379 protein-coding genes, 6 tRNA genes, 1 other RNA gene, 6 pseudogenes and 1 riboswitch (1 of these 393 only partly in view) are annotated in these 459,161 nt (G+C 71.6%); of the genes and pseudogenes, 207 read left to right on the top strand and 185 right to left on the bottom strand.

Annotated features, from left to right (window positions below; all coding sequences use genetic code 11):
- The 4 genes from ACZ7DE_RS07265 to ACZ7DE_RS07250 form a co-directional block, all read left to right on the top strand.
- On the top strand, positions 1-1,093 hold the 3' portion of the coding sequence (locus ACZ7DE_RS07265) for a DegT/DnrJ/EryC1/StrS family aminotransferase (protein ID WP_470758728.1). 23 nt of this gene lie to the left of the window's left edge; the window shows 1,093 of its 1,116 coding nt (coding positions 24-1,116); the start codon falls outside the window, past its left edge; it ends in the stop codon at positions 1,091-1,093.
- Positions 1,090-2,115 (top strand): Gfo/Idh/MocA family protein, encoded by a 1,026-nt coding sequence (locus tag ACZ7DE_RS07260; protein WP_470758727.1) that lies wholly within the window; start codon positions 1,090-1,092, stop codon positions 2,113-2,115. Before ACZ7DE_RS07265 ends, ACZ7DE_RS07260 begins: the two co-directional genes overlap by 4 nt.
- Positions 2,116-2,223: 108 nt before the next feature.
- On the top strand, positions 2,224-3,930 hold the full coding sequence (locus ACZ7DE_RS07255; RefSeq protein WP_470758726.1) for a glycosyltransferase family 2 protein: 1,707 nt from the start codon (positions 2,224-2,226) through the stop codon (positions 3,928-3,930).
- 9 nt (positions 3,931-3,939) lie between these two features.
- Positions 3,940-5,223: a nucleotide sugar dehydrogenase gene (locus tag ACZ7DE_RS07250; protein WP_470758725.1), complete on the top strand. Its 1,284-nt coding sequence runs from the start codon at positions 3,940-3,942 to the stop codon at positions 5,221-5,223.
- An 87-nt stretch (positions 5,224-5,310) separates the two neighbouring features.
- Here the strand turns inward: ACZ7DE_RS07250 and ACZ7DE_RS07245 are convergent, their stop codons facing one another.
- From ACZ7DE_RS07245 to wecB, 4 genes are all read right to left on the bottom strand, one after another.
- A complete protein-coding gene (locus ACZ7DE_RS07245; RefSeq protein WP_470758724.1) occupies positions 5,311-6,450 on the bottom strand; it encodes an acyltransferase family protein in 1,140 nt (379 codons plus the stop codon).
- 16 nt (positions 6,451-6,466) lie between these two features.
- Positions 6,467-8,128 (bottom strand): glycosyltransferase family protein, encoded by a 1,662-nt coding sequence (locus ACZ7DE_RS07240; RefSeq protein ID WP_470758723.1) that lies wholly within the window; start codon positions 8,126-8,128, stop codon positions 6,467-6,469.
- On the bottom strand, positions 8,125-9,447 hold the full coding sequence (locus tag ACZ7DE_RS07235; RefSeq protein ID WP_470758992.1) for a glycosyltransferase family protein: 1,323 nt from the start codon (positions 9,445-9,447) through the stop codon (positions 8,125-8,127). Before ACZ7DE_RS07235 ends, ACZ7DE_RS07240 begins: the two co-directional genes overlap by 4 nt.
- A gap of 111 nt (positions 9,448-9,558) precedes the next feature.
- Entirely contained in the window at positions 9,559-10,635 is a 1,077-nt protein-coding gene (gene wecB, locus ACZ7DE_RS07230) for a non-hydrolyzing UDP-N-acetylglucosamine 2-epimerase (RefSeq protein WP_256914714.1), read from the bottom strand.
- Between the two features lie 321 nt (positions 10,636-10,956).
- On the opposite strand from wecB, the gene ACZ7DE_RS07225 reads away from it, so the two are divergent.
- Both ACZ7DE_RS07225 and ACZ7DE_RS07220 read left to right on the top strand, forming a co-directional pair.
- A complete protein-coding gene (locus ACZ7DE_RS07225; protein ID WP_470758722.1) occupies positions 10,957-12,537 on the top strand; it encodes a glycosyltransferase family 4 protein in 1,581 nt (526 codons plus the stop codon).
- Positions 12,538-12,657: 120 nt separating this feature from the next.
- Complete coding sequence (locus ACZ7DE_RS07220) at positions 12,658-14,799, top strand: glycosyltransferase (RefSeq protein ID WP_470758721.1); 2,142 nt, start codon at positions 12,658-12,660, stop codon at positions 14,797-14,799.
- Between the two features lie 164 nt (positions 14,800-14,963).
- Here the strand turns inward: ACZ7DE_RS07220 and ACZ7DE_RS07215 are convergent, their stop codons facing one another.
- Together ACZ7DE_RS07215 and ACZ7DE_RS07210 are read right to left on the bottom strand one after the other, a co-directional pair.
- Positions 14,964-15,569, bottom strand: coding sequence for an acyltransferase (locus tag ACZ7DE_RS07215; RefSeq protein WP_470758720.1), 606 nt, complete (start codon positions 15,567-15,569; stop codon positions 14,964-14,966).
- Between the two features lie 151 nt (positions 15,570-15,720).
- The gene (locus ACZ7DE_RS07210; protein ID WP_470758719.1) at positions 15,721-16,050 is read right to left on the bottom strand and encodes a hypothetical protein; all 330 of its coding nucleotides are present in this window, start codon (positions 16,048-16,050) and stop codon (positions 15,721-15,723) included.
- A gap of 979 nt (positions 16,051-17,029) precedes the next feature.
- On the opposite strand from ACZ7DE_RS07210, the gene ACZ7DE_RS07205 reads away from it, so the two are divergent.
- The 13 genes from ACZ7DE_RS07205 to ACZ7DE_RS07145 all read left to right on the top strand — a co-directional run bounded on the left by ACZ7DE_RS07205 (position 17,030) and on the right by ACZ7DE_RS07145 (position 48,633).
- Positions 17,030-23,989, top strand: coding sequence for a polymorphic toxin-type HINT domain-containing protein (locus tag ACZ7DE_RS07205; protein ID WP_470758718.1), 6,960 nt, complete (start codon positions 17,030-17,032; stop codon positions 23,987-23,989).
- 47 nt (positions 23,990-24,036) lie between these two features.
- Positions 24,037-24,567, top strand: a complete 531-nt coding sequence (locus ACZ7DE_RS07200) for a hypothetical protein (protein ID WP_470758717.1) — start codon at positions 24,037-24,039, stop codon at positions 24,565-24,567.
- A 783-nt stretch (positions 24,568-25,350) separates the two neighbouring features.
- Entirely contained in the window at positions 25,351-26,850 is a 1,500-nt protein-coding gene (locus ACZ7DE_RS07195) for a VCBS repeat-containing protein (protein WP_242432503.1), read from the top strand.
- Between the two features lie 134 nt (positions 26,851-26,984).
- Entirely contained in the window at positions 26,985-28,613 is a 1,629-nt protein-coding gene (locus tag ACZ7DE_RS07190; protein WP_470758716.1) for an FG-GAP repeat protein, read from the top strand.
- 74 nt (positions 28,614-28,687) lie between these two features.
- On the top strand, positions 28,688-32,371 hold the full coding sequence (locus ACZ7DE_RS07185; RefSeq protein ID WP_470758715.1) for a LamG domain-containing protein: 3,684 nt from the start codon (positions 28,688-28,690) through the stop codon (positions 32,369-32,371).
- A 157-nt stretch (positions 32,372-32,528) separates the two neighbouring features.
- The gene (locus ACZ7DE_RS07180) at positions 32,529-39,458 is read left to right on the top strand and encodes a polymorphic toxin-type HINT domain-containing protein (RefSeq protein WP_470758714.1); all 6,930 of its coding nucleotides are present in this window, start codon (positions 32,529-32,531) and stop codon (positions 39,456-39,458) included.
- A gap of 10 nt (positions 39,459-39,468) precedes the next feature.
- On the top strand, positions 39,469-39,861 hold the full coding sequence (locus ACZ7DE_RS07175) for a hypothetical protein (RefSeq protein WP_470758713.1): 393 nt from the start codon (positions 39,469-39,471) through the stop codon (positions 39,859-39,861).
- Between the two features lie 209 nt (positions 39,862-40,070).
- Positions 40,071-40,391 (top strand): 50S ribosomal protein L21, encoded by a 321-nt coding sequence (rplU, locus tag ACZ7DE_RS07170; RefSeq protein ID WP_007381993.1) that lies wholly within the window; start codon positions 40,071-40,073, stop codon positions 40,389-40,391.
- Positions 40,392-40,405: 14 nt separating this feature from the next.
- Entirely contained in the window at positions 40,406-40,660 is a 255-nt protein-coding gene (gene rpmA / locus ACZ7DE_RS07165; protein WP_010041940.1) for a 50S ribosomal protein L27, read from the top strand.
- A gap of 192 nt (positions 40,661-40,852) precedes the next feature.
- Complete coding sequence (gene obgE / locus ACZ7DE_RS07160; protein WP_470758712.1) at positions 40,853-42,289, top strand: GTPase ObgE; 1,437 nt, start codon at positions 40,853-40,855, stop codon at positions 42,287-42,289.
- A gap of 1,191 nt (positions 42,290-43,480) precedes the next feature.
- On the top strand, positions 43,481-44,980 hold the full coding sequence (locus ACZ7DE_RS07155; protein ID WP_470758711.1) for an SDR family NAD(P)-dependent oxidoreductase: 1,500 nt from the start codon (positions 43,481-43,483) through the stop codon (positions 44,978-44,980).
- A gap of 158 nt (positions 44,981-45,138) precedes the next feature.
- Positions 45,139-47,229 (top strand): hypothetical protein, encoded by a 2,091-nt coding sequence (locus tag ACZ7DE_RS07150; RefSeq protein WP_470758710.1) that lies wholly within the window; start codon positions 45,139-45,141, stop codon positions 47,227-47,229.
- Positions 47,230-47,406: 177 nt separating this feature from the next.
- Positions 47,407-48,633: a glycosyltransferase family 2 protein gene (locus ACZ7DE_RS07145; RefSeq protein WP_470758709.1), complete on the top strand. Its 1,227-nt coding sequence runs from the start codon at positions 47,407-47,409 to the stop codon at positions 48,631-48,633.
- Between the two features lie 35 nt (positions 48,634-48,668).
- Here the strand turns inward: ACZ7DE_RS07145 and ACZ7DE_RS07140 are convergent, their stop codons facing one another.
- Positions 48,669-50,057 carry a polysaccharide pyruvyl transferase family protein gene (locus ACZ7DE_RS07140; RefSeq protein WP_470758708.1) on the bottom strand — a complete coding sequence of 463 codons (1,389 nt, stop codon included), beginning with the start codon at positions 50,055-50,057 and terminating at the stop codon, positions 48,669-48,671.
- A 217-nt stretch (positions 50,058-50,274) separates the two neighbouring features.
- Here ACZ7DE_RS07140 and proB point away from each other — a divergent pair, with 217 nt between their 5' ends.
- From proB to ACZ7DE_RS07115, 5 genes are all read left to right on the top strand, one after another.
- Positions 50,275-51,402, top strand: a complete 1,128-nt coding sequence (gene proB, locus ACZ7DE_RS07135; RefSeq protein WP_470758707.1) for a glutamate 5-kinase — start codon at positions 50,275-50,277, stop codon at positions 51,400-51,402.
- 123 nt (positions 51,403-51,525) lie between these two features.
- Entirely contained in the window at positions 51,526-52,080 is a 555-nt protein-coding gene (locus ACZ7DE_RS07130) for a hypothetical protein (RefSeq protein ID WP_470758706.1), read from the top strand.
- A 322-nt stretch (positions 52,081-52,402) separates the two neighbouring features.
- The gene (locus ACZ7DE_RS07125; RefSeq protein WP_470758705.1) at positions 52,403-53,689 is read left to right on the top strand and encodes a glutamate-5-semialdehyde dehydrogenase; all 1,287 of its coding nucleotides are present in this window, start codon (positions 52,403-52,405) and stop codon (positions 53,687-53,689) included.
- Positions 53,690-53,900: 211 nt separating this feature from the next.
- Positions 53,901-54,479: an SCO2584 family spore wall biosynthesis protein gene (locus tag ACZ7DE_RS07120; protein ID WP_470758704.1), complete on the top strand. Its 579-nt coding sequence runs from the start codon at positions 53,901-53,903 to the stop codon at positions 54,477-54,479.
- Between the two features lie 169 nt (positions 54,480-54,648).
- A complete protein-coding gene (locus tag ACZ7DE_RS07115; protein WP_470758703.1) occupies positions 54,649-55,725 on the top strand; it encodes an SCO2583 family membrane protein in 1,077 nt (358 codons plus the stop codon).
- A 92-nt stretch (positions 55,726-55,817) separates the two neighbouring features.
- On the opposite strand, the gene ACZ7DE_RS07110 is transcribed toward ACZ7DE_RS07115, so the two are convergent.
- Complete coding sequence (locus ACZ7DE_RS07110) at positions 55,818-56,978, bottom strand: M48 family metallopeptidase (protein ID WP_470758702.1); 1,161 nt, start codon at positions 56,976-56,978, stop codon at positions 55,818-55,820.
- A gap of 136 nt (positions 56,979-57,114) precedes the next feature.
- On the opposite strand from ACZ7DE_RS07110, the gene ACZ7DE_RS07105 reads away from it, so the two are divergent.
- From ACZ7DE_RS07105 to ACZ7DE_RS07075, 7 genes are all read left to right on the top strand, one after another.
- The gene (locus ACZ7DE_RS07105; RefSeq protein ID WP_470758701.1) at positions 57,115-57,276 is read left to right on the top strand and encodes a hypothetical protein; all 162 of its coding nucleotides are present in this window, start codon (positions 57,115-57,117) and stop codon (positions 57,274-57,276) included.
- A 145-nt stretch (positions 57,277-57,421) separates the two neighbouring features.
- The gene (locus tag ACZ7DE_RS07100) at positions 57,422-57,586 is read left to right on the top strand and encodes a hypothetical protein (protein WP_107450361.1); all 165 of its coding nucleotides are present in this window, start codon (positions 57,422-57,424) and stop codon (positions 57,584-57,586) included.
- A gap of 97 nt (positions 57,587-57,683) precedes the next feature.
- Positions 57,684-58,310 carry a nicotinate-nucleotide adenylyltransferase gene (nadD, locus tag ACZ7DE_RS07095; protein WP_470758700.1) on the top strand — a complete coding sequence of 209 codons (627 nt, stop codon included), beginning with the start codon at positions 57,684-57,686 and terminating at the stop codon, positions 58,308-58,310.
- A 16-nt stretch (positions 58,311-58,326) separates the two neighbouring features.
- Positions 58,327-60,174 (top strand): LCP family protein, encoded by a 1,848-nt coding sequence (locus tag ACZ7DE_RS07090; RefSeq protein WP_470758699.1) that lies wholly within the window; start codon positions 58,327-58,329, stop codon positions 60,172-60,174.
- A 155-nt stretch (positions 60,175-60,329) separates the two neighbouring features.
- Complete coding sequence (gene rsfS, locus ACZ7DE_RS07085; RefSeq protein WP_470758698.1) at positions 60,330-60,776, top strand: ribosome silencing factor; 447 nt, start codon at positions 60,330-60,332, stop codon at positions 60,774-60,776.
- Positions 60,773-61,447 carry a histidine phosphatase family protein gene (locus tag ACZ7DE_RS07080; protein WP_470758697.1) on the top strand — a complete coding sequence of 225 codons (675 nt, stop codon included), beginning with the start codon at positions 60,773-60,775 and terminating at the stop codon, positions 61,445-61,447. Before rsfS ends, ACZ7DE_RS07080 begins: the two co-directional genes overlap by 4 nt.
- A gap of 117 nt (positions 61,448-61,564) precedes the next feature.
- Positions 61,565-61,637: transfer RNA gene (locus tag ACZ7DE_RS07075), tRNA-Ala, on the top strand.
- A gap of 88 nt (positions 61,638-61,725) precedes the next feature.
- Here the strand turns inward: ACZ7DE_RS07075 and ACZ7DE_RS07070 are convergent.
- Complete coding sequence (locus ACZ7DE_RS07070; protein WP_470758696.1) at positions 61,726-62,520, bottom strand: helix-turn-helix transcriptional regulator; 795 nt, start codon at positions 62,518-62,520, stop codon at positions 61,726-61,728.
- 400 nt (positions 62,521-62,920) lie between these two features.
- Between ACZ7DE_RS07070 and ACZ7DE_RS07065 the strand changes: the two genes are divergently transcribed.
- From ACZ7DE_RS07065 to ACZ7DE_RS07050, 4 genes are all read left to right on the top strand, one after another.
- On the top strand, positions 62,921-64,309 hold the full coding sequence (locus ACZ7DE_RS07065; RefSeq protein WP_470758695.1) for an MFS transporter: 1,389 nt from the start codon (positions 62,921-62,923) through the stop codon (positions 64,307-64,309).
- 69 nt (positions 64,310-64,378) lie between these two features.
- On the top strand, positions 64,379-64,552 hold the full coding sequence (locus ACZ7DE_RS07060; protein WP_256914421.1) for a hypothetical protein: 174 nt from the start codon (positions 64,379-64,381) through the stop codon (positions 64,550-64,552).
- A gap of 3 nt (positions 64,553-64,555) precedes the next feature.
- The gene (locus ACZ7DE_RS07055) at positions 64,556-64,789 is read left to right on the top strand and encodes a hypothetical protein (RefSeq protein ID WP_003976229.1); all 234 of its coding nucleotides are present in this window, start codon (positions 64,556-64,558) and stop codon (positions 64,787-64,789) included.
- A 132-nt stretch (positions 64,790-64,921) separates the two neighbouring features.
- A tRNA-Ala gene (locus ACZ7DE_RS07050) sits at positions 64,922-64,994 on the top strand.
- Between the two features lie 218 nt (positions 64,995-65,212).
- On the opposite strand, the gene ACZ7DE_RS07045 is transcribed toward ACZ7DE_RS07050, so the two are convergent.
- Positions 65,213-66,823 carry an NADH-ubiquinone oxidoreductase-F iron-sulfur binding region domain-containing protein gene (locus ACZ7DE_RS07045; protein ID WP_470758694.1) on the bottom strand — a complete coding sequence of 537 codons (1,611 nt, stop codon included), beginning with the start codon at positions 66,821-66,823 and terminating at the stop codon, positions 65,213-65,215.
- A complete protein-coding gene (locus ACZ7DE_RS07040; protein WP_470758693.1) occupies positions 66,820-68,166 on the bottom strand; it encodes a ferric reductase-like transmembrane domain-containing protein in 1,347 nt (448 codons plus the stop codon). The genes ACZ7DE_RS07045 and ACZ7DE_RS07040 overlap by 4 nt, the downstream gene beginning before the upstream one ends.
- A 426-nt stretch (positions 68,167-68,592) precedes the next feature.
- On the opposite strand from ACZ7DE_RS07040, the gene leuS reads away from it, so the two are divergent.
- The 10 genes from leuS (at position 68,593) to ACZ7DE_RS06990 (ending at position 82,297) form a co-directional block, all read left to right on the top strand.
- Complete coding sequence (gene leuS / locus ACZ7DE_RS07035) at positions 68,593-71,472, top strand: leucine--tRNA ligase (protein ID WP_470758692.1); 2,880 nt, start codon at positions 68,593-68,595, stop codon at positions 71,470-71,472.
- A 324-nt stretch (positions 71,473-71,796) separates the two neighbouring features.
- Entirely contained in the window at positions 71,797-72,531 is a 735-nt protein-coding gene (locus ACZ7DE_RS07030) for a hypothetical protein (RefSeq protein WP_470758691.1), read from the top strand.
- A gap of 112 nt (positions 72,532-72,643) precedes the next feature.
- Complete coding sequence (locus ACZ7DE_RS07025) at positions 72,644-73,489, top strand: DegV family protein (RefSeq protein ID WP_470758690.1); 846 nt, start codon at positions 72,644-72,646, stop codon at positions 73,487-73,489.
- Between the two features lie 305 nt (positions 73,490-73,794).
- Positions 73,795-74,928: a ComEA family DNA-binding protein gene (locus ACZ7DE_RS07020; RefSeq protein WP_470758991.1), complete on the top strand. Its 1,134-nt coding sequence runs from the start codon at positions 73,795-73,797 to the stop codon at positions 74,926-74,928.
- Positions 74,925-77,570 (top strand): ComEC/Rec2 family competence protein, encoded by a 2,646-nt coding sequence (locus ACZ7DE_RS07015; RefSeq protein WP_470758689.1) that lies wholly within the window; start codon positions 74,925-74,927, stop codon positions 77,568-77,570. Before ACZ7DE_RS07020 ends, ACZ7DE_RS07015 begins: the two co-directional genes overlap by 4 nt.
- A gap of 421 nt (positions 77,571-77,991) precedes the next feature.
- The gene (locus tag ACZ7DE_RS07010) at positions 77,992-78,837 is read left to right on the top strand and encodes an arylamine N-acetyltransferase family protein (RefSeq protein WP_470758990.1); all 846 of its coding nucleotides are present in this window, start codon (positions 77,992-77,994) and stop codon (positions 78,835-78,837) included.
- A gap of 306 nt (positions 78,838-79,143) precedes the next feature.
- Positions 79,144-79,875 carry a YceI family protein gene (locus ACZ7DE_RS07005; protein ID WP_470758688.1) on the top strand — a complete coding sequence of 244 codons (732 nt, stop codon included), beginning with the start codon at positions 79,144-79,146 and terminating at the stop codon, positions 79,873-79,875.
- Between the two features lie 124 nt (positions 79,876-79,999).
- Complete coding sequence (locus ACZ7DE_RS07000) at positions 80,000-80,245, top strand: hypothetical protein (protein WP_470758687.1); 246 nt, start codon at positions 80,000-80,002, stop codon at positions 80,243-80,245.
- A gap of 325 nt (positions 80,246-80,570) precedes the next feature.
- Positions 80,571-81,560, top strand: a complete 990-nt coding sequence (gene holA / locus ACZ7DE_RS06995; RefSeq protein ID WP_470758686.1) for a DNA polymerase III subunit delta — start codon at positions 80,571-80,573, stop codon at positions 81,558-81,560.
- A gap of 341 nt (positions 81,561-81,901) precedes the next feature.
- Entirely contained in the window at positions 81,902-82,297 is a 396-nt protein-coding gene (locus ACZ7DE_RS06990; RefSeq protein ID WP_470758685.1) for a nuclear transport factor 2 family protein, read from the top strand.
- 348 nt (positions 82,298-82,645) lie between these two features.
- Here the strand turns inward: ACZ7DE_RS06990 and rpsT are convergent, their stop codons facing one another.
- Positions 82,646-82,912: a 30S ribosomal protein S20 gene (gene rpsT, locus ACZ7DE_RS06985; protein ID WP_020127768.1), complete on the bottom strand. Its 267-nt coding sequence runs from the start codon at positions 82,910-82,912 to the stop codon at positions 82,646-82,648.
- A gap of 218 nt (positions 82,913-83,130) precedes the next feature.
- Between rpsT and lepA the strand changes: the two genes are divergently transcribed.
- The 5 genes from lepA (at position 83,131) to hemW (ending at position 92,197) form a co-directional block, all read left to right on the top strand.
- Positions 83,131-84,999 (top strand): translation elongation factor 4, encoded by a 1,869-nt coding sequence (gene lepA / locus ACZ7DE_RS06980; protein ID WP_470758684.1) that lies wholly within the window; start codon positions 83,131-83,133, stop codon positions 84,997-84,999.
- Between the two features lie 232 nt (positions 85,000-85,231).
- Positions 85,232-87,106, top strand: coding sequence for an AMP-dependent synthetase/ligase (locus ACZ7DE_RS06975; protein ID WP_470758683.1), 1,875 nt, complete (start codon positions 85,232-85,234; stop codon positions 87,104-87,106).
- 188 nt (positions 87,107-87,294) lie between these two features.
- Positions 87,295-89,523, top strand: coding sequence for a SpoIIE family protein phosphatase (locus tag ACZ7DE_RS06970; RefSeq protein WP_470758682.1), 2,229 nt, complete (start codon positions 87,295-87,297; stop codon positions 89,521-89,523).
- A gap of 349 nt (positions 89,524-89,872) precedes the next feature.
- Positions 89,873-90,832, top strand: a complete 960-nt coding sequence (locus ACZ7DE_RS06965) for a Dyp-type peroxidase (RefSeq protein WP_470758681.1) — start codon at positions 89,873-89,875, stop codon at positions 90,830-90,832.
- A gap of 132 nt (positions 90,833-90,964) precedes the next feature.
- Positions 90,965-92,197 (top strand): radical SAM family heme chaperone HemW, encoded by a 1,233-nt coding sequence (hemW, locus tag ACZ7DE_RS06960; RefSeq protein ID WP_470758680.1) that lies wholly within the window; start codon positions 90,965-90,967, stop codon positions 92,195-92,197.
- A gap of 42 nt (positions 92,198-92,239) precedes the next feature.
- On the opposite strand, the gene ACZ7DE_RS06955 is transcribed toward hemW, so the two are convergent.
- Together ACZ7DE_RS06955 and ACZ7DE_RS06950 are read right to left on the bottom strand one after the other, a co-directional pair.
- Positions 92,240-93,103 (bottom strand): DUF3097 domain-containing protein, encoded by an 864-nt coding sequence (locus tag ACZ7DE_RS06955; protein ID WP_470758679.1) that lies wholly within the window; start codon positions 93,101-93,103, stop codon positions 92,240-92,242.
- 43 nt (positions 93,104-93,146) lie between these two features.
- The gene (locus ACZ7DE_RS06950; RefSeq protein WP_470758678.1) at positions 93,147-93,872 is read right to left on the bottom strand and encodes an MBL fold metallo-hydrolase; all 726 of its coding nucleotides are present in this window, start codon (positions 93,870-93,872) and stop codon (positions 93,147-93,149) included.
- Between the two features lie 159 nt (positions 93,873-94,031).
- On the opposite strand from ACZ7DE_RS06950, the gene hrcA reads away from it, so the two are divergent.
- From hrcA to ACZ7DE_RS06925, 5 genes are all read left to right on the top strand, one after another.
- Entirely contained in the window at positions 94,032-95,048 is a 1,017-nt protein-coding gene (gene hrcA / locus ACZ7DE_RS06945) for a heat-inducible transcriptional repressor HrcA (RefSeq protein WP_470758677.1), read from the top strand.
- Complete coding sequence (dnaJ, locus tag ACZ7DE_RS06940; RefSeq protein ID WP_470758676.1) at positions 95,049-96,185, top strand: molecular chaperone DnaJ; 1,137 nt, start codon at positions 95,049-95,051, stop codon at positions 96,183-96,185.
- Between the two features lie 118 nt (positions 96,186-96,303).
- Positions 96,304-97,461 carry a nitronate monooxygenase gene (locus tag ACZ7DE_RS06935; protein WP_470758675.1) on the top strand — a complete coding sequence of 386 codons (1,158 nt, stop codon included), beginning with the start codon at positions 96,304-96,306 and terminating at the stop codon, positions 97,459-97,461.
- Positions 97,458-98,204 (top strand): 16S rRNA (uracil(1498)-N(3))-methyltransferase, encoded by a 747-nt coding sequence (locus ACZ7DE_RS06930; protein ID WP_470758674.1) that lies wholly within the window; start codon positions 97,458-97,460, stop codon positions 98,202-98,204. Before ACZ7DE_RS06935 ends, ACZ7DE_RS06930 begins: the two co-directional genes overlap by 4 nt.
- A gap of 17 nt (positions 98,205-98,221) precedes the next feature.
- Positions 98,222-98,614 carry a VOC family protein gene (locus tag ACZ7DE_RS06925; RefSeq protein WP_470758673.1) on the top strand — a complete coding sequence of 131 codons (393 nt, stop codon included), beginning with the start codon at positions 98,222-98,224 and terminating at the stop codon, positions 98,612-98,614.
- Here the strand turns inward: ACZ7DE_RS06925 and ACZ7DE_RS06920 are convergent.
- Positions 98,556-98,963, bottom strand: a complete 408-nt coding sequence (locus ACZ7DE_RS06920; protein WP_470758672.1) for a hypothetical protein — start codon at positions 98,961-98,963, stop codon at positions 98,556-98,558. The two genes, ACZ7DE_RS06925 and ACZ7DE_RS06920, sit on opposite strands and share 59 nt — an antisense overlap.
- 82 nt (positions 98,964-99,045) lie before the next feature.
- On the opposite strand from ACZ7DE_RS06920, the gene ACZ7DE_RS06915 reads away from it, so the two are divergent.
- The 5 genes from ACZ7DE_RS06915 (at position 99,046) to ACZ7DE_RS06895 (ending at position 105,233) form a co-directional block, all read left to right on the top strand.
- Positions 99,046-99,546: a hypothetical protein gene (locus ACZ7DE_RS06915; protein WP_470758671.1), complete on the top strand. Its 501-nt coding sequence runs from the start codon at positions 99,046-99,048 to the stop codon at positions 99,544-99,546.
- Positions 99,547-99,591: 45 nt separating this feature from the next.
- Entirely contained in the window at positions 99,592-102,801 is a 3,210-nt protein-coding gene (locus ACZ7DE_RS06910; protein WP_470758670.1) for a S41 family peptidase, read from the top strand.
- 156 nt (positions 102,802-102,957) lie between these two features.
- Positions 102,958-103,311: an HIT domain-containing protein gene (locus tag ACZ7DE_RS06905; RefSeq protein WP_470758669.1), complete on the top strand. Its 354-nt coding sequence runs from the start codon at positions 102,958-102,960 to the stop codon at positions 103,309-103,311.
- Between the two features lie 6 nt (positions 103,312-103,317).
- Positions 103,318-104,223, top strand: a complete 906-nt coding sequence (locus tag ACZ7DE_RS06900) for a ribonuclease Z (RefSeq protein ID WP_470758668.1) — start codon at positions 103,318-103,320, stop codon at positions 104,221-104,223.
- Between the two features lie 20 nt (positions 104,224-104,243).
- Positions 104,244-105,233, top strand: coding sequence for an adenosine deaminase (locus tag ACZ7DE_RS06895; protein ID WP_470758667.1), 990 nt, complete (start codon positions 104,244-104,246; stop codon positions 105,231-105,233).
- 13 nt (positions 105,234-105,246) lie between these two features.
- Here ACZ7DE_RS06895 and ACZ7DE_RS06890 read toward each other — a convergent pair whose 3' ends face one another.
- The gene (locus tag ACZ7DE_RS06890; protein WP_470758666.1) at positions 105,247-106,536 is read right to left on the bottom strand and encodes an MFS transporter; all 1,290 of its coding nucleotides are present in this window, start codon (positions 106,534-106,536) and stop codon (positions 105,247-105,249) included.
- A gap of 175 nt (positions 106,537-106,711) precedes the next feature.
- Entirely contained in the window at positions 106,712-107,494 is a 783-nt protein-coding gene (locus ACZ7DE_RS06885) for an IclR family transcriptional regulator (protein WP_470758665.1), read from the bottom strand.
- 104 nt (positions 107,495-107,598) lie between these two features.
- On the opposite strand from ACZ7DE_RS06885, the gene ACZ7DE_RS06880 reads away from it, so the two are divergent.
- The 11 genes from ACZ7DE_RS06880 to ACZ7DE_RS06830 all read left to right on the top strand — a co-directional run bounded on the left by ACZ7DE_RS06880 (position 107,599) and on the right by ACZ7DE_RS06830 (position 117,522).
- Positions 107,599-107,730, top strand: a complete 132-nt coding sequence (locus tag ACZ7DE_RS06880) for a hypothetical protein (RefSeq protein ID WP_470758664.1) — start codon at positions 107,599-107,601, stop codon at positions 107,728-107,730.
- Positions 107,727-109,016, top strand: a complete 1,290-nt coding sequence (locus ACZ7DE_RS06875; RefSeq protein ID WP_470758663.1) for a glucarate dehydratase family protein — start codon at positions 107,727-107,729, stop codon at positions 109,014-109,016. The genes ACZ7DE_RS06880 and ACZ7DE_RS06875 overlap by 4 nt, the downstream gene beginning before the upstream one ends.
- 116 nt (positions 109,017-109,132) lie before the next feature.
- Positions 109,133-110,287: a carbohydrate kinase family protein gene (locus tag ACZ7DE_RS06870; RefSeq protein WP_470758662.1), complete on the top strand. Its 1,155-nt coding sequence runs from the start codon at positions 109,133-109,135 to the stop codon at positions 110,285-110,287.
- Positions 110,288-110,411: 124 nt separating this feature from the next.
- A complete protein-coding gene (locus ACZ7DE_RS06865) occupies positions 110,412-111,470 on the top strand; it encodes a PhoH family protein (protein ID WP_470758661.1) in 1,059 nt (352 codons plus the stop codon).
- A 13-nt stretch (positions 111,471-111,483) separates the two neighbouring features.
- Entirely contained in the window at positions 111,484-111,981 is a 498-nt protein-coding gene (ybeY, locus tag ACZ7DE_RS06860) for an rRNA maturation RNase YbeY (RefSeq protein WP_470758660.1), read from the top strand.
- Entirely contained in the window at positions 111,978-113,285 is a 1,308-nt protein-coding gene (locus tag ACZ7DE_RS06855; RefSeq protein WP_470758659.1) for a hemolysin family protein, read from the top strand. Before ybeY ends, ACZ7DE_RS06855 begins: the two co-directional genes overlap by 4 nt.
- Positions 113,282-113,641: an MmcQ/YjbR family DNA-binding protein gene (locus ACZ7DE_RS06850; RefSeq protein ID WP_470758658.1), complete on the top strand. Its 360-nt coding sequence runs from the start codon at positions 113,282-113,284 to the stop codon at positions 113,639-113,641. Before ACZ7DE_RS06855 ends, ACZ7DE_RS06850 begins: the two co-directional genes overlap by 4 nt.
- 202 nt (positions 113,642-113,843) lie before the next feature.
- Positions 113,844-114,197, top strand: coding sequence for a cytidine deaminase (locus tag ACZ7DE_RS06845; RefSeq protein WP_470758657.1), 354 nt, complete (start codon positions 113,844-113,846; stop codon positions 114,195-114,197).
- A gap of 175 nt (positions 114,198-114,372) precedes the next feature.
- Positions 114,373-114,849: a hypothetical protein gene (locus ACZ7DE_RS06840; RefSeq protein WP_470758656.1), complete on the top strand. Its 477-nt coding sequence runs from the start codon at positions 114,373-114,375 to the stop codon at positions 114,847-114,849.
- A 172-nt stretch (positions 114,850-115,021) separates the two neighbouring features.
- Positions 115,022-116,353 (top strand): beta-xylosidase, encoded by a 1,332-nt coding sequence (locus ACZ7DE_RS06835; RefSeq protein WP_470758655.1) that lies wholly within the window; start codon positions 115,022-115,024, stop codon positions 116,351-116,353.
- Positions 116,354-116,454: 101 nt separating this feature from the next.
- On the top strand, positions 116,455-117,522 hold the full coding sequence (locus ACZ7DE_RS06830) for a DUF916 domain-containing protein (protein ID WP_470758654.1): 1,068 nt from the start codon (positions 116,455-116,457) through the stop codon (positions 117,520-117,522).
- Positions 117,523-117,575: 53 nt separating this feature from the next.
- Here ACZ7DE_RS06830 and ACZ7DE_RS06825 read toward each other — a convergent pair whose 3' ends face one another.
- Both ACZ7DE_RS06825 and ACZ7DE_RS06820 read right to left on the bottom strand, forming a co-directional pair.
- Positions 117,576-117,914, bottom strand: coding sequence for a P-II family nitrogen regulator (locus ACZ7DE_RS06825; RefSeq protein ID WP_470758653.1), 339 nt, complete (start codon positions 117,912-117,914; stop codon positions 117,576-117,578).
- The gene (locus ACZ7DE_RS06820) at positions 117,911-119,224 is read right to left on the bottom strand and encodes an ammonium transporter (protein WP_470758652.1); all 1,314 of its coding nucleotides are present in this window, start codon (positions 119,222-119,224) and stop codon (positions 117,911-117,913) included. The genes ACZ7DE_RS06825 and ACZ7DE_RS06820 overlap by 4 nt, the downstream gene beginning before the upstream one ends.
- A 173-nt stretch (positions 119,225-119,397) precedes the next feature.
- Between ACZ7DE_RS06820 and era the strand changes: the two genes are divergently transcribed.
- A complete protein-coding gene (gene era / locus ACZ7DE_RS06815) occupies positions 119,398-120,351 on the top strand; it encodes a GTPase Era (protein WP_470758651.1) in 954 nt (317 codons plus the stop codon).
- A 15-nt stretch (positions 120,352-120,366) separates the two neighbouring features.
- On the opposite strand, the gene ACZ7DE_RS06810 is transcribed toward era, so the two are convergent.
- Positions 120,367-121,215 (bottom strand): helix-turn-helix transcriptional regulator, encoded by an 849-nt coding sequence (locus tag ACZ7DE_RS06810; RefSeq protein WP_470758650.1) that lies wholly within the window; start codon positions 121,213-121,215, stop codon positions 120,367-120,369.
- A gap of 126 nt (positions 121,216-121,341) precedes the next feature.
- Between ACZ7DE_RS06810 and ACZ7DE_RS06805 the strand changes: the two genes are divergently transcribed.
- The gene (locus tag ACZ7DE_RS06805; protein ID WP_470758989.1) at positions 121,342-122,196 is read left to right on the top strand and encodes an NAD-dependent epimerase/dehydratase family protein; all 855 of its coding nucleotides are present in this window, start codon (positions 121,342-121,344) and stop codon (positions 122,194-122,196) included.
- Between the two features lie 11 nt (positions 122,197-122,207).
- Here the strand turns inward: ACZ7DE_RS06805 and ACZ7DE_RS06800 are convergent, their stop codons facing one another.
- From ACZ7DE_RS06800 to ACZ7DE_RS06785, 4 genes are all read right to left on the bottom strand, one after another.
- The gene (locus tag ACZ7DE_RS06800; protein WP_470758649.1) at positions 122,208-123,467 is read right to left on the bottom strand and encodes an MFS transporter; all 1,260 of its coding nucleotides are present in this window, start codon (positions 123,465-123,467) and stop codon (positions 122,208-122,210) included.
- Positions 123,464-124,801, bottom strand: a complete 1,338-nt coding sequence (locus tag ACZ7DE_RS06795; RefSeq protein ID WP_470758648.1) for a GH1 family beta-glucosidase — start codon at positions 124,799-124,801, stop codon at positions 123,464-123,466. Before ACZ7DE_RS06795 ends, ACZ7DE_RS06800 begins: the two co-directional genes overlap by 4 nt.
- 81 nt (positions 124,802-124,882) lie before the next feature.
- On the bottom strand, positions 124,883-125,149 hold the full coding sequence (locus tag ACZ7DE_RS06790; protein WP_470758647.1) for a protealysin inhibitor emfourin: 267 nt from the start codon (positions 125,147-125,149) through the stop codon (positions 124,883-124,885).
- Between the two features lie 21 nt (positions 125,150-125,170).
- The gene (locus tag ACZ7DE_RS06785) at positions 125,171-126,241 is read right to left on the bottom strand and encodes a M4 family metallopeptidase (RefSeq protein WP_470758646.1); all 1,071 of its coding nucleotides are present in this window, start codon (positions 126,239-126,241) and stop codon (positions 125,171-125,173) included.
- Positions 126,242-126,584: 343 nt separating this feature from the next.
- Here ACZ7DE_RS06785 and leuA point away from each other — a divergent pair, with 343 nt between their 5' ends.
- Both leuA and ACZ7DE_RS06775 read left to right on the top strand, forming a co-directional pair.
- A complete protein-coding gene (gene leuA / locus ACZ7DE_RS06780) occupies positions 126,585-128,306 on the top strand; it encodes a 2-isopropylmalate synthase (RefSeq protein WP_470758645.1) in 1,722 nt (573 codons plus the stop codon).
- Between the two features lie 183 nt (positions 128,307-128,489).
- Complete coding sequence (locus ACZ7DE_RS06775) at positions 128,490-129,185, top strand: tellurite resistance TerB family protein (RefSeq protein WP_470758644.1); 696 nt, start codon at positions 128,490-128,492, stop codon at positions 129,183-129,185.
- Positions 129,186-129,257: 72 nt separating this feature from the next.
- On the opposite strand, the gene ACZ7DE_RS06770 is transcribed toward ACZ7DE_RS06775, so the two are convergent.
- Entirely contained in the window at positions 129,258-130,181 is a 924-nt protein-coding gene (locus ACZ7DE_RS06770) for a hypothetical protein (protein ID WP_470758643.1), read from the bottom strand.
- The gene (locus ACZ7DE_RS06765; protein WP_470758642.1) at positions 130,178-130,726 is read right to left on the bottom strand and encodes a SigE family RNA polymerase sigma factor; all 549 of its coding nucleotides are present in this window, start codon (positions 130,724-130,726) and stop codon (positions 130,178-130,180) included. Before ACZ7DE_RS06765 ends, ACZ7DE_RS06770 begins: the two co-directional genes overlap by 4 nt.
- Positions 130,727-130,806: 80 nt before the next feature.
- Here ACZ7DE_RS06765 and ACZ7DE_RS06760 point away from each other — a divergent pair, with 80 nt between their 5' ends.
- Positions 130,807-131,274, top strand: a complete 468-nt coding sequence (locus tag ACZ7DE_RS06760; protein ID WP_470758641.1) for a protein-tyrosine phosphatase family protein — start codon at positions 130,807-130,809, stop codon at positions 131,272-131,274.
- A gap of 59 nt (positions 131,275-131,333) precedes the next feature.
- Positions 131,334-132,284, top strand: coding sequence for an FAD-dependent oxidoreductase (locus ACZ7DE_RS06755; protein WP_470758640.1), 951 nt, complete (start codon positions 131,334-131,336; stop codon positions 132,282-132,284).
- Between the two features lie 9 nt (positions 132,285-132,293).
- Here the strand turns inward: ACZ7DE_RS06755 and ACZ7DE_RS06750 are convergent, their stop codons facing one another.
- The 3 genes from ACZ7DE_RS06750 to ACZ7DE_RS06740 all read right to left on the bottom strand — a co-directional run bounded on the left by ACZ7DE_RS06750 (position 132,294) and on the right by ACZ7DE_RS06740 (position 135,766).
- Positions 132,294-133,451, bottom strand: coding sequence for a GNAT family N-acetyltransferase (locus tag ACZ7DE_RS06750; protein WP_470758639.1), 1,158 nt, complete (start codon positions 133,449-133,451; stop codon positions 132,294-132,296).
- A gap of 165 nt (positions 133,452-133,616) precedes the next feature.
- Positions 133,617-134,504, bottom strand: coding sequence for a class A beta-lactamase (gene bla, locus ACZ7DE_RS06745; RefSeq protein ID WP_470758988.1), 888 nt, complete (start codon positions 134,502-134,504; stop codon positions 133,617-133,619).
- Positions 134,498-135,766 carry an MFS transporter gene (locus tag ACZ7DE_RS06740; RefSeq protein WP_470758638.1) on the bottom strand — a complete coding sequence of 423 codons (1,269 nt, stop codon included), beginning with the start codon at positions 135,764-135,766 and terminating at the stop codon, positions 134,498-134,500. The genes bla and ACZ7DE_RS06740 overlap by 7 nt, the downstream gene beginning before the upstream one ends.
- Before the next feature lie 177 nt (positions 135,767-135,943).
- Between ACZ7DE_RS06740 and recO the strand changes: the two genes are divergently transcribed.
- The 3 genes from recO to ACZ7DE_RS06725 all read left to right on the top strand — a co-directional run bounded on the left by recO (position 135,944) and on the right by ACZ7DE_RS06725 (position 138,180).
- Entirely contained in the window at positions 135,944-136,693 is a 750-nt protein-coding gene (gene recO, locus ACZ7DE_RS06735; RefSeq protein ID WP_057574747.1) for a DNA repair protein RecO, read from the top strand.
- A 16-nt stretch (positions 136,694-136,709) separates the two neighbouring features.
- A complete protein-coding gene (locus tag ACZ7DE_RS06730; RefSeq protein ID WP_470758637.1) occupies positions 136,710-137,561 on the top strand; it encodes an isoprenyl transferase in 852 nt (283 codons plus the stop codon).
- A gap of 76 nt (positions 137,562-137,637) precedes the next feature.
- On the top strand, positions 137,638-138,180 hold the full coding sequence (locus ACZ7DE_RS06725; RefSeq protein WP_470758636.1) for a hypothetical protein: 543 nt from the start codon (positions 137,638-137,640) through the stop codon (positions 138,178-138,180).
- 41 nt (positions 138,181-138,221) lie between these two features.
- Here ACZ7DE_RS06725 and ACZ7DE_RS06720 read toward each other — a convergent pair whose 3' ends face one another.
- From ACZ7DE_RS06720 to ACZ7DE_RS06705, 4 genes are read right to left on the bottom strand one after another with little or no spacing between them, the layout of a single operon-like run.
- The gene (locus ACZ7DE_RS06720; protein WP_470758635.1) at positions 138,222-138,641 is read right to left on the bottom strand and encodes a Fur family transcriptional regulator; all 420 of its coding nucleotides are present in this window, start codon (positions 138,639-138,641) and stop codon (positions 138,222-138,224) included.
- A gap of 59 nt (positions 138,642-138,700) precedes the next feature.
- Positions 138,701-139,603 carry a metal ABC transporter permease gene (locus ACZ7DE_RS06715; protein ID WP_470758634.1) on the bottom strand — a complete coding sequence of 301 codons (903 nt, stop codon included), beginning with the start codon at positions 139,601-139,603 and terminating at the stop codon, positions 138,701-138,703.
- Positions 139,603-140,379: a metal ABC transporter ATP-binding protein gene (locus tag ACZ7DE_RS06710; RefSeq protein ID WP_470758633.1), complete on the bottom strand. Its 777-nt coding sequence runs from the start codon at positions 140,377-140,379 to the stop codon at positions 139,603-139,605. The genes ACZ7DE_RS06715 and ACZ7DE_RS06710 overlap by 1 nt, the downstream gene beginning before the upstream one ends.
- A gap of 17 nt (positions 140,380-140,396) precedes the next feature.
- On the bottom strand, positions 140,397-141,353 hold the full coding sequence (locus ACZ7DE_RS06705) for a metal ABC transporter substrate-binding protein (protein WP_470758632.1): 957 nt from the start codon (positions 141,351-141,353) through the stop codon (positions 140,397-140,399).
- A gap of 207 nt (positions 141,354-141,560) precedes the next feature.
- Between ACZ7DE_RS06705 and ACZ7DE_RS06700 the strand changes: the two genes are divergently transcribed.
- Positions 141,561-142,943, top strand: a complete 1,383-nt coding sequence (locus ACZ7DE_RS06700) for a glycine--tRNA ligase (protein WP_470758631.1) — start codon at positions 141,561-141,563, stop codon at positions 142,941-142,943.
- A gap of 83 nt (positions 142,944-143,026) precedes the next feature.
- Here the strand turns inward: ACZ7DE_RS06700 and ACZ7DE_RS06695 are convergent, their stop codons facing one another.
- Positions 143,027-143,407 (bottom strand): hypothetical protein, encoded by a 381-nt coding sequence (locus ACZ7DE_RS06695; RefSeq protein WP_470758630.1) that lies wholly within the window; start codon positions 143,405-143,407, stop codon positions 143,027-143,029.
- Positions 143,408-143,571: 164 nt separating this feature from the next.
- Between ACZ7DE_RS06695 and ACZ7DE_RS06690 the strand changes: the two genes are divergently transcribed.
- On the top strand, positions 143,572-144,414 hold the full coding sequence (locus tag ACZ7DE_RS06690) for a helix-turn-helix domain-containing protein (protein WP_470758987.1): 843 nt from the start codon (positions 143,572-143,574) through the stop codon (positions 144,412-144,414).
- Entirely contained in the window at positions 144,396-144,677 is a 282-nt protein-coding gene (locus ACZ7DE_RS06685; RefSeq protein WP_470758629.1) for a DUF397 domain-containing protein, read from the top strand. The genes ACZ7DE_RS06690 and ACZ7DE_RS06685 overlap by 19 nt, the downstream gene beginning before the upstream one ends.
- Here the strand turns inward: ACZ7DE_RS06685 and ACZ7DE_RS06680 are convergent.
- A complete protein-coding gene (locus tag ACZ7DE_RS06680) occupies positions 144,656-145,768 on the bottom strand; it encodes an endonuclease/exonuclease/phosphatase family protein (RefSeq protein ID WP_470758628.1) in 1,113 nt (370 codons plus the stop codon). The two genes, ACZ7DE_RS06685 and ACZ7DE_RS06680, sit on opposite strands and share 22 nt — an antisense overlap.
- 182 nt (positions 145,769-145,950) lie before the next feature.
- Between ACZ7DE_RS06680 and ACZ7DE_RS06675 the strand changes: the two genes are divergently transcribed.
- Positions 145,951-146,961: an aldo/keto reductase gene (locus ACZ7DE_RS06675; RefSeq protein WP_470758627.1), complete on the top strand. Its 1,011-nt coding sequence runs from the start codon at positions 145,951-145,953 to the stop codon at positions 146,959-146,961.
- Positions 146,962-146,986: 25 nt separating this feature from the next.
- A complete protein-coding gene (locus tag ACZ7DE_RS06670) occupies positions 146,987-147,595 on the top strand; it encodes a TetR/AcrR family transcriptional regulator (protein WP_470758626.1) in 609 nt (202 codons plus the stop codon).
- Here ACZ7DE_RS06670 and ACZ7DE_RS06665 read toward each other — a convergent pair.
- The 5 genes from ACZ7DE_RS06665 to ACZ7DE_RS06645 form a co-directional block, all read right to left on the bottom strand.
- Positions 147,577-148,521, bottom strand: coding sequence for a hypothetical protein (locus ACZ7DE_RS06665; RefSeq protein ID WP_470758625.1), 945 nt, complete (start codon positions 148,519-148,521; stop codon positions 147,577-147,579). The genes ACZ7DE_RS06670 and ACZ7DE_RS06665 overlap by 19 nt on opposite strands.
- The gene (locus tag ACZ7DE_RS06660; protein ID WP_470758624.1) at positions 148,518-149,405 is read right to left on the bottom strand and encodes a hypothetical protein; all 888 of its coding nucleotides are present in this window, start codon (positions 149,403-149,405) and stop codon (positions 148,518-148,520) included. The genes ACZ7DE_RS06665 and ACZ7DE_RS06660 overlap by 4 nt, the downstream gene beginning before the upstream one ends.
- A gap of 52 nt (positions 149,406-149,457) precedes the next feature.
- Positions 149,458-150,600, bottom strand: coding sequence for a serine hydrolase domain-containing protein (locus tag ACZ7DE_RS06655; protein WP_470758623.1), 1,143 nt, complete (start codon positions 150,598-150,600; stop codon positions 149,458-149,460).
- Positions 150,601-150,686: 86 nt separating this feature from the next.
- Positions 150,687-150,905: a hypothetical protein gene (locus tag ACZ7DE_RS06650; protein ID WP_470758622.1), complete on the bottom strand. Its 219-nt coding sequence runs from the start codon at positions 150,903-150,905 to the stop codon at positions 150,687-150,689.
- 151 nt (positions 150,906-151,056) lie between these two features.
- Entirely contained in the window at positions 151,057-152,493 is a 1,437-nt protein-coding gene (locus tag ACZ7DE_RS06645) for an MFS transporter (RefSeq protein ID WP_470758621.1), read from the bottom strand.
- Between the two features lie 158 nt (positions 152,494-152,651).
- Between ACZ7DE_RS06645 and ACZ7DE_RS06640 the strand changes: the two genes are divergently transcribed.
- Positions 152,652-153,563: a helix-turn-helix transcriptional regulator gene (locus ACZ7DE_RS06640; RefSeq protein WP_470758986.1), complete on the top strand. Its 912-nt coding sequence runs from the start codon at positions 152,652-152,654 to the stop codon at positions 153,561-153,563.
- 197 nt (positions 153,564-153,760) lie between these two features.
- On the top strand, positions 153,761-154,000 hold the full coding sequence (locus tag ACZ7DE_RS06635) for a hypothetical protein (RefSeq protein ID WP_470758620.1): 240 nt from the start codon (positions 153,761-153,763) through the stop codon (positions 153,998-154,000).
- On the opposite strand, the gene ACZ7DE_RS06630 is transcribed toward ACZ7DE_RS06635, so the two are convergent.
- Positions 153,990-155,435: an MFS transporter gene (locus tag ACZ7DE_RS06630; protein WP_470758619.1), complete on the bottom strand. Its 1,446-nt coding sequence runs from the start codon at positions 155,433-155,435 to the stop codon at positions 153,990-153,992. The two genes, ACZ7DE_RS06635 and ACZ7DE_RS06630, sit on opposite strands and share 11 nt — an antisense overlap.
- A 221-nt stretch (positions 155,436-155,656) precedes the next feature.
- On the opposite strand from ACZ7DE_RS06630, the gene dusB reads away from it, so the two are divergent.
- On the top strand, positions 155,657-156,799 hold the full coding sequence (dusB, locus tag ACZ7DE_RS06625; protein WP_470758618.1) for a tRNA dihydrouridine synthase DusB: 1,143 nt from the start codon (positions 155,657-155,659) through the stop codon (positions 156,797-156,799).
- Between the two features lie 40 nt (positions 156,800-156,839).
- Here dusB and ACZ7DE_RS06620 read toward each other — a convergent pair whose 3' ends face one another.
- From ACZ7DE_RS06620 to ACZ7DE_RS06610, 3 genes are all read right to left on the bottom strand, one after another.
- Positions 156,840-158,759, bottom strand: coding sequence for an LTA synthase family protein (locus ACZ7DE_RS06620; protein WP_470758617.1), 1,920 nt, complete (start codon positions 158,757-158,759; stop codon positions 156,840-156,842).
- A gap of 212 nt (positions 158,760-158,971) precedes the next feature.
- A complete protein-coding gene (locus ACZ7DE_RS06615; RefSeq protein WP_470758616.1) occupies positions 158,972-160,921 on the bottom strand; it encodes an amylo-alpha-1,6-glucosidase in 1,950 nt (649 codons plus the stop codon).
- Positions 160,918-162,540 (bottom strand): MGH1-like glycoside hydrolase domain-containing protein, encoded by a 1,623-nt coding sequence (locus ACZ7DE_RS06610; RefSeq protein WP_470758615.1) that lies wholly within the window; start codon positions 162,538-162,540, stop codon positions 160,918-160,920. Before ACZ7DE_RS06610 ends, ACZ7DE_RS06615 begins: the two co-directional genes overlap by 4 nt.
- A 120-nt stretch (positions 162,541-162,660) precedes the next feature.
- Between ACZ7DE_RS06610 and ACZ7DE_RS06605 the strand changes: the two genes are divergently transcribed.
- From ACZ7DE_RS06605 to ACZ7DE_RS06580, 6 genes are all read left to right on the top strand, one after another.
- Positions 162,661-163,866: an ROK family protein gene (locus tag ACZ7DE_RS06605; RefSeq protein ID WP_470758614.1), complete on the top strand. Its 1,206-nt coding sequence runs from the start codon at positions 162,661-162,663 to the stop codon at positions 163,864-163,866.
- 489 nt (positions 163,867-164,355) lie between these two features.
- Positions 164,356-167,103 (top strand): pyruvate, phosphate dikinase, encoded by a 2,748-nt coding sequence (ppdK, locus tag ACZ7DE_RS06600; protein ID WP_470758613.1) that lies wholly within the window; start codon positions 164,356-164,358, stop codon positions 167,101-167,103.
- A 298-nt stretch (positions 167,104-167,401) separates the two neighbouring features.
- A complete protein-coding gene (locus ACZ7DE_RS06595) occupies positions 167,402-167,587 on the top strand; it encodes a hypothetical protein (protein WP_470758612.1) in 186 nt (61 codons plus the stop codon).
- 105 nt (positions 167,588-167,692) lie between these two features.
- A complete protein-coding gene (locus ACZ7DE_RS06590) occupies positions 167,693-168,112 on the top strand; it encodes a hypothetical protein (protein WP_470758611.1) in 420 nt (139 codons plus the stop codon).
- Positions 168,113-168,244: 132 nt separating this feature from the next.
- Positions 168,245-168,865 carry an ABC transporter ATP-binding protein gene (locus ACZ7DE_RS06585; protein ID WP_470758610.1) on the top strand — a complete coding sequence of 207 codons (621 nt, stop codon included), beginning with the start codon at positions 168,245-168,247 and terminating at the stop codon, positions 168,863-168,865.
- Positions 168,862-171,156 carry an FtsX-like permease family protein gene (locus tag ACZ7DE_RS06580; protein WP_470758609.1) on the top strand — a complete coding sequence of 765 codons (2,295 nt, stop codon included), beginning with the start codon at positions 168,862-168,864 and terminating at the stop codon, positions 171,154-171,156. Before ACZ7DE_RS06585 ends, ACZ7DE_RS06580 begins: the two co-directional genes overlap by 4 nt.
- Positions 171,157-171,426: 270 nt before the next feature.
- Here ACZ7DE_RS06580 and ACZ7DE_RS06575 read toward each other — a convergent pair whose 3' ends face one another.
- Both ACZ7DE_RS06575 and ACZ7DE_RS06570 read right to left on the bottom strand, forming a co-directional pair.
- On the bottom strand, positions 171,427-171,885 hold the full coding sequence (locus ACZ7DE_RS06575) for a hypothetical protein (RefSeq protein WP_470758608.1): 459 nt from the start codon (positions 171,883-171,885) through the stop codon (positions 171,427-171,429).
- A 288-nt stretch (positions 171,886-172,173) separates the two neighbouring features.
- Positions 172,174-173,331, bottom strand: a complete 1,158-nt coding sequence (locus ACZ7DE_RS06570; RefSeq protein ID WP_470758607.1) for an alkaline phosphatase PhoX — start codon at positions 173,329-173,331, stop codon at positions 172,174-172,176.
- Positions 173,332-173,619: 288 nt separating this feature from the next.
- On the opposite strand from ACZ7DE_RS06570, the gene ACZ7DE_RS06565 reads away from it, so the two are divergent.
- Positions 173,620-174,558 carry an oxidoreductase gene (locus ACZ7DE_RS06565; RefSeq protein ID WP_470758606.1) on the top strand — a complete coding sequence of 313 codons (939 nt, stop codon included), beginning with the start codon at positions 173,620-173,622 and terminating at the stop codon, positions 174,556-174,558.
- Between the two features lie 78 nt (positions 174,559-174,636).
- Here the strand turns inward: ACZ7DE_RS06565 and ACZ7DE_RS06560 are convergent, their stop codons facing one another.
- Both ACZ7DE_RS06560 and ACZ7DE_RS06555 read right to left on the bottom strand, forming a co-directional pair.
- Positions 174,637-176,505: a SulP family inorganic anion transporter gene (locus tag ACZ7DE_RS06560; RefSeq protein ID WP_470758605.1), complete on the bottom strand. Its 1,869-nt coding sequence runs from the start codon at positions 176,503-176,505 to the stop codon at positions 174,637-174,639.
- Positions 176,506-176,888: 383 nt separating this feature from the next.
- Entirely contained in the window at positions 176,889-177,494 is a 606-nt protein-coding gene (locus ACZ7DE_RS06555) for a carbonic anhydrase (protein WP_470758604.1), read from the bottom strand.
- A gap of 244 nt (positions 177,495-177,738) precedes the next feature.
- On the opposite strand from ACZ7DE_RS06555, the pseudogene ACZ7DE_RS06550 reads away from it, so the two are divergent.
- A pseudogene (locus tag ACZ7DE_RS06550) lies at positions 177,739-178,557 on the top strand (response regulator transcription factor); the annotation flags it as partial.
- Positions 178,558-178,904: 347 nt separating this feature from the next.
- The gene (locus ACZ7DE_RS06545; protein ID WP_470758603.1) at positions 178,905-180,416 is read left to right on the top strand and encodes a sensor histidine kinase; all 1,512 of its coding nucleotides are present in this window, start codon (positions 178,905-178,907) and stop codon (positions 180,414-180,416) included.
- 37 nt (positions 180,417-180,453) lie between these two features.
- Here ACZ7DE_RS06545 and nirD read toward each other — a convergent pair whose 3' ends face one another.
- The 6 genes from nirD to ACZ7DE_RS06515 form a co-directional block, all read right to left on the bottom strand.
- Positions 180,454-180,813, bottom strand: coding sequence for a nitrite reductase small subunit NirD (gene nirD / locus ACZ7DE_RS06540; RefSeq protein ID WP_470758602.1), 360 nt, complete (start codon positions 180,811-180,813; stop codon positions 180,454-180,456).
- The gene (gene nirB / locus ACZ7DE_RS06535) at positions 180,810-183,416 is read right to left on the bottom strand and encodes a nitrite reductase large subunit NirB (protein ID WP_470758601.1); all 2,607 of its coding nucleotides are present in this window, start codon (positions 183,414-183,416) and stop codon (positions 180,810-180,812) included. The genes nirD and nirB overlap by 4 nt, the downstream gene beginning before the upstream one ends.
- Positions 183,416-184,630 (bottom strand): NAD(P)/FAD-dependent oxidoreductase, encoded by a 1,215-nt coding sequence (locus ACZ7DE_RS06530; protein WP_470758600.1) that lies wholly within the window; start codon positions 184,628-184,630, stop codon positions 183,416-183,418. The genes nirB and ACZ7DE_RS06530 overlap by 1 nt, the downstream gene beginning before the upstream one ends.
- Positions 184,631-184,789: 159 nt before the next feature.
- On the bottom strand, positions 184,790-185,413 hold the full coding sequence (locus ACZ7DE_RS06525; protein WP_470758599.1) for a class F sortase: 624 nt from the start codon (positions 185,411-185,413) through the stop codon (positions 184,790-184,792).
- Positions 185,414-185,685: 272 nt separating this feature from the next.
- Positions 185,686-186,246: a hypothetical protein gene (locus ACZ7DE_RS06520; RefSeq protein ID WP_470758598.1), complete on the bottom strand. Its 561-nt coding sequence runs from the start codon at positions 186,244-186,246 to the stop codon at positions 185,686-185,688.
- A gap of 211 nt (positions 186,247-186,457) precedes the next feature.
- The gene (locus ACZ7DE_RS06515) at positions 186,458-186,889 is read right to left on the bottom strand and encodes a gamma-glutamylcyclotransferase family protein (RefSeq protein WP_470758597.1); all 432 of its coding nucleotides are present in this window, start codon (positions 186,887-186,889) and stop codon (positions 186,458-186,460) included.
- A 179-nt stretch (positions 186,890-187,068) separates the two neighbouring features.
- Between ACZ7DE_RS06515 and ACZ7DE_RS06510 the strand changes: the two genes are divergently transcribed.
- Together ACZ7DE_RS06510 and ACZ7DE_RS06505 are read left to right on the top strand one after the other, a co-directional pair.
- The gene (locus ACZ7DE_RS06510; protein WP_470758596.1) at positions 187,069-188,715 is read left to right on the top strand and encodes a M4 family metallopeptidase; all 1,647 of its coding nucleotides are present in this window, start codon (positions 187,069-187,071) and stop codon (positions 188,713-188,715) included.
- 257 nt (positions 188,716-188,972) lie between these two features.
- A complete protein-coding gene (locus tag ACZ7DE_RS06505) occupies positions 188,973-189,680 on the top strand; it encodes a DUF6215 domain-containing protein (RefSeq protein WP_470758595.1) in 708 nt (235 codons plus the stop codon).
- Here ACZ7DE_RS06505 and ACZ7DE_RS06500 read toward each other — a convergent pair.
- The gene (locus tag ACZ7DE_RS06500; protein WP_470758594.1) at positions 189,677-191,764 is read right to left on the bottom strand and encodes a molybdopterin oxidoreductase family protein; all 2,088 of its coding nucleotides are present in this window, start codon (positions 191,762-191,764) and stop codon (positions 189,677-189,679) included. The genes ACZ7DE_RS06505 and ACZ7DE_RS06500 overlap by 4 nt on opposite strands.
- Positions 191,765-192,125: 361 nt before the next feature.
- Here ACZ7DE_RS06500 and ACZ7DE_RS06495 point away from each other — a divergent pair, with 361 nt between their 5' ends.
- The 3 genes from ACZ7DE_RS06495 to ACZ7DE_RS06485 are packed head-to-tail and all read left to right on the top strand — an operon-like array spanning position 192,126 to position 195,704.
- Positions 192,126-193,670, top strand: a complete 1,545-nt coding sequence (locus ACZ7DE_RS06495; protein WP_470758593.1) for an amino acid adenylation domain-containing protein — start codon at positions 192,126-192,128, stop codon at positions 193,668-193,670.
- Complete coding sequence (locus ACZ7DE_RS06490; RefSeq protein WP_470758592.1) at positions 193,667-194,914, top strand: ferredoxin reductase domain-containing protein; 1,248 nt, start codon at positions 193,667-193,669, stop codon at positions 194,912-194,914. The genes ACZ7DE_RS06495 and ACZ7DE_RS06490 overlap by 4 nt, the downstream gene beginning before the upstream one ends.
- Before the next feature lie 16 nt (positions 194,915-194,930).
- On the top strand, positions 194,931-195,704 hold the full coding sequence (locus ACZ7DE_RS06485; RefSeq protein ID WP_470758591.1) for an enoyl-CoA hydratase-related protein: 774 nt from the start codon (positions 194,931-194,933) through the stop codon (positions 195,702-195,704).
- A 151-nt stretch (positions 195,705-195,855) separates the two neighbouring features.
- Here ACZ7DE_RS06485 and ACZ7DE_RS06480 read toward each other — a convergent pair whose 3' ends face one another.
- Positions 195,856-196,533: a SanA/YdcF family protein gene (locus ACZ7DE_RS06480; RefSeq protein ID WP_470758590.1), complete on the bottom strand. Its 678-nt coding sequence runs from the start codon at positions 196,531-196,533 to the stop codon at positions 195,856-195,858.
- Positions 196,534-196,714: 181 nt separating this feature from the next.
- On the opposite strand from ACZ7DE_RS06480, the gene ACZ7DE_RS06475 reads away from it, so the two are divergent.
- From ACZ7DE_RS06475 to ACZ7DE_RS06455, 5 genes are all read left to right on the top strand, one after another.
- Positions 196,715-197,494 carry a sirohydrochlorin chelatase gene (locus ACZ7DE_RS06475; protein WP_470758589.1) on the top strand — a complete coding sequence of 260 codons (780 nt, stop codon included), beginning with the start codon at positions 196,715-196,717 and terminating at the stop codon, positions 197,492-197,494.
- Positions 197,495-197,564: 70 nt separating this feature from the next.
- On the top strand, positions 197,565-198,824 hold the full coding sequence (locus ACZ7DE_RS06470) for a deoxyguanosinetriphosphate triphosphohydrolase (protein WP_470758588.1): 1,260 nt from the start codon (positions 197,565-197,567) through the stop codon (positions 198,822-198,824).
- Positions 198,825-198,986: 162 nt separating this feature from the next.
- Positions 198,987-200,252: an NAD(P)/FAD-dependent oxidoreductase gene (locus ACZ7DE_RS06465; protein ID WP_470758587.1), complete on the top strand. Its 1,266-nt coding sequence runs from the start codon at positions 198,987-198,989 to the stop codon at positions 200,250-200,252.
- A 29-nt stretch (positions 200,253-200,281) separates the two neighbouring features.
- Positions 200,282-202,180, top strand: a complete 1,899-nt coding sequence (gene dnaG, locus ACZ7DE_RS06460) for a DNA primase (protein ID WP_470758586.1) — start codon at positions 200,282-200,284, stop codon at positions 202,178-202,180.
- 159 nt (positions 202,181-202,339) lie between these two features.
- Positions 202,340-203,512 carry an RNA polymerase sigma factor gene (locus ACZ7DE_RS06455; protein ID WP_470758985.1) on the top strand — a complete coding sequence of 391 codons (1,173 nt, stop codon included), beginning with the start codon at positions 202,340-202,342 and terminating at the stop codon, positions 203,510-203,512.
- A gap of 79 nt (positions 203,513-203,591) precedes the next feature.
- On the opposite strand, the gene ACZ7DE_RS06450 is transcribed toward ACZ7DE_RS06455, so the two are convergent.
- The 4 genes from ACZ7DE_RS06450 to ACZ7DE_RS06435 form a co-directional block, all read right to left on the bottom strand.
- Positions 203,592-205,520, bottom strand: coding sequence for an ABC transporter ATP-binding protein (locus ACZ7DE_RS06450; protein WP_470758585.1), 1,929 nt, complete (start codon positions 205,518-205,520; stop codon positions 203,592-203,594).
- Positions 205,520-207,253 carry an ABC transporter ATP-binding protein gene (locus ACZ7DE_RS06445; RefSeq protein ID WP_470758584.1) on the bottom strand — a complete coding sequence of 578 codons (1,734 nt, stop codon included), beginning with the start codon at positions 207,251-207,253 and terminating at the stop codon, positions 205,520-205,522. Before ACZ7DE_RS06445 ends, ACZ7DE_RS06450 begins: the two co-directional genes overlap by 1 nt.
- 206 nt (positions 207,254-207,459) lie before the next feature.
- Positions 207,460-208,914, bottom strand: a complete 1,455-nt coding sequence (locus tag ACZ7DE_RS06440; protein ID WP_470758583.1) for a xylulokinase — start codon at positions 208,912-208,914, stop codon at positions 207,460-207,462.
- 182 nt (positions 208,915-209,096) lie between these two features.
- The gene (locus tag ACZ7DE_RS06435; RefSeq protein ID WP_470758582.1) at positions 209,097-209,402 is read right to left on the bottom strand and encodes a YtxH domain-containing protein; all 306 of its coding nucleotides are present in this window, start codon (positions 209,400-209,402) and stop codon (positions 209,097-209,099) included.
- Positions 209,403-209,560: 158 nt separating this feature from the next.
- Between ACZ7DE_RS06435 and ACZ7DE_RS06430 the strand changes: the two genes are divergently transcribed.
- The 4 genes from ACZ7DE_RS06430 to ACZ7DE_RS06415 all read left to right on the top strand — a co-directional run bounded on the left by ACZ7DE_RS06430 (position 209,561) and on the right by ACZ7DE_RS06415 (position 210,858).
- Positions 209,561-209,633: transfer RNA gene (locus ACZ7DE_RS06430), tRNA-Asn, on the top strand.
- Positions 209,634-209,638: 5 nt separating this feature from the next.
- A tRNA-Asn gene (locus ACZ7DE_RS06425) sits at positions 209,639-209,711 on the top strand.
- Between the two features lie 180 nt (positions 209,712-209,891).
- A tRNA-Ile gene (locus tag ACZ7DE_RS06420) sits at positions 209,892-209,965 on the top strand.
- 515 nt (positions 209,966-210,480) lie between these two features.
- The gene (locus tag ACZ7DE_RS06415; RefSeq protein ID WP_470758581.1) at positions 210,481-210,858 is read left to right on the top strand and encodes a hypothetical protein; all 378 of its coding nucleotides are present in this window, start codon (positions 210,481-210,483) and stop codon (positions 210,856-210,858) included.
- A gap of 205 nt (positions 210,859-211,063) precedes the next feature.
- On the opposite strand, the gene ACZ7DE_RS06410 is transcribed toward ACZ7DE_RS06415, so the two are convergent.
- Together ACZ7DE_RS06410 and ACZ7DE_RS06405 are read right to left on the bottom strand one after the other, a co-directional pair.
- Positions 211,064-211,477, bottom strand: coding sequence for a PIN domain-containing protein (locus ACZ7DE_RS06410; protein WP_470758580.1), 414 nt, complete (start codon positions 211,475-211,477; stop codon positions 211,064-211,066).
- Entirely contained in the window at positions 211,474-211,731 is a 258-nt protein-coding gene (locus tag ACZ7DE_RS06405; RefSeq protein ID WP_470758579.1) for a type II toxin-antitoxin system VapB family antitoxin, read from the bottom strand. Before ACZ7DE_RS06405 ends, ACZ7DE_RS06410 begins: the two co-directional genes overlap by 4 nt.
- Before the next feature lie 168 nt (positions 211,732-211,899).
- On the opposite strand from ACZ7DE_RS06405, the pseudogene ACZ7DE_RS06400 reads away from it, so the two are divergent.
- Positions 211,900-212,181: pseudogene (locus tag ACZ7DE_RS06400) on the top strand (IS701 family transposase); the annotation flags it as partial.
- A gap of 517 nt (positions 212,182-212,698) precedes the next feature.
- On the top strand, positions 212,699-215,260 hold the full coding sequence (locus ACZ7DE_RS06395; protein WP_470758578.1) for a GH32 C-terminal domain-containing protein: 2,562 nt from the start codon (positions 212,699-212,701) through the stop codon (positions 215,258-215,260).
- A gap of 186 nt (positions 215,261-215,446) precedes the next feature.
- Here the strand turns inward: ACZ7DE_RS06395 and ACZ7DE_RS06390 are convergent, their stop codons facing one another.
- Complete coding sequence (locus ACZ7DE_RS06390) at positions 215,447-216,034, bottom strand: TetR/AcrR family transcriptional regulator (protein ID WP_470758577.1); 588 nt, start codon at positions 216,032-216,034, stop codon at positions 215,447-215,449.
- Positions 216,035-216,145: 111 nt separating this feature from the next.
- Here ACZ7DE_RS06390 and ACZ7DE_RS06385 point away from each other — a divergent pair, with 111 nt between their 5' ends.
- Complete coding sequence (locus tag ACZ7DE_RS06385) at positions 216,146-217,156, top strand: NADP-dependent oxidoreductase (RefSeq protein WP_470758984.1); 1,011 nt, start codon at positions 216,146-216,148, stop codon at positions 217,154-217,156.
- Here ACZ7DE_RS06385 and ACZ7DE_RS06380 read toward each other — a convergent pair.
- Both ACZ7DE_RS06380 and ACZ7DE_RS06375 read right to left on the bottom strand, forming a co-directional pair.
- On the bottom strand, positions 217,143-217,976 hold the full coding sequence (locus tag ACZ7DE_RS06380; RefSeq protein ID WP_470758576.1) for a hypothetical protein: 834 nt from the start codon (positions 217,974-217,976) through the stop codon (positions 217,143-217,145). The two genes, ACZ7DE_RS06385 and ACZ7DE_RS06380, sit on opposite strands and share 14 nt — an antisense overlap.
- Positions 217,934-219,382 (bottom strand): non-reducing end alpha-L-arabinofuranosidase family hydrolase, encoded by a 1,449-nt coding sequence (locus ACZ7DE_RS06375; RefSeq protein WP_470758575.1) that lies wholly within the window; start codon positions 219,380-219,382, stop codon positions 217,934-217,936. The genes ACZ7DE_RS06380 and ACZ7DE_RS06375 overlap by 43 nt, the downstream gene beginning before the upstream one ends.
- A gap of 1,039 nt (positions 219,383-220,421) precedes the next feature.
- Between ACZ7DE_RS06375 and ACZ7DE_RS06370 the strand changes: the two genes are divergently transcribed.
- Both ACZ7DE_RS06370 and ACZ7DE_RS06365 read left to right on the top strand, forming a co-directional pair.
- Positions 220,422-223,472, top strand: a complete 3,051-nt coding sequence (locus tag ACZ7DE_RS06370; protein WP_470758574.1) for an RICIN domain-containing protein — start codon at positions 220,422-220,424, stop codon at positions 223,470-223,472.
- Between the two features lie 191 nt (positions 223,473-223,663).
- Positions 223,664-225,610 (top strand): S41 family peptidase, encoded by a 1,947-nt coding sequence (locus tag ACZ7DE_RS06365; RefSeq protein WP_470758573.1) that lies wholly within the window; start codon positions 223,664-223,666, stop codon positions 225,608-225,610.
- Here ACZ7DE_RS06365 and ACZ7DE_RS06360 read toward each other — a convergent pair.
- The 19 genes and pseudogenes from ACZ7DE_RS06360 to ACZ7DE_RS06270 all read right to left on the bottom strand — a co-directional run bounded on the left by ACZ7DE_RS06360 (position 225,603) and on the right by ACZ7DE_RS06270 (position 252,959).
- The gene (locus ACZ7DE_RS06360; RefSeq protein ID WP_470758572.1) at positions 225,603-225,944 is read right to left on the bottom strand and encodes a CU044_2847 family protein; all 342 of its coding nucleotides are present in this window, start codon (positions 225,942-225,944) and stop codon (positions 225,603-225,605) included. The genes ACZ7DE_RS06365 and ACZ7DE_RS06360 overlap by 8 nt on opposite strands.
- 41 nt (positions 225,945-225,985) lie before the next feature.
- Complete coding sequence (locus ACZ7DE_RS06355; RefSeq protein ID WP_470758571.1) at positions 225,986-227,230, bottom strand: extracellular solute-binding protein; 1,245 nt, start codon at positions 227,228-227,230, stop codon at positions 225,986-225,988.
- The gene (locus ACZ7DE_RS06350) at positions 227,227-228,174 is read right to left on the bottom strand and encodes a hypothetical protein (protein ID WP_470758570.1); all 948 of its coding nucleotides are present in this window, start codon (positions 228,172-228,174) and stop codon (positions 227,227-227,229) included. Before ACZ7DE_RS06350 ends, ACZ7DE_RS06355 begins: the two co-directional genes overlap by 4 nt.
- On the bottom strand, positions 228,171-229,583 hold the full coding sequence (locus tag ACZ7DE_RS06345; protein ID WP_470758569.1) for a vWA domain-containing protein: 1,413 nt from the start codon (positions 229,581-229,583) through the stop codon (positions 228,171-228,173). Before ACZ7DE_RS06345 ends, ACZ7DE_RS06350 begins: the two co-directional genes overlap by 4 nt.
- A gap of 109 nt (positions 229,584-229,692) precedes the next feature.
- Positions 229,693-231,831: a tetratricopeptide repeat protein gene (locus ACZ7DE_RS06340; protein ID WP_470758568.1), complete on the bottom strand. Its 2,139-nt coding sequence runs from the start codon at positions 231,829-231,831 to the stop codon at positions 229,693-229,695.
- A gap of 9 nt (positions 231,832-231,840) precedes the next feature.
- Positions 231,841-233,547: a trypsin-like peptidase domain-containing protein gene (locus ACZ7DE_RS06335; protein WP_470758567.1), complete on the bottom strand. Its 1,707-nt coding sequence runs from the start codon at positions 233,545-233,547 to the stop codon at positions 231,841-231,843.
- Between the two features lie 66 nt (positions 233,548-233,613).
- Positions 233,614-235,132, bottom strand: a pseudogene (locus ACZ7DE_RS06330) (glycosyl hydrolase family 65 domain-containing protein).
- A 136-nt stretch (positions 235,133-235,268) separates the two neighbouring features.
- On the bottom strand, positions 235,269-236,033 hold the full coding sequence (locus tag ACZ7DE_RS06325; protein WP_470758566.1) for an SCO4225 family membrane protein: 765 nt from the start codon (positions 236,031-236,033) through the stop codon (positions 235,269-235,271).
- A gap of 105 nt (positions 236,034-236,138) precedes the next feature.
- Complete coding sequence (locus tag ACZ7DE_RS06320; RefSeq protein ID WP_470758565.1) at positions 236,139-237,392, bottom strand: FAD-dependent oxidoreductase; 1,254 nt, start codon at positions 237,390-237,392, stop codon at positions 236,139-236,141.
- 169 nt (positions 237,393-237,561) lie between these two features.
- The gene (locus ACZ7DE_RS06315) at positions 237,562-238,434 is read right to left on the bottom strand and encodes an LLM class flavin-dependent oxidoreductase (RefSeq protein WP_470758983.1); all 873 of its coding nucleotides are present in this window, start codon (positions 238,432-238,434) and stop codon (positions 237,562-237,564) included.
- 175 nt (positions 238,435-238,609) lie between these two features.
- Positions 238,610-239,668, bottom strand: a complete 1,059-nt coding sequence (locus ACZ7DE_RS06310; protein WP_470758564.1) for a glycoside hydrolase family 5 protein — start codon at positions 239,666-239,668, stop codon at positions 238,610-238,612.
- Positions 239,669-240,762: 1,094 nt separating this feature from the next.
- Positions 240,763-241,800 (bottom strand): rod shape-determining protein, encoded by a 1,038-nt coding sequence (locus ACZ7DE_RS06305; RefSeq protein WP_470758563.1) that lies wholly within the window; start codon positions 241,798-241,800, stop codon positions 240,763-240,765.
- A 157-nt stretch (positions 241,801-241,957) separates the two neighbouring features.
- Positions 241,958-243,436 (bottom strand): FAD-binding protein, encoded by a 1,479-nt coding sequence (locus tag ACZ7DE_RS06300; RefSeq protein ID WP_470758562.1) that lies wholly within the window; start codon positions 243,434-243,436, stop codon positions 241,958-241,960.
- A gap of 133 nt (positions 243,437-243,569) precedes the next feature.
- Complete coding sequence (locus ACZ7DE_RS06295; RefSeq protein ID WP_470758561.1) at positions 243,570-246,923, bottom strand: SAV_2336 N-terminal domain-related protein; 3,354 nt, start codon at positions 246,921-246,923, stop codon at positions 243,570-243,572.
- Positions 246,913-247,941, bottom strand: coding sequence for an AAA family ATPase (locus ACZ7DE_RS06290; protein ID WP_470758560.1), 1,029 nt, complete (start codon positions 247,939-247,941; stop codon positions 246,913-246,915). The genes ACZ7DE_RS06295 and ACZ7DE_RS06290 overlap by 11 nt, the downstream gene beginning before the upstream one ends.
- 37 nt (positions 247,942-247,978) lie before the next feature.
- The gene (locus ACZ7DE_RS06285) at positions 247,979-249,694 is read right to left on the bottom strand and encodes a VMAP-C domain-containing protein (RefSeq protein ID WP_470758982.1); all 1,716 of its coding nucleotides are present in this window, start codon (positions 249,692-249,694) and stop codon (positions 247,979-247,981) included.
- Positions 249,695-249,720: 26 nt separating this feature from the next.
- On the bottom strand, positions 249,721-250,044 hold the full coding sequence (locus ACZ7DE_RS06280) for a CU044_2847 family protein (RefSeq protein ID WP_470758559.1): 324 nt from the start codon (positions 250,042-250,044) through the stop codon (positions 249,721-249,723).
- 51 nt (positions 250,045-250,095) lie between these two features.
- Entirely contained in the window at positions 250,096-251,505 is a 1,410-nt protein-coding gene (locus ACZ7DE_RS06275) for a carboxyl transferase domain-containing protein (protein WP_470758558.1), read from the bottom strand.
- Positions 251,502-252,959: an acyl-CoA synthetase gene (locus ACZ7DE_RS06270; RefSeq protein ID WP_470758557.1), complete on the bottom strand. Its 1,458-nt coding sequence runs from the start codon at positions 252,957-252,959 to the stop codon at positions 251,502-251,504. The genes ACZ7DE_RS06275 and ACZ7DE_RS06270 overlap by 4 nt, the downstream gene beginning before the upstream one ends.
- Positions 252,960-253,183: 224 nt before the next feature.
- On the opposite strand from ACZ7DE_RS06270, the gene ACZ7DE_RS06265 reads away from it, so the two are divergent.
- Entirely contained in the window at positions 253,184-254,056 is an 873-nt protein-coding gene (locus ACZ7DE_RS06265; protein ID WP_470758556.1) for an ATP-grasp domain-containing protein, read from the top strand.
- A gap of 117 nt (positions 254,057-254,173) precedes the next feature.
- Here ACZ7DE_RS06265 and ACZ7DE_RS06260 read toward each other — a convergent pair whose 3' ends face one another.
- The gene (locus tag ACZ7DE_RS06260) at positions 254,174-254,770 is read right to left on the bottom strand and encodes a hypothetical protein (RefSeq protein WP_470758555.1); all 597 of its coding nucleotides are present in this window, start codon (positions 254,768-254,770) and stop codon (positions 254,174-254,176) included.
- 163 nt (positions 254,771-254,933) lie between these two features.
- Between ACZ7DE_RS06260 and ACZ7DE_RS06255 the strand changes: the two genes are divergently transcribed.
- Positions 254,934-255,707 carry an IclR family transcriptional regulator gene (locus ACZ7DE_RS06255; protein WP_470758554.1) on the top strand — a complete coding sequence of 258 codons (774 nt, stop codon included), beginning with the start codon at positions 254,934-254,936 and terminating at the stop codon, positions 255,705-255,707.
- Positions 255,704-256,555, top strand: coding sequence for an SMP-30/gluconolactonase/LRE family protein (locus ACZ7DE_RS06250; RefSeq protein WP_470758553.1), 852 nt, complete (start codon positions 255,704-255,706; stop codon positions 256,553-256,555). The genes ACZ7DE_RS06255 and ACZ7DE_RS06250 overlap by 4 nt, the downstream gene beginning before the upstream one ends.
- 117 nt (positions 256,556-256,672) lie before the next feature.
- On the opposite strand, the gene ACZ7DE_RS06245 is transcribed toward ACZ7DE_RS06250, so the two are convergent.
- Genes ACZ7DE_RS06245 through ACZ7DE_RS06235 form a run of 3 tightly spaced genes read right to left on the bottom strand, consistent with a single transcriptional unit; the run spans position 256,673 to position 260,110 of the window.
- Entirely contained in the window at positions 256,673-258,046 is a 1,374-nt protein-coding gene (locus ACZ7DE_RS06245; protein ID WP_470758552.1) for a pyridine nucleotide-disulfide oxidoreductase, read from the bottom strand.
- A 52-nt stretch (positions 258,047-258,098) separates the two neighbouring features.
- Positions 258,099-259,481 carry an MAB_1171c family putative transporter gene (locus ACZ7DE_RS06240; protein ID WP_470758551.1) on the bottom strand — a complete coding sequence of 461 codons (1,383 nt, stop codon included), beginning with the start codon at positions 259,479-259,481 and terminating at the stop codon, positions 258,099-258,101.
- Entirely contained in the window at positions 259,478-260,110 is a 633-nt protein-coding gene (locus ACZ7DE_RS06235; protein ID WP_470758550.1) for a toxin-antitoxin system, toxin component family protein, read from the bottom strand. The genes ACZ7DE_RS06240 and ACZ7DE_RS06235 overlap by 4 nt, the downstream gene beginning before the upstream one ends.
- 348 nt (positions 260,111-260,458) lie before the next feature.
- On the opposite strand from ACZ7DE_RS06235, the gene arfA reads away from it, so the two are divergent.
- The 3 genes from arfA (at position 260,459) to ACZ7DE_RS06220 (ending at position 263,345) form a co-directional block, all read left to right on the top strand.
- Positions 260,459-261,979 (top strand): arabinosylfuranosidase ArfA, encoded by a 1,521-nt coding sequence (gene arfA / locus ACZ7DE_RS06230; protein ID WP_470758549.1) that lies wholly within the window; start codon positions 260,459-260,461, stop codon positions 261,977-261,979.
- 30 nt (positions 261,980-262,009) lie between these two features.
- Positions 262,010-262,471, top strand: coding sequence for an RrF2 family transcriptional regulator (locus tag ACZ7DE_RS06225; protein WP_470758548.1), 462 nt, complete (start codon positions 262,010-262,012; stop codon positions 262,469-262,471).
- Positions 262,472-262,694: 223 nt separating this feature from the next.
- Positions 262,695-263,345, top strand: a complete 651-nt coding sequence (locus ACZ7DE_RS06220) for a DUF4360 domain-containing protein (protein WP_470758547.1) — start codon at positions 262,695-262,697, stop codon at positions 263,343-263,345.
- Positions 263,346-263,418: 73 nt separating this feature from the next.
- On the opposite strand, the gene ACZ7DE_RS06215 is transcribed toward ACZ7DE_RS06220, so the two are convergent.
- Positions 263,419-264,186 (bottom strand): intradiol ring-cleavage dioxygenase, encoded by a 768-nt coding sequence (locus ACZ7DE_RS06215; protein ID WP_470758546.1) that lies wholly within the window; start codon positions 264,184-264,186, stop codon positions 263,419-263,421.
- Positions 264,187-264,456: 270 nt separating this feature from the next.
- On the opposite strand from ACZ7DE_RS06215, the gene ACZ7DE_RS06210 reads away from it, so the two are divergent.
- Complete coding sequence (locus ACZ7DE_RS06210) at positions 264,457-265,473, top strand: arabinan endo-1,5-alpha-L-arabinosidase (protein ID WP_470758545.1); 1,017 nt, start codon at positions 264,457-264,459, stop codon at positions 265,471-265,473.
- A gap of 87 nt (positions 265,474-265,560) precedes the next feature.
- Here ACZ7DE_RS06210 and ACZ7DE_RS06205 read toward each other — a convergent pair whose 3' ends face one another.
- The 8 genes from ACZ7DE_RS06205 to ACZ7DE_RS06170 all read right to left on the bottom strand — a co-directional run bounded on the left by ACZ7DE_RS06205 (position 265,561) and on the right by ACZ7DE_RS06170 (position 275,928).
- Entirely contained in the window at positions 265,561-267,309 is a 1,749-nt protein-coding gene (locus tag ACZ7DE_RS06205) for a pyridoxal phosphate-dependent aminotransferase (RefSeq protein WP_470758544.1), read from the bottom strand.
- 161 nt (positions 267,310-267,470) lie between these two features.
- Entirely contained in the window at positions 267,471-268,517 is a 1,047-nt protein-coding gene (locus ACZ7DE_RS06200; RefSeq protein WP_470758543.1) for an aldose epimerase family protein, read from the bottom strand.
- 79 nt (positions 268,518-268,596) lie between these two features.
- Positions 268,597-269,844: a multiple monosaccharide ABC transporter permease gene (gene mmsB, locus ACZ7DE_RS06195; protein WP_470758542.1), complete on the bottom strand. Its 1,248-nt coding sequence runs from the start codon at positions 269,842-269,844 to the stop codon at positions 268,597-268,599.
- Entirely contained in the window at positions 269,841-271,391 is a 1,551-nt protein-coding gene (gene mmsA / locus ACZ7DE_RS06190; protein ID WP_470758541.1) for a multiple monosaccharide ABC transporter ATP-binding protein, read from the bottom strand. Before mmsA ends, mmsB begins: the two co-directional genes overlap by 4 nt.
- Before the next feature lie 32 nt (positions 271,392-271,423).
- Positions 271,424-272,530 (bottom strand): multiple monosaccharide ABC transporter substrate-binding protein, encoded by a 1,107-nt coding sequence (gene chvE, locus ACZ7DE_RS06185; RefSeq protein WP_470758540.1) that lies wholly within the window; start codon positions 272,528-272,530, stop codon positions 271,424-271,426.
- Positions 272,531-272,674: 144 nt separating this feature from the next.
- Entirely contained in the window at positions 272,675-273,646 is a 972-nt protein-coding gene (locus ACZ7DE_RS06180; protein ID WP_470758539.1) for a hypothetical protein, read from the bottom strand.
- 123 nt (positions 273,647-273,769) lie between these two features.
- A complete protein-coding gene (locus tag ACZ7DE_RS06175) occupies positions 273,770-274,774 on the bottom strand; it encodes a zinc-dependent alcohol dehydrogenase (RefSeq protein ID WP_470758538.1) in 1,005 nt (334 codons plus the stop codon).
- Complete coding sequence (locus tag ACZ7DE_RS06170) at positions 274,771-275,928, bottom strand: mandelate racemase/muconate lactonizing enzyme family protein (RefSeq protein ID WP_470758537.1); 1,158 nt, start codon at positions 275,926-275,928, stop codon at positions 274,771-274,773. The genes ACZ7DE_RS06175 and ACZ7DE_RS06170 overlap by 4 nt, the downstream gene beginning before the upstream one ends.
- Before the next feature lie 254 nt (positions 275,929-276,182).
- On the opposite strand from ACZ7DE_RS06170, the gene ACZ7DE_RS06165 reads away from it, so the two are divergent.
- From ACZ7DE_RS06165 to yjfF, 6 genes are all read left to right on the top strand, one after another.
- Positions 276,183-277,121, top strand: a complete 939-nt coding sequence (locus tag ACZ7DE_RS06165) for an SCO2400 family protein (protein WP_470758536.1) — start codon at positions 276,183-276,185, stop codon at positions 277,119-277,121.
- A gap of 589 nt (positions 277,122-277,710) precedes the next feature.
- Positions 277,711-278,757 carry a LacI family DNA-binding transcriptional regulator gene (locus tag ACZ7DE_RS06160; protein ID WP_470758535.1) on the top strand — a complete coding sequence of 349 codons (1,047 nt, stop codon included), beginning with the start codon at positions 277,711-277,713 and terminating at the stop codon, positions 278,755-278,757.
- A gap of 134 nt (positions 278,758-278,891) precedes the next feature.
- Positions 278,892-279,899 (top strand): ABC transporter substrate-binding protein, encoded by a 1,008-nt coding sequence (locus ACZ7DE_RS06155; RefSeq protein WP_470758534.1) that lies wholly within the window; start codon positions 278,892-278,894, stop codon positions 279,897-279,899.
- A 97-nt stretch (positions 279,900-279,996) separates the two neighbouring features.
- Entirely contained in the window at positions 279,997-281,529 is a 1,533-nt protein-coding gene (locus tag ACZ7DE_RS06150; RefSeq protein WP_470758533.1) for a sugar ABC transporter ATP-binding protein, read from the top strand.
- 29 nt (positions 281,530-281,558) lie between these two features.
- Positions 281,559-282,641, top strand: a complete 1,083-nt coding sequence (locus ACZ7DE_RS06145; RefSeq protein ID WP_470758532.1) for an ABC transporter permease — start codon at positions 281,559-281,561, stop codon at positions 282,639-282,641.
- On the top strand, positions 282,641-283,669 hold the full coding sequence (gene yjfF / locus ACZ7DE_RS06140) for a galactofuranose ABC transporter, permease protein YjfF (protein ID WP_470758531.1): 1,029 nt from the start codon (positions 282,641-282,643) through the stop codon (positions 283,667-283,669). The genes ACZ7DE_RS06145 and yjfF overlap by 1 nt, the downstream gene beginning before the upstream one ends.
- Positions 283,670-283,682: 13 nt before the next feature.
- Here the strand turns inward: yjfF and ACZ7DE_RS06135 are convergent, their stop codons facing one another.
- Entirely contained in the window at positions 283,683-284,075 is a 393-nt protein-coding gene (locus ACZ7DE_RS06135) for an ATP-binding protein (protein WP_470758530.1), read from the bottom strand.
- Between the two features lie 182 nt (positions 284,076-284,257).
- Between ACZ7DE_RS06135 and ACZ7DE_RS06130 the strand changes: the two genes are divergently transcribed.
- Genes ACZ7DE_RS06130 through ACZ7DE_RS06120 form a run of 3 tightly spaced genes read left to right on the top strand, consistent with a single transcriptional unit; the run spans position 284,258 to position 285,797 of the window.
- Positions 284,258-284,800 (top strand): UTRA domain-containing protein, encoded by a 543-nt coding sequence (locus ACZ7DE_RS06130; protein ID WP_470758529.1) that lies wholly within the window; start codon positions 284,258-284,260, stop codon positions 284,798-284,800.
- Positions 284,797-285,609 carry a GntR family transcriptional regulator gene (locus ACZ7DE_RS06125; protein WP_470758528.1) on the top strand — a complete coding sequence of 271 codons (813 nt, stop codon included), beginning with the start codon at positions 284,797-284,799 and terminating at the stop codon, positions 285,607-285,609. Before ACZ7DE_RS06130 ends, ACZ7DE_RS06125 begins: the two co-directional genes overlap by 4 nt.
- The gene (locus ACZ7DE_RS06120; RefSeq protein ID WP_470758527.1) at positions 285,606-285,797 is read left to right on the top strand and encodes a hypothetical protein; all 192 of its coding nucleotides are present in this window, start codon (positions 285,606-285,608) and stop codon (positions 285,795-285,797) included. The genes ACZ7DE_RS06125 and ACZ7DE_RS06120 overlap by 4 nt, the downstream gene beginning before the upstream one ends.
- 74 nt (positions 285,798-285,871) lie before the next feature.
- On the opposite strand, the gene ACZ7DE_RS06115 is transcribed toward ACZ7DE_RS06120, so the two are convergent.
- The gene (locus tag ACZ7DE_RS06115) at positions 285,872-286,345 is read right to left on the bottom strand and encodes a MarR family winged helix-turn-helix transcriptional regulator (protein WP_470758526.1); all 474 of its coding nucleotides are present in this window, start codon (positions 286,343-286,345) and stop codon (positions 285,872-285,874) included.
- 100 nt (positions 286,346-286,445) lie between these two features.
- On the opposite strand from ACZ7DE_RS06115, the gene ACZ7DE_RS06110 reads away from it, so the two are divergent.
- Positions 286,446-287,465, top strand: a complete 1,020-nt coding sequence (locus ACZ7DE_RS06110; protein WP_470758525.1) for an NADP-dependent oxidoreductase — start codon at positions 286,446-286,448, stop codon at positions 287,463-287,465.
- A 158-nt stretch (positions 287,466-287,623) separates the two neighbouring features.
- Here the strand turns inward: ACZ7DE_RS06110 and ACZ7DE_RS06105 are convergent, their stop codons facing one another.
- Positions 287,624-288,799, bottom strand: coding sequence for a serine hydrolase domain-containing protein (locus ACZ7DE_RS06105; RefSeq protein WP_470758524.1), 1,176 nt, complete (start codon positions 288,797-288,799; stop codon positions 287,624-287,626).
- A gap of 336 nt (positions 288,800-289,135) precedes the next feature.
- On the opposite strand from ACZ7DE_RS06105, the gene ACZ7DE_RS06100 reads away from it, so the two are divergent.
- A complete protein-coding gene (locus ACZ7DE_RS06100; RefSeq protein ID WP_470758523.1) occupies positions 289,136-289,942 on the top strand; it encodes an EI24 domain-containing protein in 807 nt (268 codons plus the stop codon).
- A gap of 90 nt (positions 289,943-290,032) precedes the next feature.
- Here ACZ7DE_RS06100 and ACZ7DE_RS06095 read toward each other — a convergent pair whose 3' ends face one another.
- Both ACZ7DE_RS06095 and ACZ7DE_RS06090 read right to left on the bottom strand, forming a co-directional pair.
- Entirely contained in the window at positions 290,033-291,283 is a 1,251-nt protein-coding gene (locus ACZ7DE_RS06095; protein WP_470758522.1) for a pyroglutamyl-peptidase I, read from the bottom strand.
- Positions 291,284-291,470: 187 nt separating this feature from the next.
- Positions 291,471-292,052 carry a TetR/AcrR family transcriptional regulator gene (locus ACZ7DE_RS06090; RefSeq protein ID WP_470758521.1) on the bottom strand — a complete coding sequence of 194 codons (582 nt, stop codon included), beginning with the start codon at positions 292,050-292,052 and terminating at the stop codon, positions 291,471-291,473.
- 106 nt (positions 292,053-292,158) lie between these two features.
- Here ACZ7DE_RS06090 and ACZ7DE_RS06085 point away from each other — a divergent pair, with 106 nt between their 5' ends.
- Complete coding sequence (locus ACZ7DE_RS06085; protein ID WP_470758520.1) at positions 292,159-294,738, top strand: beta-glucosidase; 2,580 nt, start codon at positions 292,159-292,161, stop codon at positions 294,736-294,738.
- 158 nt (positions 294,739-294,896) lie between these two features.
- Here the strand turns inward: ACZ7DE_RS06085 and ACZ7DE_RS06080 are convergent, their stop codons facing one another.
- A complete protein-coding gene (locus tag ACZ7DE_RS06080) occupies positions 294,897-295,874 on the bottom strand; it encodes an aldose epimerase family protein (RefSeq protein WP_470758519.1) in 978 nt (325 codons plus the stop codon).
- A 15-nt stretch (positions 295,875-295,889) separates the two neighbouring features.
- Positions 295,890-296,792 (bottom strand): SGNH/GDSL hydrolase family protein, encoded by a 903-nt coding sequence (locus ACZ7DE_RS06075; protein WP_470758517.1) that lies wholly within the window; start codon positions 296,790-296,792, stop codon positions 295,890-295,892.
- 265 nt (positions 296,793-297,057) lie between these two features.
- Here ACZ7DE_RS06075 and ACZ7DE_RS06070 point away from each other — a divergent pair, with 265 nt between their 5' ends.
- Positions 297,058-297,552, top strand: coding sequence for a DUF3145 domain-containing protein (locus ACZ7DE_RS06070; protein WP_470758515.1), 495 nt, complete (start codon positions 297,058-297,060; stop codon positions 297,550-297,552).
- A 97-nt stretch (positions 297,553-297,649) separates the two neighbouring features.
- Here ACZ7DE_RS06070 and ACZ7DE_RS06065 read toward each other — a convergent pair whose 3' ends face one another.
- From ACZ7DE_RS06065 to ACZ7DE_RS06045, 5 genes are all read right to left on the bottom strand, one after another.
- Positions 297,650-298,930, bottom strand: a complete 1,281-nt coding sequence (locus ACZ7DE_RS06065) for a beta-ketoacyl-[acyl-carrier-protein] synthase family protein (RefSeq protein WP_470758513.1) — start codon at positions 298,928-298,930, stop codon at positions 297,650-297,652.
- Between the two features lie 103 nt (positions 298,931-299,033).
- Complete coding sequence (locus ACZ7DE_RS06060; RefSeq protein ID WP_019067091.1) at positions 299,034-299,282, bottom strand: acyl carrier protein; 249 nt, start codon at positions 299,280-299,282, stop codon at positions 299,034-299,036.
- An 81-nt stretch (positions 299,283-299,363) separates the two neighbouring features.
- Positions 299,364-300,365: a beta-ketoacyl-ACP synthase 3 gene (locus tag ACZ7DE_RS06055; RefSeq protein ID WP_470758511.1), complete on the bottom strand. Its 1,002-nt coding sequence runs from the start codon at positions 300,363-300,365 to the stop codon at positions 299,364-299,366.
- Between the two features lie 9 nt (positions 300,366-300,374).
- Positions 300,375-301,292 carry an ACP S-malonyltransferase gene (locus ACZ7DE_RS06050; RefSeq protein ID WP_470758509.1) on the bottom strand — a complete coding sequence of 306 codons (918 nt, stop codon included), beginning with the start codon at positions 301,290-301,292 and terminating at the stop codon, positions 300,375-300,377.
- Positions 301,293-301,381: 89 nt separating this feature from the next.
- The gene (locus ACZ7DE_RS06045) at positions 301,382-302,587 is read right to left on the bottom strand and encodes a PucR family transcriptional regulator (RefSeq protein ID WP_470758507.1); all 1,206 of its coding nucleotides are present in this window, start codon (positions 302,585-302,587) and stop codon (positions 301,382-301,384) included.
- A gap of 198 nt (positions 302,588-302,785) precedes the next feature.
- Between ACZ7DE_RS06045 and ACZ7DE_RS06040 the strand changes: the two genes are divergently transcribed.
- Positions 302,786-303,442 (top strand): pirin family protein, encoded by a 657-nt coding sequence (locus tag ACZ7DE_RS06040; RefSeq protein ID WP_470758505.1) that lies wholly within the window; start codon positions 302,786-302,788, stop codon positions 303,440-303,442.
- Here ACZ7DE_RS06040 and ACZ7DE_RS06035 read toward each other — a convergent pair.
- Positions 303,439-304,269 carry a serine hydrolase domain-containing protein gene (locus tag ACZ7DE_RS06035; RefSeq protein ID WP_470758503.1) on the bottom strand — a complete coding sequence of 277 codons (831 nt, stop codon included), beginning with the start codon at positions 304,267-304,269 and terminating at the stop codon, positions 303,439-303,441. The genes ACZ7DE_RS06040 and ACZ7DE_RS06035 overlap by 4 nt on opposite strands.
- Before the next feature lie 464 nt (positions 304,270-304,733).
- Here ACZ7DE_RS06035 and ACZ7DE_RS06030 point away from each other — a divergent pair, with 464 nt between their 5' ends.
- Both ACZ7DE_RS06030 and ACZ7DE_RS06025 read left to right on the top strand, forming a co-directional pair.
- On the top strand, positions 304,734-305,288 hold the full coding sequence (locus ACZ7DE_RS06030; RefSeq protein ID WP_470758501.1) for a MerR family transcriptional regulator: 555 nt from the start codon (positions 304,734-304,736) through the stop codon (positions 305,286-305,288).
- Positions 305,285-306,301 (top strand): aldo/keto reductase, encoded by a 1,017-nt coding sequence (locus ACZ7DE_RS06025; protein WP_470758498.1) that lies wholly within the window; start codon positions 305,285-305,287, stop codon positions 306,299-306,301. Before ACZ7DE_RS06030 ends, ACZ7DE_RS06025 begins: the two co-directional genes overlap by 4 nt.
- Before the next feature lie 70 nt (positions 306,302-306,371).
- On the opposite strand, the gene ACZ7DE_RS06020 is transcribed toward ACZ7DE_RS06025, so the two are convergent.
- The 3 genes from ACZ7DE_RS06020 to ACZ7DE_RS06010 form a co-directional block, all read right to left on the bottom strand.
- A complete protein-coding gene (locus tag ACZ7DE_RS06020) occupies positions 306,372-307,223 on the bottom strand; it encodes a DUF4429 domain-containing protein (RefSeq protein WP_470758981.1) in 852 nt (283 codons plus the stop codon).
- A gap of 58 nt (positions 307,224-307,281) precedes the next feature.
- On the bottom strand, positions 307,282-308,499 hold the full coding sequence (locus ACZ7DE_RS06015) for an alpha/beta hydrolase (RefSeq protein ID WP_470758496.1): 1,218 nt from the start codon (positions 308,497-308,499) through the stop codon (positions 307,282-307,284).
- A 111-nt stretch (positions 308,500-308,610) separates the two neighbouring features.
- Positions 308,611-309,237 carry a TetR family transcriptional regulator gene (locus ACZ7DE_RS06010; RefSeq protein WP_470758494.1) on the bottom strand — a complete coding sequence of 209 codons (627 nt, stop codon included), beginning with the start codon at positions 309,235-309,237 and terminating at the stop codon, positions 308,611-308,613.
- A gap of 66 nt (positions 309,238-309,303) precedes the next feature.
- Here ACZ7DE_RS06010 and ACZ7DE_RS06005 point away from each other — a divergent pair, with 66 nt between their 5' ends.
- Positions 309,304-310,902, top strand: a complete 1,599-nt coding sequence (locus ACZ7DE_RS06005; RefSeq protein ID WP_470758492.1) for an MFS transporter — start codon at positions 309,304-309,306, stop codon at positions 310,900-310,902.
- Positions 310,903-311,156: 254 nt separating this feature from the next.
- Positions 311,157-311,462: a small hydrophobic protein gene (locus tag ACZ7DE_RS06000; RefSeq protein ID WP_470758490.1), complete on the top strand. Its 306-nt coding sequence runs from the start codon at positions 311,157-311,159 to the stop codon at positions 311,460-311,462.
- A gap of 75 nt (positions 311,463-311,537) precedes the next feature.
- On the opposite strand, the gene ACZ7DE_RS05995 is transcribed toward ACZ7DE_RS06000, so the two are convergent.
- Together ACZ7DE_RS05995 and aceE are read right to left on the bottom strand one after the other, a co-directional pair.
- Positions 311,538-312,314 (bottom strand): potassium channel family protein, encoded by a 777-nt coding sequence (locus tag ACZ7DE_RS05995; RefSeq protein ID WP_470758489.1) that lies wholly within the window; start codon positions 312,312-312,314, stop codon positions 311,538-311,540.
- An 89-nt stretch (positions 312,315-312,403) separates the two neighbouring features.
- On the bottom strand, positions 312,404-315,151 hold the full coding sequence (aceE, locus tag ACZ7DE_RS05990; protein WP_470758487.1) for a pyruvate dehydrogenase (acetyl-transferring), homodimeric type: 2,748 nt from the start codon (positions 315,149-315,151) through the stop codon (positions 312,404-312,406).
- 437 nt (positions 315,152-315,588) lie between these two features.
- Here aceE and ACZ7DE_RS05985 point away from each other — a divergent pair, with 437 nt between their 5' ends.
- From ACZ7DE_RS05985 to ACZ7DE_RS05960, 6 genes are all read left to right on the top strand, one after another.
- Positions 315,589-316,026 (top strand): DUF3052 domain-containing protein, encoded by a 438-nt coding sequence (locus tag ACZ7DE_RS05985; RefSeq protein ID WP_057583034.1) that lies wholly within the window; start codon positions 315,589-315,591, stop codon positions 316,024-316,026.
- 138 nt (positions 316,027-316,164) lie between these two features.
- Positions 316,165-316,623: a peroxiredoxin gene (locus ACZ7DE_RS05980; RefSeq protein ID WP_470758484.1), complete on the top strand. Its 459-nt coding sequence runs from the start codon at positions 316,165-316,167 to the stop codon at positions 316,621-316,623.
- Positions 316,624-316,817: 194 nt separating this feature from the next.
- A complete protein-coding gene (locus ACZ7DE_RS05975) occupies positions 316,818-317,393 on the top strand; it encodes a calcium homeostasis/redox stress adaptation protein (RefSeq protein ID WP_470758482.1) in 576 nt (191 codons plus the stop codon).
- Positions 317,394-317,570: 177 nt separating this feature from the next.
- Positions 317,571-318,146, top strand: a complete 576-nt coding sequence (locus ACZ7DE_RS05970) for a TerD family protein (protein ID WP_470758480.1) — start codon at positions 317,571-317,573, stop codon at positions 318,144-318,146.
- Positions 318,147-318,320: 174 nt separating this feature from the next.
- On the top strand, positions 318,321-319,469 hold the full coding sequence (locus ACZ7DE_RS05965; protein WP_470758478.1) for a DUF475 domain-containing protein: 1,149 nt from the start codon (positions 318,321-318,323) through the stop codon (positions 319,467-319,469).
- Between the two features lie 116 nt (positions 319,470-319,585).
- Positions 319,586-320,323, top strand: coding sequence for a TerD family protein (locus tag ACZ7DE_RS05960; RefSeq protein ID WP_470758476.1), 738 nt, complete (start codon positions 319,586-319,588; stop codon positions 320,321-320,323).
- Positions 320,324-320,422: 99 nt separating this feature from the next.
- Here ACZ7DE_RS05960 and ACZ7DE_RS05955 read toward each other — a convergent pair whose 3' ends face one another.
- Positions 320,423-321,169: a TerD family protein gene (locus tag ACZ7DE_RS05955; protein ID WP_470758474.1), complete on the bottom strand. Its 747-nt coding sequence runs from the start codon at positions 321,167-321,169 to the stop codon at positions 320,423-320,425.
- Positions 321,170-321,357: 188 nt separating this feature from the next.
- On the opposite strand from ACZ7DE_RS05955, the gene ACZ7DE_RS05950 reads away from it, so the two are divergent.
- Genes ACZ7DE_RS05950 through ACZ7DE_RS05940 form a run of 3 tightly spaced genes read left to right on the top strand, consistent with a single transcriptional unit; the run spans position 321,358 to position 326,005 of the window.
- Positions 321,358-322,533, top strand: coding sequence for an HpcH/HpaI aldolase/citrate lyase family protein (locus ACZ7DE_RS05950; protein ID WP_470758472.1), 1,176 nt, complete (start codon positions 321,358-321,360; stop codon positions 322,531-322,533).
- Between the two features lie 26 nt (positions 322,534-322,559).
- Positions 322,560-325,196, top strand: coding sequence for a phosphoribosyltransferase (locus ACZ7DE_RS05945; RefSeq protein ID WP_470758470.1), 2,637 nt, complete (start codon positions 322,560-322,562; stop codon positions 325,194-325,196).
- Positions 325,196-326,005, top strand: a complete 810-nt coding sequence (locus tag ACZ7DE_RS05940; RefSeq protein ID WP_470758468.1) for an HAD family hydrolase — start codon at positions 325,196-325,198, stop codon at positions 326,003-326,005. Before ACZ7DE_RS05945 ends, ACZ7DE_RS05940 begins: the two co-directional genes overlap by 1 nt.
- Positions 326,006-326,053: 48 nt before the next feature.
- Here ACZ7DE_RS05940 and ACZ7DE_RS05935 read toward each other — a convergent pair whose 3' ends face one another.
- Entirely contained in the window at positions 326,054-326,278 is a 225-nt protein-coding gene (locus ACZ7DE_RS05935) for an FmdB family zinc ribbon protein (protein WP_470758466.1), read from the bottom strand.
- 286 nt (positions 326,279-326,564) lie between these two features.
- On the opposite strand from ACZ7DE_RS05935, the gene ACZ7DE_RS05930 reads away from it, so the two are divergent.
- From ACZ7DE_RS05930 to ACZ7DE_RS05920, 3 genes are all read left to right on the top strand, one after another.
- Positions 326,565-328,769 (top strand): transglycosylase domain-containing protein, encoded by a 2,205-nt coding sequence (locus tag ACZ7DE_RS05930; protein WP_470758464.1) that lies wholly within the window; start codon positions 326,565-326,567, stop codon positions 328,767-328,769.
- Positions 328,770-328,818: 49 nt separating this feature from the next.
- A complete protein-coding gene (locus tag ACZ7DE_RS05925) occupies positions 328,819-330,105 on the top strand; it encodes a polysaccharide deacetylase family protein (RefSeq protein ID WP_470758462.1) in 1,287 nt (428 codons plus the stop codon).
- 138 nt (positions 330,106-330,243) lie between these two features.
- Positions 330,244-331,398 carry an amidase domain-containing protein gene (locus ACZ7DE_RS05920; protein ID WP_470758460.1) on the top strand — a complete coding sequence of 385 codons (1,155 nt, stop codon included), beginning with the start codon at positions 330,244-330,246 and terminating at the stop codon, positions 331,396-331,398.
- Here the strand turns inward: ACZ7DE_RS05920 and ACZ7DE_RS05915 are convergent.
- The 3 genes from ACZ7DE_RS05915 to ACZ7DE_RS05905 all read right to left on the bottom strand — a co-directional run bounded on the left by ACZ7DE_RS05915 (position 331,386) and on the right by ACZ7DE_RS05905 (position 334,270).
- Positions 331,386-331,967 (bottom strand): DUF4383 domain-containing protein, encoded by a 582-nt coding sequence (locus tag ACZ7DE_RS05915; protein ID WP_470758458.1) that lies wholly within the window; start codon positions 331,965-331,967, stop codon positions 331,386-331,388. The genes ACZ7DE_RS05920 and ACZ7DE_RS05915 overlap by 13 nt on opposite strands.
- A gap of 81 nt (positions 331,968-332,048) precedes the next feature.
- The gene (locus tag ACZ7DE_RS05910) at positions 332,049-333,422 is read right to left on the bottom strand and encodes a hypothetical protein (RefSeq protein WP_470758456.1); all 1,374 of its coding nucleotides are present in this window, start codon (positions 333,420-333,422) and stop codon (positions 332,049-332,051) included.
- A gap of 74 nt (positions 333,423-333,496) precedes the next feature.
- Positions 333,497-334,270: a DUF4097 family beta strand repeat-containing protein gene (locus tag ACZ7DE_RS05905; protein WP_470758454.1), complete on the bottom strand. Its 774-nt coding sequence runs from the start codon at positions 334,268-334,270 to the stop codon at positions 333,497-333,499.
- A gap of 157 nt (positions 334,271-334,427) precedes the next feature.
- On the opposite strand from ACZ7DE_RS05905, the gene ACZ7DE_RS05900 reads away from it, so the two are divergent.
- Positions 334,428-334,502: transfer RNA gene (locus ACZ7DE_RS05900), tRNA-Val, on the top strand.
- A gap of 57 nt (positions 334,503-334,559) precedes the next feature.
- Here ACZ7DE_RS05900 and ACZ7DE_RS05895 read toward each other — a convergent pair.
- The 3 genes from ACZ7DE_RS05895 to ACZ7DE_RS05885 all read right to left on the bottom strand — a co-directional run bounded on the left by ACZ7DE_RS05895 (position 334,560) and on the right by ACZ7DE_RS05885 (position 336,750).
- Positions 334,560-334,934, bottom strand: coding sequence for a hypothetical protein (locus ACZ7DE_RS05895; RefSeq protein WP_470758452.1), 375 nt, complete (start codon positions 334,932-334,934; stop codon positions 334,560-334,562).
- 105 nt (positions 334,935-335,039) lie between these two features.
- A complete protein-coding gene (locus ACZ7DE_RS05890) occupies positions 335,040-335,444 on the bottom strand; it encodes a thiol-disulfide oxidoreductase DCC family protein (protein WP_470758450.1) in 405 nt (134 codons plus the stop codon).
- A 385-nt stretch (positions 335,445-335,829) separates the two neighbouring features.
- A complete protein-coding gene (locus tag ACZ7DE_RS05885; protein WP_470758448.1) occupies positions 335,830-336,750 on the bottom strand; it encodes a ketopantoate reductase family protein in 921 nt (306 codons plus the stop codon).
- A gap of 111 nt (positions 336,751-336,861) precedes the next feature.
- On the opposite strand from ACZ7DE_RS05885, the gene ACZ7DE_RS05880 reads away from it, so the two are divergent.
- Positions 336,862-337,098 carry a DUF2277 domain-containing protein gene (locus tag ACZ7DE_RS05880; protein ID WP_470758446.1) on the top strand — a complete coding sequence of 79 codons (237 nt, stop codon included), beginning with the start codon at positions 336,862-336,864 and terminating at the stop codon, positions 337,096-337,098.
- 34 nt (positions 337,099-337,132) lie between these two features.
- Here the strand turns inward: ACZ7DE_RS05880 and ACZ7DE_RS05875 are convergent, their stop codons facing one another.
- From ACZ7DE_RS05875 to ACZ7DE_RS05855, 5 genes are all read right to left on the bottom strand, one after another.
- Positions 337,133-337,744 (bottom strand): DedA family protein, encoded by a 612-nt coding sequence (locus ACZ7DE_RS05875; protein ID WP_470758444.1) that lies wholly within the window; start codon positions 337,742-337,744, stop codon positions 337,133-337,135.
- Between the two features lie 344 nt (positions 337,745-338,088).
- Entirely contained in the window at positions 338,089-338,541 is a 453-nt protein-coding gene (locus tag ACZ7DE_RS05870) for a DoxX family protein (protein WP_470758442.1), read from the bottom strand.
- A 103-nt stretch (positions 338,542-338,644) separates the two neighbouring features.
- Complete coding sequence (locus ACZ7DE_RS05865; protein ID WP_470758980.1) at positions 338,645-340,645, bottom strand: FAD/NAD(P)-binding protein; 2,001 nt, start codon at positions 340,643-340,645, stop codon at positions 338,645-338,647.
- Positions 340,646-340,967: 322 nt separating this feature from the next.
- Positions 340,968-342,596 carry an alkaline phosphatase D family protein gene (locus tag ACZ7DE_RS05860; RefSeq protein WP_470758440.1) on the bottom strand — a complete coding sequence of 543 codons (1,629 nt, stop codon included), beginning with the start codon at positions 342,594-342,596 and terminating at the stop codon, positions 340,968-340,970.
- Between the two features lie 78 nt (positions 342,597-342,674).
- The gene (locus ACZ7DE_RS05855; RefSeq protein ID WP_470758438.1) at positions 342,675-343,319 is read right to left on the bottom strand and encodes an HNH endonuclease family protein; all 645 of its coding nucleotides are present in this window, start codon (positions 343,317-343,319) and stop codon (positions 342,675-342,677) included.
- Positions 343,320-343,717: 398 nt separating this feature from the next.
- On the opposite strand from ACZ7DE_RS05855, the pseudogene ACZ7DE_RS05850 reads away from it, so the two are divergent.
- Together ACZ7DE_RS05850 and ACZ7DE_RS05845 are read left to right on the top strand one after the other, a co-directional pair.
- A pseudogene (locus ACZ7DE_RS05850) lies at positions 343,718-344,149 on the top strand (TMEM165/GDT1 family protein); the annotation flags it as partial.
- A 228-nt stretch (positions 344,150-344,377) separates the two neighbouring features.
- Positions 344,378-345,025: an HAD-IA family hydrolase gene (locus tag ACZ7DE_RS05845; protein ID WP_470758436.1), complete on the top strand. Its 648-nt coding sequence runs from the start codon at positions 344,378-344,380 to the stop codon at positions 345,023-345,025.
- A gap of 292 nt (positions 345,026-345,317) precedes the next feature.
- Here ACZ7DE_RS05845 and ACZ7DE_RS05840 read toward each other — a convergent pair whose 3' ends face one another.
- Entirely contained in the window at positions 345,318-346,253 is a 936-nt protein-coding gene (locus ACZ7DE_RS05840) for a peptidoglycan-binding domain-containing protein (RefSeq protein ID WP_470758434.1), read from the bottom strand.
- 613 nt (positions 346,254-346,866) lie between these two features.
- On the opposite strand from ACZ7DE_RS05840, the gene ACZ7DE_RS05835 reads away from it, so the two are divergent.
- Positions 346,867-348,912 (top strand): MDR family MFS transporter, encoded by a 2,046-nt coding sequence (locus ACZ7DE_RS05835; protein WP_470758432.1) that lies wholly within the window; start codon positions 346,867-346,869, stop codon positions 348,910-348,912.
- A gap of 7 nt (positions 348,913-348,919) precedes the next feature.
- Here ACZ7DE_RS05835 and ACZ7DE_RS05830 read toward each other — a convergent pair whose 3' ends face one another.
- Positions 348,920-349,411: a GNAT family N-acetyltransferase gene (locus tag ACZ7DE_RS05830; RefSeq protein WP_470758430.1), complete on the bottom strand. Its 492-nt coding sequence runs from the start codon at positions 349,409-349,411 to the stop codon at positions 348,920-348,922.
- A gap of 4 nt (positions 349,412-349,415) precedes the next feature.
- Positions 349,416-349,634 carry a hypothetical protein gene (locus tag ACZ7DE_RS05825; RefSeq protein ID WP_470758428.1) on the bottom strand — a complete coding sequence of 73 codons (219 nt, stop codon included), beginning with the start codon at positions 349,632-349,634 and terminating at the stop codon, positions 349,416-349,418.
- Between the two features lie 258 nt (positions 349,635-349,892).
- Here ACZ7DE_RS05825 and ACZ7DE_RS05820 point away from each other — a divergent pair, with 258 nt between their 5' ends.
- Both ACZ7DE_RS05820 and ACZ7DE_RS05815 read left to right on the top strand, forming a co-directional pair.
- Positions 349,893-350,630, top strand: coding sequence for a hypothetical protein (locus ACZ7DE_RS05820; RefSeq protein ID WP_470758426.1), 738 nt, complete (start codon positions 349,893-349,895; stop codon positions 350,628-350,630).
- A gap of 5 nt (positions 350,631-350,635) precedes the next feature.
- Positions 350,636-351,493: a hypothetical protein gene (locus ACZ7DE_RS05815; protein WP_470758424.1), complete on the top strand. Its 858-nt coding sequence runs from the start codon at positions 350,636-350,638 to the stop codon at positions 351,491-351,493.
- A 100-nt stretch (positions 351,494-351,593) separates the two neighbouring features.
- On the opposite strand, the gene ACZ7DE_RS05810 is transcribed toward ACZ7DE_RS05815, so the two are convergent.
- On the bottom strand, positions 351,594-352,016 hold the full coding sequence (locus ACZ7DE_RS05810; RefSeq protein ID WP_470758422.1) for a DnaJ family domain-containing protein: 423 nt from the start codon (positions 352,014-352,016) through the stop codon (positions 351,594-351,596).
- A gap of 117 nt (positions 352,017-352,133) precedes the next feature.
- Here ACZ7DE_RS05810 and ACZ7DE_RS05805 point away from each other — a divergent pair, with 117 nt between their 5' ends.
- Positions 352,134-352,520, top strand: coding sequence for a hypothetical protein (locus tag ACZ7DE_RS05805; protein ID WP_470758420.1), 387 nt, complete (start codon positions 352,134-352,136; stop codon positions 352,518-352,520).
- A gap of 173 nt (positions 352,521-352,693) precedes the next feature.
- On the opposite strand, the gene ACZ7DE_RS05800 is transcribed toward ACZ7DE_RS05805, so the two are convergent.
- Positions 352,694-353,365: an O-methyltransferase gene (locus tag ACZ7DE_RS05800; RefSeq protein WP_470758418.1), complete on the bottom strand. Its 672-nt coding sequence runs from the start codon at positions 353,363-353,365 to the stop codon at positions 352,694-352,696.
- Between the two features lie 140 nt (positions 353,366-353,505).
- The gene (locus ACZ7DE_RS05795; RefSeq protein ID WP_470758416.1) at positions 353,506-354,813 is read right to left on the bottom strand and encodes a DUF2330 domain-containing protein; all 1,308 of its coding nucleotides are present in this window, start codon (positions 354,811-354,813) and stop codon (positions 353,506-353,508) included.
- A gap of 299 nt (positions 354,814-355,112) precedes the next feature.
- Between ACZ7DE_RS05795 and ACZ7DE_RS05790 the strand changes: the two genes are divergently transcribed.
- The 7 genes from ACZ7DE_RS05790 to ACZ7DE_RS05760 all read left to right on the top strand — a co-directional run bounded on the left by ACZ7DE_RS05790 (position 355,113) and on the right by ACZ7DE_RS05760 (position 362,709).
- A complete protein-coding gene (locus ACZ7DE_RS05790; protein ID WP_470758414.1) occupies positions 355,113-357,188 on the top strand; it encodes a bifunctional glycosyltransferase 87/phosphatase PAP2 family protein in 2,076 nt (691 codons plus the stop codon).
- Between the two features lie 80 nt (positions 357,189-357,268).
- Positions 357,269-359,311, top strand: a complete 2,043-nt coding sequence (locus tag ACZ7DE_RS05785; protein WP_470758412.1) for a CHAT domain-containing protein — start codon at positions 357,269-357,271, stop codon at positions 359,309-359,311.
- Positions 359,312-359,322: 11 nt separating this feature from the next.
- Positions 359,323-359,754, top strand: a complete 432-nt coding sequence (locus tag ACZ7DE_RS05780; RefSeq protein ID WP_470758410.1) for a hypothetical protein — start codon at positions 359,323-359,325, stop codon at positions 359,752-359,754.
- Between the two features lie 30 nt (positions 359,755-359,784).
- Entirely contained in the window at positions 359,785-360,195 is a 411-nt protein-coding gene (locus ACZ7DE_RS05775) for a CD225/dispanin family protein (protein ID WP_470758408.1), read from the top strand.
- Positions 360,192-360,587, top strand: a complete 396-nt coding sequence (locus tag ACZ7DE_RS05770) for a DUF2752 domain-containing protein (protein WP_470758406.1) — start codon at positions 360,192-360,194, stop codon at positions 360,585-360,587. Before ACZ7DE_RS05775 ends, ACZ7DE_RS05770 begins: the two co-directional genes overlap by 4 nt.
- Before the next feature lie 3 nt (positions 360,588-360,590).
- The gene (locus ACZ7DE_RS05765; RefSeq protein ID WP_470758404.1) at positions 360,591-362,279 is read left to right on the top strand and encodes an RHS repeat domain-containing protein; all 1,689 of its coding nucleotides are present in this window, start codon (positions 360,591-360,593) and stop codon (positions 362,277-362,279) included.
- A gap of 67 nt (positions 362,280-362,346) precedes the next feature.
- Positions 362,347-362,709: a hypothetical protein gene (locus tag ACZ7DE_RS05760; protein WP_470758402.1), complete on the top strand. Its 363-nt coding sequence runs from the start codon at positions 362,347-362,349 to the stop codon at positions 362,707-362,709.
- A gap of 191 nt (positions 362,710-362,900) precedes the next feature.
- On the opposite strand, the gene ACZ7DE_RS05755 is transcribed toward ACZ7DE_RS05760, so the two are convergent.
- Complete coding sequence (locus ACZ7DE_RS05755; RefSeq protein ID WP_470758400.1) at positions 362,901-363,344, bottom strand: ATP-binding protein; 444 nt, start codon at positions 363,342-363,344, stop codon at positions 362,901-362,903.
- Positions 363,345-363,423: 79 nt separating this feature from the next.
- Here ACZ7DE_RS05755 and ACZ7DE_RS05750 point away from each other — a divergent pair.
- Both ACZ7DE_RS05750 and ACZ7DE_RS05745 read left to right on the top strand, forming a co-directional pair.
- Positions 363,424-364,133: pseudogene (locus ACZ7DE_RS05750) on the top strand (helix-turn-helix domain-containing protein).
- Positions 364,111-364,296 (top strand): DUF397 domain-containing protein, encoded by a 186-nt coding sequence (locus ACZ7DE_RS05745; protein ID WP_470758398.1) that lies wholly within the window; start codon positions 364,111-364,113, stop codon positions 364,294-364,296. The pseudogene ACZ7DE_RS05750 and the gene ACZ7DE_RS05745 overlap by 23 nt, the downstream one beginning before the upstream one ends.
- Here the strand turns inward: ACZ7DE_RS05745 and ACZ7DE_RS05740 are convergent.
- Complete coding sequence (locus ACZ7DE_RS05740) at positions 364,280-365,449, bottom strand: steroid 3-ketoacyl-CoA thiolase (RefSeq protein WP_470758396.1); 1,170 nt, start codon at positions 365,447-365,449, stop codon at positions 364,280-364,282. The two genes, ACZ7DE_RS05745 and ACZ7DE_RS05740, sit on opposite strands and share 17 nt — an antisense overlap.
- Positions 365,450-365,642: 193 nt before the next feature.
- Between ACZ7DE_RS05740 and ACZ7DE_RS05735 the strand changes: the two genes are divergently transcribed.
- The gene (locus tag ACZ7DE_RS05735; protein WP_470758394.1) at positions 365,643-366,881 is read left to right on the top strand and encodes a cytochrome P450; all 1,239 of its coding nucleotides are present in this window, start codon (positions 365,643-365,645) and stop codon (positions 366,879-366,881) included.
- Between the two features lie 43 nt (positions 366,882-366,924).
- Here the strand turns inward: ACZ7DE_RS05735 and ACZ7DE_RS05730 are convergent, their stop codons facing one another.
- The 9 genes from ACZ7DE_RS05730 to ACZ7DE_RS05690 all read right to left on the bottom strand — a co-directional run bounded on the left by ACZ7DE_RS05730 (position 366,925) and on the right by ACZ7DE_RS05690 (position 378,404).
- Positions 366,925-367,626 (bottom strand): YoaK family protein, encoded by a 702-nt coding sequence (locus tag ACZ7DE_RS05730; RefSeq protein WP_470758392.1) that lies wholly within the window; start codon positions 367,624-367,626, stop codon positions 366,925-366,927.
- A 106-nt stretch (positions 367,627-367,732) separates the two neighbouring features.
- Positions 367,733-368,155 (bottom strand): aggregation-promoting factor C-terminal-like domain-containing protein, encoded by a 423-nt coding sequence (locus tag ACZ7DE_RS05725; RefSeq protein WP_470758390.1) that lies wholly within the window; start codon positions 368,153-368,155, stop codon positions 367,733-367,735.
- 337 nt (positions 368,156-368,492) lie between these two features.
- On the bottom strand, positions 368,493-369,413 hold the full coding sequence (locus ACZ7DE_RS05720; RefSeq protein WP_470758388.1) for an ECF transporter S component: 921 nt from the start codon (positions 369,411-369,413) through the stop codon (positions 368,493-368,495).
- Positions 369,410-371,239 carry an ABC transporter ATP-binding protein gene (locus ACZ7DE_RS05715; RefSeq protein WP_470758386.1) on the bottom strand — a complete coding sequence of 610 codons (1,830 nt, stop codon included), beginning with the start codon at positions 371,237-371,239 and terminating at the stop codon, positions 369,410-369,412. The genes ACZ7DE_RS05720 and ACZ7DE_RS05715 overlap by 4 nt, the downstream gene beginning before the upstream one ends.
- Entirely contained in the window at positions 371,236-372,309 is a 1,074-nt protein-coding gene (locus ACZ7DE_RS05710; protein ID WP_470758384.1) for a CbiQ family ECF transporter T component, read from the bottom strand. The genes ACZ7DE_RS05715 and ACZ7DE_RS05710 overlap by 4 nt, the downstream gene beginning before the upstream one ends.
- Positions 372,302-373,000 carry an SCO2322 family protein gene (locus tag ACZ7DE_RS05705; RefSeq protein WP_470758382.1) on the bottom strand — a complete coding sequence of 233 codons (699 nt, stop codon included), beginning with the start codon at positions 372,998-373,000 and terminating at the stop codon, positions 372,302-372,304. The genes ACZ7DE_RS05710 and ACZ7DE_RS05705 overlap by 8 nt, the downstream gene beginning before the upstream one ends.
- Entirely contained in the window at positions 372,997-374,235 is a 1,239-nt protein-coding gene (locus ACZ7DE_RS05700) for a prenyltransferase/squalene oxidase repeat-containing protein (protein ID WP_470758380.1), read from the bottom strand. Before ACZ7DE_RS05700 ends, ACZ7DE_RS05705 begins: the two co-directional genes overlap by 4 nt.
- Before the next feature lie 126 nt (positions 374,236-374,361).
- A riboswitch (adenosylcobalamin-variant (AdoCbl-variant) riboswitch) is annotated at positions 374,362-374,433 on the bottom strand.
- A 125-nt stretch (positions 374,434-374,558) separates the two neighbouring features.
- Positions 374,559-375,584, bottom strand: coding sequence for an MBL fold metallo-hydrolase (locus ACZ7DE_RS05695; RefSeq protein ID WP_470758378.1), 1,026 nt, complete (start codon positions 375,582-375,584; stop codon positions 374,559-374,561).
- 321 nt (positions 375,585-375,905) lie between these two features.
- Positions 375,906-378,404, bottom strand: coding sequence for a tetratricopeptide repeat protein (locus ACZ7DE_RS05690; protein WP_470758376.1), 2,499 nt, complete (start codon positions 378,402-378,404; stop codon positions 375,906-375,908).
- Positions 378,405-378,722: 318 nt separating this feature from the next.
- Here ACZ7DE_RS05690 and ACZ7DE_RS05685 point away from each other — a divergent pair, with 318 nt between their 5' ends.
- Both ACZ7DE_RS05685 and ACZ7DE_RS05680 read left to right on the top strand, forming a co-directional pair.
- On the top strand, positions 378,723-380,180 hold the full coding sequence (locus ACZ7DE_RS05685; RefSeq protein ID WP_470758374.1) for an aldehyde dehydrogenase: 1,458 nt from the start codon (positions 378,723-378,725) through the stop codon (positions 380,178-380,180).
- A 98-nt stretch (positions 380,181-380,278) separates the two neighbouring features.
- Positions 380,279-380,494 (top strand): ferredoxin, encoded by a 216-nt coding sequence (locus ACZ7DE_RS05680; RefSeq protein WP_470758979.1) that lies wholly within the window; start codon positions 380,279-380,281, stop codon positions 380,492-380,494.
- 311 nt (positions 380,495-380,805) lie between these two features.
- Here ACZ7DE_RS05680 and ACZ7DE_RS05675 read toward each other — a convergent pair whose 3' ends face one another.
- The gene (locus tag ACZ7DE_RS05675; protein ID WP_470758372.1) at positions 380,806-381,435 is read right to left on the bottom strand and encodes a TetR family transcriptional regulator; all 630 of its coding nucleotides are present in this window, start codon (positions 381,433-381,435) and stop codon (positions 380,806-380,808) included.
- Between the two features lie 230 nt (positions 381,436-381,665).
- Here ACZ7DE_RS05675 and ACZ7DE_RS05670 point away from each other — a divergent pair, with 230 nt between their 5' ends.
- The 3 genes from ACZ7DE_RS05670 to ACZ7DE_RS05660 are packed head-to-tail and all read left to right on the top strand — an operon-like array spanning position 381,666 to position 384,921.
- Complete coding sequence (locus ACZ7DE_RS05670) at positions 381,666-383,117, top strand: glycosyltransferase family 4 protein (RefSeq protein WP_470758370.1); 1,452 nt, start codon at positions 381,666-381,668, stop codon at positions 383,115-383,117.
- Complete coding sequence (locus ACZ7DE_RS05665; RefSeq protein ID WP_470758368.1) at positions 383,111-383,854, top strand: class I SAM-dependent methyltransferase; 744 nt, start codon at positions 383,111-383,113, stop codon at positions 383,852-383,854. Before ACZ7DE_RS05670 ends, ACZ7DE_RS05665 begins: the two co-directional genes overlap by 7 nt.
- Positions 383,851-384,921: a prenyltransferase/squalene oxidase repeat-containing protein gene (locus ACZ7DE_RS05660; RefSeq protein WP_470758367.1), complete on the top strand. Its 1,071-nt coding sequence runs from the start codon at positions 383,851-383,853 to the stop codon at positions 384,919-384,921. The genes ACZ7DE_RS05665 and ACZ7DE_RS05660 overlap by 4 nt, the downstream gene beginning before the upstream one ends.
- A 21-nt stretch (positions 384,922-384,942) precedes the next feature.
- Here the strand turns inward: ACZ7DE_RS05660 and ACZ7DE_RS05655 are convergent, their stop codons facing one another.
- The 8 genes from ACZ7DE_RS05655 to ACZ7DE_RS05620 form a co-directional block, all read right to left on the bottom strand.
- Complete coding sequence (locus ACZ7DE_RS05655; protein ID WP_054238057.1) at positions 384,943-385,233, bottom strand: hypothetical protein; 291 nt, start codon at positions 385,231-385,233, stop codon at positions 384,943-384,945.
- 95 nt (positions 385,234-385,328) lie between these two features.
- Positions 385,329-386,339 (bottom strand): LLM class F420-dependent oxidoreductase, encoded by a 1,011-nt coding sequence (locus tag ACZ7DE_RS05650; protein ID WP_470758365.1) that lies wholly within the window; start codon positions 386,337-386,339, stop codon positions 385,329-385,331.
- A gap of 115 nt (positions 386,340-386,454) precedes the next feature.
- Positions 386,455-387,273, bottom strand: a complete 819-nt coding sequence (locus ACZ7DE_RS05645; RefSeq protein ID WP_470758363.1) for a DUF5336 domain-containing protein — start codon at positions 387,271-387,273, stop codon at positions 386,455-386,457.
- Positions 387,274-387,448: 175 nt separating this feature from the next.
- Complete coding sequence (locus ACZ7DE_RS05640) at positions 387,449-388,438, bottom strand: N-acetylmuramoyl-L-alanine amidase (RefSeq protein WP_470758361.1); 990 nt, start codon at positions 388,436-388,438, stop codon at positions 387,449-387,451.
- A 23-nt stretch (positions 388,439-388,461) separates the two neighbouring features.
- Positions 388,462-389,262, bottom strand: coding sequence for a hypothetical protein (locus ACZ7DE_RS05635; protein WP_470758359.1), 801 nt, complete (start codon positions 389,260-389,262; stop codon positions 388,462-388,464).
- 29 nt (positions 389,263-389,291) lie between these two features.
- Positions 389,292-389,834 carry a SigE family RNA polymerase sigma factor gene (locus tag ACZ7DE_RS05630; protein ID WP_470758357.1) on the bottom strand — a complete coding sequence of 181 codons (543 nt, stop codon included), beginning with the start codon at positions 389,832-389,834 and terminating at the stop codon, positions 389,292-389,294.
- Positions 389,835-389,885: 51 nt separating this feature from the next.
- Positions 389,886-391,319, bottom strand: a complete 1,434-nt coding sequence (locus tag ACZ7DE_RS05625; protein ID WP_470758355.1) for an MFS transporter — start codon at positions 391,317-391,319, stop codon at positions 389,886-389,888.
- Positions 391,320-391,436: 117 nt separating this feature from the next.
- On the bottom strand, positions 391,437-392,285 hold the full coding sequence (locus tag ACZ7DE_RS05620) for an SDR family oxidoreductase (RefSeq protein ID WP_470758353.1): 849 nt from the start codon (positions 392,283-392,285) through the stop codon (positions 391,437-391,439).
- Positions 392,286-392,664: 379 nt separating this feature from the next.
- On the opposite strand from ACZ7DE_RS05620, the gene ACZ7DE_RS05615 reads away from it, so the two are divergent.
- The 3 genes from ACZ7DE_RS05615 (at position 392,665) to ACZ7DE_RS05605 (ending at position 396,074) form a co-directional block, all read left to right on the top strand.
- Complete coding sequence (locus tag ACZ7DE_RS05615; protein ID WP_470758351.1) at positions 392,665-393,330, top strand: TetR/AcrR family transcriptional regulator; 666 nt, start codon at positions 392,665-392,667, stop codon at positions 393,328-393,330.
- A gap of 231 nt (positions 393,331-393,561) precedes the next feature.
- Entirely contained in the window at positions 393,562-395,304 is a 1,743-nt protein-coding gene (locus ACZ7DE_RS05610) for an MFS transporter (protein WP_470758349.1), read from the top strand.
- A gap of 104 nt (positions 395,305-395,408) precedes the next feature.
- Positions 395,409-396,074 carry a class I SAM-dependent methyltransferase gene (locus ACZ7DE_RS05605; protein WP_470758347.1) on the top strand — a complete coding sequence of 222 codons (666 nt, stop codon included), beginning with the start codon at positions 395,409-395,411 and terminating at the stop codon, positions 396,072-396,074.
- A gap of 112 nt (positions 396,075-396,186) precedes the next feature.
- On the opposite strand, the gene ACZ7DE_RS05600 is transcribed toward ACZ7DE_RS05605, so the two are convergent.
- Genes ACZ7DE_RS05600 through ACZ7DE_RS05590 form a run of 3 tightly spaced genes read right to left on the bottom strand, consistent with a single transcriptional unit; the run spans position 396,187 to position 399,772 of the window.
- Positions 396,187-397,740 (bottom strand): hypothetical protein, encoded by a 1,554-nt coding sequence (locus ACZ7DE_RS05600; protein ID WP_470758345.1) that lies wholly within the window; start codon positions 397,738-397,740, stop codon positions 396,187-396,189.
- Positions 397,741-397,772: 32 nt separating this feature from the next.
- Complete coding sequence (locus ACZ7DE_RS05595; protein WP_470758978.1) at positions 397,773-398,405, bottom strand: response regulator; 633 nt, start codon at positions 398,403-398,405, stop codon at positions 397,773-397,775.
- Between the two features lie 29 nt (positions 398,406-398,434).
- The gene (locus ACZ7DE_RS05590; RefSeq protein ID WP_470758977.1) at positions 398,435-399,772 is read right to left on the bottom strand and encodes a sensor histidine kinase; all 1,338 of its coding nucleotides are present in this window, start codon (positions 399,770-399,772) and stop codon (positions 398,435-398,437) included.
- A 643-nt stretch (positions 399,773-400,415) separates the two neighbouring features.
- Between ACZ7DE_RS05590 and ACZ7DE_RS05585 the strand changes: the two genes are divergently transcribed.
- From ACZ7DE_RS05585 to ACZ7DE_RS05575, 3 genes are read left to right on the top strand one after another with little or no spacing between them, the layout of a single operon-like run.
- Positions 400,416-401,273 carry a MaoC/PaaZ C-terminal domain-containing protein gene (locus tag ACZ7DE_RS05585; protein ID WP_470758343.1) on the top strand — a complete coding sequence of 286 codons (858 nt, stop codon included), beginning with the start codon at positions 400,416-400,418 and terminating at the stop codon, positions 401,271-401,273.
- A 48-nt stretch (positions 401,274-401,321) separates the two neighbouring features.
- A complete protein-coding gene (locus ACZ7DE_RS05580) occupies positions 401,322-402,398 on the top strand; it encodes a Zn-dependent alcohol dehydrogenase (RefSeq protein WP_470758341.1) in 1,077 nt (358 codons plus the stop codon).
- 8 nt (positions 402,399-402,406) lie between these two features.
- Positions 402,407-403,396 carry a 3-oxoacyl-ACP reductase gene (locus tag ACZ7DE_RS05575; protein ID WP_470758339.1) on the top strand — a complete coding sequence of 330 codons (990 nt, stop codon included), beginning with the start codon at positions 402,407-402,409 and terminating at the stop codon, positions 403,394-403,396.
- A 120-nt stretch (positions 403,397-403,516) separates the two neighbouring features.
- Here the strand turns inward: ACZ7DE_RS05575 and ACZ7DE_RS05570 are convergent, their stop codons facing one another.
- Both ACZ7DE_RS05570 and ACZ7DE_RS05565 read right to left on the bottom strand, forming a co-directional pair.
- Positions 403,517-403,687 carry a hypothetical protein gene (locus ACZ7DE_RS05570; RefSeq protein WP_470758337.1) on the bottom strand — a complete coding sequence of 57 codons (171 nt, stop codon included), beginning with the start codon at positions 403,685-403,687 and terminating at the stop codon, positions 403,517-403,519.
- 96 nt (positions 403,688-403,783) lie between these two features.
- Positions 403,784-404,962, bottom strand: coding sequence for a hypothetical protein (locus ACZ7DE_RS05565; protein WP_470758976.1), 1,179 nt, complete (start codon positions 404,960-404,962; stop codon positions 403,784-403,786).
- A gap of 242 nt (positions 404,963-405,204) precedes the next feature.
- Between ACZ7DE_RS05565 and ACZ7DE_RS05560 the strand changes: the two genes are divergently transcribed.
- The 3 genes from ACZ7DE_RS05560 to ACZ7DE_RS05550 are packed head-to-tail and all read left to right on the top strand — an operon-like array spanning position 405,205 to position 408,592.
- Positions 405,205-406,062, top strand: a complete 858-nt coding sequence (locus tag ACZ7DE_RS05560) for a Nif3-like dinuclear metal center hexameric protein (protein WP_470758335.1) — start codon at positions 405,205-405,207, stop codon at positions 406,060-406,062.
- Complete coding sequence (locus ACZ7DE_RS05555; protein WP_470758975.1) at positions 406,059-406,802, top strand: zinc ribbon domain-containing protein; 744 nt, start codon at positions 406,059-406,061, stop codon at positions 406,800-406,802. The genes ACZ7DE_RS05560 and ACZ7DE_RS05555 overlap by 4 nt, the downstream gene beginning before the upstream one ends.
- A gap of 32 nt (positions 406,803-406,834) precedes the next feature.
- Positions 406,835-408,592, top strand: coding sequence for a bifunctional RNase H/acid phosphatase (locus ACZ7DE_RS05550; protein ID WP_470758333.1), 1,758 nt, complete (start codon positions 406,835-406,837; stop codon positions 408,590-408,592).
- On the opposite strand, the gene eda is transcribed toward ACZ7DE_RS05550, so the two are convergent.
- Complete coding sequence (gene eda / locus ACZ7DE_RS05545) at positions 408,564-409,232, bottom strand: bifunctional 4-hydroxy-2-oxoglutarate aldolase/2-dehydro-3-deoxy-phosphogluconate aldolase (RefSeq protein ID WP_470758331.1); 669 nt, start codon at positions 409,230-409,232, stop codon at positions 408,564-408,566. The genes ACZ7DE_RS05550 and eda overlap by 29 nt on opposite strands.
- Before the next feature lie 114 nt (positions 409,233-409,346).
- Positions 409,347-410,129 carry a peroxide stress protein YaaA gene (gene yaaA / locus ACZ7DE_RS05540; protein ID WP_470758328.1) on the bottom strand — a complete coding sequence of 261 codons (783 nt, stop codon included), beginning with the start codon at positions 410,127-410,129 and terminating at the stop codon, positions 409,347-409,349.
- A 206-nt stretch (positions 410,130-410,335) separates the two neighbouring features.
- Between yaaA and ACZ7DE_RS05535 the strand changes: the two genes are divergently transcribed.
- From ACZ7DE_RS05535 to ACZ7DE_RS05510, 6 genes and pseudogenes are all read left to right on the top strand, one after another.
- On the top strand, positions 410,336-410,857 hold the full coding sequence (locus ACZ7DE_RS05535; RefSeq protein ID WP_470758326.1) for a DUF4260 family protein: 522 nt from the start codon (positions 410,336-410,338) through the stop codon (positions 410,855-410,857).
- A 19-nt stretch (positions 410,858-410,876) separates the two neighbouring features.
- Positions 410,877-411,386, top strand: coding sequence for a TetR/AcrR family transcriptional regulator (locus ACZ7DE_RS05530; protein ID WP_470758974.1), 510 nt, complete (start codon positions 410,877-410,879; stop codon positions 411,384-411,386).
- 18 nt (positions 411,387-411,404) lie between these two features.
- Positions 411,405-412,229 (top strand): helix-turn-helix domain-containing protein, encoded by an 825-nt coding sequence (locus tag ACZ7DE_RS05525; protein WP_470758324.1) that lies wholly within the window; start codon positions 411,405-411,407, stop codon positions 412,227-412,229.
- Positions 412,230-412,254: 25 nt separating this feature from the next.
- Positions 412,255-413,043 (top strand): annotated as a pseudogene (locus ACZ7DE_RS05520) (DMT family transporter); the annotation flags it as partial.
- Positions 413,044-413,155: 112 nt separating this feature from the next.
- An RNA gene (gene rnpB / locus ACZ7DE_RS05515) (RNase P RNA component class A) lies at positions 413,156-413,556 on the top strand.
- 43 nt (positions 413,557-413,599) lie between these two features.
- Complete coding sequence (locus ACZ7DE_RS05510; protein WP_470758322.1) at positions 413,600-414,082, top strand: Imm32 family immunity protein; 483 nt, start codon at positions 413,600-413,602, stop codon at positions 414,080-414,082.
- A 242-nt stretch (positions 414,083-414,324) separates the two neighbouring features.
- Here ACZ7DE_RS05510 and ACZ7DE_RS05505 read toward each other — a convergent pair whose 3' ends face one another.
- Entirely contained in the window at positions 414,325-415,782 is a 1,458-nt protein-coding gene (locus ACZ7DE_RS05505) for an amino acid permease (protein WP_470758320.1), read from the bottom strand.
- A gap of 184 nt (positions 415,783-415,966) precedes the next feature.
- Between ACZ7DE_RS05505 and ACZ7DE_RS05500 the strand changes: the two genes are divergently transcribed.
- Both ACZ7DE_RS05500 and ACZ7DE_RS05495 read left to right on the top strand, forming a co-directional pair.
- A complete protein-coding gene (locus ACZ7DE_RS05500; RefSeq protein WP_470758318.1) occupies positions 415,967-416,665 on the top strand; it encodes a FadR/GntR family transcriptional regulator in 699 nt (232 codons plus the stop codon).
- Between the two features lie 22 nt (positions 416,666-416,687).
- The gene (locus ACZ7DE_RS05495; protein ID WP_470758316.1) at positions 416,688-418,166 is read left to right on the top strand and encodes an APC family permease; all 1,479 of its coding nucleotides are present in this window, start codon (positions 416,688-416,690) and stop codon (positions 418,164-418,166) included.
- A 79-nt stretch (positions 418,167-418,245) separates the two neighbouring features.
- On the opposite strand, the gene ACZ7DE_RS05490 is transcribed toward ACZ7DE_RS05495, so the two are convergent.
- The 5 genes from ACZ7DE_RS05490 to ACZ7DE_RS05470 all read right to left on the bottom strand — a co-directional run bounded on the left by ACZ7DE_RS05490 (position 418,246) and on the right by ACZ7DE_RS05470 (position 425,000).
- A complete protein-coding gene (locus ACZ7DE_RS05490) occupies positions 418,246-420,489 on the bottom strand; it encodes a bifunctional serine/threonine-protein kinase/ABC transporter substrate-binding protein (protein WP_470758314.1) in 2,244 nt (747 codons plus the stop codon).
- Positions 420,489-422,765, bottom strand: coding sequence for a bifunctional serine/threonine-protein kinase/ABC transporter substrate-binding protein (locus ACZ7DE_RS05485; RefSeq protein WP_470758312.1), 2,277 nt, complete (start codon positions 422,763-422,765; stop codon positions 420,489-420,491). Before ACZ7DE_RS05485 ends, ACZ7DE_RS05490 begins: the two co-directional genes overlap by 1 nt.
- On the bottom strand, positions 422,765-423,631 hold the full coding sequence (locus ACZ7DE_RS05480) for a hypothetical protein (RefSeq protein ID WP_470758310.1): 867 nt from the start codon (positions 423,629-423,631) through the stop codon (positions 422,765-422,767). Before ACZ7DE_RS05480 ends, ACZ7DE_RS05485 begins: the two co-directional genes overlap by 1 nt.
- 197 nt (positions 423,632-423,828) lie before the next feature.
- Positions 423,829-424,248, bottom strand: coding sequence for a MazG-like family protein (locus tag ACZ7DE_RS05475; protein ID WP_470758308.1), 420 nt, complete (start codon positions 424,246-424,248; stop codon positions 423,829-423,831).
- 206 nt (positions 424,249-424,454) lie between these two features.
- Complete coding sequence (locus ACZ7DE_RS05470; protein ID WP_470758306.1) at positions 424,455-425,000, bottom strand: DoxX family membrane protein; 546 nt, start codon at positions 424,998-425,000, stop codon at positions 424,455-424,457.
- Positions 425,001-425,191: 191 nt separating this feature from the next.
- Here ACZ7DE_RS05470 and ACZ7DE_RS05465 point away from each other — a divergent pair, with 191 nt between their 5' ends.
- On the top strand, positions 425,192-425,518 hold the full coding sequence (locus tag ACZ7DE_RS05465) for a nuclear transport factor 2 family protein (protein ID WP_470758303.1): 327 nt from the start codon (positions 425,192-425,194) through the stop codon (positions 425,516-425,518).
- Positions 425,519-425,638: 120 nt separating this feature from the next.
- Here ACZ7DE_RS05465 and ACZ7DE_RS05460 read toward each other — a convergent pair whose 3' ends face one another.
- Both ACZ7DE_RS05460 and ACZ7DE_RS05455 read right to left on the bottom strand, forming a co-directional pair.
- Positions 425,639-426,331 carry an ABC transporter ATP-binding protein gene (locus tag ACZ7DE_RS05460; RefSeq protein WP_470758301.1) on the bottom strand — a complete coding sequence of 231 codons (693 nt, stop codon included), beginning with the start codon at positions 426,329-426,331 and terminating at the stop codon, positions 425,639-425,641.
- 56 nt (positions 426,332-426,387) lie between these two features.
- Positions 426,388-427,857: an ABC transporter permease gene (locus ACZ7DE_RS05455; RefSeq protein WP_470758298.1), complete on the bottom strand. Its 1,470-nt coding sequence runs from the start codon at positions 427,855-427,857 to the stop codon at positions 426,388-426,390.
- A gap of 335 nt (positions 427,858-428,192) precedes the next feature.
- On the opposite strand from ACZ7DE_RS05455, the gene ACZ7DE_RS05450 reads away from it, so the two are divergent.
- Positions 428,193-429,374, top strand: coding sequence for a D-alanyl-D-alanine carboxypeptidase family protein (locus ACZ7DE_RS05450; protein ID WP_470758294.1), 1,182 nt, complete (start codon positions 428,193-428,195; stop codon positions 429,372-429,374).
- 305 nt (positions 429,375-429,679) lie between these two features.
- Here the strand turns inward: ACZ7DE_RS05450 and ACZ7DE_RS05445 are convergent, their stop codons facing one another.
- Positions 429,680-430,465, bottom strand: a complete 786-nt coding sequence (locus ACZ7DE_RS05445; RefSeq protein ID WP_470758291.1) for an SDR family oxidoreductase — start codon at positions 430,463-430,465, stop codon at positions 429,680-429,682.
- A gap of 116 nt (positions 430,466-430,581) precedes the next feature.
- Between ACZ7DE_RS05445 and ACZ7DE_RS05440 the strand changes: the two genes are divergently transcribed.
- Positions 430,582-432,222, top strand: coding sequence for an alkaline phosphatase D family protein (locus tag ACZ7DE_RS05440; protein WP_470758289.1), 1,641 nt, complete (start codon positions 430,582-430,584; stop codon positions 432,220-432,222).
- A 12-nt stretch (positions 432,223-432,234) separates the two neighbouring features.
- Here ACZ7DE_RS05440 and ACZ7DE_RS05435 read toward each other — a convergent pair whose 3' ends face one another.
- The 3 genes from ACZ7DE_RS05435 to ACZ7DE_RS05425 all read right to left on the bottom strand — a co-directional run bounded on the left by ACZ7DE_RS05435 (position 432,235) and on the right by ACZ7DE_RS05425 (position 435,744).
- Positions 432,235-433,221, bottom strand: a complete 987-nt coding sequence (locus ACZ7DE_RS05435; protein WP_470758287.1) for a small ribosomal subunit Rsm22 family protein — start codon at positions 433,219-433,221, stop codon at positions 432,235-432,237.
- 121 nt (positions 433,222-433,342) lie between these two features.
- Positions 433,343-434,509: a serine hydrolase domain-containing protein gene (locus ACZ7DE_RS05430; RefSeq protein WP_470758285.1), complete on the bottom strand. Its 1,167-nt coding sequence runs from the start codon at positions 434,507-434,509 to the stop codon at positions 433,343-433,345.
- Positions 434,464-435,744, bottom strand: a complete 1,281-nt coding sequence (locus ACZ7DE_RS05425) for a multidrug effflux MFS transporter (protein WP_470758282.1) — start codon at positions 435,742-435,744, stop codon at positions 434,464-434,466. Before ACZ7DE_RS05425 ends, ACZ7DE_RS05430 begins: the two co-directional genes overlap by 46 nt.
- An 88-nt stretch (positions 435,745-435,832) precedes the next feature.
- Between ACZ7DE_RS05425 and ACZ7DE_RS05420 the strand changes: the two genes are divergently transcribed.
- The 3 genes from ACZ7DE_RS05420 to ACZ7DE_RS05410 all read left to right on the top strand — a co-directional run bounded on the left by ACZ7DE_RS05420 (position 435,833) and on the right by ACZ7DE_RS05410 (position 438,439).
- Positions 435,833-436,855 (top strand): Gfo/Idh/MocA family protein, encoded by a 1,023-nt coding sequence (locus ACZ7DE_RS05420; protein WP_470758279.1) that lies wholly within the window; start codon positions 435,833-435,835, stop codon positions 436,853-436,855.
- Between the two features lie 74 nt (positions 436,856-436,929).
- Positions 436,930-437,559, top strand: a complete 630-nt coding sequence (locus ACZ7DE_RS05415) for a TetR/AcrR family transcriptional regulator (protein ID WP_470758277.1) — start codon at positions 436,930-436,932, stop codon at positions 437,557-437,559.
- A 142-nt stretch (positions 437,560-437,701) separates the two neighbouring features.
- Positions 437,702-438,439 (top strand): bifunctional DNA primase/polymerase, encoded by a 738-nt coding sequence (locus ACZ7DE_RS05410; protein WP_470758275.1) that lies wholly within the window; start codon positions 437,702-437,704, stop codon positions 438,437-438,439.
- An 18-nt stretch (positions 438,440-438,457) separates the two neighbouring features.
- Here ACZ7DE_RS05410 and ACZ7DE_RS05405 read toward each other — a convergent pair whose 3' ends face one another.
- Genes ACZ7DE_RS05405 through efeO form a run of 4 tightly spaced genes read right to left on the bottom strand, consistent with a single transcriptional unit; the run spans position 438,458 to position 442,725 of the window.
- Positions 438,458-439,480 carry an SCO2278 family lipoprotein gene (locus tag ACZ7DE_RS05405; RefSeq protein WP_470758273.1) on the bottom strand — a complete coding sequence of 341 codons (1,023 nt, stop codon included), beginning with the start codon at positions 439,478-439,480 and terminating at the stop codon, positions 438,458-438,460.
- Positions 439,419-440,312 carry an iron uptake transporter permease EfeU gene (efeU, locus tag ACZ7DE_RS05400; protein WP_470758271.1) on the bottom strand — a complete coding sequence of 298 codons (894 nt, stop codon included), beginning with the start codon at positions 440,310-440,312 and terminating at the stop codon, positions 439,419-439,421. Before efeU ends, ACZ7DE_RS05405 begins: the two co-directional genes overlap by 62 nt.
- A 3-nt stretch (positions 440,313-440,315) precedes the next feature.
- Entirely contained in the window at positions 440,316-441,569 is a 1,254-nt protein-coding gene (efeB, locus tag ACZ7DE_RS05395) for an iron uptake transporter deferrochelatase/peroxidase subunit (protein WP_470758257.1), read from the bottom strand.
- A gap of 16 nt (positions 441,570-441,585) precedes the next feature.
- Positions 441,586-442,725: an iron uptake system protein EfeO gene (gene efeO, locus ACZ7DE_RS05390; protein WP_470758249.1), complete on the bottom strand. Its 1,140-nt coding sequence runs from the start codon at positions 442,723-442,725 to the stop codon at positions 441,586-441,588.
- A 258-nt stretch (positions 442,726-442,983) separates the two neighbouring features.
- Between efeO and ACZ7DE_RS05385 the strand changes: the two genes are divergently transcribed.
- Together ACZ7DE_RS05385 and ACZ7DE_RS05380 are read left to right on the top strand one after the other, a co-directional pair.
- Positions 442,984-443,628, top strand: a complete 645-nt coding sequence (locus ACZ7DE_RS05385) for a PhzF family phenazine biosynthesis protein (protein WP_470758247.1) — start codon at positions 442,984-442,986, stop codon at positions 443,626-443,628.
- Positions 443,629-443,755: 127 nt separating this feature from the next.
- Positions 443,756-443,959, top strand: a complete 204-nt coding sequence (locus tag ACZ7DE_RS05380) for a hypothetical protein (RefSeq protein ID WP_470758245.1) — start codon at positions 443,756-443,758, stop codon at positions 443,957-443,959.
- A 63-nt stretch (positions 443,960-444,022) separates the two neighbouring features.
- Here ACZ7DE_RS05380 and ACZ7DE_RS05375 read toward each other — a convergent pair whose 3' ends face one another.
- Together ACZ7DE_RS05375 and map are read right to left on the bottom strand one after the other, a co-directional pair.
- Positions 444,023-444,670, bottom strand: coding sequence for a biliverdin-producing heme oxygenase (locus tag ACZ7DE_RS05375; protein ID WP_470758243.1), 648 nt, complete (start codon positions 444,668-444,670; stop codon positions 444,023-444,025).
- A gap of 177 nt (positions 444,671-444,847) precedes the next feature.
- Positions 444,848-445,705, bottom strand: coding sequence for a type I methionyl aminopeptidase (map, locus tag ACZ7DE_RS05370; RefSeq protein WP_470758241.1), 858 nt, complete (start codon positions 445,703-445,705; stop codon positions 444,848-444,850).
- A gap of 57 nt (positions 445,706-445,762) precedes the next feature.
- Between map and ACZ7DE_RS05365 the strand changes: the two genes are divergently transcribed.
- Positions 445,763-446,008, top strand: a complete 246-nt coding sequence (locus ACZ7DE_RS05365) for a hypothetical protein (RefSeq protein ID WP_470758239.1) — start codon at positions 445,763-445,765, stop codon at positions 446,006-446,008.
- 12 nt (positions 446,009-446,020) lie between these two features.
- On the opposite strand, the gene ACZ7DE_RS05360 is transcribed toward ACZ7DE_RS05365, so the two are convergent.
- Both ACZ7DE_RS05360 and ACZ7DE_RS05355 read right to left on the bottom strand, forming a co-directional pair.
- On the bottom strand, positions 446,021-447,346 hold the full coding sequence (locus tag ACZ7DE_RS05360) for an MFS transporter (RefSeq protein ID WP_470758237.1): 1,326 nt from the start codon (positions 447,344-447,346) through the stop codon (positions 446,021-446,023).
- A 283-nt stretch (positions 447,347-447,629) separates the two neighbouring features.
- Positions 447,630-448,226 carry a hypothetical protein gene (locus ACZ7DE_RS05355; protein ID WP_470758235.1) on the bottom strand — a complete coding sequence of 199 codons (597 nt, stop codon included), beginning with the start codon at positions 448,224-448,226 and terminating at the stop codon, positions 447,630-447,632.
- A 103-nt stretch (positions 448,227-448,329) separates the two neighbouring features.
- Between ACZ7DE_RS05355 and npdG the strand changes: the two genes are divergently transcribed.
- Both npdG and ACZ7DE_RS05345 read left to right on the top strand, forming a co-directional pair.
- Entirely contained in the window at positions 448,330-449,058 is a 729-nt protein-coding gene (npdG, locus tag ACZ7DE_RS05350) for an NADPH-dependent F420 reductase (RefSeq protein WP_470758231.1), read from the top strand.
- Between the two features lie 62 nt (positions 449,059-449,120).
- Complete coding sequence (locus tag ACZ7DE_RS05345; RefSeq protein WP_470758229.1) at positions 449,121-449,312, top strand: hypothetical protein; 192 nt, start codon at positions 449,121-449,123, stop codon at positions 449,310-449,312.
- On the opposite strand, the gene ACZ7DE_RS05340 is transcribed toward ACZ7DE_RS05345, so the two are convergent.
- Positions 449,302-450,102, bottom strand: a complete 801-nt coding sequence (locus tag ACZ7DE_RS05340; protein ID WP_470758227.1) for a site-2 protease family protein — start codon at positions 450,100-450,102, stop codon at positions 449,302-449,304. The two genes, ACZ7DE_RS05345 and ACZ7DE_RS05340, sit on opposite strands and share 11 nt — an antisense overlap.
- 236 nt (positions 450,103-450,338) lie before the next feature.
- Between ACZ7DE_RS05340 and ACZ7DE_RS05335 the strand changes: the two genes are divergently transcribed.
- Positions 450,339-453,740, top strand: coding sequence for an AfsR/SARP family transcriptional regulator (locus tag ACZ7DE_RS05335; RefSeq protein ID WP_470758225.1), 3,402 nt, complete (start codon positions 450,339-450,341; stop codon positions 453,738-453,740).
- Positions 453,741-453,748: 8 nt separating this feature from the next.
- Here ACZ7DE_RS05335 and ACZ7DE_RS05330 read toward each other — a convergent pair whose 3' ends face one another.
- From ACZ7DE_RS05330 to panB, 3 genes are all read right to left on the bottom strand, one after another.
- Positions 453,749-454,570, bottom strand: a complete 822-nt coding sequence (locus ACZ7DE_RS05330; RefSeq protein WP_470758223.1) for an ABC transporter permease — start codon at positions 454,568-454,570, stop codon at positions 453,749-453,751.
- Positions 454,567-455,592 (bottom strand): ATP-binding cassette domain-containing protein, encoded by a 1,026-nt coding sequence (locus ACZ7DE_RS05325; protein WP_470758221.1) that lies wholly within the window; start codon positions 455,590-455,592, stop codon positions 454,567-454,569. Before ACZ7DE_RS05325 ends, ACZ7DE_RS05330 begins: the two co-directional genes overlap by 4 nt.
- A 185-nt stretch (positions 455,593-455,777) precedes the next feature.
- Positions 455,778-456,644 carry a 3-methyl-2-oxobutanoate hydroxymethyltransferase gene (panB, locus tag ACZ7DE_RS05320; protein ID WP_470758219.1) on the bottom strand — a complete coding sequence of 289 codons (867 nt, stop codon included), beginning with the start codon at positions 456,642-456,644 and terminating at the stop codon, positions 455,778-455,780.
- Positions 456,645-456,823: 179 nt separating this feature from the next.
- On the opposite strand from panB, the gene ACZ7DE_RS05315 reads away from it, so the two are divergent.
- Together ACZ7DE_RS05315 and ACZ7DE_RS05310 are read left to right on the top strand one after the other, a co-directional pair.
- Positions 456,824-458,416 (top strand): MFS transporter, encoded by a 1,593-nt coding sequence (locus ACZ7DE_RS05315; protein ID WP_470758217.1) that lies wholly within the window; start codon positions 456,824-456,826, stop codon positions 458,414-458,416.
- 80 nt (positions 458,417-458,496) lie between these two features.
- Positions 458,497-459,129, top strand: a complete 633-nt coding sequence (locus ACZ7DE_RS05310; protein ID WP_470758215.1) for a TetR/AcrR family transcriptional regulator — start codon at positions 458,497-458,499, stop codon at positions 459,127-459,129.
- Positions 459,130-459,161: the final 32 nt, after the last annotated feature.

Genomic DNA, 459,161 nt, shown 5'->3' with positions numbered 1-459,161 from the left:
ACCGGCCGCCAAACCAGTGATCGCCGAGGAGGAGATCGAGGCCGCCGTGCGCGTTCTGCGCAGCGGCCTGGTCGTCCAGGGGCCCGAGGTGGCCGCGTTCGAGGAGGAGTTCTCGGAGCTGGTCGACGGACGGCACTGCGTCGCCGTCAACTCCGGCACCTCCGCGCTGCACCTGTCGCTCCTCGCTCTCGGCCTCGGCCCGGGCGACGAGGTCATCGTGCCGTCGTTCTCCTTCGCCGCCTCCGCCAACGCGGTGCGGCTGGTCGGCGCGGACGTGGTCTTCGCCGACATCGACCCGGACACGTTCTGTCTGGACCCGGCCGCGGTCGAGGCGGCCCTGTCGCCGCGCACGGCCGCGATCATGCCGGTGCACCTGTACGGGCACCCGGCGGCCATGGACCAGATCATGGCGATCGCCCAGCAGCACGGGCTCGCCGTCGTCGAGGACGCCTGCCAGGCCCACGCGGCCGCCCTGAACGGCACCCCGGTCGGCGCCTTCGGCGCCGTGGGCACGTTCAGCTTCTACCCGACGAAGAACATGCACAGCCTCGAGGGCGGCATGATCTCCACCGGGGACGCGGAGACCGCGCGGACCCTGCGTCTGCTGCGCAACCAGGGCATGGAGAAGCGCTACGCCAACGAGATCGTCGGCGCCAACGTGCGCATGACGGACGTCTCGGCCGCGATCGGCCGCGTGCAGCGCCGCAAGCTGGACGGCTGGACCGAGCAGCGCATCGCCAACGCCGCGTACCTCAGCGAGCACATCACCGCGCCGAACGTGACCACGCCGAAGGTCGCCGAGGGCGCCCGGCACATCTACCACCAGTACACGGTCCGCATCCAGGGCGACCGCGACGCCGTCATGGCCAAGCTGACCGAGGCCGGCATCGGCAACGCCGTGTACTACCCGACGCCCATCCACCGGCTGAAGCCGTACTGGGAGCCGGACCAGAAGGCAGGCCGCAACTGGGACCTGCCCGAGACGGACCGGGCGGCCGCCGAGGTCGTGTCCCTGCCCGTGCACCCGGCCCTGTCCGCGCAGGACCTGGAGCGCATCGTCACCGCCGTTAATGCTCTGGGGGAGCAACTGTGAGTACCGGGAAGTCGCTGCGAGCGGGACTCGTCGGCCTCGGTTCCATGGGGCGTCACCACGCCCGTGTCCTGTCGGGCCTGGACGCCGTCGACCTGGTCGGCGTCGTCGACCCGATGGGGGACAAGTTCGGCGCCGCCCAGGGCGCGCCGATCCTGAACACCGTCGAGGAGCTCATCGCCCTCGGTGTGGACTACGCCGTCGTGGCCTGCCCCACGCACCTGCACGAAGAGGTCGGCCTGGCGCTCGCCGAGGCCGGGGTCTGCGCGCTGATCGAGAAGCCGGTCGCGGAGTCCGTCGAGGGCGCCCGCCGTCTCGTCGAGGCGTTCGAGACGCGCGGTCTGGTGGCCGGCGTCGGCCACATCGAGCGCTGCAACCCGGCGCTGCTCTCGCTGCGGGCGCGGCTGGAGGCCGGCGAGCTCGGCGACGTCTACCAGGTCGTCACCCGCCGTCAGGGACCCTTCCCGCACCGCATCGCGGACGTCGGCGTCGTCAAGGACCTCGCGACGCACGACATCGACCTCACCGGCTGGGTCACCGGACGCCAGTACGTGTCCATCGCCGCGCACACCGTCTCCAAGAGCGGTCGTGAGCACGAGGACATGGTCTCCGCGGTGGGCCGCCTCGACGACGGCACCATGGTCAACCACCTGGTCAACTGGCTGAGCCCGCTCAAGGAGCGGTTCACGTCGGTCACCGGTGAGCGCGGCTGCTTCATCGCCGACACCCTCACCGCCGACCTGACGTTCCACTCCAACGCCGCGGTGACCACCGAGTGGGAGGCCCTGCGGGCCTTCCGCGGCGTCTCCGAGGGCGACATGGTCCGGTACGCCATCCCCAAGCGCGAGCCGCTGCAGGTCGAGCACGAGCTCTTCCGGGACGCGGTGCTCGGCAAGCCCGTCGACATCTGCACCCTGCGCCAGGGCATGCGCACCGTCGAGGTGGCGGCGGCGCTCCTGGAATCGGCCTCCAGCAACACCAGCGTTACCCTTCCGGTGGAGGACCTGGCCGTCCATGGCAGCTGAGCATCACACATCGGGGGAACGGTGCGTGCTCGGCGGGACTCCTATGTTCTGTGAGACTTTCCCCGCAGGACCCAGCCGGCACGGCCGGCGGAGACCAGGAGCCCGAGCATGAGTGCTGCGCCTGACGTCAGTGTCGTCGTCGCGGTATACAACACGATGCCGTACCTGACGGAGTGCCTGAACTCCCTGGTCCAGCAGACCATCGGACGCGAGCGGCTCGAGATCGTCGCCGTCGACGACGGTTCCACCGACGACAGCGGCCGCGAACTCGACCGGTTCGCGGCCCTGTACCCGGACACCGTCAAGGTGATCCACCAGCCGAACTCCGGTGGCCCCGCGGCGCCCAGCAACCGGGCGCTGGAGGTGGCCACCGGTCGGTACGTGTACTTCATCGGCTCCGACGACTACCTCGGCGAAGAGGCGTTGGCGCGCATGGTGAAGTACGCCGACAAGCACGACTCGGACGTGGTCGTCGGCAAGATGGTCGGCACCAACGGCCGTTACGTCCACCAGGCGCTGTTCCAGCACGGCGACCGGGAGGTGCATCTGGACGAGCCGGGGGTGCCCTTCACCCTGGCCAACACCAAGCTGTTCCGCCGCGAGATGGTGGAGAAGTACAAGCTGCGCTTCCCCGAGCACATGGCCGTGGGCAGCGACCAGCCGTTCACCATCGAGGCCCTCGTGCGGGCCCGGAAGATCTCGGTGGTGGCGAGCTACACCTGCTACTACGCGGTCAGGCGGGGCGACTCCAGCAACATCACCTACCGCGCCGACCATCTCTCCCGGCTCGAGTGCACCGCCGAGATGATGAACTTCGCGGCCGGCCTCATCGAGGCGGGACCGCAGCGCGACGCCCTGCTGCGGCGCCACTTCACCTGGGAGCTCGCCAAGCTCGTCCAGGACGACTTCCCGGATCTGGACCGCGAGCTGCGCGTGAGGATCTGCGCGGGCATCGCCCGGCTGGCGGACGCTTACTTCACCGACGGCATCCGCGACGCCATGGACGTCAAGCGCCGGGTGCGCATAGCCCTGGCCCAGGCGGGCGCGGTGGACGAACTGTGCGAGGCGATCGTCTCGGAGCCGGAGAACGGCGTCACGTTCGTGATCGAGGGCGACCACGCCTTCGCGCGCTACCCCGGCTTCCGCGATCCGCGCATCGGCCTGCCCGACCACGTGTTCGAGGTGCTGCCCGGGGACTCGGTGGGCGCCCAACTCGCCCCCGGCGTCCGGCTGCTGGCTTCCGACTGGGAGCAGCAGGGCGACGGCCTGACCTACTCGGCCTCCGTGCGGGTGCCCGTCACGGGCGACGCCGACGGCATGACGCTGCGGCTCACCAAGGGCGCCATGCCCAAGTCGGCCGACAAGCCCGGCGCGCGCAAGCTGAAGCCGAACCACAAGACTCCGGCGCCGGTGGGCGAGCAGGTCGTCAAGCCCGCCGAGGACGGCGCGGCGACCGTGGTGCACGCCCGCATCCCGCTGGACCACGTCACCGCCAAGCGCGGTGTGCGGGTGTACCTGGACGTGGCCGGCGCCACGTACGAGGTCCCCGTGCGGGGCACTGACCTGCCCATGCCGCTGGCCCGCCGGTGGGGCCGGGAGGGGGACCCCTACCGGGCGTCGGCCATCGTCAACGACAAGGGACGTGTCGTGATCGACACGGCTCAGATGTACCCGCCGAAGAGGGCACTGATCCTCCGGGCGCTGGCAGCTCCCGTCCGGAAGCTGAAGTCCCTGGCCGTCCGATCCAGGGCGGCCGGTGTCAGAAAGTTGAAGTCCGCCGGTTTCAAGAAGCCGACCGGTTCCAAAAGGAAGTAGCGACCCTCCATGAACATCTGTGTAGTAGCACTCGGCAAGATCGGCCTTCCGCTGGCCGTGCAGTTCGCCTCCAAGGGCCACCGGGTCATCGGCGCGGACGTCAACGAGAAGGTCGTCGAGCTGGTCAACGCCGGCGTCGAGCCGTTCCCCGGCGAGCACGACCTCGACGTCAAGCTGAAGCAGGCCGTCGACGCCGGGCTGCTGAGCGCGACCACGGACACCGCGTCCGCGGTCGCCGAGTCCGAGGCCGTCGTCGTGGTCGTCCCGCTGTTCGTGGACGCCGAGGGCACCCCCGACTTCGGCTGGATGGACTCCGCGACGAAGGCGATCGCGCAGGGCCTCAAGCCCGGCACGCTGGTCTCCTACGAGACGACCCTCCCGGTCGGCACCACCCGCACCCGCTGGGCGCCGATGCTGGCCGAGGGCTCGGGCCTGACCGCCGGCGAGGACTTCCACCTCGTCTTCTCCCCGGAGCGCGTCCTCACCGGCCGGGTCTTCGCCGACCTGCGCCGCTACCCCAAGCTGGTCGGCGGCATCGACGAGGCGTCGACGGCCCGTGGCGTGGAGTTCTACGAGCAGGTCCTCGACTTCGACGAGCGCGCCGACCTGCCGCAGGCGAACGGCGTGTGGGACCTGGGCACCGCCGAGGCCTCCGAGCTGGCCAAGCTCGCCGAGACGACCTACCGGGACGTCAACATCGGCCTGGCGAACCAGTTCGCGCGCTTCGCCGACCAGAACGACATCGACGTCAAGAAGGTCATCGAGGCCTGCAACTCGCAGCCCTACAGTCACATCCACCAGCCGGGCATCGCCGTCGGCGGCCACTGCATCCCGATCTACCCGCGGATGTACCTGTGGAACGACCCGGCGGCCACCGTGGTGCGCTCCGCCCGTGAGGCGAACGCCGCGATGCCCGAGTACGCCGTCGACCTGCTGGCCGCCGCGTACGGCGACCTGACCGGCGTGGGCGTGCTCGTCCTGGGCGCCGCCTACCGCGGCGGCGTGAAGGAGACGGCCTTCTCCGGCGTCTTCCCGACCGTCGAGGCCCTCAAGGCGCGCGGCGCGGTCCCCTTCGTCTCGGACCCGATGTACACGGACGAGGAGCTCGTCGCCCACGGCCTCACCCCGCACGCGGGTGAGAAGGTCACCGCGGCGATCCTGCAGGCCGACCACGCCGAGTACCGCACCCTGACCCCGGCCGACCTGCCGGACGTCACCGTCCTGGTCGACGGTCGCCGTACGACGGACCCGGAGGCCTGGAAGGGCGTCCGCCGCGTCGTCATCGGCGGCTGAGCGCCCGACCGGCCCACGACTGCGGCCCCTGCCTCGTATGGACGAGGCAGGGGCCGCAGTCGTTCGGTAGCGGGCGGGGGGCGGGGGCTACCGCGCGCCCACGGTCGCCCGGGGCTCGGGCCGGTCGGGCCGGTCGGAGCGGGGCACGGACGGGCCCGCGCGGCGCAGCCGGCGCTCGGCCGGGTGCTCCACCCAGTGGTAGGCGGCGCCGGCGGCGGCCAGACTGGCCACCAGCACACCCGCCCAGAACAGAACCGTTTCGCCGCCCGGGGTCGGCTTGCCCCAGTGGAAGACGGCCGCGCGGATCACGATCTCGTGGATGAGGTACCAGGCGAACGACCAGTGCCCGAGCCTGATCATCCAGGCCCCGCCGAGCCCGGTGCGCCTGCCGTCCAGGTCGGCTCGGGCGGCCGCGCAGATCAGGGCCGCGAAGATCGGGGCCGACAGCCACTGCGAGGCGGTGTAGGGGCTGTACCACAGGGCGTCCGGGACCGCGTGCGACCACGGGATCAGCACCAGGTGCCAGCCGACGACGAGTCCCGCGGCGGCCCACAGCGGCAGCGGGGGACGCCAGCCGCGCTTGAGCGCGAGCCCTGCGACGACGCCCAGCACGAACTGGAGCGCGCGGGTCAGCGGCAGGTAGTCGAGCGCCCAGCTGCGGGTGGTCGGCGACAGACCCGCCAGGGACGGCCACAGCACCAGGGCGGCGCAGGTGACGGCGACGGCCGTCCACGCCCAGACCCGGCCGCGGCGGCCCGCGAGCAGGGCCAGCAGCGCGGGGAACAGCAGATAGAAGAAGGCCTCGTCGCTGAGCGACCAGGCCGCGGGGTTGCCCCCGGTGAACATCACCGGCTGCGGGAACCAGGCGTGCACCGCCAGCAGGGTCGCGGCCACGGCCTCGAGCGACACCGGGTGGTCCATGACGGACCACACGGCGACCGACAGCCCCACGCTGACCGCGAGCAGCGGCCAGATCCGGGCGAAGCGCCGCCACAGGAAGACCTTCGCGGGGACCCGGGCTCCGTCGTACGTCCAGGCGAGGACGACGCCGGACAGGACGAAGAAGAAGGTCACACCGCTGCGGCCGTACCAGACCGTCTCGCTGAGGTACGGGACGGTCCCGACCTGGCGGGAGAGGTGGTAGAGGACGACCAGCAGAGCCGCCCAGAAACGAAGCCCGGTCAGCGACGGAAGCCGGTCGCGACCGGGCCCGGGTATCGAGGTCACAGGGGGTCCTTCACCGTCAGGGCAGCAGGAGACGGTCGAACTCCTCACGGACGACCGGCCAGTCCCATGCTGCCAGGGCGTGCGCGGAAGCCGCCTGCCCGGCCTGCCGCCAGTTCTCCGGGTCCGCGGTGACCTTCAGGATGCGTTCAGCGGCCTCCTGCGGAGAGGCGACGACCCAGTCGGCGGGGAACAGCGTGCGGGCGCCGTTGGTCTTGCCCGCGAAGAACGGCCAGTCGCGGCCCACCGGCACGGCCCCGCTCGCGGCGCCCTCCACGAACCCGCAGTGGAAGCTCTCCCGCACGGAGGAACTGAGGATGACGCCGACGTCCGTCAGCGCGGCGGGCACGTCGTCCAGCTGGCCGAGCCTGCGGACGGCGCCCGAGGGCTCCAGCTCGGCCAGGTCGCCCCGGTAGAGCCGGGCGTAGGCGCGGGCGGCGGCGCTGAGCTTCGCGTCGACGTCCTCGCCGATCAGCAGGAGCCGGTAGCGGGAGTCCTCGGCGCGCAGGATCCGCAGGACCTCGATCGCCCAGCGGGGGTCCTTGGCGACCGACGAGATCCCCGTCAGCCCGAGGGTGAAGCGGGCGTCGTCCGACTTGGGGCGCACCTGGGCGGCCAGGTCCATGGCGTTGGCGATGACGTGCAGCCGGGGCGTCCGCCGCCCGGGCGCAGCCGCCAGTCCGGGCGCCACCGCGACCGTCAGGTCCCGCAGGTGGGCGCCGACGAACACCAGGTCGTCGACGCGGCTGAAATCGACCAGGAACGGCCAGGGGCTGAACGTCTCCGCGCTGTGCAGCCGCACGACGATCCGGGTGTCCCCGGGGTCGACGGACGTCAGCAGCGCGGCCGGTCCGACGCACCAGTCGACGAAGACGGTGTCCGCCCAGTCCAGGTGGGGGCGCAGGAGCGCCTCGGCCTGCCGGCCGAACTCGGGGTCGTCGCCCAGCCGGTGGGCCGCGAGCGTGGTGAGGGAACCGGCCAGCTTGTCGAGCGCCGGCTCATCCGTCAGGTCCAGGGAGCGGACCTCGACGCCGGGGTGCGCCTCGTAGTGGTCGCGGATCTGCCGCAGGAAGTTGGCGTTGCCCCGGGTCACGAACAGCAGGCGCAGCGGCCGGTCGGCCGGCGGGTCCGCGGGCCCGGCCGTGCGGCCGGCGCCCTCGGTCAGCGCCCGGACCGTCGCACTGTCGTGCACCTGCGCCAGGTACGCGCCCGGGTCCTGGGTGAGTGGCGAGGTCGTCCGGTCGAAGTGCAGCACGCGGTGGAAGGCGAGCTGCAGCGCCCGGACCGCTGAGGCGGCCGCCGAAGTGGCGTCGCCGTCGGCCAGCCGGTCGTCGGCGTAGGCGAGCTCGGCGGTGACGGCGTCGGGCAGGGCACGTGGGGCCTTGCCACGCTTCAGTTCGAGCCGGGCGGCGTCGCCGAGCAGGTCCGCCCGGTGCCGGGCGCTGGTCGTGCGGCGGGCTGCGGAGCTCAGCGCGAGCACCGCGCCCTCGGGCCGGTTGGCCTTGTCCAGGCCGTCCCGCACGCGCTGGGCGATGCGGAAGCGCAGCGAGTCGGACAGCCCCGGAGCCGACACCACGAACCGCCAGGCGCGCGCGCCCGCTCCGGTCCGCAGCACGCTCGGGTGCAGCGCGCGCCGGGCCACCGCTCCGGGCAGCCTGAGAATCCCCCGTTTGGCCGTCATGCCGGTCGGCTCCCCGCGAGCGCGTCACGGACGGTGTCGCTCAGGTGCTGGGCCGCGGGGGCCATCAGCAGACCGCGGGTGAACCGGGCGGCGTGGGCGCGCGCCTCGGCCCGCTGCTCGGGGGTCGTCTCCACGGCCATCCGGGCCGCCTTGACGAACGAGTCCGCGATGCCCTCCGCGTCCAGGCCGCAGGCACCGGTCCACAGCGGGTGTCCGGCCAGCACGGCGGAGGCGTCGTGGTCCACCTCGTGGGCGGAGACCACCGGCAGCCCGGAGGCCATGAACTCGTACACCTTGCCGGAGGTCACGAAGCGGCCGCCGACGAGCATCAGGACCAGGGCGTCCCAGCGGCCGTAGGTCGGTCCGACCTCCGCCTTGGGCACCGGGCCGCCGAAGAGCACGCCGTCGGACTCGGCCTGCCGGATGAGCGTCATGTGGGCGTTGGCCTCACGGCTGGCGCCCGCGCCGATGTGCCCGCGGATCTCGAACCGGGACCGGGCGACCAGCGGGTCGCGTTCCCGCGCCGCCCGCCAGCCGTCCAGGACGGTGGCGAGGAAGGCGGGCTTGAAGTTCACCGAGCCGAGATAGCCGAAGGTCAGGCCCTTCTCCGGGTCGGGCCGGCCGTGCACCTCGGGGACGCTGTCCGGGTCGAACCCGTTGCGCACCACGTGCACCCGCTGGGCGAGCTGCGGGTAGCGCTCCCGGTAGAAGTCCGCGATCGGGTCGTTGACGCACCAGATCGCGACGGCCTCCGACAGGACGCGCGACTCCCACTCGCCCGCCTCGGAGTCACGGGTGAACGCCTCGCCGCCGCCGATGACGTCGACCGACCAGCCGTCACGGAAGTCGATCGCGTAGGGCACCTTGTGGGTCTCCCACAGCTTCCACGCGGCGGCCAGGTTGACGTACGGGGCGCAGCTCGCCAGCAGCAGGTCGGCCGGGAACTCCCGGTGGATGTCCACGACGCCCTGCTCCAGGGCCGCCCGCCAGCCGCCGAACACCGGCTCGGGGAAGTGCTCCAGGTGCCGGTCCCGCTCCCGCTGCATCCAGCGGATCGGGTTCAGCGCCCGGTCCTCGGTGAACAGCCGGATGTCGGTCTCCAGGTCCTCACGGGCCAGCGGGAGCTCGACGATGCGCACCCGCGGGTCCACCGGGTCGGAGAGCGTGTGGTCGAGACCGTACTCCCGCTCCCAGGACTCCTCCTCGATGGTGAGCACGGTCACGTCCCAGCCGAGTTCGACGAACTTGTTCGCCGTCTCGCGCATCCGGTACGCACAGCTCTTGGCTGCCGGCGGGAAGCCGATGGCCAGGTAGATCATGTGCGGGCGGACGCCGTCGGGTCGTGGGCCCGTCGTCCTGGGACGCTTGATCACGTTTCGCAAGGGGTGCTCCGGGAGACTGATGGAACGGTGACGAGAGCGGCGGCCGGATCAGGCCTCGACGATGGCCTGGACGGCGCGCACGGCGGCGTTCCCGTCACCGTACGGCGTGCCGCGCGGGGTCTCGGGCGCCGGGCGGGTGGCGAGCGCGGTGAAGTCGGGGGTCTCGTGCGGGTCCGGCACCAGGTGGTTCCAGCCGCCCTCGAGGGTCTCGACCCACTCGGTCTCCGGACGCACGGTGGTGCAGGCGCGGCCCAGCAGGAAGGCCTCCTTCTGCAGACCGCCGGAGTCGGTGACCACACCGGCGGAGCCCAGGACGGCGCCCACCAGACCGGCGTAGGGGAGGGGGCGGCCGACGCGCACGGCGCCCTGGTTCAGCTTGATGCCGTGCTGCTCGGCGCGGGCCACCAGACGCGGGTGGGCCAGCAGCGCCACCGGCACGGGCAGCGCGGCCAGCGAGCCGATGATGGCGGCGAGCCGCTCGGGGTCGTCGGTGTTGTCCGGCCGGTGCAGCGTCGACACCAGGTAGGGCGCGTCGGCGTCGATGCCCTCGGGCAGCTCCGGACGCGGGTGCTCGCCCGCCAGGACGGCGTCGCGGATGCGCAGGCACACGTCGACCATGACGTCGCCGACGAGGGTGGAGCGGTGCGCCAGGCCCTCGTTCGAGAGGTGGCGCATGGCCTCCTCGGTCGGCGCGAGCAGCAGGTCGGCGGCGTGGTCGGTGAGGACCCGGTTGTGCTCCTCGGGCATCCGCCGGTTGAAGGAGCGCAGACCGGCCTCGAGGTGCGCGACGCGGTAGTGCAGCTTCACCGCGGAGAGCGCGCCGGCGACGGTCGAGTTCGTGTCGCCGTAGACCAGGACCCAGTCGGGCTTCTCCGTCTCCAGGACCTTGTCCATGGCGGCGAGGACCGCGCCGGTCTGCTCGCCGTGGCCGCCGGAGCCGACGCCGAGGTGGACGTCGGGGTCCGGGATGCCCAGGCCGGAGAAGAAGACGTCGGAGAGGTCCGCGTCATAGTGCTGGCCGGTGTGCACGATGACGTGCTCGTGAGGGGTGTCGGCGAAAGCAGCCGCGATGGGCGCGAGCTTGACCAACTGGGGGCGTGCGCCCACGACACTGATGACCTTCACGTGCGCTGCTCCTACTGAATAAACGTATGGACGGCCGAACCCAGATCATACGGGCGTGGTGGCGGCCGACGTCGCGTCGCGGCGACAGCCCGGCGACAGCCCTGCAACGGCCCTGCAACGGGCGTGGGCCGGGCCGAGGGGCGGCTCGTTGCTGACGGTATGCTTTGACGCGCCGGGTTATCGGGTTATGTAGCCGTGCCGTTAGCGCCCAAGTGCACTGCACGAGACGCCCGCTTTGGACGGAACTGGTGTGCGAGCTCGATCATCCTTGCGGGCTCCTGCAACGTGCCAGAAGTTTCAGATCAGGAAAGGCACACATTCATGGAGCTCGACAGCACCGAGGGGCAGAGAAGCCCCAGGGCCTCCCGAGGCCGCGTTGTGATGCTGGTCGACAACGGTGTCCGAAATGACTCGCGTGTCCAGAAGTCGGCTCGTTCCGCTGCCGAGGCCGGCTGGGAAGTCGTTCTTTTCGGCATCTCGCCCGCTCCCGAGATCCAGACCTGGAACATCGGCGACGCCGAGGTCCGCCTGGTTCCCAAGCCGAGCCCGCTGGGACCCAGCCGACAGGACAGGCACGGGCTGCGCTGGCGCAGCCCGCTCGCGTACCGCTCGCCCCAGATCGCCAAGTACCGCAAGCAGCAGGTGAAGGCCTGGCGCGCCGACCTGCGGTTCCGTGCCGCGGCCGCCAAGGCCGACGGCCCCGGCCGTCCGAGCGCCAGCGGTGCGGCCGCCCGGCTGTTCGTGCCCAAGGCCGCCGCGAAGATGACCAGCAAGTGGGTGTCGCTGCGCTCGCGCCTGACCGGCCGCGCCAAGCGCAAGCGGGCGAAGTTCAACACGCCGCTGGACAAGCTGCAGATCAAGTTCTGGCAGATCACCATGGGCCAGCGCGCCTGGCGGCGGCTGCTGCCGTACCTGTGGGACTTCGAGCTGGCCTTCGGCCCGCACATCGACGAGCTCAAGCCCGACATCATCCACGCGCACGACTTCCGCATGCTGGGCGTGGCGGCCCGCGCCGCCGTCCGGCTGCGGGCCGCGGGACACCCGGTCAAGCTGGTCTGGGACGCGCACGAGTTCGTGCCCGGTCTGCACTCCCACCACGACCGCTGGATCCCCGGCCACGTGGCCTGGGAGAAGGAGCACGCGGTGTTCGCCGACGCGGTGATCACCGTCTCGCCCTCGCTCGCCGAGCTGCTGGTCAAGGGCCACAAGCTCAATGAGACCCCGTACGTCGTCCTGAACGCCCCGGTGATGAAGCCGGCCCCCGACGAGGTGGCCGACGTCGAGCCGGTCCCCGACCTGCGGGAGCTGTGCGGCGTCGACGCGGACACCCCGCTGCTGGCGTACTGCGGCGGCATCAACCCGGTGCGCGGCGTCGAGACGATCATCGAGGGCCTCACGCTCATGCCGGACGTGCATGTCGCGCTGGTGTCGCTGCCGCCGTCGGGCAAGCACTTCCCGGCCACCAAGAAGGTCATCGAGCAGATCGAGGAGCTGGGTGTCGGCGACCGCGTCCACATCCTGCCCTTCGTACCGCACTGGCAGGTGCCCGAGTTCCTGTCGACGGCGGACGCGGCGGTCAGCCCGCTGCACCACCTGCCCAACCACGAGCTGGCCCTGAGCAACAAGTTCTTCGAGTACTCCCAGGCCAGGCTGCCGCTGGTGGTCAGCGACATCCGCACCATGGCCGAGATGGTCGAGAAGACCGGCCAGGGCGAGATCTTCAAGGCACAGGACGTCGAGGACTACGTACGCGCCGTCAAGGCCGTCCTCGCCAACCCGGAGCGCTACCGGGCCGCCTACGACGACCCGGGGCTGCTGGAGAAGTGGACCTGGGAGGCCCAGGCCGTGGTCCTGGACCAGATCTACAGCCGGCTGCTGCCCGGCGACGGGAAGGCCGTGTGACGGTACGGCTGTGACCCACGGCGCCGGTCCGGTGCGGGGACGTGACACGTCTCCTCGCCGGACCGACGCGCACAGCACGTCCCTCGCACGGAACGCAGAACAGGTGGAGGACCTCCTCGCATGACCCACGTACTTCTGATCGCCGGCACGGCGCCGACGCTCTCGATGCTGAAAGCCGCCGTCGAGCAGTTCCGGGCCGCGGGAGCGACGGTGCGGCTGGCCGGATACTTCGATCGCGAAGCGGTGGACGGCGTACTCGACGCCGCCGACGTCTGCTCGCTGACCGAGTCGGCCGCCGAGCGGGGCGACGCCTTCGCCAAGCGCGTCGCGAAGCTGCCCCCCGCCCGCCGGACCTGGGCCGGCGCGGAGCGCAACCGCTGGGTCCTGCGCAACGCGCGCCGGTCGCAGGTCCTGGTCGCCCTGGACGCGCACGGCGTCTACACCGTCTGGCGGCTCGCCGAGCGCAACCGGCGCGCCGACGCCGTCTTCGGCGTCGCGCCCGGCCTGCGGGCCCTGCAGGCACGCGGCGAGCGCCCGATGCACTACGCGCTGCGCGACGCCGTCCGCACCGTCCCGTCCCCCACCGTCACCCTGCGCTCCACCAAGCGCGGCGTGCGGCAGAGCGCGGGCGCCGTGCTGCGCCGGGCCTCGTCGCCCGCCGTGATGCGCACCGCGATCGGCGCCAAGGCCTGGCGGACCGCGGTCGTCGCGCCGCGCGTGCCGGACGCGATGCGCGCCAAGCTGGCCCGCCGGGTGAGCCTGAGCATGGCGAAGGGCGGCCGGAAGACCGGCGCCACGATGGTGCTGAACCAGGCCGCCGAGCGGATCAACAACCGCAAGCTCAGCGCGGCCCTGCTGGCGGACGCCGCCCGCGCCGACCTGGCCCGTGGCCACGACGACCCGAAGCTGCGCAACAAGGCCATCGGGGCCGCCCTGGCCATCGCGGACCAGCGGTTCAAGAAGAAGGACTTCTCGGCGGCGGCCGACCAGCTCTCCACGGCCTTCGCCCTCGCCTTCAACCGGGGTCTGCACTTCGACGGGGTGTCCTCGCCGATGGCCGAGGACCCCGACGCCTACCTCGCGCCCTTCCGCGCGAGCGCCGCGTTCAGGGCGCTGTCCGCGCCGCGCGGACGGGCGCTCCCGGCCGCCGACGCGCCGACCGGCCGCCCGCTGCGGCTGCTGGTCACCACGTACGCCAACGCGGCCTTCCTGAAGGCGATCCGGGACCGCTACGAGAACCACCCCGACGTCGAGATCCGCTACCTCGACGTCAACGAGGACGAGAAGCTGCGACCGCTGGTCCGCGGCATCAAGCGGATCATGGAGCACGCGCTGGGCGGCCAGCCGGCCTTCCACGACAAGGTCGAGGAGGCGCTGCGGCCCCACCTGGACTGGGCGGACACCGTCTTCGTCGACTGGTGCACCAACGCGGCGGGCATCTTCACCGCCGTGGACCCCGGCACCACGCGCATGGTCATCCGGCTGCACAGCTACGAGGCGTTCGCGTTCTGGCCGCACGTGGTGGACTTCACCCGGGTCGACGACCTGATCCTGGTCAGCGACCACCTGCGCGAGGTGGTGGAGAAGGTCCTGCCGCAGCTGGCCGGGCCCGACACCGCCACGACGCACGTCGTCGCCAACGCGATGGACCTGGTGCCCTTCAAGCGCGCGAAGACGGGCCCGGACGCCCGCTTCAACCTCGGCCTGGTCGGCGTCAGCGCCGTGGCCAAGGACCCGCGCTGGGCGGTGCAGGTCCTGCGGCTGCTGCGCGAGAAGGACGACCGGTACCGGCTCGTCATCATCGGCGAGGGACTGCCCCGCAAGGCGGGCGCCGCCGTCCGCGCCTACGACGACCTGCTCCAGGCGGACCTGGAGGAGCTGGAGGCGGCCGGCGCCGTGCACCTGGTGGGCCAGACGGACGACGTGCCGGCCGCGCTCACCGAGGTCGGCGTCATCCTGAGCAGCTCGGTCCGCGAGAGCTTCCACTGCGGTCTGGTGGAGGGCACGGTCAGCGGCGCGCTCCCGGTCGTCCGCGACTGGCCGTTCTTCGCCTCGCTGGAGAACGGGCCGCGCACCCTCTTCCCGGCCGACTGGGTCGTCTCGACGCCGGAGGAGGCCGCCGAGCGGATCCTCAAGCTCACGGCCACCGAGGACGGCTGGCGCGCGGCGACCGAGCCCGCTTCGCAGCACGCGCTGACGATGTGGGACTGGTCGGTGGTGAGCCGGGAGTTCGACCGGCTGCTGCTGGGCGAGAAGGCGTGACACCCGCGGGGATCGACGGATCCCCGGACTGACGAAAGGTTTCGGCCGCGTCCGACTGGACGCGGCCGAAACCTTTTTCCGTAACGGGGGAGCCGACGGAGGGATGCGCGAGGCGGGTCGCGCGAGAGGGAGCGGGGTAGCGAGAGGTGCGGGGAGCGGGGGGACTAGCCCGCGGTCCGCTCCACCAGCACGCCGTCCTTCTCGTCGTACAGCTCGCCGGTCTGCGGGCACTCCCACACGCCGGACTCGCCCGCGCGCGCGACCAGCTTGACGCCGGCCTTGCCGACCCAGCCGATCTGCCGCGCCGGGACACCGACGACCAGGCCGAAGTCCGGCACGTCCTTGGTGACGACCGCGCCCGCGGCGATCATGGCCCAGCGGCCGATCGTGATCGGCGCGACGCACACGGCACGGGCGCCGATGGACGCCCCGTCGGCGATCTTCACCCCGACGGCCTCCCAGTCGCCGCCGCGCTTCTGCTTGCCGTCGGGGTCCACGGAACGCGGGTTGTGGTCGTTGGTGAGGACCACGGCCGGGCCGATGAACACACCGCTGCCGAGCTCGGCCGGCTCGTAGACGAGCGCATAGTTCTGCAGCTTGCAGTTGTCGCCCATGTGGACGCCCGAGCCGACATAGGCGCCCCGGCCGATCACACAGCCCTCACCGAGGCGCGCGCCCTCGCGGATCTGAGCGAGGTCCCAGACGCTGCTCCCGGCGCCGATCTCGGCACTGTCGTCGACCTGCGCGCTGGGCTGGACCCTGTAGTTCACTTCTTCGCCTTCCGGTGTGGGGCTTCGCCCGGCGAGCATACGGGCCGCCGGGACGACGTTCACGTGCGGCCCGCAGCCGGTGCGACCGGGCCCGCGCCCCTCGCCCGAACGCGCCGGACGGCACGGCCGCCGTCCGGCGTTCCCGGTCCGGTCAGCCGTCGGTCAGCACCGGCCCGTTCGGCACCCAGTACCCGGCCAGCCCGCCCGCGGTGATGCGGAGCATGGGCCTGCCGTTGACGATGGCCCGCTGGTCGAAGGGGGCCTTGGAGCTCTGGGCGAACTTCACGGTCTTCGTGGTGCCGGTCCCGCCGTCGCTGCCGAACTTGATGCAGGTGATCGCGACGTTCGGCGGGAAGGTGGCGGTGCGCTGACCCGGGCGTCGGGAAGACTCAGTACAAGAGAGCGCGGGCGCTCTGTCGAGCAGGCCCGGCGAGGGGGAGTCCAGAACCCCCGTGGCCGGCGCGGTGAAGGTTTCCCCCACTCACCACCGCGACTCCGGCGACCGAACCGCCGACGACCCTTGTGAGTCGACTGCGCACCAGCTCGACACGTCTCTTCCAGGCATGACTTGTCTATCCCCCGGTGTTGATGGACCTCACGCGGTCGCGGCGCCGGTGACTGCTCCCCGCAACCCCTGCATCCCCGAGCCAGTGAAGGAGTTCAACTGAGCTGAGGGGAATAGGTAATTGGGGCATCTGTGCGTGAGATGGGGTATTCGGCGACGACCGTGGGGTTTCTGTGATGGAACTGTGACTATCTGAATGTGGCCATGTCGGACATGCATGTCTGGCGAGACGTAAGGGGTCGGTAAAGGATCTGGACGATCGACCGACTGTACGGGGATGGTGACTTCTGGTGGCCGGGGGCGGGGATGCGGCAAGGGCGCGGGGGCGCATGGCGGCCCATGTTGAGACGATGACACTTCTCCAGTCAGGTCCGGAGCGAGATCGCTTCGATGTGACCGGCGCGTGCGGCGGGACGCACCGACGGATCCGGTGCCGACTTCAACGACGTCGTGGATCGTGACACCGCCGCCACGGATCCTCCGGCAACGCTGTCAGAGCGGTGCGCGCGTGCCCCCCGGCCCCGTAAAGGTGCCTCGAGCCTTGCCGCAGGCCGTTCCTGTACGACCGGCGTTCCCAGCGTGGGCACGTGACGACCGACTTCGCGGTTGTCGTCCGGACGGTGCGCCGGGTGTGAGTTCGCCCGGCCTCTGCCCCGCCCGGCCCACCTGTTCCCGCCCGACCACCCGTTCCGGGAGATGACGGTCGGCGTCGGGCTCGGCTGTGGAGTCACCCCGCGTGACGACACGTCAGGAATCGCGTGTGCCGGTTCTTTGGGGTTCCGCCCCCACAAGGCCATGGTCTGTCGGTCGGTCTCCTTGACCTTTTCCTCATAAGGTTCTCCTTCGATCAGGAAGTTGCCGAATGTTTCTGCGTGGCCGCTCACTGAGCCGCCGCATGCCCAGATCGACGGTTGTCGCGACGGTGCTCGGGCTTACGCTCGCGCTGTCGGCTTCGTCGGTTCAGGCATTGGCGCTCGACGACGGCGACCGGGGCCGCACCAGCCGCCCCGGCGTCCAGGACGACGGTGATCCCGCCAAGGGGTCCGACGCGAAAGCGAAGTCCCGTCCCTCCGATCCGGCGCGCAAGGCGGCGGTCAAGGGGCTCGACAAGGCGGTGTGGCCCCAGCAGGGCGGCGCCGAGGTGAGTGTCGGCGCGGCCGGCGCGACCGAGGCGGGCGGCCTTCCGGTCAAGGTCGGCAAGGCGCTGAAGGCGTCCAAGGCGTCCACATCGGCGAAGGGCGCCGCGTCGTCCGCCGCGCCCGAGGCCGCGAAGAAGGTGCGAGTCGACGTCCTCGACCCGAAGCGCGCGGGGCAGCTCGGCGCCGGCGTTCTCCTCGGAGTGGAACGCGCCGACGGTGAGGACGCGGCCGCCAAGGTCCGCCTCACGGTCGACTACTCGGAGTTCGCCGAGGGTTTCGGCGGCTCGTACGCTTCCCGTCTTCGGCTGGTGCAGCTCCCGGCGTGTGCCACCGTCGCCACACCGGGCAGCAAGGCGTGTCCGGAGCAGCCGAAGGTGCTGCCGACGGTGAACGACGTGAAGTCGGGCACGGTCTCGGCAGATGTGACGGCGGCCCCGGCTCCCGCCGAGGGTGTCTCGACGATGGCCGGTACCGCGACCTCCCTGGTGGCGGTGGCGGCGGGTCCATCGAGCGCACAGGGCACCTACAAGGCCACGGCCCTTTCTCCGTCGTCCAGTTGGAGCGTCGCACCGTCCTCCGGTGGGTTCAGCTGGAACTATCCGCTGAATTCCGTTCCGACGCCGGGCGGGCTGACTCCCACGGTGGGTCTCGGTTACTCGTCCCAGTCGGCCGACGGTCGCACGTCGGCGACGAACAACCAGGGTTCGTGGATCGGTGAGGGTTTCTCCTACGACGCCGGTTACATCGAGCGGCGCTACAAGCCCTGTTCCGAGGACGGTCACGACAGTTCCGGTGAACAGTGCTGGGCGTTCGAGAACGCCACGGTCATGCTCTCCGGTTCGTCCGGTGAGCTGGTCAAGGACGACACGACCGGCACGTGGCATCTGTCGTCCGACGACGGTGCGAAGGTCGAGCGGCTGACGGGCGCCACCAATGGCGACGACGGCAGCACCGGTGACAAGGGCGAGCACTGGAAGATCACGACCTCCGATGGCACGGAGTACTACTTCGGGCTGAACCGTCTCCCCGGCTGGGCGACGGGCAACGAGGAGACCAACTCGGTCTGGACGGCTCCGGTTTTCGGTGACGACTCGGGTGAGCCGTGCTACAACGCCACTTTCACGAGCGCGTACTGCCAGCAGGCGTGGCGGTGGAGTCTGGACTACGTCAAGGACACGCACGGCAACGTGATGTCCTACTTCTACGACCGTGAGACGAACTACTACGCCCTCAACGGCAAGACGGACGTCAACGGCACCGCCTACCACCGCGGCGGCTGGCTGAAGCGGATCGACTACGGTCAGCGCGACGGCAGTGTCTACGCGGCGAAGGCCCCGGCCCGGATCGTCTTCAACACCGCCGAACGCTGCCTGACGACAGCCGACTTCGACTGCGCGGAGAGCAAGCGCACCAAGGCGAACGCCTCCCACTGGCCGGATGTCCCGGTCGACCAGGAGTGCAAGTCCGCCACCAAGTGCACCTCGCCGGTCCAGACGTTCTTCACGACGAAGCGGCTGACGTCGGTCGTGACGCAGATGCGTAAGGACGCCACGACCCACCAGGACGTGGACGCCTGGAGTTTCACGCACCTGTTCACGGACAACGGTGACGACTCCAAGACGCTGTGGCTGTCGAAGATCGAGCACGAGGGCCGCGTCGGCACGGCGGTCAAGCTGCCGTCGGTCGACCTCTTCGGTGAGCAACTCGCCAACCGTGTGGACGCCATCGGCGACAACATCGCCCCGTTCTACCGCTACCGCCTCTCGATGGTCCTCAGTGACACCGGATCGCAGCTCGACGTGACGTACGCGCCGGCCGACTGTGCGAAGGCCTCGCTGCCGAAGCCGGGCGAGTCGACGAAGCGCTGCTACCCCGTGAAGTGGGCGCCGCCGGGTTATGTGGACCCGATCACGGACTGGTTCCACAAGTACGTGGTCTCGGCGGTCATCGAGACGGACCGCACCGGCGGCAGCGACTCGATGGTCACCCGCTACGACTACCAGGGCGACGCGGCCTGGCGTAAGGCGAAGCCGGACGGCATCACCGACGCCAAGTACCTGACCTGGGGTGGTTGGCAGGGATACGGCAAGGTCAAGGTCACCAGCGGCAGCTCCGACAAGCAGACCACCCGTGTCGACTACACGTTCATGCAGGGCATGGACGGCGACAAGGACGCCGACGGCAACACCCGCTCGGTGACGGTGAAGGACTCCACAGGAGCCTCCTACACGGACTCCGAGGAGTTCACGGGGCACCAGTTGGAGGCGGCCACCTACGACGGTGCGAAGCTCGTCTCCAAGACGATCGACACCCCCTGGAAGCACTACACGGCAACCCAGACCCAGAGCTGGGGTACCACTCACGCGGCGATCGTGAATACCCAGATCGGCCGGGGCTTCAGCCTGAAGTCCGACGGCAGCTGGAGCGAGACGAAGTCCACGACGACCTACGACACGTCCAACGGCACAGGGCGCGTGTTGACCGTCGACGACCAGGGCGACCTGTCCACCACGAAGGACGACACCTGCACGCGTACCACGTACGCGGACAACGCGGCGAAGAACATCCTGTCGCTGCCCGCCCGCAGCGAGGTCGTGTCGGTCAAGTGCGCCACGACACCGGACCGCAAGACGCAGGTCCTGGGAGACGAGCGCACCTCGTACGACAACCTCGCGTTCGGTGCGGAACCGACCAAGGGTGACGCGACCAAGACCGAGCGGTTGACCTCGCACAACGGCACCACGGCCACGTATCAGGTCACCGGTGCCACGACCTACGACGACTTCGGCCGTCCGAAGTCCCAACAGGACGCCAAGCAGTACGGGACCTCCGACGCGACGAAGACCGTCTACACCGAGACCAACGGCCTGTTGACGAAGACGGTCGTCACCAACGCCCTCGGGCACAACACGACCACCGACTACGCCCCCGCCTGGGGTATGTCGACCGGGCAGACCGACCCCAACGGCGAGCGCACCAGCCTCGCTTATGACGGCCTCGGCCGTTTGACGTCGGTGTGGCTGGCGGACCGGGCGTCGACGCAGACGCCGAGCATCAAGTACTCGTACAACGTCCGCAAGGACAAGGTCACCTCGATCAAGACCGAGAAGATCGAGAACGACGGCTCGTACGGCGCCGAGTACCAGCTGTACGACAGCATGCTGCGGGCCCGCCAGATCCAGACCGAAGGCCCGGACGGCACCCGCATGGTCGCCGACACCTGGTACGACGCCACCGGCAACGTCAGGAAGACCAACTCGACGTACAACGCGGCCGGCGCCCCCTCGGACGAACTGCTGCTCGTGAGCAACGGCCAGGTCGGCGCACAGAGCCTGTTGGAGTACGACGGCCTGGGCCGGACGACCGCCGAGGTCTTCGCGTTCTCGGGCGCCGAGCAGTGGCGTACCACGACCGCCTACGACGGTGAACTGACGCACGTCGACCCGCCGGTCGGCGGCGTGCCCACCACGACGATCACCGACGGCCAGGGCAACCTCTCGGAGATCCGCCATTACAAGGGCGCTTCGCCGGGCGTCGGGGTGCCGTACGACTCGACGAAGTACACGTACAACACGGCCGGTCTGCTGGAGACGGTCACCGACGCCAAGAGCAACGTGTGGCGCTACGAGTACGACCAGCTGGGCCGCAAGACCAAGTCGATCGACCCCGACGCGGGTACCTCGCGCACGGAGTACGACGAGCTGGACCGCCCGGTCGTGGCGTACGACGGCCGCAACAAGAAGACCTCCACGGTCTACGACAAGCTCGGCCGCGTTCTCACGACCTGGCAGGGCGACGCCGGTACCGGTACGAAGCTGAGCGAGAACAAGTACGACAAGGCGGGCTGGCTGGGACAGGCCTACGGCCACCTCAGCTACATCTCGCCGACGGAGTACTTCGCCACGGCCATCCAGTCGATGGACGAGTTCTACCGCCCGCTGCAGACCGCCTACCAGGTTCCGGCCTCGCAGGGATCCCTGGCCGGCACGTACGTCTACACCTCCACGTACAACCGGGACGGCACGCTCCAGAGCTCCGGCCTGCCCGCCGTCGGCGACCTGCCGACTGAGGCGCTGACCTACACGTACGACTCGCTGCAGCGTCCGATGACGATGACGGGCAGCACCTCGTACGTCACCAACACCGTCTACTCCAAGAAGAGCCAGCTGCAGCAGCTCGAACTGTCTTCGGGCAGCGGCAAGAAGGTCTGGCAGAGCTTCTTCTACGAGAAGGGCACCGACAGGCTGACCCGCTCGGTGGTCGACGTCTACGGCGCGACCGCCCCGGCCAAGGACTCGAACTACTCCTACGACCAGGTGGGCAACGTCCTGTCCATCGCGGACACGGCGAACTCCGCTTCGCCGGACGTGCAGTGCTTCGCCTACGACAGCAGGCAGCGACTGCAGGACGCCTGGACCCCGTCGGCCACCGCGACGACCGCGGCCGGTTCCGGAACCCGTGGCTCGACCACGCCGGTGGACGGCACCGGGCCCACGGCCTGCGACTCGACCGCCGGGTCGACCGCGCTGGGCGGTCCGGCCCCGTACTGGAAGTCGTACGAGACCGACGCCATCGGCAACCGTGTCTCCGAGGTCAGCCACGACACCACGCTCAACGCGGCGAACAACATCACCCGCAGTTACGAGTACGGCGGCGCGGGCACCCTCGGCGACGGACCGCACCAGGTCACCAAGGTCACCGAGCAGACCCCCACCGGGAACAAGCAGTCGACGTACGAGTACGACGACGCGGGCAACACCACGAAGCGGACCATCGGCGGCAACGCCCAGTCGCTGGCCTGGACCGACCAGGGCAAGGTCAACGAGGTCACCGAGGCGAACGGCTCGAAGACGAGCTACCTGTACGACGCCTCAGGCAACCGTCTCGTGCGCAAGGACCCGAGCGGTACGACGGTCTACCTGCCGGGCACCGAGCTGAAGCTGTCGGCCGACGGCACCAAGAAGGAGGCCACCCGGTACTACGAGTACGCCGGCCAGACCGTCGCGGTCCGCACCGCGGCGAAGCTCTCCTTCACGGCAGCAGACCACCACGGCACGGGCGAGCTGGCGATCGACTCCGCGACCGGGGCGATCTCCCAACGGCGCTTCGACCCCTACGGTGTGGAGCGCGGCGAGAAGCTCGGTCCCTGGCCGGGGGAGAGGGGTTTTGTCGGCGGCACGATCGACGCCTCGACCGGTCTCACTCATCTGGGAGCGCGCGAATACGACTCGGCGATCGGCAAGTTCATCTCCGTCGACCCGATCATCGACTACACCAGGCCGAGCCAGATCAACGGCTACGCCTACGCCGACAACACCCCGGTGACCCTGTCCGACCCGTCGGGACTGGAGAGTTGCTTCCCGGTCTACTGCTCGGCCTACGCGGGCACCTACAAGAAGGAGACCGGCAACAAGGACGTCGACGACGCGCAGTCGGATGCCGACGCGGCCTCCGCGAACGTGGCGTCGGCGCAGGCGCAGCAGTCCTCCGCCAAGCAGCGCATGAAGTCCGCGGGCAAGGCGCTGATCAAGATCGCCCGGGACATCCTGGGCGTGGACGCGGCGCTGGACTGCATCTCCAGTGGTGATGTCGGAGCCTGTGGCGAGACCCTGCTCAACATCGCAGGCAGCTTCGCGGGTGGCTTGGCGGGCAAGATCCTCGCCAAGTACGGCGCCCCGTGGAAGTGGGCCAAGGGCCTCAAACTCGTCAAGCGTGTCGCTGGGCTGGTCAAAGACCTGATCGGCGGTGCGAAGGGTTACTTCAAGGCGAACAAGGCTCTGGGCAAGGCCAAGATGGGGTTGGCCAAGGCCACGGAGAAGCTGGCGCAGGCCAGGGCGAAGGCAGCGGCGGCCCTCAAGAGAGGCAAGGGCTCCTGTAAGTCACCCCACAGTTTCCTGCCCGGCACCAAAGTCCTGCTTGCAAATGGCAAGGTCAAGCCGATCGAAGAGGTCAGGCTCGGCGACAAGGTCAAGGTGACCGACCCCAAGCAGGGCGGAACGGCGGTTCGCGAGGTCGTCGGCACGATCGTCACCGAGGACGACAAGCACTTCGTCGATCTCACGGTGAAGGGGACCTCCGGCAAGGAGGAGGCGCTCGTCTCCACCACCACACACCCGTTCTGGGTCGAGACGCAGCACCGCTGGATCAAGGCCGGAGACCTGACGCCCGGCATGAGACTGCTCACCCCCTCGGGTGGCACGGTGGAGCTGACGGCGACGCGCGAGTACCACAAGGTGCAGCGCACGCACGACCTGACGATCAGTGACATCCACACGTACTATGTCCTGGCCGAGTCGACCCCCCTGCTGGTGCACAACTGCGACGTCAATACCCCCGACGACCCGTCCGGTACGGCGACGGTCCACCTGGACTACGGCGGCAATCCCCAGCACGCCTCGATCGAGGTCGAGCATGGGGGGACGGTCATTCACAGCGAGCAGGTCGGTGTCCCGGGCTCGGACGCTGTGGGCGCGTTCTTCGAGGGGGAGGTGTCGAGTAAATCGTTCACGATCAGGATCCCCCTGCCCAACGCCAAGAGGGCCCAGGCCTATCAGAAGGCAACCGAGGGACATACTTTCGGTTCCTACGACTATGACACGCAAAGCTGTGTCACCTACTGCGCGGACGTGTTGCGCGCAGGCGGGATCGGCCCGGAGGACCTGCCGAAGGGGATGGTCAACAATGACGTCACCAGCTGGCTGTTCAGCAAGCATTGAGCACCGAGCACACCTGGAAGACCGACGAAAGGAGAAAGGAGGAGACCGTGGAGAAAACATTCGACACGACGGGTGAGGCCCTCTGCTGCGCTGCGAGCGTACGGTTGGGCGGAGCTTTGCAAGTGCTCGCCGCCCGGGCGGGACTGTCCGACCGCTACGACACAGTCATGGCGGGGATGGAGCACCTTGCGGCCTCCCTCGACGGGGGTGAGCTCGACGACGCGGTGCTCGGCCCGGCCTTCGGCGCGAACTGGAACCTGGGCACCAGGTACCCGGACGACCTGTCGGGCGTGGAGTTCTTCAGGACTGGGCTGAAGATCGTGTTCGTCGCGCTCGTGCATACGCGGCCGGGCCAGCAGGCTGAGCCGGCGCAAGGGCTGGAGTTCGCTCTGGAGGCGGCCGAGGCCTGGCCGACGGACGTCCGCATCGGCTCGTTCACGCGGCTCGCCGATTTCGAACTGGCCTGCCAGCAGGAGGCGGAGGCACGGCTCCGGACGGATGGGCTGGCTGCCCTCTGGAAGCTGACCGAGGGGCGCTGCGAGCAGTATCGGCGCGTGGCGGAACTGCTCGTCGGGTAGGAGCCCGGAAGGGTGCCGGAGTAAGGGCTGGGGACCCCGTTCGACCCGTCGATACGGGCTTTATTGGGTCCCTGGGTACAAGCGCTCGGCCGGGTTCTCCCGGCCGAGCGCTTCCATGATTGTCTGTGGGCGACTCGCTGCTTCATGGTTTTGCTATCCGCTCGGCGGCGGTCTCTCCGAGAGCGCCGCCCTCTCCTACGCCGTGGGGAGCTGACCTCGGACTCGACCAAGGACGTCGACTGGATCGACAAGATGGAGACGTACGGCCGGGTTGTCCCCGTGTATTTGCTTTTGGACATGGAAATCGGGGAGATCAACGTCCTCTGGGATCCGCCCCCCCAGGGCTATCGGTCCCGGACCAACGTTCCCTTCGGGCGGCCCGTGCGCATCCCGGCGCCCTTCGACTTCGAGCTCGACACCTCGGGGTTACTCCTGCCCGAAGCCGAGGCCGGTACCCCCTGGCCTCGACGCCCCACGCCCCATCCACCCACCAGGGTCCGCCAGTTCGCCGGCGGGCCCTTCTTGTGTCCGGCCGGTCCGGCCGGGCCGGCTGGACCGGCCAGACCGTGCGGTCCGGATTGTCCGACCGGCTGGCATATGCCAGGAGCCGTGAAGCTAACGTGCCTCTTCTGTGATTCATGTCATGTTCAGGGGAACATGACAGGTGTTGCATGTGCACTTCATGTAAAGGGATGATCCGTTGACCTTATTTAGTTCCTCTTTAACTACGGGGCATTTGTGTCAAGGGTGGGGAAAGTGTGGCGGCGCGGTTCCGTCACCGTTTTGGCAGGGGCATTGCTGACCTGGGGGCTCGGGATCGGCGGGACGCCGGCCGAGGCCGCCGTCGCGTGTCCGTCGGGCGTCGAGTCGGACTTCAACGGGGACGGGATCAGGGACACGGCGATCGCCGACCCCGAGGCCACCGTCAGCGGCGCGGCCAGGGCGGGTGAGGTGCAGATCGTCTACGGCGGGGGCAAGGGGGTCCTCACCCTCTCGCAGGCCCTCGACAGCATCCCGGGGGCGCCCGAGGCCGGCGACCAGTACGGCTCTTCGCTGGCGGTGTACGACGCCGACCTCGACGGGTGCAGCGACCTGGTGGTCGGCGACCCCTACGAGGACATGGGCACCGTTCCCGACGCCGGCAACGTGCACTTGATCTACGGCTCCACGAGCGGACTCAACGCAGGCACCAAGGCCGTCAAGGAGTTCTACCAGGGCGCCGACAAGCCCCTGGGCGGCGGTCAGGAGGACGAGGACTGGGTGGGCTACGCGCTGGCCGCCGGCAAGACCTCGGCCGGCACGCCGTACCTGATCATCGGCGTCCCCGGTGAGTCGATCGGTGACATCGAGGACGCGGGCGGGTTCCACTACATCAGCGGCACCGCGCAGACGATGGCCTTCGTCCACCAGGACACCGACGTCGCCGGCGCCGTTCCCGGCAACGCCGAGCAGGACGACCGCTTCGGCTCCACGCTCGCCGCGACCCCGACCCACTTCGCGGTCGGCACGCCCGGCGAGGCGCTCGGCACCGTGGCCTTCGCGGGCGGCGTGGCCTTCTTCAACCACACACTCACCTCCAACTCCCCGAAGCCGCTCGGCGGACTCGGCCAGGACCAGGACGTGATCTCCGGGGCCGAAGAGGTCGGCGACCAGTTCGGCGCCGCGCTCGCCATGGTCCCGTACCGGGCCTCCGGCGCCACCTCCACCACCGAGTCGCTGCTCGCGGTGGGCGTCCCCGGCGAGGATCTGTCGACGACCGTCGACGCCGGCGCCGTCCAGGTCTTCAAGCTGGCCGCCAACGGCACCTTCACGCAGACCGCCTGGATCGACCAGAACACGCTGGACGTGGACCAGGAGGCCGAGGCGGGCGACTTCTTCGGCAAGCGGCTCGCCGCCGTCAACTCCTCCCCGAACGCGGTCTCCACCGCCACCACCACCCGGCTCGCGATCGGCGTGCCCGGCGAGGAGTCGGCCGAGGAGCACGCGGAGAAGGGCGGCGTCCAGATCGTTCCGCTGGTCGGTGCGCCCGGCGCCTCCGACCAGTGGCTCGACCCCGGATACGGCGTCGGGCCCACCCCCGCGCCGCGCATGCTCACCGGCATCTCCCTGGCCGCCAGCCCCTCGCTGCTGTACGTCGGCGTGCCCTACGGCCCGGCGGAGACCCGCGCGGTCTACGGCTTCCCGTGGAACGTGGCGTCCGGCGGGGCCGCGACCCAGACGATCAAGCCCGGTGAGGGCGGCGTGCCGGCGACCGGCGTGGCCTTCGGCGCGGTCATCGGCTGATCGCCGCGGTCCTTCCGCCCTGGCGGCTCTCCACTTCCTTCGGTTCGTCACCGCCGCGTCCGGGCGTCCGGACACGGCGGTGACGCACCGCGCAGACACCAGAAGCACACCCAGCCTCACGGGGAGGAACACCCATGTCCGCACGTGGACACCGGACGGGAGACCAGACGGTCCGCCGTCGGCCGTCCGGCCGAAGACACCCGACACCGGCACCGGCCGGCTCAGGCGCCCGGCGTATCGCCGCCGGATCGCTGGCGGCGGCGCTGCTGCTCCTGGGCCTGGGCACCGGCGCGCCCCCGGCCGCGGCCGCCCTCGCCTGCACGGCCGGCACCTCGTCCGACTTCAACGGCGACGGTGTCCGGGACACGGCCATCGCCGATCCCGACGCCACCGTGTCGGGCCACGCCCGGGCGGGCCTGGTCCACATCGTGCTCGGCGGCGGCAAGGGTGTCGTCGAGATCTCGCAGGAAACCGCCAACGTGGCCGACGCCGCTGAGGACGGCGATCAGTTCGGATTCTCGCTGGCGGTGTACGACGTCAACAAGGACGGCTGTAGCGACCTCGCGGTCGGTATCCCGTACGAGGATGTCGGCACCGTGAAGGACGCCGGCTACGTCCAGGTGATCTACGGCTCAACGACTGCTGTCGGCTCGGAGTTCCGAAGCAGTGGCTTCGCGCAGGGTGCCGCCTATCCGCTGGGCGACACACCTGAGACCGACGACTGGTTCGGCTACGCGCTGGGGTCCGGCACCTCGACAACTGGCTTTCCCTACCTGGCGATCGGCATTCCAGGAGAGGACGGGACCGCTGGCGTTGACATGGGCATGGTTGGCTTCGTCTACGGCGTCGACCACAACGCGGTGTCCGTGACCCAGGACAGCGCCGGGATGTGGGAGACGGCGGAGCCATACGACCGGTTCGGTGCCTCGATCGCCGCCACGGACCGATACTTCGCGGTCGGGGCTCCCGGCGAGAGCATCGGAACGGTTGCCTTCGCAGGCGGCCTTCAGGTGATCCAGCCGTCGATCAACACTGACGGCATTCCCAACCCCCTTTACGGCATGGGGCAGGCCCGCACCGTCGGGCCGAACCCGGACCTGGCCGCCCAGACCGATGACCGTTACGGCGCCGCCCTCGCGATGGCCCCGTACCGTCCGACGGGCGCGGCCACCGTCACGGACGCGCTCCTCGCGGTGGGCGTGCCAGGAGAGGATCTGAACACCACCGTCGATGCCGGCGCGGTGCACGTATACCACCTGAAGGTCGACGGCACGGTCGTCCTCCTCAACTGGATCGACCAGAACCAGGAAAACGCCGCGGGGGACGTCGAGGGGACCGCCGAGGCTGGCGACTTCTTCGGCCAGCGGCTCGCCGCGGTCAACACCACCACCAACGTGGTGAGTACGGCGGCCACCATGCGCCTCGCGGTGGGCGTTCCCGGTGAGGAGTCCACCGAGGACGCCCCGGAGGCCGGCGGTGTCCAGATCTTCCCGATGATCGGGACGCCGGGCGCCTCGGACGCGTGGATCGAGCCCGGCAACGGGATCCCCTCCGGTCCGTCGGCCCGGACGTACGCGGGCACCGGCCTCGGAGCCGGCCCGTCGCTGCTGTACGTAGGTGTGCCCTACGGGCCGGCCGAGGGCCGCGCGGTCCACGGCTTCCCGTGGAACGTCACCACGGGCGGCGCGCCGACCCAGACCTGGAAGCCCGGTGAGGGCGGTATCCCCGCCGGCGGCACCGCGTTCGGGACGGTGATCCGATGACGGCTCACCACAGAAGACCGACTTCCCGCAGACAACCTGACGCAACTGACCTGACCCAACGGGAGAGTGGACGCGTGTCCGCAGACACACAGAGACCGATACGGCGTGGCGTGCTGGTGCGCGCCGCCGTCGCGGCCGCCGTCGCCGGCGCGGTGACGGCCGGGACCCTGGCGGTCCTGCCGGGCGGCGGCCCGGCCGGACCGGCACCGGTCGCCGCCGACCAGCCGATGGTGACCGAGCAGCAGGCCATGGCCGTCGCCAAGGACAGCGGTAGGAAGACCGAGGTCGTGGGGCTGCGGACGGAGCGCCGGGAGATCTTCGCGGAGCCCGACGGCACGTTCACCGCCCGTGAGTACACCGAGCCGGTGCGCACGGTGCAGGGCGGCAAGTGGGTCAAGGTCGACGCCACGTTGGTGAAGCACGCCGACGGCAGCTGGGGCCCGAAGGCCGCCACCGTCGACCTCAGCTTCTCCGCCGGCCAGGCGGGCAAGCCGTTCGTGACGATGCTGCGGGCGGGCCGTGAGTTCGCCCTGACCTGGCCGTACGGCAAGCTGCCCGCGCCGACGGTCGAAGGGGACACGGCCACGTACGCCGACGCCCTGCCCGGCGTGGACCTAACGGTGCGGGCCGAGGCCGACGGCTTCGGTCACCTGCTCGTCGTCAAGACGCCGGAGGCCGCGGCCGATCCGAGGCTCACCCAGCTCGACCTGGGCATGGCGACCGACGGCCTGAAGGTCACCGAGGACGCCACCGGAGCGATCGTCGCGGAGGACTCCGTCGTCGGCGGCACCGTCTTCCAGGCGGGCAAGCCCTCGATGTGGGACTCGGCCGCCGTCCAGGAGGCCACCGCCAGGAAGCAGGGCCCGAAGGCGGTCGCGAAGGCGCTGAAGGCGGCGTCGGCCGCCGTGGCCGGCGCCGACGACACCGCCGCCGCGGCCGGCACGACCGCCGCCCCGACGGTCGCCACGGCCACCCCCGGCCCGCAGGCCGCCCCGGAGGCAGCGCTCGAGGGCCCGGGCGGCGGCGGTCGCGTCGCTCCGCTGGGCGTCGAGGTCGGCAAGGGCAAGCTGCGTCTCGTCCCCGACCAGAAGCTTCTGAAGGGCGCGAACACCGTCTTCCCGGTCGTCATCGACCCGATCCAGCGCACCACCTCGCGGACCTCCTGGACCGGCGTCATGTCCGGGATGCCCAGCGAGCAGGACTGGAAGTACTCCGGCAGCGCGGGCGTGGGCAAGTGCCCGACCGACTACAACCCGGTCTCCTGCAACGGCGTCGGCACGCGCCGCGTGATGTTCACGATGCCGCTGTCCTTCTACAAGGGGAAGCAGATTCTGGGCGCGACCTTCTCCGCCCGGGTCGAGCACATCTACAGCGCCTCCCCGACCGCGGAGCCCATCCGGCTCTACCGGATCGGCGGCCAGAACTACTCGCTCTCCTCGTCCAGCAACTGGTCGAACACCTCGGACGACTGGGACGACCACGTCGCTACCGTCGACAAGGCGATCTCCCCGACGTCCTGCTCCAGCCAGGCCAACCTGCACTTCGAGAGCACCACGAAGACCAACCCCGAGCTGACCAGCGAGGTCCAGGCGGCCGCCACGGGCGGCTGGAACTCCATGACGCTGGGCCTGCGCGCGGCCGACGAGTCCCGCTTCGCCGAGTGGAAGCGGATCTGCGGCAACGCCTACCTGTCCGTCTCGTACAACAACCTGCCGCGTCAGATCAAGACGTCCGACATGTCCACCGACCCCGGCGGCGTGTGCAGGTGGGGCGCGAACCGTCCCTACGTCGACACTCCGCCGAAGCTGCGCGCCATCGCGAGCGACCCCGACCACGGCAACGGCCAGACCGACAAGGTGAAGGTCGAGTTCAAGATCGAGTGGGGCGGGAGCAGCCCCGGTTCGTACACGTACATCACCAAGGACGCGCTCTCCCCGACCGCCAACACCAAGTTCGAGCACACCGTCCGGTCGACCATCCCGCAGAACACCGTCATCTACTGGAGCGCACGCGCCAACGACGGTGACGGCAACGGCCCGTGGAGCTCGGACGGGGACACCGCCCAGCGCTGCGAGTTCATCTACGACAAGACGTGGCCGGGCAAGCCGAACGTGCTGTCCAAGCAGTACCCGTCCGACACCGTCTACCACGACGGCGTGGGCACCTACGGCACCTTCACCTTCTCGCCCAACCCCAACGACTCCATCCCGGACGGCGACGTCGTCAAGTACCAGTACTCCTTCGACGGCGCCGCGCTGACCACCCTCACGCCGACCACCGGAGGCGGCTCCGTCTCCACGCAGTGGGTGCCGACCAGGGCCGGACGGCACGTGCTCGAGGTGATCGCCATCGACAAGGCGACGCACGCCTCCAGCAACTCCTACGACTTCCTGGTCGCCGAGGGCCGGCCGGTCGTCGGCCAGTGGAACCTCGCCGACGAGGTCGGCGGCGAGGCCCACGACGAGAGCGGGGAGTACTCGGCGACCGCGGGCAGCGCCGTCACCTTCGGCGTGGACGGCCCCGGCGGCAAGGCCGACAAGGCCGCCCGCTTCGACGGCACCGCCGAGTCCTACCTCGACGCCAACGAGACCGTGCTCGACTCCGCCAAGAGCTTCAGCGTCAGCGCCTGGGTCCGGCCCACCGCGCTGGACAAGAACATGACGGTGATCAGCCAGGACGGCACCGGCGAGCCCGGCTTCACCCTCGGCTACGACGCGTCCGCGCAGACCTGGAAGTTCTCCGTCCCGGTCAACGACGTGGACTCGCTCGGCGAGTGGAAGGCCGTCTCCACCGGAGTCTCGGTGGTCAAGGACCAGTGGGTGCTGCTGACCGGCGTGTACGACGCGCAGAAGACCGGTGGGCCGCAGCTCCAGCTCTACATCAACAAGGACCTGAAGGCGTCCGCCGCGCGGCGCTCCACCTGGAAGTCGTACGGTCCGCTGCAGATCGGCCGCGCCACGGCCAAGAGCGGCTACCGCGACAACTTCACCGGTGACCTCGCCGAGGTCCGCGTCTTCGACCGCGTCGTGCTGGCGGCCGAGGTCGCCGAGCTGATGACCGTCAAGCCGGCGCGCAAGGGCTACTGGCAGCTCGACGACGCCAGCAGCGGCGCCTCGGCCGAGACCGGCGGCGGCCAGGCCCTCACTCTGGCGGGCAACGCCTCCATCTACCGCCCCGCCGACCCGCTGTTCGACACGGCCGCCCTGGTCGGCGACGGCAACCTGGTCCTCGACGGCGACGGTGACTACGCGTCCACCGCGGCCGCCCCGGTCACCGGCAACTCCAGCTTCACCGTGACCGCCCGCGCCCAGCTCACCTCGCTGGACCCGGAGAAGTCGCAGACGGTGCTGTCCCTGCCGGGCGCCAGCGCCAACCGCGTCCAGGTCCGCTACCAGGCGACCACCGGGCAGTGGGAACTGGCCGTCGCCAAGTCGGACGTGGCCGCCCCCGCGGTCGTCACCTTCACCGACGACCAGGAACTGCCCGACACCGGCGGTTCCGGCCAGCACCTGGCGGTCGTCTACGACGCCTTCGCCAACACGATCCGCCTGTATGTGGAGGGCCAGCTGGTCGCCGGCGCCTACGGCGCGAACGACACCCTGTGGTCCGCCACCGGTGGCCTCCAGGTCGGCCGTTCGCTGCGCGGGGCGAGCGAGTACTTCGCCGGCGCGATCGACGAGGTCCGCGTCTACAGCGGCGCCGCCGACCAGATAGCGGTGCAGCAGATGGCCGCGCTGACGGCCGTTTCCGACCTCTGACCGATCGGACAGATCGTCAGTTCTGAGGTGTGCCGGGTCCTTTGAGGGGGCCCGGCACACCTGTCCTGTCACCTTTCTTTCTCCTTCCCTTCAACACGTTCTCCCTCGATCAGAAAGTCCCCTCATGTTTTTCCGTGGCCGCTCACTGAGCCGCCGCATGCCCAGATCGACGGTTGTCGCGACGGTGCTCGGGCTTACGCTCGCGCTGTCGGCTTCGTCGGTTCAGGCATTGGCGCTCGACGACGGCGACCGGGGCCGCACCAGCCGCCCCGGCGTCCAGGACGACGGTGATCCCGCCAAGGGGTCCGACGCGAAAGCGAAGTCCCGTCCCTCCGATCCGGCGCGCAAGGCGGCGGTCAAGGGGCTCGACAAGGCGGTGTGGCCCCAGCAGGGCGGCGCCGAGGTGAGTGTCGGCGCGGCCGGCGCGACCGAGGCGGGCGGCCTGCCGGTCAAGGTCGGCAAGGCGCTGAAGGCGTCCAAGGCGTCCACATCGGCGAAGGGCGCCGCGTCGTCCGCCGCGCCCGGGGCCGCGAAGAAGGTGCGAGTCGACGTCCTCGACCCGAAGCGCGCGGGGCAGCTCGGCGCCGGCGTTCTCCTCGGAGTGGAACGCGCCGACGGTGAGGACGCGGCCGCCAGGGTCCGCCTGACGGTCGACTACTCGGAGTTCGCCGAGGGTTTCGGCGGCTCGTACGCTTCCCGTCTTCGGCTGGTGCAGCTCCCGGCGTGTGCCACCGTCGCCACACCGGGCAGCAAGGCGTGTCCGGAGCAGCCGAAGGTGCTGCCGACGGTGAACGACGTGAAGTCGGGCACGGTCTCGGCAGACGTGACGGCGGCCCCGGCTCCCGCCGAGGGTGTCTCGACGATGGCCGGTACCGCGACCTCCCTGGTGGCGGTGGCGGCGGGTCCGTCGAGCGCACAGGGCACCTACAAGGCCACGGCCCTTTCCCCGTCGTCCAGTTGGAGCGTCGCCACCTCCTCCGGCGCCTTCAACTGGAACTACCCCTTCCGATCCGTCCCGACCCCGGGCGGCCTCACCCCGACCGTGGGTCTCGGCTACTCTTCGCAGTCGGCGGACGGCCGCACGTCGGCGACGAACAACCAGGGTTCGTGGATCGGCGAGGGCTTTTCCTACGACCCGGGTTACATCGAGCGGCGCTACAAGCCCTGTTCCGAGGACGGCCATGCCGGCTCCGGCGAGCAGTGCTGGGCGTTCGAGAACGCCACGATCATGCTCAACGGGTCGGCCGGCGAGCTGGTCAAGGACGACACCACCGGCAAGTGGCACCTGTCGTCCGACGACGGCTCCAAGGTCGAGCGGCTGACGGGCGCCGTCAACGGCGACGACGGCAGCACCGACGACAAGGGCGAGCACTGGAAGGTCACGACCTCCGACGGCACGGAGTACTTCTTCGGCCTGAACCGTCTGCCGGGCTGGGCGACGGGCAACGAGGAGACCAACTCGGTCTGGACCGCCCCAATCTTCGGCGACGACTCCGGTGAGCCCTGCTACAACGCCACTTTCACGAGCGCGTACTGCCAGCAGGCGTGGCGCTGGAGCCTGGACCACGTCAGGGACACGCACGGCAACGTGATGTCCTACTTCTACGACCGTGAGACGAACTACTACGCGCTGAACGGCAAGACGGACGTCAACGGCACCGCCTACCACCGCGGCGGCTACCTGAAGCGCATCGACTACGGCCAGCGGGACGGCAGCGTCTACGCGGCCAAGGTGCCGGCCCGGGTCGTCTTCAACACCGCCGAGCGCTGCCTGGTGACCTCCGACTTCGACTGCGCGGAGAGCAAGCGCACCAAGACGAACGCCTCCCACTGGCCGGACGTCCCGGTCGACCAGGAGTGCAAGGCGAGCACGAAGTGCACGTCCCCCGTCCAGACGTTCTGGACGACCAAGCGGCTGACGTCGATCGTCACGCAGATGCGCAAGGACGCCACGACCTACCAGGACGTGGACGCCTGGAGCCTGACGCACCTGTTCACCGACAACGGCGACGACTCCAAGACGCTGTGGCTGTCGAAGATCGAGCACGAGGGCCGCGTCGGCACGGCGGTGGAGCTGCCGTCCGTGGACCTCTTCGGCGAGCAGCTCGCCAACCGCGTGGACGCGATCGGCGACAACATCGCCCCGTTCTACCGCTTCCGTCTGTCGATGGTCCTCAGCGAGACCGGCTCTCAGCTCGACGTCACCTACGCGCCCGCCGACTGCACGAAGGCCACGCTGCCCAGGCCGGGCGAGTCGGTCAAGCGCTGCTACCCGGTGAAGTGGGCCCCGCCGGGCTACGTCGACCCCATCACGGACTGGTTCCACAAGTACGTGGTGTCGGCGGTCATTGAGACCGACCGCACCGGCGGCAGCGACGGCATGGTCACCCGCTACGACTACCAGGGCGCCGCGTGGCGTAAGGCGAAGCCGGACGGCATCACCGACGACAAGTACCTCACCTGGGGCGGCTGGCAGGGCTACGGCAAGGTCAAGGTCACCAGCGGCACCGCCGACGTGCAGAAGACCCGCGTCGAATACACGTTCATGCAGGGCATGGACGGCGACAAGGACGCCGACGGCAACGCCCGCTCGGTGACGGTCAAGGACTCCACGGGAGCGTCGTACACCGACGAGGAGGAGTTCACCGGCCAGGAGCTGGAGGTGGCCACCTACGACGGCGCCAAGCTGGTCGGGAAGACCATCAACACCCCCTGGAAGTACACCACCGCCACACAGAAGCGCAGTTGGGGAACGACCGACTCGGTGATTGTGCGCACCCAGACCGGTCGCGGCTTCAGCCTGAAGTCCGACGGCACCTGGAGCGAGACGAAGTCCACCCAGACGTTCGACACGGCGAACGGCACTGGCCGGGTCCTGACCGTCGACGACCAGGGAGACGTCTCCACCACCAAGGACGACACCTGCACCCGCACCACGTACGCGGACAACACGGCGAAGAACATCCTGTCGCTGCCGGCCCGCAGCGAGGTCGTGTCGGTCAAGTGCGCCACGACGCCAGACCGCAAGACGCAGGTCCTGGGCGACGAGCGCACCTCGTACGACGGCGGCGCGTTCGGCGCGGCGCCCACGAAGGGCGACGCCACCAAGACCGAGCGGCTGACGTCGCACGACGGCACGACGGCGACGTACCAGGTCACCGGCGCGACGACCTATGACGCCTACGGCCGTCCGCTGACCCAGAAGGACGCCAAGCAGTACGGGACGTCGGACCAGACGAAGACCGTCTACGTCGAGACGAACGGCCTGCTGACCAGGACGACCGTCACCAACGCCCTCGGCCACAACACGATCACCGACTACGCCCCCGCCTGGGGCATGTCGGCAGGGCAGACCGACCCCAACGGCAAGCGGACGGACCTCGCCTACGACGGGCTGGGCCGGCTGACCTCGGTGTGGCTGGCGGACCGGGCCTCGACCCAGACGCCGAGCATCAAGTACTCGTACAACGTCCGCAAGGACAAGGTCACCGCGATCAAGACGGAGAAGATCGAGAACGACGGCTCGTACGGCGCCGAGTACCAGCTGTACGACAGCATGCTGCGTTCCCGTCAGATCCAGACCGAGGGGCCGGACGGCACCCGCATGGTCGCCGACACCTGGTACGACGGAACGGGCAACGTCAAGAAGACCAACTCCACCTACAACGCGGAGGGCGCGGCCTCCGACGAGCTGCTGCTCGTGAGCAACGGCCAGGTCGGCGCGCAGAGCCTGCTGGAGTACGACGGACTGGGCCGCACCACCGCCCAGATCTCCGCCGTCAGCGGCGCCGAGCAGTGGCGCACCACGACCACGTACGACGGTGAGCTGACCCACGTCGACCCGCCGGTCGGCGGCGTGCCCACCACGACGATCACCGACGGTCAGGGCAACCTCTCCGAGATCCGCCACTACCGCGGCGCCTCACCGGGCGTCGGCGTGCCGTACGACTCGACGAAGTACACGTACAACACGGCGGGCCTGCTGGAGACGGTCACCGACGCCAAGAGCAACGTGTGGCGTTACGAGTACGACCAGCTGGGCCGCAAGACCAAGTCGATCGACCCGGACGCGGGTACCTCGCGCACGGAGTACGACGAACTGGACCGGCCCGTCGTGGCGTACGACGGCCGGAACAAGAAGACCTCCACGTCCTACGACAAGCTCGGTCGCGTCACGACCACCTGGCTGGGGGACCCTGACACGGGCACCAAGCTGACGGAGACCAAGTACGACAAGGCGGGCTGGCTGGGTCAGGCCTACGGCACGCTCAGCTACATCTCGCCGACGGAGTACTTCGCCTCGGCCGTGCAGTCGATGGACGAGTTCTACCGTCCGTTGAAGACCGCCTACCAGGTCCCCGCCTCTCAGGGATCTCTCGCCGGCACCTACGTCTACACCTCCTCGTACAACCGGGACGGAACGCTCCAGAGCTCGGGCCTGCCCGCCGTCGGCGATCTGCCGGCGGAGGCGGTGACCTATACGTACGACGCGTTGCAGCGGCCGATGACCATGACGGGCAGCACCTCGTACGTCACCAACACCGTGTACTCCAGGACCAGTCAGGTTCAGCAGCTGGAGCTGTCCACGGGCAACGGCAAGAAGGTCTGGCAGACCTTCGGCTACGAGAAGGGCACCGACCGGCTGACCCGGTCGCTCGTCGACGTCTACGGCACCACCGCCCCGGCCAAGGACTCGTACTACTCCTACGACCAGGCGGGCAACGTCCTGTCCATCGCGGACACGGCGAACCCCGCCTCGCCGGACGTGCAGTGCTTCGCCTACGACAGCCGGCAGCGTCTGCAGGACGCCTGGACCCCGTCGGCGACCGCCACGACCGCGGCCGGCTCGGGAAGCCGCGGTTCCACCACGCCGGTGGACGGCACCGGGCCGACGGCATGCGACTCGGGCGCCGGTTCCACCTCGCTCGGCGGTCCGGCCCCGTACTGGAAGTCGTACGAGACCGACGCCATCGGCAACCGCGTCTCCGAGATCAACCACGACACCGCGCTGAACGCGGCGAACAACATCACCCGCAGCTACGAGTACGGCGGGGCCGGAGCCCTCGGCGACGGACCGCACCAGGTCACCAAGGTCACCGAGCAGACCCCGACCGGGCAGAGGCAGTCGTCGTACGAGTACGACGACGCGGGCAACACGACCAAGCGCACCATCGGCGGCAACGCCCAGGTCCTGGCCTGGGACGACACCGGCGCGCTGACCAAGGTCACCGAGGGTGGTGGTGCCGAGACGGGCTTCCTGTACGACGCGTACGGAAACCGGGTGCAGCGCAAGGATCCCTCCGGCACCACTGTCTATCTGCCGGGCACCGAGCTGAAGCTGTCGGCCGACGGAACCAAGAAGGAAGCCACCCGCTACTACGACTACGCCGGCCAGACCGTCGCGGTCCGTACCGCCGCGAAGGTGTCCTTGGTCGCCGCGGACCATCACGGCACGGGCGAGCTGGCGATCGACTCGGTGACCGGCGCCGTCTCCCAGCGGCGTTACGACCCCTACGGCGTCGAGCGCGGCACGAAAACGGGCACCTGGCCCGGCGAGAAGGGCTACGTCGGCGGCACGATCGACGCCTCGACCGGCCTGACCCACCTGGGGGCGCGGGAGTACGACGCGGCGATCGGCAAGTTCATCTCGGTGGACCCGATCATCGACTACACCCAGCCGCAGCAGATCAACGGCTACGCCTACGCCGACAACTCCCCGGTCACGCACGCCGACCCCAGCGGCATGATCATCCCGGAGTGCCGTGAGGGCCTGATCGAGTGCCGTGGCGGAATGCCGGTCACCAACACCGACCCGGAGGTCTCGAAGGCGCAGTCCGACGTCAGCAAGGCTTCCGGTGACGTGGCGGCGGCGCAGCAGCAGCAGGCGTCCGCCAGGCAGCGCATCAAGTCCGCGGGCAAGGCCCTGATCAAGATCGCCCGGGACATTCTCGGTGTGGACGCTGCCCTGGACTGCGTCTCCACGGGTGACGTCGGCTCCTGCGGCGAGACCCTGCTCAACATCGCCGGCAGCTTCGCGGGCGGCCTGGCAGGCAAGATCCTCGCCAAGTACGGTGCCCCCTGGAAGTGGGCCAAGGGCATCAAACTCGCCAAGCGGGTCACCGGCCTGGTCGGAGACCTGATCGGCGGAGTCAAGGGCCTGTGGAACGCCAACAAGGCAGTGGGCCGGGCGAAGCTGGGCCTGTCCAAGGCCGCGGAGAAACTGGCCGAGGTCAGAAAGAAGGCCGCGGCAGCCCGCAAGAAGAAGGCGGCCGACGACGACATCGGCGGCTCCTGCCCGATCGAGGGGAAACACAGCTTCCTGCCCGGCACGAAGGTGCTGCTCCAGGGCGGCAAGACCAAGCCGATCGAGAAGGTCGAACTCGGTGACAAGATCATCGTCACCGACCCGGAGACGGGCAGGACGACGGTCCGCGAGGTCGTCGGCACGATCGTCACCGAGGACGACAAGCACTTCGTCGACCTGACGGTCAAGGGTAAGTCGGGCAAGGCCGAGGCCCTGGTCTCCACCACGACCCACCCCTTCTGGTCGGAGTCCGAGGGCAAGTGGGTCGAGGCCGGCGACCTCAGGCCGGGGATGCGGCTCCACACCGCGGACGGCGACTCGGTCGAGGTCACGGCCGTCCGTTCCTTCGACCGGCGCCAGCGGACGCACGACCTCACCGTTGAGGACGTCCACACCTACTACGTCCTCGCGGGCGCCTCTCCGCTGCTGGTGCACAACTGTGGCGAGCGAATCTACGAGGCAGGAGGCAAGCACGGCAGCGAGGCCCGCGGCAGCTCTCGCGGCGAGAACAGCGCCGAGCCCGCCAACGGTCAGGACGCGCTCGACAACTCCGTGCAGATCAAGGAGACCTCGCCCCGTCGGGTCGGCATCGACCGGACGACCGGCGATAGCGTGATCCTCGACCGCACCGGCGAAGTCCCGTGCGGCTGCACGGTCAAGGGCGGCACCAACGAGATCTACCACGGACATGTGCGGACGGACATCAACACGGCTCCGGGCATGGCCAAGGCCAAGAGTGCGCTACGCCGGGGACTCAAGAACGGAGACGTCAAAACTGAGTAGGCACGACGACATGGGAGGGCCGGCAGCGAACGGTTCGGCCGGGGCGGGTTCCTCCGCGTGGCGGGAGGCCCTCACGGCCGAGGTCAGGGGGCCCGACGTCGGCCGGGCCACCCGGGCGCTGCTCGCCCTCACGTATGACGATCCGGACCGGGAAGCGGTCGAAGCGCTCCTCATGGAGTGCCTCGACCCGGCAGGCCCTGCGGTCGACCCGCAGGTAACGGCACTGGCAGTGACCTGTGCGGGGCACGTCGCCCGGCTGCACGGAGTCATCGGCTCCCGTCTGGTCGCCCGGCTACGGGATCTGCTGCCGGATCCCGTGCTCGGAGGCCGGGCCGAAGACGCGTTGGACGACATCGCCGCCTTCGCCCCTGAAGCCCTGGGGCGACAGGCGGAGGCGGACTGACCTGATCAGTGCCGACCGGGGCCCGGTTTGACCCCTCAAGCCGGGCCCCGTAGCCTTGTCCTTCGGCGTGTCGGTTGACGTGCCACATCTCCGTAAACCCTCTTCCTCCCGGGTACCGGTACCTAGGTGGCCGGGAGAGGCCGTCCGTGTTCGTTCCCGGGTGGCTGGACTGCGGGGATGCCGTCCCAGAGCGAGAGAGTGAGATCCGCGTGTACGCCATCGTGCGCAGCGGTGGTCGCCAGCACAAGGTTGCTGTCGGCGACATCGTTGAGGTTGACAAGATTTCCACTGCCAAGGTTGGCGACACGGTCGAGCTCTCGACCCTGCTCGTTGTCGACGGCGACGCTGTGACCAGCGACCCGTGGGTGCTGGCCGGCATCAAGGTCCAGGCCGAGGTCGTGGACCACCACAAGGGCGTCAAGATCGACATCCTTCGCTACAAGAACAAGACCGGTTACCGCCGTCGTCAGGGCCACCGCCAGCAGTACACGGCGATCAAGGTCACTGAGATCCCCGCGGCTGCGAAGTAAGGGACTGAGGAGACATGGCACACAAGAAGGGCGCATCGTCCACCCGGAACGGTCGCGACTCCAATGCCCAGCGGCTCGGCGTGAAGCGCTTCGGCGGTCAGGTCGTCAACGCGGGTGAGATCCTGGTCCGCCAGCGCGGTACGCACTTCCACCCCGGCGCGGGCGTCGGCCGTGGCGGCGACGACACGCTGTTCGCCCTGCAGGCCGGTTCGGTGCAGTTCGGCACCCACCGTGGCCGCAAGGTCGTGAACATCGTTCCGGTCGCCTGAATCAGCTCCATCATCTGATTCACGGCTCAGACCGAACGTTTCGCGAGGCGGACCTCACTTCCCTGGTGGGAAGGCGGGTCCGCCTTTCGCGTGTTACAGCAGTAGACAGAGCAACAGAGCAACAGAGCAACAGAGCAGTAGTTCACAGCAACAGCTCGACCCTGACGTTTTCGTAGTGCTGGAGGCACCCACATGACCACCTTCGTGGACCGCGTCGAACTGCATGTCGCCGCGGGTAACGGAGGCCACGGCTGTGCCTCCGTCCACCGTGAGAAGTTCAAGCCGCTCGGCGGCCCCGACGGGGGCAACGGCGGCCGTGGCGGCGATGTGATCCTGGTCGTCGACCAGTCGGTCACCACGCTCCTCGACTACCACCACAAGCCCCACCGCAGCGCCACCAACGGCAAGCCCGGCGAGGGCGGCAACCGCTCCGGCAAGGACGGCCAGGACCTGATCCTGCCGGTGCCGGACGGCACGGTGATCCAGGACAAGGCCGGCAACGTGCTGGCGGACCTGGTCGGCCACGGCACCTCGTACGTCGCCGCCCAGGGCGGCCGCGGAGGTCTCGGCAACGCGGCGCTGGCCTCGGCCCGCCGCAAGGCGCCGGGCTTCGCGCTGCTCGGCGAGCCCGGCGACCTCCAGGACATCGTCCTGGAGCTGAAGACGGTCGCGGACGTGGCTCTCGTCGGCTACCCGAGCGCGGGCAAGTCGTCGCTGATCTCCGTCCTGTCCGCCGCCAAGCCGAAGATCGCGGACTACCCGTTCACGACCCTGGTCCCGAACCTGGGCGTGGTGACGGCCGGCTCCACGGTCTACACGATCGCCGACGTGCCGGGCCTGATCCCGGGCGCCAGCCAGGGCAAGGGCCTGGGCCTCGAGTTCCTGCGCCACGTCGAGCGCTGCAGCGTCCTCGTGCACGTGCTGGACACGGCCACCCTGGAGTCCGAGCGCGACCCGCTCTCCGACCTCGACATCATCGAGGAGGAGCTCAAGCAGTACGGCGGCCTCGGCAACCGCCCGCGGCTGGTCGTGCTCAACAAGATCGACGTGCCGGACGGCAAGGACCTCGCCGAGATGGTCCGCCCGGACCTGGAGGCGCGCGGCTACCGCGTCTTCGAGGTGTCCGCGGTCGCCCACATGGGCCTCAAGGAGCTGTCCTTCGCCATCGCCGAGATGGTGGCCGCCGCGCGCGCGGCCAAGCCCAAGGAGGAGGCGACCCGGATCGTCATCCGTCCCAAGGCCGTGGACGACGCCGGCTTCACCGTCACCCTGGAGGAGGACGGCCTGTTCCGCGTCCGGGGCGAGAAGCCCGAGCGCTGGGTGCGGCAGACCGACTTCAACAACGACGAGGCCGTCGGCTACCTCGCCGACCGGCTCAACCGCCTCGGTGTGGAGGACGCGCTGATGAAGGCGGGCGCCCGGGGCGGCGACGGCGTCGCCATCGGCCCCGAGGACAACGCGGTCGTCTTCGACTGGGAGCCGTCGGTGACGGCCGGCGCCGAGATGCTCGGCCGCCGTGGCGAGGACCACCGCTTCGAGGCCCCGCGTCCCGCGACCCAGCGCCGCCGGGACAAGCAGGCCGAACGCGACGAGGCGGCCCAGGAGTTCGAGGGCTTCGAGCCCTTCTGATCCCCTCCTTCCCGCCCGCACGAACGAAGACGAGGCAGGCCCCCGATCCCGGGTGCCTGCCTCGTCGGCGCTCATCCTCGCCCCAGGTTCCTCTCAGCGTCTCCTCAGGAACCTCTCCTACCGTTCCCTGACCATGGAGACGGACCGCACGAGCATCGGCGTCCCGGCCGGACGGGGATCACCCCGCTGCGCGCCGGCGGCCGCGTGCTGTCCGCAGATGCCCGAGCGCTGCCCGCCGCCGGCGTCCACGCGCCGTCCGCCGGCGTCCGCTGCCCCCGACACCCGCGCGCTGCCCGCCCGCCTCCGTCCGCTCCGCAGCCGGCCGTCCGCTGTCCACCGGCCGGCACGGGACCGGGACGGCGGCACCCCAGGGCGCCCTGTTCGCGGCGGAGGACAGCCTGCCGGCGCCCGGAGTGGCATTACCGGCGCAACCGTAAATCTCCCGCAGCCCGTTACCGGCGCGGCGAATCGTTCTCCAGCCCCCGCCTGGACGGAAATTCCGGGGAACCCAAACATGGAATTCCGCGGTAATGGCCTCCTCACCGAGCCCTATTCGGAGCCGGTTCGCAACATGACCGTCATGCATATGAAGAACGGGTGCAGTCCTGTCATCCGGGACGTGAAGATCTCGACACTCCGACGGGCGGTCCGAGCGGCCGTCCCGACAGGCGTCGGCATGCCCGACCGCAGCGGCCCGACGGGGTGTGCGTGACCGGCGATCCGGGCCTGCCGAGCGCCGCGCGCGAGCCCGCCGGGCGGGATGCCGAGGAGGCCGGGATCACCCCCCGAGGTGGCCGCTCAGGCCTTGTACGAGGCCGCGGCGGGAGGCAGGCGGCGCCCTGCCGGGGCGTCGGTGCGTCGCCGCCACGGCAGGGCGCCGGACCTCGTCGTGTGGGTTGCTGCGGGCCCCCGGTCACCGCTGCCCCGATCGGCCGCGGCGGCGTCGGCACCCCTCCGGGACCGTTAGAGTCACTTCAGCCGCCCTCGGCAATGCCTTACTCCTGTGGAGTAACTCACAGGATTTACCAGGGGCATCCGGGGGAAGCAGCGCCGACGTCTCGAACAATCGTCAGCGCCGCAAGGTGAATGCCAGGTTGCGTGCACATTTGCAGCGAGCGGCGCTCACCTTGCATCGCGGTAACCGCAAGTGGGACCATTTCCCCGTCCCTGTCGCCCCGAGGTAGGTCCCCTGTGTCCCAGCACATAGCCAAGCCCCGTACCACCGCAGTGATCCTGGCCGGTGGCACCGGCCAGCGCGTGGGTCTGTCGATCCCCAAGCAGCTGCTGAAGATCGCCGGCAAGGCAGTCATCGAGCACACGCTGACCACCTTCGAGAAGGCGGCCTCGGTCGACGACATCATCGTGCTGATGGCGCCCGGCTATGTCCCGGACATCGAGATGATCGTGGCCAAGGCCGGATTCAAGAAGGTCCGCGCGATCATCGAGGGCGGTTCCACGCGGAACGAGACCACCGAGCGCGCCATCGCCGCCCTGGGCGAGGGGCTGGCCGACGGCGAGGACCTCAACGTCCTCTTCCACGACGCCGTGCGCCCGCTGCTCTCGCAGCGCGTCATCGACGACTGTGTCACGGCCCTGGAGCGCTACCAGGCCGTCGACGTGGCCATTCCGTCCGCCGACACCATCATCGTCACGCGCACGCACGGCGAGGACGGCGAGTTCATCACCGAGATCCCGGACCGCTCCCGGCTGCGCCGCGGGCAGACCCCGCAGGCGTTCAAGCTGTCCACCATCCGGCGGGCCTACGAGGTGGCGGCGGGCGACCCCAATTTCCAGGCCACCGACGACTGCACGGTCGTGCTGCGCTACCTGCCCGACGTGCCGATCCACGTCGTGGCGGGCGACGAGTACAACATGAAGGTGACCCAGCCCGTCGACGTCTTCATCGCCGACAAGCTCTTCCAGCTGGCCTCCTCCGCCACGCCCGAGCAGAACGGCGAGGAGGTCTACCGCGAACTGCTGACCGGCAAGACCGTGGTCGTCTTCGGCGGCTCGTACGGCATCGGCAAGGACATCGCCGAACTCGCCGAGTCCTACGGCGCCAAGGTCTACGCCCTGGGCCGCTCCACCACCGGCACGCACGTGGAGAACCCGGAGGAGGTCGACGACGCCCTGTCCAAGGCCTACAGCGAGACCGGCCGCATCGACTACGTCGTCAACACCGCGGGCGTGCTGCGCATCGGCAAGCTGGCCGAGACCGACAACGCGACCATCGAGGAAGCGCTGAAAGTCAACTACCTGGCTCCGGTGCAGATCGCACGTTCGGCTTACAAGTACCTGGCGGAGACGAAGGGGCAATTGCTGCTGTACACCTCCAGCAGCTACACCCGCGGCCGCGCCGAGTACAGCCTCTACTCCTCGACCAAGGCGGCCATGGTGAATCTCACCCAGGCCCTGTCCGACGAGTGGGCCGGCGACGGCATCCGGGTGAACTGCGTCAACCCCGAGCGCACGGCGACGCCCATGCGCACCAAGGCCTTCGGGCAGGAGCCCGCGGACAGCCTGCTGTCCTCCGAGGCGGTCGCCCGCACCTCCCTCGACGTGCTGCTTTCCGAGCTGACCGGCCATGTCATCGACGTCCGCCAGCAGGACCCGACGGCGGCCGCGGGCAAGGCCTCCGGCTTCGAGCAGGCGCTGGCCGGCGTACTCGACCGACAGGACGGCGTGGCATAATCGAGCCCAAATAGCCATCGAATTTTCAGGCCTCTGTGGCTCCCTGTTTACGGAGAATTCACAGGGGCCTGAATCCGTAAAACTCCCGAAACCTTCAAAAAGGATTTTCCGGACTTTTAGGTACCTATGACCGGCCCCCTCCCAGAGCAGGTTTCTCCGTGATATCCACCGCTATTCGCGTAGCCCGGGTGGGCAGCGCGGCCGAACTGGCCGCAGCGGTCCTCATGATGCTGGGCTACCCCGGCCTCATGGCGACCGCGCTCGTCCCGAGCGCTCCCGCCTTCGCCGTCGCGGCCGCCGTGACGTACCTGGCGGACCTCTACCTCCACCGCAAGCGCAGCCGCCTCATCGGCCTGCTGTCCAAGGTGCGGGCCGGAGTGTCCACCCGGTTCCTCGTCCGCGAGCTGCTGCTGATCCTGCTGCTGGCGAGACTCGACCTTTCGCAGGAGCCGGTCTTCTACGCGGCGATCGCGTGCTTCACGGTGTTCTTCGGTCTCCAGGCTCCGCACGGCGCGCTGGTCACCCTGATCGGCAAGCGCCGCCAGATGCCGGTCGCGACCCGGAACGTCGACCTGGCCTCCCGGCTGCGCATTCCGGACGCGCCGCCGCGCGGGCTGCTGAACCGCGCCACCGTGAAGATGCTCCACCTCGACCTCGCGGCCGTCGTGGGTCTGCTCGTCTGCGCGATGACCGACTCGGTGCGCCCGGGATTCGTGGGCATCGTCGCCACCCTGGGCCTGGGGGCGCTGTACGTCCTCGTGCTGGTGCCGTACCTGCGGGCCAGGCGGCTCCCGCCGAAGGCTCCCAAGGTGCTGGCCACGGTCAGCTCCTGGCTGCGCGAGTACCGGCCGGAGACGGTCCTGTACTTCTCGGGCTCCGACGACTCCGCCTACCAGGTCAACATGTGGCTGGAGACCATGGAGCAGATGGAGGCCCGGCCCCTGGTCATCCTGCGTGAGCGCGTCATCCTGGAGAAGATGGCGCCCACGTCGGTCCCGGTCATCTGCGTGCCCGGGGGGGTGCACCTGATGAACCTGGACCTGTCCATGGTGCGGGTCGCGTTGTACTGCGCGAACGTCGGCAAGAACATCCACCTGCTGCGCGTGCCGACCATGAAGCACGTCTTCATCGGCCACGGCGACAGCGACAAGGCCGCCAGCATCAACCCGTTCAGCAAGGTCTACGACGAGGTGTGGGTCGCGGGGCGGGCGGGCCGCGACCGCTACGCCATCGCCGACGTCGGCATCCGCGACGAGGACGTCGTCGAGGTCGGCCGCCCGCAGCTGGCGTCGATCCGGCCGGGTGACGGCGTGCCGGCGGACCGTGTTCCGACGGTGCTGTACGCGCCCACCTGGGAGGGCTGGGACGACAACCCGGGCAACACCTCGCTCCTGCTGGCCGGCGAGAACATCGTGAAGAAGCTGCTCGCGGCCGAGCCCCCGGTCCGCGTCCTGTACAAGCCGCACCCCTTCACCGGCACCCGCAGCGCCAAGGCGGGCGCCGCGCACCGGCGGATCACCGCCCTGATCAAGAAGGCCGCCGCACAGCGCGCGAGCGACCCGCGCTTCACCGCGGACCCGGCGGCGCAGGCCCGGGCCAAGGCCGAGCTGACCCGGCTCAAGGCCCGCCTGGACGGTCTCTCGCTCGCCTTCGACGAGCGCGCCGACGAGGCCGTGACCAGCCGCGACGGCATCGTCGACGTCCGCAAGCACCAGGAGGCGGCCCGGCTGCGCGCCGAGTGGAACGAGACCTACTGGCGCTCCTTCCCCTCGTACGAGCACCGGGTGATCACCGGGACGGCACCGCGTCTGTACGACTGCTTCAACGTCTCCGAGGCGATGGTCTCCGACATCTCCAGCGTGGTCTCCGACTTCATCGCGAGCGGCAAGCCGTACGCGGTGACGGACTCCGCGGAGCTGGGCGCGGAGGAGTTCAGGCGGCAGAACACCGCGGTGCGCGCGGCCGTGATCCTCGGCAACGACGCAGCCGAGCTGGACCAGCTGCTGGACGCCGTCCGCGACCCGGCCGGCGATCCGCTGGCCAAGGACCGCAGGGAACTCAAGGAGTACCTGCTCGGGCCGGACGAGCCCTCCTCCCGAGAGCGGTTCGACACCGCGGTCACCGACCTCGCGCTGAAGGCCGAGGCGCGCAACGTCGGCCAGACGTCCCTCGCTGTCGCGGCCTTCGACATGCCGGACAGCGAGGCGGACGGCGAGCCGGAACTGACCAAGGACGTCACGACCGCCTGACACCCCGCTGCCCCGAAGGCCGGGCCCCGGAGAGAACTCTCCGGGGGCCCGGCCTTCGTGCATCCTGTGATGTGGAACACGTGTTGCAACCCAGGCAACCCGTGCTGTTCATCAGCCGTCTATCCGGTGTCCGAAGCATTTCGGGGTCGGGGAACCGTTGCGTGATGAGAGGGAACAGTGACCGGTGCGCAGCCTGACGTCACGGTGGTCATCGGGGCGTACGAAGCGATGCCGTACCTGGTGGAGTGCCTGGCATCGGTCGAGTCGCAGTCCTTGGATCCGGCGCGGCTCGAGGTCATAGCCGTCGACGACGGTTCCCGGGACGGCACCGGGGAGTACCTCGAGGAGTTCGCCGCCCGCGCCCCCATGGCCGTCACGGTGATCCGCCAGGACAACTCGGGAGGCCCCAGCGGCCCGCGCAACGTCGGTCTGTCCAAGGCCACCGGGCGCTACGTCTTCTTCCTCGACGCCGACGACCGGCTCGGCGCCGAGGCCCTGGAGCGCATGGTCGCCATGGCCGACCGCAACGGCACGGACGTGGTGCTCGGCCGGGTCGAGGGCATCAACCGCAAGCCACCCAGGTCGATGTGGGGCGAGACGCTCGAACGGACCGACGTCTACTCCTCCAACATCAAGTTCACGCTCAGCGCGCAGAAGCTGTTCCGCCGGGAGTTCCTGGAGCGCCACGGCATGCGTTTCGACGAGTCCCTGTGGACCGGCGAGGACGCGCTGTTCACGATGGAGGCGTACCTGCGGGCCGACGGGGTCTCCGTGGTCGCCGACTACACCTGCTACTACCTCGTGGGCCGCACGGACGGCAAGCATGTGACGAAGAGCGGGAGCTACACCCTGCGCTTCGACTCCGCGCGCGCCCTCATGGGGCTGCTGGAGCGGCTGGTCCCGCCCGGCCCCAAGCGTGACGTGCTCATGGTCCGCCCGTTCCTCGTCACGGTGCTGCCGCAGTTCGGGCCCGTCTTCCTCAGGAACGACGAGGAGATACGGCGCACCAAGATGGAGCTGGCCAAGCCCCTGATGGACGCCTACTGGAACGAGGGCGTCGCCCAACGCCTCATGGTCCACGAGCGACTGCGCCTGGAGCTGGTGGCCCGGCAGCGCCCCGACCTTCTCGTGGACGTCCTGCAGTTCATCCAGGCGAAGAGCAAGCCGGCTCCCGTCCTGAAGAAGCGCAACACCCAGCTGTACCTGGCCTACCCCCACTACGGCTCCTCGACGGCCGGCCTCCCCGACCGGGTCTACCTGGCCGAACCCCGTGAGGCCAAGGCCTACCCCGGATGGCGCAAGAACCCCACCGAGACCTTCGTGCGCGGCTTCGTCCGCAAGGTCCGCCGCAGGCTCCGCCGGGTGCGCCGCACGGTGCGGCCGGGCGGCACGGCGGCAGCCTGAGCGACGAGCGGGCCGCCGGGGCCTCCGCGGGCGGCCTACTTGGCCGGCTTCAGGGCGCGGCGTAGCGGTCCGCCCACCGCGCGCCGGGCGCGACGGTAGATCGAGGGCCCGGGAATGCCCGCGACGGCCTTCGCGCCGCTCCGGCTCTTGGCCAGGTCCCGCTCGAGCTGCGCGTTGTGGGAGTCCAGTTCGGCGATGCGCTGTTGCAGCCAGCCGAACCGGCTGGTCAGCGAGGCCAGGTCGGCGTCGTTCCAGGGGCGCACGCCCGGCGGGAAGGGCAGCGACCGCAGCCGCTTGTCGAAGGCCGCGCCGCCGTCGCCGTGGGTGAAGGTGTTCTGCAGCCCGTTCTTGTCCAGGAACGCCGTGAACCGGTCGAAGCGCTCCTTGTGGTTGCCGGTGAGGGCGCTGAAGTCGGACTCCTCGTACAGCTGGGCCGGGTCGAGGTCCGCGGGGGCCTCGCTGAGCAGCCGGTGAGGTATCTCGAAGTAGCGGCACAGCTCCAGCGTGCGCGAGTCGAACGCCAGTACGGTCGCGGGCGTGCCAGCCAGCAGTGCGGCGATGTTGCCGTGGATGCGTGAACCGAACGAGTAGTCGAACTCCCGCAGGTCGTCGATCCAGGTGGCCGGGTCGACGTACACCCGGACCTTGTCCTCCCGGTACATCGGGTGGTCGGGGTGGGTCGGCATCTGCGTCATCCGCCCGGCCGGGGAGTCCACGTCCCGCCAGTGCAGTTGCCGCGCGTCGGTGAGGTTCTGGCCTATGTAGCGCAGGTGCGGATAGCGCGCGTGGGCGTGGGTGATGATCCGGTGCAGGCCGCCGCCGCGCACGGCGGTGTGCGAGCCGTTGACGGCGATCCGCGACTGCGCCGTCAACGCGGGCGTCTTCTTCTCCACGGGCAGCCGGTCGCCGTGCAGGAACATCGAGGGGCAGCCGATGACCTCGACGTCCCGGAAGCCCATGTCGTTGAGGTACTTCTCGGTGAACTCGCCCCGCACGCCGATGGAGGCGCTGTGGTCCAGCACCGCCGCGCAGAACGCGCGCACGCTCGGCTCCATCGCCTTCAGGCGCTCCGGTATCTGGTCCAGGGGGGCCTGCGCGCCGACTCCCAGCACCACGACCGGGATCTTCAGCTTGCCGATGAGCCGGGTCAGCCGCTGCAGCGACGGTTCGAAGGTCGGCCGGAACGCGTTGGCGAGCGGCACGACGAACGCGTCGTACTCGTCGTTGATCCGGGCCGCCGCGCTCACGTCGGTCCGCATGCCGTTCGAGACGACCTCGGTGTCCGGCGTCAGAAGGATCTTGTGGGCGGCGTCGCTGAAGATCAGGTTGCCGGCGTTGGTGGCGATCACGTCGCGGTGGAGGGCTTCCTCGACGGGGATGACGTCGAAGGGGCTCTTCCCCGATCGCAGGAGTATGCGCTTCACAGGGCGAACTGTAGGTGACACAAACTTCAAAATAAATTTGTCTTCTCTTCAAAATCCATGGGGAACCGGCACAACCTCTTTGCCGTACGCAAAGCGTGAGTGAACGGTTACGCTGCCGTGTCCGTCCGTGCAGTGAAACCCCTGCGCGGCCCGGGCCCCCGTTCGCGTAGATTGCCGGGCAGGCAGCCGGGGACCTACACGAGGAGCGAAGAACAAGGTGGCAGGGGCAAGGCAGGCCGTGGGCGAGGCCCGCAGGATCGTCGTCAAGGTCGGCTCCTCGTCGCTGACCACCGCCTCCGGCGGGCTCGACGCCGACCGGGTCGACGCGCTCGTCGACGTCCTCGCCAAGAGCCGCAGCGGGGGAGAGAAGGAGATCGTCCTGGTCTCCTCGGGCGCCATCGCCGCCGGACTCGCCCCGCTCGGCCTGCGCCGCCGCCCCAAGGACCTCGCCCGCCAGCAGGCCGCCGCGAGCGTCGGCCAGGGCCTGTTGGTGGCCCGTTACACCGCCTCCTTCGCCCGCTACGGCGTCCGCGTCGGCCAGGTGCTCCTGACCAGCGACGACATGAGCCGGCGGGTTCATCACCGCAACGCCTCCCGCACCCTCGACAAGCTGCTCGCGATGGGCGCGTTCCCGATCGTCAACGAGAACGACACCGTCGCCACCGACGAGATCCGCTTCGGCGACAACGACCGGCTCGCCGCCCTCGTCGCCCACCTCGTCCACGCCGACCTGCTGGTCCTGCTGTCCGACGTCGACGGCGTGTACGACGGCGACCCCGGCAAACCCGGCACCTCGCGCATCCCCGAGGTACGGGCCCTGGAGGACCTCGCGCACGTCGAGATCGGCAGCGCCGGCAAGGCCGGCGTCGGCACCGGCGGCATGGTCACCAAGGTCGAGGCCGCCCGGATCGCGGCGGCGGCCGGCATCCCGGTGGTCCTCACCAGCGCCGTCCACGCGGCCGAGGCCTTCGCCGGCGGGGACACCGGCACCTTCTTCCACCCCACCGGCAAACGCTCGGCCGACCGGCTGCTGTGGCTCCAGCACGCGTCCACCCCGCAGGGCTCGCTGACCCTCGACGACGGCGCGGTGCGCGCGGTCGTCGAACGGCGCAAGTCGCTGCTGCCCGCCGGGATCGCGGCCGTCCAGGGCGACTTCAGCGCGGGCGACCCGGTCGAGCTGCGCGACGCCCGGGGGCGGGCGGTGGCCCGCGGCCTCGTCAACTTCGACGCCAAGGAGATCCCCCAGCTGATCGGGCGGTCGACCAGGGAACTGGCGCGTGAGCTGGGCGCGGAGTACGAGCGCGAGGTCGTCCACCGCGACGACCTGGTGATCCTGAACCCGTAAACCCGCTCGAACGGAACGTACCGGTGGGGGACGTTCCGTGAAACCGCCCCACGGAGCCGTGCGGCCTGCTCAACTTTGTCTCAGGGACACGATCCGCACGAGCGCTGCGTAAAGGAGGCCGTCGTGAGACGAGTGCGCCCTGGGGTGGCAGCGACCCGTGGGAGTACCGGCGCGACCGGTACGACGGCGTCGCGTACGGCCGGGCCGACGTCGTCACGCGCCGCGGGTTCGCCGTCGCGTGCGCCCGGCGAGGAGCGCGCACTGACCAGCGTGGCGGCCGGCGAGCGGTACCGGGCCGAGGAGGCCGCCGAGTCGAAGGGCGGTCAGCCCGTGGACGTCCCCCGGCTGTGGCACGTCACCCTCAGCGTCTCCGGCGAACAGGCTCCGCTGAAGGAGGTCCGGCGCGCTCTCGAACAGCTCGCCCACGATCATCCCTTCCTCCTGACCAGCAGATACGCGGGTGACCACGCCGAGATCCGGTACTGGGAGGAGGCCCGCGACCTGCACGACGCGGCCGCCGTCGCCCTGCGGCTGTGGGGCGAGCACCGCCAGACCGCCGGGCTCCCGCCGTGGGAGATCGTCGGCCTCGAGGTCATCGACCGCCAGACCTACCACCAGCGCATCGCCGAGGGATACGGCCCCGCTCCGGCGACACCGGTCGGGGTCCACCCCTACTGACCCCTCTCCGGCCGGGCGCCGGGGGAGAGGGGGAGGGGATGTCGGGCGGGCGTCGCGGGCGGGTGCCGTTGAGCCGGCGTCGCGGAGCGGGTGCCGTCGTCGGTCGGGCCTCGCCGGGCGTCCCGCGGGCGCCTGAGGGCGTCCCGGGGGAGTCTCGGGGTGTCCCCGGGGGAGTCTCGGGGTGGCCCCGGGGGTGTCTCAGGGGAGCCTGCGATATCTCGGGGCGGCTTGAAGCGTCCCGTGGCGTCCCGTGGCATCGCGTGGCGTCTCGTGGTGTGGAACGAGCGATGGACGGGCCCGTGCGGCGCACTACCCTTCCCTTATGACCACGCTTTCGCCGTATGACTCCATGTCCCCGGTCACCCGCGCCGCCTACCGCGCCAAGGCGGCCGCCGCCGACCTCGCGCCGCTGCCCCGGGCCGCCAAGGACGACGCGCTTCTCGCCATCGCGGACGCGCTGGAGGTCCGCACGAGCGAAATCGTCGAGGCCAACGCCAAGGACATCGCCAAGGCCCGCGAGGCCGGCACCAGCGAGGCCATCGTCGATCGGCTGACCCTCACCCCGGAGCGGGTGCGGGCCATCGCCTCGGACGTGCGCGACGTCGTCGCGCTGCCCGACCCGGTCGGTGAGGTCGTCCGCGGCTCCACCCTTCCCAACGGCATCGACCTGCGCCAGGTCCGGGTCCCGCTCGGCGTCGTCGGCATCGTCTACGAGGCCCGTCCGAACGTCACCGTGGACGCCGCCGCGCTCTGCCTGAAGTCCGGCAACGCGGTCCTCCTGCGCGGCTCGTCCTCCGCCTACGAGTCGAACACCGCCCTCGTCCGAGTGATCCGAGACGCGGTCGGCGGGGCCGGGCTGCCCGCCGACGCCGTGCAGCTGGTGCCCGGCGAGGGCCGCGACAGCGTGCGCGAGCTGATGCGCGCCCGCGGACTGGTCGACGTCCTCATCCCGCGCGGCGGCGCCTCGCTCATCCGGACCGTCGTCACGGAGTCCACCGTGCCCGTCATCGAGACCGGCACCGGCAACTGCCACGTCTACGTCGACGCCCACGCCGACCTCGACATGGCGATCGACATCCTGATCAACTCCAAGGCGCACCGGGTCAGCGTCTGCAACGCCGCCGAGACCCTCCTGGTCCATCAGGACATCGCTCCCGAGTTCCTGCCCCGTGCCCTCGACGCCCTCGCCGAGGCCGGCGTGACCGTGCACGCCGACGAGCGCGTGCTGGCCTACGCCAAGGACTCCAAGGCGACCGTCGTGGAGGCGACCCCGGAGGACTGGGAGACCGAGTACCTCTCCTACGACATCGCCGCCGCCGTCGTCGACTCGCTGGACAAGGCCGTCGAGCACATCCGGCTGTGGACCTCCGGCCACACCGAGGCGATCGTCACCACCTCCCAGCAGGCGGCACGCCGCTTCACCCAGTTGGTCGACTCCACCACGGTGGCTGTGAACGCCTCCACCCGCTTCACCGACGGCGGCCAGTTCGGCTTCGGCGCGGAGATCGGCATCTCCACCCAGAAACTGCACGCCCGGGGCCCGATGGGTCTGCCGGAGCTGACCAGCACCAAGTACATCGTCACCGGCGACGGGCACGTACGCCGCTGACACAGGCCCGTCGGGCTCCTGCGGGACCCCTGTCGGACGAGAGCCGGTCGGATGTGCCGGACGGGGCGGGGTGAAGGCTGAACGAGGGCCGGACAGAGGCCGAACGGCGTGGTTCGGGGCCGGTCGGCGACGGCCGTGAGAGGCGTCTCATCCGGCGGACGAATTTCCATACCGTCTGCCCAAATTGACCCCCCAGGTCTACTCTGGATCCGTGCCGGAGGACGTGGGGGGTACGCCGTTCCCTGACGGCTGGGAGCCCGACGACGATCACGACCGCGGGGTGTCGGACGAAGAGTTCGCCTCCGTGGTATTCGACGAGGCCTTCGTACAGGCGGCCGTGGTGCACGAGCCGACCGCCGTCGAACGCCTCCTGGCCGCCGCCGAGGCGAGAGCCGAGGCCTCGGAGGCCGAAGCCCGCAGGGCCGCCCGCGCCAGGGGCGACCGCTACGACGATCCCTATGGAACCGGCGATTTCGGCCATGATCCGGACCTCGACGATCTGGACGACGTCGACCTCCCCGAAGCCTGGCAACGCCGCTACGACGCCCCCGGGGCGTACGGCAAACAGGTCCGCTGGCACCGCCCGGTGGCCTGGATGCTGGCCCTCGTGATGGGGATCGGCATGGTCGCGCTGGCCTTCGCCGCGGTCTACCGGGGCGCGTCCTCGGGCAGCCGGGACGAGGTGCCGCCACCCGCCACGACCGGTCTCGAGCAGGGAAGCGTGCCGCCCCCGTCGGCGTCGGCCGACCACTCCAAGCCACACGTGTCTGCGGTCCCGCGCACGCCCTGAACGCGTGTGCGTCGCATGACTGTGCGAGGGCCCGTGGGAGGCTTCGAAGCCGGGCCCGAAGCGGGGTCGAAGCCGGCTGGCGAGCCGGTCCCGAGCCTGGTGAGTACCTGTCAGAAGTTGTCGTACAGCAGGGCGTTTACCTGGGCTCCGCGCGACCTACTCTGAAAGTATGGCCGGGCCTGGAGACCCACCGGAGGGCACGCCCGAGGGCACCTCAGGAGGGGGAGAGGACGAGTATCGATCCGTCGTCTTCGACGAATCGTTCGTCCGTGCTGCCCGCATTCAGGAGTACTCGGCCCAGGAGCGCATGGCCGACCACGCGCCCGCCGTCCGCCGTCGTCCGCCCCTGCGCCGGGGCCGGGGCCTGTCCCGGCAGGCGCTGATCCTGTTCCTGTTGATCGCCGTCGCCTTCGGCACGGCCGTCTACATGGGGCTGCGCAGCCCCTACCAGAACCAGCTGGCCCGGCGGCCCGTCGAGCCCCTGCGGATGACCGTCATCCCGCTCTCCCCACAGGGCGTGGTACCCGGGGCGGCCGCCCCCGAGTCGCTGTTCGCGCACAGCCCCGCCGCGCAGTTCCGCATCGGCGCCGAGGGCATCCCGCTGCCCGCCTCCCGGCGGACCGCGCACTTCTCCGAAGGCCAGGTGGTCACCGCCCTGACCACGGCCAAGGACTACATCGTGCACTCCTCCCTCTACTCGGAGGTGCTCACCGGACAGCAGGTGCGGCCGGTGCGCGCCCTGGTCGACGCGGACCAGCTCGAGCAGTTCGACGAGAGCTTCAGCAGCCCGGCCGCCGACGGCCGGCACGCACCCACCGGCTGGCTGGTCCGCTTCGACCCCGCCCGGGTCCAGCTGGCCGACAGCAGGATCCGCGTCCAGGGCACCCTGCAGGCCGCCGAGACCGACTCCTCCACCCTCGAGGTCACCGCCGACCACACCCTCGTGTACGCGCTGCGCCCCACCGGCGCCGCGGCGGGCGCCCCGGCCTCCCTCTTCACCGTCCGCCGCGAGCTGCACTTCCGCTTCGACCGCGACGACCTGCGTACCCACCAGGTCCAGCTGGTCGTGTCCTACGTCCAGGCCGGACCGCTCTCCTGCGCCGAGGACTCCACGAACCACCTGCGCCCCCTGCTCGCCGGCCAGACCGCGAAAACGGGCGGCCCGGCCGGCACGGACCCCTACGCGACGGACGACGCGACGGCCCTGTGCGGGGCCCTGGCGACGAGCGCCCAGCCGAAGGTGTGACCCCCGGACACGGGTCTACCGCCGTCCCGCCGTGACGGTGAGGTGAGGCGGGACGGGGCGGCCGAGCGACGGTCCTGGGCGCGAGAGAGCCGTCAGTTCGCGTCGCGCGGAGGCGTGTCCGTCGGCCCGTCCGAGCCGTCCGAGCCGTCCGAGCCGTTCGCGCCGTCCGAGCCGTTGCGGGGCGACCGGCCGTCCGACGGAGCCTGGCCCGTGAACCCGCCGAAGCCTCGCCGCACCCTGCCGCCCAGGTCACCCGCCCCGCCGGCTATGTCGGTGACCAGCTTCATCAGCGGGTCCTTGGAGCTCTTGACGCTGGTCGCGTAGTGGGCGGCGGACTCGCGGAAGGAGTCCGTGACCGAGGTGTCCTTGTCCTCGCTGCGCCGCGGGTAGTGCCCGTCCATGATCCGCTGGTGGTCGCGGGACTCGGCCCACTTCTTCAGCTCGGCCGCGCGTACGGTCGTGAAGGGGTGCGTGCGGGGCAGCACGTTGAGGATCTTCAGCACGGAGTCGCGCAGGTCGCCCGCGGACTCGTACTCCTCGGCCTGCTGCAGGAACGCGTCCACGTTCATCTCGTGCAGGTGGTTGCCGCCGGCGATCTTCATCAGGCCGCGCATCGAGGCCTTCAGATCCTGGCCGACGAGCAGACCCGCGCGGTCGGCGGACAGCTCCGACTTGCGGAACCACTCGCGCAGAGCCGTCACGATCGCCATGATCGCGAGGTTGCCCAGCGGGATCCAGGCGACCCGGATCGCCAGGTTGGTCAGGAACAGCAGGATCGTGCGGTACACGGCGTGTCCGGACAGCGCGTGGCCCACCTCGTGCCCGACGACCGCCCGCATCTCCTCCTCGTCGAGCAGCTCGACGAGGCCGGTGGTGACCACGATGATCGGCTCGTCCAGGCCGATGCACATCGCGTTGGGCTGCGGGTCCTGGTTGACGTACATCGGGGGGACCTTCTCCAGGTCCAGGATGTAACAGGCGTCCCGCAGCATGTCGTTGAGGTGCGCGAACTGCTGGTCGGAGACGCGCACCGAGTCGGAGAGGAACAGCAGCCTCAGGCTCCGCTCGGGCAACAGCCCGCTGAGTGCCTTGAACACCGTGTCGAAACCGCTCAGCTTGCGCAGCGCGACCAGCGCGGAGCGGTCGGCCGGGTGCTCGTACGCACGCGAGGAGATTCCGGGGAAGCGCCTTCGCTGCCTGCTCGGCACCTTCTCGTGACCGGTGCCGTGGTGCTCGTGGCCTTCGTCGGACATGTCTTCCCCCATGTGCGTCTGTGTGGCCTTTGCATGACCCTTTACGGACCTTTGTGCGGCCCTTTGCGCCCCCGAAGCAGAGCCCAGCCTAGGCGGAGTTACCGTGGACGGGCACTACACCTGAGGAGCCCACGCCATGGAGCACCACCCCGCAGCCGCCCTGCTCGTCCGAGCCGCCGGCGCCGCCCAGCAGCAGGGGGCGGGGAATCTGCTCCGCGTCGTACTGATCGTGATGATCCTGGGCTGTGTGCTCACCGCGTGGTTCCTGCTTCGGGGCTACAAGCGGAAGGACGACTGAGCCGCCTGCAAGGTTCCCAATGGCGGAGTCGGGGTGATCGCCGCCGGGCCTCCCGCTTACGATGGGCCGACATCTTTATCCCGCCCTTCCCCACTCTCGGCTTCGCCCGAGTGCGGGGACACCCATCGGATAGGTCCTGCCGAAGATGAGCCTTCACAGCGCCGCTGCCCAGCTGGTCACCCTCGCCGCCGAGGGCGAGGAGCACGGTGGCAACCACGAGAGCCTGAGCCCCCTGGTCACGGGTGGCAGCGCGTTCCTCATCCTGCTGCTCCTGCTGTGGATCACCACCCGCTTCAACCGCGACCGCTGAGCCGTCACGTGTTCACCGACGGGCAGTCCGGCATAGCGGGGCACTCCGGGCATCCGCCGGCCGGGGCCCCGGGGCCGGGCCGGTAGGGTCTGCACGCATGGGAGAGCAGGACATGCCTACCGGCCCGCGGAACCCGGGCAAGCGCCGCCTCGGCGTCATGGGCGGGACGTTCGATCCGATCCACCACGGACACCTCGTGGCGGCCAGTGAGGTCGCCGCGCAGTTCCACCTGGACGAGGTCGTGTTCGTCCCGACCGGGCAGCCGTGGCAGAAGACCCACCGCAGTGTCTCCCCGGCCGAGGACCGCTACCTGATGACGGTCATCGCGACCGCCGAGAACCCGCAGTTCTCGGTCAGCCGTATCGACATCGACCGCGGCGGCCCCACCTACACCGTGGACACCCTGCGCGACCTGCGGGCCCTCAACCCCGACACGGACCTCTTCTTCATCACCGGCGCCGACGCCCTGGGCCAGATCCTGACCTGGCGGGACAGCGAGGAGCTGTTCTCCCTCGCGCACTTCATCGGCGTCACCCGGCCCGGGCACAACCTCATGGACCCCGGCCTGCCCGAGGGCGGCGTCTCCCTCGTCGAGGTTCCCGCGCTCGCCATCTCCTCGACGGACTGCCGTGCGAGAGTCGCCAAGGGCGACCCCGTCTGGTATCTGGTGCCCGACGGAGTCGTGCGCTACATCGACAAGCGCGAGCTGTACCGCGGCGAGTGAGCCGAGAGGGGTACCGGTGAACGACCGATACGACGCGGGATACGGGGACGGGCAGTACGAACTCGTCGGCTACGACGAGTACGGGCAGCCCGTCTACCGGCAGGTCCCGCAGATCCCGACCCAGCAGGCGCCGCAGCAGTCCTACGACCCCTACGGCCAGCAGGGGCAGCAGGCCCAGCAGGCCCAGCAGGGGTACGGCTACAACGGTTACGACCCGTACGCCACCGGCGTGCAGGGGCAGACGCCCGCCTACGACCCGTACGACACCGGCCGTCAGCAGGCCGCTTCCGACTACGACACGGGCCGTCAGCCGGCCACCCCCGGCTACGACACGGGCCGGCAGTCACCCGTCGGCTACGACCCCTACGGCTCCACCCAGGCCCCCTACGACCCATACGGGCAGACCGCCACCAGCGGACAGCAGCCCCGGGTCGACCACCAGCCCCGCACCGCCGAGCAGACCGCCTACATCCCGCAGCAGGCCGGTCCGGTCGAGACGGGCGCCGCCGAGGCCGACCACGCCGCCGATGACGCGGCACCGGGCGGCCGCACCGGCTCCGGCGCTCCCGGGACGGCCCAACGGGATTACCGGACCGAGCAGTTCGCGTTCGTGGAGGAGCCCGACGGCGACTCCGAGGACGTCATCGACTGGCTGAACTTCACCGAGAACCGCACCGAGCGCCGCGAGGAGGCCAAGCGCCGCGCCCGCAGCCGTGTCGTCGCCCTCGCCGTGGTCCTGGCACTGGTCGCGGTCGGCGGAGTCGGCTACCTCTGGTACGCCGGGAAGCTGCCCGGGCTGTCGTCGTCCTCGGACTCCGGCACCCGGCCCACGACCGCCACCGCCGCCCAGAAGCGTGACGTGGTCGTCGTCCACCTGCACAACACAGCCGGGGGCGGCACCTCGACGGTGCTGCTCGTCGACAACACCACCACCAAGCAGGCCACCACGGTCCTGCTGCCCAACTCCCTCGTCCTCACGGACGACGACGGCACCACGACCACGCTCGCCAAGTCCGTCGACGACGACGGCTCCGCGGGGACGCGCGAAGCGCTGGACACGGTTCTCGGCACCAGCATCGAGGGCACCTGGCGGCTGGACACCCCCTATCTGCAGAACCTCGTCGACCTCGTCGGCAACATCGAGGTCGACACCGACACGGCCGTTCCCGACCCGGCCGCGAAGAAAGGCCAGGCCCCGCTCGTCGCCAAGGGCCAGGACCAGACCCTCAGCGGCAAGATGGCCGTCGCCTACGCCACCTACCGGGCCGAGGGCGAGGCCCAGAACGCCCAACTGGAGCGGTTCGGACAGGTCATGCAGGGTGTGCTGCGCAAGGTGTCCTCCGACGCCGACGGCGCGACCGTCACCGTCCAGACCCTGGCGCAGATCCTCGACCCCTCGCTGACCGACAAGGACCTCGGAGCCTTCCTCGCCAAGCTCGCCGACCTCGCCAAGGGCGGTGACTACAAGACCGCCCTGCTGCCCGTCCAGACCGACGGCACGCTCAGCGCCGAGGCGAGCGACAGCGTCGTCAAGGACGTCCTCGGCGGCACGGCCAAGAGCCCCGACAAGGACGCGGCCGTCAGCGTGTCCGTCCAGAACGCCAGCGGCAGGAAGGCCAATACCGAGGACGCGCGCGTGGTCCTCCTCAACGGCGGCTTCACCTTCCTGGAGGCCGGCACCCCGTCGAGCACGAAGGCCACCTCCCAGGTGCTCTACGCCGACCCGGCCGACAAGGTCAACGCCACCGAGGTCGCCAAGACCCTGGGCCTGAAAGCCGACGCCGTGAAGAAGGGCACCGTCTCCGCGAACGCAGACGTGGCCGTCGTCCTGGGCGAGGACTACAAACCCGCCTCGTCCGGGTGATCGCCCCCTCGGGCGAGTGATCCGAGTCGCGGGACGAGAGGGCTCGTGCGGGGCGGTGAGGCGGCCGTCCCCGCGCGGTCCCTTAAACGCGTGGGGCGCCGTCGGCTGTCCGTGAGACCCTTGAGGACAAGTGTCCGCCGACGGAAAGCCACGTAGTGACCGCCACCGACCGCTCCATCGAGCTCATCAACAGCGCCGCCCAGGCGGCCGCAGACAAGCTCGCGCACGACATCATCGCCTACGACGTCAGCGACGTGCTGTCGATCACGGACGCCTTCCTGCTGGCCTCCGCCCCCAACGACCGCCAGGTCAAGTCGATCGTCGACGAGATCGAGGAGCGCCTCCAGAAGGAGCTCGGCGCCAAGCCGGTGCGCCGTGAGGGCGACCGCGACGCCCGCTGGATCCTGCTCGACTACGTCGACATCGTCGTCCACGTCCAGCACAGCGAGGAGCGTGTCTTCTACGCCCTCGAGCGGCTGTGGAAGGACTGCCCCGAGCTGGAGCTGCCCGCCGACGCCCAGGCGACGCGCGGCAAGGCCCAGGAGCACGCCAAGCTGCAGGCCGAGGAGGACGAGGCCGCCGAGTTCGGGGAGCTGCGGTGACTGCCCCCGCGCAGGCCGCCGCGTCCCGTGAACCGGGGCGCGGCCGCCGTGTCATCCTCTGGCGGCACGGCCAGACCGCCTGGAACGTGGAGCGCCGCTTCCAGGGCACGACGGACGTCGAGCTGACCGAGACCGGCGTGGCCCAGGCCCGCCGCGCCGCCCGGCTGCTCGCCTCCCTCAAGCCCGACGCGATCGTCGCCTCGGACCTGTCGCGGGCCGCGAACACGGCCGCCGAGCTCGCCGCGCTCACCGGCCTGGACGTGACCTACGACGAGGGCCTGCGGGAGACGTACGCGGGCGTGTGGCAGGGGCTGACCCACGAGGAGATCATCGCCCGCCACGGCGAGGAGTACACCGCGTGGAAGCGCGGTGAGCCGGTCCGCCGCGGTGGCGGCGAACTGGAGACCGAGGTGGCCGACCGTGCCGCCCCGGTCGTGCTGCGGCACGCCGAGAAGCTGCCCGATCACGGCACGCTCGTCGTCGTCAGTCACGGCGGCACCATCCGCACCACCATCGGCCGCTTCCTCGGTCTGGAGGCGCACAACTGGGAGAGTCTCGGCGGGCTCTCCAACTGCTGCTGGTCCGTCCTCGGCGAGGGCGCCCGGGGCTGGCGTCTGCTCGAGCACAACGCCGGCACCCTGCCCGAGCCGGTGCTCGGCGACGACGACTGAGGGCCGTGCGGCCGCCGGGACCCGGATTTCACTTTCCGGCAGGTCGCAGGCTAAAGTTCTTCTTGTTCGCCCCGCCGAGCGGGGCGAAACACCATGCGGCTCAGCCGCGTGGCGCAAGGGGCTATAGCTCAGTTGGTAGAGCGCCTGCATGGCATGCAGGAGGTCAGGAGTTCAATTCTCCTTAGCTCCACAGATGGGCCGGTCGGTCGAGCGACACTCTGTTGAGTTGTCAAAGATCGAGAGATCGGTCGAGATCGCTTCGGAAAGATCCCGTCCCCTCAGGGGGCGGGATCTTTTGTCGTCTCCTTCCGCAACAGGGCCGCGCGCCGCGCCGTCTCCTCGTCGTCCGGTGTGTAGACCACGATGCGGCACTCGGGCATTCCGTTGATCGACAGCGACATGGACGTCATCCGAAGCTCGCCGAGGGCCTCGTGCCGGAAGACCTTCACGCGACGGCCGGGCTCCGCGACGTCGCCGGACGCCCACAGCCGGGCGAACAGGGGGCTCGCCTCGGACAGGCGACGTATGAAGTCCTCCCAGACGGGCTCACCGGCATGCAGTCCGTACGACGCCCGCAGGGTCGCCACCATCACCGGGAGCTCCTTGTCCCTGAAGAGCAGCGGGCAGTCCTCCTCCCGCACCGTGAACAGCCGCCACAGGGCATTCGCCGGTACTCGGGGGGCGCTCCCGGCCGCCGGAGCGACGAACAGGTCGTGGTAGACCGAGTTGGCGGCGAGGATGTCGTAGCGCGAGTTGTAGACCACCGCCGGGCGGGGAACGAGGGCGTCGATGATGCCCTGGATCTCCGGACCGACGCTTCGCACCAGGGCCTCCGGCGCGGACACGTAGGGCACCTCCGCCAGGTGGTACAGGTGCTCCCGCTCCGGCGGGTCGAGCCGCAGGGTCCGCGCCACGGCGTCCAGGACCTGCGCGGAGGCGTTGATCGGCCGCCCCTGCTCCAGCCACGTGTACCAGGTGACGCCGACCCCCGAGAGCTGGGCGACCTCCTCGCGCCGCAGTCCTGGCGTGCGGCGACGCAGCCCGGGCGGCATCCCGACGTCGCCCGGTGTCACCCGGGCCCGCCTGCTGCGCAGGAAGGCCGCCAGCTCGGGCCGGCGTCGATGCCTCGTGCCCGGAGCAGGCCCGTCGCGCGTCTCCGTCTCCGATTCGGCCCCTGCCCCTGCCCCTGCCTTCGTCCTCGTGCCTGTTCGCGTCCCCATCGCCACGTCCGCCATCGTCACTTCCCCCATCGTCACGTCCCCCATGGTCGATCCCCCGTCCGGCCCCTGCCAGGTGCTGTCAGTACCAGCATCGGCGGGCTCTCGGCACCCGTACCGGATCCTCGTCACGCTCGACGGCATGACGACGACACCCCGGACGGGCCCGGTCCCCGCGTCCGTGCCACCCGTTTCACGTCCTGCCGCCAGTAAAGACCCCGGCACTGACAATCGGCCTCGGCGGCTGCTGGCGGTCGTGCTCGCAGCCCAGTTCATGGCACTGCTCGACGTCTTCATCGTGAACGTCGCGGCCCCCACGATCGGTTCCGACCTGAACGCGTCCGGCGCGGACCTCCAACTGGTGGTCGCCGGTTACGCCATCACGTACTCCGTGCTGCTGATCACCGGCGCGCGCCTCGGCGACCGGTTCGGGCACGGGCGGGTCCACCTCGCCGGGCTCGCCCTCTTCACGGCCGCCTCGCTGGCCTGCGGGCTGGCGCAGGGAAGCACCGAGCTGATCGTGTTCCGGCTGGTGCAGGGCGTCGGGTCGGCGGTGATGATCCCGCAGGTGCTCAGCCTGATCCAGCGCACGTTCACCGGCGCGGCCCGGGTGCGGGCGCTGGGCGTCTACTCGGCGGTCCTCGCCGTCGGCGCGGCGGCCGGGCAGGTGGCGGGCGGCGTTCTGGTCAGCGCCGACCTGCTGAGCGCCGGATGGCGTCCGGTGTTCCTCGTGAACGTGCCGGTGGGCCTCGTGCTGCTGGTCGTCGGACGGCGTGTCCTGCCGCGAGGAGGGGGAGTGGGACGGCACACGGAGGGGAGAGAGGCGCGCGCGGGGGCGCGCGGCGCGGACTGGCCCGGTCTCGTGCTTCTGGGCGCGGCCGTGTCGATGGTCACGGTGCCGCTGGTGCTCGGACAGGAGGAGGACTGGCCGTGGTGGTCCTGGCTGTCACTGGCCGTCGGCGCGCTCGTCTTCGTCGGGTTCTGCGGCTACGAGGCCCGGCTGGCCCGCCGCGGCGGCGCCCCGCTGATCGCGCCCCGTGTGCTGCGTCACCCGGGGATGGGGCTCGCCGTCGGGCGGGTCATGGCCGTCATGGCGGTGAACGGCGGCTTCCTGTTCGTCCTGACCCTGCACGTCCAGGGCGGCCTCGGCTACAGCGCGCTGCGCGCCGGTCTCACCTTCGCGCCGACCGCGGTCGTCTTCGGTGTGGTCGGTCTCACCTGGCGCAGGTGGCCCGTGTCCTGGCAACGGTTCCTGGCCCCGGCCGGGTTCGCGCTCACCGCGCTGTCGGTGACCGGCGTGGGGCTGGCCTTCAAGGGCGGTGACCACGGGGGCGCGTGGCTGTACGTCGCGTACGCCGGCGTGGGCGTCGGGCTCGCGCTCGCCTTCAGCCCGACGCTCACCGGTGCGCTGGCGGGGGTGCGGCCCGAGGACGCGGCGGACGCGAGCGGGCTGCTCGCCACGGTCACCCAGCTCGGCCAGCTGATCGGCGTCGCGGTCTTCGGCACACTGTTCTTCAACCGCCTTGAGTCACTTGGGGCACCGGAGGCGTATACCTCTGCGGAAGCGCTTCTCACATGCATGTTCGCGCTCGCTGCGACAGCCGCGCTCGGTGCCGTGTCCGGACTGGTACTGAGGCGTCGCTGACCGTATTGGCCCGGCCGTGGCAGAATCAAACGGCCGGAAGGGGGCGCGGCCCGACGGGAGGGAGTAGCGATGCCTGCGAGCATCCTCGGAGAGGTCGGCCATCTCTCCGAAGCGGCGTTGACACGGGACAAGGCCACCCGGCTCAGCTGCCCCTCCTGCGGTTCCGGACATGTGGCCCTGGTGCTCGGCGACAACGGCGGGACTTCCTACGTGTGCACGGCCTGCGGCCACAGCTGGAGCTGATCGATGGGTGCACACAGGCGAAAGTGCGACTGGTGCGGCAGCGGCACCCCGATCGTCCGCGACATGGAGCCGGTCAACCCCGACTACCAGTACTGGTGCGAGGAATGCGCGCGGGCGCTGATCATAAAAGGCGACCCGATCGAGACGTACCGCGAGCTGGAGGGCGAGCCGATCTACGGCCGGCTCCTCGAGGAGCACTGCACGCTCAAACGGTTCTATTCGTTCGTCACCGCCTGACCGTGGAAAACGGGCGAAAACGGACAGGGTGGAAACGATTTGGTGGTCCACCCGTCGTACCGGTAATGTTGGCGTCGCCGCCGGGGAAACCGGGCGACACGGTCGACAAGCGGCTTCGCCGCTGGACCGCGAGGGGCTATAGCTCAGTTGGTAGAGCGCCTGCATGGCATGCAGGAGGTCAGGAGTTCAATTCTCCTTAGCTCCACAGCAGATCCCGCCGGATCGAATTCGATCCGGCGGGATCTTTTTGCGTTCAGGGGCGGTTGACGAGACCGAAGGGGTCGCCTGTTGTCAGGCGACCCCTTGTCGTGGTCCGGTCTGCCGTCTGCCGTCTGCCGTCTGCCGTCTGCCGTCTGCCGTCTGCCGTCTGCCGTCTGCCGTCTGCCGTCTGCCGTCTGCCGTCTGCCGTCCGGTGACCTGCGCCTAGCGCCCGAGGGCGCGGCGGCCGCGGCCCTGGGAGAGGACCGGCAGGTTGCGGGCGGGCGCCTGCGCGCGCGTGTCCTCCTCGATGCGCAGGGCCAGTGCCGGGCAGCGACGCACCGCGCGTAGAGCTTTGGCCTCGGCGTACTGCGGCACCTTCGCCTGGGCCACCGTGGGGAAGCCGTCGGCGCCCAGCTGGAAGACCTCCGGGAGGATGTCGGCGCACAGGCCGTGGCCGCGGCAGAGCGTCCAGTCGACGAAGATCTTCTGGCGGCTGGAGCTGCTCTCCTCCGGGGCGCTGCCGCTCGTGATGCCCGCGGGGGCCATGCCGGCCTCGAAGAGCGGCAGAACGCCCTCCACGGGCCGTCCGCAGCCATTGCCGAGGACATGCGCGGCCAGGTCGTCGGTGAACGCCTTGATGGTCGACTCCAGGAACATCGCGGAGCCGTCCGGGTGCGAGCACGCGCCGCGCCGCTTGACGTTCTTGGCGACCTGTTTCAGCGCCTCCAGGGCGGCCGGGCCGCCGCCGTTGAGGATGTCCTCCATGCCGCGCGCGGCCGCCGGCAGCCCGAGGTAGCAGGGACCGCACTGGCCCGCGCTCTCGTCGGCCAGCCACTGGGCCACGCGCAGCGACTCGCCCAGCGGGCAGGTCTCCTGGCTGATCGGCAGGATCGCGCCGGCGCCGAGCGCCCCGCCCACCGCGTCCAGGGAGTTGCGGGAGACGATCGCCTCGTTGACCGTCGCCGCGTCGATCCACTTGCCGTGGTAGCCGCCGGTCAGCACGCCCTGCGGCACCGGCGGGGCGCCGGCCAGCTGGAGGACGTACCGCAGCGGGACGCCCGTGGGGACCTCGATGACCATCGGGCGTGCGACCGCGCCGGAGACCGTCAGCATGACGGTGCCCGGCTCGTCGTACAGGCCGGTGTTGCCGTAGCGCTCGGGGCCGATGCGGGCGGCGATGGCCAGCTGCGCGAACGTCTCCGCGTTGGACAGCAGGGTCGGCGCGCCGCCGACGCCGTTCTGCGAGGCGCTGACCTTGCGGCCGGGCGGGATCGGCGGGCCGCCGTCGATCGAGCGGATCAGCGACGCGGCGGCGCCGGTGACCATGCGGATCGGGTTGCGCTGGACGAAGGCCTTCAGCGCCGACCTGCGGCCGTTGCTGAGGCCGCGCTCGGCGAGCGCGGCCTCCATGGAGCGCTGGGTGGATTCGCGGGTGACCCCCACCACGAGCGTGCGGGCACCCAGCGCCTCCGCGACCAGCAGCGCGCCGTCCAGGATGAGATGCGGGGCACGGTTGATGAGCACCGTGTCCTTGCGGCAGGCCGGCTCGTCCTCGCTGCCGTTGACGACGACGACCGGCCGGACGCCGCGCTTGATCGCGGCCTCGGCGACCGAGCGCAGCTTCTTGTGGAAGGGGAAGCCCGCGCCGCCGCGGCCCTTCAGGTTGATGTTCTCGGAGAGCTTCGCGAGAGCCTCTCCGCCCAGGGGTTCGAGCGGCCCATGCACCTTCAGGTGCATGGGCAGGTCGAGTCTCTCGACAAGGTCGAAGCCCGACGTGAGCTGCGGAAGACCGACCACGCGGACTTCTGGGACGTCGGGCAGGGCCTCGTTCACCTATAGCCTCCGGAAGGCGTGTTCCAAGGTTCGCCCGAACCCGGTGCGTCGAACGACGCGCCGGGCGCTGGTTCATTGGCGGGACCGCTGTTGTACGTGTCGTTCTGGTTGTACGTGCCGTAGGCCTGATTCGTCTCACCGGTGTCGTACACGTCACGTCCGCCGTATCCGGGAGTGCCCGGATTGCCATAGACCGGGATGCTGAATCCCGTGTCCTGGAGCGGGTCGTAGACCGACTGGGGCGCCTCGCCGACCGGCGGCGGGGACGGGATCGGCCAACTGCCCGAGGTGCTGCCGCCGTTGTCGGCCCGCGGAATCGCCTCCGTGGCCTGCTGAAGATCGAACGGCATGCTCATGCGTGCCGTCTGGTCGGCCACGTAGGGCGCCTGCTGACCGCCCGGCGGCGTGTTGACGGCGCGGTAGGCGGCCGCGAAGCCGTTGGCGGGCTCCGGGGTGGCCTGGGTGCCGTACATCGGCGACTCCGGAGCGGCCGTGGCGCCGTACATCGGCGAAGCCGGGGGGCTCATCCGGGTGGAGCTCATCGTGTCGGTCAGCGGCGAGCGGCCGGAGCGGCCCTCATAGCCGGGCAGCGCGGACGAGCCGGTTTCCGACACGCGCGCGCGTGACGCCTCGAGGCCGTCCATGGCGGATCGGTCCGGCGTGCCCAGGATCGCGGCGATCTTGTCGGCGACCTTGCGCTTGAACGGGCGCGGGGCGGCGCGCAGCGCGAGGGCGGCCATGACGCCCACCAGGCAGAGCTCGTAGGAGACCATGAAGAACGGCTTCGCCGCGCGCCCCGCGAACAGGCCGTGGATGAGGGCCGCGCACAGCGCGGGGTAGGCCAGCATGTGCATCGCGCGCCAGCGGGCGGCGACCTCGGCCGGCGCGGCGAACTGGTTGCGCAGCGCACCGGTGATGCCCACGAAGATCATGAGCAGGGCGGCCAGGGAACCGAGGCCGATGAGCCCGGCGCTGCCCTGGATGCCCAGGCTGAACGGGATCAGCGCGGCGATCAGGACGGTGTGTTCCAGCGCCAGCTTGACGGTGATGTGCACCACGAGGAATGCGATGGAGCCCACGGCGGTCACGCGGTGGATGCCCTGCGCGATGATCCGCTGACGTGTGTTGAGGATGAGCCGGTCCTGGGCGACGAGGCCCCAGATGACCGAGCAGGTGAGGCATACCAGCGACAGGACACCCGCACCGAAGTTGAGGAATGCCTGCAACTGGTCGCCGCCGACCAGCACGACCACGGGTATGAGGACCAGGACGACAGCCGTCGCCAACCCGTAGACCGACCGGCCGGGCTTGGGGAGCGAGCTGTAACTAGGACGAGGGTTCATGGGGGCAACTCCGAGCAGTTTCGGGAAAGCGGTCCCGCTGCCGAACTCTAAGTGGCTCCATACCGATGGGTACGAGGTTTGAGTTATTGCGTTGTTATGAAACGACAATGTGGCTGGTGTGATGTCCTTTAGTGGTTGTTACGCGAAGTAACCATCGACCTTGGTTCAGCTCGGACCCCCCGTTCTCGGTGCAGCAACGTTGTCGCGACCATGCATACGTAAGCGCGTCGCCTCGTGCTCAAGGCCTGCGGTACCCTAACGCCATGCGTGCTGTACGCCTTCTGCTTAGCGAGCCGCGCTGATCAGTCCCGACCGCCGGTGAACGGACGGTCGGAGTCGGCGCGGCGTCCCCTCCTGTGCGAGGGGATTTTTCGTTTCCTGGACGACACGCCGCTGGCAGAGACGATCGATGGAGCTTTGAGGACCATGAGCGAGACGAACCCCGCTGCCGCCGCAGTCCCGGCAGAGGCCGCGCCGCACCGCTACACGGCTGCCATGGCCGCCGAGATCGAGGCACGCTGGCAGGACTTCTGGGACGCCGAGGGCACGTACGCCGCGCCCAACCCGAAGGGTGACCTGGCCGGCGACGCCGAGCTGGTCGCCCGGCCCAAGAAGTTCATCATGGACATGTTCCCGTACCCCTCCGGTGCGGGCCTGCACGTCGGCCACCCCCTGGGATACATCGCGACCGACGTCTTCGCGCGCTTCCAGCGCATGACCGGGCACAACGTCCTGCACACCCTGGGCTTCGACGCCTTCGGCCTGCCCGCCGAGCAGTACGCCGTGCAGACCGGCACGCACCCGCGCGTGTCCACCGAGGCCAACATCGAGAACATGAAGATCCAGCTGCGCCGGCTGGGCCTGGGCCACGACAAGCGCCGGTCGTTCGCCACGATCGACCCGGACTACTACAAGTGGACCCAGTGGATCTTCCTGCAGATCTTCAACTCCTGGTACGACGACGAGGCGGACAAGGCCCGTCCGATCGCCGAGCTGGTCGCCCTGTTCGAGTCCGGCGAGCGCGCCGTACCCGGGCACACGCGCGCGTGGCGTGAACTGTCCGCCACCGAACGCGCCGACGTCCTGAGCGAGTTCCGTCTGGCCTACGCCTCCGACGCGCCGGTCAACTGGTGCCCGGGCCTGGGCACCGTGCTGGCCAACGAGGAGGTCACCGCCGACGGGCGCTCCGAGCGTGGCAACTACCCCGTCTTCAAGGCCAAGCTGCGCCAGTGGAACATGCGCATCACGGCGTACGCGGACCGCCTGCTGGACGACCTGGACGCCCTGGACTGGCCCGAGGCCATCAAGCTGCAGCAGCGCAACTGGATCGGCCGCTCCGAGGGCGCCCGCGTCGACTTCCCCGTGGACGGCGAGCGGATCACGGTCTTCACCACCCGCCCCGACACCCTGTTCGGCGCGACCTACATGGTGCTGGCCCCCGAGCATCCGCTGGTCGACAAGTTCACCCCGGCCGCCTGGCCCGAGGGCACCCACGACGTGTGGACCGGCGGTCACGCGTCTCCGGCCGAGGCCGTCGCCGCCTACCGCGCGCAGGCCGCGTCGAAGTCCGACGTCGAGCGCCAGGCCGAGGCCAAGGACAAGACCGGCGTCTTCACCGGCGTCTACGCGACCAACCCGGTCAACGGCGAGCAGGTCCCCGTCTTCATCGCCGACTACGTCCTGATGGGCTACGGCACCGGCGCGATCATGGCCGTCCCGGCGGGCGACCAGCGTGACTTCGAGTTCGCGCGCGCCTTCGAGCTGCCGATCCGCTGCATCGTCGAGCCGACCGACGACCGCGGCACCGACACGTCCACCTGGGAGAACGCCTTCGCGTCCTACGACGCGAAGATCATCAACTCGTCCAACGACGACATCAGCCTGGACGGCCTGGGCGTCGTCGACGCCAAGGCGCGCATCACCGAGTGGCTGGAGCGCAGCGGCATCGGCGAGGGCACCGTCAACTTCCGCCTGCGCGACTGGCTGTTCAGCCGCCAGCGCTACTGGGGCGAGCCCTTCCCGATCGTCTACGACGAGGACGGCGTCGCCCACCCGCTGCCCGAGTCGATGCTGCCCCTGGAACTGCCCGAGGTCGAGGACTACTCGCCGCGCACCTTCGACCCGGACGACGCGAACACGTCCCCGGAGACGCCGCTGTCCCGCAACGAGGACTGGGTGAACGTCACCCTGGACCTGGGCGACGGCCCCAAGAAGTACCGCCGCGAGACCAACACCATGCCCAACTGGGCCGGTTCCTGCTGGTACGAGCTGCGCTACCTGGACCCGCACAACAGCGAGAAGCTGGTCGACCCCGAGATCGAGCAGTACTGGATGGGTCCGCGCGAGGGCCAGCCGCACGGCGGCGTCGACCTGTACGTCGGCGGCGCCGAGCACGCCGTACTGCACCTGCTGTACGCCCGTTTCTGGTCCAAGGTCCTGTTCGACCTGGGTCACGTCTCCTCCGCGGAGCCGTTCCACAAGCTGTTCAACCAGGGCATGATCCAGGCCTACGTCTACCGCGACGCCCGTGGCATCGCGGTGCCGGCCGCCGAGGTGGAGGAGCGCGACGGCGCTTACTACCACGAGGGCGAGAAGGTCTCCCGGCTGCTGGGCAAGATGGGCAAGTCCCTGAAGAACGCGGTCACTCCGGACGAGATCTGCGCCGAGTACGGCGCCGACACGCTGCGTCTGTACGAGATGGCGATGGGCCCGCTGGACGTCTCGCGCCCGTGGGACACGCGCGCGGTGGTCGGCCAGTACCGCCTGCTGCAGCGGCTGTGGCGCAACGTCGTCGACGAGACCACCGGCGAGGTCACCGTGGTCGACGCCGAGCCCGACGAGGACACCCTGCGGGCCCTGCACAAGGCGATCGACGGCGTGCGCCAGGACCTGGAGGGCCTGCGCTTCAACACCGCCATCGCCAAGATCACCGAACTGAACAACCACCTGACCAAGGCGGGCGGCGCGGTGCCGCGCGAGGTCGCCGAGACCCTGGTGCTCCTGGTCGCCCCGCTGGCCCCGCACATCGCCGAGGAGCTGTGGCGCCGACTGGGCCACACCGGCTCGGTGGTCCACCAGGACCTGCCGGTGGCCGACCCGGCGTACGTCGTGGACGAGAGCGTCACCTGCGTCGTGCAGATCAAGGGCAAGGTCAAGGCGCGGCTGGAGGTGTCCCCGGCCATCTCCGACGAGGAGCTGGAGAAGGCGGCGCTGGCCGACGAGGCGGTGGTGAAGGCGCTGGGCGGGGCCGGCATCCGCAAGGTGATCGTGCGGGCGCCGAAGCTGGTGAACATCGTTCCGGCCTGAGGTTCCTGAGGTTCCTGAGATTCCTGCGGCTCCCTGGGCGCCTGAAGCTCCTGGGGCCTCTGGGGCCATCGGGACGGCTGGGGCCGTGGCCGTTGGGATCAGTGGGGCCTTCGGGGTCGCTGGGGCCTGTGGGGCCCTTGAGGCTCCGGGGGCCGGGAGGCCTGAAGCGGAGGCCTGCCGAGTTTGCGGCCGTCCCCTAGGGGTGTCGTGCGGGCAGGTTCGGGGTTCTACTGGAACTCCGGGCCTGCCCGTCTCGTTTACCGTTTGAAGTGCGGCGCCCTTGTGCGGTGCCGGATGTGTCGTGGCGGGCCGGAGGAGGAGCTGGTGGAAGCAGTGATCACAATTGTCGCCGTGCTCTTCGTGCTCTTCCTGGTGCTGGGCGCCTACGCCACGGTGAAGGTGATCGGCGCCGCCAAGCGGGGCGTCGACCGCACCATCACCCAGGCCCGTCGCACGGTCGAGGACCACACCCTGCGGGCCAAGTCCTTCGCCCAACTCGGTCCGGCCGGCGAGATCGCCCAGCTGCGGCTGAAACTGCGCACGTCGATGCGCGCCACCCAGGACGCGCTCAACGCGAGCGCCGCCGAGGACGAGTCGCTCAAGGAGTCCCTCGCCCTGTTCCAGAGGCTCAGCGCGCACGGCCACGAACTGGACCACGAGCTCAAGCGCCTGGAGTCGGAGCCGGACCGGGCGACGCTCGCCGAGCGGCTGCCCTCGCTGCGGGAGCGCACCGAGCGCATCGCCGGATCGGCGGACTCACTGCGCTGGGCGGCGCGCGACCGCGCCCACCGCTTCGCTGACGACGACCTCGACTCCCTGAGCGCCCAGATAGACGTCGAGGCCGGCGCCCTGCGGCACTGGACCACGCCGGAATCCCAGGCGGAGCCGCCCTCGTGGCCGGAGGCGCCTGCCGCCGACGGTCCGGCGGCAGGCCAGACCTGGCCGGAGACGCCCGGTGCGCGCACCGTCGACGAACCGACCCGGCCCGCCATCACTCCTGCGGCACCGCGTCCCGCATACCCGTGGCAGAAGAAGCCGCGCCCCGAGAGCACCACCTGACGAAGCCCCGGGTTTCGTCGTCGTCAGGCGTGGCACTTGATTCGGTCAAGGGCTGCCCAGCCGCGAGGGGCCGGGCTGCCGTGCCGGGGCTACGCCAGGTAACCTCCAGGTCATGTCCCGCCATGTCGCTATCGTCACGGATTCAACGGCCTACCTGCCGCAGCGGACGATGGAGCGCCACGGCATCACCGCGGTGCCGCTGACCGTCGTCCTCGGCGATCAGGCCCTTGAAGAGGGCAGCGAGATCTCGACCCGCTCCCTCGCCCAGGCACTGCAGAAGCGACGTCCCGTCACCACCTCGCGCCCCAGCCCCGAGGTCTTCGCGGAGACCTACCGCAAGGTCGCCGAGTCCGGCGCCACCGGCATCGTCTCCCTCCATCTCTCCGCCGAGTTGTCCGGCACGTACGACGCGGCCGTCGTCGCGGCGCGTGAGGCGCCCGTGCCGGTGCGGGTGGTGGACACCGGCATGGTCGCGATGGCCCTCGGCTTCTGCGCGCTGGCGGCGGCCGAGGTCGCCGAGTCGGGCGGCACGGTCGACGAGGCGGTCACCGCGGCGGAGAAGCGGGCCGCCGGCACGTCCGCCTACTTCTATGTCGACACCCTCGACTATCTGCGCCGCGGCGGCCGTATCGGCACCGCGCAGGCCCTGTTGGGCTCCGCGCTCGCCGTGAAGCCGCTGCTCCAGTTGGACGGCGGGCGCATCGACCTCCTGGAGAAGGTGCGGACGGCGTCCAAGGCGATCGCCCGCCTGGAGGAACTCGGGGCCGAGCGGGCGGGCAGCGGGCCGGTCGACATCGCGGTGCATCATCTCGCCGCCCCCGACCGGGCGTCCGCGCTCGCGGACCGACTGCGCCTGCGCGTGCCCGGACTCGCAGACCTGCACGTGAGCGAGGTCGGAGCCGTGATCGGCGCGCATACCGGACCGGGACTGCTGGGGGTCGTGGTCTCGCCGAGGTGAGGGCTTCCCTCACTCGCGCGGGTGGTGGAGTTATCCACAACCAGGCTGTTCTCCACGGAAATTGAGCAAGATCATCGCGGTTCGGTGAAGTGCCCGATCCTCGTCGCATGGCACTTCGATCACGCTCACGCAGCACGCACGCGACCAGCGGCCCCGGCCGGGCCCCGGGCTCCGACGGCCGCTCCCACCGACTCCGTCCAGCCGGCCGCGGCCGGGGCGGGCCCCGGCACGGTCACGCCTCCGCGGAGGAGACCCGCCGCCGGGCGGAGGTGTTGTTCGCCGAACGGGCCCGAATGCAGGGGGATATGGGGTTGGGACCGCCGCCGGGTGGAGGCGGTGGGGGTGGTCGGAGCGGTGGGGACAGTGGGGGTGCGGGCGCGGGTGTCGGTCCGGGTGCGGATGCGGGCGCGGGTTCCGGGTCGGGGCTCGGGCTGCTGGTGGGCTCGGATGAAGGGCCTGAGGCGGAGGCTGTAGGCGAGGTTGGGGCTGGGGTTGGGGCTGGGGCTGGGGCCGGTGCCGACGCCGGTGCTGGTGTCGGGGCCTGGGCCGGGGTCGGTGGCGAGGTCGGTTCCGGCTTTTCAGGTGCGTCTGGGATGGGTGCGGCCGACGGTGTGGGTGAGCGGGACGGCGGCCTCGACCAGAGCGGTGCGGGGGTGACTCACCCTCGTGACGCCGGGGCCTGGCGGGAGCGCGCCGGGCTTGCTCTGCGGGAGCGGATGCCGGTGTGGGTGCAGGCGCGCTGCGGGCTGGAACGCAGGAGCGTGCTCGCCCTCACGGTGCTGGTGGTCGCCGTCGCTGCCTTCGCCGTGCAGCACTTCTGGGTCGGCCGGGCTCAGCCGGTGAGGGCGCCGGAGGTCGTGCGAGCCGCGGCTCCCTATGAGACGGGCGGGCGGAACTCGCCGACGCAGTCACCCGGTTCCGCCGGTTCCCGCGGTGCCGGTCCCGCCGGTCCGCCAGGCCTCGGGGGTACGGCAGGGGCCGAGATCGTGGTGGACGTCAGCGGCAAAGTGCGCAAGCCCGGGATCCACCGTCTCCCGGCCGGTTCACGCGTGGTGGACGCCTTGGGCGCGGCGGGCGGCGTACGGCCGGGCACCAACACCGACGGTCTCAACCGGGCGCGTTTCCTCGTCGACGGGGAGCAGGTCGTCGTCGGCGGACCCGCACCGGTCGGAGCCGCGGGGTCGGGGGCGGCGGCGGTGACGGGATCGGCGGGTGCCGTCGGCGTCGGTCCGGGAGCCGGGCCGGCAGCTCCGGTCTCACTGAACACGGCCACCGTGGATCAACTCGACACCCTGCCCGGTGTGGGGCCGGTCTTGGCGCAGCACATCGTCGACTACCGGGCACAGCACGGTGGTTTCCGGTCGGTGGACGAACTGCGCGAGGTCAACGGCATCGGCGAGCGGCGTTTCGCCGACCTGCGGAACCTCGTGCGGCCATGAGGCGCGAAGGAGGTGGGCACGGCGTGCGGGCCGTGCTGGGTTCCCACGTCCGTCGATCCGTGCACGCGGCTTCCGGTAAGCGGCTGGGTGACGCCCACCCGCGTCAGGAAGGGCCGGTCGACCTACGGCTCGTGCCACCCGCGCTCGCGGCCTGGGCGACCGCCGCGTTGACGTTGGACGCGTCGCCGGGGCTGGTGGGCGGCGTAGTGGTCGTCTGCCTGGTGACTGCAGGTGTCCTGCTCATGAGGCGGCGCGGAGCGGGGCATGGCCGGCGGGCCGACCGTCCCGTCGACGGCGCCGGACGGGCGGATCCGGCCGTCGGTGGCCGAAAGGCCTGGCCCTGGCCTCGTGTCACCGTCGCCGCCTCGCTGCTCTGCGTGGCCGCGGCTGCCGCGTCGGCCGGGCTGCACGGTGCCGATCTGCGCCGGGGGCCGGTGCCGGCGCTGGCACGGGAGTACGCGACGGTCACCGCCGAGGTGGAGATCACCTCCGACCCCCGGCTCAGCCGGCCCAGGGTCAGAGGCGACCACGTGAACCCGGACGCCGTTCTGATCGACGGGGAGGTGCGCGGCGTCGAAGGGCCGGCCCGGACGACGGTGTCGACGCGAACGCCGGTGCTGGTGATCGTGGACGTCGGATCGGGTTGGGGTGGGACTGGTTCGCGCGGGGGCTTCGCGGGCCGGTCGAGGGAGAGGGGCGGTCCCGGGGCGTCGTGGCTCGGGTTGCTGCCGTCGACGCGGGTACGCGTGACGGGACGGCTGGCCCTCCCGCTGGCCGGACGGGACGGGATCGCTGCCGTGCTGCGGGTGCGGAACCGTACCGCGCCGCTGGTCGTGCGGGAACCGTCGGCCGCCCAGCGGTTGGCGGGGCGGCTGCGGGCGGGACTGCGGTCGGCCACCGACGGACTGCCCGCGGACGCGAGGGCGTTGCTGCCGGGCCTGGTCGTCGGGGACACCTCGCGGATCACGCCCGAACTGGACGAGGCATTCAAGGAGACGGACCTGGCCCACACCCTCGCCGTTTCCGGGAGCAATCTCACGATCATCCTCGCGCTGCTCCTCGGCCCGCCCGGCCTCGCCCAGCAGGTCGAGCGCCGCGGACTGGCGCCTCGGCTCGGTGTCCCCCTGCGGACGACCGCGCTGCTCGGGGGAGCGCTCACGCTGGCATTCGTCGTCGTGTGCCGGCCCGACCCCAGCGTGCTGCGCGCCGCGGCCTGCGGAGCGATCGTGCTGCTCGCCCTGGCGACCGGCCGCCGCAGATCCCTCATCCCGGCGCTGGCGACGGCGGTGTTGCTCCTGGTGCTCTACGACCCGTGGCTCGCCCGTAGTTACGGATTCCTGCTGTCCGTCCTGGCCACCGGGGCCCTGTTGACGCTGGCGCCCCGGTGGAGCGCCGCGCTGCGACGGCGCCGGGTGCCCCCGCGGCTGGCGGAGGCGCTGGCGGCAGCAGGAGCCGCCCAGGCCCTGTGTGCGCCGGTCGTGGCGGTGCTGTCCGCGCGGGTGAGTCTGGTGGCGGTGCCCTGCAACCTCCTCGTGGAGTTCGCGGTCGCACCGGCGACCGTGCTGGGTTTCGCGGTCCTGGCGACGGCCCCCGTATCGATGCCGGCGGCCAAGCTGCTGGCCTGGTTCGCGAGTTGGCCGGCCGGATGGATCGCGAGTGTGGCACGGACCGGGGCGGCGATGCCCGGTGCGGGGGTGGACTGGCCGGGGAGCTGGGGCGGGGCCCTGCTCCTCGCACTCACCACGGCAGCGCTGGTGATGCTCGGACAACGGTTGCTGAGACACCCGTGGCTGTGCGGGCTCTGCGGGGCACTGCTTCTGCTCCTGGTGGTGCAGCCGCCCCCGCTGACCAGGGTGCTCACGGGCTGGCCGCCGCCCGGCTGGCGGCTGGCGATGTGCGACGTGGGGCAGGGCGACGCGACCGTGCTCGCGGCCGGCGACGGCGCGGGCGTGGTGGTGGACGCCGGCCCGGACCCGAAGCTGGTCGACCACTGCCTGCGCACGCTGGGCATCACCCGGGTGCCGCTCGTCGTGCTCACGCACTTCCACGCCGACCACGTTGCCGGACTGCCGGGGGTGCTGCGCGGGCGGGCGGTGGGGGCCATCGAGGTGACGGGGTTCGAGGAACCCGTGGACCAGGTGGAGTTCGTGCGGAAGGAGGCGCAGGCGCGGAACGTTCCCGTGGTCCGTGCCGCAGCCGGGGAACGGCGACGGGTCGGGGCCCTCGACTGGGAGGTGCTGTGGCCGCCACCGGGCCCGGCGCCGGAACCGGAAGGCCCGAACGACGCGAGCGTGACACTGCTCGTTCGGTCGGCGGGACTGCGGATGCTGCTGCTCGGAGACCTCGAACCCCCGGCCCAGCAGGCCCTGTCGCGCTCACCGGCGGCAGCGCTGGTGCGTGGGGTGGACGTGCTCAAGGTGGCGCACCATGGTTCGGCCTACCAGGATCCGGACCTCATACGAGCGGTCGCGCCACGGCTGGCGCTGATCTCGTGCGGTGCGGACAACCCGTACGGGCACCCGGCGCCCAGCACGGTCGCGGCGCTGCGCGCGGGAGGCGCGAGGGTGCTGCGGACGGACCGGGACGGGGCGCTGGCGGTGGTCGCCGGGGAGGGCGGGGAGATGCGGGTGGCGCGAGACTGAGGGCATGGATCCCGCACAGCCCGAACAAGGGGCCAACCAGCAGGCCGGCTCCCGACCGTCCGGCTCCCAGCAGTCCGGCTCCCAGCAGTCCGGCTCCCAGCAGTCCGGCTCTCGACCGGCCGCAGCCCGCTCGCCCGTCTCGCAGCCCTCCGTCTCGCAGCCCTCCGTCTCCGGACGCGAAACCGTGCAAGGCGTGCAGCTCGAAGGCTCTTCGGGGCTCGACGCTCGCATGGTCGATGCCTATCTGCGCCGCCTCGGTCTCGATGTCCAAAGCTCGGGCTCGGGCTCGGGCGCGGACTCCGGCTCGGACTCCGACCGCGGCTCGGGTGTCGACGCCGACGCCGGTTCCGGTTCCGGTTCCGGTCCGGGCTCGGGTTACGGCGCCGACCCCGTGCCCGCGGTCGGCTCCGTCCCCGCTCCCATGGCCGCACACACCTCCGCCCACACTCCCGCTCCCACCCCCGCCCTCGCGCCCACCGTCGATCTGCTGCGCGAGCTGCATCTGCGGCATCTTCGGGCCGTGCCGTTCGAGAACCTGTCGGTCCACCTTGGGGAGGAGATCGTTCTGACGGAGAGACGGCTGGTCGAGAAGGTCGTCCGGGAGCGGAGGGGAGGGTTCTGTTACGAGCTGAACGGGGCGTTCGGGGCGCTGCTCGCGGCGCTCGGGTTCGAGGTCACGCTGCTGGCGGCGCGGGTGTACGGAGAGGAGGGGCGGCTCGGGATTCCGTACGACCATCTCGCGTTGCTGGTGGGGACGGTGGACGCGGGGGAGTGGCTGGCCGACGTCGGGTTCGGGGCGCACATTCACCACCCGCTCCGGTGGGGGCAGCGGGGTGAACAGCGCGATCCCGGCGGGGTCTTCAGGATCGTCGAGGCGGGTCCGGATCCGGCCGGCGTGGAAGGCGGAGTCGGTGCGGCGTCGGAGGCGCGGGATCTGGACGTCCTGCGGGACGGTGAGCGCGTGTACCGACTGGAGCCGCGGCCAAGGGCGTTGACGGATTTCGTGGCGGGAGCCTGGTGGCACAGCACCTCGCCGGAGTCGCATTTCACGAGGTCACTGATCTGCTCGCGGGTCACGGAGGACGGAGGGAGGATCACGCTCAGCGGGAGTCGGCTGAAGGTGACGGCCGTCGACGGAGTGAGCCAGGAGAACGAACTGAGCGCTGAGAAGGAGGTGTTGCGGGCGTATCGGGAGCGGTTCGGCATCGAGCTGGGGCAGGTGCCGACGCTGCGGGCGATGGAACGGGACCGGGGGTCGAAGGGGTAGATTCCGGCCACAGGGGGCTACTCGTGCGTAGTGCCGGCACATGTGCTGGTTTCCCGCGATGTGGGCTCGTCTTGCCTCGAAAGCGGCAACGGTGATCGAATCTTTCTTCGGCAACAAGTGATGTCAAGTCGCGCAGAGGTGTCGTGGATGTTCGGCCGTTGGCTGGGAAACCGTACGAACCGGGTGCAGCGGGCGAGTCCCCTCGTGGCGGTCCACACCCCGGCGAACGCCGGAGTGCTGAGCTGTCGGGTCCTGGACCCGGTGAGCGAGCCGGTGCCGCACGCGTAGTTCGCGGTGAGCGACGCCATGGGACGCACGGTCGTCAGCGGTGGCACGGACCCCTTCGGTGCGTTCATGACGACGGTTCCGGCGGGGGAGTACCGGCTCGCGGTGTCCGCCGAGGGGTACACGCCCTACCGGGCGAGCGCGACGGTCGGGGAGAACGCGCTGGCCACGCTCGGTGATGTGACGCTTCAGGTCGCGCGGCCGCCCGAGTTGCCGACGCCGGGGGACTGGGAGATAGAGCCGACGCATTCCTCGGTCGGCTTCACCGCGCGGCACATCGGGCTCGCCCGGATCCACGGGCGGTTCAACTCGTTCGCGGGGGCGGTGCGAATCGCCGAGCGGGTCGAGCAGTCGGCGATGCACGTGGTGATCGACGCGGCGTCGATCGACACGAACGTCCGGATGCGGGACGACCATCTGCGGTCCGCGGAGTTCCTGGACGTCGGGAGATTTCCGACGCTGGAGTTCTACAGCGAGCGGTTCGTGCACAAGGGCGGCAGCCGGTGGGCCGTCACCGGGGCGCTGTCGCTGCACGGCGTGACGCGGACGGTCACCCTGGACACGGAGTACCTCGGGCTCGGTACCGGCATGAACGGCGAGGTGCGGGCGGCCTGCCGGGCGCGGACCGAACTGCACCGGGACGACTTCACCGTCAGCTGGCAGACGATGCTGGCGCGCGGCATCGCGGTGGTCGGGCCCAGCATCCGCATCGAGCTGGACGTGCAGATCGTTCAGCAGGCGCCCACGGGTTGACCTGCGGCGCCGGGGGCCGGCGGAGCAGCCGAGGCAGCCCGGGCAGGCGCGCACCGGGGGTCGTCGAGCTGGGGTTCGTCGGGCTGGGGCACGGCTCTTCCGGCGCATGCTGGAAAATGGTTCCGTGAGTGATGTGCGACATGTGCTGGTACTGCCCGATCGCGAGGCCGCGCAGGAGGCGGCCCAGGCGCTCGGGGAGCGGTTCGGCGTGAACGAGGAGCCGCGGATCGTCCGGGACGCCCTGGCCGGCGAGGACGACGCGGAGGACGCGCAGTGGCTCGTCCTGCTGCAGGACGACGAGGAGCGGCTCGACGCGGCGGCGCTGGACGGCTTCGCGGGGGAGTGGGAAGGGTGGCGCGAGGAGCCGTAAAGCAGTAACGGCTCTCGCCCTGCCACGTCGTGACGGCTCCCCCGCGCCCGTCACGTCGTCACGGCTCCCCCGCGCCCGTCACGTCGTCACGGCTCCCCCGCGCCCCGTCACGTCATCGTGACGGCTCCCCCGCCCCGTCACGTCATCGTGACGGCTCCCCGCCCCGCCACGTCGTGACGGCTCCCCGCCCTGCCACGTCATCGTGACGGCTCCCCCGCCCCGCCACGTCGTCATGGCTGCCGTCTGACGTCGTCGGCCTGCCCTCGTGGGGTCGGCGGGGGCGGGCGGGGGCGGGTTGTCAGTGCGGCGTGGGATGCTTTCGGGGATGGCCAGGAAGACTGCGAACGACGATCCTCTCGCCCCGGTGACGCTTGCCGTGGGCCAGGAGGACCTCCTGCTCGACCGTGCCGTGCAGGAGGTGGTGGCCGCCGCCAGGGCCTCGGACGCCGACACGGACGTACGAGACCTGAGTTCGGACCAGCTGCAGCCCGGCACGCTCGCCGAGCTGACGAGTCCCTCGCTCTTCGCGGAGCGCAAGGTCGTGGTCGTACGCAACGCGCAGGACCTGTCCGCCGACACGATCAAGGACGTCAAGTCGTATCTCGGGGCGCCTGCCGAGGAGATCACGCTCGTGCTGCTGCACGCCGGCGGGGTCAAGGGCAAGGGGCTGCTGGACGCCGCGCGCAAGGCGGGCGCACGGGAGGTGGCCTGCCCGAAGATGACCAAGCCGGCGGACCGGCTGGCCTTCGTCAGGCAGGAGTTCCGCGCGACCGGGCGGTCGGCCACGCCCGAGGCCTGTCAGGCTCTCGTCGACGCCATCGGCAGCGATCTGCGGGAGCTGGCGTCGGCGGTGTCCCAGCTGGTCGCCGACGTCGAGGGGACCATCGACGAGGCCGTGGTCGGCCGGTACTACACCGGGCGGGCCGAGGCGTCGAGCTTCACCGTCGCCGACCGGGCGGTGGAGGGACGTGCGGCCGAGGCGCTGGAGGCGCTGCGCTGGTCGCTGGCCACCGGAGTCGCGCCCGTGCTGATCACGAGCGCGCTCGCCCAGGGCGTGCGGGCCATCGGCAAGCTGTCCTCCGCACGCGGCGGCCGGCCGGCCGACCTCGCCCGGGAGCTCGGCATGCCGCCCTGGAAGATCGACCGGGTGCGACAGCAGATGCGGGGCTGGACCCCGGACGGGGTGTCCGTCGCACTGCGGGCGGTCGCCGAGGCGGACGCCGGAGTGAAGGGCGGCGGCGACGACCCCGAGTACGCCCTGGAGAAGGCCGTCGTGGCCATCGCACGGGCGGCCCGCTCCGGCGGACGCGGGTAACACCGGCACCGGGCCCCCGCTACCGGAGCCACCGCGGCCAACGGGACACAGACGGCTACCGGACCCGCAGCGGTCGGCGACCCTCTGCCGCTCGTGGCCGTCGGCACACCTTCGGTTCGAAGCCGCCCGACCCCTTCGGCGCTCGGAGCCGCCGCTGCCACGCCCCCTGCCCCTGCCCCGGCCCCGGTCTCTGCCCGGCCCGCCCTCTGTCTCTGTCCCGGCCCCTGTCCTTTCGCCTCCGTGTTCTCGCCATTGATCCAGTGGCCGTTCGCCCGTCCGGGAGGAGAATCGGACACATCAGCCGCACTCATCGCCGACGCATGCGAAAGGTGGCGATCGCCATGGCTGAACACCCGCACGCGGCACTCGTCCGCAAGGGATACGAGGCCTTCACCCGCGGAGACATGGACGCCCTGCGCGGGATGATGACGGGGGACTGTACGCATCACGTGCCCGGTTCCCACATGCTCTCCGGGGACTTCAAGGGGCTCGACGCGGTCATCGACATGTACGGCAGGCTGTTCTCGGAGACGGGCGGGTCGTTGCGCGTCGAACTGCGCACCGTCCTGGTCGACGACCGAGGGCACGCCGTCTCCTTGCACCGCATGAGCGCGGACCGCAACGGCAAGCACCTGGAGGACAACGGGGGCATCGTCTTCCGGATCGTCGGCGACAAGATCAGCGATCTCGACGAGTGCCTCGAGGACATCGAAGCGAGCAACGACTTCTGGTCGTGACCCAGGACCGTCCGGGCCCACCCAGGACTGTCCGGGCCCACCCAGGACTGTCCGGGCCCACCCAGGACTGTCCGGGGCCGCCCAGGACCGCCAAGGACCCGGGCGCCAGGGACCGCCCAGGACCGTCAGGACCGTCCGGTCCGCACAGGGCCGCGTGGACATGCCGAAGGCCCCGGCTCTCGCCCTGGGGAAGGGCGGGGCGCCGGGGCCTCGGGACAAGCTGTTCAAGCTGGTGAGCCCGTACCCGCGTGGCGAACGCAGGCCGCGTACAGGCTCGGGGTGCCGGACGGGAGCGGATGAGAGAGGGCCCGCTCTGGACCCCTCCGGCGGTCAGATCAGTTGAGGGGTTCAGCCCTTGAGGGTCTCGACCTTGGAAGCAAGCGCCGACTTCTTGTTGGCGGCCTGGTTCTTGTGGATGACGCCCTTCGAGACGGCCTTGTCGAGCTGACGCGCGGCAGCGCGCTGGTACTCGGTGGCCTTCTCGACGTCACCCGCGGCAGCAGCCTCGCGGGCCTTGCGGATCGCGGTCTTCAGGGAGGACTTGACGGCCTTGTTGCGCAGCCGGGCCTTCTCGTTGGTCTTGATCCGCTTGATCTGGGACTTGATGTTCGCCACGAATGAGCCTTTGCAGGTTCAGGCGCGGGCCGTGAGGTCCCGTGCCAGGTGATTTCTGAGGTGTGCCTCGCGCTGAGAGGGCATGAGACACAGCTGCCCAGACTACCAGTGGCCCGGCGAGTGGCCCAAACCGGTCCCCGGTCGCCGCCCGTGGGACCATGGAGCCTACGTATCGATCCGACCCGAGGCATAAGGCGCCTCAAGAGACAGGACCCTGCGTGCCCGCGACCCCTAAGAATGTGCCCGAGCCGAGCCGTACCGCCCCGGCTCTGATCCGCAATTTCTGCATCATCGCGCACATCGACCACGGCAAGTCCACGCTCGCCGACCGGATGCTCCAGCTGACCGGCGTGGTCGAGCAGCGGCAGATGCGTGCTCAGTACCTCGACCGGATGGACATCGAGCGCGAGCGCGGCATCACGATCAAGTCCCAGGCCGTGCGTCTGCCCTGGGCCCCGACTCAGGATCCGGGCAACACGCACATCCTCAACATGATCGACACCCCGGGGCACGTCGACTTCACGTACGAGGTCTCGCGATCGCTCGCGGCCTGCGAGGGCACCGTCCTCCTCGTCGACGCCGCCCAGGGCATCGAGGCCCAGACCCTCGCCAACCTGTACCTGGCGATGGAGAACGACCTCACGATCATCCCCGTGCTGAACAAGATCGACCTGCCGGCCGCGCAGCCCGAGAAGTTCGCCGAGGAGCTCGCGAACCTCGTCGGCTGCGACCCGGACGACGTGCTGCGGGTGTCGGCCAAGACCGGTCTCGGCGTCGACGCGCTGCTCGACAAGGTGGTCAAGGAGATCCCGGCCCCGGTCGGCGTCGCCGACGCCCCCGCCCGCGCCATGATCTTCGACTCGGTCTACGACTCCTACCGCGGTGTCGTGACGTACGTCCGCGTCATCGACGGCCAGCTCAACAAGCGCGAGCGCATCCGCATGATGTCGACGAACGCCACGCACGAGCTGCTGGAGATCGGCACCAACTCGCCCGAGATGCTCCCCGCCGACGGCCTCGGCGTGGGCGAGGTGGGCTATCTGATCACCGGTGTGAAGGACGTCCGCCAGTCCAAGGTCGGTGACACCATCACCACCCTGCACAAGGGCGCGACCGAGGCCCTCGGCGGCTACAAGGACCCGAAGCCGATGGTCTTCTCGGGTCTGTATCCGCTCGACGGCTCCGACTACCCCGAGCTGCGTGACGCTCTCGACAAGCTGCAGCTCAACGACGCCGCGCTGGTCTACGAGCCGGAGACGTCCGCCGCCCTCGGCTTCGGCTTCCGCGTCGGCTTCCTCGGCCTGCTGCACCTCGACGTGATCCGGGAGCGGCTGGAGCGCGAGTTCGGGCTCGACCTCATCGCCACCGCGCCGAACGTGGTCTACCGCGTGGTCATGGAGGACGGCTCCGAGCACACCGTCACCAACCCGAGCGAGTTCCCCGAGGGGAAGATCGCGGAGGTGTACGAGCCGGTCGTGCGCGCCACCATCCTGGCGCCGAGCGAGTTCATCGGCTCGATCATGGAGCTGTGCCAGACCCGGCGCGGTGTCCTGCTCGGCATGGACTACCTCTCCGAGGACCGCGTCGAGATCCGCTACACGCTCCCGCTCGCGGAGATCGTCTTCGATTTCTTCGACCAGCTGAAGTCCAAGACCCGCGGCTACGCCTCGCTCGACTACGAGCCCACCGGCGAGCAGACCTCCAGCCTGGTCAAGGTCGACATCCTGCTGCACGGCGACAAGGTGGACGCCTTCTCCGCGATCACCCACAAGGACGCCGCGTACGCCTACGGTGTGCGGCTGGTCGCCAAGTTGCGCGAGCTCATCCCGCGGCAGGCCTTCGAGGTGCCCATCCAGGCGGCCGTCGGCTCCCGGGTCATCGCCCGCGAGACCATCCGCGCCATCCGCAAGGACGTCCTCGCCAAGTGCTACGGCGGTGACATCTCCCGGAAGCGGAAGCTGCTGGAGAAGCAGAAGGAAGGCAAGAAGCGGATGAAGATGGTGGGTTCCGTGGAGGTTCCGCAGGAAGCCTTCATCGCCGTCCTGAGCAGCGACGACAGCGCGGGATCCGGAAAGGGCAAGAAATAGCCCTCTTGGACGCAGGTATACAGGGCCCGTTGCGCGAGAGCGCGGCGGGCCCTGTCCCTGTATTCAGGAGAAAGTGACTGTCCGGAGCCCCTTACGCGCTGGCCAGTCGCCCTCTACTCTGATCCCTGCTCGGTGGTTACTCGTGAGTTAAACAACAGCCGCCGTCAACAACAGCCGCGTCGAACGACGCCGCAACGAGCCAGCCGCATCGCCGCGGGCCCCGGAGGATGTCGTGAGCGACACACAGACACTGATCGAGAACCGTCCGCCGTCCGTCGCGGGCCTCTTCCTGGAGCGCGTGGCGGCCACGCCCGACGCAGAGGCGTACCGGCACCCGGTGCCGGTCGCGTCCGGCGAGGGCCCCGACGACTGGAAGTCACTGAGTTGGGCGCAGGCCGCCGAGCGGGTCTACGCGATCGCGGCCGGCCTCATCGAGCTGGGCGTGCAGGCCGAGCAGCGCGTGGCGCTGGCGTCCTCGACCCGGCTCGAGTGGATCCTGGCCGACCTCGGCATCATGTGCGCCGGGGCCGCCACGACCACGGTCTACCCGCAGACCAACGCCGACGAGTCGGCGTTCATCCTCTCGGACTCCGAGAGCAAGGTGCTGATCGCCGAGGACGCGGCCCAGCTCGCCAAGGCGGTGGAGAAGCGGGCCGAGCTGCCCGCCCTCACCCATGTGATCGTGATCGACCCGGCCGGCGTCGAGACCGCCGACTGGATCCTCACCCTCGACGAGCTGGAGAAGCGCGGCGCGGCCCGGCTGGAGAAGGAGCCCGGGCTGATCAAGGAGCGGGTCGCCGCGATCACCTCCGACCAGCTCGCCACCCTCATCTACACCTCCGGCACCACCGGCCGGCCCAAGGGCGTGCGCCTCCCGCACGACAACTGGTCGTACATGGCGAAGGCGATCGCGGCGACCGGCCTGGTCGGCCCCGAGGACGTGCAGTACCTCTGGCTGCCGCTCGCGCACGTGTTCGGCAAGGTGCTGACCTCCGGCCAGATCGAGGTCGGTCACGTCACCGCCGTCGACGGCCGCGTCGACAAGATCATCGAGAATCTGCCGGTCGTCCAGCCCACCTACATGGCGGCCGTGCCCCGCATCTTCGAGAAGGTCTACAACGGGGTCGCCGCCAAGGCCCGCGCGGGCGGCGGCGCCAAGTACAAGATCTTCCAGTGGGCGGCAGAGGTCTCCCGTGACTACGCCAAGGCCGCGCAGGACAACTTCCGGCGCACCGGCACCGCGTCCGTCCCGTTCGGGCTCGGCGCCAAGCACAAGGTCGCCGACGCGCTGGTCTTCGCCAAGATCCGCGAGGCCTTCGGCGGCAACCTGCGCGCCTGCGTCTCCGGCTCGGCCGCCCTCTCGCCGGAGATCGGCTACTTCTTCTCCGGCGCCGGCATCCACATCCTGGAGGGCTACGGCCTGACGGAGTCCTCCGCCGCCTCCTTCGTGAACCCCGGCGAGGCATACCGCACCGGCACGGTCGGCAAGCCGCTGCCCGGCACCGAGGTGCGGATCGCCGACGACGGCGAGATCCTGCTGCGCGGCCCCGGCATCATGGAGGGCTACCACGGGCTCCCCGAGAAGACCGCCGAGGTGCTGGAGGCCGACGGCTGGTTCCACACCGGAGACATCGGTGAGCTCTCGCCCGACGGGTACCTGCGGATCACCGACCGCAAGAAGGACCTCATCAAGACGTCCGGCGGCAAGTACATCGCGCCCGCCGAGGTCGAGGGTCAGTTCAAGGCGGTGTGCCCGTACGTCTCCAACATCCTGGTGCACGGCGCCGACCGGAACTTCTGCACCGCGCTCATCGCGCTGGACGAGCCGTCGATCCTCGACTGGGCCAAGGAGAACGGCCTGGCCGGAAAGTCGTACGCGGAGGTCGTCGCCGCGCCCGCGACGGTCGAGCTCGTCGACGGCTACGTCAAGCAGCTCAACGAGGGTCTCCAGCGCTGGCAGACCATCAAGAAGTTCCGGCTGCTGCCCCGCGACCTCGACGTCGAGCACGGCGAGATCACGCCCAGCCTGAAGCTGAAGCGGCCGGTCGTGGAGCGGGAGTACAAGCACCTCATCGACGAGATGTACGCCGGAGCGCGCGAGGCGTAACACGGGGCGCGGGGCCGGGGCGGAGTCCGAATGCTCGGATTCCGCCCCTCAACCGTGCGTCATCGAACACTCTCGTACACATGCGTAGCACGCTTCTCGCCCCGGACGGCCCACTTCGGTAACCCAGCGCTCATGACCGGGATCGGTCTGTCACCCTGTGGGCATCCGAACCGTCCGGGGAGCTGCGCATGGGGGCCATTCCGACGCAACGGGAGACGGCCTCCCGTACCGGCGGTGCGCCCGCGCACACGCCCGGGCTCCCGCATGCGCCCGGGCTCCCGCACGCGCGCGCGACCCTGGCCGGCAGCCCTCTCGCGCCCGGCGCCGCCCGTGACCTGGTCCGCGCGACGCTGACGGAGTGGGCGAGCCCCGGCCGGCCCGGCGCCGAGGAACTCGGCGAGCGGCTCGCACAGGACGCGATACTGGTCGTCAGCGAGCTCGTCACGAACGCCGTCGTGCACGCCGGCACCGACGTTGAGCTGGTGTGCCGCCTGGAGGAGGAGCCCGGCCGGCCCGACGGCGGCCCGGCGGTCGTCGTCGAGGTCGCCGACCACCACCCCTCCCGCGCCCCGCGCGACGGCGGCGCGGAGCCGCCGTACGAGACACCGGAGTACGGCCGCGGCCTGCGTCTGGTCGCCACCCTCGCCGACGCCTGGGGGGTGACGTTCCGCAAGGGGACGAAAACGGTCTGGGCACGCCTGCTGCCGACCGCCGAACCGTACGCCGACGACCTCCATCCCGGCCCGGGTTCCGGCCCCGCTTCCGATCCGGGTCCCCATTCCGGCCCCGGCCTCCATTCCGGCCCCGGTCCTCACCCCGGCCCCAGCACCGGCCCCGGTCCGGATGTCGACCCCGGCCCCGGCATGGGACCCGGCCTGGGCCTGGGCCTCGATCTCGACCACGTCCCCGACGAGAACGGCCACCGGGCCCCCACTGGTCACGAGCACGCTCACCGGGCCCCCACTGGTCACGAGCACGCTCACCGGGCCCCCAGTGGGCACGAGCACGTGCATCGGGCCCCCAGTGGGCACGTGCATCGGGCCCTCTCCGGTCTCGGCCACGCTCACCCGGCCACCGCCGCGGGTCTCCTGGAGGCCGGCGCCCCCGAGCCGCAGCCGGTGGGACGGGGGGAGCGGGAGTGGCTCAACCGTGGCGCCCTGTCCTTCCTCGCCGAGGCGTCCGACCTGCTCGCCGGGCAGCTCGACGAGGATCTGGTGGCCGCGCTGACCGGCCAGTTGATCGTGCCGCGGCTCGCCGACTGGTGTGCGGTGTGGCTGGAGGACGAGGTCAGCGGGCGCGAGTGGGCCGACGGGCCGGGGCCGCGGCTGGCCCGGGTCTGGCACAGCAGCGAGAACCGCATCGAGGAACTGCGCCGGGCACTGGAGAAGGACCCGCCGTGTCCGCCCGACGGCGGTCCGCGCTCAGGGCCCGAGCCGTTTCCGTGGCCCGGAGCGACACTCGGCCCGCGCGGCGCGTCGCTCGCCTACCGGCTGATCGCGGGCGGCCGCCCGCTGGGCATCCTGGTCATCGGGCGGGCCGGACTGATCGTCTTCCCCGACGAGGTCACCGGGCTCGTCGAGGACCTCGGGCGGCGGGTGGCGCTGGCCATCGGCGCGGCCCGTCAGTACGCCCGCCAGGCCACCATCAGCGCCGTCCTGCAGCGCGGACTGCTGCCGGGCGCGGTCGCGGAGATCCCCGGTGTGCGCAGCGCCCTCGTCTACGAGCCGCGCGAGCAGGGCGGGCCGAGCGGCGACTTCTACGACCTGTTCCCGGCGGGGGACGGGCGCTGGTGCTTCGCGGTGGGCGACGTGCAGGGCAAGGGGCCGGAGGCGGCCGTGGTCATCGGCCTGGCCCGGCCCTGGCTGCGGCTGCTGGCCCGGGAGGGGTACGGCGTGCCCGACGTCCTGGACCGTCTCAACCAGCTTCTCCTCGACGACGCGACCGAGGCCGCCGACGCCGCCGCCCGGGCCTTCGTGGGCCCCGCCGGACCGGGCGAGGGCCCGCAGACCCGCTTCCTGTCCCTCCTCTACGGCGAACTGGCCCCCTTCGAGGGCGGCGTGCGCTGCACGCTGGCCTCCGCCGGGCACCCGTTGCCGCTGCTGCTCGGTCCGGACGGCTCGGTCGCCACGGCCGCTCACCCGCAGACCCTGCTCGGGGTCATCGAGGACGTCACCTACACGTGCGACAGCCTGGAGCTGCGGCCCGGTGACAGTCTGCTGTGCGTCACCGACGGCGTCACGGAACGGCGGTCGGGTTCCCGCCAGTTCGACGACGAGGCCGGCCTCGCCGCCGCGCTGGCGGGCTGTGCCGGGCTCCACGCGGACCTGATCGCCGAGCGGATCCGAGACCTGGTCCACGCCTTCGGCGAGCAGCCGCCGGAGGACGACCTGGCGCTGCTGGTACTCCAGGCGGAGTAGCGGGCGGCTGCCCGGGTGATCGGCGGACGTCCGGGCGGCGAGCGCTTCGCGAGTGACGGCGAACGCGGCCGGGCGGGCGGCGCGACGGCCGCGGGGGCGGCCAGGCGAGGGGTGGGCGGCGGGGCGGGGCGGGGGAAGGCGGGCGGCCGTGCCCCACGGATGTATCGTCCGGTTCGTGCCGAAGGCTACGAATGTCGCATCTGACGTGCCCACTCGCCGAGGCGTCCTGATCGCCGGTGCGGGGCTCGGGCTGACCGTGACCGCCTGTACCCGTGAAGCCGGTCCGTCGCCGGAGGGCGCCCCCGGCCCAGGCCCCGGCCCCGGCCGCCACGGTGTACGCCAGGCCGGGGTGACGAGCCCGCAGCAGGCCACCGCGCTGCTGCTGGCCTACGACCTCGATCCCGCCCTGAGCGGGACGGCGGGCGCACGGACCCTGAAGGGGGTGTTCGCGGCCTGGACCGACGCCCTCGCTCAGACGCTGGAACCGGACGGCTCCGGCGAGGACCGGCTCACCGCCACGGTCGGCGTCGGCCCCCGGCTGCCCGCCCGCATCGGCCTGCCCACCCCCGCCGCCCTGCGCGAACTGCCCTCCTTCCCCGGCGACCGGCTCGACCCCGACCGCTGCGGCGGCGACGTGCTCGTGCAGCTGTGCGCCGACTCCTCCGACGCCGCCGAGGAGACCGCAGCCACCCTGACCCGGCTCGCCGGGGACGCCCTGCGCCCGCGCTGGCGGCAGGCCGGCTTCCTGCCGCCGTCCCCCGACGGCGGCGGCACCCCGCGCGACCTGCTCGGCTTCAAGAACGGCAGCGCCAATCCGACCCCCGAGGAGTGCGAGCGCTGGGTCTGGTCGGGTGACGCCACCTACCTCGTCGTGCGGCGCATCCACCTGCGGGTGGAGGACTTCGCGCGGCTCGCCGTGCACCGCCAGGAGGAGATCATCGGCCGCCGCCGGTCGACAGGCGGCCCGTTGCAGGGCGGTCCCGAGGACGCCGACGTCGACGTCCTCGCCAAGTCCCCGCAGGGCCGCTACCTCACCCCGCCGCGTTCCCACGTCGGTACCGTCAGCCACCGGCTCGACGACGGCGCCCGGATGCTGCGCCGCGGCTACTCCTACGCCGACGGCCCCACCGACCAGGGCCTGCTGTTCCTCGCCTTCATGCGGGACCCGGCGCTGTTCACCCGGGTCCAGCGGCGGATGGCCACCCGGGACGACCTGAGCGGGTTCGTCGAGGCCCGGGGCTCGGCGCTGGCGTACGTCCTGCCGGGGGCGAGCACGGGGCGGCCCCTGGGTGCGGACCTGCTGTCCTGAGAGGGCGGAACCGCCGTCCGGAGGCGGAAGGAGCGGAAGGAACGCGAAAGCGGACCGCTGTCCCGGGCGGGAGAACGCGGAGCGGGCGGCGAGGGCGCGGGGCCGGTGCGGACGTACGGGACAATGGACCACATGCCTTCCGCACTTCCCGACGGCGAGCCGGTCCCCGACGACGGCGCGCTTCCGGCGCACGCGCTCGCCGGCGCCGCCGACCGCCCCCTCGGGTTCTATCTGCACGTCCCGTACTGCGCGACCCGATGCGGGTACTGCGACTTCAACACCTACACCGCGACCGAGCTGCGCGGCACCGGTGGTGTCCTCGCCTCCCGCGACAACTACGCCGACACCCTGATCGACGAGGTCCGGCTGGCCCGCAAGGTCCTCGGCGACGACCCGCGCGAGGTCCGCACGGTCTTCGTCGGCGGCGGCACCCCGACCCTGCTGGGCGCGTCCGACCTCGTGCGGATGCTGGGCGCGATCCGCGACGAGTTCGGGCTGGCGGCCGACGCGGAGGTGACGACGGAGGCGAACCCGGAGTCCGTGGACCCGGCGTATCTGGCGACCCTGCGCGAGGGCGGCTTCAACCGGGTCTCCTTCGGCATGCAGAGCGCCAGGCAGCACGTCCTGAAGGTCCTCGACCGCACTCACACCCCGGGACGGCCGGAGGCGTGCGTGGCGGAGGCGCGGGCCGCGGGCTTCGAACACGTCAACCTCGACCTGATCTACGGCACCCCGGGCGAGTCGGACGACGACTGGCGGGCGTCCCTGGAGGCGGCGCTGGGCGCGGGCCCCGACCATGTCTCGGCGTACGCCCTGATCGTCGAGGAGGGCACGCAGCTCGCCCGCCGCATTCGCCGCGGCGAGGTGCCGATGACGGACGACGACGTCCACGCCGACCGCTATCTGATCGCGGACGAGGTGATGTCGGCGGCGGGCTACGACTGGTACGAGGTCTCCAACTGGGCCACCTCGGAAGCGGGCCGCTGCCTCCACAACGAGCTGTACTGGCGCGGCGCCGACTGGTGGGGCGCGGGGCCTGGGGCGCACTCGCACGTGGGCGGCGTGCGCTGGTGGAACGTGAAGCATCCGGGCGCGTACGCGGCGGCCCTCGCGGGCGGGCGCTCGCCGGGCGCCGGCCGTGAGCTGCTCTCGGCCGAGGACCGGCGGGTCGAGCGGATCCTGCTGGAGCTGCGGCTTCGGGACGGGGCGCCGCTGGACCTGCTGAGGGAGCAGGGGCTCGCGGCCTCCCGGCGGGCGCTCGCAGAGGGCCTGCTCCAGGAGGACGCGTACGGCGAGGGGCGGGCGGTCCTGACGCTGCGCGGCCGACTGCTGGCCGACGCGGTGGTCCGCGACCTCGTGGACTAGGCCCTGCCGCAGAGGAGGCCCGCCGGGCGGCTCGCCGCCGTGCTAGGCCGGGGCGGTGACGAAGTCGATCAGTTCCTCCACCCGGCCCAGGAGCTCCGGCTCCAGGTCCTTGTAGGAGCCCACCCGCTTCAGGATCGCCTGCCACACCGCCCCGGTGTTCTCCGACGGCCAGCCCAGCGCCCGGCACACCCCCGTCTTCCAGTCCTGCCCGTGCGGAACGCGGGGCCAGCCGTCGATGCCCAGGGCCGCCGGCTTCACCGCTTCCCAGATGTCGATGTAGGGGTGGCCGACGACCAGGGCGTGTTCGCTGGTCACCGACCGGGCGATGCGCCACTCCTTGGTGCCCGGCACCAGGTGGTCCACCAGGACCCCCAGCCGTGCGTCCGGCCCCGGTGCGAAGTCCGCGACGATCGACGGCAGGTCGTCGACGCCCTCCAGGTACTCCACCACCACGCCCTCGATGCGCAGGTCGTCGCCCCACACCTTCTCGACCAGCTCGGCGTCGTGCCGGCCCTCGACGTAGATGCGTCCGGCGCGGGCGACCCGGGCGCGCGCGCCGGGGACGGCGACCGAGCCGGAGGCGGTACGGGCGGGACGCGCGGGGCCCGAGGAGGGTCTGACGAGGGTCACCACCCTGCCCTCCAGCAGGAAGCCCCTCGGCTCCAGCGGGAAGACCCGGTGCTTGCCGAAGCGGTCCTCCAGCGTCACCGTGCCCGCCTCGCAGCCGATCACCGCGCCGCAGAAGCCGGTGCCGGGCTCCTCCACCACCAGGCCGGGCTCCGCCGCCACTTCGGGGACGGGCTTCGGCTTCTTCCAGGGAGGGGTCAGGTCGGCGGAGTACCCACGAGCGCGCGGGCCCGGGGGGCCTTCGGGGGAAGGGCGGTGGCCGGAGACGGGTGGGCGCATTCGGATGACGATAGGAGAAGAGCCGGTGCGAGGGGGCGCAGGGTCAGTGCGACACGCCGAAACGGGTCGCCAGCGCGTCGCGTTGCGCACGCACGAACGCCGCGTCCACCGCCGCGCCGTGGCCGGGCACGTAGACCGCGTCCTCGCCGCCGAGGTCCAGGAGGCGGTCCAGGGCTGCGGGCCAGTGGGAGGGAACGGCGTCGGGCCCGGCCTGCGGCTCGCCGGACTCCTCGACCAGGTCGCCGCAGAACACCACCTCCGGTGAGCCCGGGGCTCCGGGGACCAGGACCACGAGGTCGTGCGCGGTGTGGGCGGGGCCGACGTTGGCGAGCAGGACCTGGCGGCCCTCGCCGAGGTCGAGGGTCCACTCGCCGCAGACCAGATGGCGGGGCCGGACGAGGGTGTCCACGGCCTCCGTCGCCGCCGTCTCGTCCAAGCCGTTGCGCACCGCGTCCGCCCGCAGTTCCTCGCCCGGCACGGAGTCCACGCCCACGGCCCCGTAGACCTCCGCGCCCGCGAAGGCCCCCGCACCGAACACGTGGTCGAAGTGGGGGTGGGTGAGCGCGAGATGAGTCACACGCGCCCCGGTGAGCTCCTCGGCCTGCGCCCGCAGCCGCGCCCCCTCGGCCAAGCTGGACCCCGCGTCGATCACCAGCACCGCGCCCGCCCCGACGACCAGCCCCGCCGTGCAGTCCCAGCCCGGCAGCCGGACCCGGCCGACCCCGGTCGCGAGCCGCTCCCATCCGAGCTCTTCCCAAGTCACCGTCATACCGCGACGCTAGCTGGACGACGGCCCGCGAAGGACCGACCTTGCCCTGGGTGTACCCCACAGCCGTACACTGGGCCGGGGAACGCTGGCACTCGGATGTGAAGAGTGCCAGGCGAGGCGACCAGGGGACTGGGGACGAGATGCTGGAGGTGCGCGCGGATGCTGAGTGAACGCAGGCTCCAGGTGCTGCGCGCGATCGTCCAGGACTACGTCGGCACCGAGGAGCCCGTGGGGTCCAAGGCGCTCACCGAGCGGCACAACCTCGGCGTGTCCCCGGCGACGGTCCGCAACGACATGGCCGCCCTGGAGGACGAGGGGTACATCGCCCAGCCGCACACCAGCGCCGGGCGCATCCCCACGGACAAGGGCTACCGGCTGTTCGTCGACAAGCTGGCCGGCGTCAAGCCGATGACCGGTCCGGAGCGGCGGGCCATCCAGAACTTCCTCGACGGCGCCGTCGACCTCGACGACGTCGTGGCCCGCACGGTACGGCTGCTCGCGCAGCTCACCCGGCAGGTCGCCGTCGTGCAGTACCCGTCCCTGACCCGCTCGACCGTGCGGCACGTGGAGCTTCTCTCGCTCGCGCCCGCGCGCCTGATGCTCGTGCTGATCACGGACACCGGGCGGGTCGAGCAGCGGATGGTGGACTGCCCGGCGCCCTTCGGGGAGGCCTCGCTGGCGGATCTGCGCGCCCGGCTCAACAGCCGGGTGGCGGGCCGCCGGTTCTCCGACGTGCCGCGTCTGGTGGAGGATCTGCCGGAAGCCTTCGAGGCGGAGGACCGCGGCACGGTCACGACGGTGCTCTCCACCCTGCTGGAGACGCTCGTCGAGGAGAACGAGGAGCGGCTGATGATCGGCGGCACCGCCAATCTCACCCGCTTCGGACATGACTTTCCCCTCACCATCCGGCCCGTCCTGGAGGCCCTCGAGGAGCAGGTCGTGCTCCTCAAGCTCCTTGGCGAGGCGGGGGATTCGGGCATGACCGTACGCATCGGTCACGAGATCGCCCACGAGGGGCTCAACTCCACTTCCGTGGTGTCGGTCGGTTACGGTTCGGGCGGCGAGGCAGTCGCCAAACTCGGCGTGGTCGGACCGACCCGCATGGATTACCCGGGAACGATGGGAGCGGTACGAGCGGTGGCACGGTACGTCGGACAGATCCTGGCGGAGTCCTGAGTGGCCACGGACTACTACGCCGTCCTCGGCGTGCGCCGCGACGCGTCGCAGGAAGAGATCAAGAAGGCCTTCCGGCGGCTCGCGCGCGAGCTGCACCCGGACGTCAACCCGGATCCGAAGACCCAGGAGCGGTTCAAGGAGATCAACGCCGCTTACGAGGTGCTGTCGGACCCGCAGAAGAAGCAGGTCTACGACCTCGGCGGCGATCCGCTGTCCCAGTCGGGCGGCGGTGGCGCCGGCGGCTTCGGGGCCGGCGGCTTCGGGAACTTCTCGGACATCATGGACGCGTTCTTCGGGACGGCGTCGCAGCGCGGCCCGCGTTCGCGCACCCGGCGCGGCCAGGACGCGATGATCCGGCTGGAGATCGACCTCGAGGAAGCCGCCTTCGGCACGACGAAGGACATCCAGGTCGACACGGCGATCGTCTGCACCACGTGCAGCGGTGAGGGCGCGGCGCCGGGGACCACCGCCCAGACGTGTGACATGTGCCGCGGCCGCGGCGAGGTGTCGCAGGTGACGCGGTCCTTCCTCGGCCAGGTCATGACCTCGCGGCCGTGCCCGCAGTGCCAGGGCTTCGGCACCGTCGTCCCGACGCCGTGCCCGGAGTGCGCCGGTGACGGCCGGGTCCGCTCGCGCCGCACGCTGACGGTGAAGATCCCGGCCGGCGTCGACAACGGCACCCGCATCCAGTTGGCGGGCGAGGGCGAGGTCGGCCCCGGCGGCGGTCCCGCCGGCGATCTGTACGTCGAGATCCACGAGGTGCCGCACGCGCAGTTCCAGCGGCGCGGTGACGACCTGCACTGCACGGTCACCCTCCCGATGACCGCGGCGTCCCTCGGCACGAAGGTGCCGCTGGAGACGCTGGACGGCCTGGAGGAGGTCGACATCCGGCCCGGCACCCAGTCCGGCCAGTCGATCCCGCTGCACGGCCGGGGCGTCACGCACCTGCGGGGCGGCGGCCGCGGCGACCTCATCGTGCACGTCGAGGTCCAGACGCCGACGAAGCTGGACCCCGAGCAGGAGCGGCTGCTGCGCGAGCTGGCGAAGCTGCGGGGCGAGGAGCGGCCCACGGGCCAGTTCCAGCCCGGGCAGCAGGGCCTGTTCTCCCGGCTGAAGGACGCGTTCAACGGGCGGTGAGGCAGGGCGTGGGGGCGGGTTCCCGCCCCCACCGCCCTTTCCGCACGGGCCGTGAGCGGCCTGTGGCGACGGGAAGGGCCGATTCGGACTTGTTCGGAGGACGTGACAACATGCCGTCATGTCCTCCGCGCTGACCGATCTCTTTCCGCACCCGATCGTGCAGGCCCCCATGGCGGGCGGCGTCTCCCTCCCGCAGCTCGCCGCCGCCGTGGCCGAGGCGGGCGGGCTCGGGTTCCTCGCCGCCGGGTACAAGACGGCCGACGGCATGTACCAGGAGATCAAGCAGCTGCGGAGCCTGACCGGCCGCCCCTTCGGCGTGAACCTCTTCCTGCCGCAGCCCGAGCATCCCGGTGCGGGCACCGGCTCCGGCGGGGCGGCCAACACAGCGCTCCCCGCCGCGGGCGCCGTCGAGGTCTACGCACACCAGTTGGCCGGTGAGGCCGCCTGGTACGAGACCGAGCTCGGCGACCCGGACAGCGGTCGCGACGACGGTTACGACGCCAAGCTCGCCGTGCTGCTGGACAACCCGGTCCCGGTCGTGTCGTTCCACTTCGGCGTCCCCAGCCCGGACGCGCTGGACTCCCTGCGGCGCGCGGGAACGTTCACCCTGGTCACGGCGACCACCGCCGAGGAGGCCGTCGCGGTGGAGCGGGCCGGTGCCGACGCGGTGATCGTGCAGGGCGTGGAGGCCGGCGGACACCAGGGCACCCACCGGGACAACCCGGAGACCGACGGGTGCGGCATCGGACTGCTCTCCCTGGTCGCCCAGGTCCGCGAGTCGGTGCGGCTGCCCATCGTGGCCGCCGGCGGTCTCATGCGCGGCAGCCAGATCGCCGCGGTCCTCGCGGCGGGCGCGAGCGCGGCCCAGCTGGGCACCGCGTTCCTCGCCACTCCCGAGTCGGGCGCGCACGCCGTGCACAAGCAGGCGCTGACCAACCCCCTTTTCGTCCGCACCGAGCTGACCCGCGCCTTCTCCGGCCGTCCGGCCCGTGGCCTGGTCAACCGCTTCCTGCGCGAGCACGGCCCGTACGCGCCCGCCGCCTACCCGGAGGTCCACCACCTCACGTCGCCGCTGCGCAAGGCGGCCGCCAAGGCGGGCGACGCGCAGGGCATGGCGCTGTGGGCCGGGCAGGGGCACCGGATGGCCCGCGAGCTGCCCGCCGGGCAGCTGGTGGAGGTCCTGCTGTCCGAACTGGCCCAGGCCCGGACAGCGTTGTCGCAGTTCCCCGCGGACTTCCCGGCGGACCACCGCGGGGACCAGGGCGGCGCCCGGTGACCGCGCCCGTCTTCGTCGTCGCCGAACTGCCCGCCGGCCGCTCCGAGTTCGTGCTGGACGGCCCCGAGGGCCGGCACGCCGTGTCCGTCAAGCGGCTGCGGGCCGGCGAGGCGGTCGTCCTCACCGACGGCGCCGGGCGCTGGGCCCCGGGGGAAGTCGTCGCCGCCGAGGGCAAGGACCGGCTGGTGGTGCGCCTGGAAGAGGTGACCGAGGAACCCGCCGAATCGCCGCGGATCACCGTGGTCCAGGCGCTGCCCAAGGGCGACCGGGGTGAGCTGGCCGTCGAGACGATGACCGAGACCGGCGTCGACGCGATCGTGCCCTGGGCGGCCTCGCGCTGCATCACGCAGTGGAAGGGCGAACGCGGGCTGAAGGCGCTCGCCAAGTGGCGGGCCACCGCCCGCGAGGCCGGCAAGCAGTCGCGCCGGGTCCGCTTCCCCGAGGTCGCCGAGGCCTCGACCACCAAGCAGGTGGCGGCGCTTCTCGCCCGGGCCGACTTCGCGGCCGTCCTGCACGAGGACCGCGACTACCCCGGCGAGCCCCTGGCGACCGCCGAACTCCCGGCCTCCGGTGAGATCGTGCTGGTCGTGGGCCCCGAAGGCGGCGTCTCGCCCGAGGAGTTGGCGCTGTTCGAGGAGGCGGGTGCGAAGACCTGCCGCCTCGGTCGTAGTGTGCTGCGCACGTCGACCGCCGGCACGGCCGCGACCGCGCTGCTGCTCGGCCGCACCGGTCGCTGGTCCTGAACCTCCGGGGGGACACCGTGGAACTCGCCCAGGTGCGGCTGCTCGTCACCGACTTCGCCGCCTGCTACCGCTTCTACGCCGACGTCCTCGGCCTCGAGCCGCAGTCCGGCGCGACGAACGGGCCGTACGAGAAGTTCAGCCCCGCCGCCGGCTCGGCGGGCATCGCCCTGCAGGACCGGGCGATGATGGCCGCGGTCCTCGGCGAACTGGACGACCCGCCGACCGGGCACCGCTCCCTGGTGGCGCTGCGCGTCGACGACCTGGACGCGTACTGCACGCGGATCGTCTCCCGGGGCGCGGTGCTCCTGCGGGGCCCGGCGCCGATGGGCGACCGGATGCGCGTCGCCCACCTCAAAGACCCGGAGGGGAATCTGGTGGAGCTCCAGCAGTGGCTGGCGCCGCGCGGCTGAGCGCCACCGCGGCCGCGACGGCCGGGAACAGTTCCCAGCCGTCCAACTCACCGTCCATGGGCAGCAGTTCCCGCTTGACGGCCTCGTCGACGAAGGCGCGCACCACGCCGGGCTCGTGGAGGTTGAGGTGATGGTGGCGGTCGCCCACCCCGCCGCTGTGCCCGTACCCGCCGCCACCCGAGTAGCGCCCTTCACCGTCCCGGAAGACGATGCGGGTGCGCTTGCCGTCCCGGCTGAGGGTGAGGATCTCCCGGCACGGCTGCCCGTCCCCGTGCCGGTGGCGGACCGTCCACACATAGGCGGTCGTCCCGTCCACGACGAGGGTTCTCCGGCGTCGCTCATCGCTCATGCGTCCACGGTAGGACCCCCCGCGCCGAACGTGACCGCATACGGGCTACCGCACCGCGTGCCCGAGTGGCACGCTGCCCTCCATGGGGGCATTGAGGCGTATTTGGCTTCTTCCGGTGGCGGCCGTGGCCTCGGTCGGCATCGTGGCGTGCGAGCCGGGCGGGCTGAGCAGCATGTCGGTGGCGTACACCACCGACCAGGCGGCGACGGCGGAGATCCAGCGCCGGGACGTGGACGTGCGCTGGCTGACCTGCACGGCCCGGTACGAGGACCAGGACGGGGCGGCGGCCCTCGTCGCCGTCGACTGCCAGGGCGAGACCGGCGACGGACGGGACGTCACCGTCACCGGAAAGGTCACTCGCGCGGTCGACGGCGCGTGCGTGCGCGGGGACCTGACCGCCGTCGTGGGCAGGAAGCAGCTGTTCCGGGTGAGCGGGCTCGGCGACTGCAAGTCCGCGACGCCGTCTCCGGTCGCCCCTTCGCCGGGCCGGCCGTCCGGCACCGCGCAGCCCGGCGGCCGGCCGACGGTCACCGTGACGGTGACCGTCACCGAGACCGTGCGCGAGGGCGGCGCGGGGAAGTGATCGAAACCCCTGACCAGCCCTCCCACCCTTGCATACAGTGATCCGGTGACACAGTCCGCGACGCCTGCCGCGTATCTCAGATTCCCTCACCTGCACGGCGAGTTGGTGGCCTTCGCCGCCGAGGACGACGTGTGGCTCGCGCCCCTCGACGGCGGCCGCGCCTGGCGGGTCAGCGCCGACAACATGCCGGTCTCCGTGCCGCGCATCTCCCCCGACGGCTCCACCGTCGCCTGGACCTCCACCCGCGACGGCGCCCCCGAGGTGCACATCGCCCCCGTCGACGGAGGTCCGTCGACTCGGCTGACGTACTGGGGGAGTTGGCAGACCCGGGTGCGCGGCTGGACCCCGGAAGGCGAGGTCCTCGCCGTCAGCAGCCACGACCAGGCGACCCTGCGCCGTACCTGGGCCCGCGCCGTCCCCGTCGACGGCGGACCGGCGACGACCCTGCCGTACGGGCCGGTCGGCACGGTCGCCCACGGCCCGCACACCGTGCTGCTGTCCGCGCCGATGGGCCGCGAGGCCGCCCACTGGAAGCGCTACCGGGGCGGCACGGCGGGGAAGCTGTGGATCGACCGGGAGGGCCAGGGGGAGTTCGTCCGGCTGCACGAGGACCTGGACGGCAACATCGAGTACCCGGTGTGGGCGGGGGACCGGATCGCGTTCCTCTCCGACCACGAGGGCGTCGGCGCGCTGTACTCCTCCCTCGCCGACGGATCCGACCTGCGCCGGCACACCCCGTCCGGCGAAGGCTTCTACGCCCGCCAGGCCGCCGGTGACGGCACCCGGATCGTGTACATGTCGGCGGGCGAGCTGTGGCTGCTCGACGACCTCGACGGCGCCGAACCACGCCGCCTCGACGTCCGTCTCGGCGGCCAGCGGGCCGACCGCCGCCCCCACCCGGTCACCGCCTCCCGGTGGCTGGGCGGGGCGGCGCCCGACCACACCGCGCGCGGCAGCGTCGTGGAGGTGCGCGGGGCCGTCCACTGGATCACCCACCGGGCCGGGCCCGCCCGTGCGCTCGCCGCCGAAGCCGGCGTCCGCGCCCGGCTGCCGCGCACCTTCCGCACCGAGGGCGAGGAGTGGGCGGTGTGGGTGACGGACGCGGAGGGGGAGGACGCGCTGGAGTTCGCCCCCGCCACCGGTCAGGCCCCCGGCTCCACCCCGCGCCGGCTCGCCGCCGGACGCCTCGGGCGCGTCCTGGAGCTCGCCATGGCGCCCGACGGCAGCCGGGCCGCCGTCGCCGCGCACGACGGGCGGCTGCTGCTCGTCGAGCGGGAGACCGGCGAGGTCCGCGAGGTCGACAGCAGCCCCGACGGCGAGGTGTCCGACCTCGTCTTCTCGCCGGACTCGGCCTGGCTGGCCTGGTCGCACCCCGGCCCGCGCCCGCTGGCCCAGCTCAAGCTCGCCAACGTCACCGACCTGTCGGTCACCGAGGCCACGCCGCTGCGCTTCCGGGACTACGCGCCCGCCTTCACCCTCGACGGCAAGCACCTCGCGTTCCTCTCCACCCGTGCCTTCGACCCGGTCTACGACCAGCACGTCTTCGACCTCTCCTTCGTGGCCGGCGCCCGCCCGCACCTCATCACCCTCGCGGCGACGACCCCGTCCCCCTTCGGCCCGCAGCGGCACGGCAGGCCCTTCGAGGCCCCCGACAAGGAGGAGACCCCCGACAGCGAGGGCACCCCGACCACCCGGATCGACCTCGAGGGCCTCGCCGACCGGATAGTGCCGTTCCCGGTCGAGGCCGGCCGCTACTCCGGGCTGGCCGCCGCGAAGGACGGGGTGCTCTGGCTGCGGCACCCCGTGCGCGGCGTCCTCGGCGCCTCCCGCGCCACCCCGGACGACCCCGACCCGCACACCGAGCTGGAGCGCTACGACCTCGCCCAGCAGCGCATCGAGCACCTGGCCGCCGACGCCGACGGCTTCGAGGTCAGCGGCGACGGCAAGAGGCTGCTGCTGTGGACGGACGGCAAGCTCAAGGTCGTCCCCAGCGACCGGCGCGCCTCCGGCGACGAGGACGGCGACGGCAACATCACCGTCGACCTCGGCCGGATCCGCCAGGTCGTCGACCCGTCCGCCGAGTGGCGGCAGATGTACGACGAGACCGGCCGGATCATGCGGGACAACTTCTGGCGGCCGGATCTCGGCGGCGTCGACTGGGACGGCGTCCTCGACCGCTACCGGCCCGTGCTGGAGCGCGTCGCGACCCACGACGACCTCGTGGACCTGCTGTGGGAGGTGCACGGCGAGCTCGGCACCTCGCACGCCTACGTGATGCCGCGCGGCGGCCACGGCGGCGGCGCCCGGCAGGGGCTGCTCGGGGCGGACATCTCCCGTCACGAGGACGGCAGTTGGCGCATCGACCGGGTGCTGCCCTCGGAGACCTCCGACCCCGACGCCCGTTCCCCGCTCGCCGCACCCGGCGTGGCGGTGCGGGCCGGCGACGCGATCCTCGCCGTCGGCGGACAGCCGGTCGACCCGGTCACCGGGCCGGGGCCGCTCCTGGTCGGCACGGCGGGCAAGGTCGTGGAGCTCACGGTCTCGCCGTCCGGCGGGGGCGAGCCGAGGCATGCCGTCGTCGTGCCCGTCGCCGACGAGGAGGCGCTGCGCTACCACGCGTGGGTCAACGACCGGCGGGCGTACGTGCACGAGGCCTCGGGCGGGCGGCTGGGGTATCTGCACGTGCCCGACATGCAGGCGCCGGGATGGGCCCAGATCCACCGCGACCTGCGGGTCGAGGTCGCGCGGGAGGGGCTGATCGTGGACGTCCGGGAGAACCGGGGCGGGCACACCTCCCAACTGGTGGTCGAGAAGCTGGCCCGGCGGATCGTCGGCTGGGACCTGCCGCGCGGTGTGCGGGCGTCCAGCTACCCGGAGGACGCGCCCCGGGGGCCCGTCGTCGCCGTCGCCAACGAGTTCTCCGGGTCCGACGGGGACATCGTCAACGCGGCGATCAAGGCGCTCGGGATCGGGCCGGTGGTGGGCACGCGCACCTGGGGCGGGACGATCGGGATCGACAGCCGGTACCGGCTGGTCGACGGGACGCTCATCACGCAGCCCAAGTACGCGATCTGGCTGGAGGGTTACGGGTGGGGCGTGGAGAACCACGGCGTCGATCCGGACGTCGAGGTCGTCTGCGCTCCGCACGACTACGCGGCCGGGCGGGACGTCCAGCTGGACGAGGCGGTGTCACTGGCGCTGGCCTCCCTGGAGTCCACCCCGGCGAAGACGCCCCCGCTGCTGCCGGGTTCGTAGCCCGCCCGGCGCCGGTGCGACCGTCCCCGGGGGCCGCCGCCCCCGGGGGACGCGCGCTCGGCCGGAACGGCCTCGTCGTCAGGAGCCGGACGGGCTTGAGCGGCGCACCCCGCTACCATGCCCCCGTACTGATCAACTGTCGGAGGAGGAACCCGCATGGCAGGCGAACCGCAGGACGACTGTCTGTTCTGCAAGATCGTTTCGGGCACGATCCCCGCGACGATCGTGCGGGAGACCGAGACGACCATCGCCTTCCGGGACATCAACCCCCAGGCGCCCACCCACGTCCTGGTGATCCCGAAGGCGCACTACAAGGACGCCGCCGCCCTCGCGGCCGGCGCGCCGCAGCTCGCCGCCGACGTCCTGCGCGAGACGCAGGCGGTCGCGGACGAGGACAAGCTGGAGAGCTACCGCATCGTCTTCAACACCGGAACCGGCGCCGGCCAGACCGTCTGGCACGCCCACGCGCACGTCGTCGGCGGCCGCGGGCTGCACTGGCCCCCCGGGTAGGCCGCCGTGTCCGTACGCGAACTGGTGGTCCTCGGCACCGCCAGCCAGGTTCCCACCCGGCACCGCAACCACAACGGGTACCTCCTGCGCTGGGACGGCGAGGGCATCCTCTTCGACCCGGGCGAGGGCACCCAGCGCCAGATGCTGCGCGCCGGGGTCGCCGCGCACGACCTCGACCGGATCTGCGTCACCCACTTCCACGGCGACCACTCCCTCGGCCTCGCCGGGGTGATCCAGCGCATCAACCTGGACCAGGTCCCGCACCCGGTCACCGCGCACTACCCGCGCTCCGGTCAGCGCTTCTTCGACCGGCTGCGCCACGCCACCGCCTACCGCGAGACCGTCGGCATCACCGAGGCCCCGGTCGACGCGGACGGAGTCCTCGCCACCGCCGCCTCCTACCGCATCGAGGCCGCCCGGCTCTCGCACCCCGTCGAGTCCTACGGCTACCGGATCGTCGAGCCCGACGGCCGCCGCATGCTGCCCGAGCGGCTCGCCGCGCACGGCGTCAGCGGGCCGGACGTCGGCCGGATCCAACGGGAGGGGTCCGTGGGCGGCGTCACCCTCGACGACGTCAGCGAGGTCCGCCGCGGCCAGCGGTTCGCGTTCGTCATGGACACCCGGCTGTGCGACGGGGTGCACGCGCTCGCCGACGGCGCCGACATGCTCGTCATCGAGTCGACCTTCCTCGACGAGGACGAACGACTCGCCGTCGACCACGGGCATCTGACCGCCGGTCAGGCGGCGCGCGTCGCGCGCGACGCCGGGGTGCGGCATCTCGTCCTGACCCACTTCAGCCAGCGCTACTCGGACGCGGAGGAATTCGAACGGCAGGCGCGGGCGGCCGGGTTCGAGGGCGAGCTGACCGTGGCGCACGACCTTCTGCGAGTGCCGGTTCCGAAACGCCGGTGAAGCGGCCGTACGATGCTTTGATGCCCCTCCCCAAAGCTGAACTGCACCTGCACATCGAAGGCACCCTGGAGCCTGAGCTGGCTTTCGAGCTGGCCGCCCGCAACAGGGTCGAGCTGCCGTACGCCGACACGGACGAACTCCGCGAGGCCTACCGGTTCGAGGACCTGCAGTCCTTCCTGAACCTGTACTACGAGCTGATGGCGGTCCTGCGCACCGAGCGGGACTTCGAGGATCTCGCGAACGCCTACCTGGCCCGGGCGGCCGCCCAGGGCGTGCGGCACGCGGAGATCTTCTTCGACCCGCAGGCCCACCTCGCCCGGGGCGTGAGCATGGGCACGGTCGTGGACGGGCTGTGGCGGGCGCTGGGCAGCAGCGAGGCCGTCCACGGCGTCTCCACCCGGCTGATCCTGTGCTTCCTGCGCGACGAGTCCGCCGAGTCCGCCCTCGAGACGCTCGACGCCGCGAAGCCCTACCTCGACCGGATCATCGGCATCGGGCTGGACTCCGCCGAGGTCGGGCATCCGCCGGCGAAGTTCCGCGAGGTGTACGAGGCCGCTGCCGCGCTGGGACTGCGGCGCGTGGCGCACGCCGGCGAGGAGGGGCCGCCGGAGTACATCACCGAGGCCCTCGACGTCCTCGGCGTCGAGCGCGTCGACCACGGCCTGCGGTGCATGGAGGACCCGGCCCTCGTCGAACGGCTGGTGCGCGAGCGGATCCCGCTGACGCTGTGCCCGCTGTCCAACGTCCGCCTGCGCACCGTCGACGTCCTCGCCGACCACCCGCTGCCCGCCATGCTCGACGCCGGGCTGGTGTGCACGGTCAACTCCGACGACCCCGCCTACTTCGGCGGCTACGCCGGCGACAACTTCGACGCCGTGCGCACGAGCCTCGGTCTGGGCGAGGAGCGGCTGCGCGAGCTGGCCCGCAACTCCTTCGTCGCCTCCTTCCTGGAGGACGACGAGGAGCGGCGGGCGCGGTGTCTCGCCGAGGTGGACGCCTACACCTTCTGACGCGCGGTCCCGGTCAGTCCCCGGACCCCGGCGCGGCGCCCGCCGGCCGGGGTCCGGCCGTGTCGTACGCGCCCCTGACGGGCACGGCCGAGGTCTCCACCGGGATCTCGACCACCTCGACCGCCTGCGGCTGCGCGCCGCCGCCCCGCCGTCGGACCCCGCCCGCGAGCAGCGGGCGTCCGCCCGTGTGCAGGGCGACGGCCGTCATCGGCACGGCGACGACGAGCAGCCCCGCCCCCAGCACCAGCCCCATCACCGGGAAGCCGGCCTGCGCCGACAGCACGCTCCCGGTCAGCGGTCCCGCCGCCGTCCCCAGCGAGGACGCCGACCCGACGAGCACCGCCCAGCGGCCGCGCCGGTCCAGCGAGGCGGCCAGCCCGAGCAGATACGACAGCACGATCGGGTACAGCACGTTCCAGGCGATCTCACCGGCCGCGAAGCTCACCGGCCCGGTCGCCGACGCGCTGGCGACGACACACCCCGCGATCAGCACGGTGCCCACGCCGATGGGCGCGGCCCGCCCCAGCCGCGTCCCGAGCGCGCCCGCGCCCAGCACGCCCATGAGTCCGGCCCCCAGCGCCACCGCGAAGACGACGCCGACGGCGGCCTCGGAGAGGTGGGCCTGGGTCAGGCCGATGCGTCCGCTGACGCCCCAGAGGGAGTTCTGGACCAGCGCCCAGCACGGCATGGCGGCGGCCAGGACCAGGCCGGGGCGCAGGTGGGGAAGGCGGGCGCGGACCTGTGCACGCGCGCGGGCCGGCTCCGAGCGGCTGGGCAGCCGGCCGGTCAGCGGCCACACCGCCAGCGCGGTGAGCGCGATCGCGGCCAGCGGCTGTCCGTGCCCCGCGCCCAGGTGCGGGACCGTCAGATAGACGGCGCCCGCGAGCGCGGAGACCGTGAGCAGCCCCAGCGTGGAGGTGCGGTGCGGGTCGGGCTGGGCGGCGATCCGGGTGGCGGCGACGGTGGTGACCGTGCCGGAGCCGAACCCGCCGAGGACCGCGCCCGCGACGACGGCCGGCACGTCACCGGCGAGGGCGGCGCCGCCGTATCCGAGGACGGCGAGGGTCAGTCCGAGCCGGGCGAGCGTCCGCGCCCCGATCCGCTCCACGCGGGAGGCGAGCAGGAATCCGGCGCAGGCCGAGCCGAGCAGCAGCGCGCTGCCGACGGCTCCGGCCTCGGTGGCGGACAGCGGGAGCCCGGCGTCCAGCCGGCCGACGACGGTCGGCAGCAAGTAGGGGGCGAGGTACCCGGCCGCGAAAAGGGCGACGACGGGCCAGGGCACGGTGGTGCGAGGGGCGAACACGGGCGTTCCAGGGCATGCGAAAGGGGCGGCTCGAAAAGGGGGTTGGGCGCCGACCGTCGACCGACAGGAACGCGCGGCCAATTTGTATCAAGCACGTGGTTCCTGCACGTAGCCCGGGATGGGTGATCTGAATCACCTTACGTTTGGGGCGGGGAACGCCGGGTAGACGGCCGCGCTACCGCCAGTCGACGGCACCGCCGGTACCGGGCGCCGTCGCCTCGATCCCGGCCCTGATCTCCCGCATCACCGCGACGATCCGCTCCTCGTGCGCCGGCGTCAGCCGGGCCACCGGCACCGAGCAGCTGATCGCGTCCTGTGCGGGGGTGTCGTAACGCAGGGCGAAGCCGAAGCCCACCAGGCCGAGGACGCCCTCCTCGCGGTCCACCGAGTAGCCGCGCGCCCGCACCCCGGCGAGGTCGGCCAGCAGCGCCTGTCGGGTGGTGAGGGAGTTCGGGGTCAGCGCCTCGTAGGGGCCCTCGGGCAGGTCTTCGTCCGGTCGTTCCGCGAGCAGCGCCTTGCCGAGCGCGCCGACGTGGGCGGGCAGCCGGCGTCCGACCCGGCTGAGGGTGCGCAGGTATGCGTGCGATTCGCGTGTCGCCAGATAGGCCACGCCCCGGCCGTCCAGCCGCCCCAGGTGGATGGTCTCGCCCAGCGCCTCGGACGCCTCGTCGAGGTAGGGCCGCACCATGCGTACGCGCGGGTCGGAGTCGAGGTAGCCGGTGCCGGTCAGCAGGGCGTGGATGCCGATGCCGTAGAGGGAGCCGGTGACGTCGGTGCGCACCCAGCCGCGGCCGATCAGGGTCTGCAGCAGCGCGTACATCGAGCTGCGTGGCACGCCCAGCTCGTCCGCCAGTTCCTGCAGTCGCGCCGGCCGGTCCCCGCGCGCCGCGAGCAGTTCGAGCAGCTCGACCGTGCGCGCCGCCGACTTCACCTCGCGGACGCCCCCTGTCTCCGACATGAGCAGATCGTAAGGGCCGGTTTCGCTCCATTGACGGCCGACGTTCGTGTATCTAACCTCCATCTTCATACATGGATGGCATCCACATGAGGAGATGAGCGGGAGTGAGCCACGAACCGGATCGCCACCGCCCCGCCGACCTCGCCGATCTGGCCGACCTGGCCGACCTGGCCGACCTGGCCGACCTCCGAACCCTCCGGACCGCCGGCCTCGACCTCGTAGGAGCCGCCCTGTGAACCTCACGATCACGGACGTCCGCCTGACCCCGATCCTGGTCGCCGACCCGCCCCTGCTCAACACCCAGGGCGTCCACCAGCCGTACACCCCCCGGCTGATCGTGGAGATCGAGACGGCCGACGGGGTCACCGGCGTCGGCGAGACGTACGGCGACACCAAGTACCTCGAATTGGCCCGCCCGTTCGCCGAGAAGCTCCCCGGCCGCCCGGTCGGCGACCTGAACGGCCTGTCCGCGATCGCCGACGAGGTGGCCGTCGACAGCTCCCGGGTCTCCGGTCAGGTGGACGTCGGCGGGCTGCGCGGCGTCCAGACCGCCGACAAGCTGCGCCTGTCCGTCGTCTCAGCCTTCGAGGTCGCCTGCCTCGACGCCCTCGGCAAGGCGCTCGGCCTGCCCGTGCACGCACTGCTCGGCGGCAAGGTGCGCGACGCGGTCGACTACAGCGCCTACCTCTTCTACAGGTGGGCCGAGCACCCCGAGGGCGTGCCGGCCGAGAAGGACGACTGGGGCGCCGCCGTGGACCCGGCGGGAGTCGTCGCGCAGGCCCGGCGCTTCAAGGAGCGCTACGGGTTCACCTCCTTCAAGCTCAAGGGCGGTGTCTTCCCGCCGGACGAGGAGATCGCCGCCGTCCGCGCCCTGGCCGAGGCCTTCCCCGGCCACCCCCTCCGCCTCGACCCCAACGGCGCATGGTCCGTGACGACCTCACTGAAGGTGGCCGAGGAGATCGGCGGCCTCCTCGAGTACCTGGAGGACCCCGCCCTGGGCACCCCGGCCATGGCCGAGGTCGCCGCGGGGACCGACGTGCCGCTCGCCACCAACATGTGCGTGACGACGTTCGCCGAGATCAAGGAGGCGTTCACCCGTGACGCCGTCCAGGTCGTCCTCTCCGACCACCACTACTGGGGCGGACTGCGCAACACCCAGCAACTGGCCGCGATCTGCCGCACCTTCGGCGTCGGCGTCTCCATGCACTCCAACACCCACCTCGGGATCTCCCTGGCCGCGATGACCCACGTCGCGTCGACCGTCCCGAACCTCCACCACGCCTGCGACTCCCACTACCCCTGGCAGACCGAGGACGTCCTCACCGAGCGGCCGGTCTTCGACGCCGGCAAGGTCGCCGTCTCCGACACGCCCGGCCTCGGCGTCGCCCTCGACCACGACCGGCTGCGCCTCCTGCACCAGCGGTGGCTGGACGACGACGGTTCGCTGCGCGAGCGCGACGACGCGGCCGCCATGCGCGTCGCCGAACCGGAGTGGGTCACGCCGTCCGTCCCCCGCTGGTAGGCCGGTCCCGCGGACCGGGCCCCGGGAAGAGCGCGGCGCACCCGGCGTGACGGGCCGCGTGTCGCCGGTGACGTGGTGCACACTGGCCAGATCGGCACCACGTCAGGGAGCGCACCGTGACCGCGTCCAACGCGTCCACCGGAGAGGGACACCACCGCCGCACCGGCCGGGGAGCCCGGGTCGACCCCCTGGCCGCCCTGCGCGCCCCCGACGATCCGCCGTGGGACGTCTACCTCACCGGGGACGTGTTCCTCGACATCATCTTCACCGGGCTCGACTCCGCCCCGGTGCGCGGGACCGAGTCCTGGGCGCGCGGCATGGGGTCGAGCCCCGGCGGCGTCGCCAACATGGCCACCGCGCTCGCCCGCCTCGGCCTGCGCACCTCCCTCGCCGCGGCCTTCGGCGACGACCACTACGGCGAGTACTGCTGGGACGCCCTCGAACACGGCGAGGGCATCGACCTCAGCACCTCGCGCACGGTCCCCGGCTGGCACTCCTCGGTCACCGTCTCCATGGCGTACGAGGGGGAGCGCACGATGGTCTCGCACGGCCACGAACCGCCGCCCGAGGAGCCGACGCCCGAGTACCCGCCGCACGCCCGCGCCGCCGTCGCCTCCCTCACCCCCGGCAAGCGGGCCCCCTGGATCGCCCAGGCCGCGAGCCGGGGCACCCGCGTCTTCGCCGACGTCGGCTGGGACGACACCGGCGCCTGGGACCTGGCCGGCCTCGCCGACCTCGAACACTGCGAGGCGTTCCTGCCGAACGCCGAGGAGGCCATGCGCTACACCGGCGCAGGCTGCCCGCGCGCCGCCGCCCACGCCCTCACCGAGCACGTGCCGCTCGCGGTCGTGACGCTCGGGGCGGACGGCGCCTACGCGGTGGACCGACGCACCGGCGAGTCCGCCGAGGTCCCGGCCATCGCGGTCGAGGCCCTCGACCCCACCGGCGCCGGTGACGTCTTCGTGGCCGGCTTCGTCACCGGCACCCTCGCGGGCTGGCCGCTGGCCGACCGGCTGGCCTTCGCCGGCCTCACCGCGGCCCTCTCCGTCCAGGAGTTCGGCGGCTCGCTCTCCGCCCCCGGCTGGCTGGAGATCGCGGCCTGGTGGCGCAAGGTCCAGTCGGTGGACGGCCAGGACCCCGAGGCGCTGCACCGGTACGCGTTCCTGGAGAGCCTGCTGCCGACGCTGCTCCCGGCGGCGGCCGAGGAGGACGCCGCCCCCTGGCCGCTGCGCAGGGCGGTGCCGACGATCGGTTTCGGCCGCTCCGCGTGACCGCCGCTCCGGGGGAAAAGCCCTACGGCGTTGTCAGTCCCCTGGCGTACCCTTGAACTCGCCAGGCCGCCCTCGTGGCAGGCGAGACGCATCCGGGAGGACGTAGAGGCCTTCGGGCCGGCCTATGACTCAGACACCCACAGCTCATACGCCCGCGCAGGGCAAGGCGAGAGCACAGTTCACCGTTCCCGCCCAGCACCCCATGGTGACCGTGCTGGGATCCGGAGACTCCCTTCTGCGCGTGATCGAGACGGCTTTCCCGGCGGCCGACATCCACGTCCGGGGCAATGAGATCAGCGCGGTGGGCGATCCGCGGGAAGTCGCCCTGATCCAGCGCCTGTTCGACGAGATGATGCTGGTGCTCCGCACCGGGCAGCCGATGACGGAGGACGCAGTGGAACGCTCGATCGCCATGCTGCGGGCGAGTGAGAACGGGACGAGTGACGGCCAGGAGACCCCGGCCGAGGTTCTGACGCAGAACATCCTGTCCTCGCGCGGCCGCACCATCAGACCCAAGACCCTCAACCAGAAGCGGTACGTCGACGCGATCGACAAGCACACGATCGTCTTCGGCATCGGCCCCGCGGGCACCGGCAAGACCTACCTGGCCATGGCCAAGGCGGTCCAGGCCCTGCAGTCCAAGCAGGTCAACCGCATCATCCTCACCCGTCCGGCGGTCGAGGCCGGGGAGCGGCTGGGCTTCCTGCCCGGCACGCTCTACGAGAAGATCGACCCCTACCTGCGCCCGTTGTACGACGCGCTGCACGACATGCTCGACCCCGACTCGATCCCGAGGCTCATGGCCGCCGGGACCATCGAGGTCGCGCCCCTGGCGTACATGCGCGGCCGTACGCTCAACGACGCCTTCATCATCCTGGACGAGGCCCAGAACACGAGCCCCGAGCAGATGAAGATGTTCCTCACCCGGCTCGGCTTCGACTCGAAGATCGTGATCACGGGTGACGTGACGCAGGTCGACCTGCCCGACGGCACCAAGTCGGGTCTGCGCCAGGTCCAGGACATCCTGGAGGGCCTCGACGACGTGCATTTCTCCCGCCTGTCGTCCCAGGACGTCGTCCGGCACAAGCTGGTCGGCCGTATCGTCGACGCGTACGAGAAGTACGACAGCCACCACGGTACGGAGAACGGCACCCACAAGGGCGGCCGTAACAAGCGGAAGTAGACAAGCCAGCACCATGTCGATCGACGTCAACAACGAGTCCGGAACCGAGGTCGACGAGCAGGCGATCCTCGACATCGCCCGCTACGCGCTCGCACGGATGCGCATCCACCCGCTCTCCGAGCTCTCGGTGATCGTCGTGGACTCCGACGCCATGGAGCAGCTGCACATCCAGTGGATGGACCTGCCGGGGCCGACGGACGTCATGTCCTTCCCGATGGACGAGCTGCGTCCGCCGTCGAAGGACGACGACGAGCCCCCGCAGGGTCTCCTCGGCGACATCGTGCTGTGCCCCGAGGTCGCCGAGCGGCAGGGCAAGGAAGCGCCGACGCAGCACTCCATGGACGAGGAGCTCCAGTTGCTCACCGTCCACGGGGTGCTGCACCTGCTCGGGTACGACCACGAGGAGCCGGACGAGAAGGCCGAGATGTTCGGCCTGCAGGCCGCCATCGTGGACGGCTGGCGCACGGAGAAGGGCCTGACCGGTCCCTCCCCGGCCCCGACCGTCTCATGAGCCCCGGCCTCGTCGCCGGCGCGATCGCCCTGGTCGTCGTCGCCTGGCTCGCCGCCTGCGCGGAGGCGGGCCTCGCGCGGGTCTCCAGCTTCCGCGCCGAGGAGGCCGTACGCTCCGGCCGGCGCGGCAGCGCCAAGCTCGCGCAGATCGCCGCCGACCCGACCCGCTACCTCAACGTGGCCCTGCTGGTCAGGGTGGCGTGCGAGATGGCGGCCGCCGCGCTGGTCACCTACGCGTGCCTGCGGCAGATCGACGGCACGACGCCGGCGCTGCTGGCCGCGATCGGCGTGATGGTGCTGGTGTCGTACGTCGCCGTCGGGGTGTCGCCCCGCACCATCGGCCGCCAGCACCCGCTGAACACGGCGACGGCGGCCGCGTACGTCCTGCTGCCCCTGGCCAGGATCATGGGGCCGATCCCGTCCCTGCTGATCCTCATCGGCAACGCGCTCACGCCCGGCAAGGGCTTCCGCCGCGGGCCCTTCGCCTCCGAGGCGGAGCTGCGCGCGCTGGTGGACCTCGCCGAGAAGGAGTCGCTGATCGAGGACGAGGAGCGCCGTATGGTGCACTCGGTCTTCGAGCTGGGCGACACCCTCGTACGGGAGGTCATGGTCCCGAGGACCGACCTCGTCGTCATCGAGCGCTACAAGACCATCCGTCAGGCCCTCACCCTCGCCCTGCGCTCCGGCTTCTCGCGGATACCCGTGACCGGCGAGAACGAGGACGACATCGTCGGGATCGTGTACCTGAAGGACCTGGTCCGCAAGACGCACATCAGCCGCGACGCCGAGGGCGAGCTGGTGTCGACGGCGATGCGGCCGGCCGCCTTCGTGCCCGACACCAAGAACGCCGGCGACCTGCTGCGCGAGATGCAGCAGGACCGCAACCACGTGGCCGTGGTCATCGACGAGTACGGCGGCACGGCCGGCATCGTCACCATCGAGGACATCCTGGAGGAGATCGTCGGCGAGATCACCGACGAGTACGACCGCGAACTCCCGCCGGTGGAGGAGCTGGGCGACGACCGCTACCGGGTCACCGCCCGCCTCGACATCACCGACCTCGGCGAGCTGTACGGCCTGGAGGAGTACGACGACGAGGACGTGGAGACCGTCGGCGGCCTCCTCGCCAAGGCTCTGGGCCGGGTGCCGATCGCAGGTGCCTCGTCCGAGGTCGAACTGCCGGACGGACGCAAGCTGCGGCTGACGGCGGAGGCCGCGGCCGGCCGCCGCAACAAGATCGTGACGGTCCTGGTCGAGCCGGTGGAACCCGTGGAGCCGCCGGAGGAGGAGACGAAACCGGAGTGACCCCCGAGGAGCTGCGCGCCTTCTGCCTGTCCTTCAACGCGGCGACGGAGGACTTCCCCTTCCGGCCGGAGATCTCGGTGTTCAAGGTGCTGGGCAAGATGTTCGCGCTGAGCTGGACGGACGAGCGGCCCCTGAAGATCAACCTCAAGTGCGACCCCGACGACGCGGTCCGGTTGCGCACCGACCACCCGGGTCTGATCGCCCCCGGCTACCACATGAACAAGCGTCACTGGAACACGGTCACGGTCGACGGCGAGCTCCCCGACCGGCTGGTCAGGGAGCTGATCGAGGACTCGTACGACCTGGTGGTGGCGGGTCTGCCACGCGCCGACCGGCTGCGCCTCGACCGGCCGTGAGGCCCCCGGCCCCGGCATCCCGCCGACCGGCTCAGGCGCGCCGCAGCCCTGGTCCCGCCGGTGCCGCCGCCACGAGCACGATGCCCGCGTCCGGGGCGAGGACCGTGTGGACGCCCGACAGCAGGTCGTCCGAGGTCGGGGCGGCGCGGGGCGATGTACCCCGTGGCCGGGTGAGCGGGCCGGTTCTTCGTATGCTCAGGGCATGACCGACAGCAACGCGCTCGCCCCCGAGGACCGCAAGATCGTCACCCTGGCCCGTGCGGCGAGGGCCCGCAACGGTGTCCCGGAGGGGGCCGCCGTACGGGACGAGACGGGACGTACGTATGTCGCCGCGACGGTGGATCTGCCGTCGCTGCGGTTGAGCGCCCTGCGCACGGCGGTGGCGATGGCGGTGGCGTCCGGCGCGCGGTCGCTGGAGGCGGCGGCGGTGGTGACGTCGTCGGAGGGTGCCGCCGAGGACGATCTCGCGGCCGTCCGGGATCTCGGCGGCCCGGCGACGCCGGTGCTGCTGGCCTCGCCGGACGGAACCGTCCGGCTCACCGTCCCCGCCGGCTGAGGAGCCGAAACTAGGCCGGAATTCAACCTTGCCGTTCCCCTGTCCCGCCCGCGTCAATGAGACCGTAAGTTCCGACGGACCGTCAGATACACCCCCCACCGGCACCGGTGTCCGCACCCACCCGTCCCGATTCGGCAGTCCGTCTCCCCACATCCGGGAAGGAGCCGGAAACCCCATGAGAGGCAATCGATTCGGATCAGGTGCGGCACTGCTGGCAGGGGCCCTCGCGGTCACCGGGCTGGCGTTCGCTCCCTCTGCCGCCGCCGTCGCGCCGACGACGGCGAACGTCACCGCGAACTGCGGTCTGTTCGGCGGCGGCGCCGCCACCCTCACGGCCACCCAGAGCGGCACCTCGGCCACGCTCACGCTCTCGTCCACCGCGATCACCGCGCCGATCCCGATCGGCGCGAACAGCATCAGCTCGACGCTCACTATGGCGAACTCGACCGGCGCCGCCAGGGTCTTCAGCGGCACCGTGAACCCCGCCATGGCCACCGGCGCCCCGATCGTGGTCGGTCCGCTCAACGGGACCGTGGCCTCCGGTGACAGCCTGGACTTCTACAAGGGGTCCCTGAAGATGGTGGTCTTCGGGATCACCGTCACCTGTACGGCCTCCGGGGCCCAGTCGCCCGGACCGTTCGTGTTCGACTGATAGCTCCCGGGAACAGAGCCAACGGACCGTCAGTTCTTCCGCGAGCGGAAAGCTGACGGTCCATCAGTTGACCGTGCCGTCTCCATTGACTTCTCGTGCGATCCGCATCTCAATGCCCCCTGTCGGCGCAGAAGAGCCGCTGCGTCCGCACTCCCCGGAGGAGGGGGCAAACATGGCTTCACCCCGAAGGTCCCGAATTCCCCGAAGACGGCGCTGGGCATCGCTGCTCGGGGTCACCGCGCTCGCGGTCACCGCGGGCGGCGCGCTGGCGAACTCCGCCGGCGCCGCGACCGACGTCAGCTTCCCCACGCACTGCATCCCGCCCGCGATCGCGGGCCTCCCGCCGATCGACGGCACCACCACCGCGAAGATCGCGGTGAGCGACACCACTCCCGAGGTCGGCGACACCGTCACCGTCACCTACACGGTGCTCACGCCCGCCGCCAACAACCCCACCGACCTGGCCCTGCCGGCCGACATCATGACGCCGACCGGCAAGGTCACCCTCGGCGGCGCGCAGACCGGCAGCGTCACGGTCACCGGGCCGAAGAAGAACGACCCGGTGCCCGGCAAGGGCGTCTTCCCGTCGTTCTCCATGACCGGCACCTTCACCGTCACCGGTCCCGGCGCGATCACCCTCTCGCCCGGCGACTACAACATCCACACCAGCTACATCCTCGAACTGGACACCCCCTGCACGGTGACCAACCCGCCGGCCGCGGTGTCGGAGACGGTCACCGCGGCCGACAACCCGCCGGCCAACACCCGCGCCATCTCGCTGGGTTCGGCCTCCGGAAGCCCGGGCGCGGCCGTCGCCGTCACCGGCAGCGGCTTCACGGCGGGTGCGTCGGTGACGCTGGCCGGGCGCTCCGCGTCCGCCCAGACCGCGGACAAAGCGACCGTGACCGCGGACGCCCAGGGGAAGATCTCCGGCTCGCTCGTCGTCAGCGACCTCACCACGACCGGTGTGGTGGCCTACGAGGGCAGCGCCTGGAGCGCGGACCGCGGCGCGGGACCGGTCGCGTACGTCGTGATCGACGACCACCCCGTACCGGCGGGCAGCCAGAAGGTGACCACCACGGTCCGGGCGGGCACGCTGTCGATGTCCCAGGCCGGGGACGCCGTACAGCTGTCCGCGGTCGAGTTCGGCCAGGGCGGAGCCTCGACCGGCGCCCTGCAGAGCGTCACCGTCAAGGACTTCCGCGGCGGACCCGCGGGCTGGTCCCTGACCGGCAAGGTGACCGACTTCAGCGGCCCCGGCGCCAAGATCGACGCCGGCAAGCTGAGCTGGACGCCCTCCTGCTCCACCAGGGCGGGCAGCCCGAGCACCTGTCAGGCCGGCTCGGCGGGCACGGTCGGCGCCGCGGGAGCGACCCTGGCGTCCACGCCCGACGGCACGGCCACCGGCGGCGAGTTCACCGCCGGCGCCCGGCTCTCCCTCGACGTACCGGCGTTCACGCCCGCGGGCAGCTACTCCGGCGTCCTGACCCTCACGCTCACCTGAGCGAACGCATCACGTCCACCGGTGGCCGGGCGCCCGCCCCACAGGTCCGCACCCGCCCGTCCACCCAGCCGTCGCAGCCCGTTCGTGGGGGGTCCGCACCCATGCGCAAGCCGTACGTCCTCCTCCTGCCGTTCCTGCTCGGCCTGCTGTTCCCGTTCGCCGCGCCCGCCCGGGCCGCCGACAACGGCAGCTGGTCCGTCCACCCCGTCTCCTCGGCCGTCGCCGCGCGGCCGTACTTCTACGTCTCCGCCGATCCCGGGCAGACGATCGAGGACAAGGTCGTCGTCGCCAACAAGACGGACGCGCCCCTGACCTTCCGGCTGTACGCCGCCGACGCCTACAACACCGCGCGCGACGGCGGGTTCGCGGTGAAGTCGCGCGACGAGCGGATGCGGGGCGTGGGCGCGTGGGTGAAGCTCCCGCAGGGGCGCGTCACCGTGCCCGGCCGCAAGACCGTCACCGTGCCGTTCACCCTCACGGTGCCCGAGGGCGCCGAACCCGGCGACCACCCGGGGGCGATCGTCGCCCTCGACGAACGGATCGACGACGGCGACGGCTCCCTCGCGCTCGGCGTGCAGCGTGCGGTCGGCGCCCGCGTCTATCTCCAGGTCGGCGGCCCCACCCTGCCCGCGCTCGCCGTCGAGGACGTCCGCGTCAGCCACCACCAGCCGCTGATCCCAGGCCTCGGCGACAGCACGGCGACGATCTCCTACACCCTGCACAACACGGGGAACGTCACCCTCGAGCCGAAGGTGCGGCTCACGGCGCGGGGCCTGTTCGGCCGCACGCTGCTGACCCGGGACCTGAGGAAGATCCCCTCCCAGCTGCTCCCGGGCCAACGCGTCCGCCTCACCGAGCGGTGGGGCGCGGCCCCCCAGTTCGACCGGGCCGACGTCAGGCTGACGGCGAGCGCCAGGGACACCGAGGAGTCGGCGACCGCGTCGTTCGTGGCGGTGCCGTGGCTGGTGGCGTGCGTCGTGGTGGGAGTGATCGGGATCGGCGCGTGGCTCCTGCTCAGGCTGCGCCGCAACTCCCGGGGGGCGCGGGGCAGGGGCATCGCGCGGTTCCGCCGGGGACCGCGACCGGCCACCCCGAACCCGCACCCGCACCCCGAGGTCAGCCAGACCGCCGGAGGCCAGAGGCCGGAGGCCAGAGGCCAGAGGGCTTGAGACCAGTGGCCACTGGCCAGTGCTCAGGAGGCCAGGAGGCCTGAGGCCGGTGGCTAGAGGGCGTCCGGGCCCCGTTCGCCGGTGCGGACCCGGACGACCGTCTCGACCGGCAGTGCCCACACCTTGCCGTCGCCGATCTTCCCGGTCTGCGCGGCGCGCACGATCGCGTCGATCACGGCCTCGGAGTCGGCGTCGTCGACGACGACCTCGATACGGACCTTGGGCACCAGGTCGACCTGGTACTCGGCGCCCCGGTAGACCTCGGTGTGGCCGCGCTGCCGGCCGTACCCGCTGGCCTCGGTCACGGTCAGGCCGTGCACGCCGAGCTCCTGCAGGGCCGTCTTGACCTCGTCGAGGCGGTACGGCTTGACGATCGCGGTGATGAGCTTCATGCCTGTGGCTTGACTTTCTGGGCGGAGAGGACGGAGTGCGAGCCGACCGGGGCGCCATGGCCCAGGACGCCGTGATCGTATGCCGTCTCGGCGTGCACCGTAAGGTCCAGGCCGGTGTGCTCCTGGTCCTCGTCCGCGCGGAAGCCGATCGCCCTGTCGAGCAGCCTGCCGAGTCCGTACGTCACGGTGAAGGCGTACGCGGCCACGACGACCACGGCGACGAGCTGTTTGCCGAGCTGGGCGAGTCCGCCGCCATAGAGCAGGCCCTCGGCGCCGCCGGTCATGGTGTCCACGGCGAAGACGCCGATGAGGAGGGTGCCGATGACGCCGCCGACCAGGTGGACCCCGACCACGTCGAGGGAGTCGTCGTAGTTCAGCCTGAACTTCCAGCCCACCGCGTACGAGCAGACGACGCCCGCGGCCAGGCCCACGACCAGCGCGCCGAGGAGCGATACCGAGCCGCAGGACGGGGTGATCGCCACCAGGCCGGCCACCGCGCCCGAGGCCGCGCCCAGCGTCGTCGGGTGGCCGTCGCGCCGCTGCTCGACGAAGAGCCAGCCCAGCAGGCCGGTGCAGCCGGCGGCGAGGGTGTTCAGGAAGGCGGCGGCCGCCAGACCGTTCGCGCCCAGGGCCGAGCCGGCGTTGAAGCCGAACCAGCCGAACCAGAGCAGACCCGCGCCCAGCATCACCATGGGCAGGTTGTGCGGACGCATCGCGTCCTTCTTGAAGCCCAGGCGCGGGCCCAGGACCAGGCACAACGCCAGACCGGAGGCGCCGGAGGTGATCTCGACCGGGAGGCCTCCGGCGAAGTCCAGCGCACCGAGCCGGTTGAGGATCCAGCCGCCCGGGCCCCAGACCCAGTGGGTGACGGGAACGTATACGAGGAGCGCCCACAGGGGCACGAAGACCAGCCACGCCCCGAACTTCGCCCGGTCCGCGATCGCGCCGCTGATCAGCGCGGCCGTGATGATCGCGAAGGTGAGCTGGAAGGTGGCGAAGAGGAGGGTGGGGACCGTGCCCTGGACGCTGTCCGGGCCCAGACCCGCCATGCCGACGTGGTCCAGGCCGCCGATCAGCCCGCCCGCGACGTCGTCGCCGAAGGCGAGGGAGTAGCCGGCCGCCAGCCACACCACGGTGACCAGCGCGATCGACACGAAGCTCATCATGAGCATGTTCAGGACGCTCTTCGTGCGGACCATGCCGCCGTAGAAGAGGGCCAGACCCGGGGTCATCAGCAGGACGAGGGCGGTGGCGGCGAGCAGCCAGGCGGTGTCGCCGGTGTTCGCGTGGGCGGCGGCGGCCAGAGTCACGGGGTCTCCAACGATGCGGGGGCTCGTCAGAGGTTCACCGCCTCGCGTTTCGTGTTGTGCACGGCGGTGTTTCCGTGACGTTTCGTTGCGTGGAGGTTTCCGGGAGCTCACCGGAGAGGGCCCTGCCGCTCGTGTGTGCGGCGGGGCTTCGTGGATCAGGGAGAATGGGGGCCATGAGCGTTCGTAACCTGTCATCCGAGCAGTCCGCCGAGGCCGTACACCGTGCCGGCTTCGCCTGCTTCGTGGGCCGCCCCAACGCGGGCAAGTCGACCCTCACGAACGCTCTGGTCGGGAAGAAGGTGGCGATCACCTCCAACCGTCCGCAGACCACACGGCACACGGTCCGCGGCATCGTGCACCGCCCCGACGCCCAGCTGATCCTGGTGGACACACCGGGCCTGCACAAGCCGCGCACGCTGCTCGGCGAGCGGCTGAACGACGTCGTGCGCACCACCTGGGCCGAGGTCGACGTCATCGGCTTCTGCCTGCCGGCCAACGAGAAGCTGGGCCCCGGCGACCGGTTCATCGCCAAGGAGCTCGCCGGGATCAAGCGCACGCCGAAGATCGCGGTCGTCACCAAGACGGACCTCGTGGACTCCAAGGCTCTCGCCGAGCAGCTCATCGCCATCGACCAGCTCGGCAAGGAGCTCGGCTTCGAGTGGGCGCAGATCGTGCCGGTCTCGGCGGTCGCCGGCCAGCAGGTCGAGCTGCTGGCCGACCTGCTGATCCCGATGCTGCCGGACAGCCCGCCGCTCTACCCCGAGGGCGACCTGACGGACGAGCCCGAGCAGGTGATGGTGGCCGAGCTGATCCGTGAGGCGGCGCTGGAGGGCGTCCGCGACGAGCTGCCGCACTCCATCGCGGTCGTCGTCGAGGAGATGCTCCCGCGCGAGGACCGCCCCGCCGACAAGCCGCTCCTGGACATCCACGCCAACATCTACATCGAGCGCCCCAGCCAGAAGGGCATCATCATCGGCCCCAAGGGCAAGCGCCTGAAGGACGTCGGCATCAAGTCCCGCAAGCAGATCGAGGCCCTGCTGGGCACGCCGGTCTTCCTGGACCTGCACGTGAAGGTCGCGAAGGACTGGCAGCGCGACCCCAAGCAGCTGCGCAAGCTCGGTTTCTGAAGCCGCCGAACGCTCCTAGACGGCCTGCGGGGACATGTCCTGGAGTCCCACCACGCGCAGCAGCCGGAGCCGGTCGTAGGCCTCCGTGCCCGGGCGGGCCGTGTGGACGACCAGGAGCTGGTGGTGCTCGTGGCTGAGCATGACCTCGCAGTCCAGCTCCAGCAGGCCGACCAGCGGGTGCAGGAAGCGTTTCGTCGCCTGGTGGCGCAGGGACACCTCGTGCTCGTCCCACAGGCGGGCGAACTCCTCGCTGCCCGCGCGGAGTTCGGCCACCAGCGCGGCGGGTTCCGGATCGTCGGGGCGGGCGGCGGCCACCGCGCGCAGATTGGCCACGTGGACACGGGCATGGTCGGCCCGGTCCTCCTCCGGGAACAGCGCCCGGGCCTCCGGGTCCAGGAAGTAGCGGCGCAGCAGATTGCGCTCGCGCCGGGGGCGGGACATCACGTCGAGGGTCAGCGCCCTGGCCATCGCGTTCTGGGCCAGGACCTCGCCGCAGTCGGTCACCACCTGCGCCGGTGTGTCGTGCAGACGGTCCAGGATCAGCAGCAGACCGGGCGGGACGTGCGTCGACGCCGTCTCGCGGCGCGGGGGCTCCTCGCCGGCCAGGTGGAACAGGTGGTCGCGCTCGACGTCGGTGAGCCGCAGCGCGCGGGCCAGCGCCGCCAGCATCTGGCGGGACGGGTGCGGGCCACGGCGCTGTTCCAGGCGCGTGTAGTAGTCGACCGACATTCCGGCCAGCTGCGCCACCTCCTCACGGCGCAGGCCGGGTGTGCGGCGACGGGGACCCGCTGTCAGGCCCACGGCCGACGGGGTCAGACGGGCACGGCCGCGCCGCAGGAAGTCGGCGAGTTCGGTTCGGTTCACCTCTCCAGGCTGCGGCAGACCGCCCGTCTTATCCAGGGACCGCCGGTCCCCTGATCGACGGGTCTCTCCCGGGCCCGCCCGCTCCGTCCGAGGCTGGTGGCACCAGACCGAGAGGAGCGGATGACGATGCTGACACTGGTGACGGGTACGACGGGACAGGTCGGCCGACGGTTCGTGCCGAGGCTGCTGGCGCAGACCCGGCCGGGGGAGAAGGTGCGGATCCTGGTGCGCGACGCGGCCCGCGCGGAGCGGTTCGCCGAGCTCGGCGCCGAGATCGTGACCGGCGACCTGCGGGACGCGGAGGCGCTCAGCAAGGCGGTCGCCGGGGTGGACGCGGTGGTGAACGTCGCGGCGGCCTTCCGCGGCGTCCCGGACGACGAGGCACGGGCCGTCAACCGGGACGCGGCCGTCGAACTGGGCCGCGCCGCGCTGGCCTCCGGCGTCCGGCGCTTCGTGCAGGTCAGCACAGGGCTGGTGTACGGCCGCGGGCGCGGTCGCCCGCTCACCGAGGAGGACGAGACCCGGCCCGGCGGCGCGATGTGGGGCGCCTACCCCGAGTCGAAGGCGGAGGCCGAGCGCCGGCTGCTCGCCATGGAGGGCCTGGACGTGGGCGTCGCCCGGCTGCCCTTCGTCTACGGCGAGGGCGACCCGCACCTCGCCCAGTCGCTGACGTGGGCCGGGCGGTGGGCGGCGACCCAACGGCTGCAGATGGGGCACCACGCCGACGTCGCGCAGGGCCTGCTGCGGATCCTGCACGCGCCGGGCATCGCCGGCCGGATCTACAACATCGCCGACGACGCCCCCGTCACGGCGGTCGAGCTGCACCAGCTCAACGGGGTCGACGTGCCGGCCGAACTCTACGAGCGCACCGATCCCGACCCGTTCTTCCAGGTGACGTCCACCGACCGCATCCGCCGTGAGCTCGGCTACCGCCCGCTGTACCCCAGCGTGTACGCGGCCCGCGCGGCCGGAGCCCTCTGACCGGCCGGGCTCTAGTCCACCCCCCTGATCCGTCCCACCAGCACCGCTCCCGCCAGGCCGACCGCGGCGGCCACCAGGTACAGCACCCGGTAGCCGCCCAGGTACGTCACGATCGGCGCGGCCAGTACGGGGGCCGCGACCTGGGGGAGGGAGTTGGCGACGTTGATGACGCCGAGGTCCTTGCCCCGGTCCGCGGCCTTCGGCAGGACGTCCGTCATCAGCGCGAAGTCGACCGACGTGAACACGCCGAAGCCGACGCCCAGCACCGCCGCCGCGACGATCGCCCCCGGCCAGGTCTGCCAGGCCGCGAGCCCCGCCGTCGCCACCGCCATCAGCACGCCCGACCAGATCACGAACGGCTTGCGCCGGCCGACCCGGTCCGACCAGACGCCGCCGACGACGACCGTGGCGAGCAGCGTCAGCCCGTTGACCGCCGTCAGGATCAGCACGCCCTCGTCGGGGTCGGCGTGGTGCAGCCGGTCGCGCAGGTAGTACAGCAGGTACAGCAGCACCAGCGCATTGCTCAGGTTCATCAGGAAGCGGGTCAGCCAGGCCCACCCCAGGTCGGGGTACGTGCGCGGACTCAGCCAGAAGCCGGCCGCGAAGCCCCGCCAGGACCAGGCAGGCCGGTCCGCCTCAGCCAGCCGCGGATCCTCGTACCGCAGGACGTACGGCAGCACGCCCACCGCCGTGAACAGCGCGCACGCCGCGTATCCCGCGCCGACGCCCCCGGCGGCCGTCGCCAGCCAGGTGCCGCCGACCACGCCCAGGATCTGCGCGGCCCCCAACCAGCCGCCCACCGAGCCGCGTTGCAGCCGGGGCACCTGGTCGGGGACGGCCGCGGTCACCGCCGCGAAGGCCGCGTTCAGGGTCAGCTGGACCAGGCACCAGCCCAGCGCCATCGTCCAGACCCCGCCCGCGCCCGCGAGCAGCAGCAGCGACAGCGCGCCGCCCGCCGTCCCGGCCACGATCCACGGCGTCCGCCGGCCCCGGCGGGACACCGTGCGGTCCGACAGCGCGCCGAAGAACGGGTTGGCGGCCAGCGAGACCACCGCGCCCGCGCCCGTCACCCAGGCCAGCATCGTCTCCTTCGACATGCCCGAGCCGGCTGCGAAGTCCTCCGCCTGGGAGGCCAGCAGGATCTGCAGCGGGCCGTACCAGCCCACCCAGATCGCCCCGTTGGCCAGCGACAGGGCCGACGTCCAGCCCCCGCCCACCCGCTGCACGGGCTCGGCCAGCGCGGTCGCCGGGGCGCTGCCCGCCGTGGTCATCCCCGTCCCTGCGATCTCTGCGCCCGCAGGACGTCCCGCAGCCAGGCGTACGACGCCTTCGGGGTCCGCTCCTGCGTCGCGAAGTCGACGTGGACCAGGCCGAAGCGGCGCGCGTACCCCTCCGCCCACTCGAAGTTGTCCAGCAGCGACCACACGAAGTAGCCGCGCACGTCGACACCGGCCTCCACAGCCTTGTGCAGGGCGCGCACGTGGCCGTCCAGGAAGGCGATGCGGGCCTGGTCGTCGAGGCCCTCGTAGGAGCAGCCGTTCTCGGTGATGACGACCGGCGGGAGGCGGTCGCCGTAGCGGTCCCGGAAGGTCGTCAGGAGTTCGGTCAGGCCCTCGGGGACCACGGGCCAGCCGAAGTCCGTCACCGGGACGCCCTCGATCTCCCGCACGGAGAAGGGCAGTTCGGCCGGCATGGTGATCCCGCCGAACTCGATCTCCGTGCCCTGCGGCGCGCCCACCCTCGTCGGGGCGTAGTAGTTGATCCCGTACCAGTCGAGCGGCTCGCCGATGATTTTCAGGTCGGCGGCGACGTCACCCGGCATCAGCTCGCCGAGGCCCTCCGGGTACTCGCCCAGCAGCAGCGGCTCGGCGAACAGGCGGTTCAGCAGGACGTCGTAGAAGGCCGCCGCCTCCAGATCGGCCGGTTCCCGGGACGCGGGCCAGGTCGGGCCGTGGGAGTTGGCGATGCCGATGTCGGTGGCGCCGGCCGCGCGCAGGGCCCGGACGGCCAGGCCGTGGGCCAGGAGCTGGTGGTGGGCCACCGGAAGCGCGTCGAAGAGCAGCTGCCTGCCCGGTGCGTGGGTGCCGAGCGCGTGGCCCAGCAGGGTGTGCTCGGCGGGCTCGTTGAGGGTGATCCACTTCTTGACGCGGTCGCCGAGCCGGTCCACGACCACCGACGCGTACTCCGCGAACCGGGACGCCGTGTCCCGCTCCAGCCAGTCCAGGTTCGCCGGGAGATCCCAGTGGAAGAGGGTGGGGACCGGGCGCACGCCCGCCGTCAGCAGCTCGTCGGCGAGGCGGTCGTAGAAGTCGAGGCCGCCCGGGGAGTTCACCCTCGGCCAGGAGACCGAGAAGCGGTACGCGTCCACCCCGAGGCCCGACAGGAGGGCGACGTCCTCGCCGTGGCGGTGGTAGTGGTCGCAGGCCACCACCGCCGTCGAACCGTCCTTCACCCGCCCCGGCTCGGCCGTGAAGGCGTCCCACACGGACGGCTCGCGCTCGTCGACCGCGCCTTCGATCTGATGGGCGGAGGTGGACACGCCCCACAGGAAGTCTGCCGGGAACTGGGGGATCGGGTGGGCCGCGGCACGCGGATCGTTCGCCATGGGCGGGATCATCCTTACCGATGGGTAAGGAAGTCAACGCCCCGACGTGAACCGGCCGTTCGAACCGACGTGAACGACCGGTCACGCCCCTTCCTTGAGCACCCGCGAGACCAGCTCGCGCTGGTCCGGGGTGAGCCGGGGGTCGGCCGTGTAGACCGTCCTGTCGTCCACCGTGATCTCGTAGGCGAACCCGTCCGGAACCCCCGGCGGGGGCGCGCCCTGGCCGTCGGCGACCGCCCGCTCGGCCAGGGCGTGCCACTCGCCGGCATCGAGCCGCCCCGTGGTGTCCACCTCGGCCTGCCGCTCGATGCCCGCGAACCCGCCCGTGCGCCTCACCTGAATACGCATGGGTCTCTGTGTAGTACGGAACTACAGGATCCGCACCCCGACCCGCTCCCACGCCTTCTCGACGGCCTGGAACTCGTCACCGCCGTCGCCGAACCGCTCACGCGCGGCCTTCGCGGTGAGCCCCGCGAAGTCGGTGAAGAAGGCCCCCTCCTTGAGCTCGCCACCGGTCAGGACGTCGTACCAGATCTGCCCCGCCTTCTCCCAGGCGTAGCCGCCGAGGGCCGTGGCGACCAGGTAGAACGCGTGGTTCGGGATGCCCGAGTTGATGTGGACGCCGCCGTTGTCGCGGCCGGTGCGGACGTAGTCGTCCATGGTCGAGGGCTGCGGGTCCTTGCCGAGGACGTCGTCGTCGTACGCGGTGCCCGGGGCCTTCATCGAGCGCAGGGCGCTGCCGGTGACGTCCGGGGCGAGCAGGCCCGCGCCGATCAGCCAGTCGGCCTCGGCGGCGGTCTGGCCGAGCGAGTACTGCTTGATGAGCGAGCCGAACACGTCGGACATCGACTCGTTGAGGGCGCCCGGCTGCCCGTAGTACGTGAGGTTCGCCGTGTACTGGGTGACGCCGTGGGTGAGTTCGTGCCCGATCACGTCGATGGAGTTGGTGAAGTCGACGAAGATCTCGCCGTCGCCGTCGCCGAACACCATCTGCTCGCCGTTCCAGAAGGCGTTGTTGTAGCCCTCGTCGTAGTGGACGCTGGCGTCCAGGGGCAGGCCGTCGCCGTCGATGGAGTGGCGCCGGTACGCCTTGAGGTAGAGGTCGAAGGTGGCGCCGAGCCCCGAGTAGGCGCGGTTGACGGTGGCGTCCCGGCCGGGGTCCTGGCCTTCGGAGCGAACCTTGTCGCCGGGCAGGTCGGTGCCGTGCCCGCAGTCGTAGATCGTCCGCAGCGGCTGGTCGGAGGGCGCCTTCGTGGTCGGCGCGGCGGCCAGGCGGAACTCGGTGGTCACCCGGCGGAGGGCGCGCAGCTCGCTGTCGCGCAGCAGGGTGCGCCGGGCGGGACCGGACAGTGCGGGGTCGTCGTTGCGCGCCAGCCTGTCGAGGACGTGCGGCGGTACGACGGTGCAGAAGACGGGCTCGAAGCCCCCGTGAGTCGTCATGTCCGGCACCCTTGCACTGCGTCACTCCACTGTCACCATCGGCAACCATGATCGGTGAAAAACGGTGACAAACGCGGCAGATCCATGGCTGTGAGTGGTATAGCGCACGTTTCGTCCGTTTTCCTGGGGTTGCGCCCGACGGTCCCGCATACTGATACGAACCCGCGCGACGGAAGCGGCTCGGCTAGGCTGCGGAGCACTATGCGTTTCGGGCTGCTTCTCCTTAGCTGCCGCGGCGAGGGCCTGTAGTCGAGGCCGACCCCCTCCCCGCGGAGCTTGGTGTTGCGCGTCGGCCGTCCTTCCGTCCGGACACCCTCCGGTCACCCCGAGGAGCCAACGCCCCATGGCGAACCGCCAGCAGCCCAGCCAGATGCCGATCCACAAGTACGGTCAGTACGACCAGGTCGACATCCCCGACCGCACCTGGCCGAACAACCGGATCACCGCCGCCCCCCGCTGGCTCTCCACCGACCTGCGCGACGGCAACCAGGCCCTGATCGACCCCATGTCGCCCGAGCGCAAGCGCCGGATGTTCGACCAACTGGTCAAGATGGGCTACAAGGAGATCGAGGTCGGTTTCCCGGCCTCCGGCCAGACCGACTTCGACTTCGTGCGCTCCATCATCGAGGAAGAGGGCGCGATCCCGGACGACGTCACCATCTCCGTGCTGACCCAGGCCCGCGAGGACCTGATCGAGCGGACCGTGGAGTCCCTGAAGGGCGCCCGGCGGGCGACCGTCCACCTGTACAACGCCACCGCCCCCGTCTTCCGTCGGGTGGTCTTCCGCGGGTCCAAGGACGACATCAAGCAGATCGCCGTCGACGGCACCCGCCTGGTCATGGAGTACGCGGAGAAGCTGCTGGGCCCGGAGACCGAGTTCGGCTACCAGTACAGCCCCGAGATCTTCACCGACACCGAGCTGGACTTCGCGCTGGAGGTCTGCGAGGCGGTGATGGACGTCTACCAGCCCGGCCCGGGCCGCGAGATCATCCTGAATCTGCCGGCCACCGTCGAGCGCTCCACGCCGTCCACCCACGCCGACCGCTTCGAGTGGATGAGCCGCAACCTCTCCCGCCGTGAGCACGTCTGCGTCTCCGTCCATCCGCACAACGACCGCGGCACCGCCGTCGCCGCCGCCGAGCTGGCGCTGATGGCCGGCGCCGACCGCGTCGAGGGCTGTCTGTTCGGCCAGGGCGAGCGCACCGGCAACGTCGACCTGGTCACCCTGGGCATGAACCTGTTCTCGCAGGGCGTCGACCCGCAGATCGACTTCTCCGACATCGACGAGATCCGTCGTACGTGGGAGTACTGCAACCAGATGGAGGTCCACCCGCGCCACCCGTACGTGGGCGACCTGGTCTACACGTCCTTCTCCGGCTCCCACCAGGACGCCATCAAGAAGGGCTTCGACGCCATGGAGGCCGACGCGGCCGCGAAGGGCGTCACCGTCGACGACATCGAGTGGGCGGTCCCGTACCTGCCGATCGACCCCAAGGACGTCGGCCGTTCCTACGAGGCCGTCATCCGCGTCAACTCGCAGTCCGGCAAGGGCGGTATCGCCTACGTCCTGAAGAACGACCACAAGCTGGACCTGCCGCGCCGGATGCAGATCGAGTTCTCCAAGCTCATCCAGGCCAAGACGGACGCCGAGGGCGGCGAGGTCACCGGCGGCGACATCTGGTCGGTCTTCCAGGACGAGTACCTGCCGAACCCGGAGAACCCCTGGGGCCGCATCCAGGTTCGCACCGGCCAGTCGACGACCGACACGGACGGCGTGGACACCCTGACCGTCGAGGCGACCGTCGACGGCGAGGACACGGTCCTGACCGGCACCGGCAACGGTCCGATCTCGGCCTTCTTCGACGCCCTGCAGTCCATCGGCATCGACGTACGCCTGCTGGACTACCAGGAGCACACGATGAGCGAGGGCGCGTCCGCGCAGGCCGCCTCGTACATCGAGTGCGCGATCGACGACAAGGTCCTGTGGGGCATCGGCATCGACGCGAACACGACGCGTGCGTCGCTGAAGGCGGTCGTCTCGGCCGTCAACCGCGCGACCCGCTGACCCGCCTGACCGGTGGTTTAGGAGCCCTGCTCGTCGTATACGGCGAGCAGGGCCCCTTTGTTTTCGGCCACCGGCGCGTGGAGGTCACGGAAAGGTCTCGTCCTGGGTGCTGACTACACCTCTTCCCTGTGGCTAACATCACGCAGACGTGGCGATGTTGCCGCGGGGTTACGGAGGTGCGACGTGCTGCCAGGACGGGGACGAGACGGCCGTGTCACCAGGTGTGCCCGCATCCTGGGCACCCGCACCGCGTGGACGCCCATGGGCGACGGCGAGTTCTTCTGCCCCGGCTGCGGCGGAGACCGCAACTACCTGCGGCTGACCGGACAGCGCCGCTTCACCGTCCTCGGCGTGCCGCTCGTGCCGCGCGGCGAGACCGGCCCGGTCGTGGAGTGCGCCGCCTGCCGCCGCCACTACGGCACCGACGTCCTCGACCACCCCACCACCGTGCGCTTCTCGGCGATGCTGCGCGACGCCGTCCACACCGTCGCCCTCGCGGTCCTGTCCGCCGGCGGCGCCTGCTCCCGGACGTCCCTGGAGGCGGCCGCGGGCGCGGTGCGCGCGGCCGGCTTCACCGACTGCACGGAGGGCCAGCTCGCCGCGCTCGTCGACGCCCTCGCCTCCGACACCGGCCGCAGCTGCGGCGAGCCCTACGGCCCCGGACTCGCCATAGAGCTCCACGAGGCCCTCGACCCGCTCGCCCCTCACCTCGCCGCGGTCGGCCGCGAATCGATCCTGCTGCAGGGCGCCCGCATCGCCCTGGCCGACGGCCCGTACACCCCGGCCGAGCGGGAGGTCCTCGCGACGGTCGGCGCGGCCCTGACGATCTGCGCGGACGACGTGACGCGCCTGCTGGCCGCCGCGGGGACGCCGTCCTGACGCTCCCCGTCCCTCCCCGGGGCCGGTGCCGCCGGGGAGGAGGTGAGCTCCCGGGGCGGCTTCCGCTGCGGCCTACGGCAGCGTCCGCTCGTAGGTGCTGTCCGTGTCGGAGTCGTAGACGAGCTTGCCCCCCTTGTCGTAGCCCTTGATGTGCGGGGCGAGGGTGACCTGCCGGTTCAGGACGCCCGCAGCGACGAACCAACCGTGGTCCAGGGCGGCCGTCGCGCTGCTGTCCCCGTACGAGACGGTCACCTTGGCGACGGACGGCTCGACCGTGCCGACGACCCCCCAGCGGAACGGCAGCTTCCAGTTTCCCTTGTCGATGAACGACTGCTGATACAGCCGGCCGCCGTTGGCGTCGACCACGACCGGACCCGCGCCCGGCACCCCGGAGTCGATAGAGCCGGCGCTGATGCCCGAGGCCACACCGTCCTTGAGGGAGCAGAGCACCCAGCGGCCCGCGGGCTGCTTCGTGACCGCGGTGACGTACATGCCGTCGCCGGGGTCGTTGGAGTCTCCGGTGCTCCTGATCGCCAAAATGATCCGGTAGTCCTCGGCCTTGCCCAGATCCGCCGCGCTCCCGGGCGGCCCGCCCTCGGCGTCCAGGCACTTCTCCAGCCCGTCGGCCGCCTGCGCGAAGGTGATCCCGTCGAGCAACTGCCCTTTCGTGGCGGGCCGCGCGGGCCCGGCCGCCGTGCCGCCCGGGGTCACCGGCAGGCTCCCGGCCGGACTGCGCGCGGCGCTGACCGACGGCTGCGGCGCCGCCGTGTCGGTCCCCCCGCCGTTCCCCCCGTTGACGGCGTACGCCCCCACCGGCACCGCGGCCAGCGCCATCAGCGCCGCCCCGGTCACCGCCACGCGCCGCCGCCGCTCGGCCAGTCCCTGCCGCCTGATCGCCGGATAAGGCACCGGCGAGGGCCGGACCGTGTACGCGTCCTCCGCGAGCAGTTCACGCATCCGCTCCTCCAACTCCCTCGGGTCGTCCCACTCGTTCATCTGGTGCCTCCCTGCGCCCGCGCCTGTTCCCGACTGCCGGAGGTCGTGCGACTGGCGGCCAGCCCCGGCTGCATGCGCAACTTCGCGAGTCCCTTCGACGCCTGGCTCTTGACCGTGCCCGGCGAGCAGCCGAGCACCTCGGCCACCTCCGCCTCGGACAGGTCCTCCCAGTACCGGAGCACCACCACCGCCCTCTGCTTCGGCGGCAGTTGGGCGAGCCCGGCCATCAGCGAGCCCCGCTCCTCCACTCGTCCGGCGCCCTCGTCGCGTCCCGCCCGCTCGGGCGGCGCCGCGGTCAGCGCCTCGACGACCCGCCGCTTGCGGAACCGGTCGCTGTTGCAACTGACCAGCATCCGGCGCACATACGCCTCCGGGTTGTCGCTGCGCGATATCCGTCGCCACGACCGGTACGCCTTGGCCAGCGCGGTCTGCGTCAGGTCCTCCGCGTGGTGGACGTCTCCCGTGAGCAGATACGCGGTCCGCACGAGCCTGGACCACCGGGCTCTGACGAACTCCTGGAACCGGTCCTCTTGTTCGGCCTGCATCAAGCACCCTCCTCGCCCTCCAGACCACCGGTCGGACGGAATCGGTTGCCCGGATTCCGCGACCGCGTTCGAATGAGGTGATGGAGAACGACGCATGGGCCTGGCGGGCCGGCGACCCCGGAGTGCTCGAACTGCCGTCCGGGCGGCTGGTCCGCGGCCGCGGGCTGCGCCGCCCGCTGGACCCGGCGGCGCCCGCCCCGGCCTACGGCCTCTACCTCCTCGGCGCACGCCCCCCGCGGGCGCCCTGGGAGTCACGCTGGGTCCGCTGGCCCGACTTCCGCCTCCCCGCCGACCGCCGAGACGCCCGAGAGGCCCTCGCCGATGCCTGGCGCCGCGCGGCCGACGAACGCGTGGAGATCGCCTGCGCCGGAGGCCGCGGCCGCACCGGAACCGCCCTGGCCTGCCTGGCCGTACTGGACGGCGTACCTCCCGAGGAGGCAGTGCGCTTCGTCCGCGACCACTATCACCGCAGAGCGGTGGAGACGCCTTGGCAGCGGGGGTATGTACGGCGGTTCGGCCTTTCCGGCGAAGGCGGCGGCCGCGGCTAGACTGCCGTTCCACGGACGCGGCGAATGCGGGGACCGCGGTCTCGACCCGAGGAGACGACGTGCCGGCACCAGCGGTAGTGATCGGCGCCGGCGTGATCGGACTCACCACGGCGGTCCGTCTCGCGGAAGCGGGCCGGGAGGTGCGGGTGGACGCCGAACTGCTCCCCGCCGACACGACCTCGGCCGCCGCGGGCGCCTCCTGGGATCCGTTCCTGGCCGAACCCGCCGACCTGGTGGAGCGCTGGAGCCGGGAAACCCTCCGGGTCCTCCTGGAGCTCGGCACCGATGCCCGAACGGGCGTCCGCCTCGTCGAGGGCACGCACGAATCGCGTGTGCCGCGGGACGTGCCGGCCTGGGCCCCCTCGGTGGACGCCCGGCCGTGCGATCCGGACGACCTGCGACCGGGTTACGCCGAGGGATGGCGCTACCGTGCCCCCGTCGTCGACATGCCCGCGTACCTGGCCTATCTCGTCGACCGGTTGACCGCGTCCGGCGGCCGGCTCCGCCGGCACCGCCACGCCTCGCTCGATGAGGCACTGGCGGAGGCGTCCGTCGTCGTGAACTGCACGGGAACGGGCTCGCGCGCCCTGGTCGAGGACTCGTCCGTCCAGGCCGTGCGAGGCCAGCTCGTCATCGTCGAGAATCCGGGCATCCAGACCTTCTTCTGCGACGACACCCCCGACGCCGAGGAGCTCACCTACATCTATCCCCAGTCCGACGTGGTGGTCCTGGGCGGCACCTCGGACTGGGGGAGCTGGGACCTGCGCCCTGACCCGGCGGCCGCCCGGGACATCGTCCGGCGCTGCGTGGAGGTCGAGCCTTCTCTGGCAGGCGCACGGGTGGTCGGACACCGTGTGGGGCTCAGGCCGGTCCGGCCCGAGGTCCGGCTGGAGACGGAGCACCGTGACGGCACGCTGCTGCTGCACAACTACGGGCACGGCGGTGCCGGGCTGACCCTGTCCTGGGGATGTGCCGCCGAGGCCGCCGCTCTGCTCCGCGCCGCCGAGTAGTCACGCTGCTCACTCCCGGATCTGCCACTGCCTGCGTCCGGCCGTCCCCGCCTCGGGCCCTCGCCGGTAGAGATACAGCCAGGTCCTGGCAGCCAGGACGCAGGCCAGCGCGGCCGTCCACGGCCAGCTGGTGGTCTTCGTCGCGACGACTGCCGCGCCGATGAGCGGCGAGGCCGCCGTGAACGCCATGAGGACGATCTCGGCCGGGCTCTTGCGGAACCGGTGGGCGATGGAGAACTCGGACCACTCGTACCAGGCGAGGCCCGCGCTCAGCAGTGCGGCGAGCACCATGGTCGTCTTCGGATCTCCACTGGCCTGGGCGTAGGTCACGGGCAGGGAGATGAGGAAGGGCAGCACACCACCGTATTCGGAGAGGATGTTGCCGTACTTCATGATCTTCCCGAACGTGTTCGAGTGGATGCGCGCCAGTTCTCCCGAGGCGCTGGCGTAGACGATCAGGGACAGCACGGTGCTGAACGTCGCGCCGATCAGCAGAAGACGCACGTCGTCGGGGAAGCGCGTCGAGGTGAAGGCGAAGCCGAGGAGGAAGGTGATGGCCGCCAGGATCGCGCCGGAGAAGGCTATGCCTGCCGCAGCCTCACCGGACTGAAGGGTCGCGGGGTCGTCCTGTTCGAAGCGGGTGACTTCCACCGCCGGTTCTCCTCGCAAGGACACCAGGGCGGTCACGGCCTGATCCCGGGGCGCGAGAGACTCGATCAGCTGTGTCCGTGCCCGTAAGGGCACCAGGTAGCGCGTGTCGGGGTCGATGTACTCGACGCGGCTCTTGTGCTGGTAGTGAAGGCAGATGCCGTCGGGATCCCGGCTGGTGTGCATGACACGCGTGCCGATGAAGCCGCTCCTCAGCAGGAGCTTCGACGGGGCCGGCTCCGCGGTGTCGACCACGGCCGAGAACAGCGGTGCGGGGCCGGGGAGTTGTGAGATCCGCTGCGACAGCTCGTCCAGGAGACGAAGAGCCACACCCTGGCGGCGCAGGTCGGCGCGGACGGCGATCACCGACAGGCGGACGTGGTTCGGTGAGGGCTTCTCCGCCACGGCGCATCCCACGATCTCGCCGTCCGATTCCGCCACGCGGACCAGGTCCACGGCGATCGACTCGGTCAGCAGGGCCGTAGGCAACACCTCGGTGCCCTCGCATGTCTCCGTCAACAGCCCTGTGATTCCCGGCAGATCGCCAGAATGCGCGTTTCGGGTCGACCATGCGCTCATGCCGCCTGCGCCCCCTCGCTGCGTCCGGCGACGCAGGAGGGCGACCGCCCCCGTGCGCCTTCGTCGGCCCTGCTCCCCAAGTCGTTTCGATCCTACCGACGGCCGCTAGCCCAGCCCCTCCGCCAGCACCCCCGCCGTCTCCACGATCAGGGCGTGGTCGTAGGCCGCATCCCGGTCGGGCTTGGTGAGTTGGACCGCGAGGACGACCGGGGCGCCGTCCGGGGTCCAGGCGATGCCGGCGTCGTTGTTCGCGCCGTACCAGCCGCCGCCGGTCTTGTCGGCGACCGTCCAGGTCGAGGGGAGGCCGGCGCGGAAGCGGTTGGCGCTGGTGACGGTGCCCAGCATCCAGTCGGTCAGGCGGCGGCGGTCGGGGGCGGCGAGTGCGTCGCCGAGGACCAGCCGGGCGTAGGTGCGGCCGATCGCGTACGGGCTCGTGGTGTCGGTGGTCCGCCACGGCTCGGCCGAGTTGAGCTCCGGCTCCCAGCGGTCGAGCCGGGTGACGCGGTCGCCGACGGAGCGGGCGAAGCGGGTGATCGCGGCGGGGCCGCCCAGCTCGCGCAGGAGCAGGTTGCCGGCCGTGTTGTCGCTGTGCTGGATCGCCGCTGCGGACAGCTCGGCGATCGTCATGCCGTCGGCGACGTGGTCCTTGGTGATCTCGGAGTTCTCCACGACGTCGTCCGCCGTGTAGTGGACGCGCCGGTCCAGGGCCGTCTCGTCCAGGTCCCGCAGCACGGCCGCCACGGCGAGGGTCTTGAACAGCGAGCAGACCGGGAAGAGCTCGTCGGCGCGGTGGCGGACGCGGCGGCGGGTGCGGACGTTGTACGCGAACACGCCGAGCCGGGCGTCGTGCCGGGACTCCAGGTCGCGCAGGCGGGCGGCGACGGGGTCGGCGCCGGTGTCGGCGGCGGCCCGCGCGGGGCCGGCGGCGAGCAGGGCGGCGCCGGTGGCCGCGCCGGCCGTCAGCAGGGTGCGGCGAGTGGTCGAGCCTAAGATCGTTCTCTCCGTCCGTCGGGAACCAGGGCCTCTCTGGTCACGGACGTCTCCTGCCGCCTCCTGGTTGCGAGCAGCAGCGCCGGCGTGGCCAGCGAGACCGCGCCCGCCAGGGCGAGAGCGGTGCGGGGCGTGGTCGCGGCCGCCACCACGCCCCACAGGGCCGTGGACGCCGCGATGGCCGCCTTGGTGCCGACCGACCACGCCGACAGCGTGCGGACCACCCGGTCCGTCGGGGTCAGTTCGAGGCGCGCCGTGGCGAGCACCGGGTTGTACACGGCCGAGCAGGCGATCAACCCGAACTCCACGGCCATCACCAGCGCCAGACCGCCCACGCCGGGCCCGACGAACGCCAGCCCGATCGGCCAGCAGGCGCGCAGCGTCCCCGCCGTCAGCAGGACCCGGCGGCGGCCGTGCCGGGCGACCAGCCGCGGCGCCAGCCGGGAGCCGAGCAGGCCGCCCGCGCAGGGCACGGCGAAGGCGAGCGTGAACTGCCAGGAAGCGAAGTGCAGCGGGCCCAGCATGAGCACGGCCAGCAGCGGCATCCCGGCCATGATCAGGCCGTTCACCAGCATCGTGTTGAGGAACAGCGCCCGCAGCGAGGGGTGCGCGAACAGGTGGCGCCAGCCGGCGAGGAGGTCTGCGGCGGTCAGCCGGCCCGCCGGGTCCTTCCGCGCCGACGGCTCCGGCTCCCGCCCGCCGATCGCGCGCAGGCCGAGCGCCGACAGGAGGTAGCTGACCGCGTCCGCCGTCACCGTCACCACCGGCCCGAACAGGCTCATCAGGGCGCCGCCCAGGGGCGGCCCCAGCATGGTCGTCGTCCACAAAGTCGACTCGAACCGGCCGTTCGCGACGAGCAGGTCCTCCGGCGGCAGCAGCGACTTCAGGAACGCGCCGCTCGCCGCCGTGAACGAGATGTCGGCCGCCGCCACGACCACCGACACCAGCAGCAGCTGAGCGAGACCGAGCCCGCCGGACACGAACGCCACCGGGACGCTCAGCATCGCCGCGCACCGCACCAGGTCCGCCGCGATCATCACCGGACGCTTGCGGCGGAACTCCACCCACGGCCCCAGCGGCACCGCCAGCACCGCGCCCACCGCAGGACCCACCGCCGCCAGCGCCGCCACCTGGGACGGGCCCGCGTGCAGCTCCAGCACGGCGATCATCGGAAACGCGTTGAACGCCAGCCAGGTCCCCAGGCCGCTGACCGCGTACGCACCCCACAGCCACCCGAAGTCGCGCCCCAGCGCCCGCCTCGCCACCCGAGGGATGGTAGCGGGCGGGCACGCCACCCTCTTGGCGTAGGCGAGAATGGGGGCCATGAGCCTGTTCCGCGACGACGGCATCCTGCTGCGCCCCCAGACACCGGGGAAGGCAGGGCGCGTCGTGCCGCGACCGGACGGCGGGCCACGCCCCCGGCAGGCTGCCGGCGGTGCGCGATGAGCCTCTTCCGGGACGACGGCATCGTCCTGCGGACCCAGAAGCTCGGCGAGGCGGACCGCATCATCACGCTGCTGACCCGCGGGCACGGCCGGGTGCGGGCCGTGGCGCGGGGGGTGCGGCGGACGAAGTCCAAGTTCGGGGCCCGTCTGGAACCCTTCTCCCACGTCGACGTGCAGTTCTTCGCCCGAGGCAGCAGCGAACTGGTCGGACGCGGACTGCCGCTGTGCACGCAGAGCGAGATCATCGCCCCCTACGGCGGCGGCATCGTGACGGACTACGCCCGCTACACCGCGGGGACGGCCATGCTGGAGACCGCCGAGCGGTTCACCGACCACGAGGGCGAGCCGGCCGTGCAGCAGTACCTGCTGCTCGTCGGGGCGCTGCGGACCCTGGCCCGCGGCGAGCACGCCCCGCACCTCGTCCTCGACGCGTTCCTGCTGCGGTCACTGGCCGTCAACGGGTACGCGCCCAGCTTCGGCGACTGCGCCAGGTGCGGAATGCCGGGGCCCAACCGGTTCTTCTCCGTCGCCGCCGGCGGCTCGGTCTGCGCCGACTGCCGGGTGGCCGGCAGCGTCGTACCCTCGCCGCAGACCCTGGTCCTGCTCGGCGCGCTGCTCACGGGAGACTGGGAGACGGCGGACGCGTGCGAGCCGCGCCACGTCCGGGAGGGCAGCGGGCTGGTGTCCGCCTATCTGCACTGGCATCTGGAGCGCGGCCTGCGCTCCCTTCGGTATGTGGAAAAGTGAAGGAGACGAGAGGCACATGGTCGTACGCGGGTTCCTGGGGCGGCAGCGTCGGGAGTACAGGACGCCCGAGCCGCACCCGTCCGGCGCTCGCCCGCCCAAGCTCCCCGGTGAGCTGGTCCCCGAACATGTGGCGATCGTCATGGACGGCAACGGCCGCTGGGCCAAGGAGCGCGGGCTGCCGCGCACCGAGGGGCACAAGGTGGGCGCCGAGCAGGTCCTCGACGTGCTGCAGGGCGCGGTCGAGATCGGCGTGCGCAACGTCTCGCTGTACGCCTTCTCCACCGAGAACTGGAAGCGCTCGCCCGACGAGGTCCGCTTCCTGATGAACTTCAACCGCGACTTCATCCGCAAGAGCCGCGACCAGCTCGACGAGCTGGGCATCCGGGTGCGCTGGGCGGGCCGGATGCCCAAGCTGTGGAAGTCGGTCGCCAAGGAGCTCCAGGTCGCCCAGGAGCAGACCAAGGACAACGACCGTCTCACCCTGTACTTCTGCATGAACTACGGCGGTCGGGCGGAGATCGCGGACGCCGCGCAGGCGTTGGCGGAGGATGTGAAGGCGGGACGTCTCGACCCCTCCAAGGTGACCGAGAAGACCCTCGCGAAGTACCTGTACTACCCGGACATGCCGGACGTCGACCTGTTCCTGCGGCCGAGCGGCGAGCAGCGCACCTCCAACTACCTGATCTGGCAGAGCGCGTACGCGGAGATGGTCTTCCAGGACGTCCTGTGGCCGGACTTCGACCGCCGCGACCTGTGGCGGGCGTGCGTGGAGTTCGCGTCCCGGGACCGTCGTTTCGGCGGTGCCACCCCGAACGAGGTGCTGCTGTCCCTGGAGGGAAGGACTTCGGAGCAGGAGCCCGGCTCGTAGCAGCGGACGCGGGCGTCCGGCTGTCCCACCCGGCCGTTACGATCACGGCTCGTCACCGAGTGACCGGGGAGGGGCCGTGGGCGAAGAGCAGGCCGTGGGCGTGCGGGAGGACGCGGTGGTGCTGGAGTACGAGCACCACCGCGACGACATGGAGGACGCCGTCAGGCTGGTGTCCCGCAAACAGCGCCGGGTGGGTCTGATCCACCGGCCGGTGTTCCTGGCGTGCGTCGCGCTGGCCGGGGCGGTGCTGCTCGTGCTGAGCGTCCGCGACGGCGACGGGGCCGGAATGTCGTTCGGCTTGATGTTCGTGGTGTGGCCGGTGCTGATGCACTTCGCGCCGCGTCTGTCGGCCGCGCAGTTGCTGAAGGCGAACCGGCACCACGGCCGGATCCGGGTGTCCGTCGGACCGGAGGGCGTGCGCACGGTGAGTGCGCACGCCGACCTGCGCATGGGCTGGGCCAACTACGGCAGCTACGCCGAGTCGGAGAGGGTCTTCGTCCTGCGCAGCCCCGACAAGGCCGGCCACTGCGCGATCGTCCTGGTCAAGCGGGGCGCCCGCACCTCCGAGGACGTCGACCGCCTGCGGGCCGTGCTGGACGGCCGGCTGCCGCGGGTCTGACCGCCGGCGCCCGCCCGTGGGGCCGGCGCCGCACGGGCGGCTCAGCCGGCGGCGGCCTCCGCGCAGTCGGAGCACGTGCCGAAGATCTCCACCGTGTGCGCCACGTTCACGTAGCCGTGTTCCGCCGCGATGGCCTCGGCCCACTTCTCGACCGCCGGGCCCTCGACCTCCACGGCCTTGCCGCAGACGCGGCAGACGAGGTGGTGGTGGTGCTCGCCGGTGGAGCAGCGCCGGTACACGGACTCGCCGTCCGAGGTGCGCAGGACGTCGACCTCGCCCGCGTCGGCGAGGGACTGCAGGGTGCGGTAGACGGTGGTCAGACCGACCGAGTCGCCCTTGTGCTTGAGCATGTCGTGCAGGTCCTGCGCGCTGCGGAACTCGTCGACCTCGTCGAGCGCCGCCGCCACGGCGGCGCGCTGCCGGGTGGCGCGGCCCTTCACGGGCGGTCCAGCGGTCGTCACCGTTGTCTCCTCACGTCTGCGGCTTGCCGGGCCATTGTGCCAGCACGGTCTGTGCGCAGTCAGACGCCGACCTCGTCCCCCGATGCCCTCGTGGCCGGAATCGTGCACTCCGCGGGGTCCCCCGCGGGCTGCGCGGCCGCCAGCGCGCGGGCGCGGCGGCGGGCCAGCGGGGCGGCCAGCACGCTCAGCGCGATGAACGCGGCGATGGTCAGCAGCACGATCGTCGCGCCGGGCGGGACGTCCTGGTAGTACGAGGTCACGGTGCCGCCGATGGTCACCGTCACGCCGATCGCCACCGCGATGGCGAAGGTCGCGGCGAAGCTGCGGCTGAGCTGCTGGGCCGCGGCCACCGGGACGACCATCAGGGCGGACACCAGCAGCAGGCCCACCACGCGCATCGCGACGGTCACCGTCACGGCCGCCGTGACCGCCGTGAGCAGGTTCAGGGCGCGCACGGGCAGCCCGGTGACCCGTGCGAACTCCTCGTCCTGGCTGACCGCGAACAGCTGGCGGCGCAGGCCGAGGGTGACCAGCACCACGAAGCCGGCGAGCAGGCAGATCGCCGTCACGTCCGACTCCGACACCGTCGACAGCGAGCCGAAGAGGTACGACGTCAGGTTGGCGTTCGAGCCCGTCGGCGCGAGGTTGATGAACATCACACCGCCGGCCATGCCGCCGTAGAAGAGCATCGCGAGGGCGATGTCGCCGCGGGTCCTGCCGTACCAGCGGATGAGTTCCATGACCACCGCGCCCAGCACCGACACGGCCGTCGCCATCCACACCGGTGACCAGGACAGCAGGAAGCCGAGGCCGACGCCGGTCATCGCGACGTGGCCGATGCCGTCGCCCATGAGGGCCTGGCGGCGCTGGACGAGGTAGATGCCGACGGCGGGGGCCGTGATGCCGACCAGGACCGCGGCGAGCAGCGCCCGCTGCATGAAGGCGTAGTTCAGGAGGTCCATCAGCTCAGCAGTCCCGTGCGGATCGGTTCGGCGCCCGCGGGTGCGTGCGGGTGCACATGGTCGTGGCCGGGCAGGGCGTGCTGGCCCACGGCCCGCGGGGGCGGCCCGTCGTGCAGCACGCAGCCGTCGCGCAGGACGACCGCCCGGTCGATGAGGGGTTCCAGGGGGCCCAGTTCGTGCAGGACCAGCAGGACGGTCGTGCCCGCCGCGACCTGTTCCCGCAGGGTGTGCGCCAGCACCTCCTGGCTGGCCAGGTCGACGCCCGCCATCGGCTCGTCCATGATCAGCAGCTCGGGTTCGGAGGCGAGCGCGCGGGCGATGAGCACGCGCTGGTGCTGGCCGCCGGAGAGGGCGTCGACGTTGTCCTTCGCCCGGTCCGCCATGCCGACGAGTTCCAGGGCCTGCCGTACGGCCGCGTGGTCGGCCTTGCGGAAGACGCCGAAGCGGGTGCGCGAGAGGCGGCCGGAGGAGACGACCTCGGTCACCGTGGCCGGGACCCCGCCCGCGGCCGTCGTGCGCTGCGGTACGTATCCGATCCGCGCCCAGTCCCGGAACCGGCGGTGCGGGGCGCCGAACAGCTCGATCTCGCCGGCGGCGATCGCGACCTGGCCGATGACGCTGCGCACGGCCGTGGACTTGCCGGAGCCGTTCGCGCCGAGCAGGGCGACGACCTCACCGCGCCGCACGGTGAGGTCGACGCCCCGCAGGACGGGGCGCGAGCCCAGCTCGGCGCGGACACCGCGCATCGAAATGACGGGCTCGGCCAACGCGTCCATGACGCCCTCCGTAGTGGTCACTTGGTTCCCAGGGCCGTCTGCAGCGCCTTGAGGTTGGCCTGCTGGACCGAGAAGTAGTCCTTGCCGCGGGACTTCTCCGTGATGCCCTCGATCGGGTCGAGGACGTCGGTCCTGAGGTGCGCGTCGGAGGCGATGGTCTTCGCGGTCTTGTCGCTGACGAGCGTCTCGTAGAACACGGTCGTGACGCCGTCCGCCTCGGCCATCTTCTCAAGCTCCCTGACGCGGGCTGCGCTGGGCTCCGACTCGGGGTCGAGGCCGTTGATGGCCTCCTCGGTCAGGCCGTAGCGCTCGGCGAGGTAGCCGAAGGCGGCGTGCGTGGTGACGAAGACCTTCGTCCTCGTGTTCGCGAGCCCCTTCTCGAACTCGGTGTTCAGGTCGCCGAGCTTCTTCACCAGGGCCGCGGTGTTGGCCTTGTAATCGGCCGCGTGGTCCGGGTCGGCCTTCTCGAAGGCCTTGCCGACGCCCTCGGCGACCTGGGAGTACCTCACCGGGTCGAGCCAGATGTGGGGGTCGAGGCCGGACAGCTCCTCGTTCTCGTGGTCGTCGTGCTCGGCCGCGTGCCCGCCGACCTCGTTGCCGTGCTTCTCCAGCGTGGTGAGGGAGGCCGCGTCGATCTTGGTCTTGACCTCGGACTGGGCCACCGCGTCGTCGACGGAGGGCTGGAGGTTCTTGAGATAGAGCACCGCCTCGGACTCCTGCAGAGCGGCCGTCTCCTTGGCGCTGATCTCCAGGTCGTGCGGCTCCTGGCCGGGCTGGGTGAGACTGGTGACGTTCACATGGTCCCCGCCTATCTGCTCGGCGAGGTAGGCCATCGGGTAGAACGACGCGACGACGTCGAACTTGTCCGTGTTGGCCGCGGCCGCGCTGTCGGAAGAGCAGGCGGAGAGGGTGCCGAGACCGAGGGCGGTGGCCGCCGCGACCGCCGTGCCGGATATGAGTCGTCGTACGTTCATGACAGTCATTTTCAACAAATATGGAAACCGTTGTCAACAAGGCGTCGGGTGAGGGCCGCGTAAGGGACCGGTAAGGCCCGAAGGGCTGCGGTATGGCCCCTGGGAACGGGGTCCCGATTTGGTTGAGGGGGAGTCCCCGCCGGTACCCTGAAGTCTTCGCTGGAAGCACCTCGCTTCGTCGCCCGTCGTCGTTATGAAGAGAGCACCGTGGCCGCCGACAAGATCGACACCATCGTCAGCCTGAGCAAGCGCCGTGGCTTCGTATTCCCCTGCAGTGAGATCTACGGCGGCCAGCGTGCCGCCTGGGACTACGGACCGCTGGGTGTCGAGCTCAAGGAGAACCTGAAGCGCCAGTGGTGGCGCTACATGGTGACGTCGCGCGAGGACGTGGTCGGCATCGACTCGTCCGTCATCCTGGCCCCCGAGGTCTGGGTCGCCTCCGGTCACGTCGCCACCTTCTCCGACCCGCTGACCGAGTGCACCTCCTGCCACAAGCGGTTCCGCGCGGACCACCTGGAAGAGGCGTACGAGGCCAAGCACAAGCGCGCCCCGGAGAACGGCCTGGCGGACGTGAACTGCCCCAACTGCGGCAACAAGGGCCAGTTCACCGAGCCCAAGCAGTTCTCGGGCCTGCTCTCCACCCACCTCGGTCCGACGCAGGACACCGGCTCCATCGCCTACCTGCGCCCGGAGACCGCGCAGGGCATCTTCACCAACTTCTCGCAGGTGCAGACCACTTCGCGCCGCAAGCCGCCGTTCGGCATCGCCCAGATGGGCAAGTCGTTCCGCAACGAGATCACGCCCGGCAACTTCATCTTCCGCACCCGCGAGTTCGAGCAGATGGAGATGGAGTTCTTCGTCAAGCCGGGCGAGGACGAGAAGTGGCAGGAGTACTGGATGGAGCAGCGCTGGAACTGGTACACCGGCCTGGGCCTGCGCGAGGAGAACATGCGGTGGTACGAGCACCCGAAGGAGAAGCTCTCCCACTACTCCAAGCGCACCGCTGACATCGAGTACCGCTTCCAGTTCGGCGGCAACGAGTGGGGCGAGCTGGAGGGCGTCGCCAACCGCACCGACTACGACCTCGGCGCGCACTCCAAGGCCTCCGGCCAGGACCTCTCCTTCTTCGACCAGGAGGCCGGCGAGCGCTGGACGCCGTACGTCATCGAGCCCGCGGCCGGTGTCGGCCGCGCGATGCTGGCGTTCCTGCTCGACGCCTACGTCGAGGACGAGGCCCCCAACGCCAAGGGCAAGCTGGAGAAGCGCACGGTGCTGCGCCTCGACCACCGTCTCGCCCCGGTCAAGGTCGCGGTCCTGCCCCTCTCCCGCAACCCCGAGCTGTCGCCGAAGGCCAAGGGCCTCGCCGCCGCGCTGCGCCAGAACTGGAACATCGAGTTCGACGACGCCGGCGCCATCGGCCGCCGCTACCGCCGCCAGGACGAGATCGGCACGCCGTTCTGCGTGACGGTGGACTTCGACACCCTCGAGGACAACGCGGTCACCGTCCGCGAGCGTGACTCCATGAAGCAGGAGCGCGTCTCCCTCGACCAGATCGAGGGCTACCTGGCCGCGCGCCTGGTCGGCGCGTAGCCGCCCGCGGCATCCAGCAGACCGGGGCCGGCCCCGACGGGACTCCCGTCGGGGCCGGCCCCGCGTCGTGAGGCGGGGGCGCTTCATGAGGCGGGATGGCTGTCCCGCCGGTGGCCGCGGAGCAGGACGTTCGCGTCGGTCTCGGCGCTGTAGTCGTGCGCGGCGCGGGCCTCGGCGCGGCGCTGGGCGAGCTCCGCGCACTCCGGGCAGTCCGGCGTCGGCTCGGGCGGGCGGCGCAGGCCCAGCATGAACGGCCCGTCGGTGCGGGCCCGCTCGTTCGCCGCGCGGACCCCCGCGCGCAGCCGCTCGCGCTCGGTCGCCGGCCGCAGCTCGGCGGGGTCGGCCTGCCACTCCCGGCCGCCGCCGACCGGTCGCAGCATCGCGTAGGGGCCGGAGCGGTCCTGGTACTCGCCAACCTTGTCCGTGGCCGGGTCGTAGAGAAGGGCGCCGGGTTCGTGCTGCATGTCGTCCGCTCCTTTTGCCCAACTTCCATACTGAATGTGAGGGTTGGGCTACTCTGGGTGGTGGGGGTGTCGTCAGGATGACCTCCGGGCGGGCCGGACACGCCGTCGACGGACGCTGCGGAGGCGATCGGCGGCGCAAATTCCACAAATGCGGAGGGGGCGCGATGCCGGCGAGGCGGGTGGTCACGGGGCGCAGTCAGGAACCCCGGCGGCGGTTCGCGGAGGAACTGCGCTCACTGCGGGCGGCCAAGGGGGACAGCCTGCGGCAACTGGAGGAGGTGCTGGGCTGGACCGCGTCGACCTTCGGCAAGATGGAGGGCGGTCAGAGCCTGGGAAGCCCGGAGGTCGTGGAGGCGCTGGACCAGCATTACGGGACGACGCCGATGCTGCTCGCCTTGTGGGAGCTGGCCGTCGGCGACACCTCGCAGTTCAAGGAGCAGTATCGGCGGTACATGGAGTTGGAGGCGGGCGCGATCGGCCTCTGGCACTACGGCGTCAGCAGGCCGCCCGGGTTGCTCCAGACGGCCGGCTACGCGAGGGAAGCCCTCGCCGCGGGCGGCCTCACGGGGGAAGCGCTGGAGCAGCAGGTCGATGCGCGTGTCGGTCGGCGAAGCGTTCTGGAGGGGCCCGGCTCGCCGCCGTTCCGGGCGATCATCTCCGAGGCGGTGCTGCGCAATTCCTTGAGTTACCCAGTGGAGTGGCGGGGGCAGTTGGAGTACTTGGTGGAGGCTTCGGAGCACTCCAACATCACCCTTCATGTGCTGCCGTTCGGCACAGGGCTGCATCCGCTCGACGGCACGTCCGTGATGTTCCTGCGTCTCCCGGAAGGCCGAACAGTCGCCTATACCGAGTTCGACGTACGAGGTGAACTGGTGGAGGAAACCAGCAGGGTTGAGCGCCTACACCGTACCTATGATGGGGTTCGCGACCTGGCGCTCAGCCCTGCAGAGTCGCGGATGTTCATCCTGCGGATGTTGGAGGAAGTGCCGTGCGAGCCATCGACCTGAGCAGTTTGACGTGGCGCAAGAGCTCCCACAGCAACTCGGATGGCGGCGAGTGCCTCGAGATCTCGGACGACCTGCTCGATGTCGCCGCCTGGCGCAAGAGCAGCTACAGCAACTCTGACGGCGGCAACTGCCTCGAAGTCGCCGAAGGCGTCCCCTCCCTCGTCCCGGTCCGGGACAGCAAGGACCCGGACCGGGGCGTCCTGGTGTTCGGCGCTGAGGCATGGGGCCGTTTCGTCGGCGCCTACAGGTCGACGTCCATGTAGAGCGCCGCGTGGTCGGAGGCCGCGTCGACCGGCGAGGTCACGGTGTCGAAGGACTTGATGCCGTCCGCGAAGATGCCGCGGGTCTCCAGGCCGACGTGCTGCACCTCCTGCCACACCCCCGGCGACATCAGCAGGTAGTCGATCTTGTCCCGCTCGCTCTGGCACGGCTTGAACGTGCCGGGCAGTCCCTTGTAGGAGCGGTGGCTCATCGCGTCCCGCAGTCCGGCGCCCTCCAGTGTCACGACCGTGTCGCTGCTGGGGAAGTCGTTGAGGTCCCCGGCGACGATGACGTGCGGGGTGCGCTCCAGCGCGGCCCGGTAGATCTCCGCGACGCGTCTGGCCTGGGCCAGCCGCAGTGCCGGATCGTCGTTGGACTTGCTCTTCAGGTGGTTGCCGAGGATCACCAGGGGTGTGCCGTTGAGCCGGATCTCGAACTCGGGGCAGTCGCGGCTGAAGAGGCGCTCGTCGGGACGGTCCGGGTTGGTCTCGAAGATGTGGGTGCGCAGGGACGTGATCGGGTACCGGCTGAAGATCCCGATGTCGATGCCCCGGCTGTCGTTGCCGTCGATCAGCAGGGCGTAGGGGTAGGGCCGCCTGCCGAGCGCTCCGCCCAGCACCTGCGAGTTGAAGCGCTCCAGGGCGAGACGGTCCTCGACCTCGACGGTGAGCAGGACGTCGGCGTCGACCTCCGAGACCACCCGGCCGGTGTTGCGCACCGTCTCCAGGTCGAGGTCGTCCTGCCCCAGTTCGACCCAACCGGCCCATGCGGAACGGCCCTTGGCGGTGACCTCGATGTGGGGGTGCCTGCCCCGCCCCGGCGGCTTGAACAGTCCGGAGTCCTTGCCCGGGCGTGACTGGTTCACGTACATGGGCGGCGGGTCCTCCGGGTCGATCGCGTACGCCCGGTGCTTCTCGATGAGCCCGGCGATCTTCCTCTTGTCGTCGGCCGTGTACTCCGGCAGGTCGAGGAGAGCGCCCAGGGTGGCGAAGTCGTCGAGGATTTCCTTGCGCTCGGCCGGACTCTCGAGCCGGAAGGCCGTGGGTCGGCGGAAGAGGTTCTCCATGTTGAACGTGGCGATGCGGATGCTCATGACAGGCCTCCACGGCGGCGCGGAAGGGCCGCTCGGCCGGTGGCAGGCGCCGCCGGGGTGACTGCGCACCGACATATTCCATTGTCCTCGCCCTGCCGGGCGCGTCGACCGGACGGGCGGGGGGCGGCAGCTATGGAATGACAGATATTGAAATCTGTCAGCTGTCATGGCACTCTGAGGGCATGACGATGCGAACCCGTTCCCTCGGTACCACCGGACCTCAGGTCTCCGCCCTCGGCCTCGGCTGCATGGGCATGTCCGCGCTGTACGGCGACGCGGACCGCGGTGAGGCGATCGCGACCATCCACGCGGCGCTGGAGGCGGGCGTCACCCTCCTCGACACCGGTGACTTCTACGGCATGGGCAGTAATGAACTGCTGATCGGCGAGGCACTGCGTACCGCGCCCCCCGCGCTGCGCGAGCAGGCGCTGACCAGTGTGAAGTTCGGCGCGCTGCGCGGGCCGGACGGCTCCTGGGCGGGTTACGACGGCCGGCCCGCCGCCGTGAAGAACTTCGCCGCCTACTCCCTCCAGCGCCTCGGCGTCGACCACATCGACGTCTACCGGCTCGCCCGAGTCGACCCCGACGTGCCGATCGAGGAGACGGTCGGCGCGATCGCCGAGCTGGTGGAGCAGGGGTACGTCCGGCACATCGGCCTCAGCGAGGCCGGGGCGCAGACGATCCGCAGGGCCGCCGCCACCGCGCCGATCGCCGACCTCCAGATCGAGTACGGACTGATCACCCGCGGCATCGAGCGGTCGATCCTGCCGACCACCCGCGAGCTGGGCATCGGCATCACGGCGTACGGAGTCCTCTCCCGCGGCCTGATCTCCGGACACTTCACGGCCGCCCGGGAGCTCGGCGCCGGCGACTTCCGTCGTCACTCGCCGCGCTTCCAGGGGGACAACCTCCGGCACAACCTCACGCTGGTGGAGTCGCTGCGGAAGGTCGCCGAGGGCAAGGGCGTCTCCGTGGCCCAGCTCGCCATCGCCTGGGTGCTGGCCCAGGGCGAGGACATCGTCCCGCTGGTCGGCGCCCGTACCCGGGAGCGGCTCGCGGAGTCGCTCGGCGCGCTGGACGTCGTCCTCGACGGCGAGGACCTCGCGGTGATCGAGGCGGCCGTGCCGGACGGCTCGGCGGCCGGCGACCGGTACGCGGCCGCGGCCATGGTGCACCTCGACAGCGAGCGCTGACCACCCTGCCGGGTACCGTCTCACCATGGCACCGCAGACCTCCGAGACCCTGACCGCCGAGCGCATCCTCGAGGCGACCGAGGAGGTGCTGCGCCGTCACGGCCCGGCCAAGGCCACCGTGGTCGACGTGGCCCGCGCGCTCGGCGTCAGCCACGGCAGCGTCTACCGCCACTTCCGCACCAAGGCGGCGCTGCGCGAGGCGGTCACCAAGCGGTGGCTGGACCGTACGTCGCAGACCCTCTCCGGCATCACCGCCGACGAGGCCCGCCCCCCGCAGACCCGGCTGCGCGACTGGCTCGCGGCGCTCTTCGAGGCCAAGCGCCGCAAGGCGGGCGACGATCCCGAGCTGTTCGCCACGTACATGGTGCTGACCGGCGAGAACGGCCCGGTGGTCGGCGAGCACCTGGCCGATCTCACCGGGCAGCTGACCTCGATCATCGAGGCGGGAGTCCGGACCGGGGCCTTCGCGGCTCCCGACCCGGGGGCCGCCGCCCGCGCCGTCTTCCATGCCACCGGTCGCTTCCACGACCCGGGCTACTTCGAGGTCTGGGAGCGGCCGGGCGTCGAGGACGACTTCGCGGCGGTGGTGGACCTGCTGCTGTGCGGGCTGCGGCCTCAGACCGCGTCCTCCTGAGCGAGGAGCTGCACCCGGATGTCGTCACCGTAGGGCAGGACGACCGTCTGGTCCCGGCCCGCGTCCCACTGGGGCGTCACCAGGAACAGCCGCCCGCCGGACGCCATCAGCAGCCTGAAACCCCGGTAGCGGTAGAGATACGTCCGGCCGTCCTTTCCGGCCGAGCCGAGCCGGCTCACGCTCACCCCCACGGGCAGCCCGTCGAGCGGCTCCTTGGTGTCGACGACGACCTCGGGCCGCCGGCCGAGGCCGTCCGCGTCCTCCTCGCCCCGCCCCTTCCCGTACGCCCACGCCAGCTGCGTCGACCCCCAGAACAGTCCGAACACCCCCAGCGCGAGCGCGCACATCACGCCGTTGCGGGCCAGGCGCGTCGGCAGCACCGGACGCCCGCGCCGGCGGCCGTAGATCCAGACGCCGTACGCCACCGCAGCCGGACCGAAGGCCAGCGACAGCGGCGTGGTGCCGAAGACCACGCTGACCTCGGAACTCTGCACGAAGATGCCGATCAGCGCCCTGGCGATCAGCAGGACGCCGAGGAGGAGGAAGCCGTACGCGAGGAAGGCGGCGGCGGAGGTCTCGTCGCCGGTGTGCGCGTCGCGGGAGAGGACCCACAGGGTGACGGCGTGGATCGCGACGAGCAGCATGACGCCGAGGAAGATCATCGCCGCGGGCACGAAGACCACCTCCATGCCGTCCAGCATCAGGTCCTGGTTGGACCGGCCGGTCATCTCCACGGGGACGCCGAAATAGGCGTACCGCGCGCGGGTGGCGATGTAGCCGAAGTACAGCAGCAGCGCGGTCGCCAGGGTCGCCGGCCCCAGCGCCTCGGCGAGCCGCCGCAGCCGGGCCGGGACGGCCAGCTCATCGCCCGCGGGCGGCTCGGGTTCCGGCGGCGGCTCCGGCCCTGGCGGCGGCTCGGCCGTCATCCCTCCTCCTCCGAGGCGGGAGAGCTGTCGGATTCGGGGGCGATCTCCTCAGGCGGGGAGGTGCTGTCGGACGAGGGTGAGTCCTCCGGCGGTGACGTGGTCCCCTCGACATCGAGCGACGTGGAGAGGGACTCGGACTCGCCGGAGACCAGCACGGGGTTCTTGGAGGTCGGCGTCGGCCCGCCCTGCTTCGCGACGAGATCGCACGGATTGATCTCGTTGACGCAGCGGACCGTGACCTTGGCCACCGCCGCGACCTCGTAGCTCCCGGGCGAGGCCCCTCGTCCGAGGACCGCTCCGGCCCGGCACTGCTTGCCCTCGATCAGCAGCAAACCGTTGCACGGGGGGTCCTTCGGGTCGGCGTCGTCCTCGCCCTGTGAGCAGTGTGCGGCGTTGTCCGACTGGATGGCGACCGACTTCGCGCCTTTGGGGGCGCTGACCACGGTGAAAGAGACGCTTGTGACGTGCACGGGGGTGGCTGTTTTGTTGATGAAGGTCACACAGCCGTCGCCGTTGCCGTTGCCGTTGATGTTCACGCCGTTGACGTGGAAGGGCTTCGTGCCGCCTTCCTGCTTCTCGCCTCCGTCCGATGTGCGGCCGCCGTCGCCGGTGCCCTTCGATGCCTCTCCCGATCGGGGTGTTCCGCCGTCGGGCGTGCCGTCGCCGTCGCTGTCGACGGTTCCGTCACCGTCACCGTGACCGTCGCCGTCGCCGTTTTCCTCGCCCGTGGCGTTCGAATGCGCGCCGGAGCTGCTCGTTCCGTCGGTGCCTGCGGTGTTCTCGGTGCCGGTGGTGGCCGATCTGACCAGCCATACGATGCCGAGCACCGCCACGAGGCCGAGGACCGTCGCCATGATGCCGAGGCGGGCACGTGAAGGGTGCATATTCGGAGCGTAAGGCGATCTTTCGCACCTTTCCTCCCGGACTACTCCGCGCTCACTCCGCCGTACACCGCCAGAAATCCCGCATCAGCGGTGTCGGCGTCGGGTTCGCCATCGCCGTCTGGGTGAGGAGGATCGTGACCGTGCCCGTCCGAGGGACGATGTGCGCCGTCGTCCCCGTGCCGCCGACCCAGCCGTAGCGGCCCGGAACGTTCCACCGATCGACCGGGGCGACGTCGACGCTCGCGCCGTAGCCCCAGCCCTGGCCCTCGAGGAAGAGGGCGCCGATCTCGCGCTGGGCCTCCGTCAGGTGATCGGTCGTCATCCGGCTCACCGAGACGGGAGACAGGACGCGGTGGCCGTTCGCCTCGCCCCCGTTCAGCAGCATCCGGGCGAACGCCAGCCAGTCGTCGGCCGTGCCCGCCAGGCCCCCGCCGCCCGAGGGGAACCTCGGCACGCTGCTCCACTCGCCGTCGGGAGCGTCCGCCACCTCCAGCCCGCCCGCGCCGTCCGGACGGTACGCCGTGGTGAACCGGTCCCGCTTCTCCTCCGGGACCTCGAACGCCGTGTCCGTCATGCCCAGCGGTTCGAAGATCCGCTCCGCCAGGAACGCGGGAAGGGGCCGGCCCGACGCCCGCGCGATCAGCACGCCCTGCAGGTCGGACGCCGTGCCGTACAGCCAGGCCTCGCCCGGCTGGTACAGCAGGGGCACCCGGGCCAGATCCGTCAGCCAGGTGTCCGGGTCCGGGTAGGCCTGCGGGGCGCGGCCGTCCTTCTGCACGTCGAAGAGGGCCTGGACGGCGGGCAGGGCGAAGTCCGAGGGGAAGCCCCAGCCGGGGCGCGAGCTCAGCAGGTCCTCGACCGTGATCGGACGGGCCGCCGGGACGACGTCGCCGACCGGCGCGGACGGCGTGCGGACCACCATCGGGTCCGCCAGCTCCGGCAGCCACTCGGCGACCGGCGCGTCGAGGGCGAGCACCCCCTCCTCGACCAGCGTCAGCAGCGCGGTCGCCGTGACCGGCTTGGTGATCGAGGCGAGGCGGAAGAGGGAGTCCCGGGTCATGGGGGCCGTCCCGTCGGCGTCCCGCGAACCCACGGTCGCGGCCTCCACCGCGTCGCCGCGGGCCACCAGGGCCACCGCTCCGGCCATGGCGCCGTCGTCCACGTACCGCTGGAGGGTCTGGTGCAGAACGCTCATGGGCCGGCCTTCCGGGGGAGTCGGGGAGTCGGGAGAATCCTTCGCTTCGATGCTTCGACCCTTACGACTCCCGGAGCGACCGGAACTCACCGGTGTTCGCGGCCCCCGGTGGGATCCACCGTCGCCTGGTGCGCCTCGGCCAGATGCTCCTGCGCCTTCAGCCAGGGCAGGAACTGCGCGCCCCTGCGCCAGCCGCAGGTGTCACAACTGATGGTGCGCTGCGCTCCGGCCCGCCGCACCCTGACGACGTGCTCCCGGCCGTGCCCGTCCCAGCGGCTCACCTTGCTCGTGTCGATCTCCGGCATGACGCCTCCAGTGTCCGGGGACATCGTTCTGCCCGCGCAGCAAGGAGTGTGCAGCAACACCAACATCAACGGGGGCTGCGGCCGCACGACTTGACCAAGCCGTTCTCCGCCCGGCGTTCTCGCCCCGCGCGCCGAGCCCGCAGCGGGCCGCCTACCCCACCCTGCGGGGCAGCCGCAGGCTCAGCAGCCCCGTCACGACCACCCCGGCCAACTGCACGGCCAGCGTGGTCACCAGGGCGTCCCGCATGCCCATCCCCGGGACCAGGGAAAGGAACAGGGTGCCGAGGGTGGCCACGCCCAGGGCCAGCGAGGCCTGTTGGGTGGTGACCATCACACCGCTGCCGACGCCCGCGCGGGCCGGCGGCACCTCGGACATCACGATCCGCATGACGACGGGCAGTTGGAGCGCCTGTCCCGCACCGGCGACCGCCGCGCCCGGCAGCAGTTCGACGAAGCCGACGTCCGGCCAGTCGGCGCGCACCGCCAGCACGATGAGCACGACGCCCACGCCCTGCAGGACCGCGCCCGCGGTCACCACCCGTGCCCCGAACCGCGCCACCAGACGCGGCCCGGCCAGCGAGGCGAGGAAGAACGCCAGGGCCATCGGCGCGAGCGCGAGACCCGCCCGCACCGGCCCGAGCCCCGCCCCGCTCTGCAGGGCCACGGCGATGACGAACATGAACCCGCTGAAGCCGACCGCGAGCGGCCCCATGATCGTCAGCCCGCGCCGCAGCGTGGTGAGCGCGAACAGGCTCGGCGGCACCAGCGGCGTACGGCCCAGCCGGTCGGCCCGTCGCTCCACCGCGTAGAACGCGCCCGTCACCAGCGGGAACGCGGCCAGCGACAGCCACGTCCACAGCGGCCAGCCCGCCGCCCGGCCCTCGGTGAGCGGGGCGAGCAGGGTCAGCAGCGCGGCGGCGAGGAGCAGGGTGCCGGGGCCGTCCACGGGCTCCGGGCGCTGCGAGCGGGTCTCCGGAACGGTGCGGACGGCCAGGAGCAGCCCGACGGCCACGAAGGGGACGTTGACCAGGAACACGGACCGCCAGCCCGTGCCGGCGATGTCCGCGGCGACGAGCACGCCGCCCAGGATCTGGCCCGCCACCATGGACAGTCCGGCGGTCGCGCCGTACAGGCTCATCGCCTTGGCGCGGCGCGCGCCGGCGGTGGTGGACTGGATCGTGGCGAGCACCTGCGGGACCATCGCGGCGGCCGATGCGCCCTGCGCGACCCGGGCCGCGACCAGCGCCCAGGCGTCGGGCGCGAGCCCGCAGGCCAGCGAGGTCAGGCCGAAGGCCGCCATGCCGCCCAGGAAGAGCCGGCGCCGGCCGAACAGGTCGCCCAGCCGGCCGCCGAGGACGAGGAGCACGGCGTACGCGAGCCCGTACCCGGCGACGACGAGTTCGAGGACTGACTCGCTCGCGGCGAGGTCCCGGCCCATGGTGGGCAGGGCGACGTTGACGATGAAGAAGTCGATGAGGGGGAGCGCCGCGCCGAGCAGCACGGTGAACAGTCCGAGCGGGCCGAGGGAGTGGGCCGCCGCCTGCAGCGGGGCGCCCTGCGGGAGGGTGGTCGTGGTTGTCTGGGTCACGCAACCGAGCCTGCGTCGCCCCTCAGACGGGTACCAGAGTCTCCTTGTCCTGGTACAAGGACTACCTGGCAACAGGATCCGGACCGCGGCAGGCTGGAGACATGACGACGACGGCCCAGCAGACGGCGAGCCAGGCACCCGGTGCGACGGCGGGGGTCATGAAGGGCGGGACGGCGACGGTGACCGCAGGCGCGGCACCCGGTGCGACGGCGGGCGGCTCGGAGATCAGACGGCACGAGCTGGCCGCCTTCCTGCGCAGCCGCCGCGAGCGCATCACGCCCGAGCAGGTGGGCCTCCCGCGCGGGGCGCGACGCCGTACGCCCGGCCTGCGCCGCGAGGAGGTCGCCCATCTCTCGGCGGTCGGCGTCACCTGGTACACCTGGCTCGAACAGTCCCGGGACATCCACGTCTCGGTGCAGGTCCTGGACGCCCTCGCCCGCACGCTGATGCTCGACCCGAGCGAACGGGCGCACCTCTTCCAGCTGGCCGGCGCGACCGACCCGACGCCCGCCTCGTCGTGCGCCGGTGTCACCGACGCCGTACGCGAGCTGCTCGACCAGCTCGACCCGCTCCCCGCCTGCGTCCAGAACAGCCGCTACGACATCCTGGCCTACAACCGCACCTACGCCCATCTGCTGTGCGACCTCGACGCGATCCCGCCCGAGGACCGCAACTGCATGGTCCTCATCCACACCCATCCGCAGTGGCGCGAGTCGGTCGTCCACCTCGACGAGTCCATGCGGCTGATGGCCGCGAAACTCCGTGCGTCCATGGCCGGTCACCTCTCCGAGCCGGCCTGGAAGATGCTGGTCAAGCGACTGCAGACGGAGTCCCCGGAGTTCCGGGAGAACTGGGAGCGCTACGAGGTCGTCTCGAGCCGCAGCAAGACCAAGGAGTTCCGCAACCCGCACGTCGGCCTTCTCACGCTCACCCACACCGACCTCTGGCTGAGCCCGGACCACGGGGCCCGCATGGTGACGTACGCACCGCGGGACGCGCAGACCCGGGAGCGGCTGGAGAAGCTGTACGCGTACGCGCGAAACGCCGCCGTGCGCCCGCTCTCCGGGTGACTTCGGGGGCATTTCGCGGCGCTCGGGGCTGTGCTACCTTCGCAAAAGAGTTGCGCGCAAGGCGACTTGGCCAACTCCTCTGAGAACTGCGTCGGTTGACGCCGGGGGATGGGGGAGTACATGTCATCCGCCTGCGCGGGTGGCCGGCCGGGGCCCGTCGCTCTCACCGGCCGCCTGCTCCGGAAGAAGGAGCATCGGTGAGCGCCAACCACAAGAGGCTCATCGCTTTCGCGTTCTGCGTCCTGATCTCGCTCGTGCTGGGCTTCGTCTGCGGACTCACCGCGGCCGCGCTCGGCGCGTCCCCGCTCGCCGCCGTCTGCGGCGGCGGGGCGGCCACGGTCTCGCTGCTCGGCATCGGAGTGGCCGCCATCGCCCTGTTCGACTTCGCCGACACCGGCGCGAACGCCCCCGCGGCCCGGGCCGCGGTCAGGCGCTGACGCCCGCCGCCTCGCGGACGTCCGGCGCCTCCAGCCGCTGTGCGGTCCGCTCCGCCGTCCGCCTGGCCCACGGCCCGGTGGTCACGGCGCCCAGGACGAGGACGACCAGGCCGCAGCCGGTGAGGATCCACCAGCCGGGCACGGCGGCGGAGGCGAAGGTGTCCCGGTACGACGAGGTGTTCACGCCCGCCGCCAGGACCGCCCCGATCACCGCGACGCCCAGGGTCTGGCCCAGCTGCCGGCTGGTGGAGGCGACCGCCGCCGCCACCCCCGCCTGGCTGCGCGGCATCCCCGAGACCGCCGTGTTGGTGATCGGCGCGTTCACGAACCCGAAGCCCACCCCGAACAGCACGCACCCGAGGAACAGCGTCGCGTCGGACGTCTGCGCGTCGAAGGCGGCGAACAGCAGCCCGCTCGTCGTCATCGCGACGCCGGCGATCAGCAGCGGAAGCCGCGGTCCCCGGCTGCCCACCAGCCGTCCGGAAAGCGGGGCGCACAGAAACGTCGGCACGGCCATGGGCAGCATCCACAGCCCCGCGTGCAGGGCGTCCAGGCCCCGTACGTTCTGCAGGTACAGGGTCGACAGGAAGAGGAACCCGCCCAGGGCGGCGAACGCGCTGATCGCCACCACCGTCGCGCCGCTGAACGGCGCCGAGCGGAAGAACCGCAGGTCGATGAGGGGTTCGGCGCGCCGGGGCTCGTACCACAGCAGGCCCAGCAGCGCGGCCAGCGCCATGGCGGCGAAGGGGCCGCTGGTCGCCGCGCCCGCCCCCGGCGCCTCGATGATCGCGTAGGTCAGGGAGCCGAAGAGGGCGATGACCAGCAGCTGGCCGACCGGGTCGGGCCGCCGTGCCTTGGGCGCGCGCGACTCGGGGACGTAGCGCAGGGTCGCCAGGAGGGCCACCAGGCCGACGGGCAGGTTGAGCCAGAAGATCGAGCGCCAGCCCACGGACTCCACCAGCAGTCCGCCCAGCAGCGGGCCCGCGGCCATCGAGATGCCCACGACCGCACCCCACACCCCGATCGCCCGGGCGCGCTCACGCGGGTCGGTGAAGGTGTTGGTGATGATCGACATGGCGACCGGGTTCAGCATCGAGCCGCCGACCGCCTGGATCATCCGGGCCGCTATCAGCAGCTCCAGGTCCGGGGCGAGCGAGCACAGCAGCGAACCGAGGGAGAACACGACCAGGCCGGCCATGAACACCTTCTTGCGGCCGATCCGGTCGGCGGTCGAGCCCGCCAGCATCAGCAGCGCGGCCAGCACCAGCGTGTACGCGTCGATCGTCCACTGCAGGCCGGCGGTGGACGCGTGCAGGTCGCTCTGCATGGAGGGCAGGGCGACATTGAGAACCGTGACGTCGAGGCTCACGATCAGCAGGCTCATACAGCAGATCGCGAGGACCAGGAGGCGTCGGCGAGGGCTGAGCTCGGGCATGCGTGTCATCGTACGCCGATGTCGATAGTGCGTCTAACTAATGAGTGCTACATGATCTCCGTGTCGGGAGCCGGCCCGGCGCATCTCCGGCGGAGCGGTCGCGCCGACCTCCGGCAGAGCGCCGCGCCGGCCTCGGGCAGAGCGCCCGGCCGACCTCCGGTAGACCGGCCGGCGGGCCTCCGGCTGTCCGGGTACCCCTCGGCATACGCGACAATGGAGCAATGTCCACGCCCGTGTCCCCCTTGCAGATCGGCCCGCACACCGTCCAGCCGCCCGTCGTCCTGGCCCCCATGGCCGGGATCACGAACGCGCCCTTCCGCACCCTGTGCAGGGAGTTCAGCGGCGGCAAGGGCCTGTTCGTCAGCGAGATGATCACGACCCGGGCGCTGGTCGAGCGCAACGAGAAGACCATGCAGCTGATCCACTTCGACGCGACCGAGAAGCCGCGCTCGATCCAGCTGTACGGCGTCGACCCGGCCACCGTCGGCAAGGCCGTCCGCATGATCGCGGAGGAGGGCCTCGCCGACCACATCGACCTCAACTTCGGCTGCCCGGTCCCCAAGGTGACGCGCAAGGGCGGCGGCTCCGCCCTCCCGTACAAGCGCAACCTGCTCCGCGCGATCCTGCGCGAGGCGGTGAGCGGCGCCGGGGACCTCCCGGTGACGATGAAGATGCGCAAGGGCATCGACGACGACCACATCACCTACCTCGACGCCGGCCGCATCGCCGTCGAGGAGGGCGTGACGTCCATCGCCCTGCACGGCCGCACGGCCGCCCAGCACTACGGCGGCACGGCGGACTGGGACGCGATCGCCCGCCTGAAGGAACACGTCCCGGAGATCCCCGTCCTCGGCAACGGCGACATCTGGTCGGCTCAGGACGCGCTGCGGATGGTGCGCGAGACCGGCTGCGACGGGGTCGTCGTCGGACGCGGCTGCCTCGGCCGGCCGTGGCTGTTCGCCGATCTGGTGGCCGCCTTCGAGGGCCGCGCGGACGACGTCGCCGCACCGTCCCTGCGCGAGGTCGCCGACGTCATGGTCCGCCACGCCACCCTCCTCGGCGAGTGGATCGGCGACGAGTCCAAGGGCGTCGTCGACTTCCGCAAGCACGTCGCCTGGTACCTCAAGGGCTTCGCGGTCGGCAGCGAGATGCGCAAGCGCCTCGCGATCACGTCCTCCCTCGCCGAACTCCGCGCCGGACTCGACGAACTGGACCTCGACCAGCCCTGGCCCACCGGCGCCGACGGCCCCCGCGGCCGCACCTCCGGCAACAACAGGGTCGTCCTGCCGGACGGCTGGCTGAAGGACCCCTACGACTGCGCGGGCATCGGCGAGGACGCCGAACTCGACACCTCCGGCGGCTGACCGAGGGGCCTCGCGGCCCCCTGCTGCGCCCCGGTGACCGTCAGCCCTCCGACGGGTGCGGGGTCGAGCCGTAGGCCGTGAGGAACCGGTCGCGGAACGAGCTCATCTTCCACACCGGCGCGTCGTGCGCGGGCTTCAGGCCGTCCGTCCAGTTCCAGGCGGCGATCTTGTCGAGGACCTTCGGGTCCTTGGCGACGATCGAGATCGGCACGTCCCGGCTGGCGTTGTCGCCGCTGACCCGGGCTATGGGCTGGTGGTCGCCGAGGAAGACCAGGACGGTGTCGTCCGTGCCGTAGCGCTCCAGCCACTGGGTGAGGGCGGTCACCGAGTACTCGATGGACCTGCCGTACTCCTGCTTGGACGCGGCGCCGTCGGCGATGACCTCGGACGCCTTCCTGCCCGCCTTCTGGATGTCCTCGAAGACCGACCCGTCGCCGAGTCCGTCCCAGCCGACCATCTTCGGTATCGGCGCCCAGGGCTGGTGGCTGGAGGTCAGGATGATCTCCGACATCAGCGGTTTGTCGCGGCCCCTGCGGCCGTGCTCCAGCCGCTGGAACGCTTCGAGGGCATACTGGTCGGGCATGGTCGACCAGCTGAACTTCGGTCCCCGGTAGCCCATCGAGAAGGCGTCGTAGACCTTGTCCAGGCCGTAGAACTTCGCCTCCGGCCAGCCCTTCTGCACACCCGGCATGACACCGACGGTGTCCCACGCGCCGGTCTTCTGGAACGCCTTGGTCAGGGACAGGTGGTCGCTCGCCATCACCGTGCTGTAGCGCTGCTGGTTGTCGACCCACAGGCCGGACAGCGTGGTGGAGTGGCCCAGCCAGCTGCTGCCGCCGTAGGTCGCCGAGGTCAGCCAGCCGCTCTTGGCGTGGAAGCCCGCCTTCGTCAGGGCCCGCGTGCTGGTGTCGAGGGTGCTGTCGACGCCCGGCGCCATGACCGGGTCCTCGATGGCGCTGCGGCCGTAGCTCTCGATGAACGTGAAGATCACGTCCTTGCCCCGCAGGTCCGGCACGAGCTGGTCGGCCGGGGTGGCCCCGAACGTGTCGTAGCGGGCCTCCTTGCCGAACGCCGCCTCGTCCGCGAGGGTCTGCCGCACCTGGCGTCCCTTGTTGATCAGCGCGTCCCCGGCGCGGTAGGAGGCGACTGGCACCCCGGCGTTCTGCAGGCCCACCACGGAGCAGGTGACCCACACGGTCGCCGCGATCAGCGTGACCCGGCTCGCCCGCTGGCCGTCGAGCACCAGCAGGTTGCTCAGCCGGACCGTCGCCAGGGCCATCACCGTGAACAGGGCGACGATCAGGACGACGAGGCCGATCGCGGCGCCCACGGCCGTCGCCCGGCCCATCGAGTCCGCGACGTAGGACTGCGCGTCGTCCAGCAGCCCCCAGTCCAGGACGAGGTTGAAGTCACGGCCCAGGTACTCCACGAAGCCCATGTCGAGCAGGTCGATCACGACCAGCGCCCCGAGGAGCACCCCGCCCAGCGCCGCGACGGCGATCCGCGCCCGGCGGGGCAGCGCCAGCAGCAGGGACGCGCCCAGGATCGCCTCGACCGGCAGCCGCGTGAACCGGTTGACCTGGAGCCCGTTGACCCGGTTCGGCAGCAGCAGCGCCCCGAGCACGAGGACCAGGGACAGGGCCGTCACCGTCCACCACACCCCCCGCGCGGCCTGCGGATGCCTGCCCCGCCAGGCGCGCAAATACGCCACGCGGGCCCGGAGACCCCGGGGCGCGGGACCGGTCGCGGCCTCTTCCGGGGCGGGCGCCCCGGCATCTTCGGTCTCGACGGCCTCGACGGTCTCGACGGTCTCGACGGTCTCGACGGTCTCTGGGGCGTCCAGGGCGTCGGCGACGTCCACGGCCTCAGCGGTTTCCGCGACGTCGGCGGCTTCCACAGCCTCAGCGGTTTCCACGGCCTCAGCGGTTTCCACGGCGTCCGCGGTCTCCGGGGAATCCACGGCGTCGTCCTCGGGGTCCTTCGATTCAGGCAGCTGGGATGAGGGAGTGGAGACAGGCACCCGAGGGTCCTTCCGTACGAAGCCCGGCGGTTCGGCGGATCCGGCACCGGCCGGATCCGCCACAGTTTCGTACGGCCTGCCCCCGGCCCGCGTTCAGCCCCCCGGGCCAGCGCTCGGCAAACACCGCGCAAACGCCACGCCAAGCCGCCCCGCTACGCGCCGCCGACCGCCGTGAGCAGCGCCAGCGGGGCCGCCGCCGAGCGGGACTCCCGTACGCAGGCGTGCGGGTACGGCACCGGCTGCGCGTGGGTGTCGCGGCCGTAGCCCGCGAGGACCTCGGGGAGCCGGTGGCCGGTCGCGGTCGCCGCGTCGACCAGCGCGTGGGCGACCGTACGGGCTTCGTCGTGCAGGCCGTAACGGGCGAGACCCAGCGTGATCAGCGCGTTGTCGTGCGGCCAGACCGAGCCGCGGTGGTAGGAGAGCGGGTGGTACGCCGGCTGACCGGCCGCCAGGGTGCGCACCCCCCAGCCGGAGAAGAAGTCCGGCTCCAGCAGACGCCGCCCGACGATCTCCCCGTACTCCTTGTCCAGCAGGCCCGACCAGAGCAGATGACCGGCGTCCGAGGCGAGCGCGTCGACCTGCCGGCCCTCGCCGTCCAGCGCGAGCGCCGGGAAGGAGCGGTCCGGCATCCAGAAGTCCCGCTGGAAGCGGTCGCGCAGATCGGCGGCGGCCTGTTCGAGGAGCGCCGCGTACTTCTCGTCCTCCCACACCGTGCGCGCCACCCACGCCGTGCGGCGCAGCGCGTCGTACGCGTACCCCTGGGCGCCCGCCGCCATCACCGCCCCGGTCGGGCGTGCACCGTCCGCGGAGCAGATGGCGCCGGGGGAGTCCTTCCAGTTCTGGTTGGCCAGACCGCCCTGGTCGGCGCGGTAGACCAGATAGCCGCGGGAGGTGAGCCCGCCGTGGTCCAGCATCCAGCCGACCGCCGCGCGCGCGTGCGGCTCCAGCCGACGCGCCAGCGCCGCGTCGCCGGTCTGCTCGACGTACGCGCCGAGGACGACGAGGAACAGGGGCGTCGCGTCCACCGAGCCGTAGTAGCGGCCGTACGGCACCTGCCCGAAGTGGGCGAGCTCGCCGTGCCGCACCTCGTGCACGATCTTGCCGGGTTGCGACACCGTCCGCGCGACGGCCTCGGTGGCCTGCGTCGCGGCGAGCGCGAGGAGCGTGGCGGCGGCCGGGCGCGGGTGGTACGGGAGCGCGAAGAGGGAGGTGAGGAGGGCGTCGCGGCCCAGCAGGGTGAGGAACCAGGGGGCGCCCGCCGCCGGGACGCGCAGATCCTCGCCGTCCGGGCCGGTTGCCTGGACCTGGAGCGCGGCCAGATCCGAGAGACCGCGCGAACAGGCGGCCGCCAGCTCTGGCCAGCCGGTCGGGAAGGCCACGCCCTCCGCGAACTCGTCCTCCTGGGACAGGAGTTGCCCGGTGACCGAGGCGGGCGAGCGGGGCACCCTGAGGGCCCGCTTCTCGCCGTGCGGCCGCGCCATCACCCGCACGGTCAGCTCCGCCGAGCCGTGCGGATCGAGCTCCAGCCTCCACACCAGGCGGCGGGCGCCGGTGCCGGTCTCCTCGACGCCGTCCGGCGCGGGCTCGGCCGTCACCGTCGTACAGGACGTCCACTCGCCGCGCCGGTAGGTGAACTCCACGCCGTCGTCGAGGACCTGGCGTCGGCGCACGACCCCCGTCTTGGCGTAGGTGCGGTGGTCGGAGCGCAGTTCGAACTGGTCGGTGAAGTCGGCGTCGGCGGTGATCGCGAGGCGGACCGTGGTCGGCACCGGGCGGTTGCTGACCACCCGCAGCGACTCCACGAACGAGCTGTCGCCGACGGCCTGTTCGCGGAAGAGCGTGCAGGACGGCGGCTCGTTGCGGCCGCCGCGCGGGACGAGCACGCAGCGTGCCGTGTCACTCTCCGTGACCGGCGAGAGAGCCTCCGGTACGGCGCCGTCGACCGTCAGCTGCCAGCGGCTGAGGTGCCGGGCGTCCCGGACGAACAACCCCTCGGGCGATCCCGAGGCCGGCCCGGAGGCCCGTACGCCGCTGATGTCCCCGCTCTCGCCCACGGCCGCGAACGTCCCGCCGAACACGAGCAGATGATGCCGGTCCGTCATCCCAGGTCCCCTCCCTTGGTACCGCTGCCTGACATGTCCTGGTGGATGAGGTCGAGCGTGAGCGCGGCCGTCCAGCTGAAGCGGGTCGCGCCACAGGCCTCACCTGTGTACGGGTCGACGTACTCCGCGAAGTCCGAGCCGCCCGCGATGTCCAGGACGGCCCGGCGCAGCGCCTCGGCCTCGGCCCGGCGGCCGTGCAGCCGCAGACCCCGTTCGATGAGCCAGCTCGTGTTGAACCAGGCCGGCCCGCGCCAGTAGCGGTGCGGGTCGAAGGCCTCGCCGAGCAGGTCGTAACTGGGCGCCAGACGGGTGACGGCGCCCAGTCCGAAGTGCGGGCCGCGCAGCGCCCCCACCAGCCCGTCGACCACCTCGCGCGGCAGACGGGGCAGCAACAGCGGCACCAGGCCGGACACCCCGCGCTCGGCGACGAGGACCCCGGCGGTGGACCGCCGGCCCGGGGCCGGGTCCCGTCCGTCCCGGCCCTCAGGGGAGTCCGGGCGCCGGTCGGAGCCCGGGTGCCGGTCAGTGTCCGGCTGCCGGTCGCCGTCCGGACGGCTCCCTCCAGGGTGCCGGGGCCGCCGGACCCGGTCCGGCGATCCGTCGCCGGCCGGGCCGTCGGCGCGCAGGTCACGGCAGAAGAACATGCCCTCGGCCGGGTCCCACAGGCGCTCGACGAGCGCTGCCGTGAGCCGCTCGGCGCGGGCGTGGCGGGCCGTGCCCGTCGCGCCGAGCTCCTGCGCGATGTGCGCGAGCGCGTGCTCGGAGGCGATGAGCAGCGCGTTGAAGGAGGGGTCCTCGACGGCGAACTCGCCGCCCCCGTCGGCGTACCCGCCGTCCCGGTACCGCGTCGCCAGCCGCACGTACCGCCCGTAGTCCAGGTCCGTCGGCCGGTCCTCGGCCGACCCGTGGTCGAGGTCGGCGCGACGGAAGGAGCGGGCCGGGGCCGGGGCGACCCGGGCGAGCGGAGCGTCCCAGCTCGGGGCGTTGTCCATGCCCTGCTCCCACGGGTGGACGACCGACACCAGCCCGCCCCCGCCCAGGTCCCGCCGGTGCAGCAGATAGCGGTGCCAGGCGGCGAGCCGGGGGTAGACCCGGGCGAGGAAGCCGCGGGCGCGCGAGAGCCCCGGGTCGGCGCGGTGCACCAGCCAGGCCGCGAGCGCGTGCACCGGTGGCTGCACGATGCCCGAGGTCTGTACGGTGCGCGGGGCGCCCGCAGCGCGCCCCGCGGTCGAGGAGCGCCAGAAGTCCGGGCTCGGGAAGTACGCGTCGAGCGGTACGGAGGGGTTGAAGACGATGTGCGGGACGCGTCCGTCGCCCCATTGGGCGTCCAGCAGCGTCTCCAGCTCCGTCTGCGCCCGGTGCGGCGAGACGTGCCGCAGGCCGATGGCGATGAAGGCCGAGTCCCAGGACCACTGGTGCGGGTACAGACCACGTGACGGCACCGTGGAGGTGCCCGTCCAGTTGGCCTCCAGCACGGCAGCCGCCCTGAGGTGCAGGGTTTCGCGGTGCGGAGCCTGGAGACGCGGTGCCCTGACGGGCGGCGGACCCGGCGGAGCCGCCGGATTGTATGCAACGGCGACCTCCGCCGCGCGGGCGATGAGCTGGGCGGTGCGATCCACTCGGGGCTCCCCGAAGACGACGAGGCCGCCTGGTTCGGCAGCGGCTACCGTAGGGTTACGTCTATTTAACACGCAAAACTCAATATGTAATGCAAGCTTGAGAAACACAAGGGGGTGCGCATGACGGGACGAGGTCAGGGCAGCGCCGGAGATCTGCTCGAACTGGTGCGCAAGGGGCGCGCGACGACGCGTGGCGCGCTCCAGCAGGCCACGGGCCTCTCCCGGGCGACCGTGGGTCAACGCCTGGACCGCCTCTTCCGTGCGGGCTGGCTCCGCGAGGGCGCCGGTGGCCCGGTCGACTCGCCGCTGGGCGGCCGCCCCTCGATCACCCTGGAGTTCGACGACGCCCACGCGATCGTCCTGGCGGCGGACCTGGACACGCGGCACGCGCGCGCCGCCGTGCTGACCCTGACCGGCGAGATCCTGGCCGAGCACGGCGGCACGCTGGCCGTCGAGGACGGCCCGGACGCCGTCCTCGGCGAGCTGGGCGGCTGGTTCGCCGAGCTGCTGGTCAAGGCGGGGCACCGGCCGGACGAGGTGTGCGGCATCGGCCTCGCCGTCCCGGGCCCGGTCGACAGCGAGACGGGCCGGGTCGTCCAGCCTCCGATCATGCCCGGCTGGGACGGTTACGACATACGCGGGCGCCTCGCGCGGGCCTTCGCGGAGCGCACCGACACCGGTGCCGGGGCGCCGGTCCCTGTCCTGGTCGACAACGACGCGAACCTCATGGCGTACGGCGAGCAGCGCACCGGCTACGCCGACTGTTCGGCGTTCGTCCTGGTCAAGGTGTCCACCGGCATCGGCGCCGGGGTCGTGGTCGACGGCTCGATCTTCCGGGGCGTCGACGGCGGGGCCGGCGACATCGGGCACATCCGGGTCGGCGCGGACGCGCTGTGCCGCTGCGGGTCCTACGGCTGTCTCGCCGCCGTGGCCAGCGGCGGGGCCGTGGCGCGTCGGCTCGCCGAGACGGGCATACCGGCGTCCTCCGGCTCGGATGTGCGCGACCTGCTCGCCGCCGGGCACCCCGGGGCGGCCGCGCTGGCCCGGGAGGCCGGGCGCAGCGTCGGGGACGTGCTGGCGACGGTCGTGACCCTGCTCAATCCCGGGGTTCTGATGATCGCCGGAGATCTGGCCGGAACCGCGTTCCTCACGGGCGTGCGCGAACTGCTCTACCAGCGTGCGCTGCCCCGCTCCACGGCCCGCCTGGACGTCGTGACCTCGCGGCTGGGCGAGCGGGCGGGCCTGGTGGGGGCGGGTGCGCTGGTCGTGGAGCACCTTTACGCGCCGGACCGGGCGGAGGAGCGGTTGCTCGCCCTGGGGGTCTGACGAGCGGTTGCCGGGGTTCCGGGTGTGGGGGACGCTCATGAGGAGCGCCCGTGTGCGGCGCTCGTGTGAGGAGACCCGTGTGACAGGCAGGTTTCCGTCTCCGGGGCGCGTCCGCATGGTGAACTCGAGCCGCCTGCGGGAGCGTGATTCTCGCCACCCCTGAGGGGGGAAGTGCTCAGATGAGCGAATCAAGAACGACTGCACTTCTCCAAGGGGTGGCACTCAGTGCCACCCCTTGATCGTTCATCGATCGAAATCAACCGTGCCGTGTGATGCTCATTCGAGCGCGAATGAGGCTCATGGAAGGGACTTGCTTTCAAGAAGTGAAAACATCGACGGCCTTGCGCTTGCCAAGCCTTGACTTTCGATCCGCTGGCGGACGATTGGTTACGGGCACATGACGCGCAAGTGGACGTACCCAGGAGCCTTCGATCTGGGTATGTTCCTGGCCGTCAGGGCAGCCACCGCGTCCTCGAGGAGTCGAGACCCGTGTCGGAAAACAAAGATCTCCCGGTAGCCGAGCCGGCCGCGAGCGTTGAGGGCGTGAAGTTCGTCTACGACTTCACCGAGGGCAACAAGGACCTCAAGGACCTCCTCGGCGGCAAGGGCGCGAACCTCGCCGAGATGACCAACCTGGGCCTTCCCGTCCCTCCGGGCTTCACGATCACCACCGAGGCCTGCAAGGTCTACCTCGACAGCGGCGACGAGCCCGAGGCACTGCGTGACGAGGTGAGTGCGCACCTCGTCGCCCTCGAAGAGCGCATGGGCAAGAAGCTCGGCCAGGCCGACGACCCGCTGCTGGTGTCCGTCCGCTCGGGCGCGAAGTTCTCCATGCCGGGCATGATGGACACCGTCCTGAACATCGGCCTCTCCGACAAGTCGGTCCAGGGCCTGGCCAAGCAGGCCGGCGACGACCGCTTCGCGTGGGACTCCTACCGCCGCCTGATCCAGATGTTCGGCAAGACGGTCCTCGGCGTCGACGGCGAGCTCTTCGAGGACGCGCTGGAGTCGGCGAAGGCCGCCAAGAAGGTCTCCGTCGACACCGAGCTGGAGGCGGCGGACCTGAAGAAGCTGGTCACCCGCTTCAAGAAGATCGTCAAGACCGAGGCCGGCCGCGACTTCCCGCAGGACCCGCGCGAGCAGATGGACCTCGCCATCAAGGCCGTCTTCGACTCCTGGAACGGCGACCGCGCGAAGCTCTACCGCCGCCAGGAGCGCATCCCGCACGACCTGGGCACGGCCGTCAACGTCTGTTCCATGGTCTTCGGCAACCTCGGCCCCGACTCGGGCACGGGCGTCGCCTTCACCCGCGACCCCGCCTCCGGCCACCAGGGCGTCTACGGCGACTACCTGCAGAACGCCCAGGGCGAGGACGTCGTCGCCGGCATCCGCAACACGGTCCCGCTCGCGGAGCTCGAGCAGATCGACAAGAAGTCGTACGACCAGCTGATGCAGATCATGGAGACGCTGGAGAACCACTACAAGGACCTCTGCGACATCGAGTTCACGATCGAGCGCGGTCAGCTGTGGATGCTGCAGACGCGCGTCGGCAAGCGCACCGCGGGCGCGGCCTTCCGCATCGCGACCCAGCTCGTCGACCAGGGCCTGATCGACGAGACCGAGGCGCTGCAGCGCGTCACCGGAGCCCAGCTCGCCCAGCTGATGTTCCCCCGCTTCGACGAGGACGCGAAGGTGGAGAAGGTCGGCCGGGGCATCGCGGCCTCCCCGGGCGCGGCCGTCGGCAAGGCGGTGTTCGACTCCTACACGGCCGTCAAGTGGTCGCGCTCGGGCGAGAAGGTCATCCTCGTCCGCCGCGAGACCAACCCCGACGACCTCGACGGCATGATCGCGGCCGAGGGCATCCTGACCAGCCGCGGCGGAAAGACCTCGCACGCCGCCGTGGTGGCCCGCGGCATGGGCAAGACCTGTGTGTGCGGCGCGGAGGAGCTCGAGGTCGACACCAAGCGCCGCCGGATGACGGTCCCGGGCGGCCATGTGGTCGAGGAGGGCGACGTCATCTCCATCGACGGCTCCTCGGGCAAGGTGTACCTCGGCGAGGTACCCGTCGTCCCGTCCCCGGTCGTCGAGTACTTCGAGGGCCGGATGCACGCGGGCGCGGACGACGCCGACGAACTGGTCGAGGCGGTCCACCGCATCATGGCCTTCGCGGACCGCAAGCGCCGGCTGCGGGTGCGGGCCAACGCCGACAACGCCGAGGACGCGCTGCGCGCCCGTCGCTTCGGCGCGCAGGGCATCGGCCTGTGCCGCACGGAGCACATGTTCCTCGGCGACCGCCGTGAGCAGGTGGAGCGCCTGATCCTGGCGGACACGCAGGAGGAGCGCGAAGAGTCCCTGAAGCAGCTCCTGCCGCTGCAGAAGAAGGACTTCGTCGAGCTCTTCGAGGCCATGGACGGCCTCCCGGTGACGGTCCGCCTCCTGGACCCGCCGCTGCACGAGTTCCTGCCCGACATCACCGAACTGTCGGTGCGGGTGGCGCTGGCGGAGTCCCGCCAGGAGTCCCACGAGAACGACCTGCGCCTGCTGCAGGCCGTCCACCGGCTGCACGAGCAGAACCCCATGCTGGGCCTGCGGGGCGTGCGCCTCGGGCTGGTCATCCCCGGCCTGTTCACCATGCAGGTCCGCGCCATCGCCGAGGCGGCGGCGGAGCGCAGGAACGCCAAGGGCGACCCGCGCGCCGAGATCATGATCCCGCTGGTCGGCACGGTCCAGGAGCTGGAGATCGTCCGCGAGGAGGCCGACCAGGTCATCGCGGAGGTCGAGGCGGCGACCGGCGTCGAGCTGAAGCTGGCGATCGGCACGATGATCGAACTCCCGCGGGCGGCCCTCACCGCCGGCCAGATCGCCGAGGCGGCGGAGTTCTTCTCGTTCGGCACGAACGACCTCACCCAGACGGTGTGGGGCTTCAGCCGCGACGACGTCGAGGCCTCCTTCTTCACCGCGTACCTGGAGAAGGGCATCTTCGGCGTCAGCCCCTTCGAGACGATCGACAAGGACGGCGTCGGCTCCCTGGTGAAGGCGGCCGCGGAGGCGGGCCGCCGCACCCGCCCCGACCTCAAGCTCGGCGTCTGCGGCGAGCACGGCGGCGACCCGGAGTCGGTGCACTTCTTCCACGAGGTGGGCCTGGACTACGTCTCCTGCTCCCCGTTCCGCATCCCGGTCGCCCGCCTGGAAGCGGGCCGGGCGGCGACCCAGTCGGCGGGGAGCGACCACCGCTGACCGGCCCCGAGCCCGCGGCCGGGGACAACTGAACCCCGGAGCCGCCGCTGGTCCCCGACCCTCACCGATCGGCGGCGGCTCCGGCGCACCATGAGGACGGCACCCTGTGCGGGGGTGCCGTCCTCTTTTCTGTCTTGGCGGTGGCCAATACACACCTCAAAGCAGGACACCGGCGTCCGTCGTTGGCACCCGCTCCGCACTCAAGCAACCGGCCCTCCCACATCGTGGAGCTGCGTACCTCTCCGACACCCTGGTTACCCTCCGCCACCCGCGTCGCAACGCGACTAGCATCCGCCGCATGATCGGCCACTCGCACAGCGTCATGACCAATCATGACTTCCACACTGGCGACCGCGCCTCGTCGACGCCTGCTTCATCGCCGACAGTAGCCACCGGGACGGGCCGCTCGCTGCGCCCGGGGAGGCCCTCGGGGCTGGAAAGCGACGCTGCGCTGACCAGCGGTGTCTGGATTTCGATCGCCTGATGTGATGGAGACTGACTGACTGAAGGTTTCAGCACGTGATGGAGGCGCTACTTTCTGTAGCCGGTGGTGGTCGTAGAGGCTGCCGGGCTCTCAGAAGGGTGAAGCATGCGGAGGGTATTGGTCGGGGTGCTGGCCTCAGGAGTGATTCTGGCTGGCGCGGGGACAGCCGTTGGCGTGTCGCATTGGCGCGACATGCCGGTGCTGAGGTCGGGAGGCGTTCGCTTCCTGGAAGGGGAGTATCGCTTTAATCCCGCGGGCCGGAACCATGGTGCCTTCGAGTGGAAAGGCAGCCTGAAGGACGCCGACGTCGAAGACGGTCACAACGTCTACATGCTGGTGCGCGTCGAGGGTAACGGTTGGGTTCGCTACAACGGCAAGCAAGGAAAGACTGTCTCTTTGCATCACTCGAACTGGGACGGCGCTCAGCGCTACACCGAAAATGCGGAAATCAAGGCGTGCCGTAATCGCGGCAGTCTGCATCCGGACAACTGCTCATATGTCAAGAAATACTCGAGCGGTCGATAAAAGTTTTCTGCGCTGAACAGCCCAGATGTTCGCATCTGGGCTCCCTCTCGCCTTAGGGGAACCATCATCAAAACGTCAGAGGTCCTGTCCGCCAGGGGTGTCGACCTTTTCTACGGTGAAACGCCAGCTGTCATGGGTGCCGACATTAGACTGTGCCGTGGCGAGGTAGCGGTGATTACCGGGCAGAGCGGTTCCGGCAAGTCCTCGCTGTTGTACTGCCTTGCCGGCGTCCTGCCAGTGGCACGCGGCGAAGTCCGCTTCGAGGGGCGCGTCCTCGGCGAACTCGACGATGAGGAACTCAGTACCCTGCGTCGGGAACGCTTCGGATTCGTTTTCCAGTATGGAGAGCTGCTTCCAGAGTTGACGGTCGAGGAGAACGCCGCCTTGCCCTTGCGTTTGGCTGGTCAGCGCAAAGCAGAGGCTTTGACCGCCGCCGGGGAGGTCCTGGGCCGGTTGGGTCTTTCCAGTCTGCGACAGCGACGACCTTCGCAGGTCTCCGGAGGGCAAAGTCAACGGGTTGCAGTGGCTCGGGCGCTGGTGCATCGGCCAGCGGTGGTGTTCGCCGATGAGCCGACTGGATCACTGGACAGCGCCAATGCGACTGCTGTCTTGGACGAATTTCTTTCCCTGGCGCGTTCCCAGGGGACGGCCGTGGTGTTGGTAACGCACGATCCTCAGGTCGCCTCTCGCGCCGACAGTCAATTTGCGATGCGCGATGGAGTGCTCTCGGCTCATGCCAGGGAGACGACATGAAAGAACTTTTGTTGGGCCTACGTCTGTTGCTGGGCAGTGGGCGAGGAAACCGCGTGCGCTTTTTCCTCATGGCTGGCGGTAGCGCTGTTGGTGTGTGTTGCCTTGCCATTGTGCTTGCGATTCCCGGCATTCTGGGCGCGCAGGACGGACGCAAGGCGGCGCGACAGGGTGATTGCTCCCAAGGTAGTCGTCAACTCTGTATTGATAAAAGCAGGGCTCCTCTTGAGCTTCGGTTGACCGACCCGTACGGCTCTCGTCCCATGACCCGAGTCTTCCACGCGCCGGGTGCTTCTTCCATCGATCCTCCGCCGGGTCTGACCGAACTTCCTGCTCCCGGAGACGTATTTGTGTCGCCGCGGCTGCACGAGGAGCTTCGGAAAGAGCCGGGGCTTGCGCAGCTAGTCCCAGGAAGGGAACTGGGGCTAATTGGCGCTCAAGGGTTGGCTCATCCTGACGAGCTTTACGCCTACATCGGCGTGAATCGAGAACAGCTAAAGAGCGGCGACCCCGTAACTTCGTACGGGTGGCCATATACATACGACGAAACGGTGGAGCCCTCGACGCTAGAGATCGTGCGCTTCACGCTCGCGGGGGTTGTACTGCTCCCCTTGGTCGTCTACTTGTCCGTGTGTGCACGATTGTCGGCTGGGGCCCGAGCCCGTCGACTAGCCGCTCTGCGGCTGGTCGGTCTGAGCAAGAAGGGCGTTCAGCGCGTCAATGCAGCCGAAACGGTAGCTGCGGCACTGCTCGGGGCCGTGATCGGTCTGTTCATGTACGTCGTTGTCAACCAGCTAATTTCCCGCATTGGCCTTCCCGGATTCCGGTGGTATCCGTCTGACGGCGCTCTATCGTGGGCCACTGCCTTCGTCTGCTTGATCGGTTGCCCCACGCTCGCTTGGTTTGCAGGAGCGGTCGGGGCCAGGAAGGCCGCCGCGAACCCGCTTTCCGTGAGGCGCAATGCAGTGGAAAGGCCGCCCACGAAATGGGGGCTGCTGCCGCTTCTCCCTGGGGTTGGCATCGTCACGGCATATTGTGTGGCCGGGCTCACAGGGCACGCGCCCAGGGACACATCGCTGTCGTCGATTCTGATGCCCATCGCTGTCGTCCTGGTTGGCGTCGGGCTGGTGCTGTCGCTCCCTATCCTTTCTCGAAGTATGTCCCGGACCGTGGCGTGCGCCAGTCGTTCCCTGCCCCTCAGTCTGGCTATGAGGCGAAATGAGGTGGAACCGGGCGGCGCGCTCCGAGTCGCGACGGGTCTGGTGCTGCTGATTTATGCGGCATCACTTGCACAGGGAGTACTCATCGAACTGGATCAAGTATCCAAGAACACCTCACCCGTTCAGTCATACTCACTTCCTCTGGATGGCGTCAGTCGAGAGCAGCAACAGGCCTATGAGGCGGTTGCAGGTGTCCGCGGGCATGGTGTGATGGCGACCTCATGGAGGCGGCCGGACGTCGAATTTCCGCCGAGAATTGAAGCTGTCATCGCGACATGCGACCAGATTCGTGAGATGGTTCCCGCGATCGGACGGTGCGCTGGCGGGCGCCCATTCCGAGTGGTGAATCCTGGTGAAGCTTACGACGAGGACAGCAAGCCTGGCGCAAGCTTCCCTTTCCATCTCAGGAATGAGAAGGGCGAGAGGAGGGTGATTAGTGTTCAGGTGCCAAAACAGGAGGTCATCTATCGGGATGAACCAGGACTTTCGGCGTTGAGTAGTGGCAGCGTTGTAATTCCACCATCCTTCCTGCCTGAGGGTTTTCGTCCTGAGGAGGCCACGCTCACGTTGGTCAGCAACTCGGCACCGCAGACTGTGCGCACTGTCCTCGACGGCCTCGGTGGTGTTGATCCGACTGCCAAGGTGACGACACCCGGCGTGGTGGTCACCGCACTTCAGCAGATCACGGTTGTCAAGACGATCCTGGGCATGGGCATGATTCTCGGCCTCATTATCGGCGTGGCGGCTTACCTTGTTGCTACCACCGACCGTGCAGTTGAACGCCGACCTCAGGTGACTGCACTCTCTTTGCTTGGCGCGCGTCCCCGTACGTTGCGGAGTGTGCAGGTGGCGCAGGTCGTATTGCCGCTGGCGGCGGGTTTGGTATTGGCTGTCATCGCTGGTAAGGCCGCGGAGTCCAGCTACCTGGTTACCGGCGGTGGTGAGATCTTCTGGGACGGTGCAGGCGTGCCACTGCTGTTGGCCAGTGCCCTTGGGGTCGTTATGGTCGCGGTGCTCGGTTCGTTGCCCCTGGTGGGTCGGCGGATTGATCCTGAGTTGATTCGGCGGGACTGATCAGGGGGTTGGAGGAGGGGCGGCATCCAGGGGGTGTGTCGCCCCGTTGCTGTGTCAAGTAGGTAGAGATGTCAGCCAGTTGGTCAGTAGGCGGTTGATTTCTGTGGGGTCTGCCTGTTGCGGCCAGTGGCCGCAGGCTTCGAGGATGTGGGACGAGGTCAGGCCGGGGAGGGTGGTCGGGAACGCCACGTTCTCGGTCTGCTGCGAATTCGTTCCTCCGAGCCTCTTGATTTGTCCGGATCGTGTCGACCATGCGAGCCCTGCAGGTGGTCACCAGCCTTCCGCTCCCTCTGCCAGGCGGCGGTGCCACCATGGGCCGGATGGGCGCGGGTCGGGCAGGGTGCGGAGCCGGTAGCGGCGGTCCAACGCCCCTACCTCGCGGCCCAGTTCGGCTCGGGCTCGGGGTGGGAGCAGGCGCAGGGTCTCGTCCAGGACGTCGCGTGCGTACTGGACGTCGTCCAGGCCGCAGCCGGGGCACGCGGGGCACACGGACGTGCGCGGGTAGAGGATGCCGCGCCCCGGGGTCGTCACGAACGCGCGGTAGCGGCGCAGTGCGCTGTCCGTCGCGCCGGGGGACAGGAGGTGGACGCCGCCCTCGTACTCGACGCGGTGGATCGCGAGGCTGGTGCGGGCGGAGAGGCCGTAGATACGTACGGGCTGGAGGGTGTTGCGGGGGCGGGCGGTCAGGGGTCCGCGGGCGCGCAGCGCGCCGGGGCGACTACGCGGCATCTGCCTTTCGGCCGGCCGGGGCGAGGGTGGCGATGATCGTCATCCGCCCATTATGGCCCGGGCCGGAGCGGCACTCGTTTCGCTTTCCCGAGTGCCGCCCCGTTTCGCACGGTGTCGCCCCCAAGCGCCTGCCGGGTACCCCCGAAGCGCCTGCCCGGCGGCCCGGTCGCCCGAACCGTCGGCTGGATGGCCTTGAAGCCCCGGCCCGGCGGGCCGGCAGCCCCGGAGCGTCGGCCCGGTGGCCCCGAACCTTCTGCTGGGTGGCCCCGGAGCGTCGGCCCCGTGGTGTTACGTCCGGAACGGGCCCTTCACCTCGTAGGTGATTCCGCCCGACGAACTGCCGGTCGTGCCGCGCTGGCTGGAGAAGTACAGGCGGGTGCCGTCCGGGGAGAAGGCCGGGCCCGTGATCTCCGATCCGGACTGGCCCTCGACGTGGAGGAAGGGGGCGACGACATCGTCCGGAGTGATGAGACAGATCTCCATGTTGCCGCCGTCCTCGGCGACGAACAGGTCGCCCGAGGCCGTGCCCGTGACGTTGTCGACGCCGGTGAGGGGGGCCGTCCCGCCCGTCACCAGCGAGTCGTCGTAGGCCAGTTCGATGGTCTGGGCGGCGGCGTCGTACTGCCAGACGCGGTTGTCGCCCTTCGTCGTGAACCAGCAGGTGTCGTTCGCGTAGTAGCAGCCCTCACCGCCGTTGAAGCGCTTGGCGCCGGAGACCTGGTTGCGGGTGGCGGTGGCGCCGGTCGGGTCGGGGACCCGGGACCAGGTCACCGGGCCGCTGGTGGCCGTCCCGGCGACCATGACCTCCAGCGTGCCGGCGGACAGGTCGCCCCAGGTCGTGGGCCGGAAACGGTAGAAGCAGCCGTCGGTCACGTCCTCGGTCAGGTAGATCACCTTGCGGACCGGGTCGGCGGCCGCCGCCTCGTGCTTGAAGCGGCCCATCGCGTCCCGGCGGACCGCCGCCTTGACGCCCCAGGGGTCGGTCTCGTAGACGTAGCCCCGGTCGACCTCCTCGCACGACAGCCAGGTGTTCCACGGGGTCTTGCCCCCCGCGCAGTTCTGGCGGGTGGACGACAGCACGCGGTACGCGGCCGTGATCGAGCCCGTGGCCGAGAACCGCACCGCGCTCGCGCCTCCCGACGGGTTGATCTCCGAGTTGGACACGTAGATCCAACCCGTGCCGTCCGCGTAACAGGCGCCGCCGTCGGGGGCGTTGTGCCAGGTGTACGACGTCCCGGACACCTGCTGGCCGGAGCGGGCGATCACCCGGCTGGTGAAGCCGCTCGGCAGCCGGATGCCGTTGGCGTCGGCCGCGGCGAGCGCACCGTACGGGCCCGTGCCGGGCTGGGCGGGGGCGGCGTAGGCGGCGCCGCGCCAGAGGGTTCCGCCGAGTACGGCGGAAGAGCCGCCGATCGCGGCCGCACGAAGGAAGGTACGACGTTCCACGCTCACTCCCAGGGGTGGTGTGGTGAACCGGCCCGTACGCCGGTGCCGGCGACGGGGTCGTTCTGGGGTCGTGCGCTGCCGAACGCTAGAAGCGCAGGGTAGCTATGTCGTGGACATGCCGTAACGGGAAGATGCGGGGCGGGTGACCGGAAGCGCCGTAGGCTGCGAAGCGAGTGGCGGAAGTTGCGAGACGCGTGGCGGCGGCCGCGAGAGGCATGGCGCCGCACTGCCATGCAGTGGCGAGGGAAGTGGCGGCAGCCGCGAAGGGGCGGCGGAAGGAGTACGGCCATGTCCGGTTGGAGTGCGCACGACATCCCTGATCAGAGCGGTCGTACCGCCGTCGTCACCGGAGCCAACAGCGGGCTCGGGTACGTCACCGCGCGTGAGCTCGCCCGCAAGGGAGCGCGGGTCGTGCTCGCCTGCCGGAGCGAGGCGCGGGGAACGGAAGCCGTTCACCGGTTGCGGGAGGAAGTCCCGGACGCCGAGGTCGCGTTGGGCAGACTCGACCTCGGAGACCTCGCCTCCGTGCGGGAGTTCGCGGACGCGCTGCCGTACGACCGACTCGACCTGCTGGTCAACAACGCCGGCCTGATGGCCATGCCCTACGGCACCACCGCCGACGGGTTCGAGACGCAGTTCGGGGTGAATCACCTCGGGCACTTCGCCCTGACCGGGCTGTTGCTGCCCGCGCTGCTCGCCGCGGCGGAGCGCCCGGCCGGGGCGCGGGTGGTGACCGTCTCCAGCATGGCCCACCTGCTCGGCAACATCGACCCGGGCGACCTCAACTCCGAGCGCCGATACCGCCGTTGGATCGCCTACGGCCGTTCCAAGACCGCCAACCTGCTCTTCACGCACGAGCTCGCGCGCAGACTCGCGGCGACCGGGACCGAGGTCGTGGCAGCCGCCGCGCACCCCGGGTACGCGGCGACCAACCTCCAGACGGCGGGACCGCGCGCGGAGGGCCGCCGGAGCGCCGAGCGGCTGATCGAGCTCGCCAACCGGGTGATCGCCCAGCCGGCCGAGGCAGGCGCACTGCCCGCCCTGTACGCGGCGACCGCGCCCGGCGTCCGCCCGGACTCGTTCACCGGGCCGTCCCTCGCGATGTGGCGCGGGGCGCCCGCACCGTCGCGGCGGGCGCCCTGGACCCTCGACGACCGGGCGGGGCAACGCCTGTGGACCGCGTCCGAGCGGCTGACCGGGGTCTCCTACGACGCCCTCAAGGCCTGAACGCCCACGGGCGACCGGGCTGATCAGGCCGACCGGGCCGGGCTGATCAGGCCGACCGGGCCGGGAGGACGCCTGCGGCTACCCCCGCGTCCGGCCCTGCCCCTGCCCGTACCCCGTCTCGTCGAAGGCCCGGGCGTAGTCGTACCCCCTCTCCTCGAAGTTCCGGGCCTGCCCGGGGGTGGGGGCGTACTCCTCGGCGTACCTCTGCGCGAAGTCCTCCGGCATCGGGGTGGTGTCCAGGTAGAACCACTCGGCGGTGGGGCCGGGGGCGGAGCCGGACACGGCTGCCGGGGCGGCCCGGCGGCGGGGGAGCGGGACGGAGCGCGCGGGGCGGTCGGTCGCCCTGGCGCCCGTCTGCCCCGCACCCCTCGTGGCCTCCGCGTCCCCCGTACCCTCCGTACCCCCCATGTCCCACGTACCCTCCGTGTCCTCCTCCGCGGGCAGGCGTTCCGCCGGACCCGGCAGCAGCAGTTCCACCCGCAGGCCCTTGCCGCGCTGCTGGGCGGTGAACTCCTCGACCTGGCTGCGGCAGGCGTGGTCGAGGTGGGTGACGCCGGTGAGGTCGAGACGGATCCGGGGCCTGCCGGCCTCGGCGGCGAACTCCAGGGCCTCGATGACCTGCGGGAGCCGCAGGAACGTCGCGTTCCCGGCCATCACCACCTTCGCGGTGTCGTCCTCGATGTGCTGCTTGATGACGGTCTGAGACATGCGCACGGCGGCCAGCACGATGCCCGCCGCCAGGCCGATCAGCACACCTTCGAGCAGGGCCGTCGCCACGATGACCAGCGTGGTGAGCGTCATGACCGCGAACTCGCCGCGGTCCTGCCGCCACATCTTCGGGAACTCACCCGGCGCGAAGAGCTTCCAGCCGCTGTGGATGAGCACGCCCGCGAGAACCGATATCGGGATCAGAGCCAGCACCTGGGGGAGGAGCAGGGCGAAGGCCAGCAGCCACAGTCCGTGCAGGGTGCGCGAGAGGCGGGTCTTCGCGCCCGCCTGGACGTTGGCCGAACTGCGGGCCACCACCGCCGTGACGGGGAGGGCGCCGAGGAGCCCGGCGATCGTGTTGCCGGCGCCCTGGGCGATCAGTTCGGGGTTGTACCGGGTGCGGGGGCCGTCGTGCATACGGTCCACGGCGGCCGCCGTGAACAGCGACTCCGCCGAGGCGATCACGGTGAACGTCAGGATCGCGGTGATGATCCCGGCGTCCGCCAGGCCCGCGAACTGCTCCGGGCCCGGGACGTCGACGGAGGCCAGCAGATTGCCCACCTGGAGCGTCTTGACGTCGACGCCCGGCAGCGCGGCGACCGCGATGCCGATGCCCACCGCGACCAGCGCCGCCGGCACCTTCCTGACCGGTCCCGGCGCCTTCTTCCACAGGAAGCTCAGCACGACCGTGACGATGCCGAGCCCGGCCGCGATCAGCGCCTGCGGGTCGGTGACCGTGTCCGCGAGCAGTCCGGGGACGCCGGCCATGTTCTCGAGGGGGGCGCCGGGAGCCTTCGCGTCCATCGCCGGGTACGCCTGGCTGAACATCAGCGGCAGGCCGATGCCCGCGAGCATCCCCTGGACGACGGCCAGGGAGATCGCCTGGAAGAACCGGCCCAGTCTCACCAGGCCGAGGACGATCTGCAGGAGGCCCGAGAACAGCACGATCACGCCGAGCATGGCCACGCCGTGCTCCAGCACGGTCTCGGCGACCAGCGCGGCGAGACCGGCGGCCGGTCCGCTGACCTGGAGCGTGCTGCCGCGTGCCGCGCCCACCACCAGGCCGCCGATGACGCCCGAGATGATCCCCAGCTCGGGCGGGACGCCCGAGGCGACGGCCACACCGATGCACAGCGGCAGCGCGACCAGGAAGACGACGAGGGACGCGGTGATCTCGGTGGCCAGGTCACCCTTCGGGAGAGCCGCCTTGAGGGCCGCCTTCGCGGCGATGCCCCGCACGGGCGTCGTGGTGGACGCAGGCGCAGGCGCCGGAGGTCGTGCCGGCGACGGAGGAGCAATGGGTGGTGGCGGTGGCGGCGACTGCGGCTGCGGCGGAGACGCGGCCGGTCGAGGCGGCGGACCGCTCAGCCCGGCCTCCTCCCCGAACGTACGGCCCCTCCCGTCACTGTCCTCGGAGGACCAGCCGTCACTGTTCTCGGAGGACCAGTCCGCCCCCGCGCTCCAGTCCGTACCCGTACCCCGGGCCCAGCCGGCGCCTGCACCCGTACCCGTGGCCCAGTCCGTACCCGCACCCGTACCCGTAAACCAGTCCGTGCCCGTGCCCGTGCCCGTGTCCGTGCCCGCACCCCGGTTGCCCCGGCCGTGCCGGGCGTGTGCGCCGCTCATGCCGCGTGCACCCGGAACAGGCCGTCCTCGTCGAGCTCGTGCACCTGGCCGGTGTCGACCTCGTAGTACCAGCCGTGCAGGCGCAGCGCACCCGCGTCGAGACGTCGTCGCGCCGCTGGGTAACCGCGCAGCACCGCAAGCTGGTTGACGACGTTCAGCTGGGCGACCTCGGGCATCGACGGGTCCTCCACGCGGCCGTCCAGGACGGACGCCAGCGTAGGGCGGGCCAGTTGCAGCCAGGCGTCCACGCCGGGCAGGGCGGACAGGTCGTCGCCGGACTTGAGGGCGCCCATCGCCCCGCAGTGGGAGTGACCGCACACCACGATGTCCTGAACGCCGAGCACTTCCAGTGCGTACTCGATGGTGGCGGCCTCGCCCGAGGCGCCCTGCCCGCCGTGCGGCGGAACGATGTTTCCCGCATTTCGCAGCTCGAATATCTCGCCGGGCCGCGCGCCCGTTATCAGGGCTGGTATCACCCGCGAATCCGAGCAGGTGATGAACAATGCCTCGGGGTATTGGCCCTCGGCCAGCCTTCGGTATTCCGTGCTTTCGAAGTCGGCCCGCCGCTTGAACGAGCGGGCGCGGTCCAGCAGTGCCTTCACGGATCCTCCCAGTTCAGAGCCGGTCGGCGTGGGGGTCCGACCGGTTCTTCATCACCGTAGAGGAGCGTGTGCCAGTCGAAGGTTAGAGGAACACTAAACCGCCGACAAGAATGGGACAGTTTTCGCCCGGAGTTGAGCCGCTGCTCACATTGTCCGGGAGGTGTGAGGCGTATTCCTGACCGTTCTTGTAGCGTGACGGTTCCACTGGACACGCGAATTCGGTTCACGGGAGAGACGGGAACGCATGGGTGTACGAGTCCTGCTCATCGAGGACGACCGGACGATCGCCGAACCGCTCGTCGAGGGCCTCGCCAACTTCGGGCTGACGGTGCATCACGTCGGCACGGGCCAGGAGGGCCTGAGGGCGTCGTACGGCGATGTCGTGCTGCTCGACCTGGGGTTGCCCGACATCGACGGCATCGACGTCTGCCGGGGCATCCGGCAGACCTCCGACGTCCCCATCATCATCCTCAGCGCGCGGGGCGAGGAGGCCGACCGGGTGCTGGGCCTGGAGCTCGGCGCGGACGACTACCTCGCGAAGCCGTTCAGCATGCGCGAGCTGGTCGCCCGGGTGCGTGCGGTGACCCGGCGGACACAACGACAGGCCCGGCAAGGGGAGTTCGCCGGCCCCGAGCCGCTCGGCGGCGAGTCCTTCACGGCCGTCGGCGCACCGCGGGAACCGGCCTCACCGGCCCCCGCGGCCGTGGCGGGGCCCCCGACAGCCGTGGCGGCGCCCCCCGCGGGCGGGGCGGACACCGCCGCCGGTCCGCTCGTCGTCGACCGGCGGACCCGGCAGGTATGGGTGGGGGAGGGGGCGGTGACGCTGACGCCCAAGGAGTTCGAGCTGCTCGCGCTGCTCACCGAGGATCCGGGAGCCGTGTACTCGCGGCAGCAGATCCTCGACCGGGTGTGGGACCCGCACTACCAGGGGCCGACGAAGACGCTGGACGTCCATGTGGCCACCCTGCGACGGAAGCTGGGCGACCCGGCGTGGATCCAGACCCTGCGGGGAGTGGGCTTCCGCCTGGCGGTGCACACCGCCGCCCCGGGCGCAGCGCCGTCCTACGCCCCGCCCGCCGGCCCCCGGCCGGCGACCGCCGACCCGCAGCCGGCCCACGACCGTGCGGCGCCCGCCCGGCCCTCGTACGCCGAACCCTCGTACGCCGAGCCTTCCTCCCTCCAACCCCCTCACGCCCAGCCCTCGTACGCCCAACCCCCGTACACCGAGCCCTCCTCCGCCCAGCACCCCTCCGCCGAGCCCTTCTACGTTCGCCCCGCCCCCACGGCCGCCCCTGTCCTTGCCCCCGCCCCCGCACAGCCCCCGTACGGGCCCTCGGCGTACGAGCCCCCTGCGCCGCACGAGCCGCCCCCTCGCCCTGAGCACGCCCACCGGCGCTCGGCGGCCCGCCGATGACCCGTCGGCTGCTGCTCAGCTATCTCACGCTCGCCGCCCTGGTCCTGGTCTGCCTGGAGATCCCGCTCGGCTTCGTGTACTCGCGGGGCGAGCGGGAGCGGGTGATCAATGCGGCGAAGGACGAGGCGGAGTCCGTGTCGGCGTTCGCCTCACTGTCCATCTCGGCCGGCCGGGCGGCGCAGGACCTGCCCGAGCGGGCCGCGCACTGCGCCGAGCGCATCGGCGGCAAGGTGCTGATCGTCGACGCCGACGGCTCCCTGCTGGCCACCTCCCATCCGCTCACCGGGCGCGAGGAGCGCGGTCTCGCCTCCTGGCCGGGGATCGCCGCGGCCCTGCGCGGCACGCCGACGGCGGACGTGCGCACCTCCACCATCGGCGGGGTGCGCTACCTCGCGGTGGCCGCCCCGGTGCGCCACGGCGTCGAGGAACAGGGCGCCGTCCGCATCACGGTGCCGACCCGGATGGTGTCCGAACGGGTCCACCACGTCTGGCTGTTGCTGGCGCTCGGCGGCCTCGCGGTGCTCACCGCGGTCGCCGCCCTCGGCTTCGTCATCGCACGCTGGACCGGCCGGCCCATCCGCGAACTGGAGCGCGCGACCAACGAGTTGGCCGTCGGCGGGGCCGCCGCTCCGGTCGCGATCACCCAGGGGCCGCCGGAGGTGCGCAGCCTCGCCGCGACCTTCAACCGCACCGCCGCCCGGCTGGAACACCTGCTGGCCTCCCAGCGGGCCTTCGCAGGCGAGGCCTCGCACCAGCTGAAGACGCCCCTCGCGGCCCTGCGGCTGCGGCTGGAGAACCTGGAGAACGACATCGCGCTGAACGCGCGGGGCTCGCTGACCGCCGCGCTGACCGAGACCGACCGGCTGGCCCGGATGGTCGAAGGACTGCTCGCGATGGCCCGGCTCGACGAGAGCGCCGCAGAACGGGAGCCGGTCGATCTGGGCGGGGTGTGCGGGGAGCGCCATCGCGCCTGGGCGCCGCTGTTCGAGCAGCACGGCGTCTGGCTGGCGCTGGCCGGGGACTACGCGGGCGAGGTGCTGGCGCTGCCCGGGGCGGTGGAGCAGATCCTCGACAACCTGCTCTCCAACGCCCTGCGCGTGGCGCCCCCGGGCTCGACGGTCTCGATCGACCCGCGCCACCACACACCCCACGAACGCCGTTTCGCGCACCGGCACCCGCACCGCCCGGCCGGGCCGGCGTGGGTCGAGCTGCACGTCATGGACGAGGGCCCCGGGATGACCGAGGAGCAGCGCCGGCGGGCCTTCGACCGCTTCTGGCGCGCCCCGGACGCCCCCAAGGGCGGCACCGGTCTGGGACTCGCCCTGGTGCAGCGCCTCGCCCATGCGAGCGGCGGCGAGGCGGTCCTGCGGCCGGCTCCGCGCGGCGGCCTCGACGCGGTGGTCCGGCTGCACGCGGCGCAGCCGGGGCCCGGGAGGGGCGGCGCCCCCGGCGTCCCGGGCCGGCGTCCGGTGAGACGCCTGCAGACCACGACGCCGGGCCCGCGGTGAGCCGAGCGGGGGCGGAGCAGGGGGCGGAGCGGGGGCCTCAGGCCGCCCGCACCTCGTAGGTGGCGATGCGCACCGTCTCGTCGTCCAGGCACTGCCCGCTCAGCAGGTCGAAACGCTGCTTGAGGAGCGGGGAGGCGACGTACGGGCGCCCCTGGTGTACGCCGGTCAGTCCCCGGGAGAGGACGGCCGCGCCGCTGAACGGGTCACGGTTGTCGACGGCGTACAGGACGCCGGAGCGGTCGCGGAACAGGGCGACCTGGCGGCCGTCCGGCAGCAGTGCGGCCACTCCGCGGCCGGGGTCGAGCCGGCTCAGGTCGCAGACCGTGAACCAGTCCAGCCCGTCCTCCTCCAGCTGGAGTTGAACCTTCAGATCGGTGGTCTCGGGTGCCAGGGTCATCGCTGGGCGCTTCCTTCCAGGGGGCGGTGGCCGATGGTCAGCAGCGGCAGGTCGGGCTTGATCTGGTCGCGCTCGGGCACGAACCCGACGACCGGGTCGGGGGTGTCCGGGGCGTTCACGAAGGACACGAACCGGGCGAGCTTCTCGGGGTCGTTGATGGTGGTCGCCCACTCGTCGGCGTAGTGCGCCACGTGGGCCGTCATCAGCGACTCCAGTTCCTCGCAGATGCCGAGGGAGTCCTCCACGACGACGTCCCGCACGTGGTCCAGGCCGCCGGGGATGCGCTCCAGCCAGGTCGAGGTGCGCTCCAGGCGGTCGGCGGTGCGGATGTAGAACATCAGGAACCGGTCGATCAGCCTGACCAGTTCGGCGTCGGTGAGGTCCTGGGCGAGCAGGTCCGCGTGGCGCGGGGTGGCGCCGCCGTTGCCGCCGACGTACAGGTTCCAGCCGTTGGAGGTGGCGATGACGCCGAAGTCCTTCGACTGGGCCTCGGCGCACTCGCGGGCGCAGCCCGACACCGCCGACTTGAGCTTGTGCGGGGAGCGCAGCCCCCGGTAGCGCAGCTCCAGGTCGATCGCCATGCGGACGGAGTCCTGGACACCGTAGCGGCACCAGGTCTGGCCGACGCAGGACTTCACGGTGCGCAGCGACTTGCCGTAGGCGTGGCCGGACTCGAAGCCGGCGTCCACCAACCGGGTCCAGATCAGCGGGAGCTGTTCGACCCGCGCGCCGAACATGTCGATGCGCTGACCGCCGGTGATCTTCGTGTAGAGGCCGAAGTCGCGGGCGATCTCGCCTATCACGATCAGGCCCTCGGGGGTGATCTCCCCGCCGGGGATGCGCGGGACGACCGAGTAGGAGCCGTTCTTCTGCAGGTTGGCCAGGAAGTGGTCGTTGGTCTCCTGCAGGGCGGCCTGCTCGCCGTCCAGGACGTAGCCGCTCGCGCCGATCGTCGGGGCGAGGGAGGCGATGATCGAGGCGATCGCGGGCTTGCAGACGTCGCACCCGTCGCCGCCCCGGGCGCCGTCGCGGCCGTACCGGTCCAGGAGGTCCTGGTAGGTGTTGATGCGCAGGGCGAGGACGATCTCGTACAGCTCCTCGCGGGTCTGCCCGAAGCAGCCGCACAGGCCCTTGTCGACCTCGACGCCGTTCGCCTCCAGCTCGGCGGTGACCAGCTGGCCGAGCACCTTGACGCAGGAGCCGCAGCCCGTGCCGGCCTTGGTGCACTTCTTGACCTCGGGGACGGTCGTGCACTGGTGGTCGGTGACCGCGCCGCGGATCGTGCCCTTGGACACGTTGTGGCAGGAGCAGATGATCGCCTCGTCCGGCAGCGCGGACGGGCCGAGCTGGACGGACTCGCCGGACCCGGCGGGCAGGACGAGCGACTCGGGGGAGATGGGCGGCACCGAGCCGGTCAGCGCGCGCAGCGTGCCGTACGCCTCCGCGTCGCCGACCAGGATGCCGCCGAGCAGCGTGCCGTCGCGGCCGATGACCAGCTTCTTGTACAGGCCGGAGCGGGAGTCGGAGTAGACGACGTCCAGGCAGTCCTCGGCGGTGCCGTGCGCGTCGCCGAAGGACGCCACGTCGACGCCGAGCAGCTTCAGCTTGGTGGAGAGGTCGGCGCCGGTGAAGGTCAGCTGCTCGCCCTCGTCGGCGGCGATGGCCGCGGCGACCGTGACGGCCTGCTCGTAGCCGGGGGCCACCAGGCCGTACACGCGGCCGTCGGCGGCCAGCGCGCACTCGCCGATGGCGAACACGTGCGGGTCGGTGACGGTACGGCACTGCTCGTCGACCGTGATCCCGCCGCGCTCGCCGACCGCCAGGCCGGACTCGCGGGCCAGCTGGTCGCGGGGACGGACGCCGGCGCTGAACACCACCATGTCGGCGCTCAGTTCGGAGCCGTCGGACAGCTTCATGCCGGTGACCGCGCCGTCCTCGCCGACGACGATCTCCTGTGTGCCCACGCCGGTGTGCACGGTCAGGCCCATGTCCTCGATGGTGCGCAGCAGGGCCGCGCCGCCGCCCGCGTCGACCTGGACGGGCATCAGCCGAGGGGCGAACTCCACGATGTGGGCGTCGAGTCCGAGTCCCTTGAGCGCGCCCGCGGCCTCCAGGCCCAGCAGGCCGCCGCCGACCACCGCGCCGGTGGTCGCCCGCGACTTCGCGTACGCCTCGATGGCGAGGAGGTCCTCGATGGTGCGGTAGACGAAGCAGCCCTCGGCGTCCTTGTTCGGGACGGGCGGCACGAACGGGTAGGAGCCGGTGGCCAGGACGAGGACGTCGTAGTCGACGACCAGACCCGAACGGGCCGTCACCCGGCGGGCGTCGCGGTCGATCGTCTCCGCGGGGTCGCCCACGTACAGCTCGATGCCGTGGTCGGCGATGAACGCCATGTCGGTCATCGACAGGTCCTCGGGGGTCTTCCCCGAGAAGTACGAGGTGAGCTGCACGCGGTCGTACGCGGGACGCGGCTCCTCGCACAGCACGACCACGCGGTGCGTGGCGGTCAGGCCGCGCTCGGCGAGCGCTTCGAGAAAGCGCTGGCCGACCATGCCGTGGCCGACGAGCACGATCGTGGGGGTGGCCCCCTCAGTGGCGGTCATTAGGAGCCTCCATCGTTGGTGAGCAGGTGGAGCAGGGGGCCGCCGTCGGAGGGGAGCGGCTCTGCTCCCTCCCAGGCGCGCGCCAGCGCGCCGACGGTGCCGAGTTCGCCGACGAGGACCCCGCCGACCAGGCGGTCGTCGCGGACGACGACCTTGCGGTAGGTGCCGCGGGTGGCGTCGGCGAGCTGCACGACGTCGTCGCCCGGGCGGGGCTCGGTCTCGCCGAACGCGGCGAGGTCGAAGGCGCTGTTCCCGGCGAGGGTGAGACGGGTGAGGGCGCGGGTGCCGGTGTAGCGGGAGTCCGGGTCCCCGGCCAGCGACGCGGCCAGCACGTCGGCCTGTTCCAGCGCCGGGGCGGCGAGCCCGTACACGGTCCCGTCGTGCTGCGCGCAGTCGCCGATCGCGCGGATGTGCGGGTCGGACGTGCGCAGCTGGTCGTCGACGAGGACGCCCTTGTGGACGGCGATCCCGGCGGCCCTGGCGAGTCCGGCGCGCGGGGAGACCCCGCAGGCCAGCACCACCAGGTCGGCGTCAAGGGCGTAGCCGTCGGCCATCTCGACCGAGCGGACCGCGCCGGCGACGCAGCGCACGTCGCGCACCCGGCACTCGGTGTGCACCTCGACGCCGAGGTCCTTGAGGTGCCGCAGCACCAGCCGGGACGCGTTCGGGTCGAGCTGGCGTTCCATGAGGCGCTCGGCCTGCTGTGCGAGGACGACCTGCGCGCCGCGCACCGCGAGGGCGCGGGCAGCGGAGACCCCGAGGAGCCCGCCGCCGATGACGACGGCCCGCACGCCCGGCCGGACCGCCTTCGACAGGCCGAGGCAGTCGTCCATGGTCCGGAAGGCGTGGACGCCCTCCGGCAGGACGTGGTCCGGGGTGAACAGCCCGCGCAGGGGCGGCAGCACCGGGTTGGAGCCGGTGGCCAGGACGAGCGTGTCGTATGCGATCTCCGAACCGTCGGCGCAGGACAGGAGCCGCTGGTCGCGGTCGATGCCGGTGACCCGGGCCCGCACCAGTGCGGCGGGCGCGGGCAGCGCGATCACGTCGGGGGAGTACCGGCCGGCCAGCACCTCGGCGAGCAGGACCCGGTTGTACGGTCGGTGCTCCTCGTCGCCGACGAGCAGCGCGGGCATGCCCAGCTCGCCGAGCCGACGGGCGAGTCGTACGCCCGCGAGGCCGGCGCCGAGCACCACCACACGCGAATTCGAGGTCATGTCCAGGAGCGTGCGTTGCCGACGTTACCCGGCCGCATCACCGTTGTTTCCCGCGAGGAACGCTGCCCTCAGCGGGGCCTTCGCGCAGGTGTGAGGGTTCCCGCCGGTGCCGGGTCGCGGGACCGCTCGCGGCACCGTCGCCGCGGATCGTACGGGAGGTCAGCGGCTGCCGGTGAGATGCGCGAACACGACCACGTTGCCCTGATAGCCGGTCGACTTCGAATAGCCCCCGCCACAGGTGATCACCCTCAGCTCGGGCCGGTTCGCCGCCCCGTACACCTTCGCGTCGGGGAAGTCGCGCGTCCGGTAGACCTCGACGGCGTCCACGGTGAACACGGCGACGCTTCCGTCGCGCCGGTCCACCTCGACGGCGCTGCCCTTGCGCAGGGCGCCCAGGTCGTAGAAGACGGCGGGGCCGTCGGCGTTGTCCACGTGGCCGGCGACGATCGCGGTGCCCGTCTCGCCGGGGGTGGTGCCGGCCTCGTACCAGCCGGCAAGGTTCTTCTTCCCGGCGGGCGGGACGGCGAGACTGCCCGCCGGGGTGAGGGCGAGGCCCGTCAGGGGGGCGTCCACGTGGATGGCGGGGATGCGGACGCGGTGGGGCGGGGAGGGCGGCAGCGCCGGCGCGGATCGGTTCGACGTCCGCGGGCCGCCCGAGCCGGCCTGGGCCGCGGACGGCTGCGGCGGGGGGTGCGTCTCGGCGCCGCTGTGCAGCAGCCACGCGCCGGAGCACAGGGCGGCCGCGGTGACGGCCGCTATGACGCTGTTGCCGACCCTGCGCATGCGGCGCCCCCTCTGGGTGAACCCTGTGAACTCTGAACGGACTTCTGAAACAACCTCTGGACGGACCCCTGAACGAACTTCTGGACGGACCTCTGAACGGACTGGTGAAAGGACTTCTGGACGGACCTCTGAACGGACGTGTGAGCGGACTCCCGAGCGGGCTGCTGATGGGTGACGGGCGCGACCCCGTGCCCCCTCCGGGCCGCGAGGGGCGTCGGGCCCGGAGGGGGAGGGGCATGCGGTACCGGCGGACGGACAGCGGAGGGTGTCCGTCAGATCCCGTCGCCTCTCGCCCGGCGATGCAGGAGCCAGGTACCGCCCGCGGCGGCGACGGCGAGAGCCGCCACACCGGCCGCGGTCTGTACGGGGTCGGGGCCCAGTGCGCCGCCGACCCCCGTCTTCACACTTCCTCGCGGGGGCACCGGCCGCTGGTCCGAGGCCAGCACGACCACCAGGTCCCCGGTGATCCGCCGCCCGTCCCCGGCACACTCCGCGACGATCTCGTACGTGCCCGGCTGCGCGCTCGGCGGCACCCGGAACCGTCCGGTCGCCTCGCCCTCGTGCGTGCCCGGCGCGAGCGTGAAGGGACCGGCGCCCACCGCTCCGGCGTCGCCCGCAGCCGACCCTCCGTCCCCGCAGGCCGCCGTGTTCACCGAGACCTCCCCGCCCGGCACGACGGTGGAGGGGTACACCTCCAGGCCCGCTCCACGGGAGGCGGCGTCTACGTGGACGTCGGCGGCGAGGCCGGCGGCCCGGGCGGGCGCGGCGAAGCCGGCCGCTGCGGTGACGGCGAGCGCGGTGCCGGTCAGCAGACGGGCGGTACGTCGTCGCATCGGTGCTCCTTCGAGCTCTTCGAGATTCCCTGCCCTCCCGAGGTAAGTCGCAGCGCGGCGACCGCGCTTGCTGATGATGTGTCAGGAATGGGATGAATGGGTGTCAGATGCCGGGAACCGGGTCCGCTCGATGTGGCGTTTCGGCAGGTCATCGCGGTGTGGGGGCTGCGGGGCGGAAAAGTGCCCGCAGGGCGTGTGAACGGGTGACCGGTCACCGCCGGGCGAGCCAGTCCCCGCCCTCGATCAGCTTTCCCCGGCCTCGCAGGCCGGCGGCGACGGCGGGTGCGGCGACGTACACCCAGGCGCGCACGGGGGCGGAGCCGTCCGCGCGGACGACCTCGCGGGCGACGCGCTCGTAGAGGTTGCGCGGGTCGCCCGGCACGTACTCCTCCAGCCGGTCGAGCTCGGTGAGCAGCCTGGCGTACGCCTCGGGGTGGGCCGTCACGAGCTCCCCGCGGACGGTCCCGCCCGCGCCGCCCGGCGTCTCGACCGCGTAGGGGTAGCCGGGCCCGTCGTACAGCAGCGCGCCCGCCAGCCGGGCGGGTTCCTCGCGGAGGATGCGGCCGCGCAGGAGGAGGTCGTGGTTGACCTCGCCGGGCCGGAGGGTGCCGTAGACGAAGAAGGGGAGTTCGGGGGCGGTCACGGAAACGATTCTCTCCCCACACCGCCCTTCACCGGTCCCTCGCGTGGTCGCTATGGACATGACATGTCTGGCCCTCTTAAATGCCAGGACGACATCAGCGCCACCTCCAAGTGCCGCCTCCGTGCGGCATCCCCACACGCGCCCCCCACGGCGCCTTCTCGAGGAGACCGAAGACACTGATGAGTCGGATACGGCAGCACGTCCGAGGTTCCCGTCTCGCCACCGCCGGCATCGCCGCCACCACGGCGACGCTCCTGGCCGCCGTACTCTCCCCGGTCGCCGACGCGGCCGACAGACCCACCCGGGCGACCGCGCTCGACAACGCGGCGGCGGCCCTCGCCGACCACGCGGCGAGCCTCGGCCTCACCTCCGTACAGGGCACCAGCGTGAGTGACGTGGTCGTCGACAAGGACGGCGCCCAGCACGTCCGCTACGACCGCACCTACCGGCAACTGCCTGTTCTGGGCGGCGACTTCGTCGTCCACCTGGCTCCGGACGGCGCCTACCGCAGCGCGAACCGGGCCACCGGGGCGGCGATCGCGCTGCCGAGCATCACCCCGAAGGTGTCGGCCCCCAAGGCCGCCGACGTCGCCGTGAACGCCCTGCGTGCGGCCAACCTGGGCGAGACGCTGAAGCAGGTGAAGGCCAAGCCCGAACTGGTCGTCGACGCCCTGCACGGCGCCCCGAAGCTGGCCTGGCGGACGAACGTCGTCGCCCTGGACTCGCTCGGCAACCCGGTCGCCCGCGCGGTGCTGACCGACGCCCGCACCGGCGCCCAGATCGACGCCTGGGACACCATCGAGACGGCCACCGGCGACGGGAAGTCCCTGTACGGCGGCACGGTCCCGCTGGAGACGACCCTCTCGGGATCGACGTACCAGCTCAAGGACCCCACCCGCGGGAACACGTACACCGGCGACGCGGCCAACAAGACCGACCTGTGCATCTTCGGCATCTGCATCAGCCGGGCCCCCGCGACCCTGTTCACGGACACCGACAACCACTGGGGCACCGGCGCGACCGCCGACCGCTCGACGGCCGCCGTGGACGCCCAGTACGGCACCGACGTCACCTGGGACTACTACAAGAACGTCCACGGCCGCAACGGCATCGGCAACGACGGCAAGGGCTCCTACAACCGCGTCCACTACGGCAACAGCTACAACAACGCCTTCTGGGACGACAGCTGCTTCTGCATGACCTACGGCGACGGCGACGGCACCCAACTGGGCCCGCTGGTCGGCCTGGACGTCGCCGGCCACGAGATGTCCCACGGCGTGACCTCCAAGACGGCCAAGCTGACCTACTCGGGCGAGTCCGGCGGCCTGAACGAGGCGACCTCCGACATCTTCGGCTCCCTGGTCGAGTTCTACGCGGGCAACGCACAGGACGCCGGCGACTACCTGATCGGCGAGAAGATCGTCCGCTCCGGCTTCGGCCGGGACGCCCTGCGCTACATGGACAAGCCGAGCAAGGACGCCAAGTCCGCCGACTACTGGAGCAGTTCGGTCGGCAGCCTCGACGTCCACTACTCCTCCGGCGTCGCCAACCACTTCGCGTATCTGCTGGCCGAGGGCAGCGGCACGAAGACGATCAACGGCGTCACCTACAACTCCCCGACCTACAACGGCTCCACGGTCACCGGCATCGGCCGCGCCAAGCTCGGCGCGATCTGGTACCGCGCCCTGACCGTCTACATGACGTCCTCGACGAACTACGCCCAGGCCAGGACGGCCACCCTGAACGCGGCCAAGGACCTCTACGGCGCGGGCAGCACGGAGTACACCACGGTGGCGGCGGCCTGGAGCGCGGTCAACGTCAACTGACCCCCGGACAGGCACACAACGCGGCCGCCCCGGCCTTCGGGACCGGGGCGGCCGTCAGCCTTCGGCCCCCTTCAGCCGCCCTCGCTGCTCGAAGGTGAAGGTGCTGCAGGACGGTGGACCAAGGGGATCCGCACCGCGCGCGAGTACGGAACGTGACCTTCTGGTGAGGGATCTCGCTTCCCCGGGGCCGGATCACCCGTTACGCTCCCCCAGCGCGCATCCGGCGCGAGCAGGGGGTACCGGGGGTAATGGGGGATATGAGCGAGGTAGTTGCCGCGCCCGAGAAGGGCCCGAACGCGTGGGCCCAGGCCATCGCGGCGCTGGTGGTGGTCGGCGCGCTGGGGGGCGCGCTGTTCGTGGTCCAGAAGAACGACGCCAAGGCCGCCGACAAGCCGGCGACCTGTTCGGTGGACGACGAGGACGAGAAGGCCGCCGAGGCCGCCAAGGCGGCGCGGCGCATCTCCGGGACGCAGCTGTGCACCGCGCTGAACAGGGCGGACCTGCCGGCGCTCCTGGGCACGCCGGGGGAACGGGCGCTGACGGCCTACGGCAGTGACGGATCGGTCAGGACGGCGGGCACCGAGACACCGACGCCCGAGGGCACCGTCCAACTGGACACCTACACCGTGCAGTTGACGCGGTCCTACGACGACCTCCCGGTCGCCGGGATGGCGGACCTGCTCACCGACGCGGAGGCGAAGACGATCGCGGGCCACCCCGCGGTGCTCTACTCGACCCGGACGGTCGCCATCCGCTTCAACCTCGGCGGGGGGAAGTCGGAGACCGGCCCCGGCGGCGTCGCCCGCGCCCTGGTCGTCGCCCCGGACGCCGCGGACGGGGGCGGCTCCTACGAACTCACCATCTGGCGCCAGGACGACGTGCGCCCGGACGACACGGCACTGCTGAGCGTCGCGCAGAAGGTCCTGCCCACGATCCCGGGCTGGACGGCGACAGCGACGCGCTAGACCTGCCGCGCGAGCTCCACCCGTACCGCGCACACCTTGAACTCCGGCATCCGCGAAGTCGGGTCCAGCGCCGGGTTGGTCAGGGTGTTGGCACGGCCCTCACCGGGCCAGTGGAACGGCATGAAGACGGTGTCCGGGCGTATGCCGGCGGTGATCCGGGCCGGCGCCACCGCCCGCCCGCGCCGCGACACCACGGCCAGCGGGTCGCCCTCGGCGGCCCCGAGCCGCGCCGCCAGCCGCGGGTGCAGCTCCACGAACGGGCCGGGAGCGGCGGCGTTCAGCTCGTCCACCCGCCGGGTCTGCGCGCCGGACTGGTACTGCGCCACCACCCGCCCGGTGGTCAGCAGCACGGGGTAGTCGTCGTCCGGCTCCTCGGCGGACGGCCGGTGCGAGACGGGCGCGAACCGGGCCCGGCCGTCCGGCGTGGCGAACCGGTCGAGGAAGAGCCGGGGCGTGCCGGCCGGCGCCGGCTCGTCGTCCCGCGCCGGGCAGGGCCAGAACACCCCGTTCTCCTCGGCCAGCCTGCGATAGGTGATCCCGGAGTAGTCCGCGACCCCGCCCGCACTGGCCCGCCGCAGCTCCTCGAAGACCTCCTCGGGCTCGACCGGGAAGCCCTTCTCGACGCCCAGCCGCGCCGCCAGCTCGTGCAGCACCTCCAGATCGCTGCGCACGCCGTCGGGGGCGGTGATCGCCTGCCGGCGCAGCAGGACCCTGCCCTCCAGGCTGGTCGTCGTGCCCGTCTCCTCCGCCCACTGGGTGACCGGCAGGACGACGTCCGCGAGGGCCGCCGTCTCCGACAGGACGACATCACAGACGGCGAGGAAGTCGAGGGACTTGAGGCGCTCCTCGATGTGCGCGGCGCGCGGCGCCGACACGACCGGGTTCGACCCCATCAGCAGCAGCGAGCGGATGTCCGTACCCAGTGCGTCCAGCAGCTCGTAGGCGCTGCGCCCCGGCCCGGGAAGCGAGTCCGGGTCCACGCCCCACACCTCGGCCACGTGCGCACGGGCCGCCGGGTCGTCCAGCTTGCGGTAGCCGGGCAGCTGGTCGGCCTTCTGGCCGTGCTCGCGCCCGCCCTGCCCGTTGCCCTGCCCGGTCAGGCAGCCGTAGCCGCTGAGCGGGCGTCCCGCCCGGCCCGTCGCCAGGCAGAGGTTGATCCACGCGCCGACCGTGTCGGTCCCCTTGGACTGCTGCTCGGGCCCGCGCGCGGTGAGCACCATCGCGGCCTCGGGCTCGCAGAACAGCCGTACGGCCTCCCGCAGCTGGGGAACGGACACCCCCGTGATCCGCTCCACGTACTCGGGCCAGTGGGCCATGGCGGCCGCGCGCGCCTCCTCCCAGCCGGCGGTGCGCTCGCGCACGTACTCCTCGTCGACCCGCCCCTCGGCGACGATCAGGTGCAGCAGGCCGAGCGCCAGCGCGAGATCCGTGCCCGGCCGGGGCGCCAGGTGCAGGTCGGCCTGCTCGGCGGTCTTCGTGCGGCGCGGGTCGATCACGATCAACGTGCCGCCGTTCTCCCGCAGTTCGCTGAAGAAGCGCAGGGAAGGCGGCATGGTCTCCGCGAGGTTGGACCCGACCAGGATCACGCACCCCGTCCGCGGGATGTCCTCCAGCGGGAAGGGCAGCCCCCGGTCGAGGCCGAACGCCTTGACGCCGGCCGCCGCGGCGGACGACATGCAGAAGCGGCCGTTGTAGTCGATCTGCGAGGTGCCGAGCACGACCCGTGCGAACTTGCCGAGCGTGTACGCCTTCTCGTTCGTCAGCCCGCCCCCGCCGAACACGCCGAGCGCGTCGGCCCCGTGCTCGGCCCGCACCCGGCCCAGTTCCGCGGCGATCCGGTCCAGCGCCTCCTCCCAGGTGGCCGGCACGAGCGAGCCGCCGGAGCGCACCAGCGGGGAGGTCAGCCGCACCCGGGACGAGAGCAGCGCGGGCGCCGTACGGCCCTTGCCGCACAGCGCGCCCCGGTTCACCGGGAAGTCCGTGCGCTCGACCACCTCGACGCCCCCCGTGGGCAGGGGCGACAGGGCCATCCCGCACTGCAGGGCGCAGTACGGGCAGTGGGTGGGCGTCGAGGTGGTCTGCATGCGTTTCAGCGTGCTTCGGCCGTGTTACGCGCCGTGCGATCTCCTGTTACGGCGGTGTGGTGGTGCCCTCCCCGCCGGACCGCCGCCCGCGTGAGGAGCCCGCGCCGGGCGCACAGCACCCCACCTCAGTCGCCGCAGGACCGCACGGAAGTTGCCTCTGCGGAGGAAGGCGCCACACGTGACTCATTCCGTGTCGGTAGTTGGCCGATCACACCTGGTTGAAAGATGAAGGGACAGCAGTACAGTCGACGCTCATCTCCTGCACGGCATCGCACGACCCCGCACGGCGTTCGAAATCCCGGGCATGTCGCCGTCCCCGGACATGTCACCGACACTCGACGCAGCCTGGAGGTCCCCCGACATGCCTCTGCGCCATCTCACCCCCCACGACCAGCGCCTCTTCCGGAAGTTCGGCCACGGCCCGACCGTCCCCGTCCCGGACCCGCTGATCCACCACGCGGTCGAACGGCACGCCGCCGCAACCCCGCACGCGATCGCCGCCGAACACCGGGGCGCGACCCTCACCTACGCCGAGCTGAACCGCCGGGCCGACGCCCTCGCCGTCCGCCTGGCCCGCGAGGGCGTCGGCCCCGGCGACCACGTCGGCCTCTTCGTCCGCCGCTCGACGGCCATGGTCGTGGGCCTGCTCGGCATCCTGAAGGCGGGCGCGGCCTACGTCCCCCAGGACGTCGGCATCACGCCCAGGACCCAGCTCGAGCACGTGGTCCGCACCGCCGCCACCTCCGTCGTCCTCACCCGGTGCGAGGACGCGCCGGCGATCCCGGCCGGCCCGCGGGTGATCGCCCTCGACGACCCGCTCGACCCGCTCGACGCCCCTCTCGCCCCCGCCGGGGCTCCCCGCCCGCGTCCCCGCGTCGCCCCCGACGACGGCTGCTACATCCTGTTCACCTCCGGCACCACCGGCCGCCCCAATGGTGTGGAGGTCACCCACCGCAATGTGGCCAACCTCCTCCTCACCAGCCCCGGATCCCTCGGCATCCGCCCCGGCGACCGCGTGGCCCAACTCCTCAACATCGCCTTCGACATGGCCGCCTGGGAGATCCTCGGCTGCCTCTCCCAGGGCGCGACCCTGGTCATCCGGGGCAGGGACATCGCCGCGGCCGCCCGCACGGCCACCGTGCTGATCGCCACCCCGACCGTGCTGTCCGGCATCGACCCGGCGGCCTGTCCCCGGGTGCGCGCGGTGGCCGTCGCCGGGGAGCCCTGCCCGCGCCCGCTGGCCGACCGCTGGGCCCGCCGCGCGGAGTTCTTCAACTGCTGCGGCCCCACCGAGACGACCATCGTCAACACGATGAGCCGCCACGACCCGGCCGCCCCGCTGCTGACGGTCGGCCGCCCCACCCCCAACAACACCGTCTACGTCCTCGACGCCGACCGCCGCCCCCTGCCCATCGGCGAGGTCGGCGAGATGTGGGCGGGCGGCGTCTGCGTCTCCGCGGGCTACCTCGGCGACGAGCAGCTGAACGCCGAGCGGTACGCCCCCGACCCCTTCCTCGGCGGCGGCCACCGGATGTTCCGCACCCGCGACCTCGGCCGCTGGACCGCCGACGGCGAGCTGGAGCATCTCGGCCGTACCGACGACCAGGTCAAGGTGCGCGGCTTCCGGGTGGAGCTGGATTCCGTGTCGGCGGTCCTGGAGGGCCTGCCCGGCTGTGCCCGCGCGGTGACCCTCCGGCGCGACGCCCGCACGCTGGTGTCCTTCGTCTGCCCGGCGGACGTCGACCCGGCCGCGGCCCGTCGCGCGGTCGCCGAGGCGCTGCCGTACTACTGCGTGCCCGAGAATGTCATGCCCCTGACATTCCTGCCGGAGACGGACCGCGGCAAGATCGACAAGCAGGCCCTGCTGCGACTGGCCCGGGAACGGACCGCGGTGGGCGCCCGGTGACCACCTCACTGAACCGGCCGGAGACGGAACTGCCGCCGCCCGTGCCGAAACTCCGCCGGCTGCTCAAACACCCCCGGCTGATGCACCACAACCGCCTGGCGGCCCTGGTCGTCGTCCTCAACGTGGCGTACGCGTACGCGGGCCGGCCCCTGCCCGAGCGGTCCCTCGGCCACGCCGCCCTCGCCAACCTCGCGCTGGCCGTCCTGATCCGCCAGCAGTACGTCGTCAACCTCCTCTTCCGGCTGGCGACCTCGGCCCCGACCCACTGGCCGCTGCGGCTGCGCTGGACACTCGGGAAGGTCTACCACTTCGGCGGACTGCACGTGGGCGGGGCGCTGGCGGGAACGGCGTGGTTCCTGACGCTGACGCTGAGGACGGCCGACGGCCCCCTCATGGCGGTGAACTGGACGCTGCTCGCCCTCCTCGCGGTGATCGTGGGGACGGCCCTGCCCCCCTTCCGCTCCCGCCACCACGACGCGTTCGAGAGGATCCACCGCTTCGGCGGCTGGAGCGCCCTCGCCCTCTTCTGGGCGCACACCCTGATGGCGGCGCCGGGCCCCCTGGCCGTGTCGGTCCTCGCGCTCGTGACGTTCAGCGTGGCGCTGCCCTGGCTGCGGCTGCGCAGGGTCGACGTCCGCACCGAACGCCCCTCCCCGCACGTGGTGTTGGCCCGCTTCGACTACGGCGAGACCCCGTTCGCCGGCTCCTCGACGGCGATCAGCCGCAGCCCGCTCAAGGAATGGCACTCCTTCGCCAACGTCCCGGCCCCCGGCGAGTCCGGCTTCCGGCTCACGATCTCGCGGGCGGGCGACTGGACCGGCTCCTTCATCGACGACCCGCCGTCGACGGTGTGGACGAAGGGCATCACCACCGCCGGTGTCGCCAACGTCGAGGTCCTGTTCGAGAAGGTGGTGTACGTGGCGACCGGCAGTGGCATCGGCCCCTGTCTGCCCCACCTGCTGGCCGCCGAGGTCCCCTCCCGCCTGGTCTGGGCGACCCGGGACCCCCGTACGACCTACGGCGACGCCCTCGTCGACGAGATCCTCGCCGTCCAGCCGCAGGCCCTCGTCTGGGACACGTCCCGCGACGGCAAGCCGGACATGGTGGCGCTCGCGTACGCCGCGTACCGCGACTTCGGTGCGGAGGCGGTGATCTGCATCTCCAACAAGAAGACGACCTGGCAGGTGGTGCACGGGCTGGAACGACGCGGCATTCCGGCGTACGGCGCGATCTGGGACTCGTAGGAGGAGGCGGCCACCGGTGACGACGGACAACCTGAAGCTGGAACGTGAGGGCGCGGTCGTGACCGTGCGCCTGCACCGCCCGCACGTGCTCAACGCGCTGAGCTCCGCGCTGCTGGGCGAACTCCTGGAGGTCCTGCGCCCGTTGGACGCGGATCCGGCCGTCGGCTGCTTCGTGGTCACCGGGTCGGAGCGGGCCTTCGCGGCCGGGGCCGACATCCGGGAGATGGCGGGGAAGTCGGCCGTGGAGATGGCGCAGGAGGACTACTTCGCCGCCTGGGAGGAGTTCGCCGATCTGCGCACCCCGAAGATCGCGGCCGTGGGCGGCGTCGCCCTGGGCGGCGGTTGCGAGCTGGCGATGATGTGCGACCTGGTGATCGCGGGGGAGTCGGCGGTGTTCGGCCAGCCGGAGATCAGGCTCGGCGTGATCCCGGGGATCGGCGGCACCCAGCGGCTGACCCGGCTGGTCGGCCGTGCGAAGGCGATGGACCTCGTCCTCACCGGCCGCACGATGGACGCGCGGGAGGCGGAGGCGTGCGGCCTGGTCTCCCGTGTGGTCCCCGACGAGCGGGTCCTGCCCGAGTCACTGGCCGCTGCGGCGACCATCGCCTCGTACGGCCGCACCGCCGTCCGGGCGGCCCGTGAGTGCGTGGACCGCGCCCTGGAGACCGGCCTGCGCGACGGCCTCCGCTACGAACGGCGGGTGTTCCACGCCCTGTTCGCCACCGAGGACCAGAAGGAGGGCATGACCGCGTTCCTGGAGAAACGCCCCCCGACGTTCCGCGGACACTGACACCGCACGAACGAGCGCCGGGTGGCTGTGCGGCCGGGCGGCTGTGGCGCTGCGCTGCTCGGTCGCCCGCCCGCCCAGCCATTCGCCGGCCCAGCCGCTCGGTTGCCCGCCGGCCCAGCCGCTGGGTCGCTCGGCCGGCCGGTGTTCGTGGTCACTTGGCGGCTGCGAGTGCCCGGGGCACGCCCGGTTCCTTCGGGCCGAGGAACCGCGGGTCCGGCTCGAACACCGCGTCCAGCGCGGCCTTGCCCGCCGCGAGGACCTCCCGCGCGCCCCCGTAGTACCAGGTCGCGTCGTGTTTCGCGTCGACGCCGACGCCGTACGACTCCACCCCCGCCGCCTCGCACAGGGCGACGGCCCGCCGTATGTGGAAGCCCTGACTGATCAGCACGGCCCGGTCGACGCCGAAGATCTTCTTGGCCCGCACGCAGGAGTCCCAGGTGTCGAAGCCGGCGTAGTCGCTGACGATGCGCGCGTCCGGCACGCCGTGCCGGGTGAGATAGGTGCGCATGGCGTCGGGCTCGTCGTAGTCCTTCCGGCTGTTGTCGCCGGTGACGAGCACGACCTCGACGCGGTCCTCCCGGTACAGCTTCGCCGCGGCGTCCAGCCGGTGCGCGAGATACGGCGACGGCTCGCCGTCCCACAGACCGGCGCCGAACACCACGGCGACCTCGGTGCGCGGCGCGTCGGCGGTCGTGCCGAGCCGGTCGGCCGTGGACACGTGCAGCCAGGTGGCCGGCAGCAGCGCGAGCACGCACCCGGCCATCACGGCCTGCACCAGTCGGCGCCGTCCGGCGCGGGTGCGCGGCAGCCGCGGTCGACGGATGTGCATACGGTGTCCCCCCAGGTCGACAACCCGTTCCGGCCTGGGAAGACGCGTCGGACGGCGATCCGGTTCGGTCCCGCGGTGCGAGCCGCGTCTCACAGCGCCCCCACGGCCGCGGTGAACGGCCGGAAAACAGTCGTGACGGTCAGGCAACGGGGGTGCAACCTCGTGCCGTCAGGATCGGTGCATGAGCCAGCCAAGCCTCGTCCAGCTCGACGCCCGCCGACGCCCCGGCCAGCCCGCGCTGGTCGTGGTCGCGCACGGCAGCCGTGACCCGCGTGCGCTGAGCACCGTGCGCGCCCTCCTGGACGGCGTCCGCGAACGCCGGCCCGGCCTGCAGGTGAGCCTCGGCCACATCGAGCTAAACGAGCCCCTCCTGACGGACACCCTCGCCGCGCTCGACGCCCGGGACACGGCGGACGCCGTCCTGGTCCCGCTGCTCCTGGCCCGCGGCTACCACGTCAAGCGGGACATCCCCGAGATGGCGGCGGCGGCCCGGGTGCGCACGCGCGTGGCCGCGCCGCTGGGCCCGCACCCCCTGCTGGTCGACGCTCTCCTCACCCGCCTCGTCGAGGCGGGCTGGCGCACGGACATGAGCGAGGCGGAGCGCGCCGCGAGCGCGGTCGTCCTCGCCGCTGCGGGCTCCCGCGACCCCGACTCGGCCGTCGACACCCGCCGCACGGCCCAGCTCCTGGCGGAGCGACTGGGCGTCCCGGTGATCCCCGCCTACGCGTCGACGGCGGCCCCGACGGTCCCGACGGCGGTGCGCGCACTGGCGGCCAGGGGCCGCGAGAGGGTCGCGGTCGCCTCCTGCTTCACCGCCCCCGGCCGCTTCGCCACGGAGTGCGCCCAGGCGGCTCCCTGGATCGCGTCGGCGCCCCTGGGCACCCACCCGGCGATGGCCGACCTGCTGCTCCACCGCTACGACCAGGCGCTCGGGGCGGGGGCCGAGAGCAGCGCGGCCTGAAGAGGCCGGCCCGGGAACCCGGCAGTCGCGTAGGCACCCGTTTGTCACTGCCGCCGCTTACTGTCGAGGCATGCCCTATGACTTGCCGTCAACGGAACGCTGGGCGGCGGAGCCCGACAAGCGCCCCGGCCGCACCGCCTTCCAGCGAGACCGCGCCCGCATCCTGCACTCCTCGGCGCTCAGAAGACTCGCGGGCAAAACCCAGGTCGTCACGCCGGGAGCACGCAGCCAGGTGTGGGACGCCACCCCCCGCACCCGCCTCACCCACTCCCTGGAGTGCGCCCAGGTGGGGCGCGAGCTCGGCGCGGCCCTGGGCTGCGACCCGGACCTGGTCGAGGCGGCCTGTCTCTCCCACGACCTCGGCCACCCCCCGTTCGGCCACAACGGCGAACAGGCGCTCAACGACTTCGCGCGGGACTGCGGCGGCTTCGAGGGCAACGCCCAGTCGCTGCGCCTGCTCACCCGCATCGAGCCCAAGCGCTTCACCCCCGAGGGCTCCGTGGGCCTCAACCTCACCCGGGCCGCCCTCGACGCCGCGACCAAGTACCCCTGGCCCCGGGGCGCCCACCCCACCGACCCCGCCTCGCCCAAGTTCGGCGTCTACGACGACGACAGGCCCGTCTTCGACTGGGTCCGCAAGGAGGCCCCCGGCACGCGCACGTGCTTCGAGGCGCAGGTCATGGACTGGGCGGACGACGTGGCGTACTCGGTGCACGACGTGGAGGACGGCCTGCACGCGGGACACCTCGACCCCAACTGCCTGCACGCCGAGCCCGAACGCCAGGAGGTCTTCCGGGTCGCCGTCGGACGGTACGTGCCGGCCGACACCGACCCGGCCGAACTCGCCGCCGCCCTCGACCGCCTCCAGGACCAGGAGTGGTGGCCGCACGGCTACGACGGCTCCGCCACCGCCCAGGCCCGCCTGAAGGACGCCACCAGCCAGCTCATCGGCCGCTTCTGCCTCGCCGCCGAGGGCGCCACCCGCGCCCGGCACGGCTCGGGCCCCCTCACCCGCTACGACGCCGAACTCGTCGTACCGCACGAGACCCGGCTGGAGTGCGCCGTCCTCAAGGCGGTCGCCGACCGTTACGTCATGCAGCGCGCCGAGCAGGAGCTCCTGCGGGCCGACCAGCGCGTCGTCATCGCCGAGCTCGCCGAGGCCCTCACGGCCCGCGCCCCAGATGGCCTCGACCCCCAGTTCCGCGCCCTGTTCGACCAGGCCCCCGACGACCGCGCCCGCAAACGCGTCGTCGTGGACCAGATCGCCTCCCTCACCGACGCGTCGGCCCGCTCGCTTCACACGCGGCTGACGGGGCACAAGAGAACCTGATCCGGACGTGCCCGGTGCGCCCAAACGGGCCCGAACGGGCCCCGGCGCGCCTTGATCGGGCACGTCCCCCTTCCCCCATCACGTCCCGTGCGGGACGCTCGCATGTGGCGGATCGCACAGTGCTGTCTGGGACTCCCCCAGACGCCGTTAGGAGGCATTCACGTGGTCGACGCGGATCAGACATTCGTCATCGTCGGAGGAGGCCTGGCCGGCGCCAAGGCGGCCGAGACGCTGAGGGCGGAGGGCTTCACCGGCCGCGTGATACTGATCTGCGACGAACGCGACCACCCCTACGAGCGGCCCCCGCTGTCCAAGGGCTACCTGCTCGGCAAGGACAGCCGCGAGAGCGTCTTCGTGCACGAGCCCGCCTGGTACGCGCAGAACGACATCGAGCTGCACCTGGGCCAGACCGTCGACGCGATCGACCGCGCCGCGAAGACGGTCCGCTTCGGCGACGACGGCACGCTCGCCCACTACGACAAACTGCTCCTCGCCACCGGCGCCGAACCCCGCCGCCTCGACATCCCCGGCACCGACCTCGCGGGCGTGCACCACCTGCGCCGGCTCGCGCACGCCGAGCGCCTCAAGGGCGTCCTGGCCGCCCTCGGCCGCGACAACGGGCACATCGTGATCGCCGGCGGCGGCTGGATCGGCCTGGAGATCGCCGCAGCGGCCCGCGAGTACGGCGCCGAGGTCACCGTCGTCGAGCCGGAGCCCACCCCGCTGTACGGCGTCCTCGGCCCCGAGCTGGGCAGCCTCTTCGCCGACCTGCACCGCGAGCACGGGGTCCGCTTCCACTTCGGCGCCCGGCTCACCGAGATCGTCGGCCAGGACGGCATGGTCCTGGCCGCCCGCACCGACGACGGCGAGGAACACCCGGCCCACGACGTCCTCGCGGCGATCGGAGCGGCCCCGCGGACCGCGCTCGCCGAGGCGGCCGGACTGGAACTGGCCGACCGCGCCCACGGCGGCGGTGTGATGGTGGACGCCTCGCTGCGCACCTCCGACCCCGACGTCTACGCGGCCGGCGACGTCGCGTCCTTCCCGCACGGCCTCTTCGACACCCGGCTGCGCGTCGAGCACTGGGCCAACGCCCTCAACGGCGGCCCGGCGGCCGCCCGCGCGATGCTCGGCAAGGAGGTCGCCTACGACCGCGTGCCCTACTTCTTCTCCGACCAGTACGACCTGGGCATGGAGTACAGCGGCTGGGCCCCACCGGGAACGTACGACGAGGTGGTGATCCGCGGCGACGCGGGAAAGCGCGAGTTCATCGCGTTCTGGGTGAAGGAGGGGAGGGTGCTGGCCGGGATGAACGTCAACGTGTGGGACGTCACAGAGCCGATCCAGCGCCTGATCACCGCACGCACCCCGGTGAACACGGAGGCGCTGGCCGACCCGCACGTCCCCCTGGAAACGCTTCTCTCATAGCTGTCGGCGCACCCCCGTAGAATCACCTCGTGGCAGGACGGATCAACGACGAGGACGTGAAGGCGGTTCGGGACGCGGTCCCGATCGACGCCGTCGTGTCCGAGTACCTCCAGCTGCGCAACGCGGGCGGCGGCAACCTCAAGGGCCTGTGCCCCTTCCACGACGAGAAGTCGCCCTCCTTCCAGGTCAGCCCGAGCAAGGGGCTCTTCCACTGCTTCGGCTGCCAGGAGGGCGGCGACACCATCACGTTCGTGATGAAGGTCGACCACCTCACCTTCTCCGAGGCGGTCGAGCGTCTCGCCGCCCAGGCCGGCATCACCCTGCGCTACGAGGAGGGCGGCTACAACCCCGCCCACCAGCGCGGCGAACGCATCCGCCTGGTCGAGGCCCACAAGGTCGCCGCCGAGTGGTACGCGGAACAGCTCGCCGTCAGCCCCGAGGCCGACACCGGCCGGATCTTCCTCGCCGAGCGCGGCTTCGACCAGACCGCCGCGCTCCATTTCGGCGTCGGCTACAGCCCCCAGGGCTGGGACCACCTCACCCGCTTCCTGCGCGGCAAGGGCTTCACCGACAAGGAGATCCTGCTCTCCGGGCTCGCCCAGGAGGGCCGCCGCGGACCCATCGACCGCTTCCGGGGCCGGCTGATGTGGCCCATCCGCGACATCGGCGGAGAGGTCGTCGGCTTCGGCGCCCGCAAGCTCTACGAGGCGGACAACGGGCCGAAGTACCTGAACACTCCCGACACGGCGATCTACAAGAAGTCCCAGGTGCTGTACGGCATCGACCTCGCCAAGCAGCACATCGCCAAGACCAGCCGGGCCGTCGTCGTCGAGGGCTACACCGACGTCATGGCCTGCCACCTCGCCGGCGTCACCACCGCCATCGCGACCTGCGGCACGGCCTTCGGCGGCGACCACATCAAGATCCTGCGCCGACTGCTGATGGACAACGGCAGCGCCCGCGTCATCTTCACCTTCGACGGCGACGCGGCCGGCCAGAAGGCGGCCCTGCGCGCCTTCGAGGACGACCAGAAGTTCGCCGCCGAGACGTACATCGCCATCGCCCCCGACGGCATGGACCCCTGCGACCTGCGCCTCGCCAAGGGCGACGAGGCGGTCGCCGACCTCGTCGAACCCCGCACGCCCCTCTTCGAGTTCGCGCTCCGCCAGATCGTCGTCCGCTACGACCTCGACACCCCGGCGGGGCGTGCCGCCGCCCTCGACGAGGCCGCGCCCATCGTCGCCCGCATCAAGAACAGCGGCGCCCAGCACGAGGTCGCCGTCCAACTGGCCGGCATGCTCGGCATCCTGGACACCCAGTTCGTCGTCAAGCGCGTCGCCCAGCTGGCCCGTTGGGCCCGTGACCGCGGCGGCAAGGGCCCCGCCCCGGCCGGCCGGGGCCCCCAGCCCTACGACTCCGCGCCCCGGCCCGCCGTCGGCGGCCCCGCGCTCAACCTGCGCAACGCCGTCTACGCCACCGAGCGCGAGCTGCTCAAACTCGCCCTGCAGCGCCCCGAACTGGTCTCACCCGCCTTCGACGCGTACGGCGTCGACGAGTTCACCGCCGCCCCCTACGCCGCCGTACGCCAGGCGATCCAGGACGCGGGCGGCGCCGAGTGGGGCGTCAAGGACGGACCGGAGTACCTGGTACGGGTCCGCGAGGCCGCGCCCGACGACGCGGTCCGGGCGATGGTGACCGAGCTCGCCGTCGAGGCGATCATGCGCCGCACGGTCGACGAGAACTACGCGGGCGAGCAACTGGTGACCGTGCGTCGCAGGGCCGTGAGCCGACGGCTCACCGAGCTGCAGAGCACGCTGGCCCGGCTCGGCCACACGGACCCGGCCCAGTCCGCCGCCGTCCAGAACGAGATGATGATCCTGACCAGGTACGACAGGGCACTGCAGCATGAGGGCCCGTCCGCGCTCTGAGCAGCCGCCCGCGGCGGGGTATCCGCGTGGTCACGGTCCGGACGCAAAAAGTCACCGCACGCCCCTCGTGGCGAGGTTGTGTCGTACCCCACACTGGGTCCCGGTGCCTGAGTCCTCGGAGCGGCCCCCGGTGTACCGCCGCCGCTCACCTCAGCAGCGATCATCCTGGAGGTCGCCCCCGTGCAGACCCAGACCCTGACCCAGACCGACCGCACTGCCGACAGCCCGACCGACGGCGCGGATCCGGACGCCGACAGCGACGTCCTCGCCGCGGTCCCGCCGCAGAACCGAGCCGCGCACCACCCCGAGATCGAGCCCGCGCCCGAGGCCGCCGATCCGCCCGCCGAGGCACTCGAGGAGAGCCCCGAACCGGAGCCCGTCGAGACCCCGCCGCCCCGTGCCCGGGTGACCGACAGCGGCAGCCCCTCCTCGGACCTGTTCCGCCAGTACCTGCGCGAGATCGGCCGGATTCCGCTGCTCACCGCGGCCGAGGAGGTCGAGCTGGCCCGTCGCGTGGAGGCGGGCCTGTTCGCCGAGGAGAGACTGAGCAGCGCGCCCGACCTGGACAGCGAACTGGCCCTCGACCTCGACCGGCTGGTCGTCATGGGACGGATGGCCAAGCGTCGCCTCATCGAGGCGAACCTCCGGCTCGTCGTCTCCGTCGCCAAACGCTACGTCGGCCGCGGCCTCACCATGCTCGACCTCGTGCAGGAGGGCAACCTCGGCCTGATCCGGGCGGTCGAGAAGTTCGACTACGCCCGTGGCTACAAGTTCTCCACCTACGCCACCTGGTGGATCCGGCAGGCCATGTCCCGCGCGCTCGCCGACCAGGCCCGCACCATCCGCGTTCCGGTCCATGTCGTCGAGCTCATCAACCGGGTCGTCCGCGTCCAGCGCCGCATGCTCCAGGAACGCGGCTACGAGCCCACCGCCGAAGAGGTCGCCGGGCAGCTGGACCTCCCGCCCGAGCGCGTCGGCGAGGTCCTGCGCCTGGCCCAGGAACCGGTCTCCCTGCACGCCCCGGTGGGCGAGGAGGACGACGTGGCCCTCGGCGACCTCATCGAGGACGGCGACGCGGCCAGCCCCGTCGAGTCGGCGGCCTTCCTGCTGCTGCGCGAGCACCTGGACGCCGTGCTCTCCACGCTCGGCGAACGCGAGCGCAAGGTCGTCCAGCTGCGCTACGGGCTGGCGGACGGCCGGCCGCGCACGCTGGAGGAGATCGGCCGCATCTTCGGCGTGACGCGCGAGCGGATCCGGCAGATCGAGTCGAAGACCCTCAACAAGCTGCGCGACCACGCCTTCGCGGACCAACTGCGCGGCTATCTGGACTGAGCCGCCGGCGCATACGGCGGGGCCGCTCGTCCGTACCCGGTACGAGCGGCCCCCCGGCACAGCGCACGGCCGGCCCCGATCAGTCGACCTCCGCCACCGCCTGCGCGAACTGCGCCTTGTACAGCCGCGCGTAGGCCCCGTCGGCCGCCAGCAGGTCGGCGTGCGCCCCCTGCTCGACGATCGAGCCGTTCTCCATCACCAGGATCGTGTCGGCGTCCCGGATGGTCGACAGCCTGTGCGCGATGACGAACGACGTGCGCCCGTGCGCCAGCTTCGCCATCGCCTTCTGGATCAGCACCTCGGTGCGGGTGTCGACGGAGCTGGTGGCCTCGTCGAGCACCAGGATCGTCGGGTCGGACAGGAACGCCCGCGCGATGGTGATCAGCTGCTTCTCGCCGGCGCTGACCCCGCTGCCCTCGTCGTCGATCACGGTGTCGTAGCCGTCGGGGAGGGTGCGCACGAACCGGTCGGCGTGCGCGGCCCGCGCCGCCTCCTCGATCTCGCCCCGGGTGACCTCCCTGGACGCGCCGTACGCGATGTTCTCCGCGATGGTCCCGCCGAACAGCCAGGTGTCCTGGAGCACCATGCCGATCCCGGCGCGCAGTTCGTCGCGGGACATCCGCGCCACGTCGACGCCGTCGAGCGTGATGCGCCCGCCGGAGACGTCGTAGAACCGCATGAGCAGGTTCACCAGCGTCGTCTTGCCGGCGCCCGTCGGACCGACGATGGCGACCGTGTGACCGGGCTCCACCGTCAGCGACAGGTCCTCGATCAGCGGCTTCTGCGGGTCGTACCGGAAGGACACGCCCTCCAGCGCCACCCGCCCGCGCAGCTCCCCGGGCCGCTCGGCCGCCACCGGATCCGCCTCCTGCTCCTCCGCGTCCAGGAGTTCGAAGATCCGCTCGGCCGAGGCGACGCCCGACTGCACCAGGTTCGCCATCGACGCGACCTGCGTCAGCGGCATCGAGAACTGCCGGGAGTACTGGATGAAGGCCTGCACGTCGCCGATGGAGAGCGAGCCGGACGCGACCCGCAGTCCGCCGACCACCGCCACCAGCACGTAGTTGATGTTCGACACGAACATCATCAGCGGCTGCATGACCCCGCTGTTGAACTGCGCCTTGAACCCGGCCTCGTACAGCGCCTCGTTCTGCTCGGCGAACTGCTCGGCCGACTCCGCCTGACGGCCGAACACCTTCACCAGCGTGTGACCGGTGTACATCTCCTCGATGTGCGCGTTGAGCTTGCCGGTGGAGCGCCACTGCTGCACGAAGTGCGGCTGCGACCGCTTGCCCACGCGCGTGGCGACGACCGCCGACAGCGGCACCGTCACCAGTGCGACCAGCGCGAGCAGCCAGGACACCCAGAACATCATCGCCAGCACGCCGATGATGGTCAGCAGGGAGTTGATGAGCTGCCCCATCGACTGCTGGAGCGTCTGCCCGATGTTGTCGATGTCGTTGGTCGCCCGGGAGAGGACCTCGCCGCGCTGGCGTTTGTCGAAGTACGACAGCGGCAGCCGCGACAGCTTCGTCTGCACGTCCTCGCGCATCCGGAACATCGTGCGGTTGACGGCCTTGTTGACCAGGCGCGTCGCCACCGCCATCAGCAGGCCGGCGACCAGGAACACCCCGAACGCGAACAGCAGGACCTCGCCGACCGACCCGAAGTCGATGCCCTTGCCGGGCGTGAAGTCGGTGCTCCTGAGCATGTCGGCGACACCGTCGTCGCCGCGCTCCCGCATCGAGTCGAGGACCTGCTCCTTGGTCGCCCCGGCCGGCATCTCCCGGCCGACGATGCCCGCGAAGACCAGGTCGGTGGCCTTGCCGAGGATCTTCGGCCCCACCACGTTGAGACCGACGCTCAGCACCACGCAGAACAGCATCGCGTAGAGCGTGAGCCGTTCCGGCTTGAAGTGGGCGAGCAGCCGCCTGCCGGACACCTTGAAGTCCAGCGAACGGTTCTCGGGACCGGCGCCGGCCATCATGCGTCCCATGGGCCCGGCCATCAGGCAGCCTCCGCTTCCGTGAGCTGGGAGAGCACGATCTCCCGGTAGGTCTCGTTGTCCGCCATGAGCTCGTGGTGCGAGCCCGTGCCGACGACCCGGCCCTCGTCGAGGACGATGATCCGGTCGGCGTCGCGGATGGTCGACACACGCTGGGCGACGATCACCACGGTCGCCTCCGCGGTCTCCCGGCCGAGCGCCGCCCGCAGGGCCGCGTCGGTGGCGTAGTCGAGCGCGGAGAAGGAGTCGTCGAACAGGTAGATCTCCGGCCGCTGCACGAGCGTACGGGCGATGGCCAGCCGCTGCCGCTGACCTCCGGAGACGTTCGTCCCGCCCTGCGCGATGGGGGAGTCGAGCCCGTTCTCCAGCTTGCTCACGAAGTCCTTGGCCTGCGCCACCTCCAGCGCGTGCCACAGCTCCTCGTCGGTGGCGTCCGGGTTGCCGTACCGCAGGTTGGTGGCGACCGTGCCGGCGAACAGGTACGGCTTCTGCGGCACCAGTCCGACGGTCCGGGCCAGCAGGGTGGGCTCGACCTCGGCCACCGGCACCCCGTCGACGAGCACCTCGCCCTCGGTGGCGTCGAACAGCCGGGGCACCAGCCCGAGCAGCGTGGACTTGCCGCTGCCGGTCGAGCCGATCACGGCCGTCGTCTCACCGGGCCGCGCCACCAGGTCGACGGCCTTGAGGACGGGCTCCTCGGCGCCCGGATAGCGGAAGCCCGCCCCACGGATCTCCAGGTGCCCGTGCCGGCGCAGCTCGGTGACGGGCGCCACCGGCGGCACGACGGACGAGGAGGTGTCCAGGACCTCCTGGATGCGCTCGGCGCACACCTCCGCGCGCGGCACCATCATGAACATGAAGGTGGCCATCATCACGGACATCACGATCTGCATGAGATAGGCGAGGAAGGCCGTCAGATCGCCGATCTGCATGCCGCCGCTGTCGATGCGGTGCGCGCCGAACCAGACCACCGCGATCGACGACAGGTTCACCGTGGTCATGACCACCGGGAACATCAGCGCGAGCAGGTTGCCGGTCTTCAGCGAGATGCCGGTGAGGTCGGAGTTGGCCTTCCGGAACCGCTGCTGCTCGTACTCGTCGCGGACGAAGGCGCGGATCACCCGGTTGCCGGTGATCTGCTCGCGCAGCACCCGGTTCACGGTGTCCAGCTTCACCTGCATGGACCGGAACAGCGGCCGCAGCCGGCGCACGATCAGCGTCACGCAGATGCCCAGGGTCGGCACCACGGCGACCAGCACCGCGGACAGCGGCACGTCCAGGCCGAGCGCCAGCACGATGCCGCCCACGCACATGATGGGCGCCGACACCATCAGCGTGAACGCCATCAGGGTCAGCATCTGGACCTGTTGGACGTCGTTGGTCGTCCGGGTGATCAGCGAGGGCGCGCCGAAGTGGCCGACCTCCCGTGCGGAGAAGGACTGCACCCGGTCGAAGACGGCCGCCCGCACGTCCCGGCCGAGAGCCGCCGCGGTCCGGGCGCCGTAGTACACGGCGCCGATGTTGCACACGACCTGCGCCAGCGAGACGGCGATCATCACGCCGCCGAAGGACAGGATGTATCCGGTGTCCCCCTCGACGACACCGTTGTCGATGATGTGCGCGTTCAGCGTGGGCAGGTACAGGGTGGCGCAGGTCTGCAGGAACTGCAGCAGCACCAGAAGGGTGATGGGTTTTCGGTGGGGCCTGAGGTAGGTCCTCAGCAGTCGTATGAGCACGCTACGTCTCTCGGAGTCGGCGGGGAGGGGCACTGGTTGCCCCTGGCCCCTATCGTCCGACACTCCACCCGCGTTACCTCAACCGATTAAGCCGACAGCAGTGCTTTTCGCGGCAATCCGGCGCGCGCCGAGATGTGCCGGACGTCCCGGCGCTCCCGATGCATGCGGTACGCGCCCACGTGCGCCTTACGCTCGAAATGCTCCCGTTATGCGCGGAACGCTCCCGGATGCGTCTGTTCCCGCACCGAGACGAACTGCTGGCGCACCGCCTGCCCCACGGCCAGCTCCTCGCCCGGATCCAGGACCTGCGCCGCCGCCCCCTGCCAGGCCGGCGGCGTCCGCGGATCGAGGGTCCCCTGCGAGACGCCGAGCGCCCACGCGGCCTGCCGGGCAGCCCCGATCGCCGCGTAGTCCGCCGGCTGCGGCACGACCACCTGGGCGCCGAACAGCGCGGGCGCCGCCGCCTGCACGGCCGGCAGCTCCGCCGCGGCCCCGAGCAGGAAGATCCGCCGGACGTCCACGCCCCGCCCGCGCAGCACGTCCAGCGCGTCCGCGAGCCCGCACAGCATCCCCTCGAACGCGGCCCGCGCGAAGTGCTCGGGCTTCATCGACTCGCGTCGCAGCCCGGCCAGCGTCCCGGCGGTGTGCGGCAGGTTCGGGGTCCGCTCGCCCTCCAGGTAGGGCAGCATGACCAGCCCGTGGGACCCCGGCGTCGACTTCATCGCCAGGTCCGACAGCGCCTCCAGGTCGGGCGCCCCGACCAGCTCGGCGGCGCCGCGCAGGGTCCGTACCGCGTTCAGGGTGGTGACGACGGGCAGGTGCATGCCCGTCGCGTCGGCCAGGGAGGTGATCATCCCGCTCTGGTCGACCAGCGCCTCGGGGTGCACGGCCATCACGGAGCCGGAGGCGCCGAGGGACACCACCGCGTCACCGAGCCCGATGCCCAGGCCCAGGGCCGCGGCCATCGTCTCTCCGGTCCCGGCGGAGATCAGCAGCCCTTCCGGTGTTGTGCCGGCTGCCTCGGACGGCCCGATCACGTCGGGCAGCATCGCCTGGTGACCGAGCGCCAGCTCCACGAGATCCGGCCGATAACCGCCGGTGGCGGCCGACCAGTAGCCGGTCCCGGAAGCTCCGCCGCGATCGGTGGTCCGTCGCACGGGCCGTCCGAGCAGCTGCCACACCAGCCAGTCGTGGGCCTGGAGCAACACGGCGGTCCGCGCGGCCGCCTCGGGCTCGTTCTTCGTCAGCCAGCGCAGCTTGGTCACCGGCTGGGCGGCCTGCGGCACGCACCCCACCGCCTGCGCCCACGCCTCACGCCCCCCGAGCGCGTCGACCAGGTCCGCTGCCGCGACCTGAGCGCGCCGGTCCCCGCCGACCATCGCCGGACGCACGGTGTTGCCCTGCGAGTCCAGCGGCACGACGGCGTTCTGCTGCGAGGACACCCCGATGGCCTGCACGCCTTCGAGCAGCCCGCCGCCCGCGGCCTCGCCCAGGGACAGCAGCCAGGCCTGCGGATCGACGTCGGAGGGCCGCCCGCCGCCCTCGGCGCCTTCCACCGGATGCGGCGCGTATCCCTGCCGGAGCACGGCTCCGGTGTCCGCGTCGCAGACGACGATACGAGTGAAATCGGGCGAACTGTCCAACCCGGCGACTATCCCCATGGCGAAAATTCTGCCGCACGCTCCGGTCGGATGTGGTCGTGGAGACCGCGGAGGCCGGTGCGACCTCGCGACCACGGGCCCGTTGTGGCTGGTCGCGCCCATGCGGACGGGGCCGCGGAGCCGCAGATGTCACAGCTCCCGGCCCCGCGGGCGCGGCCCGCACCCCCTGGTCGATGCGTCGACTAGGTGTTGCTCGTACCCCAGTCGTCCGCGGCTGCGCCGTTGGTGTTGCGGTCGCGCAGTGAGCGCACCCGCTGGGACACCGACTCGGGCATCCGCTCGCCGACCTTGTCGCTGACCGCGTGGTACGCCTTGCCCGCGTACTGCCGGCCCTGCTGGGCGGCGGTCTCGGCGGTGTTGCGCACGGTGGGGTTCTGAGCGACGTGCCGGGCCGACTTCTTCAACTGCTCGTAGCGCTCGCGCCCGGCACGCGTGCCCAGTACGTAACCCAGAGCCACTCCGACGACGAACGTGAGCTTGTAGCGCATGACGGCCACCCTTCCCTCGTGTAGGTCCCTGGCACGACATCGGCGCCGGGGGGAACCGATTGGCGGAGCACCCCCCTGCTTGCGCTAATGTATGTGTCGCAGCGAGCGAGCGCCCCCTGGCGAATACCCAGGTAGGCACGTTCGATGCAACGAGGCATTCCTCCGTAGCTCAATTGGCAGAGCAGCCGGCTGTTAACCGGCAGGTTACTGGTTCGAGTCCAGTCGGGGGAGCTCGGTCCTCCGTAGCTCAATTGGCAGAGCAGCCGGCTGTTAACCGGCAGGTTACTGGTTCGAGTCCAGTCGGGGGAGCATCGTGAACGAGGACCCCGTGGGGGTCCTTTTTCATGTCGGTGTCCCGCCGGTGGGAACCGTGCAGGCCAGGGGTGCAGTCCTCGTGGGCGTGCAAGGTCGACCAGCCGAAGCGGGAGATCGTATGAGCGGCTATGCTGCGGCAGACGGCGCGCACACATGTACGCGACACGCCGCTATGGGGCGGTAGCTCAGCCGGTTAGAGCAGCGGACTCATAATCCGTCGGCCGTGGGTTCGAGTCCCACCCGCCCCACTTGTGTAGGTCCCTGACCTGCGGAAACGTTCATTTTTCAGCGTGTCGGACCGTCAACTGCGCCCGGATGGACCGAATCCGCGGCTCGCGAGTCCGGCGACGCCCCCATGTGCAGTGGTCACACCGATCTGACCTGCGCAAACGGGTCGGTTCGAGCCGAGCGACACCCTGAACCAGATGCCGAAGGCGAAATCGGGGACGCTGTGAGGGCGTGGGTATCGCCACTGACCGCCTGTGACGCCGTCCTCGCCGCTGACCGGGACCACAGATGACCTCTCGATACGGTCTACCTCGCGACCGCGTGAGCGGCGGGTACCAGTGGCTCGGCAGAGAGCGAACGGCACCGGGGTGCGGGTATGAGTGTCAGGCCGTCCTTGATCCAGGCCGGGTGCGTGGACTGGGGTTCCCTGCGCTGCGGATGCGGTGGGACGGGAGCCCACATTCCCGAGACCTTCGCTCGTCTCCTGGAGGCGGACACGCCCCGAGGGCTGGCCGAGGCGTCCCTGGAGGGGCACGTGTACGTGCAGTCCCTCCTCTTCGAGGTGGCGGTACCCGTGACTTCCCTGATCGTGGCGGCCCTGACCGAGGAGACGTCCGAAGCGGTCCACATCCGTCTGCTCGACGAGCTCATTTCCTGTGTCGGCGGGGAGTCTCACTGGACCGAAGTCGAGGCCGGCGCACCGGAACTCGGGATCGACTGCCAGATCGCGGCGCGTGAGGGCATTTGGACCCTGTGCAAGGAGTACGCGACTGGTCGGGCCTCGATGGCTCGGACGGTCCTCGACGTGGTGGACGCCGACCGCGAACGGCGAGTATTTCGATGCCAAGCTGATCGACCGGGTCAGAAAGCGGGCGAAACGCTGATGGGGCTCGGCCCCGGACGACGCTCTTGAAGAGGCCCCTGTTCACCCGAACGGGAGTCTTCCAGGCCCGCATTCGCCAACAGCGCCAGACTCCTCCTCCGGCCGGCGTGATCGCGTGTTCCCTGGTTGGCCAGTCATTCCCGTGGCTCGGGCGCTCGGGCTTCGGCTGAGTTCTCGACAGGCCGTCGCCACGGGCCCCCCGTTCCTCATCGCCGACTGTGCGGCTGTGGAGGCTCTACTGCCTCAGGTCGATCTGGCGGACCGGCTGTCCCGTGGTGCGGGCGATGGTGTCGAAGTCGTGGTCGCAGTGGAGCAGTGTGAGCCCCGCTTCCTCGGCGGCGGCAGCCACTAGGAGGTCGACGGGGCCCGCGCTGCGGTGCTCACCCTTGGCGGTCAGCTGTTCCTGGACGACGCGGCTGCGGCGGTAGACGCCGTCCGGCATGGGGCACCAGACGTAGTGGGCGTCGAGTGCCGCCTTCAGACGCGTACGGTCTGCGGCCGAACGGGCTGCGTAGAGGACCTCGAGTTCGGTGATGTCGCAGATCGCGACGAGGCCGGCGCCGATCCTGTCATCCCAGTCGGCCGTGTTCTGGCGGAGCAGGACGCGGGCGAGCGCGGAGGTGTCGATGAGGTAATCGGCGACGGTCACTCATGCGCTCCGGTGTCGGAGGCGGCGTCGGCTGTGCTCGTGGGCCGGTACTTGCTCTTGTTCAGGAGAAGGTCCATGTCCAGCGCGCCGTCGGTCACCAGCTCGCGGGCTTCCTCGAGCGCGCGCAGACGCCGGTAACGGGCCGTGACTTCCCGCAGGGCGGTGTTGATGGTCTCGCGTTTGGTGGTGGTGCCGAGTTCCTTGGCCGCTTCTTCCAAGGCCTCGTCGTCGAGGTCGATCACGGTACGACTCATGGGTGCCCTCCTGTGTATATCAATTAGAGTGTACCAAGATACAAGATCTTTTATATATGGGTCCGTCGATGGATGGGTCGCGCAGGGTGATCGTGACGGATGCCGGCTACGGCCGCAGCGTGTCCTTCCGGCTCGCCTTGGAGGAACGCGACTGGTGAAGCAATCGAGCCCACCGGCTACTGGGTGACCAACCTGCCCGCCACGACCCCCGTCGCCGACCTGGTCCGGTGGGCGAGGATGTGCCGGCGCATCGAACGCGACTGCCGCGAGCTCAAGCACGGCCTGGGCCTGGACCACTTCGAAGGCCGCATCTGGAGAGGCTGACATCATCACGTCGTCCCCCTCGTCACCGCTGCCCAGGCCTTGCTCATCCTCCGGCGGCTCGGCCCAATAGCCCGGAGGCCGGCCTCACCCTCTATCAGGTCTTGGAGGTCCTCCAAGACCTGCTGAGGTGCCGGCCAGCACCTGCACCACCTGCGGCCGTCCACTGAGCACCAGCAGAACCAGAGCCAGAACCTGACCAAGCGACGGCCGGGTCGAGTCGGTAACAGCGCCTGCGGGTCCGGTCGTCGAAGGGCGTGCGGCGCTGCGGGCCTGAGGTGGCCGACTGGTCGAGCCCAGTCTCGACGAGGTCGCGGAAGCCTCCCGGTTCGACGCTCGGGGCGCGGCCCTGACCTGCTCGGTCGCCGGTCCCAGTCTGCGGGGCGGAAGCAGTTGGCCCAACTGGCGAAGTGACAGTGGCGTTTGACGGACAGGCAGGGCGTGGCGGGTGGTTCCGCCCGAACCGTTGACGCCTTGGGCAGATTCAGCCCATCATCGGGCCACGCGATGTCATCGATGACACAAGTCATCGTTGACATCCCGGTTCGGTGCCGTGGACGACTGCGCCGCCCGGGCGTCACTTTTGGTCGGCCCACGCCAGAGCCGCAGGCTCCGCGCTGTGGACGGCCGCAACACAGGAGACACCATGAGCCCTGGACGTGTATCCCGGCATGCCCGGATACGAATGATCGCGGCGGTGGCAACCGTCTGCGCACTGTCCGCAGCCCCACTGGCACCCCAAGCCGTAGCCGCCGACACCCCGCCGTACTCCGAGACCTACCGGCCCCAGTTCCACTTCACCCCGGAGAAGAACTGGATGAACGACCCCAACGGCCTCGTGTACTACAAGGGCGAGTACCACCTCTTCTACCAGTACAACCCGAACGGGAACTCCTGGGGCGACATGTCCTGGGGGCACGCGGTGAGCAAGGACCTCGTGCACTGGCAGGAGCTGCCGCTCGCCTTGTCGCACGACGACGAGGAGATGGTGTTCTCCGGCAGCGCGGTCGTCGACCGGGACAACACCACCGGCTTCGGTACGAAGAAGAACCCGCCCATGGTGGCGATCTACACCAGCGCCTACAAGAACGGCGGCAAGCAGGCCCAGTCGCTCGCCTACAGCACCGACCGCGGCCGCACCTGGACCAAGTACCAGGGCAACCCCGTCCTCGACATCGGCTCCAGGGAGTTCCGCGACCCCAAGGTCCAGTGGTACGCGCCGACCAAGAGCTGGCTGATGACGGTGTCGCTGTCCACCGAGCACAAGGTGCGGTTCTACTCGTCGAAGAATCTCAAGGACTGGGAACTGCTCAGTGAGTTCGGGCCGGCCGGTGCGACGGGCGGGGTGTGGGAGTGCCCGGACCTGTTCCCGCTCGCGGTCGACGGGGACGAGAACAACATCAAGTGGGTCCTGGTCGTCAACATCAATCCCGGCGGTATCGCGGGCGGTTCGGCCGCCCAGTACTTCGTCGGCGACTTCGACGGCAAGACGTTCACCGCCGACGACAAGGGCACCTACACCCCGCCCGCCGGGACGGTGGTCCAGGACTTCGAGAACGCCGACTTCGGTACGTGGACGACGACCGGCGCCGCCTTCGGCGACGGACCGGCGGCCGGGGCGGTGGACGGCCAGGGGACTGTCGACGGCTTCGACGGCAAGGGTCTCGCCAACAGCTTCCACTCGGGTGACGGCACCACCGGCACCCTCACCTCACCCGAATTCACGGTCGACAGCTCCTACCTGAACTTCAAGGTCGGCGGCGGACGCCACCCGCACGAGCCCGGAACCGTCCTGGAACAGGGCCCGCCGCCTGCCGGGACGGTCCTCGCCGACTTCGAGGGCGGCAGCTACGGCGGCTGGACGACGACCGGTGACGCCTTCGGCGCGGCCCCGGCCAACGGCACCCTCCCCAACCAGCAGGAAGTCTCCGGATTCCTGGGCAGTGGTCTGGTCAACACCTTCCTGAACGGCGACTCCACCACCGGCACCCTCACCTCGCCCGAGTTCACCCTCGACAAGAAGCACATCAACTTCCTCATCGGCGGCGGCAACCACCCCGCGGGCTCCGCCAACCCCACCGCCCTCGAACTCCTCGTCGACGGCGAAGTGGTGCGCAGCGCCACCGGAAAGGACAGCGAGGCTCTCGACTGGGCTTCCTGGGACGTCGGCGACCTCGCCGGCAAGCAGGCGCGGCTCAGGGTCGTCGACGACAACACCGAAGGCTGGGGCCACCTCAACGTCGACCACATCATGCTCTCCGACACCAAGGCCCAGGCCGTCTCCCAGGAGACGTCCGTCAACCTCATCGTCGACGGCCAGGTAGTCCGCAGTGCCACCGGCGCCGACAGCGAGACCCTGGACTGGGCCTCCTTCGATCTGCGCCCGTACGCAGGCAAGAAGGCGAAGATCCAGATCGTCGACAGGAACAAGGCCGGCTGGGGCCACATCCTGGCCGACCGGTTCACCGAGGCCGACACCGCCGCCAAGTCCGTCGTGCAGCGCGCCGACTGGGCCGACTACGGCAAGGACTACTACGCGGCCGTGTCCTGGGAGAACGCCCCGGGCGGCAAGCGGTACATGGTCGGCTGGATGAACAACTGGGACTACAGCGGCGCCGTCCCCACCTCCCCCTGGCGCGGCGCGCAGAGCGTCCCCCGGGAGATGGGCCTGCGCACGGTCAACGGCCGGATCCGCCTGATCAGCAAGCCGGTCGACGGCCTGGAGTCCCTCCGGCAGCCGCACGCGGAGTCCGCGTCCGGCGTCACCGTCAAGAACACCTCCCAGCCCCTGATCGGCCCCGCCGCCGAGGGCAGAACCCTAGACGTCCAAGCGACTTTCTCCCTCGAGGACGCCGACCGCTTCGGCCTCAAGGTCCGCACGGGCGCGAACGGCGAGGAGACCGTCATCGGGTACGACACCACGACCCAGGAGCTGTACGTCGACCGCACCCGCTCCGGCGCCGTGGACTTCAACAGCACCTTCCCCGGCGTCCGGACAGCGCCGCTGAAGGCCAAGAACGGCAAGGTCGAGCTGCGGATCCTCGTCGACTGGTCGTCCGTCGAGGTCTTCGGCGGCAGCGGTGAGGCCGTGATCACCGACCAGATCTTCCCGGACCCCGCCAGCCAGGGCGTGCAGGTCTTCGCCGAGAACGGCACCGTGAAACTGGACAAGGCGGTTGTCTGGCACCTCGACTCCGCCCACGACTGACCCCGACACGAGGGCAGGGAGGACGAGGGCAGGGAGGACGAGGGCAGGGAGGACGGGGGCGACCGTCTGATGGCGAGCACACGACGCCGAGCGGATGGCCGCCCTTCTGCGCGGGAGGCGGGCGCCTTGACGCCCATGGGCTCGGGCCGGGCCGAGTTCGCCGGCCCGCGTGCGCGGCGATTCCGGCTACGGGCCGGGGGGCGGCGTTTTTCCGGCATCGGTGCTCGCTGGATTCGTCAGGATCGCGCTCGCGACAACTTCGAAGAGGCGATCGGCGCGTGGGGCGAGCGAGGGTTGATCGCCGAGCCACGCGAGCGTCGCCACCAGCGCGAACAGATCGGTGCCATCGATGTCGGTCCGCGCTACGCCTGCGGCCTGGGCACGGGCGAGGAGCCGCGCACCGGCCGCGCGCAGTGTGACGCACGAAGCGTGGAGTGCGGACTCGGGGTCCTCGATGGCGGCTGCCATCAGCACGGTCACGCCCCGATACTCGGTCGTCCACGCAACACAGTCGCGCAGCCACGAGACGAGAGCCTCTTCGGGTGAGCTCGACGTACCGAGCCTGCCTGCCCTCTCCGTCAGCTCGTCGAAGCTCGTGGCGAGCAGGGCCTCGAGCAGCGCCTCGCGCGTCGGAAAGTGACGCAACAGCGTCGCGAGCCCGACGTCGGCCCTGCGCGCGATGTCGCGCATCGACACGTCGACACCTTGCTCGGTGATGGCGGTGCCCGCTACTGCGAGCACGTGGTCGCGGTTCTTCCTGGCGTCGGCCCGCATCTGTCCCTCTTGACTATCCGGATCAGTGGTCCATATATTCGGATCAGTGATCCGGTTATGTGGATCGCTGATCCGGATAAGCCTATCCCGCAGCGCGGGCAGGAGAGAATGATGCCGACACACACGATGAGGGCCATCCGGCTCCATGAGCACGGCGGCCCCGAGGTCCTGCGTTACGACGAGGTGCCGATTCCCGTGCCGGGGCCGGGTGAGGTGCTCGTTCGCGTTCATGCGGTCGGCGTCAATCCTCCGGACCGGTACCTGCGCGAGGGGCTGACCAGGATGCCCGGGGAGACGGAATCGACGGTCACCCTGCCGGTGATTCCGGGGACGGACGTGTCGGGCGTCGTCGAGGCCGTGGCCGCGGACGTGGACGGCCTCGCCGTAGGTGATGAAGTCTTCGGGCTCCTTCGCTTCCCCGGCTTCGACGGCAGTGCGTATGCCGAGTACGTGGCCGCGCCCGCGTCGGACCTCGCGCGCAAGCCGGCCGGCATCGACCACGTGCACGCCGCCGGGGCGCCCATGGCCGGGCTCACCGCGTGGCAGTTCCTGATCGAGGTCGGACACGATCATCCCTCGCCCTTTCAGGAGGCACGGCATCGCCCGACGGCACTCGACGCAGGCACGACAGTGCTCATCAACGGCGCCGCGGGCGGCGTCGGGCACTTCGCGGTACAGCTGGCGAAATGGAAGGGCGCACGTGTCATCGCGGTGGCATCGGGCGCGCATGAATCGTTCCTGAGTGAACTCGGCGCCGACGAGTTCATCGACTACACCAAGAGCCGTCCTGAGGAACTCGTGCACGACGTCGACCTCGTTCTCGACACCGTCGGCGGCCCCGACAGCAGGAGCTTCCTGGGTACGCTCAAGCGTGGCGGCTCCCAGTTCCCCGTGCTCCCCGGGGACTTCGACGAAGAAGAGACCGCGAAGCTGGGCGTCACGGTCTCCAGCGCCCAGGTCCGGTCGAACGGCGCGCAGCTCGCTGAACTGGGACGGCTGCTCGACGCGGGCACGGTCCGCGTCGCGATCGACAGCACGTTCGCGCTCGCGGATGCCCGAGCCGCGCATGAACGCGCCGCCCGAGGGCACATCCAGGGCAAGATCGTGCTCACGGTCGCTTAGGAGCGAGACGTTTCACCGACGCGTCCGGCTGTCTTCTTCGGCACTGACGGGCGTAGGGGCGCCGGCGGGCGTAGGGGGTACTGGCCGATGAGACCCGCGCCGCCTCCGGCCAACCCGCCGGACGCGGGCAACGGAAGCCCCTGCCGCGGGTGAGCCGGTACTTCGTCTCGTGGCCCTTGTAGGGGTCGGTGACCGAACTGAGCAGCATCGTGCCCCGCCGCTTGTCCTCCGGCATCTTCGCCAGCTCCTTGCGCGCGAGCGCGACCGCGTTCTTCTTCACGTACAGGTAGTCGCCCCACTCCGTCACCGCCCGACCGAACTGCCGCCCGGCGAAGCCGGCGAAGCAGTAGGAGCAGCCCAGCACGCAGCCGGTGCAGGGGCTGATGACGTAGTCGTTCGACGGGGCTTTCGACTTCTGGATCAGGGTCTTCGCCTCGATCTCGACCGGCTCCATGACCGCTTCCTTCCCGCTGACCCGGCCGTCCCCGTCCGGGACGCCGCGTTCCTGGGCTGTCCGAGGGCCGGTCGGCTGAAGACCACCGAACCCATCGTCGGAGGCGAGGAGGAAGCCGACGACGTCGCCGGTGACCAGTTCGCCACCCGTCGACGACCCCGCCCTCGGCGACGCCCTCATGACCTGCCTCGGCGCCGCGCCGGAGTCCTCGCGTGTCCTTGCGTCCCGGTACACGGAGCAGGGGGACCTCGGGCGGAAGGGCGGCTCCGTGGCCTTCTGCCCGAGGTCGGCCGCGCGGATCATCGATGCCGGGTGGGCGTCCTTCAGCAGGTCGAGTTGGTCTGGGTGAGCAGGCCCATCCGCCATGGGATCGAGTTGTAGTCCGTGTCGGTGGAGTCGGGGTCCACGCCCTGGTAGACGTACCGCATGTGACAGGGGTCGATGGTCAGGGTCTGGTCGTTGCCGGCGCGGACCATCTCTCCGTGGCTGATGTCCTTCGTCCAGGGTGTGCCGGTGAAGGAGGTGTTGGCGAGGCCGGCGAACGGCTGGGACTCGCTGGAGGCCAGCGGGGTCCAGGTTCCGGTGAGGCTGGTGGAGGTCCAGGCCCGGAAGTAGCGGTGGGCCCCGATGGCCTCGACGATCAGCAGGTACTGGTCGGTGCCGGCGACCTTGTACACGTTGGACGCCTCGAACAGGTTGGCCGGGTTGGAGTCCGACAGTGCGACGACGGTGTCGCCGAAGCCGTTGGGGAAGTTCGCCAGACTGGTCCGGGACCGGAAGAGCTGCCCGTTGTCGTTCTCGGAGAACAGGTAGCAGTTGGCCGAGTCGCAGATGACCCAGAAGTCGAGCCACCCGTGGCCGTACTGCTGCACGATCGGCGGCTCGGTGGCCATGAAGGTCCGCGGCGCCGACCACGACGCCGGATTGCTGGGGTCGGTGCTCGTCGAGTACGTCGGCGGGCCGGTCTGGTAGACCATGTACCACAAATTCTGCGGCGCGAAGTAGAACACCTGCGGTGCGGCCCGGTAGCCCGGTCCCATCGGGGACACCTCGTCCAGGTACGTCTGCGGGGCGGACGCGGCCTGCGACCAGTCGGAGAACTTGAAGAACTCCAGCCCGTAGCCGAAGTCCGGGCCCACGGCCGAGGCGTAGACCAACCACTGGTTGTTGTGGTTGACGACCGAGAAGTCCTTGATCGCCACGGTGTTGTGCCTCGCGTTCGGCTTCGGCCCGGCCAGCACGCCGCTGGAGCTCCACCGGAACGTCGACGGCAGGGACGCGACGCCCCCGACGGGGACGAGTTGCCATTGCTGGTTGTTCCCGCCCCAGTCGGCGTACTGCACGACCTTGGCGCCGTCCGCGGTGGAGCCGCCCTGCACCTCGACGGCCTTGCCGCTGTTGCGGTTGATCAGCCGGACGTAGCCGTCCGGCGAGTCGGCCAGCCGGAACTGCTGGTTGGCGCCGTTGAGGTCACTCCACTGCACGAGGTCCGCCCCGTCGGCGGTGGAGTAGCCGTAGACGTCCAGCACCTTGCCGGAGTGCTGCGCCTTCAGCCGGTAGTAGCCGCCGCCCGAGTCGACGAACTGGAACCGCTGGTTGGCGCTGTCCTGGCGGGTCCACTGCGTGACGCGTGCGCGATCGCCGGTGTCCGAGCCGTACACGTCGAGCGCCTTGCCGCTGCCACGGTTGACCAGCACGTACCACGCGTTCGGATCAACGGTGGCCGCCTGCGCCGTACCGGCGGCGCCCAACCCGGTCAGGAGCGCTGCCATCAGGGCGGTCACCGCGGTGAGTAACAGCGTTCGCCTCCCGCGTCCCCACCGCGGGACCCCGCGTGCCGTACGCATGGCCGTCATCTGAACGTCCCCTTCGCTGAGTGCGGCTGCTCGTCCGCCGGGACGTGTGGCCCGAGACAGGGCTCAGCCGCGCTGACGTCGGAATGGTCGGTCGTCCTTGCCCGTACAGCTCTGCTGCGAGACACGGGTATCTCCGGCACCCGCCGGGCGACCGGCACCGTGACTTCTCCTTGCCGCTCAGTAGACGTGCTTCGCAACTTCCTGCTCAGTGCTCAGTGCTCAGGCGGCGGCAGCCTAGCAATACATCCCATGGCTAGGGAAGACGCGGAGTGACGGCGTCGTCACTGGTCAGGTTCAAGTTCACTGTAACCACAGGTAGTAGCGCTTCTCGAGCGTCTCTTCTGTGTGAAGTATGGACAACGCTTCCGTGGAACCCTATACATACGTCCGATGTTCCAGACGGTCGTTACGGGCCGGACATCTCCTTGACGCTCAAGACGGGGGCTCGCATGTCCTTCAGTGATCGACACGGCCTCAGCGGTCGAGGGCGCCGGCCGCGATGACCGGTACAGGCCACGGCGGCCATCAGGTCCTCGAAGGACCCGCGGTGCCGGTCATGCGCTGTCGTCGGCGCGGCAGCCGCCTGCGTGCTGACGGCGAGTCACCTCTCGTCGTGACGGCGGCGGCCACGCTCGTACCCGCGGTCGGCACGGACCCCCACTCCGATCACGAACCGCAGCGCCGTGTCCTCGGCGACCGCCCCCCGCGAGTCGGGCCTCGGGTTCCTGTTGCCCGGGCGGACACGCCGTAGCTCCGTGCCGGGCCGGCGTACCGGGAGCCGCCGTCACCGGTCCTCGAGCACGAGCGCTGCTCGACGACCCCACCGAGACGGGCTCGAGCGACAGCCAGCAGTCAGTCGATCGCATGCGCCACCCGGCAGTGATCACCAGAGCATTCCGGGGCCGGTGGATGTGAGCGCTCACATCGTTACGGATCCGCACACCGAGAGGTATTCATGCACCAGCACAGTCCGCCACACCGCAGACGCTTCGCGCAGTTGTCCGTGGCCGTCTCGGCGCTGTTCGCCGCGGTCCTGGCGGCGCCGCCGCCGGCGACCGCCGCGCCGGTGGAGGCGTCCGCCACGGCGGTGTCGGACATCAACGGGTTCACCGCGGGCAACGCCGCCATCAGGTCGGTCGACCTGGCCGGAACGTGGGGCTTCACGCCGAAGGGCCGCGCCGCGACGTCGATCAACGTGCCCGGCGGCGGCTGGTACAAGCAGGGCTTCACCGACGTCAACGAGGCGACGTACTCGCGCACCGTGACCGTGCCGAACACGGGTCAGCCGCAGTCGGTGTGGATCGAGTTCGGCGCGGTGAACCACGAGGCCACGCTGTCGGTGGACGGGCGGGTGGTCGGCACCCAGACCACCTCCTTCACGCCGTCGAACTTCGACATATCCGCCTTCGCCGCCCCCGGCACCACCCACACGATCAGCGTGAACGTCAAGGGCCGCTACGCCCTGAAGAACGCGAGTGGAGAGCAGACCCTGGTTCCCGACGCCGCCAACTGGTCCGAGGCGATCCCCCAGGGCATCTACCGCTCGGCGTTCATGCGCGTGTACCCGGCGGTGTACGTCAGCGACACCTTCGTCCGCACCTCCGTCGCCAACCAGACCCTCACCTACGACGTGTCCGTGACGAACACCTCCGGCAGCTCGCGGTCGGTGACGCTGACCGGCGCGCTCGCCTCGGACAGCGGTGCGTCGTTCACCTACCCGTCGCTGCCCAGCCGTACGGTCACCGTGGCCGCCCACTCGACCGCCAAGGTGACGGTCGGACCCGTGGCGTGGAACCTCGGCTCCGCCTCGTACTGGTGGCCGAACGTGCCCTACCGTGCCGGGTACCGGGCCCAGTTGCACAAGCTGTCGGTGCACGCCTCCACCGACGACGGCCGCACCAGCGACGCCGCCTACCGGTTCGGGTTCCGGGAGACCACCCAGAACGGCGAGTACTACTACCTCAACGGCGTACGCGTGAACCTGCGCGGTGACAGCCTGCAGGGCGCGGACTACGACCGGATCGACAACGGCGGCAAGGGCGACGCCTATGACACGCTGCCCGGCTTCCTCCCGCCGTCCAGCGGCAACGGCGGCTGGCCGCAGGCGGTCGACAACTACCAGCGGCTCAACTACAACGTGGTCCGCATCCACCAGGAGCCGGGCAGCCCGTACATGCTCGACGTGGCCGACGAGATGGGCCTGATGGTCATCGACGAGACCGCCATCCGCGGCACGTGCAGCTGCCAGGACTTCGTCGTCGGGCACGACAACATGGTCGACCACGCCAAGGCGCTGACCCTGCGCGACCGCAACCACCCCGCGATCATCCGCTGGAGCCAGAGCAACGAGAACGACATCAGCCGCTTCGACTCCGAGTCGTTCGAGAAGGACCTGTACGCGGCGATGAACGGCAACGACGGCACCCGGCCGATCAGCGTCGACACCGCCTGGAACACCAACCCGTACCCCAACATGCTGAACGGCAACTTCGCCGTCTTCTCGCACTACATCGACGGCATCGGCAAGTACGGCGAGGCGCGCGCCGACCTGGCCGGCCGGCCCGACGGCGAGGGTGAGTACGTCTGGGACAAGTCCAACACCAAGCAGGGCTTCGAGTGGTTCGCCACCACGACGGTCGCCAAGCGCGCCAAGGACGCCAGCGACCTGCGCCCCTACACCCTGCTGTCCGGCTGGGCGAGCCTCGTGCCCGGTGTGAAGAGCACCGACTTCGTCCCCGAAGAGGGCGGTCACCCCGTCTACGGTGAGGACAACCTGTCCGCCCCGTGGAGCAACCCGCAGATCCAGCGGATCCAGGCCGCGTTCAACCCTATCGCCGCCGTCGACCTGCCCTACTGGTCGGCCTCCGGCCAGTCGGACCAGAACGGCACCTTCCCGCTCCCGGACAAGGTGGACACCTACTCCCACAACAGCACCGTCAACCGGAACATCACCGTCTTCAACGACGACCTCAGCGGTACCTCCGTCGGTTTCAACTGGACGGTACGGCTCGACCGGCCCGACGGCACGGTCATCGCGTCCGGAAACGAGTCCCTCACCATCCCGCTCGGCTCCCGGGTCACCCGGCCGGTCTCGTTCACGGCGCCGGCCGGCGGCTCCCGCGTGTACCTGGTGCTGTCGACCATGAAGTCGGGCAGCACCACGTTCACCGACTCGGTCGAGTACCTCAACCTGGGCAACGCGGCGACCGACGTGGACGACGCCGCCACCGCGGTGACCTACAGCGGCAGTTGGGGTCACGCGAGCGGTGAGAGCGGCCCGTACGCCGGGACGAACTCCTACAGTGACACCACGGGCGACACCGCGACGCTCGACTTCGTCGGTACCGGCATCACGCTGCACGCCGTGACCGCGCCGAGCCACGGCATGGTGGGCGTCTCCGTGGACGGCGGGGCCGAGGCGCTGGTCGACCTGTACTCGACGGCGCGCGCCGGCGACGTCCCGGTGTGGACCAGCCCCCGGCTCTCCTCCGGCAGGCACACCATCCGCGTGCGCGTCACCGGCACCCAGCGGGCCGCGGCGACGCACGACTGGGCCATCGTCGACCGCTTCGAGATCGCCGGCCAACCGGTGGCGGGCACGAACTACCGCATCATCAACCGCAACAGCGGCAAGGCGCTCGCCGTCACCGGTGACGTGACCCAGAACGGTGCGAAGGTCGTCCAGAAGTCGGACGGCGCCGCCTGGACCATCAACACCGCCCCCGGGGGCGCGTACACGCTGAACTACGTCAGCAGCGGCAAGGCACTCGACGTCGACGGCTACTCCTCGACCGTCGGGCTCCAGCTCCAGCAGTGGGCGTCCAGCGGCGGCACCAACCAGCAGTGGTACCTGCGGCCCAACGCCGAGGGGTACTTCGCCATCGTCAGCCACGACAGCGGGCTGGCGGCCGACGACTACAACTGGGACGCCACCGACGGCGCGAAGATCGTGCAGTACACGGCAGGCGGAGGCGCCAACCAGCAGTGGCAGCTGGTACCGGCGTGATCCGTTCCCAACCGTCACCCGAGTCCTGACGGTTGAGGCCCCCAGGCCGCTGACGGCTGGTCAGCGGCCTGGGGCTCCCCCGTCCGAGGCACTTTCGGCGTCCGAACAGGTGAAGACGTCGTGTACGACCGTGACCCGCGTCGTCGGCGGCCCGACGTTGGGAGCCCCTGGCTCCGACCGCGAGGAACACCATGACGGACCTGGCCGACGACGCGACACCCATGTTCATCCAGCAGGCCGCGGAACCGGTCCGCGCCCACCTGGCCACCTCCACCCCGCTGAGCAGCTTCCTCACGAACGCGGGCACGCTGACCCTGGACGAACGCCGCCTCATCGTCGACCAGGCACTCGTACTGCTGGAGCAGAACTACGTCCACCTGCCCCTCAAGACCGCGATGCACGCCGTGAACCCGGTCCAGCGCCTGCGGGTGCTGCGCCGGCGTCTGGAGCGGCAGACCCGGCAGACCATGCCTGCCGAGTGGCTCTTCCACGCCGAGGTCTCGGAGATCTTCCACTCGGTCAGAGACCTCCACACGAACTACCTGCTCCCCGACCCTTTCGCGGGCAGGATCGCCTTCCTGCCGTTCCTCGTCGAGCAGTACACGGACGAGCAGGGCGCCCACTTCCTGGTCACTCACGTGGCCGAGGGCTTTACGGCACCCGGCTTCCGGCCCGGTGTCGAGATCACCCACTGGAGCGGCATCCCCATCTCGTCGGCCGTCGACCTGAACGCGGCCCGGTTCGCCGGCAGCAACGCCCCTGCCCGGCACAGCCGGGGCGTCCAGTCGCTGACCGTACGGCCGCTGCGCATCCACCTGCCTCCCTTCGAGGAGTGGGTGACCGTGAGCTACATCGATGACGGCGGCACGCGGCGCGAGCTGCGCGAGAACTGGCGGATCGTGGAGAACCTGCCGCCCATGGTGGACGCGGACGCCATCGGCACCGCGGCCCTCACCCAGGGGCTGGACCTCGACGCGGACGAGGCGAGCCGGGCCAAGGTGCTGCTGTTCGCCCCCCGGGTCGTCGCCCAGGAACAAGCCGTCCGGGCCGACGAACCGGCGCCCGGGCTGCGCCGGGGCGAGATCGCCACGACGATGCCGAAGGTGTTCAAGGCCCAGCAGGTGGAGACGTCGTCCGGGCGGTTCGGCCACATCCGCATCTTCACGTTCAGCGTGGACGACCCGGCGGCCTTCGTCCAGGAGTTCGTCCGCCTCCTCGGGCTCCTGCCGTCGGACGGGCTCATCGTGGACGTCCGGGACAACGGCGGCGGTCACATCCACGCCGCCGAGTTCGCCCTGCAGGTCCTCACGCCCCGCCGTATCGCCCCCGAGCCGATGCAGTTCGTCAACACCCCGCTCAACCTGCGTATCTGCCGGAAGCACCGGGGTGCCGCGTCGGGCATCGACCTGGGCGCCTGGGTCCCCTCGATGGAGCAGGCCATCGAGATCGGCGCCACCTTCTCCAGCGCCTTCCCGCTGACCCCCGAGGACGGCGCCAACGCCATCGGGCAGCAGTACTTCGGGCCCGTGGTGCTCATCACCAACGCCCGCTGCTACTCGGCAACGGACATTTTCGCCGCCGGGTTCCAGGACCACGGGATCGGCCCGGTGCTCGGCACCGACGAGAACACCGGCGCCGGCGGGGCCAACGTGTGGACCCACACGCTTCTCTCCCAGCTCCTCCAGGGCGACCCGGGCACCCCGTACGCGCCCCTGCCGAAGGGCGCCGGCATGCGCGTGGCCATCCGTCGCACCCTCCGGGTCGGCGCCCTGTCCGGCACCCCCGTGGAGGACCTGGGCGTCATCCCCGACGAGTCGCATCGCATGACCCGCCGGGATCTCCTCGAGGACAACGCCGACCTCTTCGACCGGGCAGGCCGGCTCCTCAAGGCCCGCCCGCCGCACGCGGTGTCCGTCATGGACGCCACTTCGGTCAACGGCTCCCTGAAGCTCAAGGTGAAGACGAAGAACGTCGACCGCGTGGACGTCTACGTCGACCAGCGGCCGTGCGCCTCGGTCGATCTCACCGATGGACAGGCCGATGTGACGGTGCCCGTCTCGGCGGCCGCCCACTCGGCCCGCATCGAGGGCTTCGAGGCCGGCCTGCTGGTCGCCAGCAAGACGGAACAGCTCAACTAGGGCCGGAGTCCGGCGGGGGCGGGGCCGTGCCGCTCCAGCGGAGGGTGACCTCGAGGTGGGTGCTGGCGCCGGCGCTCGAGAGGACGGCGCCGAGTTTGGCGTCCAGGACGACGCCGAAGGTGACCTCCACCTCGTCGGGCCGTTCGGCGGCGCTGCGGAACTGGCCGATCACCTCGGAGGCGGCGGAGGTGATCGGCGTCAGCGCCGCGCGGAGGGTCGTTCCCGCGCTTTCGAGACGGGTGCCCAGGCCCACGGCTCCGGTGCCGGTGCGGGCGGGTGGGGCCACGAGGACGACGGTGCCGTCGTCGAGGGTGAACTGGACGGCGTCCGGCATTTGCGGGCTCCTGAAGGGGTCCGGGACGGCTCGGGGGTGGTTCAGGGGGTGCTGCAGAGCGGAGTGGGCAACGACTTGGGGTCGGTGTAGCCGAGTTTGTTCTGGATCTTGTCGAGTGCCTTCAGCAGCGGCCCGGCCGCTTCGCCGTTCGCGTACTCCAGGACCGCTCGGTAGTAGGCGGCGGACACGTCGGGGTCCATCGCGTCGGCGGCGCTGAAGCAGAGCGTGTACGACGAGTGGAGCATCCCGGCGATCTCGCCCTGAGTCGCGTTGGCGTACTTCTTCACCCCGCTGTTGGCGGAGAGCGCGAAGCCGGGTCCGTCCACCCAGGCCTGCTGGGTGGACGTCTTCGCCAGGTACTCGATGAACGTGCCGGCGCTCTTGTTCCCGGTGAACTGTCCGACGAAGTCCGCCGAGACCTGCAGGGGTTTACCAGAGGGCGGGACGTGCCTGTACCTGCCCTTCTTCACCTCGTTCGCCCTGAAGGACATCGCGGACAGGGCGCCGTGCCCCAGGGAACAGCCCGCGGGCATCTCCTCGGCGGCGCCCTTGTAGTCGACCGTGGTCGCGGGCTTGAGAACGCCCCCGACGAGGTCCCCCCACGCGTTCCACGCGTCGTGGACGGGTCCCTTCTCCCACTCCGTGCCCACGGCCCCCGATTTTTGCCCCACGTTCCCCGTGGCCCAGTCGGTGTACGCGGCGGCGCCCTTCTCGGAGAGCAGGATGTCCGCTATCCAGTCGGCGCCCGGCCAGCCGGAGGTCGGGCCGGACTCCAGCCCCAGACACCACTTGTAGTGGCGGGAGCGGAGATCGGCCCAGTCCGCCGGCGGATTCTTGACGGGGCCTTTGGTGTCGTACCAGATGAGGCTCTTGACGTCGGCCTTGACGGGGACGGCGTAGACGTTCCCCTTGCCATGCATGCCGAGCCCGCGGAACGGCTGCACGTACGCGCTCGTATCGACGTCGAGCTTCTGGAGCGCCCCTTCCTCCCGGTACTTGGCGATCGCTCCCACGCTGGGCAGCACCGCCAGGTCGGGCTTGGCGTCCGCGGCCACCGCGGCGTCGAGCTGCTGGGTCAGGGCGCGGGTGACCTGTGGTCTGACGTCGATGTCGGGGTACTCGTCCTCGAAGGCCTCGACGATCGCGTAGAACGCCTTGAACTCGTCGTCGGACCAGGGAACCATGATCGTCACCGTCTCCTTCCCCGGACCGGCGCACGCGACCGGCGCCAGGAGCAGCCCGAGGACCAGGGCGCAGCGAAGGAGGGGGGCCGGAAGTCGTCTCATGAGCGAGGGAACCTGTATTCGGCGAGGCGGGGACGGTAGGCCAGATACGCGAGCGCACCGGCGGCGGCGAGCACGGGCAGCGCGATCGCCATGGTGAGGGGGGTGCTCTGGTGCCCGGTGACTCCGGTCGACGTGGTGGTCCTGTACATCGAGACCCCGATCGACGCGGTGGCCGCCAAGGCCAGGACGAGCGCCGGGCTGGGGTACCGGCGGAAGTCCCGGGCGACGATGCGGCCGGTGGCGCAGACCAGCAGCAGCATGACCGCCAGAGGGCCCATGAACAGGGGCCACAGGAGGTCGGGATCGCGCCAGTCCGACCCGAGCTGGGCAGCCTGGGCATCCTCCTCGATCTTCTTGAGGTCCTCCAGCGAATGCCCGAGGCCGCCGGTGAAGCGGACGATTTCGTCCTCGCTGTCCTTCTGCTGCTCGTCGTCCAGTGCGGCGGCGACCTTCTTCAGGGCCGGCGCCCCGTCGAGCACCGCCGTGTTCGCCATCTGCACGGTCGTGGCCAACTGGCCCTGGACGAACTGGATGTGGTTCAGCCCCTCCTGCCCGGCTCCGTTGCCCTCCGCGGCCGAGGTGAGGAGGGAGCTCATGCGGGCGGTGGCGTTGGCGAAGTCGGCGCCGGTGCCGGTCAGGGCGATCGCGTCGGTGGCCTCGGTGGCCTGCGGTGTCCCGGAACCGGCGGAACCCGTGGACCTCCCGGGTTCCTCGATCCCGGCGACGTCGTAGAGCGCCTGCTTCGCCCTCCCGGCCTCGCGCTGCGCGTCCTCGATGTGCTCGATGGCCGCCCCCGTGCGCTGAGCGGCGTCGAGCTGCTTTCCGGCCTGGTTCGCCACCACCAGAGACAGCAACGTCGTCACCGCGACCACGCACAGCACGCCCGCCCTGAGCCGGCGCAGCACCACGATCGGATGGGAGACGCGCGGCCGTGCCCCGGTCACAGCGCGTCCATCGGCTCATCGGCCACATCCGTGTCCCCGAACCGATGCCCGCACTCCTCACAGAACTTGGCCGTGGGCGACGTCGACGTCGTGGCGCACCGTGGGCACACGTGCGGCGCCCCGGCGTCCCGGGGCGGGAGATCGTGCGGGTCGGCCGGTCGTCTCGCGGTCTTGGTCGAGTCGACGCCGATGCCGAGGATCCGGCCCCGGGCGACGTCCGGTCGCACCCGCAGCCGGCCGTCGGGGCCGTCGGACGCCACCGCGCGCAGCAACCGCAGGCGCGTGGTGTCCCGCAGGGATTCCGCGAGGCCGATCGCGAGGCGCAGTTCGTGGTCCGCGCGGTCGAAGTCCCCCCGCAGATGGGCGTCGGCGCAGGCGCGCATGGCCATCCCGAGTTCGCGTTCGTTCTCGACGCGGGTGAGGTCGGGGGAGCGGGCGATGCCGAAGCCGGGCGTCGAACGGCGGCGCACGACCACGGCCGCGGTCTCGGAGCAGGGCCGCCGGGTCCCGTCGGGGAACTCGGCGTGCAGCGTGACGCGGGCGGCGCGCAGGATCTCGTCGACGGGCAGGCTGTTGGGGTCGACGCGGAGGGAGATCTGGTACTGCCGGCTCTCCGGAGGCCAGGAGCCCAGAGGGATGTGCGTCTCGGCCTCCCGTTGTTGACGCCCCGTCAGTTCGGCTTCGACGGGCCGGGTCTGCCGTACGAAGGCGAGCTGGAAACGGTGGTTGAGGCGCAGGCCCAGGTACACCCGGGGTACGACGATCCGCTGGGCCTCGCGCATCAGGCGGGTGAAGTCCTCGGTGAGGTCGGAGATGGTGACCACGGCCTCGGCGGTGCCGTGCAGGGCCTCGGTGACGCGGAGGACCTCGGCGTAGTGCCAGTCGTCGCCCAGCCCCCGCGCGTCGCAGACGAAGTGGTCGGCGCACGTCGCGAGGATCTCGCCGAGTTGTTCGGGCGTCTCGTGCTCGTCCTTGCCGTCCGTGTAGAGCACGGCGTGGCGCACCGTGCCGTGGGACTCCACCGAGTCGAAGAGGCGGCGGGCGCGCGCCAGCCACTGGCCGATCGCGGTGCCGCCCTCCGGGAGCTGGCCGACGACACGGAGCTTCGCGTCCGCCCGGGTGAGGGCGTCGACGCGGGCCAGGCCGCCCGTCGCCGGAAAGATCACCTCGGCGTTGTGGTTGCCCGCGACGATTCCCAACAGGGTGCCGTCCCGCAGGGTGTCGATGGCCGCGCACATCGCCCGTTTCGCCTCGTCCAGCTTGTGGCCGGTCATGGACAACGAGCGGTCCATGATGAGGATCTCGGCACTCGGAGTCTGCGCGGCGGAGCCCGTGGCGGACTGCGCCGTGACGGTGATCAGCGCGTCCGCGCGTCTCTCGTCGTAGGGCAGATCCGAGGGTGCGTCCACTTCCAGGGCAAAGCTGAGCCCTAATGGCGACCTGTCCCCCACCGGCACCACCCGATCGTGTCGCTGCGTGTTCCCCTACGGAGCGTGTTCACGTCATCGACGGAACGTGTCAGGAGCTTAGCCTGCCGGGCGTTGCTCCGAAACGGGAATGACCCGTTCTGCCACGCTTTCCCGTCCAGCCCCATCTCAGCGCCGGCCGCAGCCGGTTGGCGAGGTCCACCAGCGCCACGTACTCGCGCTCGGTCGGCGCGTGCGGGCCGAGGGCGCGGATCGCGTCGGACAGCTTCAGCCGGTCCCGGGTGCGCAGGAACTCCGCGTACTGGATCTCGGCACGCAGCGCTGCGGCTGCCGCCTCGTCCACGTCGAGGCCGGGCAGGGCCGCCCGGGCCAGGGCCACGTCGTCCTCGGTCGGTGCGGGGTGGCCCGGCTCGGAGAGGACCATGACGCGCAGTCGTACGGCCGCCACGCGCGCCTCGCGCTCGTAGCGGAACTCCTCGGCCAACTGCTCGGCGACGGCCACCGCCTTGGCGCGCTCGCCGGCCCGCAGCAGGACGCGGGCCAGGCCGAAGCCGGCCGCACCGAGCGCCGGGGTGGTGTCGAAGGCCATGCCGTAGTGCGAACGCGCCACCGCGCGGTCCCCTCGCAGCTCCGCGCACAGGCCGAGGGCGAGGGGCGGTATCAGCTCGCCGGGAAGCGCCCTGCGCACCTGGCCGAACACGACGGCGGCCCGCTTCGGTCGTGCGGCGGCCAGTGCGATCAGACCGCAGTACCAGGCGGGCAGCCAGTGCCAGTCGGGCAGGCCCGCCGCCGCGAGCTGGCCCGCCGCCGCCGCGGCGTCCCTTCTGCGCAGGGCGAGACGGCTCTCGGCCAGCGCTCCGCCGGCCGAGCCCGTGACGCCCGGGTCGTCGGGATCGGACAGGGGAGCCGGAAGGACGGCCGCGATGTCGCCGGGCTCGGGCGAGGAGAACGGTTCGGGCATCATCGTCAGCAGCCCGGTCTCGTGCGGCTGGGCCGCCACCCAGTGCGCGAGGGGCCGGGCCGCGCCCACCCCACCGTGCAGCGGCTCGGGCATCGAACCGAACAGGGCGGAGGGGCGCGCCACCTGACGACGCGTCGGCGGAGCCGCCACGACCTGCCGGATGACGCCGCTGAGCTGCTCCGCGAACTGCCGCGCCGACACGAACCGCCGCCACGGCCGCTCGGGGTCCGTGGCACGGTCCAGCAGCAGGTGGAGTGAGTCGACGCCCGGTGCGGAGCGGTCCGTCCAGCGGGCCCGGCACACCTCGCGCAGGGTCATGCCCAGCCCGTAGAGGTCGAAGCCGGGGGTGGGACGCACATGCTCCGGATCCGTCTTCAGCGGCGCGTACGCCTCCGTGTACGCCACGACCGGCCCGGTGTCCTTCGTGTGGCTGCGCACCGCGCCGAAGTCGATGAGCCGCACCCGGTCCAGCGCGCCCGCCGCGCTCTCCTCCCGGAAGCGGATGATGTTCAGCGGCTTGACGTCGCAGTGCAACAGGCTCCGGGCGTGCAGGTAGTCGAGCGCCTGGAGGACGCGGACGCCGTGCGCGAGGAGGGTTTCCAGGCGGTCGCCGTCGCGGGCCGAGAGCGGCTCGCCCGGCACGTATTCCAGGACGAGGTACGGCCCTTCGGGCTCGTAGCCCAGGATGCGGACGATGCTGTCGTGGCGGAGCCCGGCCAGGACGTCCCGTTCGTGCCGGGCGGTCTTGGCGACCGACTTGTGCAGCGCCTTGAGCACGACGTCGGTCGCGAGGTTGCGGTCGTGGGCGAGGTAGGCGGCGCCGTACGCCCCCGAGCCGAGGACACGTCTGACGTCGTAGCGGCCGGCGATGGTGAAGCCGTCGGGCCGGCCGAAGTCGTAGCGGGTCTGGCACATCGGGCAGAACCCGGCGATCCGGCCCGGTTCGCCGTCGTGGCCGCGGCCGACCGGCTTCCTGCAGGCGGGGTTGGGGCAGTGGCGGTGCTCCTCGGCGACCGGGCCCGACGGGGCCGGCGGCAACTCCGGGGCCTGATCGGAGTCGACCAGACCGAGGCCGTACCAGGGGTCCGGGCGTACGTGCGCCACGCCGACGCTCGCGCCGCCCCGCGCCGGCGGCTCGGGTCTCGGCTCGCGCTCCGCCGGCACGGCCTCGTCCTGCGGCAGCGGCAGCTGGTCGCACACCTCGCAGAAGCCCTGGTCGTCGATCATGCCGCGGCCGCACGTGGGGCGGTTGCACATCTGACGGCTCATCCCCGCACGTCACCTTTCCTCTAACCGTCGGTCGACCTCGTCGATGTAGCGCCTGACGAGCGCGCGGGCGGCCCCGAGGTCGATCGGCTCGGTCTTCAGCGCGCGGAAGGCCGGGGCGTGCCGTTCGGCGAGGCGGCGGTCCTCGGCGCCGAAGTAGCGCGCGGCCCGGACGCGGTGCAGCTCCAGTCGGGCGGTGAGGTCGTCGTGGGCCGCGATCATCCGGCGCAGGTCGTGATCGAACCGGGCCACCGCGGCGCGGGCGTCCTCGGCCCGGTCGTGGATCGCGGCGAGTTCGGGGTTCGGTTCCGTCGCCCGGGCCACGGCCAGCCGGACCCGCAGCCGGGGTGCGGCGCGGGGCGGCAGCCGGGGCGGGGCGAAGAACCGTGCGCCGCGCTCCTGTTGCAGCGCGGACGCGGCGTCCTCCTCCGCCGCGAGCCGTCCGACGACCTTGTGGACCTCGGCGGCGGTCACGCTCCGGGGGGCGTCCCCGCGCAGCGGTGCGGGGTCGAGGGACACGTCGTAGGCGAGGCCGGCCGGCGGCGCGCCCTCGAAGCCGAGGACGAGGCGGACGCCGCGCGACCGGGCGCGGGCGGCCAACTGCCCCAGCAGCTCCCGTACGAGGGCCTGCGGGTCCTGGGCCCGGTCGACGCCGCCCACCACCAGGCAGGCGGGCGGCACGCGGCGCAGCAGTTGCCAGCGCACCTCGTGGGGGTCCCCGCCGGGGAGCCCGAACCGGCGCGCCAGGTAGCCGCAGACGTCGGCGACCGATCTGCCGCGCGCGTCGTAGGCCGCGTCGATGGTGCCGAGTCCGAGGACGGTGTCCCCGGGGGCGCCGGTGAGCTCGGCGTCGCTGACGGTGGCCCGGGCCGCCGGATCGGCCGTGCGCACCAGACGGACCAGCCAGGAGTCGCCCACGGCGGTCGTGCCGCCGGTGCCGACCACGACGGCGCCGGACCAGCCGCCGTGCAGCAGCCGGGTGAGCTCCTGCGTCAGCGCGAGCCGCAGCGGGTCGCCCAGCACATCCGGCGGCAACTCGCCGTGCTCGGGCCCCAGTTCGTCATTGCGGTCACCGCCGGTGAACTCCTCGATCCGGGGCAGATACGTCAGGATCGTCTCGGTCGGCAGCATCCAGGCCGCCTTCGCTTCGCCGTTGACGTAGTCGGCCACCACGATGCCGATGACGCGGCCGTCGAACTCGCCGCCCACCGCCATCGCCCCGGCGCCCGAATAGCCCCGCTCGATCCACGGGTCGCCCTCGCGCATCCGCTTCAGCAGGCCCCACTCGCCCTGCCGGTGGCCCGATCCCGCCAGCCGCGCGTCCGCCCCCATGCCGAACGGTTCGTCGTGGGGAAAGCCGTACACCTGGACCATGCCGCCCGAGATGGGCGACTTCCACAGTGTGGTGCGGGTGCCGCAGTCGGCCGGCTCGTCGAGTTCGAGCAGCGCCACGTCGCCGCGCTGCGTGCCGTGCTCGTGCACCCACGTTCCGGGCACCACATGTGCCGTGCGCGTCCACTCCGGGCGGCACGCCACACTGCTGATCCGCACACGGGACGCGGACCTGGTCCCCTCGGGCGCCCCTCCGGCGTACCGGACCACATGCGCGCAGGTGAGCACATGCCGGTCGTCGAGCAGCACCCCGGCACCACAGGGCGCGCCTTCCCCGTCGTCCACCCTCACCCGCCACGGACGGTCACTGTGGTGATGCAGCGCCATAGGCCCACCGTAGGGCAACGAACGTCGCATGGAACCGGGTTGGCGGGACCGGGACCCTTCCGGGCGTCACCTCTGTACGCTCAGTTCGGCCAGTGCCGCCGTCGCACCGCGCACGCTCACCCGCACGTACCGGGCAGCGCCGCCGTCCGGCCGGCGCCAGGCCCGGCCGTCCGCCGAGACCTCGACGCGGGCCGACGCCGGACGCCTGAGCCACACCGGCCGGACCGTGCCGACGACCACCCCGCGTCCCAGGTCGACGGTGAGGGCGGCGTGCTCGGCGGCGGGGGACCACACGGTGGCCGGGCTGCCGTCCACGGCCGCCTCCGGGTAGAGCCCCGGCTCGGCCGAGGTCGCCGTCGCCGACCGGCAGCGGGCCAGGCCGGGGGTGGGGGCGAGGCCGGGACGGCGGCTCTTGAGGGTGACCGTGCCGGAGAGCGTGTAGCGGCCCTCGGGGGTGTCCAGGAGGATCGGCGCGCCCGAGCGCAGCCGGACCGTCGTGGTCCGCGGCCCGATCTCGACGTCGTACGCCCGTCCGCGCCACCGCAGCCCCGACAGCCGCACGCCGTCCGTGAGCTGGGGTGGGAGCGTCGGGCCGAGGTGCAGGGCGTCGGGGCGCAGCCGCAGCCCCGTCAGGCCGTGGGTGAAGACCTGCAGGAAGCCGCCCTTGCCGGTGAGGAAGTCCTGGGCGGGCGAGCCCGCGAGGGGGTCGGCGGGCGCCCGCCTTCTCGCCGCGCGACTCCGAGAACAGCGCGAACGGCCCCCGCGCGAAGGGCTGGTAGGCGCGCCGCAGGAAGGTGTACACGCTGCAGCCCGGCTCGCCGATCGCGGCCGCGTCGATCGCGTGCACCGAGTCCGTCGGACCCGTGTGTCGGCTGCGTCGTCCGCCCGGCGCCTCGAGCGTGGACGCGACCGCGCCCTCCGTCCCGCTGCCGTCGGTGCGGAAGGCCACGCCGATCGTGCGGGCGTCGACGGGCCCCGCCGCGGTCGGTGCGACACGGCGGGCGCCCCTGCCGTCGATGCGGTCGGTGAGGGTCAGCCGGCCGTCCCAGTGCGGGGTGACGCGCAGTCGTACGGCCGCCGTGTGCGGGTCGTCGCGGGAGGCGAGGACGTCGTACGCGAGGTAGGTCCGGCGGCCGTCGGAGGCGGTCCAGGTGACGCCGGTACGCAGGAGGCCGCAGCGCAGCGAGAGCGTCTGCCGGTACCGGTCGACCCGGCTGCCGGGGCCGTAGGTGTCGCCGCCGGCCGTCACGTCGAGCCCGGTCCAGTGGGGCAGGGCGGCGAGCGCGTCACGGCCGCCGGTGTTCTGGGGGCCGCGGGCGTAGAGCCCGGAGACGAAGGCGCCGTCGTAGCGCGGGGTGGACAGCGGCCAGCCGGTCTTCTCGCCGGTGGCCGCGTATCCGCTGCCGCCGGGCGGGACCCGGGTGGCGAGGTATCCGTTGCCGACGTAGGGGCGGTGGGGGTCGCGGGCGTCGATCAGGGTGGCGGTCGGCGCCCAGCCCCGCGCCGTGCACCCGTCGTCGGGGGAGCGGGACGCGGCGTGGGCGGCGTGGGCCGGCGGGAGGGGCGGCAGCAGGGCGGAGGCCAGGAGGGGGCGATGAGGTGGGCGTTCTTCACGGGTCGACGATGGGGGAGGGAAGGAGCGAACGGCGCAGATACGCGGGGAGTTACCACGTACGGGCGCCAATGGGGGTTGCTGGGCGTCGCCCGGACCGGCGGCGGTCTCAGACGGCCGAGCGCGGGGCCCGTGTCCGCAGCCGGTGGGCGAGCCGGCCGAGCAGCACGGCGTTGAACAGCCCGGCCAGGGCCGTGCCGGCGGCGAAGGTCACCGGGCTCAGCCAGGTGAGCGAGGAGTACTCGGCGGGCGTCGCCAGCAGGAAGGCGAGGATGCTCAGCGGCGCTGTGGCCATGAGCGGCCAGATTCCGGCGAACCCCGGGTCGGGCAGCACGTAGGCGGCGCACAGGAAGAACCCCAGCGCGGCGGCGACGACGGCGAGATAGCCCCGCGCGAGCCAGTTGTCCACCGCGGGCGCCAGCAGGGCCCGGGTCCCGCTCGGGCGGGGGCGTCCGGAGGGCGACGCCGGAGCCGGGTCCGTCGTGTTCGGCGAGCGGTGGTCCGTGGTGCGGGGCAGGGGTTCCCGCGCGCCGGACGGTGCGGCGGTCGCGGATCTCGCGACGAGGGCGCCGAGCGCGGCGGCGTTCACCAGGGCGCACAGCAGGAGCCATGCGGCCCAGAAGCCGACGGCCGCACCCTCGATCACCCCGTCGGCCTCGGCGCCGGGACCGAAGGGGAGGAGCACCACCAGGAAGGAGAGAGGGGCGGTGAGCGTCATGGGGCCGGCGGCGAAGCTGCTCTCCGGGACGAGGAACATGACCAGGGTGGAGGCGGCGACGACGGCCAGATAGCCCCGGGCGAGCCAGTTGTCCGTCGCGAGCGCGAACAGACGGCGCGGCAGCGGGAGTCGGCGCGGGCGGGAGAGAGACGGCATCGCGGGTTCCTTCGGTTCGATCCGGGTCGGTGATCTCCACGGTGAACCAGGGCGAGCGTCCGGGGATGAGTACGGGTACTCAAACGTGCCTGGGGGAGCGGGGGTTCAGAGGCCGGCGCTCCACTCCAGTTGGCGGACCAGTTCGTCGTCCCCGGGGCGGGCCGGGGGCGGGCCTCCGGAGGTGCGGGGCGGGGGCACGTGGACGCCGCGGGAGATGTTGCCGCTGACCGTCGTGTTGTGCTCCACGCGGGGGCGACGGAGCGCCTCGTAGCGGGAGAGGGCGGCCTCGGGGTCCGGGGCGTCGCGCAGGCACTTGGCGAGGATCACCGCGTCCTCCAGGGCCATCGACGCGCCCTGCCCGGTGGCGGGGGAGGCCGCGTGCGCCGCGTCCCCGATCAGCAGCGTGCGGCCGGAGCGCCAGCGGGTGCCGTTGGGTATCTCGGTCGCGTTGGTGACCAGGACGGGGGCCGTGGTGGCGGCCACGATGTCCGCGGCGGGCGTGCGGTCCGCGCGGAGCAACGGGACGAGCAGGTCGCGCCACTGGTGGGGAGCCGCGTGCGCCATCTCGTCGGCGGTCAGCGGCTCGTCGGCGTCGACCCGGGCGAACCAGTACGTCTCCCCTCCGGGGGACCTCATGTGGCCGAAGGCGGCCGCGCTGCCGCGGATCATCGTGACGCACGCGGTCTCGTCGGCGCCGGTCGCCGGGGCGTCGGCGGTGTAGCCGTAGAACACGCGCTGCCCCGCGTAACACGGCTGCGCGGTGGGCGCGATGACCCGGCGGACCGTCGAGTTCAGGCCGTCGGCGCCGAGCAGCAGGTCGCCCGTCGCCGTCGTGCCGTCCGTGAAGTGCGCGGTGACTCCGCCGGGGCGTCCGGGGCTTCGCGGATCTCCGGGACTTCCGGGGCTGCCGGGAGGCCTGCCGGGGGCGTCCGCGCCGTTAGTACCGTCCGTCTCGGCCGTCTCGTCCTCGACCCAGGTGAGCCGTGCGCCGTGGACCACCTCTATTCCCCGGCGGGCCGCCTCCGCCTGAAGGGCGGCGTTCAGCTCACCGCGGCGCAGACAGCGGTACCGCAGCCGGGGGTCGGCGGCCTCGCCGAGCGGTACGTGGGCCGTCTCGGCGCCGGTCGCGTCCATGAGGCGCATCGAGGTGAGCGGGAAGCCGATCGACGTCACCGCGTCCGAGGCGTCGATCTGCGTGATCGCCCGCAGGCCGTTGGTCGCGAGGGTGAGGAACGCGCCGATGTCCTCGGCGGAGTCGGGATGCGCCTCGTACACGGCGACCTCCTGCCCCGCCTTGCTCAGCGCCAGAGCCGCCGCCGTGCCGGCGATCCCCCCGCCGACGACCAGAACGCGCGCCATGCCTCACCCCGTTCTTCCCTCTGCCGGCGCAGGTACGGGCACGTAGGACACATGCGGACCCGCACAGATGCGTACAGACACACGTACAGACACGTGAGGACGTGTGCGGCCCTTCTGTCCGCGGCGTCCCGCAGGGGAACGTCCGGACGGCGGCCAGGGTTCCGTCGCCTCAGCGCCCGAGGTACGTCAGCAGCGCTTCGAGCTGGCCGAGCGGTTCGGGCCCGACGACGCGCAGAACGACCGTGTCGGCGCCGGAGGCCTGCAAGGCCCGGATGTTCTCGGCCGCCTGCTCCGGCGTGCCGGAAACGGTGAACACCTCTTCCTGCGGGCGGCCGAGCCACGCGCCGTGCCCCTCGGTGTGCGGGTGCAGGATGCGTGCGACCTCGTCCGGGTCGTCGCCCACGCAGGCGAAGGACAGCACGGTCAGCGTGTGGTCCGGCCCTGCGCCGCCCTTCGCGGTCAGCGCCCGGATGTTCTCCAGGTCGCCCGGCCCGTGACCCTCGGCGATCAGTGTGCCGTCCGCGACCCGGCCGGACAGTTCGAGCGAACGGGGCCGGACGACGCCTGCCACCACCGGCGGGACCCGGACCGGCGGATGCACCAACTTGAGTCCGTCCAGGCGTACTTCACGTCCGTCCAGTTCGACGTGTTCGCCGCGCAGCAGGGCACGCACCGAGGTGATCGTCTCCTCCAGGAGGGCCAGCGGCGACCGGGGCGCGACCCCGACCGACTCCATCCACTCCCGCACCCCGTGCCCGATCCCGGCCACCAGCCGACCGGGGAACACCCGGGCCAGCGTGGCCAGTTCCATCGCCAGCAGCGCCGGACTGCGCAGCGGGGCGGGGGTGATGCCGATGCCCACCGTGACGCGTTCCGTGGCCCCCAGTGCCACGGCCGCCGCCGAGACGCCCCCGTTCCAGCCGAGGTCCTCGACCACCCACAGGTCGTCCACGCCGAGCGCCTCGGCCCTGCGCGCGAACCCGGGCAGCTCCTCGGGGGCCCAGTCGCGGTCGTACATGACACCGATCCGTACGTTCGCCACGTTCGTCATGCTTCGGAACCTATGCGGTGGACGAGGAGGCGATCAACGGGGTATCCGGCCGGGACGCAAACGCGTCCGACGGCACGCCTGCGGCATGGGTGGGGGCGCCCCCGGGCCGACGGCCGAGCGGGCCCGCCGGAAGCGGATCCGGCGGGCCACGGGGTGTTCGGAGGCGTCAGTTCTTGACCGGCTTGCCGCGGCCCCAGGCCCAGGCGAGACGGTCGGCGCCGGACTGGTTGGTGGTGGCCAGCCAGGGGCGGTCGGCGGGGCCGACGAGGGTCTGCAGGGAGTACGTGTCGTCGGTGCGCAGACCCGGCCAGTACACGGAGCCCATCTTCAGCTCGCGGAAGGTGTCGGTGACGGCCTGGACGTAGTTGACGAAGTTGTCGTCCGGGGTCTTCACGTTGTAGTTCAGGCCGGTCGTCATCGGGGCGCCGAACTCGTCCGCGACGGTCCGGTTCGCGCAGGCGCCGATGCGCACCTTCAGGTCGGCCACCCACTGGTCGTAGGTCGCGTAGTCCTTCCAGAACCCGTAGTGGTGCAGGGAGAGGTACGTGCCCTTCAGGCGCGGGTCGGCGCAGACCGAGGTGACGTGGTCGTTGTAGCCGGCGCCGCTGACGAAGACGCGGTTGCGCGGCACCTTCGAGTACGTCGACAGCCACTTCGCCGCGACGTCGGCCCACTCGGCGTCCGTGTAGCCGTGCGGCTCGTTCATCGGCTCGAAGTAGACGCGCGCGTCGTTCTTGTACGTCTTGACGACGGTGTCCCACATCGGCCAGTAGGCGGCCTCGTCGTCGATGAAGCCGTCCTTCTGCGCGCCCGTGCCCTCCCAGTAGGAGACGATGACCTTGAAGCCCTGGTCGGAGGCCGCGTCGATGACTCCGCGGTACGACTTCCAGTAGGCGCCGTTGACCGTGTAGGGGTTGATCGGCAGCCGCACGGTGTTGGCGCCGAGGTTCGCGCGGAACGCCGCGATGATCCGGCTCGCCTTGGCGTAGGTCTGCTTGTAGGAGTCCGTGGTCGACAGCCCGGACAGCCGGAGGTAGTCGTCGGCGAAATTGTCGCGCGGGTCGGCCCAGTTCACGCCCTTGAACTGGGTCGTGCCGGTGGCCGGCGCGGCTGCGGAGGCCGGCGTGGCGGCGAGGGTGGTGCCGCTGACCGCGGCGAGGGCGACCGCGACGAGGGCGGCTCGCACGCGGGGGGACAGGGAGGCTCTGGCGGGGGACTTGCGCATCGACTTGCCCTTTCGGCTCTGATGTTTGCGTAAACATCAAGTCCCGCAATGGCTGATGTTTACGTAAACATGGCGGCGCCGGAATCGTGGCACCCGCCCAGGTGATCGTCAAGGTGTCGCACGTGGAGAGCCCGTGAAGCAGGTGGGGCGGGTGGAGCGGGTGAGGCCGGCCGAGCCGGTGAAAGCGGTGCGGGCGGCGAGGGCCGCGAGGCCGATGTTCGCGATGTTGGTGAGGGTCTGTGATGGTGGTGAGGCTCGTGATGCCGGTGGGCCCATGATGTTGGTGAGGTCCCAGAGGTTGGTGGGGCCCGTGATGTTGATGGGCCGGGATGCAGGTGAGGTCCGCGATGCCGCCGACTGCGCTCGCTCATCGCAGGGTGCGTGGCACGGGCGACCGCATCGCCGCCGAGGACCGGAAGCCGCGGAGGCCGCGGAGGACCGCAGGCCGCGGATGCCCGGTGGCGGTGGCGGTGGAGGACCGGTGGTCGCGGATGCCCGGTGGCGGTGGCGGTGGAGGACCGGTGGTCGCGGATGCCCGGTGGCGGTGGCGGTGGAGGACCGGTGGTCGCGGATGCCTGGTGGCGGTGGCGGTGGAGGACCGGTGGTCGCGGATGCCTGGTGGCGGTGGAGGTGGAGGACCGGTGGTCGCGGATGCCTGGTGGCGGTGGAGGTGGAGGACCGGAGGCCGCGGATGCCTGGTGGCGGTGGAGGTGGAGGACCGGAGGCCGCGGATGCCTGGTGGCGGTGGAGGACCGGTGGTCGCGGATGTCTGGTGGCGGTGGAGGACTGGTGGTCGCGGATGTCTGGTGGCGGTGGAGGACCGGTGGTCGCGGATGTCTGGTGGCCGCGGATGACCGGAGGATCGGCAGCCGCGGTGGCCGCGGAAGCCGGGTGGCCGCGGATGCCGGGTGGCGGTGGAGGACCGGTGGTCGCGGTGCCCGGTGGCGGCGGAGGACCGGAGGACCGGCAGCCGCGGTGGCCGCGCATGCCCGGTGGCCGCAGACGTCCGGTCGTCGCGGGCGATCCGCCGCCGCTGGGTGGCCGCCGCGCGTCGTGCGCCGCGCCGCCGTGCGCCGCTCGGTGTGCGGCGGGTGTCAGGCGCCCAGGGGGTCCAGCGTCAGCGGCTCGATCTTGCCCTCCAGCATCGCGCCCAGGCCCTGGGCGGCGCAGATGTCGGGCCGCTCGGCGATGTGCACCGGCATGCCGGTGGCCTGGCGCAGCATCTGGTCGAAGCCCGGCAGCAGGGCGGAGCCGCCGACCATCATGATCCCGCGGTCGGCGAGGTCGGCGACCAGATCGGGCGGGCACTCGCGCAGCACCCTGCCGATGCCGTCGAGCACGGCCGTCAGCGGGGTCTCGATGGCGTCGCGGACGGCCGCGGTGTCGACCTGCACGGAGCGGGCGAGACCGGTGGCGACGTCCCGTCCGTGGATCTCGGTGGACGCCGGCCCGTGCGGGGTGAGGCCGTTGCCGGAGAGGGCCAGCTGCAGGGGTCGTACGGACTGGCTGGGCAGCATCAACTCGTGTTCGTGGCGCAGGTGCTGGACGATCGCGTGGTCCACGGCCTCGCCGCCGACCGGGATCCGCTCGGCGGTCACGATCGAGCCGAGGGAGAGGACGGCGACCTGGGTCGCGGCGGCCCCGCACACCATGATCATGGTGGCCTCGGGGCGCTCCACGGGCAGCCCGCAGCCGACGGCGGCGGCGATGAGGGTGTCGACGAGCTCGACGCGCCGGGCGCCCAGCCCCACCAGCGTCTCGATCGCGGCGCGCTGCGCGAGCGGGTCGGCGTCGTGCGGGGTGCACGCGGCGGCGCGCAGGAACGGCTTGCGGCGCAGCTGGCGGCGGACCTTGTCGCCGATGAGGTGGCGCAGCATGCGCTGCGCCATCTCGATGTCGACGACCGTGCCGCCGGAGACCGGCCGCACCACGCGGATGTAGTGCGGCGTGCGCCCGGTCATCTTCTCGGCGAACTCGCCGACCGCGATCAGCGCGCCGGTACGGGTGTTCACGGCGGCGGCCGACGGCTGGTCGACGACGAGCCCGGCCCCCTTCACGTAGACCCGCGTCCGCGCCGCTCCCAGGTCGACGGCGAAGTGGCAGCGGCGCAGCTGCTCCAGACTGGCGGTCATGGCAGGTCCTCCCGAGAGCACAGACCGTTGCGGCCGCCGGGCGGTCGGCCTCCTACGCATCGTGCGGGGGGCGCGGGGAGGTCCGCCTTTTCTGGTGGGCCGGGCGGGGTGCGACCGAATGGGGGTCGTCCCGCCCCGAAGGCGCTCTGCCGGCCCGTCAGGCGAAGATGCCCTGACCCGGGACCAGGATCCCGCGGGGGTCGTAGGTGCACTTCGCGGATGCCAGGCCCGCCCAGGCCGAGCCGAAGTGCGCGCGCCAGTCGGCCGGCGTGAGGGGGATGCTGCCGACGGGGTAGTGGGTGCCGCCGACGGCGGCCGCGGCCTCGTACGCGGAGCGGTTGACGGCCAGCAGACGGTCGACGCCGGCCGTGTCGTCCGGCGGTGCGGCGCTCAGCACGTCGAAGAGGTAGGACACGTCGTCGTCGGAGGTGCGCAGCAGCGGGGTGGTGAGCCGCTCGCGCAGCAGGGGGTAGAAGAGGACCACCGCACCGGGGCCCGCCTCGGCCGGGGTGAGACCGCCCAGGACCTGTGCGCCGACGGCCGCCGCGGAGCTCCCGGGCAGCATGAGGTTGAGCCAGGGGTGGGCGAACGTCCAGATCCCGGCCTCCTTCATGGCGGCGATGACGGGCGCCAGCCTGTCGAGGAAGTCGTAGTAGGGCTGGTCGGTGATCTGCACGGACGCCGGGTCGTGGCGCAGACCGCGCAGCAGGGCCGAGTCGTCCGGGGCCGGGCCGACCGGCGGGCCGTAGGCCACCGCCTCCGTGACGTGGACGCCGAACGTGCCGGCGGCGTCCGCGTGGACCTGGCCCTCGACGTAGTCGAAGCGGCCCTCCTGGACGAGGACGCGCTGGTCGTCGAGGAAGGTCTCCAGGTCGCCGTAGGTCAGCTGGTAGCGGCGCACGGTCGTGGGCGCGGGCACCAGGCGCAGGGTCGCCTCGACGATGACGGCGCACTGGCCGAGGCCGGCCAGGACGGCGTGGAAGAGGTCGGGGCGCCGGGTCGGCGAGCAGCGCACCAGCTCCCCCGCCCCGGTGACGACCCGCAGCTCCGTGACGTTGTCGACCTGGGCGCCGACCCGGTGGGCCTGGCCGCCGAGGCCGCCCACGGACAGGGTGCCACCGACGGAGAGTTCGAGGTAGTCGGTGAAGACGGGCGGGGTGAGGCCGTGGGCGAGGGCGGCCCGGGCGACCGCGCTCCACTTGGCGCCGGCGCCCACGGTGACCGTCGTGCTGTCCGCCTCCACACGGCCGATGTCGGCGAGCGGCGCGGTCTCGATGACCAGTCCGCCCTGCACCTGGGCCTGGCCGAACGGGGCGTGCCCCTGGCCGCGCGGCGCGACCGGCAGGCGCTGCTCGTTGCAGAACCGGACCATGGCGACGACGTCGCTGACCGAGCCCGGGCGCAGGACCGCCGAGGGGCGGCGGTGCACGATGTGCCCGTAGTCGTCGGCCGCGGCGGTGAGCGAGGCGTCGTCGGTGACGAGCGTTCCGTCCAGGCGGGGGACCCTGGCCAGGTCCGCGCCGGACTGCGCAGCGGTCGCGGCCCAGCTGCGGGCGGCGGTGTCGAAGCCGATCACCGTGGCCCCGGTGACCGTGAGTCCGCGCAGAACAGTACGTCTTGACGGTGTGCGAGACATGCGCAATTCCACCTATCGATCTCCACGAAATCTTCAAATCCTCGTCAGCCTAAGGCAGTTCATCCTCGTCCGAGGCGCTCTTCGGCGGTGCCGAAGGCCCCTGCCAGGTGCGCGCACGACCCGCCCCCGGGCCCTACAGGGCGCGGGCCGCTTCCAGCACCGGGGTGAGGGACGGCACCGTGAGGTCGCAGCCCGCCCGGGCCAGCGCCCGCGCCACGGTCGGATTGCGCGCGAGACCGACGAAGCGCAGGCCGACGGCCTGGGCGGCGGCGAGTTCGGCGAGTGTGGAGCCGATCAGCACGCCGGTCGCCGCGGACGCGCCGAGCGGACGCAGGGCGCGCAGCAGACACTGCGGGTTCGGCATGAGCAGGCCGAGGTCGTCGGCGCGGCCGTGGACGCCGGCCGACGGCACGAGCCGGTGGGACTCCAGATGGCGCCGCACGGCCTGCTCGCAGACGTCCGTGACCACCCCGACCCGGCGGCCGCCCGCCTGCAGGGTGCGGACGAGGACGACGGAGTGGTGCGTCGTGGGCGCGTCCGGCACAGCGCTCAGCTCCAGCTGTGCGAGGCGGTCCCGCAGAAGGGGACCCAGCCGGTCCTGGGCGAAGGCCCGCAGCACGTCCAGGGGGTGCACGAACAGTTCCCGGCCCGCCGCGCCCGGGTCGCCCGGCGGCCGGCCCGCCAGGGCGTCCTCGGGGTCGCGGTGTTCGGCGACGACGGCGAGCAGCTCGAGGGCGGCCGCGCGGGCGGTCGTCGCCGTGAACAGGCGGGTCAGCGGGCCGTCGAAGCCCAACAGCACGGTCTCGGCCTCGGCGAGCAGTTCCTCCAGCGGACGGTCCTCGCCGGCGTCCGGGCGGCGCACCTCGGGCGGCGGGGCGTAGTCCGGCGCAAGCGTGACCGTGCAGTTCACCGCCAGCCCCGGCACCGGCCACCTGCCGAGCTGCGCGTTGACCGCGCGCTGCGCGCCCGCGGCCCGGCGCACGGAGTGGTGGCGGGTGATCCGGGCCCCCGCCTCCCGCAGGTGCGCCAGCAGCCGCTCGGCCACGCCGGCGCTCTCCGCCCGCACGAACGCCACCGGGTCGGTCACCCGCCAGGTCAGCTCGACGGCGGCGGTGAACTCGCCCTTGCCGGAGCTCGGCAGGGAGATCCGGTGGACCGCGTGGTGCGGGACGAGGTCGACCTCGTAGTAGGTCGCCGGACGCGGCGGGCCCCCGCCGTAGGGGTCGGCGGGATTGAGGAGGGCGAGGGGGGCGTCGGGGCCGGTGTGGACGATCGCGGTGCGGCCCGGGGCCGGTATGCCGAGCTGTCCGAGGTCGCGGGTGAGCAGCGGGCCGCGCACCAGATCCCGTTCCTCGTCCTCGCCGCGCGGCGCGGGCAGCGGGCAGTACCAGGCGAGCGGCGGGGCGTCCGGGGCGTCGCCGTACAGCGGGCGGAAGCGGTGCGGTCCGGCCGCGGCGGAACTGCGGGCGAACTCCTCGTAGAGGGCGGGCTCCACGGTGAGCAGGACGGGGGCGGCGCTCTCCGGGGGCGTCAGGGCATCCGGGCCGCTCCGGAACGTCACGCGCAGCCGCGGCGGCTCGGCCAGGTCGGCGAGCGGGCCCGGGAGCCAGCGCAGCGCGGCGGCGAGGACGGGCAGGAGGTACGCGTCGGGCCGGATCTCCACGAGATAGCCGCGTGTGCGGACGCGGATCTCGTACTGCTGCCGGGTGAGATCCCCTCGCGCGAGGACCTCGTGCACGGCCAGTTCGAGGGTGATACGGGCCTCGGGGCGGGCGGCGAGGTCGGCGTCGGTCTCGAAGCGGACGGTGGTACGGGCGTCCGGGGAGCGTCGTGCGTCGTCACTCCCGCCCAGCGCTGCGTCGTTCTTCTCGGCTTCGGCTTCGGCTTCGGCTTCGTGCCGTCCGCCCAGCCGGCGCACCGTCTCCTCGGACACCGTGGCGAAGGCCGGGCCCCGGTCGGTGGCGCCGGGTCCGGGGGCGGGCGTCGCCGCGCGGAACTCGCCTGTCGTGAGGCCCGCCCGTTCGTCGATCAGGCCGCCGATGCGGTCCAGAAGTTCGCGGGTGCGGCCGCGGGTCGTGCGCGGCAGGGTGCGCAGCAGCAGATCGCGCACACCGGGGCGGAAGTCGTACGAGCCGGGCGGGCCGGGGGCGGTCGTGAGCATGCCGCTGAGGATCACCTCGGCGAGGTGCTGCGGGCGCGGATCGCGGTTCACGGCGCGTTGCACCAGACGCATCACCGGGACAGAGGGCACGGCGAGCGCCAGATGACCGGCCAGCCGGAACGCCTCCGGGGAGGCGGTGGCGCGAAAGCGCAGGACCAGGTCCTGGGCGGGCAGCGCGGCCGGGTCGGGGGCCCTGTCGGCGGCCGACGGGGCGGGCGTCGGCGTCAGCCGGGCCGCCGCGCCGGGCGCGCGGGCGCCGCCGGGCCCGGCCACCAGGGCGGCCCAGTTGGCGAGCCAGGGTGCGCCGGGTTCCAGGACGGGCAGGGGGAGGGACCCGTACGGCGGGGGCCCGGCCTCGGGGTCGTAGGGGGAGAACCGGAGGGCGCTGAGCGGGGCCGCGGTGGTCGGGGAGGCCAGCAGACCGGGTTCGGCCGGCAGGGCCGTCGTGGGCCACAGCCGTTCGGGGAGCGGCTGTACGACGGCCAGCGGCATCCGGGTCGCCCAGTGCCGCAGGGTCCCGTACCAGCGGTCGCCCGCCGGGCCGGGCCGCCACTGCGGGCCCATGCAGTCGCTGACGATCAGGGTGACCGTCCGCCCGTCGGCCGCGTCGGGGACGTGCCGGGCCCGGCCGTCGGGCGTCGCCGGACGCAGGGTGACCGCGCGGAAGACGCCCGACTGGGCGAGCACGGTGTGCAGTTCGCGTACGAGGGGCCGCCAGACCGGCATCGTCGGGCCCGTGTCGTGGACGAGGTTGAGGCGCAGCCAGCGGTCGCGTGCGGGGCGCAGGACGGGCAGCCAGACGTCCGGGTGGGCGCCCAGCCGGGCGATGCGGTCGGCGGTGGCCCGCTCGTCCAGGAGGCGGGCGCGCGCCGACGGCACCGTCCGCTTCAGCGGGCGCAGGGCGCGCTGGAGGGCGAGGGGGTGGGGGAGCATCGGCGGCGCGGGCGCGAGGAGCGGCCGGTCGCCGGCGACGGCCCCGCCGGGTCCGGCCGCCGCCCGGGGGACGGGGAGGTGGAGGGGGACCCGGGCGGCGGGGGAGGAGGCGCTCGGCCGGTCGGGGTGGTCGGACGGCGGCGGCGCGGGCGGGGTGGGCGGCGTCTGCGCCCGCCTGCCGGCCGGGCCCTGCTCCTTCCGTGCGGTTCCGGAGTCCCGCGCTGCTTCCGCGGCCTCGGCGTCCGCCTCCTCAGGTCCGTTCAACTGCCGTGCGAGCCAGAGAAGTTCGGCCAGCTCCCGCGGGGTCGGGGCGGTGTCCGCCGTCTCCGTCAGCAGCTCCGTCAGCCGTTCGAGGGCGGACCGGTCCCCTCTCGGCGTCTCCTCAGAAGCCATCGCCGTCCGCCGTGGCGCTGAGGTACGGCATCAGCTGTTCGGCCAGCGCGTCGCGGGAGGCCGCGTCGAGGCCGGTGACGCCGGTGAGGTAGAGGGCGTTCAGCAGCTGGTCGGTGGCGAGTTCGCCGTCGGCCGCCCGGGCCAGGAACCGGTCGATGAGGTGTTCCGCCTCACCGGGCGGGGTGTCTAGGTGGGCCCGGACGATGTCGGTGAGCTGAGCCCGGTCGGGGCGGCGCAGCTTCAGCCGGACGCAGCGGCGCAGGAACGCCGGCGGGAACTCGCGCTCGCCGTTGCTGGTCAGGACGACGAACGGGAAGGCGCGGCAGCGAACCCGGCCGCGGGTGACGGTGACCGGGGAGTCCGACCCGTCGGCCAGGACCTCGGCGGTGGCGTCGGCGCCGGAGAGCCGGGCCGCCCGCATCAGCTCCGGGATCTCGTACTGCCCCTCCTCCAGGACGTTCAGCAGGTCGTTGGGCAGGTCCAGGTCGCTCTTGTCGATCTCGTCGACCAGCAGGGCGCGGGGGCGGTCGTAGGGGAGCAGGGCGGTGCCGAGCGGGCCGAGCCGCAGATGGTCCTCGACCCCGCCGCGGGAGGCATCCTCGCGCTCGCGCCACGCCGCCTGGCGGGCCGCGTACAGCCGGGACAGCGGGTCGTACTGGTAGAGGCCGTCGGCCAGGGTGGAGCGGCTGGTGATGTTCCAGCGCAGCACCGGGCCGAGGCCCAGTTCGCGGGCGACCGCGTACGCCAGGGAGGACTTCCCCGTGCCGGGCGGGCCGGTGACCAGCAGGGGGCGGCGCAGCACGAGGGCGGCGTTGACGAGCTGCACGCTCTCCGGGGTGGCGACGTACGCGCGGGCCCGGTGGACGCGGTCGGGCGACACGGCCGCCTCGTCGTCGGCGTCCCGGGGCGGCGGCACGACGGGCTCGCCGTCGAACGCGCGCCAGGGCGGCGGCTCGGGCAGCCGGTCGATGCCGTCGTGCGGCTCGCTGTTCCCGGTGTAGACGGACCAGTGGGGCATGGTTCTCCGAAACTCGGCGTGACTCGGTGGGGGCGGCTCAGGCCACGGGGGAGTGGGCGTGGGCGGGCGCGTCGCCGTGCGGGTCGGTGAAGACGCGCGGGTCGTCCCACAGCAGCTGGATGTCGTGCGCCCAGTGGCCGTCCTCCGCGTCGGCCTCCTCCCGCAACGCGAGCACCCTGCGCGGGAGTTCGGCGGGCGGCACTCCTGACACGCAGGCGTCGAGCTCGTCCAGGAACGTCTTTCCCGCGCAGCCGGCCCCGCCCGCGCAGGACTCGTCCGACCCGACGCGGCAGCCCGCGCGGGACCACACGACCATCGGGGCGGGCGCGCTGAGCGTGGTGTCGAAGTGGGGGCGGGTGCGGGAAGCGGCCGGCGAGGCGGCGAAGCCGGCCAGACAGGCGTCGTCGCGCCGCAGACGCATCCGCAGCCGGCGGGGCTCCTCGGGGCCGGCGCACTCGACCCGGTGCACGCGCGCGCCCGGCGCGGAGTCGAGCCGGTTCCACGCGCGGGTGAGCTGGTGCCGGACGCCCGCCCTGCGGCGCGTCTGGTCGGTGACGACGAGCGGGTAGACGCACCCGAGCGGCGTGTCGTCGTCGGGGGCGCTCGCCCAGCGGTCGACGGGCAGGTCGATCCAGTCGCGGGGCAGCGCGAACGCGATCAACTCGTCGCAGCCGGGCGTCAGATACCGGAAGGCGGCCTCGATCCGGTCCTGTACGTAGGCGCGCACCCCGGCCTGCGGGACGGTGTCGGAGCCGACCGGATGCCGGCGGCCCCCGCTGTACGCGGACACCTCGACGCGGACGTGCCCGTCGCCCGCCCCGCTGTGCTGGAGGTCCACGAGGATGGGCGACCAGTCGGGCGCGGCGGCCGTCTCGGCGGGCGCCTCGAACAGGGACTCCACGTGGGCGGTGAAACGGGCGACGGTGGCGGCCGCGTCGTCGCCGTCGACCTCGCACAGCACGAACAGGGCCGCCGACCGCAGGGAGTCGAAGCCCTCCTCGGGGGCGTCCGGGTCCAGCGGGCCCCTGGCGGCCTCGTAGAGCCGAACGCGCCGCCCGGGGTCGTCGTCCAGGCCCTCGCGGACGGCGCGCTCGACGAGTTCGCGCAGCCGGGCGCGGTCCGCGGTGCGGTGGTCGGAGGTGGGGACCAGGCCCTCCAGCGCGGGCCAGTAGCGGGCCATGACCTCGGTGGGCATCATCCGTCCGTTGTGCACGCCCCGGTCTCCGGCGGCCGCGGTGACCATGCCGACGACCTCGCCGGTGTCGGCGAGGGTGACGGCGGCTCCGCTGAAGCCGGGGGCGAGCGGCTGCCCGCCGGGCTGCCAGGCCTCCAGCTGGATCCACTCGCCGTTGAGCAACTGCGTCGCGGTGATGCGGTACTCGGCGAGGGTGCCCTCGTCGAAGCCGACGGGGAAGCCGTAGACGACGAGCTTGCGGGGCCGGTCGGCCCGGTGGGCTTCGGCGGCGTCCACGGGGGCCAGCGCGGCCGGGGCGACGGACACCTCGTGGGCCAGCTCCAGGACGGCCAGGTCCCCGAGGTCGGTCGCCGAGCCGCCCCAGCCGCCGTCGGCGACCACTCTGGCCGGCACCGCGGGGGAGCCGGGCAGCTCGGTGAAGGTCACCGTCAGGCCGTCCGCGGCGACCCTGTGCACGACGTGGGCGCAGGTCAGCACGGTGGTCGGAGCGACGAGGAAACCCGCCCCGGCCACCTCGCCGGCACTGTCGATCCGGGCGTGCCATGCGGCGCTGTTCATGAGCGCGCCGCTCGTGAGTGCGCTGTTCATGAACCGGAGGAGGGCGACCAGGTCAGTCTCACGACCAGATGCCCCTCCGCCGTGCCCTTGGCGATGATCGCGCCCGTCTCCGCCGACAGCTTCACCCCGAACTCGATCTCGACGCCGTCGGGACGCAACGTGCCGTCCCGGAACACCCGCAGCGCGGACTCGGCGGCCGCGCGCACGCCCTCCAGGGCGCCCTCGAAGGTGCGGGCCGCCTGGACCGTCCCGTCGCGGGCCACCAGCCGGGAACCGGGCCGCCCCTGCTCGACCGCCTCGACGGCCACCACGGCGCCGTCGTCGGTCCTGAACTCCACCAGTCCGTCCACGTGCCCCCGTTGCCCCTTTCACTTCTCCTGCGGCTCAGCGCACATCCATTGTCACGGACGGTGCTCGGCATTGTCCCGCGTTCCGCGCGCGTTCGTGGCCCGGATCACGCCCAGTTCGGCCAAGTCCTGTGGCCGGATGCGCAGTTGGTCGGCCGTCGCCTCCGTCTGCGTCGGCGGCCGCTTCAGGATCGCGGCCGCCGCCTCCGGGGCGATGACGGAGAAGTAGCTGTCCGGCGTGGCCCAGGTGCGGCCCGGCGCGGCCAGGGCCAGCGCGCCGCCCGAGCCGCCCTCGCCGATCACCAGCGTGGTGAGCGGCGTCCCCGCGGTGGCGACCGCGCCGAACAGCTCCGCGATCGCCGCGCCCGCGCCCTGCCGTTCCGCCTCGGCGTCGTTGGCCGCGCCCGGGGTGTCCACCAGGGTGAGCACCGGGATGCCGAGCCGCTCCGCGAGCCGGATCAGCCGGACGGCCGTCCGGTAGCCGGCGGGCCGGGTCGCCGCCCCCGTCTGGGCGGCGTACGCGACGGTGCGGCCCTGGCGGACGCCGAAGCCGCACAGCATTCCCTCGGGGTCGACCCCGCCGCACCGGTCGCCGGAGATCGCGAGCCGGTGGGTGAAGTAGGCGTCCAGATAGGCCTGCGCGCGGGGGCGGTGCGGCGAGCGGGCCCGCCGCACCGCGTCCCACCCGGTGCGGGGCAGGTCGACGGCCCCGAGGGCGTCCGGAACGGGAGCGGGCTCGACGGCGACCTGCGACGGCGCCGCGTCCGGCGGGCGGGTCGCCGGTGGTGTTCCGCCGGTCAGGAGGCGCAGCCACAGGGCCAGTGCCTCCCGCAGCTCCGCCGGAGGCACCACCGCGTCCGCCGCGCCCGCGGCGACCTGTGCCTCCGCCATGTAGGCGGCCGGGTCGGCGTCCGGCGGGCGCACCCGCGACCCCGCGAAGCCGACCTGGGCGCCCGGCAGCGCCAGGATCACGTCGGCGCCCGCGCCCAGGGTGGCCCAGCCGCCGCCGGTCGTGGGGTCCCGCAACACCGCCACCTGGGGCAGTCCCGCCTCCCTGGTGAGCGCCGACTGCCGTGCCACCCGCTGGAGTTGGGTGAGCGCGAGCATGCCCTCCTGCATCCGGCTGCCGCCCGTGGCGACCAACGGCACCACGGGGAGCCGGTGTTCACGGGCGTAGGTGTACGCCGCCACCAGCCGGTCGCCGGTCCGCTCGCCCAGCGAGCCGCCCAGGAAGCCGAACTCGAAGGCGATCAGGACGGCCCGGACGCCCCCGACGCTCGCGGTGCCGCAGACGACGGACTCGGACTCGCCGGTGCGCTCGGCGGCACGGGCGCGGGCGTCGTCGTAGCCGGGCCAGGCGAGGGGGCCGTCGGGAGCGGACGGCCGTTCCTCGTGGGGGAGCCGGACGAAGTCGTCGGCGACGAGGGCGATGACCTCGCGCGCGCTCGCACGGTGCGCCGTCATGACGGCAGCGCCCGCTTCATGATCTTGCCCATGTCGTTGCGGGGCAGTTCCTCCAGGTACCGCACCACGCGGGGCCGCTTGTGCGGTGCGAGCCGGCGGGCCACGTGGTCGGCCAACTCGCCCTCCTGCGGCGGCGCCTGGGGGTCCGCGGGCACGACCCATGCGACGATCCGCTCGCCGAGGTCCGCGTCCGGCTCGCCGGTGACGGCGGCCTCGCGCACCCCCGGATGCTCCAGCAGCGCGTTCTCGATCTCGCCGGCCCCGATCTTGTACCCGCCGCTCTTGATCAGGTCGGTTGCCTTGCGCCCCACGATCCGGACGTAGCCGTCGGGATCGCGCACGGCCACGTCGCCGGTGCGGAACCAGCCGTCGGCGGTGAAGGCGGCGGCGGTCGCGTCCGGCCGGTTGAGGTACTCGGTGAACAGGTTCGGCCCGCGCACCTGGATCTCGCCGACGCTCTCCCCGTCCAGGGCGGAGACGACCGAGCCGTCGTCCTCCACCAGCCGCAGCTCCACGCCCGGCAGCGGCACCCCCACGGTTCCGGCCCGGGCCTCCCCGTCCGCCCGCACCGAGGTGTTCATCAGCGTCTCCGTCATGCCGTACCGCTCGATGACGCGCCGCCCGGTCGCCGCCGCGATCCGCTCGTGGTCGTGCACGGGCAGCGCGGCCGAGCCCGACACCAGCAGCCGCGCCCCCGCGAGCGCCTTGGCCAGCCCGGGGTCGCCGGGCAGCGCCTCGGCGATGCGGTGGTACATCGTCGGCACGCCGAAGAGCATGGTCGCGCCCGCGTTCAGCTCCCGCGCCACGCCCTGCGTGTCGAACCGCCCGAGATGCCGTACGGACCCGCCCCGCCGCAGCGGACCGAGGATCCCCAGCACCAGTCCGTGCACGTGGAACAGCGGCAGCCCGTGCACGAGGACGTCCGCCCCGGTCCACTGCCAGGCGTCGGCGAGCGCGTCCAGGGTCGTGGCGACCGCCCGGCGCGGGATCACCGCGCCCTTGGGCGGCCCGGTGGTGCCGGAGGTGTAGACGACGAGGGCGGGTTCCTCCTCGCCCACGGGCTCACCCGCCCCCGGCGCCCGGAACCCGCCGCCTCGCACGTCGGCGTCGACGTCGAGCCGCTGCAGCGTCCGCAGCGCGACGGGCAGTTCGGCCCCCGGGGCCGCCAGCACCAGGCCGGGCGCGCTGTCGGACAGGATGTGCCCGAGCTCCTTCTCGCCCGACTTCGGGTTGAGCGGCACCGCGGCCGCCCCGGCGAGCAGCACGCCCACCACCGCGACGGCGGTCTCCAGCGACGGAGTCGCCCACACGGCGACCCTCCCCGCTCCCCGCACCCGCTCGGCGACGGCGCCGGCCGCCGCGGCGAGCTCCGCGTAGGTCAGCGAACGCTCGCCGAACCGCAGCGCGGGGTGTGGGGACGGATCGTCCGTCAGGGCCGGGAAGAGAGGGGACACGCAGGCACTCCTTGCGGTGGCGAACGACGACGACAGCACGTTCCTACCCCGGAGCGCGTGCGATCCGGCCGATCCGGAGTTTGATCCAGCTCACTCCGCGGCCCTTCCCGCCCCAGGTCCTGAGTCCCTCCGGAGTCCTCGCGAAGATCAGCCGGGAGGGGGCCGCCCGGCCCGGTTTGTTAGCCTTCGGGCGATCGGACAGCCGTACGAAGAGGGAGCCCGTCGTGGCCCGTGTCGCACTCGTCACCTATGACCCCGGCTCCGCGCTCAGCAGGGACGGCGATCTTCCGGTGCTGCTCGAGGCGTTGCGGGAGGCGGGGGCCGAGGCGGACGGCGTCTTCTGGGACGACAGCGACGTCGACTGGGCCGCCTACGACCTGGTCGTGATCCGCTCCACCTGGGACTACAGCTGGCGCGCGGACGAGTTCACGGCCTGGGCGCAGAAGGTCGCCACCGTCACGCGGCTGGCCAACCCGGCCGACGTGGTGCGCTGGAACGCCGACAAGCGGTACCTGGGAGAGCTGGCGGCGGCCGGGGTGCCGACCGTGCCGACGCGCTACATCGCGCCCGGCGCGCCGGCCGAGCTCCCCGACGACGAAGAGTATGTGATCAAGCCCGCCTCCGGAGCCGGGGCCCGCTACGCCGCCCGCTACACGCCGGACCGGCACGAGACGGCCGTACGGCACCTCGCGCGGATGCACGCCGAAGGGCTGACGGCGATGGTGCAGCCGTACGCGCGCGGCATCGACACCGGCGGTGAGCGGGCCCTGCAGTTCTTCGGCGGACGCCTCCTGCACGCCAGCCGCAAGCAGGCCGTGCTGGCCCCCGGGACCGCGTTCGACGCGGACAAGGTCGCCCACCCGGGGCTCGAGCGCTGGACGCCCGCCCCGGCCGAACTCGCCGTCGCCGAACGCGCCCTGGCCGCCGTGCCAAACGCGCCCGAGCTGCTCTACGCCCGGGTCGACCTGGTGGACGGCGACGACGGCCGGCCGCGGGTGATGGAGCTGGAACTGGTCGAGCCGAACCTCTTCCTGTTCCTGCACCCGCAGTCGGTGCCGGCGGTCGTGACGGCGATCCTGGCGGCCGCGGCCCACTGACGGGCCGCGGCCGGACGCGCCCTGCCCGCCGGGCCGCCTCCCGCCGGGCCCGCCTGCCGGACCGCCGCCGGGCGGCCCCGGTCCGAGCCCGACCCCTGTGGTTGCCGGGCGGGGCGCCTACTCGCGGGCCAGGACGGTCGTCCGCTGCAGCAGGCCCCAGGTGAACTCGGCGACGACCTCCCGTCGCACGCCCCGTCCGTCCGGCGCCGTGAAGGCGAGCCCCCAGCGGTTGGGGGCCGTGCCCTCCAGCGGGCGGGCCGGGGCGAAGGCGTGAGCGGCCTCGTCGACCGTGCAGGACCAGGGGGTGAGGTCGTCGAGGCTCTCCAGGGAGGGCGGCGGGGCCCCCGGGGCGCGCACCAGCCACTCGTTCCAGACGGATCCGTTCGGGGCGAGCAGCACCTCGAAGCGCAGGTCCGGCCAGAGGGGGATCGGCCACAGCCAGGCCTCGCAGTCGAGGTCGCCGACCCGGCGGGCGGTCCTCGACTCCGGTTCCCCGAGGACCGAGCGGTATCGGGCGAGCGATCCCCGGGCGTGCGGGGAGTGGACCATGGCCTGCCAACGCTTGTTGGCCTCCCGCATCTGCGTCAGGGAGACGCCCAGGCCATGACGGGCGTCGTCCACCAGATCCGGGTTGTGGTCGGTCATGCGGCGCAGCAGGACCAGCTGGAAGTCGAGGGCCGTGAAGGACCCGGCGAGGCGTTTCTGGGTCGGCATGTGCCCCATCCTGGCCCACCGCGGGGCCTCTTCGGGCCCACCGTGCGTTTCCCGGCCATTGCCCGGCGCAACGCCTTATGACAGCCTGTGTTCGTCATGCCGATCGCCTGTTGAAATCTCGAACGCGGGCACTGAGACTACTGACTAAGGGAGGGGGCCGGTCGTGGGACGCCTCGTACCTGCCGTGACCCGAGCTCTCGACATTCTCGAGCTCTTCCTCGACGGGGACGGTTCGCTCTCCGCCCCCGACATCGTGCGCAAGCTCCAGCTTCCGCGGACCACCGTGCACGAACTGGTGACCACGCTGTCGGCGCGCTCGTACATCGTGCCCGTCCCCGGACAACCCGGACGGTACCGCCTCGGGGTACGCCCGTACCAGCTCGGCAGCCGCTACGCCGAGCAACTGGACCTCGCAGCCGAGGGTCAGCAGGTCGCGCGCACCGTCGCCGAAACGTGTGACGAGACGGTCCATGTGGCGATCCTGGAGGGCACGGACGTCATCTACATCGCCAAGGTCGACTCCACGCACGCGGTCCGGATGGTCTCGGCCGCCGGCCGCCGTCTCCCGGCCCACTGCACGTCCGTCGGCAAGATGCTGCTGGCCTCGCTGCCCGAGCCGGAGCTCAGCGCGCGCATCCCCGACGACGCCGACCTCGTGCGGATGACCCCGAACAGCATCACCGAGCCCGGCGCGCTGCGCGAGGCGCTGGCGGAGATCCGGGAACGGGGCATCGCGGTCGAGAGCCGCGAGTCCAACCCGGACGTCAGCTGCGTGGCCGCTCCGGTGCGCGACCGCACCGGCCAGGTGGTCGCCGCCCTCTCCATCTCCGTCCCCATGATCCGCTGGAGCGACGAGCGCCGCGCGGAGCTGGAGCAGCTCGCCGCGAAGGGTGCGGCCGAACTGTCCGAACTGCTGGGTTACCGGAGCGTGGCATGAGGACGTCGTTCGAGGTGGCCGTGCGGGCCGAGGCGATTCTCGGCGAGGGACCGACCTGGGACCCGGCCGCCGGCCGGCTGCTCTGGCTGGACATCCTGGGCGCCCGTGTGCACGGCTTCGACCCCGTCACCGGCCGCCGCACGGTCCGGGCGACCGACCAGCACGTGGGCGCGGCCAAGCCCCGGGCGGGCGGCGGGCTGGTCCTGAACCTCCGGGACGGGGTGGGGCTGCTCGACCCCGACGGCAGCTTCCGCTGGCTGCACCACGAGCCGGTGCCCGGCCGCCGCGCCAACGACGCCGCCGTCGCACCCGACGGCTCCCTGTGGGCCGGCACCATGCGCTACGACGAGACGCCCGGCGGCGGCACCCTGTCCCGCCTCACCGGCGACGGCTCGACCGAGCTGGTGCTCGACGACGTGGCGGTGAGCAACGGCACCGGCTGGAGCCCGGACGGCACGCTGATGTACTACATAGACTCGCCGACGCGCCGCATCGACGTCTTCGACTGCTCGGCGGACGGCCGGGTGGGCGGCCGCCGCACCTTCGTCCGCGTCGAGGACGGCGCCGGCTTCCCCGACGGCCTCACCGTCGACGCCGACGGCTGTGTGTGGGTGGCCCTGTGGGACGGGGGAGCGGTCCGCCGCTACACCCCGGCCGGAGACCTGGACCGGGTGATCACCCTGCCGACCCCGAGGGTCACCGCGTGCGCCTTCGGGGGCGCCGACCTGACGGACCTGTACATCACCACCGCCCGAATCGGCCTGACCGCGCCCCATCCGGTGGCGGGCTCCCTCCTGGTGGTCCCGAACGCGGGCAAGGGGCTGCCCCAGCCGGCCTTCGCGGGCTGACGGCCGGGCCGCGCGGCCCCTCCCGAGGCGGCCGCGCGGCCCCTCCCGAGGCCCGCGCGCCCACCGCAGGCCCGCGCGCCCACCGCAGGCCCGCGCGCCCACCGCAGGCCCGCGCGTCTAGCGCAGGCCCGCGCGTTCGAGTTCGGCCGTGGTCAGGGGCGGGCCGGCGAGGGGCGGCCTCATGGGGCCGGCCGTGGCCGCCAGCAGCACCGACGGGCTCAGCAGCACCTGCGGGCCCCGCTCCAGTGACGTCACGTCGGTCACCCGGCGGGCGATCCGGCCGCTGCCGGTGGCCGTGAGCATCAGCCGCCGCACGTACGCGGCCACCAGCCGGTCCCGGAGGGTCGGGCCGCTGTCCGTCGCGCCCGGATAGAACACGTCCTGGCCGACGGCGAGGTCCCAGGCGGCGCCGGCCGGCCGGGCCACCGCCCTCTGGACGCGCCGGGACAGCCCGGCCGAGCCCCACCCGTGCCGCCGGACCGTGTCCCGCAGCGCCACCGCGCTCTGGGCGGCGACCGCGAGGCCGTGACCGTAGAGCGGGTTGTACGCGGCCAGGGCGTCGCCGAGGACGGCGAAGTTCTCCGGCCAGGCCGGCATCCGCTCGTAGTAGCTGCGACGGTTGAGGGTCGTCCGGGTGTACGACACGTCGGACAGCGGCTCGGCCCGTTCGAGGAGCTCCCCGATGACGGGGTGGCGCAGCTCGTCGCGGGCGAAGCGGACGAAGTCGTCGTTGTCGGCGGAGGGCTCGCCGCCCCGCGTGCCGTTGAGGGTCACGATCCAGCGGCCGTCCTCGATGGGCAGCAGGAAACCCGCCCGTCCCGGACGGCCGTCCCGCGGATCGGGCTGCACGTTGACGATCGGGTACCCGGACCGGGCCTGTTCGGGCGCCAGATAGAGCCGGCTCGCGTAGGCCAGGCCGGAGTCCACCTCCCGCCGCTCCACCGCGGGCAGCCCGAGGGCCTGAAGCCACCCGGCGGCCCGCGACCCCCGGCCGGTCGCGTCGACGACCAGGTCGGCGGGGACGATCCGCTCCGCCCCGGACTCCGAGCCGGGCCGCGGGTCCAACCCGTCCCGTACACGCACGCGTACGCCGGTGACCGCCCGGGCGTCCCCCACCAGGCCCGACGCCTCCGCGCCGGCGAGCAGCTCGATCCGCTCGTCCGCGAGGACCCGGTCCCGGAGCGTCGCGTCCAGCAGGTCCCGGCCGGCCAGGATCACGTGGTGGGACTCGGGCCAGCGGCGGAACCAGCCCCGCGGGCCCATGACGACCATGTCCGTCGTGACCGGCGACCGGCGCGCCCCGGCGGCCGTGAGCGCCCCGGTGATGCCCGGCAGCAGTTCCTCCACCGCCCGCACGCCGCCCGACCACAGCATGTGGGCGTGACGCGCCTGCGGCAGACCCCTGCGGGGTGCGGGCCCCTCGGGCAGGACGTCCCGCTCGACGACGACGACCCGGTCGGCGAAGCCGGCCAGGGCGCTTGCCGCGAGCATGCCCGTATGGGATCCCCCCAGGACTACGGCGGTTCTGGCGGGGTTGGAGGGCTCACTCATGCGTGGACATGCTCTCTGCCGGGGCGGCCGCGCGGGCACGGACCGCCTGGAGTTCGACGGGATGGCGAAGGACGTGGGACACGGCCCGGATCTCCCGCAGGAGGTAGGTCGTGTCCGGGCCGGAGACGGAGGGACCGGCGACGGAAGGACCGGCGACGGAAGGACCGGGGCCGGAGACGGAAGCGGCGGCGGACGGGCCGGGGGCGGGGGAGGACGGCCCGGAAAGGGAAGAGGAGGCGGAGGCGGACGCCGGAGCGGCCGGCGAAGCCGCCGAGGGGGCAGGTGAGGCGGCGGAGCGGTCCGCGCCCGGGGACTCGGGTCGCCGCTGCGAGCGGCGTCTGGCCTCGACGGCGTCCAGCAGCGCCACGGCGGCGGCGAGGGCCTGCGCCCGCCCGCGCTCGAAGCCCAGGGCGACGGCCGCGTCGTAGGACCGGACGCGCAGGTCGTCGTCCAGGTGGCGGGCGAGTTGGAGGAGCGCGTCGCGGATGAACGTCTCACGGCGGATCAGCCGGAGTTCCGGGGTGGCGCGCAGGTCGAACGGCTCGCGTCCGCCCGTGACGGTCCGCATCAGCCGGGACAGCGGTTTGAGGCTGCGGTACCGGCGGCGCACCCGCCACCTCTCCTGCAGGTACTGGCCGGCGTGCGGCACGATGAAGCCGATCGCGACCAGCGTGGCGGCGATACAGGCCGCAGACGGCGCGATGTTCGTGTTCAGCCAGTCCAGGTCGTGCCCGGTCCAACGGGCCGCGACGGCCGTCAGCTTGGCCGCGCTGAACAGCAGGTTCGTCACATAGCCGGCTCCCAGGAAGCGCAGTCCCCAGCGCAGCCAGGCGTCGAGGCCCTCGGTGCGGCTCCAGTTCCACACCAGCCGGGCGGTGACCGAGCAGGCCACCGTGTGCGCGAGGAGGTAGAGCAGGATCTCCTCGCGCATGAACGGCGTGTTGGCGTAGTAGGTGTCCAGGTCGCGGATCCGCTCCACCGGCACGTCGGCCAGCGCGAACAGCACCCACAGCGCGACCACGACGCCCGCGTAGACGGAGACCACCCACCGGGTCGCGCGCCGGGTCTGGGCCGAACGCTCGGTCCGGCCGTTGCGCCAGGCGATGATCAGCAGCAGCCAGGACGCGGACAGGGCGGTGAGCAGGGAGTACACCCAGGGCGCGGCGATGTTCGGTACGCCGGTGACCCGGTTGGTCCAGGCGATGGTCTTGGGGGCGGCGAAGACGAACACCGCGCAGGCGAAGACCAGCAGGCCGCCGACGGCGCGCAACAGCGGGTCCCGCCAGAGCTTGAGGATGCTGGGCAGCTTGATGGCCAGGGCCGCGCCCAGGACCACCGTGGGCAGCCAGAAGGAGATGTACAGTCCGTGGCTCACCGCGCGCCACCCCGGCGTCCCCGGTAGCCCAGCGTCCGCTGGACAGCGGCCGTGTCCGCGGCCGTCCGCTCGCCCGGTCCGGTCGCGCCCGGTCGGGGGTCGGACAGGTAGCGCCGGAAGCGGGCCGCGAGCCGGTGGCCGAAGTCGTCGGCCTCGGCCTCCTCGTCCTCCCGGGAGCCGTTGCGGGCGGCGACGGTCAGCGCGATGGAGTCCCATCCGGAGCGGTCGGCCAGCACGCCCGCCGCCACCGTGCCGACGCCGTGATGGTGACGGTGCCCGGCGTGCAGATGCCACAACTCATGCCCGAGGATGACCAGTTGCTGCACGGCCTCGGCCCGCTCCTCGACGATGATCAGGTCGAAGGCCTGGAACTCCACCCACAGTCCGGTCACCTCGATCTCGTCCGGGAACCGCTCGAACCGCACCTCGACGGGCCGGCCGCCGCGCCGCGCGGACATCTCCTCGCACAGCGCCCGGCACAGGTCCCGCACACCGGACGGCCGGCGGGGGCGTGCCCGCAGCGCGGCGGAGAGATCGCCGGTCAGCTCGCGCATGGCCGGTCCGGTCCTCGTGCGCCGCAGTGCCGAGGCGATCCGGGCCGCCCTCCCGCGCGCGCCCGCGATGTCCATCCGCTCCCCCTTCTCAACCGCCGTACGACGGCCCGTTCGAGCCTACGCGGAGGGTTGTGTCCACGTCACGAGAAGGCGGCACGCGAGTCGTTGAGGGGTGCAGGAGGAGAAAGCGCTGTCAGGGATCCTGTCGAAACCATTGACGTGCGGGCGCTTCGAATTTACGGTCCCGTTCGAAGTTGCGAGCATGATCCGAAATCCCGAACCGCTTCCCGAACCGAATCTCGAACCGATTCCCGAACCGAACCTCGAACCGAATCTCGAACCGCGATGTCGGCTGAACAGGCTGGGCCGTAACGCGTGCCGGCCCGCCGGTTCTCACGTGACACCCGTATCCGAGAGGACCTCATGAGCAGGACCACCGCCCGCTTCACCCTCGACCCCGCCTTCACCGTCGGCGAGGTGAATCCCCGTGTCTTCGGTTCCTTCGTCGAACACCTCGGCCGCTGCGTCTACACGGGCATCTTCGAACCCGGCCACCCCACGGCGGACGAGGCCGGTCTGCGGCAGGACGTCCTGGAGCTCGTGCGGGAACTCGGCGTCACCGCCGTCCGCTACCCCGGCGGCAACTTCGTCTCCGGCTACCGGTGGGAGGACTCGGTCGGTCCCGTGGCGGAGCGCCCCCGCCGCCTCGACCTCGCGTGGCACGCCACGGAGACCAACCGTTTCGGTCTGTCCGAGTACATCGGCTTCCTCAGGAAGATCGGCCCGCAGTCCGAGCCCATGATGGCGGTCAACCTCGGCACTCGCGGAGTCGCCGAAGCCCTGCAACTGCAGGAGTACGCCAACCACTCCAGTGGCACGACCCTCTCCGACCTCCGGGCGGCCCACGGCGACAAGGAGCCGTTCGGCATCAGGCTGTGGTGCCTCGGCAACGAGATGGACGGCCCCTGGCAGACCGGCCACAAGACGGCCGAGGAGTACGGCCGGGTCGCCGCCGAGACGGCCCGCGCGATGCGCCAGATCGACCCGGACGTGGAACTCGTCGCCTGCGGCTCCTCCAGCCAGTCGATGCCGACCTTCGCCGAGTGGGAGGCGACCGTCCTCGAGGAGACCTACGACCTCGTCGACTACATCTCCCTGCACGCCTACTACTGGCCGGAGGACGGCGACGTCGACTCCTTCCTCGCCTCCGCGGTCGACATGGAGTCGTTCATCGACAACGTCGTGGCGACCGCCGACCACGTGGGCGCGAGGCTCAAGTCCAAGAAGCGGATCAACCTCTCCTTCGACGAGTGGAACGTCTGGTACCTGCGCGAGTGGGAGGAGCACGCGAAGGGCATCGACCAGCGGGACTGGCCGCAGGCCCCCCGCCAGCTGGAGGACAACTACAGCGTCATGGACGCGGTCGTCTTCGGCTCGCTCCTGATCGCGCTGCTGCGGCACGCCGACCGCGTCACGGTCGCCTGCCTCGCCCAGCTCGTCAACGTCATCGCGCCGATCATGACCGAGCCCGGCGGCCCGGCCTGGCGGCAGACGACGTTCTTCCCGTTCGCGCAGGCGTCGCGGCACGGCCGGGGAACGGTCCTCGACGTCCGGGTGGACTCGCCGAAGTACGAGACGCGCAAGTACGGCGAGGCGGACCTCCTGCACGCCACGGCGGTCCGCGCCGAGGACGGGACGGTCACGGTCTTCGCCGTCAACCGCGACCGCACCCGGACGCTGCCCCTGAGGGTCGCCCTCAACGCTCTGGACCTGACGTCCGTCGTGGAGCACAGCGTGCTCGCGGACGCCGACCCGGACGCCCGCAACACCCTCACCGACCCCGAGCGCGTCGCCCCGCACGCGGCCGAGGGGACGGAGCTGACGGACGGCACGCTGACGGCGACGCTGGAGCCGCTGTCGTGGAACGTGATCAGGCTCGCGTGATCGTCCGGCCCCGCACCCCACAATGGGGCCATGAGGATCTCGGCAAGGGCTGACTACGCGGTGCGGGCGGTGCTGGAGCTCGCGGTGCGCCAAGGCGGCGACGACCCCGTGAAGGCGGAGTCGATCGCCGCCGTGCAGGAGATCCCGCACAAGTTCCTGGAGGGGATCCTCGGCGACCTGCGGCGCGGCGGGATCGTCGACAGCAGGCGCGGCGGCGGGGGCGGCTACCGGCTGGCCCGCGACCCGGCGGCGATCACGGTCGCGGACGTCATCAGGGCGGTGGACGGCCCGATCGTGTCCGTACGCGGCGAACGGCCGACGGGGCTGACCTACACGGGTTCCGCGCAGCCCCTGCTCCCCCTGTGGATCGCGTTGCGGGCGAACGTGCGCCGGATCCTGGAGGGCGTCACGATCGCGGACATCGCCGCCGGCGCGCTGCCGACGCCGGTGAAGGAGCTGGCGGAGGAGCCCGCGGCCTGGGAGAACCCGTAGCCGCGGAGTTCGGCCGGTCCGTCCGCCACGCCCGGACCGACGCCCGCAGGGTGTGAACCGGCCGCGGTGAATGGCCGGAGTTTCACCTGGGCGCGCCCCAGCGGTCTCCCTACGATGCGATCGCCCCGGTTCTTCACATCAACTTCATTGATCCTTCACAGAGTTGCTGTGCGGAGCCGGACGCGCATCCACCCCCCACCGACTCGAACGAAGGGGAGAGACCATGGCAAGTGGGCTGCTCCTGGGTGGCGCCGTCGCCGCTCTCGTCACCGCGGCGATACCCGCGCACCACCCGTCCTCCGGGTTCGTCGACCCGCCCCCGGACAAGATCGTCATCGATGTGGCCACCGTGAACGGCTCGGGCTGTCGCCCGGGCACGGCCGCCGTCGCCGTGTCCGAGGACAACACCGCCTTCACCGTGACCTACAGCGAGTACCTGGCGCAGGTCGGGGGCAACTCCGACCCGACCGCCTTCCGGAAGAACTGCCAGCTGAGCCTGATCGTCCACGTTCCGTCGGGCTTCACCTACGCCATCGCCAGCGCGGACTACCGGGGCTTCGCCTCGCTCCAGTCCGGGGCGAACGGTGTGCAGCGGGCCTCGTACTACTTCCAGGGCTCGTCGCAGACGGTGTTCAAGAACCACACCTTCAACGGCGCGCTCAACGACAACTGGCAGGCGACCGACACCACCGACTGGGCCAACCTGGTCTACGCGCCCTGCGGAGTCCAGCGCAACTTCAACATCAACACCGAGCTGCGGGTCAACGCGGGCACGTCGTCCCCGTCCAAGGTCAGCTTCATGACGATGGACTCGACCGACGGCGACATCAGCACCGTCTACCACATGGCCTGGAAGCAGTGCCCGGGCAAGTGAGCCGGCCTCGGCCCTGAAACCGCCCGGCCTCTCCCGCGTGCCGGAGAGGCCGGGCGGAGCCGCGTGCCGAGGGTCAGCGTTCGACGCCGAGCGTCAGCGTCCCCGCGTATCCCGAGGACGTCGAACTGCCCAGGGCCGTCAGGGTCAGGAGGCCGGAGGCGGCGCCCCCGTCGTCGTAGATGGAGTCCTGGGCGAGCGTGGTGCGGGTGACCGTGTTGGTCGAGTACGGCGAGACCCTCGCGACGGCGGCGGTGACCGACTCGTTGAAGAACAGCTGGCCGGTGTGGAGTTCCTGGCCGCCGGTGAAGGAGCCGTCCGGGGTCAGGGTGACGTTCGTGTGCACCTTGACGTGGATGTGGACGCAGCGGCCCCGGTACCAGCCGGGGTAGATCGTGGTGAGGGACGCGACGCCGCCGGAGTTCGTCAGGACGCCGCCGCGCAGGAAGGTGCCGTCGTCCGGCTCGTTGTGGCCGTTGTTGCCGACGAATCCGGAGTATTCGCCGAGGGCGTCGGCGTGCCAGATCTCCACGAGGGCGTTGGACAGGGGCGCGCAGGTGTCGTCGTCGACGACCGTGAGGGTCAGCTTCAGCGGGATGCCCGCCTTGCCCTCGGTGACGTCGGCGCGGACGTACTGCCCGTCGAGGTAGTAGGGGCCTTCGGTCATCTCCTTCGTGAGGGTGCAGACGGCCGCGGCGGCGACGGGGGCGGTGTCGGCCGCGTCGGCGGTGCGGGCCCCGGGCGTGGCGGCGGCGCCCACGGTCAGGGCCGCTGCGGTAGCGCCCGAGGCGACGAGTACGGTTCGGCGCGCGACAGGGGTGCGCGCATCTGAGGTGTCTGTCATGAACACGGCACCGTAGAAACGGTTGCTGTCCGGACGCTGTCAGTCAGGCAAACTGACGTTTCGTCAAGGCCATTGCAGGACAGGGGCCGTGGACCCGGGGGCTCGGCAACCCGGGGGCACGGTTGCCGGCCACCGCCGCCGCCCTGCGGGGAACTTCGCGTGGGTGCGCGGACCATTGACGCGCAAGGGGTTCGATTTTACGGTCCCGTCCGATGACACGACTGCTGTTCGGCATCGTGAACAGTGAGCCCCCACCGAAGGAGCGTCCGCATGAGCCCCACCTCACGCACGCCCCGCACCTCACGCACCCGCCGCGCGCCCCGTACGTCCCGCAGGACCGCGCTGCTCGCCGTGCCGGCGGCGATCCTGCTGGCCCTGACCCCCGCCTCCGCGTCCGCGTACCCCAACCCCGGTACCGTCACCGGGGCCACGGTCGTGCACGATCCGACGATGATCCGCACCTCCGCCGGACGCTACCTCCTCTACGCCACCGGCGGCGGGCTCGCCCACCGCGCCTCCACCGACCGGATCGCGTTCAGCGCGGGCGGCGACGCCTTCTCCGCGAGGCCGGGGTGGTGGTCGTCGTACGGCGCCACCGAGGCCTGGGCGCCCGACATCTCGTACCAGGGCGGCAAGTACCTGATGTACTACGCCGTCTCCACCTTCGGGTCCAACAGGTCGGCCATCGGGCTGGCCGGTTCGAGCACCGGCCTGCCCGGTTCCTGGACCGACTACGGCGCCGTCCACACCTCGAGTGCCTCCAGCGACTACAACGCCATCGACCCCAACCTCTTCGTGGACGACGACGGCAAGTGGTGGCTGTCGTTCGGGAGTTGGTGGACGGGGATCAAGATGATCCGGATCGACCCGTCCACCGGCAAGCAGCTCTCCTCCGACACCGCCCGGCGCTCGATCGCGTCCCGCCCCACCGGGACGAAGGCCGTCGAGGCGCCCTCCCTCGTGAAGCGGAACGGCTACTACTACCTCTTCGCCTCGTACGACACCTGCTGCGCCGGCGCCGGTTCCACCTACAAGGTCAAGGTCGGCCGCGCCACCGGTGTCACCGGGCCGTACTACGACAGGAACGGCGTCGCGATGACGAACAACGGCGGCACACCGGTCCTGGAGTCGCACGGGCGCTACATCGGCCCCGGCGGCCAGTCGATCCTGCACGACACCGACGGCGACCTGATCGTCTACCACTACTACGACGGCTACGACAACGGGACGCCCAAGCTGGGCATCAACCTGCTGAACTGGAGCGGTGGTTGGCCCGTGGCCCGCTGAGGCGGCCGGGCAGCGGCCGGACGGTCTGCGGACGGTGGCTGCCCACCGCCCGCGTCACCAGGGCCTGCCGTCCGGAACGACGGGCCCTCAACCCGCCTGCCCCATCCCCGCCGCGTTCGGCCAGCTCTGGGCGTTGGGCCAGCCCGTGGCGGCCGCGGGGGAGAGGCCGTTGGTGCCCCGGACCTGGGCGGCCGTGAGACCGCCGCGGGCCGGGACGCCGGGTGGGGTCGGGCCCATCGGCGGTGCGGCGGCCGGTGTCATGGCGGGGGACATGGCGGGTGACATCGCAGCCGGGGACATCGGGGGGGCCATGGCGGGCGACATCGCCGCGGGAGTCATGGCGGGGGCCATCGCCGCGGGCGCCATCGCCGCAGCCGGGGCCATCGGCTGGGCCGGGGCCGGGGCCGGGACGGGGGCCGGAGCCGGGGGCGGGGTGGGGGCCGGGGCCGGGGCCGGGGCGGGGACGGACTGCGGGAAGACCTGGGCGGCGGCCGGCATCGGCATCCCGGCGCCGTCGGACGGCGTGGGCTGTGCCTGGGCCGCCGCAGGGGCGGGCATCGCCGCCGGTGGAGCGGCCGCCACCAGTCCAGGCGCCGGCATGCCCATGGCCTGAGCGGCAAGGCCCGACATGCCGGCGCCGTTGGTGACCAGCCGGTCCACCGCCGCCGTGCCCGAGCTGTAGCTGGTTCCGGCGCTCAGCTCGGGCACGGCGGCTCCCCTCCTGGTCCCGTAGAGCACCTGTTCCAGGCCGGACACCAGGCGACGAACGTCCACCTGGGGGCGCACCACGAGCCTCAGGAAGCGGCTCGACGAACCGATCTTGTTGCCGCACTCGCGGACCAGGATGCGGTGCTCGGCGAGCAGCCGGTCGCGGACCACGGTGCCCTCGGCGCCCACGGGGAGGCGCACGAAGAGGAAGTTCCCCTGGGAGGGGTAGACCGTCAGACCCGGGAGCGCGCTGAGCTGGCTCGCCATGTCGAGGCGGTCCCGGCGCACCTGCAGCAGGCTCTGCGCGTACTCGGGGCCGTGCTCCTTCAGCATGAACACCACGTACTCGGCGAACGCGTTGAGGTTCCACTTCGGCAGCATCGAGCGGACCCGGCCGGCGAGCGACGGGTTGGCGACCATGTAGCCGAAACGGATGCCGTGCAGGCCGAAGTTCTTGCCGAGGCTGCGCAGCACGACGACGTTGGGCCGGATCATCGCCTCCTGCACGACGCTGGGTTCCTGCTCCGCGTCCGCGAACTCCAGGAACGACTCGTCGATGACGATCAGGTCCAGGTCGGCCATCGCGTCCATGAACTGCACGAGCGCGTGCTTGTGCAGGAAGCCGCCGTCGGGGTTGTTCGGGTTGCAGATGACGGCGACCCTGGTGCCGCGGGTCCGGATGAAGTCGGCGTACGCCCCGAGGTCCAGGGCGAAGCCGCTGGACTCCTGGAGCGGGAACATGTCGACCCGCTTGCCGGTCTCCATGGGCTGGTCGGTCCAGCGTCCGAAGGTGGGGACGGGGACGGCGAGCGACTCACGGACCAGCAGATGGTCGATCCAGGTGATCAGTTCGGTCGAGCCGTTGCCCATCGCCACGGCCTGCGGCGGCAGTTGGAGCAGGTTGCACAGCTCCGCCGTGATCGTGTCGGCGCTGCTCGGGTAGTACGTGATGATGTCCCGCAGCCGCGCGGCCATGGTGTCCATCATGGCCGGCGTGGGGAAGTACGGGTTGCAGGGGATGCAGAAGTCCACCGGGCCGACCCCCTCGCCGCCCTCGCGTGTCAGCGCCGCCATCGACGGGCTGTGCGCCGCGGTGTTGCGGAACAACGAGGAGACGTTGTCGGCCATGGAACCTCCGTATGGGGCGGGCCCGGCGGGGACGACCGGGCCCGTCGTCATTGGGTGGCCCGCGCGGGGGAGCGCGGGCCGCTCTTACATACGGAGGTTCGAGTGGAGCTGTTCAACCGCTGAGGAAACGGTGAGAAGTTGTGGGAAACCTGTGAAGCGGGTCAGGCGTCGAACGAGTGGATCGTCGTCGTCCGGTACGTCTGCCCAGGTCGCAGCACTGTCGAGGGGAACGACGGCTGGTTCGGCGAGTCCGGGAAGTGCTGGGTCTCCAGGCAGAGCGCGTCGCCCTGACGGTAGGTGCGGCCGCCCGTGCCGACGAGGGTGCCGTCGAGGAAGTTGCCCGAGTAGAACTGCAGCCCCGGCTCGGTGGTGGCGATCCTCAGGGTGCGGCCGGAGGCCGGATCCCGCAGGACGGCTGCCTGTTCGGGCAGGGCGGTGAGGCCCTTGTCCAGGACGTAGTTGTGGTCGACGCCCTTGCTGTGCAGCGACTGCTCGTGGGCGACGCGCAGGTCCCGGCCGACGGCCTTGGCCGCGCGGAAGTCGAAGGGCGTGCCCGCGACCTCGGCCTGCTCGCCGGTGGGGATGAGCCCGGCGTCCACGGGCAGGTAGCGGGAGGCGGCGATCTCCAGCTCGTGGTCGTGCACGGAGCCGCTGCCCTCGCCGGCGAGGTTCCAGTAGACGTGGCTGGTGAGGTTGACGACGGTGGCCCGGTCGGTGGTGGCCTCGTAGTCGATGCGCCAGTCGCCGCCGTCGGTGAGGGTGTACGTCACCCGCACCTGAAGGGCGCCCGGGTAGCCCATGTCGCCGTCGGGGCTGGTGAGGTGCAGGCGCAGTCCGACGTCCGGGCCCTCGGTGAACGGCTCGACCTGCCAGACGCGCCGGTCGAATCCCTCGACGCCGCCGTGCAGACTGTGGGCCCCGTCGTTGAGGGGCAGGCGGTGGCTCTCGCCGTCCAGGGTGAAGCGCCCATCGGCGATGCGGTTGCCGAAGCGGCCGATCAGGGCTCCGAAGTACGGGCTCCCGGCGACGTAGTCCTCGATGGAGCCGAATCCGAGGGAGACGTTGGCGTACCGCCCGTGCCGGTCGGGGATCTCCAGGGACTGGACGATCCCGCCGTAGTCGAGGACCTTCAGCCGGATCCCGCCGTTCTCCAGGGACCAGCTGGAGACCTCGGTGCCGTCGGCCAGCGTGCCGAAGGACGTCTTCACCCGATTCCGCCTTCCCGTTCCCGTGCCGCCCGCCCCGAAGACAGAACGGGCCCCGCCGTCCGGCGGGGCCCGTCGTGGTTCAGGAACCCGACTTGCGCTTGTTCCAGACGTCGAACCCGACCGCGATCAGCAGGGCGACGCCCTTGATGACCTGCTGCCAGTCGGTGCCGACGCTGAGGAGGTTCATGCCGTTGTTCAGCACACCGAGGACGAGACCGCCGATGATGGCGCCGAGGACGGTGCCGACACCGCCGCTCATGGACGCGCCGCCGATGAACGACGAGGCGATCGCCTCGAGTTCGAAGTTGAGGCCCGCCTTCGGTGAGGCCGCGTTCAGCCGCGCGGCGACCACCAGGCCGGCCAGGGCCGCGAGCACGCCCATGTTCAGGAAGACCAGGAAGGTGACCTTCTTGTCCTTGACGCCGGACAGCTTCGCCGCCGGCAGGTTGCCGCCGATCGCGTAGATGTGACGGCCGAAGACGGCGTTGCGCATGACGTAGCCGTAGCCGGCGACCAGCGCGCCGAGGATGATCAGGATGATCGGCGCGCCCCGGTAGCTGGCGAGCAGCATCGTGACCGTGAGGACCGCGGCGGAGATGGCGACGAGCTTGAGCAGGAAGAGGTTGGTGGGCACCACCTCGAGCGCGAACTCCTGCTGGCGCTTGCGGTCGCGGACCTCCTGGAGAACCACGAAGGCCAGCACGGCGAAGCCGAGCAGCAGCGTCAGGTTGTGGTAGTTCGTGTTCGGACCGACCTCCGGCAGGAAGCCGTTGCCCATCTTCTGCAGGCCGTCGGGGAACGGGCCGAGGGTCTGGCCCTCCAGGAAGATCTCCGTCAGCCCGCGGAAGATCAGCATGCCCGCGAGGGTGACGATGAAGGAGGGTATGCCGAGATAGGCGATCAGGAAGCCCTGCGCCGAGCCGGCCACCGCGCCCACGGTCAGGCACAGCACCAGCGCGACGGGCCACGCCACGTCGTGCTGCACCGTGAGGACGGCGGCGAAGCCGCCCACGAACGCCGTCAGCGAACCGACCGACAGGTCGATGTGGCCCGCGATGATCACCAGCATCATGCCGATCGCGAGGATCAGGATGTAGCTGTTCTGCAGGACCAGGTTGGAGATGTTGCGCGGCAGCAGCAGGTCGCCGCCGGTCCACACCTGGAACAGGACCACGAGCAGGCCGAGCGCGATCAGCATGCCGTACTGCCGCATGTTGCGCCGCAGGCCGTCCAGCACCAGCTGCAGCAGCCCGGCGCCGGAGGCTGAGCCCCCGCCCTTCCCGGGCGGCGCGGCCGCCGGGCTCTTGTCGGTCACGTCCGTGCTCATCGCGTTACCTCTTTGTCCTTCGTCATCTGACGCATCAGCACTTCCTGCGTGGCCTCGGCCCGCGGGAACTCGCCCGTGAGCCGTCCGGCGGCCATCGTGTAGATGCGGTCGCACATGCCGAGCAGTTCGGGCAGCTCGGAGGAGATGAAGACGACCGCCTTGCCCTGGGCGGCCAACTGGTCGATGACCGTGTAGATCTCGAACTTGGCGCCGACGTCGATGCCGCGCGTGGGCTCGTCCAGGATCAGCACGTCCGGACCCGCGAAGATCCACTTGCTGAGGACGACCTTCTGCTGGTTGCCGCCGGACAGCTTGCCCACCGGCTCGAAGACCGTGGGCGCCTTGATGTTCATGGACTTGCGGTAGCCCTCGGAGACCTGCCGCTCCTCGTGCTCGTCGACCACGCCCCGCTTGGAGACCTTGTTCAGGGCCGTCAGCGAGATGTTGCGGTTGATCGTGTCGATGAGGTTGAGGCCGTAGTGCTTGCGGTCCTCGGTGACGTACGCGATGCCCTGGTCGATCGCCTCGGCGACCGTCCTCGTGCGGATCTCCTTGCCGTCCTTGAGGACGGTGCCGCCCGCGTGCCGGCCGTAGCTGCGCCCGAAGACGCTCATCGCGAGTTCGGTGCGGCCGGCGCCCATGAGGCCCGCGATGCCGACGATCTCCCCGCGCCGCACCTGGATCGACACGCCGTCGACGACCTTGCGCTGCTGGTCGATCGGGTGGTGCACGGTCCAGCCGCGGATCTCCAGCGCCGGGGCCGCGCCCTGCTCGGCCTCGTGCGGGGTGCGCTCAGGGAAGCGGTGGTCGAGGTCGCGGCCGACCATGCCGCTGATGATCCGGTCCTCGGTCGTCTCCGCCGACTTCACGTCGAGCGTCTCGATGGAGTGCCCGTCGCGGATGATCGTCACCGAGTCCGCGACCTTGCGGATCTCGTTGAGCTTGTGGGAGATGATGATCGAGGTGATGCCCTGCTTCTTCAACTCCAGGATGAGGTCCAGGAGTTTGCCGCTGTCCTCGTCGTTCAGCGCCGCCGTGGGCTCGTCCAGGATGAGCAGCTTCACCTTCTTGGAGAGCGCCTTCGCGATCTCCACGAGCTGCTGCTTGCCCACGCCGATGTCGGCGACGCGGGTCTCCGGGTGGTCGTCGAGACCGACCCGGCGCAGCAGCTGCGAGGCGTGCCGCAGGGTCTCCCTCCAGTCGATGAACCCGCCCTTGGCGTGCTCGTTGCCGAGGAAGATGTTCTCCGCCAGGGAGAGGTACGGCGACAGCGCCAGCTCCTGGTGGATGATCACAATGCCGTGCTGCTCGCTCGCCCGGATGTCCTTGAACTGGACGACCTCTCCCTCGAAGAGGATGTCGCCCTCGTAGCTGCCGTGAGGGTGGACGCCGGAGAGCACCTTCATCAGGGTGGACTTTCCGGCGCCGTTCTCACCGCAGATGGCGTGGACCTCGCCCTGACGGACGGTCAGCGTTACGTCCGACAGCGCCTTGACGCCGGGAAAGGTCTTGACGATCGAGCGCATTTCCAGGACGGGTCCCGCCATGGTCGTGCCTTCCAATCCGTAAGGTTCGACGCTTACTTGAGCTGGTCCGCCGTGTAGTAGCCGCCCTCGACGAGCTCCTTCTCGTAGTTCGTCTTGTCGACGCTCACCGGCTGCAGCAGGTAGGCGGGGACGACCTTGGTGCCGTTGTCGTACGACTTGGTGTCGTTGATCTCGGGCTTCTTGCCGTTGAGGGTGGCGTCGACCATGTCCGTGGCGACCTGGGCGAGCTTGCGCAGGTCCTTGTAGACGGTCATCGACTGCTGGCCGGCGATGATCGACTTCACGGAGGCCAGCTCGGCGTCCTGACCGCTGATGACCGGCAGGGGCTTGGCGGCGGAGCCGTAGCCGTCCGACTTCAGCGCGGCGATGATGCCGATGGAGATGCCGTCGTAGGGCGAGAGCACGGCGTCGACCTTGCCGCTCTTGTACGACGAGGTGAGGATGTCCTCCATGCGCTTCTGGGCGGTGGCGCCGTCCCAGCGCAGGGTGGTGACCTGGGTCATCTTGGTCTGGCCGGACTTGACCACGAGCTTCTTGCTGTCGATGTACGGCTGGAGCACGCTCATCGCGCCGTTGAAGAAGTACTTCGTGTTGTTGTCGTCGTTGGAGCCGGCGAACAGCTCGATGTTGAACGGGCCCTTGCCGGACGCCAGGCCCAGCTTGTCCACGAGGTAGGTGGCCTGGAGCTTGCCGACCTTCTCGTTGTCGAAGGACGCGTAGTAGTCGACGTTCTTCGAGCCGAGGATCAGGCGGTCGTAGGAGATGACCGGGATCTTCGCGTCGGCGGCCTGCTGCAGGACGTTGTTCAGCGACTTGTTGTCGATGGCCGCGATGATGAGCGCCTTGACGCCCTGGGTGATCAGGTTCTCGATCTGCGACACCTGCTGGTCGGGGTCGTCCTCGCCGAAGACCAGCTTGGTCTTGTAGCCCTTGGCCTTGAGGTCCTTCTCGACGTTGGCGCCGTCGGTGATCCAGCGCTCGGAGGACTTGGTCGGCATCGCGATGCCGATGGTCCCGCCCTTGGCGTCGCCCGCCTCCGCCTTGCTGCCGCCCTCGCCGGACTGGCCGCAGGCGGTGAGGGTGAGAGCGAGGGAGGCGGCTCCGGCTATGGCGGCGAGGGCTGCTCTGCGGTTACGCATGGTCATCATCCTTGATGTGTGTGCAGTGATCGGTCTCGCGCTGAGAAGGACGCTCCCGGAGCGAGCGCCGGGAAGACCGAGAGAAGCGATGTGTGGGATTCTGCGCGCCTGTGTCGGCTTCTGTGAAGCGAGGTTTCCGGAACGTTATGACCCGATGTCGAACCTGTTCAGTTCGCCGGGCAGTCGGGAGCCGAGCGGAGCCATGTCGCCGTCGGCTCCGTGGCGCGCCAGAAGGTCGAGTGCGAGCCGCCCGCGCCGAACCCGTTCCCGGGCCGTGGAGAGCGTCAGATCGCGCATGTGGTGGCCGTAGGGGTAGATGCCCGGGGCCTTGGACAGGCCGAACTTGAGATACAGCGGTGCGCCGCGTCGGATCAACTCGGCGACCTCGTACATCCGGATGTACCCGCCGAGGTCGTCGGGGGCCTCGATGTACATGTCCATGGGAGCGCCCGACACCCGCCGGATCTCGGTGAGATGATCCAGCGTCAGGTCGCTGGGCACGTTGACGGAGTCGGCGCCGAGACGCTCGTACACCGCGTAGGCCGCCGGGTTGACGGGGCCGATGAGCGCCGACACCTTCAGCGTCGTGTCCGCCGGGATGATGCCGGCCGCGCGGGCGCGGTGCAGGGTCCACAGCACGCCCTCGTCGGCGACGAGCAGGCACTTGACGCCCAACTCCGTTGCGCGCACGGCGTCTTCGACGCACCCGGCGACGGCGTCGTGCCCGCGGGCCCGCAGTCCGCCGCCCCTGGAGTCGGTACGGGTCGAGCCGCCGATGTCCCAGGTGCCGCGCGGTCCGGTGAACAGGCAGAGCTCGATGTCGCGTTCGGCGGTGGCGTCGACCATCTCGGTGATCTCGGCGTCGGTCAGCATCCACACGCCGCTGCCCTGGCTGATCCGGTGGATCGGCACGTCGAGGCGCGAGGCCTCCTTCAGGATGACCGCCAGCGCTTCGGGACCCTCGCACGAGGGGACCTCGGTGCGCCAGCGGCCGCCGCCCGGGAAGGCGTGGGGTGAGGCGTCGGAGGGGTCGAGGGCGGGCGCGCCCAGACCGAGAGCGGAGAGCGCCTGCTCACCGGGTCGGCGGGCTGCCGTGGCGGAAGCGTCGGTGGTCACATGCCGTCCTTCGTGTTCGATATTTCGGTCAAGGTTCGCGGCTCAAGTCATGTCGGGGCTTGGTTGTACGCCGGCACGGAGGCCGTCAGGTCGCCCCCGTGCCGGCGTACGGCTTCACGGGGCCTACGGCCGCAGCAGCACCTTGCCCACCTTCGGATCGCCGGACCCCACCAGCTCGATGGCCTCGGAGAACTCGGCCAGCGGCAGCTCGTGCGTGACCAGCGGCAGCGGATCCAGCAGTCCGGCCCCGAACACCCGGACGGTGTGCGACCAGGCGTCCGGCGGCGCCCCGAAGACGGTGTGCACCTCCAGTTGCCGCACCACCAGGTCCGTCGGGTCGAGCCCGGTCGCGCCCGGCGCCGGGATGCCCGTCAGGACCAGTCGGCCACCGCGCCGGAGCAGCGAGGCGGCGGTCTGCGCCGCGGACGCCGACCCGGCGGTCTCGATGACGACGTCGAAGTCGTCCGGGAGCTCCTGGTCCCTGGTGCGGAAGTCGGTCGCACCGAACTGCCGGGAGAGCCCCTCGCGGTCGTTCCGCGTGCCCACGACCAGCAGTTCGGCGGGCGAGCCCGCCTTCAGGAACTGCACGGCGAACATGCCCAGCGTCCCGGTGCCGACGACGGCCACCCTCTCGCCCGGCAGGGCGCGCGCCTTGATCGCGGCGGCCGCGATGCAGGCCGCGGGCTCCAGCAGGGCGGCGGCGGTGAGGTCGGCGTCGTCCGGGAGGGCGTGCAGCAGCCGGGCCGGGAGGGTGAGGGTGGCGGCCATCGCCCCCGGCTGGGTGAAGCCGGTCTCCTCGTACCCGTCCGTGCACAGCGTCGTCTCGCCCGCGTGGCAGCGGTCGCAGACCTGGCAGTTGCGGAAGCCCTCGCCCACCACCTTGCGGCCGACGAGCGACGCGGGAACCCCGGCGCCGACCGCCTCGACCGTCCCGGACCACTCGTGACCGGGCGTCAGCGGGTAACGGACGTAGCCCTCGGGCCGGTTGCCCTGGTACACCTCGCGGTCGCTGCCGCAGATGCCGGTGGCGTGGACGCGCACCAGCGCCTCGCCGGCCTCCGGCTGCCGCGGCTCGTGCGGGACGATCCGGTGCTCACCGGGCGCCTCCACGACGACAGCGGTGCTCACTTGCTGCCCTTCGGCTTGCGCTGCTCCCAGCCCTCGGCCCAGAGGTCGAAGCGGGCCTGCTGCTGCGGGAACTCGGCGGCGGCGTCCACGTCCAGCTCCACACCGAGACCGGGCTTGTCGGAGAGGTGGAAGTAGCCGTCGATCACCTCGGGCGCGCCCTTGACGACCTTCTTGATCTCCGCGTCCGCGAAGTCGTTGAAGTGCTCGAGGATCTTGAAGTTGGGGGCGCTGAACCCGACCTGGAGGGAGGCGGCGGTCAGGACCGGGCCGCCGACGTTGTGCGGGGCCACGAGCATGTAGTGGGTCTCGGCGGTCGCGGCAAGCTTGCGCGTCTCCCAGATGCCGCCGATGTGGCCGACGTCCGGCTGGATGATGTCCACGGCCTGGCTCTCGAAGAGCTCGCGGAACTCGATGCGGTCGTGGATGCGCTCGCCGGTGGCGACCGGGATGTCGACCTTGGCGGCGACCTTCTCCAGGGCCTTCAGGTTCTCCGGCGGGCAGGGCTCCTCCAGCCAGGCGGGCTTGAAGGGCGCGAGCTCGTTGGCCAGCCGCACGGCGGTGGACGGGGAGAAGCGGCCGTGCATCTCCAGCATCAGCTCGGCGTCCGGCCCGATGGCGTCGCGCACGGCCTCGATGAGGGAGACGGCGTACAGGGTCTGCTGGTGGTCGAGTTCGAAGTGCCCGGTGCCGAAGGGGTCGATCTTGAGCGCCTTGTAGCCGCGCTCCATGACGCCCTGGGCGGCCTTGTGGTAGGCCTCCGGGGTCCGCTCGGTGGTGTACCACCCGTTGGCGTAGGCCTTGACCTTGTCGGTGACCTTGCCGCCGAGGAGCTGCCAGACGGGCACGCCGAGAGCCTTGCCCTTGATGTCCCAGCAGGCCATCTCGACGACGGCGATGCCCGACATCACGATCTCGCCCGCCCGGCCGTAGTCGCCGTACTTCATGCGGCGCGTGAGGTCCTCGACAGCGAACGGGTCGGAGCCGAGAATGTGGTTGGCCTCGGCCTCCTTCAGATATCCGATCAGCGCGTCGGTGTGGCCCAGCATGCGGGTCTCTCCGACACCCGTGATGCCCTCGTCGGTGTGCACCAGGACATAGGTCAGGTTGCGCCACGGCGTCCCTACCACGTGCGTGCTGATTCCGGTGATGCGCACGGAAGTTACCCTTCGCTGTTCGAGATTTCGTCACACGTTCGAAATGCTGACCAGACAGTAAGGACGGCGTGAGTGGGGTGTCAATGGGTCGAACGGGTAACGGTTTCGACAGTTTCGCCGTCCCTTTCGAACTTTGAGACGCGCGCCTGTGGGGCAGGTCACTCCGATTGTCGCGCCGTATGGCCGGTTTCCCACACAACCTTCACAGGGGGACCCGGGAACGTGGCCGTCCGGGAACTTAGTCTCTCCGCGTCATGGACTACTGCCACCCGTGCCGACGGCACCTCAACGGCGCCCTCGCTTGCCCGGGGTGCGGCGCACCTGCTGAAGGGCTACGCGCGTATCCGCAGAGCGCGTACGAGCCGGAGTCGCAGCCGTACGAGCCGGGGCCCGGGGTCTATCCGCCGGGACCCTACGAGCCGGAACCGTACGCGCAGCACGTTCACCACGGCCCCGCCTACGACGCGTCGGCGCACGGGACGCCCGACGCCGCGGCGGACGACCACGGCCCTCGCGGCGACCACGGCGCCCGCGACGACCACGGCGCCCGCGATGATCATGACGCGGGCGATGATCACGACGATCGCGCGGTCGAGGGCGACGAGCCGCAGGGGCGGGCCACGCGCCGCCGCGGGCAGGGCCGGGGCGGCCGACGGGACACGGACGGCGCATCCGGCGCACTCGGCGCACCGGATGCGAGCCGCCGCGATCGCAAGGCCTCGGCCCACCGCCGGCGCCGCAGGCGCGTGGTACTGGTCGGCGTCGGCTTCGCCCTGGCGGCGGGCGGCCTGAGCCTGGCCGAACTCGGCGTGGACGCACCGGGGTTCTCCTCGCCCGCCAATCCGGCGGCGGCCGGGGGAGAGTCGTCCGAGGTCGACGGGTCGACGTCGGAGCCGAGCGCCTCCGCACAACCCCTGGACGACCGGACGGACGCGCCCGGGGACGAGGCCTCGCCCTCCCCGGACCCCTCCGCGTCCCCCTCGGCGTCGGAGTCCTCGAAGGGCGAGTCGGCCACGCCGACCCCGGACAGGGAAGCCCAGTCGGGCGCCCTCCCCTCCGCGAACCCCGGATCGACGACCCCGCCGGACCCGGACCAGGGCTCCACCCCGACCCCCGAGCCGACGGCGTCGGGCGAGTCCCCGAAGCCGTCGCCGTCGGAGACGTGCACCCGGTTCCTGTGGTGGTGCTCGTAGGGCGTCGCAGGAGCTCGCGGGACCTCGTAGGGCCTCGGCCGCCGGTGCTCGCAGGGTCTCGGCCGGGCCCGCCGCCCCGCGGCCTCACGTGCCGGGGGTTCGTGGCCGACGTCGGTCGGCGTGCGCGCCGTTGAGCGTGTGGCCGGCTCGTGTGGACGTCCCGTCCAGGGCGGCGCGCCCCATGTCCCCGGGGTGCGGCCTCCGCCCGGCGCCCGTCCCGCCGCGGCGCTCGCCGGCTGCCGGGGCCGCCGCCGGCCCCGGTGCCCGGTGCGACCGTCTCGACCTGCCTCACCCACCTGACCTGGGGTGATGTGTCGACCCCCGGTGCCGCGTTATGGAACCGTGACGAGCTTTGGCTGCAGCCCTCTTGACCGCCGTGAATTGTTAGCGCTCACAATGACCTCCGCATTCACCAGTCAACGCCCAACGCCGGCACGGGAGGTACGAGCGTCGTGCTCACAACGCCCCGACTCGCCCTGTCCGTCAGCGCCGTTGGGTCCTCCGGGATTCCGGAGTGACGCCGGCGGCGCGGAATCATCCGCCCGCATCGCAGGCCGTGTCGGCTGACGACAGCCAAGGAGGGGCGCCCGTGGCACACACCCGGCTTCGGCCGCCCACCATGGCCGACGTCGCACGTCTGGCCGGCGTGTCCCACCAGACCGTGTCCCGTGTGCTGGGGGACCACCCCAACGTGCGGGAGGAGACACGGGCCAGGGTGCTGCGCGCGATCGAGGAGATGGGCTATCGCCGCAACTTCTCCGCCCGGGCCCTGGCCACCCGGCGCACCAGGACGCTGGGCGTGGTCGCCTCCGACACCACGCTGTACGGGCCGGCCAGTACGCTCTTCGCGCTCGAGGAGGCGGCGCGCGCCGAGGGCTACCTCGTCTCGACGGTCAGTCTGCGCAAACTGACCATGGAGAAGCTGTCCGAGGCCCTGGACCACCTCAGCGAGGGCGGGGTCGAAGGGGTGGTCGCCATCGCTCCGCAGCGGTCGGCGGTGGAGGCGCTGGCCGAACTGCGTCATCCGTTTCCCGTGGTGATCGTGGGCAGCGGGCCGGGCACGGACATCCCCAGCGTCAGCGTGGACCAGCATCTGGGGGCGCGACTGGCCACCGGTCACCTGCTGGCCGCCGGCCACCGCAAGGTCTGGCATCTCGCCGGGCCCGAGGACTGGCAGGAGGCGGCCGACCGGGCCGCTGGCTGGCGGGCGACCCTCGAAGCGGCGGGCGTGGAACCGCCCATGACGCTGCGTGGGGACTGGAGTCCGCTGTCGGGCTACCGTGCCGGCCAGGAACTGGCCGGCTGGGTGGGCCGGGGGCTGACCGCGGTCTTCGTCGCCAACGACCAGATGGCGCTGGGAGTGTTGCGGGCCCTGCGTGAGGCGGGGGTCCGAACCCCCCAGGACGTCGCGGTGGTCGGCTTCGACGACATCCCGGAGTCTGAGTTCTTCGCACCGCCCCTGACCACCGTCCGGCAGGACTTCTCGGCGGTGGGCAAGCGGGGCATCGCGATGCTCCTGGACCTGATCGAGGGCCGGCCGCCCGCCATCGCGCCCCGGGTGGCGATCGAACCCCAACTCGTCGTCCGTGCCAGTACGTTCCCCCATGCCGCCCAACCGGAGGGCGTACCCCTCTGACGCACACGTCGGCCGACTTCGCTCAGCAGTGTGGCCGAAATTCCGAACAATGATCGACAGGCTGGACGCAGTGCGGCCGGTCCCCTCAAGTACCAGCAGGTCCGTCCCGGGCCGGCTCTTCAAAGGAGAAGAACATGCTCAGCAGAAGGAACTTCCTCACCGCGGCGGTCGGCGTGGCGGCGGCGGGGGGCCTGACGGCCTGTGCCAAGAAGGACGACAGCTCCACCGGCTCGTCCTCCTCCGGCGACAGCAAGACGATCACGCTGGGCTTCTCCCAGGTCGGCTCGGAGAGCGGCTGGCGCAGCGCCAACACCACCTCGGTCAAGGACGCGGCCAAGGAGGCGGGTTACAAGCTGCAGTTCTCCGACGCCCAGCAGAAGCAGGAGAACCAGATCTCCGCGATCCGCAGCTACATCTCCCAGAAGGTCGACGTCATCGCCTTCTCGCCGGTCGTCGTCACCGGCTGGGACGCGGTCCTCAAGGAGGCCAAGGCCAAGAACATCCCGGTCGTCCTGACCGACCGCTCCGTCGAGACCTCCGACGAGTCCCTGTTCGTGACGCTCGTGGGCTCCGACTTCACGGACGAGGGCCGGCGCGCGGCCAAGATCCTGGAGAAGGTCCTGGAGAAGGCCGGCCACAAGGGCCCGGTGAAGATCGCCCAGCTGGAGGGCACCACCGGCGCCGCCCCGGCGATCGAGCGCGCCAAGGGCTTCAAGGAGGTCATGGACGCCGAGCACAAGGACGACTGGAAGATCGTCGTCAGCCAGACCGGCGACTTCACCCGCGCCGGCGGCAAGCAGGTCATGGCGGCCTTCCTGCAGTCCAACCCGGACATCAACGTCCTCTTCGCGCACAACGACGACATGGCCATCGGCGCCATCCAGTCCATCGAAGCCGCGGGCAAGAAGCCCGGCAAGGACATCCTGATCGTCTCGATCGACGGCGTGAAGGACGGCTTCGTGGCCATGTCCGAGGGCAAGATCAACGCCATCGTCGAGTGCAACCCGCTGCTCGGCCCCCAGCTGATGGACGTCGTGAAGAAGGTCAAGAACGGCGAGAAGGTCGAGCGCTGGATCAAGACCAAGGAGGGCGACTTCATGCAGGACCAGGCCAAGGCCGCGCTCCCGAGCCGCAAGTACTGACCGACCGCACCCACCGGCAGGGAGCCCGCGGCCGACCGAGCGCCATCGGTCCCGGGGCTCCCTGCGGGCCTGAACACATCTCATGAGGAGCACTGCCATGGCAGAGCCGCGGCCCGTCCTGGAAATGGCGGGCATAGTCAAGGAGTTTCCGGGGGTACGGGCTCTGTCGGACGTGGACTTCCGGCTCTTCCCCGGCGAGATCCACGCCCTGATGGGCGAGAACGGTGCGGGCAAGTCCACCCTCATCAAGGTGCTCACGGGGGTCTACTCGCTGGACGGCGGCACCATCACGCTGGACGGCCGGTCCGTCCGGATCGCCAGCCCGCTGCAGGCCCAGCAGGCCGGCATCAGCACGGTGTACCAGGAGGTGAACCTCTGCCCGAACCTGTCGGTCGCGGAGAACATCTTCATCGGGCGGGAACCGACCCGTATGGGCCGCATCCAGTGGAAGCGGCTGCGCCGCGAGGCGGCGGAGCTGGTGGACCGGCTCGGGCTGGACATCGACGTCTCCGCCCCCCTGTCCTCGTATCCGCTGGCAGTCCAGCAACTCGTGGCGATCGTGCGATCGTTGAACACCGGCGACGGCGAGGGGCCGGGCACCAAGGTGCTGATCCTCGACGAGCCGACCTCCAGCCTCGACCGCGACGAGGTCCTCCAACTGTTCGCGCTGATGCGGCGGTTGAAGGACGAGGGCGTCGCGATCCTGTTCGTCTCCCACTTCCTCGACCAGATCTACGAGGTCTGCGACCGGATGACCGTGCTGCGCAACGGCACCCTGGTCGGCGAGCACATGGTGAGAGACCTCGACCAGGTGGGCCTCGTCCAGCTCATGCTCGGCAAGGCCATGGGCCAGCTGGAGGAGCTCCACGACCAGCAGCTGCACTCCCACGCGGGCGAGATCCTGGTCGAGGCGGACGGCCTCGGCAGGACCGGCGGCATCGCGCCGTTCGACCTGGAGATCAGGAAGGGCGAGGTGATCGGGCTCGCCGGCCTGCTCGGATCTGGCCGCACCGAACTCGCCCGGCTGCTCTTCGGCGCCGACCAGCCGGACACCGGCAAGGTGTCCATCGGCGGCAGGCAGGTCTCGATGAGCGCCCCGAACGACGCGATCAACGCGGGCGTCGCGTTCTGCTCCGAGAACCGCAAGAGCGAGGGCCTGGTGCCCGACCTCACGGTGCGGGAGAACATCATCCTGGCCCTGCAGGCCTCGCGCGGCTGGACCCGGCCCATCCCGGCCTCCCAGCGCGACGAACTCGTCGCCAAGTACATCAAGGCGCTCGACATCCGCCCGGCCAACCCCGAGGCCCGGGTGGGCCAGCTCAGCGGCGGCAACCAGCAGAAGGTGCTGCTGGCCCGCTGGCTGATCACCCGGCCGAAGCTGCTGATCCTCGACGAGCCGACCCGCGGCATCGACATCGGCGCCAAGGCGGAGATCCAGAAGCTCGTCGTCTCCCTCTCCGAGGACGGCATGTCGGTCCTGTACATCGCGGCCGAGCTGGAGGAGGTGCTCCGGCTCAGCCACACCATCGGAGTGCTGCGCGACCGCCGGCTGGTGGCGCAGATCGCCAACGGGCCCGAGATCACCACGAGCCGGATCCTGGAGACCATCGCGAGCGGAGAGCACCAGTGACCACCACCACCTCTTCCCGATGGCGAGCAATGACCCGCCACCACCTGTTCTGGCCGGTGGCGGTCCTCGTCCTGCTGCTGCTCGTCAACGTTCCCTTCACACCCGACTTCTTCTCGATCAAGATGGCGGACGGCCACCTCTACGGCAGCCTCGTCTCGATCGTGCTGTTCGGCTCGCCCCTCATCCTGGTGGCGGTCGGCATGACCCTGGTCATCGCCACCGGCGGCATCGACCTGTCCGTCGGCGCCGTGGTCGCCATCACCGGCGCGCTGGCCTGCTCGTACATCAGCGACCAGGCCGACCAGGGCGCGCTGTCCGGGGTGCTGCTCGCCATGGGCCTGGGCCTGCTCGCTGCGGTCGTCTGCGGCCTGTGGAACGGCTTCCTGGTCGCCAGGATGGGCATCCAGCCGATCATCGCCACCCTGATCATCATGGTCGCCGGACGCGGTGTCGCCCAGCTGATCACCGACGGCCAGATCATCACCATCAACAGCGAGCCGTACAAGCTGATCGGCGGCGGCTACTGGCTGACACTGCCGTTCTCCATCTTCGTGGTGGCCGTGGTCGTGGCCGTCACCGTGGCGCTGACCCGGCGCACGGCGCTCGGCCTGCTGGTCGAGGCGGTCGGCGGCAACGCCGAGGCCAGCCGGCTGGTCGGCATCAGGTCCCGGCGCATCAAGATCATGGTCTACATGTTCTGCGCGCTGTGCGCGGGCATCGCAGGCCTGATGATCAGCTCCAACACCTCGGCCGCCGACGGCAACAACGCCGGCCTGTGGATCGAGCTCGACGCGATCCTCGCCGTGGTGATCGGCGGCACCTCGCTCCTGGGCGGCCGGTTCTCCATCGGCGGCACGGTGGTCGGCGCCCTCGTCATCCAGACCCTGACCACCACGATCTACACCATCGGCGTGCCGACCCAGACCAACCTGGTCTTCAAGGCCGCCGTCGTCATCGTCGTCTGCCTGCTGCAGTCCCCGAAGTTCCGCGCCAAGGTCTTCGGCGCCAGGTTCGCCGCCCGGTTCGGCGCGAAGGCAGGCGCCCGGCCGGCCGCGACCCCGGCGGACCCCGCCGCGGCGAACGACGCCACTCCCAAGATGGAGGTGTCGTGATGAGCGCGACCACCCAGAGCCCCACGGCCTCCGACAGCCGTACCCCGTCCCCGTCCAGGGCCGCGCGCATCCTGGGCGACCGGCGTCTGCCCGTCGCGGTGACGGCTCTGCTCTTCCTGCTGATGTACGCCGGGGGCCTGGCCCGGTACCAGTACTACGGGTTCGCCGAACCGCAGGTCTTCCTCAACCTGTTCATCGACAACGGCTACCTGCTGGTCGCCGCGGTCGGCGTCACCTTCGTCATCCTGTCCGGCGGCATCGACCTGTCCGTCGGCTCGATGATCGGCTTCACGACGATGTTCACGGCCTGGCTGGTGGAACGCCAGGGCCTGCCGCTCCTGGTGGTGGTCCCCATGGCGCTGGCCGTGGGCGCGTTCGGCGGCTTCCTGATGGGCTATGTGATCCACAACTTCGAGATCCAGCCCTTCATCGTGACCCTCGCCGGACTCTTCCTCTTCCGCGGCCTGTGCCTGGTGATCAGCAAGGAGTCCATCTCCATCAGCGACTCCTCGGTGAGCAGCATGGCGCAGGCGCAGGCGTCACTGGGGTTGGGATTCCTGTCGATCGGCGCGATCGTCTCGCTCGTCGTCCTCGCCGTGGCGTTCTACGTCCTGCACTACACCCGCTTCGGGCGCCGGGTGTACGCGATCGGCGGCAACGAGCAGTCGGCCATGCTGATGGGTCTCCCGCAGGGCGGCACGAAGATCGCCGTGTACACGGTGAGCGGGTTCTGCTCGGCGCTCGCCGGGCTCCTGTTCACCCTCTACATCCAGTCCGGCGACCCGCTGCACGCGACCGGCATGGAACTCGACGCCATCGCCGCGGTCGTCATCGGCGGCACACTGCTGACGGGCGGCTCCGGCTATGTGCTGGGAACCCTGTTCGGCGTGCTGGTGCTGGGCCTGATCAAGAGCATCATCCAGTTCGAGGGCACGCTCAGCTCGTGGTGGACGAAGATCGCCACCGGTGTGCTGCTGTGCGCGTTCATCCTGGTCCAGCGTTTCATGACGACCCGCAAGAAGTCCTGAGGCGAGGGCGGCGTCAGGGACCGGCGTCCGTCTTGAAGGCCACCCACACCGTCTTGCCGATGGCGTGCTCGGTGACGCCCAGTTCGTCCGCCAGCTCTCGGGCCAGGTGCAGACCCCGGCCCGAGCAGGCGTCGTCGGCCGGGGGGCCCGCGGGGGCGGGGTGGTCGCCGGTGTCGCGTACGGCGAGACACAACAACGGGCCGTCGAGGGTGAGGGTCACGCAGTACTGCCTGCCCGGGGGCACGCCGTGCAGCAGGGCGTTCGTGGCCAGTTCCGACGCGCACACCTTGATGTCGTCCAGCCGGTCGAGGCAGCCCCAGTCGGTGAGGACCTGGTGGACGAAGGCGCGAGCCGCCCGTACCGAGGCGCGCGAGCGAGGGAAACGTCGTTGCCGTGACAAGGGCACGGGGGCCACCTCCGGGGTTCAGGGGCGTCCTGCGGCGATACCTTACTGTTATTCGCGAAAGGTAACAAGGTAGTGCAGGGTGGCTGGGGGTGGCTGAGGGGTGGCGGTCGGCCGATGGGACAAGTCGCCTACCGTGTAGGGCGGCAGGGTCGAAAGAACGGTCGGCCGTACAGGAGGACGTCGTGGGTGGGAGCGGTTGGGTCAGCACGTCGTTGCCGTATCTGACGCCCCGGCTCGCCGGGCAGGGCGACGCCTGGGCGGCCGAGGCCGCGGCGCAGGGGCGGCGCGGCGCCCAGCGCATCCTGCACGCCGGCGAGGTGCCCGCGCCCGCCGAGGTGGCGGAGCTGTTCGGCGTCCCGCAGGGCGACCCCGTCGTCGTGCGCCGGCGCCTGATCCTGCTCGACGACGAGCCCAGCGAGCTGACCGACACCTACTATCCGATCGCCATAGCCGCTGGGACGCGTCTCGCCGGCACCGCGAAGATCCCCGGCGGCGCCCTCACCCTGCTCGCCGAACTCGGGCACGTCGGCGTCCTCGCCCGGGAGGACGTGACGGCCGGGATGCCGGACGAGGAGGAGCGCGAGGCCCTGTGCACGGCCCCCGGGGAGCCGGTGCTGCGGCTGGTCCGGCTCACGCTCGACCGTGACGACCGGCCGATCCAGGTCGACCGTATGGTGATGCCGGCCCTACGGCAGAGGCTGCGCTACCAGATCAGGATCGGATGACCGTGCCCAAGGCTGAACCGGAAGCCGTCGACCGCCGCTCCCTGCACGAGCGCATCGCGGCCGATCTGCGCGACGACATCATGAGCGGAGAGCTCGCCCCCGGCGCCAACCTGCCCACCACCGCCCAGCTCAAGGAGCGCTTCGACGCGTCGAGCGCGACCGTGCAGAAGGCCCTCCAACTCCTCAAGGACGAGGGGCTGGCCGTCGGCCGGGCGGGCGCCGCCGTCACCGTCCGCGAGCACCGTCAGCGCACCGTCCGGCCCGCGTCCCTGATGAAGCCGGGCGGACCGGGAGTCCCCTACCGCTGGCTCACCGAGGCGGCCAAGCACGGCACGCACGCCCGCGCCGAACTCCTCGACGTGACGGAGACCAGGCCGCCCGCGGACGTCCGCGCCGCCTTCGGTCTCCCGGCCGACGGCAGCGCCCTGCTGCGCCGCCAGATCCTCCTCGTCGACGACGAACCCGCCGAACTCGTCGAGGCCTACTACCCGCTGGACATCGCCCGGGGCACGCCCCTGGCCGAGGGTCTCCGGATCAGGGGCGGCGCCCCCGCCCTGCTGACCGAGCTCGGCCACCCGCCGTGCCGCAGCACGGACCGTGTCTCCGCGCGCGTCCCCACCCAGGCTCAGTACCAGGCCCTGCGCCTCACCAGCAGCATGCCCGTGCTGCGCACGCTGCGCGTCGTCACCGACGACGCCGGCCGTCCCGTCGAGGTGACCGTGATGGTGAAGGCGGGCCATCTCTACGAGCTGCAGTACGAGTTCACGGCGGACGCGGTGGACGCAGAAGACGGAGGTGACGGAGCGTGATCGTGCTCTTGCTGACCGGGGCTCTGGTCCTCCTGCTCGGCGGCTGCGCCTGCGTCTGGCGGGCCGCACGCGGTGACGCCCCGCGCTGGGTGCGCGCGGTGGCCGTCGCGACCCTCGCCGCGAGCGAACTGGCGCGCCATGCCGACCGCCGCAACCGCAGGAGCCCACAACCGGGCCAGGACGACTGACCTCACCCCTGGGGCGGATGCACGGACCTCACGTCTCGGGTCGGAGGGGCGGACCCCGCCACTCCGGCCGGGGTCTAGGAGCGGGCGGCGTCGGTCGTCAGCATGCGGCGCAGCAGTTCGCGCAGGTTCAGGCGCTCCTCCTCCGCCAGCCCGGCCAGCGGCTCGCGCGCGAACCTCAGGGACTCGCGCAGCCCCTTGGCGATCCGCCGGCCCTCGTCGGTGGCCGCCGCCAGCTTCACCCGGCGGTCCGCCGGGTCGGGGCGCCGCTCCACCAGCCCGCGGGACTCCAGACGGTCGACGATGCCGGTCACGTTGGACGGCTCGCACTTCAGCTTCTGCGCCAGCTTGCGCATCGGCAGCGGCTCCAGCGAGAGCAGACTCAGCAGCCGGGCCTGCGCGCCGGTGAGCGAGTGGTCTGCGGCGGCGTCCTCGTAGTCCTCGTAGAAACGGGCCACGACCTCGCCGATGAGCTCGACGACCTCCAGGGTCAGAGCGTCGGGGAGGGCGGGGCCGGAGGCCGGAACCGAGGTCGGATGTGAGGCGGACATGGAACCAGGGTACCCGTTTACTTGACATCCTGAAATATTCAGGCGCATGGTTGTTTCAGGTAGTGAAGCATTTTCGAGCGTGTGAAAGGCAGCCCCTCCCATGACTGACTCGGCCCTCCCCACCACCAGCCGCGAATGGCGTCTGCTCAGCCGCCCCGTCGGGTGGCCGAAGCCCGAGGACTTCGAGCTGGCCGAGGCGGAGATCCGCAGGCCCGGCCCGGGTGAGGTGCTGGTGCGCAACGCGTACGTCTCCGTCGACCCGTACATGCGCGGCCGCATGAGCAGCGCCAAGTCGTACGTAGCCCCCTTCGAGCTGGGCAAGGCCATGCAGGGCGGGGCGGTCGGCGAGGTCGTCGCCTCCGAGGCCGAGGGCGTGTCGGTCGGCGACCACGTCCTGCACTTCGGCGGCTGGCGCGAGTACGCCACCTTCGACGCCAAGCAGGCCGTCAAGGTCGACCCCGAGGCCGCGCCGCTGTCCACCTACCTCGGCGTCCTCGGCATGACCGGCCTCACCGCCTACGCCGGTCTGCTGCGCACGGCCGCCTTCAAGGAGGGCGACTCCGTCTTCGTGTCGGGCGCGGCCGGCGCCGTCGGCAGCCAGGTCGGCCAGATCGCCAGGCTCAAGGGCGCCTCCCGGGTCATCGGCTCGGCCGGCTCCGACGAGAAGGTCAAGCTCCTCGTCGAGGAGTACGGCTTCGACGCGGCCTTCAACTACAAGAACGGCCCGGTGGCCGAGCAGCTGCGCGCGGCCGCCCCCGACGGCATCGACGTCTACTTCGACAACGTCGGCGGCGACCACCTGGAGGCCGCCATCGGCTCCCTCAACGAGAAGGGCCGCATCGCGATCTGCGGCATGATCTCGGTCTACAACAACACCGAGCCCGCCCCCGGCCCCAAGAACCTCGCCCGTCTCATCCAGACCCGCGGCCGTATCGAGGGCCTCCTGGTCGGCGACCACTACGACCTGCAGCCGCAGTTCGTCCAGGAGGTCGGCGCCTGGGTCCGCTCCGGCGAGCTGAAGTACCGCGAGACGGTCGTCGAGGGCATAGAGAACAACCTGGAGGCGTTCCTCGGGGTCCTGCGCGGCGACAACACCGGAAAGATGATCGTCAAGCTCTGACCTCCGGCGTCGGGCACGACGAAGGCCGCACCCCCGGACGGGGGGTGCGGCCTTCGCCCTGTCCTCGGCCGGCCTCCCGGGGCCCCCGACCCTCGGGGCGCCCTCGACCCCGTCGGCGTTCACCGGCCTTCCGGGCGTCCTCCGCCTCCTCGGCGTCCTCAGCCGGAAGCCAGCGCCGCGCGGTGCACGGCCCCCGCCAGCCGGTCGTTCTCCGGGGCCGCTCCGCCCGGGAAGGCGAAACGGCGCCGCGCATAGCCGTAGGCCAGCCCGCTGCGCGGGTCGGCGAAGGCCTGGCAGCCGCCCGCCCCGCTGTGCCCGAACGCCCCGGTGCCCAGGAACGGGTACCAGGTGTCCGCGGTGGCCTGGAAGCCCAGCCCGTACGACTTGTGCGAACGCGCCACGACGTCGTAGCCCACGGAGTGCAGCTGTCCGAACTCCGCCGCCGTGTCCTCCTTCAGCAGCGGCGCCTTCCCGTCGACCTCGCTGATCGCGGCCGCGTACAGCCCGGCCAGTCCGCGCGCCGAGGCGACCCCGCCCACCGAGGCCGGTCCCTTGGCGCGGATCAGCGGGTCGTTCGGCAGGAGTTCCAGGTCGGTCGGCGCGGCGGCGTGGCGGTTGAAGGCGACGGCGGCCAGCGTGTGCGGCCCGCCGGGCAGGGAGTCCAGCAGCGCCCGCTGCTCGGCCGTCGGCGCCATCGGCTGCGCGGTGCGGAAACGAGGCTCGTGCGGCGCCGGCAGTCCCAGGAAGAAGTCCAGCCCGTACGGCGTCCGCACCCGCTCCTCGTACACATCTTGGAGCGTGCGGCCCGTGGCCCGGCGCACGACCTCGCCGGTGAGCGCCCCGATGACCAGCGCGTGGTAGCCGAAGGCGGTGCCCGGCCGCCAGAACGGCCGCTGGTCGGCCAGACGTTCGGCGAGCTGCCGGTCGTCGGCCAGCTCCTGCGGCGAGAAACCGCCGTCCGTGCCGACCACACCGGCCCGGTGGGCGAGCAGATCGCGCAGGGTCAGCGCGCCCTTGCCCTCGGCGGCGAACTCCGGCCAGTAGTAGGTGACCTTGCGGTCCAGTTCCAGCGTGCCCTCCTGGACGAGGAGCGCGACGACCAGATGCGCGGCGCCCTTGGTCGAGGAGTACACGCCGTACAGGGAGTCGGGTCCGGCACCGTCGCCGGGCGCCCAGAGGTCGACGACCCGCCGGCCGTGCACGTACGCGCACAACTGGCCTTCGTAGTCGGGCCGTTCCTCCGCCACGAACGCGGCGAACTCCTCCCGTACCGCTTCGAATCCGTCGGCGACCGTGCCGTGGATCTGCTGCGTCGTCCGAGTCACACGAGTCATCCCCTCTCCTCAACCAGCCCGCTGCTTGCGTGCGCCATGGTGATCAACGTGCCCGAGCTGTCGGCCAGGGTCCACCGGGGCCGGAGACGAGCGGGTTCCCGGTGGGGTACGACTGCTCGACGCGCGAGGAGACGTCGTCCCCGGTCCTGGTGGGGGGCACGTGTACCTCCTCTGACTTGCCGAGATCGTTGCTTCCGGAGATCGGTACGGCGAGGTGTACCTGTTCGACTCAACTGCGACCGCACGGCGTTGGTGTCACCGATGCCCCGGATGGCCTACCGGGGTGCCGCACACGGGGTGTGATCGTGAAATGTGCACGACCGATAGAGTTCGGCCATGCGCGATCTCGGGGTGGGGTTCAGGTACCTCCTGAAGGGCCAGCGATGGGTGGCCCGGCACGGCAGGCAGTACGGGTTCGGGCTGGTTCCCGGGCTGCTGACGCTCGTCCTCTACGTGGGGGCGCTGGTGTCGCTGGCGGTGTGGGGCGAGGACTTCGTGGGGTGGGCGACGCCGTTCGCCGACGACTGGTCGAGCCCCTGGCTCGGCCTGTTCCGCGGCTTCCTGACCGCCGTGCTGTTCGCCCTCGGCCTCCTCCTCGCCGTGCTCACCTTCACCGCGGTCACCCTGCTCATCGGACAGCCCTTCTACGAGAACCTCTCCGAGAAGGTCGACCGGGACGTCTCGCCCGACGGCACGGCCCCCGAGTCGGCGCTGCCGCTCTGGCGCGAGCTGTGGATCTCCGCCCGCGACAGCCTGCGCATCCTGGTCCGCGCACTGCTGTGGGCCGTGCTGCTGTTCGCCCTCGGGTTCATCCCGGTCGTCGGTCAGACGGTCGTCCCGGTGATCGGCTTCTTCGTCACCGGTTTCTTCCTCACCGAGGAACTCGTCGCCGTCGCCCTGCAGCGCCGTGACGTCGACCTGCGCGCCCGGCTCGCCCTGCTGCGTTCGCGCAGGACCCTCGTCTGGGGCTTCGGCACACCCCTGGCCGTGGCCTTCGTGGTCCCCTTCGTCGCGGTGTTCCTCATGCCCGGCGCGGTCGCGGGCGCCACGCTGCTGGCCCGTGAGCTGCTCGGCGAGGAGATCTCCGAGGACGACGCGGCCGAGACGCCCGGGACGCCCGACGACGAGAACGCCGCGTCCTGACCGGGACACCCGCCGTCGCCCGCATCGGCCCCGCCCCCGCCCGGATCGCCGTCACGCGCACTGTCGTCGGCCCCACCGCCGTTGCCGCGCTCACTCCGTCGCGCTGACCGCCACCGTCAGGATCGACCGGACCTGGGCGACGATGTCGAGCCGGTTGCGCACGAACTCCGGATCGGTGACCGTCCCGGTGGCCGGGTCGGCGTTGTCCGCCGCGAACTGCAGCACCGGCGTGTGCACGTGTCCGCCCGGCAGGCCGCCGTGCAGCCCCAGCCGGTCGCGCAGCAGGGTGGCCCGGTAGGCGATCTCGTTGGAGAGGTAGTTCCCGCCGCCCCCGGCCCGCGCGGTGGACCCCGGTGTGGGCCCGTCCGGCCGGACGACGGGGTCGGCGCCCCCGGCGGGGATCTCGGTGACGCCCGTGTTGTCGTAGACCGGGAATCGGCCGGTGTCCGCCGCCGTGATCGCGGCGTACGGCAGGGTCGTGGTCGTCCACTGCGGCTGCGAGGCGGGACCGGCCACCGGGATCGTCTCCGTCCGGCCGGTGTTCTCGTTGTCGGGGAAGCCGCCGCGCCAGGCCCCGTTGGTGCGCTCCACGTCGAAGCGGCCGACGCGGCCCTGGCTGACGGTCGTGAACAGGTCGACGTGCGGCAGATGCGGCCGCAGGGCGCGCTCCACGGCGCCCTCCGCGAAGTCGCGCCAGCGCACCGGGAACACGGCGGTCTCCACCCGTGCGGGTCCGGCCGCGGTCTGGATCACCGTGCCGTCCAGAGCGAGGGCGGCCGCCCCCGAGGGGTTGGAGATCCGGATGTCCCGGTCCAGGGTGAAGGGGTCGAAGCCGGTCACCAGCACCCGCTTGAGCCCCTTGGCGTGCCGCGGGTGGCGGATGTCGCCCTGACCGCGCGAGGTGCGCTCCAAGGAGTCCAGCAGAGCGGCCCGTTGGCGTTCCGTGACCGCGAACGCGGGTTTCCAGGAGCGCACTTGGCTCGTCATGTCGAGCCGCGCCCAGTACAGGGGGCGGTCGTCGTCGCGGCTGAGGTCTCCGCCGGCCGGACCTCGTCCCTGGACCCGGTCCACGGCCCGCCGCCACAGCGCCGTGCCTTCCCGGGCGACGACCTGCCGGGCCCGCGCGTAGGAGGGCGAGGCCGCCAGGAGACGGGCGAGGCGCGGGGCCACCGCGTCGAACCCGGACCGGGCGAGGATCTCCCGCGGAACGGACTGCTCCAGCCGCCGTTCCTCGACGGTGGGCGCGGATTCGGGCGGGGCCGCGGCCGCGACGGTGGGGGAGGAGAGCCCGGCGCCCAGCGCCAGACCTAGAACGCCGATGCGAACTCGTATGGATTGCACGGGGGTTGGGGTCCTTCCGTCGCTGTGGGGGAGAGCGTGGGGTGGGACGGTGGAAGTATCCCGTGACGGAAGGGATCCACGCCATGGAGCCTCGTTCGGACGTGGGCGGTGCGGTGACCGGACGGGGTTCGGGGCGGTGACCGGACGAGGCCGGGGCGGTGACCGGGCGGGGGCGGGGCGGTGACCCTCAGTCCACCGGCTCGCCCAGCAGTCGAAGGAAGTCCCGGAACGCCCCCGGCATGTCCACCGACTCCGGGTCGAGCAGCCACTGGTACTGCAGCCCGTCCATCACCGCGACCAGCAGCGGGGCCGTGCGTTCCGGAGTGAGGCCGTTCGGCAGCCGGTCGCCGTACTCGGTGCGCAGTACCGCCGCCATGCTCGCCCGCACCCGCGTGTAGCGCTCGGTGAAGTACTCCCGCGCCGGATGTCCCTCCGTGACGCTCTCCCCGAGCAGCGCCGAGAAGGTCTGGACGATGCCGGGCCGCATCGCGTTGTACTCGACGAGCGAGGCCAGCAGATCGACCCGCCGGGGGGCGCCCGGCACGGCGTCCCACTGGTCGCGTTCCCGGAGCACCGCCACCAGCAGCGCGTCCTTCGTCGGGAAGTGGTGCAGCAGCCCCTGCTGGGTCAGCCCGACCCGCTCGGCGACCGCCGCCATGCTCGCCCCCCGGTAGCCGCGTTCGGCGATCACCGCCAGGGCCGCCCGCACGATCTCGGCGCGCCGCTCCTCGCTCCTGGTCCTGGCAGTCATGCCGTCACGGTACGGCATTCGGGTCCGCGAATATAACGGCAGAATAACGAAACCTACCGGGTTACAGGTGACCGTTGCACGATGGGAGCGCAGCCCGCGCACGCACTCAACGAGGAGGCACCGCATGGCGGAAACCGAGACGGCGACCGAGACGCCCACGGCAATCGACGCGGCTACGGAGGCGGCCGCGGAGACCGGTACTGCTACGGGGGCGGACGCGGAGACCGGGGCGGCTACGGAGGCGGACGCGGAGACCGGGACTGCTACGGAAGCGGCCGCGGAGACCGGGGCGGCTACGGAGGCGGCCGTCGAGGACGCCCTCGGCAGGCTCGACCTGGACGCCAAGGCCCGGCTGCTGGCCGGCCAGGACACCTGGTCGCTGCCCGGGCTGCCGGAGATCGGCCTGCGGTCGCTCGTCATGTCCGACGGCCCGATCGGCGTGCGCGGCGTGCGCTGGACCGCCGACGACCCGTCCGTCGCCCTGCCCTCCCCGACCGCGCTCGCCGCCACGTGGGACCCCGTCCTCGCCCGCCGCGTCGGCGCCCTCCTCGCCCAGGAGGCCCGGCGCAAGGGCGTCCACGTGCTGCTCGCGCCCACGGTCAACCTGCACCGCTCCCCGCTCGGCGGCCGCCACTTCGAGGCCTACAGCGAGGACCCCTACCTGACCGGTGTGATCGGCGCGGCCTATGTGAACGGCGTCCAGTCCGGCGGCGTCGGCACCACCGTCAAGCACTTCGTGGCCAACGACGCCGAGACCGACCGCTTCACCGTGAACAACCTCGTCGGCGAACGCGCCCTGCGCGAGCTGTACCTGGCGCCCTTCGAGGCCATCGTCGCCCACGCCCGCCCATGGGGCGTCATGACCGCCTACAACACGGTCAACGGCACCACCATGACCGAGCACCACCACCTCGTGAACGAGGTCCTGCGCGGCGAATGGGGCTTCGACGGCGTCAACGTCTCCGACTGGACGGCCGCCCGCGACACCGTCGCCGCCCTCCGGGGCGGTCTCGACGTGGCCATGCCCGGCCCGCGGACCGTCTACGGCGAGGCCCTCGCCCGCGCGGTGCGCGACGGACGCCTCGCCGAGTCCGAGGTCGACGAGGCCGTCCGCCGCGTCCTGCGGCTGGCCGCCCGCGTCGGGGCCCTCGCGGGAGCCGGGCCGGCCGTCGCGCGGCCGCCCGCCCCGATCGACGGCGAGGCCCTGGCCCGCGAACTGGCCCGCCGCTCCTTCGTCCTGGTCCGCAACACCGGCGCGCTTCCGCTGCGCCCGGGCGCCGTCGCCCTCATCGGCGGGGCCGCCCGTGACGCCCGGATCCTCGGCGGCGGCTCCGCCACCGTCTTCCCGACCCGCACCGTCTCCCCGCTCGACGGCCTCACCGCCGCCCTCCCTGACGGCGCCCTCGTCCACGCGGTGGGCGCCGACCCCAGCTCCGAACTCGCCGTCGCCGGCCGGGGCTTCGAGCTGAGGGCCGTCTGTCGCGACGCCGCCGGCGAGGTCATCGGCACCGCCTCCGCCCCCGACGGCCTGATCCAGTGGATGGGCGCCGACCTCCCCGAGGGCGTCACGCACGACACGCTGCACACCGTCGAACTCACCGGCGTCATGACCCCGCGCGAGAGCGGCCCGCACACCTTCGGCATCAAGGGGACGGGCGCCTTCACCCTCACCGTCGCCGGGACCACGCACTACGACGACGTGCAGCTCCCCGCCGAGGGCACCGACCCCTTCGAGGCCTTCTTCGGCTCCCCGACGCCCCGCGCCGAGGTCGAACTGACCGCAGGCGAACCGGTCGAGGTCTCCCTCGCCCACGTCGTCGCGTTCCCCGAGGAGATCCCCCTGAAGGTCGTCGCCTTCGCCCTGGCCCACCAGGAGCCGCAGCGCGACGGCGACGAGCTGATCGCCGAGGCGGTCGAGGCGGCGCGGACCGCCGACACGGCCGTCGTGGTGGTCGCCACCACCGAACGCGTCGAGTCCGAGGGCTTCGACCGCAAGGACCTCCGCCTCCCCGGCCGGCAGGACGACCTCGTGCGCGCCGTCGCCGCCGCCAACCCGAACACCGTCGTGGTCGTCAACGCCGGCTCCCCGGTGGAGCTGCCCTGGCGCGAGGACGTCGCGGCCGTCCTGCTCGGCTGGTTCCCCGGCCAGGAGGGCGGCGCGGCGCTGGCGGACGTCCTCACCGGCGCCCACGAACCGGGCGGCCGCCTCCCCACCACCTGGGGCTCCCTGGCCGACGCCCCGGTCACCGAGGTCACGCCCACCGACGGCGAACTTCTCTACGACGAGGGCGTCTTCATCGGCTACCGCGCCTGGGAGAAGCAGAACCGCACCCCGGCCTACCCCTTCGGCCACGGCCTCGGCTACACCGACTGGACGTACGAGTCGGTCGACGTCGCGGGCTCCACGGTCAGGGTGCGGATCCGCAACAGCGGCGAGCGGGCCGGCCGGGAGGTCGTGCAGGTCTACCTCGCCCCCGCGGGGACGCCCAAGTCGCCCGAGCGTCCCGCCCGTTGGCTGGCCGGCTTCGCCGTCGTCGAGGCGGGGCCGGGGGAGAGCGCCGAGGCGGCCGTGGACATCCCGGCCCGCGCCTTCGAGGTGTGGGACGAGGCGGACCGCCGGTGGTCCTTTGTGAAAGGTTCGTACGAAATCCAGGTGGGCCGCTCGATCGCCGACCGAAGGATCACCGCGACGATTAACGTGTGAGCCGACGCCGCCGTCCGGTCCGGCACGGCCGTCGCTCCATGAGCAGCCCCGGCCCGGGACCTGACCCCTGGGCCGGGGCAACATCCTTTCCGGAGACCGCCGTTCCCCAGACCGCCGTTCCGAAAGCGTCGTCCCGGAGCCGGCCTTTCCGGAGCCCGCTACCGGACCGAGAAGCCGTAGGCCGTCTGCGAACGGTAGACCTCGCCCGGCCGCAGCACGGTGCTCGGGAACTCCGGCCGGTTCGGCGAGTCGGGGAAGTGCTGGGTCTCCAGCGCGACGCCCTCGCCGGGAACGAACGGCTCGCCCAGGTGGTCGGCGGTGTACAGCTGCAGCCCCGGCTCGGTCGTCGCCACCGTCATCACCCGCCCGGATGACGGGTCGTGCAGCTCGGCCACCTCGACCGGTGTGTCCGTGACGCCCTTGTCGAGCACGAAGTTGTGGTCGTAGCCGGCCCCGATCTTGCGGGCCGCCCGGAAGTCGAAGCGGCTGCCGGCCACCTGCGCGAGCTCGCCCGTCGGGATCACGTCCGCGTCCACCGGCGTGTACCGCGATGCGGCCAGCCGCAGCTCGTGGTCGCCCGCGCCGCCGCTGCCCGACCCGCCCAGGTTGAAGTAGCTGTGGTTGGTCAGGTTCACCACCGTCGGCGCGTCGGTGACCGCCCGGTACGCGAACCGCAGCGCCCCCGAGGCGTCGAGCGTGTAGGTGGCCGAGACCTCCAGCCGCCCCGGGAATCCCTCCTCGCCGTGCGAGGCGACCCGGCTGAGCCGCAGCCCGTGCTCGACCGGCTCCACGTCCCACACCCGCTTGTCGAAGCCGCGCACGCCGCCGTGCAGGGAGTTGGGCGCGTTGTTGGGCTCCAGCGCGTACGTCACCCCGTCCAGCGGGAAGCGGGCGTGCGCGATCCGGTTGGCATACCGCCCGACCAGCGCACCGAGGTAGGGCTCCGGATGGGTGAGATAGCCGTCCAGGTCCGCGAATCCCAACACCACGTTCGTCGTGCGCCCGTCCCGGTCCGGGACCTCGAGGGACTGCACGATCCCGCCGTACGACAGAACCCGCACCCGCGTGCCCGCCCGCTCCATGGTCCAGCGGTGCACCGGGGTGCCGTCGGAAAGAGTTCCGAAGTGTTCGCTCATGAGCGAAACACTAAGTCACGAGGTCTTCGCGGTGACTCTCCGATAGGCCAGCTCCGCGAGCCGCGCCTGTCCGTTCTTGCTCGGATGGAACCAGTCCCAGGGGCTCAGCTGATCGGTGCCGAACCGGAAGTCGTACACCGCGCCACCGTCGAACCGGCACCGCTCGTCCTTCGCGCAGACCTCCTCCAGCACCGTGTTGTAGTCCTCCACCCTCTTCTGCACGGTGTCCCGCCGCAGGGTCGCCGCGGAGTCCAGCGCGTCCGCGTCGCCCAGCATCGACGGACAGATCCCCAGCTTCCACACCTGCTTGCCCAGCGCGTTCGTACGCCCCTGCGACCACAGCCGCTTCAGGTTCGGCACACTCGACACGTACACCTGGGTCTTCGGCAGCGCCCGGCGCAGCGTGCCCAGCGCTTCCTCGAACTGCGCACGGAAGTCGGACACCGGCGTCATCGCGGCGGTCGAGACGCGGCACGCGTCGTTCGCCCCCGCCATCACCGTCACCAACTGCGGTTTCTCCTGCACCGCCCGGGCCATCTGGGCCGGCACGTCCGCCATCCGCGCGCCGGTCGCCGCGTAGTTCCAGCTGTGCGTGGCCGCCTTCGCCGCGCCCAGCAGCCGCACCGCGAGACTGTTCACCTCGGCGCTGCCGCCGGTCGCCCAGGACACGTCGGGGCAGTCCGCCAGGACCCCACAGGCGTCGAAACCACGGGTGATGGAGTCGCCCACCGCCGCGACCGAGGACGGGCTGGAGTCCCACAGCGGGGTCGGCGACGCGGACGGCCGCACCTGCCGGGCAGGCGTGCCGGACGGCTCCGAGCCGTCCCCGCCGCCCAGGGCGTCACAGCCCGCCAGGCCCAGGACGGCCGCCGCCGTGCCCGCGAGCACGGCTCGCGCGTGCCGGTTTCGCTTCCGCATCCGCTGGTGTTCCCCTCGCTCATCGAACAACGTTCCCCCTCATGACAACGCGCGGGAGTTCCCGGGCGAATCACACCCACAAGATGGAACGCTCCACGCCCGTACAGGCGTCCTGCCGGGTGAATGGCGGAGGTTTCAGGGCATCGGGACCGACGGTACGTCACACTCCTTGCGCCGCCGCACGGTAGCCTCGCCATCAACGCGGCTGCCTGCCACCGCCGCCATACCAGCCAGCAAGACTGTCCCGCTCTGCCCGGAGGTCCCGGTGACGACACGTGGAGTTCTGTACGTGCACTCCGCGCCGCGCGCGCTGTGCCCGCACGTCGAGTGGGCCGTCGCCGGGGTGCTCGGCACGCGCGTCAACCTCGACTGGATCCGGCAGCCCGCCGCGCCCGGCACCTGGCGCTCGGAGTTCTCCTGGAAGGGCGAGGCCGGCACGGCGTCCAAGCTGGCGTCCGCGCTGAGAGGCTGGCACCTGCTGCGCTTCGAGGTCACCGCCGAGCCCTGCGCCAGCGCCGAGGGCGAGCGCTACAGCTGCACCCCCGACCTCGGCATCTTCCACGCCGTCACCGGCATCCATGGCGACATCCTGATCCCGGAGGACCGCCTGCGCGCGGCCCTGCTGCGCAGCCGGCGCGGCGAGACGGACCTGGAGGCCGAACTCTCCAAGCTCCTGGGCAAGCCGTGGGACGACGAACTGGAGCCCTTCCGCTACGCGGGCGAGGGCGCCCCGGTGCGCTGGCTGCACCAGGTCGTCTGAGGCCGCTCGAGCCCGAAGGGGCCCCGCCTGCACGCCCGAAGGGGCCCCACCTCTCCAGGTGGGGCCCCTTCAGTCGTGCACGCGGTACGGGCAGGGCTCAGATCGTGCGGAACGCCAGGACCACGTTGTGCCCGCCGAACCCGAACGAGTCGTTCAGGGCGGCGATACGGCCCTCGACGGGCAGCTTGCGCGCCTCGCCCCGGACGACGTCCGCGTTCGCCTCGGCCTCGGGGTCGAGGTTCTCGACGTTGATGGTCGGCGGAGCGACCCGGTGGTACAGCGCGAGGACCGTCGCGACCGACTCCACACCGCCCGCGCCGCCCAGCAGGTGACCGGTCATCGACTTGGTCGCCGACACCGCCATGTGGTCCGCGTCGTCGCCGAAGACCTTGCGCAGCGCCTTCAGTTCCGCGATGTCGCCGGCCGGCGTCGAGGTGGCGTGCGCGTTGACGTGCACGATCTCCGCCGGGTCCAGGTCGGTGCTGTCCAGCAGGTTCTGCAGGGCGTGCGAGATGCCGCGGCCCTCGGGCTCCGGCTGCACGATGTCGTGGGCGTCGGCGGAGATGCCCTGGCCGACGGCCTCGGCGTAGACGCGGGCCCCGCGCTTGGCGGCGTGCTCGGCGGACTCCAGGACGATCACGCCGGCGCCCTCGCCGAGGACGAAGCCGTCGCGGGCGACGTCGTAGGGGCGCGAGGCGGCCTGCGGGTTCTCGTTGTTCTTGGACATCGCCATCATGTTGCCGAACGCGGCGATGGGCAGCGGGTGGATCGCCGCCTCCGTACCGCCGGCGACGACGACGTCGGCGCGGCCGGTGCGGATCATCTCGATGGCGTAGCCGATGGCCTCCGCGCCCGACGCGCACGCCGAGACCGGGGTGTGCACGCCCGCGCGGGCGCCGACGAGCAGACCCACGTTGGCGGAGGGGCTGTTGGGCATCAGCATGGGCACGGTGTGCGGGGAGACCCGGCGCACGCCCTTGTCCTTCAGCACGTCGTACTGGTCGAGGAGGGTGGTGACGCCGCCGATGCCGGAGGCGATGACCGCGCCGAGCCGGTCGGGCTCGACGTCGCCCTCGCTGCCGTCCTCGCCGGCCTTGCCGGAGAAGCCGGCGTCCTTCCACGCCTCCTGGGCCGCGATCAGCGCGAACTGCGCGGAGCGGTCCAGCTTGCGGGCCTGCGGCCGCGGGATGACCTCAAGAGGCTCCACCGCGACGGGGGCCGCGATACGGACGGCCTGGTCGGCCGCCCACTCCTGCTCCAGGGGCTTGACGCCGGACTTGCCGGCGACCAGACCCTCCCAGGTAGAGGCTGCGTCGCCACCCAGCGGTGTGGTTGCGCCGATACCGGTGACGACCACGGTGCGATTGGTCGGGCTCACGGATTCTTTCTCCAACGTTGCGAGGAGGACTTACCCCCGCCACTGGCGGGGAGAACGGCGCCACCGCCGGGTGGCGGGGCAGTTCGGCCCAGGGGCCGGTGGATCAGCCCTGGTTCTTGAGGATGTAGTCGGTCGCGTCGCCGACCGTCTTGAGGTTCTTGACGTCCTCGTCCGGGATCTTGACGTCGAAGCGCTCTTCGGCGGCGACGACGACCTCGACCATGGACAGCGAGTCGACGTCCAGGTCGTCGGTGAAGGACTTGTCCAGCTGGACGTCCTCAACCGGGATGCCGGCGATCTCGTTCACGATGTCGGCGAGACCGGCGACGATCTCTTCCTGAGTGGCGGCCATTGTGGCGCTCCTTCGTAGATATCCAGAGGGTGTGGCATTGGGTGTTTCCCGTGCCGGACCGGATGATCCGGCACGGAGTGCCTAGGGGAGGGTAACGACAGTGGCGGCGTAGACGAGACCCGCCCCGAATCCGATGACGAGCGCGGTGTCGCCGCTCTTCGCCTCGCCGGTCGCCAGGAGCCGCTCCATCGCGAGCGGGATCGAGGCGGCCGAGGTGTTGCCGGTGGTGCGCACGTCACGGGCGACCGTGACGGACTCCGGCAGCTTGAGAGTCTTCACCATCGAGTCGATGATCCGCTCGTTGGCCTGGTGCGGGATGAAGACGTCCAGGTCGTCGGAGGTGATGCCGGCGGCGTCCAGCGCCTCCTTGGCGACCTTCGCCATCTCGAACACGGCCCAGCGGAAGACCGCCTGGCCCTCCTGCGTGATCGCGGGGAACTTCGCGACCTCGCCGTCGCGGTAGTCCGTCCACGGCACGGTCTGCTTGATGGTCTCCGACTTGTCGCCCTCGGAGCCCCAGACCGTCGGGCCGATCGCCGGCTCCTTGGAGGGGCCGACCACGACCGCGCCCGCGCCGTCGCCGAACAGGAAGGCCGTCGCGCGGTCCTCCAGGTCGGTCAGGTCGGACAACCGCTCGACACCGATGACGAGCACGTACTCCGCCGAGCCCTCGACGACCATGCCCTTGGCCAGGGTCAGGCCGTAGCCGAAACCCGCGCAGCCGGCCGAGATGTCGAACGCGGCGGCCTTGTTCGTACCGAGCTTGTCGGCGATCTCGGTGGCGACGGCCGGCGTCTGCTTGAAGTGCGAGACGGTCGACACGACCACCGCGCCGATCTGCTCGGCGGTGATCCCGGCGTCGGCGATCGCCTTGCCGGACGCCTCGACGGACATGGCGGCGACGGTCTCCTCGTCGTTCGCCCAGTGCCGGGTCTCGATGCCGGAACGCGAGCGGATCCACTCGTCGGACGAGTCGATCGTCTCGAGGATCACCTCGTTGGGCACGACCCGGACGGGCCGGTAACCGCCGACCCCGAGGATCCGGGCGTACGGGGAGCCCTTGCTGGGCTTGATCTTCGCCATCAGGGCTCCTCAGGCGACGCCGTGCTCGGCGATGAGCTCGCGAGCGGCGTCGAGGTCGTCGGGGGTCTTCAGCGCCAGCGTCTTCACGCCGGGCAGGGCGCGCTTGGCGAGGCCGACCAGGGTGCCGCCGGGGGAGACCTCGAGGAGCGCGGTCACGCCGAGCTCCTTGAAGGTCTCCATGCACAGGTCCCAGCGGACCGGGTTGGCGACCTGGCCCACCAGCCGGTCCAGGATCTCGGCGCCGGTGGCGACGGCCTGCCCGTCCTTGTTGGAGACGTAACGGACGTTCGGGTCGGCCGGCGTGAGTTCCGCGGCGGCCTTGGCGAGCGTCTCGACGGCGGGGCCCATGTGGTGCGTGTGGAAGGCGCCGGCGACCTTCAGCGGGACGACCTTGCGGACGCCCTCGGGCTTGTCCTCGGCCAGCGCGGCGAGCTGCTCCAGCGTGCCCGCCGCGACGATCTGGCCGGCGCCGTTGATGTTCGCCGGGGTCAGCCCGAGCTTCTGCAGATGCGCCACCGAGACCTCGGGGTCGCCGCCGAGCAGCGCCGACATGCCGGTCTCGGTGATCTTGGCGGCCTCGGCCATGGCCAGGCCGCGCTTGCGGACGAGGCCCAGCGCGACGGTGTCGTCGAGGACGCCGGCGAAGGCGGCGGCGGTGATCTCGCCGACGCTGTGGCCCGCGACCGCGCCCGGGGACACGTCACCGAGCGCCGTGGCGGACAGGATTCCGGCGGCGACCAGCAGTGGCTGGGCCACCGCGGTGTCACGGATCTCGTCCGCGTCGGCCTGCGTGCCGTAGTGGGCGAGGTCCAGGCCGATGGCGTCCGACCACGCGGCGACGCGGGCGGCGGCACCGGGCAGTTCGAGCCAAGGAGTCAGGAAGCCGGGCGTCTGGGCGCCCTGGCCGGGAGCGACGAGTACGAGCACTCTCACACTCTCTCTTGGGGACGGCCGAAGCCGCCCGTGGGGACAGGGACGAAGAACGGCAGGGCGTTTTGTGGAGCCCCGACAAAAGACTAGGTCTGGGGATCTCCGTCGACCAGACGCCCCAGGATCAGTGCGATCCGGAGCGTGAACGCGGAGCGTACATCCGACGGCGACCAGCCGGTGACGTCAGTCACACGTCGAAGCCGGTAGCGCACGGTGTTCGGGTGGACGAAGAGCATCCGGGCCGCCCCCTCGAGACTGGACGCCTGTTCGAGGTAGACGGCGAGCGTCTCCAGGAGCGCGGACCCGGCCTCTTCGAGTGGTCTGTAGATCTCCTCCACCAGCTGCTCGCGCGCACCGGGATCACCGGCAATCGCGCGCTCCGGCAGCAGATCGTCCGCCAGTACCGGCCGGGGTGCGTCCTGCCAGGCGGAACAGGCCTTGAGGCCGGCCGCGGCGGCCTGTGCGGACCGGGTCGCGGCCAGCAGATCGGGCACCACGGGTCCGGCCACGACGGGTCCGGCGGCGAACGGCCCGATCAGCGACTTGGCGACGGCGAGCGGGTTGTCGCTGCCGCCGGCGATCACGACCAGCCGGGTGCCGAGGACGCCGGTCAGCACCTGGAGCTTGGAGTGCCGAGAGGCCCGCCGGATGGCCTCCACGGTCAGCTCGGAGTCGCCGTCGGGGGCCGTGCCCAGGACGACGCACACGTGTTCGGGCGAGTTCCAGCCGAGCGCGGCGGCCCGGCTCACGGCGCCCTCGTCGGCCTCGCCGCTCAGCACGGCGTTCACCACGAGCGACTCCAGCCGGGCGTCCCAGGCGCCACGGGCCTCGGCGGCCTGGGCGTAGACCTGGGCGGTGGCGAAGGCGATCTCCCGGGCGTACACCAGAAGCGCCTCACGCAGCACGTTCTCGTCGCCGGGGGCCGCGACCTCGTCGATCGCGGACTCCATGACCTCGATGGTGGTGCGCACCATCTCGACGGTCTGCCGCAGCGTGATGGCCCGGGTCAGCTCGCGCGGCGCCGTGCCGAACACATCGGTGGAGATGGCCTGCGGCGCGTCCGGGTGCCGGAACCACTCGGTGAAGGCGGCGATGCCCGCCTGGGCGACCAGTCCGATCCAGGAACGGTTCTCCGGGGGCATCGCCCGGTACCACGGCAGCGTCTCGTCCATCCGCGCGATGGCCTGGGCGGCGAGACTCCCGGAGGACTTCTCCAGCCGCTTCAGCGTGGCGGGGTGGGAGTGGACGGCGTGCGCCGCGGGCTGGGGGCGACTCGTTTCGGGTTCGGGCACGTGGACAAGACTGCCTTATCGCCGCGCCTGCTCGCGCCGGTGGGTCGTTTCGTTTCCGCCGGTGACCGGGGCCGACGCCGCAGGCCCCCGCTCTCGTACCGGACGGGTCCGGGTCCGCGATCCCTCCCGGAGGGGCCCTCGTACCGGCTGGGCGCGGTGGGCACGGCCCACGGCGCGGGACGGGTCTACCGTGGTCCCGTGACGGACGTACGGCGCGCCCACGAGCGCTATCGAGGCGGAGACCCGGCCGCGGGCATCGAGTCGTGGCACGCGTTCTCCTTCGGCCCCCACTACGACCCCGGCAACCTCCGCTTCGGCCCGCTGATCGCCTGCAACGAGGAGCGGCTCGCCCCGGGCGCCGGCTTCGACGAGCACCCCCACAGCCACACCGAGATCGTGACCTGGGTCGTCGAGGGCGAGCTGACCCACCGCGACTCGGCCGGCCACGAGACACGGGTGCGCCCCGGGGACGTGCAGCGGCTCAGCTCCGCCGGCGGCGTGCGGCACGTGGAACGCAACGACGCCGACACGCCCCTGACCTTCGTCCAGATGTGGCTGGCCCCGCTGGGCCCCGGCGGCGACCCGGCCTACGAGATCGTCCGCGGCATCGCCGACTCCACCCCTTACGCCGTCCCGGAGGCGGGCGCGATGCTGCACGTGCGGCGGCTGGGCGCGGGGGAGCGGACGGCGGTGCCGGACGCCTCCCACGTCTACGTCCACGTCGTGCGCGGCGAAGTCCGCCTGGACGGCGAGAGGCTCGGACCCGGGGACGCGGCGCGGGTCACGGACGCCAAGGACCTGGAGGCGGTGGGCACGGCGCAGGCGGAGCTGCTGCTGTGGGAGCTGACCGGCTAGGACCTGTCCCAGCGGATCTCCGCCAGCACCGCGTCAGTGAACTGCGGCCAGGCCTCGACCGCCCACGGCCCGAACGCCCGGTCCGTCAGCGCGACGGCGGCCACGCCCGCGTCCGGGTCGACCCACAGGAACGTGCCGGACTGCCCGAAGTGCCCGAACGTGCGCGGCGACGACGAACCGCCCGTCCAGTGCGGCGACTTGGAGTCGCGGATCTCGAAGCCCAGCCCCCAGTCGTTGGGGTTCTGGTGCCCGTACCCCGGCAGCACGCCCTTCGTCCCCGGGTACTGCACGGTCATTGCGGCGGCCACCGTCCGGGGGTCCAGCAGCCGGGGCGCCTGCACCTCGGCCGCGAACCGCAGCAGGTCCTCGACGGTCGAGACGCCGTCCTTGGCCGGGGAGCCGTCGAGGGAGGTCGCCGTCATCCCCAGCGGCTCCAGCACCGCCTGCCGCAGGTACTCCGCGAACGGGATGTCCGTGGCCTTCGCGATGTGGTCGCCGAGCTGCTCGAACCCGGCGTTGGAGTACAGCCGGCGTTCGCCGGGCGCCCCGGTCGCCCGGTGCTCGTCGAAGGCCAGACCGGAGGTGTGCGCGAGGAGATGACGGACCGTGGACCCGGCCGGCCCGGCGGGCTCGTCCAGCTCCACCGCCCCTTCCTCGTACGCGACGAGAGCGGCGTACGCGGTGAGCGGCTTGGTGACCGAGGCGAGCGCGAAGCGCTGCCCGACGGGACCGTGGGCGCCCAGGACCGTGCCGTCGGCCCGTACGACACCCGCGGCGGCAGAGGGAACCGGCCAGTTCTCGATCAGCGCGAGACTCTTCAACGACATGCCGTCGAGACTATGCGGCTCCCAGCAGCAGCTCCATCGAGGGGTCCGGCTCGTGCCCGAAGCCGAGCGAGGCGTGGAGCGGCGCGCCCTCGTCACCGGCCCGGCAGATCCGGTACCCGATCGTCCCGACGACCGGGGCGGCCGGCGCTCCCGGCCGTCGGGGCGGTCCACGACGAAGGCGGCGAAGTCCCCGTCGGGCTCGGACAGCCGCTGCCGCAGTGTCGGCGGGAACTCGGTGCGCCGGCCGGACGCGGGGCCCTGCTCTCCGGCGGGACTCTCCCGGCCTCCGATCGAGTCGAGCATCACCCGGCGCAGCCGCAGCACTTCCGACGGCGCCCTCGGGCAGGAGACGGCGAACGACGCTCGTGTCCCGCACGCCAACCGGTGTGATCAAGCCGCGTCCCCGGGTTTTCTTACCGGATCCGCTTGCTTGGAGCGCACTCCAAGGTCCTAGCGTGGTGGCCATGACGGTGTTGCAGACCAGGCCCGTGACCATCGAGCAGAACCCGAACCCCGCAGACGTCTGCTCCGCGCCCCCACCGCGGCACCCTCGCCCCGACGGGCAGGACAGCTACACGATCAGCGAGGTCGTCGCCTTCACCGGCCTCACGGCGCACACCCTGCGCTGGTACGAGCGGATCGGGCTGATGTCCCACATCGACCGCTCGCACACCGGCCAGCGCCGCTACAGCAACCGCGACCTGGACTGGCTCGACCTCGTCGGGAAGCTGCGGCTGACCGGCATGCCGGTCGCCGACATGGTGCGGTACGCCGAGCTGGTGCGCGAGGGCGACCACACGTTCGGCGAGCGGTACGAGCTGCTGGAGAACACCCGGCGGGACGTCCTGGCCCGGATCGCCGAACTCCAGGACACGCTCGCCGTGCTCGACCGCAAGATCATGTTCTACGGCGACGCCACCCGCGCGAAGGCCCACGAGGCCACGGCCCACGAAGCCCGGCCCCTCGAAGCGCAGCCCCACGAAGCCCAGCCCCTCGAAGCGAAAGGCAACGCCCGATGACCGACAGCACGATCCCGACGGCACGACTCGGCGAGAACGGCCCCGAGGTCGGTGTCCAGGGCCTCGGCTGCATGGGCATGAGCTTCGCCTACGGCCCCACGGACGGCGAGGCCTCGCGGGCCACCCTGGAGCGGGCCCTGGAACTGGGCGTCACGCTCTACGACACGGCCGACGCGTACGGCGCGGGGGAGAACGAGAAGTTCCTCTCCCCGTTCTTCAGGGCGCACCGCGACGAGGTCGTGATCGCCACCAAGTTCGCCCTGTCGATCCCCCCGGACGACCCGTCCCGGCGGATCATCCGCAATGACGCGCCCTACATCCGCCAGGCCGTCGAGGCCAGCCTGAAGCGCCTGGACGTCGACGTCATCGACCTCTACTACATGCACCGGCGCGATGTGAACGTGCCGATCGAGGACACCGTCGGCGTGATGGCCGAGCTGGTGCGCGAGGGCAAGGTCAAGCAGCTGGGCCTGAGCGAGGTGACGGCCCCCGAACTGCGCGCGGCCCAGGGCGTCCACCCCATCGCCGCCGTGCAGTCGGAGTGGTCCCTGTTCAGCCGCGACATCGAGGCGCAGGTGGTGCCGGCGGCCCGAGAGCTCGGCGTGAGCCTGGTCCCGTACTCCCCGCTCGGCCGGGGTTTCCTCACCGGCTCCTTCGCCGACGCCGTCACGGACCTCACCGCCGACGACTTCCGCCGCCAGCTGCCCCGCTTCCACGGTGAGAACGCGGCCGCCAACGCGGCCCTGCTGGAGCCGATCCGCACAGTGGCCGAGGCCCACGACGCCACCCCCGGCCAGATCGCCCTCGCCTGGGTCCAGCAGCGGAGCCTGGTGCACGGCCTGCCGGTGATCCCGATCCCGGGCACCCGCAGGCCGGGCCGGGTGGAGGAGAACACGGCGGCGACGGCGATCGTGCTGAGCGACGCGGAGCTGGAACTGCTGGAGCCGATAGCGTCGAAGGTGGCCGGCGACCGCTACGCGGACATGTCGTTCGCCGCCGCCGGGCGGGAGTGAGGCCGCTGCGGAGCTCCCCGGGGGCGGGCGCGGGGGCGCGGGCTGCCGCCCCCCTGTCCGCCGCGCCCCCCTACAGCTCGGCCAACAGCTCGGCCTTCTTGACGGAGAACTCCTCGTCGGTCACCAGTCCGGCCCGGTGCAGGTCCCCGAGATGCCGGATCCGGTCGGCGATGTCGGCGGGGTCCCGGCGCGGCACGGCCGCGGCCGGTACGGCCGCCGGGCCGCGGCCGCGGACCGCCGCAAGCACCGCCGCCGCGAACGGCAGCGACTCGTGCACGGGCCCGTACCCGAGACCGAAGACGACGGTCGCCGGGTCCTGGTCGGGCTGGGCGGGCGCGTCCTGTCCGTTGACCAGCCGCAGGTGTCCCTCGAACACCTCGGGCGAGCGCCACTCCACGCCGCTGAGCTCCGACACGGCGAAGCTCTGGTCGCCCGCCTTCCACTTCGCCGACGACGCCCCCGTCCAGAACCAACGGAAGCGCACCGTGCGCCCGTCGAACGAGGCCTTGCCGTCGTACGCCTTGAACGACAGCGGCGCCTCGGGAGCGTCCACCAGGAAGCGTTCGGCCGGCCCGGACTCGGTCAGCTGCGAGCGCAGTTCGTCGGCGTAGTACTCGGCGAGCGTCTCCCGCTCGGCGGGCAGCACCAGGCGGTAGGGGTCGCACCCCTCCTTGAGCTGGCCCGCGGCCGCGTCCATCAGCGGGTCGGCCCCCGGCCGCGGTTCCGCGTGCAGGACGACCGTCCCCCGCTTGCCGGGCGTGAGCTTCACCCCGGCGATGGCGGCCAGCGGGATCCGGCGCTCGCCCAGTGCCGACAGCAGCTTGGGCGTGCGCATCCCCCGTTCGTAGCGGATGAGGACGGAGTCGGAATCGAACTCCCAGACGGCATGAATTCCGGCCAGTACGTCACCCATGCGGCTCATCGTATGCGGGACACCCATTCTTCGTCCCCTCCCCGCGCGCACCGCAATTCCTGCGTCTCTACGCGCGTCCAGCCTCTGTCGTGTCGGTCAAACCCACCGTGCAGGCGTCATCATCGTCGGCGCACTCGACCGAGTGGTACGCGCCAGTGCCGATCTCGGCGAAGTTGCGCAGGCTGTCCGTACCCGGTTCGAAGTAGCCTCCGTGGCCCTGTGCCTCCCGTGCCGACAGCACCCGCGCGCCGAACTCCCGCGCCATCGGGTCCTCGCCGTGCCCGAGGCCGCCGACCTCCAGGTGCGGCACGTCCTGGATCCAGTCGTCGGCGTCCCGCATCGCCCACACCCGGGCGTCGGTGCCCAGCTGGGCCGCCTTCTCCACACGCATCCCGGGGCTGCCGGCCACCGCTATGTCGGCCACCCGGTCCGGCATGGAGTGCGCGGCGACCCCGCACACCACGGAGCCGTAGCTGTGGCAGAACAACGACACGGGAGCGCGGCCGGGCAGGGCGCCCAGCAGGGCGTTCAGCCGGACGGCGCCGCTCTCGGCGCGCATCGCGGTGGCCGAGTCGATGCCCAGGCCGTCGGGGGAGGTGTAGTCGGCCCAGGCGATCACGGCCGTGCGCGTCGACGGGCTCGCCTCGCGCTCGGCCGCGTACAGGGCCTGGCCCATGCCGACGGGCGCCGAGTACTTGCGGTTCGTGCGCTGGAAGGTGAGCAGGTCGGTGTCGACGCCGGGGACGACGACGGAGACCCGCTCGGCCTCGTCGAGACTGCCGAACACCTCGGCGGCGCGGCCGGAGCCCCCCGGGTCGAAGGCCAGGATCTGCCGGTCGGCGGTGCCCATCGCCTCGTAGCGGTGCATGCGCCGGTCGGCCAGGCGCTTCCCGGCGGCGGTGAGCCGGGCGTCGTGCAGGCGTCTGCGCTCCACGCGGATCTGCTGGTGCAGGGCGACGCGGTTGGCGCGGTAGCGCAGTTCGGCGGGGGCGCCGTTCATGTTGCCCACGGCGAGCGCGTAGTCGTGCGCGAGCGCGGTGCGCTGCGGCGCGGTCAGCGTGGCGAAGAACCGGGCGAGCCGGGCGGGGCCGGAGTCGAGTTCCGGCAGCCGGCGGCCGTCGAGCCGGCCGTGCTCCCACGCCGTGCGCGAGGCCTGCAGGGCGGTGGTTCCCTGCTGGTGGCGCACGGCGGTCCAGCCGGTGGTCGCCAGCATCACGAACACCACGGCCAAGGCGGCCAGGGCACGCCAGACGCTGAGTTGAGGGGAGGTGTCGAAGGAAGTCACTGAAAGGACACACTAGGAGAACGAGAGGGTCTCGGGTGACCTGAGTGACGCGGATCACGTTTGATCGGGCGTGGGGATGGTCATAAAGCTCCTCAGGCCTTGTGGCGCCCCTCAGGTCTCGCGCCAGTCGCCCAGCAGCGACGGTCCCACTCCGTCCAGATGGCGGGCCGTGAGCAGGCGGATGCCCTCCAGGCCGACGTCCTCGCCGGTGGACCACTGCCGTTCGGCCGCCCGCATCACCCCGCTGAACACGGCCACGGCCAGTCGCGGCCGTGGATCCGCAGCCACGTCGAGCCCCTCGCGCTCGGCGATCACCCGCACCAGGTCCTCCTCGACCTCCGCCGAGCGTCGCAGATGCGCGGCGAGCAGCACCGGCGTCGACTCGATCACCCGGTGCATGCGCAGATACAGCTCCACCGGCACGACGGACTCGACGACCTCGTTGATCGAGTACCAGCCCTCGACGACGGCCTGGCGCAGCGCCCGCATCGGCGCCTCGTGCGCCGGGCGGGCCCGCACCTCCTCCACGAAGCGCGCCGCGGTCATCTCCACCAGGGCGAGGGCGGCCTCGTCCTTGCCGGCGAAGTAGCGGAAGAAGGTGCGCTGGGAGACGTCGACGGCCTCGGCGATCTCGTCGACGGTCGTCTCCTCGTACCCCTGTGAGATGAACAGTTCCACGGCGGCCCGCAGCAGCGCGTCCCGGGTGCGCTGCTTCTTGCGTTCGCGCAGTGTTTCCATAGGTGTCAGTTACCGACTTGTGAACTCGTTTGTCAATTGTCAGCGGCTGTCACTAGCCTCGAACACATGACTAGTCAGACCACCATCGGGGCGCCGGCGGACCCGTCGGACGGCCCGGCCGCCCGGGGGCTGCGCGGCCACCCGTGGTTCACCCTGCTCACCGTCGCCGTGGGCGTCATGATGGTGGCCCTCGACGGCACCATCGTGGCCATCGCCAACCCGGCCATCGCCAGCGACCTCGGCGCCACCTTCGCCGAGGTCCAGTGGATCACCAACGCGTACTTCCTCGCCCTCGCGGTCTCCCTGATCACCGCGGGCAAACTCGGTGACCGCTTCGGCCACCGTCAGACGTTCCTGATAGGCGTCGTCGGCTTCGCCGCCGCCTCGGGCGCGATCGGCCTCTCCGACAGCATCGCGCTGGTCGTCGTCTTCCGTGTCTTCCAGGGCCTGTTCGGCGCGCTGCTGATGCCGGCCGCGCTCGGCCTGCTGCGCGCGACCTTCCCGGCCGAGAAGCTCAACATGGCCATCGGCCTGTGGGGCATGGTCATCGGCGCCTCCACCGCCGGCGGCCCGATCCTCGGCGGTGTCCTCGTCGAGCACGTGAACTGGCAGTCGGTGTTCTTCATCAACGTGCCGGTCGGCGCCCTCGCCCTGGTCCTGGGCGTGCTGATCCTGCTCGACCACCGCGCCGAGAACGCCCCGCGCTCCTTCGACGTCCTCGGCATCGCCCTCCTCTCGGGGGCGATGTTCTGCCTGGTGTGGGCCCTCATCAAGGCGCCGTCCTGGGGCTGGGGCGACGGGGCGACCTGGGCGTTCGTGCTCGGCTCCGCGGTGCTCTTCGCCGCCTTCGCCTACTGGGAGACGAAGGTCCGCGAACCGCTGATCCCGCTCGCGCTGTTCCGCTCGGTCCCGCTGTCGGCGGGCGTGGTCCTCATGGTCCTGATGGCCGTCGCCTTCCTGGGCGGCCTGTTCTTCGTGACGTTCTACCTCCAGAACGTGCACGGCATGAGCCCCATCGACGCGGGCCTCCACCTGCTCCCGCTGACCGGCATGATGATCGTCGGATCCCCGCTCGCCGGCGCGCTGATCACCAAGCTCGGCCCGCGCGTTCCGCTGGCCGGCGGCATGGCGGCGACCGCGATCGCCATGTACGGCATGTCCACGCTGGAGACGGACACCGGCAGCGGTGTCATGTCGGTCTGGTTCGCCCTGCTGGGCCTCGGCCTCGCACCGGTCATGGTCGGCGCGACGGAGGTCATCGTCGGCCACGCGCCCATGGAGCTGTCGGGCGTGGCGGGCGGTCTCCAGCAGGCGGCCATGCAGATCGGCGGCAGCCTCGGCACGGCCGTGCTGGGCGCCGTGATGGCCTCCAAGGTGGACAGCGACCTGCCCGCCAACTGGAAGGGCGCGGGCCTGCCCGAGCTCACCCCCGCCCAACTGGACCAGGCCTCCGAGGCGGTCCAGGTCGGCGCGGCCCCGGTCGCCAAGGGCACCCCGGAGGCGATCGCCGCCAGGATCGCGGACGTCGCCCACGACACGTTCATCTCCGGCATGAGCCTGGCGTCCCTGGTGGCGTCCGGGGTCGCGGTCGTCGCCGTCTTCGTCGCGCTGCTCACCAAGCGTGGGCAGAACGCGGACGCGGGCGCCGGGGTGGGGCACATCTGAGGCCCCCGAGGGACGGCCTCATCTGACGGGATTTCAACGAAATTCCCCTATCCGGGTGACAAAGCTAAAGGTTCCTCGCATCCGGTACGCGCCGCAGGTCACAGTTAGTCAAGCCCTCCGGATGGCAGGGCGGCCAGGGCTGCGGCGCGCTGCCGGAGGGGGACAGCGCGCCGACTGCCCGGCAACTGCGGTGCATGGAGCGCGTGTCGGGGGTACCCGAACATCGAACATCCCCGGAATCCAGGGAGTTGACGATGGCCGGCTTCGGAAACGGCGCCCGCAGGTACCCCCGCTCACGTGGCCGCATGGGGTCACGGACCGGGCCGGATCGCGCGACGCTCGGCATCGTCGGCCTCGTGTGCGCGGTCGCCGGATTCTTCGCGCTGGGGATCATCCTCGGCCCCGCGGCGATCGTCTGCGGCTGGCTGGCCATGGGCCGCACCTGGGCGGGCTCCCGTCCGGTACCGGCCCTGGTCGCAGTCGCCCTGGGGGCGATCGACACCCTGCTGGCGATCATCTGGCTGGCGGGCGCGACCGGGACGGGCAACGGACTGCTCTAGGGCGGCTCCGCCCGCCGTTTGACGGAACCCAGGCCTGTCGAGGGCCGCGGCCCACCCCGGACCCCGCCCGTGGGTCTACCGGGACGGATGGCGGGTGGTGAGGGGCTCAGTCCCGCGCGGGCCGTCCTGCAGCGCCGCGACCTCCCGCCGCAGCGCCCGCACCTCCTCGGTCAGGGCCAGGATCGCCTCGGTCTGCGCGCGTTCCTCGACGTCGTCCTTGTCGAACCGCTCGATGAACCACGCGGCGATGTTCGCGGTCACCACACCCAGCAGCGCGATCCCCGAGAGCATCAGCCCGACGGCGATGATCCGCCCCAGCCCGGTGGTCGGCGAGTGGTCCCCGTACCCCACGGTCGTCATCGTCGTGAACGACCACCACAGCGCGTCACCCAGGGTGCGGATGTTCCCGTCCGGCGACTCCCGTTCGACCGACAGCACGGCGAGCGAGCCGAACATCAGCAGCCCGACGACCGCCCCCACCACGTACGTCGTCATCCGGATCTGCGAGGCCATCCGGGCCCGCCGCCCCACCAGCAGCAGCGTCGAGACCAGCCTCAGCAGCCGCAGCGGCTGCAGCATCGGCAGGACGACGGCGCACAGGTCCAGCCAGTGCGTGCGGACGAAGCGGCGCCGCTCGGGCGTGAGCGCCAGCCGTATCAGGTAGTCCACCGCGAACGCCCCCCACACCGCCCACTCGACCGCGGTGCACGCCACCGTCAGCGAGTGCCCGGCCGAGGTGTCCACGATGGGCACCGCGTAGGCGACGGCGAACACCACCGCCAGGGCCAGCAGCGGCCGCTGGGTCCACTGTTCCCACCGGTCCTGCCGGTCCTGCGCCGTTCGTCGTTGCATGTCCGCATCGTAAAGAACGAGTAAGGGGCGGCGGGGGCCAGATGCCCCACCGCCCCCTCGCACGTGCTACCCGCCACGCGCGCTACGCGCTACGCGTCGCCTCCGGCGACCCCCGGGTCCGCCGCCGACGCGTCCAGCAGCTGGTACCGGTCGATGGCCTGCTTCAGCAGCGACCGGTCGACCTTGCCCTCCTTCGCCAGCTCGGTCAGCACGCCCACGACCACCGACTGGGCGTCGATGTGGAAGAACCGGCGAGCCGCCCCGCGGGTGTCGGCGAAGCCGAAGCCGTCGGCGCCCAGCGACTGGTACGTGCCCGGCACCCAACGGGCGATCTGGTCCGGCACCGACCGCATCCAGTCCGACACGGCCACGAACGGCCCCTCGGCCCCGGCCAGCTTCCGCGTCACGTACGGCACCCGCTGCTCCTCCTCCGGATGCAGCAGGTTGTGCCGCTCGACCTCGACGGCCTCGCGGCGCAGCTCGTTCCAGGAGGTCGCCGACCAGACGTCCGCCCTGACGTTCCACTCCTCGGCGAGGATCTTCTGCGCCTCGACCGCCCACGGGACCGCCACGCCGGACGCGATGATCTGCGCGGGAATCGCCCCCGACGTGCCCTCGCTGAAGCGGTGGATGCCCTTGAGGATGCCCTCGACGTCCACGTTCTCCGGCTCGGCCGGGTGCTGGATGGGCTCGTTGTAGACGGTCAGGTAGTAGAAGACGTCCTCGCCGTGCGGGTGCTCGTCGGAACTGCCGTACATCCTCCTGAGCCCGTCCTGCACGATGTGCGCGATCTCGAAGCCGTACGCCGGGTCGTAGGCGACGCAGCCCGGGTTCGTCGAGGCGAGCAGCTGGGAGTGGCCGTCCGCGTGCTGGAGGCCCTCACCGGTCAGCGTCGTGCGGCCGGCGGTCGCGCCCAGGACGAAGCCGCGCGCCAGCTGGTCCGCCATCTGCCAGAACTGGTCGCCGGTGCGCTGGAAACCGAACATCGAGTAGAAGACGTAGACCGGGATCAGCGGCTCGCCGTGCGTGGCGTACGCCGAGCCCGCCGCGATCAGGGACGCCGTGCAGCCCGCCTCGGAGATGCCGTCGTGCAGCATCTGGCCGGTCGGCGACTCCTTGTACGCGAGCAGCAGTTCACGGTCCACCGATTCGTACTGCTGGCCGAGCGGGTTGTAGATCTTCGCACTCGGGAAGAAGGAGTCCATGCCGAACGTGCGGTACTCGTCGGGCGCGATCAGCACGAACCGCTTGCCGAGCTCCTTGTCCCGCATGAGGTCCTTGAGCAGTCGTACGAACGCCATGGTCGTGGCGATCGACTGCTGACCCGAGCCCTTCTTCACGGTCGCATACGTCTTGTCGTCCGGCAGTGCGAGCGGCTTCGCGCGCACGACGCGGGTCGGGACGTAGCCGCCGAGGCTCTTGCGGCGGTCGTGCATGTACTGGATCTCTTCCGAGTTCCGGCCGGGGTGGAAGTACGGCGGAAGGCCGCTCTCCAGCTCCTTGTCGGAGATCGGCAGGTGCAGCCGGTCGCGGAAGCCCTTGAGGTCGGCGACCGTCAGCTTCTTCATCTGGTGCGTGGCGTTGCGGCCCTCGAAGTTGGGGCCCAGCGTCCAGCCCTTGACGGTCTTGGCGAGGATGACCGTCGGCTGGCCGGTGTGCTCCACGGCCGCCTTGAAGGCCGCGTAGATCTTCTTGTGGTCGTGACCGCCGCGGCCCAGGTGCAGGATCTGGTCGTCGGTCATGCCCTCGACCATCGCGCGCAGCCGCTGGTCGTCGCCGAAGAAGTGGTCGCGGATGTAGGAGCCGGACTCGGTGGCGTAGGTCTGGAACTGGCCGTCCGGCGTGGTGTTCATCCGGTTGACGAGGATGCCGTCGCGGTCCTGCGCCAGCAGCGGGTCCCAGGTGCGGTCCCAGATCAGCTTGATCACGTTCCAGCCGGCGCCGCGGAAGACCGACTCCAGCTCCTGGATGACCTTGCCGTTGCCGCGCACCGGCCCGTCGAGGCGCTGCAGGTTGCAGTTGACGACGAAGGTCAGGTTGTCGAGGCCCTCGCGCGCGGCGATGGTCAGCTGGCCGAGCGACTCCGGCTCGTCCATCTCGCCGTCCCCGAGGAACGCCCACACGTGCGACTTCGAGGTGTCGGCGATCCCGCGCGCGTGCATGTATCGGTTCATCCGGGCCTGGTAGATCGCGCCGATCGGGCCGAGGCCCATCGACACGGTCGGGAACTCCCAGAAGTCCGGCATCAGACGCGGGTGCGGGTACGAGGACAGCCCGTGCGGCGCCTTCGACTTCTCCTGGCGGAACGCGTCGAGGTTGTCCTCGCTGAGCCGGTCGAGCAGGAACGCGCGCGCGTAGATGCCCGGTGAGGCGTGCCCCTGGAAGAAGACCTGGTCGCCGCCGTCGCCCTCGTCCTTGCCGCGGAAGAAGTGGTTGAAGCCGACGTCGTAGAGGGAGGCGGACGAGGCGAAGGTGGCGATGTGCCCGCCCACGCCGATGCCCGGGCGCTGGGCCCTGGACACCATCACGGCCGCGTTCCAGCGGGTCGCGTTGAGGATCTTGCGCTCGATCTCCTCGTTGCCCGGGAAGAACGGCTCGGCCCTGGTGGGGATGGTGTTGACGTAGTCCGTGCTGCGCATCTCGGGCACGGCCACGCGCTTCTCGCGGGCCCGCTCGATCAGGCGCAGCATCAGGTAGCGGGCCCGCTCCCGGCCGCGCTCGTCGATCGCGGCGTCGAGGGAGTCGAGCCACTCCTGGGTTTCCTCGGGATCGAAGTCAGGAACCTGACTCGGAAGGCCGCCAATGATGATCGGGTTGCGATCGGATCCGGAAGCCACGCTGTTCCTTACCTGTCAGAGGGCTGTGTGGGGCTGGGTGGGGTCTGTCTCTTCTTCGCTGATGTCTCGCTTGTATGTCGCTGGTTCTCCAGTACCTGCACCGCCCCCATCGTGTACCTAGGGGCCGCAAACGTCATCTCTACCCCGAGGTAACCGGCACCCGTTCGAATCTCGTACCCTTGGATGGTTCTCAAATACGCAAACAGGGCAGATAGGTGTGGTGTACGTCACCATCCGTCTGTATCGAGTGCCTGGAGTTGCGTCGACACGGCCAGGATCGTCACCGTTTCGGCGGTCCGAACCGCCGGGTACTTGCGCGATCCGCCCCGTCCGTGTGGACTACGGCCAATGCTTCGCGCACGCGCGTGGCTGAGTTTCCCCCACGCCCTGGACGGGCCCGGGGGCACCCCATCCGAATCATGATCAGGAGGCAACCCGTGAGCGCGACCGCGGACCACGCGGAGGAGCGGACCAGCCCTGCCGTCAGGCTGGGTTTCCAGCCCGAGCAGGTGGTCCAGGAGATCGGCTACGACGACGACGTCGACCAGGAGCTCCGCGAGTCCATCGAGGAAGTCATCGGCAGCGATCTGGTGGACGAGGACTACGACGACGTCGCCGACGCCGTAGTGCTCTGGTTCCGCGACGATGACGGAGACCTGACGGATGCGCTGGTGGACGCCACCACGTACATCGAAGAAGGCGGGTCCATCCTCCTCCTGACGCCGAAGACCGGCCGTACGGGATACGTGGAGCCGAGCGACATCTCCGAAGCCGCGACGACTGCGGGTCTGTCGGCCAGCAAGAGCGTCAGCGTGGGCAAGGACTGGAGCGGCAGCCGGCTGGTGACGCCCAAGGCGGCCAAGTCCAAGAAGTGACGTCCGAGGAGTGACGTCCCAGAAGTGATCGAGTCGAGACGGGCCGGGCCCCAGGGCCCGGCCCGTCCGTCGGCTCCGGGTGATCGCTGCGTAGGGTGGACCCACCCAGACAGCCCCCACCGAAGGGACATCCAGGCGATGGCGATCCAGGTCGGCGACAAGGCCCCCGACTTCGAGCTCAAGGACAACCACGGCCGGGACGTGAAGCTCTCCGACTTCCGGGGCAGCAAGAACGTCGTCCTGCTCTTCTACCCCTTCGCCTTCACCGGCGTGTGCACCGGCGAGCTGTGCGAGGTGCGCGACAACCTCCCGAAGTTCGCCGACCGCGACACCCAGGTGCTCGCCGTCTCCAACGACTCCATCCACACCCTGCGCGTCTTCGCCGAGCAGGAGGGCCTGGAGTACCCGCTGCTGAGCGACTTCTGGCCGCACGGAGAGGTCTCCCGCGCCTACGGCGTCTTCGCCGAGGACAAGGGCTGCGCGGTGCGCGGCACCTTCGTCATCGACAAGGAGGGCGTCGTGCGCTGGACGGTCGTCAACGCGCTGCCGGACGCCCGTGACCTCGGCGAGTACGTCAAGGCGCTCGACACGCTCTGATCCGCCGGTAGCGGGACTTCCGTCCCGCCACCCCGGCCCCGGGACCCCGTTCCCGACCGCCCTGTTCCCGACACCCTGTGATTCTTCGGCTGCAGGGCCTGCGTCGGGCGGGAACCCGTCACTAGGATCGACACGTTGATCCGATATCCAACGCACGACGGGGCTCCCCGCCCCAGGACACCAATGGAGGACTCGTGGGAGTCAGCCTCAGCAAGGGCGGCAACGTATCGCTGACCAAGGAGGCCCCGGGCCTGACCGCGGTCATCGTCGGTCTGGGGTGGGACGTGCGCACCACGACCGGCACCGACTTCGACCTGGACGCCAGCGCACTGCTGCTGAACAACTCCGGCAAGGTCGCCAGCGACGCCAACTTCGTCTTCTTCAACAACCTCAAGAGCCCCGACGGCTCGGTGGAGCACACCGGTGACAACACCACCGGTGAGGGTGAGGGCGACGACGAGGCGATCAAGGTGAACCTCGCCACGGTCCCGGCCGACGTCGAGAAGATCGTCTTCCCGGTGTCGATCTACGACGCCGAGAACCGTCAGCAGTCCTTCGGCCAGGTCCGCAACGCCTTCATTCGCGTCGTGAACCAGGCCGGCGGCACCGAGATCGCCCGCTACGACCTCAGCGAGGACGCGTCGACCGAGACCGCCATGGTCTTCGGCGAGCTCTACCGGCACGGCGCGGAGTGGAAGTTCCGTGCCATCGGCCAGGGCTACGCGTCGGGCCTGCGCGGTATCGCGCAGGACTTCGGCGTCAACGTCTGAGCACCCGAAGGACCCGAGCCACCGAAGGACCGGAGTCACCCGAAGCACCTGAGTGACCTGAACATCTGACCGTCCGGCGCCGCACCGTTTACGGTCGGCGCCGGACGCGCAGGACAACCGAAGAAGCAGCACCTCCGGCCTGATCCGCCGGAGAGGCCCCAGGGGAGGACCAGCAACATGGGCGTCACGCTCGCCAAGGGAGGCAATGTCTCCCTGTCCAAGGCCGCGCCGAACCTCACTCAGGTGATGGTCGGACTCGGCTGGGACGCGCGCTCCACCACCGGAGCCCCCTTCGACCTGGACGCCAGCGCGCTGCTGTGCACCGGCGGGCGGGTCATGGGGGACGAGTGGTTCGTCTTCTACAACCAGCTCACGAGTCCGGACGGCTCGGTGGAGCACACCGGGGACAACCTCACCGGTGAGGGCGAGGGCGACGACGAGTCGCTGCTGGTGGACCTCGCCAGGGTGCCGCCGCAGTGCGACAAGATCGTGTTCCCGGTCTCCATCCACATGGCCGACGAGCGGGGCCAGACCTTCGGTCAGGTCTCCAACGCGTTCATCCGCGTCGTCAACCAGGCCGACGGCCAGGAACTCGCCCGCTACGACCTGAGCGAGGACGCCAGCACGGAGACCGCGATGATCTTCGGCGAGCTGTACAGGTACCAGGGGGAATGGAAGTTCAGGGCCGTGGGACAGGGGTACGCGTCCGGACTGCGGGGCATCGCCCTCGACTTCGGGGTGCACGTCTCCTAAAGGGCCGGGCATCCCGGCTACCGACCGGTACGGGACCGCCCGTACCGCACGGAACGGTCGACCCCTAGACTCAGCAGCTGAAGTCAACGTTTCGTAAAGCCGAGTACGGCGCCGGGGAGACCCTCCCCCAGACTCCGTCTGGGAGGTGCCCCCAATACAGGGATTGGGTAGCCAGTGCTTCTGAAAACCTTCGGCTGGTCGTTCGCGGTCACCGCGCTCGGCCTGGTCGCTGCGGTCTTCTACGGGGGGTGGGAGGCTCTCGGCATCGTGGCGATCCTCTGCATCCTCGAGATCTCGCTGTCGTTCGACAACGCGGTGGTCAACGCCGGAATCCTGAAGAAGATGAGTGCCTTCTGGCAGAAGATCTTCCTCACGGTCGGTGTGCTCATCGCCGTCTTCGGCATGCGGCTGGTCTTCCCCGTGGTGATCGTCGCCATCAGCGCCAAGATCGGCCCGATCGAGGCGGTCGACCTCGCGCTGAACGACAAGGATCAGTACCAGCAGCTGGTCACCGACGCCCACCCGTCGATCGCCGCCTTCGGCGGCATGTTCCTGCTGATGATCTTCCTGGACTTCATTTTCGAGGACAGGGACATCCAGTGGCTGCGCTGGATCGAGCGGCCGCTGGCCAAGCTCGGCAAGGTCGACATGCTGTCGGTCTGCATCGCCCTGATCGTCCTGCTGATCACCTCCTTCACCTTCGCCACCCACGCCCACCAGCACGGCGGCGCCCACGTCGACAAGGCGCAGACGGTCCTGATCTCCGGCATCGCCGGTCTGATCACGTACATGATCGTCGGTGGCCTCTCCGGCTACTTCGAGGACAAGCTCGAGGAAGAGGAGGAACGCGAGCACGAGGAAGAGGAAGAGGCCGCGCGCACCGGCAAGCAGCGGCCCGCGGTCGTCCTCGCAGGCCAGGCCGCCTTCTTCATGTTCCTCTACCTCGAGGTCCTGGACGCGTCCTTCTCCTTCGACGGTGTGATCGGCGCCTTCGCCATCACCAACGACATCGTCCTGATGGCCCTCGGCCTCGGCGTCGGCGCCATGTACGTCCGGTCGCTCACCGTGTACCTGGTCCGTCAGGGCACCCTCGACGACTACGTCTACCTCGAGCACGGCGCCCACTACGCGATCGGCGCCCTCGCCGTCCTGCTGATGGTCACCATCCAGTACCAGATCCACGAGGTCATCACCGGCCTCGTCGGCGTCCTCCTGATCGCCTGGTCCTTCTGGTCCTCCGTGCGCCGCAACAAGGCGCTGGCGGCGGCCGAGGGAAAAGCGGAGGCCTCGGACGACAAGACTGAGGTCTCGTCCGGGGTGTGATCACCTTCTGAGCGAGGAACGCTCTGTGCGGGGCGGCCGGTGAGGAAACTGTCCTCCACGGCCGCCCCGCCGGTCTGTCCCGGCGAATGTCGTGGACGTGGATGTGGGGGGCGGGAATGGGCTTCTTCGACGGACTCCTGGGCAGCCGGGCGGCCGACTTCGACTCGGGCAGCGCGGCCACCAACGCGATCGAGCTGACCAAACGGCATCACCAGGTGTCCCTCACCAAGCAGGGCGCCGCGACCGGCAACCTGCGCGTCAACCTGACCTGGCGGATGCGGACGTCCGACATCGGCGGGCCGCAGCGGGAGAGCCTGCTGCGCCATCCCTTCAAGGCGCTGCGGCCGCCCGAGGTCATCGGACACAGTCAGAGCATGGTGAACGTCGACCTCGACCTCGGCTGCCTGTACGAGCTGGCCGACGGGACGAAGGGCGTCGTGCAGCCGCTGGGCGGACTGCTGGGCGACGTGAACGCGGCGCCGTACGTGAAGCTCAGCGGGGACGACCGGTTCGGCTCGGCGTCCGGCGAGACGATGTACGTCAACCTCGACCACCGCGACGAGATCAAACGGCTGCTCGTCTTCGTCTACATCTACGACCAGACGCCGGCCTTCGACCGCACGCACGCGATCGTCACGCTGTACCCGAGCAACGGGCCGCGGATCGAGATAGGCCTCGACGAGCGGCATCCCCAGGCCCGCTCCTGCGCCGTGGTGATGATCGAGAACGTCAAGGGCGAGCTGATGGTGCGGCGCGAGGTGCGGTTCGTCTACGGCTTCCAGGCGGAGCTGGACCGGCTCTACGGGTGGGGACTGCAGTGGGGGCGGGGCTACAAGGCCAAGGCCGACAAGTAGCGCCCGGAGGCACTCGCCCTCACCGGCCGCCCGACGCGGCCGACGGAGGCACCGCCGACTCGGCGGCGGCCCGGTTCGCCGCCCGACCCGCCGCCCGGTTCACCGCCCGACGAACTGCGGACCCTGCGGCGGCAGGCGGAAGGAGCCGTCCGGATAGCCGTAGCCGTAGGTCGGCAGGTTCGCCGGGTAGCCGTAGGCCGGCTGCTGCGGGACCACGGCCGACGTCGGCTGCTCCGGCGGCAGCGGCTGGGACGCGCTCGGCGTCTGCGCGGCCTGGGACGGCGCCGGCTCGGGCGCGGCCTCCTCCGACTCGTCCACCGAGATGCCGAAGTCGGTGGCCAGGCCCTTGAGGCCGTTGGAGTAGCCCTCACCCAGGGCGCGGAACTTCCAGCCCTCGCCGCGCCGGTACAGCTCGCCGCAGATCAGGGCCGTCTCCTCGCCCGTCTCGGGGCGGATGTCGAAGGTGGCCAGGGGCTCGCCCTCGGCCGCCGCGTCGTACAGCAGGATGCTGAGGGAACGTACGCGGTCGAACGTGACGCCGTCCGCCGAAGCGACCAGAAGAATCTGACCGACGCCGGACTCGACACCGGAGAGATCTGTCTGGATGGTGTCGGTAAGGCCTTCGGCGACGCGCTTCTTGCCGAGCCGCCACACCTTCCCGGAAGGGTGCCGGGGCTGGTTGTAGAAGACGAAGTCCTCGTCGGAGCGCACACGACCGTCGAGGCCGAGGAGCAGCGCCGAGGCGTCGACGTCCGGGACCCCCTGCCCGGGGGTCCAGCGCAGCACGGCGCGCACCGTGGTGGCTTTCAGCGGGACGTTCGACCCCTTCAGCATCGCGTGCGTCATGCGGTCATCCTGCCTTCTCGGGCCTGCTCACGACAATGCGGGGTACTCGGGAGCCCGCACACGACTGTGCGGGTCCCAGTTACCTGAAATTCATGACCGGTGGGAACCTCCGACACGGATCCCTACGTACTATTACCGGCCACCTCATGCCGAATCCACAGGCTTACCTTGCATCACGGGGGAGATCTATGCGTCATTTCGGGCACCTTGCCCCTGAGGTGCGGCAACGTCTCTTCTACCGGGAGCCGTGCGTCTTCGACACCGGCTCCCCGGCCAGGCTGCTCTCCGCGGCCCTGGGCGCCACGCTCTACAGCCCGGCCACCCGGCCCCGGCTGGCGGACGACATCGTCAAGCAGACCGGGCGTGGCGTGGTGTCGATGGTGCTGTGCCTGGAGGACTCCATCGGCGACGAGGACGTCGCGGCCGGCGAGGAGAACCTCGTCCGGCAGTTCGCCGAGCTGGCGGCCCGCGGGACGGCGGAGGCGGGAGAGCTGCCGCTGCTGTTCATCAGGGTGCGCACGCCCGAACAGATCCCGGACCTCGTTCGGCGTCTGGGGGGCGCCGCCGAGCTGCTCAGCGGGTTCGTCTTCCCGAAGTTCACCGAGGAGCGGGGCATCCCCTTCCTGGAGGCCCTGTCGGGCGCCGAGGCGGCGAGCGGCCACCGGCTGTTCGGCATGCCCGTGCTGGAGACGCCCGAGCTGATGTACCGCGAGTCGCGGGTGGACGCGCTGGAGGGCATCGCCCGAGCCGTCGAGAAGTACCGCAGCAGGGTCCTCGCGCTGCGCCTGGGCGTGACCGACTTCTGCTCCTCGTACGGGCTGCGCAGGGCCCCCGACATGACCGCCTACGACGTCCAGATCGTCGCCTCCGTGATCGCCGACGTGGTGAACATGCTGGGGCGCGCCGACGGCACCGGGTTCACGGTGACCGGGCCGGTCTGGGAGTACTTCCGGGTACCCGAGCGCATGTTCAAGCCGATGTTGCGGCACAGCCCCTTCCTGGAGGGACAGGCCGTGGAGCTGCGCGAGAGACTGATCGAGCACGCGATGGACGGACTGCTGCGCGAGATCTCCCTCGACCACGCCAACGGTCTGCTCGGCAAGACCTGCATCCACCCCTCGCACGTGCCGGCCGTGCACGCGCTGTCCGTGGTCAGCCACGAGGAGTACAGCGACGCGGCGGACATCCTGCGGCCGGAACGCGGCGGCGGGGGTGTCCTGCGGTCCCAGTACACGAACAAGATGAACGAGGTGAAGCCGCACCGCGCCTGGGCCGAGCGCACCATGCTCCGCGCAGAGGTCTTCGGCGTCGCGCACGAGGACGTCAGCTTCGTCGACCTGCTCGCCGCCGGGATACCCGGCTGAACACCCACCTCATCACCAAGGGACGCATGAACAACGCAGTGAACAACGGGGACGACGGGATCTGGTCCGGCACATGGGTCGCCGAGCGGCTCGGTGTCGAACTCGTGGGCGACGACGCGCTCACGGACCTGCTGGGGCTGGCGCTGCGCCGCAACCCCAAGCGGGCGCATCTACTGGTCTCCCACGTGCTGGGCAAGCACGTGCCGCAGTCCCCGTCCGTCGTGCACGGCCACGGTTTCGCCCTGGGCCGCCGGGTGCGCGAGCTCCTCGGCGCGCAGGAGGCCGCCGAGGCGGTCGTCCTGGGCTACGCGGAGACCGCCACCGGGCTCGGCCACTGCGTCGCCGACGGCCTCGGCGCCGCGCCCTACCTGCACTCCACCCGCCGCCCGGTCGCGGGCGTGCCCACGGCGGGCGGCTTCGAGGAGTCCCACTCCCACGCCACCTCCCACCTGCTGCTCCCGGAGGACCCGTCGCTGCTGGTCGGGGACGGCCCGCTGGTCCTCGTCGACGACGAGTTCTCCACCGGCAACACGGTCCTGAACACCATCCGGGCCCTGCACGAGCGGTATCCGCGACCGCGGTACGTCGTCGTGGCGCTGGTCGACATGCGCTCGGCGGCGGACGCGGGCCGGCTGGAGGAGTTCGCCCGCGAGATCGGGGCCCGCGTGGACCTGGTCGCCACCGCCTCGGGCGCCGTACGGCTGCCCGAGGGGGTGCTGGAGAAGGGCCAGGAGCTGGTGGCGCGGTACGAGGCCGAGGCCGCCGCGAGCGGTGACCGCTCGTCCGCGGGCTCTTCGGAGCCGGTCGCGCAGCTCCCCGGGCACCCGAAGCAGGGCGTCGACGTCGAAGCCGACCTGAGGCTGGACCTCCCAGGCGCGCGGGGAACTGCGCGACCAGCCACAGCGGAGCCGCACCCGGAAGAGGACCGCACCCGGGAGACGCAGCCGCCCGGTCACCTCACCCGTGTCGACCTGCCCTGGCCCCGCAGCCTTCCCGACGGTGGCCGGCACGGCTTCACGCCCGGCCACCGGGCCCGGCTGGAGGCCGCTCTCCCCGCCCTGACGGCCCGCCTCGCCGAGGCGATACCCGAGGAGGCCCGCCGCGTCCTCGTCCTGGGCTTCGAGGAGCTGATGTACGCGCCCCTGCGCCTCGCCCAGCAGCTGGAGCGGAGCGTCCCCGCCGAGGTGCGCTACTCGACCACCACCCGCTCGCCCGTCCTCGCGGTCGACGACCCGGGCTACGCGATCCGCAGCCGAATCGTTTTCCCGGCCCACGACGACCCGGCCGACGGCCCCGGCGAGCGCTATGCCTATAACGTCGCGGGCGGAGGCTTCGACGCCGTCGTCGCCGTCGTGGACTCCGTGGCCGACACCCCGGAGCTGCACGCCCCGGGCGGCCTCCTTTCCCAGCTCGCCGCGCACACTGCGCACGTGGTCCTCGCGGTCGTGCCCTCCTACGTCCCCGAGCCGCTGTACGCAGCCGCCCTGCCTGAAGAGAGACCCGCCATGCTGCCCGAGCCCCTCCGCGGCCCCGCCTTCTCCTCGTACGCGCCCGAGGAGGTCGGCTGGCTGCTCCAGGACCTCTCGGACGTGACGCTGGAGGCGCCGACCGAGGAGCGGGAGGAGGCCATCCAGAGCGGCGGCGCGCACTACGCCGAGTCGCTGCCCGTCGAGTACCAGCCCAGCGAGCAGTACCAGGAGCTGTTCCACGCGGCCCTGGAGACCTCGGCGGCGCGCATCGCGCAGGCCGTGGGCGTGGTCACGGAGACCGTGATCGCGGAACGGTCCCCCCGGCCCGTCCTCGTCTCGCTCGCCCGGGCCGGCACCCCCGTCGGCGTGCTGATGCGGCGCTGGGCGCAGTTCCGGCACGGTCTCGAGCTGCCGCACTACGCCGTGTCGATCGTGCGCGGCCGGGGCATCGACGCCAACGCGCTGCGCTGGCTGGCCGCCCATCACGACCCGAGGGACGTCGTCTTCGTCGACGGCTGGACCGGCAAGGGCGCGATCACCCGGGAACTGGCCACGGCGATCGAGGAGTTCGAGGCGGCCGGCGGCGCGGCCGGCTTCGACCCGGAGATCGCGGTGCTGGCCGACCCGGGCTCGTGCGTGCGCACGTACGGCACCCGCGAGGACTTCCTCATCCCGTCCGCCTGCCTCAACTCGACCGTCTCGGGGCTCGTCTCGCGGACCGTCCTGCGCGCCGACCTGGTCGGGCCGGACGACTTCCACGGCGCGAAGTTCTACCGCGAGCTCGCCGGCGCGGACGTCTCGGCGGACTTCCTGGACGCCGTGGCCGCCCGCTTCCCGGAGGTCGCCGAGGCCGTCGACGGCGCGGTCAAGGAGCTGCTGGCCGGCGACCGCACGCCGAGCTGGGAGGGCTGGGCCGCGGTCGAGCGGATCAGCGAGGAGTACGGCATCCACGACGTGAACCTGGTCAAGCCGGGCGTCGGCGAGACCACCCGGGTGCTGCTGCGCCGGGTGCCGTGGAAGATCCTGGCGCGGGCCGGGGCGGGCGCCGACCTGGACCACGTACGGCTGCTCGCGGAACACAGGGGGGTCCCCGTCGAGGAGGTCGGCGACCTGCCGTACACCTGCGTCGGGCTGATCCACCCGCAGTACACCCGCGGCGCGACCGGCGCCGACGGCAAGGCGGTGGCGGTCTGATGCCGGTTCTGGTGGCGAGCGATCTCGACCGTACGCTCATCTACTCGGCGGCCGCCCTGGCGCTGACCATGCCGGACGCGCGGGCGCCGAGGCTGCTGTGCGTGGAGGTGCACGAGGCGAGGCCGCTGTCGTTCATGACCGAGACGGCGGCGCAACTGCTCACCGACCTCGGGGACACGGCGGTGTTCGTGCCGACGACCACCCGTACGCGCAAGCAGTACCAGCGCATCAACCTCCCCGGCCCGCCGCCGAAGTACGCGATCTGCGCCAACGGCGGCCATCTCCTGGTCGACGGGGCGACCGACCAGGACTGGCACGGCTCCGTGCTCGCGCGGCTGGCCGACGAGTGCGCGCCCCTCGCGGAGGTGCAGGAGCACCTCACCAGGACGGCGGACCCGCTCTGGCTGCGCAAGCAGCGGATCGCCGAGGACCTCTTCGCCTACCTGGTCGTGGAGCGTGAGCTGCTGCCCGAGGAATGGGTGAAGGAGTTCGCGGCCTGGGCGGAGAACCGTGGCTGGACGGTGTCGCTGCAGGGCCGCAAGATCTACGCGGTGCCGAAGCCGCTGACCAAGAGCGCGGCCGTGCGCGAGGTGGTCCGCCGCACCGGCGCCGACCTGACGCTGGCGGCCGGCGACTCGCTGCTCGACGCCGACCTGCTGCTGGTCGCGGACCGCGGCTGGCGTCCGGGGCACGGCGAGCTCGCCGACGCGGCCTGGACGGCTCCGGAGATCACCGCCCTGCCCGAGCGGGGCGTGCTGGCCGGCGAGCGCATCCTGCGGGAGTTCCTGAGGGGCTCCCGGATCAGGTAGCGGCAGGCCGGCCGGGGGCGCGGCCGGCGGCGGCCCCGGCCGGCCCCGTCAGCCGCAGCAGCCGCCTCCGCAGCAGCCGCCTCCGCCCCCGCCCCCGCCGCCCGTCCTGGGCGCGGGGGCGGACGTCGTGCCGCCCACCGCCACGGTTGAGAGAAGCTTCACTGTGTCGCCGTGGCCCGCGGGGCAGTCGGCGGGGTCGGCCGACTGCGCCATGGGACGGCTCAGTTCAAAGGTGTCGCCGCAGGTCCGGCAGCGGTACTCGTAGCGAGGCATGCCGTCAGACTAAGGCCCTATGCTCGGTCGTGGCGTCAGCAGTTTGACCTCTGGTCACTTCTGTCGATTTGTTATGTGGAGAATTTGCGAAGGGCGCTGGTAATTTGGGTGCGCCGCGTCGAACCCCGAGGTCGGAGGGGTGTCAAAGATTGCGGCCGCGTCAACGGCAACCATGTCAGGCCCTCGTAAGTCTGTACGTCTGCCTGCGAGCAATACGGAGTGCGGAGGGAGACGCGCAGTGACTCAGGCGGGGCAGGGGGAGGAGCCCCAAGAGCCGGATGCCACCATGCAGTTGAAGGTTCCTGCCTCTTTCAAGGCGGACGAGACCATGCAGCTGCGGGTGTCGGACATACCGGCGCCACCGGATGCGTCCGACGAGAGCGCCGACGGGAAAGCGCGTTCTTCGAAGAATCGGCGTAAAGCTCCCCGCCCGTCCCTCTTTGTCCGCGTTTCTGCCTTTCTGGGTCCCCGGCTGGCTCCGCTCATCGCCTTTCTGACGCCGTATGTGGCTCGTGTCACTCCGTATGTCCGCAAACTGCGACCGCAGTACCCGCGCCCCGGGCGCACCGACTGGCGGCGCTGGATACCCTCCTGGCGCCAGTGCCTCGGCGGGGTCCTGGCGTCCATAGGCCTGAGCAGCGTGTTCCTGGTCGTCGCCTACGCGGCCACGGACATCCCGGACAACCTCAACACGTACGCCACCCAGCAGGACAACGTGTACTTCTGGGCCGACGGGACGCCGATGGCCCGCACCGGCTGGGTGCAGCGACAGGCGATGCCGCTGAAGGACATCCCCGAGGACGTCCGCTGGGCGGTGCTCTCCGCCGAGAACGCCAGCTTCTACAGCGACCCCGGCATCTCCTTCAAGGGCATCAGCCGCGCCCTGTTCCGCACGATCGGCCAGGGCGACACCCAGGGCGGCTCGACGATCACCCAGCAGTACGTGAAGAACGTCTACCTCAACCAGAGCCAGACCGTCAGCCGCAAGTTCACCGAGGCGATGATCGCCCTCAAGCTCGACAACCAGATGAGCAAGGACGACATCCTCGAGGGCTACCTCAACACCAGCTGGTTCGGCCGCGGCACCTACGGCATCCAGCGCGCCGCCCAGGCCTACTACGGCAAGGACGTCGGCGAGCTCAACGCCAGCGAGGCCGCGTTCCTCGCCTCCCTCCTCAAGGGCGCGGGCCTGTACGACCCCACGCTCAGCGCGGCCAACCGCGCCCGGGCCGTCGAGCGCTGGTCGTGGACCCTGGACCGGATGGTCGAGCTCGGCAAGCTGTCGAAGGCGGAGCGCGCCAAGTACACGAAGTTCCCCGAGCCGCTCAAGTCCAACCCGCTGTACGACACCGGTGAGCAGAGCGACTACCTGGTGGAACTCGCCTCCCAGTACGCCAAGAAGGCCGGGAAGATCTCCGACAAGGACTTCGACCTCGGCGGCTACCAGATCTACACGACCTTCGACAAGAACCGTGAGGCCCAGCTCACCGACGCCGTCACCAAGGCCCGCAAGAAGGCCCTCAAGGACGACCCGAAGACCGCCAAGGACGCCCACTACGGCGCCTCCTCGGTGGCCTCCGACGGACGGATCCTCGCCGTCTACGGCGGCCCCGACCACCGTACGCAGGGCTTCAACGAGTCCAACGCCACCACCGTCCCCGCCGGGTCCGCCTTCCAGCCGTTCGTCTACGCGGCCGGCCTGGAGCACGGCATCCACAAGACCCGCGACGGCGACAGCGAAACCGTCACCGGGGAGACCCTCTACAACGGCGACAACCTGGTGCCGGTGACCACGCCCGAGGGGCCCTACTGGGACCGCAGCGGCAGGAAGGCGGCCGCCAAGAACGACGGCGGCAAATCCTACGGGCAGATCTCCCTGCACCGGGCGCTGGAGCTGTCGGTGAACACCCCGTTCATGCAGCTCGGCATGGACACCGGACTGGACCTGGTGCGCGACACCGCCGAGAAGTCCGGGCTGCTCCCCTCCAGCTTCGGGGCGCAGGTGCCCGCGCTGTCCACGGGCAGCGCCACGCCCAGCGCGATCCGCATGGCGAGCGGCTACTCCACCTTCGCCGCCGGCGGCAAGCACACCGAGCCCTACTCGGTGCGCCTCATCACCAAGAACGGCACCAAGATCCCCCTGGACACCCCCACCGCGAGCCGTGCGTTCGGCGCCGACGTGGCCGAGGAGGTCAACTCCGCGCTCGCGGACTCCTTCAGCACCGCCCACCCGGACGACGTGCCCTCCTCGCAGCGGGAGGCGAGCCGCACCGGCTCGCTCGGCCAGGTGGCCGGGAAGGCCGGCACCAACCAGAGCGACACCGCCGCCTGGTACGTCGGCACGGCCAAGACCGTGTCCACGGCGGTCGTCGTCTACCGCATCGACCTCACCAAGAGCCTCGAGCCGCTTCCACTGAAGGGCGTCGCCGGCACGGCCGACGACAGCGTCCCCTACGGCATCTGGTCAGGTGCCATGAGCCCGCTCGGCTGACCACCGAACCGGGCACCCGCGCCCCCGAACCCCGGAGAATGAGCTGCACATGAAGTCACCGTCGGGCCGCCGCCGCAAGGCCCCGGCAACAACGCGCCACCCCGCTGCCACGCACCCGGGGTTCCTGACGCTGGCGGCGCTCCTCGTCGTCGCGTCCCTGGTGGCCGGCTACATGGTGCTCAACCGCAACGCCAACACCCAGCCGACCGCGTCCGCGGGGGACAGCAGGAAGGCTTCCGCGGGGGCCGCCAAGGAGCCGAAGTGGGACGGCAAGACCCACGTTCTGGGGGACGGCTCCACCTCGTACACCGGGCCGCAGACGGGCCAGTTGAAGCCGGTCCCGCTCAAGCCCGGTGAGAAGCCCCCGCAGTTCGTGGTCTTCTCCTGGGACGGCGCGCTCATGGGCGACGACGGCCTCTTCGAGCACTACCGGAAGATGGGCGAGCAGTACAACGCCAACATGACCTTCTTCCTCACCGGCATCTACCTGCTGCCCAAGAGCAAGAAGGACCTGTACGCGCCGCCGCAGCACCCCAAGGGATCCGCCGCGATCAGCTTCCCCACCGACGATCACATCCGCACCACGCTGGAGCAGCTCGGCGAGGCGTGGAAAGAGGGCAACGAGATCGGCACCCACTTCAACGGCCACTTCTGCGGAGCCAAGGGCGGCGGCTACTGGAGCGTCGACGAGTGGAAGAGCGAGATCGACCAGTTCTACGCGTTCGGTGAGAAGTGGAAGACCAACACGGGCTACAAGGACATGGCCCCGCTGCCCTTCGACTTCAAGAAGGAGGTCACCGGGGGCCGGGCGCCGTGCCTGGAGGGCCAGGCCAACCTTCTGAAGGCCGCCAAGAGCTACGGCTGGCGCTACGACGCCAGCTCCTCGGGCGACTTCCAGATCTGGCCCGCCAAGAAGAACGGCCTGTGGGACTTCCCCCTGCAGGCGCTCCCCTACGACGGCGGCAAGTACCAGGGCCTGTCCATGGACTTCAACTTCCTGGCCAACCAGTCCGACGGCCAGCCCGAGGGCGACCCCGCCAAGTACCCCGAGTGGGAGCAGCAGACCCTCGACGCCTACATGGCCGGCTTCAACCGCGTCTACTACGGCAGCCGGGCCCCGCTGTTCATCGGCAACCACTTCGAGGAGTGGAACGGCGGCATCTACATGAAGGCCGTCGACCAGGTCATCGAGAACGTGTGCACAAAGAAGGACGTCAAGTGCGTGTCCTTCAAGGAGTTGGCCGACTGGATGGACGTGCAGTCGCCGGCCACGCTGGAGCGGCTGCGCAGCCTGGACCCGGCGCAGAATCCCGACTGGTCGACAGTCGTGAAGTGACCTGTCCGGGGGCGGTGGTGACGTAACCAAACCTCAACCACAACCCCCTTCACAAGAGCCACACACCCCGTGCAAAGATGCCCTCCTCGGCATCCGTCCGCCGGGGCAAGAGGGGAAACACCAGTGAAGTCAAGGAAATTGAGCGGCACGCGCCGCCGCGTCACGATACTCGGGGCAGCCGCGACCTCGGTCGTCGCCGGAGTCGCTCTGCTGCCCAACTGGTCCGCGGGCGCCGCGGTCGTCGACGACCCCACGGTCGACGCGCGGACCAAGGCCACCTTCCAGCGGCTCGCGGACGCGGTCTTCACCGACCGCACGGACGCGCTGGTCACCGGCGCGCAGGGCGACCGGGACAAGCCGCTGACCAACGGCTTCTCCGGCGACGTCAAGCTGTCCTCCGGCACGGCCCGCACCGAGGACGCCACCCTGTCCTCGCTGGGGCAGCGCAAGGACAAGCTGGCGAAGGCCGGCGAGAAGTACAGCAAGGCCGCAACCACCGTCACTCTCGACGCCACCCGCGTGACGGGCCGCACGGCGAAGGCCGCGGTCACCGAGACCACGACCCTGACCTACGCGCAGGCTCGCGGCGGCGCGCCGAGGACCACCGGGTTCCAGGCCAAGCACGAGCTGACGTTCAAGGCCGACCGACAGGGCAACTGGCAGCTCACCACCATCAGGGACACCGACCAGGGTGGCCTCGCGGTGAACACGCTGTCCAAGCCGGTCTCCGTCAAGACGACCACGGCCGACGACACCATGCCGAACGCCCCGCGCGCGGCGACCACCCGCAACCCGGCCGCCGCCCCGAAGACCGGCACCGCCTACGACTACAAGGCGATGGCGGCCTACGCCGAGAAGTACGTGTACACGTACAACAAGGACTACCCGGACTTCAACAACCACACCGCGGGCGGCGACTGCACCAACTTCGTCAGCCAGTCCCTGAAGGCCGGCGGCTGGAAGCACGTGCCGGGCTACGTGTACGACTACACCAAGTGGTTCGGCAACGCCGACATCCAGTCGGACTCGTTCGTCGGCGTCAACGAGTGGTCCTGGTTCGCGCAGAACTCCAAGCGCACCACCCCGCTCGCCAACGTGTACCAGCTGGAGGTCGGCGACGTCCTCCAGATGGACTTCGACCGCGACGGGTCCAAGGACCACACGATGATCGTCACCGCCAAGAGCAACGGCGTGCCGTACGTGACGTACCACTCCAACAACACCCTGCGCAGGTCGGTCTCGAGCCTCGTCTCGTCGTACCCGACCGCGTACTTCTACGCCTACCGCACCTGATCGGACGACGGGGGCGACGCGGGAGGCCGGTTCTCCCCGAGCTCCCGGCGGCGGTCCTGCTGCTCCGCGAGGTCGGGGTGGCGGGATCGCCAGTAGGGGTTGTCGTGCGGCAGGGCAGACCCCACCCTGCCGTACATCCCGAAGACCATCAGCAGGATCCCGATCACGAAGCTGAGCATGCAGTTCTGGATCTCGAAGGCCAGGAAGTTGTAGTCCGTCTCCAGCAGGGCCATGTTCAGGAAGCCGCTGAGGATGAACAGGACGCCGAGGGTCATGTTGAGCGTGGACGCGAAGTTCCCGCCGATCACCATGCCCACGAAGAGCAGCAGCCCGACGGCCACCGACAGCCAGCTGAGCGCGCCGTTGGTGTTGAGGCTCCACACCTCGTCCCCGCCGGTGTCGAAGAAGCCGATCTTGTCGATGACGCCGAAGATCCCGAAGACGAGCAGACCCAGCCCCATGAGCCCGGCGCCGATCCGGTAGACCCGGTTCAGCCGGTGGTCGAGGGGCAGATGGTCGTCGAACCTGATCCGCCGCCTCGGTCCGGAGCGCACTGCGTGTGTCGCCATCGTCGCCTCCCGATGGGTGAGACATGCCGACGAAAGGCCGTACCCACCTCAATATCCGCCGGTCGGGCGCGGCGGGCAACGTCAGTGCCCGGTGCCGCGCTCCCCACGGATGCGGGAGACCACGTCGGCCACCGCCCGGCGCACGGCCTCCGTCTCGGTGAGGAAGTGCCAGTAGTCGGGGTGCCGGCCCTCGAGCGTGCCGATCGCCCGCTCCAGCCGGGCCACCGAGTCGTCCAGCGGGCGCGCGTGCCGTGGGTCGGGCGTGTTGCGGCCCGCCATGGCCAGCCGCTGGGCGTCCCGTATCGCGAACCTGGTCCGGTCGATCTCCGCCTGCGGGTCCTTCTGGACGGCGTTCAGCCTGGTCAGCCTGTCGCCGGCGGCCGAGACCGCTTCGTCCGTGGTGTTCAGCAGGGCCCGCGCCGTCGACAGCAGCGCGGTGGCGTCAGGCCAGGCCTGTGCGTCCCGCGCGGTCTGCGCCTCCTTCAGCTTCTCCTCGGCCTGCCGGACGTGCTCACCGGCCTGGTCGGGGACGTGCTGGAGGTCCTGCCAGCAGGCCGCCGAGAACCGCCGCCGCAGCTCGCTCAGGATCGGCTCCACCTGTCCCGATCGGGTCGTCAGCGCCTGTGCGCGGGTGCGCAGCGACACGAGCCGGTGGTCGATCTCGGCGGCCCGCTCCGGCAGCCGCTCGGCCTCCACCCGGACCGCCTCGGCCTCCCGTGAGACCCGCTCCGCCCGCTCCAGTGTGTGCGGCACCCCGTGCCGGCCCGCACCCTCGTTGAGCTTGGTCAGCTCGGGCGCGAGGGCCGCGAGCCGCGCCGCGAGATCGTCCGCCCGCAGCCCGCTGTCGCGCACGGCGTCCAGCGCGTTCGACGCCGCCAGCAGGGTCTGCCGGGCCCGTTCCACGGCGGGCGCCAGGCGGGCCAGCTGGGTCTCGGCCTTGCCGAGCAGCGGTCCGAGCCCCTCGGCGAACCGGTCCAGTTCCTGCTTGACGCGCCCCAACTCGTCCTTGGCGCGCGTCAGCTCGGTGCGGGCCTGCGCGGCCGCGGAGGCCTCCAGGTCGTCGCGGTCGAGGTCGTGGGCGTCGACCGCGTCGATGTACTGGTGGCTGGCCTCGTCGATGCGCCGGCCGACGGCCTCGAAGTCGGCGACCGCGCGGCGGGCGGCCGGGGAGTCGTCCACGGCCCTGATCGTCTCGATCGAGATGCGCAGGTCGCGCTGGGCGCTGTCGAGTTCGTAGAACGCGGCCGCCGCCGCGTCCTTCGCGGCCTGGGCCTCGGCCCGCTGCCCCTCCGCCCGCCCCCCGAACCAGCGGCGGGTGCCGCCGCCGGCGAACGCGGCGGGCAGTGCGAGGGCGAGCACGACGGGGAGGGCGACGAGGGTGAGGCAGTCGCTCAGGGCGCGGGCCCGTGCACGCGGCTTCGACGGCGAATACGGCTGCGATGGTGTCGCCGTCACATCCCTCTCCCGTGCTGTGATCCGCCCTGCCCGGTGTCATTCTCCCACCGGTTAAGGACGAACACACGGGCCCGTTAGTTCGCGTTCCTCACGGTGACTTTGCCGTCAGCCGTGTGCGCACTCACGACGTGCCCGCTGGACTCGTCCCGGGGCACGGACACCTCCACCCCGCCGTCGTCGGTCTTCGTCGTCACCCGGTACGTCGCCCGGGGCAGCGCGATCGTCACGGACCCGTCCTCGCTGACCGACTCCACCCGGTCCGGGACGGCGCTCAGGTCGAGGCGCACCGAGCCGTCCTCGGTACGGGTGCGCACCGAGCGCGAGGAGACCTCGGCGCGCACGGAACCGTCCTCGGTGCGCAGGTCCAGCGGCCCGCTGGAGTCGGTGACGTGCACGGAACCGTCCTCGGCGTGCACGCTCAGCGCGTCCCGGAAACCCTGCGCCCGGACGCTGCCGTCGTCGTCCTCGACCTTCACGGCGACGCCCCGGGGCACCTCGATGCGGTGCCCGGCGGAGCAGTCGGAGACCACGCCGGAGCAGTGCATCCGCAGCGTCAGCCGGTCGTCCTTCATCGACCAGGTCGCCTTCGGGTCCTCGCCCAGGGTGACCGACCCCTGGAACCACCGGGTGACGTCGACCGTGCCCGTGCCGGTCGCGTCCGAGGCGACGATCTCGAGCGCCGAGTCGTCGGAGTCGATCGTGAGGGTGCGGCCCTCCAGGGCGAAGGAGCGGTGGTCGGGGTGTTCGTCGTCGGCGGCGGAGGCGCCGCAGCCGGTCGCGTCGGCGGCGAGGGCCACGACGACCGCGGTGACGAGGACCGCGCGGGCGGAAAGGGTCGTACGGGCCATGGTGATCTCCCCCTGGGCTGCTTGGCGATGCCTCTCCGACACTAGGGAGACGCGGCCGCGGGGACGATCCGGCACACTCCCGGACGAGGGGTGGGGACAACCCCCGACAGGGTTTGCGGGACACGGCCCCCGGCAATGTAGGCTGTCGACTCGTCCTGGGTGCGTAGCTCAGGGGTAGAGCGCCTGCCTTACAAGCAGGATGTCGGCGGTTCGAAACCGTCCGCGCCCACCAGGAGAGCGCAAGGGCCCCCGGAGAGATCCGGGGGCCCTTCCGCGTGTCGCGCCGTCTCTAGCCGGCGTTCCCGCCCCTGTCGCCGCCCTCGTCCCCGTCCTCCGGCGGGGTGCCGTGGGCGTGCTTGAGGTTCATGCGGGCGTCCACCCGGTCGGCGGCCGCGACCTCCGCCCAGAAGCGGTGGCAGGTCACGAAGACCGCGAGTTCGTGCTCCCTGCGCCGCAGCTTCTCCACCTCGGCCTGCTCGTCGGCCGTCCAGCCGGGGGATGCGGGACGTTCGGCCTTGCGCCAGCCGCCGTCGTCGCTGAAGCCGTCCAGGGGCTCCACCGACCAGGGAAGTCGCTTCAGCAGGGCCGACAGCTCGGCCCGGACCTGATGCAGCTCCTCCTGACCGGCGCGCAGGTCGCTGGGAAAGTCATAGGTCTTAGCCACGCGCCAATGGTACGCCTGTTCGAATTTGAGTAGCGAGCTCCTTTGGGGTGTTCGTGTGAACGTGTGTTCGATAACCGGCGCTTGTGCGGGGGCGCCCGGGAGACCTCACCGGCCGGCCGGCGGCACGGCGCACGCGGGGCTGCCGCCGGGCAGCCGGTGGCGGTTGCGGGACACCCAGCGGTAGGCCGGGCGGGCGCAGCCGCGGACGACCGGCAGCCGCAGGACGGCCGCCGCCACCCGGTATGCGGCGGACGGCGAGGTGCCCAGCCAGCGGGCCAGCGCGTCCGCCCCGCCCGCGAGGACGGCGTCGCCGCGCAGCAACAGGACCTCCCGGTCGAGGCGCGCGAGGTGCGGTGCGGTCGACCCGGCGGGCAGGAACTGCCACGGAACCGCTTCCAGCGTCGGTGCGGCCAGGGACCGGATGAGGTCCACGGAGGACTGGCAGAAGCCGCAGTCGCCGTCGTAGGCGAGTACGGGCCGTGGCGCCGAGCGTGCTCCGGGGTGGGTCACGACGTCTCCGTCCACTGTTCGGGCAGCGCCTCTCTTCCAGTGACCGGTCATCGTCTCCTCGACTCTCCTGGGTGGGCGGGCGTGAGGGGGGCGGTCGCCGCCGGTCAGGCCGCATTGTCCGCCGGGGCCCTGCGCGGAGGGATCGCTTCCGGCCACCCCGGCCGGGCCCCCGTCGGCAGGGGCCCCTTCGGCCGGACCTCCTCCGGGCGGGCCGCGGGAGAGGAGACGAACCGCGCGGGCCGCACGAGCGCCCCCGCCCCGGCATCGGCCGCCGCCGATGTCGGACCCCGGTCCCGGGTTCACGCTGCTGGGTCAGCCGACTTCGAGTACCCGAAGGGGAACTGGATCAGATCCGACGACTGATACGTCGACCTGCGCACCGGTCCTACCGGGTAGCCTCCGCCACCTCCCAGACCAGGCGGGCCGTGACCGGCGCCGGCACTGCGTGCCGGTCGGCGGCGCGCAGCAACGCACCGCCGATCGCGTCGAGTTCGAGGGGGCGGCCGGCCTCGGCGTCGCGCTGCATGGACGACTTCGTGGCGGGGGCGAAGGCGTCGTAGCGGGCGAGGGCCCGGGCCGGGTCGGCGGGGGCTCCGCAGGCGGTGCTGACGGCGGCCGTCTCCTCGACCAGGGCGATCAGCTCCGCCCGGTGCCGGGTGCGGACCTCCCCGAGGGGCAGCCCGTACCGGGTGGTCAGCAGGGCGAAGGGCGCGAGGAACGCCATCTTCGCCCACAGGGCGGCCGTCTCGTCCGGCAGGACGCGTACGGTCGGGCCCGCCGCCGTCAGCACTCGCGCGAGCGCGTCGAGGCGGGGGCGGGGCACGGGGTCGCCGGCCAGGTCGATCTCCATGAACGGGCTCGCGTGCTCGATCACTCCCGGGGCGACCCGGGTCGACTCGACGCGGACGGCGGCCGGGGCGACCCGGTCCGGACGGTGCCGGGCGCGAAGGACCGCCGGGTGCTCGACGCCGTTCAGGAACGGCACGAGGAGGGCGTCGTCGCCGAGCACCGAGGCGGGCAGGCGGCTCAGGGCCGCGTCGAGGGCGGTGTGCTTGACGGCGACCAGGACCACGTCGACCGGGGCGCGCAGCTCCGTGTCCGCGTCGACGCGGGCGGTGAAGTCGCCGAAGGAAGCGCTCTGGACGCGGACGCCGTGGGTGCGCAGGGCCGTGACCGTGTCCTCGCCGGCCAGGCAGGTCACCCGGTGGCCGGCTCGGGAGAGCAGTGCCGCGAGCAGGCCGCCCACTCCGCCCGGGCCGAGTACGCCCACGTCGAGTATGCCGTTCGTATCGTTCATGTCGTTCATGCCGGTCGCCATGATGCTGTCGGTCCTCTCGTCGGTCGGCCCCGCGGGAGCGGTGGCCGCCAAAGAAGTGATCATGGCACGCGGCCGGACGACAGGAGGGAGACTTGGAGCATGTGCCGGAGTATCAAGACGCTGCGTCCGCCCGCGTTGCCCGAGGAGGCGACCGAGGACGACATTCGCGCAGCAGCCCTGCAGTACGTACGCAAGGTGTCCGGCTTCCGGGCGCCGGCCGAGCACAACCGGGAGGTGTTCGAGCGAGCGGTCGAGACCATCGCCGCGGCCACCGCGGAACTGCTGGACGGCCTGGAGGTACGCGGCAGCGCCCGCACGGCGGCAGCGCGGACGTAGGACTGCCCGGCCCCGGGCCGGGAAGGCTGCGGCGTTACGCCGGCTGGCGGCGCATCACGTAGGCCGCGCCTGCTCCCGCACCGAACAGCGCGAGCACCGACACCCCCGTGGCCAGCCACGTCGTGCCCAGCCAGTGGGCGCCGAAGTAGCCGAGGGCGGCGCTGTAGCCCGCCCACGAGAGACCGGCCAGGGCGGACCAGGGCAGGAACTCGCGGGGGCGGCGATGGGCGGCGCCCGCGATGAGGGAGACGACGGAACGGCCGGCCGGCGCGAACCTGGCCAGGACGACCAGTGCGCCGCCGCCCCGGGCCAGCGCGTCGCCGAGACGTTCCTGCGCGGTGGTCAGCCGCCGGGAGCGGGAGATCGCCCGGTCCAGGCGCGCACCGCCGCGCCAGGCCAGCCGGTAGGCGACCAGGTCGCCCAGCACCGAGGCGGTCGTCGCGGAGAGGATCAGCACCATGATGTCCGGGACGTCGTGCGGGACCCGGCCGGTCGCGGCGCCCGAACCGGCAGCGGCGGCCGTCGCCGCCGTGATGACGAGCACTCCGCTGGGCAGCACGGGAAGAAAGACGTCCAGCAGGACCGACAGCCCCACGACCGCGTAGATCCATGGACTGCCGAGCAACGCCCCCACACTCTCCAACACCGCAGACTCCCCGTGTCTCCCCCGTGACGGCCTGACCGTGCCGCTGTGTCGCGGGGGAGCGGCAGGTGCGGCCAATGACAGCCATACAGCGTACGCCCGGGGTGTGACAGCAGATTCACGGGGGGCTCGTGTGTTCGGCACACCACGTTCACCTGTGGTGAGGGGGCCGGGGTGTCCGCGGACGCCGGTCGCGGGCTCGGCCTGGCCCCCGCCCGGGGCCCCGTGTCGACGGCCACGGACACCGGCCGCGCGAGCAGCCGAGGCGGAAACCGCTGCCACCCGGGCGCCGAAGGGGAGCCCGGGTGGTGTGGATCGCGGTGCGGTGTCGTGTGTCGTCCCGCCGGTCAGACGGAGACGGCGGCCTTCTGCGCCGAGGACTCCCGCTCCTGGCTCGTGCGGCCGGCGAAGAGGCGGTCCAGGCCGAGGGCGCCGGAACCGGTGAAGACCAGCAGCAGGAAGGCCCAGCAGAACATCGCGGAGGCCTCGCCGCCGTTCTCCATCGGCCACAGGGCGTTCGGCTGGTGCACGTCGAAGTAGGCGTACGCCATGGAGCCCGAGGCCAGGAAGGCGGCCGCCCGGGTGCCCAGGCCGAGCAGGACCAGGCTGCCGCAGACCAGCTGGATCACGGCCGCGTACCAGCCGGGCCAGGTGCCGGCGTCGATGGTGCCGCCCTTGCCTGCGACGCCGCCGAGGACGCCGAAGAGCGAGGCCGCGCCGTGGCAGGCGAAGAGCAGGCCCACGACGATGCGGAAGAGGCCGACCGCGTAGGGCTGTGCGGTGTTGAGACGAGCGGACATGGTGGGGGGTGCTCCTTCGGTGTCGATCGGGCCGGTCGCAAGGGGGGAAGGACCGGTCGGTGGGGGGCGGCGGTACCGAATGAGCGACTCACGTTAGGCGCAGCTAATTGATGCTTGCAAGTTCAACTTTTGGCCACGGTGTGGATTCCGTTTGTAGCCCTGCCTCCCTGGTCGCGGCGCGCAGAGCGGCTCTCGCGACCGCGTCCGCGTCCGAAAGTGTGACCGAATCCACCCCTGGCCGGGCGCCCGCGGCGGTGACCCAGTGCACCCCCTCCGTCGGCACGCCGAAGGCGAACCTCCGCTCGTGCGGGCGGCCTTGACGGTCGATCAGGTGATAGGGCCGCCGCGTCACGTCCAGTCCGCCGGTCACGTAACCGTCCACCGTGTGCGGACGGCACTGCCCGGTCCTGAGCATCCGGCCCAGCAGGCCGTCGGCGGTGCGGCGGACGTCCGGCTCCGGAAGGCGCGCCTCGACGAGGGTCGTCACACGGACGGCCGAGCCGGGCACCTCCGGTGAGTGCGCCCGCCAGGCCCCCGCCTCCTCCCGCACCTCGAGACGCGGACCGAGCACCTCCACGACCCCCGCCTCCACCAGGGCGGTCAGTTCCTCGATCCGGCGGCGGGGCGGGCCGATGGACAGGAAGGCGTTGAGCGGGGTGTACCAGCGGTCCAGGTGGTCCCGGCGGGAGGCGCCGGCCAGTCCGGCGTGGTCGACGATCAGCCGCAGCTCGTTGCGAAGGTCCCGCAGCACGTCCAGGGCCGCCTTCACCGGGCCCGCCACATTGCCCCGGGCGGCCTCCGCCGCGTCCGCGCGCAGGTAGGTCAGCAGCCAGTCCCGCCACTGCCCCGGATGCGTGAAGCGCCGGCCCGTGTACGGCCGGGAGAGTCGGTCCCAGTTCCAGCGGTCCGCCTGCTCCACTCCGGCCTCGTCCAGCAGCAGCGCTTCCCGGGGGTCGCGGTGCGGGACGGAGAGGAACCGGTCCGTGAACCGGTCCACTGCCCGGTCCGCGAACCCGTCCGGGTACCGGTTCTCCTGGCTGTGGCTGTGGCTGTGGCTGTCGGTGTGGCTGTGGCCGCGGTCGCGGTGGCGGTCGTGGAGCAGGGCCGTGTAGTAGACCGTCTCCACCTCCTTGGCGACCAACGGCCATATCTCGGCCAGGAAATCGGGCGCCTCGCCGGAGTCCGCCCGCTTGCGGAAGCCCGCGATCGCCTCCGGGGTCATCACGAGCGGAGTGTGCCGGCCGTAGGGGCCCTTGGCGTTGTCGCCGCGTGCCTGATAGGGCACGCCACGCCGGGAGCCGGCGTACAGGCGCGGTTCGCGGCCCGAGGGAACGTAGCGCAGCGCCCGGCCGGCGCCGGTGCGGTCGGGGACGAAGCGTCCACCCCGGCCGCTGGTCAGCAGGGCCACGTGGTCGAAGAAGTTCAGACCGAGACCGCGCAGCAGTACCAGTTCACCGGGGGCGAGGCCGTCGAGGTCGACGTCGGCCGGGTTGGCGGGCGGCACGTGGCGCAGGCCGTGCCGTCCGGCGTGGGCGGTGTGGCGCTGCTGGGCGCTGTCGGCGACCACCGGAAGGTGCCCCTGGGCGAGGACCACGGCGGACAGGCCGAGCAGGACCCGGCCGTCGTCCAGGGTGAGGGCCTGGCGGCCGTCGGCGGCGTCGTCCAGCCGGAGCGCACGGGCCGGGTGCGTCTCGACGCGGACCGACGACGGGGCCCGGCGCACGGTCCGCTCGAACACCCACCGGAGGTAACGGCCGTAGTGCGCGCGGGTGGGGTACTCGTCCGGGCCCAGCTCGCCGCCCGCCCACGCGTACAGGCTCGGGCCGGGGCGGATCGGGCCCGCGCAGTCCACGCTGTCGTCGGTGAACAGGGTCACCTGCGAGGCCACGGTGTTCATCAGCAGCTCAGGCGACTGCGCGGTGCGCCATACGCGGCCCGGTCCCGGCGGGGCGGGATCGACGACGTGGACCGTCAGCCGCACCCCGGGCGGCAGGAGTTCGGGCGCGGAGGCGCAGAGGCGTTCCAGAACGCTGGTGCCGCGCGGCCCGGCCCCGACGAGAGCGACGGCGACGGCCGCCACCGCGGGCTCCGCGACGGCCGCCACCGCGGGCTCCGCGACGGCCGCCACCGCGGGCTCCGCGACGGCCGCCACCGCGGGCTTCGTGGCTGCCGTCGCCGTGGACTCCGCGGCTGCGACGGGCCCCCCGACCGCCGCCGGTTGTGCGGCCGCCGTGGGTTTCGCGGGGGACGTCGGTTGTGCTTGGTGCGCGTTCGCTGAGGGCAAGGGGGTGACTCCCGGGCGTGTGGGGGCGCGATGGAGCTGTCCGCCCGCGAGGTCACGACGGAAGCGGACGGTCCGCCTCATCATGCCGTCGCCCGCCACGGAAGCCAACGCGGGCCCCACACAACCCTGTTGTCCCGTGCCACTAGGTGAGGTGGGACTCCATCACGGTCACCAGGCCGCCGTCCGGTCGTGCCTGCTCCAGCCGCAGCCGGGCCGAACGACCGTGCAGCGCAAGGGACATGATCTGGTTGCCGAACCACGGCCCGCCCGTCTTGCGCCAGCTGACGGGTGGCCGGGGACAACGGCCGTGCCGACGGACCCGGCGTCCGAGCGCACGGGCCGCCGCGCTCCAGCCGAAGCGGAAGCCCACCCTCATCGACAGCGGGACGGAGTTGTGGACGGGGGAGCAGGTGAGCTGGAGCACCCGCGCGTCAGGGCCGGTCGCGTCGGGCCATCGGGGCTCGGCCGCGTACGCGTGATGCACGTCCCCCGACAGCACCAGCACGCTCGCCGGCGCCCGGGTCCCCGTGCCGGCCTCGGCGATCAGTCCGGCCAGCGCGGCGAAGGACTCCGGGAAGGCCGCCCAGTGCTCCAGGTCCGCGCCGCGCCGCAGCTTCTCCCCGAACCGGGCCCAGCGTGCCCCGCGCTCGCCGCGGCACAGGGCCGCGTCCCACTCCTCGGCGTCGTGCACCAGATGCGGCAGCAGCCAGGGCAGGGAGGTGCCGATCAGGAGGTGGTCGTAGGAGCCGGGGTCGTCGAGGACCTGTGCGCGCAGCCATGCCTCTGCGCCCGGGTCGAGCATCGAGCGCTCGTCCTCGTCGAGGACCCGGGCGGCCCGGCTGTCGACCATCAGCAGCCGTACCCGCCCGAAGTCGCGCCGGTAGCTCCACCGCACGGTCTCCGGCTCCCGGTCCGCGCGGGCGGCGAAGTCGCGCAGGGCGTCGGTGCCGTCGTCGGCCTCGCGCACGGCGGCGTAGAGCGGGTCGGAGGCCAGCTCGGCCGGGGTGAGGTTGCCGAGGTGCTGATGCACCCAGTACGACATCAGGCCGCTCAGCAGCCGCTCCTGCCACCAGGGCGTGGCACGCATGTCGGCCAGCCAGGCGGCGGAGGTGTTCCAGTCGTCGATGACGTCGTGGTCGTCGAAGACCATGCAGGTGGGCACGGTGGACAGCAGCCAGCGCACCTCGGGGTCGAGCCAGGACTCGTAGTAGAGCCAGGTGTACTCCTCGAAGTCCGCGACCTCGGCTCCCGGCGCGTCGTCGAGACCGCGGCGGGTGGCGATCCGCTCCCGGGTCGCGTCGGAGACCTCGTCGGCGTACACCTGGTCGCCCAACAGCAGCAGCACATGAGGCCGTTCGGCTGTCGGGTCGCCGGCGAGACGGCCGGCCAGGTTGTCCAGCGCGTCGGATCCGACGGGGTCGTGCCCGCCGGCCGGAGGAGCCGCCCAGCGGCAGGAGCCGAACGCCACGCGCAGCTCGTCGCCGTCTTCGGCGGGGCTGTGGATCTCCGAGGGCGGGAAGCGGGAGTCGGGCGGCGGCCAGACGCGGGCGCCGTCGAGGAAGACCTCGTAGGCCGTCGTCGTTCCCGCGGTCAGCCCGTCGACCTGCACCAGGGCGTAGTGGTGGCCCGCCACCTGGAAGGTGCGGGCCGTGCCGCCGGCGCCGTCCGCGCAGCGCACCTCGGCGTCGCACGGGCGGCTCGCCTCGACCCACACGGTCGCGCACGAGGCGTCGGCATATCTCAGCAGTGGTCCCAGCCGCAGTTCGGCCACGTGATCGCCCTCCTCCGTCGTCCCGTCACGGTACGGAACGACGGAGGCTCACGGGGGCATTCCGCGGCTACGGTTCGGTCAGCAGTTGGCGAGATAGCTCGTCAGGGCGCTCTTCTCGGCGGAGTCGACCGAGAGGCCGTAGTAGTACTTCACCTGCACCCAGGCGCGGACGTAGGTGCAGCGGTACGACGTGACCGAGGGCATCCACTCGGCCGGGTCCTGGTCGCTCTTGGACTGGTTCACGTTGTCCGTGACGGCGATGAGCTGCGGGCGGGTGACGTCGTTGGCAAAGGCCTGGCGCCGGGCGGTGGTCCAGGCGTCGGCGCCGGAGTCCCAGGCCTCGGCGAGCGGGACCAGGTGGTCGATGTCGAGGTCGGAGGCGGCGGTCCAGGTGGCCCCGTCGTAGGGGGAGTACCAGCTGCCGCTGGTGGCGGTGCAGGCGGAGTTGGTGACGACGTTCGTGCCGTCCCGCTTGAGGATGTACTCGCGGGTGTTGCAGGTGCCGCTGATGGTGATCCAGGTGGGGAAGAGGTCCCGGTCGTAGCCGGTGCGGTCCTCGGCCGCCACGGTGAGCGAGGCGAGGTAGGTGCGGGCGGTGGAGGCGCTGACCGGTGTGGGCAGCGCGGCGGAGGCGGTCGGGGAGGTGAAGAGCCCGACCGAGGCTATGAGGCCGGTGAGGGCGGCGAGTATGCTCAGCCGTCCACGCGCGTAGAACTTCGGCATTGCGAACTCCGTTGGGGAGGCGGGGTGTTGGGGCGCGAGCGAGGGAATGCTCGCGCTCCCGCATTGCGGGGAGGTGTGCGCCGGGTAAGAAGCTAGTGACGTGTGCATGACACGACAAGGTCTGCGGCGGAACGGGCCGGACGATCTGCGCGAACGGCTGTACGGACGATCTCGTACACTGAGGAGCGCAGAAGGGGAGTAGCTCTTCGCCGGACCGTCGACATACTGCTCAGCTCGTCTGAGCCGGCGCCCGGAGGCAGGCCCGTCGTGCGGGCAGGCCAGCGAGACCTTCGGCAAGCAGTGCACATCCGTGCCCCACGGCACGGATGACGTGTGCGCTGCCGTGCCGAGGTGTCTCTGTTTCGAAGTGCGCGGACTCTCGGTGGGGCGGCCCCCGAATCGCGCTCGCGGTCGCCGCGGGCAGCGTGCTCACTCTGCTGCCGCAGCAGCTCCTGCACGCGCTGACGGGCGTCCTGTTCCTGGGCGGCGCGGGCATGCTGCTGCTGAAGAAGGACGACGGAGACGAGGAGATCCGGCGGCCGGAGAACCAGTCCTTCTGGAAGGTCGCGGGCGCGGGCTTCATGTTGATCCTCGTCGCCGAGTTCGGCGATCTCACGCAGATCATGACGGCGAACCTCGCCGCCCGCTACGACGACCCGCTCTCCGTCGGCCTCGGGGCGGTACTGGCGCTGTGGGCGGTGGCCGGTCTCGGCATCGTCGGCGGAAAGGCGCTGATGAAGCGGGTGCCGCTGCAGTTGATCACCCGGATCGCGGCGCTGCTGATGCTGGCGCTGGGGGTGTGGAGCCTGTGGGAGGCGGTCACCGGCTGAGCTGAACGGCGAGTGAACGCTTCCCGGACCTTTTCCGATCGTCGCCGCCCGGGGTGGCGGTGGGGCCGGAATGTTTTGTACCGTGGAGAAACAAAGTGGCTCCCGCTCGTTTTCCCTGACCGGCGGGCGGGGCCGCCTTGTCCTCCGTACCCGGAGCTTCGTCCCTGCGCACCTGGAGCTTGGTCTCCACGCACCTGGAGCTTCGTCTCTACGCACCTGGAGCTGTCGATGCCGGTCCTGACCGCCCGCGCCCTCCTGCTCGACATGGACGGCACGCTCGTGAACTCCGACGCCGTCGTCGAGCGGATCTGGCGGCGCTGGGCCGATGCGCACGGGCTCGACGGCGACGAGGTCATGAAGGTCGTCCACGGCCGGCAGGGCCACGCCTCCATGGCGGTGCTGCTGCCCGGCAGGCCCACGCACCTGAACCTCGCGGACAACGCGCGGCTGCTGGCCGAGGAGACCGCCGACATGGACGGCGTCGTTCCGGTGCCCGGCGCACCCGAGTTCCTCGCCTCGCTGCGGGGCGTCCCGCACGCGCTGGTCACCTCGGCCGACGTCCCGCTCTCGACGGCCCGGATGGCCGCGGCGGGACTGGAGCTGCCCGACGTTCGGATCACCGCGGAGTCGGTCGGCGCGAGCAAGCCGGATCCCGAGGGCTTTCTGAAGGGCGCCGCCGAGCTGGGGGTCGCCCCGGCGGAGTGCGTGGTGTTCGAGGACTCCGGGGCGGGCATCGCGGCCGGCCGCGCCGCCGGAATGCAGGTCGTGGGAGTCGGCCCCCGAGCGGCGGCACACGCCCCGGACGTGGTCGTCCGGGATCTGCGCCAGGTGCGGGTGGAAGTCCTCCGGGACGGGGTCCGCATCCACGCCGGATAGGGTCCCGAGGCCCCTGACGACCTGCGCCCCGGCTTCCGGGGCCGCGGCCCCGCGACGTACGCGCCGGCCTGCCCGGCCTGCTGCCTCCGTGACCGGCGGCCCTAGGCTGCTCGGCCTGCCGCCCCGACGGACGTATGCCCCGGCTTGCCGGGCCGCCGCTCCGGCTGCCGCCGGCCTCACTCGTCGGCCCGCGGCCGCCGCCCGGCCGCCGCGCCGGCGACCGACGGCCCTCGGCCTGCCGGTTTGCCGATCCGCCTGTCCTACGCCCGTCGGCTCGGCTCGGCTCTGGTCGTCACGGTTCCTTTGTCTCGGACTCCAGGCTCGTCCGTGTCGCCGGTCCGTACACGCCCAGGCCGTCCGCCGTCGTTCCTCGTGACCACTGGTAGCTGCGCAGGGCGTCCTCGACCTCGTTGCTGAACGTGCCGTCGGCCTCGCCGTTGTAGAGGGACAGCTGACGCAGCCGCAGCTGCAGTTCGGTCACCTCGGGGCCCTTGTCGCCGCGCCGCAGGACGGGAGCGTCGGCCGGGGCCTCCTGGCTGTCGTCGGCCCCGTTGGCGGGCACCAGGGATCGGGTCGCGCGAGCGGTCGGCGTGGGCCGGCTCGTCTCGGCCGACGGGGACGCCGAGGGCGGGGCACTCGTCCTCGACGCGGAGGGCGACGGGCTCTCGCTCTCGGAAGGGGTGGGCGAGGCCTCCGAGGCCGACGGGGACGCCGAGGGGCTCGCCGACGGCGAGACGGAGGCGGCGGCGGTCGAGGTGTCGGGCACGGCGGCCCGTACGTCCTTGGGGGCGGCCCCGTCTCGGGTCGGCTTCTCGTAGGAGAACAGGCCGGTGGCGAACCCGGCCGCGGCCACGACGGTCACGAGGGCGGCGCTCGTCGCGATCAGCAGCGTGCGGCGACGGCGTGAGCCGCGCGGTTCCTCGTCCTCGGGGTACCGGGCGCCGACGTTCACCGTCTCGAACAGGCTCAGGTCGCCGGCGCTGGGCGAGGAGGCGGGCGGAGCCAGTGGCGTGGGCAGCGCCGCCGTCACGTCCGGCGCGGGACCGCCGGAGGGGGGCACGGTGTGCAGCGGCACGGTCGCGTCGCCCGGAACCGCGCGCAGCGGCATGGTGACGTCCGCGGCGGAGGAGGTCGCGCTTCCGAAGCTGCCCCCGGATGATCCATCCCCGGAACCGGCCATGGATCCGCCCATGGGCCCGCCCCCGGTCATGTCTCCGGGTCCGGCCATGGGCCCGCCCCTGGTCGTGCCCCCGGATTCGGTCGCGGGTCCGCCTCCGGTCATGCCCCCGGGGCCGGCCATGGGCCCGCCCCCGGTCATGTTCCCGAATCCGTGGCCCGTTGCGGCTTCGGTCCCGGTCTCCGTCCTGGCTCCCGACCTGCTCCCCGTGTCGGTTCCCGTGCCGGACCCCCTGGTCCCTGCGTCGGGTCCGGTGTGGGGCCCTGTGCCGGGCCGGCCCGAGCCCTCCAGTTCCACGTACGGGCGTATCCGCAACGGATCGAAGTCCTCCGCGGCTGCCGCCTCCGCCGTGCGCGTGTCGCGCAGGGCCTCGGACGCGCGCTGGGCGCAGGCGCAGGACGGGGTGTTGTCGGGCGCGCGGAGCGCTCCGCACTCCGGACACGGCAGTCCCTGCCGCCCCGGTGGTCCCTGCCGTCCCGTCGGATCCATCACGTGTTCGTCCCTCCCCGTTCAAACTCCGGAAATTATGCAGATCCTCCACACAACCGTTCACCTATGGCCCCCGGAATGTCGCATTCCGTAAGGATCCGGGAGGCTTACAAGAGGCCATAACGGGTCACACCGATCACGATGGAAAGCGTCACCAGAGCCTCAGGAGGCATCCATGGCCTTGGACGCGTACAGCAGGGCGGCGGATCCACGTCAGGAACACGTGTCCGGAAACGTCCTGGTCTCGATCGGCGCCCTGCTGCTCGGCATGCTCCTCGCCGCCCTGGACCAGACGATCGTCTCGACCGCCCTGCCGACGATCGTCAGCGACCTCGGTGGTATGGAGCACCTGTCATGGGTGGTCACCGCGTACATGCTGGCGTCGACGGCCGCGACCCCGCTGTGGGGCAAACTCGGTGACCAGTACGGGCGCAAGAGGCTCTTCCAGATCGCGATCGTCATCTTTCTGATCGGTTCAGCGCTGTGCGGAATGGCTCAAAACATGCCGCAGTTGATCGCCTTCCGGGCCGTCCAGGGTCTGGGCGGCGGCGGGTTGATGGTGCTGTCGATGGCGATCGTCGGCGACATCGTCCCGCCGCGCGACCGCGGCCGCTACCAGGGCCTGTTCGGCGCGGTGTTCGGCGCCACCAGCGTCCTCGGCCCGCTGCTGGGGGGCCTGTTCACCGAACACCTCAGCTGGCGCTGGGTGTTCTACGTCAACCTGCCCGTCGGCGTCGTGGCGCTTTTCGTCATCGCCGCGGTGCTGCACATCCCGCGCAAGGCGGCCAGACACGTCATCGACTATCCCGGCACCTTCCTCATCGCCTCGGTCGCCACCTGTCTGGTGCTGGTCGCGTCCCTCGGCGGCACCACCTGGGACTGGGGCTCGCCGCAGATCGTCGGCCTGGCGGTGCTCGGCGTGCTGCTGGCCGTCGCGTTCGTGGCCGCCGAACGCAGAGCTGCCGAACCGGTCCTCCCGCTCAAGCTGTTCGGCATCCGCACCTTCACGCTCTCCGCCGTCATCAGCTTCATCGTCGGCTTCGCGATGTTCGGCGCGCTGACGTACCTGCCGACCTTCCTGCAGGTGGTGCAGGGCGTCTCGCCGACCATGTCCGGCGTGCACATGCTGCCCATGGTGGCGGGCATGCTGCTGTCGTCCACGGCCTCCGGGCAGATCGTCAGCCGCACCGGCCGCTGGAAGGTCTTCCCCATCACCGGCACGGCCGTCACCACGCTCGGACTGCTCCTCCTGCACCGGCTCGACGAGCACAGCTCCACGGCCGAGATGAGCGTCTGCTTCCTGGTCTTCGGCATCGGCCTCGGCCTGGTCATGCAGGTGCTGGTGCTGATCGTGCAGAACGCCGTCGCCTACGAGGATCTCGGCGTCGCCACCTCCGGCGCGACCTTCTTCCGCTCCATCGGGGCCTCCTTCGGCGTCGCCATCTTCGGCACCGTCTTCGCGAGCCGCCTCGGCGACGCGCTCGCGGACGCCTTCCGGGGCGTCCGGCTCCCGGCCGGGGTGTCGGCGGGCACGCTGGAGTCCGACCCGCGGGGCATCGCCGACCTGCCGTCCGACCTGCGCCCGCGCGTCCTGCACGCGTACGCCTCTTCCATCACCGACGTCTTCCTGTACGCGGCCCCGGTCGCGCTCCTCGGCTTCGTCCTGGCGTGGTTCCTGAAGGAGGACCCGCTGCGCGGCTCGGTCACCGCCCCCGACGTGACCGAGACCCTCGCCAGCAACCCCGTGGAGCGGTCCTCGTACGACGAGGTGTGCCGGGCACTGTCGGTCCTCGGCACCCACGAGGGCCGCCGCGACATCTACCGGAAGACCACCGCGCGGGCCGGCTACGACCTCCTCCCGGGCGCGAGCTGGCTGCTGCTGCGGATGAGGCGGCACGGCAGCGTCGAGCCGTCGGTGCTGGCCGAGCAGAGCACGGTCCCGCTGCCGGTGGTCATCGAGTCGGCACGGCAGGTCGAGGAGCGCCGGCTCGCCGTGCGCGACGGACTCGACATGGTGCTGACCGCCGAGGGGCGCGAGGTCGCCGAGCGGCTCGCCGAGGCCCGCGAGGACTCGTTGGCCGAGCTGCTCGGCGACTGGTGGGGCCCGGACCGGCCCACCGATCTCGTCCAGCTGGTCAAGGAGCTCACCGACGAGCTGTGCGGCTCGGACCGGGAGCGGCCGTACGGCGGGCGGGTGGTGCCCGACCACCGGCTCCTCTGACCTCCGCTCAGCCGAGTTCCTTCCGGAACCAGTGCTCGGCGTACGGGTCGTCGTTGTGCGCCTCGGTCTCGGTGTAGCCGAGCCGTGCGTACAGCGCGCGCGCCTCGACCAGGTCGCCACGGGTGTCCAGGATCATCCGCGTGGCGCCGAGCGCCCGGGCGGCGTCCTCGGCGGCCCGTACCAGGAGCGGAGCGCCGCCCCTGCCGCGCAGTCCCTCCCTTACGAACACCCGCTTCAGCTCGGCGGCGCCGGCGTCCACCAGTCGCACGCCCGCGCAGCCGCCCGGCTCGCCGTCGTGCCGCCCGACCAACAACTGCCCACGCGGCGGGGCGAGTTCGTCCCAGGTCTGGGCGGCGATCTCCCGCTCCAGCTCCTCCGGGTCGGTGCGGCGCCCCTCGTGCAGCAGGTACCAGCGGTCGCTGACCTCCGTGTAGTAGTCCCGCCAGAGCGCGCGGGCGACGGGGGAGGCGACGGGCTCGGGGGCGATGGTCCAGGTCATCCGGTCATTCTGCGGCGACGCCCCGCGGGGCCCGCAACCGGATATGCGTGATCTTCGGCGAGTCCAGCACCTGGGTCTTCTCCCCCTCGACGTGCTGGTCCCCGAGGCCGTCGAACAGCCGCCGTGCGCCGCAGACGAGCACCGGGACGACGTGCGGCAGCAACGGGAAGGGCGGTTCGTCGCCCCACGGGATCTCCCCGGCGACGTACATCCCGTGGTCCACGACAGCGTCCGGTCCGGGCCACTACGGCGGTGAGCGGGATGCATGGGGGCGGTCGGCGGCGGGACGCGTCAGGCCGTCTTCGCACACTCCCGTGAACCGGGTCCGCCGCCGCCGTGCGTCCCTTGGGCCGCCGTCGTGAACCGTGCCGGCCGCTGTCATGTCTTCTGACGGCCCGTCGCGCCCGCCGTTTGGGAGGTGCCGTCCGGGCAACCCGAAGGGAGAACCGGCCCGTGGGGCCGACACACCGGAAGGCAAGGCATGTCCACAGGAGTGATCATCGCTCTGATCGTGGTCGTGGTGGCTGTCGTCGCCGTCGCGGCCTTTCTGGCCTTGCGGGCTCGCGGCTCGCACGGCGGGGGACGCAATCTGAAGCGCCGCTTCGGACCCGAGTACGACCGTGCCGTGGCCCGCCACGACGGGGACGTCAAGGCCGCCGAGCGGGAGCTCGACGCCCTGGTGGAGCGGCACGGCGGACTGCGCGAGCGGCCGCTGGAGCCCGCCGAACGGGAGCGGTTCGAGGCCCGCTGGACGGCCGCCCAGGAGCGGTTCGTCGACTCGCCCCAGGAGGCCGTCACCGAGGCCGACCGTCTGCTCGCCGAGGTGGCCGGCGCCCGGGGCTTCCCGGCCGGCGACCAGTACGAGGAGCAGCTCGCCGCGCTCTCCGTCCACCACGCCGACCACGTCCACGGCTACCGGCGCGTCCACCGCGTCGCCCACACGCGTGCCGACGGTCACGGCACACAGCACGCGGGCACGTCCGACGGGTACGGGACGGGCGAAGGCCGAACGCCGGGCCTGGACGACGGCCGGACGCCGGGCACGGAGGACATGCGGTCCGCCATGCTCGAGGCCCGCGCCCTCTTCGACGACCTGATCGCCCCGGCCCGCGGGGACTCGGGCCGTCACCGCACCCAGGAGCCCGCGACCCAGGACCGCTCCCGCTCAGGCCACCACATGTCGTGGGGCTTCCACCGCCACCAGGCGAAGGAGGGCTGAACACCATGCCCGACGTGACACGAGACACCGGCGCGAGCCCGGACGACGGCCGCCCGACGGACGAGCGCGCCAAGGCCATGCGGCCCGGCGGCGCCGTCCTGCCCGGCGAGGCCGTTCTGCCGGACGAGAAGAACGAGAGGGACGCGAAGGTCCGGCCGTTGGCGGATCTCCGCGGCGACGGCACGGCGACCGACCCGACCACGGGCGGGGTCGCGCGCAGGGGCGCGGGCACCGCCGCAGGGGCGGGCGCCGACCGACTGGGCGAGAGCTCCACGCCGGTCCGCCCCGAGACCGGCGCCGGAGCGGCCACCAGCACCGGTACGAGTACGGGTGCGGGAGCCGGCGCGGGCGCGCTGGGAGCCAGGGGCCGTGAGACGGCCGGGACCTCCGGGTCCGGGACCTCCGCCTCCAGGACCTCCGCGTCCGGGACCCAGGTGCCCCCGATCACCGCCCCGGACACCGGGCCCGCGGCCGCTTCCGCCGTTTCCGATGCCCCCGTCCGCCGTGAGGCCCCTGCCGAGGGATCCGCCCCGGGGCCGGCCTCTGCTTCCGGCGGACACGGCGCGTCTCTCCTCCCGGACGACGAGTGCGACCGGATCTCCTCCCGCATGCGGCACGCGGTCGTCGGGTTCGTCGACGGGCCCAGGGACGCCGTGGCCGAGGCCGACGAGGTGCTGGAGGAGCTCGCCGGACGCCTCACCGACGTCGTGGACCGGCGCCGCCGTACCCTGCGTGGGACCTGGCAGCAGCAGGAGGGCGGGAAGGACAGGGCGGCTTCGGCAGCGACCGCCGTGGACACCGAGCAACTCCGCCTGGCCCTGCGGGACTACCGCGAACTGACGGAGCGGCTTCTGCACCTGTGATGCAGCCCTGATGCACTGCTGATGCAGCCGTGACGCACTTCAGATGCAGCCCTGATGCAGCTGGTGCACCCCTGGTGCGCCTCTGTGCCGGACCCGCGGCCTAACCGGCCGTCCCTCCAGCCGCCGCCCGGCGCTCCCGCCACTCCCGTACGACCGCTTCGACGTCGTACGGCTTCATGCCCAGCGGGGGGCCGGGCGGCGGCTTGAACATCATGTCGCGCAGCTTGACGTTGACGTCCGTGATGATCTTCCGGACGATCCGCTCCGAGGGGGCCGCGTACGCCGCCGCGAGCGCGTCCTCCGCCTCCTTGCGCAGGGCGAGCGCGGGCGGCAGCACGGAGAGGCCCTCACGGGCCATCTTGCGCCTGATCCACCAGAGTTCGTCGTACGACGTCTCCACGTCGGCCGGCAACGGCTTCCCCGCGCCCGGCAGTTGATCGAACTCGCCGCGCCGTTCCGCTTCACGGATCTGCTTGTCGACCCACGATTCGAACGGAACGCCCGGTGGCTTTCGCTCGGTCATGCGTCCATTGTGCCGGACGGGATGCGCCCGGGCGATTTATCATGCGGCCGCTGCACAAACACAATCAGGACTCAGGACGCCGACAGGCATGTCGAAGAATTCTCAAGGGGAGCGCACGTGCTCGAACTGACCATGGCCACCGTCTCCGGGACGGAAGAGGGCGCCACGGCCGGCATGCTGATGGCCGACTCGCCCAGCGACCCGGGCGCCGTGCTGCGGGTGGGCAGGGACAGGTCCGTGTGCCGTCTGGCCACCCCGGACGACTGGCTCTTCGTCTCGCGGGTGCACCTGGAGTTCCTGTGCGGCCCCGAAGGGACCTGGCAGGTCTCGTGGCTGCGCGGTTCGCAGGACGAGCCGTCCTCCGAAGTGCGGCTGGTGATCGGGCAGTACAGCCAGTCGCTCGTGTACGGCGGCACCGTGCCGCTGGCGGGCTCCGGCGAGATCATCATCTTCGACCGCACCGGGCCGCGCAGCGTCAACGTGGGCTTCTACCACGAGGCCTGAGGACCCCGAAGGCCCGGAAGGTTCCAAAGGGGCGGAGAGTTCCGGAGAGCCTCAAGGATCCGAAGGGCCAGGAGTGCCTGATGGGCCGGGTGCCCGAGGTGCCCGAAGGGCCAGGTGCCCGGGGGCCTGACCGGTCCGAGGGCTCCTGGCCGGTGCGGGCGGCGGGCGTGGGGTCACGCCAGGACGCGTGCCAGGGCGAAACCGTCGTAGCCCTTCGCCCCCACCGTCTGGATCGCCGTGCCGCTCAGCCTGGGGTGCGCGCCGATCAACTCGATCGCGGCGCGGGTGCCGAGCACGTCGTCCGCGCCGCTGTCCTCGTCCACGACCCGGCCGCCCCGTACGACGTTGTCGACGACGATCAGACTGCCCACGCTCGTGAGCTTCAACGCCCACTCCAGGTAGTGGGCGTTGTTGCCCTTGTCCGCGTCGATGAAGACGAGGTCGAACGGGGGCGGGTTCTCGTCGGCCAGCAGCGGCAGCGACTCCAGGGCCGCGCCCACCCGCACCTCGACCAGTTTGTCGAGGCCCGCGCGGGCGATGTTGCGGGTGGCGACCTCCGCGTACCGCGGGCTGTACTCCAGTGAGATCAGCCGCCCGTCGGCCGGGAGCGCGCGGGCCAGCCAGATCGTGCTGTAACCGGCGAGCGTGCCGATCTCCAGGATCGACCGGGCTCCCTGGATCTCCGCGAGCAGCTGGAGCAGCTTGCCCTGGTTCGCCGTGACGTTGATCGGCGGCAGCTCGGCGGCCTCGCTGTCGCGCAACGCGGCCGCCGTCACCTCGTCGTCCGGGGCGAGATGGTCGGTGAAGTAGGCGTCGACGGCGTCCCAGGCCTGCGACTCGCTCATGCGCTCTGCCTCTCGTGTACCTGACGTGTCTGTCGGCAACTCTGCATCTCTAGTTAGGGATGCTAACTAGTGACGTCAACGGCACGCGTCGCGCGTGGGTTCCCCTTCGGGGGTATCGCGCGGTCCGCGGGCGGAGGATTTCAGCCGTTCGGCCCAGGGGGCGCGACGGGTTGCGAGAGCCGCGCGGGAGGCGCCGACGGCACCGGAGGCACGGCAGGCATGGGAGGCATGGGAGGTGCCGGAGGGGGTGTGCGGGGGAGGGGAGGCGTCGGGGGCGTCCCGGGCGGCGCGGCCCCGGTCGGCGGCGGCTGCACGGCCGCGGGGTGAGGTTCCGGCGGGCCGGACGGCCGGTCCCGTCCCCGGCGCAGCCCCAGCACGACCGCGACGACGTTCACGACGATCAGCCCGCTGACTACCGTCAGCAGCCACACCGGGATCCCGGCCACCGCGAGCAGCCGGTCCTCGTAGACGACCTGCCGGAACGCGGTGTCCGCGGCCGCCCGGCGCAGCCGGTGGTCCCCGGTGATCTCCGAGGGGTGGGGGAACTCCTGGGCCACCGCCGTCAGGAACGGGGCGCCCTTCGACAGCTTCGCCAGCGGCCCCGTCGTCGTGCCGAGCCGCCCGGCGAACGTCACCCGCGGCCGCTCACCGCCGATCGGGGAGGCCGGTTCCATGCGGTGGGCTGCGAGGACGTACAGGCCCAGCGACTGCGGGGTGGTCGCCGCCCGGGACAGCCGCATCGGGTAGACGAGCTCGTCGGCGGCGAACGTGAGGTGCAGGGGGTCGAGCCGGCCGCGCAGCGCGGTGCCGGCGATCTCGGGCGTCAACCGGACCGCCACGTACTCCCACCGCTGGTCGACGTACGGCTGGAGGGTGGTCCGCAGCCGGGTGGGCAGGGCGAAGTCGTTGGCGCGCAGCCAGTCGTCCAGGTCCGCCGGATCGGTGGCGGTGAGCCGGGCCACGTCGAACGGGCCGAGCCGCTCGCGGCCCACCACGCCGACTCCGCCGGGACCCCTCCCGGGCGGCGGCGGGACGGCCGTTTCGCCGCCGGTGGTCAGCGGCCAGTCGCCGTCCTGCGGCCAGAAGTGGTGGCGGGTGCGGTGCGCGGGGGCACTGGCCGCGGCCAGTTGGTCGAAGAGGCCGGGGTCGCCGAGCCCCACCGTCGCCCGATGCGGCACGGGCATGAGCCAGGCGGCCCGCTCCGCGTCCCCGTGGACCGTCAGGCTCATCACGATCTGTTCCTGCGCACCGTCCCAGCGCACGGCGGAGACCTCCCGGCCGACCGCGATCTGGCGCTGGCCGCCCGGGATCAGCGCGCCGCAGCCGCAGGCGTGGGCCGGCGAGACGAGCGAGCCGAACTGGAGCACCAGCAGCGCCAGCAGCACGGCCGCGCCCCGTCCGCGCAGCCGTTCCCGGCGCACCCGCCGATTCCGCAGGAGACAGACCATGCCGCGTAACCCCTCCGCCCTCCACCACTCTCCGTACGCCGCACCGCACACGTGGTGCGAACGACGGTACGGCGCGAGAGCGGGTCGCGTTCGCGCGGAGATCCAAATCCCGCCCCTCGCGGAGGCGACCGCGCTTCGGGCGCACTATCGTCTTCCGGACAAAAGGAGAGCGGACGACAGGTGAAGCGGGGGCGGCCTGCGTCTGTCCCGGGGGAAGCGCGCGCCTCATAAGGTAGGTGCGCGCACCAAACCCGGCGCATCGGGACGTGTGGCACGAACGAGGCGGAGGCCGACGAGGCGTGACGAATGCGGAGCAGAGCGGGCGACCTGCAGAACCCTTAGGAGCGACGGCGGTCGACACGGCGAGAGCGCGTCTGCGCGCGGCCCGCCTCGGCCTGTGGCTGGTGGCGACCGTCCTCGCCGCGCGCCAGGTGGCCGTCGTCGTCGGCACCCCGCGCGGAGAGCGGCTGACGGACCTGGAGACCTGGGTCGGACCGGACGGCGTGCTGCACGTCAACGGTTCGCTCTACGACTCGACGCGCTTCACCGGCACGCCCTTCACCGGACTCGTCCTCAAGCCACTGACCCGGGCGGCCGAACAGGCCCTCGGCTGGGGCTGGACCTTCGGCACCCTGCTGCTGGTGGCCGCCCTCGGCGTGGTCGTGGCCCGTGCCCTGCCGCAGCCGGTCAGCAGACGGACGTCGCTGCTGGCCGCGCCCGTCGCCAGCAGTCTGCTGATGCTGTCGCTGCCGGTGCGCAACACGCTCTGGCTCGGCCAGACCAGCATCATCCCCGTCCTTCTCGTCCTCCTCGGCTGCTTCGTCGCACGGGACTGGCGGGTCGCCGGCGCCCTGATCGGCGTGGCCGCCGCCCTCCAGCCCACGGTCCTGCTCTTCGCGGCCCTGCTCTGGTTCACAGGGCGCCGCCGGGCGGCGGCGGCCGCCGGCGCTGCCTTCGCCGGCGGCACGGCGCTCGCCTGGGCTGCGATGCCGCACGACTCGTACACCTACTGGGTGCACCACATGGCGGGCGTCGGCCTCGGCGGCGAGGCCGACGCGCTCGCCAACCAGTCGCTGCACGGCGCCCTGCTCCGCCTCGGTCTCGCCGGCCCGTTGGAGATCGGCCTGTTCCTGTCGCTGGGCGCGGCCGTCGCCGTCCTCGGCGTACGGCGGGCGGTCCGCTACGCCCGCGACGGCCAGCTGCTGCTCGCGGTCGCCCTGACGGGCTGCGCGGCGATCGCCGTCTCGCCCACGACCTGGCAGCACCAGCTGCTGTGGGTCCTGCTGGCGGTCGTCGGCCGGGTCGGCACACGCGCTTCCGACCGCTACGTCTGGCCGGTGGCGGTCATCCTGGTGATGACGCTTCCGGCCAGGATGATGCTGCCGCACATGGCGGTCCTCTACCCGCTGCGCGACAACGCGGTGCTGCTGGCCGCGCTCGCCGCGGCCACCGTCGTCCCGTTCCTGCCGCGGACGTCCCCCTACTACGGGACGCCGATCCCGACCCGGTACGCCGAGCCGGTGCCCGCCCGCTGGAGGAGCGTGCCGCTGCTGCCGTCCCTGAGGCGAGTGCTGACCCGGCCGAACCTGCTGCTGGAGCTGCTCCTGATCCGCGTGACGTACGCGGCGTACCAGCAGGTCAGGCTGGCGGCCACGGGAGGCACCAACTCCGGCGGACGCGCCCGGGCGGAGGCCCACGGCCAGGACGTCCTCGACCTCGAACGCTTTCTGCGCATCGACATCGAGCACGCCGTCAACCACTGGGTGGTGGGGGTCGACTGGCTCCGGGAGTTCTTCGACTTCTACTACACGTCCTTCCACTTCTTCGTCCCGCTGACGGTCCTGGGCCTGCTGTACTGGCGCCGCCCGGTCGACTACCGCTGGGCCCGTGCGTCCCTCGGCTTCGCGACCCTGCTGGCCCTGGTCGGCTTCTGGCTCTACCCGCTGGCCCCGCCCCGCCTGATGCCGAACCTGGGTGTCATCGACACGGTCCACGGCGTCCAGGACTTCACCAAACCGGACTACGGCACGCTCACCTCGCTGACCAACCAGTACGCGGCGATGCCGTCCCTGCACTTCGGCTGGTCCCTGTGGTGCGGGCTGGTCATCGCGATCGTCGCGCCGAAGTGGTGGATGAAGGCCCTGGGCCTGCTGCACCCGCTGTTCACGGTGTCGTCCATCGTGGCCACCGGCAACCACTGGATCCTGGACGCGGCCGGCGGCGCGGCGGTGGTGGGCGCGGGCTTCGGCCTGTCCTACGTCCTGATGGGGCCCCGGGCCCGTGTGGGGGCGGGGGCGGGGACGAAGTCGTCCGAGACGGCCGATCCGGCACCGACACCGATGCAGGCGCCGGAGAAGGACCCGACACCAAGCTGATTCACACCGCCCTACCGCCGAGTGGACGCCTCACAGAATCGGGTGTGCACTTGTAATGGTGGGGTTCGGAGGTGGCGGGAATGGAGATCCTACCGTTTCGGCTCGAAATCATTGAAACCGATACCGAATGGATCGTCGGGTGCGCCTCCGAGTTGGGTGAAGCGAGCATGAGGGTGCCTCCCCCGTATTCGGCGAATGAACTGGAAGAGACGCTGGGGGGAGTGGAGCGCTCTCTGGAGAGGTCGTACAGCAGGGAAGTCGTGCGTGGCGCGTCGACTCCGGAGAAAGACGTCCGAGAATTCGGAAACGTGCTCACCAGAACGGTCCTGCGGGATGACGTATTCGCCCTGTTCGACCGGTGTCGAATTCAAGCCAAGGAGCAGGGGAGGTCGCTCCGGATATTGTTGCGCCCGGACGGTCCCAGGGTGGGGGGTATTCCGTGGGAGTATATGGTCGATCCGTCCCGCGATGACTACCTGGCTCTTCACGTCCCGGTCGTGCGGAATTTGCGGCTCAGGGATCCCGTAACCCCCATGGCTCTTTCCCTCCCGCTGCGAGTGCTCGGCATCTCGGCACTCCCGGACGATCTTCCCCCGCTGGACGCGCGACAGGAGAGGGAGCGAATCGAACAGGTTCTCCAGCAGGACAGTTCGGACAAGGTTGACGTGCACTGGCTGCCCGGCGACCGGTATCAGGATCTCAAAAACGCATTGCGCACAGACACATGGCATGTCCTCCACTGCGTCTGCCACGGCGGATTCGGTGACACCGAGGGATACATCCAGCTCACCGGCGACGACGGGCTGGCGATGCGCGTCCACGCCAGCGACCTCCGGCGGCGGATCGGGGACAGTCCCCAGCTGCGTCTGGTCGTGCTGAACGCCTGTGAGTCCGCGGTGAGCGGACCGGGCAACGCCTTCACGAGTATGGCCGCCGCCCTCGTGGCGGCGGGAGTGCCGGCCGTGGTCGCCATGCAGTACGCGATCACTGACCGGGCCGCTTTCACGTTCGCGTCCTCTTTCTACGAACGGATCGCCGAAGGGCTGCCGGTGGACCGCGCGGTGACACTCGCCCGGGATGACGTGAAAGTGCGTCTGGGCAGCCTGGAGTGGGCCACCCCGGTGCTGTTCCTCGCGTCCGACACGGTCCAGATCTTCGCTCCGCCCAAGGTGTCGCTGGACAGAGACAAGCAGTCGCCCGGGCGCGAGGAACGGCGGAAGCAGCCCGGGAGGAGCGCCGTACTCGCCGAGGTCGGCCCCTGCGGGCATGTGGCCCTCGGGCCCGGGAACCTGGTGGCCGCGGCCTGCGAGGACGGTGTCATCCGGGTCGTCGAGACCGCGAAGGGGAAACTGGTCGCCCAATGCCTGCTGGTGCAGCGCGAGAAGCCGGTGCGCATCGCCTGGAGCCCCTGGCGACGGTACCTCGCGAGCCGGTACCAGGACGGCACCGTCGTCCTCTGGGATCTCAAGACCGAGATGCCCGTGCACGTGATGACCGCAGCGGGGCAGGGCGAGGGCCTCGCCTTCAGCTCGGACGGCCACTGGCTCGCAGTGACCGCGGGAAATCACCTCCACGTCTACGACGCGCGCGGCGCCCGCGTGAGGGACCTGACCGTCTGTTCGCCGAAACAGGCCGCACTCTGGGCGGCGGGCCAGAACGCCCCGCTCGGGCCGGCCTGCTTCGCGCCCGGCGACCGACACGTGGTCGTGGCCTGCGGAGACGGACGGATCCGACAGCTCAACGTGCGGGGGCTGCCCGTCATGGAATGGCCGCACCCCCAACCCGTCGTCTCCCTCGCCGCCGCGGACGGCCTTCTGGCCACAGGCTGCATGGACGGCCGGGGGCGTCTGTGGACCTGGGAAGGCGACCTTCTCTGGCGCACGCAACCGAAGCGCCCCGCCCACCAACTGGCGTTCGCCACCGGATGTGCCGCGGTCGCGATGGCGCATCAGCGAGGCAAGGTGGCCATCCGGAACGTGCACACCGGCAAGGCGTCACCCGTGACGAAACTGGCGAGTCGGCCCGTAGGACTCGGCTTCCTCGAAGACGACCGGGGACTCGTGACCGCCACCCGCACGGGCGCAGTGGAGCGCTGGGAACTGCCCGACTGGATGGCCGACTAGGGAGCCGCTCCATGACAGACCCCGAGGTCGAGATCCTCTGGCCCTCAGCCCTGCCTTCCAGCCCGGCCGAGGAGGGGCAGGACCTGCTGCGCGCCGCCGGCATCGACGCCGCGTGTCTGCTGCTGCCGACCCGGCGGGGGGCGGCCGACATCGTGCTGGTCCTCGTCACGACGGCCGTCGCGGAACCGTTCCTGCGAACCATTTTCGAGAAGCTCGCCGAAGACGCCCACAACGGGTTGAAGCAGTTCACGGACCGGCTGCTGAACCGGACTTCGGACGGGACGCCGACACCGCAGAGCGTGGTTTTCGAGATGTCGGCCGGCGGCCGAGTCACGTTCACCGGCGATGTTCCGGAGCGGGCGTACGAGCAGGCGGTCGCTCTGGACGCCCGAGGCGAGAGCTGGACCTGGGACTCCCGGCACACCATGTGGGTCCCCGACTGAGATCGCGGATCCGGAGGAGGGCAGTCAGCCATGGCCGACAAGCATCACGAACCGCAGAGCGATGACGTCTGGGGACCGGATCCTCTGGGGCAGCAGCCCTTCCATCCGTCCTCCGGGCAGCCGGGCTGGAGCCAGGAGACCGGCCAGGACTCATGGGGGACGCACCACACACCGCAAAGACCGGCGCCCGAGTCGTACATGACCCCGGCCATCCTTGTCACGATCCTCTGCTTCCTGCCGACGGGGATAGCGGCCATCGTCTTCGCCTCACAGGTCTCGGCCAAGAACACCGCGGGCGACTACGAGGGAGCCGTCCAGGCGTCACGGAAGGCTCGGATCCTCGTTTTCGTGAGCTTGGGGATCGGAGTCCTGTTCTGGCTGATCATGATCATTATCGCGGGCGCGTCGGACAGCTCCGCCGCGCACATGCCCGTGCCGTGACCGCGCCGCTCCGGCGTCGTGCCCGCGAAGCATGGCTGGGCGGTGCGGTGCTGGCCGCGGTCACCCTTGCCACAGCGCTCTCCGACCCCACGCGCCCCGGCCGGTTCCCCTCCTGTCCGTTCCGGGCCTTCACGGGGTGGGACTGCCCGGGCTGTGGGAGCCTGCGTGCACTGCACGCACTCACCCACGGCGACGTGGCGGCGGCGGTGGACTACAACGCGCTCCTTGTCGTCTTCCTGCCGTTCGGCGCCGTCATCTGGCTGCGTGCCGTCACCGGCAGGTCCCGACCGCGCGTTCTCCCCGTGTGGGCCGCCCGCGCCTTGGCCGCGACGGTCGTGCTCTGGGCCGTGATCCGCAACCTTCCCCTCTTCGGGGGCGTACTGGCCTCTTGAACGGTGATCAACCGCATCGCGTCACGGCTCCGTCCCGCCCCGGAACCGATCGTCTCGTGCGGCCAGCCGCTCCTGGAGCCGCGCGTCGGAGGCCAGGACCCGTACTGGACGACCTACGCCTACGACGCGCTCGGCAACCGCAAGACCGAAACCCAGCACAAGACGGCCGCGGGCCCGGTGGCGGACACGGTCCGCACCTACGCCGAGCCGGCCGCCGGCACGCACAACCTGCCCGGCGTCACCCAGACGGGCACCGACCCGCACACGGAGACGTACACCTACACGGCGGGCAACACCGAGACCCGCACCTTCAAGCAGGGCAGCACGACGACTGTCGGCCAGGACCTGGACTGGGACGACGAGGGCCACCTCAAGTCGGTCACCGACAGCGGCAAGACGACCAGCTACCTCTACGACGCCGACGGCCAGCGCCTGACCCGCACCGACTCGACCGGCACGACGCTCTACCTCCCCGGGGGCAACGAGCTCACCATCGACAAGTCCGGCAAGGCGACGGGCACCCGGTACTACAGCACCGGCGCCCAAACGGTCGCCATGCGCACCGGCGGCAAGCTCACCTTCCTCCTCGCCGACCACCACGGCACGACCACGACCCAGGTCACGGCGGACGCCGCTCAGGCGATCACCCGCCGAAAGACAGGCATCTTCGGTACCGCGCGAGGCGCCCAGCTCGGCCCCTGGTCGGGCGACAAGGGCTTCGTCGGCGGCACCAAGGACACGGACACAGGCCTGACCCACCTCGGCGCCCGCGAGTACGACCCATCGATCGGCCGCTTCCTCAGCGTCGACCCCGTTCTAGTCCTGACAAGCCCCCAGCAGATCCACGGCTACAGCTACGCCAACAACAACCCCGTCTCGCTCAGCGACCCTTCAGGTCTCTGCGCGGACTTCGACTGCCCGACCCGCCCGGGCCCGGGATACGAGAACACCACGCCCACCCATGCGCCCGGACCACCGAAGAAGTCTGCCAACACGGTCGCAGCCGAAAACGGAGAGTGCTACAACTGCGACGGCACGGCGAGCGGAAGCGGTGTCGCCTGTGACGCGAAGTGCCAGATGGACCGCGCCATCTGGCAGCAGGGCATCAAGGCGAAGCCCGTGCCGTACGTCGACTCCTACATGATCCTCAAGTCCTGGTTCACCGGCATTGGCCCTGATCGCTGGCAGTTCACCGCAGGGGATGCCTTCACAGACGAAGTTAAGGATCAGCGCTGGTTGGACGAGGTTCGCGAGATGTTCGGCTCGGAACTGAAGGGGATGAAGGTCGGTGTTTCGAAGCGGTATGACCGAAAGATGTCGGCACTCAGTGCGGCAGAGAAGCTGGTGCAGATCGTCGAGGACGGGTTCGGGGTGATCACGGGGGACAAGTTCAAGCAGCCGGGACGGGACGACGGACGGTTCGGCAACCGTTCGAGTGCTGTGCTCGGGTCGTTCATGCTGACAGCCAAGCTTGAATCAGCCACAGAACGGCAGGGCCGTGTCAGATTTACTGTTCAAGATACGATTACTCGTGAGTCGGGGATGCGTTCCCCGACAGGTGGCGGGTACCAGGACGGCAAGTCCTTCACGCCGCTGAGGATTCTCTTCAACGGCATTCAGCGAAGGTTCCCCGAGGGCCAGCACCCGACTTCAGTGACGGTATCTTGGAGTGAGACGATTGCGATCCGCTAAGAGCCTGCGTCTCACCATCGTTGGCACTGTCTCCGCCCTGGCCGCAGCCGGGTGCACGGGAGGGAGCGTGCCGGACACCGCCGAGTCGCTGACTCGCCAGCAGGTGGTCGGGCGATGGAGTGCGGGGGTCAGCCGTACAGCTCATCTCGCTGATGACGGCACCGTCGTCATCACCGGTGTTCCTTGTGAGGATCTGCTTGCGGACGGGAAGGACGGCGGGGCCGAGGTACGGGGAAAGTGGGCGCTGAAGCAGCGTCTTCCAGGTCAAGATTCAGATATCTGGGTCGACCTCGTATTCCCTGCTGGAGTCTGTGGCAGCACCGGAGAGTTCGAGAGCGGTTTCTATCCCTATGGGGAGGCAGGCAAGCTCTCCCTGTCCCTCGGGGGTCCCGATATGCAGGAGGCGGACCTAGTCTTCACCAAGGGGTGAAGTCTCCCTGTAAGCGGCGATGGGGCTCCACCGGATCCGCTCGGCCAGTGGTCGCCTAGCCTCGATCTTTCGTGAGGGTAGGCCGACGGATCGGTGGACCCTTTTGCCTTCCGGGGCTCCAGTCGCCTGAACCCAGGAGGAGCCGGCGGCGATGGGGAAGTCAGGGAGATCGGCGAGGAGCTTGCCCGCAGTCAGCGGGGATCGCTGCCCTGAACCTGCGGAGTGGCGCACTCAAACCACACCGCCTTTCCGCCGTCCGGGGTCGGAGTCACGCCCCATGTGTCGACCAGGGCGTTCAGGAGGAGCAGGCCTCGGCCGCTTTCCGCGTCCGGTTGCAACATCTGTGGAGCGGGCAGCAGTTGGCCGTAGGCGTCCGTCACCTCGGCCCGCACCCCTGTCGCCTGCTTCAACAGCAGCAGCGTGCAGCGGCGGTTCGGGGTGTGGCGGACCACGTTGGCGATCAGTTCCGTCAGCGCCAGTTCCACCGGGTCCGTCAGCTCCTCCAGCGCCCAGTCCGTCAGGAACCTGCGGGCGATCCTGCGGATGTGGCGGGCGGAGTGGGCGTCGACCGTCAGGGCCATCCGGTACTGCGTGGGCACCGGGGGCGCGTAGACCGAGGGGAAGTATCCGTTCACGTTACGAGGATGACCTCGCGCAACTACTCTGGGCTACAGGTTGAATGCAACGAGTGGCCGCGTGAGAGAGGTGTCCTGCGTGACCCATGTGAACATCCTTGACCCCGGAGCCTCCCCGCTCGACTACTACGGGTTCGAGCTGCGGCGTTTGCGGGAGGCGGCCGAACTCACGCAGCGGCAGCTCGGGGACATCCTCAATTACACCGGGTCCTTGGTGGGCCAGATCGAGACGGCCAGGAAAGTGCCCACCCTGGAGTTCAGCGAGCGCGTGGATGCCGCGCTGGGGTCCGGCGGGTTGTTCTCGCGACTGGTCGCTACGCGCGGGCGGTGCTTGGGGCGCTCGATCAAACCGACCTCGACGACCGCACCGCCGTGCGACTGGGTCGCCAGTGCATCTTCGACAAGGCTCAACCGCCCCTGTACTGGGCGGTGCTGAGTGAGGCTGCGCTGTGTCAAGAGATCGGTGGTCGCGCTGTCATGCGGGACCAACTGATCCACCTGTTGTCCTTCGAGGGCAATCCGCGGATCAACGTCCAAGTGTTGCCCTTTGCCGCGGGCGCACATGCCGGCTTGCAAGGCTCGTTCGACGTCTACCGCTTCGCGGGCGATGCCCCCATCGTCTACACCGAGGGCTACAACAGTGGGCATCCGACCGCCAACCCGGACACCGTCCAGGACTGCTCACTCCGTTACGATCATCTCCAAGCCGCCGCGCTCTCTCTCAGGGACTCGGTGGCGTTGATCCGGCGAGTGATGGAGGAACGCTATGGAGAGCGGCATCTGGCGTAAGTCCAGCTACAGCGGCGACCAGGGCGGCAACTGTGTCGAAGTCGCCGAGTTCCCCGCCGCCGCCGTCGCCGTCCGTGACTCCATGTCCCCGGCGGGCCCGGTCCTCATCGTCGAGCCCGCCGTCTTCTCGGAGTTCGTCCGCTGGACTACAGCCTTTGGATGATCGTCCCCGTAGCCAATGCGCCGCCCGCGCACATGGTGATCAGGGCGAACTCCCTGTCCGTGCGTTCCAGTTCGTGCAGGGCCGTCGTGATCAGACGGGCGCCCGTCGCGCCGACCGGGTGGCCGAGGGCTATCGCGCCGCCGTTGACGTTGACCTTGGTCATGTCGGCCTCGAAGACCTGGGACCAGCTCAGCACGACCGATGCGAACGCCTCGTTGATCTCGATCAGGTCGACGTCCTTCAGGGACATCCCCGCCTTGCCCAGGACGGCCTTCGTCGCGTCGATCGGGCCGTCCAGGTGGAAGTGCGGGTCGGCTCCCACCAGGGCCTGGGCCACGATCCTCGCCCTCGGCTTCAGCTTCAGGGCCTTCGCCATCCGCTTCGACGCCCACATGATCGCCGCCGCGCCGTCGCTGATCTGCGAGGAGTTGCCGGCCGTGTGGATCGCCGTCGGCATCACCGGTTTGAGGCCCGCCAGCGCTTCGAGCGACGTGTCGCGCAGGCCCTCGTCGCGGTCGACCAGGCGCCACATGCCCTGGCCGGCCGCCTGCTCCTCCTCCGTCGTCGGGACCTGGACCGCGAACGTCTCGCGCTTGAAGCGCTCCTCGGACCAGGCCGCCGCCGCGCGTTCCTGGGAGAGCAGGCCGAGCCCGTCGACGTCCGCCCGGCTCAACCCCCGGTGGCGCGCAATGCGTTCGGCCGCCTCGAACTGGTTGGGGAGGTCGACGTTCCACTCGTCCGGGAACGGTTTGCCCGGGCCGTGCTTGGAGCCCGAGCCGAGGGGGACGCGGCTCATCGCCTCGACGCCGCACGAGATGCCGACGTCGATCACGCCCGCCGCGATCATGTTGGCCGTCATGTGCGAGGCCTGCTGCGAGGAGCCGCACTGGCAGTCGACCGTCGTCGCCGCCGTCTCGTAGGGGAGGCCGACTGTCAGCCAGGCCGTCCTCGCGGGGTTCATGGACTGTTCGCCGGCGTGGGTCACCGTGCCGCCGACTATCTGTTCCACGGCGTCGGCGGGGATGCCGGTGCGGCCCAGGAGTTCGCGGTAGGTCTCGCCCAGGAGATAGGCGGGGTGCAGGTTGGCGAGCGCGCCGCCGCGCTTGCCGATGGGGGTGCGGACTGCTTCCACGATCACGGGTTCGGCGGCCATGGGTGCGGATCCCTTCGGAACTAGTACGTGTTCTAGTTCTGCTCCATGCAGTCTGCTGACGTGATGTGCGTCACCGCAAGGGTCTTGCAGCCTCGAGGGTCCTGAACTACCTTCTCCGCAATCTGTTTCTGATGAATCGTCAGATTCGTCAGACGCCGACGTAGCTAGCATCGTCAGATGGCTGGAGCCGCCGATGCCCTGTCCAGCGCTTCCCGACGGGTTCGACTTCACCGACCCCGACCTGCTGCAACGCCATGTGCCCCTGCCGGAGTTCGCCGAGTTGCGGCAGGCCGAACCGGTCCGCTGGATCCCGCAGACCGGCAACGTCGCCGGGTTCCAGGATGAGGGCTACTGGGCAGTGACCCGGCACGCGGATGTGAAATACGTTTCCACGCACCCGGAGATCTTCTCCTCCTACCTCAACACCGCGATCATCCGGTTCAACGAGCGCATCGAACGCGCTTCGATCGACGCCCAGCGGTTCATCCTGCTGAACATGGACCCACCCGAGCACACCCGCGTGCGGCAGATCGTGCAGCGGGGGTTCACTCCCCGTGCCATTCGGGGGCTCGAGGAGCGGCTGCGGGCACGGGCCACCGCCATCGTCGCGCGGGCGCGCGAGCAGGGGGGCGGGTCCTTCGACTTCGTCACGTCCGTCGCCTCGGAGCTGCCGCTGCAGGCCATCGCCGAGCTGATCGGCGTGCCGCAGGAGGACCGCTCCAAGATCTTCGACTGGTCCAACAAGATGATCGCGTACGACGACCCCGAGTTCGCCATCACCGCCGAAGTGGGCCAGCAGTCCGCCGCCGAGATCCTCGCGTACGCCATGGACATGGCCGCCGAGCGGAAGCAGTGCCCCGCCCAGGACATCGTCTCCACGCTCGTGGCCGCCGAGAACGAGGGCAACCTCAACTCCGACGAGTTCGGCTTCTTCGTGCTGATGCTCGCCGTCGCCGGCAACGAGACGACCCGCAACGCGACGACCCACGGCATGCACGCCTTCCTCACCCACCCCGAGCAGTGGGAGCTGTACAAGCGGGAGCGGCCCGCGACCGCCGCCGAGGAGATCGTGCGGTGGGCCACGCCCGTCGTCGCCTTCCAGCGGACCGCCACCCAGGACACCGAGCTCGGCGGCAAGCTGATCAGGAAGGGGGACCGGGTCGGGATCTTCTACGCCTCCGCCAACCGCGATCCCGAGGTGTTCGACCGGCCCGACGACTTCGACGTCACCCGGGATCCCAATCCGCACCTCGGGTTCGGCGGGGGTGGGCCCCACTTCTGCCTGGGCAAGTCGCTCGCCGTGCTGGAGATCAACCTCATCTTCAACGCCATCGCCGACGCCATGCCCGACCTGCGGCTGGTGAACGATCCGCGCCGGCTGCGTTCGGCCTGGATCAACGGAGTGAAGGAGCTGCGGGTCAGCGCCGGATGAGCGGAGTGGGCGGGAGGTGCGGGGCGACGCGGGTGAGCAGTGATCAGTCCTTGCCGGACACCGTGAACGCCAGGACCGCCGGCGTCGTCGCAGCCAGGAGCAGCGGGACCGACAGGTCGTGGCGGAGCACCAGGGCCGCGCCCAGCGTCGCGCCCGAGAACATCGCGATCACGGCCGCCGTACGGCGGGGCGATCGTCCGCGCGAGCCGTCGCCAGCCCAGGAGTCGGCGGCCAGGCCGGTCAGGGTCATGGTCACGACGGTGGTCGTGGTGAGGCCACGCACCGCCAGTTTGCGGACCGTCGCGTTGCGCAACCCCATGGCGAAAGCGGTCAGGACGATGATCGTGTAGACGGTGGCCGGGGCGTCGTCCTCGGTGGAGGCCGCCACGGCCGCCGCGGCGGCCAGCAGAAGGGCCTCGGTGGCCAGTATCACCCGGGCCAGGGAGCGGCGTGAGCCCCCGCCCACCCGGCGCGAGACCCGGCCACCGGTCGTCGCGCCCGCCAGGAAACAGGCCAGTGAGGTCGCCGTGTGCGGGACCGAGAAGCCCGGAGCGCCGGCGGCGGCGAACCCGAGGACGACGACGTTGCCGGTCATGTTGGCCGTGAAGACATGCCCCAGGCCGAGATAGGTGACCGCGTCGATCAGGCCGCTCATGGCGGTCAGGGCGAGGAGGGCGGGGACCAGACGTACGCCGTGTGCCGGCGGATCCGTCGGCGGCTCGGTCGGGTGCTCGGTGCCGGTCATCCGCCCAGTGCAGCACGGCAAGGTGGGGAAACGCCGAAAGCGGCGGCCCCGGGGATCGGGGGCCGCCGCCTTCAGCGCGCGTAGCGCGCGTTCATGGGGGTTCGGCTCAGTACCAGCCGTTCATCTGCCAGAAGTTCCAGGCGGCGACGGGGCTGCCGTAACGGGAGTTCATGTAGTCCAGCCCCCACTTGATCTGGGTCTTGGCGTTGGTCTTCCAGTCGGAGCCGGCCGAGGCCATCTTGGAGCCGGGCAGGGCCTGGACGAGGCCGTAGGCGCCGGAGGAGGCGTTGGTGGCGTCGACGTCCCAGCCGCTCTCGTGCTTCACGATGTTGGCGAAGGCGTTGTACTGAGCCGTGTTCGGGATCATCTTGTGCGCGATCGCCTGGGCCTGGGCGGCCGAGGGCACCGAGGACGTCGCGGCCTGGGCGGGGGCCGCGGACAGGGCCATGCCGGCGGTGGCGGCGGCCACGGCGACGGTGGTGAGGACCTTCTTCGGGGTGGCGATGCGACGGATGACGGAGACGGACACGGAGAACCTTTTTCTTCGGGGACGTTGGCTGTCGCCTGCATGCCGGAGTCACGCGGTGCGTGGCCGCACCGCGTGATGTGCGGTGGGTGGCTGCATGCCGCGGCGCCGAGGCCCGTGGGGCTCGTCGGCGCCGTGCGACGTCATCCAGAGAAGCAGGATCGGGAGCTGCCCGCAAAGACCCCTTTTGCTAGTTGTGGCCGTATCCGAGGGAAAGGCCCCTCGTGTGACCTGGCTCTCAAAGTGCAGGTCAGAGGCCCTGGCGGCATGGTCGTAACATCCTATTTGTCCGACTAGGCAGCCTAGTAGGTGATGTGGGTCATGTGGGGTGGTTCACCGGTCAACGGCCTTCTCGGTGGCCGTCGGGGGCCTCGAATGTGACCGCGGTCTCGAAGGCCGCGCGGCGGGTGGCTCTGCGTAGCGCCTTGAGCACCGCCGGACCGAGGGTGAGGGTCAGCAGGACCGTGACCAGGGCCCGGCCCAGGTCCCAGCCCAGCGAGGTCGCCACGCAGTACGCGACGAAGCGGGCCAGGTTCGCCGGGACCGTCCCGCCCGGGTCGAACGCCACGCCCGAGGCCAGCGCGCCCATGAACGGCCAGCCGGCCATGTTCATCGCCGTGCCGTAGGCGAAGGCGGCGAGGAAGCCGTACCCCGAGAGCAGGACCAGCTCGGCGCGCCCGCGCAGCCGCTCGGAGCCCGGCAGCAGGCCCGCGCCCATCGTGAACCAGCCCATGGCCAGCATCTGGAACGGCATCCACGGGCCCACCCCGCCCGTGAGCAGGGCGGACGCGAACATCGTCACCGAGCCGAGGACGAAGCCGAAGCCCGGGCCCAGGACCCGGCCGCTCAGCACCATGAGGAAGAACATGGGCTCGATGCCCGCCGTCCCCGCGCCGATCGGGCGCAACGCCGCGCCCGTCGCCGCCAGCACGCCCAGCATCGCCACCGCCTTCGCGCCCAGTCCCGACTCCGAGATCGTCGCCGCGACGACCGCGACCAGCAGCACCAGCAGGCCCGCGAACAGCCAGGGGGCGTCCTGCGCGTGGGCGTTCAGGGCGGAGGCGGGAGGGGCCAGGAAAGGCCAGCTGAACGCGATCACTCCCACCGCGCTGACCAGCGTCAACGCGGCCAGCGAGCGGGGTCCCAGGTGAACGGCGCGCGGACGCCGCCGGGGCGCCTTCGTCGTCGACGCGGTCGTGCTCGTTGTCGGGGCGGTCGTCCTCGTCGTCGAGGCGGTCCTCTTGGTCGTCCGAGCGGTCATCGCAGCGCCCGCCTCACCTGCGCGACGGTGAGCCACTCCTGCGGGGCGAGGATCTTCGTCACCTGCGGGGCGAACGACGGGGACGAGACCACCACCTCCGCCGTCGGGCCGTCGGCGATCACCTCGCCCTCCGCCAGCAGCACCACCCGGTGAGCCAGCTCCGCTGCCAGCTCCACGTCGTGCGTGGCCAGCACGATCGCGTGACCGGCCGAGGCCAGCTCGCGCAGGACGGCGACCAGGCGTGCCTTCGCCGCGTAGTCCAGGCCGCGGGTCGGCTCGTCGAGGAGGAGCAGCGGCGGACGGGCGGCGAGGACGACCGCCAGCGCGAGCGTGAGGCGCTGGCCCTCCGAGAGGTCGCGGGGGTGGGTGTCGTCCGAGATGCCGGGGAGGAGATCCGAGACCAGGGCGCGGCACGTGCCGGGAGCGGCCCCCGCGTCCCGGTCGGCGGCCACGCACTCGGCCGCGACCGTGTCGGCGTACAGCAGGTCGCGCGGCTCCTGCGGGACCAGGCCGACGCGGCGGACCAGGTCGCGGGCAGAGGTGCGGTGCGGGACCGCGCCGCCGACGAGCACCGTGCCGGCGGACGGCTCCACCAGGCCCACGAACGTGTTGAGCAGCGTCGACTTTCCGGCGCCGTTGCGGCCCATGAGGGCGACGGTCTCGCCGGGCCCGACCGTGAGCCCTACGTCGCGCAGGGCCTGCACACCGGCCCGGCGCACCCCCAGGGCGCGGGCCTCGGCGGGCGGCGCGGGGACGCCGGGTGCGGATGCGCCGGGGGCGGGCGTGGGTACGGGTGTCGGGCCGGCGGTGGTGGCGGTCCGGCGGAAGCGGCGGCGGGCGGGGGGCTTGGCGGCTGGTGCTGGTGCCGGTGGCTGTGTGACAGGGGCCCGTAGGGAGGCGTCCCGTGCCGGGGCCTCGGCGGTCCGTGTCGGAGGCTCGGCGGTCCGTGTCGGGTCCGACGGTGGGTGGGGTGAGTGGGCGTCGCGGGACGAGTCACCGGGGGCCTCCCGTTCGGCCAGTCGCTCCCGCAGGTCGCCCGCGCGGCGTCGGGCGTCCCGCACGGTCAGCGGCAGGGGGGACCAGCCGGCCAGCCGGCCCAGGTCCACCACCGGCGGGAACACCGGGGACACGGCCATGACGTCCGCCGGGGCGCCGAGCAGCGGGGCCGCCCCCGGGGAGGGCAGGAGCGCCACCTGGTCGGCGTACTGCAGGACGCGTTCCAGGCGGTGCTCCGCCAGCAGCACCGTCGTGCCGAGGTCGTGGACGAGCCGCAGGAGGACGGCGAGGACCTCCTCCGCGGCCGCCGGGTCGAGCGCGGACGTCGGCTCGTCCAGGACGAGCACCCGGGGGTGCGGGGTGAGGACCGAGCCGATCGCCACCCGCTGCTGCTGGCCGCCCGAGAGGGTGGCGAGGGGACGGTCGCGCAGACCGGCCAGACCGAGCAGGTCGAGGGTCTCCTCGACGCGGCGCCGCATCACCGGCGGTGCTAGGCCCAACGACTCCATGCCGTAGGCGAGTTCCTCCTCGACCGTGTCCGTCACGAAGTGCGAGAGCGGGTCCTGGCCCACCGTGCCCACGACGTCGGCGAGTTCGCGCGGCTTGTGCGTGCGGGTGTCGCGGCCGGCGACCGTGACGCGGCCGCTCAGGACCCCGCCGGTGAAGTGCGGGACGAGGCCGCTCACCGCGCCGAGCAGCGTCGACTTGCCCACCCCCGACGGGCCCGCCACCAGCACGAGTTCACCCTCGGGGACCGTGAAGTCGACGTCCCTGACGGTGGGTTCGGCGGCCCCGTCGTACGTCACGGAGACGCTCTCGAAGCGGATCACGACGGCTCCTTGTACACGAACGCGGGCAGCAGGGCGAGGAGTACGGCCGCCGCCGGCCACAGGGGGAGGGCGGGCGCGGTCAACGGGACCACCCCGGGGTGCAGGGCCGCCGGGTCGGCCGACCCGGCCACGGTGAGCAGGGCGGCCACCGCGGCGCCGGAGGCGGCGATCAGACAGGCGCGCGGGCTCCAGTGGTCCGGGCGGTAACGGGTGCGCGGGGAGCGGCGGCCGCCCAGCCGCAGTCCGGCCAGCGCCGCGACGACCCCGGCGAGCAGCACCGGCAGGCCGTACGAGCCGCCCGCCGCGGTCAGCAGACCGTACGTTCCGGCGCAGACGCCGAGCAGTCCGCCGAGCGTGAGGACCGCGGTCGTGCGGCGGACGGGGGCGGGGACGTCGGCGGTACGGCCGTAACCGCGCGCGTCCATCGCGGCGGCGAGGGCGACCGAGCGCTCCAGCGCGCCCTCCAGAACCGGCAGCCCCACCTGGAGGAGACCGCGCAGCCCCCGGTCCGGACGCCCCCGCAGGCGGCGGGCGGCGCGCAGACGGTGGACGTCCGCGATGAGGTTCGGGGCGAAGGTGAGCGCCACGACGACCGCCACGCCGGTCTCGTACAGCGCGCCGGGGAGCGTCTTGAGCAGACGGGAAGGGCTGGCCAGGGCGTTCGCCGCGCCCACGCAGACGAGAAGGGTGGCCAGCTTCAGACCGTCGTAGAACGCGAAGAGCAGCCCCTCCGCCGTGACCGCGCCGCCCAGCCGGATGCCCTGCACCCAGTGCGGCAGCGGGACTTCGGGCAGGGCGACGAGCACATGCGTGCCGGGGATCGGGGAGCCCAGCGCCACCACGAAGACCAGACGGACGACGAGGACTGCGAGGGCGAGCTTGAGGAACGCGGAGTAGGAGCGGGCCCAGGGAGTGTCGGGGCGGCACACCGTGACGACGTACGCGGACACGGTCAGCAGGAGGCCGAGCAGCAGCGGGTTGGTGGTGCGGGTCGCGGCGGTGCCGAGACCGAGGGCCCACAACCACCAGGCGGCGGGGTGGAGTTGCGGGCGGGAGCGGCGGTCAGCCATTCCCGCGCGAACCCCGCCGCCGCGCCTGCCACGCCGCGGCCGCGCCCAGCGCCGCCACCGCCGCCGCGCCCGCGAACAGCCCGACCGACGGGCCGCCGTCCTTCCCGCTCCCGTTCCCGTTCCCGTCCTCGCTCCCGTTCCCGTTCTCCTTGGCCGCCGTGGGCCGCCGGGTGCGCGTCCCGTCCGCCGAGACCTGCTCACCGCACCCGGTCTCCGGATACCCGGAGATCGCGCACAGCAGGGCGTTGGCGTCGTAGCGCAGGGGCTTGGCGACCGCGGCGAGCGCCTCGGCCGTCGTCGCGGCCGGGGTGACCCGGGCGCAGGCCGTGCGCGGCGACGGCGGTGTCCCGCCGCCGCTCGGGGCGTCCGCCGCCGTGCCGAAGTCGATGACCAGGGCCACCCGCTTCGTGCCGTCCTGCGCGGGCGTCCTCGCGCAGATCGCCGCGAAGGAGGCGGCGCCGCGCGGCTGCGAGGCGTCCTTGGAGTCCTCGCTCACCGCGAACCGGAAGCCCTGCACGTCGCCGTCGGCGGGGCGGGCGGTGGACGGTCCCTGGGTGGCGTAGGTCCAGTGGTCGCCGGCGCGGTCCCAGAAGGACCAGTAGCGGTAGCCGGCGGCCTGGGCCGGCTGAGCCGCGCCGGCCAGGAGCAGCGACAGCGCGGCGAGGACGAGGACGGCGCACCGGCGTGTCACGGCTGCCGCTGCTTCCGGCCCCGGGCGCTGATCAGGAAGCCGATGCCGACGCCGGCGACGAGGAAGACGCCGACGATCCACCAGACGCCGTACCCGGACTCCGAGTCGTCCTTGCCGTCGGACGCGGCCGTCCGCTCCGCGGCCTTGTCCGTGGCCTGCGGGGCCGGTCCCGTCGCGTTGAGCTGTGCGACCAGGTCGGCGCCGCCGAAGTGGCGGGGGTCGGCGCCCATGGCGTGAGCCGCGAAGACCAACTGGGCGTAGGCGGCGGGACCGCTCTGCCGCGCCCAGCCCGCGGCGTTCTGCTCCAGCCAGGCGAGAGGCTTCTTCGCCTGCGCGGTCCACCCGTGGGCGGCGAGGGCGACGACCGCGTCGGCGGTGTTGCCGTAGTCGGGCTGGTTCTCTGCGCCGGGCAGGGCCGACTCCAGATGGCCCTTCTTCCCGATCGTGCCGGCGAGGTAGGCCGAGCCGTTGCGGGCGAGCTGGTCCGGGGTGAGCGGGTCGGGCGAACCGCCGCAGACGGGGCCGTCCTGCGGCGTCTTCCCGGCCGTCGTCACGAACCCCTTGCCGAGGGCGCCGAGCACGCCCGCCGCCGTCGCGTCCGCGTTGGCCGCGAGGCCGCCCTTCTTGTCCGGCTGGTAGGCGAACGCGCCGCCGCCGGCCCGGTCGCAGGGGATGGAGAGCTTCACCAGGGCGTCGTACGGCGACTTCCCGGCCTTCTTCACCTCCGCGGGCCGCTGTCCGGCCGCAGTCATCGCCCCCGCCACGACGGACGTCGAGTTCGCGTCGCTGGGCCCGCCGGGGGAGTAGCCCCAGCCGCCGTCGGCGTTCTGGACGGACTTCAGCCAGCCGAGCGCCTTCTGCGCCTCGGCCCGGTGGCCGCCGAGCGCGGCGAGCGCCTGCACCGCAGCCGCCGTGCTGTTGGTGTCCACCATCAGCTTCGCGTCGCACGGCTTGGCGGTGTCGGCGCGGAAGGCGGCGAAGGCGCCGTTCGCGCACTGCTGCCCGGCCAGCCAGGCCACGGCCGAGTCGGCCGGGGTGACACCCGCCGTGTGCTGCGCGAGCAGGGCCAGCGACTGGCGCCAGACACCGTCGTACGTCGGGTCGGTCGTGCCGTACAGCCCGTCGGGTATCGCCACCGACGGGGTGGGGGACGGGGTGGCGGCGACGGCGGGGACGGCGGCGCCCAGCACGACGGTGGCGGCGGCCAGGGCCGCGGCGCTGCGGCGTACGTTCATGATCGGCGGGTGCCTCTCCCTGTGGGGGAGCCGGGCAGCACGGGGCGACCCCGGCGGCTCGGCTCCGTATGCCTCGACGGTGCCGTGCGGCGGCGGACCTGCCGACGCACATGAGCCGGTCACGGTCCCGTACCGGGCGATCCGGCTGTCACGGTTGCGGGTCAGCGCCGGATTTGCACCGGCTTCCCCCTGTACGGGTGTGATGACGACGCGGCCACTCTACCGGCAGGTAGGAAGGCGCCCGAGGGGTGCCCGGCGGGCGGGGCCGGAGCCCTGCCCGGGCTCGTGGACGCGCCCGTAGGGCGGAGGCCGGGCTCCCGCGTTCACACCGCCGCGTACGTCACCGGATCGCTCCCCGTGACCGCCTCCGCCCGCCCCAGCTTCACCAGCCGCCGCAGATGCGCCTCCGCCTCCGAGACGGCGATGTTCCTCGACCCGTAGGGGATCTCCGCCCAGGGCCGGTTCCACTCCATGCGCTCGGCGAGCTGCCAGGGGGTGAGCGGGGAGGCGAGGAGGGCGAGGAGCTGTGTGAGGCGCTCCTCGTGGTGGGAGAGCAACTCCCGTACCCGGGACGGTGCGTCGGTGAAGGCGTGCTGGTGTGCCGGGAGGATCTCGGCGGGGGCGAGGCGGCCCACGCGTTCGAGGGAGTCGAGGTAGTCGCCGAGCGGGTCGGTGACCGTCAGGTCGTCGGGGTCCTCGTAGAGGCCGATGTGCGGGGTGATCCCGGGGAGCACGTGGTCGCCGGAGAACAGACGGCCGTGACCCGGGAGTCCGGCCGGGTGGTCCTCCTCCAGGTGGAGGCAGACATGGCCGGGGGTGTGGCCCGGGGTCCAGATCGCGCGCAGCCGGCGGCCGGGCAGATCGAGGAGCTCGCCGGGGACGATCTCGCGGTCGGGGAGGGCCGGGGACAGCCCCGGCAGAGTGCGGCGGCGCGCCGTGCGCAGCGGTGCGATGTGGGACTCGGGGGCGCCGGCCGCCGCCAGCTTCTCGGCCATGTAGGCATACCAGCGTTCGGGGCGGGTCCGCCGGGTCCGCCGCACGATCGACGCGTCCGCTGCGTGCATCGCCACCCATGCCCCGGAGGCCTCCCGCACCTGCGCGGACAGTCCGTGGTGGTCCGGGTGGTGGTGGGTGATGACGACGCCGTGCAACTCGGCGACGGACGTGCCGCAGGCCGCGAGCCCCGCGCCGAGGGCTTCCCAGGAGGCGGGGTCGTCCCAGCCCGTGTCGATCAGCACCGGCCCGCGGTCGGTGTCGACGACGTAGACGAGCGTGTGGCCGAGCGGGTTGTCCGGGATGGGAACCCGCAGGGACCGCACCCCTCCGCCATGATCGAGCACCTTCGTCATCCGCCCTCCGTCCCACGGCCATTGCCCACTATAACTAGAACTGGTTCCAATGGGTGCCCAAGTCGACTGACCCTGCTGAGAGTTGGGCTGACCTGCACTGATGCGCGCACCACTTATCGCCGCTTGTCGACCGTTGGTCACCGCTGGACGGCCCGGAGACGGCCCGGGCGTTGGGGCGGCTCCTGGTCGCGTGGTCGGCGAAGTCGCCGCACTTCGCTGCGTCGAGCGCGAGTGGGCGGCGCCCAATGAGCACCGGTCGGTGCGGCCGGAAGCGCACTGTTCACAGGAAGCCGGCGCCCAGAGACCGCAGAAGGGGCAGGTTCACGCGTGCGGTGTCCTGCGACGCAGTGCAGCAAGCAGGCTGCGTTCGACCCGGACTCTGCCCCGTCCTGACTCGTCCGGTATCTGTGCGTAGATGCTGTCCGCCATCTCCAGATGCGCGTCCGCGGAGTCGAGGTTTCCGCTGAGGCGTTCGAGCGTGCACAGTTCCAGTTCCGTCCAGGCGATGCCCCGTTTGTTCCCGATCTCACGGTAGATGGCGAGCGCACTCTCCAGGCGCCTCCGGGACGCTTGAAGATCGCCGGTTACGCGGTGCAGGGAGCCGAGTTCGACCAACGCATCGGCGCGGTTGCGTGTGCCGCCGAGTTCTGTGAACACTCGCAAGGCCTCGGACAACAGAGCAAGCGACTCGGCGTGCTGCCCCCTCATGCGGGCAACGATTCCCAGTTCGCGATCCGCCCACGCCTGTCCGTTGCGGTCGTCCGCGCCTTCATAGATCCGCCGGGCCGCACGGAAGTTCTGCTGGGCAGTGTCGTACGCGCGGTTCTGACGATGGACCGTGCCGATCTCGATGCGGATCCAGGCCTCGTTTCGTTCGTTGCCGATCTCATGGAAGAGGGGCAAAGCCGAGTTCAGATGCTGAAGCGCCGTAGGGTAGTTGCCATTGCGTCGTTCCAGCATCCCAAGCATCCCCTGCGCATCCGCGCGACCTCGCTTGTCATTCTCTCGGCAGTACAACGCCTCAGCCGTTGACGCCCGACCAGCCGCATCGGCGTACTTTCCGGTATGTTGATCAATGGTCCCCAGTTCGGAATGGCAGTTGGCTTGACCGAGCAAGTCACGTTCGGCTTCAAATATCAGCAACGCACACTCGGCTTCATCGCGGGCCTTTGTGTAATCGGCGCGGGTCCGCTCCATCCGGGAGATTTCAAGACGGCATACGGCCTCTCCGCGCGAATCGTCTGCGCGCACTGCGATCCGACGCGCAGCCGAGAGGAGGTCCATCGCCTGGGGAATGTTGCGATGGACGCGCATGTAATACGCGACGGCACTCACCAGCTTCCATGTCTGGTTCCAACTGCGGGCGATCGCGAGACGAATCACTGCCAGCAGATCATCGAAGTTCGCTGAAAGGTATGAGAGCGCCTCCCCCTCCGTCATCGATCTGACACGTGTGAGGACGCGGGAGTCGACGCTCGTGACGACTGGTGCGTTGATATCTGCAGCGAGATCCCTGGCCATGTCCAGGCTTGCCTGGAACAGTCGCTCCAGGGCTCGCTTACACCCGCACTCACACTCAGGCTCCTGCGCACCGGTGCGGTGTCGACCGTCGGCGAGTGCGAGATCCCGCACGTGGTCATGGAAACCGTAGCTGGGGCCGGCCTCGTGCAGGATGCCTACACGGTGGAGTTCTGTGAGCGCCTCCTCTGCTTCTTCCGCCGGCATACCGGCGAGTGCCCCCGCAAAGACTGGCGTCAGATGCGGCCCTGGATGCAGTGCGGAACGGTGCAGTACAAGTCGATCTCGTGACGAGAGGCGGCCGAAGGAGAGAGCGAGGGCGTCGGTTCCTCTGCTCCGTCCCGGAGTTCTCCCGAGGTCTGGAGACGCTCCTGTCAAGAGTTGGCCGACTGCGTGACGAACCATCAGTGGCAGCCTGTGCAGGGCGGCGAGATCGCCCACAGTGGTTCCGGTGACCTCACGCGAGGAACGGCGCATAATCTCAGCGATCATGAAGGCTGCCTCGTGTTCCGACAGCTCCTCAAGTCGGAGGTGAAGATCCGGATCGATTCCGGCTATGGAATCCTCGCGAGTGGTGGCGATCACCAGGCAGTGCTCGGAATTCGGCCGCACCTTTTCTATGTGCTTGGCCTGCGTCACGTCGTCGAGCACCAGGAGCATGCGACGATCTGCCGTGGCGACACGCCATCTGTTCACAAGTTGAGAGGTGTCGAGTGTGGCAGTGGACGCGTCGGGCGTAAGTGTGCCCAGGAGGTCCAGAAGCACATCGCGTACCTCCAGGGGCCCCGTCCCGGAAGCGTGACTGCGGAATCCCATGAAGAGCTGGCCGTCGGGAAAGCGGTCTACCAGTCTGTAGGCAGCCTGTACGGCGAACTCAGTCTTCCCCACACCTGATTCTCCGGTTATGAGGAACAACGTTGCACGGTAGTCATGGCGGGCCGGGTGCGTGACCACCATCTCGAGTTCACGACGGCGCCCGGCGAACACCGCACTCGCAGGCGGCAGCGTGCGTGGCGTGTCGACCCGGCCCGCATGTCCGCTGCGGAACTCACTTTCCGCGCGAGGCGGGTACGTGGCGGCGGCCGCACAGAGCGACACAAGCACAACCAGAGAGGAGAAGATCCACCAGTTCCACTCGGAAGTGACCAAGTTGGTCAGCGCGCCCACCCCGGTGCCGAGTACCGGCCCTGCGGCGAGCAGCAGCTTGCGACGGCGTCCATGCCGGACGGTGGGCTGTCTGGCCAACGATTCACCCGATTCGTCGTAGGCGGGCGGCGGCAGGGGTATCTTCGATGCTTCCACACGGATCGTGTATGAACACGCCCTTTGGGCAGCCGGGCACGTGGTCGGCATGCCCTGTCTGCCGCTGTCACATCGACGCTTCGGCGCTTCAGGTGATCCGGCCGACGCCGAGCAGTCCTCGCGTAAGCGTGTGCTCCTTTCGGGGCCATGCGTCGGCTCCTCCGTGGACACCGGTGCTGTTGGCGGTCCCCAGCTTCCTCACCGGCCCCTGATCATCGGGAAACCGCTGTTCAGGGGCATTCGTGTCTCGTCCGTGGACTACTTCAACCGGAACTGGTATCAGTTTCTGAAATACCGTCAGAAATGAAGGCAGTGGCCATGACTGAGCTCGTGGAGCACGGAAAGCTGTTCATCGGCGGCGAGTTGACCGACCCCCTGGGCGAAGCCGTCATCGAGGTGATCTCGCCGCACACGGAGGAGGTCATCGGGCGGGTGCCGCATGCCTCGCCGGCCGACGTCGACCGGGCCGTCGCCGTCGCCCGGCGGGCCTTCGACGAGGGGCCCTGGCCGCGGCTGTCGCTCGACGAGCGGATCGAGGTCGTCGGCCGGATCAAGGACGGGATCCTCGCGCGTCACGAGGAGCTCGCCCGGGTGATCTCGTCCGAGAACGGCTCGCCGTACTCCTGGAGCGTCCTCGCGCAGGCCCTCGGCGCGATGATGGTGTGGGACGCGGCGATCACCGTCGCCCGGGGCTTCACCTACGAGGAGCGGCGCGACGGCGTGCTCGGCAGGATCCTCGTGCGGCGCGAGCCGGTCGGCGTGGTCGCGGCCGTCGTCCCCTGGAACGTCCCGCAGTTCGTGGCAGCCGCCAAGCTCGCGCCCGCGCTGCTCACCGGCTGCACGGTGATCCTCAAGCCGTCCCCGGAGTCGCCGCTGGACGCGTACGTCCTCGCGGACATCGTGCGGGAGGCCGGGCTGCCCGAGGGCGTGCTGTCGATCCTGCCGGCGGACCGTGAGGTGAGCGAGTACCTGGTCGGGCACGCGGGCGTCGACAAGGTCTCCTTCACCGGGTCGGTCGCGGCCGGGAAGCGGGTCATGGAGGTGGCGTCCCGCAACCTCACCCGGGTGACCCTGGAGCTGGGCGGGAAGTCGGCGGCGGTCGTCCTGCCGGACGCGGACATCGCGACCGCCGTGCCGGGGATCGCCTCGGCCGCCTGGATGAACAACGGCCAGGCGTGTGTCGCCCAGACCCGGATCCTGCTCCCGCGCTCGCGCTACGACGAGTTCGCGGACGCCTTCGCGGCGGCGGCGGACGCCCTGGTCGTCGGCGATCCGCTGGACCCGGCGACCCAGGTCGGCCCGCTGGTGGCCGAGCGGCAGCAGCGCCGCAACCTCGACTACATCCGCATCGGGCAGGAGGAGGGCGCGAAGATCCTCACCGGCGGGGGCCGTCCGGCGGGTCTGGACCGCGGCTGGTACGTCGAGCCGACCCTCTTCGGCGACGTCGACAACTCCATGCGGATCGCCCGCGAGGAGATCTTCGGGCCGGTGATCTGCCTCCTGCCCTACGGCGACGAGGCCGAGGCGCTGAAGATCGCGAACGACTCGGACTACGGGCTCAGCGGCAGCGTGTGGACGGCCGACGTCGAGCACGGAATCGAGGTCGCGCGCCAGGTCCGCACGGGGACGTACTCCGTGAACACCTTCAGTCTGGACATGCTCGGTCCGTTCGGCGGCTACAAGAACTCCGGGCTGGGGCGGGAGTTCGGCCCCGAGGGCTTCGGCGAGTACCTGGAGCACAAGATGATCCACCTGCCGGCGGGGTGGGAGGGGTGAGGGAGACGGAGGTGCCTCCCGCGCGGGCGCCGTCGAACGCGGGGGCGCCGTCGAACGCAGGGGCGGGGGCGAACGCGGGGACGGGGGACCGGTGGCACGTGGAGGTGGACCGCTCCCTGTGCATCGGCTCCGCCCAGTGCGTCCACCACGCGCCCGCGGGCTTCCGGCTGGACACCGCCCGACAGTCGCATCCGGCCACCCCGGACACCGACGCGAACGAGCGGGTGCTGGCGGCGGCGGAGAGCTGCCCGGTGGAGGCGATCGTGATCACGATGGCAGGGAGCGGTGAAGCGGTCTTCCCTCCCGACGAGTAAAAATATCCGATTCGGGGTATTGCCTCATGCTTTGCGTGTTCTATTCTGGTAGTGGCCTACGAGGCGAGTGAGGGAGTTCGACCGGAGTAGCCGACTTCTGCGAGACGCCGAGAGGTACGGGCATCCGCTGAGGCCGACGTCGACGGACGGACTGAGGGACCGGAAGGTCGCAGGACAGGGCCTGACGGAAAGCCCTCGTCGTCTCGTAGGTCCTCTGCGTGCGGGGCTGGGTCCTCTGTCTGCAGGGCCCTTTTTGCGTGCGCGGGCGCCCGCGCGGTCCACGGCCCGGCCGGTGCGCGGGGACGCGCGGTCTATGCCCGCGGGCCGGGCGCGTGCGGATCCGTCACGTCGATCAGCCGGCACACCGTCTCGATGTCTATGCGCACCTGCGCGATGGACGCGCGGCCCGACAGCCAGGTGATGAGCGCCGAGTGCCACGTGTGCTCGATGACGCGGACCGCGGAGAGCTGCTCGGGCGTGGGGTCGGTCAGGCCCATCGAGTCCAGGATGATCGCCGTCGTCTGGCGGGACACCTGGTCGACCTCCGGCGACACGCTGCGGTCGGCGAACGTCAGCGCGCGGACCATCGCGTCGGCGAGGTGCGGCTCGCGTTGCAGGGCGCGGAAGGCGCGCATCAGGGTCTCCGCGACGCGGTCCGCCGCGCGCTCGCCCGTCGGCGGCTTCTTCCGCAGCGTGCCGTGCATGTGTTCCAACTGGTCCTGCATCGTGGCGACCAGCAGGTGCACCTTGGAGGGGAAGTAGCGGTACAGCGTGCCGAGGGCGACCTGCGAGGACTCCGCGACCTCCCGCATCTGCACCGCGTCGAAACCGCCCCGGCTGGCCAACTGCGCGCTCGCGTGCAGGATGCGGCGGCGGCGCGCCTCCTGCCGCTCGGTGAGAGGGGAGTGCGCGGGGCGCTGAGGGCTGGCTTCCGCAGACATGGGTCCCGTTCCGGTCCGTTCCGTGACAGTCGTGGTGACAGTCGGTGAGGGGCGGTGATCATACGGCTCGGCCGGTGATCGGTCGTGGCGTGAATCACCTGATCCACTGCTCACAGCGCTCGTACCTGCCGGTAGATTCAGAGCCTCCCGAACGATCAAGTCTGAAACTTGTTCTAGATTAGCGTCCCGTCGTAGTCTCGCGGGACAATGCAGGCAGAAGGGGGCCCGGGGTGACCGCTGAGGCCAGTCAGGCAGGGTCTCGGCATGACCTTGCCGCTGACGGCGGGCGACCGCTCAAGATCGCGCTCCTCACCTATAAGGGAAACCCGTTCTGCGGGGGCCAGGGCGTCTACGTACGGCACCTCTCGCGGGAGCTCGCCCGTCTCGGCCACCGGGTCGAGGTGATCGGCTCCCAGCCCTATCCGGTGCTGGACCCCGGGCACGAGGACCGCCTCTCCCTCACCGAGCTGCCCAGCCTCGACCTCTACCGTCAGCCGGACCCCTTCCGCACCCCGAAGCGCGGCGAGTACCGCGACTGGATCGACGCCCTCGAAGTGGCGACGATGTGGACCGGCGGCTTCCCCGAGCCGCTGACCTTCTCGCTGCGCGCCCGCCGCCATCTCCGCGCCCGGCGCGGTGAGTTCGACGTCGTGCACGACAACCAGACCCTGGGCTACGGGCTGTTGGGCGATGTCGGCGCGCCCCTGGTCACCACCATCCACCACCCCATCACCGTCGACCGGCAGCTGGAGCTCGACGCCGCCGAGGGGTGGCGACGGCGCTACTCCGTGCGCCGCTGGTACGGGTTCACCGCCATGCAGAAGCGCGTCGCGCGCCGGCTGCCCTCGGTGCTCACCGTCTCGGGCACCTCCCGCCAGGAGATAGCCGACCACCTCGGCGTCCGCGACGACCGCATCCATGTCGTCCACATCGGGGCCGACACCGACCTGTTCTCGCCGAATCCGGCCGTGGCGCAGACACCCGGCCGGATCGTGACGACGTCCAGCGCCGACGTTCCGCTCAAGGGCCTGGTCTACCTCGTCGAGGCGCTGGCGAAGGTGCGCACCGAGCACCCGCACGCCCACCTCGTCGTCGTCGGCAAGCGCCCGCAGGAGGGGCCCGTCGCCCAGGCGGTCGAGCGGTACGGCCTCGAAGGGGCCGTCGAGTTCGTCAAGGGCATATCCGACGCCGAACTGGTCGACCTGGTGCGTTCGGCGGAGGTCGCCTGCGTGCCGTCGCTGTACGAGGGCTTCTCCCTGCCGGCCGCCGAGGCCATGGCCACGGGCACCCCGCTGCTCGCCACGACCGGCGGGGCGATCCCCGAGGTCGCCGGGCGTGACGGGGAGACCTGCCTGGCCGTGCCGCCCGGCGACGCCGACGCGCTGGCCGCGGGCCTGAGCCGGCTGCTGGCCGACCCCGAGCTGCGGGCACGGCTCGGCTCGGCCGGGCGGCAACGGGTGCTGGAACGGTTCACCTGGGCGCGGGCCGCCGAGGGGACCGTGGCCCGCTACCGAGAGGCGATGGCCGACGGCGGACGCACCCGCACCGCCGAGGCCGCAGCGGCCCCCTCCGCCCCCGCGGCCGCCGCCTCCCTCTCCGCCCCCGAGGCCGCCGTCGCCGAGGTCACCGGCGTCGCCGACGTATCCGAAGCATCCGATCGCGAAAGCAGGGCCACGTGCTGACCGTCGACTTCTCCCGGTTCCCGCTCGCCCCGGGCGACCGAGTCCTGGACCTCGGCTGCGGGGCCGGCCGGCACGCCTTCGAGTGCTACCGGCGCGGCGCACAGGTCGTGGCCCTCGACCAGAACGGCGAGGAGATCCGCGAGGTCGCCAAGTGGTTCGCGGCGATGAAGGAGGCCGGGGAGGCCCCCGAGGGCGCGACCGCGACCGCCATGGAGGGCGACGCCCTCGCCCTGCCCTTCCCCGACGAGTCCTTCGACGTCGTCATCATCTCCGAGGTCATGGAGCACATCCCGGACGACAAGGGCGTGCTCGCGGAGATGGTGCGCGTGCTCAGGCCGGGCGGCCGCATCGCGATCACCGTCCCGCGCTACGGCCCCGAGAAGGTCTGCTGGGCGCTCTCCGACGCCTACCACGAGGTCGAGGGCGGCCACATCCGCATCTACAAGGCGGACGAACTGCTCGAGCGGATCCGCGAGGCGGGCCTCAAGCCCTACGGCACCCACCACGCCCACGCCCTGCACTCGCCCTACTGGTGGCTCAAGTGCGCGTTCGGAGTCGACAACGACAAGGCGCTGCCGGTGCGCGCCTACCACAAGCTGCTGGTCTGGGACATCATGAAGAAGCCACTGGCCACCCGGGTCGCCGAGCAGGCGCTGAACCCCCTCATCGGCAAGAGCTTCGTGGCGTACGCGACCAAGCCGCACCTGCCCACGCTCACCGAGGCGGCCGCCAAGTGACGACGCCCCGGACAGAACACCTCGTCCTGCCCGGGGTCCTCACCGCCGAGCAGGCCGCCGCGACCGTCGCCGGGATCCTCGCCGTGCAGCGGCAGGACGGCGCGATCCCGTGGTTCCGCGGCCACCACCTCGACCCGTGGGACCACACCGAGGCAGCCATGGCGCTGGACGCGGCCGGCGAGCACGAGGCCGCCGAACGCGCCTACACCTGGCTGGCCCGGCACCAGAACGACGACGGCTCGTGGTTCGCGGCCTACCAGGACGGCGACTTCGACCGCGTCACCGACCGGGGGCGCGAGACCAACTTCGTCGCCTACATAGCCGTCGGCGTCTGGCACCACTACCTCTCCACCGGCGACGACACCTTCCTCGACCGCATGTGGCCGGCCGTCTACGCGGCGATCGAGTACGTGCTGCGGCTCCAGCAGCCGGGCGGGCAGATCGGCTGGCGGCGCGACGACGACGGCACGCCGACCGCCGACGCGCTGCTCACCGGCTCCTCCTCGATCCACCAGGCGCTGCGCTGCGCGCTGGCGATCGCCGAGCAGCGCGAGGAGGCGCAGCCGGACTGGGAACTGGCGGCGGGCGCGCTGCGGCACGCCATACGGCGCCACCCCGAGCGGTTCCTCGACAAGGACCGCTACTCCATGGACTGGTACTACCCCGTCCTGGGCGGCGCGTTGACCGGCACGGAGGCCAAGTCCCGCATCGAGTCGGACTGGGAGCGGTTCGTGGTCCCGGGGCTGGGTGTGCGGTGCGTGGTCCCCAACCCGTGGGTCACGGGCGGCGAGTCGGCCGAACTCGCCCTCGCCCTGTGGGCGATGGGCGAGTCCGACCGGGCGCTGGAGATCCTGCAGGCGATCCAGCACCTCCGGGACCCGGAGTCGGGGCTGTACTGGACCGGGTTCGTGTTCGAGGACGAGGCGATCTGGCCCCGGGAGCTGACCTCCTGGACGGCGGGGTCGCTGCTGCTCGCCGTCGCGGCCCTCGGCGGTCACGAGGCCACCTGTGCCGTGTTCGGCGGGGAGCAACTGCCCTCCGGGCTCGAGGCGGACTGCTGCGCCTGAGAGCCCGTGGTCCACGGTGGGTCAGTGGCGGTGGACCCTGTTCGCGATCGCGTGACCGATGAACAGGTACACCACCGCTGCCAGACCGTAGCCGGCCACGACCCTCGCCCACGCCTCGTCGAACGTGAAGAGGTCACGGGACCAGCCGGCCAGCCAGTTGGCGGCGTCATGGACGAACTGGACCAGGTCGTTGCCCCGGTTGGCGTCCAGCAGGTACATGAGGATCCACAGCCCGAGGATGACGGCCATGACGTCCGCGACGACCGCTATGACCGTTCCTGCCGAGTTGGAACCACTGCGATATCGAGACATGTCCTCCGGATTGCCGTTCGATTCTGAATGAAACCTCCGCCGCGTCGGCGGAGGTTCCGTCAGGACGCGCCCAGCCCTCGGCGGCAGAAGACCCGTCAGGAGTTGAGTTCCGCCAGCACCCGCAGCGACGTGCGGTCCGGGGCCACCGCGAGCAGGTCCGTCACCGGGCCCTTGCGCCACGAATCCAGCCGTTCGGCGATGCGTTCGCGGGGGCCGACGAGGGAGATCTCGTCGGCGAACGCGTCCGGCACGGCGAGCACGGCCTCCTCCCGGCGGCCGGCCAGGAACAGCTCCTGGATGTGCCGGGCCTCCTCCTCGTAACCCATGCGCGCCATCAGGTCGGCGTGGAAGTTGCGGCTGGCGTGGCCCATGCCGCCGATGTAGAAGCCGAGCATGGTCTTGACGGCCAGCAGCCCCTCGGCGACGTCGTCGCACACCTTGACCCGTGCCATCGGCGCCACCCGGAAGCCCTCCGGCAACTCCGCGATCCCCGGCCCGTACGCGTCGGGCCGGCTCGGCGACCAGTACAGCGGCAGCCACCCGTCGGCGATCCGCACGGTCTGCGCCACGTTCTTCGGGCCCTCGGCCCCGAGGAGCACCGGCAGATCCGGCCGCAGGGGATGGGTGATGGACTTCAGCGGCCTGCCCAGACCGGTCGCGTCGGGGCCCCGGTAGGGGAGCGGATGGAAGCGCCCGTCCGCCTCGACCGGCGCCTGCCGCCGCAGCACCTGCCGGACGACGTCCACGTACTCCCGGGTCGCCGTCAGCGGTGACTTCGGGAACGGGCGGCCGTACCAGCCTTCGACGACCTGCGGGCCCGACAGGCCGAGCCCGAGCGTCATCCGTCCGCCGGAGAGATGGTCCAGGGTGAGGGCCTGCATGGCGGTCGCGGTCGGGGAGCGGGCGGCCATCTGGGCGACCGCGGTGCCCAGTTCGATCGTCGAGGTGTGTGCGGCGATCCAGGCGAGCGGGGTGAAGGCGTCCGACCCCCAGGACTCCGCCGTCCACACCGATTCGTACCCGAGGCGCTCCGCCTCCCGCGCCAGCTCCACCTGGCCGGGCGCGGGGCCGCGGCCCCAGTAGCCGAGTGCGAGACCGAGTCGCATGACTGCCTCCTGACGGTCCGTCAGTCAACGGGCTGCGAGGGTACGGCAACGGCCCCCCGCCCGGAAGGGCGAAGGGCCGTGCTCACCGCTGTGACGACGCGGCACCGGTCGGGGCTCAGCCGCGCTGGATGCCCGAGGTGTCGCGCAGGACGCCGCGACGGCCGTCCTGGGTCTGGGCGACCAGACCCTGGGCCCCCTGCTCGACGGCCAGGTACCAGGTGCCCGGAGCCAGTTCGGCGATCGGCGTCGGCGCGCCGTCCTCCGCGAACAGCGGACGCGGCACCGGCACCGCGAACCAGAACGGCGAGAAGTCCGCGGCCGGCGGCTGCGCCGGACCCGGCTGGCCGCCGAACGGCTGCCCACCCGGCTGACCCGGCTGCGGCTGACCGCCGAACGCCGACGGCTGCGGCGCGCCCGGGTAGCCGTAACCGGCGGGCGGCTGCGCGCCGTAGGGCTGCGGGGCCTGCGGCTTCGGCGCCGGCACGAGACCCGCCTGCAGGGCCGGGACCAGCGGCGTGGCGACGGCGGCGCCGGCCAGCACCAGCGTGGCGATCAGGGCCAGGATCAGGCCCGTACCGGCGTCGGGGCTGTTCGAGCTGTCGCCGACGTTGTCGTAACCGCCGGACGGGTCGAAGATGTTGCCGAGCGCGCTCCACGCGGCGAAGACCGCGAAAGCCACGCCGAACTGGCCGAGGTCGAGGCCGGCGACCTTGGGCACCTGCGGCAGCCCCCGGCTGACGACCACGAGTGCGGCGCCGATGATCCCCGCGAGAACGACGCCGAACAGCACGGGCCCGCTGTTCCAGAGGTTCGGCAGATCGTAGCTGTCGGGGATCCCGTCGATCGAGTAGAGATCGAAGAACGACGCGACGAACAGCAACACCGCTGCTCCGATCACCACGCCGTCGCCTCGAGTGAGGGAGCGGATATTCACTTCAGGTCCTTCGTCAGTCGTCTCGTCATCGGTACACGCACACACGTATCGGTGGAGGCGTCGCTGTCACCATGCCGCCGTCAGGCCCCGGTGTGAAGCGCGGGGGTGGCCCCTCATCGTAAGGACGACATTATCGTCCGTACGATCGCACTGTCCGCCGGGATCCGCGCGCTGATCACGACCCGCGCAGGAAACTCACGATTCCCTCAGACATCCCCTGCGCCGCCTTCTGCCGCCAGGCGCCACTGGTCAGCAGCGCCGCGTCCTTGGTATCGCGCATGTTGCCGCACTCGATGAACACCTTGGGAACCGTTGACAGATTGAGACCGCCAAGGTCCTCACGCGTGACGAGACCGGTGCCGTCCCCGACGTAGTTGGACGGTGAAGTGTCCGTCGAGCGGGCGAAGTCGCCCGCGATCAGCTTCCCGAGGTCCTTCGACGGGCCGACGACGGCACGGGTGTCCGCGGCGCCCGCGTGCACGGAGCCCGGCAGGATCACGTGGAAGCCGCGGTTGCCGGCCGCCGAGCCGTCGGCGTGGATCGAGACGACCGCGTCGGCGTGCGCCGCGTTCCCGATGCGGGCGCGCTCGTCGACGCACGGCCCGAACGGCCGGTCCCCGTCCTGCGTCAGCTTCACCGTGGCGCCCTGCCGCTGAAGCAGCGTGCGCAGCCGGTGGGCCACGTCCAGGGTGAACTCCGCCTCGGTGTAACCCGAGTTCGTGGACGTCCCCGTCGTGTCGCACTCCTTGCGGTTGGTGCCGATGTCCACCTGGCGGCCGATGTCGGCGGTGTGCCGGAAGTTGGCGGGGTTGTGCCCGGGGTCGATGACGACGACCTTGCCCCGGAGAGGCGCGGCGGCCTGGCTCGGCGGCGCGGACAGGGTGCCCGGCCTCTCGTCGCCGCCGGCCGGCGCGCTCCCCGGGACGCTCGCGGAGGCGCCCGCCCCCGCCGCCCGGTCCGGCCCGCCCTCGCCGACGCCCCCGGTCCCGCCCAGCGCCTCGTACGCCAGCCACCCCAGCAGCGCACCGGGCACGAGCACGGCCAGCGCCACGGTCAGCGGACGACGCAACCGGGACCGGCTGGGCCGGGCGGAGTCGATGGAGTCGGACGGCTGGAACGGGTCGGACGGGTCGAAGGGGTCGGAGTGCGGGCCTGAGTACGACACGCCTGCCACCCTAACGGGCACCCCTAACGCGTCACCTCCGCCGACTGGTACTCGGTGCCCCGCGGGGCCAGACAGACGAACCAGTCGTACGGCGAGTCGTCGATCGTGCGGATGGCCGGGGCGCCGCCGTCGACGCCGGTCCCGGCCGGAGCCCTGTCGACCCGGGTCTTCGTGCCGTCCTTCCAGGTGCACGTGACCTGGCGGGCGGTCTTGGCCACCTGCCCGATCACCAGACGGGCGGGCCCCCGGCCGTACGGGGCGAGCTGGACCGCGACCGCGTCGACGTCCCTGCCGGACAGGGTGTCCCCCTTCTCGGTCAGACCGTGCAGCGTCAGCATCTCCCAGGCGACCTCCTCCTCACCGGTGCTGCGGAGCACGAAGTACGCGCTCTTGCCGACCAGGTCGGCGGCCGTGTTCACGGCCGAGGGAGTCTCTCCGTACGCCGCCATGGCGTGCATCGTGGCGCGGGCGTCCTGGACGTCGACCGGGGCCGGCCAGACGTCGAGGTTGACCCGCCACTCCTTGCCCCCGTCCGTCCCGGACGCGAGCGTGACCCTGTTGGCCGGCTGGAACAGCCACGGGCTGACGCTGACGGCGGGCTGCGTCGCCGCCGGCGCCGACCGGTCCCCGTCGCCCCCCGGCAGCCCGGTGACCGCCAGCGCCCCCGTGGAGCCGACGACCACCAGCGCGGTGGCCGCCGCGACCGCCCAGCGGCGGGTTCTGCGGCGGCGGCCGCCGAGGATCAGCGCCTGGGTGGGGGCTGTGCCGATCTCGACCTCGTCCGCGGCGTCGGCCAGCAGGAGAGCGATGTCGTGCTGTGTCATGTCGTGGTTCGTCTCCCGGTCCGCGTTCATCACTTCCGCCCTCCGTACGTCACCGCGTCCGCCAGTTCCGGTATGGCGCGCAGTTTCGCGATCCCCTTCGCCGCGTTGCTCTTCACCGCGCCGACCGAACAGCCCATCGCCTCCGCCGCCTGGGTCTCGGTCAGGTCCTCCCAGTACCGCAGCACCACCGCCTGCCGCTGCCGCGGGGGCAGCCCGGCCAGCGCCCTGAGCAGGGTGTGCCGGTCGTCGGCCCGGGCGATCAGGTCGCCGGCGTCGGCGATCTCGTGGGCCAGGCGTGAGCCGTCGTCCCTCGGGGCGAGGAACTCACGGAGCTTCCTGCGGTGCCTGCGGGCGTGCGCGTTGATCATCACGCGCCGTACGTACGCCTCCGGTTCGTCGGCCGCGCCGACTCTGCGCCAGGCCACGTAGACCTGTTCCAGCGTCGTCTGGACCAGGTCCTCCGCGGCGTGCTGTTCCCCCGTGAGGAGAAATGCCGTGCGCATCAGCCGCGGCCAGCGGCCGACGACGAAAGCCTGGAACTCCGTGTCCCTGTCCTGCTTCCGATCCCCCATGGGCACCTCCTAGATGTTCAAAGGAGGCCATGAGCGGCCCGGATCGTTGCCTCATCGGGCGGAGATTCTCCGCGGCAGCCACAGGAGCATCAGCACGACCCCGGCCAGCAGCACCCACGTGCCCGTGCGGAACGCCAGCGCGTACCCCTCGGTCAGCGCCTCCGGCGTGCCGCGGCCCGCGGTGCGGGAGGCGGCGATCGCCGACAGCACCGCCAGCCCCAGCGAGCCGCCCATCGTGCGGGAGGTGTTGACCAGGCCGGACACCAGCCCGGCGTCGCCCGGCGCCGCGCCGGAGATGGCCAGCGAGGCCAGCGGGGTCGAGGCCACCCCCGCGCCGAGCATCATCACGACGCCCGGCAGCATGATCCCGGTGACGTATCCGCCGTCGGCGCTCATCGTCGACTGCCAGCCGAACCCGGCCGCCGCCACCAGCGTGCCCGCCGTGGACACGGTGCGGGCGCCCGCCGCGCGCATCAGACGGGGCGCGAGCTTGGAGCCCAGAACGATGGCGAAGGAGCTCGGCATCAGGGCCAGCCCGGCCTCCAGCGGCGAGTAGCCCAGCACGTTCTGCGCGTACAGCGTCATGAAGAACCACATGGAGAACATGGCCGAGCCGCTCACGAACATCGCCGCGTTCGCCGCCGACACCGCGCGCAGCCGGAACAGGCCGAGCGGCATGAGCGGGGCCGCCGTCCGTGCCTCCACGGCGAGGAACGTCCCGATCAGGGCGAGCCCGGCGGCCAGCGGGACCAGGGCGGCCGACGCCGTCCAGCCCTCGGCCTCCGTCTGCGAGATGCCGTACGCGAGCGTGGCGAGGCCCGCCGTGACCAGCAGGGCTCCCGGCAGGTCCAGGCGCCGCCCGTCCCCTGCCCGGCTCTCGGCCAGCCAGATCAGTGAGCCGGCCAGCAGCAGCACGCCGGCCGGCACGTTGATCAGCAGCACCCAGCGCCAGGACATCAGGTCCACGAGCACCCCGCCGACGAGTCCGCCCGCGGCGCCGCCGCCGGCGCCGACCGCCGTCCAGGTCGCGATGGCCCGCGCCCGCGCGGCCCCCTCCGGCACGGCGGAGGTGACGATCGTCAGCGTCGCGGGGGCCAGGACCGCCGCGCCCAGCCCCTGCACCGCCCGGGCGAGCAGCAGCTGCCAGCCGTCCTGGGCGAGGCCGCCGCCGAGTGAGGCCAGGGTGAAGAGGGCGAGGCCGGTGAGGAACATCCGCTTGCGGCCGTAGAGGTCTCCGGCCCGCCCGCCGAGCAGCATGAACCCGGCGAAGGCGATGGAGTACGCGTTCACCACCCACTGCAGCCCCGGGGAACCCATCGCCAGGTCGTCCCGCACCGACGGCAGCGCCACGTTCACCACCGACACGTCGAGCACGACGAGGAACTGGCCCGCGCAGGCGAGCGCCACGAGCAGCCAGGCCGGGGGAGAGGTCCGAAGGGAGGTCCGGGCGCGGGCGGTGTCGGCGGCTTCAAGCATGGGCGTCATGGTCTCAACCGGGTTGCGCACCTTGCACCGGGATTTCGGCCCGGGCCGCGCGCGACGCGTGCCCTTCGGGAAGGAAGGGGGTGAGGTCGTGGCCGTCGGCGACCCCGCCGGCGGCGGTCAGGGGGCGGTGAAGTCGGCGGCGTGATCGGCGGCCCAGGTGGTGAAGGGGCGGGCCGGGTGGCCGGTGAGTTCCTCGACGGCGCGGGTGAGGGCGACGGGCCGGCCGTCCGTGGACGCCCACAAGGCGAGCAGGGCGTCCGCGTAGGCGGCCGGGATGTGCGCCGCCGTCTGCTGCTTCCACTCCTCGGGGGTGACGTGCTCGACCGCGATGCCGACGCCGGTGACGGCGGCGAGCCGTTCGATCTGCTCGGCGAACGTCAGCGACTCGGGTCCGGTCAGGGTGAACCGTCCGCCGCGGTGCCGGGGGTCGGTGAGCACGGCGCGGGCGGCCTCGGCCAGGTCCTTCTCGTGGACGGGGTCGGTGTGGGCGCCGGGGAAGGGCAGGCTGACGGGCCGTCCGGCCTTGACGGGCCAGGCCCAGGCCGCGGCGTTGGAGGCGAAGGAGCCCGGTCGCAGGAGGGTGGTGTCGATCGGCGAGGCGAGCAGCGCCCGCTCCACGGCCAGGTGGGAGGCGGCCAGGAGGTCGTCCTTCGGCTCGTCGCCGAGCATGCCCAGGACGCTGGAGCTGGACAGCACCACGACGTGCGTGACGCCGGCCCGATGGGCCTGGTCGGCGAATTCGGCGATGCGGTCGGCGGCCGCGTAGAGGAAGACGGAGGTGACCCCGTCCAGGGCGGCCGGGAAGGTCGCGGGATCGGTGAGGTCGAGGGCGACCGTCTCGACGCCGGGGGGCGGGGCGAGGTCGGCGGGTCTGGCGGAGCCGACCCGGACGGGCAGGCCGTCGGCGTGCAGGAGCGCGAGCAGCTCGGTGGCGATCGCGCCGCGGCCGCCAGTGATGAGGATCATGTCGTGCCTTTCGGTGGTGCGAACGTCGTTCGTGGCGAACGGTGTTCGTCAAGCAGTCGCCACGCTAGGGAACGAACAGTGTTCGTGTCAAACGTTGTTCGTGGACCGGCTGGCCCTCGTGCCGACCGGGCGGTGGTTGGGTCGATCCGGCGCTCATGCCGGCCGGCGGCGGGGGCGTCGATCCCGGCGCTTGTGCCGACCGGCGGTGACGGCGCGATCTGGCGCTCATGCCGACCGGCGGGAAGGTGCGATTGGGCGCTGTGTGTCGACCGGCGCATGTGTCAGCCGATGCCTGGGCCGACCGGCGTTCGTGTCGACCCGTGTTCGTGTCGATCGCTGTTCGTGTCGACCGGTGTTCGTGTCCCGCTACCCTCTCTGCGTGACCCCCGAGCCGATCAGCCGCCGCGCGCGGCCCGCCAAGGCCCCCCTCAGCCGCGAGGCGATCGTGCGCACCGGGCTGGCCATCCTCGACCGTGACGGGCTGGACGCCCTGACCATGCGCCGCGTGGCCAAGGAACTCGACACCGGGCCGGCCTCGCTCTACGTCTACGTCGCCAACCGCGAGGACCTGATGGCCGCGATGCTGGACGAGGCGCTCGCCCTCGTCCCCCTCACCGCGCCGGGCACCTGGCGGGAACAGCTGCACGCCCTCGTCGCGGCGAGCGTCGAGGCCATGAGCCGGCACGAGGGCCTGGCCGTCGTCGCCCTCGGCGCGATCCCCACCGGGGCCAACGCCCTGCTCGTCATCGACCGCATGCTCGCGCTGCTCAAGGAGGGCGGCCTCGACGACGTCACGGCCGCGTGGGCGGTCGACCTGCTCCACCTCCACATCGCCGCGGCCGCCGCCGAGCACAGCGCCCGCATCGCCAAGGGCGGCGACGAGGGCGGCGCCGTGGCGGACGCCGACCGGCGCTACGCGGCCCTGCCCGCCGACCGCTATCCGATGATCGCCGCGATGCGGCCGGCCCTCTTCTCGTCCGGCGACCGTGACGCCTGGGGCCTGGACGTGCTGCTCAGCGGCATCCTCCAGACCCCGGCGCGCTGAGCGGCGGCCAATCGGCGGACCGGCCGTTCGCCATCCTTCGGCCCGGCGGGCAGCCATCCCCGGGCCGGCGTTCGCGACCCTCCGGGCCGCCGATGAATCGCAGGCGAGCCGGAGCTTTCGTCAAGAGACGTTAAAGAAATCGTTAGTACGCCAAAGCATCGGAATAGTTGCCCATGCATACAGGTTCAGGTCCCATGTAATCCCCGAACCACCGCCCGGAGGCACCCCCTCATGACGCACACGACGACCGACCGGCCCACCCGCGAGGCGAGCGGAGCCGTGGTCCCGGTCCTCGCCTTCGCGGGCATCGTGGTCGCGGTGATGCAGACCCTGCTCGTCCCGGTCATCAAGGACCTGCCGCAGCTGCTGGACACCGCCCCCAGCAACGCCACCTGGGTCCTGACCTCGACGCTGCTGTCGGGCGCCGTGGCCACTCCGATCATGGGCCGCCTCGGCGACCTGTACGGCAAGCGGCGCATGCTCATCGCCAGCCTCGCGGTGATGGTCGTCGGCGCCCTCGTCAGCGCGCTCACCAGCGACCTGCTCACCATGATCGCCGGACGCACCCTCCAGGGCTTCGCCATGGGCGCCATCCCGCTCGGCATCGGCCTGATGCGGGACATGCTGCCCCGCGAGAAGCTCGGCTCGGCGATGGCCCTGATGAGCTCCTCCATCGGCGTCGGCGGCGGCCTCGCCCTGCCCGCCGCGGCCCTGATCGCCCAGCACGCCGACTGGCACGCCCTCTTCTACGGCGCTGCGGGCCTCGGCGCGCTCGCCATCGTCCTCACGCTCCTCGTCGTCCCCGAGTCCCCGGCGCGGGCGGAAGGCACCTTCGACGTCCTGGGCGCGATCGGTCTCTCCACCGGCCTCGTCCTCTTCCTGCTGCCGATCACCAAGGGCAGCGACTGGGGCTGGACCTCCGGCACCACCCTCGGCCTGTTCGCCGCCGCGGCCGTCGTCCTCGTCCTGTGGGGCGTGATGGAGCTGCGCGTGAAGGCCCCGCTGGTGGACCTGCGCACCACGGCCCGGCCCGCCGTCCTCTTCACCAACCTCGCCTCGATCATGGTCGGCGTCTCGTTCTACGTCGTCTCCCTGGTCCTGCCGCAGCTCCTGCAGCTGCCGAAGGCCACCGGCTACGGCCTCGGCCAGTCGATGGTCGTCGCCGGTCTGCTCGTCGCGCCGCTCGGCCTGACGATGATGTTCACCGCGCCCGTCTACGCCAAGCTGTCCGCGAAGTACGGCCCGAAGTTCACCCTGATCCTCGGCATGCTGATCATCGCGATCGGCTACGGCGCCGGTCTCGGCCTGATGAGCGCCGCCTGGCAGAGCCTCGTCATCGCCGTCGTCCTGGGCGCCGGCATCGGGCTCGCCTACTCCTCGCTGCCCGCGCTGATCGTCGGCGCGGTCCCGGCCTCCGAGACCGGCGCGGCCAACGGCCTCAACACCCTGATGCGGTCCATCGGCACGTCCGTCTCCAGCGCCGTCATCGGCATGGTGCTGGCCAACACCGCGAACGACGTCGGCGGGGTCGCGGTCCCGACCATGCACGGCTTCCGCGTCTCCTTCCTGATCGCCACCGCCGCCGTCGCGATCGGCCTGGTCCTCGCCCTCTTCCTGCCCAGGCAGCAACGTCCGGCCACGGTCCCGCAACTGCGCGCCAGCAGCGAGGAGGACGCCAACCTGGCGCGCGCCGAGGAGGCACTGCGGGGCTTCCGCGGCCGGGTCCTGGACGCCGGCGGCGCCCCGGTCGCCCGTGCCAGGGTCACCCTCATCGACCGGCGCGGCCGCCAGGCCGGCGCCACCCTGTCGCAGGAGGACGGCAGTTACGCCCTCGCCGTCCCGGCCCAGGGCGCCTACGTCCTCGCCGCCAGGGCCACCGGACACGGCCCGCTGGCCAGCTCCGCGACCCACGCCGGAGACGAGCGCCCGGTCGACCTGGACCTGGCCCTTCCGGGCGAGACGGTCACCGCCTGACGCCCGCGCCCCCGCGCGCCCCTTTCCGCACCCCCTGTCGCGACGGCGGCCGGGGGTGCGGCAGCATGGGGCGCCCACACCCGCGCACCACCGGAGGCACCCCCATGACCGCGACGCCCGTGACCGCGGCGCCCGAGCCCGAGATCCTGGCCGCGTTCGAGGCGGCGAAGGGGTTCATGCCCGTGGACGAGGGGCTCGCGCTGTACGCGGCCGCCGTCGGGGCGGGCACGCTCGGGCTGCCGCTGCTGGAGGTCGGCACCTACTGCGGACGTTCCACGATCCTGCTCGCGGACGCCGCCCGCCGGGCCGGGGTCAGCGCCCTCACGCTCGACCACCACCGCGGGAGCGAGGAGCAGCAACCGGGCTGGGAGTACCACGATCCGGAGACCGTCGACCCCGAGATCGGTCTGATCGACACCCTGCCCGCCTTCCGCCGGACCCTGCACAGGGCGGGCCTGGAGGAGCACGTCGTCGCCCTCGTCGGGAGGTCGCCGCAGATCGCCGCGTTCTGGAACTCGCCCCTCGGTCTCGTCTTCGTCGACGGCGGCCACACCGACGAACACGCCACGTCCGACTACGAGGGCTGGGCGCCGCATGTCGCCGAGGGTGGGCTCCTCGTCATCCACGACGTGTTCCCCGACCCGGTCGACGAGTTCACCGGCCAGGCCCCCTACCGCGTCTACCTGCGCGCCCTGCAGTCCGGGGCCTTCACGGAGGTCTCGGACACCGGCTCCCTGCGGGTGCTGAGGCGCACGGGCGCGGGGATCTAGGGACCGCCACCCGAGGATCCGGGCCGGCCGAAGCTCCGGGACCGCCGCCGACGGGCCGGGACGGTCGTGAAGCCGGGGCCGGCCGAGAGACCCGGGCCGGTCCGGGGCCGCGTCAGGCCGGGTGCGGGCCGCGGCGGCCGTGACGGCGGCGTCGGCGCACGACCACCGCCGCCGTTACGGCCGCCGCGGTGACCAGGGTCGCCGGCACCAGCACGGCGGGCCGCAGGACGGACCGGTACGGCGGGGCGGGGGAGGCCTCCAGCGGGATCGCCGCGACGTCGTTGCCGGGCGTGCGGTCGAACGGGTTGTACGTACGGATGACGCCCTTCGCGCCCGGGACCTGCCGGTCGATGCGGATGTGGAAGTCGACGGCGGTCGTGCCTCCTTCGTGCCGCACCTCGTGGAAGCGGTCGTTGCCGATCTCGCAGACGAACGCCCCGCCGGGCTTTCCGGGCCGGTCGCACGCCCACCGCCCGCCGTCCTCCTCGAAGCGGTACGGGATGGAAGTGACCGTCGTGCCCTCCGGCGGGACCACCTCGAAGCGGCCCGGCTCGTCGTCGTTCCGCAGCCGGCCGGGGCCGAGGTCCTCCACCCCGAGCCGGACCTTCACCGTGTCGCCGACCCGGCCCCGCACGGCCGAGGTCACCGGGCGGTAGTCGTCCTGCACGGTGGTGGTGACGCCGACCCTGCCGTGGCCGTCGTCGAACCCCTGCTTCGCGGTGCGCACCAGCGTGAGCGGCGCTCCCCTGCCGCGCACGGTGTGCCCGGCAGGCTTCACCGGAGCCGACGACCAGGTGTAGGTCACTTCACCGGCCGTTGCGTCGGGCCGCGTGACCGAGTAGACCAGCGGGGCGCTCGTGCGGTACGCCGCGCCCGGGGCGACCTCGGCCGGGAACGTGCACCACGCCGAGGTGGGCGAGGGCCCCGAGTAGAAACAGTTGCTGTGCCGGGCCGTCAGCGTGATGCCGTCCGACACGTCGACCTGCACGGCGACGCCGTGTTCCGCGGGGAAGCGCGTGTTGTCGGCGACCCTCGGGGTCAGCGTCGCGGGCTTCCCCGGGGCCAGCCCACTCACGCCCTTCTCCTGGCCGGGCGCGGACAGCGTCGGACCGCCGACGGTCATCCGGGTGGTGCCGGTCACGGTGGCCGCGTTGTCGGCGGTCGCGGTGTACGTCACCGTCCCGGCGGCGCCGGGACGGACACCGTCGACGCCGAGGAGGACGAGCGGGTCATAGCTCTCGCCGTCGCCGTTCTGCAGGTCGCCGTAGTGGCACGTGAAGACCGGACCGTCGCCCTCGCACATCCCCCCGCCCCCGAGCCGGGCCACGCCCTCCACCCCCGACGCGTCCACGACGACCGTGACGTTGCGCGCCGGTTCGCCTCCCTCGCTCGGCTCGACGAAGACCGGGACGTGGAAGTCGTCGTTCGTCGCCCTGGCCCCCTCGTCGGCGTTGTACATGACGAACGTCTTCACGGTCTCGAACCGCATCACGACCCGGCCGGCGCCGTCGGCGCCCTCGGCACCGGCGGCGTCCCCGGCCGCGGCGGGCGCCGGCGCGAACACGGCCATGAGCACGGCCGCGAGAGCCGTCGCGAGCGCCACCGCCAGGGCGGTCTCGCGGCTGGGGGGACGCCTCGGGATCGATGCCGGTATCGGTAAAGGCATCCCGGCACTATGCCACCGCCCGGTCCGGCCCCCTACAGCCAGCCTTTCTGCCGGGCGTCCCGCATCGCCTCCATGCGGTTGCGCGTGCCCGTCTTGCCGATGGCGGAGGAGAGGTAGTTGCGGACCGTGGACTCCGACAGGTGCAGCCTGGCGGCGATGTCGGCGACCGTCGCGCCGTCGACGGAGGCCTTGAGGACGTCGCGCTCGCGGCCGGTGAGCGGGTTCGGGCCGGCGCTCAGCGCGGCCGCGGCCAGCGCCGGGTCGACGACCGTCTCGCCGGTCAGCACCCGGCGGATCGCTGCCGCCAGTTCCTCCACCGGATCGTCCTTGACCAGGAAGCCCGCGGCCCCGGCCTCCATCGCCCGGCGCAGGTAGCCGGGGCGGCCGAACGTGGTCAGGATCAGCACCCGGCAGTCGGGTACCTGCTCGCGCAGCTCGGCGGCGGCGTCCAGGCCGCTCATGCCGGGCAGTTCGATGTCCAGGAGCGCGATGTCCGGGCGGTGGACGAGCGCCGCGTCCACGATCGCGTCCCCGGCGCCCACCTGGGCGACCACCTCGATGTCGGGCTCCAGCCCCAGCAGCAGGGCCAGCGCCCCGCGCATCATGCCCTGGTCCTCCGCGAGCAGCACCCTGATCGACTTGGCGGGGCGACGGTCGCTCGGCATCTCGTTCACCGGCCGGCCCGGCATCTCGTTCACGGGCCAAGATTAGGGCCGACGGCGACGGACGGCGCCGTGTCTGCGGCCTCCGATTCCCCCAACCCCGCTTCCGCCTCACCGCCCCCGAGACGGGCTCCGTCTCCGGCCTTGGCCCGATCGCCGTCGCTTTCGCCGTGCGCGGCCCGGTCGCCGTCCCCGTCGCTGCCCCCGTGCGCGGACCGGTCGCCGTCCCCGTCTCCGGCCCGATCGCCGCCCCCGTCCCTCTCGCCGTCCCCGGTCGCGTCCCCGCCCGCGTCCGTCGGGAGTTCCGGCGGCGGCTCTGTCGGGAGTTCTGCCGTGACCGTGAAGCCGCCGTGTGGGGCCGGGCCCGCCGTCAGGGCGCCGCCCGCCGTCGCCAGGCGCTCGTGCAGGCCGGTCAGGCCGGTGCCGCCGCCTTGCGCGCAGCGGTCGCCGGCGCCCGTGCCGCGGCCGTCGTCCGTCACCGTCAGCCGGACCCGCTCCGGCGCGGCCGTCACGGTGATCCGGCAGCGCGTCGCGCCGCTGTGCCGGACGACGTTGGTGACCGCCTCGCGCACCACCCAGCCCAGCAGGGCCGAGGTCTGCGGGTCCGGCGGCGGCCCGGACCGGGTCATCGACGCTTCGACGCCCGCCGCCGTCAGTGCCGAGCGGGCCCGGTCCAGCTCGCCGGCGAGACTGCCCTCGCGGTAGCCGGTGACCGCCTCCCGGATCTCGGTCAGCGCCTGACGGCCGACCGCCTCGATGTCGGTGACCTGGGCGAGAGCCGCGTCCATGTCACGCGGCGCCAGCCGCCTGGCCGCCTCCGACTTCACCACGATCACCGACAGGGTGTGGCCGAGCAGGTCGTGCAGATCGCGGGAGAAGCGCAGCCGCTCCTCCTCCACGGCCCGGCGGGCCAGCTCCTCGCGGGCGGCGCGCAGCTCCCGCACGGCCTCGGAGAGGGACAGGATCGCGGCCGTCACCATGGTCGAGATCCAGGTGGCATAGGCGATGGTGAGGCCGTCCCAGCCGTCGCGGAAGCAGGCGACCGCGCCGGCCAGGACGGCGACGACCGTGCCGAGGGTGCGCAGTTGGGGCCCGCGCAGGACCGCGCCCGTCGCGAGGCCGAACAGCGGGAGGAACAGGAGCCAGCTGCCGCCGTAGGCGAGCGCGAGCGAGCAGGTCACCAGGCCCATCAGGGCCAGCGCCACCCGGGTGGAGGTCGCCTGACGGGTTTCCCTCACGAAGGCGCGGACGGCGACGTAGATGTAGAGGGAGTTGAACGTGATCAGCCCGAGGCCGCCGATCCACGGGTTGGGCGTCTCGCCGTGGAAGAGGTTGGAGATGGAGCCCATCCCCATCAGCAGCCACGGCATCAGGGAGAAGGCGCCGGCGGGCGGCCCCGGGTCCTCGGGGACCTGTCCGGCTTGCTGCGTGACGTGCTGGGCGGCCTGCTGCACGGCGCCGGGCCGCGCTGTGCAGACGTCCCTGTACCGGGATGTGAGGCGCCCCTCGTCGCTCTTCCCGGACGGCCGCTGCTCGCGTGCCTCCCGGAATGCCGAGCGCCAGGCAGCCCTGCGGCACCCCTGACGGCGCCCCCGTTTCCCCGACGAACCTCTTGATCCTGTCGCCCCTGTAGCACCTGTCGATTCCGTCGACCGTGTCATGGTCCCGTCCCCCGTTTCCGTGCTCGCGGACCCCCCGCTTGCGGGTGGTGTGGCTGTCTCCGACGCTACGGTTGCGGACCGGTCCGCGGCAGTGTCCGGATGTACGCACCCGGCCGGGACAAATGTCACCGGCGACGGTTTCTGACATACCGTCAGTCGTCTTCACAAGTATCGGGGGCTGGGCTATACAGGGGGTCGCCGCACTGGAACGCGTTCTAGATCTGTTCTGGCTCGTACGGGTTCCGCGGCCCCGTCGCGACCTCGGTGCGGCCGATCGGTGCGGACGGCCGTGCCGAGGTCTCCGAACGAAACGATGTGATCGAACCGATCGATCCGAGCGATCAGGAGCTCCATGCCCATCGACGCAGCCAAGGCGCTCGCCGCCGAACCACGGACCGGCGAGATCACCTGGAACCGCCGGGACGTCCAGCTGTACCACCTCGGCATCGGCGCGGGCGTCCCGGCCACCGACCCCGACGAACTGCGCTACACGCTGGAGTCCCGGCTGCACGTCCTGCCGAGCTTCGCCACCGTCGCGGGCGCCGGCTCGCCCGGTGTGATCAGCGGACTGTCCATGCCGGGCGTCGACGTCGACCTCGCCCGCGTCCTGCACGGCGGCCAGCGCCTGGAGATCCACCGCCCCCTCCCGGCGGAGGGCAGGGCGACCGCCACCGGGCGCATCGCCGCCGTGTACGACAAGGGCAAGGCCGCCGTCCTCGTCATGCGCACCGAGGTCGCCGACGCGGACGGGCCGCTGTGGACCAACGACGCCCAGATCTTCGTCCGCGGCGAAGGCGGCTGGGGCGGCGACCGGGGCCCGTCCGCCCGGCTCGAACCGCCCGCCGGCGATCCCGACAAGGAGGTCGAGCGGGCCGTCCGCGAGGACCAGGCCCTCCTCTACCGCCTCTGCGGCGACTACAACCCGCTGCACGCCGACCCCGAGTTCGCGAAGCTCGCCGGGTACGACCGGCCCATCCTGCACGGCCTGTGCACCTACGGCATCACGCTCAAGGCCGTCGTCGACACCCTGCTCGACGGGGACGTCACCCGGGTGCGCTCCTACTCCACCCGGTTCGCCGGGGTGGTGTTCCCGGGGGAGACCCTGCGCATCCGCATGTGGCGCGCGGAAGGGGCGGTGCGGGTGGCCGTGAGCGCCGTGCAGCGGGACGACGCACCCGTCCTCGCCGACACGCTCGTCGAACACTCCTGAACACCTCCAGAACCGCAGCATCCGAGGGGATCCGAGGGGAGCCGCACCATGCGGGCAGCCGTACTGAACGAGATCGGTCAGGACAAGCTGGAGGTCCTCGACGACGTCGAGGCGGTGGGATTCGGCCCCGGCCGGGTCAGGATCCGGGTGCGGGCCACGGGGCTGTGCCACTCGGACCTGTCCGCCATGGGCGGGGTGCTGCCGCAGCCCGCGCCGTTCGTGCCCGGGCACGAGGGCGCGGGCGAGGTCATGGAGGTCGGGGAGGGCGTCACCCGGGTGAAGCCCGGCGACCGGGTCGTCGTCTGCTGGCTGCCGGCCTGCGGGGCGTGTCCCGCCTGCAGGCGCGGCCAGACCGAACTGTGCCTGGCCGGGTTCATGAACGCGGGCACGCCCAACTTCCGTCGTCCCGGCGGGGACGTGTTCGGCTTCGCCGGCACCGGGACCTTCGCCGAGGAGGTCGTGGTCGACGCGGGATGCGCGGTCCCGATCCCCGACGACGTCCCCTTCGACATCGCCGCGCTCATCGGGTGCGGGGTGACGACGGGCCTGGGCGCCGCGATCAACACCGCCGACGTGCAAGCCGGTTCGTCGGTCGCCGTGATCGGCTGCGGAGGCGTCGGCATCTCCGCGATCCAGGGCGCGCGGCTCAAGGGCGCCGCCGAGATCGTCGCCGTCGACCCGGTCGCCTCGCGGCGGGAGGCCGCGCTGAGCTTCGGCGCCACGAAGGCCGTCTCGCCGGAGGAACTGCCCGGAGCGAAGCAACTGGTCACCGGCGGCGAGGGGTTCGACTACGTCTTCGAGGTCGTCGGCCGCTCCGCCACCGCCCGCACCGCGTACGAGAACACCCGGCGCGGCGGCACCCTCGTCGTCGTCGGCGCGGGCGCCATGGACGACCACCTCCAGCTCAACATGTTCGAGCTGTTCTTCGACGAGAAGCGCATCCTGCCCTCGATGTACGGCGGCGGGGACGTCCTGACCTCCTACGGGCGGACGATCGCCCTGTGGCGGGCCGGCCGCATCGACCTGTCGGGCCTGATCACGCACCGCGTGGCACTCGCCGAGGTCAACGAGGCGCTCGACCAGATGCGTACCGGGGCCGCGCTCCGAACGTGCATAGAGATCTGAGGCCGCCGATGTCTCTTCCGCTGGAAGGTCTCACGGCGATCGTCACCGGCGCCGGTCGCGGGCTCGGCCGGGCCGAGGCGCTGGAGCTCGCCCGGCTGGGCGCGGCCGTCGTGGTCAACGACTTCGGGCAGCCCGGACGGGACGGCTCGGGCGAGGCGTCGGCGGCTCCCGCAGAGGAGGTGGCGCGGGAGATCCGGTCGGCCGGCGGCACCGCGCTCGCCCACACCGGCGACGTCGCCGACTTCGAGCAGGCCCGTCGGCTGGTCGAGTCGACGATCGCCGAGTTCGGCACGCTGGACGTGCTGGTCAACAACGCGGGCATTCTGCGCGACCGCATGGTCTTCTCGATGGCCGAGGAGGAGTGGGACGCGGTCGTGCGGGTCCACCTGAAGGGGCACTTCAACACGACCCGGTTCGCCGCAGCGCACTGGCGTGAGCGGTCCAAGGCGTCGGGCGCGCCGGTGTACGGGCGGATCGTGAACACCTCGTCGGAGGCGTTCCTGGCGGGCTCGGCCGGGCAGCCCAACTACGCGGCGGCGAAGGGCGGGATCGTCGGACTGACGACCTCCACGGCGCTCGCGCTCGCCAAGTACGGGGTGACGGCCAACGTCATCTGCCCGCGAGCCCGGACCCGGATGACGGAGGACGTCTTCGCCGGTCTCTCCGGGCCGCAGGGAGACGGACTCGATCCGCTCGCTCCCGAGCATGTCGCCCCGCTGGTCGGCTACTTGGCCTCGCCGGCCGCCGCGTGCGTCAACGGACAGCTGTTCGTCGTGCACGGCGGCATGGTCGCCGTCGTCGAACGCCCGCGCGTCCAGGCCAAGTTCGACAGCAAGGAGGACACGTTCACCTTCGACGAGCTGGACGCCGTCCTCGGCGCGCACTTCGCGCAGCGGCCGGCCGGGGAGACGTTCGCGGCGGCGGAGGTACTGGGGCTGCGGCGAGGTCAGGGGCAGGGACATGGGCACGGTCACGGGCAGGGCCAGGGGCGGGAATAGCAGTCGCATCAGGGACGGGGCGCGCAGGGGAGTCGTTCCCGCGCGGGGCGGGGCAGGGCAGGCGAAGGGGCTCCGGTCGTCCACGGACGACCGGAGCCCCTTCGGGGTACGGCGTTGCCGTCAGACAGCCGTCTCGGCCCTGTCCTCGGTCCTGTTCTCGGCCGGCTTGCGATGCCGGCCGTGCGGAGCCGAGTCGCCGTCGTGGGACGAGACCGGGCCCCGGTGCCGGCCGCGACCGGCCGTCTCCTGGGAGTCGGCGGACAGCGGCTGCATCGTGGTTACGTCGCTCATCGGAAAGTTCACCCCGTCAACATGATCATTCTTTACAGCCGGGTGATTTTATCCAGCACACCGAGGGACGGATCCAGGCGGCCACGCCAACCGCAGCTACTTCGTTACAAGGCCACCGAGCGGGGCCTGTTGGAGGGGAATCGGACGAGCGGCGCGGGGTGCCGGTTCCGCCGGTTCCCCGGAGAGCGCGGCGTCCGCGGCGGCGGCTTCGGCGGCTGCTTCGGCGACATCTTCGGGCGAGGGCGCGACCGCCGCCGACAGCGACGCCACGCCGCAGGGCTCGGCCTCGGTGGCGTACGGCAGCCGCAGCACCCCGTCCGCGGTCCACAGCCCGCTGCCCGCCAACCACCCGTCGGGCGCCGCGAGTTGGTGCAGCCGCCGTTCGGCGGGACGCCAGACGCCGACCCAGGCGCCGAAGGGGCCGTCGATGCGCAGCGCCACCGCGCAGGCCTCCGGCGCGAGCATCTGGCCCGGCTGGATCGCGAAGGGGGCGAGGGCGAGGTCGGGCAGTCGCAGGCACTCCGGGAAGCGGACCGGCAGCGTGCTGCCGAGGACCCCCCAGCCCAGGCGGGTCTCTCCCGGCGAGGGGGCGTCCGAGCCGATGAGCAGCAGGCCGCTGTCGAGGTCGGCGAGCAGCAGACGGTCGTCGCTGTCGGCGGTGATCTGCAGCAGGGGAGACACCTCGCCGCCGCGCTCCAGGTCCACCACGACGGCCTTGGTCCGGCCGGCGACCTCGCGGTCCAGCGCGAGCATGCGGCCGGTACGGTCCAGCCACACCCCGCCCGAGCAGCGGCCGGGGATCTCGGCGAGGTGCTCGGGTCCGAAGGAGCCGCCCGCGACCAGCCACACGGTCGTCGTGAACGGGCCGACCGCGAGGGCGTACGCGCGCTCGCCGCAGGGGGCCGGGGGAAGCAGGTGCAGCCGGGTGCCCTCGTCCGGGCATTCGACGGCGCCCAGGGGCAGCTCGCCCGTGCCCGGGCCGGTCGGGTACAGCAGGGAGAAGGCGTGCCGTCCGTCGGTCCACCGCCGGATCAGGACCCGCCCGTCGGCCATCGGGTGCACCTCCGTGCCGGGCTCCTCCGGCTGGTTGCCGGGCAGCGGCACGGCGTAGGGCTCGGGGCCGTCGAGCGTCCAGCGCTCCGGGAACCAGGAGTCGCCGTCCTGGGCGAGTCGCGCGGCGTAGGAACCGTTCGCCGTGATCACGCAGTCCCCGTGCGGTGTGCGCTCGGGGACCTCGCCGTCCGCCGCGGCGGGCTCGGTCGCACAGGCCGGCATCGTCATCGTTCCGTCACCTCCGGTGACGAAGCTAGTTTTCGCACGCGCGGGCGTGGGACCGACGAGCAGTCTTCTTCCCTCGTAAGAGTGGTGCAGAAGCGATTCGCCCGAGGTCCGTGGAACGGGTGTGCATCGCCCCGCCCCGACGGGCGCCTCCTCCCCGGGGCCCCGGGAAGCCCCTTCCGGGAAGGTGCCGGTACTGGCGGTACAGGGTGGGAGAGGGGGCAGGTAGCCTTTTGTTCGTGCCCCGTCTGTCTGAAGTCATCGCCGCGCTGGAGAACCTGTGGCCCGCCGAGCGGGCCGAGTCCTGGGACGCGGTCGGCACCGTCGTGGGCGATCCCGAGCAGGAGGTCTCCCGGGTCCTGTTCGCCGTCGATCCCGTCCAGGAGATCGTCGAGGAGGCCGTGAAGCTCGACGCCGATCTGCTCGTCACCCACCATCCGCTGTATCTGCGCGGGACGACGACCGTCGCGGCCTCCACCTTCAAGGGCCGTGTCGTGCACACCCTCATCAAGAACGACATCGCCCTGCACGTCGCCCACACCAACGCCGACACCGCCGATCCCGGAGTGAGCGACGCCCTCGCCGGCGCCCTCGACCTACGGGTCGTCCGCCCGCTCGTGCCGGACCCGCGCGACAGCGAAGGGCGACGCGGCCTCGGGCGCGTCTGCGAACTCGACCACCCGATCACCGTCCGCGAACTCGCCGCCCGCGCCGCCGAGCGGCTGCCCGCCACCGCGCAGGGCATCCGGGTGGCCGGCGACCCGGAGGCGCTCGTGCGGACCGTCGCCGTCAGCGGCGGCTCCGGGGACAGCCTCTTCGAGCAGGTCCGGGCCGCGAACGTCGACGCCTTCCTCACCGCGGACCTGCGCCACCACCCGGCGTCCGAGGCCCGCGCCCAAAGTCCTCTCGCGCTGCTCGACGCGGCGCACTGGGCCACCGAGTGGCCCTGGTGCGAGCTGGCCGCCGCCCAGCTCGACGAGATCTCCGAACGGAACGGATGGGGCCTGAGGGTCCACGTCTCCCGTACGGTCACCGACCCCTGGACCGCCCACGCGGCGTCCGACACCACCTCTAGCTCAATGGGAGCCCCCAACTGAACGCCGAGCCCGCCGACCAGATCCGACTCCTCGACGTCCAGGCCCTCGACGTCCGGCTCCAGCAGCTCGCGCACAAGCGGAGGTCCCTGCCCGAGCACGCCGAGATCGATTCGCTGACCAAGGACCTCACGCAGCTGCGCGACCTCCTCGTGGCCGCGCAGACCGAGGAGGGCGACACCGCCCGCGAGCAGACCAAGGCCGAGCAGGACGTCGACCAGGTGCGTCAGCGCGCCGCCCGCGACCAGCAGCGGCTCGATTCCGGGGCCGTCACCTCCCCGAAGGACCTGGAGAACCTCCAGAAGGAGATCGTCTCCCTCGCCAAGCGCCAGGGCGACCTCGAGGACGTCGTCCTGGAGGTCATGGAGCGCCGCGAGAGCGCGCAGGAGCGGGTCGCCGAGCTGACCGAGCGGGTCGGCTCCGTCCAGGGGAAGATCGACGACGCCACCGCGCGCCGCGACGCGGCCTTCGAGGAGCTCGACGGCGAGGCGGCCACGGTGACGAAGGAGCGCGAGGTCATCGCCGGGGCCATCCCCGCCGAACTGCTCAAGCTCTACGACAAGCTGCGCGAGCAGCAGGGCGGCATCGGCGCGGCCAAGCTCTACCAGCGCACCTGCCAGGGCTGCCGCCAGGAGCTGGCGATCACCGACATCAACGAGATCCGCGCGGCCGCGCCCACCACGGTCGTACGGTGCGAGAACTGCCGTCGGATCCTGGTACGTACGTCCGAGTCCGGTCTGTAGCCCGGTCCGCAGTCGCTCAAGGGGTCTGCTTCGTGAGGGAGTTCATCGTCGAGGCCGACGGCGGGTCACGGGGCAACCCGGGGCCCGCGGGCTACGGCAGCGTGGTGATCGACGCGGTGACGGGGGAGACGCTCGTCGAGCGCGCCGAGTACATCGGCGTCGCCACCAACAACGTGGCCGAGTACCGGGGTCTGGTGGCCGGCCTGCGGGCCGCCCGCGAGCTCGATCCGTCGGCGAGGGTGCGCGTCCGCATGGACTCCAAGCTGGTCGTCGAGCAGATGTCGGGCCGTTGGAAGATCAAGCACCCCGACATGAAGCCGCTCGCGGCGGAGGCCGCCCGGGTGCTCCCGCCCGGGCAGGTCGCCTACGAGTGGATCCCGCGCGAGCAGAACAAGCACGCCGACCGTCTCGCGAACGAGGCGATGGACGCCGGCAAGCGGGGCGAGCAGTGGGACGCCGGGGCGTCGCGGGCCGCGCTCGCCCCCCGTGCCGCCGCCGCCCCGGCCGCTCCTGAGCCGTCCGGCCCCCCTGGCGACGCCACCGCTGGCGCGGCAAGGGCCCGCGAGGCGCTGACCCGCGCCCGCCGGCCCGGTGACACACCGCCCACGGAGGCTGCCGCACGGCCTTCCGGTGACGCGTCCTCGGAGGGCGTTGGACGGTCGTCGGGTGATGCGTCCTCGGAGGCCGTCGGACGGTCCGGTGACACGCCCTCGGAGGCCGTTGCAGGGTCTGCTTCTGCGGCCCCGGAGGCTGTTGGACGGTCGGGTGACGCGCCCTCGGAGGCCGTCGGACGGTCCGGTGACACGACCCCGGAGGCTGTTGCACCGTCCGGTGATGCGACCCCGGGGGTGGGCGCACAAACCGGCGTGGATACGACGGCCGGAGCCGGCGCGCGACCCGCCGCGGAGCCGGTGGTCCAGGACCCCGTACAACCCGGCGCGGAGCCCGTGGACCAGGACCTCGCGCAACCCGGCGCGGAGCCTGCGACGCGTTCCGCACCCGCCGCCGCCGATCTGCGTGCCGCTCGCGCCGTCACCGGCCCGGCACCCGCTGACGCTGCGGCGAAGCCCGTCGCGCAGCCCCAGGCCGCTGCGCAGGCCTCAGGCTCTTCCGGCGCCCCCGGCGCCGCACCCTCCGTCGGCTGGGGCTCCGCCCCCGATCTCGGGGCGCCCGCCACCTTCGTCCTGCTGCGGCACGGCGAGACGCCGCTCACCCCGCAGAAGCGGTTCTCCGGCAGTGGCGGCACCGACCCCTCCCTCTCGGACGTCGGCCGGGAGCAGGCCCGGAGGGTGGCCGCCGCGCTCGCCCGGCGCGGGACCGTCCAGCACATCCTCGCCTCCCCGCTCGCCCGCACCAGGGAGACCGCCGGCGCCGTCGCCGCCCGCCTCGGTCTGGAGGTCACCGTCGACGACGGGCTGATCGAGACGGACTTCGGCGCCTGGGAGGGGCTGACCTTCGGTGAGGTCCGCGAGCGCTACCCGGACGATCTGAACGCCTGGCTGGCCGACCCCGAGGCCGAGCCGACCGGCGGCGGCGAGAGCTTCGCCGCGACCGCGAAGCGGATCGCCGCCACCCGCGACCGGCTCGTCGCGGCCCACGCGGGGCGGACGGTCCTGCTGGTCACCCACGTGACCCCGATCAAGACGTTCGTACGGCTCGCCCTGGGAGCACCGCCCGAGTCACTGTTCCGCATGGAGCTGTCGGCGGCGTCGTTGTCGGCGGTGGCCTACTACCGCGACGGCAACGCGAGCGTCCGCCTGTTCAACGACACGTCCCACCTGCGGTCCTGAGGGCGGAGGCGGTCCGGGCGAGCCGCTCGATCCGCGGCCAGTCCCGGGCCGCGACCGCGTCCGGCGGGACCATCCAACTTCCCCCCACACAGCCGACGTTGGGCAGGGCGAGGTACTCCGGCGCGTTGTCGACGCCGATCCCGCCCGTCGGGCAGAAGCGGGCCTGCGGCAGCGGCCCGGCGAGCGACCGCAGATAGGCGGTGCCGCCCGCCGCCTGCGCCGGGAAGAACTTCATCTCCCGCACCCCCCGCTCCAGCAGCGCCACGACCTCCGACGTGGTCGACACGCCGGGCAGGAAAGGGAGTCCGGACGCCCGCATGGCCGTCAGCAGGGCGTCCGTCCAGCCGGGACTGACCAGGAACCGTGCGCCGGCCACCGCACACGCCGTCACCTGCTCCGGAGTGATCACCGTTCCGGCCCCGACGACCGCCTCCGGCACCGCCCCGGAGATCTCCCGGATCGCGTCCAGCGCGGCCGGGGTCCGCAGCGTCACCTCGATCAGGGGCAGCCCGCCCGCCACCAGCGTCCGCGCCAGCCTCACGGCGTCGGCGGCGTCCTCGACGACCACCACGGGCACCACGGGAGCCGGGGCCAGATCCAGTACCGAGGCAGCCGGAGGCGAGGGCAGGGGTGAGGTCATGCGCCTCATCCTGCCCGGGCCGTGCAACACGCGCAAAGGTCATTGCGCATGCTGCAACGAGCCTTTTTCCGGGGGCCGCCCGTGTTCCTCAAGCCGCCCGCCGGCCGGTGTCCCTCAGTGCACCTCGTCCACCAGCACGTCCAGCGTCCAGGCGGTCCCCGGCCGGGCCGGCGCCTGCTCCTCCACCACGTACCCGAGGTCCCGCAACGCCTCCACCAGCTCCGCCGGACCCTTGGGGGCGATCCCCGCCGTCAGCAGGCTCCTCACGATCCGGCCCTTCGTCGCCTTGTTGAAGTGGCTGACGACCTTCCGGGTCGGCGCGTGCAGCACCCGCACGCTCGCCGTCCGCCCCGCGACCTCGCCCTTCGGCTTCCACGCCGCCGCATACGCCGACGACCGCAGGTCCAGCACCAGCCCCTCCCCGGCGGCCTCGGGCAGCACGGACGCCATCGGCGCGCGCCAGTGCGCGCCCAGCGCCCCCAGCCCGGGCAGCTTCACGCCCATCGAGCAGCGGTAGGACGGGATCCGGTCGGTCACCCGGACGGCGCCCCACAGTCCCGAGAAGACGAGCAGCGACCTGGCCGCGCGCCGCTTCGCCGCCGCGTCGAGGGAGGCCAGACCGAGGGCGTCGTACAGGACGCCCGTGTAGATCTCCCCGGCCGGCCGGGCGCCCGCGGTGCGCAGCTCCGTGTTCTTCGCGATCTCGCCGCGCAGCCCCTCGCTCAGTCCGAGCACCTCGCGGGCCTTGTCCTCGTCGGCCGCGCACAGCTCGACCAGCTCTTCGAGAACCGCCTCGCGGGCGGCGCCGAGCCCCGGCAGGGCCAGGGTCTCCGGCTTGAGCGGGGCGCCACGCCCGGAGGACGCCTTGCCTTCGGAGGGCGGCAGCAGGACCAGCACGGGAAATCTCCTCACATCGAGCTCTGCGGCCACAGCGTACGGCGTGCCCCCGGACGGACCTGGACCCCCGGCCGCCGCCCGCCCTTCCGCCGGAGGGGTTTCGGGCACCCCGCGATACGCCACCCCCTTGACGGCTAACAGTGTTAGCCGTACGGTCATGGCATCGAGCTAACAGTGTTAGCCCAGTAGCCGCCCGGGAGGCAGTCATGAGCACGGCCACCACCAACACACGCGGGACCAACACATGCGGGACCAGCACATGCGGGACCGGCACGAGCGGGACCAGCACACGCGAGATCCGCGCACGCATTACCCGCACCCGCAGGACGAGCCCGCGCACCACCTCCGCCCTCGGCCTCGTCCGCCGCACGGCCTGGCTGGCGAACGCCCTGTTCTGGTCGGCGTTCGCGGTGCTGGAGGCCGTCAACCACGGCTGGCTCGCCGGAACCCTCGCGTTCGCCCTCTTCATCGCCCCGGACCTGACCTTCCTGGTCGCCCTCGACGACGCGCCGCGCCTCGCGAAGGGTCAGCTGGCGCCCCGGGCGGTGCCGTACTACAACGCGATGCACCGCGCCCTCGTCCCGCTCGCGCTGATGGCCCTCTACACCGTCGGCCCGTTCGCCTGGGCCCCGCTCTTCGCGGCCCTGTGCGGCTGGCTCGCGCACATCTCGTACGATCGCGCCTTCGGCTACGGACTGCGCACCAAGGAGGGCTTCCAGCGTGACTGACCGGCCGCTGCCCGACCGGCTGACCCCGAGGGCCCGCGAGATCGCGGCGGCCGCCCGGACCCTCCTGGAGGAGGCCGGCCCCGCCGCACTCACCATGCGCGCCCTCGCCGACCACCTCGGCATCAAAGCGCCCTCGCTCTACAAGCACTTCCCCGACAAGCACGCCGTCGAGGTGGAGCTGATCGCACAGATGCTGCAGGAGTCGGCGGCGGCGATGGAGGCGGCGGAGCAGCGCGAGCCGGGGTCGCTGGCGGCCCTGGGGGAGGCTTACCGGACGTACGCGCTGGCCCACCCCCACCTGTACTGCCTGGCCACGGAGCGTCCACTGCCCCGCCCGGCCCTGCCCGCCGGTCTCGAGGACCGGGCCGCGACGCCCCTGATGCGAGCCTGCGGCGGCGACCTGGACCTCGCCCGCGCGGTCTGGGCCTTCGCCCACGGCATGGTGATCCTGGAGATCCACGGACGCTTTCCGGACGACGCGGACCTCGCGGCGGCATGGAACCGGGGCCTGAAGACGTTGCGACCGTAGGAGCACACAGGGGGACGGATGGCGAAGCGTGAACAGGCGTCGTGGACCAGGGCCCGGCTGGGCCGCTGCGGTCCGCCGCTCGACCTGCTCACCGCCTGCTTCGACCAGCACGTCTACGCCCCGCACGCGCACGAGGAGTTCACCGTCGGCGTGTGCGTCGGAGGCTCCGAGGTCATCGACTACCGCGGTGGCCGCGTCCGCCCCGGCCCCGGCTCCATCGTCGTCCTCGACCCCGGCGAGACCCACACCGGCGGCCCCGGAACACCCACCGGCGGCTACGCCTACCGCGCCCTGTACGCGGCGCCCGGGCTCCTCGCCGAGGGCACCCTCGGCGGCGTGCCGCACTTCCGGGAGCCCCTCCTCGACGACCCCGAACTCGCCGCCGCCCTGCGCAGCGCCCACACGGACCTGACCGTCTGCCCCGACCCGCTGGAGGCCGAGTCCCGGCTCCCTTGGCTGCTGACTGCCCTGGCCCGACGCCACTCCACGGCCCGCCCGGTGTGCGACACGATCCCCGGCGCCGACCACATCGCGCGCGCCGTCCGCGCCCGCCTCGCCGACGAACTCCGCACCCCGCCCTCCCTGGCCGACCTCGCCGCCGATCTGGGCCTGTCCCGCTACCAACTCCTGCGCGCCTTCCGCACGACGACCGGGATCCCGCCGTACGCCTGGCTGGCCCAGTACCGGGTGGGCCGGGCGAGGGCCCTGCTGGAGTCCGGGCTGCGCCCCGCCGAGGTCGCCGCCCTGGTCGGCTTCGCGGACCAGGCCCACCTCACCCGCTGGTTCCGCCGCGTCCTGGGCGTGACCCCGGCCGCGTACCGCAACAGCGTTCAAGACGCGTGACCGGGTCCCGGCCGACACTCCCCGTATGACTGCACGCGGCTGGTTGCTGTTCTCCCTGATGGGCGTGGTGTGGGGCGTCCCCTACCTGATGATCAAAGTGGCGGTGGACGGCCAGGACGGCCTCTCGCCGTCCGTGGTCGTGTTCGCCCGATGTGCGCTGGGAGCGGCCCTCCTGCTCCCCTTCGCCCTGCGGCAACGAGGCCTGGCCCGGGCGGTGAGGGCGCACTGGAAGCCCATGCTGGCCTTCGCGGTCATCGAGATCATCGGCCCGTGGTTCACCCTCACCGACGCGGAACGGCACCTGTCCAGCTCGACGGCCGGCCTGCTGATCGCGGGCGTCCCGATCGTCGGCGTGACCCTCTCCCGCTTCTTCGGCGACACGGAGACGCTGGGCGTACGCCGGGTGGCGGGCCTCGCGCTCGGCCTCGCAGGCGTCGCCGTCCTGACCGTCCCGCACCTCACCGGCGGCGACGCGCGCTCCCTCGCCGAGGTCCTGCTGACGGTCCTGGGCTACGCGACGGCCCCCCTGATAGCCGCCCGCCACCTCAAGGACGTCCCCTCCCTGCACCTCACGGCCCCCTGCCTGGCCCTCGCGGCCCTGGTCTACGCCCCGGCAGCGGTCGCCACCCGCCCCACGTCGATCCCGTCCACCACCGTTCTGCTGGCCCTCGCGGGCCTGGGCGTCATCTGCACGGCCGTCGCCTTCGTCGCCTTCATGGAGCTGATCAGGGAGGCGGGTCCGACCCGCGCCACGGTCATCACGTACGTCAACCCGGCCGTGGCGGTCGCGGCGGGCGCCCTGTTCCTCGACGAGCCGTTGAGCGTGACGATCGTCACCGCCTTCACCCTGATCCTGGCCGGCTCGGTGCTGGCGACGGCGGGACCGAGGCGCGGTGCGCGCCCGGTAACATGGTCGGCACGGCAGACGAGCCGGGCGGACGGCCGCGTGGAGTCCCCTTAGGGGCTTCCCGAGGAACGTCCGGGCTCCACAGGGCAGGGTGATGGCTAACGGCCACCCGGGGTGACCCGCGGGACAGTGCCACAGAAAACAGACCGCCGAGGGCTCCGGCCCCCGGTAAGGGTGAAACGGTGGTGTAAGAGACCACCAGTGCCCAGGGTGACCTGGGCAGCTAGGTAAACCCCACCCGGAGCAAGGTCAAAAGGAAACACCCCGGTGTTTCTGCGCGGACGTTCGAGGGCTGCCCGCCCGAGTCCGCGGGTAGACCGCACGAGGCCGGCGGCAACGCCGGCCCTAGATGGATGGCCGTCACCGAGGACGTCGCGAGACCCCTCGGCACAGAACCCGGCGTACAGCCCGACTCGTCTGCCGCTTCCTCCGGGGCATCGGCCATGGCCGCACGGACTCGCTGGTGCTCGATCAGGTCGACGACCTCGGTCCGTCCACGGTCCGGCCCGGCGACCACGGTCCGTCGGAGACGAACGGAGACGTGTCGGTGAAGGTCCTGCGCGGTGACCCGACCGGGGAGCTGGAGCTCTCCGGAACTCGCACCGAGCTACTCGCCCTGGGGCGGGAGTTGCGGAGCGGACAGGGGGAGATCTCTCTGGAGCAGGTCTCGCGGCCGTTCCCGTACAGCAGGTCCTTGTCGTGGATGAGGATCCGACTCGTCAGCGGGAAGGTCCTGATCACCTCGTCCGAGGACAGTGAAACGCTCGACATACGTGGCGGACCGGAGGCTCTGGCTCTCCTCGCGGACAACATCGAAGGCTTCGCCGCGGAGGCGGATCGGGACGGCCATCTCCACGTGGACCACTTCCCTGAACACGAATGTCTGGCCGAGGGGTCGGGATCGATGGTCGTCGTCATCGACGGAGATCCGTCCGTTCCGTCGTGAAGGGGGAGCGGCCGTCGGTTCCGGGTGGCGCGGCTCCCCGTCTGCGGTGCTGCCGAGCAGGCCGGGCTGACGCGATGCCCCGCCGGGACCTTTCCGGCGGGGCATCGCGCGTGATGTCCACGGGGTGCGCGTGTCGGCACCGGACTTCCCGCAGACTCGCCGTGCTTGTTCTGCGGGCCGGGACGGGCCGGGACGGCGTTCACACTGGTGCCGGTCCGTCCCGTCCCGTCCGCGGCCGAACGTCAGGTCAGGGGAGCCGTGTCGGACGTCTGCTGGGTCCTCTTCCTGACCGACAACCGTTCGCGGAGTACCGCGAAGATCACCACGGCTGCGGCCACCGCCGTGGACAGGACCACCTGGTCGCGGCCTCCGCCGTCGGCCGTGTCGGTCAGCATGTAGCCGAGGACGAAGGTGATCAGGGCGATGGTCGCCCAGGTCAGGTAGGGGTAGAGCCACATCCTGACGACCAGCTTGTCCGGCGTCTCCCGCTCGATGATCTTGCGCATCCGCAGCTGGGAGAAGCAGATCACCAGCCAGACGAACAGGGCGATCGCGCCGGAGGCGTTGAGCAGGAACTGGAAGACCGTGTCCGGCCAGAGGTAGTTGAAGGCGACCGCGACGAAGCCGAAGACGACCGAGGCCAGGATGGCCGCACGCGGGACGCCGCGGCCCGTGGTCCGGCCGAAGGCGGCCGGGGCGTCGCTGCGGCGGCCGAGCGAGAACGCCATGCGCGAAGCGGTGTAGAGGCCGGAGTTGAGGCAGGACAGCACCGAGGTCAGCACGATGGTGTTCATGATCTGCGCGGCGTGCGGGATGCCGATGGAGCTCAGGGCGGCGACGTACGAGCCGTCCTTGAGGATCGCCGGGTCGTCCCAGCGCAGCAGTGACACCACGATCAGGATGGAGCCCAGGTAGAACACCGCGATCCGCCAGATCACGCTGTTGGTGGCCTTGGTGACGGCGGCCCGCGGGTCGGCGGTCTCGCCCGCCGCGAGGGTGACGATCTCGCTGCCCATGAAGGAGAAGACGACCATCAGGACGCCGGTGAGGATCGCGCCGGGCCCGTTCGGCAGGAAGCCGCCGTGTGCGGTGAGGTTGGAGAAGCCCGAGGCCGGGTGGTCCGAGCCGGGCAGCAGCCCGAAGATCGCGAGGCCGCCCAGCACGATGAACGCGGCGATCGCGACGACCTTGATGCCGGCGAACCAGAACTCGAACTCGCCGTAGGAGCTGACCGAGGCCAGGTTGGTGGCGGTGAGGACGATCATCACGATCAGGGCCCAGCCCCACTGCGGGACCGCCGGTATCCAGCCGGCCAGGATCTTCGCCCCGGCGGTCGCCTCGACGGCCAGCACCACGACCCAGAAGAACCAGTACAGCCAGCCGATGGTGAAACCGGCCCAGCGGCCCAGCGCGCGGTCCGCGTAGGCGGAGAACGAGCCGGAGGTGGGGTTGGCCGCGGCCATCTCGCCCAGCATCCGCATCACGAGGACGACGAGGACGCCGACGAGCGCGTAGGAGACGAGGATGCCGGGGCCGGCGGCGGCGATGCCGGAGCCGGAGCCGACGAACAGGCCGGCGCCGATGACACCGCCGATCGCGATCATCGACAGGTGGCGGTTCTTCAGTCCGGCCTGCAGGCCACCGGACTCGCCGGACTCGCCGGACTCGGCGGGAGGGGTTTTGGGGACGGTTGTGGTCATCTCGACATCCATGGAGGGAGTGCGGACCAGGGCTTCTGGAAATTAGTTCAGTACGATCCAAAAGAACAAGACTTGTTTAACTGTTCACCTTGCTCTATTTTTCGGGCAGCACGGAACCCACCCTTCCGGGAGCCCTCTGTGGACCACACCGTGACCCCGCTCGGCAGGCCGTTAAGGTGGCGCCGTGGTGAATGCAGCGGGCAAGTTCGGGCCCTACACCGGCTGGGACACGCGCGTCCTGGCAAGCCGGGGCCCCACGGGAGCGGAACTCGTCCGGTCCCGGATCGCCCTGCGGGTGCGTCTGAGGTCGGTGTCGCCGGGGGACCGGCTGCCGGACGCGGGCGTCCTCGCCGAGGAGCTGGGGATCAGTGAGATCACCGTTCGCCGCGCGCTGGAGGCCATGTGCCAGGACGGCCTGCTCGACCGCCGTCGGGGCAGGGCCGGCGGGACCTTCGTCGCGACGGACTGGGACGCGGTCGTCGCCGCGATGCACGACGCGGAGGAGGCGGTCGCACTGGACGCCTTCCATCTGCTGCTCGAGTGCGGACTCGTCGCGCACGCGGCGGGCGAACTCCCGGACGACGGGCTCGACGGGCTGCGGGCGCTGGTCGAGGAGATGGACCGGGTCGACGACCCGGCACGACTGCTCGAACTCGAGACCCGCTTCCATCTCGACCTCGCGCAGGCGCTCGGCGGCGCCGGGATCCGCGAGTTCGCCGCCGACCTGCTGGGCCGGCAGTGCCTGCTGGGGCCCGCGCCGGACCCCGCGGTCGTGCGGGCCCGCAACCTGTGCCACGCCGACCTGCTCGACGAACTCACCCGCGGCGCGATGGATTCGGCGGTACGAGCGGTGAAGGCACACCGGCACGCCGAACCGAGCTGACCTGTCAGAAGGAGCTGTCGCCATGCCTGACCCCGGACCCGGATCTGTCGGGCCGTCGTCGCCGGCGGGCCGCGTCGGCGGCACGCCCCAGCGGTTGCGCGGCGGCGTCCTCGGCATGGCGGACATCGCCGCCGCCACGATGGCCAACGTCGGCCCGGCCATGAGCTTCTTCTTCGGCTTCGCCTTCCTCGCCACCACCGCGGGCGTCGCCTCCCCGCTGACCATCGTGGCGGCGGGGGCGGCCGTCGCGCTGTTCGGAAACACGCTGGCCGAGTTCTCCCGGGCGCACCCCTCGGCGGGCAGTTTCACCACCTTCGTGGGCAAGACCTTCGGGCCGGTCAGCGCGGTGACCACGGCCCTGCTCGCCGGACTCGGCTACATCATCGCGATGGCCTCCGTCATCGCGATCTCGGGCGGGTTCATGCAGATCACGCTGAACCACTACACCGGCGTCGACCTGCCGTGGATCATCTGGACGCTGCTGCTGACCGGCCTGTCGGTGGTGCTGATGCTGCGCGGGATCGTGGTGTCCACCAAGTGGGCGGGCTACTTCTTCGGCGTGGAGATGCTCGTGCTGGTGGTGGTCTCGGTCGCGGCGCTCGTCGAGCACCGCGGCGAACTCTCCGCGGCCCCGTTCCTGCCCTCGCACCTCACCCACGGCGTCAAGGGCCTCGCGGCGGGCTTCCCGCTGGCGGTGTACCTGTTCATCGGCTGGGAGAACTCGGCGGCACTGGCCGAGGAGACGGAGAACCCGCGGCGCAACGTCGGACGCGCCGTGTTCTCCTCCGTCGCCATCATGACGGTGAGCTACATCCTCTTCTCCTACGCCACGGTGACCGGCTTCGGCTACGACGTCCAGCGGCTCGGCGACTCCCGGATCCCGTTCATCGACGTCGCCCAGCACACGCTCGGCGCGCTGGCATTCCTCGCCTACGTCGGCGGTCTCACCTCGACCCTCGGTGTGCTGATCGCGGGCATCAACTCCCAGGCACGGCTGGTGTTCAACGCCGGACGCGAGGGGCTGCTCCCGTCCTTCTTCGGCTATGTGCACCCCACGCGCCGCACGCCGAACAACGCGATCGTCACCTTCGCCGCGACCGCGCTGCTGATCATCGCCGGCTGGGGTCTGGGGCACGTGCTCGGGGAGAACGGCGGTCAGATGAACCCGGTGGTCTTCTTCGCCGAGTCCTCGAGTCTGGGCGCCATCCTGATCCTGCTGGTCTACCTCGCGTCCAACGTCGCGCTGCCCCTGTACTACCGCAGGTACCGTCCCCAGGAGTTCCGGATCGTGCGGCATCTGGTGCTGCCCGCGGTCGGTGCCCTCGCCGTCCTGGTCCCGCTGTACTACCTGGCCAAGCCCGGACAGCCCGCCCCCTACAGCTGGTTCCCGTACGCGGCGCTGGCCGCCCTGCTGGCCGCCGTCTGCTACGCGGCACTTCTGGTCCGACGCGACCCGGGCCTCGCCGAGCGCGTCGGGTCGGTCGTCGCCGACGCGGAGTGAAGGCGCACGCCGATGCGGGGCACCCCCGGACCCCCGCATCCCTGCAACCGCCGACCACCTCGACGACGAACCCCGCGCTTCACGAGACCGCGGCCTCCTGATATTGGCCGAGGTAGCGGAACCGGCCGTCGGCGACCTGGTAGAGGAACATCGCGTCGTGGTTGTAGCCGTAGCCCCCCTCGTACTTGACGGTGCGAGTGACGCCGGTGTGGGCGACCTCTCTCAGCCTGCGGGCGATCGCGCCGCGCTCCCTCACGGCCTCGCCGTTCTTCGTGCAGACCTCCGCCAGGAACATCACGGCGTCGTAGGCCTCCGCCGCGTACCAGCCGGGGGCGGCGCCGAACCGGGCGCGGTAGGCGGCCGTGAACGCGCGGGCGGACGGGCGGACCGTGGGGTCGACGAAGGAGGTGGCGAAGACCCAGCCGGTCGCCGCGTCGCCCGCGGCCGCGAGGAACGCGGGACCGAAGGCCGACTCCGTCGCCATACGGGTTCCGGTGAATCCGGCGGCCTTCAGGGCGGACGCCAGTCCGGCGGTCCGCGCCGCGTCGCCCGTGCACACGACCGAGTCCGCGCCCGCGGACATCACCGCGGCGGCCAGCGACGCGTAGTCGATCTTCCCGGCGGGGACGCTGGTCAGCGTGGCGTCCCGGCCCGCCTTCCGCAGAGCCTGCTGAGTCCGGTCGCACAGGTTCCAGGCGACGTCGCCCTGCGCCCGGTCGTCCACCAGGAACGCCTTGCGCGCGTCGACGTGGTAGCTGAGGTAGCGGACGCAGGGGGCGGCGAGGAGTTCCCTCTCGACATGCAGCGCCGCATGGGAGCGGAACTGGTTGTAGCCGAACGACCTGCCCGGGAGATCGACGTCCACCGAGACCGACACCACGGGCATCGTCGCCTTGGTGTACGCGGCCTCGGCGCTGAGGAAGCAGGCGTCGGTCGTGGGCCCCAGCACGGCGAGGACGCCGGCGTCCTTCGTCAGCCGCTCGGCGAGATCGGTGGAGCGGGCCGGGTCGCCGCCGTCGTCGTGCCCGCGCAGGGTCAGCCGGAAGGGGTGGCCGCTCTTGGCGTTGACCTGCTCCACCGCCAGCCGGGCGCCGTTGAGCTGGGCGTTCCCGCTCTCCTTCCGGGGCCCGGTCAGATCGCCCTGGAACGCGACGACCAGTGGGGGGCGGCTCGCTCCGGACGGAGGCGTCGTCGCCGTGCCCGGTCGGGTGCTCCACCACCAGGCGCCGCCCCCGCCGGCCGCCAGAATCCCGGCCGTGGAGCCGAGGCGCAGGATGCTGCGGCGTCGGACGCCGGGCACGGAGGGCGGGGCGGGCGTGACGGCGGTCAGCGTCGCGGCGTCCGGGGACACCGGGTTCGCCGGTGCGGACACCTGGGTCGGCTCGACGGCGCCGAGGGCGAGGACGGCGGCGGACCGGTCGTTGATCAGGCGGGTGACCGGCTCGGGAAGCCAGCCCGACTGCTCGGCCGAGGCCGAGGCCGTGGCCAGCCCTACGCCCCCCTCCCTTGCGTCTCCCGCTCGCTGTCCGAGGGTCTCGCGGAGGCGGGCGAGGGTGGGGCGGCGCGGCGGATCCTTGTGCAGACAGTCCCTCAGCAGTGGGGCCAGGTCGTCCGGGATCGCGGCGGGGTCCGGTTCCTCGTAGACCGTGCGCAGCAGCATGCCGGCCGCCCCGCCGCCGCCGAACGGCCGTACCCCGGTCGCGGCGAACGCCAGCACGCACGCCAGCGAGAACACGTCGCTGGGCGGGCCGATCTCCCCGCCGCGCGCCCGCGCCTGTTCGGGCGAGAGGAAGCCCGGCGAGCCGACGATGACACCGCTGGAGGTGAGCGCCGTGGCGTCCGGCGCGCGGGCGATGCCGAAGTCGATGAGGCGCGGGCCGTCCGGGGCCAGCAGGATGTTGCCGGGTTTCACGTCGCGGTGCACCAGACCGGCCGTGTGCACCGCGTCGAGGGCCTCGGCGAGCCGGACGCCCAGCACCCGCACCGAGGGCAGGGCGAGCGGTCCGAACGTGTCCACCGTCTCGGCGAGCGACGGGCCCGGCACGTACGAGGTCGCCAGCCACGGCGTCTCCGCGTCGGCGTCGGCGTCCAGCAGCGGGACCACCCACGGGCTGTCCACCCGCCGGGCGACCTCGACCTCGCGGCGGAACCGGGCCCGGAAGCCCGGCTCCTCGGCGTACGAGGAACGGACCGTCTTGACCGCGGCGATCGCCCCGCCCGGCGCACGGGCCAGGAAGACGACGCCCATGCCGCCGACGCCCAGACGCCGCAGCAGACGGTAGCGGCCCAGCCGGGACGGGTCGCCGGTCCGCAGGGGCTCCATCAGACGGTGAGCGGCGCGGGGCCGCCGTACACGAAGTCGCCCTGCTCGACCTTCCAGATGAAGCCGCCGGTGCCGTCGATGACCATCAGGCCGGTCCGGGCCATCTGGCCGGTCTGCTGGAAGGCGAACGCCTTCGTGACGCCCTCGTACTTCCCCGTCTGCACGGCCGCGAGCAGGTTTTCCCGGGTGCGCTTCTTCGCCGGCAGCCCGGACAGGGCCTTGAGCAGCATCCCGGTCACGTCGTAGGCCTCCGCCGCGTACCGGGGCGGCGCCTCCTTGAAGCGCTCGCGATAGGCGGCGGCGAACTTCTTCGCCTCGGGCTTGCGGGTCGCGTCGATGACCGGCGCCACCATCACCCAGTTCTCGGCGGCCTCCTGAGCCTCGGTCAGGAAGCGTCCGTCGAGCAGCGCCGGTCCGGACACCCGCGCACCCTGGAAGGCGCGTTCCCGCAGCGTGGCGGCGATCAGCGCGCCCCGGTCGGGCAGACCGGCGAAGAACACGGAGTCCGCGCCGGCGGACACCACCGCGTCCACCGCCGTGCCGAAGTCGCGGCGCATCGCACCGACCACTTCCGGCACCGGCGGCTGCTGTGCGTTGCTGAGCTGAGTGCTGAGGGAAGTGGCCAGATCCGTCCCGTAGTTGCCCGCGGGACGATCGACGACGAGGCCGACCTTCTGCGAACCGGCGGTCCCCCGAAGGTAGTTGCTGATGTACACCGCCAGCACCGAGTCGGGCAGCCGCCCGAGCAGCAACGAGCGGAACCCCTGGATGACGAGGCTGACGCTGCCGGGGGACACGGCGACGACCGGCAGCAGCCCGGCGTCGTACTTCGCGAGCGCCGTCTGCGCCGTGGCGTCGGTGGTCGGCCCGACGACGGCGAGGACAGCCGGGTCGTCCGTGAGCTCCGCGGCGAGCCGGGCCGACGTCGCCGGATCGCCCTTGTCGTCGACGGCCCTGACCTTCACGGTGAACGGGGCGTCGCCGCGCGCGTTGAACTCCGCGACGGCCAGTCGCAGTCCGCGCTCCTGGGCCCTGCCCGTCTCCCGCTGCGGGCCGCTGAGGTCGCCGTGCAGGGCGATGGTGTGCACGGGCCGCCGCGGGACGTCGGGACCGGCGTCCTTCGCGTCGTCGTCCCGGGCCGCCGCCCACCAGGCCGTGCCCGCACTCGCGGCGACCGCCACCGCCCCGCCCGCGAGCAGCAGGAAACGGCGTCGGCCGGCCGGGCGGGCGTCCTCCGGCTCCGGCGGCGCGGTCCGCCCGGCCGAAGCCCCCTCGGGGGGCGCGTCCTGAACGTCGGAGGCGGGTTGGAGCTCGTCCTCGGGCGCTGTGTCCGGTCGTGCCGACGCGGCGGCCGGGACCTGGGTGTGCTCGATGTCCGGCAGGGCGAGTGCGGCCGCCGACCGCTCGGCGATCAACCGGGTGACCGGCTCGGGCAGCCACCCGGACGCCTCCCGGTCCTGCGGACCGCCCCCGGCCGTCAGGCGCCGCACCAGCTCCGCGGCGTCCGGCCGCCGGGCCGGATCCTTCTCCAGGCAGCTTTCCACCACCTCGCGCAGCTCCGTCGGCACCCCGTCGAGGTCCGCCGGATCGTGCACGGCCCGGTACAGCAGGGCGTCGACCGCACCGCTGCCGAACGGCGCCCGGCCGGTCGCCGCGAACACCAGGACGCAGCCGAGGGAGAACACGTCGCTCGCCGGTCCGATGCCGTCGCCGCCGGGTCCCATGGCCTGCTCGGGCGAGAGATATCCGGGGGTGCCGACCACCATGCCGGTCGCGGTGAGCGCCGTGTCCTCCGGCGCCCGGGCGATGCCGAAGTCGATGAGCCGCGGCCCGTCGTGGGCGATCAGCACATTGCCCGGCTTCAGATCCCGGTGGACCAGTCCGGCCCGGTGCACCTCGCCCAACGCCTCGGCCAGCCGCGCGCCGAGCAGCCGCACGCCCGGTTCCGTCAGCGGCCCGTACGAGGCCACCGCCTCGCCCAGCGACGGGCCGGGCACGAACGCCGTGGCCAGCCAGGGCGCCTCGGCGTCCGCGTCGGCGTCCACCAGTGGCACCGCCCAGGGGCTGTCGACCCGCCGGGCGACCTCGACCTCGCGACGGAAGCGCTCCTTGAAGCCCGGCTCCTCGGCGTACTCGGCCAGCAGGACCTTCAGCGCCACCAACGCGCCGTTCGGCGTGCGCGCCAGGTACACCACGCCCATGCCGCCGGCGCCGAGCCGGCCGAGCAGACGATGCTCCGCGACGCGCGCGGGATCGGACGAACGCAGCGGCTCCATCAGCTCTTCCCTCCGAGCTCGGTCTTCACGCGGTCGAGCATCCTGTTGACGGCGGGCGACGAGATCTGGACCAAGTCGTCGGCCGTGTAACCCTTGGCGCCCATGATCGACACCGCGACGGTCACCGTGCCGAGCCGGGTGACGTGCCAGCGGTACGGCTGCTCGCTGCTCCCCGTGCGGTAGGTGCCGATCTCCACGACCGAGTCGTCGGCGTAGGTGTTGCCGCCCTGGCCGTAGGGACTGGCGGCCGACATGAGTCCGGCGATCCGCTCGTCGGTTCGGACCTGCTGCTCCTGGCAGCGCAGCGGTTCCTCCAGGGTGGTGGACAACTGCTCGTCGGCGTCGGCGACCGTGGCGTGGACGGTGACCGCCGCGGTCACCTTCACCCTTCCCCTGCCGTCGGCGCCCGGCCGTTCGCTGTAGCGCGACAGCGAGGCCAGGACGCCCCGGGGGAGGGGCCGGCGCTGCCAGCGGCACTGCTCGTCGAGCACGGCGGCGGTGCCGGGGGCGCTCGCGGCCGGCTGCTGGGCCCGGAATCCCGCTCCCCAGCCCTCCGGCTGCAGCGCGACCGCCTGCACCAGGGCCTCCGCCTGCCGCCTCGTCCGGGGCACCTCGGCGGGGTCCGCCTCGAACGGCGTCAGCGCCGTGCCGCCGCCCGCCGAGGAGGACGCCGAAGTCGAGGGCGCGGGGGAGGAGGGCGAGCCGGACGCGGGCGGCGCCGCGGAACGGCCCGACGCCGAAGGGCTCGGCTCGGCCGCCTTGTCGTCCCCGGTGCCGCAACCGCCCAGCAGCACGGCTGCCGCGGCCGCCGACGCCGCCGCCCTCAGCGGCCAAGTCGTCCTGTGTCTGCCTGTGTTGTCGTCCATGCCCGCCCCTCCGCCTCAGCGCCCCCGCTTCGCGTGCGGTGATCGTACAGAGGTACGCGAAATGTGGACGGGCGGTTCCGAGAACGGGGACGCCTTCGGCTCGGTCGCACGGCCGCGTTCCTCAACTTCGCCGGACAGCGCGCCGAGTTGACGTTTGGGGCGCCGGCCACGTCGGCCCGCTCGCGGTCGGGCACAGGTCATGAGGGTCGGTCAGGCCGGTTGCCCGCGGTTCCCAGGGACCGCTCCGCCACCCGCGCCAGGTGACCCGCGAACACCGCCCGCGCGTCCGGCGTCAGCGTGCGCAGGGCCACCAGCGCCGTGATGACCACGTCGCACAGCTCCGCCTGGACGTCCTCCCAGGTGTGGTCGGCGCCCTTGCGGGGGTTCTGGCCGGTCGCGCCGATGACCGCCTGGGCGACCTCGCCGACCTCCTCCGACAGCTTCAGCACGCGCAGCAGCAGACCCTCGCGCCCGCCCTGCGGCTGGTTGTCGTCGAGCCAGGCCCGCAGGGCGTCGACCGTGGCCCAGAGGTCGTCGGGGCCCGGGAGCAGGGCGGGCGCGGGCTGCGACTGCGGGCGGTGTCGAGGGGCGGCGGAGCGTGGCGGAGGAGTGCTCATGAGGGCAGCCTGCCAGGCCACGCCCGCATCACCCGCCCACCGCCACGACATGGCGGGCCCGCGCCCGGGACGTCAGGGACGTCAGGGACGACCGCGACGCCAGGGACGCCAGGGACGCCAGGGACGACCGGGATGTCAGGGACGTCAGGGACGTTCGGGAGGACGCGACGCCCGCGACGCCCCGGGACACCCGCTATGGCCCGGTGTCACTCGTCGAACAGGGCCTCCTGTTCGCCCTCCTCCCGCTTGCGCAGACGCTGGTTGCGCAGGCCCACGACCACCGCCGTGACCGCCGCCGTCGCGCCGAGCGCCGCCGGGACCATCCAGCCGCGGTCGACCGTATGGCCGAGGGCGTGGTCGAGGGAGAGCCGGCCGGGGCCGGTGACGGCGAGGCCCGCGGCGGCCAGGCCCAGGGAGGCCGCGTGCTCGTAGCCGCCGCTCGCCGCGAAGAAGCCGTTGGGCGTGTGCACGGCGGACGCGCCCGCCATCGCGCCGGCCGCCGCGGCGCCGGCCGCCGGGGTGGCGAGGCCCAGCGCCAGCAGCGTGCCGCCGCCGGCCTCGGCCAGGCCCGCCGCCGTGGCGCTGGCCTTGCCGGGCGCGTAGCCGACGGACTCCATGAACTGGCCCGTTCCCTCCAGGCCGTGGCCGCCGAACCAGCCGAACAGCTTCTGTGCGCCGTGCGCCGCCAGCACTCCGCCGGTGCCCAGCCGGAGCAGCAGCAGGCCCAGATCACGTCGGTCGTAACAGGTCACGGTGACTCCCTGAGCAGAAAGCAGAAACGAACGGATACGAGTGGATACGAGCGGATACGAGCGATACGAGCGAGAGCAAGCCGGAACACGCCCTCCACGCGTTTCCACCGTCGCACCCCTCACACCCGCCCGGCCCCTCCTGGACGCCGTTCGGGTGGCGGGGCCGGGCCGGCGGTGTGAGTGTGGCCGCTATGGCGATCCAGACCGACAGACTCAGCGACCCGGCCGTCCGGGCCTTCGTCGCCGCCGTCAACGCTCACGACGAGGAGGCCTTCCGCAGCCTCCTCACGCCCGACGCGACCATGGCCGACGACGGCTCCGACCGGGACCTCGCCCAGTGGGCCGACCGGGAGATCTTCTCGTCCCACGGCCACATGGACGTCACCAAGGAGTCCGACGGCGGCCGCGCCCTCGTCGCCGACTACCGCAACGACACCTGGGGCGAGATGCGCACCCGGTGGAGCTTCACGGTCGAGGACGACGGCCGGATCTCCCGGTTCGAGACCGGTCAGGCGTAGCGGGCGGACGTCAGGCGCACCGAGCTCACGCCCGCGCACGGACGGCCGACGGGGCCGTTCGTCCGCCCGGGAGGCGGTGAACGGCCCCTCGGGCCAGGGCGTCGGCGGGCGTCGGCACGCTCACCAGGAGCCGGCGACCGCCTGCTCGGTCAGCGTGATCCGACCCGCCTCGATGGTGGCCAGGCGCGGCGCGCGGCGGGCGATCGACGAGTCGTGGGTGACCATGACGAAGGTCAGCCCGTACTCGTGCCACAGGCCTTCCAGCAGGCCCATGATGTCGTCGCGGGTGCCCTCGTCGAGGTTGCCGGTCGGCTCGTCGGCGAGCAGCACCTTCGGCTTCTTCACCAGCGCGCGGGCGATCGCCACGCGCTGCTGCTGGCCGCCGGACAGCTCGGCCGGCGCGTGCCGCAGGCGCTCGCCGAGACCGACCGAGCGCAGCGCCTCCGCCGCCTGCTCGCGCCGCTGCGCCGGCTTCACCCCGAGCGGGACGAGCGCCGTCTCGACGTTCTCCTGCGCGGTGAGCGTCGGGATGAGGTTGAACGACTGGAAGATGATGCCGATCTTCTCGGCGCGCAGTCGGGTCAGCTTGGCCTCGCTGATGCGCGCGAGGTCGACGCCGTCCAGCTCGACGCTGCCCTCGGTGGGCCGGTCGAGGCCGCCGATCATCTGCAGCAGCGTCGACTTGCCGCCGCCCGTGGGGCCCTGGATGACGAGCTGGTCGCCGTCCGCGATCGTGAGGTCGACGCCGCGCAGCGCGTCGATCGTCTCCTTGCCCCGCTGGTAGCGCTTGGTGACGCCGGTGAGGTGGTACATGGGTGCTCCGGGTTCGTTCTGGCGTGGGTGCGGTGGGTGCGGTGGGTGGGGGCGGGTCAGGAGACGCTGCGCAGAGCGTCCGCCGGGCGCATCCGGGAGGCGCGCCAGCCGCCCATCGCGCCGGCGATCAGACCGCCGGCGACCGCCAGGCCCACGGCGAGGCCGATCGTGGTGACGGAGACGGGGGCCGACAGGGCGATCTCCATCGTGTTCGACGCCGACTGCCCGCCGGGACCGCCGCCGCCGGGACCGCCGCCCATGCCGCCACCGCCGCCGGTGTTGCCGAGTTCCGCCGTCAGCTTCGGGCTGATGGCGGTCACCGCGTAGGCGGCCGCGAGGCCCAGGCCGATGCCGAGGACGCCGCCGAGGAGGCCGTTGACCACGGACTCGCCGACGACCTGCCGGGTCACCCGCCGGCTCGGCCAGCCCAGCGCCTTCAGGGTGCCGAACTCGCGCACCCGGCGGGACACCGCGGAGGAGGTGAGCAGCGCGGCCACCAGGAACGCGGCGGCGAGCACCGCGACCGACAGCCACTTGCCGACGCTGGTCGCCAGGTCCGAGGCCGTGGAGAGGGAACCGGAGACCGTCTCGGCCAGGTCGGCGGAGGTGGTGACCGTCGTTCCGGAGATGTTCTTCTGGATCGTCGCCTTGACGGTGTCGATCTGCTTCGAGTCGGTCGCCTTGACGTAGATCGTGGTGACCTGGTCCGCGGCGTCGGCGAGTGTCTGGGCCTGCTTCAGCGGCAGGTAGAGGTCCGTGGCGGAGTCGCTGCTGTCGGGCGTCGCGATGCCGATGACCTTGTACTTCGTCCCGGAGATCGTCAGCGTGGAGCCGACCTTGTACGAGTTCTCCTTGGCGTACGACGCGCTGACGACGGCGACCTTGGCGTTCGTCTGCGCCGAGGTGAAGGTCACGCCCGACGTGATCTTCGAGGTCGCGAGCGGACCGAGGTCCTGCTGGGTGACGTCGACGCCGGCCACGGAGTAGGAGTTCACGTCGAAGGAGGCGCCGCCGCCCTGCACCTGGGGCACCGCGGTGGAGCCGCCGCCCCCGCCGCCGGGACCGCCGCCCTGGCCGCTGCCGCCGCTGCCGGTCGAGCTCTGCGCCTTGCCCTGGGTGAAGGAGCCGTCCACCTTCGTGACGTTCAGGGTGAGGGCGCCGACCGCCGCGGCCACGCCCTTCTGCCGGGCGACCTGCGCGACGAGCGAGGACTTCAGGGCCTGGCCTCCCTGCGTCATCACCCGGTCGGAGCTCTGCTCCGCGTCGTCGTCCTCGCCCTTGGCGTCGAACTCGAACCGGGGGCCGCCGGAGCTGTTCGCGGTGGGCGCCGTGCGGGCCTTGGTGACGGTCATGTCGGTGCCGAGGCCGTACAGCGACTGCAGGACCTTGTCCTGAGCCTGTGTCATGCCGGCCGACACCGAGTTGACGGTGATGACCAGGGCGATTCCGAGCGCCAGACCCAGTGCGATGACCAGGGCCGCCTTCTTGCGCCGACCGAGTTCGCGCTTGAGATAGATGCCAAACATCCCGTTCCTCGCAGGTTCTTGGCGCCCGCTGTGGGCGCTGCCACAAACTAGGGAGGAACCTTTGAGTCGTCCTGAGCAAAGGATGTGGGAGAACTGAGAATACGAGGGGCCGGATCAGAATTGCCTGAGACAGCTGATTCCCAGGTTGTGGAGGGGATTTTCCCAGGTGAAAGGGGTTGAGTGGCGACTTCCTTTTTCACCTGATCCCCTTGTACGGTCCCGCAGTGCACGCATTCTCGCGCCCGTCTCCGCATGCGCTCCCGCCCCCGTCCCCGTATGCGCCCCCGTCCCTGAATTCGCCCGGGCATTCGCTCCCGCATTCGCCCGCGCCCTCGGTGACGCCCTCGCCCGCGCCCTCGGTCCCGGACCCGTCCCGGTGGCAGTCCCGGCGCTCCCTGCTGGCCCTCGCCGTCGGCGTGCCGCCGGTCGCCGCCGCGCTCGCCGCGAGCCCGGCGGACGCGTCCGGGGCGGTGGTCGGCGGCGCGCGGCTGGTGGCCGACGGGGTCCAGGTGAACGGGGGCGCCGGCCTGCCTCGGAAGCTGACCGCGCGGGCCTGGCTGCTCGCCGACCACGACAGCGGCGAGGTGCTCGCCTGCCACCGGGCGCACCTGCGCGTCGCGCCCGCCTCCACGCTGAAGATGCTGTTCGCGGACACCCTGCTGGGCAGGTTCGAGCGGACCGAGCGCCACACCGTGACCGACGCCGACCTGGCCGGCATCCCGTCCGGCTCCAGCCTCGTCGGCGTCAGGGCCGGGGTCACCTACACCGTCGAGCAGTTGTGGCAGGGCGTGTTCCTGCGCTCCGGCAACGACGCGGTGCAGGTGCTCGCCCGGATGAACGGCGGGGTCGCGCGGACGGTCGCCGAGATGCACGCGAGGGCCGCCGACCTGCAGGCCCTGGACACCCGGGTCGTCAGCCCCGACGGCTACGACCACCCGGGCCAGCTGTCCTCCGCCTACGACCTCGCCCTGTTCGCCCGGCACGGCCTGAAGAACGCCGACTTCCGTGCCCATTGCGCCACCAGAACCGCCCGCTTCCCGGCGGGCGGCGGGCGGACGTTCTCCATCGAGAACACCGACCGGCTGCTGACGGGCGCGTACAGGGTGACGCCGTATCCGGGGCTGATCGGCGTGAAGAACGGCTACACCAGCAACGCGGGCAACACCTTCGTCGGGGCCGCGACCCGCGCCGGGCGCACCCTGTTGGTCACCGTGCTGCATTCGGTGAGCGGCCGCAACTCCGTCTACGAGGAGGCGGCGGCGCTGCTCGACTGGGGCTTCGCGCAGGGGAGTTCGGCCAACGCGGTGGGGACGCTGGTCGAGGCGCTGAGCGAGGGCGGGACGAGGGCGTCGCCCTCGGGAGCGGCGCCGCACGCCGGGGCGCGGGCGTCGTCGGCGGACGGCGGCCCGGGCGGCGGGGGCGTGCTCGGCGGGGCCGGGGGAGTGGTCGCGCTGGCGGCGAGCGGGGCGTACGCCCTGCGCAGGCGGCGTGGCCGGGGGGCGCCGCCCGCGAAGTGACGGTGCGCCTGCGGCGGTCGCCGCCCGCGGCGATGGTGCGGCAGCCGTCCCAAGGCCCCGGTGCGTACCTCGCGGTCCCGTGCGAGGTCCACCCCCACCCGGTGCCCTGGGACGGCTGCCCCTCCCCCCTCGGTGTGGCTCACGGTCCCGCCTTGCGGAACTTTCGTGCCCCAAGTGTGAAGCTCTTGTGCAGAAGAGTTGAGCATAGATCCACCGCGAGCCGCAATGGTGCGGACCAGGAAATTCCGCTTGTGCACGTTGAGGAGTTGACGATCCGTGGGGCGGGCGGGGCGCTCCGGGCCTCGTCAGCCTCGCCCCACGTACGGCATCGCCGTCGCCAGCACCGTCGCGAACTGCACGTTCGCCTCCAGCGGCAGCTCCGCCATGTGCCGCACCGTGCGCGCCACGTCGGCGACGTCCATCACCGGCTCCGGCGCGGTCTCGCCGTTCGCCTGGAGCGCGCCCGTCCGCATCCGCGCCGTCATGTCGGTGGCCGCGTTGCCGATGTCGATCTGCCCGACGGCGATCCCGTACGCCCGACCGTCCAGCGAGAGGGACTTGGTCAGGCCGGTCAGGGCGTGCTTGGTCGCCGTGTAGGGCGCCGAGAGCGGGCGGGGCGTGTGCGCCGAGACCGAGCCGTTGTTGATGATCCGGCCGCCCTGCGGGTTCTGCTCCTTCATCTGCCGGTACGCGCCCTGCGCGCAGAGGAATGCCCCGTTGAGGTTGGTGTCCACCACGTGGCGCCAGGCGTCGTAGGGGAGGTCCTCGAAGGGCACGCCCCCGGGCCCGAACGTGCCCGCGTTGTTGAACAGCAGGTCCAGCCGCCCGAACCGCTCCCGCACCGCGGCGAACAGGGCCGTCACGTCCTCGGGGCGTGAGACGTCCGTCCGCACGGCGAGACCGGTGCCCGCGGACGCCAGCGCCGCCGTCTCCTCCAGGCGCTCGGCGCGACGTCCCGCCAGCGCCACCGACCAGCCCGCGCACAGCAGTTCGACCGCCACGGCGCGGCCGATGCCGGAACCGGCGCCCGTGACGACAGCGATCCTCGTCTTCGCATCCATGGGCCCGCAGCGTACGGGAGGGCCCGGCATGCGGAACGTGTTCGTCCGCCATCCGACTGTTGTGTACGCGCCAGGCGGGGGACGTCCCCCTGTCGTTCCGGACCACTCCAATGCCTGATGCACCCATTTTCCAGGGGAGGACCGGAATGACACCCGCAGCACGCCCGTCCCCGCACGCCCCCGAACTCCGCGAGGCCGCCCGCCACATCGGCCGCCGCCGCTTCCTCACCGTCACCGGCGCGGCCGCCGCCCTCGCCTTCGCCGTGAACCTGCCGGCGTCCGGCGTCGCGGCCGCCGCCGAACTCGACCCCGCGCGCATCGCGGACGACCCCTTCACCCTGGGCGTGGCCTCCGGCGACCCCCTGCCCGGATCCGTGCTGCTGTGGACCCGCCTCGCGCCGGCCCCCTACCAGCCCGACGGCGGGCTGCCCGCCCAACGCGTCGCCGTCCGCTGGGAGCTGGCGCACGACGACAGGTTCCGGCGGATCGTCAGACGCGGTTCCGTCACCGCGCACCCCGAGTTCCAGCACACCGTCCACGTCGAGGTCCCCCACCTCGCCCCCGACCGCGTCCTCTACTACCGCTTCCGCACCGGCGCGTGGACCAGCCCGACCGGCCGCACCCGCACCGCGCCCGCCCCCGGGGCCCGGGCCTCCGCGCTCACCCTCGCCGCGGTCTCCTGCCAGGCCTACGCCGACGGCTACTACACCGCGTACCGCCACCTCGCCCAGGACGACGTCGACGTGGTCTTCCACCTCGGCGACTACCTCTACGAGTACGCGATCGACGCGACCGGCAACAACCGCAAGTACACCGACCGCACCCTCCCCGACGTCTTCGACCGCGAGACGGTGACGCTGGAGGACTACCGCCTGCGCTACGCCCTGTACAAGTCCGACCCCGACCTGATGGCCGCGCACGCCGCGCACCCCTTCGTCGTCACCTGGGACGACCACGAGACCGAGAACAACTACGCCGACGACGTCCCCGAGAACGACGTCCCGCCGGAGGAGTTCCTGCTGCGCCGCGCCGCCGCCTACCGCGCGTACTGGGAGAACCAGCCGCTGCGCCGCCCACAGCTCCCCGCCGGCCCCGACATGCGGCTCTACCGCCGCCTGCACTGGGGCAGCCTCGCCCAGTTCGACGTGCTCGACACCCGTCAGTACCGCTCCGACCAGGCCTACGGCGACGGCGCCCAACTGCCCGGCCCGGACGTCGACGACCCGTCGCGCACGATGACCGGCGCGACGCAGGAGCGGTGGCTCGTCGACGGCTGGCGCACGTCACGGGCGCTGTGGAACGTCGTCCCGCAGCAGGTCACCTTCTCGCAGCGCAAGCTCGACCTGAACCCGGTCGCCAAGCTCTCGATGGACGCCTGGGACGGCTACCGCGCTTCCCGGCGCCGGGTCCTGGACGGCGCGAAATCCGCCGGCGTCGACAACCTGATGGTCCTCACCGGAGACGTGCACGTCGGGTACGCCTTCGACGTCAAGGACGACTTCGACGACCCGGCGTCGCGGACCCTCGGCACGGAGATCGTCGCCACGTCGATCACCAGCGGCCGCGACGGCGTGCAGAAGCCGTCGAACTGGAAGACCTACACGACGGCCAACCCGCATCTGAAGTTCTACGACGGCCGGCGCGGATACGTGACGGTCACCCTCGGCCGCGACGCCGCGCGCGCCGACTTCAGGACCGTCCCCTACGTCACCACCCCGGGCGCCCCGATCGCCACCGCCGCGTCCTTCGTGACGGAGGTCGGCGACCAGGGGCTCAAGCCGGCCTGAGGCCGGTCCCGTTCAGGACCGCGGCGGCCAAGTGTCGCCCCAGTCCGCGTCACGGGCCTCCTTGTAGAGGTCGCCGTGCTTCTTCGTCACCGTCGTACGGCTCAGCCGCTCCTCGGCCTCGCACAGGTCGAGGAGCACCTGCCCCTTGCGGATCTGCGGCCGCCGGACCACCCGGGAGGAGGCGGGCGAGACGGGGAAACGGGCCGCGGCGACGTAGGAGAACTTCTCGTCCTCGTAGGGCAGCGAGCCGCCCTTGACCTGCCGGTGCAGGGACGAGCGGCTCACCCGCGCCGAGAAGTGGCACCAGTCCGACCCGGGCACGATCGGGCAGGCCGCGCTGTGCGGACAGGGCGCGGCGACCCGGAAACCGGCGGCGATCAGCCGCTCACGGGCCTCGATCACCCGGGCGTAGCCGTCGGGGGTGCCCGGCTCCACGATCACCACGGCCTGCGCGGCCGACGCGGCGGCGTCCACGAGGGCGGCCCGGTCGGGCGCGGCGAGCTCGTTGAGCACGTAGGAGACGGTGACGAGGTCGGCCGCCTCCAGGGTGAGCGCCGCACCGACGCGGGCGCGCTGCCAGCGGACGTCCGCCAGCGCCGGATTCGCCGCGGCGATCTCACGGCCCAGGGCGAGCGCGGGCTCCGCCCAGTCGAGGACGGTCACCCGGCGCGTCCCCTCCCAGGTCGCGCTCACCGCCCAGGTCGCCGCGCCGGTGCCGCCGCCGACGTCCACCTGACTGCCCGGCGTCCACCCCGGCGCCGCGTCCGCGAACGCCTCCAGCGCCGACCGCACCGCCTCGAAGGTCGCCGGCATCCGGTACGCGGCGTAGGCGGCCACGTCCGCGCGGTCGCGCAGGATGGGCGCGTCCGTGGGGGTGGCGCCCCGGTAGTTGGCGATGAGCCGCTCGACGGCCAGAGCGGCCTGCTTGGGCGGCAGGCCGTCGAGGAGCTCTCCGAGAGCGGTGCGGAGGGCCTCGGCGGCGGACACGGAAAGGTTCACCCCGCGATTTTCTCAGGTCCCGGTCCGCGACCCGGCCCCGGCGTCGATCCCGACCGCACCCCGGGCCGGACCTCGACCCCGCCCCCTGCTCCGGGCCCGACCCCGACCCCTGCCCCGGGCCTCACCGCACCGCCATCGCCATCCGTGTTCCCGCCAGCGCCCGCGGCGCGCTGTCCGGCGTCCTGCGCACCGGATGCACCGCGTTCGCCAGCAGCACCACGAAGGTGTCCGTGGCGGGATCCAGGACCAGGGACGTGCCCGTGAACCCGGTGTGGCCGGCCGCGCCCTCGCCCGCCAGTTCGCCCATGAACCACCGCTGGTCCACCGCGAAGCCCAGCCCCGGCGGGGTCAGCAGCAGTTCCACGAAATCCGGGCCGAGGATGCGGGCCGGGCCGTACGAACCGCCGGCCAGCAGCGTCCGGCAGAACACGGCCAGGTCCCGGCCGGTCGAGAACAGGCCCGCGTGACCGGCCACCCCGCCCAGCGCCCACGCGTTCTCGTCGTGCACCACGCCCCGCAGCATCCCCCGGTCCGCCTTCGCCCACGGCCGCCGCTGGTCCTCGGTGGCTGCCGCGCCCGGGCAGGGGCCGAAGGCGGTCGAGGTCATGCCCAGCGGACGGGTGATCCCCTCGTGCACCAGGACGTCCAGCGTGCGCCCGGTCAGCCGCTCCAGGAGCTGCTGGAGCAGCAGCATGTTCAGGTCGGAGTAGGCGTACGCGCCCGGCTCGCCGACCGGCGCCTCCGCGCGCAGCAGATCCAGCCGCTGCGTGTCGTCCGCGCAGTCGTACAGGGGCAGTTCGGGACGCAGCCCGGAGGTGTGGGTGAGGAGCTGGCGGACGGTGACGCCGTGCGCGGCCGCCGCACGGAAGTCGGGCAGGTAGGCGCCGATCAGGGCGTCGATGCCGAGGGTGCCGCGCTCGATCTGCTGCACCGCCGCGACCGAGGTGAACAGCTTGGTGAGGGAGGCCAGGTCGAAGGGCGTGCCGACGGTCATGGCGACACGCTCCTCGGGCGGCAGCTCCACGCCCGCGTCGGTCGCCGGATCGTAGGCCGAGTACCGCACGGCCCAGCCCACCGCCTCCTCCACGGCGATCACCGGGCCGCGCCCGGCGACCACGACGGCGCCGGCCGCCCAGGGGCGGTCGCCTTCGGTGAGGTCGACGACGTCGCGGACCAGAAGCCGCGTCTCCTCGGGGTCCAGCCCCGCCCGCTCCGGCGTGTCGACGCGCAGTCTCGGTGCGCTCAGCTCTCTGCTCCCTCTGTCCCCGCGTTCTTCCAGGGACGGCACATAACCACGAAGCAGGCCGCCGCCACCAGTGCCCCGGTCAACTGGACGACGGCCATCGGGACGGCGGTGCGCTCCCCGGCGATCCCGACGAGCGGGGAGGCGATCGCGCCGATCAGGAACGAGGAGGTGCCCAGCAGCGCGGACGCGGAACCGGCCGAGTGCCGGACCCGCATCAGGGCCAGGGTCTGCGCGTTGGGCAGGGTGACGCCCATCGCGGACATCAGCAGGAACAGCGCGGCGGCCACCGGGGCCAGCCCGACCTCGCCGAACACGCCCGTCGTCATCAGCAGCAGCGCCGTCGCGGCGAGCACCACGGTCGACAGCCCGACCGCCAGCACCCGGTCCAGCCGAACCCGCCCCACCAGCACCTTTCCGTTGATCTGGCCGACCGCCACCAGCCCGACCGAGTTCAAGCCGAACAGCAACCCGAACGTCTGCGGGGAGGCGCCGTAGATCTCCTGCACCACGAACGGCGACGCGGAGATGTACGCGAACAGCGTGGCGAAGGCGAAACCGCCGGTGAGCAGGTAACCGGTGAAGGGCGGGTCCGACAGGAGCCGGCGCATCGAGCGCAGGGCCTCGCCGACCCCGCCCGAGTGCCGTTCGGCGGCCGGCAGCGTCTCCGGGAGCCTGGTCCACACCAGCGCGGCCAGCAGCAGCCCGACCGCCGTGAGGAGCACGAACACACCCCGCCAGTCCGTCCCCCGCAGGATCTGCGCGCCGATCAGCGGCGCCACCACCGGGGCCACCCCGGAGATCAGCATCAGGGTGGAGAAGAAGCGGGCCATCGCCACACCGTCGTACAGGTCGCGTACGACGGCCCGCGCGATCACGATCCCCGCCGCGCCGGCGAGTCCCTGCAGCAGCCGGAACGCGACCAGCAGCTCGACGGTCGGCGCCAGGGCGCACAGGGCGGTCGCCACCACGTAGACCGCCAGCCCGGCGAGCAGCGGACGCCTGCGCCCCCACCGGTCGCTCATCGGACCGACCAGCAGCTGCCCCAGCGCCATGCCGGCCAGACACGCGGTCAGCGTGAGCTGCACGGTCGCGGCGGGCGCGTGCAGCGAGCGGGTGACCTCCGGCAGCGCCGGGAGGTACAGGTCCATCGACAGCGGGGGAGTGGCGGTCAGCCCGCCCAGGACGAGCGTGACGAGCAGTCCGGTCCGCCGCCGGTCGCGCGGCGGCGACGGCACGGCCGCCGCCGACAACTCCGGTATCGCCCCGCCCTCCGGCATACGTGCCGCCCCTCCCTCTCCGACGTCTCGGCCACCTATGCTCTCAGCTCGAACACACCGACGGGACGGCACGAGGGCGGGGCAGGGTATGACGACGGACACGGTGCGGTGGGGGATCCTGGCGACCGGCGGCATCGCCGGCGCGTTCACGGCGGACCTGATCGACCTGCCCGACGCCGAGGTCGTCGCGGTCGCCTCCCGCACCGAGGCCTCCGCCAAGGCGTTCGCCGAACGGTTCGGCATACCCCGGGCCTACGGCGACTGGGCGGCTCTCGCGGCCGACGAGGACATCGATGTCGTCTACGTGGCCACCCCGCACGCCGCGCACCGCGCCGCCGCGGGCCTGTGCCTGGAGGCCGGGCGCAACGTGCTGTGCGAGAAGGCGTTCACGCTGAACGTGCGGGAGGCCGAGGAGCTCGTCGCGCTGGCCAGGGCGGGCGGCCGCTTCCTCATGGAAGCCATGTGGATGTACTGCAACCCCGTCATCCGCCGGCTCAAGGCTCTCGTCGACGACGGGGCGATCGGCGAGGTCCGCACCGTGCAGGCCGACTTCGGCCTCGAGGGGCCCTTCCCGCCCTCGCACCGGCTGCGCGACCCCGCCCAGGGCGGCGGCGCCCTCCTCGACCTCGGCGTCTACCCGGTCTCCTTCGCCCACCTCCTGCTCGGCGAACCGTCGGGCGTCGCCGCCCGGTCCGTGCTGTCCGCCGAGGGCGTCGACCTCCAGACGGCGCTGGCCCTGTCCTGGGACTCCGGCGCGCTCGCCGCGCTGCACTGCTCGGTCGCCGGCGGCACCGGGACCACCGCCTCCGTCACCGGCTCGCGCGGCCGCATCGACATCCCGTCCGGCTTCTTCCACCCCGACCGGCTCGTCCTGCACCGCGCCGGCCGCGACCCCGAGGAGTTCGCCGCCGACCCCGCCGACGGACCGCGCACCACGTTCCGGCACGAGGCCCGCGAGGTCATGCGGGCGCTGCGGGCCGGCGAGACCGAGTCCCCGCTGGTCCCGCTCGACGGGAGCCTCGCGGTCATGCGGACGCTGGACGCCGTCCGGGAGCAGACCGGCGTCCGCTACCCGCAGGAGGCCGCCGAGGCCCTGGCGGGTCGGCCCTAGTCCCGCCGGGACACGTCGGCCCGTCCGGGCCGTTCGCGAGACGTGCCGTCTCATGCGCTTGGTACCGTCGGAGCATGGTCACCCAGCCCCGAAAGCCGGCCCCCGACACCACCCGCCGCAGCGAGCGGTCCCGACGCGCCATCTACGACGCCGCCCTCGCGCTGGTCGCCGAGGCCGGCTACCCGAAGACCACGATCGAGGGCATCGCCGCCCGTGCCGGCGTCGGCAAGCAGACCATCTACCGGTGGTGGGGTTCGAAGGCCGACGTCCTCCTCGAGGCGTTCCTGGACCTCGGCGAACAGGCGGCACGGGAGGCCGGCACGGGCGGCGAGCCCTACGTCATCCCCGACACCGGCGACGTCGCCGCCGACATCAAGGCCGTCCTGCGGGCCACCGTCGACCAGCTGACCGACCCCCGGTTCGAGGCGCCCGCCCGGGCCCTGGCCGCCGAGGGGCTGGTCAACGAGCAGGTGAGCCGCGAGTTCACGGCCACGCTCATGGAGCCGTCCATCCAGCTGTACGTCGACCGGCTGCGCTCCGCCCAGCAGGCCGGCCAGGTCCGGGCCGGCCTCGACCTGCGCATCGCCCTGGAGTTCTTCATCTCCCCGCTCGCCCAGCGCTGGCTGCAGCACACCGGACCGATCAGCTACGAGTACACCGACACCCTCGTCGACTACGCACTCCACGGCCTCGCGCCCCGGTGACCGCGTCCGCGGCGGCCCGAGTCACATCGGTCACTCTGGCCCGTCCCGCCCCACCTGCCCCGATTCGGGGCTAGGGCCCCCCGATGCGCAGGATGATGCGACCATAGGGCATGCTGTCCGCACCACCGAGGCGAGGGGACAGATGAGCGCGGAGTTCGACGGCCGGACCGGACTGTGGGGAAGACTTACGGAGTGGCTGCGTGGAAGCGGCCCTTCCGAGGGAGCCGACGACGGCGACCGTGAGGCCCTGCTGCTGGCCGCCGCCGAAGCCGGACTGCCCCTGTCGCCCGCCGCGCACCCGGCCCCCGGCTACGGTTGCTCCTGCGACCGGGTCGGCTGTCCGACCCCCGCCCGGCACCCGGTGTCCTTCGCCTGGCAGACGCAGTCCACCACCGACCGCGCCCAGATCGAGCGCTGGGCCCGCCACCAGCCGCAGGCCAACTTCATCACCGCCACCGGCATGACGCACGACGTCCTCGATGTGCCCCTGGAGGCCGGCCGGCAGGCCCTGGAGCGGCTGCTCGACGCCGGCGTCGAGGTCGGCCCGGTCGCCGAGAGCGACGACGGCCGGCTGCTCTTCTTCACCCTCACCCGCGGTACCCCCGAGGACGAGGACGAGTGGTGGCCGTGCGAGCTGGACTGCCATCCCGAGACCATGGACGAGCACCCCGGCCTGCGCTGGCACTGCCGGGGCTCCTACGTCCTCGTGCCGCCCGCGCGTCTGCCCGGCGACGACGCCCCGACCGTCCACTGGCTGCGCGGTCCCGAGCATCCGCTGCCCGACCCGCTGACGCTGCTGGAGACCCTCACCGACGCCTGCGCCCGCCACTCCCGGCAGGACCAGGACCATCCGACGGGGGCCTGGCCCACCCGCCGCTGAGCGCGCGGCCGCAGGGCCTCACTCCCCCTTGGCGGCGGTCAGCCCCTCCAGGCGGCTCAGCACCGACACCTTGCCGCCGCCCGCGCCCTTCGCGGGGGCCAGGGCGACGTCGGTGGCGACGAACTCCATCGTCAGGGACTGCTTGATCTCACCGGTCGTCAGCGCCCGCACGTTCTTGTTCGGGGTGGGCACGGCGGCTCCCGCAGCGGCCGTCTGCTTCATGTAGTGGTGCGTGGTGAAGAACACCAGCGCCCCGCCGTCCGCGGTGCGCAGCGCCAGCGGCGCGTAGGCGCCCCCGGTCAGCTGCTGGTCGATGTACTGGGTGGCCAGGCCCGGCCTGACGGCGTTCTTCTTTCGGGTGGCGCGCAGCACGCTGGTGTACGCGCCGTCGGCGAAGGCGCCCCGGCCGCTCTGCAGGTACGACGTGTAGTCCTTGCTCAGGTCCTCGGGCGCCAGGGCGAGTTCGGCGGTGTCGGCCGGCACGGCCTCGGCCCACCCGTCCTCGTCCTTCTTGAACGTCGGCACCGAGCCCGGCGTCACCAGCGTCAGATAGGTCGCCTGCCACGGCTCCGAAAGACCGGCCCGGGTGAACACCAGCAACCAGTGCGCGTCGCCGCCCTTGTTGCCCTTCGCCTCGGCGACGAACCAGCGCGGCCAGCCCGGCTTCTCCGGGATCGTGTACTTCACGTCCGACAACACCAGCGGCTTGTGCTGCGGGTTGCCGTTCGGGTTGTTGACGCGGCCCGCCCTCAGCCTCGCCGCGTCGATGATCCCGAGGGCGCCCGCGGTGTGGTCGGCGTCCAGGGAGACGTCGTACGCCGCGTCCGCCTTGTTGTAGGCGGACGTGAACTGCTCGACCGCCTTCACGGCCTCCCCCTGCGTGGCCGCCGGGAGCACCTCGCGCTCACCGTGGACCACCACACAACCGCTCGCCGTGAGCGAGACGGCGGTGAGCGAGGCCGCTACGAGTGCGTACCGGTCACGCCTGCGGAGTCCTCGACGCGTGCGAACTCCGGTCGTCAGGCTGCGTTCCCTGGTCATCAGGCGACTTCACCTTCCCCTTCCCGGAGGCGAACCCTACCGGGGCGAGGAACAGCGCGAGCGTCGGGACCAGGTACAGCAGCCACACCGTGACCTGGAGGACCGTCGGATCGGGCTGGAAGTTGAACACGCCCTTCAGCAGCGTGCCGTACCAACTGTCCGGCGGGATCGTGTCGCTGACGTCGAACGCCTTGTCCGTCAGGCCCGGGATCCAGTCGGCCTCCTGGAGGTCGTGGACGCCGTACGCCAGCACGCCCGCGGCCACGACGACGAGCATGCCGCCCGTCCAGGTGAAGAACTTCGCGAGGTTGATGCGCAGCGCCCCGCGGTAGAACAGCCAGCCCAGCAGGACGGCCGTCGCCAGGCCCAGCGCCGCGCCGATCAGCGGGCGCGGGGTGCCGTCGCCCGCCGCGTGCACGGACGTCCACACGAACAGGGCCGTCTCCAGGCCCTCCCGGCCGACCGCGAGGAACGCGGTGGCCACCAGCGCGCCGGTGCCCATCGCGAGGGCCGCGTCCAGCTTGCCGTGCAGCTCCGACTTCAGGTGCCGGGCGGCGCGCCGCATCCAGAACACCATCCACGTCACCAGCCCTACCGCGATGATCGACAGCGAGCCGCCCAGCGCCTCCTGCGCCTTGAACGTCAGCTCCTGGGAGCCGAATTCGAGGACGCAGCCGAAGCCCATCGCGATGAGCACCGCGATGGCGACGCCGGCCCACACGGGCTTCAGCGCGTCCCGGCGCTCGGTCTTCACCAGGTAGGCGATGAGGATGCAGACGACGAGGGAGGCCTCCAGGCCCTCGCGCAGTCCGATCAGGTAGTTGGAGAACACGGGCTACGCCTCCTCGGAGAACAGCGTCCGGCCCCACCAGTCGTCCTTGTCGCGGACGCCCGGCGGGACGGCGAAGACCGCCGAACCCACGTGCTGGATGTACTCGTTGAGCGCGTCGGTGGCGAGGTTGCGCTGGATGCGGACGAATCCGTTGCCGACGTCGCGCATGTAGGCGAGGAAGAACAGGCCCGCCTCCAGCCGGCCCAGACCGTCGGTGCCGTCGGTGAAGGAGTAGCCGCGGCGCAGGATCGTCGACCCGTGGTTGGAGTCGGGGTGCGCGAGCCGTACGTGCGCGTCGGGCTTCATCGCCTTCAGGAACGGCTCGTCGCGCTCCTTCGCCTTGCCCACCGGAGCGCCCTCGCCCTTGTCCCGGCCGAAGATGTCCTCCTGCTCCTGCAGCGAGGTGCGGTCCCAGGTCTCGATGTGCATGCGGATGCGCCGGGCGACGAGGTACGAGCCGCCCACCATCCACTCCGGGCCGTCCTTCTCGCCGACCCACACGAACTTCTTCAGCCGGTCGGTCTCGGTGCCCGCGATGTTGCGGGTGCCGTCCTTGAAGCCCATGAGGTTGCGCGGGGTCTGCGCCTCGGGCGTGGTGGAGGAGGTCTTGCCGAAGCCGAGCTGCGACCAGCGGATCACCACCTTGCCCATGCCGAGGCGGGCCAGGTTGCGGATCGCGTGCACGGCGACCTGCGGGTCGTCGGCGCACGCCTGCACGCACAGGTCGCCGTTGCTGCGGGCCGCGTCGAGCGCGTCCCCGGCGAACGTGGGCAGGTCGACGAGCGCGTCCGGCCGCCGGTCGGCGAGGCCGAACTTCTTGAACAGCGACGGCCCGAACCCGACCGTCAGGGTCAGCCGGGACGGCTTGAGGCCCAGGGCCTCGCCGGTGTCGTCCGGCGGCGCCTCGGGGAGACCGCCGTAGGCGCCCTCCCCGACCGCCTTCCCGGACGTCATCCGGCGGGCCGCCTCGGTCCAGTCCTTCAGCAGCTGGACGAACTCGGCGCGGTCCGTGGTCGTCACGTCGAACGCGGCGAAGTGCAGCCGGTCCTGCACGGGCGTGGCGATGCCCGCCTGGTTCGCCCCGTGGAAGTCGACCGCGGCGCCGGTGTCGGCGCCGGCCGGGTCGACGTCGTTGCCGGTGCGGGTCATCGCGACCGCTCCGCCGGCCGCGGCGGCGCCGAGCGCGAGCCCGGCCCCGCCCCAGCCGATCAGCGACCGCCGCGACGGACTGCTGGCCTTGGTCTCCGACTCCGTCATGTCCTGTGCCTCCCGGCTACTTCGCGACCGCGGCGGCGAGCTTCGACAGCGGCTCGGCGAGCGCGTTGACCGCGTCCGACAGCTCCTTGCGGCCGGCGGCGCCGACCTTGTCGTACGAGGTGAACTCGTACGACGTCGTGTTCGGGCGGTACTTGTCCAGCAGCGCGTTCAGCGCGGCGAACTGCTTGTCCAGCGAGGTGGCCAGGGCCGCGTCGTTCTCCTTGGCGACCGGCTTGAGCAGCTCGTACGACTGCTGCGCGCCCTCGACGTTGGCCTTGAAGTCGACGAGGTCGGTGTGCGAGTAGCGCTCCTCCTCGCCGGTGACCTTGCCGGTGGCGACCTCGTCGAGGAGTTCCTTGGCGCCGTTGGCCATGGAGGTCGGGGTGATCTCCGCCTTGCCGACCCGCTTCTGCCAGTCGGTCAGGTCGGTGACGAGCTGGTCGGCGAGGGTCTTCTCCTCGGCGCCGATCTTCTTGTCCTGCCAGAGGGCCTTCTCCAGCCGGTGCCAGCCGGTCCACTTCTGGCCGCTCTCCAGGCCGTCGGCGCGGACGTCGACCTTCGGGTCGATGTCGCCGAAGGACTCCGCGACCGGCTCGGTGCGCTCCCAGCCGATGCGGGAGGGCGCGTAGGCCTTCTTCGCGGCCTCGACGTTGCCGGCCTTGACCGCCGCGACGAAGGCCGCGACCTTGGGCAGCGTCTCGTCGGCCTGGGCCTGCGCGTAGGAGCGGTAGGCGGCCACGGCCTTGTCCAGCCGGGGGTCGCGCTGGGCGACGGAGCCGCCGGTGACCTTCAGGGCCTGGCGGATGCCGTCGCCCTTCATGCCCGGCTTGCAGGCGATCTCGTAGTCGCCGGCCTTGACCTCGGCGGTGACCCGCTGCTTGGTGCCGGGGCCGATGTTCTCGCGCTCGCTGACGACGCGGTCGTCCGGGAAGAGGATGTAGACCTCGGTGACCTTGGAGCCCTTGTTCTCGATGGCGAGCTCCACGTGCCCGGCGGAGATCTCCTTCTTGGAGGTCTTGCACGTGGAGTCGGTGGCGGTCACGCCGATGACCCGGTCGCCGTCCTTCGCGTCGCTCTTGGAGGTGCACCCCGTGACGGCGGTCAGGGCCGTGGCGGCGGCTACGGCAGTGACGACGGACAGTCTGGCGGCTCGCATTCGGGCTCCCAGCGGTGGCTGAAAAATCACGTGACAGGGCTCACACGGATTGGTGAGGCTGGCCTAACTTATCCAAGGCTTACCTGCGTAATACCCGTCAAGGCCGTGATTCACCTCTCATAGACGCTGTAAGAGCACGACCCGATCACGGTGACTCAAATAGGACGTCAAGGAATGGTCAAAGGAGATTCAAAGATTCCGTTTGAGGCCGTTGCGACGGGGCCGAGGTCAGGGCCCGGGCGGTGCTTCAATTTCCCGGTGACTGATTACGACGTGCTCCGCGTCTTCTGTGCGCCGAACGGCGGCTACGGCAACGAACTGGGCGTGGTCCGCGAAGGCTCGGTGCTGCCGGACCGCGAGGACCGTCAGGCCCTCGCGGCGAAACTCGGCTTCAGCGAGACGGTGTTCGTCGACGACCCCGAGCGCGGGATCATCGACATCTACACGCCCGCCACGCGCCTGCCCTTCGCGGGCCACCCGTGCGTGGGCGTCGCCTGGCTGCTCGACGTGCCCGAGCTCGTCACCCCGGCCGGCGTCGCCGGCACCCGCCTGGACGGGGAGTTCACCTGGATCGAGGCGCGCGCGGAATGGGCCCCGCCGCGAACGATCCGGCAGTACGCGACGGCCGCCGAGGTCGACGACCTGCCCGTGCTGCCCAAGGGGGAGTGGGTCTACGCCTGGGCCTGGGAGGACGAGCCGGCCGGCCGCATCCGCGCCCGCGGCTTCCCCGGCCGGGACGACGGCATCGACGAGGACGAGGCCACCGGCGCCGCGGCCCTCCTGCTCACCGAACAGCTCGGCCGCGCCCTGAACATCACCCAGGGCGCCGGCTCCCAGATCCTGACGGCGCCCCAGCCGTACGGCTGGGTGGAGATCGGCGGACGGGTGTTCCTGGAGCGCTGACGGGTGCGGGAGCGGCGCTGATCCCTCCGGGCGAGCGCCGTGGGTCCGTACGGGTGGCAGGACGTGTGTGCGGCGAAGCGAACGGGGACCTCTGGGCGTGATCACTCAGCCCCGTGAGAGGAGCATCATGCGTATCCGATCCGTACTGGCCGCAACCGTTCTGGGTCTCGCCCTCGCCGCCGCCGGCGCGACGACCGCCACCGCCGACGAGGGACCCCGCGAGCACCACCACTTCGGTGGGAACGAAGGCGTCTGCAGCCCGTACATCGGCGCGATCGACACCGTCTCGGCCGACATCTTCTGGGCCGGCAAGCACTGCGACCGTTTCTGACCCGGCCCCGGGCCCCCTCGGCGCGAAACGAGGGGGCCCGGCCCGTCCGCCCCCGCGGCCGCTTCACGCCGAGAGCGGGAACTCCTCGCCCAGGGCCCGGAAGACGGCCGTGTTCAGCGCGAAGGCGCGCTTGCACTCGCTCACGATCCGCTGCTTCTCCAGATCGTCCGCGCGCACCCCGTCCAGCAGCTTTCGGTACTCCCGCTTGAACGCCGCCGGGTTGCCGATCTCCTCGAAGACGTAGAAGCGCACGCCGTCGCCCTTGCGCTCGAAGCCCCAGGTCCGCTCCGCCCTGTCGCGGATGATCTGCCCGCCGGACAGGTCGCCCAGGTAGCGCGTGTAGTGGTGGGCGACGTAACCGGCCGGCCATCGCCGCGCGCACTCCCGCACCCGTGCCGCGTACGCCGCGGTCGCCGGCAGGGCCGACACTCCCGCCCGCCATCGAGCGCCCCGCAGATGCGCCAGATCCCGCTCCAGCGCGGCGAGCCGGAACAGCTCCGGCTGGACGAAGGGCCCCGCCACCGGATCGGCCGCCAGCCGCTCGGCCCCGGTCTCCAGCGCCTCGTAGACGAACCACAGCTGCTCGGTGTAGCGCGCGTACGCGTCGACGCCGAGCCGGCCGCCGAGCAGGTCGCTCATGAACGTCGAGGTCTCCGCCTGCGTGTGCTGCTCGTGGGACGCGGTGCGGATGACCGTCGAGAAGGAGTCCATCGCCCGATCTTCCTGGTTCGGCAACCTGGGTCAACGTCTTGTCGACCCTCAGTCGGTAACCTTTCCGACGGCTGGTCGGTAAAAACCTAGCCGGAGAACGGAAAGCCCGCCCTCCGAGGAGAGCGGGCACTGGGGGCGGGGCGGGCGGCCGGGGGCGGCCGGCCCGTGCGGGCGGGCTCAGGGCAGGGTGAGGATCTCCGCGCCCGTCTCCGTCACCACCAGGGTGTGCTCGAACTGGGCCGTCCGCCTGCGGTCCTTGGTCACCACGGTCCAGCCGTCGTCCCACATGTCGTACTCGTGGGTGCCGAGCGTCAGCATCGGCTCGATGGTGAAGGTCATCCCGGGCTGGATGACGGTCGTCGCGTGCGGGCTGTCGTAGTGCGGGATGATCAGCCCGGAGTGGAACGACGAGTTGATCCCGTGTCCGGTGAAGTCCCGCACGACGCCGTACCCGAACCGCTTGGCGTACGACTCGATGACCCGCCCGATGATGTTGATCTGCCGGCCGGGCTTGACCGCCCTGATCGCCCGGTCGAGGGACTCACGGGTCCGCTCCACCAACAGCCGCGACTCCTCGTCGACGTCCCCGACCAGGTACGTGGCGTTGTTGTCGCCGTGCACACCGCCGATGTACGCCGTCACGTCGAGGTTGACGATGTCGCCGTCGCGCAGCACCGTCGAGTCGGGGATGCCGTGGCAGATGACCTCGTTGACGCTCGTGCACAGGGACTTCGGGAAGCCGCGGTAGCCCAGCGTCGACGGATAGGCGCCGTGGTCGCACATGTACTCGTGCGCGACCCTGTCCAGTTCGTCGGTGGTGACCCCGGGCGAGATCAGCTTCGCGGCCTCCGCCATGGCCTGCGCGGCGATCCGGCCGGCCCGGCGCATCGCCTCGATCGTCTCGGGCGTCTGCACCTCCGGCCCGGTGTAGGGCGTCGGCGCGGGCTTGCCCACGTATTCGGGGCGGCGGATGTTTCCGGGAACGGAACGGGTGGGGGACAGCTCCCCTGGGACGAGCAGCGACTGGCCAGACATGCCAGTGAGTCTAACGAGCGGCCATGGGGGAACATGTCGATGGCGAGAGGAGCCGTCATGCCCCTGTTCAAGAAGCGGACCGCCGGCAAGCCGGGCGAGTGGTACTACTGCCTGGAGCACAAGAAGGTCGAGGAGGGGCCGGAATGTCCGGCCAAGGACCGGTTCGGCCCCTACGCCACACGTGGGGAGGCCGAGCACGCCATGGAGAGCGCCCGCGAGCGCAACCTCCAGTGGGAGAACGACCCCAAGTGGCACGACGCCCCCACGGGCGGCACGGCGGGCGGTGCGGCGGACCAGGACTGACCGGCCGCGCCGTCAGCCCTCCAGGGCGGGCGCGGCCGCCGACCGCTGTGCGCGCACCCGCGCCGCGTGCGCGTTCGTGCGCGCGTCGTACGTCATCAGCCCGGGCAGGCACAGCGCCAGCAGCCCCACCGCGCCCACGCACAGCACCCCGCCCGACCAGACGGACGTCCGCACCCCCAGCCAGGCCGCGAGGCCGCCGCTGCGCACCTGGCCGACCGTCGGCCCCACCGAGTAGGACAGCAACTCGATCCCGGCGAGCCGCCCGCGCAGCTCGTCCGGGATCGTCTGGTTCCACATGATCCCGCGGAAGACGCCGCTGACCATGTCGAAGCCGCCCGCGAGCGCCAGACACAGCAGCACCAGCCACACGTTCCCCGCCAGCCCGGCCGCGGCGATCGCGGCCCCCCACAGCGCGGCCGACAGCGCCACCATCCGGCCGTGCCGGTGCACCCGCGTGGTCCAGCCGCTGGTCAGGCTCACCACCAGGGCCCCCGCCGGAACGGCTGCGTACATCAGGCCCAGCGACCACTCGGCGTCGAGGTCGTCCGCGAGGAACGGCAGCACGGCGAGCGGCATGGCGAGGAACATCGCGGCCAGGTCGACGGCGTACGTGCCGAGGAGCTCCTTGCGGCTCCAGGCGTACCGGGCGCCCTCGGCGATCGCCCGGAGCGAGGGCTTCGCCGCCTCGTGGGCGGCGGGGGAGGCGGCGATGCGCACGACGAGCGCGACCGACACGACGAAGGTGAGGAGGTCGGCGGCGTAGGCCCAGCCGAGGCCCGCGTAGGCGACGACGACGCCGGCGAGGGCCGGTCCCGCGACCCCGCCCACGGTCCACCGCAGGGAGTTCAGCGAGGCGGCCGCCGGAAGGTGTTCATGGGCCACGATCCGCGGCCACAGCGAGTCGAGCGCCGGCCGCTGCACGGAGACCAGGGCGGAGGACAGGGCGGCGACGAGGTACAGCGGCCACACCGCGGGACTCGGCAGCAGCGCGTTGAGCAGGAGCACCGCGCTCAGCAGACCCTGACCCGCCTCCGTCCACAGGATGAGCCCGCGCTTGTCCCAGGCGTCCGCCAGCGCGCCGCCGTACAGCCCGAACACCACGAGCGGCACCAGCTCCACGGCGCCGATCGCGCCGACGGCCGCGGCCGACCCCGTCAGCTCCTTCAACTGCACCGGCAGCGCGACGAAGGTGAGGAAGCTGCCGAAGTTCGACACCGTCCCCGAGACCCACAGCCGCCGGAAGTCCCGCGAGGCCCGCCAGGGGGCGAGATCGGGCAACAGCGCCCGAAGACCGGAGCGAGGGGGAGGCGAAGCGGCGGAGGCGTCGGCGTCTGTCACGAAGGGTCATGCTCGGCGGGGAGCGCGGGCGGCGACAACTGCTTTTCGACCCGGCCGACGGCGAAGCGGGCACCTCGCCGGGGAGGGGGCGGGCGTCGGCAGGTCACGAAGGGGGAGGGGCACGGCACCGGCGCGTCGCCAACGGGGAGGGGGCGGTGTCGGCAGGTCGCCAAGGGGGAGGGGTGGGGTCGGAAGTCGCCAACGGGGAGGGGGCGGTGTCGGCAGGTCGCCAAGGGGAGGGGGCGGGCGTCGGCAGGTCACCAAGGGGGCGGGCGTCGGCAGGTCACCAAGGGGGAGGGGGTGGTGCCGTCAGGCGTTCGGCGAGGTGGGAGAGCCGGTCGGTGAGACGGCGTCGCCCTCTGGTCGGGGGCAGCGTCTCACCGGCGGCGGCGCTCACCAGGTGCTGCACGGTGTCGAGGTCCAGCTCGGAGCCGTCCGGCACGGCCAGCGTCTCGTGGGCCAGAGCCGTCAGATCCGCCTCGACCGGACCCAGGGCGAGGACCGTGACCCCGGCCCGGCGGGCGTCCGCCACGCGTTCGAGGAGCGGTGCGTCCGCCGAGGGCGACGCCACCAGCAGCGTCTCTCCCCGCCGCGCCGCCTCGATCCGGCCCAGGCCCACCGCCAGGTGCGCGGGATCGGAAGGGCGCGCGGCGTGGCGCACCAGCGTGGGCGCCAGCTCCGGCGTGCCGGACCACGCGGCCTCGTCCACCAGATGCGCCGCGAGATGCCAGGGCTCGTACGCCGCCGTGCCCGCCAGCAGCAGCCCGCCCCCGTGCGAGACCACCGACCCCCGCAGCACCCCGGCGAACCTCCGGGTGGCCCCCAGCCACTCGGTCCCGGCGAGCACCTCACGCAGCAGCGCGACCCGTACGGCGTCCATGCGCAGGGATGGTGCCGTAGCCGGCCGCGGCCGTCCCGCCGTTCCCCCCTCATTCACCCGACATGGCGAAGGACCGCACCGCATGCCCACGTAAAGTCGGCCCATGACCTCTACCGACAGCGCACACAACGCCCCCGCGGCCGCCCCGGCGAAGGCCCCCGCCAAGGACCCGTGGGACCTTCCCGACGTCTCCGGACTGGTCGTCGGCGTGCTCGGCGGCACCGGCCCGCAGGGCAAGGGCCTCGCCTACCGCCTCGCCAAGGCCGGCCAGAAGGTGATCATCGGCTCGCGCGCCGCCGAGCGCGCCCGGGCCGCCGCCGATGAGCTCGGGCACGGCGTCGAGGGCGCCGACAACGCCGAGACCGCGCGCCGCAGCGACATCGTGATCGTCGCCGTCCCCTGGGACGGTCACGGCGAGACCCTGGAGTCCCTGCGCGAGGAACTGGCCGGCAAGCTCGTCGTCGACTGCGTCAACCCGCTCGGCTTCGACAAGAAGGGCGCCTACGCGCTGAAGCCGGAAGAGGGCAGCGCGGCGGAGCAGGCCGCGGCCCTGCTGCCGGACTCCCGGGTCGCCGCCGCCTTCCACCACCTGTCGGCGGTCCTGCTCCAGGACCCGGAGATCGACGAGATCGACACCGACGTGATGGTGCTCGGCGAGGAGCGCGCCGACGTCGAGATCGTGCAGGCGCTGGCCGGCCGCATCCCCGGCATGCGCGGCGTCTTCGCGGGCCGGCTGCGCAACGCCCACCAGGTGGAGTCCCTGGTCGCCAACCTGATCTCGGTCAACCGCCGCTACAAGGCCCACGCGGGCCTGCGCGTCACGGACGTGTGAGCGCATGGGGGACACTGGTCGGAGCCAGCCCAGCAGTGTCCCCCGACAGGAGAACCGGACCCATGCCCCGCCTCGCCCTCTTGACCCTCGTCGTCTGCGTACTCGCCGTGGCCGCGGCGGTCGTCTCCTTCGTCCAGGGCAGCCTCCTGGGCGTCGTGTGGGTGCTGCTCGTGGGGCTGTCGTCCAACATGACCTGGTACTACGTCAAGCGGGAGAAGGTGCGCAAGGCCGGCCGGGCCGGGGTCACGGGCTGACCGAGCAGATCTCGCTCGTGCCCTCCCAGAAGCGGTACAGCGACTGACCGCAGTACGTGTCCAGGTCGCTGATCCCCAGGCCGCGCAGCATCGCGTCGACCACGTCGAAGAACGCTCCGTTCACCGACGGCACCCACAGCAGCGCGAACACGAACAGCAGGCCGAACGGCGCGAACGGCTCGACCTGCCGCTTGATCTTGTACGACAGCCAGGGCTCGATGACCCCGTAGCCGTCCAGACCGGGCACCGGCAGGAAGTTCAGGATCGCCGCGGTCACCTGGAGCATGGCGAGGAAGCCGAGCGCGAACCGGAAGTCGTCCGGCACGCCGTCCAGCGCGTCCAGCCAGAACGGCGCCGTGCACACCACCGCGAACAGCACGTTCGTCAGCGGACCGGCCGCCGAGATCAGGCTGTGCCGCCAGCGCCCGCGGATCCGCCCCCGCTCGATGAAGACCGCGCCGCCCGGCAGACCGATCCCGCCCATGATCACGAACAGCACGGGCAGCACGATGCTGAGCAGGGCGTGCGTGTACTTGAGCGGGTTGAGCGTCAGGTACCCCTTCGCGCCGACGGAGATGTCACCGCTGTGCAGGGCGGTACGCGCGTGTGCGTACTCGTGCAGACACAGGGACACGATCCAGGCGGCCGTCACGAACAGGAACACCGCCACACCGGGCTGCTCGGCGAACCCGGTCCAGGTGGCCCAGCCGGTCACCGCCGTCACGGCCAGGATCCCGACGAAGACCGGACTGATCCTCCGCTCGCTGCGGCTGGTGGTGGCGGTGGTCATGGGGCCCCCTGGGTTCGTACGCACGTGTGGAACTGCCCGACCGTACCGGGCGCACCGGCAGAACGTCTCGCGACAGGGTCCGGGTTCCGGGTTCCGGGTTCCGGGTTCCGGGGGCGGCCGTCGGCAGTCCGGTCCCCGGTTTGCGCCAGGCGTGGGGGATGTGGGGGCGGGCGAGGGCGTGTTGTCGACGCCACCCCGGAGCAACCCCGTGACCGTCCCCTGTTCCGCCGGGGACAATGAACCCCGTGCGCTACCGCATTCTCGGCACCACTCAGGCACTCCGTCCGGACGGCGCCCCCGTCGCCGTCGGCGGGGCGCGGCTGCGCGCCCTGCTCACCGTGCTGGCGTTGCGGGCCGGGCGCAGCGTTCCCGCGGGCCTGCTGACGGAGGAGGTGTGGGCGGGCGACCCGCCCGCCGACGCGTCCGGCGCGCTGCAGGCGCTGGTCGGCCGGCTGCGCCGGGCCCTCGGGGCGGGCGCGATCGATTCGGCCGAGGGCGGCTACCGGCTCGCCGCCGCCCCCGACGACGTCGACCTGCACCGTTTCGAGCGGCTGACCGCCGACGGTGTCCGCGCCCTAGCCGACGGCGACCCCGCCAAGGCGGCCGTCCTGCTCGACGACGCCCTCGCCCTGTGGCGCGGCCCGGCCCTCGCCGACCTGCCCGACCGTGCCGCCGAGGCGGCCCGCTGGGAGGCCCGTCGGCTGGACGCGGTGCGCGCCCGCCACACCGCCGCGCTCGCCCTCGGCCACGCGGGGCAGTCGCTGCCCGAACTCACCGCCCTGTGCGACGCGCACCCCCTGGACGAGTCCCTGCAGGCCCTGCGGTTGCGCGCCCTGCGCGACGCGGGCCGCACCGCCCAGGCACTGGCCGCGTACGACGAGGTGCGCCGACTGCTGGCAGACCGCCTCGGCGCCGACCCCGGACCGGAACTGCGCGCCCTGTACACCGAGTTGCTCAGCCAGGAAGGCCCGGTCGCTCCCGACGGCCCCAGCCGCCAACCGTCACAGCCGCCCGCGCCGTCCGCAACTGCGCCCTCGCCACAGCCGTCCGCGCCCGCGCCCGCGCCGTCCTCGGCCCGTGGCAACCTCCGGGCGAGACTCACCTCGTTCGTGGGCCGGGAGAGCGACATCGAGGCCATCCGGGGCGACCTGGCGAGCGCGCGGCTCGTCACGTTGCTCGGGCCCGGCGGGGCCGGCAAGACGCGGCTGTCGCAGGAGGCCGCCGAGACCGTGGGGGACACGGCGCCCGACGGCGTCTGGCTGGCCGAGCTCGCTCCCGTCGCCGACCCGGACGCCGTGGCGCAGGCCGTCCTCACCGCCGTGGGAGCGCGCGAGACCGTGCTGTACGGCGCCGGCGCCGAGGAGCTGCGGGCCGTCGCCGAGCGCCACGACGACCCCCTGGAGCGGCTGGTCGAGCACTGCGCCCGACGCCGCATGCTCATCGTCCTCGACAACTGCGAACACGTGGTCGACGCGGCCGCCCGGCTCGTCGAGGAACTGCTGGCGCGCTGTCCCCGGGTGACGGTGCTGGCCACCAGCCGTGAGCCCCTCGGCGTGCCGGGAGAACTGCTGCGCCCGCTGGATCCGCTGCCGGAGCCGGTCGCGCTGCGGCTGCTCGCCGACCGGGGCGCGGCCGCCCGTCCGGGCTTTCGCACCGAGGACGACCCCGAGGCCTGCGCCGAGATCTGCCGGCGCCTCGACGGTCTGCCCCTCGCGATCGAACTCGCCGCCGCCCGGCTGAGGATGATGACGCCCCGCCAGATCGCCGACCGGCTCGACGACCGCTTCCGCCTCCTCACCTCCGGCAGCCGCACGGTGCTGCCCCGCCAGCAGACCCTGCGGGCCGTCGTCGACTGGTCCTGGGACCTGCTCGACGAGGACGAACGCGACGTCCTGGCCCGGCTCTCCGTCTTCGCCCGAGGCTGCGACCTCACGGCGATCGAGGCGGTCTGCGCCCCGCCCGCCCCGGACGACGGCGCCCACCCCTCCCAGGCGTTGGGCGTCCCCCGCGTCCCCCGTACCTCCCTGGACTCCCTCGCCTCCCTGGTCGACAAGTCGCTCGTGGTCGCCGCACCCGGCCCCGGCGGCGACATGCGCTACCGACTGCTGGAGACCGTCGCCGAGTACGCGGGCGAGCGGCTCGACGAGTCCGGCCTGCGGGGGGCCGCCGAGCGTGCGCATCTGACGTACTACCGCGAACTCGCCCGCACCACCGAGCCGTTGTTGCGCGGTCCCGCCCAGCGCGACGCCATCGACCGTTTCCAGCTGGAGTACGAGAACCTGCGCACCGCGCTGCGCCGGGCCGTCGACGCCCGCGACGAGCAGGAGGCGCTTCTCCTCACCCTGTCCCTCGCCTGGTACTGGCAGATGCGCGACCTGCGCATCGAGGCCCGTACCTGGTGCGCCGAGGTCATGGCCCTGGGACCCGACCCGTTCGCCGAACCCCTGCGCCCGGCCGCCCCGGTGTGGAAGCCGTGCACCGACGCCCCGCCCCCGCTGACCGGCGAGATGCTCAGGGAGGCCCGCCGCGGCGTCCATCTGACCCATCTCTCCTGCATGGACACCGAGTTGGACGCGTGGCAGACCCCTGCCGCGCAAGCCAGGCTGCGTATGATCGCCGCCGTCTACGAGCCCGGCCTCCCGCAGACCTGCCGGGTGCCCGGGATGCTGTGGTTCTTCGCCGTGCTGATGACCGGCGACATGAAACAGATCCGCGTCATCGTCGAGGCCAACGTCGACACCTGCCGCCGCACACCCGGCTACGAGTGGGAACTCGCCTCCTGCCTGCAGATGCGCGCCAACATCCTCGCCAACCGCCCCGACTGGGCGGCGGACGCCTTCCGCGACGCCGACGAGGCGCTGGAGATCTTCCGGCGCCTCGGGGACGCGTGGGGCACCGCCGAGGCCCTCTCCGCCCGGGCCGAGGCCCATGAGCGGCTGGGCGCCTTCGGCCGCGCCGCCGCCGACTACGAGGCCGCCATGCTCCACGCCGAACGGTTGGGCGCCCGCGCCCAGTTGGCGGTCCTGGGGGCCCGGCTGGGCAGCGCGCTGCTGGAGGCGGGGGAGGAGGAACGGGGCGAGCGCGTGCTGCGCGAGGTGATCGACAGCCCCGAGCGCACCGGCCACGAGGCCGTCCCGACCGCCCGTCTCTTCCTCGCCGGCTGGCTCGGCACCACCGGTCGCCGTGTCGAGGCCCGTGAGCAACTCACGCTGCTGCGCGAGAACTTCGACTTCGGCCCCATCGCCGTCTTCGACGCCTTCCTGCTGGGTGCGGAGGCCTGGCTGGACGCGGTCGAGGGCCGGTACGCGCAGGCCCTGACCAGCGTCCGCACCGCCCTGGGACGGGCCACGGACCCGCTGTCCCTGGCCATCGCCCCGCAGATGCGCTCCGTGTACCTGTGCATCGCCGCGACCGCCCTCGGCGGCGTGGACGGCGGCAGCCGCGCCGCTGCCGCCGCCCGCTGCCTGGGCGCCGCCGACGCGCTGCTGCCGCCGGGCCACGTGGCCCCGCGCTGGGAGCGCGAGGCCCGCGACCTGGCCGGGTCGCGGGCCCGTGCCGCGCTCGGCGACGAGGACTTCGAGTCCGCGTACGCCGAGGGCGGCGGCCTCTCCTACGAGGAGGCCGCCGCCCTGGTGTGAGCGCCGCGCTAGCTCTTGGTGCGGAACTTGTGGATGGCGATCGGCGCCATCACCGCGGTGATCCCCACCGACCAGGCCAGCGTCACCCACAGGCCGTGCGCGACCGGGCCGCCCACCATGAGTCCGCGCGCCGCGTCCGCGAGCGAGGACAGCGGGTTGTAGTCGGTGAAGGCCTGCAGCCAGCCCGGCATCGACGCGGTGGGGGCGAAGATCGACGAGCCGAACTGCAGCGGGAAGAGCACCAGGAAGCCCATCGCCTGCACGGACTGCGCGTTCTTCAGCACCACGCCCAGGGTGAGGAACACCCACATGATCGACGAGGCGAACACCGTGGACAGGCCCACGGCCGCGAACAGCCCCGGCCAGTTGTCGATGTCGAAGCCGACCAGGACGGAGACGATCATCAGCACGGTCGTCGCGAACAGCATCCGGACGATCTCCACCGAGATCTTCGCGAACAGCACCGAGCCGCGCCCGATCGGCAGCGATCGGAACCGGTCCATGACACCGGAGTTGAAGTCCTGGCTGAAGCCGGTGCCGACGCCCTGGGACAGCGTCATGCTCATCATCGCGATCATGCCGGGGATCACGTACTGCACGTAGCCGTCCTGGCCGCCGCCCAGCGCCTGCCCGATCGAGCCGCCGAAGACGTACACGAACAGCAGGGTGAAGACGATCGGCATCAGCAGCGCGTCGAACATCGACTCCGGGTCCTGCTTGATCCACAGCAGGTTGCGGCGGATCAGGGCCCCGGTGTGGCGCAGGTGGCCGCGCAGCGGGATACGGGCGTCCGCCTCGATGTCGGCGATCGGCGCGGTCGTGGCGCTCATACGGAGACCTCCTCGCGGTCGTCGGCGGGTGCGGTGTCCTGCGGGGCCCCGGCGCGGTGGCCGGTGAGGGACAGGAACACCTCGTCCAGGCTGGGCAGTTCGGTGGTGATGGAAGCCAGGGTGACGCCGCGCGCGGTGACCGCGCCGACCACTGCGGTCAGCTGCTCGTCGCTGAGGACCGGCACCAGGACCGAGCCGCGCTCGGCGTCCACGGTCGTGGTGGCGAGCCCGGTGACGCCCAGGCCGTCGATCCATCCGGCGAGCGCGTGCAGGTGTGCCGGGTCGGTCGGGCGGACCCGCAGCGCACGGCCGCCGACCTTCGCCTTCAGCTCCTCGATGCCGCCGTTCGCGATGACCTTGCCCCGGTCCACGACGGTCAGCTCGGAGGCGAGCTGCTCGGCCTCCTCCATGTACTGGGTGGTGAGCAGGACGGTGACCCCGTCCCCGACCATCCGCTTGACCTCGTCCCAGACCTCGTTGCGGGTGCGGGGGTCGAGTCCGGTGGTCGGCTCGTCCAGGAACAGCACGTGCGGGCGTCCGATCATCGACGCGGCCAGGTCGAGCCGCCGCCGCATACCGCCCGAGTACGTGCTCGTCGGGCGCTTGGCGGCGTCCGTGAGGGAGAACCGCTCCAGCAGCTCGTCGGCCCGGGCCCGGGCTTCCTTGCGGGAGAGGTCGAGCAGCCGCCCGATGAGGTAGAGGTTCTCCCATCCGGGGAGCTTCTCGTCCACGGAGGCGTACTGCCCGGTGAGTCCGATCACCCGGCGCAGCTGGCGGGGCTGCCGAACGACGTCGTAGCCGACGACCGTGGCGCGTCCGCTGTCGGGAGCGAGCAGGGTGGACAGGATCCGTACGAGGGTGGTCTTCCCGGCGCCGTTCGGCCCGAGAACCCCCATGACGGTCCCCTCCCGGACGTCCAGGTCGACCCCGTCCAGCGCCTTGGTCTCGCCGTAGTGCTTCACCAGCCCCCGCACGGTCACGGCGCTTCCGGCGCCCTCGGGGTTCTTCTCGATTCGCGTCATGCCGGCAACGGTGTCAACCCCCACCGACAAACCACCGACAGGACGCCGACAGCGCCGACATCTCCCCGACGGGAAACAAAAAGGGGGCAGCCCGCCGACGGGGGAAGATCGGCGGGCTGCCGTGGTGCCGAGTTGGCTTCAGCGCTCCGGGCCTCCGGGCCTCCGGTGCGGTGATGGCGGGCGCGCTAGTGGACGGAGTGCTCGTCCAGCGGGAACGTTCCGCCGACGACGTCCTCCGCGAACGCCTTCGCCGCGTTCCCCATGACCTCACGCAGGTTCGCGTACTGCTTGACGAACTTCGGCACCCGGCCGCCGGTGAGCCCCAGCATGTCGGTCCACACCAGCACCTGCGCGTCGGTCTCCGGGCCGGCGCCGATGCCGACCGTCGGGATGTGCAGCACACGCGTGACCTCGGCCGCCAGCTCCGCCGGGACCAGTTCCAGCACCACCGCGAACGCGCCCGCGTCCTGCACGGCCTTCGCGTCCCGCAGCAGCTGCGCGGCCGCCTCCTCGCCGCGCCCCTGCACCCGGTAGCCCATCGCGTTCACGGACTGCGGGGTCAGGCCGATGTGCGCCATGACCGGGATTCCGGACTCCACCAGCAGCTCGATCTGGCGGTGCGAGCGCTCGCCGCCCTCCAGCTTCACGGCTCCGACCCCGGCCTCCTTCACCAGGCGCGTCGCCGAGCGCAGCGCCTGCACCGGCCCCTCCTGGTAGGAGCCGAAGGGAAGGTCGCCGACGATCAGCGCACGGGAGGTGCCCCGTACGACCGCCGCCGACAGCATGGTCATCTCGTCGAGGGTGACGGGCACGGTCGTCTCGTACCCCAGGTGACAGTTGCCCGCCGAGTCGCCGACGAGCATCACGGGGATCCCCGCCTCGTCGAAGACGGACGCGGTCATCGCGTCGTAAGCGGTGAGCATGGGCCATTTCTCGCCGCGTTCCTTGGCGAGGGCGATGTCGCGGACGGTGATACGGCGTGTGCCCTTGCCCCCGTACAGCGCCTTGCTGCCGTCGGTGGGCTTCGTCTGGGCAGCCGAGAACTGCGTCATTGCAACGGCTCCTTCGTCATCTCGAGGCGCCCTCACGGCGTCCCCGGACCACCTCCCATGGTGGCACCTCGTGCCAGGGAGGGCCAGAGCGCCCCCTGTGGGTAAAGCCTCAGTAAGAATGACGGCGCAGAATCCGATACGAGACCGTTCCGTATCGGAAAGGCCCTAGGCTCGGTGCCATGACTACTCCTGCCGTCCCCACCGCTCCGCGCATACCGGAAGCGGTGCACCGGCGTCGTTGGGCGATCCTCGGCGTCCTGATGCTGAGCCTGCTGATCGTGGTGCTCGACAACTCGATCCTGAACGTCGCGATCAAGACGATCTCGACGCCCGCCCCGACCGGCCTGGGCGCCACCCAGAGCGAGCTGGAGTGGGCGATCAACGCCTACACGCTCGTCTTCGCGGGACTGCTGTTCTCCGCCGGTCTCCTCGGCGACCGCATCGGCCGCAAGAAGGTCCTGCTCGGCGGACTCGCCGTCTTCGGCATCGGCTCGGCGCTCGCCGCCGAGTCCGGCTCGCCCGCCCAGCTCATCGCCTTCCGTGCGCTGATGGCCCTCGGCGCGGCCTTCGTGATGCCCGCGACGCTCGCCGTCCTGATGAACGTCTTCGACCGGGAGGAGCAGCCCAAGGCGATCGGCATCTGGGCCGGCGGCGTCGGACTCGCCATCGCCATCGGACCCATCACCGGCGGCCTGCTGCTGGGCCACTTCTGGTGGGGCTCGGTCTTCCTCATCAACGTGCCGATCGTGCTGCTCGCGTTCGCCCTGATGCTGTGGCTGGTGCCCGAGTCCCGCGACCCGCACCCCGGCCGCGTCGACCCCGTCGGCGTCGTGCTGTCGGTGGTCGGCCTCGTCCTGCTGGTGTACGGCATCATCAAGGGCGGCGAGCTGGCCGACTTCACGGATCCGACCGTGCTGGCGACCATAGGGGCCGGCCTGGCCGTCCTCGCCGCGTTCGTGGTGTTCGAGAAGCGCAGCGACCACCCGTCCGTCGACATGGACTACTTCAAGAACAAGGTGTTCTCGGCCGCGATCTCGGTCATCGCGCTGGTCTTCTTCGCGCTGATGGGCGTGACCTTCTTCTCGGTCTTCTACACCCAGAGCGTGCGCGGCTACTCGCCGTTGCAGACCGGCCTGCTGCTCCTCCCCCTGGCCGCGGCCCAGTTGATCTTCGCGCCGCGTGCCCGGCTGGTCGTCGACCGGATAGGGATCAGGGCGACGACGACGGCCGCGATGCTCGTCCTGGTGGCGACGCTGGGCGCGTTCGCCGCGCTCGACGCCGACACCCCGATATGGCTCCTGGAGATCGTCTTCTTCTGCATGGGCGCCGGGATGGCCCACATCATGACGCCGACCAGCGTCGTCATCATGCAGGCACTGCCCCGCGAGAAGGCCGGCTCCGCCTCGGCGCTGAGCAACACTTTCCGCCAGGTCGGCGGCGCGCTCGGCATCGCCGTCCTCGGGTCCGTGCTGTCGACGTCGTACCGCAACGGCGTCGAGGGCGACCTCGGCGCGGTGCCGGCGGGCCTGCGCGACACGGCGGGCGAGTCCATCGAGGCGACGCTCGGGGTCGCGGCGAAACTCGGCGACCCGGGCCGGTCGCTGGTCGCCCCGGCCCACGACGCCTTCCTGCACGCCATGCACGTCACCGCCCTGTGCGGGGCCGGGGTGGCCCTCGCGGGTGCGATCGTGGTGGCCGTCTTCCTGCCGGGCCGGCCGAAGCCCGCTCAGGAGGGCGCGGAAGAGGAGGAGTTGACACGGGCGAAGCCGTAGCGGGTTGTGGCGGGGCGGCCGGGAGTCGCCGTCCCGTCCGCCCTCTGGGCGATCATTCTCCCAGTGCGACGAAAGGATCAATGGACGTGAGCCCCGCCGACAGCGGAACCGCGGAGCAGCCGGTCCGCGGGCGGCCCCGGAGCGAGGCCGTGGAACGGGCCATCATCGAGGGCGTGATGAAGCTGCTCGAGGACGGCGTCTCGCTCGCCGAGATCTCCATCGAGCGCATCGCCCGCACCGCCGGCGTCGGCAAGGCCGCCATCTACCGCCGCTGGAGCGGCAAGGAGGAACTCTTCGTCGACGTCCTGCGCGCGGCCGAGCCCGAGGACACCGAACTTCCCGGTACCTCCATGCGCGACGACCTGATCATGCTGCTGGAGTCGCTGCGCCGGCGCGGCCTGGTCAACCGTTCCTCGGCGATCCTGCACAACGTGCAGGTCCAGATGAAGAGCAGCCCGAAGATCTGGGCGGCCTACCACAACACGGTCATAGAACCCCGGCGCAGGCTGGGGCTCGAAGTCCTGCGTCGGGGGCAGGAGAACGGCGAACTGCGCGTCGACGTCGACGTCGACCTGGTGCACGACCTGTTCTTCGGGCCGATGCTGGTCCGCGCCGTGCTGCGGCCCGACGACGACCTGGCCGAGGACCTGCCCGAGCGCATCGTCGACACGCTGCTGGAGGGGCTACGCCCCGTCAGCTCACCGGCCGCGTAGCCCGAATGTGCGCGTTTCGTCACAGACCGGCT

Source organism: Streptomyces sp. NPDC037083 (assembly GCF_055606485.1).
This window is presented reverse-complemented; position numbering and strand designations above follow the sequence as displayed.

Bases quoted from the DNA above. Each gene is read 5' to 3' on its own strand.
- ACZ7DE_RS05820 (WP_470758426.1), top strand. From the start codon at position 349,893: ATGTCCACAGGAGTGATCATCGCTCTGATCGTGGTCGTGGTGGCTGTC.
- ACZ7DE_RS07235 (WP_470758992.1), bottom strand. From the start codon at position 9,447: ATGATCTACCTGGCCATCGGCTTCCCGCCGGCAGCCAAGAGCTGTGCG.
- ACZ7DE_RS06765 (WP_470758642.1), bottom strand. From the start codon at position 130,726: ATGCAGGCCGAACAAGAGGACCGGTTCCAGGAGTTCGTCAGAGCCCGG.
- ACZ7DE_RS06470 (WP_470758588.1), top strand. From the start codon at position 197,565: ATGCCCTATGACTTGCCGTCAACGGAACGCTGGGCGGCGGAGCCCGAC.
- ACZ7DE_RS07205 (WP_470758718.1), top strand. From the start codon at position 17,030: ATGCCCAGATCGACGGTTGTCGCGACGGTGCTCGGGCTTACGCTCGCG.
- ACZ7DE_RS06905 (WP_470758669.1), top strand. From the start codon at position 102,958: ATGGCAGGCGAACCGCAGGACGACTGTCTGTTCTGCAAGATCGTTTCG.
- ACZ7DE_RS06370 (WP_470758574.1), top strand. From the start codon at position 220,422: ATGCACCAGCACAGTCCGCCACACCGCAGACGCTTCGCGCAGTTGTCC.
- ACZ7DE_RS06435 (WP_470758582.1), bottom strand. From the start codon at position 209,402: ATGCGCTACAAGCTCACGTTCGTCGTCGGAGTGGCTCTGGGTTACGTA.
- ACZ7DE_RS06100 (WP_470758523.1), top strand. From the start codon at position 289,136: ATGCGCGATCTCGGGGTGGGGTTCAGGTACCTCCTGAAGGGCCAGCGA.
- ACZ7DE_RS06705 (WP_470758632.1), bottom strand. From the start codon at position 141,353: ATGAACGTACGACGACTCATATCCGGCACGGCGGTCGCGGCGGCCACC.
- ACZ7DE_RS05405 (WP_470758273.1), bottom strand. From the start codon at position 439,480: ATGACCAGGGAACGCAGCCTGACGACCGGAGTTCGCACGCGTCGAGGA.
- ACZ7DE_RS06510 (WP_470758596.1), top strand. From the start codon at position 187,069: ATGAGTCGGATACGGCAGCACGTCCGAGGTTCCCGTCTCGCCACCGCC.
- ACZ7DE_RS07105 (WP_470758701.1), top strand. From the start codon at position 57,115: ATGGAGCACCACCCCGCAGCCGCCCTGCTCGTCCGAGCCGCCGGCGCC.
- ACZ7DE_RS05945 (WP_470758470.1), top strand. From the start codon at position 322,560: ATGAACAACGCAGTGAACAACGGGGACGACGGGATCTGGTCCGGCACA.
- ACZ7DE_RS05840 (WP_470758434.1), bottom strand. From the start codon at position 346,253: ATGGCCGGACCCGGAGACATGACCGGGGGCGGGCCCATGGGCGGATCC.
- ACZ7DE_RS06205 (WP_470758544.1), bottom strand. From the start codon at position 267,309: ATGGCCGACAACGTCTCCTCGTTGTTCCGCAACACCGCGGCGCACAGC.
- ACZ7DE_RS05420 (WP_470758279.1), top strand. From the start codon at position 435,833: ATGACGACGGACACGGTGCGGTGGGGGATCCTGGCGACCGGCGGCATC.
- ACZ7DE_RS06690 (WP_470758987.1), top strand. From the start codon at position 143,572: ATGCCGGCGAGGCGGGTGGTCACGGGGCGCAGTCAGGAACCCCGGCGG.
- ACZ7DE_RS06845 (WP_470758657.1), top strand. From the start codon at position 113,844: ATGACCGACAGCAACGCGCTCGCCCCCGAGGACCGCAAGATCGTCACC.
- ACZ7DE_RS05870 (WP_470758442.1), bottom strand. From the start codon at position 338,541: ATGTCCGCTCGTCTCAACACCGCACAGCCCTACGCGGTCGGCCTCTTC.
- ACZ7DE_RS07175 (WP_470758713.1), top strand. From the start codon at position 39,469: ATGGGAGGGCCGGCAGCGAACGGTTCGGCCGGGGCGGGTTCCTCCGCG.
- ACZ7DE_RS06505 (WP_470758595.1), top strand. From the start codon at position 188,973: ATGAGCGAGGTAGTTGCCGCGCCCGAGAAGGGCCCGAACGCGTGGGCC.
- ACZ7DE_RS06285 (WP_470758982.1), bottom strand. From the start codon at position 249,694: ATGAACAGCGCCGCATGGCACGCCCGGATCGACAGTGCCGGCGAGGTG.
- ACZ7DE_RS06380 (WP_470758576.1), bottom strand. From the start codon at position 217,976: ATGGCGGATGGGCCTGCTCACCCAGACCAACTCGACCTGCTGAAGGAC.
- ACZ7DE_RS06800 (WP_470758649.1), bottom strand. From the start codon at position 123,467: ATGACCACGGCGGGCAGCGCCCCGGCGACCGCGCTGGCCGAGCCCGTG.
- ACZ7DE_RS05485 (WP_470758312.1), bottom strand. From the start codon at position 422,765: ATGGAGCCGCTGCGTTCGTCCGATCCCGCGCGCGTCGCGGAGCATCGT.
- nirB (WP_470758601.1), bottom strand. From the start codon at position 183,416: ATGACCGCCACTGAGGGGGCCACCCCCACGATCGTGCTCGTCGGCCAC.
- ACZ7DE_RS06000 (WP_470758490.1), top strand. From the start codon at position 311,157: ATGGCCGGCTTCGGAAACGGCGCCCGCAGGTACCCCCGCTCACGTGGC.
- ACZ7DE_RS07240 (WP_470758723.1), bottom strand. From the start codon at position 8,128: ATGACGGCCAAACGGGGGATTCTCAGGCTGCCCGGAGCGGTGGCCCGG.
- ACZ7DE_RS05580 (WP_470758341.1), top strand. From the start codon at position 401,322: ATGCGGGCAGCCGTACTGAACGAGATCGGTCAGGACAAGCTGGAGGTC.
- panB (WP_470758219.1), bottom strand. From the start codon at position 456,644: ATGACGCAGTTCTCGGCTGCCCAGACGAAGCCCACCGACGGCAGCAAG.
- ACZ7DE_RS06805 (WP_470758989.1), top strand. From the start codon at position 121,342: ATGCTGACACTGGTGACGGGTACGACGGGACAGGTCGGCCGACGGTTC.
- ACZ7DE_RS05535 (WP_470758326.1), top strand. From the start codon at position 410,336: ATGAGCACGGCCACCACCAACACACGCGGGACCAACACATGCGGGACC.
- ACZ7DE_RS06105 (WP_470758524.1), bottom strand. From the start codon at position 288,799: ATGACTCGTGTGACTCGGACGACGCAGCAGATCCACGGCACGGTCGCC.
- ACZ7DE_RS05605 (WP_470758347.1), top strand. From the start codon at position 395,409: ATGACCGCGACGCCCGTGACCGCGGCGCCCGAGCCCGAGATCCTGGCC.
- hrcA (WP_470758677.1), top strand. From the start codon at position 94,032: ATGCTGAGTGAACGCAGGCTCCAGGTGCTGCGCGCGATCGTCCAGGAC.
- ACZ7DE_RS07005 (WP_470758688.1), top strand. From the start codon at position 79,144: ATGGGACGCACGGTCGTCAGCGGTGGCACGGACCCCTTCGGTGCGTTC.
- ACZ7DE_RS06545 (WP_470758603.1), top strand. From the start codon at position 178,905: ATGACCCGTCGGCTGCTGCTCAGCTATCTCACGCTCGCCGCCCTGGTC.
- ACZ7DE_RS06595 (WP_470758612.1), top strand. From the start codon at position 167,402: ATGATCGGCCACTCGCACAGCGTCATGACCAATCATGACTTCCACACT.
- ACZ7DE_RS05700 (WP_470758380.1), bottom strand. From the start codon at position 374,235: ATGAACGTACGCCGCAGCGCCGCGGCCCTGGCCGCCGCCACCGTCGTG.
- ACZ7DE_RS05325 (WP_470758221.1), bottom strand. From the start codon at position 455,592: ATGACGCGAATCGAGAAGAACCCCGAGGGCGCCGGAAGCGCCGTGACC.
- ACZ7DE_RS06615 (WP_470758616.1), bottom strand. From the start codon at position 160,921: ATGACGGACCGGCATCATCTGCTCGTGTTCGGCGGGACGTTCGCGGCC.
- ACZ7DE_RS06665 (WP_470758625.1), bottom strand. From the start codon at position 148,521: ATGACGGCCGAGCCGCCGCCAGGGCCGGAGCCGCCGCCGGAACCCGAG.
- ACZ7DE_RS06225 (WP_470758548.1), top strand. From the start codon at position 262,010: ATGAGGATCTCGGCAAGGGCTGACTACGCGGTGCGGGCGGTGCTGGAG.
- ACZ7DE_RS07225 (WP_470758722.1), top strand. From the start codon at position 10,957: ATGGAGCTCGACAGCACCGAGGGGCAGAGAAGCCCCAGGGCCTCCCGA.
- holA (WP_470758686.1), top strand. From the start codon at position 80,571: ATGGCCAGGAAGACTGCGAACGACGATCCTCTCGCCCCGGTGACGCTT.
- ACZ7DE_RS05575 (WP_470758339.1), top strand. From the start codon at position 402,407: ATGTCTCTTCCGCTGGAAGGTCTCACGGCGATCGTCACCGGCGCCGGT.
- ACZ7DE_RS06355 (WP_470758571.1), bottom strand. From the start codon at position 227,230: ATGAGACGACTTCCGGCCCCCCTCCTTCGCTGCGCCCTGGTCCTCGGG.
- ACZ7DE_RS05845 (WP_470758436.1), top strand. From the start codon at position 344,378: ATGCCGGTCCTGACCGCCCGCGCCCTCCTGCTCGACATGGACGGCACG.
- ACZ7DE_RS06450 (WP_470758585.1), bottom strand. From the start codon at position 205,520: ATGGCCGGGCCCATGGGACGCATGATGGCCGGCGCCGGTCCCGAGAAC.
- ACZ7DE_RS06310 (WP_470758564.1), bottom strand. From the start codon at position 239,668: ATGCGCAAGTCCCCCGCCAGAGCCTCCCTGTCCCCCCGCGTGCGAGCC.
- ACZ7DE_RS07040 (WP_470758693.1), bottom strand. From the start codon at position 68,166: ATGAACCCTCGTCCTAGTTACAGCTCGCTCCCCAAGCCCGGCCGGTCG.
- mmsA (WP_470758541.1), bottom strand. From the start codon at position 271,391: ATGGCGGGACCCGTCCTGGAAATGCGCTCGATCGTCAAGACCTTTCCC.
- ACZ7DE_RS07115 (WP_470758703.1), top strand. From the start codon at position 54,649: ATGGCCGGGCCTGGAGACCCACCGGAGGGCACGCCCGAGGGCACCTCA.
- ACZ7DE_RS05800 (WP_470758418.1), bottom strand. From the start codon at position 353,365: ATGAGCGAGTCGCAGGCCTGGGACGCCGTCGACGCCTACTTCACCGAC.
- ACZ7DE_RS06640 (WP_470758986.1), top strand. From the start codon at position 152,652: ATGAAGGGCGGGACGGCGACGGTGACCGCAGGCGCGGCACCCGGTGCG.
- ACZ7DE_RS05795 (WP_470758416.1), bottom strand. From the start codon at position 354,813: ATGGTCTGTCTCCTGCGGAATCGGCGGGTGCGCCGGGAACGGCTGCGC.
- ACZ7DE_RS06865 (WP_470758661.1), top strand. From the start codon at position 110,412: ATGACTCAGACACCCACAGCTCATACGCCCGCGCAGGGCAAGGCGAGA.
- ACZ7DE_RS05340 (WP_470758227.1), bottom strand. From the start codon at position 450,102: ATGACCACCGCCACCACCAGCCGCAGCGAGCGGAGGATCAGTCCGGTC.
- ACZ7DE_RS05600 (WP_470758345.1), bottom strand. From the start codon at position 397,740: ATGCCTTTACCGATACCGGCATCGATCCCGAGGCGTCCCCCCAGCCGC.
- ACZ7DE_RS06920 (WP_470758672.1), bottom strand. From the start codon at position 98,963: ATGAGCGATGAGCGACGCCGGAGAACCCTCGTCGTGGACGGGACGACC.
- ACZ7DE_RS05355 (WP_470758235.1), bottom strand. From the start codon at position 448,226: ATGGACGCCGTACGGGTCGCGCTGCTGCGTGAGGTGCTCGCCGGGACC.
- ACZ7DE_RS06305 (WP_470758563.1), bottom strand. From the start codon at position 241,800: ATGACCGCCAGTCTGGAGCAGCTGCGCCGCTGCCACTTCGCCGTCGAC.
- efeB (WP_470758257.1), bottom strand. From the start codon at position 441,569: ATGACGGAGTCGGAGACCAAGGCCAGCAGTCCGTCGCGGCGGTCGCTG.
- ACZ7DE_RS06585 (WP_470758610.1), top strand. From the start codon at position 168,245: ATGGGTGCCGACATTAGACTGTGCCGTGGCGAGGTAGCGGTGATTACC.
- ACZ7DE_RS06730 (WP_470758637.1), top strand. From the start codon at position 136,710: ATGGTCGTACGCGGGTTCCTGGGGCGGCAGCGTCGGGAGTACAGGACG.
- ACZ7DE_RS05490 (WP_470758314.1), bottom strand. From the start codon at position 420,489: ATGGAGCCCCTGCGGACCGGCGACCCGTCCCGGCTGGGCCGCTACCGT.
- ACZ7DE_RS05415 (WP_470758277.1), top strand. From the start codon at position 436,930: ATGGTCACCCAGCCCCGAAAGCCGGCCCCCGACACCACCCGCCGCAGC.
- ACZ7DE_RS06565 (WP_470758606.1), top strand. From the start codon at position 173,620: ATGTCCGGTTGGAGTGCGCACGACATCCCTGATCAGAGCGGTCGTACC.
- ACZ7DE_RS05695 (WP_470758378.1), bottom strand. From the start codon at position 375,584: ATGACGAAGGTGCTCGATCATGGCGGAGGGGTGCGGTCCCTGCGGGTT.
- ACZ7DE_RS06075 (WP_470758517.1), bottom strand. From the start codon at position 296,792: ATGCGGAAGCGAAACCGGCACGCGCGAGCCGTGCTCGCGGGCACGGCG.
- ACZ7DE_RS07100 (WP_107450361.1), top strand. From the start codon at position 57,422: ATGAGCCTTCACAGCGCCGCTGCCCAGCTGGTCACCCTCGCCGCCGAG.
- ACZ7DE_RS05810 (WP_470758422.1), bottom strand. From the start codon at position 352,016: ATGACCGAGCGAAAGCCACCGGGCGTTCCGTTCGAATCGTGGGTCGAC.
- ACZ7DE_RS05915 (WP_470758458.1), bottom strand. From the start codon at position 331,967: ATGGCGACACACGCAGTGCGCTCCGGACCGAGGCGGCGGATCAGGTTC.
- ACZ7DE_RS06495 (WP_470758593.1), top strand. From the start codon at position 192,126: ATGCCTCTGCGCCATCTCACCCCCCACGACCAGCGCCTCTTCCGGAAG.
- ACZ7DE_RS05315 (WP_470758217.1), top strand. From the start codon at position 456,824: ATGACTACTCCTGCCGTCCCCACCGCTCCGCGCATACCGGAAGCGGTG.
- recO (WP_057574747.1), top strand. From the start codon at position 135,944: ATGAGCCTCTTCCGGGACGACGGCATCGTCCTGCGGACCCAGAAGCTC.
- ACZ7DE_RS05335 (WP_470758225.1), top strand. From the start codon at position 450,339: ATGAACCCCGTGCGCTACCGCATTCTCGGCACCACTCAGGCACTCCGT.
- ACZ7DE_RS05735 (WP_470758394.1), top strand. From the start codon at position 365,643: ATGCCCTGTCCAGCGCTTCCCGACGGGTTCGACTTCACCGACCCCGAC.
- ACZ7DE_RS06590 (WP_470758611.1), top strand. From the start codon at position 167,693: ATGCGGAGGGTATTGGTCGGGGTGCTGGCCTCAGGAGTGATTCTGGCT.
- ACZ7DE_RS05455 (WP_470758298.1), bottom strand. From the start codon at position 427,857: ATGTTTGGCATCTATCTCAAGCGCGAACTCGGTCGGCGCAAGAAGGCG.
- ACZ7DE_RS06710 (WP_470758633.1), bottom strand. From the start codon at position 140,379: ATGGACGCGTTGGCCGAGCCCGTCATTTCGATGCGCGGTGTCCGCGCC.
- ACZ7DE_RS06760 (WP_470758641.1), top strand. From the start codon at position 130,807: ATGGAGAACGACGCATGGGCCTGGCGGGCCGGCGACCCCGGAGTGCTC.
- ACZ7DE_RS06525 (WP_470758599.1), bottom strand. From the start codon at position 185,413: ATGCGCAGGGTCGGCAACAGCGTCATAGCGGCCGTCACCGCGGCCGCC.
- ACZ7DE_RS06830 (WP_470758654.1), top strand. From the start codon at position 116,455: ATGCGCAAGCCGTACGTCCTCCTCCTGCCGTTCCTGCTCGGCCTGCTG.
- ACZ7DE_RS05525 (WP_470758324.1), top strand. From the start codon at position 411,405: ATGGCGAAGCGTGAACAGGCGTCGTGGACCAGGGCCCGGCTGGGCCGC.
- ACZ7DE_RS05505 (WP_470758320.1), bottom strand. From the start codon at position 415,782: ATGACCACAACCGTCCCCAAAACCCCTCCCGCCGAGTCCGGCGAGTCC.
- ACZ7DE_RS06085 (WP_470758520.1), top strand. From the start codon at position 292,159: ATGGCGGAAACCGAGACGGCGACCGAGACGCCCACGGCAATCGACGCG.
- ACZ7DE_RS06090 (WP_470758521.1), bottom strand. From the start codon at position 292,052: ATGCCGTACCGTGACGGCATGACTGCCAGGACCAGGAGCGAGGAGCGG.
- ACZ7DE_RS06080 (WP_470758519.1), bottom strand. From the start codon at position 295,874: ATGAGCGAACACTTCGGAACTCTTTCCGACGGCACCCCGGTGCACCGC.
- ACZ7DE_RS05925 (WP_470758462.1), top strand. From the start codon at position 328,819: ATGAAGTCACCGTCGGGCCGCCGCCGCAAGGCCCCGGCAACAACGCGC.
- rpmA (WP_010041940.1), top strand. From the start codon at position 40,406: ATGGCACACAAGAAGGGCGCATCGTCCACCCGGAACGGTCGCGACTCC.
- ACZ7DE_RS06915 (WP_470758671.1), top strand. From the start codon at position 99,046: ATGGGGGCATTGAGGCGTATTTGGCTTCTTCCGGTGGCGGCCGTGGCC.
- ACZ7DE_RS05880 (WP_470758446.1), top strand. From the start codon at position 336,862: ATGTGCCGGAGTATCAAGACGCTGCGTCCGCCCGCGTTGCCCGAGGAG.
- ACZ7DE_RS06295 (WP_470758561.1), bottom strand. From the start codon at position 246,923: ATGGCTTCTGAGGAGACGCCGAGAGGGGACCGGTCCGCCCTCGAACGG.
- ACZ7DE_RS06275 (WP_470758558.1), bottom strand. From the start codon at position 251,505: ATGACGGCGCACCGTGCGAGCGCGCGCGAGGTCATCGCCCTCGTCGCC.
- ACZ7DE_RS06580 (WP_470758609.1), top strand. From the start codon at position 168,862: ATGAAAGAACTTTTGTTGGGCCTACGTCTGTTGCTGGGCAGTGGGCGA.
- ACZ7DE_RS05330 (WP_470758223.1), bottom strand. From the start codon at position 454,570: ATGAGCGCCACGACCGCGCCGATCGCCGACATCGAGGCGGACGCCCGT.
- ACZ7DE_RS06110 (WP_470758525.1), top strand. From the start codon at position 286,446: ATGACTGACTCGGCCCTCCCCACCACCAGCCGCGAATGGCGTCTGCTC.
- ACZ7DE_RS07255 (WP_470758726.1), top strand. From the start codon at position 2,224: ATGAGTGCTGCGCCTGACGTCAGTGTCGTCGTCGCGGTATACAACACG.
- leuS (WP_470758692.1), top strand. From the start codon at position 68,593: ATGAGCGAGACGAACCCCGCTGCCGCCGCAGTCCCGGCAGAGGCCGCG.
- ACZ7DE_RS06630 (WP_470758619.1), bottom strand. From the start codon at position 155,435: ATGCCCGAGCTCAGCCCTCGCCGACGCCTCCTGGTCCTCGCGATCTGC.
- ACZ7DE_RS06405 (WP_470758579.1), bottom strand. From the start codon at position 211,731: ATGAGTCGTACCGTGATCGACCTCGACGACGAGGCCTTGGAAGAAGCG.
- ACZ7DE_RS05630 (WP_470758357.1), bottom strand. From the start codon at position 389,834: ATGGGGGATCGGAAGCAGGACAGGGACACGGAGTTCCAGGCTTTCGTC.
- ybeY (WP_470758660.1), top strand. From the start codon at position 111,484: ATGTCGATCGACGTCAACAACGAGTCCGGAACCGAGGTCGACGAGCAG.
- ACZ7DE_RS05835 (WP_470758432.1), top strand. From the start codon at position 346,867: ATGGCCTTGGACGCGTACAGCAGGGCGGCGGATCCACGTCAGGAACAC.
- ACZ7DE_RS06245 (WP_470758552.1), bottom strand. From the start codon at position 258,046: ATGCTCGCGGCAAGCGCCCTGGCCGGCTTCGCCGACCGGGTCGTCGTC.
- ACZ7DE_RS05960 (WP_470758476.1), top strand. From the start codon at position 319,586: ATGGGCTTCTTCGACGGACTCCTGGGCAGCCGGGCGGCCGACTTCGAC.
- ACZ7DE_RS05375 (WP_470758243.1), bottom strand. From the start codon at position 444,670: ATGGACTCCTTCTCGACGGTCATCCGCACCGCGTCCCACGAGCAGCAC.
- ACZ7DE_RS05440 (WP_470758289.1), top strand. From the start codon at position 430,582: ATGACACCCGCAGCACGCCCGTCCCCGCACGCCCCCGAACTCCGCGAG.
- ACZ7DE_RS06320 (WP_470758565.1), bottom strand. From the start codon at position 237,392: ATGGCGCGCGTTCTGGTCGTCGGCGGGGGGATCGCCGGCACGGCGGCG.
- ACZ7DE_RS06530 (WP_470758600.1), bottom strand. From the start codon at position 184,630: ATGACCTCGAATTCGCGTGTGGTGGTGCTCGGCGCCGGCCTCGCGGGC.
- ACZ7DE_RS06715 (WP_470758634.1), bottom strand. From the start codon at position 139,603: ATGGACCTCCTGAACTACGCCTTCATGCAGCGGGCGCTGCTCGCCGCG.
- ACZ7DE_RS05780 (WP_470758410.1), top strand. From the start codon at position 359,323: ATGACAGACCCCGAGGTCGAGATCCTCTGGCCCTCAGCCCTGCCTTCC.
- ACZ7DE_RS05815 (WP_470758424.1), top strand. From the start codon at position 350,636: ATGCCCGACGTGACACGAGACACCGGCGCGAGCCCGGACGACGGCCGC.
- ACZ7DE_RS05950 (WP_470758472.1), top strand. From the start codon at position 321,358: ATGCGTCATTTCGGGCACCTTGCCCCTGAGGTGCGGCAACGTCTCTTC.
- ACZ7DE_RS06500 (WP_470758594.1), bottom strand. From the start codon at position 191,764: ATGCAGACCACCTCGACGCCCACCCACTGCCCGTACTGCGCCCTGCAG.
- ACZ7DE_RS05565 (WP_470758976.1), bottom strand. From the start codon at position 404,962: ATGCCGGCCTGTGCGACCGAGCCCGCCGCGGCGGACGGCGAGGTCCCC.
- ACZ7DE_RS05445 (WP_470758291.1), bottom strand. From the start codon at position 430,465: ATGCCGGGCCCTCCCGTACGCTGCGGGCCCATGGATGCGAAGACGAGG.
- ACZ7DE_RS07190 (WP_470758716.1), top strand. From the start codon at position 26,985: ATGTCCGCACGTGGACACCGGACGGGAGACCAGACGGTCCGCCGTCGG.
- ACZ7DE_RS06055 (WP_470758511.1), bottom strand. From the start codon at position 300,365: ATGGCGAAGATCAAGCCCAGCAAGGGCTCCCCGTACGCCCGGATCCTC.
- ACZ7DE_RS06220 (WP_470758547.1), top strand. From the start codon at position 262,695: ATGGCAAGTGGGCTGCTCCTGGGTGGCGCCGTCGCCGCTCTCGTCACC.
- arfA (WP_470758549.1), top strand. From the start codon at position 260,459: ATGAGCAGGACCACCGCCCGCTTCACCCTCGACCCCGCCTTCACCGTC.
- ACZ7DE_RS05655 (WP_054238057.1), bottom strand. From the start codon at position 385,233: ATGTCTCGATATCGCAGTGGTTCCAACTCGGCAGGAACGGTCATAGCG.
- ACZ7DE_RS05710 (WP_470758384.1), bottom strand. From the start codon at position 372,309: ATGGCTGACCGCCGCTCCCGCCCGCAACTCCACCCCGCCGCCTGGTGG.
- ACZ7DE_RS05410 (WP_470758275.1), top strand. From the start codon at position 437,702: ATGAGCGCGGAGTTCGACGGCCGGACCGGACTGTGGGGAAGACTTACG.
- ACZ7DE_RS05855 (WP_470758438.1), bottom strand. From the start codon at position 343,319: ATGCCGAAGTTCTACGCGCGTGGACGGCTGAGCATACTCGCCGCCCTC.
- ACZ7DE_RS06250 (WP_470758553.1), top strand. From the start codon at position 255,704: ATGAGGACGTCGTTCGAGGTGGCCGTGCGGGCCGAGGCGATTCTCGGC.
- ACZ7DE_RS05730 (WP_470758392.1), bottom strand. From the start codon at position 367,626: ATGACCGGCACCGAGCACCCGACCGAGCCGCCGACGGATCCGCCGGCA.
- ACZ7DE_RS07055 (WP_003976229.1), top strand. From the start codon at position 64,556: ATGGGTGCACACAGGCGAAAGTGCGACTGGTGCGGCAGCGGCACCCCG.
- leuA (WP_470758645.1), top strand. From the start codon at position 126,585: ATGGCGAACCGCCAGCAGCCCAGCCAGATGCCGATCCACAAGTACGGT.
- ACZ7DE_RS06235 (WP_470758550.1), bottom strand. From the start codon at position 260,110: ATGGACATCGCGGGCGCGCGCGGGAGGGCGGCCCGGATCGCCTCGGCA.
- ACZ7DE_RS06650 (WP_470758622.1), bottom strand. From the start codon at position 150,905: ATGCCGGAGATCGACACGAGCAAGGTGAGCCGCTGGGACGGGCACGGC.
- ACZ7DE_RS05980 (WP_470758484.1), top strand. From the start codon at position 316,165: ATGGCGATCCAGGTCGGCGACAAGGCCCCCGACTTCGAGCTCAAGGAC.
- ACZ7DE_RS05995 (WP_470758489.1), bottom strand. From the start codon at position 312,314: ATGCAACGACGAACGGCGCAGGACCGGCAGGACCGGTGGGAACAGTGG.
- ACZ7DE_RS06360 (WP_470758572.1), bottom strand. From the start codon at position 225,944: ATGCCGGACGCCGTCCAGTTCACCCTCGACGACGGCACCGTCGTCCTC.
- ACZ7DE_RS05785 (WP_470758412.1), top strand. From the start codon at position 357,269: ATGGAGATCCTACCGTTTCGGCTCGAAATCATTGAAACCGATACCGAA.
- ACZ7DE_RS06005 (WP_470758492.1), top strand. From the start codon at position 309,304: ATGACTAGTCAGACCACCATCGGGGCGCCGGCGGACCCGTCGGACGGC.
- ACZ7DE_RS06840 (WP_470758656.1), top strand. From the start codon at position 114,373: ATGAGAGGCAATCGATTCGGATCAGGTGCGGCACTGCTGGCAGGGGCC.
- ACZ7DE_RS07010 (WP_470758990.1), top strand. From the start codon at position 77,992: ATGGCCGCACACACCTCCGCCCACACTCCCGCTCCCACCCCCGCCCTC.
- ACZ7DE_RS06885 (WP_470758665.1), bottom strand. From the start codon at position 107,494: ATGTCGGAGACAGGGGGCGTCCGCGAGGTGAAGTCGGCGGCGCGCACG.
- ACZ7DE_RS06010 (WP_470758494.1), bottom strand. From the start codon at position 309,237: ATGGAAACACTGCGCGAACGCAAGAAGCAGCGCACCCGGGACGCGCTG.
- ACZ7DE_RS06675 (WP_470758627.1), top strand. From the start codon at position 145,951: ATGACGATGCGAACCCGTTCCCTCGGTACCACCGGACCTCAGGTCTCC.
- ACZ7DE_RS05635 (WP_470758359.1), bottom strand. From the start codon at position 389,262: ATGACACAGCACGACATCGCTCTCCTGCTGGCCGACGCCGCGGACGAG.
- ACZ7DE_RS06115 (WP_470758526.1), bottom strand. From the start codon at position 286,345: ATGTCCGCCTCACATCCGACCTCGGTTCCGGCCTCCGGCCCCGCCCTC.
- era (WP_470758651.1), top strand. From the start codon at position 119,398: ATGAGCGTTCGTAACCTGTCATCCGAGCAGTCCGCCGAGGCCGTACAC.
- ACZ7DE_RS05885 (WP_470758448.1), bottom strand. From the start codon at position 336,750: ATGAACGACATGAACGATACGAACGGCATACTCGACGTGGGCGTACTC.
- chvE (WP_470758540.1), bottom strand. From the start codon at position 272,530: ATGCGTAACCGCAGAGCAGCCCTCGCCGCCATAGCCGGAGCCGCCTCC.
- ACZ7DE_RS05345 (WP_470758229.1), top strand. From the start codon at position 449,121: ATGCCCCGCCTCGCCCTCTTGACCCTCGTCGTCTGCGTACTCGCCGTG.
- map (WP_470758241.1), bottom strand. From the start codon at position 445,705: ATGTCTGGCCAGTCGCTGCTCGTCCCAGGGGAGCTGTCCCCCACCCGT.
- ACZ7DE_RS05955 (WP_470758474.1), bottom strand. From the start codon at position 321,169: ATGACGCACGCGATGCTGAAGGGGTCGAACGTCCCGCTGAAAGCCACC.
- ACZ7DE_RS05970 (WP_470758480.1), top strand. From the start codon at position 317,571: ATGGGCGTCACGCTCGCCAAGGGAGGCAATGTCTCCCTGTCCAAGGCC.
- ACZ7DE_RS06020 (WP_470758981.1), bottom strand. From the start codon at position 307,223: ATGAGCCGCATGGGTGACGTACTGGCCGGAATTCATGCCGTCTGGGAG.
- ACZ7DE_RS07220 (WP_470758721.1), top strand. From the start codon at position 12,658: ATGACCCACGTACTTCTGATCGCCGGCACGGCGCCGACGCTCTCGATG.
- ACZ7DE_RS05365 (WP_470758239.1), top strand. From the start codon at position 445,763: ATGCCCCTGTTCAAGAAGCGGACCGCCGGCAAGCCGGGCGAGTGGTAC.
- ACZ7DE_RS05610 (WP_470758349.1), top strand. From the start codon at position 393,562: ATGACGCACACGACGACCGACCGGCCCACCCGCGAGGCGAGCGGAGCC.
- ACZ7DE_RS05310 (WP_470758215.1), top strand. From the start codon at position 458,497: ATGGACGTGAGCCCCGCCGACAGCGGAACCGCGGAGCAGCCGGTCCGC.
- ACZ7DE_RS06025 (WP_470758498.1), top strand. From the start codon at position 305,285: ATGACCGACAGCACGATCCCGACGGCACGACTCGGCGAGAACGGCCCC.
- ACZ7DE_RS05625 (WP_470758355.1), bottom strand. From the start codon at position 391,319: ATGACGCCCATGCTTGAAGCCGCCGACACCGCCCGCGCCCGGACCTCC.
- ACZ7DE_RS06375 (WP_470758575.1), bottom strand. From the start codon at position 219,382: ATGGCAGCGCTCCTGACCGGGTTGGGCGCCGCCGGTACGGCGCAGGCG.
- ACZ7DE_RS06990 (WP_470758685.1), top strand. From the start codon at position 81,902: ATGGCTGAACACCCGCACGCGGCACTCGTCCGCAAGGGATACGAGGCC.
- ACZ7DE_RS05905 (WP_470758454.1), bottom strand. From the start codon at position 334,270: ATGGCCCGTACGACCCTTTCCGCCCGCGCGGTCCTCGTCACCGCGGTC.
- ACZ7DE_RS06440 (WP_470758583.1), bottom strand. From the start codon at position 208,914: ATGGGGATAGTCGCCGGGTTGGACAGTTCGCCCGATTTCACTCGTATC.
- ACZ7DE_RS06680 (WP_470758628.1), bottom strand. From the start codon at position 145,768: ATGAGCATCCGCATCGCCACGTTCAACATGGAGAACCTCTTCCGCCGA.
- ACZ7DE_RS05495 (WP_470758316.1), top strand. From the start codon at position 416,688: ATGCCTGACCCCGGACCCGGATCTGTCGGGCCGTCGTCGCCGGCGGGC.
- mmsB (WP_470758542.1), bottom strand. From the start codon at position 269,844: ATGAGCACGGACGTGACCGACAAGAGCCCGGCGGCCGCGCCGCCCGGG.
- ACZ7DE_RS06210 (WP_470758545.1), top strand. From the start codon at position 264,457: ATGAGCCCCACCTCACGCACGCCCCGCACCTCACGCACCCGCCGCGCG.
- ACZ7DE_RS06660 (WP_470758624.1), bottom strand. From the start codon at position 149,405: ATGCACCCTTCACGTGCCCGCCTCGGCATCATGGCGACGGTCCTCGGC.
- ACZ7DE_RS05940 (WP_470758468.1), top strand. From the start codon at position 325,196: ATGCCGGTTCTGGTGGCGAGCGATCTCGACCGTACGCTCATCTACTCG.
- ACZ7DE_RS06125 (WP_470758528.1), top strand. From the start codon at position 284,797: ATGACCGTGCCCAAGGCTGAACCGGAAGCCGTCGACCGCCGCTCCCTG.
- ACZ7DE_RS07110 (WP_470758702.1), bottom strand. From the start codon at position 56,978: ATGTCCGACGAAGGCCACGAGCACCACGGCACCGGTCACGAGAAGGTG.
- ACZ7DE_RS05595 (WP_470758978.1), bottom strand. From the start codon at position 398,405: ATGCCGAGCGACCGTCGCCCCGCCAAGTCGATCAGGGTGCTGCTCGCG.
- ACZ7DE_RS06950 (WP_470758678.1), bottom strand. From the start codon at position 93,872: ATGACGGTGACTTGGGAAGAGCTCGGATGGGAGCGGCTCGCGACCGGG.
- ACZ7DE_RS06150 (WP_470758533.1), top strand. From the start codon at position 279,997: ATGGCAGAGCCGCGGCCCGTCCTGGAAATGGCGGGCATAGTCAAGGAG.
- nadD (WP_470758700.1), top strand. From the start codon at position 57,684: ATGGGAGAGCAGGACATGCCTACCGGCCCGCGGAACCCGGGCAAGCGC.
- ACZ7DE_RS05720 (WP_470758388.1), bottom strand. From the start codon at position 369,413: ATGACCGCTCGGACGACCAAGAGGACCGCCTCGACGACGAGGACGACC.
- ACZ7DE_RS06520 (WP_470758598.1), bottom strand. From the start codon at position 186,246: ATGCGACGACGTACCGCCCGTCTGCTGACCGGCACCGCGCTCGCCGTC.
- ACZ7DE_RS06165 (WP_470758536.1), top strand. From the start codon at position 276,183: ATGGACTACTGCCACCCGTGCCGACGGCACCTCAACGGCGCCCTCGCT.
- ACZ7DE_RS05480 (WP_470758310.1), bottom strand. From the start codon at position 423,631: ATGGACGACAACACAGGCAGACACAGGACGACTTGGCCGCTGAGGGCG.
- npdG (WP_470758231.1), top strand. From the start codon at position 448,330: ATGACCTCTACCGACAGCGCACACAACGCCCCCGCGGCCGCCCCGGCG.
- ACZ7DE_RS06825 (WP_470758653.1), bottom strand. From the start codon at position 117,914: ATGAAGCTCATCACCGCGATCGTCAAGCCGTACCGCCTCGACGAGGTC.
- ACZ7DE_RS06970 (WP_470758682.1), top strand. From the start codon at position 87,295: ATGGGGGCCATTCCGACGCAACGGGAGACGGCCTCCCGTACCGGCGGT.
- ACZ7DE_RS05685 (WP_470758374.1), top strand. From the start codon at position 378,723: ATGACTGAGCTCGTGGAGCACGGAAAGCTGTTCATCGGCGGCGAGTTG.
- ACZ7DE_RS06855 (WP_470758659.1), top strand. From the start codon at position 111,978: ATGAGCCCCGGCCTCGTCGCCGGCGCGATCGCCCTGGTCGTCGTCGCC.
- ACZ7DE_RS06655 (WP_470758623.1), bottom strand. From the start codon at position 150,600: ATGAGCGTTCTGCACCAGACCCTCCAGCGGTACGTGGACGACGGCGCC.
- ACZ7DE_RS06365 (WP_470758573.1), top strand. From the start codon at position 223,664: ATGACGGACCTGGCCGACGACGCGACACCCATGTTCATCCAGCAGGCC.
- ACZ7DE_RS07060 (WP_256914421.1), top strand. From the start codon at position 64,379: ATGCCTGCGAGCATCCTCGGAGAGGTCGGCCATCTCTCCGAAGCGGCG.
- ACZ7DE_RS07025 (WP_470758690.1), top strand. From the start codon at position 72,644: ATGTCCCGCCATGTCGCTATCGTCACGGATTCAACGGCCTACCTGCCG.
- ACZ7DE_RS07180 (WP_470758714.1), top strand. From the start codon at position 32,529: ATGCCCAGATCGACGGTTGTCGCGACGGTGCTCGGGCTTACGCTCGCG.
- ACZ7DE_RS05620 (WP_470758353.1), bottom strand. From the start codon at position 392,285: ATGATCCTCATCACTGGCGGCCGCGGCGCGATCGCCACCGAGCTGCTC.
- ACZ7DE_RS05830 (WP_470758430.1), bottom strand. From the start codon at position 349,411: ATGACCTGGACCATCGCCCCCGAGCCCGTCGCCTCCCCCGTCGCCCGC.
- ACZ7DE_RS06390 (WP_470758577.1), bottom strand. From the start codon at position 216,034: ATGCGGGCCGACGCCAGGAAGAACCGCGACCACGTGCTCGCAGTAGCG.
- ACZ7DE_RS06475 (WP_470758589.1), top strand. From the start codon at position 196,715: ATGAGCCAGCCAAGCCTCGTCCAGCTCGACGCCCGCCGACGCCCCGGC.
- ACZ7DE_RS06795 (WP_470758648.1), bottom strand. From the start codon at position 124,801: ATGGCGAACGATCCGCGTGCCGCGGCCCACCCGATCCCCCAGTTCCCG.
- ACZ7DE_RS07250 (WP_470758725.1), top strand. From the start codon at position 3,940: ATGAACATCTGTGTAGTAGCACTCGGCAAGATCGGCCTTCCGCTGGCC.
- ACZ7DE_RS06035 (WP_470758503.1), bottom strand. From the start codon at position 304,269: ATGTCGTTGAAGAGTCTCGCGCTGATCGAGAACTGGCCGGTTCCCTCT.
- ACZ7DE_RS05930 (WP_470758464.1), top strand. From the start codon at position 326,565: ATGCAGTTGAAGGTTCCTGCCTCTTTCAAGGCGGACGAGACCATGCAG.
- ACZ7DE_RS06030 (WP_470758501.1), top strand. From the start codon at position 304,734: ATGACGGTGTTGCAGACCAGGCCCGTGACCATCGAGCAGAACCCGAAC.
- yjfF (WP_470758531.1), top strand. From the start codon at position 282,641: ATGAGCGCGACCACCCAGAGCCCCACGGCCTCCGACAGCCGTACCCCG.
- ACZ7DE_RS07125 (WP_470758705.1), top strand. From the start codon at position 52,403: ATGACCACGCTTTCGCCGTATGACTCCATGTCCCCGGTCACCCGCGCC.
- ACZ7DE_RS06325 (WP_470758566.1), bottom strand. From the start codon at position 236,033: ATGCCGTCTCTCTCCCGCCCGCGCCGACTCCCGCTGCCGCGCCGTCTG.
- ACZ7DE_RS06335 (WP_470758567.1), bottom strand. From the start codon at position 233,547: ATGGCGCTGCATCACCACAGTGACCGTCCGTGGCGGGTGAGGGTGGAC.
- ACZ7DE_RS05380 (WP_470758245.1), top strand. From the start codon at position 443,756: ATGCGTATCCGATCCGTACTGGCCGCAACCGTTCTGGGTCTCGCCCTC.
- ACZ7DE_RS06145 (WP_470758532.1), top strand. From the start codon at position 281,559: ATGACCCGCCACCACCTGTTCTGGCCGGTGGCGGTCCTCGTCCTGCTG.
- ACZ7DE_RS06695 (WP_470758630.1), bottom strand. From the start codon at position 143,407: ATGCAGCACGAACCCGGCGCCCTTCTCTACGACCCGGCCACGGACAAG.
- ACZ7DE_RS05745 (WP_470758398.1), top strand. From the start codon at position 364,111: ATGGAGAGCGGCATCTGGCGTAAGTCCAGCTACAGCGGCGACCAGGGC.
- ACZ7DE_RS05740 (WP_470758396.1), bottom strand. From the start codon at position 365,449: ATGGCCGCCGAACCCGTGATCGTGGAAGCAGTCCGCACCCCCATCGGC.
- ACZ7DE_RS05650 (WP_470758365.1), bottom strand. From the start codon at position 386,339: ATGCGACTCGGTCTCGCACTCGGCTACTGGGGCCGCGGCCCCGCGCCC.
- ACZ7DE_RS05475 (WP_470758308.1), bottom strand. From the start codon at position 424,248: ATGAGCACTCCTCCGCCACGCTCCGCCGCCCCTCGACACCGCCCGCAG.
- ACZ7DE_RS06895 (WP_470758667.1), top strand. From the start codon at position 104,244: ATGCCCCTCCCCAAAGCTGAACTGCACCTGCACATCGAAGGCACCCTG.
- ACZ7DE_RS05935 (WP_470758466.1), bottom strand. From the start codon at position 326,278: ATGCCTCGCTACGAGTACCGCTGCCGGACCTGCGGCGACACCTTTGAA.
- obgE (WP_470758712.1), top strand. From the start codon at position 40,853: ATGACCACCTTCGTGGACCGCGTCGAACTGCATGTCGCCGCGGGTAAC.
- ACZ7DE_RS07020 (WP_470758991.1), top strand. From the start codon at position 73,795: ATGGGGTTGGGACCGCCGCCGGGTGGAGGCGGTGGGGGTGGTCGGAGC.
- ACZ7DE_RS06385 (WP_470758984.1), top strand. From the start codon at position 216,146: ATGCCGACACACACGATGAGGGCCATCCGGCTCCATGAGCACGGCGGC.
- ACZ7DE_RS06060 (WP_019067091.1), bottom strand. From the start codon at position 299,282: ATGGCCGCCACTCAGGAAGAGATCGTCGCCGGTCTCGCCGACATCGTG.
- ACZ7DE_RS06785 (WP_470758646.1), bottom strand. From the start codon at position 126,241: ATGACGACTCACGGGGGCTTCGAGCCCGTCTTCTGCACCGTCGTACCG.
- ACZ7DE_RS06260 (WP_470758555.1), bottom strand. From the start codon at position 254,770: ATGCCGACCCAGAAACGCCTCGCCGGGTCCTTCACGGCCCTCGACTTC.
- ACZ7DE_RS06215 (WP_470758546.1), bottom strand. From the start codon at position 264,186: ATGACAGACACCTCAGATGCGCGCACCCCTGTCGCGCGCCGAACCGTA.
- ACZ7DE_RS06955 (WP_470758679.1), bottom strand. From the start codon at position 93,103: ATGCGCCCACCCGTCTCCGGCCACCGCCCTTCCCCCGAAGGCCCCCCG.
- ACZ7DE_RS05570 (WP_470758337.1), bottom strand. From the start codon at position 403,687: ATGAGCGACGTAACCACGATGCAGCCGCTGTCCGCCGACTCCCAGGAG.
- hemW (WP_470758680.1), top strand. From the start codon at position 90,965: ATGCCTTCCGCACTTCCCGACGGCGAGCCGGTCCCCGACGACGGCGCG.
- ACZ7DE_RS06300 (WP_470758562.1), bottom strand. From the start codon at position 243,436: ATGTCTCGCACACCGTCAAGACGTACTGTTCTGCGCGGACTCACGGTC.
- eda (WP_470758331.1), bottom strand. From the start codon at position 409,232: ATGACCTCACCCCTGCCCTCGCCTCCGGCTGCCTCGGTACTGGATCTG.
- ACZ7DE_RS06670 (WP_470758626.1), top strand. From the start codon at position 146,987: ATGGCACCGCAGACCTCCGAGACCCTGACCGCCGAGCGCATCCTCGAG.
- ACZ7DE_RS05460 (WP_470758301.1), bottom strand. From the start codon at position 426,331: ATGTACCACCTCACCGGCGTCACCAAGCGCTACCAGCGGGGCAAGGAG.
- ACZ7DE_RS05775 (WP_470758408.1), top strand. From the start codon at position 359,785: ATGGCCGACAAGCATCACGAACCGCAGAGCGATGACGTCTGGGGACCG.
- dusB (WP_470758618.1), top strand. From the start codon at position 155,657: ATGTCCACGCCCGTGTCCCCCTTGCAGATCGGCCCGCACACCGTCCAG.
- ACZ7DE_RS06395 (WP_470758578.1), top strand. From the start codon at position 212,699: ATGAGCCCTGGACGTGTATCCCGGCATGCCCGGATACGAATGATCGCG.
- ACZ7DE_RS05590 (WP_470758977.1), bottom strand. From the start codon at position 399,772: ATGCCGTGGCTGCTGATGGGGATGGGCTCCATCTCCAACCTCTTCCAC.
- efeO (WP_470758249.1), bottom strand. From the start codon at position 442,725: ATGCGAGCCGCCAGACTGTCCGTCGTCACTGCCGTAGCCGCCGCCACG.
- nirD (WP_470758602.1), bottom strand. From the start codon at position 180,813: ATGACCCTGGCACCCGAGACCACCGATCTGAAGGTTCAACTCCAGCTG.
- ACZ7DE_RS06605 (WP_470758614.1), top strand. From the start codon at position 162,661: ATGACGGGACGAGGTCAGGGCAGCGCCGGAGATCTGCTCGAACTGGTG.
- ACZ7DE_RS06290 (WP_470758560.1), bottom strand. From the start codon at position 247,941: ATGCCCCACTGGTCCGTCTACACCGGGAACAGCGAGCCGCACGACGGC.
- ACZ7DE_RS07015 (WP_470758689.1), top strand. From the start codon at position 74,925: ATGAGGCGCGAAGGAGGTGGGCACGGCGTGCGGGCCGTGCTGGGTTCC.
- ACZ7DE_RS06790 (WP_470758647.1), bottom strand. From the start codon at position 125,149: ATGCGTATTCAGGTGAGGCGCACGGGCGGGTTCGCGGGCATCGAGCGG.
- ACZ7DE_RS05425 (WP_470758282.1), bottom strand. From the start codon at position 435,744: ATGCCGGAGGGCGGGGCGATACCGGAGTTGTCGGCGGCGGCCGTGCCG.
- ACZ7DE_RS05675 (WP_470758372.1), bottom strand. From the start codon at position 381,435: ATGTCTGCGGAAGCCAGCCCTCAGCGCCCCGCGCACTCCCCTCTCACC.
- ACZ7DE_RS06935 (WP_470758675.1), top strand. From the start codon at position 96,304: ATGTCCTCCGCGCTGACCGATCTCTTTCCGCACCCGATCGTGCAGGCC.
- ACZ7DE_RS06480 (WP_470758590.1), bottom strand. From the start codon at position 196,533: ATGCACATCCGTCGACCGCGGCTGCCGCGCACCCGCGCCGGACGGCGC.
- ACZ7DE_RS06770 (WP_470758643.1), bottom strand. From the start codon at position 130,181: ATGAACGAGTGGGACGACCCGAGGGAGTTGGAGGAGCGGATGCGTGAA.
- ACZ7DE_RS06575 (WP_470758608.1), bottom strand. From the start codon at position 171,885: ATGCCGCGTAGTCGCCCCGGCGCGCTGCGCGCCCGCGGACCCCTGACC.
- ACZ7DE_RS05465 (WP_470758303.1), top strand. From the start codon at position 425,192: ATGGCGATCCAGACCGACAGACTCAGCGACCCGGCCGTCCGGGCCTTC.
- ACZ7DE_RS06835 (WP_470758655.1), top strand. From the start codon at position 115,022: ATGGCTTCACCCCGAAGGTCCCGAATTCCCCGAAGACGGCGCTGGGCA.
- ACZ7DE_RS06155 (WP_470758534.1), top strand. From the start codon at position 278,892: ATGCTCAGCAGAAGGAACTTCCTCACCGCGGCGGTCGGCGTGGCGGCG.
- ACZ7DE_RS06340 (WP_470758568.1), bottom strand. From the start codon at position 231,831: ATGAGCCGTCAGATGTGCAACCGCCCCACGTGCGGCCGCGGCATGATC.
- ACZ7DE_RS05585 (WP_470758343.1), top strand. From the start codon at position 400,416: ATGCCCATCGACGCAGCCAAGGCGCTCGCCGCCGAACCACGGACCGGC.